This window comes from Citrobacter sp. Marseille-Q5395 (assembly GCF_947057495.1).
GTDB lineage: Bacteria > Pseudomonadota > Gammaproteobacteria > Enterobacterales > Enterobacteriaceae > Citrobacter > Citrobacter murliniae.
Genome location: NZ_CAMSEL010000006.1, coordinates 1 through 323,801 on the forward strand (window position 1 = coordinate 1; position 323,801 = coordinate 323,801).

At 50.6% G+C, this 323,801-nt stretch carries 278 protein-coding genes, 3 tRNA genes, 5 pseudogenes, 1 riboswitch and 1 other annotated feature; of the genes and pseudogenes, 167 read left to right on the forward strand and 119 right to left on the reverse strand.

The features are described from left to right. A partial coding sequence (locus OH663_RS08285) for an IS3 family transposase (RefSeq protein WP_131729156.1) occupies positions 1-109 on the forward strand: 109 nt, incomplete at its 5' end. A 15-nt stretch (positions 110-124) separates the two neighbouring features. Here the strand turns inward: OH663_RS08285 and OH663_RS08290 are convergent. Genes OH663_RS08290 through mads1 form a run of 4 tightly spaced genes read right to left on the reverse strand, consistent with a single transcriptional unit; the run spans position 125 to position 7,977 of the window. Beyond that, the gene (locus OH663_RS08290; RefSeq protein ID WP_263525714.1) at positions 125-1,597 is read right to left on the reverse strand and encodes an AAA family ATPase; all 1,473 of its coding nucleotides are present in this window, start codon (positions 1,595-1,597) and stop codon (positions 125-127) included. Between the two features lie 12 nt (positions 1,598-1,609). Further along, entirely contained in the window at positions 1,610-4,885 is a 3,276-nt protein-coding gene (locus tag OH663_RS08295; protein ID WP_200042212.1) for a site-specific DNA-methyltransferase, read from the reverse strand. A 46-nt stretch (positions 4,886-4,931) separates the two neighbouring features. Beyond that, complete coding sequence (locus tag OH663_RS08300; RefSeq protein WP_200042211.1) at positions 4,932-7,811, reverse strand: SNF2-related protein; 2,880 nt, start codon at positions 7,809-7,811, stop codon at positions 4,932-4,934. Beyond that, positions 7,804-7,977, reverse strand: a complete 174-nt coding sequence (gene mads1, locus OH663_RS08305; RefSeq protein ID WP_200042210.1) for a methylation-associated defense system helix-turn-helix domain-containing protein MAD1 — start codon at positions 7,975-7,977, stop codon at positions 7,804-7,806. Before mads1 ends, OH663_RS08300 begins: the two co-directional genes overlap by 8 nt. 294 nt (positions 7,978-8,271) lie before the next feature. Between mads1 and OH663_RS08310 the strand changes: the two are divergent. Next, positions 8,272-8,952: pseudogene (locus tag OH663_RS08310) on the forward strand (DUF4942 domain-containing protein); the annotation flags it as partial. Positions 8,953-9,150: 198 nt separating this feature from the next. On the opposite strand, the pseudogene OH663_RS08315 reads toward OH663_RS08310, so the two are convergent. After that, positions 9,151-10,023 (reverse strand): annotated as a pseudogene (locus tag OH663_RS08315) (phosphorothioated DNA-binding restriction endonuclease). 140 nt (positions 10,024-10,163) lie between these two features. Between OH663_RS08315 and OH663_RS08320 the strand changes: the two are divergent. The 4 genes and pseudogenes from OH663_RS08320 (at position 10,164) to pdxY (ending at position 15,403) form a co-directional block, all read left to right on the forward strand. Next, a pseudogene (locus OH663_RS08320) lies at positions 10,164-10,788 on the forward strand (HNH endonuclease). A 921-nt stretch (positions 10,789-11,709) separates the two neighbouring features. Next, a complete protein-coding gene (locus OH663_RS08325; protein WP_045439318.1) occupies positions 11,710-13,080 on the forward strand; it encodes a tyrosine phenol-lyase in 1,371 nt (456 codons plus the stop codon). A gap of 188 nt (positions 13,081-13,268) precedes the next feature. Then, positions 13,269-14,534, forward strand: a complete 1,266-nt coding sequence (locus OH663_RS08330) for an aromatic amino acid transporter (RefSeq protein WP_045439321.1) — start codon at positions 13,269-13,271, stop codon at positions 14,532-14,534. 11 nt (positions 14,535-14,545) lie between these two features. Beyond that, positions 14,546-15,403, forward strand: coding sequence for a pyridoxal kinase PdxY (pdxY, locus tag OH663_RS08335; RefSeq protein ID WP_045439325.1), 858 nt, complete (start codon positions 14,546-14,548; stop codon positions 15,401-15,403). Positions 15,404-15,861: 458 nt separating this feature from the next. On the opposite strand, the gene OH663_RS08340 is transcribed toward pdxY, so the two are convergent. Then, positions 15,862-17,415 (reverse strand): L-lactate permease, encoded by a 1,554-nt coding sequence (locus OH663_RS08340; RefSeq protein WP_200012605.1) that lies wholly within the window; start codon positions 17,413-17,415, stop codon positions 15,862-15,864. 581 nt (positions 17,416-17,996) lie between these two features. Between OH663_RS08340 and OH663_RS08345 the strand changes: the two genes are divergently transcribed. The 3 genes from OH663_RS08345 to OH663_RS08355 are packed head-to-tail and all read left to right on the forward strand — an operon-like array spanning position 17,997 to position 20,842. Next, positions 17,997-18,716, forward strand: coding sequence for a (Fe-S)-binding protein (locus tag OH663_RS08345; RefSeq protein WP_048222174.1), 720 nt, complete (start codon positions 17,997-17,999; stop codon positions 18,714-18,716). A gap of 10 nt (positions 18,717-18,726) precedes the next feature. Beyond that, entirely contained in the window at positions 18,727-20,154 is a 1,428-nt protein-coding gene (locus OH663_RS08350; RefSeq protein ID WP_048222173.1) for a LutB/LldF family L-lactate oxidation iron-sulfur protein, read from the forward strand. Then, positions 20,147-20,842, forward strand: a complete 696-nt coding sequence (locus OH663_RS08355; RefSeq protein ID WP_045439336.1) for a LutC/YkgG family protein — start codon at positions 20,147-20,149, stop codon at positions 20,840-20,842. Before OH663_RS08350 ends, OH663_RS08355 begins: the two co-directional genes overlap by 8 nt. Before the next feature lie 52 nt (positions 20,843-20,894). Here OH663_RS08355 and gntP read toward each other — a convergent pair whose 3' ends face one another. Next, entirely contained in the window at positions 20,895-22,238 is a 1,344-nt protein-coding gene (gntP, locus tag OH663_RS08360; RefSeq protein ID WP_038636883.1) for a gluconate permease GntP, read from the reverse strand. Between the two features lie 261 nt (positions 22,239-22,499). Between gntP and uxuA the strand changes: the two genes are divergently transcribed. From uxuA to OH663_RS08380, 4 genes are all read left to right on the forward strand, one after another. Beyond that, entirely contained in the window at positions 22,500-23,684 is a 1,185-nt protein-coding gene (gene uxuA, locus OH663_RS08365; protein WP_045439339.1) for a mannonate dehydratase, read from the forward strand. An 83-nt stretch (positions 23,685-23,767) separates the two neighbouring features. Next, the gene (locus OH663_RS08370) at positions 23,768-25,243 is read left to right on the forward strand and encodes a fructuronate reductase (RefSeq protein WP_200042207.1); all 1,476 of its coding nucleotides are present in this window, start codon (positions 23,768-23,770) and stop codon (positions 25,241-25,243) included. A gap of 131 nt (positions 25,244-25,374) precedes the next feature. Beyond that, complete coding sequence (uxuR, locus tag OH663_RS08375) at positions 25,375-26,148, forward strand: Uxu operon transcriptional regulator (RefSeq protein WP_045439346.1); 774 nt, start codon at positions 25,375-25,377, stop codon at positions 26,146-26,148. Positions 26,149-27,191: 1,043 nt separating this feature from the next. Further along, the gene (locus OH663_RS08380; protein ID WP_048222161.1) at positions 27,192-28,199 is read left to right on the forward strand and encodes a porin; all 1,008 of its coding nucleotides are present in this window, start codon (positions 27,192-27,194) and stop codon (positions 28,197-28,199) included. Positions 28,200-28,899: 700 nt separating this feature from the next. Here the strand turns inward: OH663_RS08380 and OH663_RS08385 are convergent. The 6 genes from OH663_RS08385 to OH663_RS08410 form a co-directional block, all read right to left on the reverse strand. Continuing rightward, complete coding sequence (locus OH663_RS08385; protein WP_045439354.1) at positions 28,900-29,151, reverse strand: putative Se/S carrier protein; 252 nt, start codon at positions 29,149-29,151, stop codon at positions 28,900-28,902. Beyond that, a complete protein-coding gene (yjiL, locus tag OH663_RS08390; protein WP_045439357.1) occupies positions 29,148-29,915 on the reverse strand; it encodes a putative 2-hydroxyacyl-CoA dehydratase activator YjiL in 768 nt (255 codons plus the stop codon). The genes OH663_RS08385 and yjiL overlap by 4 nt, the downstream gene beginning before the upstream one ends. A gap of 9 nt (positions 29,916-29,924) precedes the next feature. Further along, positions 29,925-31,076 (reverse strand): double-cubane-cluster-containing anaerobic reductase, encoded by a 1,152-nt coding sequence (locus OH663_RS08395; protein WP_200012607.1) that lies wholly within the window; start codon positions 31,074-31,076, stop codon positions 29,925-29,927. 119 nt (positions 31,077-31,195) lie between these two features. Further along, on the reverse strand, positions 31,196-31,435 hold the full coding sequence (locus OH663_RS08400; protein WP_045439361.1) for a DUF2164 domain-containing protein: 240 nt from the start codon (positions 31,433-31,435) through the stop codon (positions 31,196-31,198). A 9-nt stretch (positions 31,436-31,444) separates the two neighbouring features. Continuing rightward, positions 31,445-32,725, reverse strand: coding sequence for a DUF445 domain-containing protein (locus OH663_RS08405; RefSeq protein WP_045439364.1), 1,281 nt, complete (start codon positions 32,723-32,725; stop codon positions 31,445-31,447). Between the two features lie 73 nt (positions 32,726-32,798). Then, positions 32,799-33,725, reverse strand: coding sequence for a LysR family transcriptional regulator (locus OH663_RS08410; protein ID WP_045439367.1), 927 nt, complete (start codon positions 33,723-33,725; stop codon positions 32,799-32,801). Between the two features lie 223 nt (positions 33,726-33,948). On the opposite strand from OH663_RS08410, the gene OH663_RS08415 reads away from it, so the two are divergent. The 3 genes from OH663_RS08415 to OH663_RS08425 all read left to right on the forward strand — a co-directional run bounded on the left by OH663_RS08415 (position 33,949) and on the right by OH663_RS08425 (position 37,206). Beyond that, the gene (locus OH663_RS08415) at positions 33,949-35,181 is read left to right on the forward strand and encodes a dicarboxylate/amino acid:cation symporter (RefSeq protein WP_045439370.1); all 1,233 of its coding nucleotides are present in this window, start codon (positions 33,949-33,951) and stop codon (positions 35,179-35,181) included. Between the two features lie 31 nt (positions 35,182-35,212). Continuing rightward, entirely contained in the window at positions 35,213-36,403 is a 1,191-nt protein-coding gene (gene metC / locus OH663_RS08420; protein ID WP_045439378.1) for a cystathionine beta-lyase, read from the forward strand. Between the two features lie 242 nt (positions 36,404-36,645). Beyond that, positions 36,646-37,206 carry a YagU family protein gene (locus OH663_RS08425; RefSeq protein WP_045449427.1) on the forward strand — a complete coding sequence of 187 codons (561 nt, stop codon included), beginning with the start codon at positions 36,646-36,648 and terminating at the stop codon, positions 37,204-37,206. A gap of 107 nt (positions 37,207-37,313) precedes the next feature. On the opposite strand, the gene mdtM is transcribed toward OH663_RS08425, so the two are convergent. The 3 genes from mdtM to OH663_RS08440 form a co-directional block, all read right to left on the reverse strand. Further along, positions 37,314-38,555: a multidrug efflux MFS transporter MdtM gene (mdtM, locus tag OH663_RS08430; RefSeq protein WP_200012610.1), complete on the reverse strand. Its 1,242-nt coding sequence runs from the start codon at positions 38,553-38,555 to the stop codon at positions 37,314-37,316. Positions 38,556-38,880: 325 nt separating this feature from the next. Beyond that, positions 38,881-39,534, reverse strand: coding sequence for a LysE family translocator (locus tag OH663_RS08435; protein WP_045439384.1), 654 nt, complete (start codon positions 39,532-39,534; stop codon positions 38,881-38,883). Between the two features lie 48 nt (positions 39,535-39,582). Beyond that, positions 39,583-40,398, reverse strand: a complete 816-nt coding sequence (locus OH663_RS08440) for a helix-turn-helix transcriptional regulator (protein ID WP_200012612.1) — start codon at positions 40,396-40,398, stop codon at positions 39,583-39,585. A gap of 230 nt (positions 40,399-40,628) precedes the next feature. Between OH663_RS08440 and OH663_RS08445 the strand changes: the two genes are divergently transcribed. Next, a complete protein-coding gene (locus OH663_RS08445) occupies positions 40,629-41,567 on the forward strand; it encodes an Rpn family recombination-promoting nuclease/putative transposase (RefSeq protein ID WP_200042206.1) in 939 nt (312 codons plus the stop codon). A gap of 58 nt (positions 41,568-41,625) precedes the next feature. Here the strand turns inward: OH663_RS08445 and OH663_RS08450 are convergent, their stop codons facing one another. Continuing rightward, a complete protein-coding gene (locus tag OH663_RS08450; RefSeq protein ID WP_200011343.1) occupies positions 41,626-43,038 on the reverse strand; it encodes an aminotransferase-like domain-containing protein in 1,413 nt (470 codons plus the stop codon). Positions 43,039-43,214: 176 nt separating this feature from the next. Between OH663_RS08450 and OH663_RS08455 the strand changes: the two genes are divergently transcribed. The 4 genes from OH663_RS08455 to OH663_RS08470 all read left to right on the forward strand — a co-directional run bounded on the left by OH663_RS08455 (position 43,215) and on the right by OH663_RS08470 (position 46,120). Beyond that, on the forward strand, positions 43,215-43,379 hold the full coding sequence (locus OH663_RS08455) for a DUF1127 domain-containing protein (protein ID WP_071828888.1): 165 nt from the start codon (positions 43,215-43,217) through the stop codon (positions 43,377-43,379). Between the two features lie 148 nt (positions 43,380-43,527). Beyond that, complete coding sequence (locus OH663_RS08460; RefSeq protein WP_043018307.1) at positions 43,528-43,992, forward strand: MarR family winged helix-turn-helix transcriptional regulator; 465 nt, start codon at positions 43,528-43,530, stop codon at positions 43,990-43,992. A 6-nt stretch (positions 43,993-43,998) separates the two neighbouring features. Beyond that, positions 43,999-45,066 (forward strand): HlyD family secretion protein, encoded by a 1,068-nt coding sequence (locus tag OH663_RS08465; protein ID WP_048222152.1) that lies wholly within the window; start codon positions 43,999-44,001, stop codon positions 45,064-45,066. Then, positions 45,056-46,120: a DUF2955 domain-containing protein gene (locus OH663_RS08470; protein WP_135323270.1), complete on the forward strand. Its 1,065-nt coding sequence runs from the start codon at positions 45,056-45,058 to the stop codon at positions 46,118-46,120. The genes OH663_RS08465 and OH663_RS08470 overlap by 11 nt, the downstream gene beginning before the upstream one ends. Before the next feature lie 103 nt (positions 46,121-46,223). On the opposite strand, the gene yjiA is transcribed toward OH663_RS08470, so the two are convergent. From yjiA to OH663_RS08490, 4 genes are all read right to left on the reverse strand, one after another. After that, positions 46,224-47,180 (reverse strand): GTPase, encoded by a 957-nt coding sequence (gene yjiA, locus OH663_RS08475; protein ID WP_200011344.1) that lies wholly within the window; start codon positions 47,178-47,180, stop codon positions 46,224-46,226. 12 nt (positions 47,181-47,192) lie between these two features. Next, entirely contained in the window at positions 47,193-47,387 is a 195-nt protein-coding gene (locus OH663_RS08480; RefSeq protein WP_003830038.1) for a YbdD/YjiX family protein, read from the reverse strand. Positions 47,388-47,437: 50 nt separating this feature from the next. Further along, positions 47,438-49,588: a pyruvate/proton symporter BtsT gene (gene btsT, locus OH663_RS08485; RefSeq protein ID WP_045439404.1), complete on the reverse strand. Its 2,151-nt coding sequence runs from the start codon at positions 49,586-49,588 to the stop codon at positions 47,438-47,440. Between the two features lie 261 nt (positions 49,589-49,849). Continuing rightward, complete coding sequence (locus tag OH663_RS08490) at positions 49,850-50,377, reverse strand: hypothetical protein (protein ID WP_200011347.1); 528 nt, start codon at positions 50,375-50,377, stop codon at positions 49,850-49,852. A 252-nt stretch (positions 50,378-50,629) separates the two neighbouring features. Between OH663_RS08490 and tsr the strand changes: the two genes are divergently transcribed. Beyond that, positions 50,630-52,294: a methyl-accepting chemotaxis protein gene (tsr, locus tag OH663_RS08495; RefSeq protein ID WP_048222802.1), complete on the forward strand. Its 1,665-nt coding sequence runs from the start codon at positions 50,630-50,632 to the stop codon at positions 52,292-52,294. 55 nt (positions 52,295-52,349) lie between these two features. Here the strand turns inward: tsr and OH663_RS08500 are convergent, their stop codons facing one another. From OH663_RS08500 to OH663_RS08510, 3 genes are all read right to left on the reverse strand, one after another. Beyond that, the gene (locus OH663_RS08500) at positions 52,350-53,735 is read right to left on the reverse strand and encodes an MFS transporter (RefSeq protein WP_200011349.1); all 1,386 of its coding nucleotides are present in this window, start codon (positions 53,733-53,735) and stop codon (positions 52,350-52,352) included. Between the two features lie 129 nt (positions 53,736-53,864). Further along, positions 53,865-55,172 (reverse strand): enolase C-terminal domain-like protein, encoded by a 1,308-nt coding sequence (locus tag OH663_RS08505; RefSeq protein ID WP_200011351.1) that lies wholly within the window; start codon positions 55,170-55,172, stop codon positions 53,865-53,867. A gap of 153 nt (positions 55,173-55,325) precedes the next feature. Beyond that, positions 55,326-56,231, reverse strand: a complete 906-nt coding sequence (locus OH663_RS08510; RefSeq protein WP_200011353.1) for a GntR family transcriptional regulator — start codon at positions 56,229-56,231, stop codon at positions 55,326-55,328. A gap of 137 nt (positions 56,232-56,368) precedes the next feature. Here OH663_RS08510 and OH663_RS08515 point away from each other — a divergent pair, with 137 nt between their 5' ends. After that, entirely contained in the window at positions 56,369-57,391 is a 1,023-nt protein-coding gene (locus OH663_RS08515) for a zinc-binding alcohol dehydrogenase family protein (RefSeq protein ID WP_200011355.1), read from the forward strand. A 13-nt stretch (positions 57,392-57,404) separates the two neighbouring features. Then, positions 57,405-58,850 (forward strand): tagaturonate reductase, encoded by a 1,446-nt coding sequence (locus OH663_RS08520; protein ID WP_045439422.1) that lies wholly within the window; start codon positions 57,405-57,407, stop codon positions 58,848-58,850. Positions 58,851-58,893: 43 nt separating this feature from the next. On the opposite strand, the gene opgB is transcribed toward OH663_RS08520, so the two are convergent. From opgB to OH663_RS08550, 6 genes are all read right to left on the reverse strand, one after another. Then, the gene (gene opgB, locus OH663_RS08525) at positions 58,894-61,185 is read right to left on the reverse strand and encodes a phosphatidylglycerol--membrane-oligosaccharide glycerophosphotransferase (RefSeq protein ID WP_200011357.1); all 2,292 of its coding nucleotides are present in this window, start codon (positions 61,183-61,185) and stop codon (positions 58,894-58,896) included. Between the two features lie 243 nt (positions 61,186-61,428). Beyond that, complete coding sequence (locus tag OH663_RS08530; RefSeq protein WP_045439427.1) at positions 61,429-61,917, reverse strand: YjjA family protein; 489 nt, start codon at positions 61,915-61,917, stop codon at positions 61,429-61,431. 70 nt (positions 61,918-61,987) lie between these two features. Beyond that, complete coding sequence (gene dnaC, locus OH663_RS08535) at positions 61,988-62,725, reverse strand: replicative helicase loader DnaC (protein ID WP_200011360.1); 738 nt, start codon at positions 62,723-62,725, stop codon at positions 61,988-61,990. A gap of 2 nt (positions 62,726-62,727) precedes the next feature. Continuing rightward, positions 62,728-63,267, reverse strand: a complete 540-nt coding sequence (gene dnaT, locus OH663_RS08540; protein ID WP_200011365.1) for a primosomal protein DnaT — start codon at positions 63,265-63,267, stop codon at positions 62,728-62,730. Between the two features lie 125 nt (positions 63,268-63,392). After that, positions 63,393-63,866 (reverse strand): threonine/serine exporter, encoded by a 474-nt coding sequence (locus OH663_RS08545; protein WP_045439436.1) that lies wholly within the window; start codon positions 63,864-63,866, stop codon positions 63,393-63,395. Further along, positions 63,857-64,633 (reverse strand): threonine/serine exporter family protein, encoded by a 777-nt coding sequence (locus OH663_RS08550; protein WP_045439439.1) that lies wholly within the window; start codon positions 64,631-64,633, stop codon positions 63,857-63,859. The genes OH663_RS08545 and OH663_RS08550 overlap by 10 nt, the downstream gene beginning before the upstream one ends. A gap of 521 nt (positions 64,634-65,154) precedes the next feature. Here OH663_RS08550 and OH663_RS08555 point away from each other — a divergent pair. After that, positions 65,155-65,880, forward strand: coding sequence for a response regulator transcription factor (locus OH663_RS08555; protein ID WP_045439442.1), 726 nt, complete (start codon positions 65,155-65,157; stop codon positions 65,878-65,880). Next, a complete protein-coding gene (gene bglJ / locus OH663_RS08560) occupies positions 65,841-66,518 on the forward strand; it encodes a DNA-binding transcriptional activator BglJ (protein WP_045439444.1) in 678 nt (225 codons plus the stop codon). Before OH663_RS08555 ends, bglJ begins: the two co-directional genes overlap by 40 nt. 57 nt (positions 66,519-66,575) lie before the next feature. On the opposite strand, the gene OH663_RS08565 is transcribed toward bglJ, so the two are convergent. The 3 genes from OH663_RS08565 to OH663_RS08575 form a co-directional block, all read right to left on the reverse strand. Further along, positions 66,576-67,034, reverse strand: coding sequence for a YbaK/EbsC family protein (locus tag OH663_RS08565; RefSeq protein ID WP_045439446.1), 459 nt, complete (start codon positions 67,032-67,034; stop codon positions 66,576-66,578). 178 nt (positions 67,035-67,212) lie between these two features. Continuing rightward, positions 67,213-68,001 (reverse strand): siderophore-iron reductase FhuF, encoded by a 789-nt coding sequence (fhuF, locus tag OH663_RS08570; protein WP_045439449.1) that lies wholly within the window; start codon positions 67,999-68,001, stop codon positions 67,213-67,215. Between the two features lie 108 nt (positions 68,002-68,109). After that, complete coding sequence (locus OH663_RS08575; protein WP_048222131.1) at positions 68,110-69,186, reverse strand: GGDEF domain-containing protein; 1,077 nt, start codon at positions 69,184-69,186, stop codon at positions 68,110-68,112. Positions 69,187-69,401: 215 nt separating this feature from the next. Here OH663_RS08575 and OH663_RS08580 point away from each other — a divergent pair, with 215 nt between their 5' ends. Continuing rightward, positions 69,402-69,677, forward strand: a complete 276-nt coding sequence (locus tag OH663_RS08580; protein ID WP_045439455.1) for a DUF1435 domain-containing protein — start codon at positions 69,402-69,404, stop codon at positions 69,675-69,677. Positions 69,678-69,714: 37 nt separating this feature from the next. Here the strand turns inward: OH663_RS08580 and OH663_RS08585 are convergent. The 4 genes from OH663_RS08585 to rsmC all read right to left on the reverse strand — a co-directional run bounded on the left by OH663_RS08585 (position 69,715) and on the right by rsmC (position 71,203). After that, positions 69,715-69,801, reverse strand: a tRNA-Leu gene (locus tag OH663_RS08585). Positions 69,802-69,832: 31 nt separating this feature from the next. Continuing rightward, positions 69,833-69,919: transfer RNA gene (locus OH663_RS08590), tRNA-Leu, on the reverse strand. A 28-nt stretch (positions 69,920-69,947) separates the two neighbouring features. Beyond that, positions 69,948-70,034 (reverse strand) — tRNA-Leu (locus OH663_RS08595). Positions 70,035-70,171: 137 nt separating this feature from the next. Further along, positions 70,172-71,203 carry a 16S rRNA (guanine(1207)-N(2))-methyltransferase RsmC gene (rsmC, locus tag OH663_RS08600; RefSeq protein WP_200011367.1) on the reverse strand — a complete coding sequence of 344 codons (1,032 nt, stop codon included), beginning with the start codon at positions 71,201-71,203 and terminating at the stop codon, positions 70,172-70,174. Positions 71,204-71,358: 155 nt separating this feature from the next. Here rsmC and holD point away from each other — a divergent pair, with 155 nt between their 5' ends. From holD to OH663_RS08640, 8 genes are all read left to right on the forward strand, one after another. Beyond that, positions 71,359-71,772, forward strand: coding sequence for a DNA polymerase III subunit psi (gene holD / locus OH663_RS08605; RefSeq protein WP_045439461.1), 414 nt, complete (start codon positions 71,359-71,361; stop codon positions 71,770-71,772). Next, positions 71,741-72,187 carry a ribosomal protein S18-alanine N-acetyltransferase gene (rimI, locus tag OH663_RS08610; RefSeq protein WP_200011369.1) on the forward strand — a complete coding sequence of 149 codons (447 nt, stop codon included), beginning with the start codon at positions 71,741-71,743 and terminating at the stop codon, positions 72,185-72,187. The genes holD and rimI overlap by 32 nt, the downstream gene beginning before the upstream one ends. A gap of 17 nt (positions 72,188-72,204) precedes the next feature. Beyond that, complete coding sequence (gene yjjG / locus OH663_RS08615) at positions 72,205-72,882, forward strand: pyrimidine 5'-nucleotidase (RefSeq protein WP_045449431.1); 678 nt, start codon at positions 72,205-72,207, stop codon at positions 72,880-72,882. Positions 72,883-72,974: 92 nt separating this feature from the next. After that, positions 72,975-74,564 carry a peptide chain release factor 3 gene (gene prfC, locus OH663_RS08620; protein WP_045439466.1) on the forward strand — a complete coding sequence of 530 codons (1,590 nt, stop codon included), beginning with the start codon at positions 72,975-72,977 and terminating at the stop codon, positions 74,562-74,564. 405 nt (positions 74,565-74,969) lie between these two features. Beyond that, the gene (gene osmY, locus OH663_RS08625; RefSeq protein WP_045439469.1) at positions 74,970-75,587 is read left to right on the forward strand and encodes a molecular chaperone OsmY; all 618 of its coding nucleotides are present in this window, start codon (positions 74,970-74,972) and stop codon (positions 75,585-75,587) included. A 129-nt stretch (positions 75,588-75,716) separates the two neighbouring features. Then, entirely contained in the window at positions 75,717-75,878 is a 162-nt protein-coding gene (locus OH663_RS08630) for a DUF1328 domain-containing protein (protein ID WP_003019081.1), read from the forward strand. Positions 75,879-75,999: 121 nt separating this feature from the next. Next, the gene (locus OH663_RS08635) at positions 76,000-77,073 is read left to right on the forward strand and encodes a patatin-like phospholipase family protein (RefSeq protein WP_048222123.1); all 1,074 of its coding nucleotides are present in this window, start codon (positions 76,000-76,002) and stop codon (positions 77,071-77,073) included. Then, positions 77,070-77,846 (forward strand): metal-dependent hydrolase, encoded by a 777-nt coding sequence (locus OH663_RS08640; protein ID WP_045439475.1) that lies wholly within the window; start codon positions 77,070-77,072, stop codon positions 77,844-77,846. The genes OH663_RS08635 and OH663_RS08640 overlap by 4 nt, the downstream gene beginning before the upstream one ends. Before the next feature lie 33 nt (positions 77,847-77,879). On the opposite strand, the gene OH663_RS08645 is transcribed toward OH663_RS08640, so the two are convergent. Beyond that, entirely contained in the window at positions 77,880-78,743 is an 864-nt protein-coding gene (locus tag OH663_RS08645) for a YjjW family glycine radical enzyme activase (RefSeq protein ID WP_200011371.1), read from the reverse strand. Beyond that, entirely contained in the window at positions 78,715-80,265 is a 1,551-nt protein-coding gene (locus tag OH663_RS08650; RefSeq protein ID WP_200011374.1) for a YjjI family glycine radical enzyme, read from the reverse strand. The genes OH663_RS08645 and OH663_RS08650 overlap by 29 nt, the downstream gene beginning before the upstream one ends. A 272-nt stretch (positions 80,266-80,537) precedes the next feature. Between OH663_RS08650 and deoC the strand changes: the two genes are divergently transcribed. The 4 genes from deoC to deoD all read left to right on the forward strand — a co-directional run bounded on the left by deoC (position 80,538) and on the right by deoD (position 84,892). After that, positions 80,538-81,317: a deoxyribose-phosphate aldolase gene (gene deoC / locus OH663_RS08655; protein ID WP_197086132.1), complete on the forward strand. Its 780-nt coding sequence runs from the start codon at positions 80,538-80,540 to the stop codon at positions 81,315-81,317. Positions 81,318-81,424: 107 nt separating this feature from the next. After that, positions 81,425-82,747, forward strand: a complete 1,323-nt coding sequence (deoA, locus tag OH663_RS08660; protein WP_045439487.1) for a thymidine phosphorylase — start codon at positions 81,425-81,427, stop codon at positions 82,745-82,747. A 51-nt stretch (positions 82,748-82,798) separates the two neighbouring features. Continuing rightward, positions 82,799-84,022 (forward strand): phosphopentomutase, encoded by a 1,224-nt coding sequence (gene deoB, locus OH663_RS08665; RefSeq protein WP_200011376.1) that lies wholly within the window; start codon positions 82,799-82,801, stop codon positions 84,020-84,022. A 150-nt stretch (positions 84,023-84,172) separates the two neighbouring features. Continuing rightward, the gene (gene deoD / locus OH663_RS08670; protein WP_000224864.1) at positions 84,173-84,892 is read left to right on the forward strand and encodes a purine-nucleoside phosphorylase; all 720 of its coding nucleotides are present in this window, start codon (positions 84,173-84,175) and stop codon (positions 84,890-84,892) included. A gap of 90 nt (positions 84,893-84,982) precedes the next feature. On the opposite strand, the gene lplA is transcribed toward deoD, so the two are convergent. Further along, entirely contained in the window at positions 84,983-85,999 is a 1,017-nt protein-coding gene (gene lplA / locus OH663_RS08675; RefSeq protein ID WP_200011378.1) for a lipoate--protein ligase LplA, read from the reverse strand. Positions 86,000-86,021: 22 nt separating this feature from the next. After that, positions 86,022-86,663, reverse strand: a complete 642-nt coding sequence (locus OH663_RS08680; protein WP_045439500.1) for a YtjB family periplasmic protein — start codon at positions 86,661-86,663, stop codon at positions 86,022-86,024. A gap of 115 nt (positions 86,664-86,778) precedes the next feature. Between OH663_RS08680 and serB the strand changes: the two genes are divergently transcribed. The 9 genes from serB (at position 86,779) to OH663_RS08725 (ending at position 97,974) form a co-directional block, all read left to right on the forward strand. After that, a complete protein-coding gene (gene serB, locus OH663_RS08685) occupies positions 86,779-87,747 on the forward strand; it encodes a phosphoserine phosphatase (RefSeq protein ID WP_045439503.1) in 969 nt (322 codons plus the stop codon). Positions 87,748-87,758: 11 nt separating this feature from the next. Then, entirely contained in the window at positions 87,759-89,141 is a 1,383-nt protein-coding gene (gene radA / locus OH663_RS08690; protein ID WP_045439506.1) for a DNA repair protein RadA, read from the forward strand. Positions 89,142-89,279: 138 nt separating this feature from the next. Continuing rightward, positions 89,280-90,509, forward strand: coding sequence for a multifunctional transcriptional regulator/nicotinamide-nucleotide adenylyltransferase/ribosylnicotinamide kinase NadR (nadR, locus tag OH663_RS08695; protein ID WP_370637015.1), 1,230 nt, complete (start codon positions 89,280-89,282; stop codon positions 90,507-90,509). Between the two features lie 364 nt (positions 90,510-90,873). Beyond that, positions 90,874-91,653: an ABC transporter permease gene (locus OH663_RS08700; protein WP_048222113.1), complete on the forward strand. Its 780-nt coding sequence runs from the start codon at positions 90,874-90,876 to the stop codon at positions 91,651-91,653. Continuing rightward, positions 91,650-92,315: an ABC transporter ATP-binding protein gene (locus OH663_RS08705; protein ID WP_045439512.1), complete on the forward strand. Its 666-nt coding sequence runs from the start codon at positions 91,650-91,652 to the stop codon at positions 92,313-92,315. Before OH663_RS08700 ends, OH663_RS08705 begins: the two co-directional genes overlap by 4 nt. 69 nt (positions 92,316-92,384) lie before the next feature. Next, entirely contained in the window at positions 92,385-94,796 is a 2,412-nt protein-coding gene (locus OH663_RS08710; protein ID WP_048222109.1) for a glycosyltransferase, read from the forward strand. Next, on the forward strand, positions 94,793-95,713 hold the full coding sequence (locus OH663_RS08715; protein ID WP_048222108.1) for a hypothetical protein: 921 nt from the start codon (positions 94,793-94,795) through the stop codon (positions 95,711-95,713). The genes OH663_RS08710 and OH663_RS08715 overlap by 4 nt, the downstream gene beginning before the upstream one ends. A 322-nt stretch (positions 95,714-96,035) precedes the next feature. Next, entirely contained in the window at positions 96,036-97,130 is a 1,095-nt protein-coding gene (locus OH663_RS08720) for a hypothetical protein (RefSeq protein WP_045439521.1), read from the forward strand. A gap of 55 nt (positions 97,131-97,185) precedes the next feature. Continuing rightward, positions 97,186-97,974, forward strand: coding sequence for a hypothetical protein (locus OH663_RS08725; protein WP_045439524.1), 789 nt, complete (start codon positions 97,186-97,188; stop codon positions 97,972-97,974). Between the two features lie 248 nt (positions 97,975-98,222). Here the strand turns inward: OH663_RS08725 and OH663_RS08730 are convergent, their stop codons facing one another. The 5 genes from OH663_RS08730 to ettA all read right to left on the reverse strand — a co-directional run bounded on the left by OH663_RS08730 (position 98,223) and on the right by ettA (position 106,555). Then, positions 98,223-99,470 (reverse strand): capsule biosynthesis protein, encoded by a 1,248-nt coding sequence (locus tag OH663_RS08730; protein WP_045439527.1) that lies wholly within the window; start codon positions 99,468-99,470, stop codon positions 98,223-98,225. 14 nt (positions 99,471-99,484) lie between these two features. Further along, positions 99,485-101,509 carry a capsular polysaccharide biosynthesis protein gene (locus OH663_RS08735; protein ID WP_200011380.1) on the reverse strand — a complete coding sequence of 675 codons (2,025 nt, stop codon included), beginning with the start codon at positions 101,507-101,509 and terminating at the stop codon, positions 99,485-99,487. A 62-nt stretch (positions 101,510-101,571) separates the two neighbouring features. Next, positions 101,572-103,242, reverse strand: a complete 1,671-nt coding sequence (locus OH663_RS08740; protein WP_200011381.1) for a polysaccharide biosynthesis/export family protein — start codon at positions 103,240-103,242, stop codon at positions 101,572-101,574. A gap of 33 nt (positions 103,243-103,275) precedes the next feature. Beyond that, entirely contained in the window at positions 103,276-104,331 is a 1,056-nt protein-coding gene (locus tag OH663_RS08745; protein WP_190284572.1) for a capsule biosynthesis protein, read from the reverse strand. Between the two features lie 556 nt (positions 104,332-104,887). Next, entirely contained in the window at positions 104,888-106,555 is a 1,668-nt protein-coding gene (gene ettA / locus OH663_RS08750; protein ID WP_045439535.1) for an energy-dependent translational throttle protein EttA, read from the reverse strand. A gap of 206 nt (positions 106,556-106,761) precedes the next feature. Here ettA and sltY point away from each other — a divergent pair, with 206 nt between their 5' ends. Then, positions 106,762-108,699, forward strand: a complete 1,938-nt coding sequence (gene sltY, locus OH663_RS08755; protein ID WP_200011382.1) for a murein transglycosylase — start codon at positions 106,762-106,764, stop codon at positions 108,697-108,699. An 89-nt stretch (positions 108,700-108,788) separates the two neighbouring features. Then, complete coding sequence (gene trpR, locus OH663_RS08760; RefSeq protein WP_045439539.1) at positions 108,789-109,115, forward strand: trp operon repressor; 327 nt, start codon at positions 108,789-108,791, stop codon at positions 109,113-109,115. Positions 109,116-109,208: 93 nt separating this feature from the next. Here the strand turns inward: trpR and yjjX are convergent, their stop codons facing one another. Beyond that, positions 109,209-109,724: an inosine/xanthosine triphosphatase gene (yjjX, locus tag OH663_RS08765; RefSeq protein ID WP_200011384.1), complete on the reverse strand. Its 516-nt coding sequence runs from the start codon at positions 109,722-109,724 to the stop codon at positions 109,209-109,211. Between the two features lie 251 nt (positions 109,725-109,975). On the opposite strand from yjjX, the gene gpmB reads away from it, so the two are divergent. Then, entirely contained in the window at positions 109,976-110,623 is a 648-nt protein-coding gene (gene gpmB, locus OH663_RS08770; RefSeq protein ID WP_045439544.1) for a 2,3-diphosphoglycerate-dependent phosphoglycerate mutase GpmB, read from the forward strand. Here gpmB and robA read toward each other — a convergent pair. Further along, positions 110,620-111,489, reverse strand: coding sequence for an MDR efflux pump AcrAB transcriptional activator RobA (gene robA / locus OH663_RS08775; protein ID WP_045439547.1), 870 nt, complete (start codon positions 111,487-111,489; stop codon positions 110,620-110,622). The two genes, gpmB and robA, sit on opposite strands and share 4 nt — an antisense overlap. A 211-nt stretch (positions 111,490-111,700) precedes the next feature. Between robA and creA the strand changes: the two genes are divergently transcribed. From creA to creD, 4 genes are read left to right on the forward strand one after another with little or no spacing between them, the layout of a single operon-like run. Further along, positions 111,701-112,174 carry a protein CreA gene (gene creA, locus OH663_RS08780; RefSeq protein WP_200011386.1) on the forward strand — a complete coding sequence of 158 codons (474 nt, stop codon included), beginning with the start codon at positions 111,701-111,703 and terminating at the stop codon, positions 112,172-112,174. A 12-nt stretch (positions 112,175-112,186) separates the two neighbouring features. After that, on the forward strand, positions 112,187-112,876 hold the full coding sequence (gene creB / locus OH663_RS08785; RefSeq protein ID WP_045439551.1) for a two-component system response regulator CreB: 690 nt from the start codon (positions 112,187-112,189) through the stop codon (positions 112,874-112,876). Next, a complete protein-coding gene (gene creC / locus OH663_RS08790) occupies positions 112,876-114,300 on the forward strand; it encodes a two-component system sensor histidine kinase CreC (RefSeq protein ID WP_045439553.1) in 1,425 nt (474 codons plus the stop codon). Before creB ends, creC begins: the two co-directional genes overlap by 1 nt. 57 nt (positions 114,301-114,357) lie before the next feature. Further along, entirely contained in the window at positions 114,358-115,704 is a 1,347-nt protein-coding gene (gene creD, locus OH663_RS08795) for a cell envelope integrity protein CreD (protein ID WP_200011389.1), read from the forward strand. A gap of 60 nt (positions 115,705-115,764) precedes the next feature. On the opposite strand, the gene arcA is transcribed toward creD, so the two are convergent. Next, the gene (gene arcA, locus OH663_RS08800) at positions 115,765-116,481 is read right to left on the reverse strand and encodes a two-component system response regulator ArcA (RefSeq protein ID WP_001194359.1); all 717 of its coding nucleotides are present in this window, start codon (positions 116,479-116,481) and stop codon (positions 115,765-115,767) included. Positions 116,482-116,576: 95 nt separating this feature from the next. Here arcA and yjjY point away from each other — a divergent pair, with 95 nt between their 5' ends. The 6 genes from yjjY to thrC all read left to right on the forward strand — a co-directional run bounded on the left by yjjY (position 116,577) and on the right by thrC (position 122,837). Next, positions 116,577-116,717 (forward strand): YjjY family protein, encoded by a 141-nt coding sequence (gene yjjY, locus OH663_RS08805; RefSeq protein ID WP_001541509.1) that lies wholly within the window; start codon positions 116,577-116,579, stop codon positions 116,715-116,717. A gap of 399 nt (positions 116,718-117,116) precedes the next feature. Beyond that, positions 117,117-117,803 carry a tRNA/rRNA methyltransferase gene (locus OH663_RS08810; RefSeq protein WP_048222090.1) on the forward strand — a complete coding sequence of 229 codons (687 nt, stop codon included), beginning with the start codon at positions 117,117-117,119 and terminating at the stop codon, positions 117,801-117,803. A gap of 200 nt (positions 117,804-118,003) precedes the next feature. After that, positions 118,004-118,130 (forward strand) — a sequence feature (Thr leader region). Further along, on the forward strand, positions 118,009-118,074 hold the full coding sequence (thrL, locus tag OH663_RS08815; RefSeq protein ID WP_001386572.1) for a thr operon leader peptide: 66 nt from the start codon (positions 118,009-118,011) through the stop codon (positions 118,072-118,074). (Overlaps the previous feature by 66 nt.) Before the next feature lie 23 nt (positions 118,131-118,153). Beyond that, positions 118,154-120,616 (forward strand): bifunctional aspartate kinase/homoserine dehydrogenase I, encoded by a 2,463-nt coding sequence (gene thrA, locus OH663_RS08820; RefSeq protein ID WP_045439570.1) that lies wholly within the window; start codon positions 118,154-118,156, stop codon positions 120,614-120,616. A gap of 1 nt (position 120,617) precedes the next feature. After that, a complete protein-coding gene (gene thrB, locus OH663_RS08825; protein ID WP_200011391.1) occupies positions 120,618-121,547 on the forward strand; it encodes a homoserine kinase in 930 nt (309 codons plus the stop codon). A gap of 3 nt (positions 121,548-121,550) precedes the next feature. Then, positions 121,551-122,837 carry a threonine synthase gene (gene thrC / locus OH663_RS08830; RefSeq protein ID WP_045439578.1) on the forward strand — a complete coding sequence of 429 codons (1,287 nt, stop codon included), beginning with the start codon at positions 121,551-121,553 and terminating at the stop codon, positions 122,835-122,837. 72 nt (positions 122,838-122,909) lie between these two features. On the opposite strand, the gene yaaA is transcribed toward thrC, so the two are convergent. After that, complete coding sequence (gene yaaA / locus OH663_RS08835) at positions 122,910-123,683, reverse strand: peroxide stress protein YaaA (RefSeq protein ID WP_045439581.1); 774 nt, start codon at positions 123,681-123,683, stop codon at positions 122,910-122,912. 77 nt (positions 123,684-123,760) lie between these two features. Further along, complete coding sequence (locus OH663_RS08840) at positions 123,761-125,191, reverse strand: alanine/glycine:cation symporter family protein (protein ID WP_045439583.1); 1,431 nt, start codon at positions 125,189-125,191, stop codon at positions 123,761-123,763. 273 nt (positions 125,192-125,464) lie between these two features. Here OH663_RS08840 and tal point away from each other — a divergent pair, with 273 nt between their 5' ends. The 3 genes from tal (at position 125,465) to OH663_RS08855 (ending at position 128,557) form a co-directional block, all read left to right on the forward strand. Further along, entirely contained in the window at positions 125,465-126,418 is a 954-nt protein-coding gene (tal, locus tag OH663_RS08845) for a transaldolase (protein ID WP_045439585.1), read from the forward strand. A gap of 120 nt (positions 126,419-126,538) precedes the next feature. Next, entirely contained in the window at positions 126,539-127,126 is a 588-nt protein-coding gene (mog, locus tag OH663_RS08850) for a molybdopterin adenylyltransferase (protein WP_200011393.1), read from the forward strand. 123 nt (positions 127,127-127,249) lie between these two features. Then, positions 127,250-128,557 (forward strand): MFS transporter, encoded by a 1,308-nt coding sequence (locus tag OH663_RS08855; protein WP_200011395.1) that lies wholly within the window; start codon positions 127,250-127,252, stop codon positions 128,555-128,557. A 37-nt stretch (positions 128,558-128,594) separates the two neighbouring features. On the opposite strand, the gene satP is transcribed toward OH663_RS08855, so the two are convergent. Together satP and OH663_RS08865 are read right to left on the reverse strand one after the other, a co-directional pair. Then, on the reverse strand, positions 128,595-129,161 hold the full coding sequence (gene satP / locus OH663_RS08860; RefSeq protein WP_048222083.1) for an acetate uptake transporter: 567 nt from the start codon (positions 129,159-129,161) through the stop codon (positions 128,595-128,597). Between the two features lie 193 nt (positions 129,162-129,354). Then, entirely contained in the window at positions 129,355-129,759 is a 405-nt protein-coding gene (locus tag OH663_RS08865) for a DUF2541 family protein (RefSeq protein WP_048222082.1), read from the reverse strand. 382 nt (positions 129,760-130,141) lie between these two features. On the opposite strand from OH663_RS08865, the gene dnaK reads away from it, so the two are divergent. From dnaK to nhaR, 4 genes are all read left to right on the forward strand, one after another. Continuing rightward, positions 130,142-132,064: a molecular chaperone DnaK gene (dnaK, locus tag OH663_RS08870; protein WP_045439604.1), complete on the forward strand. Its 1,923-nt coding sequence runs from the start codon at positions 130,142-130,144 to the stop codon at positions 132,062-132,064. 85 nt (positions 132,065-132,149) lie between these two features. Continuing rightward, a complete protein-coding gene (gene dnaJ / locus OH663_RS08875) occupies positions 132,150-133,283 on the forward strand; it encodes a molecular chaperone DnaJ (protein ID WP_045439607.1) in 1,134 nt (377 codons plus the stop codon). Between the two features lie 210 nt (positions 133,284-133,493). Next, the gene (gene nhaA / locus OH663_RS08880) at positions 133,494-134,660 is read left to right on the forward strand and encodes a Na+/H+ antiporter NhaA (protein WP_048222081.1); all 1,167 of its coding nucleotides are present in this window, start codon (positions 133,494-133,496) and stop codon (positions 134,658-134,660) included. A gap of 38 nt (positions 134,661-134,698) precedes the next feature. Further along, positions 134,699-135,598, forward strand: a complete 900-nt coding sequence (gene nhaR / locus OH663_RS08885; protein WP_045439611.1) for a transcriptional activator NhaR — start codon at positions 134,699-134,701, stop codon at positions 135,596-135,598. A 59-nt stretch (positions 135,599-135,657) separates the two neighbouring features. On the opposite strand, the gene rpsT is transcribed toward nhaR, so the two are convergent. Beyond that, entirely contained in the window at positions 135,658-135,921 is a 264-nt protein-coding gene (gene rpsT / locus OH663_RS08890) for a 30S ribosomal protein S20 (RefSeq protein WP_003018940.1), read from the reverse strand. Between the two features lie 105 nt (positions 135,922-136,026). On the opposite strand from rpsT, the pseudogene OH663_RS08895 reads away from it, so the two are divergent. From OH663_RS08895 to caiF, 11 genes and pseudogenes are all read left to right on the forward strand, one after another. Beyond that, positions 136,027-136,242: pseudogene (locus OH663_RS08895) on the forward strand (DUF2575 domain-containing protein). Positions 136,243-136,249: 7 nt separating this feature from the next. Beyond that, a complete protein-coding gene (ribF, locus tag OH663_RS08900) occupies positions 136,250-137,188 on the forward strand; it encodes a bifunctional riboflavin kinase/FAD synthetase (RefSeq protein ID WP_045439613.1) in 939 nt (312 codons plus the stop codon). Positions 137,189-137,225: 37 nt separating this feature from the next. Beyond that, positions 137,226-140,042 carry an isoleucine--tRNA ligase gene (ileS, locus tag OH663_RS08905; RefSeq protein WP_048222080.1) on the forward strand — a complete coding sequence of 939 codons (2,817 nt, stop codon included), beginning with the start codon at positions 137,226-137,228 and terminating at the stop codon, positions 140,040-140,042. Next, positions 140,042-140,539 carry a signal peptidase II gene (gene lspA / locus OH663_RS08910; protein WP_200011397.1) on the forward strand — a complete coding sequence of 166 codons (498 nt, stop codon included), beginning with the start codon at positions 140,042-140,044 and terminating at the stop codon, positions 140,537-140,539. The genes ileS and lspA overlap by 1 nt, the downstream gene beginning before the upstream one ends. Before the next feature lie 117 nt (positions 140,540-140,656). Further along, a complete protein-coding gene (gene fkpB, locus OH663_RS08915) occupies positions 140,657-141,106 on the forward strand; it encodes an FKBP-type peptidyl-prolyl cis-trans isomerase (protein WP_045439628.1) in 450 nt (149 codons plus the stop codon). A gap of 1 nt (position 141,107) precedes the next feature. Next, on the forward strand, positions 141,108-142,058 hold the full coding sequence (ispH, locus tag OH663_RS08920) for a 4-hydroxy-3-methylbut-2-enyl diphosphate reductase (RefSeq protein WP_045439631.1): 951 nt from the start codon (positions 141,108-141,110) through the stop codon (positions 142,056-142,058). Between the two features lie 65 nt (positions 142,059-142,123). Further along, a complete protein-coding gene (gene rihC, locus OH663_RS08925; RefSeq protein ID WP_200011399.1) occupies positions 142,124-143,038 on the forward strand; it encodes a ribonucleoside hydrolase RihC in 915 nt (304 codons plus the stop codon). A gap of 173 nt (positions 143,039-143,211) precedes the next feature. Further along, entirely contained in the window at positions 143,212-144,033 is an 822-nt protein-coding gene (gene dapB, locus OH663_RS08930) for a 4-hydroxy-tetrahydrodipicolinate reductase (RefSeq protein WP_200011401.1), read from the forward strand. A gap of 457 nt (positions 144,034-144,490) precedes the next feature. Continuing rightward, positions 144,491-145,639 carry a glutamine-hydrolyzing carbamoyl-phosphate synthase small subunit gene (carA, locus tag OH663_RS08935; RefSeq protein WP_045439637.1) on the forward strand — a complete coding sequence of 383 codons (1,149 nt, stop codon included), beginning with the start codon at positions 144,491-144,493 and terminating at the stop codon, positions 145,637-145,639. 18 nt (positions 145,640-145,657) lie between these two features. After that, positions 145,658-148,882, forward strand: coding sequence for a carbamoyl-phosphate synthase large subunit (gene carB / locus OH663_RS08940; protein WP_045439640.1), 3,225 nt, complete (start codon positions 145,658-145,660; stop codon positions 148,880-148,882). A gap of 275 nt (positions 148,883-149,157) precedes the next feature. Continuing rightward, entirely contained in the window at positions 149,158-149,553 is a 396-nt protein-coding gene (caiF, locus tag OH663_RS08945; RefSeq protein WP_045439642.1) for a carnitine metabolism transcriptional regulator CaiF, read from the forward strand. Between the two features lie 41 nt (positions 149,554-149,594). Here caiF and caiE read toward each other — a convergent pair whose 3' ends face one another. The 6 genes from caiE to caiT form a co-directional block, all read right to left on the reverse strand. Next, complete coding sequence (gene caiE / locus OH663_RS08950; protein WP_200011404.1) at positions 149,595-150,191, reverse strand: carnitine operon protein CaiE; 597 nt, start codon at positions 150,189-150,191, stop codon at positions 149,595-149,597. 78 nt (positions 150,192-150,269) lie between these two features. Further along, positions 150,270-151,055, reverse strand: coding sequence for a crotonobetainyl-CoA hydratase (gene caiD / locus OH663_RS08955; RefSeq protein WP_200011408.1), 786 nt, complete (start codon positions 151,053-151,055; stop codon positions 150,270-150,272). 176 nt (positions 151,056-151,231) lie between these two features. Further along, entirely contained in the window at positions 151,232-152,785 is a 1,554-nt protein-coding gene (gene caiC, locus OH663_RS08960) for a crotonobetaine/carnitine-CoA ligase (RefSeq protein WP_200011425.1), read from the reverse strand. Positions 152,786-152,847: 62 nt separating this feature from the next. Continuing rightward, complete coding sequence (caiB, locus tag OH663_RS08965; RefSeq protein ID WP_045439653.1) at positions 152,848-154,065, reverse strand: L-carnitine CoA-transferase; 1,218 nt, start codon at positions 154,063-154,065, stop codon at positions 152,848-152,850. 104 nt (positions 154,066-154,169) lie between these two features. Beyond that, positions 154,170-155,312 carry a crotonobetainyl-CoA dehydrogenase gene (gene caiA / locus OH663_RS08970; protein WP_045439656.1) on the reverse strand — a complete coding sequence of 381 codons (1,143 nt, stop codon included), beginning with the start codon at positions 155,310-155,312 and terminating at the stop codon, positions 154,170-154,172. 33 nt (positions 155,313-155,345) lie between these two features. Next, positions 155,346-156,863, reverse strand: coding sequence for an L-carnitine/gamma-butyrobetaine antiporter (gene caiT, locus OH663_RS08975; protein WP_045439665.1), 1,518 nt, complete (start codon positions 156,861-156,863; stop codon positions 155,346-155,348). 481 nt (positions 156,864-157,344) lie between these two features. On the opposite strand from caiT, the gene OH663_RS08980 reads away from it, so the two are divergent. The 9 genes from OH663_RS08980 to folA all read left to right on the forward strand — a co-directional run bounded on the left by OH663_RS08980 (position 157,345) and on the right by folA (position 165,676). Beyond that, positions 157,345-158,115 (forward strand): electron transfer flavoprotein FixA, encoded by a 771-nt coding sequence (locus OH663_RS08980; protein ID WP_045439668.1) that lies wholly within the window; start codon positions 157,345-157,347, stop codon positions 158,113-158,115. Positions 158,116-158,130: 15 nt separating this feature from the next. After that, entirely contained in the window at positions 158,131-159,072 is a 942-nt protein-coding gene (locus OH663_RS08985) for an electron transfer flavoprotein subunit alpha/FixB family protein (protein ID WP_048222076.1), read from the forward strand. 47 nt (positions 159,073-159,119) lie between these two features. Continuing rightward, entirely contained in the window at positions 159,120-160,406 is a 1,287-nt protein-coding gene (locus OH663_RS08990; RefSeq protein ID WP_045439672.1) for an FAD-dependent oxidoreductase, read from the forward strand. After that, complete coding sequence (gene fixX / locus OH663_RS08995) at positions 160,403-160,690, forward strand: ferredoxin-like protein FixX (RefSeq protein ID WP_045439675.1); 288 nt, start codon at positions 160,403-160,405, stop codon at positions 160,688-160,690. The genes OH663_RS08990 and fixX overlap by 4 nt, the downstream gene beginning before the upstream one ends. A gap of 150 nt (positions 160,691-160,840) precedes the next feature. After that, on the forward strand, positions 160,841-162,184 hold the full coding sequence (locus tag OH663_RS09000) for an MFS transporter (RefSeq protein ID WP_200011428.1): 1,344 nt from the start codon (positions 160,841-160,843) through the stop codon (positions 162,182-162,184). Positions 162,185-162,274: 90 nt separating this feature from the next. Then, the gene (locus OH663_RS09005) at positions 162,275-162,508 is read left to right on the forward strand and encodes a YgdI/YgdR family lipoprotein (protein WP_005124493.1); all 234 of its coding nucleotides are present in this window, start codon (positions 162,275-162,277) and stop codon (positions 162,506-162,508) included. A 104-nt stretch (positions 162,509-162,612) separates the two neighbouring features. Beyond that, positions 162,613-163,143 (forward strand): glutathione-regulated potassium-efflux system oxidoreductase KefF, encoded by a 531-nt coding sequence (kefF, locus tag OH663_RS09010; RefSeq protein WP_045439684.1) that lies wholly within the window; start codon positions 162,613-162,615, stop codon positions 163,141-163,143. Further along, positions 163,136-164,998 (forward strand): glutathione-regulated potassium-efflux system protein KefC, encoded by a 1,863-nt coding sequence (kefC, locus tag OH663_RS09015; RefSeq protein WP_263525715.1) that lies wholly within the window; start codon positions 163,136-163,138, stop codon positions 164,996-164,998. Before kefF ends, kefC begins: the two co-directional genes overlap by 8 nt. Before the next feature lie 198 nt (positions 164,999-165,196). Then, positions 165,197-165,676 (forward strand): type 3 dihydrofolate reductase, encoded by a 480-nt coding sequence (gene folA / locus OH663_RS09020; protein ID WP_136345316.1) that lies wholly within the window; start codon positions 165,197-165,199, stop codon positions 165,674-165,676. A 99-nt stretch (positions 165,677-165,775) separates the two neighbouring features. On the opposite strand, the gene apaH is transcribed toward folA, so the two are convergent. The 6 genes from apaH to lptD form a co-directional block, all read right to left on the reverse strand. Beyond that, entirely contained in the window at positions 165,776-166,624 is an 849-nt protein-coding gene (gene apaH, locus OH663_RS09025) for a bis(5'-nucleosyl)-tetraphosphatase (symmetrical) ApaH (RefSeq protein WP_200011434.1), read from the reverse strand. A gap of 10 nt (positions 166,625-166,634) precedes the next feature. Then, complete coding sequence (apaG, locus tag OH663_RS09030) at positions 166,635-167,012, reverse strand: Co2+/Mg2+ efflux protein ApaG (RefSeq protein ID WP_045439694.1); 378 nt, start codon at positions 167,010-167,012, stop codon at positions 166,635-166,637. A gap of 2 nt (positions 167,013-167,014) precedes the next feature. Continuing rightward, positions 167,015-167,836 (reverse strand): 16S rRNA (adenine(1518)-N(6)/adenine(1519)-N(6))-dimethyltransferase RsmA, encoded by an 822-nt coding sequence (gene rsmA / locus OH663_RS09035; protein WP_045439696.1) that lies wholly within the window; start codon positions 167,834-167,836, stop codon positions 167,015-167,017. Then, positions 167,829-168,821, reverse strand: coding sequence for a 4-hydroxythreonine-4-phosphate dehydrogenase PdxA (pdxA, locus tag OH663_RS09040; RefSeq protein ID WP_045439698.1), 993 nt, complete (start codon positions 168,819-168,821; stop codon positions 167,829-167,831). Before pdxA ends, rsmA begins: the two co-directional genes overlap by 8 nt. Beyond that, on the reverse strand, positions 168,821-170,107 hold the full coding sequence (gene surA / locus OH663_RS09045; protein WP_045439701.1) for a peptidylprolyl isomerase SurA: 1,287 nt from the start codon (positions 170,105-170,107) through the stop codon (positions 168,821-168,823). The genes pdxA and surA overlap by 1 nt, the downstream gene beginning before the upstream one ends. Before the next feature lie 179 nt (positions 170,108-170,286). Then, positions 170,287-172,647: an LPS assembly protein LptD gene (gene lptD / locus OH663_RS09050; RefSeq protein WP_045439703.1), complete on the reverse strand. Its 2,361-nt coding sequence runs from the start codon at positions 172,645-172,647 to the stop codon at positions 170,287-170,289. Positions 172,648-172,902: 255 nt separating this feature from the next. Here lptD and djlA point away from each other — a divergent pair, with 255 nt between their 5' ends. Then, positions 172,903-173,715, forward strand: a complete 813-nt coding sequence (gene djlA / locus OH663_RS09055) for a co-chaperone DjlA (RefSeq protein WP_045439706.1) — start codon at positions 172,903-172,905, stop codon at positions 173,713-173,715. 96 nt (positions 173,716-173,811) lie between these two features. On the opposite strand, the gene rluA is transcribed toward djlA, so the two are convergent. The 6 genes from rluA to araB all read right to left on the reverse strand — a co-directional run bounded on the left by rluA (position 173,812) and on the right by araB (position 183,959). Further along, positions 173,812-174,471 carry a bifunctional tRNA pseudouridine(32) synthase/23S rRNA pseudouridine(746) synthase RluA gene (gene rluA / locus OH663_RS09060; RefSeq protein ID WP_048222072.1) on the reverse strand — a complete coding sequence of 220 codons (660 nt, stop codon included), beginning with the start codon at positions 174,469-174,471 and terminating at the stop codon, positions 173,812-173,814. An 11-nt stretch (positions 174,472-174,482) separates the two neighbouring features. Next, the gene (gene rapA / locus OH663_RS09065; RefSeq protein WP_045439712.1) at positions 174,483-177,389 is read right to left on the reverse strand and encodes an RNA polymerase-associated protein RapA; all 2,907 of its coding nucleotides are present in this window, start codon (positions 177,387-177,389) and stop codon (positions 174,483-174,485) included. Positions 177,390-177,565: 176 nt separating this feature from the next. Then, positions 177,566-179,917, reverse strand: coding sequence for a DNA polymerase II (gene polB / locus OH663_RS09070; RefSeq protein ID WP_200011440.1), 2,352 nt, complete (start codon positions 179,915-179,917; stop codon positions 177,566-177,568). A gap of 112 nt (positions 179,918-180,029) precedes the next feature. Next, positions 180,030-180,725 (reverse strand): L-ribulose-5-phosphate 4-epimerase, encoded by a 696-nt coding sequence (araD, locus tag OH663_RS09075; protein WP_048222070.1) that lies wholly within the window; start codon positions 180,723-180,725, stop codon positions 180,030-180,032. A gap of 11 nt (positions 180,726-180,736) precedes the next feature. Beyond that, positions 180,737-182,239, reverse strand: a complete 1,503-nt coding sequence (gene araA, locus OH663_RS09080) for an L-arabinose isomerase (protein ID WP_045439719.1) — start codon at positions 182,237-182,239, stop codon at positions 180,737-180,739. A gap of 10 nt (positions 182,240-182,249) precedes the next feature. Beyond that, complete coding sequence (araB, locus tag OH663_RS09085) at positions 182,250-183,959, reverse strand: ribulokinase (protein ID WP_200011442.1); 1,710 nt, start codon at positions 183,957-183,959, stop codon at positions 182,250-182,252. 339 nt (positions 183,960-184,298) lie between these two features. Between araB and araC the strand changes: the two genes are divergently transcribed. Further along, positions 184,299-185,144 (forward strand): arabinose operon transcriptional regulator AraC, encoded by an 846-nt coding sequence (gene araC / locus OH663_RS09090; RefSeq protein WP_045439726.1) that lies wholly within the window; start codon positions 184,299-184,301, stop codon positions 185,142-185,144. Positions 185,145-185,263: 119 nt separating this feature from the next. Beyond that, on the forward strand, positions 185,264-186,031 hold the full coding sequence (locus OH663_RS09095; RefSeq protein ID WP_045439729.1) for a DedA family protein: 768 nt from the start codon (positions 185,264-185,266) through the stop codon (positions 186,029-186,031). On the opposite strand, the gene thiQ is transcribed toward OH663_RS09095, so the two are convergent. From thiQ to sgrR, 4 genes are all read right to left on the reverse strand, one after another. Then, on the reverse strand, positions 186,025-186,726 hold the full coding sequence (gene thiQ / locus OH663_RS09100; protein WP_200011443.1) for a thiamine ABC transporter ATP-binding protein ThiQ: 702 nt from the start codon (positions 186,724-186,726) through the stop codon (positions 186,025-186,027). The genes OH663_RS09095 and thiQ overlap by 7 nt on opposite strands. After that, positions 186,710-188,320: a thiamine/thiamine pyrophosphate ABC transporter permease ThiP gene (thiP, locus tag OH663_RS09105; protein WP_045439734.1), complete on the reverse strand. Its 1,611-nt coding sequence runs from the start codon at positions 188,318-188,320 to the stop codon at positions 186,710-186,712. The genes thiQ and thiP overlap by 17 nt, the downstream gene beginning before the upstream one ends. Further along, positions 188,296-189,279, reverse strand: a complete 984-nt coding sequence (gene thiB, locus OH663_RS09110; RefSeq protein ID WP_045439737.1) for a thiamine ABC transporter substrate binding subunit — start codon at positions 189,277-189,279, stop codon at positions 188,296-188,298. The genes thiP and thiB overlap by 25 nt, the downstream gene beginning before the upstream one ends. Positions 189,280-189,310: 31 nt before the next feature. Further along, a riboswitch (TPP riboswitch) is annotated at positions 189,311-189,411 on the reverse strand. Between the two features lie 35 nt (positions 189,412-189,446). Then, on the reverse strand, positions 189,447-191,102 hold the full coding sequence (gene sgrR / locus OH663_RS09115; protein WP_048222065.1) for an HTH-type transcriptional regulator SgrR: 1,656 nt from the start codon (positions 191,100-191,102) through the stop codon (positions 189,447-189,449). Between the two features lie 99 nt (positions 191,103-191,201). Here sgrR and sgrT point away from each other — a divergent pair, with 99 nt between their 5' ends. Then, positions 191,202-191,324 carry a glucose uptake inhibitor SgrT gene (gene sgrT / locus OH663_RS09120; protein WP_045439749.1) on the forward strand — a complete coding sequence of 41 codons (123 nt, stop codon included), beginning with the start codon at positions 191,202-191,204 and terminating at the stop codon, positions 191,322-191,324. 127 nt (positions 191,325-191,451) lie between these two features. Then, entirely contained in the window at positions 191,452-192,630 is a 1,179-nt protein-coding gene (locus OH663_RS09125; RefSeq protein WP_200011444.1) for a sugar efflux transporter, read from the forward strand. A 50-nt stretch (positions 192,631-192,680) separates the two neighbouring features. Here OH663_RS09125 and leuD read toward each other — a convergent pair whose 3' ends face one another. The 5 genes from leuD to leuL all read right to left on the reverse strand — a co-directional run bounded on the left by leuD (position 192,681) and on the right by leuL (position 197,539). Then, positions 192,681-193,286, reverse strand: coding sequence for a 3-isopropylmalate dehydratase small subunit (leuD, locus tag OH663_RS09130; protein WP_045439755.1), 606 nt, complete (start codon positions 193,284-193,286; stop codon positions 192,681-192,683). Positions 193,287-193,296: 10 nt separating this feature from the next. After that, positions 193,297-194,697 carry a 3-isopropylmalate dehydratase large subunit gene (gene leuC, locus OH663_RS09135; RefSeq protein WP_263525716.1) on the reverse strand — a complete coding sequence of 467 codons (1,401 nt, stop codon included), beginning with the start codon at positions 194,695-194,697 and terminating at the stop codon, positions 193,297-193,299. Between the two features lie 2 nt (positions 194,698-194,699). Continuing rightward, positions 194,700-195,791 carry a 3-isopropylmalate dehydrogenase gene (gene leuB / locus OH663_RS09140; RefSeq protein WP_045439760.1) on the reverse strand — a complete coding sequence of 364 codons (1,092 nt, stop codon included), beginning with the start codon at positions 195,789-195,791 and terminating at the stop codon, positions 194,700-194,702. Continuing rightward, positions 195,791-197,362: a 2-isopropylmalate synthase gene (leuA, locus tag OH663_RS09145; protein WP_200011445.1), complete on the reverse strand. Its 1,572-nt coding sequence runs from the start codon at positions 197,360-197,362 to the stop codon at positions 195,791-195,793. The genes leuB and leuA overlap by 1 nt, the downstream gene beginning before the upstream one ends. Positions 197,363-197,452: 90 nt before the next feature. Beyond that, positions 197,453-197,539, reverse strand: coding sequence for a leu operon leader peptide (gene leuL, locus OH663_RS09150; RefSeq protein ID WP_049002746.1), 87 nt, complete (start codon positions 197,537-197,539; stop codon positions 197,453-197,455). Positions 197,540-198,190: 651 nt separating this feature from the next. Here leuL and leuO point away from each other — a divergent pair. Beyond that, positions 198,191-199,138 carry a transcriptional regulator LeuO gene (gene leuO, locus OH663_RS09155; protein ID WP_045439772.1) on the forward strand — a complete coding sequence of 316 codons (948 nt, stop codon included), beginning with the start codon at positions 198,191-198,193 and terminating at the stop codon, positions 199,136-199,138. A gap of 211 nt (positions 199,139-199,349) precedes the next feature. Here leuO and OH663_RS09160 read toward each other — a convergent pair whose 3' ends face one another. Next, on the reverse strand, positions 199,350-199,571 hold the full coding sequence (locus OH663_RS09160) for a hypothetical protein (RefSeq protein WP_200011446.1): 222 nt from the start codon (positions 199,569-199,571) through the stop codon (positions 199,350-199,352). 63 nt (positions 199,572-199,634) lie between these two features. Here OH663_RS09160 and ilvI point away from each other — a divergent pair, with 63 nt between their 5' ends. The 22 genes from ilvI (at position 199,635) to mutT (ending at position 225,498) form a co-directional block, all read left to right on the forward strand. Next, positions 199,635-201,359 (forward strand): acetolactate synthase 3 large subunit, encoded by a 1,725-nt coding sequence (gene ilvI, locus OH663_RS09165; protein WP_071828890.1) that lies wholly within the window; start codon positions 199,635-199,637, stop codon positions 201,357-201,359. A gap of 2 nt (positions 201,360-201,361) precedes the next feature. Then, positions 201,362-201,853: an acetolactate synthase small subunit gene (gene ilvN, locus OH663_RS09170; RefSeq protein WP_003829566.1), complete on the forward strand. Its 492-nt coding sequence runs from the start codon at positions 201,362-201,364 to the stop codon at positions 201,851-201,853. A gap of 180 nt (positions 201,854-202,033) precedes the next feature. Continuing rightward, the gene (gene cra, locus OH663_RS09175) at positions 202,034-203,038 is read left to right on the forward strand and encodes a catabolite repressor/activator (protein ID WP_045439785.1); all 1,005 of its coding nucleotides are present in this window, start codon (positions 202,034-202,036) and stop codon (positions 203,036-203,038) included. Positions 203,039-203,649: 611 nt separating this feature from the next. Then, positions 203,650-204,108 carry a division/cell wall cluster transcriptional repressor MraZ gene (gene mraZ, locus OH663_RS09180; protein WP_045439788.1) on the forward strand — a complete coding sequence of 153 codons (459 nt, stop codon included), beginning with the start codon at positions 203,650-203,652 and terminating at the stop codon, positions 204,106-204,108. 1 nt (position 204,109) lies between these two features. Next, positions 204,110-205,051, forward strand: a complete 942-nt coding sequence (rsmH, locus tag OH663_RS09185) for a 16S rRNA (cytosine(1402)-N(4))-methyltransferase RsmH (RefSeq protein ID WP_045439790.1) — start codon at positions 204,110-204,112, stop codon at positions 205,049-205,051. Beyond that, positions 205,048-205,413: a cell division protein FtsL gene (ftsL, locus tag OH663_RS09190; protein ID WP_000625651.1), complete on the forward strand. Its 366-nt coding sequence runs from the start codon at positions 205,048-205,050 to the stop codon at positions 205,411-205,413. Before rsmH ends, ftsL begins: the two co-directional genes overlap by 4 nt. A 15-nt stretch (positions 205,414-205,428) precedes the next feature. After that, entirely contained in the window at positions 205,429-207,195 is a 1,767-nt protein-coding gene (gene ftsI, locus OH663_RS09195; protein ID WP_045439796.1) for a peptidoglycan glycosyltransferase FtsI, read from the forward strand. Continuing rightward, on the forward strand, positions 207,182-208,669 hold the full coding sequence (gene murE, locus OH663_RS09200; RefSeq protein ID WP_200011447.1) for a UDP-N-acetylmuramoyl-L-alanyl-D-glutamate--2,6-diaminopimelate ligase: 1,488 nt from the start codon (positions 207,182-207,184) through the stop codon (positions 208,667-208,669). The genes ftsI and murE overlap by 14 nt, the downstream gene beginning before the upstream one ends. After that, positions 208,666-210,024, forward strand: coding sequence for a UDP-N-acetylmuramoyl-tripeptide--D-alanyl-D-alanine ligase (gene murF / locus OH663_RS09205; RefSeq protein WP_045439800.1), 1,359 nt, complete (start codon positions 208,666-208,668; stop codon positions 210,022-210,024). Before murE ends, murF begins: the two co-directional genes overlap by 4 nt. Further along, entirely contained in the window at positions 210,018-211,100 is a 1,083-nt protein-coding gene (gene mraY / locus OH663_RS09210; protein ID WP_045439803.1) for a phospho-N-acetylmuramoyl-pentapeptide-transferase, read from the forward strand. Before murF ends, mraY begins: the two co-directional genes overlap by 7 nt. 2 nt (positions 211,101-211,102) lie before the next feature. Then, complete coding sequence (murD, locus tag OH663_RS09215; RefSeq protein WP_200011457.1) at positions 211,103-212,419, forward strand: UDP-N-acetylmuramoyl-L-alanine--D-glutamate ligase; 1,317 nt, start codon at positions 211,103-211,105, stop codon at positions 212,417-212,419. Next, positions 212,419-213,663 (forward strand): cell division protein FtsW, encoded by a 1,245-nt coding sequence (gene ftsW, locus OH663_RS09220; RefSeq protein WP_045439809.1) that lies wholly within the window; start codon positions 212,419-212,421, stop codon positions 213,661-213,663. Before murD ends, ftsW begins: the two co-directional genes overlap by 1 nt. Beyond that, on the forward strand, positions 213,660-214,727 hold the full coding sequence (gene murG / locus OH663_RS09225; RefSeq protein ID WP_200011460.1) for an undecaprenyldiphospho-muramoylpentapeptide beta-N-acetylglucosaminyltransferase: 1,068 nt from the start codon (positions 213,660-213,662) through the stop codon (positions 214,725-214,727). The genes ftsW and murG overlap by 4 nt, the downstream gene beginning before the upstream one ends. Positions 214,728-214,780: 53 nt before the next feature. Continuing rightward, positions 214,781-216,256 (forward strand): UDP-N-acetylmuramate--L-alanine ligase, encoded by a 1,476-nt coding sequence (gene murC / locus OH663_RS09230; RefSeq protein WP_045439815.1) that lies wholly within the window; start codon positions 214,781-214,783, stop codon positions 216,254-216,256. After that, a complete protein-coding gene (locus tag OH663_RS09235) occupies positions 216,249-217,169 on the forward strand; it encodes a D-alanine--D-alanine ligase (protein WP_045439818.1) in 921 nt (306 codons plus the stop codon). Before murC ends, OH663_RS09235 begins: the two co-directional genes overlap by 8 nt. Position 217,170: 1 nt before the next feature. After that, positions 217,171-218,004 carry a cell division protein FtsQ gene (ftsQ, locus tag OH663_RS09240; RefSeq protein WP_045439820.1) on the forward strand — a complete coding sequence of 278 codons (834 nt, stop codon included), beginning with the start codon at positions 217,171-217,173 and terminating at the stop codon, positions 218,002-218,004. Beyond that, the gene (gene ftsA / locus OH663_RS09245; RefSeq protein ID WP_003018755.1) at positions 218,001-219,263 is read left to right on the forward strand and encodes a cell division protein FtsA; all 1,263 of its coding nucleotides are present in this window, start codon (positions 218,001-218,003) and stop codon (positions 219,261-219,263) included. The genes ftsQ and ftsA overlap by 4 nt, the downstream gene beginning before the upstream one ends. Positions 219,264-219,323: 60 nt before the next feature. Further along, positions 219,324-220,475: a cell division protein FtsZ gene (gene ftsZ, locus OH663_RS09250; protein ID WP_003018753.1), complete on the forward strand. Its 1,152-nt coding sequence runs from the start codon at positions 219,324-219,326 to the stop codon at positions 220,473-220,475. Between the two features lie 100 nt (positions 220,476-220,575). Next, positions 220,576-221,493 (forward strand): UDP-3-O-acyl-N-acetylglucosamine deacetylase, encoded by a 918-nt coding sequence (lpxC, locus tag OH663_RS09255; protein ID WP_045439825.1) that lies wholly within the window; start codon positions 220,576-220,578, stop codon positions 221,491-221,493. Between the two features lie 283 nt (positions 221,494-221,776). After that, positions 221,777-222,283 (forward strand): secA translation cis-regulator SecM, encoded by a 507-nt coding sequence (secM, locus tag OH663_RS09260; protein WP_045439828.1) that lies wholly within the window; start codon positions 221,777-221,779, stop codon positions 222,281-222,283. A gap of 60 nt (positions 222,284-222,343) precedes the next feature. Beyond that, entirely contained in the window at positions 222,344-225,049 is a 2,706-nt protein-coding gene (secA, locus tag OH663_RS09265) for a preprotein translocase subunit SecA (RefSeq protein WP_045439831.1), read from the forward strand. Positions 225,050-225,105: 56 nt separating this feature from the next. Continuing rightward, positions 225,106-225,498, forward strand: a complete 393-nt coding sequence (mutT, locus tag OH663_RS09270; protein WP_045439833.1) for an 8-oxo-dGTP diphosphatase MutT — start codon at positions 225,106-225,108, stop codon at positions 225,496-225,498. A gap of 76 nt (positions 225,499-225,574) precedes the next feature. Here mutT and yacG read toward each other — a convergent pair whose 3' ends face one another. The 3 genes from yacG to coaE are packed head-to-tail and all read right to left on the reverse strand — an operon-like array spanning position 225,575 to position 227,142. Continuing rightward, positions 225,575-225,769: a DNA gyrase inhibitor YacG gene (gene yacG / locus OH663_RS09275; RefSeq protein ID WP_045439835.1), complete on the reverse strand. Its 195-nt coding sequence runs from the start codon at positions 225,767-225,769 to the stop codon at positions 225,575-225,577. 9 nt (positions 225,770-225,778) lie between these two features. After that, complete coding sequence (gene zapD, locus OH663_RS09280; protein ID WP_045439837.1) at positions 225,779-226,522, reverse strand: cell division protein ZapD; 744 nt, start codon at positions 226,520-226,522, stop codon at positions 225,779-225,781. After that, complete coding sequence (gene coaE, locus OH663_RS09285) at positions 226,522-227,142, reverse strand: dephospho-CoA kinase (protein WP_200011463.1); 621 nt, start codon at positions 227,140-227,142, stop codon at positions 226,522-226,524. The genes zapD and coaE overlap by 1 nt, the downstream gene beginning before the upstream one ends. A gap of 225 nt (positions 227,143-227,367) precedes the next feature. Here coaE and OH663_RS09290 point away from each other — a divergent pair, with 225 nt between their 5' ends. Continuing rightward, positions 227,368-228,411, forward strand: coding sequence for a GMP reductase (locus tag OH663_RS09290; protein WP_048222053.1), 1,044 nt, complete (start codon positions 227,368-227,370; stop codon positions 228,409-228,411). Between the two features lie 108 nt (positions 228,412-228,519). On the opposite strand, the gene hofC is transcribed toward OH663_RS09290, so the two are convergent. The 4 genes from hofC to nadC form a co-directional block, all read right to left on the reverse strand. Continuing rightward, positions 228,520-229,722, reverse strand: a complete 1,203-nt coding sequence (gene hofC / locus OH663_RS09295) for a protein transport protein HofC (protein WP_200011466.1) — start codon at positions 229,720-229,722, stop codon at positions 228,520-228,522. Continuing rightward, positions 229,712-231,097 (reverse strand): type II secretion system protein GspE, encoded by a 1,386-nt coding sequence (gene gspE, locus OH663_RS09300; protein WP_136345311.1) that lies wholly within the window; start codon positions 231,095-231,097, stop codon positions 229,712-229,714. The genes hofC and gspE overlap by 11 nt, the downstream gene beginning before the upstream one ends. A gap of 11 nt (positions 231,098-231,108) precedes the next feature. After that, positions 231,109-231,546, reverse strand: a complete 438-nt coding sequence (ppdD, locus tag OH663_RS09305; RefSeq protein WP_045439856.1) for a prepilin peptidase-dependent pilin — start codon at positions 231,544-231,546, stop codon at positions 231,109-231,111. Positions 231,547-231,756: 210 nt separating this feature from the next. Next, positions 231,757-232,650, reverse strand: coding sequence for a carboxylating nicotinate-nucleotide diphosphorylase (gene nadC / locus OH663_RS09310; protein WP_045449439.1), 894 nt, complete (start codon positions 232,648-232,650; stop codon positions 231,757-231,759). An 87-nt stretch (positions 232,651-232,737) separates the two neighbouring features. Here nadC and ampD point away from each other — a divergent pair. Then, a pseudogene (gene ampD, locus OH663_RS09315) lies at positions 232,738-233,297 on the forward strand (1,6-anhydro-N-acetylmuramyl-L-alanine amidase AmpD). Then, a complete protein-coding gene (ampE, locus tag OH663_RS09320; RefSeq protein WP_048222048.1) occupies positions 233,294-234,148 on the forward strand; it encodes a beta-lactamase regulator AmpE in 855 nt (284 codons plus the stop codon). The pseudogene ampD and the gene ampE overlap by 4 nt, the downstream one beginning before the upstream one ends. Before the next feature lie 59 nt (positions 234,149-234,207). Here ampE and aroP read toward each other — a convergent pair whose 3' ends face one another. Continuing rightward, positions 234,208-235,581, reverse strand: coding sequence for an aromatic amino acid transporter AroP (gene aroP / locus OH663_RS09325; protein WP_167493945.1), 1,374 nt, complete (start codon positions 235,579-235,581; stop codon positions 234,208-234,210). Between the two features lie 563 nt (positions 235,582-236,144). Here aroP and pdhR point away from each other — a divergent pair. From pdhR to lpdA, 4 genes are all read left to right on the forward strand, one after another. Then, positions 236,145-236,909 carry a pyruvate dehydrogenase complex transcriptional repressor PdhR gene (gene pdhR / locus OH663_RS09330; protein ID WP_003018699.1) on the forward strand — a complete coding sequence of 255 codons (765 nt, stop codon included), beginning with the start codon at positions 236,145-236,147 and terminating at the stop codon, positions 236,907-236,909. Positions 236,910-237,074: 165 nt separating this feature from the next. Further along, positions 237,075-239,738 carry a pyruvate dehydrogenase (acetyl-transferring), homodimeric type gene (gene aceE, locus OH663_RS09335; protein ID WP_045439866.1) on the forward strand — a complete coding sequence of 888 codons (2,664 nt, stop codon included), beginning with the start codon at positions 237,075-237,077 and terminating at the stop codon, positions 239,736-239,738. Between the two features lie 14 nt (positions 239,739-239,752). Continuing rightward, a complete protein-coding gene (gene aceF / locus OH663_RS09340) occupies positions 239,753-241,642 on the forward strand; it encodes a pyruvate dehydrogenase complex dihydrolipoyllysine-residue acetyltransferase (RefSeq protein ID WP_200011468.1) in 1,890 nt (629 codons plus the stop codon). 175 nt (positions 241,643-241,817) lie between these two features. Further along, positions 241,818-243,242 (forward strand): dihydrolipoyl dehydrogenase, encoded by a 1,425-nt coding sequence (gene lpdA / locus OH663_RS09345; protein WP_045439872.1) that lies wholly within the window; start codon positions 241,818-241,820, stop codon positions 243,240-243,242. 106 nt (positions 243,243-243,348) lie between these two features. Here the strand turns inward: lpdA and OH663_RS09350 are convergent, their stop codons facing one another. Both OH663_RS09350 and OH663_RS09355 read right to left on the reverse strand, forming a co-directional pair. Next, positions 243,349-244,143 carry a DUF2950 family protein gene (locus tag OH663_RS09350; protein ID WP_200011469.1) on the reverse strand — a complete coding sequence of 265 codons (795 nt, stop codon included), beginning with the start codon at positions 244,141-244,143 and terminating at the stop codon, positions 243,349-243,351. A gap of 10 nt (positions 244,144-244,153) precedes the next feature. Beyond that, positions 244,154-245,749, reverse strand: coding sequence for a DUF3300 domain-containing protein (locus OH663_RS09355; protein ID WP_200011470.1), 1,596 nt, complete (start codon positions 245,747-245,749; stop codon positions 244,154-244,156). Between the two features lie 432 nt (positions 245,750-246,181). On the opposite strand from OH663_RS09355, the gene acnB reads away from it, so the two are divergent. Continuing rightward, positions 246,182-248,779, forward strand: coding sequence for a bifunctional aconitate hydratase 2/2-methylisocitrate dehydratase (acnB, locus tag OH663_RS09360; protein ID WP_048222044.1), 2,598 nt, complete (start codon positions 246,182-246,184; stop codon positions 248,777-248,779). A gap of 186 nt (positions 248,780-248,965) precedes the next feature. Next, positions 248,966-249,331: a protein YacL gene (yacL, locus tag OH663_RS09365; protein ID WP_045439883.1), complete on the forward strand. Its 366-nt coding sequence runs from the start codon at positions 248,966-248,968 to the stop codon at positions 249,329-249,331. A gap of 61 nt (positions 249,332-249,392) precedes the next feature. On the opposite strand, the gene OH663_RS09370 is transcribed toward yacL, so the two are convergent. Next, on the reverse strand, positions 249,393-249,740 hold the full coding sequence (locus OH663_RS09370) for a YacC family pilotin-like protein (protein ID WP_000846617.1): 348 nt from the start codon (positions 249,738-249,740) through the stop codon (positions 249,393-249,395). Between the two features lie 153 nt (positions 249,741-249,893). Between OH663_RS09370 and cueO the strand changes: the two genes are divergently transcribed. Continuing rightward, on the forward strand, positions 249,894-251,474 hold the full coding sequence (gene cueO / locus OH663_RS09375; RefSeq protein WP_200011471.1) for a multicopper oxidase CueO: 1,581 nt from the start codon (positions 249,894-249,896) through the stop codon (positions 251,472-251,474). A gap of 236 nt (positions 251,475-251,710) precedes the next feature. Then, positions 251,711-252,247, forward strand: a complete 537-nt coding sequence (hpt, locus tag OH663_RS09380) for a hypoxanthine phosphoribosyltransferase (protein WP_003018658.1) — start codon at positions 251,711-251,713, stop codon at positions 252,245-252,247. Between the two features lie 96 nt (positions 252,248-252,343). Here hpt and can read toward each other — a convergent pair whose 3' ends face one another. Further along, positions 252,344-253,006, reverse strand: a complete 663-nt coding sequence (gene can / locus OH663_RS09385) for a carbonate dehydratase (protein ID WP_045439892.1) — start codon at positions 253,004-253,006, stop codon at positions 252,344-252,346. 107 nt (positions 253,007-253,113) lie between these two features. On the opposite strand from can, the gene OH663_RS09390 reads away from it, so the two are divergent. From OH663_RS09390 to OH663_RS09405, 4 genes are all read left to right on the forward strand, one after another. Beyond that, positions 253,114-254,040 (forward strand): ABC transporter ATP-binding protein, encoded by a 927-nt coding sequence (locus OH663_RS09390; RefSeq protein ID WP_200011474.1) that lies wholly within the window; start codon positions 253,114-253,116, stop codon positions 254,038-254,040. Beyond that, complete coding sequence (locus tag OH663_RS09395) at positions 254,037-254,807, forward strand: ABC transporter permease (RefSeq protein ID WP_045439897.1); 771 nt, start codon at positions 254,037-254,039, stop codon at positions 254,805-254,807. The genes OH663_RS09390 and OH663_RS09395 overlap by 4 nt, the downstream gene beginning before the upstream one ends. A gap of 103 nt (positions 254,808-254,910) precedes the next feature. After that, positions 254,911-255,351 (forward strand): PTS sugar transporter subunit IIA, encoded by a 441-nt coding sequence (locus OH663_RS09400; protein ID WP_045439900.1) that lies wholly within the window; start codon positions 254,911-254,913, stop codon positions 255,349-255,351. 61 nt (positions 255,352-255,412) lie between these two features. After that, the gene (locus OH663_RS09405; RefSeq protein ID WP_048222041.1) at positions 255,413-256,642 is read left to right on the forward strand and encodes a polysaccharide deacetylase family protein; all 1,230 of its coding nucleotides are present in this window, start codon (positions 255,413-255,415) and stop codon (positions 256,640-256,642) included. Between the two features lie 6 nt (positions 256,643-256,648). Here OH663_RS09405 and panD read toward each other — a convergent pair whose 3' ends face one another. The 9 genes from panD to thpR all read right to left on the reverse strand — a co-directional run bounded on the left by panD (position 256,649) and on the right by thpR (position 263,971). Next, positions 256,649-257,029 (reverse strand): aspartate 1-decarboxylase, encoded by a 381-nt coding sequence (panD, locus tag OH663_RS09410; protein ID WP_023178331.1) that lies wholly within the window; start codon positions 257,027-257,029, stop codon positions 256,649-256,651. Positions 257,030-257,121: 92 nt separating this feature from the next. Further along, the gene (panC, locus tag OH663_RS09415) at positions 257,122-257,976 is read right to left on the reverse strand and encodes a pantoate--beta-alanine ligase (RefSeq protein WP_045439910.1); all 855 of its coding nucleotides are present in this window, start codon (positions 257,974-257,976) and stop codon (positions 257,122-257,124) included. An 82-nt stretch (positions 257,977-258,058) separates the two neighbouring features. Next, positions 258,059-258,850, reverse strand: a complete 792-nt coding sequence (panB, locus tag OH663_RS09420; protein WP_045439913.1) for a 3-methyl-2-oxobutanoate hydroxymethyltransferase — start codon at positions 258,848-258,850, stop codon at positions 258,059-258,061. Positions 258,851-258,970: 120 nt separating this feature from the next. Next, on the reverse strand, positions 258,971-259,462 hold the full coding sequence (gene folK, locus OH663_RS09425; RefSeq protein ID WP_048222039.1) for a 2-amino-4-hydroxy-6-hydroxymethyldihydropteridine diphosphokinase: 492 nt from the start codon (positions 259,460-259,462) through the stop codon (positions 258,971-258,973). 110 nt (positions 259,463-259,572) lie between these two features. Continuing rightward, a complete protein-coding gene (pcnB, locus tag OH663_RS09430; RefSeq protein ID WP_205689181.1) occupies positions 259,573-260,970 on the reverse strand; it encodes a polynucleotide adenylyltransferase PcnB in 1,398 nt (465 codons plus the stop codon). Between the two features lie 71 nt (positions 260,971-261,041). Beyond that, positions 261,042-261,938 (reverse strand): tRNA glutamyl-Q(34) synthetase GluQRS, encoded by an 897-nt coding sequence (gene gluQRS, locus OH663_RS09435; RefSeq protein WP_200011476.1) that lies wholly within the window; start codon positions 261,936-261,938, stop codon positions 261,042-261,044. Positions 261,939-262,089: 151 nt separating this feature from the next. Continuing rightward, positions 262,090-262,545, reverse strand: coding sequence for an RNA polymerase-binding protein DksA (gene dksA / locus OH663_RS09440; RefSeq protein WP_003829221.1), 456 nt, complete (start codon positions 262,543-262,545; stop codon positions 262,090-262,092). A 177-nt stretch (positions 262,546-262,722) separates the two neighbouring features. Continuing rightward, a complete protein-coding gene (gene sfsA, locus OH663_RS09445) occupies positions 262,723-263,427 on the reverse strand; it encodes a DNA/RNA nuclease SfsA (RefSeq protein ID WP_045439921.1) in 705 nt (234 codons plus the stop codon). Positions 263,428-263,440: 13 nt separating this feature from the next. Further along, on the reverse strand, positions 263,441-263,971 hold the full coding sequence (thpR, locus tag OH663_RS09450) for an RNA 2',3'-cyclic phosphodiesterase (protein WP_048222036.1): 531 nt from the start codon (positions 263,969-263,971) through the stop codon (positions 263,441-263,443). Between the two features lie 73 nt (positions 263,972-264,044). Here thpR and hrpB point away from each other — a divergent pair, with 73 nt between their 5' ends. The 6 genes from hrpB to fhuB all read left to right on the forward strand — a co-directional run bounded on the left by hrpB (position 264,045) and on the right by fhuB (position 275,385). Then, positions 264,045-266,477, forward strand: a complete 2,433-nt coding sequence (gene hrpB / locus OH663_RS09455; RefSeq protein ID WP_200011477.1) for an ATP-dependent helicase HrpB — start codon at positions 264,045-264,047, stop codon at positions 266,475-266,477. Positions 266,478-266,645: 168 nt separating this feature from the next. Next, the gene (gene mrcB / locus OH663_RS09460) at positions 266,646-269,186 is read left to right on the forward strand and encodes a bifunctional glycosyl transferase/transpeptidase (RefSeq protein ID WP_200011482.1); all 2,541 of its coding nucleotides are present in this window, start codon (positions 266,646-266,648) and stop codon (positions 269,184-269,186) included. Between the two features lie 232 nt (positions 269,187-269,418). Then, positions 269,419-271,671: a ferrichrome porin FhuA gene (gene fhuA / locus OH663_RS09465; RefSeq protein ID WP_045439933.1), complete on the forward strand. Its 2,253-nt coding sequence runs from the start codon at positions 269,419-269,421 to the stop codon at positions 271,669-271,671. A gap of 47 nt (positions 271,672-271,718) precedes the next feature. Beyond that, complete coding sequence (gene fhuC / locus OH663_RS09470; protein ID WP_045439935.1) at positions 271,719-272,516, forward strand: Fe3+-hydroxamate ABC transporter ATP-binding protein FhuC; 798 nt, start codon at positions 271,719-271,721, stop codon at positions 272,514-272,516. After that, on the forward strand, positions 272,516-273,406 hold the full coding sequence (gene fhuD, locus OH663_RS09475; RefSeq protein ID WP_200011484.1) for a Fe(3+)-hydroxamate ABC transporter substrate-binding protein FhuD: 891 nt from the start codon (positions 272,516-272,518) through the stop codon (positions 273,404-273,406). The genes fhuC and fhuD overlap by 1 nt, the downstream gene beginning before the upstream one ends. Beyond that, on the forward strand, positions 273,403-275,385 hold the full coding sequence (gene fhuB / locus OH663_RS09480) for a Fe(3+)-hydroxamate ABC transporter permease FhuB (protein ID WP_200011485.1): 1,983 nt from the start codon (positions 273,403-273,405) through the stop codon (positions 275,383-275,385). Before fhuD ends, fhuB begins: the two co-directional genes overlap by 4 nt. A 95-nt stretch (positions 275,386-275,480) precedes the next feature. Here the strand turns inward: fhuB and hemL are convergent, their stop codons facing one another. Continuing rightward, entirely contained in the window at positions 275,481-276,761 is a 1,281-nt protein-coding gene (gene hemL, locus OH663_RS09485) for a glutamate-1-semialdehyde 2,1-aminomutase (protein WP_200011487.1), read from the reverse strand. A gap of 168 nt (positions 276,762-276,929) precedes the next feature. On the opposite strand from hemL, the gene clcA reads away from it, so the two are divergent. From clcA to erpA, 3 genes are read left to right on the forward strand one after another with little or no spacing between them, the layout of a single operon-like run. Beyond that, positions 276,930-278,351 carry a H(+)/Cl(-) exchange transporter ClcA gene (clcA, locus tag OH663_RS09490; protein ID WP_045439953.1) on the forward strand — a complete coding sequence of 474 codons (1,422 nt, stop codon included), beginning with the start codon at positions 276,930-276,932 and terminating at the stop codon, positions 278,349-278,351. A gap of 23 nt (positions 278,352-278,374) precedes the next feature. Beyond that, positions 278,375-278,440: a small protein YadW gene (gene yadW / locus OH663_RS09495; protein ID WP_136345333.1), complete on the forward strand. Its 66-nt coding sequence runs from the start codon at positions 278,375-278,377 to the stop codon at positions 278,438-278,440. Then, complete coding sequence (gene erpA / locus OH663_RS09500; protein ID WP_008786260.1) at positions 278,433-278,777, forward strand: iron-sulfur cluster insertion protein ErpA; 345 nt, start codon at positions 278,433-278,435, stop codon at positions 278,775-278,777. Before yadW ends, erpA begins: the two co-directional genes overlap by 8 nt. A 100-nt stretch (positions 278,778-278,877) precedes the next feature. Here erpA and OH663_RS09505 read toward each other — a convergent pair whose 3' ends face one another. The 3 genes from OH663_RS09505 to mtnN form a co-directional block, all read right to left on the reverse strand. Beyond that, positions 278,878-279,501, reverse strand: coding sequence for a TRIC cation channel family protein (locus OH663_RS09505; protein ID WP_045439956.1), 624 nt, complete (start codon positions 279,499-279,501; stop codon positions 278,878-278,880). A gap of 118 nt (positions 279,502-279,619) precedes the next feature. Further along, complete coding sequence (gene btuF / locus OH663_RS09510; RefSeq protein WP_045439959.1) at positions 279,620-280,438, reverse strand: vitamin B12 ABC transporter substrate-binding protein BtuF; 819 nt, start codon at positions 280,436-280,438, stop codon at positions 279,620-279,622. Next, positions 280,431-281,129 (reverse strand): 5'-methylthioadenosine/S-adenosylhomocysteine nucleosidase, encoded by a 699-nt coding sequence (gene mtnN, locus OH663_RS09515; RefSeq protein ID WP_045439962.1) that lies wholly within the window; start codon positions 281,127-281,129, stop codon positions 280,431-280,433. Before mtnN ends, btuF begins: the two co-directional genes overlap by 8 nt. Before the next feature lie 83 nt (positions 281,130-281,212). On the opposite strand from mtnN, the gene dgt reads away from it, so the two are divergent. From dgt to cdaR, 3 genes are all read left to right on the forward strand, one after another. Beyond that, the gene (gene dgt, locus OH663_RS09520) at positions 281,213-282,730 is read left to right on the forward strand and encodes a dGTPase (protein WP_200011489.1); all 1,518 of its coding nucleotides are present in this window, start codon (positions 281,213-281,215) and stop codon (positions 282,728-282,730) included. Between the two features lie 129 nt (positions 282,731-282,859). Beyond that, a complete protein-coding gene (gene degP, locus OH663_RS09525; protein WP_045439965.1) occupies positions 282,860-284,293 on the forward strand; it encodes a serine endoprotease DegP in 1,434 nt (477 codons plus the stop codon). A 149-nt stretch (positions 284,294-284,442) separates the two neighbouring features. Continuing rightward, positions 284,443-285,600, forward strand: coding sequence for a DNA-binding transcriptional regulator CdaR (cdaR, locus tag OH663_RS09530; RefSeq protein ID WP_003018564.1), 1,158 nt, complete (start codon positions 284,443-284,445; stop codon positions 285,598-285,600). A gap of 94 nt (positions 285,601-285,694) precedes the next feature. Here cdaR and OH663_RS09535 read toward each other — a convergent pair whose 3' ends face one another. From OH663_RS09535 to map, 4 genes are all read right to left on the reverse strand, one after another. Continuing rightward, positions 285,695-286,081 carry a DUF3461 family protein gene (locus OH663_RS09535; protein WP_045439967.1) on the reverse strand — a complete coding sequence of 129 codons (387 nt, stop codon included), beginning with the start codon at positions 286,079-286,081 and terminating at the stop codon, positions 285,695-285,697. Between the two features lie 109 nt (positions 286,082-286,190). Next, a complete protein-coding gene (gene dapD, locus OH663_RS09540; RefSeq protein WP_198906405.1) occupies positions 286,191-287,015 on the reverse strand; it encodes a 2,3,4,5-tetrahydropyridine-2,6-dicarboxylate N-succinyltransferase in 825 nt (274 codons plus the stop codon). A gap of 31 nt (positions 287,016-287,046) precedes the next feature. Next, positions 287,047-289,719 (reverse strand): bifunctional uridylyltransferase/uridylyl-removing protein GlnD, encoded by a 2,673-nt coding sequence (glnD, locus tag OH663_RS09545; protein WP_045439970.1) that lies wholly within the window; start codon positions 289,717-289,719, stop codon positions 287,047-287,049. Positions 289,720-289,832: 113 nt separating this feature from the next. Beyond that, positions 289,833-290,627: a type I methionyl aminopeptidase gene (gene map, locus OH663_RS09550; RefSeq protein ID WP_045439973.1), complete on the reverse strand. Its 795-nt coding sequence runs from the start codon at positions 290,625-290,627 to the stop codon at positions 289,833-289,835. 323 nt (positions 290,628-290,950) lie between these two features. Between map and rpsB the strand changes: the two genes are divergently transcribed. From rpsB to tilS, 20 genes are all read left to right on the forward strand, one after another. Then, a complete protein-coding gene (gene rpsB / locus OH663_RS09555; protein WP_003018553.1) occupies positions 290,951-291,676 on the forward strand; it encodes a 30S ribosomal protein S2 in 726 nt (241 codons plus the stop codon). A gap of 136 nt (positions 291,677-291,812) precedes the next feature. Next, the gene (tsf, locus tag OH663_RS09560; protein WP_045439976.1) at positions 291,813-292,664 is read left to right on the forward strand and encodes a translation elongation factor Ts; all 852 of its coding nucleotides are present in this window, start codon (positions 291,813-291,815) and stop codon (positions 292,662-292,664) included. Positions 292,665-292,810: 146 nt separating this feature from the next. Then, complete coding sequence (pyrH, locus tag OH663_RS09565) at positions 292,811-293,536, forward strand: UMP kinase (protein ID WP_045439978.1); 726 nt, start codon at positions 292,811-292,813, stop codon at positions 293,534-293,536. A 143-nt stretch (positions 293,537-293,679) separates the two neighbouring features. Then, positions 293,680-294,237: a ribosome recycling factor gene (gene frr, locus OH663_RS09570; RefSeq protein ID WP_045439981.1), complete on the forward strand. Its 558-nt coding sequence runs from the start codon at positions 293,680-293,682 to the stop codon at positions 294,235-294,237. A gap of 95 nt (positions 294,238-294,332) precedes the next feature. Beyond that, positions 294,333-295,529 carry a 1-deoxy-D-xylulose-5-phosphate reductoisomerase gene (ispC, locus tag OH663_RS09575; RefSeq protein ID WP_048222030.1) on the forward strand — a complete coding sequence of 399 codons (1,197 nt, stop codon included), beginning with the start codon at positions 294,333-294,335 and terminating at the stop codon, positions 295,527-295,529. A gap of 313 nt (positions 295,530-295,842) precedes the next feature. After that, on the forward strand, positions 295,843-296,601 hold the full coding sequence (ispU, locus tag OH663_RS09580; protein ID WP_200011490.1) for a (2E,6E)-farnesyl-diphosphate-specific ditrans,polycis-undecaprenyl-diphosphate synthase: 759 nt from the start codon (positions 295,843-295,845) through the stop codon (positions 296,599-296,601). A 12-nt stretch (positions 296,602-296,613) separates the two neighbouring features. After that, on the forward strand, positions 296,614-297,471 hold the full coding sequence (cdsA, locus tag OH663_RS09585) for a phosphatidate cytidylyltransferase (protein ID WP_045439989.1): 858 nt from the start codon (positions 296,614-296,616) through the stop codon (positions 297,469-297,471). A gap of 11 nt (positions 297,472-297,482) precedes the next feature. Continuing rightward, on the forward strand, positions 297,483-298,835 hold the full coding sequence (rseP, locus tag OH663_RS09590; RefSeq protein ID WP_045439992.1) for a sigma E protease regulator RseP: 1,353 nt from the start codon (positions 297,483-297,485) through the stop codon (positions 298,833-298,835). A gap of 29 nt (positions 298,836-298,864) precedes the next feature. Beyond that, a complete protein-coding gene (gene bamA / locus OH663_RS09595) occupies positions 298,865-301,279 on the forward strand; it encodes an outer membrane protein assembly factor BamA (RefSeq protein WP_045440002.1) in 2,415 nt (804 codons plus the stop codon). A gap of 122 nt (positions 301,280-301,401) precedes the next feature. Next, positions 301,402-301,887, forward strand: coding sequence for a molecular chaperone Skp (skp, locus tag OH663_RS09600; protein ID WP_045440005.1), 486 nt, complete (start codon positions 301,402-301,404; stop codon positions 301,885-301,887). A 3-nt stretch (positions 301,888-301,890) separates the two neighbouring features. After that, positions 301,891-302,916, forward strand: coding sequence for a UDP-3-O-(3-hydroxymyristoyl)glucosamine N-acyltransferase (gene lpxD / locus OH663_RS09605; RefSeq protein ID WP_003018531.1), 1,026 nt, complete (start codon positions 301,891-301,893; stop codon positions 302,914-302,916). A 229-nt stretch (positions 302,917-303,145) separates the two neighbouring features. After that, positions 303,146-303,601 carry a 3-hydroxyacyl-ACP dehydratase FabZ gene (gene fabZ / locus OH663_RS09610; protein WP_003018528.1) on the forward strand — a complete coding sequence of 152 codons (456 nt, stop codon included), beginning with the start codon at positions 303,146-303,148 and terminating at the stop codon, positions 303,599-303,601. Positions 303,602-303,604: 3 nt separating this feature from the next. Then, positions 303,605-304,393, forward strand: a complete 789-nt coding sequence (lpxA, locus tag OH663_RS09615; protein ID WP_045440007.1) for an acyl-ACP--UDP-N-acetylglucosamine O-acyltransferase — start codon at positions 303,605-303,607, stop codon at positions 304,391-304,393. Then, positions 304,393-305,541: a lipid-A-disaccharide synthase gene (gene lpxB, locus OH663_RS09620; protein WP_048222027.1), complete on the forward strand. Its 1,149-nt coding sequence runs from the start codon at positions 304,393-304,395 to the stop codon at positions 305,539-305,541. Before lpxA ends, lpxB begins: the two co-directional genes overlap by 1 nt. Continuing rightward, positions 305,538-306,134, forward strand: coding sequence for a ribonuclease HII (gene rnhB, locus OH663_RS09625; protein WP_045440010.1), 597 nt, complete (start codon positions 305,538-305,540; stop codon positions 306,132-306,134). Before lpxB ends, rnhB begins: the two co-directional genes overlap by 4 nt. 36 nt (positions 306,135-306,170) lie before the next feature. Continuing rightward, entirely contained in the window at positions 306,171-309,653 is a 3,483-nt protein-coding gene (dnaE, locus tag OH663_RS09630) for a DNA polymerase III subunit alpha (RefSeq protein WP_200011492.1), read from the forward strand. A gap of 12 nt (positions 309,654-309,665) precedes the next feature. Beyond that, positions 309,666-310,625, forward strand: a complete 960-nt coding sequence (gene accA / locus OH663_RS09635) for an acetyl-CoA carboxylase carboxyl transferase subunit alpha (RefSeq protein ID WP_045440015.1) — start codon at positions 309,666-309,668, stop codon at positions 310,623-310,625. Positions 310,626-310,724: 99 nt separating this feature from the next. Then, complete coding sequence (ldcC, locus tag OH663_RS09640) at positions 310,725-312,863, forward strand: lysine decarboxylase LdcC (RefSeq protein WP_200011494.1); 2,139 nt, start codon at positions 310,725-310,727, stop codon at positions 312,861-312,863. Positions 312,864-312,928: 65 nt separating this feature from the next. Then, complete coding sequence (locus tag OH663_RS09645) at positions 312,929-313,318, forward strand: VOC family protein (RefSeq protein WP_045440020.1); 390 nt, start codon at positions 312,929-312,931, stop codon at positions 313,316-313,318. Between the two features lie 61 nt (positions 313,319-313,379). Then, positions 313,380-314,672 carry a tRNA lysidine(34) synthetase TilS gene (gene tilS / locus OH663_RS09650; protein WP_200011506.1) on the forward strand — a complete coding sequence of 431 codons (1,293 nt, stop codon included), beginning with the start codon at positions 313,380-313,382 and terminating at the stop codon, positions 314,670-314,672. Between the two features lie 75 nt (positions 314,673-314,747). On the opposite strand, the gene rof is transcribed toward tilS, so the two are convergent. Continuing rightward, positions 314,748-315,008 carry a Rho-binding antiterminator gene (rof, locus tag OH663_RS09655; RefSeq protein WP_045440024.1) on the reverse strand — a complete coding sequence of 87 codons (261 nt, stop codon included), beginning with the start codon at positions 315,006-315,008 and terminating at the stop codon, positions 314,748-314,750. Beyond that, positions 314,995-315,195, reverse strand: coding sequence for a YaeP family protein (locus OH663_RS09660; protein ID WP_005132083.1), 201 nt, complete (start codon positions 315,193-315,195; stop codon positions 314,995-314,997). The genes rof and OH663_RS09660 overlap by 14 nt, the downstream gene beginning before the upstream one ends. A gap of 199 nt (positions 315,196-315,394) precedes the next feature. Between OH663_RS09660 and OH663_RS09665 the strand changes: the two genes are divergently transcribed. The 3 genes from OH663_RS09665 to nlpE are packed head-to-tail and all read left to right on the forward strand — an operon-like array spanning position 315,395 to position 317,089. Beyond that, entirely contained in the window at positions 315,395-315,940 is a 546-nt protein-coding gene (locus OH663_RS09665) for a YaeQ family protein (protein ID WP_045440028.1), read from the forward strand. Next, a complete protein-coding gene (gene arfB, locus OH663_RS09670) occupies positions 315,937-316,359 on the forward strand; it encodes an alternative ribosome rescue aminoacyl-tRNA hydrolase ArfB (protein WP_045440031.1) in 423 nt (140 codons plus the stop codon). Before OH663_RS09665 ends, arfB begins: the two co-directional genes overlap by 4 nt. 31 nt (positions 316,360-316,390) lie before the next feature. Then, on the forward strand, positions 316,391-317,089 hold the full coding sequence (gene nlpE / locus OH663_RS09675) for an envelope stress response activation lipoprotein NlpE (protein ID WP_136345308.1): 699 nt from the start codon (positions 316,391-316,393) through the stop codon (positions 317,087-317,089). 46 nt (positions 317,090-317,135) lie between these two features. On the opposite strand, the gene proS is transcribed toward nlpE, so the two are convergent. The 6 genes from proS to metN all read right to left on the reverse strand — a co-directional run bounded on the left by proS (position 317,136) and on the right by metN (position 322,727). Next, on the reverse strand, positions 317,136-318,854 hold the full coding sequence (gene proS, locus OH663_RS09680) for a proline--tRNA ligase (RefSeq protein WP_048222024.1): 1,719 nt from the start codon (positions 318,852-318,854) through the stop codon (positions 317,136-317,138). A 110-nt stretch (positions 318,855-318,964) separates the two neighbouring features. Beyond that, positions 318,965-319,672: a tRNA (N6-threonylcarbamoyladenosine(37)-N6)-methyltransferase TrmO gene (gene tsaA, locus OH663_RS09685; protein WP_200011508.1), complete on the reverse strand. Its 708-nt coding sequence runs from the start codon at positions 319,670-319,672 to the stop codon at positions 318,965-318,967. Beyond that, complete coding sequence (rcsF, locus tag OH663_RS09690; RefSeq protein ID WP_045440039.1) at positions 319,669-320,073, reverse strand: Rcs stress response system protein RcsF; 405 nt, start codon at positions 320,071-320,073, stop codon at positions 319,669-319,671. Before rcsF ends, tsaA begins: the two co-directional genes overlap by 4 nt. Before the next feature lie 116 nt (positions 320,074-320,189). Next, positions 320,190-321,005, reverse strand: coding sequence for a methionine ABC transporter substrate-binding lipoprotein MetQ (gene metQ, locus OH663_RS09695; protein ID WP_045440042.1), 816 nt, complete (start codon positions 321,003-321,005; stop codon positions 320,190-320,192). Between the two features lie 44 nt (positions 321,006-321,049). Next, positions 321,050-321,703, reverse strand: coding sequence for a methionine ABC transporter permease MetI (locus OH663_RS09700; protein ID WP_003018471.1), 654 nt, complete (start codon positions 321,701-321,703; stop codon positions 321,050-321,052). Further along, positions 321,696-322,727 carry a methionine ABC transporter ATP-binding protein MetN gene (gene metN / locus OH663_RS09705; RefSeq protein ID WP_200011510.1) on the reverse strand — a complete coding sequence of 344 codons (1,032 nt, stop codon included), beginning with the start codon at positions 322,725-322,727 and terminating at the stop codon, positions 321,696-321,698. The genes OH663_RS09700 and metN overlap by 8 nt, the downstream gene beginning before the upstream one ends. A gap of 189 nt (positions 322,728-322,916) precedes the next feature. Here metN and gmhB point away from each other — a divergent pair, with 189 nt between their 5' ends. Further along, on the forward strand, positions 322,917-323,483 hold the full coding sequence (gene gmhB, locus OH663_RS09710; protein WP_045440049.1) for a D-glycero-beta-D-manno-heptose 1,7-bisphosphate 7-phosphatase: 567 nt from the start codon (positions 322,917-322,919) through the stop codon (positions 323,481-323,483). Positions 323,484-323,801: the final 318 nt, after the last annotated feature.

The window sequence follows — 323,801 nt, forward strand, 5'->3', positions numbered from 1 at the left end:
TGATTACATCGAAATGTTTTATAACAGTAAGCGTCGGCATGGTTCTAGCGAACAGATGTCACCGACAGAATATGAAAACCAGTATTATCAACGGCTCGGAAGTGTCTAGATTATCCGTGGCGATTCATTGCCAGCCTTCTGAGCGACTCGCTTCTTGGATAAACATCGCTTCTGTTCGCTCCATCGACATCCCTTTATGCTGGGCAAGTCTGTGTATAGCTGCTTTACCGTGTAATCTCGGAACCTGACGCTCTATCCAAGCTAGGTCAGTTCTTAACCAATCAGGCGCACCAGGATTTTCAGCATAGTGGCGACATAAATCTAAGAGCACTTGTTCCGGGTTACTAGCACCTGGAGCATCCAAATCAACGATGAGCTCAATCGCTTTTTGACGCCATTCATTTTCCTGAACGCCTTCGCCGTCAACCTTGTTTTGAATTTGACCAAGCTTCTCGCCTTCGGTTAAATAACGATCGCCGTCTGTTACTACCAATGTTCTTTCGGAGCCATACCCAGAAATGGCAATAGCCCCAGCAACCGTGTATGCATTTTGAATTGAGCCAAAGTTATTAACATCAACAAACGCTCTCAAACCGCAGTCCATTGCAACTTGCTCAACTATTTTGACTGCTAGACCATCTTCAACCCATACCTTAATCATGCGTAAACTTTGGTAGTCACCATTAAGACTAAATATAAACTGCGGGTCAAAGCCGTGTCGAAGCTCTATGTTGTTCTGCTCTTCATTCTCGAAAAGTGAAAAAACACGAATGGATTCAGTAAGATCCTGAATACCCAACCAATGCGTTGTAAAAACAATCTGTAAACGACGTTGAGGATCATTTGCCTGCTGAGCTAAAAAAGCCAAAAGAGTGCGAATCGCTGATTCATGTAAAAACATATCCAACTCTTCAATCAGCAATAGTGCTCCTCTAGGCGCTTTAAGTACTTCGTTGATGATGTGAAAGACTTTTTGCTCACCACTTCCCATAAAATGTGAAGGGTATTCTAATTCTTCACCGGTTCTCTTCTTGGTTTTTACTATGAAAAAAGACAGTAAGCCGAGTTCTTTTTGCCCATAACCAGCATCCTCATACTGACGATGCAAGGTTCCACTGACACTTTCTAGAAGAGTTCTTTTCTTACTTGCCGTAAGCCCTATGTCAGCTTTTTGAAATACGCCTATCTCCTCAGCTGTTTCACGCTCCTGATCAGGTAAACAGTCAGATATTGATATAAATTTCACATAGCGCTGCTTCTTATGTTCGGTGGATGGAGTCCATCTACCTTCATTTTTCGAGTACTCTACATCATCCGATAGTTCACCTACGGCAGCACCGTAGAAAGACACCGTATATTTCGAGCCATCCCAGCTATTACCAGGATGGGGTTTAAAGTAATCACTGAACTGCGCATTTGTTTGTTCTAGTGCGATTTGTGTATTTCGACGATACGCACACGCCAACGCCTGAAGCAGCGTTGTCTTGCCTGTGCCATTTGCACCCATGATCGCCGTGACACCAGTCTCTTCAAAATCAACGGTAATATTCTGAAGACGCTGAAGATTTTCAACGGTAATTGATCGAATTGCGGTCATTATCTATTTAACCTACTGATCGTTATCGTTGAACATCAAGGTGTAAAACGCTTCTTCGATGAGCTGAACCTTCCAAGTTTCATCGCTCTGGCGAAGGTTTGGTAGGCTGTTATCACCGTTGACGTAGATCAGGTCAAATTCCATATCTCGACTGTTGTAGTCCTGCTTTTTAAACCACTGGTCCAAATCGTCATTGTTGGTTTCGGTCAAATCTCGCCAAAGGATCAACACTCGCTGGCCGCTTTGGTTTCTGCCGGAAACTTCAAAGATTCCTCTCACGCGTTGCATTGTTTCCACGCGCAAGCCAAGCAGACTATTGAACGTTTCGACGACGTCCAAGCTTTGTGTGAAAGTTTGCTCATGGCGTGTCAGCTTCATCCTGATATCAAATGGCTTGGTGAAGTAATCCCAATTCATGAGTGAACCTTTGGACTCGATATCCAGCATATAGTTGAGCACATAGTCTTCACGGATCTGAGGATAGTCATCCAGTAAGCTCGATTGTCGAGGTTCGCGCTCTAGGCTGATGTTGTCCAACGCATCTTCATAAGACTCAAGACGAAGGTACTTCAAGCAGTGCGAAATACCGTCTCTTGAAACTGGTTTACCTAATTTCCAATCAGACGAATACACACTCTTCAAAATACGAGGTTTGAGGATGGTATCGAAGTGATGGCCCATCTCAGCCAAGATGTATTTTCTTGAACCTTTATCGTCGCGGTTTTGCTTGATAACGGCATCAGCAGAGCTGCCCGAACCGCCAAAACAGTCAATAATAAGGCGATTTTGTGTCTGTGCTTGCGCAATAAATCGGCGCACGAACTTGGTGTGTTTAGGAGCAAGAAATACACCTGACTGTCCAAATAGCGCAGAAGTCTCTTTTTCGCCGTCTGAATAATCGATAAAAATACTCTTACCGACATTACTTTCAGCTTCATGCAACATACGTTTAATCTGAGGAATTTTATTCTCATTTTCCCCCCAGGCAATTCGATAATCAGCAGCCAGTGTTTTGAAGCTTCTAGCCCCTTCTTCCGCCTCATAAGGAGCATTCCAGCCTCGTTTAGGATGTGGGCATAATTCTCCAGTTACAGGATGAGGAGGTAGGTAGAATCTATAATTTTTATCGCCTTTGATTCGGGTGCTTTCAGCCTGTTTAGTTGCTGGCATAGACATGTCGCCTTCACGCCAAACCCAAATTTTCGCGTTTTGTGCTTCTGCCTCATTTTCATCTAGATACTTACCCAGTGAGTTTCGATATTCCGCATGGTTGTAGTTGAAAAGTCCTTTCCACGGGTCGTTGGATTTTTGCTCTTCCCACTCAAGGCCTTGTGATTCAATTTCTTGCCGATACTCAATTTTGTGTTGCTTGTAGAGGTCACGCAGAGCGGCCTCCACTTTTGCTATAGGTGCGAAATCTTCATTTAATTTTTCAACTAACTCCATTACCTCTTCATAACCTGGTTTTGGCTCTCTAAACATGTGGCGGTCTTGCTCCACCAGCTGTTTATCTTTCGCGTACACCAACACATATTCATGGTTAGTTGAGTAGTTTGGCGCCTGAGGATTATTGGTGTTCATTACCCATATCAGTTCCTCTACGCGATTTTCCGCTCCAAACGTTTTATCGAGCATGTGCTCTAACGTTGTTCTTTCAGCTTTATCGATACTGACAAAAATAACACCGTCATCACTAAGCAACTGGTATAGCTGCTCCAAGCGATCACGCATCATGGTTCCCCAAGATGAATGACGATAGTTGTTTTTGTAAGGGATAGAACTCGAATCAGTGTTGTAAGGCGGGTCGATATACACACACTTTGCTTCTTCAAGATATCTGGCTTTTAGCAATCGAAGGGCTTGATAGTTATCCGAGTGGCAGATCACACCATCAATTTGCTCATCGATATTGTCAAAGCTCTGCAGAAGCGTTTCTTTAAAGGATTTATCAAAGAAAGCTGTATCAATGATCAGATAAGGATTTGCCTTTAAGAAATCAACATTTAACGGAGTTGCATAGCCTTCAATCTCAGAGATGATGAACAGCATTTCCCATTCACTATGCTGTTGCTCGTTTTCCGCAATGATTGCGTACAAGGTCTCAGGTACACGATCAAGCGTGACACAGTAGTTGACCTCTGTGACAAATTTCTTTTTAAGCCAGATACGCTTCTGAAAGTCTTCGACCTGCGCTAAGAATGCAATGACTTTCTGTGCAATCTTCTTGAAAGCAATGGTTTTCTTCAGCACTACCTCATTCACAATGATTTGCTGTTCAAGATTGTCCACATCATCAGGGATCGCATCATCGGAATGAAACAACTCATTCTTGATGTAAAAGTCCAACTCACGTGAGAGGAAACCTTTTAAATCTTTATGGATAAAGTAATCAAAGGTGTTTTTGGCCGTGTAATCCGTCAAGTAACGCTCAAATGTCGTTCGTTTTGGGTTCTGTTCTGTTGGCATGAGTGCCAGCAAACGTGCTTTCCATTGGTCCCAATTTTCAATCTGCTGAACTTGTTTATCAGAGCTATCAACACCCTGAATATACTTCACGGCAGCCAGATTGATGTCTTTTTGCTTACGTTTTTTCGCATCAGATTGATATTGAAAATGCAGTACAAGCTCGTGCCCTAGCTCGCCTTTTCGTACTGAGAACGGTTTGTTTTGGTCGAGCATAAACATGCGATTTCGGTCTGCTGTCGACTTCACGTTGTTTTGTTCCGTCGTCGCATCACCCAATTCAAATTGGATGCGATGTTGCTCTTCGCCATACTCGACCACAAAGGCATAACTGGTGAAGTTCTCAGCACTTTTGATGTAGTACTGATCGGCGTTTGCCCAATGGAACTTTGACTCTTCACCATTCATCGGCAAAGGAGAGAAGGTTTCCTTTTTGTACCGGCGAAGCGATAGAAAATCGCCACCGTCGTAATAGCGACCAAAGAAAGTCACGAGGTTGGAGAAAATCTCCTCTTCATGACTTTCAATATCATTTTCGCTGCCCACTAGATCTTTTAGCTTTTTCACCTTAGGTACCGAGTCAGGGTCTACACCCAACTCTTGCGCGTTTTTAATCGCAGCATTTAGCTCTTTCAGCAGCTCTTGAGATTTTCCAGCAGCAGTCAGTGTACTTCGAACTGTTGGCAACAAGTCTTCATTCAAAAACTTGTCTATCTCATCTCTTTTGGCATTCATCACTCTATAAATACCAAAATCCAGATCGGCCTGGTCCATTTGAAATAGTTCTTTTAACTTTTCTACCAAGCTGTTGTAGTTAGTGCTCATCGTTCTAATTTGCCTTATAAATTCTTGTTAACCAGTAAGATATGACTTAACAAACGTGCCATCTTACGGTGAAAATCTCTTCAACTTCGGTTCGCTGTTTCAAGCGTTGCTCTAGTGCTGAGATCAGCTCATCACGCTTTTCGATAATTTCATCTTCGACATCGAAGATTTCTTGTCGTTGTCTACGCTGTTTACGCTCCAAATCCCTGATGCGTTGCTGAATAGCTTGTTGTTCTTCCATCGTTTGAGCATGGCGGCTCTCCCGTTTGAGCGAGCGAATTTGGTTTTTAGTGTCTGAAAGTGCCTGCTCGGCAGCCAACACTTTGTCGTCTGCCCATTTTTCTAACTTATCTCGCTCAGACTCAAAAAGCTTATTGTTGGCATCCATGGCTTCTGAGAGTTTTGCATCAAGCTGTCTTTTTCGCGTTTCAAGCAAGGTGTCAGGTATGGCAACGATTTTCGCTGAAGAAGTGACATCGGCCCCTACGTAAAACAGTTTTTTACAAGCTTCTGCATCGATAAGCCGACCATTATCCGTTATTCCAGTAAAAACCAAATGTTCTTCCTCATTGAACGTCCAGATTTTCAGCAAATTGAGACTAAGCCAACCTGAATTCCCTTTTAGCTGTTCTGCTACGGCAACTTTGGTTGGATGGTTTGAGTAGTCTATCCGTAAATCAGCGAAAGGCGTTTTAAGCCTTTTTGCTTGGTCAATGACATACTCGCCCAACGGGTGTGTAAGACGGTAAGTATGTGCGTGCGGATCGCGCTTAAGTTCCTCTCCGCCACCTTTGCGAATGAGCTGATATTTGCCTTGTGGTTGCTCTGCTACAGGCCTCAACAATGAAAACTGCAAGGTATCATTGTCAAAATTCGCCACCTCAGACAATTGATATTGAGTGAGAGCCCAAAACCAACGGCCTATCTTGTCTAAACGCTCTTTGGCTTGATCTAGCTTAATCTTGAGTAAATCGTGGATGTCTTCATCAAAGTGCTCTATAAGAGCTTCTCGCGTCTTCTGCATTTTTTGATTGATGTCCGATTCTAACTCTTTTTGAAGAGCGTCAAACGCTGCATCTATTTCTTCAGGTTGACGGCAAGTATCGTAGATATGCTTGATACGCTTCTCGAAGTCGACACCACTTTCTACACTCCCAAGCACAGTGTCAGATGCACCGAAAACACCATCAAACAGGTTAAACTTGTGAGTGAGCAGTTCGAGAACTCTCTGATCTGCTAGGTTTCGTTGGTTGACAAAGTTGATTACTACCACATCAAACTTTTGCCCATAACGATGACATCGGCCAATTCTTTGTTCCACGCGCTGCGGATTCCACGGCAAGTCATAGTTAACGAGCAATGAGCAAAACTGGAGGTTAACACCTTCAGCGGCGGCTTCTGTCGCAATCATGATTTCGGCATTTTCACGAAAATTGTCAATGATTGCAGTGCGACGGTCAACTTGAGGCGAGCCTGTTACCTTATCTGACCCTGTGTAACGCTCTAACCAATTGCGATAAATAATCGTTGCTTCTGGATGATTATTACTACCACTAAATGTGACGATCTTATCTTGATAGCCGTGGCTCGTTAAAAATTGGGTTAGGTAGTTCTGCGTCCGTTTTGACTCAGTAAAAATGATGACTTTTCGTGCGGCTCCCATCCCGGCCATTTGCTCAAAACCTTGAGATAAGGCCGTCAGAAGAGACTCTGCTTTCGTATCTCGAGTAATCGACTCAGTACGACGAATAAATGATTTTAATTCCTCGATCTCGGCCTCAAGTTCAGCTTTATCAAATGGTCTATCTAAAGATTGCTCTACCGAAAAATCTTCTTCAAACTCTTCCAGATAATCAGTTTCAAGCTCATCGTCTTCAATGATTTCCTGAAAAATATCTCGCGCAACATCATTTACATTTTCGTCACGTAAAGTCTCCAACCGAGCAAGCATGACCTGCAATGTGTTCGTTACAGCACTAGGACTCGATGCCAATAGTTTTCGCAAGATCAGGCCAGTCAAATGTCTGTGACGTTTTGGCAAGGCGTAGCTATGTTCTCTGTCTAGGTATGACTCGACAGCTTCGTAAAGCGTATGTTCTTGGTCTGACGGCATAAAAGGGACAGTAATGGCCCGTCGCTCTGTGTATTTAACATATTCCAGTACCTGCTTACGCAACGTTCTCTTCAGAAATGTTCCTAAACGTTCGCGAAGCTCATCTAAATCACTGTCCGATTGCATAAACTGCTTTCGAAAAGCTTTGTCATCACCGAAGAGATGTTCGTCGATCAGCGTCGACATTCCATAAAGCTCTATGAGGGAGTTCTGAAGTGGTGTCGCAGTTAGTAAGAGCTTTTTTCTCCCATCAAGACTTCGCTTCAAAGACTGACCAATTTTGTTGCTTTCTCTATGCGCGTTTCTGAGCTTATGCGCTTCATCAATAACAACAAGATCCCACGCCTCAGCTACGAGGTTTTCCTCTAACCTTACTGCGTAGTGATACGACATGATGACAACTTTCTTCTCAGCTAGAGGGCTATAAATACCCTGTTGCTGTAACTGTCTCCACGTTTTAGCATCGAGAATTTGGGAAGGAAGATTGAATTTGTCTAATAGCTCTTGTGCCCATTGTCTGCGAAGTGATACAGGGCAAATAATCAATAAGCTACGTTTCCTTTCTGCCCAGTACTGACATAAAACTAATCCAGCCTCGATAGTTTTACCCAAACCAACTTCATCAGCCAAAACTGAACCTTGGCTAAGCGGATTGGATAGCGCGAACAATGCAGCTTCAATCTGATGGGGATTTAAATCGACACTCGCATCGAACAAGGACTGAGAAAGCCGTTCAACACCACAGTTAGCATGAACAATCGACAGCTCATGGGCAAAGTACTTAGCGTGATAAGGAGTCAGTTTGTTAAACATTTTTCTGCTTCTCAATCCATTGTTCTAAGTCATTTTTTTTAAAGCGCCAAGAGCCACCGACTTTAAAGCCTGGTAGCTTTCCCTCACTCGCAAGTCGGTACGCCGTTTTCTCTGCTAGCTTTAAGTAAGCAGCGACTTCCTTAATCGTTAAAATTTGGTCATCCATTGCTGAGTGTTTTCTCTAAGCTTAAGTAGGAAAATTGAATTATGGGAGAATATGGGAAAATTGGGGGGGCAGCAATGTAAGATGACTCAACACAAGACTGAGTGCATAGAAAAATACTAATCCCACCAGAGAAAGCTGGTGGGATTGGTTCCATTGGTAGCGTTCTATAGCTATCAATGAGGTGATAGCTTAACGGTAGCTTCGTCACTATTTTGCACGGTTGGCTACGCTTTCCTTTGTCATGCCTTTCCCAGACAGGAGAACAAATCTGACTCAGGCAGAGGGGGCTAACCAGAGATGTGTAGTGGTACGGCGCAAGACTGGGCGATGAAAGCCGGGAACCGCTACGATAGTTGGCTGACTGAAACTGCGGATAAAGCGATCCCTGCTGTCACCCGCAATATTGACCGTAGTATCTGGCGTGATTTGATGTTGAAGTCTGGCATGATGGCATTGATGGATGCTCAGGCGCGCGACCAATGGCATAAGAACCTGGAGGAGGGCGATCTACCTGCTATCAGCAAGGCGAATATACTCAGTACTTTTGAGCAGTTACATCTGAATAAAATGGATGTATTTGAGCGTGGGATCATCAATGTGTTCAAAGGTCTGTCATGGGATTATAAGACCAATAGCCCTTGTAGCTTTGGTAAGAAGATCATCATTAACAATCTGGTGACGCATAACCGCTGGGGATTTAGTCTGAACTGGGGCTGGAGGCGGGATCAACCGGCGGATCTGGAGCAGATGCTGTTTTTACTCGATGGCAAACCGATTCCCGACAACCGTGGTGATATCTCTACCCGGTTGATGGAACATATTCGGAATAATCCTGTTAAGGATGTTTACGAGGATGAGTTCTTCAGTATTCGTTATTTTCAAAAGGGAACAGCCCATCTGACGTTCATGCGTTTGGAGTTGATAGAAAGGATGAATGACATTATTGCTAAACACATACCCAGGTATGTCAGCTAAGCCTCGATGAAGCGGAGAGTTTCAGTTGCTTCCTGCTGGTAAAAATGGCTCAAAACTGAGACTATACACATTGCTCTAGCTTATTGATTTATAATGATGGCAAACTAAAATCAAGTGAGTATATAACGAAGATTTAAATGATTTAATATTTATGTAATTCAGATGGTTATATTGATTTGGCGAGTCCGGCCTTCGCACTCACCCCCGAAACACCTCCTTCCTGTGCCACTCCAAAAAACCTTCTTTTGGGTAGTTTTCGCGCACCATCGGTAGTGCTATCGGCTTAGCGTCGAAATCCCAGAACAGTCTGCCCACCATGCCGCTGCCATTCACTGCGGGTGACACCTGAACCCGCATACTTTCATCCAGCCCAATCGAACCTTTATCAAAGGCTTTATGATGAATTGCGCACAGCGCCAGGCCGTTTGAAATCTCGCACGGGCCGCCGTGCTGTTTCCATTTGATATGGGCGGCTTCAAGCGCAACTGAAGTGCTATCGTGGCGCATATTGAAGCCACAAATGGCGCATTCATAGTTATAAGCGCGCAGAACTTGCTGGCGGAACAACGGGTCCCGCTGTTTGCGGATTTGCAGGATATCAAATCCTAATTCATCCGCGATCTCTTCCTGAATGTTTTCGGTGAAGTGTGCCTCAAGAATTTGTTGCGCCAGGGTGTTGATGAGGTTTTTGCTCTTTTTCAGCAGGGAAAAATGTTGTTCATCAAAGCCTCCGGCAACGTTGTGTGCCACCAATTCTCCGGCAGGGGGCTGTTTGTTGCTACCGGATGTTGAGCATTGCTCGGCATTTTGTAGCTCCCAGAATCCATCGCCCTGTTAGCGCCAGAAGGGCATATCCGGGCGGTACTGCGCGCGCTGTGGTCCAAATCGCTCCAGTAGGCTATGCAACGGGTCGCGAACTTCCGAACCGTAGTCAAACAGGCGGCCGTGGCCCTGCTGATAACCCGCCAGCACATGAAGCAGCAGCAGAGGCTTGTGCGGCGCACGCTGCTCGCCTTTACGCCAGATGGTGATGTCGGCAACTGCCTGTTGCAGGGTTTTACTGGAAATCATTGATTTCATTATCAGGTAAATAATTGCGATGATGCTCGCAAAATATCACCTGATCAAGAGGAGTGAGGCCGATACACTATCGACGTCACTTTATCGCTTGCCGTTATTTCAGAAAGCCTTTGGTTAAAGGAACCTGACCCATGAATGAACTCCCTGACACGCTGCCGCGCGAGTACATTATCAAGGCCATTCACACCTATGACGCGGGCTTTTCGCACCATTTCAAATTACGAGCTGGAATTTCAGGGGCGTCGCTATCCATCAAAAGCCATTGCCGGAATTGCAGCGACGCTTTTGACGGGCAAAGCGTTTACCCCTCAGGATTTCTCCGGCGGTATTAGTTCGAAATGCGTCAGATTATTGACTGAGCAAGGTTTTTATATTGTTCAGGATAAAAATCGTGCTGCGGCGGTGAGTGACACGATCTTCCCTGAAGAACTCGAGGCGCAAACTGAATATATAGAGGGGGCAGCGACTCAGGTGACCGTGAATCGCTATGAGCGCGACCGTAATGCCTGACAGGTGGTGCTTCGCCATCACGGCTGTCAGTGCAAAGTGTGTAGCATCGATATGTCAAAGGTCTACGGCAAGATTGCCGAAGGGTTTATCCATGTTCATCACCTGGTACCCTTATCGGCAATTAAAGAAAACTACCGCTTTGTTCCCATCAATGACCTGATCCCCGTGTGTCCAAACTGTCATGCCATGCTGCACCGTCGCATGCCGCCGTATACCCCAGAAGAACTGAAAAATATGCTGTGCTAAAGGCTCAATAAAGGCGCCCGCAGGCGCTTTTACCAGCTCATCCCCTTTTAACGCTTCCCCGCAATCACTCCTATAAACCCCGCACTTGCTTTTTTTATGCACCGACAACTTTTCCACTGCGCGCATTCAGACGTTTCGGGTTTGAGTCCGCAGATGGTCAACACGATGCAACCTTCTATTATCCGCATCTTCGCATCGCCCTAATAAAAACACCTGTAAATTACTTCAGTGAAAAGGATAAAATCCAGGTGAAAATAAGATCTAATAAGAGTCATTAACTCGTTATTAAGAATAAGAGAAAACCCTTCCCATCCCAATAAATATGCGGATATAAGGTATTGTTCATCCGATAACTCCATCTCCATTTGCCTGCCCAAGCAGAATCACGTTCCAGAAAACAACACCTGTCTGCATCAGGTATAAAATGAGATCTAAATCACTGAAGTAAATAGCAAACTATGAAACTACAGTGTTTTGTACACTTTGCTTTACACTTTTAGTGATGTGAATCACAATTATAATCCCGTGAAGTGATCCGACTCTCACAAAACGGGGTGTACTCATTCGCCAATACATTATGAGAACAGCCTGGAAAGTTAAGTTTTCAGTATTTCCCCTCTTCGACGACATCTGATGGCAAACTGCAAATCAAAAGGCAAAAAAAAACTTGTTGAATATGAATGGGTAAAAAAAATATATGTGATTTTCATCACTCATATTTACAGCTTTTTAAATTATTGCCAGTGATTAATGTTGACCTGACTATTTCCATAATCAATCAAATCTTGCATAGTGCCTCCACATTATTTCTCCCCCTGAATCAGGAGGCGAATAGTTATATTTCATCAGATTCTGTTGATGAGCCAGGTATGCTTTACTTCACATTAATACGTACATGACCACTGTTACTGGAGAAACAAAATGAATTATCCGGCAGAACCCTTCCGTATTAAAAGCGTTGAAACTGTATCTATGATCCCGCGTGATGAGCGCCTTAAAAAAATGCAGGAAGCGGGTTACAATACATTCCTGTTAAATTCAAAAGATATTTATATTGACCTGCTGACTGACAGTGGCACCAACGCAATGAGCGATAAGCAGTGGGCCGGAATGATGATGGGTGATGAAGCATACGCGGGCAGCGAAAACTTCTATCATCTAGAAAGAACGGTGCAGGAACTTTTTGGCTTTAAACATATTGTTCCTACTCACCAGGGCCGCGGCGCGGAAAACCTGTTATCGCAACTGGCAATTAAGCCGGGGCAGTATGTTGCCGGTAATATGTATTTCACCACCACTCGTTATCACCAGGAAAAAAATGGAGCGGTGTTTGTTGATATCGTTCGTGACGAAGCGCACGATGCCGGTCTTAATATTGCTTTTAAAGGTGATATCGATCTTAAAAAATTACAAAAACTGATTGACGAAAAAGGCGCAGAGAATATTGCCTATATCTGTCTGGCGGTAACGGTTAACCTCGCGGGCGGGCAGCCGGTCTCAATGGCCAATATGCGTGCGGTGCGTGAACTGACTCAGACACATGGCATTAAAGTGTTCTACGACGCAACCCGCTGCGTAGAAAATGCCTACTTTATCAAAGAGCAAGAGCAGGGCTTTGAGAACAAGAGCATCGCAGAAATCGTGCATGAGATGTTCAGCTATGCCGACGGTTGTACCATGAGTGGTAAAAAAGACTGTCTGGTGAACATCGGCGGCTTCCTGTGCATGAACGATGACGAAATGTTCTCTTCTGCCAAAGAGTTAGTCGTGGTTTATGAAGGAATGCCATCCTACGGTGGTCTGGCCGGACGCGACATGGAAGCGATGGCGATTGGCCTGCGTGAAGCCATGCAGTATGAGTATATTGAGCATCGCGTGAAGCAGGTTCGCTACCTGGGTGACAAACTGAAAGCAGCCGGTGTACCGATTGTTGAACCAGTGGGCGGCCATGCGGTATTCCTTGATGCGCGTCGCTTCTGCGAGCATCTGACGCAGGACGAATTCCCGGCACAAAGCCTTGCCGCAAGCATCTATGTAGAGACCGGGGTGCGTAGTATGGAACGCGGTATTATCTCTGCGGGCCGTAATAATGTGACTGGTGAACACCACAGACCGAAACTGGAAACAGTACGCCTGACTATTCCGCGCCGTGTTTATACTTACGCGCATATGGATGTGGTAGCTGACGGCATCATTAAACTTTACCAGCATAAAGAAGATATTCGCGGGCTGAAGTTTATTTATGAGCCGAAGCAGCTTCGCTTCTTTACTGCACGTTTTGATTATATCTAAATCTTTTTCTGGCCCCATCTTTTGATGGGGCTTTTTTGTATTCATTTTCCATGAACAGGAAGCCTTTGCGGTGCCCGTTACCGTGACAGACATAAAAAAAGCAAACCCTGACTCCAACATTTTTATTATCCGCATGATGTACAAATGACAGCTGTAATTATAACTAATAGTCTACAGGAACATTTATCATGGATATTAACGCCATTGAGCGACAAAGTAGTACCCCCGGACTGATTAGCGGAACCATGTTGGTTATCGCGACCGTAGTGGGTGGTGGGATGTTTTCTCTGCCGATTGCGATGGCAGGCGTGTGGTTCCCCGGTGCCTCTGTTATTCTTCTTTTTATTGCCATCATGATGTTATTAACCGGGTTGATGCTGGTAGAAGTTAATCTACATTATGGCGCTGGTGCCAGTTTCAATACATTTACTCAGGATTTATTAGGCCGCAAGTGGAATATCGTGGTGGGTATCGCTTTTGGCTTTGTACTCTATATTCTGACCTATGCCTATATCTCCGGGTCATCGGCAGTGATGGCGCAAACCGTATTTAAATATAGTGGCGTGCGATTTCCGGCGAATATATCGGTGGTGATCGTCAGTATGTTAGTTGGCGCAATCGCATGGTACAGCTCATTGCTGGTCGGGCGGATCACTACCGTGTTGATTATCGGTAAATTTGTGGCGTTCTTTGCCACTTTCTCCGGACTGGTCGGCCATATCGAAGTGGCGAAGCTCATCGATAGCGTAGCGGTGGCAATACCGGGCTCGCAGTACATTCCTTATATTCTGATGACGCTGCCATTCTGCATTATTTCGTTTGGTTTCCATGGCAACGTGCCGAGCCTGGTTAAGCTGTATGGCACAGGAGGGGTTCGCAATATTACGCGCTCCATCATCATTGGAACGCTATTTGCTCTGCTACTGTATATTTTCTGGCTGGGTGTAACGATGGGCAATATCAGCCGCGCTGAGTTCCCGCCGATTATTGCCAAAGGTGGAAATATTGATGTGTTTGTCGAGGCTATCAGCGGATTGTTTACCAGCCGCTATATGGATCTGATCCTGACATTCTTCGGCAACTTTGCCGTAGCCAGCTCCCTGCTGGCGGCGACGCTCGGCCTGTTTGATTATATCGCGGATCTGTTTCACTTCCCGGATAACGGCGTCGGTCGTCTGAAAACCGCGCTGGTGACCTATTTCCCGCCAGCGGCTGTTTGCTTCTTCTTTCCGAATGGTTTTGTACACGCGATTGGCTACGCCGGTCTGGCCTTCACCATCTGGAGCGTGATCCTGCCACCTTTCCTGGTGAAGGCTGCACGTAAACGTTTTCCGACTGCCAGCTATACCGCGCCCTGCAATAACACGGTGCTCAACCTTGTGATTGTTTGCGGGGGAATTGTTTATCTGACGGTTGTTCTGGACGTATTTGGTCTGCTGCCAACGTTTCGTTAGACGGAGTGAAAATGAAAAACGTGTTGTCTGTTCAGTCGTCAGTCGTTTACGGCTATGCCGGCAATAAAGCCGCGGTGTTGCCAATGCAGCTCTCCGGCATTGATGTCTGGCCGTTTTACACCGTGCAATTTTCTAACCATACCCAGTACGGGATGTGGCAGGGGATGGCAATGCCGCACGGTGAATTGAGTGCGATCATCAGCGGACTGGATGACCTGCAAAAGCTCGCGCAGTGCGATGCCGTGCTGTCTGGTTATCTCGGCGATAAAAGGCATTGCGAAGAGGTGAAGCACGCGGTGACGACCATCCGCCAGCGCAATCCGCAGGCGCTCTATTTTTGCGATCCGGTAATGGGTGACCCGCAAAAAGGCTGCATTGTGGCCCAGGGTGTCGAGTCCTTTTTTGTTGATGACGCCATTCAACTGGCCGACATAATGGGACCGAATCTCTATGAGCTGGGTGTGCTGACGGGCAGACAACTACGCAGCTTTGACGAGGTGGTTGCAGCGGCGCAGCAACTGGTGGCGTGGGGCGTGAAGAAGGTTCTGGTGAAGCATCTCGGTGATTGCTCGTGCGACAAACAGGCGTTTGAAATGTTGCTGGTCACACCGGAACAGACATTACATATAGCCAGACCGCTGTATACCTTTGCCAAAATGCCCGTCGGCGTTGGGGATCTGATATGCAGCGTCATGCTGGCCTCGTTGCTCAACGGTTTTGAGGATAAAGAGGCGCTGGAGCGAACCACCAGTATTGTGGATTCGGTGATGCATCTGACCAAAGAGCGTGGCTCGTATGAACTGCGGCTGATAGAAGCACGTTATCAGATAATGGATCCACAGGTTCGTTATCGGGCGACGGTGCTATAGCGCATCGCGAGCGCCGAAGGGAGGCTCTATGTTTCTGACATTGCTCAGGTTTCAGCATCCGCTGGTCTACCGTTTTGCGTGGCTGCGGATGCGGGTAGTGGTGTTAAGAAAATGCGGGCTGCGCAAGAAGAAAACAGGGAGAAAGACTCAGGCCTGTCGTTGACAGGCCTGCCTGGCTTTACACCCGGAAGTAGCGTGGTGGAATCAACGCAGAGAAGGCGTCGAACTTCTTCACCATCTTTTTCCAGAACAACATAACAACTATCCTCAATTTGAAACATCGGCGCTATTTTAGTCAGCGCCAACAAATCGTAAAGCCAGCCGCTTCGTTCTTATCGCGAAGGCGGTGTAAACCTTTTGGTTCACTGGGCGGTCAGGTTGATGAACAACAAACCGCCAGACCCTCGATGGGGTTGACAAGAGGATAGATTGTGAACAACGCCAGCCTTCAACAGAATTCAGGCCATAAACCAGTAATAAAAGAGGCCGACCTTTAATCCCAGGATCACAATGTAGGCACAGCAGTATTTCATCGTGCCGGACATTATCTGGTTAGCCTGTCCTTCCATTTTGGTCGCGGAAACCGCGATGGCGATGCTTTGCGGCGAAATCATTTTCCCGCCGGTTGCACCGGAAGTATTGGCCGCAGCCAGCCAGTTAGGATCAATATTCAGTTTACTGGCAGCAATGGTTTGCAATTTGCCAAACAGAATATTCGAGTTGGTGTCGCTGCCGGTGACAAATGTTCCCAGTGCGCCAATCACCGGTGCAATAAAGACATAAGAGCTACCGGTCAGCTCGACAATGGACTGGGCAAGTGTGGAGATAATACCGCTGAGATCCATCACCGTTGCCAGCGCGACGATCGCCATAATGGCGACGATGGAGTTCCTGAGCTGGAACACGGTTTTGCCAAAGACTTCCAGCATACCGCGAGCGGATGCCCCCTGAATAAAACCACCAATAATGGTCGCAAAGATGATCAGCATTCCGGGTGTCGTGATCCATTCGATTTTTAGCGCCAGAGATTTACCGTCAGCCAGCGTGAAATGCAGTACTGAAGCCAGTTGAGAAGCCGCCGATTTTACCGCCGGGAATAATGGAGAGCACAGCAGAATAAAGATAAAAATCAACATGTAGATAGAACCGACCCGAAACAGCACCTTTGCCGAGCGCGGAGTCGTTTCACGGGTATGGCTGACCTCAATACGCCACTCGGGATCTGTTTTCCCGTTACGCAATCGACCCGCGATGGCGACGGCGAAAAGACTGACCAGACTGCCGGCAAAAGCGGGTAATTCTGCGCCAAGATGTATCGCGACAAAATATTGTGGGATAAGCGTAGTGATGCCGCATATCAGAGTGATAAGGAATACGCCGCGGAGGGCTTTCAAGCCACCGCCAATAATGCAGACAATGACAAACGGCAGCAGAATATTAAACAGGGCTAACTGCAGAATAATCGTCCCGCCTAAAGTATAAACCGACAGGTTAACCTGTTCAGCGAGGATAGAGACCGGAATACCGACCGCACCGAAAGCCGTCGGTACGGTATTCGCCACGAGAGAGGCAATGGCTGCTTTCAGCGGATTGAATCCCAGTGCGATGAGAATGCCGATAGGGATTGCGACCGCCGTGCCGTAACCTGCCGCAGCTTCAAGAAATCCCCCAAAGCACCACGAAATAAGCAGTACCTGAATTCGCTTATCTTCGCTGATGCTGGCGAGAATATCGCGGAGAATATCCAGCGCTTTTGTCGCCTGCATCACGTTATAACTGAATATGGCCCCGAGGATCACAATCACTATCGGCCATAATCCCTTCAGTGCGCCATAGCCTATCGCGGCTTTCAGATTCTGTACTGGCATCGCCCAGAATATCGCTGATAGCGCGGCGGTGAATACCAGAGAGATCAACACAGAATAATGGATGGGCATTTTCAATTTCAGTATTAAAAATACCATTAGCAGTAAAGGAGATAGTGCCAGGGCAAACATAAAATATTCGTTCATTATTATTCCTGCTTGGTTCATTAAACCTGATTTATATTTATGGCGGAAAGGCTACATTGGCGTATAAATAAAGTATGCAAACTGAATCGCTTCAGTGAATAAAGTAATTATGATTAATAGTTTTGTAACTATTGTAATCTTTTAATTAAAGGCTGCTGCCAGATAAATACACTTAAGAGTAAGGCAAATACCTATAAGTAGTTATTTAATAACCTTTTTAATAATGATAATGACGAGATTAGTCATCACCTGAAACTGTTTTTAAGGTTTTAATAACGCTATGGTTTCCAATATAAAAATGTGAGCAAGGCCGAAAGAAATAAACATGGGTATTGCATATGCTTGTTGATTAGAGGATTATTTGGTTTTGTCATACAAATGAAAATACAGACGTTTGCGATTGTCCTGATATAAGAAGCGGAGAGTCGCCACCAACGGAAAACGATCCGGGCATCACTATGAACTCAGTCATTAGTAAAACCAAAAAAACCGAAAAACTGGGCGTGATACACGGCTGAACCTTTGCTTGATATAGCGATATCAAGCGCAATAAATAGAAATGAAGCGATGGAGTATTTATTGTGAATGTAAATTTCTTTGTCACCTGTATTGGTGACGCGCTGAAGTCCCGGATGGCACGTGATTCCGTATTGCTGCTGGAAAAACTGGGCTGCCGCGTTAATTTCCCTGAGAAACAAGGGTGCTGCGGCCAGCCAGCCATCAACAGTGGTTATATCAAAGAAGCGATTCCGGGGATGAAAAACCTGATCGCCGCGATGGAAGATAATGATGATCCGATAATCTCTCCGGCAGGCTCTTGTACTTACGCGGTGAAAAGTTATCCGGCGTATCTGGTCGATGAGCCTGAATGGGCGCTACGTGCGGAAAGGGTTGCTGCGCGCATGCAGGATCTCACCTCCTTTATCGTTAACAAGTTGGGGGTAGTTGATGTGGGGGCCAGTTTGCAAGGGAAGGCGGTTTATCATCCGTCCTGCAGCCTGACTCGCAAGCTGGGCGTGAAGGAAGAACCGCTTACGCTACTGAAAAATGTGCGTGGTCTGGAGCTGTTGACGTTTGCCGATCAGGATACCTGCTGCGGCTTTGGCGGTACTTTCTCGGTCAAAATGGCCGAAATATCGGGCGAGATGGTGAAAGAGAAAGTCGTCCACATGATGGATGCCCGTCCGGAATATTTGATTGGTGCTGATGTCAGTTGTTTGCTGAACATCGGTGGCCGTCTGCAGCGAGAAGGCCAGCCGGTCAAAGTGATGCATATTGCTGAAGTGCTGATGAGCCGCTGAGGAGAAAAGTATGTCGATAAAAACCAGCGATGTAGAGTTCAAGATGCGCATTCGTCAGCAAATCGAAGATCCGATTATGCGCAAAGCTGTGGCCAATGCGCAGGAGCGTATCGGTGCGAATCGCCAAAAAATGGTCGACGAATTAGGGCACTGGGAAGCGTGGCGCGACCGGGCCAGCCAGATCCGTGACCATGTTCTGAGTAATCTCGATGCTTATCTGTATCAACTCTCCGAGAAAGTGACCGAAAATGGCGGCCACGTCTATTTCGCGAAGACCAAAGAAGAGGCCACCCGCTACATTTTGCAGGTCGCGCAGAGTAAAAATGCGCGCAAAGTGGTGAAGTCAAAGTCGATGGTGACTGAAGAAATCGGTATCAACCATGTGTTGCAGGATGCCGGAATCCAGGTGATCGAAACCGATCTGGGTGAATATATTCTCCAGTTGGATCAGGATCCTCCTTCGCATGTGGTGGTTCCGGCTATCCATAAAGATCGGTATCAGATCCGCCGCGTGCTAAACGAACGCCTGGGCTACGACGGCCCGGAAACGCCCGAAGCAATGACTTTATTTATCCGTCAGAAGATCCGCGAAGATTTTCTCAGTGCCGAAATCGGGATCACCGGGTGTAATTTCGCCGTGGCGGAGACCGGCTCTGTTTGCCTTGTCACCAACGAAGGTAATGCGCGGATGTGTACCACATTGCCGAAAACGCACATTGCGGTGATGGGAATGGAGCGTATTGCACCGACGTTTGCTGATGTTGATGTGCTCATCACCATGCTGGCGCGTAGTGCTGTTGGCGCACGTCTGACAGGCTACAATACCTGGCTTACCGGTCCGCGTGAGGCGGATAACGTTGACGGGCCGGAAGAGTTTCACCTGGTCATTGTGGATAACGGGCGCTCGCAGGTGCTCGGTTCTGAGTTTCGTGACGTGCTGCGCTGTATACGCTGCGGGGCCTGTATGAACACCTGTCCGGCATATCGCCATATTGGTGGGCACGGGTATGGCTCTATCTATCCAGGTCCTATTGGTGCGGTGATTTCTCCGTTGCTCGGCGGTTATAAGGATTTTAAAGATCTGCCTTACGCCTGTTCATTATGCACGGCTTGCGACAGCGTATGTCCGGTGCATATCCCTCTTTCTAAACTGATTCTGCGTCATCGCAGAGTGATGGCGGAGCAGGGCATTACCCCTAAAGCGGAGCGGCGGGCGATCAAAATGTTTGCGTATGCTAATAGCCATCCAGGGTTGTGGAAAGTCGGGATGATGGCGGGAGCCCATGCGGCGAGCTGGTTTATTAATGGCGGAAAAACACCGCTTAAGGTGGGAGCCATTAACGACTGGATGGAGTCACGCGATCTTCCTGGTGCTGACGGAGAGAGTTTCCGTAGCTGGTTTAGAAAACATCAGGCGGAGGATAAAAAGAATGGATAACCGTACCGCGTTTTTAAACACTATCGCCGGAGCGTTGGGTCGCCAGGTGCGATTTGTACCGGAACCAGATGCGGCACCGGTTAACAACTATGCGAACGAGCGACTGACTGAACTCAACCAGCAGCAGCGTTGTGATGCCTTTATCCAGTTCGCTACTGATGTCATGCTGGCACGCTGCGAACTGACCAGTGAAGCGCAGGCGGCAGACGCGGCATTACGTCTGTGTGAAGAACTTGGTCAGCAATCGGTGGTGCTTAGCGGCGACAGTCGGCTGGCAGTTCTGGGGATCAGCGAGCGCCTGCAACAGGAATGTAACGCCGTGGTCTGGGACCCGGCCCGTGGCGAGGAGAATATTACCCAGGCCGAGCAGGCGAAAGTCGGGGTGGTGTATGCCGAGTATGGCTTAACGGAGTCGGGCGGTGTGGTCCTCTTTTCTGCACCCGAGCGCGGACGCTCATTAAGCCTGCTGCCGGAGTCTTCTATTTTTGTCCTGCGCAAAAGCACCATCCTGCCGCGCGTGGCGCAGCTGGCAGAAATTCTGCATCAGAAAGCGCTGGCCGGTGAGCGTATGCCGTCGTGCATTAACATCATCAGTGGGCCGAGTTCAACGGCGGATATTGAGCTGATTAAGGTGGTTGGGGTGCATGGTCCGGTGAAGGCGGTGTATCTGATTATTGAGGATTGTTGAGATTTTTGTTGATGAACGCTCTGGCACTGAAGGCCAGAGCGGAATGACAATATTATGCAATCATACTGATGATCAATACGATAATCAGGCCGACCACTGAGTTAACCAGCTCCAGTAAACCCCAGGTCTTCAGCGTGTCCTTCACTGACAGGTCAAAGTAACCTTTGAACAGCCAGAATGAGGCATCGTTGATATGGGTCAGGGTGTTGGAGCCCGCCGCCGTTGCCAGTACCAGTAATGCCGGATCGACGCCCACTAACTGACCCGTTGCGGGATCGAGGATCGCTGCGCTGATAATCCCCGCGGCGGTCATTGCTGACACGACGCCCTGGCCGGTTGCCAGACGGATAAGTACGGTGATGAGCCACGCCATGATGTACGGTGAAATGTTGCCGTGTGACATCAGCATGCCAATCGTATCACCGATGCCGGTATCGATAATGGTCTGCTTCAGTACGCCGCCCGCACCGATAATCAGGATCACCATCGCGATGCTTTTCACCGCATTTTCAAAGGCGTTCATTACCCACTGCATGTCATGGCCACGCGCGGTACCGAACAGCACAAAGGCGACAATCATAGCGATGAACATCGCAATCGGAGAAGAACCTAAGAAGTTCACCACTTCCCAGGCCTGAGTCCCTTTAACCAGCCAGATATTGGCGATGGTAGTGGAGATCATAATGATCGCCGGGATCAGCGGCACCAGAATTGACACGCCGAATGACGGCAAATTATTCTGGTCAACCGGCACATCGGCTTTCATAAATGAAGGCGTCGGGCGATCAAGATTACCGAGGAACTTCGGCAGGATCAGCCCCGCACAGATCACGCTTGGGATCGTCACCAGAATACCGTAGATATAAACCATGCCCATATCGGCGCCATAGGCGTTGACCAGCGCTACCGGTCCCGGCTGAGGTGGAAACAGCGAGTGCGCGGTGGTTGCGGCGGCGACGGCAGGGATAGCCAGTTTCAGGAACGGGATCTTCGCTTCGGCGGCAATGACGATCACCAGCGGAGCCAGCATAATAAAGGCCACTTCATAGAACATTGCCAGGCCGAAGATCAGGCCAATAATGATCACCGATAGCTGTACATAGCGCAGACCGAGGCGCGCCAGCAGCGTATGGGCAATCTGATGTGCCGCCCCGGAGTCGACCATCAACTTGCCGATAACCGCACCAAACACCACGATAATCGCCAGTTCCCCCAGCGTACTGCCAAAGCCGGACTTCATGGTGTGCAGCAGTTCCATTAAATCCATGCCCGCCAGCATACCGACGGAGAGCGCCGCCAATAGCAAGGCGACCATTGAGTTTATTTTGAATCTTAAATTGAGAACCAGCATCAGACCGATGCCGAATACTACCCACAGAATATTGAGAACGTGCATAAAACGTCTGCCTTCTTTGGTTGAACCATTATGATTTTGGTTGAGATGTTATATAAATTGGTTAACCATTGATGCGATGAATGTCACATTGCGTTACAGATTTGCACTGCTGATATGGTTTTGGGTTTTGTCATCACTGGCAAACATCGCCATTATTGTGATTTGGTTAACCAATATTCCTATTCAGGTTGACATGTCATACCAAAAAGAGGAATTTATGTGCCATATTGTCGAGCCCATTAGGTAAATGAGGAATAGAGCATGGAACAGACATGGCGCTGGTATGGTCCGAACGATCCGGTCACTTTAGCTGATGTACGTCAGGCGGGGGCGACGGGCGTTGTTACTGCTTTGCACCATATCCCGAACGGGGAAGTATGGTCGGTTGATGAGATCCAGAAGCGTAAAGCCATTGTTGAACAGGCGGGTCTGGTGTGGTCAGTCGTGGAGAGCGTGCCAATCCACGAAGATATCAAAACCCGTTCCGGTAACTATCTTCAGTGGATTGCCAATTACCAGCAGTCACTGCGCAATCTGGCACAGTGTGGCATTCGTACTGTGTGCTACAACTTTATGCCTGTTCTCGACTGGACACGTACCGATCTGGAATATGTTCTGCCGGACGGTTCCAAAGCGTTGCGTTTTGATCAGATTGAATTTGCCGCATTTGAGCTGCATATCCTCAAACGTCCAGGCGCAGAAGCCGACTACAGCGCTGAAGAAATCGCCCAGGCGAATCAACGTTTCACGACCATGAGTGATGAAGATAAGGCCCGTCTGACCCGCAATATCATCGCCGGCCTGCCGGGCGCGGAAGAAGGGTATACCCTCGATCAGTTCCGCCAGCACCTTGAGCGTTATAAAGATATTGATAAAGCCGCGCTACGTGAGAATTTCGCCGTCTTCCTGAAGGCGATTATCCCGGTCGCGGAAGAAGTGGGCGTACGCATGGCGGTACATCCGGACGATCCGCCGCGCCCAATCCTCGGCCTGCCGCGTATTGTTTCCACCGTGGAAGATATGCAATGGATGGTCGATACGGTCAGCAGCATGGCCAACGGTTTCACCATGTGTACCGGCTCTTACGGTGTTCGCGCAGACAACGATCTGGTCGATATGATCAAGCAGTTTGGTCCGCGTATTTACTTCACCCATCTTCGGTCGACACTGCGTGAAGACAACCCGAAAACCTTCCATGAAGCGGCGCATCTCAATGGTGATGTCGACATGTACGAAGTAGTGAAGGCAATCGTGGAAGAAGAGCATCGCCGTAAGGCCCAGGGCCAGGAGGATTTGATCCCGATGCGCCCGGATCATGGTCACCAGATGCTCGACGATCTGAAAAAGAAAACCAACCCTGGCTATTCCGCGATTGGGCGCCTGAAAGGGCTGGCGGAAGTCCGTGGCGTTGAAATGGCTATTCAGCGCGCTTTTTTTAGCCGCTAAACCAGACCGGCAGGGCGACGTGCCGTGCCGGCTTTGTTCTTTTCTCTTCCCGTCGGCATTTCCGATGGGTTATGGAGTTCGCGATGACTACGACAATTGCTAACAGCAACCTGCCGGTTGCACGCCCGGCGTGGGATCATTCTCGTCTGCAATCCCGTATTGTTCACCTGGGATGCGGTGCTTTTCACCGTGCGCATCAGGCGTTGTACACGCACCATTTACTGGAACATACAGACAGCGACTGGGGCATCTGTGAAGTGAACCTGATGCCGGGTAATGACCGTGTGCTGATCGAAAATCTGAAAAAGCAGCAGCTTCTGTATACCGTGGCGGAGAAAGGGGCTGACGACACCGTGCTGAAAGTCATCGGCTCGATGAAAGAAGCGTTACACCCGGATCTTGATGGTTGTGACGGTATTCTGCAGGCTATGGCGCGACCGCAGACGGCGATTGTCTCTCTGACGGTAACCGAAAAAGGCTACTGCACGGATGCTGCCAGCGGTCAGTTAGATCTCAATAATCCACTGATCCAACATGATCTGGCAAACCCGGCGGCACCGAAATCGGCTATTGGCTACATTGTGCAGGCGCTGCATCTGCGCCGTGAGCAGGGACTGGCGGCCTTTACCGTGATGTCCTGCGACAACGTTCGTGAAAACGGTCATGTGGCAAAAGTCGCGGTGCTGGGGCTGGCACAAGCGCGCGATCCGGAGCTGGCGAAATGGATTGAAACTCACGCTACCTTCCCGTGCACTATGGTGGATCGTATCGTTCCGGCGGCGACCCCTGAGATGTTACAGGAAGTCGCTGATCAACTGGGCGTGTATGATCCGTGTGCTATCGCCTGTGAGCCGTTCCGCCAGTGGGTGATTGAAGATAATTTTGTTAATGGTCGTCCTGACTGGGATAAAGTCGGTGCGCAGTTTGTTGCCGACGTGGTGCCATTTGAAATGATGAAGCTGCGCATGCTTAACGGCAGCCACTCTTTCCTTGCCTATCTGGGCTACCTCGGTGGGTATGAAACCATCGCGGATACCATGACTAATCCGGCATACCGCAAAGCAGCCTTTGCACTGATGATGCAGGAGCAGGCTCCGACGCTCTCTATGCCGGAAGGCACCGATCTTAAAGCCTATGCGACGCTGCTGATTGAGCGCTTCAGTAATCCTTCTCTGCGCCACCGTACATGGCAGATTGCGATGGACGGCAGCCAGAAACTGCCGCAGCGCTTGCTGGATCCAGTACGTCTGCATTTGCAGAACGGCAGCGACTGGCGACACCTGGCGCTCGGTGTGGCGGGCTGGATGCGTTACACCCTGGGTGTGGATGAGCAGGGGCAGGCAATTGACGTTGTCGACCCATTACTGGCGGAATATCAGCGGATCAACCAGCAATATCAGGGAGCCGAACGTGTTACGGCTCTGCTGGGATTAAGCGGGATTTTTGGTCACGATTTAGCGGAAAAGGCCGACTTTGTCGATACGATTATCGCGAGCTATCAACAGCTGTGTGAGCAGGGCGCGCGTGAGTGCGTTGCGGCGTTAAGCGCTGACGCATAACTTCCCCACGATGACGGGTCAATCAAAAGTCTATTTGGTTGACCCGTTTCCTGTTTTTGGCTCTCCACAAATGCTATAGTTCGATACCGAATCACCGGATCTGAATAAACGTATCTGACGGGCATAACATTATGAAATCGAACACTTCTCAGCAAAGGCCCTACCAGGAAGTGGGCGCAATGATCCGCGATCTTATTGTACAGACGCCGTACAACCCTGGTGAGCGCCTGCCGCCGGAGCGTGAAATTGCCGAGATGCTCAATGTCACCCGAACGGTGGTACGCGAAGCGTTAATCATGCTGGAAATTAAAGGGCTGGTGGACGTGCGGCGTGGAGCCGGGATCTATGTGCTTGATAACGCAGACGCTCATGCAATGGATAACACCGATGTGAACCATTGTAACGATGCCGGTCCTTTTGAGCTGTTACAGGCTCGTCAGCTACTTGAAAGCAATATTGCTGAATTTGCTGCTCTGCAGGCTACCCGCGAAGATATCGTCAAAATGCGCCAGGCGTTACAACTGGAAGAGCGAGAACTGGCTTCCAGCGAACCGAACGGTACAGAAAGCGGTGATATGCAGTTCCATCTCGCCATTGCTGAGGCGACGCATAACAGTATGTTGGTGGAACTGTTTCGCCAGTCCTGGCAGTGGCGTGAGAACAACCCAATGTGGATCCAGCTACACAGCCATCTTGACGATACGCATTACCGCAAAGAATGGCTGGGTGACCATAAGCAGATCCTGGCGGCGTTGATCAAAAAGGACGCCCGTGCGGCCAAGCTGGCGATGTGGCAGCATCTGGAAAACGTCAAACAGCGTCTGCTGGAGTTTTCTAATGTCGATGACATCGACTTTGATGGCTATCTGTTTGAATCCTGGCCACTGGATAAAGTTAACGCCTGATTTCTCCCGCTGAGTACAACGCGGACTGTTTCAGTCCGCGCTTCACTTTGTTCTGTTGTATTACGATACATTCCCCCATTTTCGCACGTTAAATTCGGCGTAATAAATTGTTTCCATCCTGTCGGATGGTGATTTTCTTGCGCCGTGAGAGCAGAGTAAAAATTGATTTGTATCAATTAAAAATGACTTATTTTTAAAGGCGAAAGAATGCCTTCGTTACCTTAAATTTACCTTTCCGTGCTTATTTTTAGACAAAGCTGACCAATGTTAAGTGAGAATTAAAGTGATTTGCGCAGAAGTTTGAGCCGGTTAATCTTGCCTAACATCGCATAAAAAAAGGCGTTTTATGCGAATGTAGACATTAATAACGCTATGTAACCTATTGGCCGGAATGATGTTTTGATTACGTATCGTGATTATCATTTCCAGTACCCAATTTTTTAGTCAGGTGAATAAGAAACAATATACGTAAAGCAATCATTACATATTATTCTATAATAAAGTTATCTTTCATTTGAAATGATGTTCCATTTTTTGGCTGTTTATTAACAGTTTTATTACTATTGTGAGGATATTTTTGCCATTGACATGTTTTTACACTGGCTGCATATTTCATCGCCATAAGCGTGTTATTGCGTTCAGGAGTTGACTATGCCCTCTCGAGATTATCCCGATATTCGAAAAGCAAGGGGTACCCGATCTAAAGATATGGTTCTTTTAAGTGCTCGTGTCGATACCTCTCTGTGGGAATATGTTCGAACGTTGGCATATGAAACACGAAAAAGTAAACAGGATATTATTGCTGAGGCATTAATGTTACATCGTTCTATTAATCAGAGTGAACCCCAGGAATAAAAATAGCCATTCTCTGTCTGGATTTTATTTAAAATCCTGAAAATGAATTATGTCTTGCCACTTCATTATTACCTTTATTGGTATGTTATTGATTTTTCCCCTTACTTGATAGGGGACTTTTTTATGTGGGCACGCTGCCCTCATAACAAAGTTGATAGCAAAATTCACAATTAAAAGTGAGTAAAAATATGAAAAAGACAGCAGTGGCATTAACAGTGATGGCATTAGGGGTAACTTCCGTTCATGCAGCGGAAATTTATAACAAAGATGGCAACAAACTGGATCTGTACGGCAAAGTAAAAGCGGTTCATTCCTGGACTGATGGTACTGATACTGACGGTACCTATGCACGTCTGGGTTTCCGCGGCGAGACACAAATCAACGATCAACTGACCGGTTATGGCCAGTTTGAAAGTCAGTTTGATGCCTCTAAAGCAGAAGGGTCGCAGAATGGCGTTAATACACGTCTGGCGTTTGCTGGCCTGGATTATGGTCACAACATTAGCTTTGACTATGGCCGTAACTACGGTATCGCTTACGATGTGGGAGTTTACACTGACACTCTGTCAGAGTTCGGTGGTGACTCCTATGAAGATACTGACCGTTTCCTTACTACACGCACTTCTGGTGTTGCAACACTCCGTACCAAAAATCTGTTTGGCGCCGTTGATGGCGTAAACGTGGCTGCGCAATATCAGGGTCAGGATGATTCCGACGCTAACCCTGCTAAGCAGCATGGTAACGGCTACGGCTTCTCTCTGGGCTATGACAACATCGCGGATTCTGGTGTGTCTGCTGTTGCAGCCTATTCAACCAGTGCGGTGACTACCGATCAGAAACAACACGGCTGGAATGGGGAAAACGCAGAGTTCTGGGGGGCTGGCCTGAAGTATGACGCTAACGCTATCTACGTTGCGACCATGTATGGCGAATCCCATAACCTGATTCAGGACGCGGACAAAGCGCAGCACTTTGAAGCGATGGCTGCCTATGTGTTTGATTTCGGTCTGCGTCCGAACGTGGCTTATGTGCATGCGCGTGATGACAACAATACTGACCTGACCGAATATGTCGCGCTGGGTACAGACTACTACTTCAATAAAAACATCGTTGCTGATGTTGGTTACAAGATTAACCTCCTCAATGGCACTAACGGTGACAACGAAGTCGTTGCAGGCCTGACCTATCAGTTCTAACTTTTTGTTATGATATGAAAAAGGTATCTTCAGTAAGATACCTTTTTATATTGAGTCTTTCTTCCCGCTATTTTCATATTGATAAAAAAACACAAGCAATGGCGCAGGCTTGTAAAACAAACGCTACCTCCTGCCAAAGAAACACCGTTGTGGATGTCAATATAATAAACGAATCCACGCTGCCAACAATTTCTATAACCCTTTACTATATCAACTAAGCTGAAAAGAACAATTAGACCAATAATGGGGTTTTTAGTCATGGTATAAGCTATTTCTGCGAGCGTTGTTGATGTTGAATTGATATGTCCATTTTTACGCATTTTCCGCCAGTTCTTTGTAAAAAGAACTAGAAAATGTCTGGCTGTTATTTGTGTGCTATTAAATGTTGATATTGAATTGCGGAGTTATCTGAACACTATATATATCTGGTGACTTTCTGGCTTAGAGCTTATCCCATTAGGCTATTTTACTTGTCAGTTTGAGCACTGCCCGTGTCCAAACTGACACCAACAATATACGCTTACTGGGATCCTGTTACTCTTTATGAATATACCCGTCATACTTCAAGTTGCCTGTGCGTTGGCTGCACTCGCTAACCCCAGTCACGTACTTGTGTTCGCTCCTTGGTATTCACTCGTTTGCCACCTTCATGCAACTCGAATTATTTTGGTATGTATTATAAACAGACGGGCTTGAGCGGTCAGGAGGCGGCAAACGTGGCAATGCAGCGCCACTCTCCGTCCTCAAAGCGGTAAATAGATTCGGTATGTCCCGGGATCACCCACTGCGCTTCCTCATCCGCAGCACAGTTCACATAGATACACAATCCGCAGCCACCGCGCAGCTGGCGGGGGATATCCGCCACCCGAAAGTTGATCGCTGCAGCCTGTAACGCCTTGCGCATTTTGATGACGCCGACGGTGGAATGAAATAAGAACAGTGTTTCCGTCACTGGCGTTTCCTCTGACGATGGCCAATCAGTGCTGCACCCACGGCACCGGCAAATTGTGCGTCGGGATGGGTATGAACGGGGATGCCGAGATGTCCTTCGAGCATACGCGCGAAGGCGTTGCAGTGGCTGACGCCGCCGGTAAACAACAATGGCCCTTGTGCTGAAAGCCGCCCGATAAAGTTCGCGCTGCGTCTGGCCATCGCATTGATCACGCCTGCCAGAATCGCTTCCGGCGCAATGCCTGCTGAGCGCAGGCTGATAACTTCTGACTCGGCAAACACTGTACACATGCTGCTGATAGCATGTGGTTCTACGCCTGCGGTAATGGTATCGAGTTGCTCCACACTGGCGCCAAGTGTGCGTGAGATGACTTCCAGAAACCGTCCGGTCCCGGCCGCACATTTGTCGTTCATTAAAAAATCGCTGAGGTTGCCATCATCGTCCAGCTGTATGACTTTACTGTCCTGACCGCCGATATCAATCACCATACGGGTGTCGGGCGCCAGCAAGCGCGCCCCCAGTCCATGACAGGAAATTTCAGTGACCTGCTTATCGGCATAATCCACGAGCTGACGTCCGTAACCCGTGAGGGTTAAAAACGGTCGTACATCCAGCCCGGCTTGCAGTGTTTCCCATGCCTGCGCGATCGCTTCTGCGGGGCGAAAAGGCGTAGGGCAGAGGAAGCGGCGTTTGATAATACCTCCTTCCAGCAGAATGCCTTTGGTCGCCGTGGAGCCGGAATCGATCCCTATTGAGTATGTCATCCGTGCTCCTCACAGCATTTCAATAAACGCGGCAACGCGGGTGCTCAGCTGGCCGATATCTGCGCTGGAGTAGTCAGTTTCAATGGCGATATAAGGAATATTGTGTTGCTGGCGAACGTGGCGTTTAATCGCAAGTGATTCAACGGCATAGGTATGACAGGCTTGTAGGATAACATCGACAACGCCGTCGGCTTGATACTCTTCGACCATCTGGCTGAGCATTTTCAGACGCTGATCGTTAGGTGAGATACAGGAGCAACCAATAGCGAGATATTTATCGGTCAGCGCATCATAGACGTCGCCGGTTTCTTCCACGCACTGTTCTGTGGCTTTAGCACCGGTGCAGTTTTCATAGCCCACCACCCAGCCGCCGTTATCTTCAATGGCGCGGACCACTTTTTCTGCCGCACCGCCAATAGGACAACCGGTGATCAGAATGCGGGGCCGTGATTCCAGGCGTTTGCCGTCCTGCCATTCCTGACGTACGCGCTCGGCCATGCTGTTCAGCTCGTCGATAAGCGCCTCTTTATCAAAACGGAAGGTCGCGCCGTACACCACTTTCAGGATGTCACTGCCGCTGAGCGCAGGCGGGTTGAGTTGGCCAACGCGGTAGAAATTCGCCAGCGCGCGACGTTCTCTGTTTTTGAGCATAATGGCTTCACGTAGCGCAGCTTCGGTAATAGGGGTACCAAAACGGGCTTCGATACCTTGTTGCAGACGCAGGATCTCAGCTTTCCATAGCGCACGAGAGGCCGCATCGTTGGCGCTGTTGGGCAGTTGCATCACATGTACCGCTTTAAATTCGGTCATGTACTCGTACATCTTCTTCTTGCCGTCGCAGGTGGTTTCGCCCACCACCAGGTCAGAAAAGTAGAAGTAGGGGCATTTGTCGGTTTTACCAAAGCCGTAGCTGCTTTTGATCAACGGACAGAGGTTACGCGGGAGGTCCTTTTCAGCTTCTTCAATGGTTTCGTCAGAGGTGGAACACAGCGAAACGACAACAGCTCCAGCAGCCATCGCGATCTCTTGCGGCATAAAGGTGCAATAGGTCCCAACGAGCGGAATTCCCTGCTCTTTAAGATCCATTACGGTAAGGAAGCCTTTCTGACGAGCGTCGGAGAATTGGTTGAAAATGGCGGGTAAATCAGTGATAAGCGACATGGTTTTCCTTCCCCGTAACACGGGAGACAGTGAAAAGACGCCGCATTATAACCTTATAGTTATTGTGTATTTATTGATCTCCCTCGCGATGTATACATTTGTCCATCTACAGTATGCGGTCATAGAATTTTCTTCAGATCCATTTCTTCCTGGATCCGTTCGCTCCAGGCAATATGGGTGCGGATCGCCTCTTCAATTCCCGCGTTGTAGAAAGCAGATCCCAGTTTTTCGATAATAAAATCAATAAAGAACTCGGCGTCGAATTGTTCAAGCTCAAGATCAAAGTGGTCGCTACAGTACGTTTCAAGCTCGCTACGCAGACGATCACGATCCGCCGGGGCCAGAGTGATTTCAGCCATTTTTTCTCCTTAAAAATTCGGCAGTGTCAGCAGGGAAGGAATTTGCGACAACAGATATAACACCAGTCCTATAGAACCGCCAACCAGCGTGCCGTTGACGCGAATAAACTGCAAATCTTTGCCGATGTTCAGCTCGATTTGCTGTGACATATCACGCGCATCCCAACTTTTTACCGTGTCGCTGATATGGCGTGTCAGGAAGGTAGCGAACTCCGGTGCGATCTTACGCGCGGCCTGCTCAAGATGCCCATTCAGCGAAGCGCGCAAGGCGCTGTCGGCAACCAGCGTTTCACCGAACCACTGCCCGGCACTGGCGATACGCTGTTTCACGCGGGAATCGTCGGCGTTAATGTCGGTTTTCACCCACTGGCGCAGATCCGCCCACAACTCGCCGAGATAACGGTTAAAGGCTTCATCCTCTTTCAGATAGCTTTTGAGACTTTCCGCCCGGACAGCCATCTCCGGATCGTGTTTGAGCTTATCAATCAGTTTAAACGTGGCGCGATCGAAGGCATGGCGGATCTGATGCGTCCGATCGTGGCTGATGTCATCCAGAAGGGAGTTGACCGCATCAGACACCAGCTCGGCGCTGTGCTCGCCCAGCCATTCGGTCGGCAGGAGTTTCGCTTTTAGCGGGTGTTCTGTCTCCAGCCAGCGCACGATCTGCTGCGCAATAAACGCCCGTGAGCTGTCGCGCTGTAGCAGGGTGATCAACTGCGTAATCAGCGTGTCGAGCAGCTCCTGGTGGCGATTGTTTTTGGTCATGCTTTCCAGCATTAGCGCACTGGTACCGGAAAGATCAACCTTGTCGATAGCCTTGTGCACCGCGCGCTTGATCAGCCGCTGGATGCGGGAGTCGTCGGTCAGTTCGAGAAAACCACTCATAATTTGCAGCAGGTGCTGACCAATGCGCTGGGCGTTTTCCGGCTGGCTGAACCAGTTACCAATCAGCAAGGCCGGCTCATGGCGGCGGATCAACGCCACCAGCGACTGGGTATCGAGGAATTTTTCCTGCACGAACTGACCGAGGTTCTCGCCGATTCTGTCTTTGTTACGCGGGATGATCGCCGTGTGTTGCGAGATAAATGGAATCGGTACCCGACGAAAAAGTGCCACCACGGCGAACCAGTCCGCCAGCGCGCCAACCATCGCCGCTTCGGCTATCGCCTTGATTCCGAGCACCCAGAAGTTTGGCGGCAGAAACAGGGTGATGACGAACGTCGCAGCAGCGATCAGCAGCAGAGAGAGCGCCAGTCGCTTGGCGCGTTTGAGTTCAGTAATTTTATTCATAGGCTTAAGGATAGAGCCAGACGCTGGGATCGCGCAAAAAATGTGGCGTACCTCCCATTTTTAGGTGGAGATTTTACCCAGGGATCCAGTTGTCCCATGCGGGTAATGGGCCGAGTTCCGTTACCAGAAAGTCGATAAACGATCGCACCTTCGGATTACTGTACTTGCTGGGAAAATAGAGCGCGTAAAGGGCGTGGGTTTCGCAGGTGATGGTGCCATCGAGCATCAGCGGCGTTATCTCTTCTTTTTGAATATGATCGCCAATCAGATAGGTGGGTAAATACGCCACCCCTTGATCTTCTAATACCGATTTCAGCAATACCAGACTGCTGTTGGCCTGGATTGGCATGTGCAGCTTCAACTGATGCAGACGATCCTGCTCATCTGCCACTTTTAGTACCGGCGTGAGGCCGGGGTAAACCAGACAATCATGATTCACCAGATCGCTACGGTGCTGGGGCATACCTTTTTTGGCAAGGTAGCCGGGTGATGCGCAGTACGCCCAGCGGATAGGCACCAGCTTGCGCATCGCATAGTTTTGTGGCGGTGCTGTGGAGATGCGCAGGGCGATGTCGAAATCTGTTTCGTTCAGATTGACAAAGTTATCGTTGAGATCGATATACAGATTCACATCCGGGAACTGGGAGCGATATTTATCCACCAGGTTTACCAGTCGTGAATAACCAAAAGCGATCGAACAGGTTATACGTAATTCACCCTGCGGACTGTGGTAATAGCCGGAGGTCGTGTTCAGCGTTTCATCAAACTCTTTCAATAACTTATTCGCGCGGTTAAATAAATATTGCCCTGCATCGGTCAGAGTAATACTGCGGGTGGTACGTTTAATTAATGTCGTACCCAGCGTGTCCTCCATGGCAGTCAGGCTTTTACTTACCGCTGAAGGCGATACGTTGAGTTGCGCGGCGGCTTCAGATAATCCTCCGCAGTCGACGATTTTGACAAAAAACTCCAGATGCTTGAGTGAAATCGGCGTACTCATTGTTTCCTTAAATTCACAAGTGATTTGCATAAACGGTACGAATAGGCCGTTACATTCGCGTTTTAAACATGCAACTATTGAATCACAGGAAACAACTTGCTGGCAAAATGAAAAAATAACAACTTAAGTGAGTTGCATCACAAATATAAGGAGGCGGAGCGAAAACTCATCAAAATGTGAATTTAATCTCATTTAATATTTTATAATTTTAAAGGTACCCATTATGTGGTCACGACTCGAACCCTACAAATCGTCGATTATTTTATTAATTGCTCTGGTTATTGGTGGCTTATTAGGTATTTATGCCCCGACGTTTGCAAGTAAACTCCAACCAATAGGTCAGATATTTTTAAACCTGTTATTTATGATTATTGTGCCGCTGGTGGGTATCAGCGTCATGTCCTCCATCGCCAGTATGACCGACCTGAAAAGGCTGGGACGTATTATGGCGATTATCTTTATTGTCTCGATCGCAATGGCCTTTATTCCGGCTGCTGGAATTGTGGCGCTGGCGCTATGGTATAACCCGGCGCAGGGCGTCACTATCGATCTTTCGCAGTCTGTACAGGCGGGCAGCGGCAAGATGGATTTTGTCAGTATGATCACCACCAGTGACTTTATCGGGCTGTTCTCTAAGTCCAATATTCTGGCGCTGATCGTGATGGCGATTATCGCCGGAGTGGCGATAGGACAATCTGAACAGGCGGGTAAGCGTATTGCGTCGCTGCTGGAAGATGCCAACACCGTCATCATGAAGATCGTTTCAATCATTATGAAAGTGGCGCCGATTGGTCTTGGCTGCTATTTCGCCGCCACGATGGCCAGTCAGGACTCTGGTCTGCTGTTAACCTTTGCCCGCGCCATTGGTCTGTTTATGGTTGCTACGCTGGTCTACTTCGTTTTGGGTTCTATTCTCTATTCGTATATTGGCGGCGGTATTCCGGCGGTTAAAGCCTTCTGGCGTAATGCGATTGAACCGTCAGCCACGGCGTTAGGGACGTGTTCTTCACTGGGCACACTCCCTGTGACACTACGTGCGGGTAAGGCGATGGGAATTAACCCGGAAATCGTTGATGTCTCTATTCCGCTACTGGTCAACCTGAATAAAGGCGGCGTGGCGATGATTGCCGCACTGAAAATCGTCTTTATCTATTCGGTGCTGGGCATGGAGTTCACCACTGAGACATTCTTCCTGACGATGCTGATTGCCGTTCTCTCCGCCATTATTGTCGGCGGTGTACCAGGTGGGGCGTTTTTAGGAGAGATTTTTATCGTGACGACGCTGGGCTTGCCGATGGAAGCCATCCCGATGCTGGTGGTGCTGGGTACGATTACCGATGCTCCGGCCACGCTGATTAACGTGATCCATGATTTGAATGCGGCACAGATTGTCGAGCGGTTCGCTGGAAAAAAGCAGACCAATACTGAAATAAACTCTACTGCTGCGGTGGTATAGGTTTTCACACGGATTTAGAACAGGAGAAGTTATGAAAGACGCAATCAAGCTTGAAACGCAACTGGTCGTTGCTGGTCGCGACAAACGTTACACCCAGGGAGCGGTGAATCCGGTGATCCAGCGCGCCTCTTCGCTGGTGTTCGATACCGTGAAGGACAAAAAATTTGCCACCGCCAATCGTGCGAATGGCGAACTGTTCTACGGTCGTCGCGGAACTTACACACACTTCGCATTCCAGAAGGCAATGAGCGACCTGGAAGGCGGTGCGGGTTGTGCGCTGTACCCGTGCGGTGCGGCGGCGGTCACCAATGCGATTCTGGCGTTTGTCCAAAGCGGCGATCATATCCTGATGACCGGAGCGGCCTATGAACCCACTCAGGATTTCTGTAATAAGATCCTGAGTAAATTCAATGTGGAAACCACTTATTACGATCCGCTAATTGGTGCAGGCATTGTCGATCTTCTGCGCCCTGAGACGAAAGTGGTGTTCCTGGAATCCCCCAGTTCAATCACCATGGAAGTGCAGGACGTGCCGGGAATGGTGAAGGCGATCCGCGCGGTGAACCCAGAGATCGTCATCATGATCGACAACACCTGGGCGGCGGGAGTGCTGTTTAAAGCGCTGGACTTCGGCGTGGATATTTCCATTCAGGCTGGCACGAAGTACACCATTGGCCATTCGGACGGCATGCTGGGGACGGCGGTTTCAAACGCCCGCTGTTGGGATCGTCTGCGTGAGAACTCCTATCTGATGGGGCAAACGCTGGATGCCGATACGGCTTACAACGGTAGCCGCGGATTACGTACGCTGGCTGTACGTCTTAAACAGCACCAGGAGAGCAGCATCCATATTGCGCGTTGGCTGTCGGCGAGACCTGAAGTGGCGCGGGTGAATCATCCGGCGTTACCGGAATGCCCCGGTCATGAGTATTTTCAGCGTGATTTTGCCGGTAGCTCAGGCCTGTTCTCGTTTGTCCTGAAAAAGAGACTGACCGACGAACAGATGGCGAATTTTCTCGATAATTTTTCTTTGTTCCATATGGCCTATTCGTGGGGAGGATTCGAATCACTCATTCTGGCCAACCAGCCGGAAGAGCTGAACAGCATTCGCCCAGCCGGGGATGTCGATTTCAGCGGAACGCTGGTCAGGGTGCATATCGGCCTGGAAGATGTTGGCGATCTGATTGCTGATCTGGAAGCGGGGTTTGCACGAATCGCGTAACGTAAAGTGATAAATGTAGACGCTTATCCGGCCTGCTGTGGCTACACAGGCCGGATAAAGTGCTTGTTTTGCGGGGTTGCATAGAAGTTGTGGTCGGCAATATCAATCAAAATACATCATTTAAAATCAAATTAGATCATTTTTTGTCAAAATTAATCTTTGTCACAATTTTCATCATCTCATACGGGTAGCATTGATCAGGATCCTCAATGTTATTATTTTACGTAAGGGATGGTTATATTATGAATCTTAATGATTTTTTTATAAGAACAGCGCCGGAACGTCGTCATTATGGTGTCGCGTTACTGGTTGGTATCGTTTCCGGGATTCTCTCTGCATTTGTTAAGTGGGGGGCTGAAGTCCCACTTCCTCCCAGAACGTTTTCTTTGGGACGTAATGAATTTAATCCGCCGTATCTTTTCCTGAGAGACTATCTGGGGATTGATCCGACGCAGACGGTTTACACTTTTTCAGAACACGTGATTAATCCGGTGATGGTAACGCACATCATTTTTTCCTTAGTCTTTGCCGTGGGTTACTGTGTCGCTGCTGAAATTTTTCCGAAAGTAAAACTTTGGCAAGGTGTGTTAGCGGGATTGATCGTGACAGTGGCTGTTCATGGTATCTTCATCCCTGCATTTCATCTTTCACCACCGTTGTCCCAACTACCATTCGATGAATATGTTTCTGAAATAGTGGGGCACATTTTTTGGTTTTGGGTGATTGAAATGATTCGCCGTGACCTGAGAAATCGGATCACGCATGAACCGGATGCTGAAGTTCCGTTACATTTAGCCAGATGATCAAAAGTAGATGCACTATTTATGGCTTCTTATGGCTTGTTATGGCTTGCCCCCGACCTGCAAACACGAATATTAGTGTTCAGGTACCGGGGGCAGCTTATAGAAGTTTAGTTTTCGGTGACTAACGCTGTTGCCTCATGCTGACGCACTCGCTTCAATAATCCGGCCAGCGTGAACACCACGGCAATACCCGCCACGACCGCCAGCAGGTGAAACGAAAGCCTGCCGCCGTTAAACCACAGCCAGCGTCCGACTTCGACCGAAACTGCCATCACTGTCAGGATCACCATGTTTAGCGACGCGGAGACCGTACCCTTCGGCAAGTTGTTAGAAAACAACGTAAAACGGAATAGCGTCGGGAAGATCATCCCGATGCCAAATGCATACAGGCTGGTCCCCAGCACCGACCACAGCCACACATGCGGCCACAGCAAATTACCGCCAATCAGCACCGCCAGTCCGCTCAGTTGAATGGGCGCAGCACGCCAGATAAAGCGCGGCTTCGTTGGATCCTTCACAAAACGCACGACCACCATATTGGCGACGATCACGGCACCAAATACCGGAGCCTGCGCCCAGGCAAACTGCGATGTGGTCATGCCGCCGGCATCAATCAGGATCACTGGCGAAACCGCTACCCAGCTCATCATCGGGATATAACTCAGCGAAAGTGTGGCTGCGCCAAAGAGGAACACCCGGTTGCGAAAAACGTCGCGGAAATCACACAGTACGCTGCGCGCACTGAACGGCACCGAGCCGCGCTGGACAGTTTCCGGCATCGCTAACGCTAACCCAATCAGGGCGATAAGCCCCATAGCGGCGATAATGGCAAACAGGATCTTCCAGTGTACAAAGTGCATCAGCGCCGCCCCGGAGAGTGGGCCGATAACCGGCGCAACCAGCACAATGGAGGTGATTATCGCCATCAGTTTAATGGCCTTAGTTTGACCAAATGCCTCCTGCACCGTGACATAACCTACCGTGGCGATAAAGCAGATGCTGGTGCCCTGAATAAAACGCGCGATCAGAAATTGCGTCATTGAGGTGGTGAACAACGTGGCCGCACAGGCAAGAGTAAAGATTAATGCTCCTGCAATCAGTACCGGTCGGCGGCCAATTCGGTCGGAAAGCGGACCTAACAGCCACTGCAGCGCCATACCTCCCGCCAGATACAGACTGACCGCAGCCGGTGCCAGGCTGACATCGGCGTTAAAATCCCGTACTACATTAATGATGCCGGGCTGGATCAGGTCCGTCGACAAATAGGCGGCGAAGTCATATAAGATCAGCGCGATGGGGAAGAATAGCGTTGTGGCGCGTTGGGCGAAAAACGCGAAAATCCGTTGCATAAAAACAGCTCCTTGTCGGGAGAATACCCTCAACGGGAATAGCGAAATTCAATACCGTCTTTTGAGACGTCAGGCTGGTGACAGAAAAAACAGACTGCAGATGTACTGAATTTCATGTAATCAAAAACGCTGTCTGCGCGAAGCACAAACAGGACATACGCATCTCTGATGAGGTCAGAAAGCGTAACGATTACAGGTAACAATCAGCACATCACACCTCGGGAAGAGAATTAAGTTGAACGGAAAATAGTCAAACCGCAGTGTAATGCGAATTGGATGATAATTAAACGAGTTTATAGGGTTAATCTGAAGAAAATCACCATGCTTAACTGAGCGTGAGGCTGTGTAAAAACCGCAGTGCGATCGCGCTGCCGAAGATGATCAACACGCCTCCAGCGATGCGCTCGATCCACAGGATCCCTCTGGTTAACCGTTTCTGGATCTGCGGCAAACCGATGAACATCACGATCAACAGATCCCAGACCAGCACTACGCTCGTCATCCAGATACCGCTAACGGTTTGTTGTAGCAACGTCACCGACGGGCCGAGCAGGGCGGTCATCAGCGCCAGATAGAACAGCGCATTTTTGGGGTTGAGCAGTGATGAACCCAGTCCCAGCAGCAGTTGTTTGCCAAATCCAGGGCGATTGAGGCGGGCATCTGCTCCAGCCACGATTTGCGGACGACTGCGGATTAGCAGGCTACCAATCCACAATAAATAGAGCGCACCCAGTAATTCAATGGCTGTAAACAGCAGAGGGATCTGTCGCAGGATCCCCCAGCCGATAATTGCCAGCAGGATATACAACCCATTGCCGATGGCGATGCCCACACACAGCCCGGCGCTACCACGCAGCCGATAACGTACAGCGTAGGCGATCAGTAAAAAGAAATCCGGCCCGGGACTGAGCAACGCCATAAAATGCGCCAGCGCCAGTGCGGGAAAAGCGGAGGGGAAGAGTGCAGAAAGCCGTTCCATAGTGACCTCAGAATGTGAATCTGCGATCACCCTACGCCTGACATAACGTTAATTATTGTCTGATATTGATCGTCCCAACGCGTACTGACGCGGCGTGGCTGCGGTGTAACGAACAAAGGTGCGATGGAAATGGCTCTGGTCGGCAAACCCGCTCTGGTAGCTGACATCGGCAATATCATCCCCGGCGCGCAACCGCCCGCGGGCATAGTTAATCCGCACAATATTCAGGTAGCTTCCCGGCGTCAGCCCGGTATCTTGTTTGAAAGTACGGATCAGCGTTTCTTTACGCATGCTGCATTCATTTGCCAGCTCATCAAGCGAGGGCGGCGCCAACAGGCTGGACTGCAACCGCTCACGCAGATACTGACTGGTGACGCTTAGGTTAGTTGGTTTTCTCGACAGCAACGGCAGTGAACGCAGCAGCACAACTGCTGCATCGGTTATTTGCGCCGTCCGCTGTTGGCGCATTAACGCCACAAGATGCACATAGCACTGAAATAACTGAGTGTCATGGATCACGGGTGTGGGCGAGTAAAATTGCGGGTTACAGTTCAGTGCTGAAAGATGAGAGCGACACCACTGCGCATCAAGATAGAGCATATGGTAACTGCGAAACTGCCCGCTGACAGGGTTGCAGCTGTGAGGCACCAGAGGTGGGATCACGATGAGATCGCCTACGCTCAGGCGGTATTCCTTGCCATCACATATGCAGCATGTCTCTCCTTCAAGAATCGCCCCAATCGAAAGCTGGGGATGGTGGTGACGCTTATAGGCCTGCTGACTGCGCCAGGTGCTGCGCAGCTCCAGCCACGGGAGCTGTTCATCACGCCAGAATGACTGTGGAATATCGCGGGTATGCGTCACATCGTGTCCTCCATGAAACTGATGGTTTGTTATAGCACAGGCCGCATGGTGAAAAAGTGGTGTTGTGTATCGACATGGTGCTTTTACGTAATGCATTCCAGAGAAATGCGAACGTTGCAGAGAGACGAATTTATCTCTGAAAATGCCTCGCAAAGGTAAAAAGCAGGAGGTGAGGGCGTGGTTTACCGGCGCTACAGTCACGACATCTTACTTTCAGGTGACGGATTGCTATGAATAAAGCGCCAGCCTCCACACCGCATGATGCAGTTTTTAAGACGTTTTTACGTCACCCTGAGACCGCGCGGGATTTTCTGCAGATTCATCTTCCTGCTTCGCTTCGTGAAATTTACGATCTTCAGACGCTGAATCTCGAGTCTGACAGTTTTATTGAAGAGGATTTACGTGCGTATTATTCCGATGTGTTGTGGTCTGTGAAAACGACGGAAGGGGATGGATATATTTATGTGGTGATTGAACACCAGAGCACACCGGATGCGCATATGGCGTTCAGGTTGATGCGCTATGCGATAGCAGCCATGCAGAAACATTTAGATGCCGGACATAAGCAACTGCCTTTGGTGGTGCCGATGCTGTTTTATCACGGTGCCAAAAGCCCGTATCCCTGGTCGCTGTGCTGGCTGGATGAGTTTGCTAACCCAGGGCTGGCACGCCAGCTGTATGCTGCAGCGTTTCCGCTGGTAGATATTACGGTTATCCCTGACGATGAAATTGTGCAGCATCGACGTATGGCATTGCTTGAGCTAATCCAGAAACATATCCGTCAGCGCGATCTTATGGGATTGGTTGAACAAATTGTTTCTCTGCTCGTTACCGGGTCCACTAATGACAGCCAGATTAAGACACTGTTTAATTATATTTTGTGCACCGGCGATGCACCTCGCTTCAATGAGTTTATCCGTGAGATTGCCGAACGTTCACCGCAACATAAGGAGAATTTGATGACGATCGCAGAAAGGCTGCATGAAGCAGGATTACAAAAAGGCAGGCTGGAAGGTCGAGAGGAAGGGCTACAAGAAGGGCTTATCGAAGGTCAACGCGCTGAAGCACGGCGTATTGCTCGCACCATGCTGGCAGACGGTATTGAGATCAGTACGGTACAAAAAATTACCCGGCTTCCCACTGATGAACTTTATAACCTGAGCCATTAGGTATTACGGGAATGGCGTACTCTCCAGCCTGGTGAACTTACGCTACCGGGCATTCAATTTATTCTATCGCCACCTTTACCGCTTCGCCGAGCTTCTGCATCACTTCCCGATGCTTCTCGTTTGGCGGTAACGCGCAGTTAATGCGTACACAGTTGCGATACTTCCCTGAGGCAGAGAACAGCGATCCCGGTGCGACCTGTATTTTCAGCCGACAGAGTTGTTTGGCGACACAGACCATATCGACCTGCAGCGGTAACTCGACCCACAGCATAAAGCCGCCTTTGGGGCGGGTGACGCAGATCCCACAGGGGAAATATTCCCGTACCCAGCAGGTGTAGATCTCCATATTACGCTGATAGATCTGGCGCATACGCCGGACATGGCGATGATAGTGGCCGTCGCGCACAAAGGTTGCCGCTGCCAACTGCGTGGCAGGAACGTTGGTGCCGATAACGGCGTATTTTTTATGCAGAAGTTTGTCATGGTATCGGCCAGGAACAACCCAACCCACGCGCAGGCCCGGCGCTACGGATTTGGTAAACGAACTGCACAACAGTACCCGACCGTCGATATCCCAGGAGTGGATGGTGCGCGGGCGCGGGTATTCTGTTGCCAGCTCGCCATACACATCGTCTTCAAAAATAACAATATCGTGGCGCTGAGCGAGGGCGAGGACCGCCCGCTTACGCGCATCCGGCATAATAAACCCGAGCGGATTATTGCAATTAGGGACCAGAATCACCCCTTTAATGGGCCACTGATCCAGCGCCAGTTCCAACGCCTCAACACTAATGCCGGTATCCGGATCGGTTGGGATTTCAATAACCTTAATCCCTAAACCGCGCAGTAGCTGCATCGTACCGTAGTAGGCGGGCGATTCTACGGCGACGATATCTCCTGGCTGGCAGACCGTCAGTAGCGCCAGCGACATTCCGCTCTGGCTACCGTTGGTGATGATAATGTCATCTGCATTGACGACCGAGCCGCCGTCCAGCATCAGACGGGCAATCTGATTACGCAGTTCGCGGCATCCAGCCAGTTCGTCGTAGCCCAGCACCGCTCCTAAATTGTGCTGCACTACGCGGCTTAATTCGCGCCAGAGTGGTTTCAGGCTGGGTTGATTGATATCGGGGACGCCGCTACTGAAAGGAATTATCGATTTGTCTGCATGACCTGCCAACATGTCCAGCACCTGATCCCACTGGGTTATCTCCACCGGACGCTGGACCGGGCGCGACATCAGTGGTACGGGCGGCTGCGCTTTTTGCGGCGCGACAAAGTAACCGGAACGCGGCTGCGGGGTGATCAACTGCCGCTGTTCCAGCATCTGATACGCCTGCTGGACGGTACTGATACTCACCCCGTGTTCCTGGCTCAGGCTGCGCACCGACGGCAGTTTTTCACCATGGCGATACAACCCCTGCTCAATGCGTTCGGCCAGTAGTGTGGCCAGATGTTGGTAACGGGTCATGCTGTATCCCTCATTGTTGCCATACAGATGGATAAACCAATACAGAACGATGGAAAAAACCGTATGTAGATACTGTTTTAATCAATCTGTATGTTAAATAAAAGTACTTTTTGAATCTGTATTGTCTGGCGGTAAATCCGCGAAGATAAGCCTCTGGCAAGGCGGGGAGGCAAAGTGTGGAATTTCACGAGAATAAAGCAAAACAGCCGTTTATTGGTTTGGTGCAGATCTGGCAGGCGATAAAACGCTGGCATCTGCGGGCGCAAACGCGGCGTATATTGCAGCAGATGAGCGACGAGCGGCTGCGGGATGTCGGGCTGCGACGCGATCAGGTGGAATGATTTTTCTTCCGATGACAAAGGCCGGTGGTTATTGCCCTGGCCTTTTTTATATTCACGATATTTATCAATTCATGCTTCTGGTTAGTTCGTTTCTTGATACTTACCATGATAAGTATTATTTTCTTTTCAGCGATGAGGGGAAAATAAGATGACTGAAGATGAATTGTTTGCCCGCCGTCCGATGGGGATGCGCATGGCAATGGTGGTGCGCCAGTGGCGGGCCATTATTGATGCAGCCATCACCGATACTGGCCTGACGCAGTCAAGCTGGACGGTACTGATGCAGTTGTATCAACTGGGAGACAACGTTTCGGTCAGTGAACTGGCACAAATGCAGGGCATTGAACTGCCGCCGCTGATGCGCACCCTCTCGCAGCTGGAAAAGCAGGGGTATCTGCTGCGTTCCACATCGCCTTATGACAAACGCATCCGCCTGCTAACGCTGACCGCGCAAGGCCGCTTAAGGCTTGAAGAACTTAACCGGGTGATTGAGACATACCAACATCGCGTCACCTGCACCATTCCTGAAGCGGAGCTTGCCTCTTTCAGCGCGACCTTAAATCAACTCGCCTGCAATTTGCGGACAATCCGCGAAGAAGACAATCAACACTAAAAAACTATGATGACCCCAGAACAAAAATTTGCCCGTTGGGTAAGGGTGAGTATTGCCGCTTTCCTGGTAGTATTCGCCTGGTTTATCGTTGCCGATATCTGGATCCCGTTGACGCCGGACTCCACGGTGATGCGCGTGGTAACGCCCATTTCCTCACGCGTATCCGGATACGTCTCGCAGGTGCATGTACACAATAATAGCCAGGTGAAGAAGGGCGATTTGCTGTACGAACTGGATCCGACGCCGTTTTTCAATAAGGTCGAGGCCGCGCAAATCGCCCTTGAGCAGGCGAAGCTGAGCAACCAACAGCTGGATGCGCAGATCTCCTCTGCCCGTGCCAACCTGCGCACCGCGCAATTCAACGCCCGCAACGATAAGACCACCTTTGACCGCTATCAGCGCCTGAGTGCCATGCAGAACGTGTCGCAATCCGATCTCGACAAGGTGCGCACCGCCTGGCAAACCAGCGAGCAGTCGGTGGCGGCACTTAATGCCAGTATTCAGAACCTGCTGATTCAGCGCGGTGAGCGCGATGATAAGCGTAACGTGACGTTGCAAAAATACCGTAACGCGCTGGAAGAGGCGCAACTGAACCTCGGCTGGAGCAAAGTGTATGCAGAGACCAACGGCACGGTGAGCAATCTTCAGCTTAGCCCCGGACTTTACGCGACCGCCGCCACGCCGCTGCTGGCGCTGGTCAGCCATCAGACTGATATCGTGGCTGATTTTCGCGAGAAAAGCCTGCGCCACACTCGGGTAGATACCGATGCCGCCGTGGTGTTCGATGCCATGCCGGGCAAGGTTTTCTCTGCCCGTGTCACCAGCAGTGATGCCGGTATTCTGGCGGGTCAGGAGCAGGTTAACGGCCAGTTGTCGCAACCGGAACAGTCTACCCGTTGGGTGCGCGATGCCCAGCGTATGCGCATTCACGTAGCGCTGAACGAACCGCTCGACACGCCGTTACCGACCGGGGCGCGCGCCACGGTACAGCTGTATAACAGCGAGGGGATGTTCGCCCGCACCTTTGCCGGGGCGCAGATCCATCTCGTTAGCTGGCTGCATTATGTCTATTAACACTCTGGCCCACGTCTTTACGCCGCACGGGAACATTGTCTACACCGCCAATGATTTTCGCCAGACCCTGCGTATCTCCGTTGCCGGGACAATCGCGCTAAGTATCTCGACCTTCTACAACGTGCAGTATGGCGTGTTTTTTGTGGTTTATCCGCTGATGCTGTTGTCGCTGGTGCCGGTGTTCAACCGCCATGTGGCAAAACAGTTCGTGTTCAGCGCGGCGGTGAACTGTGTTGAAATGGTGCTAATCGTCGGCTATCTCTCACAGTGGCCGCTGATTATGACGCTGGTGGTGTTCGGCTTGTACGTGATGCGTTTTCGCTTTATGAGCAAAGGGCCGCTGTTTCTGCTCGGCTCGATGGGCGTGGTGTGCCAGAGCACGATGCTCAACTTTATGAGCTATCCCACCACCAACTGGCATACGCTGATGTTCTCCAATATGGAGGCCTGCGTAATGGCGGTGGCGCTGAGCGCGCTGCTGAATTATCTGATCCCGGACGTAGAACCCCGCCAGCCGCCGCCGCGCATTGAGAAAGATGCTGCCCGGGTTCGCCATGAGTCGCTGCTTTCCGGTACGGTGGCGACGATGATTTTTGTCATCTTCCAGATCTGTGATTTGAGTGATTCGCTGTCGGCACTGATGGCGGGCATTTTGATCCTGTTTCCGATGCACTACCGTGGCGCGGTGATCAGTTCTCTCTGGCGCGTGGTCGGTGTGGTGCTGGCCTGCCTGTATATTCTGCTGGTGCAGCTGCTTATCTATGATTTCAGCAACCATATGGTGTTGATGATGCCGCTGATTGGCCTCGGGCTGGCGTTCAGCGCCCGCCTGCACGTAATGGAAAAAGTCGGCGCAGGCGTGGGTTTTGCCAGTATCACCACCATCGGCATTATGTTTGGCCAGAATCTGCACCCGGATCAGGACCTGGTATTCAGCGATCTGTACCGCATCACCTCCGTCACCGTCGCGCTGGTGGCAACGCTGACGATGGTATTTCTGGTGCACCGGGTTTTGAACTGCTTTGCAGCAACGCGGTTTGTGATTACCGAGTGAGTGGGGAGTGAGTGCCGGATGGCGGCTGCGCCTTATCCGGCCTACGGGAAAGTGCTATTTGTGGCCCGGTAAGCGTAGCGCCACCGGGCAAATCAGCAGGGAGTTACTTCTTCAATCCCGCGAACGCGGCCCGAATCTCGTCTTCCGGTAAATTAATCCCGATAAACACCAGTGTGCTGTGCGGTTGTTCGTCGCCCCATGGGCGGTCCCAGTCGGCGCTGTACAGGCGTTGTACACCCTGGAACAGCAGGCGGTTGGGTTCGCCTTCAATCCATAACATCCCTTTGTAGCGCAACAGCTTCTCGGCGGATTCCAGCAGCAGGTTTTCCATCACCCGGGAAACGTCGCTGATGTTCACCGGGTAATCCAGCTCGACGACGATCGAGGATATATCGTTTTGCTTGTCGGCGATAAAGTGGAAGCGCGGTTTGGCACTGACGATGTTCTCTTCCAGCATAAAACCATTGGTGTCGAACAGTTGCGCGAGGTCTATATCGCCGTGAGTCACGGTATATACCGGGGCGCGGGCATTGATGCGCGCCAGGCGCTCGCGCAATTTTTCACTGTTGCCAGCGACGTCAGTTTTAGTCAGCAGAATGCGATCTGCATAACCTACTTGCGACTGGGCGATGGTGAACTGGTTCATTTGTTCGTCGGCATGTACCGCATCAACCAACGCAATCACGCCGTCCAGCAGGTAACGTTCGCAAATCACTTCATGGGAGAAAAAGGTCTGAATAATCGGGCCGGGATCGGCCATGCCGGTGCACTCAATCACCAGACGGTCAAAATTGATGGCACCTTTGTCGAGGTTATCGAGCAGGTCTAACAATGCGTCTTCCAGCTCGCTCGAACGGGTGCAGCAGATACAGCCGTTGGTCAGGGTTTTGATCTGCGTGGCGCGGTCGCCAATCAGTTGATCGTCCACCGAGACTTCGCCGAATTCGTTTTCGATGACGGCAATTTTGTAACCGTGCTGCTCGTTGAGAATATGGCGCAGCAGGGTCGTTTTACCTGCGCCGAGAAAACCGGTGAGTAGGGTGACTGCAATCGGGGTCATTCATTTCTCCTTCTAACAGCAACTGCTTCCGCCGCTACCGTAGCGGGCTTCCTGGCGCTCGCGGAAGAATTCTTCGTAGGTCATGTACGGCTTATCGGGATGGTTGGTCTTCATGTGCTCGACGTAGTTGTCGTAGTCCGGAATACCAATCAACATCTTCGCCGCCTGACCGAGATATTTTTTTGCCTGACCTAAAGTACCAAACATAAACAATCCTGATAAGCGAAAAGCCCCGCCGGAGCGGGGCTGAATACATCTTAGTGGTGTGAAGAGGTCTTCACGCCGCCTTCCGGCACCGGTACATACGGCGTCTCTTTATCAGAGCGACCGTTGATGGCGCGGGCTTTCTGCCAGGTACGGAACCCGTAGAAAATGATGCTGTACACCACCACCAGGAACAGAATACTCAGGCCGGCGTTGGTGTAGTTGTTGATGACGATATGGTTCATGTTGGCAATCTGCTGTGCTGTCAGCTCACCGCCGTTGGCAATCTTCTCTTTGTACTGATTTGCCATGAAGAAGAAGCCTTCCATCTGCGGGTTGGTGCTGAACAGTTTCAGACCCAGCGCCCAGGTGGTGCAGATAAGCAGCCATACTGCCGGGATAACAGTAACCCAGATGTATTTGGTACGCTGCATTTTAACCAGAACCACGGTACCCAGAACCAGCGCCACGGCCGCCAGCATCTGGTTAGAGATACCGAACAGCGGCCACAGGCTCTTAACGCCGCCCAGCGGATCAACCACGCCCTGATACAGCAGGTAGCCCCACAGACCTACACAGCCCGCAGTACCGACAATACCCGCAACCAGAGAGTCAGTTTTCTTCAGGAACGGTACGAAGTTACCCAGTAAATCCTGCAGCATGAAGCGGCCAGAACGGGTACCAGCATCCAGTGCGGTCAGGATGAACAGTGCTTCAAACAGAATACCGAAGTGGTACCAGAAGCCCATGTCAGCCATCGGCAGTACTTTATGGAACACGTGAGCGATACCAACAGCCAGCGTTGGTGCGCCACCTGCGCGGTTCAGAACGGACGGTTCGCCGATGTCTTTCGCGGTTTGCAGGATCTGCTCAGGCGAAATCACGAAGCCCCAGGAGCTGACGGTTGCCGCTGCGTGTGCGGTAACGTCTTTCAGCTGCGCCATAATCAACGGCGCGTTCTCGCCACCCATTTCATGCAGGTTCGGCATGGTGATGCCAAGACCCGCAGGCGGGGTGTTCATTGCGAAGTACAGACCTGGCTCGATGATGGATGCTGCAACCAGCGCCATAATCGCCACGAAGGATTCCATCAGCATCGCGCCATAACCAATGAAACGCGCGTCGGTTTCACAGGCCAGCAGTTTCGGCGTGGTACCAGAGGCGATCAGCGCATGGAAACCAGATACCGCACCACAGGCGATGGTGATAAACAGGAATGGGAACAGAGCACCTTTCCACAGCGGACCCGTACCATCAACGTACTGTGTCATCGCCGGCATTTTCAGTTCCGGGTTGAGGATAACAATCCCCACAGCCAGACCGACGATAACGCCGATTTTCAGGAAGGTAGCCAGATAGTCACGCGGAGCGAGGATCAGCCATACCGGCAGCAGCGCAGAGATAAACGCGTAGCCAATAAGCGTAAAGGTAATGGTGGTGTCTTTAAAGGTCAGTGCCGGGCCCCAGTACGGGTCGTGGGCAATCACGCCGCCGAAGTAGATGGAGGCAACCAGCAGCACAATACCTATCACCGACACTTCACCCACACGTCCTGGTCGCAGGAAGCGCATGTAGATACCCATGAACAACGCGATTGGTACGGTTGAGCAGACGGTGAATACACCCCACGGGCTCTCAGCCAGTGCTTTCACCACGATCAGCGCCAGTACCGCGAGGATGATGATCATGATTAAGAAGCAGCCGAACAGCGCAATAGTTCCCGGTACCGGGCCCATCTCTTCTTTGATCATCTCACCGAGAGACGCACCGTTACGGCGGGAAGAGATAAACAGCACCATGAAGTCCTGCACAGCACCCGCCAGCACAACGCCGGCCAGCAGCCACAGCGTACCAGGCAGATAGCCCATCTGTGCGGCCAGTACCGGCCCAACCAGCGGACCTGCACCGGCGATAGCGGCAAAGTGGTGACCGAATAATACGTTACGGTTGGTCGGTACGTAGTTCAGACCGTCATTGTTGATGACCGCCGGCGTGGCACGCGTCGGGTCAAGTTTCATCACCTTCTGGGCGATGTACAGGCTGTAGTAGCGATAAGCCACCAGATAAACAGAGACAGAGGCGACCACAATCCACAGGGCGCTGATGTGTTCACCCCGACGTAAGGCCACTACCGAGAGGCAGAAAGCACCGATGATTCCGAGAATCACCCAGGGTATGTGCTTGAATATCTTTTTCGTATCCATAGTAAAACCTGGTATTAGATTAATAATTGGCCGAAGCCGCTTGGGTTTGATCTTGTGTTTGAGGAGGTAAATTGACTGCTATGCTGCAGAGGATCTTGCCAGAGAATTACGCGCGTAAAGTAAGGTAAATAAGTGAGTGGTTGTATGTCAGCTTAAGCGGTCCCAAGTGTCAGTGAGCGGTTTTCATTCGGCGTAACAGTATGAAATTATGTGATTTTCATCACATAATTTCATGAGGCGATTATGAACTGTCGACAGTAGTCAGACTGGTTTTGCAATGAGGTAGAGGTAATAGAGGGTTATGAGAATAACAACGGTATAAAATATGTACTTCTCTGCTTTATCGACTTCGTTTCTACTCAGGTGGTTAAGGAAGTCGAATACCCTCCATATCACGAGCAGCATCGCCGAAAAATAAATACCGATTCCAGCCATGCGAAATTCGCCATAGGGCAGCATTGCCAGCGTGAGACCGATCAGTGTGCCAACAGTGGCCGCCGTGATGGATTTCCCTAGTTCATTGAATTTAAATGAAAATTTTTCATAGAAAAAAGCAGCTAATTTTTTGTCCGGATCAAACCTGCCACTGAATCTCAGTAAAATGACGGTGAGTAACGCATTCAAAATTATCAGGAACATGATGCTTTTGGGCGCGATATTCTCCAGTAAAATATCTGAAATCTCCGGAATAAATAGCTTTGGCACGACCGGGGTCATCGCCCCTAAAAGGAGTCCCAATACCATGAAGGGAAACGCGTTAGAAAGTAAGTCGAGATAATTATTTTTCACAGAAGGACTTCCTTGTTATAGCCGATGATAAAACAGACCCACTATTGGTAGCCAAAGCTTACGGCAATGAAAAGCCCTCTTAAAAGGTGGGGAAGGGAGTCATGGCGCTAGTTTGCGTTATGTATACGAGTGGTATTTACTGCTTTTTTCTGCGCCAGATGTCGCCAGAACATCTGCTTTTTGAACGATATTCGTAAAGTTTTCGCTTTCCAGGCCGAAAATTCTGACATCTGTCTAGCGGAAAGAGAAAACATGTTAAAACGAATGAAGATTGTTACCAGCCTATTGCTGGTACTGGCGCTGTTTGGCCTTTTACAGCTTGCCTCAGGGGGTTTGTTCTTTAACTCATTAAAGAATGACAAAGAGAACTTTACCGTTCTGCAAACTATTCGCCAGCAGCAGTCTGCGCTGAATGCGACCTGGGTTGAATTGCTGCAAACGCGAAATACCCTTAACCGGGCAGGCATTCGCTACATGATGGATCAGAGCAATATCGGCAGCGGTGCGACCGTTGCAGAACTGATGCAGGTAGCCAGCACCGCGCTGAAACTGACGGAAAAAAACTGGGCGATTTATGAATCGCTCCCACGCGATCCGCGTCAAAGCGAAGCCGCTTTCCAGGAGATCAACCGCACGTATGATATCTACCACGGTGCGCTGGCGGAGCTGATCCAGTTGCTGGGTGATGGGAAGATCAATGCGTTCTTTGATCAACCGACTCAAAGCTATCAGGATGGTTTTGAGAAGCAGTATATGAGCTACATGCAGCAGAACGATCGCCTGTATGACATCGCGGTTGAGGACAACAACAGTTCCTACAGCCAGGCGCTGTGGGTGCTGGTATGTGTATTGATTACCGTACTGGCAGCAATTATCGCTGTCTGGTTTGGTATTAAGCTTTCGCTTATTGCCCCGATGAACCGACTGATCGATAGCATTCGTCATATTGCCAGCGGCGATTTGGTGAAACGTATTGATGTGGAAGGTTCCAACGAGATTGGTCAACTGGCAGAAAGTTTGCGTCACATGCAGGGTGAGTTGATGAGCACCGTCGGCGATGTGCGTAACGGCGCCAACGCCATTTACAGCGGTGCCAGCGAGATTGCGATGGGCAATAACGATCTCTCTTCACGTACTGAGCAGCAGGCGGCCTCTCTGGAAGAAACCGCGGCCAGCATGGAAGAGTTGACGGCGACTGTGAAGCAGAACGCGGAAAACGCGCGCCAGGCCAGCCATCTGGCGCTGAGTGCCTCAGAAACCGCGCAAAAAGGCGGGAAAGTGGTGGATAACGTGGTGCAAACCATGCGTGACATCGCTTCCAGTTCGCAGAAAATTGCCGACATTATTAGTGTTATCGATGGTATTGCCTTCCAGACTAACATCCTGGCTCTCAACGCGGCGGTAGAAGCGGCACGTGCGGGTGAACAGGGACGTGGGTTTGCGGTAGTCGCAGGTGAAGTCCGTAACCTGGCACAGCGTAGTGCTCAGGCTGCGCGCGAGATCAAGAGCCTGATTGAAGACTCGGTCAGCCGTGTGGATGTCGGCTCAACGCTGGTTGAAAGCGCCGGTGAAACCATGGATGAGATCGTGAATGCGGTAACCCGTGTGACCGATATTATGGGTGAGATCGCCTCTGCATCTGACGAGCAGAGCCGTGGTATCGACCAGGTTGGTCTGGCCGTTGCTGAAATGGATCGCGTGACGCAACAGAACGCCTCGCTGGTGGAAGAATCCGCTGCTGCCGCTGCCGCACTGGAAGAACAGGCCAGCCGTCTGACTCAGGCTGTTGCTGTATTCCGTATCCAGCACGATCAACAGCGTGCGCGTGATGTTACTGCAGCAAAACCGGTATCAACCACCGCTCAACCGCGTAAAGCTGCGGTAACGGATGCCGGAGAGAACTGGGAAACGTTTTAACCTATCGCGCCCTCAACTGAGGGCGCTTTTTACGAGTTGGACAAATACGTGTCTATCAATCTACCGAGCCGGATGTCACCGTTGTCGTGGAGGCAGGGGTGTTTTTGGCATGACAATTTTCTGGCGTTGGGCTATCCAAATCACGCCGGATGCCAATTCGAAATATTCCGGCAAGCATAATAGCCCCAATAATCGCAATTCCACCTAACAAGTAAAGCCCGGCAATATTCGAATCAAACGCATTTTCAGCCCATACGCGAATATTTGGTGCTACAAATCCACCAAGATTACCTAGTGAGTTAATTAGCGCAATACCGGATGCTGCCGCAGCACCGCCAAGATAACTAGTTGGAAACGTCCAGTAAATGGGTTGGACGGCCAGCAAACCAGCACAGCCTATACAAAGTGCGATAAAAGCCCAGACAGGCGTACCTGCAAGCATCCCGGATAGTGCGACGCCAAGACCACCGAAGAGCAGTGTTATTGTACTTATCCAGCGGCGTTCTTTCAGTCTTGTGGAAAGATGGGGGATATACCAGGCTGCGAAAAGTGCGCATAACCATGGAATACCCGATAAAACCCCAACGATGAAGCCCACGCCTTGCCCTGATAATGCTGCGACCTGAGAAGGCAGGAAGAAAGCAATGCCGTAGGAACCCACCTGAATGGTAAAACAGATTAAACAGAGATACAGCACTCTGGGATCGCACAGCGCCTTCAATATTCCCTGTGGACCATGACTTGTTTTCGTCTGTTCTTCTTTTTCCATAATGGCGCTTAACGCCCGCTTTTCTTCTGATGTCAGGAAGGTACAGCGTTTATCTGACGGTTTATCATCAAGATAGAAAAATGCGACGACCCCAACGAGAGCTGCGAGCAATCCTTCAACCAAAAACATTAATTGCCAGTTATGTAGCCCCCATAAATCATGGATAGTTAATAATCCACCGGATACTGGCCCACCGAGAATAAACGCGATTGGAGGTCCGAACCAGAAATAACCAGCTACTTTTGCCCTGATATTTAGTGGGAACCAGAATGTCAGATATAGCATGACGCCGGGCATAAATCCGGCTTCAGACGCACCGAGAAGAAAACGTAAAATAATGAATGTTTTCTCGTCGTGGGCAAACATCATTGCAGCAGAAATGAGCCCCCATGTAACCATAATTCGTGATAACCATAAACGAGCACCTACTTTATATAAAAGTATATTGCTGGGAACTTCAAATAGCGCATAACCTATAAAAAATACGCCTGCACCAAAAGCATATGCTGCATTACTTAGCCCTGTATCAACCTGGAATGCGTCTTTTGCAAAACCAATGTTGGCGCGATCCAAATAAGCCATGACATACATGAGTGCCAAAAAGGGTAAAAGTCGTACAATTGACTTTTTAACCGCAGAATTGACAACTTTTTCATTATCACTTTGACTCATAACTATGCTTCCAATCAAAATGGTGGAGAGCTACAGCCATCTTTCATAATGGTAGTTAGAAAGTGTATGGCCAGTATTATGAAAAGAGTTTTAAACAGGCGTTTATGAACACCTGTTTAACGATAAGAATTAATTTAACCATTCCTGACCATCAGGCCATGAATAACGTGTTAGGGTGTCAGGTTTCATTTTTACACCATAGCCCGGCTGCATGAGGGGATAATATCGCCCACGTTTTATAACTAATGGTTCTTCGAAATTCTCATGTAAATGATCAACATATTCTAAAACCCTATTTTCCAATGATGCTGATACGGCTATATAATCAAATAGAACAATATTTAATGAATACTGACACAGACCTACGCCTCCGCCATGTGGACATACTGGAACATCAAATTTTGCCGCCATCAATACGACTGCGAGCACTTCGTTTAAGCCACCCAAACGAGCAGGGTCCAGTTGGCAAAAATCCATTGCACCTGACTGGAAGAATTGTTTAAACATAACCCGGTTATGGGCATGTTCACCGGTTGCGATACCGATATCACCAATTCGTGCTTTTATAGCAGCATGACCGAGAATATCGTCAGGACTGGTGGGTTCCTCAATCCACAATGGATCAAATTTGGCAAGTTGACGCATCGCCGTAATAGCTTCATCAACTCCCCATATTTGGTTGGCATCCATCATCAGTTTACGTTCCCAGCCTAGTTCTTCGCGCAGGATAGTCGCCCTGCGAATGTCCTGCTCAAGATCGGCACCGACTTTTTGCTTCAAATGCGTCCAGCCATCAGCAACGGCCTGTCGTGCCAGCTGGCGCATTTTTTCTTCTGAATATCCAAGCCAACCTGCGGCAGTAGTGTAGCCAGGAAAACCTGTTTCTAACATTTCCCTTTCACGTTGTGCCTTACCAGTTTCAACCCTACGCAGCAATGTGATAGCTTCTTCAGGAGTCAGGACATCTTTGATGTAGGTGAAATCAATGCAGCGAACAAGTTCTTCCGGTGACATATCCACCAGCATTTTCCATACGGTTTTATTCTGTGAACGTGCCCAGAGATCCCATAATGCGTTAATAATTGCCGCTGTAGCCAGATGAATAACACCTTTTTCTGGACCAACCCAGCGTAACTGACAATCCCCGGAAACAAGTTCATGCCAGAATTGACCAAAGTTAGCTGTAATGTCTTCCAGCGTACGGCCAATTACAAATAATTCAGCTAAAGATTTTACTGCGCTTACACATAAATCGTTGCCGCGACCGATGGTAAAAGTCAGACCATACCCTTTTAAATTTTCTGCGTGGTCGGTAATTAATGTGACATAAGTCGCGGAGTAGTCAGATATTGCATTCATTGCATCAGAACCATCCAGGTTCCTGGATGTAGGGAAACGGATATCTTTAACGCTTATATCCTTGATTGTAATAGCCATGTTGACTCCTGTTGTGATGTTCTTTTGCTAATAAAATAGAAAAGTTTGTTTAGCAGACACTCCGAGTGTAAGAGGGAGTAAATTGCTCAATATGAGTTGATAATAAGATTGTGGGGTAATTTGCAAAATTGTGTTTTTAATCTGCTTTTAATTTTATTGGTTGTTCTGCTGGATAGAGCGCAACATTGACTGTTTTGCTGTTTCAAGGTGGTTACGAAGTGCGAGTATAGCATCCAGGTCGCTGCGGCAAATCAGCGCGCTGAGGATGGTCATATGCTCATCAATGGCAATGATGTTGCGTTGCTTGAGGTCGCTTTCATCCCACTGATAGTGGAAATGGAAAATCACAGAGATAATCTCAAGTGATTGATTAAAAAATATATTATCGGCAGCGGAGAGTAACAGTGCATGGAATTCACGGTCCAGTTGCGAGAACATACGAAAGCTACTGCCGATGCTGTCGCGCAGTATGCGATGGCGCTCCAGCAGTGTTTTTGCCTGTAACCAACGCGGGTCATCGTCGGGCAGATTCAGGAAATGTTGCAGGGAATGTGTTTCCAGCATTTCTCGCAATTCGAACAGTTGTTCGGCGTAGGCCTGATCGAACTGCTTCATGCTCCACTGACCGCGCTTCTCATTCTTTATCAGATTGTAACGTTCGAATTTTAAAAGATATTCCCGTACAACTACCGGGCTGACGCCGGCGGCTCTGGCAAGCTGCAACTCGGAAAAACTTTCACCTGCGCGCAATTGGCGCTGGTTGATCATGGTGAAAAATGCCTGCTCAAAAATTCGATTTTGCTCGGTCATGGAGGCTGTGGTACACGAAAAACCATCCTCATGGTTGGGTTTGCGTACGATAACGTAGTGGCTTCCTACCTGCGTTAATACGCCGCATTCGCCTAAATGGCTCAGCATGTGGCGTACGGTGGTACGACTAATGTTGTACATTTCCGCCAGTGCGCTTTGCGAAGGCAGCGGGGAAGGGATATGACCGCGTGCCATATCATCGATTATCTGGTTAATCACATTGTGGCGTAAGTTCTGTGAACGGCTCATGGCATCTCCTTTTTGCCTATTAAAACCCGATTTAAAACATTTTTATGCGCTGGGATTCACAGATTATGTTTCTGGTTTCTCCTGCATTTTTAATTTCGTTGATATCTGAGGCAACAAAAAAACAGGAGAGCCGAATCATGTCTACGATGAATACTTTGATTTGCCAGGAACCCAAAAAATTAGTCTGGAAAGAGCGTGAAATACCTATTCCAGGTGAAAGTGAAGCATTAATAAAAATTAAGTCTGTCGGAATCTGTGGGACTGATATTCATGCCTGGGGAGGCAACCAACCATTTTTTAGTTATCCACGCGTATTAGGTCATGAAATATGCGGGGAGATTGTTGGGCTGGGTAAGAATATACAAAACCTGAAAATGGGCCAGCAGGTGGCAGTTATTCCTTATGTCGCGTGTCAGCAGTGTCCGGCGTGCCAGAGCGGGCGTACCAACTGCTGTGAGAAGATTTCGGTGATTGGCGTACATCAGGATGGTGGATTCAGTGAGTATTTGTCCGTTCCGGTGACGAACCTGCTGGATGCGCAGGGAATTGACCCACATGCCGCTGCACTGATTGAACCGTATGCTATCAGCGCACATGCGGTGCGCCGGGCGGCGGTGATGCCAGGTGAGCAGGTTCTTGTCGTGGGGGCCGGGCCGATAGGTCTTGGGGCGGCAGCAATTGCCAAAGCCGATGGCGCACAGGTAGTGGTGGCAGATACCAGCCCCGCGCGCAGGGAACATGTTGTCTCCCGGTTGGGACTTCCGGTTCTCGATCCCGCTGCCGAAGATTTCGATGCGCAGCTACGTGCCCAGTTTGGTGGTTCACTGGCGCAAAAAGTCATTGATGCGACGGGTAATCAGCATGCGATGAACAATACGGTGAATTTGATTCGCCACGGCGGCAGCATCGTCTTTGTTGGGCTGTTCAAAGGTGATTTGCAGTTCTCTGACCCTGAGTTCCATAAGAAAGAAACCACCATGATGGGCAGTCGTAACGCCACGCCGGAAGATTTCGCCAAAGTGGGGCGGCTGATGTCTGAAGGCAAACTGACCGCTGACATGATGCTCACACACCGTTACGCGTTTGCCACGCTTGCGGAAATCTACGAGCGGGATGTGATTAACAACCGCGAATTAATCAAAGGTGTGATCACGTTCTGAGAAGGGTTTTGTGATGAAGACATTGAATCGACAAGATTTCCCTGGGGCAAGGTATCCGACGCGGGTGATCCAGTTTGGTGAAGGTAACTTCCTGCGCGCGTTTGTCGACTGGCAACTGGATATCCTGAATGAGAAGACAGATCTCCGGGCCGGAGTGACAATTGTTCGTCCGATTAATACGGATTTTCCACCTTCGCTGAATACCCAGGACGGGTTATATACCACGCTCATTCGCGGATTGAATGAGCAGGGCGATGCGGTGAGTGAGGCACGGCTAATCCGCTCGGTGAATAACGAGATCAACCCGTATCTGGATTTTACGGCGTATCTGGCGTTGGCTCACAATCCGGACATCCGCTTTGTATTTTCAAACACGACGGAGGCGGGGATTAGTTATCACGCCGGTGATAGCGTCGATGATGCGCCGCCAGTGAGTTTTCCGGCCAAACTGACGCGTCTGCTGCTGGAGCGCTTTAACCATTTCGACGGGGCGGCAGATAAGGGCTGGGTGATTATTCCTTGTGAGCTTATCGACTATAACGGTGATGCGCTTAAAACCCTGGTATTGCAGTACGCGCGAGACTGGCAGCTTTCTCCGGCGTTTACTGACTGGGTGGAAACCGCGAATACCTTCTGTTCTACACTGGTGGACCGGATTGTTACAGGCTATCCACGTGAAGAAGCTGCGGCACTGGAACAAACGCTGGGTTATCACGATGCATTTCTGGATACAGCTGAGCATTTTTACCTGTTCGTCATTCAGGGGCCTTTATGGCTGGCTGAAGAGTTGAAACTGGCGGAGTGCCCGTTAAATATCCGCGTGGTGAGCGATATTAAACCGTACAAGGAACGTAAGGTTGCCATTCTTAACGGCGCTCATACCGCACTGGTGCCTGTGGCCTGGCTGTGTGGGCTGGAGACCGTTGGTGAGGCGATGCAGGATGCTGATATACGCCACTTTGTTGAGCAGGCAATTGACAGGGAGGTCATCCCTGTTTTGGATCTTCCGGCCGATGAGTTGCGTGAATTTGCTGGTGCGGTTAGTGGACGTTTTCAGAACCCTTATATTCGTCATCAGCTCCTCTCCATTGCGCTTAATGGGATGACAAAATTTCGCACACGTATTTTGCCGCAGTTGCTGGCAGGGCAGCAAGATGCACGCTGGCCGGTGCGGTTGACGTTTGCACTGGCTGCGTTAATCGCGTTTTATCGCGGGGAACGGGCGGGAGAGAATTATCCATTACAGGATGATGAGCAGTGGATCCGCCGTTATGCCGATCTCTGGCCGAGGATTGGTAATGACCTGACGCTGCGTGAGCTGGTGATGGTTGTGCTCGGTGATGCGACTCACTGGGGGCAAGATCTTACATTGCTGCCAGGGCTTGTCGAACAGGTGACGGCAAACCTGGAGTTAATACTGGTGCAGGGAATGCGCCACGCAGTACAAAGTCTGGATTAAGGTTGCCATGCAGCGCCCGGAGTGGTGTTGGGCGCTGTTTTTTTTACCCTTGTAAATCCACAACTTTAATTTCAACCATCCCGATCCCCAGCTTACGCGGCGAGTGGCCCAGAATGTTCCCCTCGTTGGTGGCGACGGGGTCGGGCGGGACAATCACCAGCGTATTGGCATCTGCCGGGTTATCAAAATGCAGCGTGGTGGTGCTGATATCATGGCTTAGCACCAGCGTTTGCTCCTCGTTGCCCACGCGTACGGGAATAGGACGGTTGGCGTTGTCGCCGAAAGCTTTCGCGGTGATGATCAGATCAAATTTCTTCGGCAACGGAGCCTTGTATTCGATTTTTACCTCTTCGCTCAGTTGCGCATTGGACCAGCGTCCCCAGGATTCGGGGCGTGAAATCCCACTAAACTGTTTCACCTCTTCAGGCGCACCTGCCACGTTAAAGACAAAACTGTCGGCTTTGTAACGAATATCGTTATCTACAATTTTCAGCGTATCGACGTTACCTTTGTAACGCTCCATGTCGATAACTGTATCTTTAAACGCAGTCTTACCTTTCCATTTCGCTTTATCGACGTGCTGTACAATTTGCTGGCCGCCTAACTGGCCCTGCGATACGCACCAGTCGGTAGAGAGTGCCAGCTCTGGTGCCCATAACTGCGCCATTTTGTAGCAGCGGTCTACCCACACAAAGTTATCGCGTGGGGCGAAATCAGCAAGCTGGAAGCGCAGTGGGGCTGAGTATTCACTTTCCGGCAACGGCTCAACGCGTTTGTCTGATACGCGCAGCAGCAGCGGCAGGCGGAAATGGCTCCCCGAGAAGGCGATCATGTTTTTGTCCTGATCGACGGTAAACTCTTTTATCTCTTTGGGAAACTTCCACAGACGAATGATATCGGGCTTCCACGCCAGCATTTTTTCTTTGATATTCAGGAACACTTCCGATACGGATTCGCTCGACAAACTGCTACGTCCGAGGCCGATAAAGTTATCGCCGCCCAGAATATCCAGCACCGTTGCGCCGTTATCCATGGTGTTACGTTTCACGGCCAGCGTCTCCTGCTGAGGCTTGTCACCACGCAGAACGAAGAACAGATTGTTGCGATCTTGCTTATTCAGATACTTCCATGCGGTGTTGTTCATCGCCAGGTGATCGGAAGAGACCACGATAACGGTATCTTTAAACCACGGTGAGGCTTTGATCTTATTGATAAATTCAGCAATATTTTCCTGGCTACAACTGACTGCGCTAAAGGATTGGTTCGCCTTACCATCGATATCATAGCGTTTGCGGTTACAGGTACGGGAGATGAAACCATCCGGATGATGGGTATCTACCGTCAGGGTGAACAGTGAAAAACGTTGGCCGGAGCGGGAAAGCTCTTCGAATTTTTTCCATGCCTCATCCAGTACGGTGTCGTCGTAAAAACCCCAGTCGTTACGGTATGCCGGGTCTGCCACCACGCTTTTTAACTCTTCCGCGCCATACAGATAATCAAAACCATGGGATTTCAGAAAGACGTCTTTTCCGGCAAAGCGCAGATTTGCACCTTGTACAAAGTAGTTGTGATAGCCGGAGTTTTTCAGGATATCACCCAGGCAGATATTTTGTGGGAAGAAACTGGAGACTGATGCTGAAGCGTTACCTTCAAACGGGGCAAACAGCGGAATACCACACTGTGAGGCCACCATTCCGGCGATGGTGTAATCCGTACCCGGTAACTGCATGGTATTGCTGAAGTCCATACCTTCGTTTTTTAATGCACCCAGCTCCGGAGTCAGGTCCGGGAACGCATCATTATTAAAATAGGTACGCTCCAGGCTTTCGCCGTAGATATAAACCAGGTTCAGCTTCGGGTTAGGGATCGTTTTTGATGGCTCTTTGTAATACGCCGTGAAGTCTGGATCGCCATCGCGAGACTGGGATTTGACCAGTTCGGTTATCTGGTGGAATGCCGGGCTGGCATCAACGGAAGCCAGTGCCAGTATCAGGGCCAGCAGACTGTAGCCAACGTGATGAGGATGATGGCGACGGCGGCGAAGTACCCAGCCCAGGGCGCCAAATACGACAGTCAGCGCCAGTGCAATCCCTACACCCGGAAGAACATATTTGCTGACGCCCGCGCCGGTCAGGCTGTTGGTCAGCGTATAGAGCACCGCATCGTTGATGCCATCTCCGGTGAAATAGTTGCTGGCATACAGTGTGATATTTAAGACAATAAAAATTCCCAGCACCGTTAACATGGCGGCAAACCACCAGGTGTTGCGACCCGCTTTCCAGGCGTAAATCAATACCGAAGCGAGAAACAGAGCGATGGAGAATAATTCAGACAACGGACGATCCTCAGTAAGCCGGGCAATTAATTGCCTGGCAGGCTAATCATTTCTGGACTGTACAATGTAATAGCGTTGTTATATTGCTGCAATTCTAGTGACATTTAATTACGTTGTTATTCAGAATTGGTTTAGATATGCGTGTTTTTGAGGGGGATCACTATGTGGTCAGTGGGGAGCAGATTCGAAGAGTAGATTGAAGCCGCGCAGGCCGGGAAAAGGCGGTACGCGGCGCTTATCACATCAGGAAATAAAGTTCATACCCTGTTTTAATACTAGATCGCAGGCCTTGGTTTTAACTTGCTTTGCCAGCGAGCTGTTACCAATCGTGTCCAGGTTAAGCTGTTGACCATCTTTGGCGTTCAGCAGGCCCTGAATACCATCCAGGTAGTTGGTATCTTTTTTCTGTTCCGTCGTTCCCAACCCCAGCTTATCCAGAACCTGGTTTTTGACGTTTTCAGTATCGGTGACCGAGGCGAGCTTCTGTTTTGCACAATATTCCAGAATACCGGCCGCGTTATTCATACTGTTCGACGTGAGCGACTGATTACTGCTCAGCAGGCTGGTCAGGGAAGAGAGTGAGGTGCTGCTCTGTGAGCCAGTGCTTTGCTTACTCAGTTCACTGGCAGCGCTGGAGAGCGAATCTTGCCAGGAGGCGGCGAAAACGCCAGTAGAGATTAGTGTGCTGGCGGCAACCGCACAGCAAAGAAGACGTTTTGTTGCTTTCATCATTACAGGTCACTCGTGTTATGCCTTTTCAGCGCAGTATAGCGCTGGATCACTTAGGAGTGTTCCCAATACTTTAATACTCTTTACCAGTAACCCGGCTACGGTAACTTTCCCAGTTAAAAATGACCCACAGGCTGTTGCCGAGTCGCATACGATCCATCACGCGCTCACCCAGCAGTTTGTTCATCTCATCCATATTGCTGTTTGTCAGCATGCCGGTCGGGCGCTTGGAGGAAGAACGACGATCGACGATCTGATTGATGATCACTTTTTCATAGCGGGATTCGGTCTGCATACCGATTTCGTCGATCACCAGCAGATCCACGTTGCTGAGATCGTTGAGCAGTTGTTCTTCGCTGGTTTCACGGTTACTGAAGGTATCCTTCATCGCTGACATAATATCAGCCACAGTAATGATCAGTACTGACTTGCCGCGCAGCAGCAGTTCGTTGCAAATAGCTGCGGCCAGATGGTTTTTTCCGGTGCCGGGTTTGCCGGAGAAGATAAAGCTGGCAATGTTGCCATCAAACTCGTCAACGTACTGGCGGGCTTTGCTCAGGGCATTCATTTGACCTTCACACTCGACCCGGTAGTTATCGAACGAGCAGTTTTGGTGCAGGGGACGGATACCGGAACGGTTGAATGTGCGCTGCATCTTCATTGCCCGGTTCTCACGAGCCAGCGCCGCAGCCCGAATTTCACCTTGCTCTTTTTGCCATGCTAGCAACTCCTCGCCCGTTTTAAACGCGGACTTTACATTGGGTGGCATCATTTTTTGCAGACGTTTCATCAGGTCGCCAACGTTTTTCATCGTTATCCTCTAAAACCTGGTGGAATATGGCTGTCAGGTTCGCTGACACTATTTACATCACGCTTTGGCATCCCGCCATTGCTGGCCCGGCCAATCTGTATGCTACGCGCCAGTTTTTGTTGCCACTGAATGTGGTGAAAGACTTTACCTTCCGCCTGCCAGTAAGCAACAAATGAAGCCAGTTCTTCGGCGGTGACTGGCTCTCTCAACGCCACGCCCCACAGGGCGGCCTGTCGCTGAAAGTCGGCGTCTGGCTGCCAGTCAGCGTACATCGCAAATTTCCCCATTGGCACGGTAACAGGAGCGGCTTGCGGCTCTTCATAAAATTGCGCGTCCAACGTTACATCGCTTCCCGGACGTGACAGTTTCTCTTCAAGCGCCAATAGCTCAGCTAGCCGCGCAGGGGTAACCGCGTAAAAGGCAGGTGCGTTATTGGCGAAAACGGCCACAGCACCCCCTACTGACTTTGCCAGCACCGCGTTGTGATCGTGTAATAAGGCGTCAATGCTGATGACGTCCGGGGTCAAAATTTTGCAGGACATAATGTTTCTCAATACCGAACAACAACCGAGAAGGGGACTGCTTTTATAGTAACACAGAGAAGAGGGAGAGCAGCAGGATGAGGGAAGGTCGCCCCCATCCGTTGGATTGTAAGAAGGTTAATCAGTTATACGCGCGGGCGCTTTCTATACAGCCATAATCCCGGAACTGAAAGCCCGATAGAGAGTGCGCCCACAATAGATGAAGCTTTCAGAAAGTTGGTCAGCAGGGTGATCATCAGCGCTTCGCTGTAACCAAAATGACCGATTTTTACGGCGGATATCATGGCTGTGTAGGCCGAGATCCCGGGGAACATCGGGATCACCGCCGCGACGGTGAAGACTTTCGGGTGCGCCAGATACCAGCGAGACCACTGGATCCCAATACAACCTACGAGCAATGAAGCTAAAAAGGTTGACCATTCGATATTGAGTCCTGCGGTCATTACAGCCATTCGCGAGCCGTGCCCGAGCGCACCGAGCAAGGCGCACCACGGGAGTGCCCGATGAGGCACGTTAAACACCATGGCAAACCCCAGGGCGGGAATTGCAGACAGGACCATATCCTGCAGTAGTGCAAAAATGAAATCCATCACACCCATCCTCGCAGCCCCCATATCGTCATCGACATCACTACGCCAACGCAGGTGGCCAGTGTGAGCAGACTGGCAATAGCCCAGCGAGCAAGGCCGGTATTAATGTGTCCTTTAAACATATCTGCAACGGAGTTAATCAGTGGGAAACCCGGAACCAGCAGCAGCACGCTGGCTGCCATTGCCACGGTCGGCGTGTGATTAAAGGTGGGCAGAGTCAGCATCAGGCCAGATATCGTTGTGGCAACAAAAGCGGTGATACAAAAGTTGATTTGCGGATGTAAATGCCGGGAGGCCAGAATTTGGCGAATGTACATGGCGATCATGCTGGCAAAAAAGGTGATAACGGCACCATCCCATCCTCCCTTATTGAGCTTACAAAAGCAGGCACAGGATAACCCGACCATGAAAGCAACCAGCCATCTTGGGTAGCGCAGCGGTTTAATTTGGCTAAAGCGTTTCTCAACACCTTTGTCATCCAGTAGCTTGTGTTCTGCCAAAATAACGATGTGCTGCACTTCCGTAACGACGTGCATATTAATGCCGCGATCGTGATTTTTACGGGTCGATGTCAGGCATTGTCCGTCTTTAATCGTGGTCAGGACGATTGCGTTAGATGATATGGCGCTTTCTACGCTGTCCATTCCAAGAGCCAGCCCAAGGCGGGTGGAGAGCTCGTCAACCAGTGCGCTTTCTGCCCCATGTTGCAGTAAAAAAAGCCCGCATTGTATACATAACCGTGTAACCGTTCGTTGTGACGACTGCTCTGTTTGCATAGCTCACTCTGACTGAAAAAACGCTCTCTGAATGACGAATGTCTACTTTTATCATGAAGTATAAGCCCAATGGCTCTGGCTAAGATCAATATTTGTGTTGAAAAAAAGAGACATCGTGCTTGTCTGCTGAATGTGAAGCGACATTTAGTTTTAGCGATTGAGTGAAAATTTAAGTTGTTTGAAGCATCCTCTCACCATACTGAGCCTGCTAACTTACGATCAGAAAGCGTTATTATTTTATGGACTGAATGCTAAATAAGTTAGAATGGCTAATGTTATAGTTTAGTTATTTTAATTGTACATTTAATGTTTTATGAGTAATTATGCGACGATGGCTCTATAGCAAAGTACTATTAGGATTATAGTGCTATTATGCGGTCTGAATTATCATGAATTAAATTAAGGATAAACAATTCACAATATCTATTATTTACTCTAACCATTCCTTATTGATTATGTTACTTACCCATTAAGAATTTATAGAGTGAATGAGACAAACGGCATATGGACGTGGAGGATATATGTTGCCAGGACGCAGCAAAAACGCAGTTGTTATTAGTACGCTGCCGATTATGCAAGCGGGATTAAAGAGTGTAATTCAAACTCATTTCCCAAATTATGAGCTCACCTGTTTCCGCAGTGCAGAAGAACTCACTTTATTGCAGCTACGACGTTCCGATTTGGTGATGATTGATTTAACTGGGGACTTTAGCCAGCCGCGTTCAGTCTGTGAACAGTATTATTCTTTATTATCTCAGTACCGTGATATCCACTGGGTCTTCCTCGTTTCTCGCAAATTTTATCCGCTAGCCGTTGAATTGTTGATGTGCCCTTGTAGTTCGTTGTTGTCTGATGCGGAGCCAATCGAAAGTTTAGTGAATGTAATTCATGTGGGAAATACTCGCGCCGAGAGAATTAGCAAAATGTTGCTCTCACCGCCCGTAACGCCTGAAATCCTGGAACATAGCGTGCAGTCGATAGTGCTTACCCTGTCAGAGAGAAAAGTGTTGCGACTGCTGGGGAAAGGTTGGGGAATTAATCAGATAGCGATGTTGCTCAAGAAAAGCAATAAAACAATCAGTGCCCAAAAAAATAGTGCGATGCGTCGTTTATCAATACATAGCAATGCAGAGATGTATGCATGGATCAATAGTTCTCAAGGATCACGAGAACTGAATTTACCTTCATTGTATGGAGAAACCACGGAATGGAAAAAAGAAGTGTCAAACGAAATGTCGCGTTGGTAGAAAAGTGTGTAATGAGCAGTGTGGGTATTAATAATTTATTTAATACCATGCCAAAAAATCAATACAAACTTCATCTCTTTTCCAGCCAGTCTGACTTTAGCCAGACAATGATAAATATGCCATTTTCAGCGGTTATTTTTTCACTTCCCGCGATAAGAACTGATCGACGAGCTGGACTGGTATATCTGACTGAATTGGCGGTGAACTTCCCTCATATTCGCCGCGTGGTTATTGCCGATGATGATGCTGAAGTGCGTTTAATTGGCTCTCTGTCGCCGTTACCACTGGATGGTGTTCTTAGCAAAGCATCCTCGTTAAGCGTTTTACAGGAGGGATTATTTGCAGCCTTGAATTTTGCTAGCAGGGAAACAGAAAGCACGAAAAACCTTTGGTATATCAACCAAAGTCGTATGCTGAGTCCAACAGAGCGTGAAATTCTACGCTTTATGTCGAATGGTTATTCGATGCCGCAAATTGCTATTCAGCTTGAGCGGAATATTAAAACCATTAGGGCGCATAAATTTAATGCAATGTCTAAACTGGGCGTTAGCTCCGATGCCGGATTATTGAACGCTGCCGATATTCTGTTATATCTGCGTGCCGGGGAGTCGACACCATTTATTCATGCAGTTTCGTAACGGTGTTATTGATCAATTAGTGCCGGGGTTAGTCACCGGCACAAAGACCTGGGTTCGTTACTGACACACGTCTACCCAGGTTGCAGCAGTCAGCTCAGCCATTCTGTCAGGTGCGATGCGAACCGCGCTGTGTGTGGCTCCCGCCGCGGGGAGTACTTCAGCATAGCGTTTCAGCGATATATCACAGTACACGGAAATTGGTGTTTCCAGGCCAAACGGACAAACCCCGCCAACGGGATGACCTGTAGCATTGACCACCTCATCGCTACTCAGCATACGAGCCTTAGCACCAAATGTATTCTTCAGCTTCTTATTGTCCAGACGAGCATCCCCTTTGGCGACCACCAGGATAATGTCGTTTTTTACTTTCAGCGAAAGTGTTTTTGCGATCTGACCTGGCTCGACGTTATGGGCTTTTGCAGCCAGATCAACCGTTGCTGTGCTTTGGTCTAATTCGATGATTTCAATATCCGGGGCATGCTCCGCCAAAAACTGCCGTACTGATTGTAAACTCATTCTTTTCTCCCAATCGCCTGTAAGCAGCCCTATATAGCAAAAAACTGCATGGCGTAATTTGTCACAGGGAAAGTATCACTGTAAATATTTTATTGTAACAACGCCGCAACATCAGATTCAGTTAACTGGGAAGGAGAATAAGCAGGCAGTTAAGAATGACGAGGGGGCAGTTCTTCTTTTATTTCAACGTACAGTCACCGCACTGCTGGACATCGGGTAGACGGTAGCGCTGGCAACAGGTTCTGCGAACCAGCAGCCCTTCACGCGGAACAACAGTACGCCACAAAGGATTGTCCCGGCCACAGGATAACTGTTTCTCAAAGAAGCAGGCTTGTCGCAACATTGTCAGTAATTCATCACCGAGTAACGGTTTCATCTCCGTTAAATACCAGTGAATTAAATATCCGGTGTTGCTCCAGATAAGCTTACCGTTGATCTCACCTGTCGACTCCAGCGCCTGAACAACGGGTGTCAGTGCTGAGAGAATCAGTGTTTCCATCCGTTGTTGTGGAGTGAAGGCAGTGGCGTGTTTATCCTGATGTACATCTATCCAGAAACATGCAGCACGACCCGTTTCGTGAAACTCGACGTGCATATGTTCTGGAGCGGTATCGATGGCTTCTTTTTGTGTCAGAAGGGCTAACATCAGCGGAGGCATCATCAGCCCGATATACCATTGCGCCCACAGGGAAATCAGTGGCTTATTTTCGCGTGTTAATGTGGGTTGGTTACGATATATATGGTCAGAATAAACTGCCAGCAACGAGTTTAGCGTAGCGGGCTGGGTCCATTCATGCAGCGTCATGGCATTTTGTGGCGGTGTTTCGTCAAGACGAATGAAGTCCAGTAGATGCTCGCGGGTCTGAGCGATTGTTGCTCGCACGGAATCTGCCAGCGATGCTTTCTCGGGAGGGAGAGGGGTTCGCCAGATGACATCTTCAACGATCGGTGCTGAACGGTAAGCCATGTCTATATAGAGATGTTAATCTAAATGATAATGATTGCCAATCCTATAGACGAGGGAAAACGATGGCAAGATTTTTGTCGCGATGTTGGACAACAGCGCACAGATAGCTCAGACCGAGGGGCTGCTTACCCGTAGTTCATCACTGACCAGAGTGTTATTACGGCCCAGGTTCTTGGCTTCGTAGAGGGCTTTGTCTGCTTTAGCGATGGCTTCGTCAATCTCCTGATCTACCAATGGTGCAATGCCGATACTGACGGTCACATTGGTCGCCACGCTTTCATTAAACATGTGAGGAATTTTAAGATCGTAGACCTTCTGGCGAATTCGCTCGGCAGCAGCCTGTGCCTGCGCTGGATCGATAGCGGTCAGCAACACCATAAACTCTTCACCACCAAAACGCGCCACTACGTCCCGCGAGCGCACTGAGTCGCGAATAGCGGCAGAAACACGAATCAGCGCCTGATCGCCCATCATATGGCCGTAATGATCGTTGTAGGCTTTGAAATGGTCGATATCCAGCAACAGGACATAGTGCCTGGAATTACTGAGGGCCAGCAGCGTATCAAGCCGGTTTTGCAGGCCCCGGCGATTATACAGACCCGTTAATGGGTCGAGCATACTAAGTCCGTTTAGTGTTTCACGCTCTTCCAGCAGCTTGTACATCAACTGCTGGGCAAAACCGTCATAGCGCTTTTGTATCACGTGTTGAATAGCGATCCCGGCCATGGGCAGCGCCATAAAATAGATAATTCGCAGACCGTGCTCGCTACCGTTAAGCCACAGACACACGGCGACTGAAGGTAATGAATGGAGGGTAAACGCAATGATATTATTGGCAAAAGCAATCGAGCCAATAAACAGCACGCTGAGAAGCGCTATCAATAGAAAATAATAATCATTATGACCTAATACAGAAGATTTCAGAACAATATGTGTCGCCCATAACAAGCCAAAAATGATTGAAATAAGGGGGAGATTAATTCTTTTATCGACATATTTCTCATGCCAGACCAACAACAGCGTACTCGCGGCGCAGATGAGTACTGCTGGTGCGGATAATGCCTTGACGGCAAAAAGCGGGAAGAAAAGCGTAAACAACGAGGAGACTGCGTTGAGAAGCAGAAACAAACGTAAAGAGAGTTGGTATTTTTTAGTGCGCAGAGCTCGCCAGGATTGTACTGTCATAGGTAAATATTGTTATTTATCTGCAAGATACGAAGATGTGTTTGTCAGGGAAAAAATAACGAGTGAAAAATCATTCACATAGGTATTTATAGTTTTTTGTTGAAAAGCTAACCGCCGTGCAATTTATCACCTTCAATTATTCATGTCATCAATCGTTAAGTAAAACTCATATAATTGATAGTCTTTCCAGGCTGACAAATGAGAAAATATATCATATGATATTGGTTATCATTATCAATATCGTAGGTGAAACCATGTTGCAACGTGCGCTGGGCAGTGGATGGGGAGTGCTACTGCCGGGAATATTAATTGCCGGGCTGGCATTTACTGACCTGTCAGTTTACGCATGGAAAGCGGTGGTTGTATTAGGGTTACTACTGACTTCACTCATGCTGTATCACAAGCGATTACGGCATTTTGTTTTGCTACCTTCATGCGCAGCGCTAATTGGTGGCGTTGTTCTGATGATGATGAACTGGAATCAGGGGTGAGGTGAAACAGAAAAAACAGAAGGGAAAATAAGATAATTGGTGCGAGGGGGGGGACTTGAACCCCCACGTCCGTAAGGACACTAACACCTGAAGCTAGCGCGTCTACCAATTCCGCCACCTTCGCACAGTCATCTTACTTTTTGATATCGCCTCGTTGGTGCGAGGGGGGGGACTTGAACCCCCACGTCCGTAAGAACACTAACACCTGAAGCTAGCGCGTCTACCAATTCCGCCACCTTCGCCCAGTGCGAGCAATATCAACGTGGATTATGGTGCGAGGGGGGGGACTTGAACCCCCACGTCCGTAAGGACACTAACACCTGAAGCTAGCGCGTCTACCAATTCCGCCACCTTCGCATACCATCGATACTCAAAAAGTATCGTTACCACGGAGGCGCATTCTAGTGGTTTTCAGCTTTTCGTCAATAGTTAATTGTGCAGTCTGGGTTGATTGGTGCAAAAACGGCCATGTAAATGGCCGTTACATATTCCAGTTATGCTTTCTTCGCCTGACGCGTCATCACGGTACGGTACACTTTAAAACGTCCGGTCTGGGCGATGACTTCATGGAAGCCAAACATTTCATCCAGCACTTTCGGGTAAGGCAGGAATGCGTTGGCCACAATACGCAATTCACCGCCGCTGTTCAGATGACGAACCGCCCCGCGAATTAACGTTTGTGCGGCATCAAGACTGGTCTGCATACCGTCGTGGAATGGCGGGTTAGAGATGATCATATCAAAGCGCCCGGTCACATCGGAAAAGACGTTACTGGCGAGAACATCACCTTCAATACCATTTGCGGCCAGCGTTGCGCGGCTGGCTTCAACCGCAGATGCGCTGACATCGCACAGCGTTAAACGAACTTTCGGTGAATGGCTGGCTAATGCGACGGAGAGTACGCCTGCGCCACAGCCAACATCCAGAACTTTACCTTTGGTGTGCGGTGTCAACGTTGACAGCAGCAACTGGCTGCCCACATCCAGGCCATCACGGCTGAACACACCAGGTAGCGTTTTGATGGTCAAATTGTCAACGTTGTACTCGTCCCAGTACTTTTCGGCGTCAAAGACTGGCTGTTTTTCCAGACGACCGTGATAGAGGCCACAGCGGCGCGCACTGTCGACTTTATTCAGCGGTGCGTATTCGGCCAGCATTTGTTCTGCGCTGCGTACGCCACTGCGGTTCTCACCGACGATAAAAATATCGCTGCCCACCGGCAGTAGCGACAGAATATTCATCAGTTGGAATTGGGCTTCCGGCTTATTTTTGGGCCAGTAGTAAATTAACGTATCGCTATCTGCGATGTCTTCGGCCTGTGCGACGAGGCTAAAGCGAACGTTGTCACCCATCTGACGGTTTAATACCTGCCAGTGGTGGAGTTGTTGGGTATGCGCCCGGCTGGCGGCGCTTTCGAAGTGGGCTGGCAGGTCATCTTGCAAATCACCGGCAAACAGAATACGGCTTTGTTCGAAATCATTACTGTGGCGCAGCAAGACTTCACTTGCCGGGGTAAAAGCAGACATGGAGTGCTCCTCAATTTATACAGGTTGCGATTATATACACAAAATCATTCAAGCTGTATCAAGGCGGCCTGCGGGATGACGTGTATCGTTGTTTGTTGGCGCTGATTCGACAGATTTGCTATATTTGCGCCCCTGATAGACAGGAGTGTTTCGCTATGACATCCCGACGAGACTGGCAGTTACAGCAACTGGGCATTACGCAGTGGTCGCTGCGTCGTCCTGGCGCACTGCAGGGCGAGATCGCGGTTTCAATTCCTGCGCATGTCCGTCTGGTAATGGTTGCCGCGGAGTTACCCGCGCTAACCGAACCGTTGATGAGCGATATTTTACACGCATTGACCGTCAGTCCGGATCAGGTTTTACAACTGACGCCTGACCGTGTCGCCATGCTACCACAAGGCAGTCGCTGTAATAGCTGGCGGCTGGGTACCGAAGAGCCTTTGCAGTTGGATGGCGCTCAGGTCGCCAGCCCGGCGTTTAATGAATTACGGGAAAACCCAGCGGCACGTGCCGCTTTATGGCAACAAATCTGCGCATATGAACACGATTTCTTCCCTCGGTCCGACTGATTTACCCACAGCATTTCAGATTGAAAAACGCGCCCATGCATTTCCATGGAGTGAAAAAACATTTGCCAGCAACCAGGGCGATCGTTACCTCAATTTTCAGCTCACAGTTGACGGAACGATGGCCGCCTTTGCAATTACGCAGGTGGTGCTGGATGAAGCTACGCTGTTCAATATTGCCGTCGACCCTGATTTTCAGCGTCGAGGTTTAGGACGCGAACTACTGGATAATTTGATCGATGAACTGGAAAAGCGGGGGATTCGGACGCTGTGGCTCGAGGTGCGCGCTTCGAATGCTGCGGCTATCGCGCTATATGAAAGCTTAGGCTTTAACGAAGCGACGATTCGTCGTAATTACTATCCGACAGCCGACGGTCACGAAGACGCCATTATAATGGCATTGCCAATCAGCATGTAAGACAAGGTGTAATGATGATGAAGTGGGACTGGATTTTCTTTGATGCCGATGAAACGTTGTTCACATTTGATGCGTTTACCGGCCTACAGCGGATGTTTCTCGACTATAGCATTACCTTTACCGCTGAAGATTTTCAGGACTATCAGGCCGTGAATAAGCCACTGTGGGTGGATTATCAAAACGGTGCGATAACGTCATTACAACTGCAGCATGCTCGTTTCCAGAGCTGGGCTGAACGCCTGAACGTGCCGCCTGGCTCTCTGAACGACGCTTTTATTAATGCGATGGCGGAGATTTGCTCCCCGCTACCGGGCGCGGTTTCGCTCTTGAATGCGATTCGTGGCAAAACGAAAATTGGCATTATTACCAACGGCTTTACCGCATTGCAGCAAATCCGCCTTGAGCGTACGGGTCTGCGAGACTTTTTCGATCTGCTTGTCATTTCTGAACAGGTTGGTGTGGCAAAACCCGATCCGCGTATTTTTGATCATGCACTGACGCTGGCGGGCAATCCTGATCGCTCTCGAGTACTTATGGTGGGTGATACTGCGGAGTCAGATATTCTTGGCGGTATCAATTCCGGACTGTCCACCTGCTGGCTAAATGCACACCATCGTGAGCAGCCTGTGGGCATTCAGCCGACCTGGACGGTTGCGTCATTAAGCGAACTGGAGCAACTCCTGTGTAAACACTGATTGCCTCCCCCCTGTTGATGGGTAAAATAGCCGCAATTTTTCGTATTCAACATGCCCGGCCTGATGCCGTGCTTACCTAAGAAGATTTGACTATGACGTTGTCTCCTTATTTGCAGGAGGTGGCTAAACGCCGCACTTTTGCCATTATTTCTCACCCGGATGCCGGTAAAACGACTATCACCGAAAAGGTGCTGTTATTCGGACAGGCTATCCAGACCGCCGGTACGGTAAAAGGCCGTGGCTCCAGCCAGCATGCGAAATCTGACTGGATGGAGATGGAAAAGCAGCGTGGTATCTCCATTACTACCTCGGTAATGCAGTTTCCGTATCATGACTGTCTGGTGAACCTGCTGGACACCCCTGGGCACGAAGACTTCTCTGAGGATACTTACCGTACGCTGACGGCGGTGGACTGCTGCCTGATGGTCATCGACGCCGCAAAAGGTGTTGAAGACAGGACCCGTAAGTTGATGGAAGTTACGCGTCTGCGTGATACCCCGATCCTGACCTTTATGAACAAACTTGACCGTGATATCCGCGATCCGATGGAACTGCTGGATGAAGTGGAAAACGAGCTGAAAATCGGCTGTGCGCCGATTACGTGGCCGATTGGCTGCGGTAAATTGTTCAAGGGCGTGTATCACCTTTATAAAGATGAGACCTACCTGTACCAGACCGGTAAAGGCCATACCATCCAGGAAGTTCGTATTGTCAAAGGTCTGAATAACCCGGATCTCGACGCGGCAGTGGGTGAAGATCTGGCTCAGCAGTTGCGTGATGAGCTGGAGCTGGTTCAGGGGGCTTCTAACGAGTTTGACCATGAGCTGTTCCTGGCGGGTGAAATAACACCGGTTTTCTTCGGGACCGCACTGGGTAACTTCGGTGTAGACCATATGCTGGACGGTCTGGTGGAGTGGGCGCCAGCGCCAATGCCACGTAAAACCGATACCCGCGTAGTTGAAGCCTCAGAAGAGAAGTTCACTGGTTTCGTCTTTAAAATTCAGGCCAATATGGACCCGAAACATCGCGACCGCGTGGCGTTTATGCGTGTTGTTTCCGGAAAATATGAGAAAGGCATGAAAATGCGTCAGGTGCGCATTGGTAAAGATGTGGTTATTTCAGATGCGCTGACCTTTATGGCTGGAGATCGTTCTCACGTGGAAGAAGCGTATCCAGGCGATATCCTCGGTCTCCACAACCACGGCACCATTCAGATTGGTGATACCTTTACTCAGGGCGAAATGATGAAGTTCACCGGTATCCCGAACTTCGCACCGGAGCTGTTCCGTCGTATTCGCCTGAAAGATCCGTTGAAGCAAAAACAGCTGTTGAAAGGTCTGGTTCAGCTTTCTGAAGAAGGTGCGGTGCAGGTCTTCCGTCCGATTGCCAATAACGATCTGATCGTTGGTGCGGTCGGTGTGCTGCAGTTTGATGTGGTCGTTTCACGCCTGAAAAGCGAGTACAACGTTGAAGCGATTTATGAGTCGGTCAACGTGGCAACTGCGCGCTGGGTAGAATGTACAGACGTGAAAAAATTCGAAGAATTTAAGCGTAAAAACGAAGTTCAGCTGGCGCTGGATGGTGGTGATAATCTTACCTATATTGCCCCTACCATGGTTAACCTGAACCTCACCCAGGAACGTTATCCTGACGTTACGTTCCGTAAAACGCGCGAACACTAATCGACCTTCCAGGGTGCGGCTTCTGCCGTACCCTGCGACTTTCCCTGCCTTTTTAATCCCTTACGGAATGTTCTTAAATCCCGCATTTTATCTTCGTTTTGTCTGTTTTTTAATCTGTTTGGTCAGCGACTTCGAAATTGTGATCTATATTTAACAAAGTGATGACATAAGTGTCGGCTTTAAATGCCATGAAAATATATGTTTATGGTTGTTAGAACTGATATTTATTTTTATCACGATATTAATAACTGGTTCGGGTCGTCGTCGTGCAGAACATCAATGTGAGTACTGTTGATTGTGATGGCGGCCATTGACTTCTGAATTGAGTGATTTTCGCCACATTCAGCAATGCAGCACATGTGCTGCCAATGCTCGAATTATGAGCAAAAAAACAGGATTAAATCGATGACAATGACAAGACTGAAGATTTCTAAAACGCTGCTGGCCGTGATGCTGACTTCTGCTGTTGCAACGGGTTCTGCTTTTGCAGAAAACGCGACAATGGACAAAGCGCAATCCGGTCTTGAAAGCGCGGGGCAGAAAGTCGATAGCTCTATGAACAAAGTCGGTAATTTCATGGATGACAGCTCCATCACTGCAAAAGTAAAAGCCGCGCTGGTGGATCACGAAAGTATTAAGAGCACCGATATCTCCGTCAAAACAGACCAGAAAGTGGTTACGTTAAGTGGGTTTGTTGAAAGCCAGGCCCAGGCTGAAGAAGCGGTGAAAGTAGCGAAAGGAGTTGAAGGGGTGACCTCCGTTAGCGACAAACTGCACGTTCGGGATAGCAAAAGTACGACTGTAAAAGGCTATGCGGGCGATACGGCAACCACCAGCGAAGTGAAAGCGAAACTGCTGGCTGATGACATAGTCCCTTCCCGTAAAGTGAAAGTAGAGACTACCGATGGTGTAGTTCAGCTTTCCGGAACCGTCGATTCACAGGCTCAAAGCGATCGTGCTGAGAGCATCGCCAAAGCCGTTGATGGCGTGAAAAGCGTCAAAAACGATCTCAAAACTCAGTAATTCGACTTAATTCGCCTTCCCGATGTTTGTCGGAAGGCGTGTTGTGCACCACACTAAAAAATATCGCAAATGGGCGGCCTGAGCGTCCATATCAAGCGGTTGACATTAACTATGGTAAAGGAGAAGCGTATGTTTCGTTGGGGCATCATATTTCTGGTTATCGCGTTAATTGCCGCCGCTCTGGGATTTGGTGGACTTGCGGGTACCGCTGCAGGTGCGGCAAAAATAGTCTTCGTGGTCGGGATTATCCTGTTTCTGGTTAGCCTGTTTACCGGTCGTAAACGACCCTAGCACGTAAACCGTAAAGAAAAATTGCTACCAAGCCAGTCCAGTGGACTGGCTTTTACGGTTTTAGCGATGAGCAAATTGCGTTACTTTGTCGTTCTATCACAAAAAATACAGGAAGGCAGAGGTGGGGCAGAGAATACCCGTCACGCTCGGTAATATTGCGCCGTTATCGTTACGTCCGTTTCAACCTGGCAGTATGGCGCTGGTGTGCGAAGGCGGAGGACAAAGGGGGATCTTTACTGCAGGCGTACTGGATGAGTTCATGCGTGCGCAATTCAATCCCTTTGATTTCTACTACGGGACTTCCGCTGGCGCGCAAAATCTTTCGGCCTATCTTTGTAATCAGCCCGGTTACGGACGCAAAGTTATTATGCGTTACACCACAAAGCGTGAGTTCTTTGACCCGGTGCGATTTGTGCGCGGGGGAAATCTTATCGATCTCGACTGGCTGGTGGATTCAACATCGACGCAGATGCCGCTGGCGATTGATAACGCAGAGCGCCTGTTTGCAGCGGGAAAAGCTTTTTACATGTGCGCCTGTCGGGGAGATGACTATAGCCCGGGCTACTTTTCACCTACCCGACAGAATTGGCTCGACCTTATCCGCGCCTCCAGTGCTATTCCGGGATTCTATCGTTCGGGAGTGTTGCTTGACGGTGTCAACTATCTGGATGGGGGAATTAGCGATGCTATCCCCGTGCAGGAGGCGGCAAAGCAGGGGGCAAAAACGTTGGTGGTGATCCGCACCGTGCCCTCGCAAATGTACTATACGCCACAGTGGTTCAAGCGGATGGAGCGCTGGCTGGGGGAAAGCAGCTTGCAACCGTTGGTGAATTTAGTTCAGCATCATGAAACCAGCTATCGTGCTATTCAGAATTTTATTGAAAAACCGCCCGGTAAGCTGCGTATCTTTGAGATCTATCCGCCAAAACCGCTGCACAGTATGGCGTTAGGTAGCCGTATTCCGGCACTGAGAGAAGACTACAAAACAGGACGCCTTTGCGGTCGTTACTTTTTGGCTACCGTGGGTAAGTTGTTGACGAAAAATACGCCGTTGCCGCGCCAGACTCCGAAGATTGTGGTGCCGGGGCCGGTGGTGGTCCCTCCTGCACCGGTTGCCAATGATGCCCATGCCCCGCTGGTTACCCACGCACCCCAGGCCAACGATACGACATTCAATAATGAGGATCTGGCGTGAGTTATCGTTTTATCGATACGCATTGTCATTTTGATTTTCCGCCCTTTGTCGGTGATGAACCTGCCAGTATCCAGCGTGCCGCTGAGGCCGGGGTGAACAGCATCATTGTCCCGGCCACTGAGGCGGTGAATTTTTCCCGCGTGCTGGTGTTAGCACAAACCTATCCATCGTTGTTTGCCGCATTGGGTCTGCACCCCATTGTTATTGAACATCACGACGGCGACTGTCTGGATAGACTGCAACAGGAACTGGAAAAACGACCGCAGAAAGTAGTTGCCGTCGGAGAGATCGGACTGGATCTGTGGCGCGACGATCCGCACTTCGACAAGCAGGAATGGGTACTGGAGGCGCAGCTTAAGCTGGCGAAACGCTACGATATGCCGGTGATCCTGCATTCGCGCCGCACCCATGACAAGCTGGCGATGCATCTTAAACGCCACGCCCTCCCGCGAACCGGTGTAGTACACGGTTTTGCAGGAAGCATGCAGCAGGCGGAGCGCTTTGTTCAATTGGGCTATAAAATTGGCGTGGGCGGGACCATTACCTATCCACGCGCCAGTAAAACGCGTGAGGTGGTGGCGCAGTTACCGCTGGAAGCATTGCTGCTGGAAACCGACGCGCCGGATATGCCGTTAAACGGTTTTCAGGGCCAGCCTAACCGCCCGGAACAGGTGGTCCGGGTGTTTGATGTTTTATGTGAATTGCGTCCTGAGCCAGCGGACGTGATTGCTGATGTGCTGTATCGCAATACGACCGCGTTGTTTACCCTCTGATGGCCGGATAAGGCGTAGGCGCTATCCGGCAATTCACAAATATAACGCTGGATAAATCAGATTATCCACCCCGCGCTTGCGTAATTCTTTCGCCAATTGCTCCACATCCTCCGGCGTTGCGCTCGCCCACGCTTTGGCTTCGCCATATACGCCATGCGCATGGAATGCATTAAGCCGCACCGGTACGCGTCCCAGTTGGGTAATAAACGCCGCCAGTGGTTCGATATGATGCAGATAATCCACCTGACCGGGAATGACCAGCAGGCGCAATTCCGCAAGTTTTCCCCGCTCAGCCAGAAAGAGAATACTGCGCTTGATCGTCGCATTATCGCGCCCGGTAAGCTGCATATGGTATGCGCTGTCCCAGGCTTTGAAATCCAGCATTACACCGTCGCAAACCGGTAACAGCTTCTGCCAGCCGGTTTCGCCAAGCCAGCCGTTGCTGTCCACCATGCAGGTCAGGTGCTGTAACTGCGGATCGGCTTTGATCGCTGAGAATAGCGCAATCACAAAGGGGAGTTGAGTTGTGGCTTCCCCACCGCTGACGGTGATCCCCTCAATAAACAATGATGCCTTACGGATGTGGCGTAGAACCTCATTGACGCTCATGGTCTGCGCCATCGGTGTCGCCTGCTGTGGGCACATTTGCAGGCAGGTATCACATTGCTGGCAAATATCAGAATGCCACACCACTTTACTCGTATTCAGGCTTAGCGCCTGATGTGGACACTGCGGAACACATTCCCCGCAATCGTTGCAGCGTCCCATCGTCCACGGGTTGTGGCAATTTTTACAGCGCAAATTACACCCCTGTAAAAAGAGGGTCAGACGACTGCCTGGCCCGTCCACGCAGGAGAAAGGGATGATCTTACTGACCGAAGCGCATCTGCTGTTCATGGCTTACCACACGAGGTTGTCGATCCAGAATACGCGTATTGCGGGCGGCTTCTTCACCCAGCCAGGTGGTATTGGTGCGAGAGCCTTCGGCGCGATATTTTTCCAGATCGGACAGGCGCACCATATAGCCGGTCACGCGTACCAAATCGTTACCGCTCACGTTGGCCGTAAACTCACGCATACCAGCTTTAAACGCTCCGAGGCAAAGTTGTACCAACGCCTGAGGATTGCGTTTGATGGTTTCATCCAGCGTTAAAATATCGCTGATCCCGGCGTGATAATACGCGTGGTGTGGTGCAACGGTTTGCAGATGGGTGATAGGATCCGGCTCATCACCATAAGGCAGACGCGCACCCGGCGTGGTGCCAATATCAGAACTGATACCCGACTGCGCATGCAGCATCGCGCGCTGCTTCCAGCCATATTTTACTGGTGTGTTTTCCACAAAGTCAGCAAGCTGGGCGCTGATACGATAGCCCATCTCATTAGCACTCTCATCCTTCCCGTAGCGGGCGCTCAGGCCAGCCTTTTCACAAAGCAGGTTTACCGCTTCCGCCAGACCGTACATCCCAAACATTGGTACAAAACGTTTGGGATCAATCAACCCTTCCTGCACCAGGAAGCTATTCTCAAAGAAATGTGATTTCTCGTAGAGGAATTCACATCGTGAATCAATGATGGCGATTTGCTGCTGACAGTAGTGCGGTAGAGTGCGCGTAAAGAAGTCATCGACAGACGTGCTGCGTTCTGCGATGGCTTTCAGATTGAGTCTGACCAGCGTACTTCCTCCCCCAGCGAGAGGCAGGGAGTTGTAACAGCTGACCACGCCATAGTGGCCTTTTGTGAAAATTTTATCATTTTCAGGGCCGTTGGAAATGTGTGGTTTGCTGCATTCGCAAATATTTTTCGCTACGTTCAACAGAAGATCGTCAGGAGTAATTTGCGGATCATAAATAAATGTCAGATTAGGGGAAACCTGCTTTAACTCTGCATCTGCACGTAAAATTGCTCGCGTAACTGGTGTGTCAGCAGGACCGATGTTGGCATGCATAAACGCATCTGGCAGCGTTCTGTCGAGATAACGCCAGAAACGTTTTATTCGAATGTCGATCTCTTCTTGTGTTAGAATTCTAACATACGGTTGCAGCAAAGCATCGATCTGCCCGAGGTAGACCGGCATCGAGGTTACTGACGGAACATGGTGGTACAGGATGGTCAGCAAGGATAATGCGTCATCAAGATCCTTTGCGCCTTCCAGTTCCAGCCATGATGAACCGTTGGCCAGAAAACGAGCGTAATCGGGTAAAACATAGCGCGGCTTGAACGGGGCATGACCTTCATACATATCGCAGATAACCCCGTCATCCAGCGCCTGGCGGGCCTCAACAGGCAAATGGGGATAAGGTAGAGCGTTCTCTGCCTCCAGCGCCAGAAAATGGCGTTTCTGTTCAGGGCTGAGCACCGGACTGGTCACGATTTGTTGGCAACGCTGTTGCAGCGCGAGTTCAGAGGACGTGGGCATCGTTGGTTCCTTTATGTGCCGAATAGGAGCTGAAGGTTAAGTGTCATTGTAGGAAGCTGTACAACATCAACCTTTGATCCGGATGCGGCTGAAGCCATCACATCCTGCCGGTAAAGGTTATTTATTTGAAGTAGATCTCATTAGAGTAATGCAAATCTGTATGTGGTTTTCATTAACTGTGATGTATATCGAAGTGTAATAGCGAGCGGATGTTAGAATACTAACAAACTCGCAAGGTGAAATTTTATACGGCGATGCCGTTGGAGAATGTTATGACCGATTTAACAGCAAGCAGCCTGCGTGCACTGAAACTGATGGATCTGACTACCCTGAATGACGACGACACGAATGAAAAAGTGATCGCGCTGTGTCATCAGGCTAAAACCCCGGTTGGTAACACGGCAGCAATCTGTATTTATCCGCGTTTCATCCCTATTGCTCGTAAAACTCTGAAAGAGCAGGGCACGCCGGACATCCGCATTGCCACAGTGACAAACTTCCCGCACGGCAACGACGACATCGAGATTGCGCTGGCAGAAACCCGCGCCGCTATCGCTTACGGTGCGGACGAAGTTGACGTGGTATTCCCGTACCGTGCGCTGATTGCTGGTAACGAGCAGATCGGTTTCGATCTGGTTAAAGCCTGTAAAGACGCATGTGCTGCGGCAAATGTGCTGCTGAAAGTGATTATCGAAACAGGCGAACTGAAAGAAGAAGCCTTGATTCGTAAAGCCTCTGAAATCTCCATCAAAGCCGGTGCTGATTTCATCAAAACCTCTACCGGTAAAGTACCAGTAAATGCGACGCCGGAAAGCGCACGCATCATGATGGAAGTGATCCGCGATATGGGTGTGGAAAAAACGGTTGGCTTCAAACCGGCTGGCGGCGTACGTACTGCGGAAGACGCACAGCAGTTCCTGGCTATTGCGGACGAACTGTTCGGTGCTGATTGGGCTGATTCCCGCCACTACCGCTTCGGTGCATCCAGCCTGCTGGCTAGCTTGTTGAAAGCGCTGGGTCACGGTGATGGTAAGAGCGCAAGCAGCTACTAAGTTTCAATTGCCCATCGTAGGCCGGACAAGGTGTTAGTCACCCTCCGGCATCAATACGACTTGCCGGGTGGCATCTTGCTTACCCGGCCCATAATCGGGAGGTTACCTTGTTTCTCGCACAAGAAATTATTCGTAAAAAACGTGATGGTCATGCGCTGAGCGATGAAGAAATTCGTTTCTTTATCAATGGTATTCGCGATAATACCATCTCTGAAGGGCAAATCGCCGCCCTGGCGATGACTATTTTCTTCCACGATATGACAATGCCAGAGCGTGTTTCGCTGACCATGGCAATGCGTGATTCAGGAACCGTGCTGGACTGGAAGAGTCTGCAACTGAACGGCCCGATTGTGGATAAACACTCTACCGGTGGCGTGGGTGACGTAACGTCACTGATGTTAGGCCCGATGGTCGCTGCATGCGGTGGTTATATTCCGATGATCTCCGGGCGTGGTCTGGGCCATACCGGTGGTACGCTTGATAAACTGGAAGCCATTCCGGGATTTGACATCTTCCCGGATGACGCTCGATTCCGTGAAATTATTAAAGACGTGGGTGTTGCGATTATTGGTCAAACCAGCTCGCTTGCACCGGCGGATAAACGTTTTTATGCCACCCGCGACATTACCGCGACCGTGGACTCCATCCCACTGATTACTGGCTCTATTCTGGCGAAAAAATTGGCGGAAGGGCTGGATGCATTGGTGATGGACGTGAAAGTAGGCAGCGGTGCCTTTATGCCGACCTATGAACTTTCGGCTGCCCTTGCCGAAGCGATTGTTGGTGTGGCGAATGGTGCGGGTGTGCGTACTACCGCACTGTTAACCGATATGAATCAGGTGCTGGCCTCCAGCGCCGGTAACGCGGTAGAAGTTCGCGAAGCTGTACAGTTCCTGACGGGTGAATACCGTAACCCGCGTCTGTTTGACGTCACCATGGCGCTGTGCGTGGAGATGCTGATCTCCGGCAAACTTGCGAAAGACGATGCTGAAGCCCGCGCCAGGTTGCAGGCGGTACTGGATAACGGTAAAGCGGCGGAAATTTTTGGTCGCATGGTTGCGGCGCAAAAGGGACCGACCGATTTTGTCGAAAACTACGCGAAGTACCTCCCGACGGCAATGCTCAGCAAAGCGGTATATGCTGATACCGAAGGTTTCGTTAGCGCGATGGATACCCGTGCACTGGGTATGGCGGTAGTTTCCATGGGCGGCGGTCGCCGTCAGGCATCTGACACGATTGATTACAGCGTCGGCTTTACTGATATGGCGCGTTTGGGTGACAGCGTAGATGGACAGCGTCCGCTGGCAGTGATCCACGCCAAAGATGAAGCCAGCTGGCAGGAAGCGGCGAAAGCCGTCAAAGCGGCAATCAGCCTTGACGACAAAGCGCCAGAAATTACACCGACAGTCTATCGTCGTATTACCGAATAACTGTATACTGATCTGATCGCTTTTTTGCGGCGCAGATGTATGGAGAACAAGATGAAACGTGCATTTATTATGGTGCTGGACTCCTTTGGTATTGGTGCGACTGAAGATGCGGATCGCTTTGGCGACGTAGGTTCAGACACTATGGGACATATTGCAGAAGCCTGTGCGAAGGGCGAAGCTGACAATGGTCGCAAAGGTCCGCTGAATCTGCCTAACCTGACCCGTCTGGGCCTGGTGAAAGCTCACGAAGGTTCTACCGGTAAAATTGCGGCCGGTATGGACGGCAATGCGGAAGTCATTGGTGCTTACGCATGGGCGCATGAACTCTCTTCCGGGAAAGACACTCCGTCTGGTCACTGGGAAATCGCTGGTGTTCCGGTTCTGTTTGACTGGGGCTATTTCTCCGATCATGAAAACAGCTTCCCACAAGAGCTACTGGATAAACTGGTAAAACGTGCCAACCTGCCGGGCTATCTCGGTAATTGCCACTCTTCCGGTACGGTGATTCTGGACCAACTGGGCGAAGAACATATGAAAACCGGCAAGCCGATTTTCTACACTTCGGCTGACTCCGTATTCCAGATTGCCTGCCATGAAGAGACCTATGGCCTGGATAAACTCTACGAGCTGTGCGAAATCGCACGCGAAGAGCTGACCGAAGGTGGTTACAACATTGGCCGCGTTATCGCGCGTCCGTTTATCGGCGATAAGGCCGGTAACTTCCAGCGTACCGGTAACCGTCACGACCTGGCCGTCGAACCGCCAGCACCGACGGTACTGCAGAAACTGGTTGACGAGAAAAAAGGCCATGTCGTATCCGTTGGTAAAATTGCGGACATTTACGCGAACTGCGGTATCACTAAAAAAGTGAAAGCGACGGGTCTGGACGCACTGTTCGACGCAACGATCAAAGAGATGAAAGAAGCGGATGATGAGACCATCGTCTTCACTAACTTCGTCGACTTTGACTCCTCCTGGGGACACCGCCGCGACATCGCTGGCTATGCTGCAGGTCTGGAGCTGTTCGACCGCCGTCTGCCTGAGCTGATGGAGCTGGTGAGGGAAGATGACATTCTGATCCTGACCGCTGACCACGGTTGCGATCCGAGCTGGACTGGAACCGATCACACCCGTGAACACATTCCGGTGCTGATCTATGGCCCGAAAGTAAAACCAGGCTCTTTAGGTCACCGTGAAACATTCGCGGATATTGGTCAGACGCTGGCAAGCTACTTCGGTACGTCGCCAATGGACTACGGTAAAAACATGCTGTAATACCCGTTGTCTTTCGCGCCGTAGGCTCGTTGACTTCATTCGTTCACCCCGGTCACATAGTGAATCTATGCTCCTGTGGTGAACGAAATAGCCGCCTTCCTACAACGTGAAATCCTTAGGGTATTTCCACTATTTAATTAAGGATAATTTATGGCAACTCCACATATTAATGCAGAAATGGGTGATTTCGCTGACGTCGTATTGATGCCTGGCGACCCGCTGCGTGCTAAGCACATTGCTGAAACTTTCCTCGAAGATGTCCGCGAAGTAAACAACGTTCGTGGCATGTTAGGTTTCACAGGTACTTACAAAGGCCGTAAGATCTCAGTTATGGGTCATGGGATGGGTATCCCATCCTGCTCTATCTATACCAAAGAACTGATCACCGATTTCGGCGTGAAGAAAATCATTCGCGTCGGTTCCTGTGGTGCGGTGCGTATGGATGTCAAACTGCGTGACGTGGTAATTGGTATGGGTGCATGCACCGATTCCAAAGTTAACCGTATCCGCTTTAAAGATCATGATTTTGCCGCTATTGCTGATTTCGACATGGTGCGTAACGCTGTTGATGCTGCAAAAGCTCTGGGTGTAGATGCGCGTGTTGGCAACCTGTTCTCCGCCGATCTGTTCTACTCCCCGGACGGCGAAATGTTCGACGTAATGGAAAAATACGGCGTGCTGGGTGTGGAAATGGAAGCTGCGGGTATCTACGGCGTTGCGGCTGAGTTTGGTGCGAAAGCGCTGACCATTTGCACCGTATCTGACCATATCCGTACTCATGAGCAGACTACTGCTGCTGAGCGTCAGACGACCTTCAACGACATGATCAAAATCGCGCTGGAATCTGTTCTGCTGGGCGATAAAGAATAAGTTCGGTTTGTGCCCGGTGACGCTTTGCTTACCGGGTCTATAATACTGCCGGATAAGGCGTAGCCTCCATCCGGCAGTTATCTCAATTGCTTAACGCACTGCTCTGGCAATCCATGCCGAAAGCTCCTGGAGTTCTTCTTTCTGGTCCGGGAAGTCGACCAACAATGCCTCGCACTCATGCTGCAACATATCAGCGCGGTACAGACATCCTTGCAGACGATTCGCCAACGCTTCTAACGGGGCGGGGTTGAGGCTGTCAGTGAAGGCCTGCGCGCGGGTAATATGCCCTTTTTCAACGTCGAAATGCAGTTCTACGCCGCCCCAGGTGAAGCGCTCATCCAGCAGATGCGAAAAAGCAGGAGCCTGGCCAAAATTCCACTCCCAACTGCTCTGGCGAGCGAAAGTTTCGGCAAAATTCGGCAGATCCGGTGTTTTGTCGGGAGAGATAATCTCTGCTTCTACACGTTCACCGTAGTGGGCAAAAAAGGCATCGGTTACTGCCTTGCACACCTGTTCATGGGTGACGCCCGGCAGCAATTCAGTAAGATTCGCAACGCGTGAGCGTACGGAGGTAATCCCTTTGGCGGCGAGTTTCTTTTTATCCGGATTTAGATAGTTAGCCAAACGGCTGAGATCGGCATTTAACAGCAGTGTGCCGTGGTGGAAGCCACGGTCTTTGGTTTCCCGATAGGCAGAGCCAGAGACTTTGCGATCGCCCTCGGCTGTTTTGACGACCAGATCGTTGCGCCCGGATGCATCAGCATCGACTCCAAGAGAAGCTAATGCATTGAGTACGATAGTGGTGGATATGGTTTTGTCGTATTCTGGTTTGCCTGCCATAAAGGTAAAGCAAGTATTACCCAGATCGTGAAATACCGCGCCGCCGCCGCTGCTGCGACGCGCAAGCCGGACGTTGTCTTCTTCCATGCGCCGGGTATTGCACTCTTTCCACGGATTTTGCGCCCGGCCAATGACTACCGTATCAGCGTTGCGCCATAAAAACAGAACGCGCTGCGTAGCGGGCATTTGACGAAAAATGCACTCTTCAACGGCCAGGTTAAACCATGGATCGTAAGAGTCAGAGATGAGCAGGCGTAATGTTGTCATGGTCGATTTCCTTTCTGGTAAATTACTCTTTTTTCTCAGTGTCTTCTTCCTGTACCGGTTTGTTGGCGGTAAGCAGGAACGGGGATTGTTGCCAACGGGTACGCTTGCCTTGAAGTAGTGTTCGTGTCAACACTACACCAATAGCCAGTGACAGAAGCAGCATCAGGCGTAGAATGTTGGTGGTGTTATCCACCTGCTTCGCCTCAGTGGCGAGTGTGTGGGTATCAAGCGTCAGGCGTAGATAGCCCAGCGGGCCGTTTTTCCCCTGAATGGGTTCGACAATCTGCTGATTAAAATAGCCACCGGCTTTTTTACCGTCCAGCGCCAGCCGATCACGCACATCCACGCTCTCACCGGCATGTGTAATGAGATCGCCCTGTTCATCATAGACTCCCGCATCCAGAATACGGCTCTCTTCGGTGAGCTGATGTAGTACGAAAGCAATACGTTTCTCATCCGGTGTTTCGGTTCGCATCAGTGGTGCGACGTTTAACGCGACCTGGCGAGCCAGCGTGCGAGCCAATTCTTCCAGCTGCGGGTTACGCTGCTGTTGATGGCTTTGACTAAACCATGATGCGCCTTGCATGAGTGCGACGAGTAGCGCGAGGCAGGACAATACAATCACTGCACGATGAAGTCGGAATTTCAGTTTTGCGCGAGCCATATTCCACCTACTGAAAATTTGAGGCTTAATGTTGCCAGAAGCGCTGGTTACAAGGTAGCCTCATGCGTTATTTTCCCTGGATGATTCCGACCCGAACGATTTTACAGGAGCTTTAATGCCTAACATTACCTGGTGCGATCTACCTGAAGATGTCTCTCTGTGGCCAGGTCTGCCCCTCTCTTTAAGTGGCGATGAAGTGATGCCGCTGGATTACCACGCGGGCCGGAGTGGCTGGCTGCTGTATGGTCGTGGGCTGGATAAACAACGCTTAACGCAATACCAAAGCAAGCTGGGAGCGGCGATGGTTATTGTGGCAGCCTGGTGCGTCGAAGATTATCAGGTCATTCGCCTGGCAGGGTCGTTAACACCGCGTGCGACAAAACTGGCGCATGATGCCAAACTGGATGTTGCGCCACTGGGCAAAATCCCGCATTTGCGCACGCCTGGTCTGCTGGTGATGGACATGGACTCAACCGCTATCCAGATCGAGTGTATAGATGAGATCGCTAAACTGGCGGGAACCGGTGAGATGGTTGCGGAAGTGACGGAGCGTGCGATGCGTGGTGAGCTGGACTTCACCGCCAGCCTTCGTAGCCGTGTCGCGACCCTCAAGGGCGCTGACGCAAACATTCTGCATCAGGTGCGTGAAACTCTGCCCCTGATGCCCGGCCTGACGCAACTGGTGCTGAAGCTGGAAACTCTCGGATGGAAAGTGGCTATCGCCTCTGGGGGGTTTACCTTCTTTGCGGAATACCTGCGTCAAAAACTGCGACTGACTGCAGCGGTGGCGAATGAGCTGGAAATCATGGACGGTAAATTTACCGGCAACGTGACTGGCGATATCGTCGATGCCCAGTACAAAGCTAATACCCTGACTCGACTGGCACTAGAGCATGAAATCCCTATAGCGCAAACGGTCGCGATTGGCGATGGTGCGAACGATCTGCCGATGATCAAAACGGCAGGGTTGGGTATCGCTTACCATGCTAAACCGAAAGTGAATGAAAAGACGGAAATCACTATCCGTCATGCCGATCTGATGGGGGTGTTCTGCATTCTCTCCGGCAGTATGAATCAGAAATAACGAGGTAAAACGTGGCAAAAGCTCCTAAGCGCGCCTTTGTTTGTAACGAATGTGGGGCCGATTATCCGCGCTGGCAGGGGCAATGTAGCGCCTGTCAGGCCTGGAATACCATTACCGAGGTACGCCTTGCTGCATCACCAACAGTGGCGCGCAACGAGCGACTCAGCGGTTACGCTGGCAATGCAGGCGTCGCAAAGGTTCAGAAACTGTCGGAAATCAGTCTTGAGGAACTGCCGCGTTTTTCTACCGGTTTTAAAGAGTTTGACCGCGTGCTGGGTGGTGGCGTGGTGCCTGGCAGCGCTATTTTGATCGGCGGTAACCCTGGTGCAGGGAAATCAACGCTACTGCTGCAAACGCTGTGTAAGCTTAGCGAGCAGATGAAAACCCTGTACGTCACGGGGGAAGAATCCTTGCAACAGGTGGCAATGCGTGCGCATCGACTCGGACTACCGACTGCGAATATGAATATGCTGTCGGAAACCAGTATTGAACAGATTTGCCTGATCGCCGAAGAAGAACAGCCGAAACTGATGGTTATCGACTCCATTCAGGTAATGCACATGGCTGATATCCAGTCTTCGCCAGGTAGCGTGGCACAGGTTCGGGAAACGGCTGCTTACCTGACACGCTTTGCGAAAACGCGGGGCGTGGCGATTGTTATGGTTGGGCATGTCACCAAAGACGGTTCGCTGGCCGGGCCGAAAGTTCTGGAACACTGTATTGACTGCTCAGTGTTGCTTGACGGCGATGCTGACTCCCGTTTTCGTACTTTGCGTAGCCATAAAAACCGTTTTGGTGCAGTGAATGAGCTTGGTGTCTTTGCGATGACCGAGCAAGGTCTACGTGAAGTCAGTAATCCTTCAGCCATTTTCTTAAGTCGCGGTGATGAGGTCACTCCCGGTAGCTCCGTGATGGTTGTCTGGGAAGGAACACGTCCGCTGTTGGTGGAGATCCAGGCGCTGGTTGATCACTCAATGATGGCGAACCCGCGCCGTGTTGCGGTAGGGCTGGAGCAAAACCGTTTGGCCATTTTGCTGGCTGTGCTGCATCGTCACGGTGGGTTGCAAATGGCGGATCAGGATGTGTTTGTCAACGTGGTGGGTGGTGTAAAAGTCACTGAAACCAGCGCAGACTTGGCTCTGCTGCTGGCAATGGTTTCCAGCCTTCGCGATCGGCCGTTGCCGCAGGATTTAGTCGTCTTCGGTGAAGTGGGGCTGGCGGGTGAAATTCGTCCGGTTCCCAGTGGTCAAGAACGGATTTCGGAAGCAGCGAAGCATGGATTCCGTCGGGCGATTGTACCTGCCGCGAATGTGCCGAAAAAACCGCCAGAAGGCATGCAAGTTTTTGGCGTTAAAAAACTCACGGATGCGCTCAGCGTTTTTGACGACTTATAATTAAATACCCGTCGTCTTTCCGGCGACAGGTGTGTTGGTCGTGTTCGCTGCCCCGAATCATATCGGGATTTGTTTGCGCCTTCCTGCCACCAGAGATCCATGGGTATTACGTTAATTTATAGCAAGCAGGAGGCTCTTGTGTCATTTGATTATCTGAAAACTGCCATTAAGCAAAAGGGCTGTACTCTGCAACAGGTGGCGGATGCCAGTGGCATGACCAAGGGGTATTTAAGCCAACTCCTGAACGCCAAGATAAAAAGCCCCAGTGCGCAAAAATTGGAGGCATTGCACCGTTTTCTGGGACTGGAGTTCCCCCGCCAGCAGAAAAACATTGGTGTGGTCTTTGGTAAGTTTTATCCATTGCATACTGGTCATATCTATCTGATTCAGCGTGCCTGTAGCCAGGTCGATGAATTACATATCATCATGGGCTATGACGATACGCGCGATCGGGGCCTGTTTGAAGACAGCGCTATGTCACAACAACCCACGGTTTCCGACCGTTTACGCTGGTTGCTGCAAACGTTTAAGTATCAGAAAAATATCCGCATACATGCCTTTAATGAGGAAGGTATGGAGCCATATCCGCACGGCTGGGATGTCTGGAGCAACGGGATTAAAACGTTTATGCAAGAGAAGGGGATCCAGCCTAACTGGATCTACACTTCTGAAGAAGCTGACGCCCCGCAATATCTGGAACATCTGGGTATTGAAACCGTGTTGGTCGATCCAAAACGGACCTTTATGAGCATCAGCGGGGCGCAAATCCGTGAAAATCCATTCCGCTATTGGGAATACATTCCGACGGAAGTGAAACCCTTCTTTGTGCGTACCGTGGCGATCCTCGGTGGTGAGTCGAGTGGAAAATCGACACTGGTGAATAAGCTTGCCAATATCTTCAATACGACCAGCGCATGGGAATACGGGCGTGATTACGTCTTTTCCCATTTGGGCGGCGATGAGATGGCGCTGCAGTATTCTGATTACGACAAGATCGCGCTAGGACAAGCGCAATACATTGATTTTGCAGTTAAGTATGCTAATAAAGTGGCGTTTATCGACACAGACTTTGTCACCACTCAGGCGTTCTGCAAAAAGTATGAAGGGCGTGAGCACCCGTTTGTGCAGGCATTGATTGACGAGTATCGCTTTGACCTGGTGATCCTGCTGGAAAACAACACGCCATGGGTTGCGGATGGATTACGAAGCTTGGGGAGTTCGGTGGATCGCAAAGAGTTTCAGACGCTATTGGTATCGATGTTGGAGAAGAACAACATCAAATTTGTGCACGTTGAGGAGGCTGATTATGACTCGCGGTTTTTGCGCTGTGTGGAGCTGGTAAAAGGGCTGATGGGCGAGAGGGTATAGAGTTTATGGGTAGTATACGTTATATACTACCCATAATGTATAATATAAGTATTATGCATGATATTAATTGTGAATATTATCACTTCCTAAAGACAATAGATTAATTATATTCATGTTTTATATGAATAATATCTTAAAAAATATTTAGTCTCTTTCTATTTCAATATTATATTGTAAGATATCCCTTACTGGTTTAAAGGTATTACATATAATGTCTATCAGGGGCGTTATTTTGTATGTGGATTTCAACTCTCCTGCGTATCATTAACAATTTCGCGTGATACTTTTCTACTAAATAAAATATATATAAGCCTGTGGCAGCTTAAGCTAAGGGCGGTAGCATGTCGAATATAATGGAATGGCCATGGCGAGAAATTGCATTGAAATCCAAATTTCAGTAATTAAGGCATTATTTTTACGGGAAGCTAAAACACGATTTGGAAAATATCGTCTTGGATACCTTTGGGCTATATTAGAACCTGCTGCTCATCTTATGGTAATGTTAGTTATCTTTGGATATATAATGCATCGCACAATGCCTGATATATCTTTCCCGGTTTTTTTGATTAATGGTATTATTCCCTATTTCATTTTTAGTGACATATCCATTCGGTCAATTAAAGCAATTGAAGCTAATCAGGGACTATTTAATTACAGACCAGTAAAACCAGTAGATACAGTAATTGCAAGGACTTTGCTGGAAATGGTTATTTATATCCTTGTCTATCTGGTTCTGATGGGGATTCTTAGTTTGTGCGGTGAGATTTTTTCACTTGCTCGTGTATTACTCTTATTTAGTACATGGTTTTTGCTCATTGTATTTTCATGCGGTGTGGGACTGATCTTTATGGTGATAGGAAGCTCGCACCCAGAAACAGAAAAGTTTCTTCCTATCGTTATCAAGCCACTTTACTTTATTTCATGCATTATGTTTCCACTTCAGGCAATTCCTAAGCAGTATCAGTCCTATGTCCTTTGGAATCCCATCGTTCATGTTGTCGAACTTAGCAGAGAGGCAGTTGTTGCTAACTATACTAGCGATGGAGTGAGTTTTGGCTATCTGGCTATTTGTGCGCTAGGGATCTTTTTTCTTGGTTTAGCCAGTTATTGGTTCCGGCGGAGAGCAATGCTAACTTCATCATGATCAAAGTCGAAAATTTAACGAAATCATATATCACGTCGAAAGGGCGTCACTACGTATTCAAGGATTTAAACTTTGAGTTACCAACAGGTAAGAGTGTTGCGCTGATTGGGCGTAACGGTGCAGGTAAATCTACATTACTTCGTATGATTGGAGGTATCGATCATCCAGATAGTGGAATGATAACAACCGATCAAACTATTTCATGGCCAGTAGGATTGGCAGGAGGGTTTCAGGGGAGCTTAACTGGTCGGGAGAATGTGAAATTTGTAGCCAGGCTTTATGCTGCAAAAAATGATTTCAGAGAAGTTATTGCTTTTGTGGAGGAGTTCTCTGAACTAGGAAAATACTTTGACATGCCGATTAAAACGTATTCTTCGGGGATGCGATCGAGGTTAGGTTTTGGATTAAGTATGGCATTTAAATTTGATTATTATTTAGTTGATGAAATTACTGCTGTTGGTGATTCGCGATTTAAAAGAAAATGTGACTTGATATTTTCTGAAAGATCAAAAGAAATGTCATTACTAATGGTGTCACATAGTGATGAATTATTGAAGAAATATTGTAATATGGCTATTGTTATAAATAATGATAATGAAGTGTTTATATATGATGATGTTGTGGATGCGTTAACTATATATCATGAATCCGTTCTTAAATAAACACACTAAAAAATAAGTATAAATGACGATTGCTTGTTAATTACAAAATCTATGGATGGGTGCTTTTATATGAGGAATTCGGTAAAGAATCGGGAAGATCTTCTTGTTCTAATAAGTGAAAAAGGTGGTGAGCAAGCGAGAGATAATGGATTTTCTTATTTTGCACATAGAATTAATGAGGGGTTTAAAAATACTTATTATGTTTGTGGGCGTAACAATATAGATAGCGATAAGCTAAAGCCATATTCGAAAAACGTTATAATAAAAGATAGTTTAAAACATCGATGGTTATTCTATAAAGCAGATTACCTTGTACTTAATGATGGCTATATGGATGTGTTCCCTTCTTTCAAAAAAAAGCCCCTCAGCAGAGGGTGGTCTCCTATTATATATTTACAGCACGGAATTATATCATATAAAAAAGTACATTTTTATAAAGGGCATTATAATGGAAGGATTAGATATTTCCACACATCTCTAAGCTCGGAATATAAAATTGTAAAAGATGTTCTTCAACCTCAGAAAGACATAAAACAAACATATAACATTATTCTTAAACATAAGATATTTTATTTGCGAAGTTATTTTGATAGGAATGATTTGCGTGGCTTTTATAGATATATATTAAGTAATTATTACAATGATAGAAGATCAGTGGACTCCTCTGATCTTCAGATTCTTAAACGGTTAATAACAAATATTGGCTTCTTATCATGCCGATTAGTCAATAGTGGTCTTTCTAGACATGAAAATCTTCAATACATAAGAAAAACCAATCAGAATATGTTGTTCTTTTTTACCTGGAGAGATGATTGGACTATTAAGGGAAAAGAAAATACGTTTCTTTCACTTGTGAAAAAAATAAAAGATAGTACAAGAATCATGGAGTATGCTGATAACCACAAATTGAAGGTAGTTTTTTATCTGCATGAGAAAATTTTATACTTACAGCGTGAGGTTGAAGAAATTTTTGAAGGAAATATAGGGTTTGTTGGTCAAAATGATTTCAATGTTGTCCTTAAAGATACAGCATTATGCATTACTGATTATTCTTCCGTGTCTTTTGAGTTTAACCTGTTAAATATACCTGTTATTTTTCTTCAGTTTGATTACGATTTTTACAAACATGAACGTGGGCATTTTATGAACTCGCCTAATGATTTTTTGGGAGTAACGGTCAGAACAATAGATGAATTGGAAAATATATTTTCTTTTGAAAACTTTGATAAGGCATTGACATTAAAGGCCAGACGTAATCGTGCCATCGTAAGACAGGACTATCCTAATTTTGGTAAATCAAATTATCTTATAGATAAGTTGCTCGAAAAAAAACAAAATCATATCGTATATTTTTGTTATAACTTATATGGTGTCGGAGGAACAGTTCAGACTGTAATTAATCAAGCGAATTACTTAGTATCAATTGGTTATATGGTCACTGTGATATCATTACGTAGAACAGAAGCGATACCCAAACTCAATTTAGACCCGAGTGTAAGATTAGAGTATCTTAATGACGCAAGAAGCAAAGGTAAGTTTCGAAATAAATATGAAAACTTGCTATCAAAATTTAAATCAAGGTTATTTAAGAAAACTGAAGATTTATATTCTGGATTGTCTATTTTAACCGATTTAAAACTAATTCTTATTCTACGAACACTGAGAAATTGTACTCTCGTTGGTACTTTTCCCGGATTATGTGTCAATATCATAAAATATAGTCATAATTCCAATGTTGTTATGGCTCAGGAGCATAAAGAATTTAGTTCACATAGTGATGAAATCCAACAGTCGATACTGAGGACTTACCGGAAAGCACACAAAGTGATCGCATTAACAAGATTCCAAAAGGAGGAGTATATTAATAATGGTATATTTAATGTAACAAATATACCTAATGGAATCGAAGATAAACTTTCTATGATTAAAGGGTGTAGCAATATACTCTCTCCTAAGAGAATAGTATCATTTGGTCGACTAGTTGAAATAAAACAATTTAATTTATTGATAGAGTCTTTTGCTTTAATTGCTAAAAAATACCCAGACTGGAATCTTGATATATATGGTGATGGTGATAAGAAAGAATCATTATTAAAAATGATTGCAGATTATGATTTATCAGAACAAGTAAGGATTTGTGAACCAACATCTTTGGTTTATGAGGAGATTTATGCTAGTTCATTCTGTGCTCTTACTGCGTTCAAAGAACCTTTTGGTATGGTTTATATTGAAAGTTTTAGCATGGGTAAACCGGTTATTAGTTATGACATTGGTTATGGGCCAAAAGAATTTTTGAAAGATGGCTATAACTCTCTTATATCACCTTGCTTTGATACCGTAGATTTTTCCAGAAAAATGGAAATGCTAATGAATGATGAAACGTTACTAAAAAAACTTGGTGAGGGGGCACGAAGAACGTATATAGATCACTATGAAATTTCAAAAGTTATGAAGAGTTTTATTAACGAGTGCTCTAAATGACAAAATTAACCAAACTACTAACTAAGCCACGTTTGTTCTTCAGTGATGCGTTAGTAAAAAGAACTAATAGTCTAATAGTAAATGGACATAAAGCTATGAAACAAGAGAATGGGAATGCTCAACATCTTTTAGCAGTAAACAATGGAACGGTTAGAGTCAATTTAGTTATTATTGATAATATTGATAATTTAAATAAAAATAAAAGTAATGTATTAAAATATCAATGTAGGACATTAGAGAAATATACATATTTCGATAGAGTGTCATATATATCGGATTCTATTGAAAGTTCTAATGCTAATTATGCAGTGTATAAAAGCTATAATGATTTCTATGAGAAAGTTATATCCAGAAGCTCACTTCGACTTGAGTATTTTGTTTTTGTTGGACTGAACTTTTTCTTCTTACGCGAGGCTGGCTTTGATTATTTTGTTAATGAAGAAATGTCAGGTATTACTTATATAAAAAAACAAATATCAAAAAATAATACATTGCAGGATTTATTTTCTAGCATTTATGGCAGTTTTGAGTACAAATTTAATCCTGTGGAGAATTATTGTTGCGTTAATAATTTAATTTTAAATCAGTATCATCAAGTTTTATTTAAAATAAATGATTTGGATTCTTACTTTTTTAAATTTCTGCCGGTTGTAAATGCTGTAAATTGTTACGGAAGAAATTGCTCGGAAACTAAAATACAATTTGCCAATCTTAATGGAGGTCATCATGAGAAACTAACATGGTTGCAAACTGTTCATGGTTCTGGTAGGTGTCCATTAGCAATTACATTTAATAAGATGAGGAAGGAAGTTGATGATGAATACTCTACTTTTCTCGACTCTATAGTGCCACATACTTCTAAACTCGAAAATGAAATTATTATTAGTATTCCAAAAAACAAACTAAACTTAGAATAAATAAATTCGAGTATACTAACTTTTTGAATGAATACTGGCCATTATTGTTATAGATGCTCACGATCAAAGGTCTCTAATGGAGATAATATCTTATTAGAGATCTGATTGTTTATTTTAAAATTCGTAGCGTTGATTAGGTTTTGAAATGGATTTATATCAAAAGATTTTATATGCTAACGGTATATTTATTGAGTGTATTAAGATGATGTGAACGTCAATATATAAGTACACTTCTAAATTAAATATCTTTCTGATAATCGTATAGTTTGTTGTACTCTGGATATACTTCAAATTTTATATTTGTTGATGCTGAGGTAAATTAATGTTTCGGAAAATAAGAAAACTTTTCAATCGACCTAATATTTTTTTTAGAGATGCCTTGTTAAATAAATATCCTCTTCATCTCACCCAGGGAGTAACTCATTTTGGTGGGGAAAATAGCATCATTGATGCTTGTGAAAATATTGATAATCAATTCATTCCTGATTTTGACATAGATGTGGTTTATACTTGGGTTTCGGATCTGGACCTGCAATGGAAAAATAAAAGAGACACTTATTCTCATCTGTGGGACGGTCATACGACACCTCATGCACTAGAAAAATCTAGGTTTGATGATCATAATGAAATTTACTATTCGCTATTAAGCTTGGAAATGTATATGCCCTGGGTTCGTAATATCTATATTATTACGGATTCTCAAATTCCTCCGACTCCTATAGGTATTAGAGAAAAAGTACATATTGTAGACCATCGTGATATAATTCCTGAAAAATATTTACCAACTTTTAACTCTCATGTGATCGAAGCATGTCTTCACAATATTAATGATCTGTCCGAGCATTTTATCTATTTTAATGATGATTTTTTTGTGGCACGTGAAATCAGCGCAGCTCATTTTTTTCACTCAAATGAAATTGCAAGTATATTTATTGGGAATAAAAATATAAATTTCGAACATGATAAACTTACATCTACATCAATAGCTTGTAAAAATAGCAATGATCTTTTTTTGGAGATGTTTGATATAACTTTTAATCATAATCTTGTTCACACTTATGTGCCGCTACGTAAAAGTTATTATATATTAGCGTATGATATCTTTGGTGAGCGTATTTTGAATTTCTTAACTAATAAATTTAGGTCTACAACAGATATAAATATGGCTACTTTTTTTGTACCTTATCTACAGTATATTTATGGCGTGTCAACGCCTAAAATTGATATAAGCTACTATTTTAATATCCGCTCACCAACTGCGTCATTCTACTATGATCGATTACTAGATGCGAAAGCTGGCAATAATTTACCCCATTCTTTTTGTGCAAATGATTTTAGTTCTTGTGAATTTCCATATGCAAATTGTCATGATGAGTTTAATAAGTTCGCGCAAAAATTTTACGATTATTTTAATTGACTAATTAAGTTTTGTGAAAATATCCAATAAATGATGTGAGTAGATAGGGATTATTATGGCATTTCATGAGAAAAAATTCGATCATATGAATGGAACAACTATAACATATATTGAAGATCCATATCCTATTGAAAATTATCGAGGAGAGCGAAAATTAATAATTATTTTTCAATCTCTTGGTGATGAAAAATCAAGTGATGATGATAAACGATATCCTTATACTCTTTTAGCCGGTCTAAAACACTTTAACGTCAGGAAGATATATATTAAAGATGATCATGGGATGGTTGGCGATTATTATCTTGGTATTAATGGAACTCTTAATACTAAAGATGCAGTAATTTACTTTATAAATGAGAAAATTAAAGAATATAAACTCCTTAAGGAAGATGTCATAATGTTAGGTTTTTCAAAGGGAGGATACGCTGCATTGCTTTTTTCTCATGAAATTGGGGTAGGTGCTGCTATCTGTGCAATACCTCAGTTTGATTTAGTTAAATGGATTGATAAATTTAAGTCCCATCTTTCGTATATATACCCTAAGGAAGCGAGTGACTCTGATAAAGAGTTTTACTCTGAGCATTTAGGTGAAGTTATTAGGAGAACATTGACTCCTCCAGGGAGGATATATCTAGTTACATCACGAAATGATGAAACATATTCTGATCATATACCTCATTTAATAGATGCTATTAATTATATGAAAAGAAGTAAACTTATTGTTTTTCACAATGATGAAATGTATGTCACTCGCCACAACAATGTTGTTAAAAATTCATTAAATGAAATTATGTTTTTCATAAGTAGTGAGTTGGTTTCATCTCGATTAAAAAATAATATGTGATTTATATCAACCCCATGTATTGAAAATTTAAAACGTGAAAGTAATTTGGAGCTTTATATTGTCAAAAATGGCTTGAGGTATGGTAAATATTATACAGCGATTAAATATCAGCGGTGAGTAGGGAGATGGATTGTTATCCATGTTTCATTGGACGGGATATGATGAAAAATATAGAGCAAAAGACAAATGGTTTTATAAGTATTATGGATTTAGGTTTCTAGGATTAATTAAATGTAAGTATTTTGAAGTCACTGTAAGAACCACTTCCCTTCAGTAATATTCTTTTTATGAGTCACCTGATATTGCACCATTTCAGGTGATTTCTTTCCATAAAACACTGCATTAATTTGAGTGTTTACACGTAAATATTTGCTGAATTTCTTGAATAACCTCGTGTCAGGCTTAAAGTGAGCACCCCAGTATTGATTTAAATGTCCTTGGTAAGTCAACCCTTTAATATCATATAGAGCTTGCCCTAATACCTTAAGTGGCTTATTGTGAATAAGCGCAGATATCCCAGCAGTGCTATTGATAGTTATGACGGCTTTCGTATGGGTCAGCAAACGTGGCATTGGCAGATCGTGCACATAAATCACCCTATTACTTACACCATATAGTTTGCCTAATTTTTTAATTAACGGTGCATACAGGCGGTGTCCGCGATCCATCGGATGGTGTTTGAACACCAAAAAATCTGCTGGTGAAGCTTTTTTAGAAAATGAGTACATAACATCATTAATATAATTACGCACATCCTTATACGGGCTATGATTTCGAATCTGGCTGTCGTTGTATACTTGTAGAATGGCCAAAAAGTAGCGTTTATCCAATGTTGTTTTCAGCAACGTCATCACGTGTCGTTCTTTGTAGCGATACCACTGTTTACGCCAGCCGGCACGGATCCAACATTTGGCTTCATACCAGGGGGAAAAGACTTTATGGTGTCTGTATTGAGGAAATTGGGTCCGATATATCCAACTGATCAGGTAATACCACATAGCATGCCAGATACGCAGGTTAGTTGAAGGCTTTAAACTCTGAACCTCCAGCTCCGGTTGTGGGGGTAAATTGCGGTAAAACTCTGGCTCTCTAGGAATTGAGGAATAAGCATTAACGCCGCCTTTCTCGAGAGTAATGAAGTGCGGTCGTAAGTACCCCTCTTCAAAGGCCAGAAAACGTACCCCTTTGGCCTGCGCCCAGCGTTTTGCTGCCTGATGTAATTGGCGGCAATCACCAAAGCACAGAATGGTATCAAATGGATTTTCTTGCCATGTCTCTTTTAACCAATGTGGAAACTCCCTCGGTGTCTTCGTGTAGGCCAGATATTGCCGCTTCCGGCAATAAAAACGGTCGCCGGCATTAAAAACAACATTAGTGGCTTTACGTCCCTGCGATTCCAGCCATTCCGCCATCTCATTGAAAAACGGTCCCATTGGTCCTTGTAGTAGCAAGTAACTCTTACCAGAGAGAAGTGTATTGATCGTATTGCTGTTCATAGAGATCCTTCTCGTTATCTTGTTTTCATGGCGTTATAAAGCATTTGCAATTTTCGACTTTGCCGTTGCAGATACTGGCTTGCTCTGTGTTGGTTGAGACTTAAGTTCTGGCGCTTTTGAGCCAGCAACCAGTCAATGGCCATTTCAGGTGTAATGCACTGTTTCAGCTCCGGGTGAATGTAGATGGGGTAGCTAATCAGCGTTTGGTACAGCAAGTCGTTGAGTGAGATGCAGTTCTGTCGGCGCTCACAGGTGTGTTCATCAGTGGTTAACCCCCAGCCAGCATAGAAGGGAATGCCGTAGCAAAAGACTTTTTTACCATGTATGAGGGCTTCAAATCCTGATAGCGACGTCATAGTATGTACTTCATCAACCTGCTGAATACACTCGATAATATCGGCATCAAGTGCCACGCAATCAGCCAGTTGTTGCATATCTTTTTCTGCTATATGTCCAGGACGATTACCCACCAGAACGTCCGGGTGGGGTTTATAGATGATGAAGGCATTGGGGTAACGAGCACGAACGGTCTGCAATAATGCCAAATTAGTGTTGGTGGACCGTGTTCCGCGAGCCATGGAGGCATCGTTTTCAACCTGACCGGTAACCAGTAATTTTCGTTTCCCCGCGGTTACGCATGGAATTACCCATTGTTCACCAAGGTTATATTTGCTGAGTTTGGTGGCTATCAACTTTTGCCTCAGCGCTTCGGCACGTTGCTGCTGTTCTTTTGTCAGATGTGAATTGTTTAGTAAATTTTCCAGATCGCTTTGCCGCGTGGCATCGTAATAGATACCTGTTTTGTCGAGAACCAGGGATAGAGGAGGCTGTAGATCTGAACCCAAACCGGAAGATCGCAAGAAACCGTCTTCCATTCGCCAAACGGGAATCTCGCGCTGTGATGCTGCCACATGCCAGCGTTGCTCTCCTTTGATCCCCCATACCACGCAGATGTTGGCCCCCCGTCCACTGCGTGAGAAATTGACATGGTTTGTAGGTGTAGCCAGAAAAGGTTTTACTATGCTGCTTTTCCAAAGCGTCATACCCGGAGCCCAGAGATTTCCGTGGCGAGTCAGAAGGTATGTGCGTTGTAAATGGAGATATTCCAGCACATTTAATAGCGTACCAGGGTTACCTGTATACGGGTCGATATAGCGGCTATATTGCAGCCAGGCAGCCGCTACCAGAGCGGTAAGTGGGGCGCTTCCTCGGCGTGCGGCAAGTCTATCTGCGAATTGATGCCGATCATCGGTCAGGCCCCATCCTGCGTACCAGGGCAAACCGAAACAAATGACCTTTTTACCTGCCATCAGCGCCTCAATACCATATTGTGATGTTACGGTATAAACGGTAGAGACATGCCGTAGCAGTGATTGTGGGCTGAAATCTTCAGTTATAAGTCGAATACTTGGATCCTGGGCCAGGTTGTCAAAATATCCTTTCTTCTTACCTGTCAAAACATCAGGATGTGTTTTAACCCAAATTTTGCCTTCAGGATGCTCCCGTTTGGCACAGGACAACATCTCTGCGAATTGTCTCTCACTGGCACCGCCCAGAGTGATGGATACATCCCCGTAGGTTTGATCAATGACCAATGTCACGCCAGCATGGTGCCCTTCATTAAAGGGAAGTGAGTGGTTGTATTTTGAGAGATCGTTCTCAACCATGAAGGCCATCGCCCGCAGAGCATCGTGTTGTAAATGTGGCTCTTTAGCTTCCTTCTGAATGAGTACTTCCAGGCGGCTGGGACGGCTGGCATCGTAGTAAATGCTTAAATCATCAACGACCATGCCTAAAGGTGGCGTTCCATTGATGCCCAACCCTAATGAACGGGTAAAACCGTCTTCCAACCGCAGTATTGGCAGCCCGGCCTTTTTAGCCTGTTCTATTGGACGCTGAGAGACGGCTCGCTCTCCCCAGACGGCGATCGCGTCGACTGAATTTGGGGCCGAAAGATGTGACAGTTTATGGCACGCTTCACCTAAAAAATTCTGAAGGTGCGGGATCTGCCAGATACCTGAAGAGTAGATGCCTATCATCCCGAATGGCTTCCATGTTAGTGTTTTTTTGGTGGCGGAATCTCTCCGCCACCCTCTTTGTCTTACAGGTCCAGAATGACTTTTGCTGCTACAGCCAACTGATAAAGAATGGTGGAAATACCCCGTGTGACTTCCAGATTTTTAGTTTCATACATCGGCAGCACCATGATTTCATCGCCAGGTAGAACGTCGTCTACGTCGTCGGCATCTACCGCCGAACCATCCTGGTGAATAACGATGATTTTCGACTGACCGGACTTTTGAGTCAGACCGCCGCACTTCTCAATGTAATCATCCACATCCAACTTCTCGTTCCAGGATATTGCGTTGGGAAAAAGAACCGAACCATGGATCATAACTAATGAGGTTTTCTCCGGGATCGTAATAACGTCGCCATCTTCCAGGATGACGCTATCAAGATTACTTCCGTTAAGGACAACCTGACCTTTAGGCACCACGTTACGTGCTTTTGCTACGAAACGACTGACGAGTTGGGCTTCCTGCACACGCAGTCGAGCTTCTTCCTGCGTAGCGGATTGAGAGGACAAAGAAGCCTCTTCCAGTTTTTGCAAAGAGGTATTCAGCATCTCTTTCTGACGGGTCGCCACTGAGTGGCGGTAAAGCTGAATACTACTGAGTTGCGACATGTTGTTAGGTTTAATCTGCGCCAGCACCTGTTTCATTGTGGAGCCGTATGGCAATACGACAGCATGTTCACCAGAGTGAGCGCCTTCAATGCGAATCTGTATGGTGCCAGCGTAGCGGTCGGAGCTGATGATAAGTTTATCGCCATCCTGCAGGATTTTGCCTGGTGAACTGTTTAGTGGGTGATACTCCGTCCGCTTCATTGCCCCCTGCTGGCGGATAATAGTGAAATGCGTTGCTCCCGGTTTGGGACGCGACCATGCCAGCGCTTCTGAAACGGGAATGGTGCTATTGTGGAACTCGAAGTCATAGCTGTTATAAACATCACCTTCTACGCTAAAGGTGTATTGTCGAGGGCCGACGATAATTGTATCCCCATCGGAAAACTGAGAAAGATTCAGTGAACCATTGAGCAGAAAATCATAAAGATTGACGTGTGCACGTACACTCTTACCACGTTTCACAGTGATATCCACGTAGCTTCCTCGCTCACTATCCACTCCGCCCGCTTTACTCAGATAAGAGAGCAGCGAATCGGAGGCGACGCCGCCATATAGCCCGGGATTTCTGACGTACCCTGTGACGAATACTTTTACCGGTTGCGCCTGAAGAAGCGAAGCATAGACGTTGACATTCGACTGATAGACTTCTTTCACTTTGGTCGTCACTCGACTGTTTAACTGGCTGTTATTTATGCCGTTAACGTTCAGTGGGCCGATGTTGGGGACAAAAATGTTTCCTTTGGGATCGACGGGGAGGGCTCCGTCAAAATTAAATGCTCCCCACAATCTAATCTGAATGGTATCGCCAAGTCCGATAATGTAATTGGGATTAAAGCCGATACTGGCACCGCTATCAGCGGTGGTACCGGTAAACAGCTGAGCACCGAACATACGGCTTAACACCGGTGCAGGCGTTGGCATCGGTGTGTTATCAAAGCCGCTGTTGTCCGTGGTCTGTGTTTTGGCTACGAGTGCTTCAGGGAGTGCTGCAGCACCGGTTAGCTGCTGATCCGCAGTAATTCCGACAGCCAAAACCTGGCAGGATAGTAAGATGCTCAATACAAGAATCGATTTAACTAATTTCATAATAGACTCTGTCATTTATATCGGTGGCGGATATCATTCTTTGTGATCTTCAATAATGGCGATCAATAATTTGGTCGTACCAAAAAGCAGACAACACACTAATAACCAGCTCGCTAAGAGATAGGGGATGTTCGGAAAGCGAGATTCTTGCGGTAATTGTGGTGAGCTAATTATGGATAGCGTTTTTAGCTTACGTGCGCTTTCCATTCTGGTTTTCTCGATGGCTTTCAGCGCTAAGGCGTATATATCGGTATCAAATTTCACCGTGTTTTTGAGTTCTTCAAAATCAGCGGCCATGCTGTTAAGTTTTTTGCCATCAGGTGCGGTAATTTTGTTTTGCTCAACTTCAATCTGGGCTTGTAATGACTTAATGGCATTTTGGGTACTGACCACCTGAGGAGCATCTTCACGTAAATAGGTCAGCAGATTGCGTAGATCTGCCTCCATCTCTATTTTTTTACTCATCAGTGTATTGACCAGCGTACTGGCTGCTTCGGCTGAAGCTGCTGGGTCGAGTACATTATTATTATTTTGATACGCCAGAAGATGACTCTTACTGTTGTTCAGGCGATCTTTCGCCTGCTGTAGTTCATCCTCAGCAAACTGCATCTGCTCGCGTATGATTTTATGCGAGAGCTCATTAATAAAACGCTCTGACTCCTTAAGTATGGCTTGGTTAAATTGTTGAGCAAACTCAGGCGTGAAGCCTTGCGTCTGAATTGACAGTAAACCTGATTTTTCGTCGTAATCAACGCTCAGACGGGAGCGGTAGTATTCAAGGTAGCGTTCTGTGGTGATATCTATGGGAAGATGGTAAAGAAAGTCCCAGCCGCTTTGGCTGAAGGCTCGATGGAAATTGAGCTTCTTATCCAGGCTTTGTAGCATATCCGGAGAGTTAATGTACTCTTTCAGATACAGCGAGTCTTCCGCAGAAGAGGGGGTCGATGCGCCCAATATCAAGCCAACATTCAGACTGCTATTGTCGAGTTCGTTTTGACGTTTGACCGCGACTTTAGCTTCGCTGACGTAGCGAGGTTGACAGAAAATCACCAGATAGACAATTAGCAGGCACATCGGGGCCGCGATCATCGTTTTCCACAAATGATGCTGGATATCAATTTGGCGACATTTTTTGAAAATTGAACAGATCAGTCTTTTTTTTCTGGCAATAGAGTGATCGGGTAAAGTGTTTTTTATTTCCATGAGTTATTCGATGAGCTTAATTAATCGGTTGGGATGATAGAATATTCTTGGCGTGAGATATTCATCTATCCCATTGATTGCATTCTTTTTGCCGATACAACTCAAAATAAATAATGTGATGAAACATATCATTCCTTTGTATGTTATCAAATGAGTTTTAATATTGCTGGGGTCTATTTATACATAAACTATATAAGTTAATGTTTAATTGATGACGTATCTGTTTTTTTAGCACAGTTGTTAAAACACTACAACTGTGATTGTCTATTACTGGTTTTTCTTAGGTGGTATGTATTGAGAGTATTTATATTTTTTGATGGATATAGGAGAGGTGGCAATAAAATTACCATTTTTTTTATTCTCAAATGAATGATTATATTCTAACTTAAAATCGTATTAAGTTTTATTAAAGCGGATGGCAGAGCCATCCGCTAGAGTAGTATTACTTCGCAATACGCTTGTACTTGATACGCTTCGGTTCCAGCGCATCTGCACCCAGGGTACGTTTCTTGTACTCTTCGTATTCGGTAAAGTTACCTTCGAAGAACTCGACTTTGCCTTCATCCTGGTAATCCAGAATGTGGGTGGCGATACGGTCGAGGAACCAACGGTCGTGCGAGATAACCATGGCGCAACCCGGGAACTCCAGCAAAGCGTTTTCCAGCGCGCGCAGGGTTTCGATATCCAGGTCGTTTGTCGGTTCATCGAGCAGCAGCATGTTGCCGCCAACCTGCAGCAGCTTCGCGAGGTGCAGACGACCACGCTCACCACCGGACAGTTCGCCTACACGTTTACCCTGATCAACACCTTTGAAGTTGAAGCGGCCTACGTAGGCGCGGCTTGGCATTTCAGTGTTGCCGATACGCATAATATCCAGCCCACCGGATACTTCTTCCCACACGGTTTTGCTGTTATCCATAGCGTCACGGAACTGGTCGACGGAGGCCAGCTTGACGGTTTCACCCAGTTCGATGGTGCCGCTGTCAGGTTGTTCCTGACCGGACAGCATACGGAACAGAGTCGATTTACCCGCGCCGTTCGGACCGATAATACCGACGATAGCCCCTTTCGGTACGGAGAAGCTCAGGTCGTCGATCAGCACACGATCGCCGTAGGATTTACGCAGGTTGCTGACCTCAACGACTTTATCGCCCAGACGTGGTCCTGGTGGAATAAACAGTTCGTTGGTTTCGTTACGTTTCTGGTACTCGGTGTTGTTGAGCTCTTCAAAGCGAGCCAGACGGGCTTTGCCCTTAGACTGACGGCCTTTGGCACCCTGACGCACCCATTCCAGTTCTTTCTCAATGGATTTGCGGCGGGCCGCTTCCTGAGAGGCTTCCTGTGCCAGACGCTGATCTTTCTGCTCCAGCCAGGAAGAGTAGTTACCTTCCCAAGGAATACCTTCGCCGCGGTCCAGCTCCAGAATCCATCCGGCAACGTTATCGAGGAAGTAACGGTCGTGGGTAATCGCCACCACAGTGCCTTCGAAGTCGTGCAGGAAGCGTTCCAGCCACGCAACAGATTCGGCATCCAGGTGGTTGGTTGGTTCGTCGAGCAGCAGCATGTCTGGCTTTTCCAGCAACAGGCGGCATAGCGCGACACGGCGGCGTTCACCACCGGAGAGCTTCTCAATTTTTGCATCCCAGTCTGGCAGACGCAATGCGTCAGCGGCACGTTCGAGCTGCACGTTGAGATTATGACCGTCGTGCGCCTGAATAATCTCTTCAAACTTGCCCTGTTGTGCGGCGAGCTTGTCGAAATCAGCATCGGGTTCAGCGTACTTCGCATACACTTCATCCAGGCCTTTCAGGGCGTTAACGACTTCGGCAACAGCTTCTTCAACCGATTCACGAACGGTATGTTCCGGGTTCAGTTTCGGTTCCTGCGGTAGGTAACCGATCTTGATACCTGGCTGTGGACGTGCTTCGCCCTCGATGTCGGTGTCAATGCCGGCCATGATGCGCAGCAGGGTAGATTTACCCGCGCCGTTCAGACCGAGCACGCCGATTTTGGCGCCAGGGAAGAAACTCAGAGAGATGTTTTTAAGAATATGACGTTTCGGCGGAACCACTTTGCCGACACGATGCATGGTATAAACGAATTGAGCCACGTTGGACTTCGCCTCTTTTATAGTGATGAATAGTTATCAAAGGCGAAGTGTAGCCTTTTTCACGGTCTAATCCCAGCCAGCAGACCTCACCCGCAACAAAAGTAAAAAAGTGTCCGGAACGTGGCACATTCTGTAATGTCTGGTTAGCATAAATCTATTAAGCGGCATGATGCTGCACAGACGTAACACGACAAGAGGAAGAGCTTGTGGACAAAGCCAAAAAATTTACCTGGCACCTACTGGCTGCCAGCGTATGTCTGCTGACGGTAAGTCAAATGGCGCGGGCCGATTCTCTGGATGAGCAGCGTAACCGCTATGCGCAAATTAAGCAGGCCTGGGATAACCGACAGATGGATGTTGTAGAGCAGATGATGCCTGGCCTGAAGAGCTATCCTCTGTATCCCTATCTCGAATATCGTCAGATAACTGACGATCTCATGAATCAACCCACCATTACTGTAACGAATTTTGTGCGTGCCAATCCTACGTTGCCTCCAGCCCGCACATTGCAATCGCGTTTTGTGAACGAGCTGGCTCGTCGGGAAGACTGGCGCGGATTGTTAGCGTTTAGCCCGGATAAACCCGGTACTACCGAAGCGCAATGTAACTATTACTATGCGAAATGGAGCACCGGGCAAGCAGAGGAAGCCTGGCAGGGGGCGAAAGAGCTTTGGCTGAGCGGAAAAAGTCAGCCCAATGCCTGTGACAAATTATTCGGCGTTTGGCGGGCATCGGGCACTCAGGATCCGCTGGCTTATCTGGAACGTATTCGCCTGGCGATGAAAGCAGGTAATTCGGGGCTGGTGACTGCGCTGGCAGGACAGATGCCAGCCGAGTATCAGACCATAGCTTCGGCGATCATCGCGCTGGCAAATGATCCTAATTCCGTTATGACATTTGCCCGCACGACCGGAGCAACGGATTTCACTCGCCAGATGGCGGCGGTGGCGTTTGCCAGTGTTGCGCGTCAGGATGTGGAAAATGCACGTTTGATGATCCCGTCACTGGCGCAGGCGCAGCAGCTTAATGACGATCAAACTCAGGAGCTGCGTGATATCGTCGCCTGGCGCCTGATGGGCAATGATGTTACCGACGAGCAGGCGAAATGGCGTGATGACGCTATTATGCGATCGCAATCCACCACGCTTGTGGAACGTCGCGTGCGGATGGCGCTGGGAACTGGCGATCGGCGTGGTCTGAATACCTGGCTGGCGCGCTTGCCGATGGAAGCCAAAGAGAAGGATGAATGGCGCTACTGGCAGGCGGATCTGTTGCTGGAGCGGGGGCGTGATGCCGAAGCGAAAGAGATCCTGCATTCTTTGATGCAGCAGCGCGGTTTCTATCCAATGGTAGCGGCGCAAAAGTTGGGTGAAGAGTATGAGTTGAAGGTCGACAAAGCACCTACAGATGTCAACTCTGCCCTGACTCAGGGACCTGAAATGGCACGCGTACGTGAGTTAATGTACTGGAACATGGATAATACTGCGCGCAGTGAATGGGCGAATCTGGTCACCAGCCGCACGAAGTCTGAACAGGCGCAACTGGCGCGTTACGCATTCAACAACCACTGGTGGGATCTGAGCGTGCAGGCAACGATCGCCGGCAAACTCTGGGATCATCTGGAAGAGCGTTTCCCTTTGGCCTACAAAGATCTGTTTTCTCGCTACACCAGCGGGAAGGATATTCAGCAAAGCTACGCGATGGCAATTGCGCGTCAGGAAAGTGCCTGGAACCCGAAAGTAAAATCACCGGTTGGAGCCAGTGGGTTGATGCAGATTATGCCGGGCACAGCGACGCATACGGTGAAAATGTTCTCGATTCCAGGTTACAGCAGCCCCAGTCAGTTGCTGGATCCTGAAACCAATATCAACATCGGTACCAGCTATTTGCAGTATGTATATCAGCAATTTGGCAACAACCGCATTTTTGCTTCTGCGGCCTATAACGCCGGGCCGGGACGCGTTCGCACCTGGCTTGGTAATAGCGCTGGGCGAATTGACGCAGTGGCATTTGTTGAAAGTATTCCTTTCTCTGAGACAAGAGGGTATGTGAAAAACGTTCTGGCTTATGACGCCTATTATCGCTATTTCCTGGGGGATAAACCGGAGTTGATGAGCAACGCAGAATGGCAACGTCGTTACTGATCGAGTCGAGTGTGTTATGCTATCGTACTCGTTAAAGAGTACAAAAGGGGGAAGCAAGCGCGCTTCCCCCATAACGATGGCGACACTTTATGACTCAGCAATCACCCTATTCAGCAGCGATGGCAGAACAGCGTCACCAGGAGTGGTTACGTTTTGTCGACCTGCTTAAACACGCCTACGATCAGGATTTACACCAACCACTGCTTAATTTGATGTTAACGCCAGATGAGCGCGAAGCGCTGGGTACGCGCGTGCGCATCATTGAAGAACTTCTGCGCGGTGAGATGAGTCAGCGTGAGTTAAAAAATGAGCTCGGGGCCGGGATCGCCACAATTACACGTGGTTCTAACAGCCTCAAGTCGGCGCCAGTAGAGCTGCGTCAGTGGCTGGAGCAGGTACTGCTCGGAAAAAATTGAATTTCCTGATGGCGATGCTGCCGCATTTTATCAGGCCTACAAATGACGCTGAGCCGTATGCCGGATAAGGCGAAGCCGCCATCCGGCACAACGCTACCAATACACCGCGTTATGAAACGGGCTAAGCGCCAGAATTACTGCCTGGTGGTAAACGCTGGAGCGCGTCAGTTTTCCTGCAGTAAAGACACCAATTGCTCCCTCTTTACGGCCGATCTCATCAATACCCGTATACTGTGACATCACCGGACCGAGTGCTTCCCCCTGACGGACCTTTTCGAGAATAACCGCAGGCAGCGGTAACGTTGCTGAACGCGCTTCGCCTCGCTGCGCGCCATTATCAATCACCACCCAACTGAACGTGGCGTCATCATCAATTCCTGCTTCGATGGCTACCCAGAAATCGGCCTGCGGATGCAGACGGCGCGCGTTTTCAACCCGATTTCGTGCGCCAGTACGCGTTTCCTGACTTCCAAAAGGTTGTTCTGGCACACCACTCTCGACGGCAGCGGGTTCGATATGGCAGGATCCTTCACCGAAAATCTCTTCAAATGCCTGTAGAATTGCCTGAATTTTGGCAGGATTGGTGGTAGCAGAGATAACCTTGTGCATAATTAAGCTCGGTTTGAAAAAATTCATCGCAGTCTATTCTATATAATTTGAGTGACAGGAAGGCGGCAAGCGAGAAAACCCCCCTGGTGCATAGATAACTATGTGGCTGGGGGAGCGACTAATCTGTCAGGAACAGATTTGAACGCCGCAAAGCGGCGGCCCGTAAGGGCGAGGCTCATGGATGAGCCGAGTAACTCGTAGCCAACGCATCTGCCACTCAAAGTATGACGAGTATATAACGGAAAAAACGCATGTTACAGGTATACCTTGTTCGCCATGGTGAGACGCAGTGGAACGCCGAGCGACGTATTCAAGGCCAGTCAGATAGCCCACTGACCGCTAAAGGTGAGCAGCAAGCCATGCAGGTCGGCGAACGCGCGCGCTCGCTTGGCATTACTCATGTCATCAGTAGCGATTTAGGTCGTACACGACGCACCGCAGAAATCATTGCCCAGGCTTGTGGCTGTGATATTACCTTTGATGCCCGACTGCGCGAGTTGAATATGGGGGTGCTGGAAAAGCGCCATATTGATTCTCTGACGCAAGAGGAAGAGGGTTGGCGTCGCCAGTTGGTGAATGGAACGGTTGATGGCCGCATCCCGGAGGGAGAATCGATGCAGGAGTTGGGGGAACGTGTTAACGCCGCCCTGGCATCCTGTCTGGATCTTCCACAGGGAAGTCGTCCACTGCTGGTGAGTCACGGTATTGCTCTGGGTTGTCTGGTGAGCACGATTCTGGGATTGCCAGCATGGGCGGAACGCCGGTTGCGTCTGCGTAACTGCTCAATTTCCCGCGTCGATTATCAGGAAAGTTTGTGGCTGGCGCCGGGATGGGTTGTCGAAACGGCAGGGGACATATCGCATCTGGATGCCCCTGCGTTAGATGAACTACAGCGTTAGCGGCGAATAGGGATAAGGAATTCGCAGCGCAGATTAATAGGGCGATCGCCTGCTTTGGCATCTTCTGCCGGATAGTATCGCTCTATATCCTGACCTTTACGGCGAGTGAGGTTTAGCATCGGCATACAGGTGCCGTAAACCGTCAGGATAAATTCCTGCACGCCTGTCCCCAGTCCTTCATACGTAAACATCACGTATTCGCCACCCTGCAACAGGATCGGTTGTGCTGATTGCACATATCCATTGGCCTGTTCTGGCGTTAATGCAGTTGTATAGAACACTTCCTGCTCGTCATCTTTTTCAAAGCTTGGACGCGTTTCGTTTAGTCCGTATAGAACAGGCGGGATCGCCGGAGCCTGGCTGAGGAAGTCGCGCCAGAACTGAATACGCATTTCATGACGGAAATCTGAGATCTGTTCCAGTGAGCAGGAGTAACTTTGCGTGGTGCCGAGCAGTTGCGTATCTTCCAGGGTCACGAACTGATGCGGTGGCATAGCAAATTCCCCGAGTCGCATCGGCGGACGAATACCAAAAGCGCTCCATTCTGGCGAGCGGCGATACAGCGCAGGCGTCTGCGCAAATTGCTTTTTGAACGCGCGAGTAAACGTTTGTTGAGAGTCGAAACGGTATTGCAGGGCAATATCAAGAATGGGGCGAGCAGTCAGACGAAGCGCCACTGCAGACTTCGATAAACGACGGGCGCGGATATAGGCGCCAATAGCATGGCCCGTCACGTCCTTAAACATTCTCTGCAGGTGCCACTTGGAATAGCCCGCTTTTGCCGCCACATTGTCAAGCGACAGGGGCTGATCCAGATGACCTTCCAGCCAGACTAATAGGTCGCGAATAATGCCAGCCTGATCCATAAAATATCCTCATCCTTTCAACAACGAGTACCTGACGTCAGGTATGTGGATAATAGCATTTTTTGCTGTTTTAGCATTCAGTGTTTTTTTTGCTCATAAATGCTTTTTTCGGGCATACGAAAGCGTGATTATTGTAATCCTGTGATCTGTATACGTTTTATCTTAGAATGTCGAATAATTACACAGAGTAACTTTTAAAAATGGTAACAATATGAAATATAAGAGCTTAGTCATTTCCTCAATTTTGCTGATGCTGGCGCAGGTTGCCCATGCCGAGCAAGTTGGTTCTGTCGATACGGTATTCAAAATGTTTGGACCAGATCATAAAATTGTGGTCGAAGCTTTTGACGATCCGGATGTTACCAATGTGACCTGCTACGTTAGCCGAGCGAAAACCGGCGGCATCAAGGGCGGGTTAGGACTGGCTGAAGATACTTCCGATGCCGCGATCTCTTGTCAGCAGGTGGGGCCGATTGAACTGAGCGACCGAATCAAGAATGGCAAAGCTGAGGGTGAGGTTGTCTTTAAGAAACGTACATCGTTGGTGTTTAAGTCCTTACAGGTAGTGCGTTTTTATGATGCGAAACGTAATACGCTGGCATATCTGGCCTATTCAGATAAGGTTGTTGACGGGTCGCCTAAAAATGCCATCAGTGCAGTACCCATCATGCCGTGGCGACAATAACAAGGAAGCAAGATGCAACAGCCGTTGATCTGGTTGGTTGAGGATGAGCAGGGAATTGCTGACACGCTTATCTACATGCTGCAACAGGAAGGTTTTAGTGTCGAAGCGTTTGAGCGCGGGTTGCCGGTGCTGGAAAAAGCGCGACAGCACTGCCCTGATGCGATAATCCTCGATGTTGGTTTACCTGATATCAGCGGCTTTGAGCTATGCCGGCGCTTGTTGGAACATCACCCGGCTTTACCCATTCTCTTTCTGACCGCACGCAGCGATGAAGTGGATCGTCTTCTGGGGCTGGAAATTGGCGCGGATGACTATGTTGCGAAACCCTTCTCGCCGCGTGAGGTCTGTGCCCGTGTACGCTCGCTGCTCCGACGGGTGAAAAAATTTTCCGCTCCATCATCGTCGACGCGTTTTGGTGATTTTGAACTTAATGAACCTGCCGCGCAGATCGCCTGGTTTGGCATACCGCTAAGCCTGACCCGCTATGAATTCCTGCTGCTGAAAACATTGCTGATGTCGCCGGGACGTATCTATTCTCGCCAACAGTTGATGGATTTAGTCTGGGCCGATGCTCAGGATACCTTTGACAGGACTGTCGATACGCATATTAAAACGTTGCGTGCCAAACTGCGGGCGATTAATCCCGAACTCTCGCCGATTAACACTCATCGCGGTATGGGGTATAGCCTGAGGAGCGTCTGATGCGCATCGGCATGCGTTTGCTGCTGGGCTACTTTCTGATCGTGGCCGTTGCTGCCTGGTTCGTTTTGTCTATCTTTGTGCAGGAGATTAAGCCTGGCGTTCGCCGTGCTACAGAAGGCACCCTGATTGATACAGCTACGTTATTAGCCGCGCTGGCTCGTGATGATCTTCTTTCAGGCGACCCTGCTAACGGCAAGTTGGCGCAGGCATTTTCGCAACTGCACGATCGTCCTTTTCGCGCCAATATCAGCGGTATTAACAAAGTGCGAAATGAGTACCATGTCTACATGACGGACGCACAGGGTAGGGTGTTGTTTGACTCTGCCAACAAAGCCGTCGGTGAAGATTATTCCCGCTGGAACGACGTTTGGTTAACGCTGCGCGGGCAGTATGGCGCACGTAGTACGCCACAAAATTCAGACGATCCGGAAAGCTCAGTCATGTACGTTGCCGCACCGATTATAGATGGCGGGCGTATTATCGGCGTTCTTAGCGTCGGCAAACCGAATGCGGCAATGGCACCGGTTATTAAGCGTAGTGAACGGCGGATGCTATGGGCGAGTGCGGTGTTGCTGGGTATTGCATTGGTGATTGGCGCAGGGATGGTGTGGTGGATAAACCGATCTATTGCCAGACTGGCGCGCTATGCTGATTCCGTAACGGAGAATCGACCCGTTGCCTTACCTGATTTAGGCAGCAGTGAGCTACGTAAACTGGCGCAGGCGCTGGAAAGTATGCGTCTGAAGCTGGAGGGTAAGAATTACATTGAGCAGTACGTCTACGCGTTAACGCATGAACTGAAAAGTCCACTGGCAGCTATTCGCGGTGCGGCGGAGATTTTGCGTGAAGGCCCGCCGCCTAATGTGGTTGCGCGCTTTACCGAAAATATTCTGACGCAAAATGCGCGCATGCAGGTGCTGGTTGAAACCCTGCTACGGCAGGCGCGACTGGAAAACCGGCAGGATATTTCATTCATCCCCGTGGCGGTAGATGCGCTATTTGTTCAGTTGCGTGACGCGCGTAGCGTCCAGTTAGCGGCTAAGAACATCACGCTTACTATTGTGCCTTCATCACTGATTGTCGCGGCTGATCCTGCGTTACTGGAGCAGGCAGTAGGTAATTTACTTGATAACGCCATCGACTTCACACCGGAGAAGGGAAACATTATTCTTAGTGCATATCAGCAGGATGAGAGAGTCACATTGCAGATTACGGACAGCGGAAGCGGTATCCCTGACTTTGCGCTGCCACGTATTTTTGAACGTTTTTACTCGCTCCCCCGTGAGAATGGGCAGAAGAGCAGTGGTTTAGGTCTGGCATTTGTGAGCGAAGTCGCGCGACTGCTTAAAGGTGAAGTGGTACTGCATAACCGTCCCGAAGGTGGGGTGCAGGCTTCGTTGACGCTTCACCGTCACTTCACATAACTTCAAACTCCCCGCACATAGCTGTTTTACCTTGCTGGCATTGCAAAGGAGAACGCTATGTTGAAATCCCCCCTGTTTTGGAAAATAGTCACCTTAAGTGGTGCAATGCTGCTGTTATTAATTCCTCTGACAATGGTCAGACAAATTATCGTTGAGCGATCGGATTACCGCAGTGCAGTAGAAGATGCCATCCGACAGAGTACCAGTGGGCCGCAGAAGATGGTTGGTCCACTGATCGCTATTCCCGTGACAGAAGTTTATACCGAGCTGGAAGATGACAAAAAGGTCCAGCGTAAGCGCAGCTTTATCCATTTCTGGCTGCCAGAGTCGTTAATGGTAGAGGCAAATCAGGACGTCGAAGCACGAAGGATCGGTATTTACGAGGGACAGGTCTGGCATAACGGTATGTCAGTGCGGGCAGAGTTTAATGCTGAGCGTCTGAGTGAATTGAATCATCCGAATGTGACTGTGGGGAAACCGTTTATTGTGGTTGGTGTAGGTGATGCCCGAGGTATTGGCGTAGTCAATGCACCTCAGGTCAACGGAGTTTCACTAACGGTTGAGCCCGGAACGGGGTTGAATGGGCGTGCTCAGGGGATCCATATTCCGCTACCGGATGCCGACTGGGTGGAGAAGGATCTCAGTCTGGCATTGTCACTCAATCTGAGTGGAACCGGAGATTTCTCTGTCGTTCCGGTGGGGCGTAGCAGCGAAATGACCTTAACCAGCAACTGGCCTCATCCCAACTTTCTGGGGGACTTTCTTCCGGCAAAGCGCGAAGTCAGCGAGTCAGGGTTTAAGGCCCAATGGCAAAGCAGTTGGTTTGCCAATAACCTGGGCGAACGCTTTGAGGGGGAGAAAATTGGCTGGCAGGGAATGCCTGCATTTAGCGTAGCTGTGGCCACGCCTGCGGATCAGTATCAATTGACGGACAGAGCAACAAAGTATGCCAGCTTGTTAATAGTACTGACCTTTATGTCTTTCTTTGTACTCGAGTGTATGAGCAATCTTCGTCTGCATCCCATGCAGTATCTGCTGGTGGGGTTATCGCTGGTGATGTTTTATCTGTTGCTGTTGGCGCTGTCAGAACATATTGGCTTTAAGGCGGCGTGGATCATTGCCAGCATGGTTGGTGCGTTGATGAACGGCGTTTATTTACAGGCGATATTGCAGGGATGGCGTAACAGTATTTTGTTCACAGTGGCGCTGCTGTCTCTGGATGGGGTGATGTGGGTGCTGTTGCGTTCGCAGGACAGCGCTTTACTGCTGGGTACCGGTGTGCTGTTGTTAGCGCTATGCGGGATCATGTTCCTGACGCGTCATCTTGACTGGCACTCGCTTGCTCAACCAAAGCCAAAAGACGTTCAAACCGCTGAGAATGACGGGCTGCGTTTGTGGAAATAGGGCAATGATGAAATGAAAAACGGCGCATAAAGCGCCGTTTTTATACCAGTCAGAATCGAATTAATCCTGCAGGTCGCCGCAGAAGCGGTAACCTTCACCGTGAATGGTCGCGATGATTTCTGGTGTATCCGGCGTGGATTCGAAATGTTTACGAATGCGGCGGATTGTTACATCAACGGTACGGTCATGCGGTTTCAGTTCGCGACCGGTCATTTTTTTCAACAGTTCTGCGCGAGACTGGATTTTGCCCGGATTCTCACAGAAGTGAAGCATGGCACGGAATTCACTGCGTGGCAGTTTATACTGCTCGCCGTCAGGACCGATTAGAGAACGGCTGTTAATATCCAGTTCCCAACCATTGAACTTGTAGCTTTCGACGCTACGACGCTCTTCGCTGACCGTGCCCAGATTCATGGTACGGGACAGCAGGTTACGAGCACGGATAGTCAGTTCACGTGGGTTAAACGGCTTGGTGATGTAATCGTCAGCGCCGATTTCGAGGCCGAGAATTTTGTCGACTTCGTTATCACGGCCCGTCAGGAACATCAGCGCAACGTTAGCTTGTTCACGTAGTTCACGCGCTAACAGAAGACCGTTTTTGCCTGGCAGATTGATATCCATAATCACAAGGTTGATGTCATATTCAGAGAGGATCTGATGCATTTCCGCGCCATCTGTCGCCTCGAATACATCATAGCCTTCCGCTTCGAAAATGCTTTTCAACGTGTTGCGTGTTACTAACTCGTCTTCAACGATAAGAATGTGCGGGGTCTGCATGTTTGCTACCTAAATTGCCAACTAAATCGAAACAGGAAGTACAAAAGTCCCTGACCTGCCTGATGCATGTCGTAAATTAACATGATCGGCGTAACATGACTAAAGTACGTAATTGCGTTCTTGATGCACTTTCCATCAACGTCAACAACATCATTAGCTTGGTCGTGGGCACTTTCCCTCTGGACCCGACAGTGTCAAAAACGGCTGTCATCCTAACCATTTTAACAGCAACATAACAGGCTAAGACGTACCGGACACCCAATAAAACTACGCTTCGTTGACATATATCAAGTTCAATTGTAGCACGTTAACAGTTTGATGAAATCACCGTATCCAAATGTTAGCTTTCATCACAAAAATGCAATAATACAACTAGTTGCACTCGCAAACTAATAAATGTAATGAATCCAATGAATGAGATCCATTTTCAATTAAATTATCATGGATAAACAGAAGGATATACAACTTCTGTTAACAAAAAAAGTAATAGTAAATCCACGAAATAGTTTAGCATTTTTTACTGAATGTGGAATGCATTTTCAGTGATTTCTGTTAAAAATATGTAAATTCGCGCTGCGTAATATGTTGATGGGCATCACATTATTATCTGCAGACTGGCCAAAAAGAGTATCGAAATGCGTTTAACTATTATTCTGGTAGCCCCTGCCAGAGCAGAAAATATTGGTGCGGCTGCCCGTGCTATGAAAACCATGGGTTTTGCCGAGTTGCGGATCGTTGACAGCTTGGCTCACCTGGAGCCTGCGACGCGATGGGTTGCGCATGGCTCAGGTGATATTATTGATAATATTAACGTTTTTTCAACGCTGGCTGAAGCGCTTCATGATGTTGATTTTACCGTCGCCACCACGGCGCGCAGCCGCGCGAAGTTCCATTATTACGCCACTCCTGTCGAGCTGGTCCCCTTGTTGGAAGAAAAATCTGCATGGATGGAACACGCCGCGCTGGTTTTTGGTCGTGAAGATTCAGGCCTGACAAACGATGAATTAGCTCTGGCCGATGTACTGACCGGTGTCCCCATGGTTGCCGACTATCCTTCACTCAATCTGGGGCAGGCGGTGATGGTGTATTGCTATCAATTAGCAGGTTTAATACAACAGCCCACAAAAACCATTGAGCCGACAGATGAGCTTCAGTTACAGGCATTACGCGCACGTGTTTTACGTTTATTAACCACGCTGGACGTTGCTGATGACATCAAACTAACGGATTGGCTGCAACAGCGAATGGGCCTGTTAGGGCAGCGAGACACGGCAATGTTGCACCGTTTTCTACATGATATTGAAAAAAACATCACAAAATAAAATTTCACATTTTTTGTTTTTTATGGTGTTTGACTCTGACTTCAAGTGGGCATGGCACGCTGTATTGGTTGAAAGTAAAAGAGTAGGCAGTCGCTCGTGAACAAGTTTCGGAGTGTGATCAATTTAAAAATTTATTGACTTAGGTCATAAGATACTTTAACCCTAAAAGAATACAGCACAGAATAATTACAGAGCACACAACATCATGAAACGCATCAGCACCACTATTACCACAACCATCACCATTACCACAGGTAACGGTGCGGGCTGACGCGTACAGGAAACACAGAAAAAAGCCCGCACCTAAACAGTGCGGGCTTTTTTTTCGACCAAAGGTAACGAGGTAAACCATGCGAGTGTTGAAGTTCGGCGGTACATCAGTGGCAAATGCAGAGCGCTTTCTGCGAGTTGCCGATATTCTGGAAAGCAATGCCAGGCAGGGGCAGGTCGCGACCGTTCTGTCTGCCCCCGCAAAAATTACTAACCATCTGGTGGCGATGATTGAGAAGACCATCGGTGGTCAGGACGCTTTACCAAATATCAGTGACGCCGAACGTATTTTCTCTGAGCTTTTGGTCGGTCTTGCTGCTGCGCAGCCGGATTTCCCGCTGGCTCAACTCAAAACTTTTGTTGAACAAGAATTTGCCCAGATTAAGCATGTCCTGCACGGCATCAGCCTGTTGGGACAGTGTCCGGACAGCATCAATGCTGCGCTTATCTGCCGTGGTGAAAAAATGTCGATCGCCATCATGGCAGGTTTGCTTGAAGCGCGCGGACATAACGTTACGGTTATCGACCCGGTTGAAAAACTGCTGGCGGTTGGTCATTACCTCGAATCTACCGTTGATATCACTGAATCTACTCGTCGCATTGCTGCCAGCCGTATTCCTGCTGATCATATGGTACTGATGGCGGGCTTTACTGCCGGGAATGAAAAAGGCGAATTAGTGGTATTGGGACGCAACGGATCTGACTACTCTGCTGCCGTGCTGGCTGCCTGTTTACGTGCAGACTGTTGTGAAATCTGGACTGATGTTGACGGTGTTTATACCTGTGATCCGCGTCAGGTTCCTGATGCCAGGCTACTTAAATCGATGTCTTATCAGGAAGCGATGGAGCTTTCTTACTTCGGCGCCAAAGTTCTTCATCCGCGTACCATCACTCCGATTGCCCAGTTCCAGATCCCCTGCCTGATTAAAAACACCGGTAACCCGCAAGCGCCGGGTACGCTGATTGGCGCCAGCTGCGATGAAGACGACTTGCCGGTAAAAGGCATTTCTAACCTGAACAATATGGCGATGTTTAGCGTTTCGGGGCCAGGAATGAAAGGGATGGTGGGAATGGCAGCACGCGTTTTTGCTGCGATGTCTCGTGCGGGTATCTCCGTTGTGCTGATCACTCAATCCTCCTCTGAATACAGCATCAGTTTCTGCGTACCGCAGGGCGACTGCGTGCGTGCTCAGCGTGCTATGCAGGATGAATTCTACCTGGAACTGAAAGAAGGGCTGCTGGAGCCTCTGGCGGTAACAGAGCGTCTGGCGATCATCTCGGTGGTTGGTGACGGTATGCGCACGCTGCGTGGCATCTCCGCCAAGTTCTTTGCGGCACTGGCGCGTGCCAACATCAATATTGTTGCCATCGCACAGGGTTCGTCTGAACGTTCTATTTCGGTAGTGGTAAACAATGATGACGCTACAACTGGTGTACGCGTTACGCATCAGATGTTGTTCAATACCGATCAGGTGATCGAAGTCTTTGTTATCGGTGTTGGCGGTGTGGGGACAGCACTGCTTGAACAGTTAAAACGCCAGCAGAGCTGGCTGAAGAGTAAGCATATTGATTTACGTGTTTGCGGCGTGGCGAACTCAAAGGCTTTACTCACAAATGTTCACGGTCTGAACCTGGAAAACTGGCAGGCGGGGCTGGCTCAAGCAAAGGAACCTTTCAACCTCGGTCGCTTAATTCGCCTGGTGAAAGAATATCATCTGCTCAATCCGGTGATTGTTGACTGTACTTCAAGTCAGGCTGTGGCAGATCAGTATGCTGACTTCCTGCGTGAAGGCTTCCATGTAGTAACCCCGAACAAAAAAGCCAACACTTCATCGATGGATTATTACCATCAGTTGCGCTTTGCCGCGGCAAAATCGCGGCGTAAATTCCTCTACGACACCAACGTGGGGGCGGGTTTACCGGTTATCGAAAACCTACAAAACCTGCTCAGTGCAGGCGATGAACTGCAGCGATTTTCCGGAATTCTGTCTGGTTCACTGTCGTTTATTTTCGGCAAACTGGATGAAGGAATGAGCTTCTCGCAGGCCACTATTATGGCGCGTGAAATGGGCTACACCGAACCTGATCCGCGTGACGATCTTTCCGGGATGGATGTCGCGCGTAAGTTGCTGATCCTCGCCCGCGAAACCGGACGCGAACTGGAGCTCTCTGATATCGTTATTGAACCGGTGTTGCCGCAAGGTTTTGACGATTCAGGCGACGTTACAACATTTATGGCCAATCTGTCGCGGCTGGACCAGGCCTTTGCCGCTCGTGTGGCGAAAGCCCGTGATGAGGGCAAAGTATTGCGCTATGTTGGCAATATTGAAGAAGATGGCGTTTGCTGCGTGAAAATAGCTGAAGTGGATGGCAACGATCCGTTGTTCAAAGTGAAAAACGGTGAAAATGCGCTGGCCTTCTATAGCCACTACTATCAGCCATTGCCGCTAGTGCTACGCGGATATGGTGCGGGTAACGATGTGACTGCGGCGGGTGTCTTTGCCGACCTGCTACGTACCCTTTCATGGAAGTTAGGAGTCTAAAATGGTTAGAGTTTATGCCCCGGCTTCCAGTGCCAATATGAGCGTCGGGTTTGATGTGCTCGGGGCGGCGGTAACACCCGTTGATGGTTCTCTGTTGGGGGATGTTGTCTGCGTCGAAGCGGCTGATAGCTTCAGCCTGAACAACCTCGGACGCTTTGCCAACAAGTTGCCGTCAGAGCCGCGGGAAAATATCGTTTATCAGTGCTGGGAGCGGTTCTGCCAGGAACTGGGTAAACATATTCCGGTGAGCATGACGCTGGAAAAAAATATGCCGATTGGCTCCGGGTTAGGTTCCAGCGCCTGCTCTGTCGTTGCTGCTCTGGTTGCGATGAATGAGTACTGTGGGAAGCCGCTTAACGATATGCGCTTGCTGGCGATTATGGGCGAGCTGGAAGGGCGTATCTCCGGCAGTATCCATTACGACAATGTCGCCCCGTGCTTTTTGGGCGGCATGCAGTTAATGATTGAAGAAAACGGCATCATTAGCCAGCAGGTGCCAGGATTTGATGAATGGCTGTGGGTGCTGGCGTATCCGGGTATTAAAGTGTCTACGGCGGAAGCGCGGGCGATTTTACCTGCGCAATATCGCCGCCAGGACTGTATTGCCCATGGGCGTCATCTGGCTGGATTTATCCATGCCTGCTATTCCCGCCAGCCTCAACTGGCCGCGAAGTTGATGAAGGATGTGATTGCGGAACCGTATCGCACCCGCTTACTGCCCGGCTTTAGCCAGGCACGTCAGGCTGTGGCGGAAATTGGCGCGTTGGCCAGTGGGATCTCCGGGTCAGGACCGACGCTGTTTGCCTTGTGCGATAAGCCGGATACGGCACAGCGTGTAGCAGACTGGCTGGATAAAAATTACTTACAAAATCAGGAAGGCTTTGTTCATATTTGCCGGCTGGACACGGCGGGCGCACGGGTACTGGGATAATAAATGAAACTCTACAATCTTAAAGATCATAACGAGCAGGTCAGTTTCGCGCAGGCCGTCACGCAAGGGTTAGGTAAAAAGCAGGGGCTATTTTTCCCGCACGATCTGCCGGAATTTAGTCTGACTGAAATTGATGACATGCTGAAGCAAGACTTTGTCAGCCGTAGTACCAGGATCCTCTCCTCATTTATTGGTGATGAAATCCCTCAGGAGATCCTTGCCGAGCGTGTGGGCGCAGCGTTTGCTTTCCCGGCGCCGGTCGCTCAGGTTGAAGGTGATGTCGGCTGTCTTGAGCTGTTCCACGGCCCAACACTGGCATTTAAAGATTTCGGTGGCCGCTTTATGGCGCAAATGCTGACACATATCAGCGGCGATAAGCCGGTTACTATCCTGACGGCGACCTCCGGAGATACCGGTGCTGCAGTCGCACATGCTTTTTATGGTTTGAAAAATGTGCGCGTGGTGATCCTCTATCCGAACGGTAAGATCAGTCCATTACAGGAAAAATTGTTCTGTACGTTGGGTGGGAATATCGAAACCGTTGCCATCGATGGTGATTTTGATGCCTGTCAGGCTCTGGTTAAACAGGCGTTTGATGACGAGGAACTGAAAGTGGCTCTGGGGCTAAATTCGGCTAACTCGATCAACATCAGTCGTCTACTGGCACAAATTTGTTACTACTTTGAAGCCGTTGCCCAACTGCCACAAGAGGCGCGGAATCAACTGGTGATTTCCGTTCCCAGCGGTAACTTTGGCGATCTGACGGCCGGCCTGCTGGCGAAATCCCTTGGTCTGCCGGTGAAGCGCTTTATCGCAGCAACTAACGTCAATGATACGGTTCCGCGTTTCCTGCAAGGTGGCGAATGGACACCGAAAGCAACGCAGGCAACCTTATCGAATGCAATGGATGTCAGCCAGCCGAACAACTGGCCGCGAGTGGAAGAACTGTTCCGCCGTAAAATCTGGCGTCTGAGTGAGCTGGGTTATGCGGCCGTTGATGATGCAACCACTCAGGAAACCATGCGTGAACTACAGGCGATTGGATACACCTCTGAGCCGCATGCAGCCGTCGCTTACCGCGCTTTACGTGATCAGTTAAATCCGGGCGAGTATGGTTTGTTCCTCGGTACTGCGCATCCGGCGAAGTTTAAAGAAAGCGTTGAAGAGATTCTTGATGTGACGCTGGATCTGCCAAAAGAGCTGGCGGAGCGTGCGGACTTACCTCTGCTCTCCCATCACTTACCCGCCGATTTTGCCGCGCTGCGTCAGTTGATGATGACCCGCAGCTAACTATAGTGCCCGGTAGCGTATGCGCTTACCGGGCCTACAAAATCTGTTGGTTAATCTCTATTGCTAAACAAATCACTGTTCGTGACGTTTAAACACCAGTTCACCGTTCCCTGACGCTTCTTCATCAAAGAAATAGCCGTCACTGTTAAACGCCGCAAGCTGTTCTGGCTTTGTTAAACGGTTTTCAATGATGTAGCGGCTCATCAGGCCACGTGCCTTTTTGGCATAGAAACTGATGACTTTAAATTTGCCATTTTTCTCATCGAGGAAAACGGGTTTGATCAGCTCCGCGTTTAGCTTTTTCGGCTTCACGGATTTGAAATATTCATCAGAGGCGAGGTTAACCACCACGTTGTCGCCTTGTGCTTCCAGCGCTTCATTTAGTTTGTCTGTGATGATATCTCCCCAGAACTGGTAGAGATCTTTCCCCTTCGTATTGGCAAGACGGATGCCCATTTCCAGACGATAAGGCTGCATCAGGTCCAGTGGGCGTAAAACGCCATACAGTCCGGACAGCATGCGTAAATGCTGCTGAGCGAAATCAAAATCCGCCTCACTGAAGGTTTCTGCCTGCAATCCGGTGTAGACATCGCCCTTAAACGCCAGAATCGCCTGACGCGCATTCTCAGGTGTGAAATCAGGCTGCCAGTCATGAAAGCGGGTGGCATTCAGGTCCGCCAGCTTGTCGCTAATCCCCATCAGCTTGCCAATCTGCGGTGCAGAGAGCTGGCGTGCGGTATGAATAAGCTGCTGGGAGTGATCCAGCAGCTCGGGTAGAGTATGGCGAGTGGTGGCCAGCGGACTTTGGTAGTCGAGTGTTTTTGCAGGTGAAATCAGAATCAGCATATCCAGTCCTTGCAGGAAATTTACTGCGACTTTAGCAAAAAAAACGACAGAATTGATCGATGGTTGCAATTGCCTGGCTAGTTGCGCGGCGGTTCATGCCATGTTTCCGGTGCAAGCTGTTGTCTGATATCAGGATAACGGTGTGGATCAAATTCTGGTCGCACGCCGAGTTTTCGCTGACGCAGGTAATCGCTGGCAAGAGTATGGACAACCGGGGACAGCAGTAAAATTGCCGTCAGATTAGTGATGGCCATACAGGCCATGATAATGTCGGCTAACTGCCACACCAGCGGAAACTGGAGTAATGTTCCTGCAATTACGGTGCAGACGGTCGTGATACGTAAAAGCCAGATGACCCGGATATTGTCCAGATTCAAAAAGACCAGGTTGTTTTCCGCATAGATGTAGTTGGCGACGATCGAACTGAAAGCAAAAAGGATAACAATCAGAGCGACGAATCCCGCGCCCCATTCACCTGTTAGCGATACCATGGCTTTCTGAACCAACTGGATACCTTCCATTGGGACATATGTAGTTCCATTCCCTGCCAGAAGAATAATCATTGCGCTGGCTGTACAGATAATCAGTGTATCACCCAGCACGCCAATCATTTGCACAATACCTTGTGCGGCAGGATGCGGAGGCCATGAGGCGGCTGAAGCCGCAGCGTTAGGGGTTGAACCCATTCCGGCCTCATTCGAAAACATACCGCGTTGAAAGCCACTGGCAATGGCCTGGCTTAGCGTATACCCGGCTGCACCGGCGGCGGCTTCCTGCCAGCCAAATGCACTCTTCACAATGGTGACGATGATCTCTGGGATCTGGCCGATATGCCACAGACAAATGGCAATGCTACAGCCGACCCACAACAAAGCCATTAACGGAACGAACCATTGCATCAAGCGGGCAACACCTTTAATTCCGCCGACTATAGCCAGTAAAGACAGCAATGCCAGCGAGATACCGGATGCAAGAGGAGGGATGTCGAAAGCAAATTCCAGCGCACGAGAGACAGAGTTTGCCTGGACGCTGTTAAAAATCAGGCCATAAGCAATGAGTAAGAAGATAGCAAAGAGGACGCCCATCCAGCGCATGCCCAGTCCGCGAGCCATATACCACGCAGGCCCGCCGCGAAACTGCCCCTTACTGTCGCGCTCTTTATACAGTTGTGCGAGTGAGCACTCGGCAAACGAGGTCGCCATACCAATCAGGGCAGAGACCCACATCCAGAAGACAGCACCAGCGCCACCTGCAGCAATAGCCAGTGCAACGCCAGCCAGGTTTCCGCTTCCGATACGAGCCGCAAGGCTGGTACACAGTGCCTGAAATGATGTTAAACCGCCCGGCTGTGGGCTGAGACTATTTTTAAGACTTTTGCCAAACTGGCGAACGTAGCGAAACTGGACAAATCCCGTACGGTAAGTGAACCAACACCCTGCGCCTAGCAGGAGGTAGATCATCACCGATCCCCAGAGTACTTCATTAATAAATGAGAAAAAATCAGGCATTAACATCCCTCTTGTTGATGCCGGCAAGCGCGAATAATCCCGTGTAAGCGCTACCAATTAGCGAACAGTATATACCTTGTCATGAGATTGATAGCGGGAGTTTATCATACATCAGGCCTCCCCCTTAATTGCGCATGGCTGGCCTGGAGATGCGTAATCAGAGCTGAACGGCAGGTCGGGCAATCCCGCCGGTTGCGCTGAGAGTGCGTCGTGCTATCATCAGGGAAGATCGGTTACATCCCCCTAACAAGCTGTTTAAAGAGAAACGCTATCATGACGGACAAATTGACCTCCCTTCGTCAGTTCACCACTGTAGTGGCCGACACCGGAGACATCGCGGCAATGAAGCTGTATCAGCCTCAGGATGCCACAACTAACCCTTCTCTCATTCTTAACGCAGCGCAGATCCCGGAATACCGTAAGCTGATTGATGATGCTGTCGCCTGGGCTAAGCAGCAGAGTAACGACCGCGCACAGCAGATCGTCGATGCAACTGACAAACTGGCGGTGAACATTGGTCTGGAGATCCTGAAGCTGGTCCCGGGTCGCATCTCCACCGAAGTTGACGCTCGTCTGTCCTACGACACTGACGCATCTATCGCGAAAGCAAAACGCCTGATCAAACTGTACAACGATGCTGGCATCAGCAACGATCGTATTCTGATCAAACTGGCTTCTACCTGGCAGGGTATCCGTGCCGCGGAGCAGCTGGAAAAAGAAGGCATTAACTGTAACTTGACCCTGCTGTTCTCCTTCGCGCAGGCGCGCGCATGTGCAGAAGCTGGCGTATACCTGATCTCTCCGTTCGTTGGCCGTATTCTTGACTGGTACAAAGCGAATACCGACAAGAAAGAGTATGCACCGGCAGAAGATCCAGGTGTGGTTTCCGTTACGGAAATCTACGAGTATTACAAACAACACGGTTATGAAACTGTGGTTATGGGCGCGAGCTTCCGTAACATCGGCGAAATCATTGAGCTGGCAGGCTGCGATCGTCTGACGATTGCTCCGGCACTGCTGAAAGAGCTGGCGGAAAGCGAAGGTGCTATCGAGCGTAAACTGTCCTTCTCCGGTGAAGTGAAGGCGCGTCCGGCACGCATCACTGAAGCTGAGTTCCTGTGGCAGCACAACCAGGATCCGATGGCTGTAGACAAACTGGCGGATGGTATCCGTAAGTTTGCTGTAGACCAGGGTAAACTGGAAAAAATGATCGGCGATCTGCTGTAATCATTTAAGCGTGACCGGGCTTCCGGTCACGCTCTCGTTCTATACCTCTTCTGAAACCTGTCTGTCGCTTCCTCCGCAGTGTATCATTCTGTTTAACGAGACTGTTTAAACGGAATAATCATGAACACTTTACGCATTGGCCTAGTTTCCATTTCTGACCGAGCCTCCAGTGGCGTTTACCAGGATAAGGGGATCCCTGCTCTCGAAGAGTGGCTGGCATCGGCCCTGACGACCCCTTTTGAGCTACAAACGCGGCTAATCCCGGATGAGCAGGCGATCATCGAACAAACGTTGTGCGAACTGGTTGATGAAATGAGTTGTCATCTGGTGTTGACCACCGGAGGCACCGGTCCGGCACGTCGCGATGTGACACCGGATGCGACGCTGGCTGTTGCCGACCGCCAAATGCCTGGTTTTGGTGAGCAAATGCGCCAGATTAGTCTGCACTTTGTCCCTACGGCGATCCTCTCCCGCCAGGTCGGGGTGATTCGTAAGCAGGCGTTGATCCTGAACCTGCCTGGGCAGCCTAAATCGATCAAAGAGACGCTGGAAGGCGTGAAAGGTGCCGACGGTAAGGTTATTGTACCGGGTATTTTTGCAAGTGTACCGTATTGTATACAGTTGTTGGATGGACCATACGTTGAAACCGCATCGGCAGTGGTAGCATCTTTTCGACCAAAAAGCGCAATGCGCGATACAAACGCCTGAAAGTAGCCTATTTGTGATATAAATGACAATGATGGTGGAGTGTTGAATTGTTTACGATATAGTAATTTTTAATTTACACGTATCGACAAAACGTTCAATGACTCCACTGACTCATGGTTTGCTATGTCACAACACTCTCGACCGCTGAATCGCCAGGATTATAAAACCCTTTCGCTTGCTGCCCTCGGCGGGGCGCTGGAGTTTTATGATTTCATTATTTTTGTCTTCTTTGCCGCAGTCGTTGGCGAATTATTTTTCCCCGCAGACATCCCGGAATGGCTACGTCAGGTCCAAACCTTTGGTATTTTTGCCGCAGGATATCTGGCGCGTCCGTTGGGTGGCATCATCATGGCGCATTTTGGCGATCTGGTGGGGCGTAAGAAAATGTTCACTTTGAGCATTTTGCTGATGGCGATACCGACGCTGGCGATTGGCCTGTTACCGACTTACACCTCGATGGGGATTCTGGCACCGCTGTTGTTGCTGCTGATGCGTATTTTGCAGGGCGCTGCCATTGGTGGAGAAGTTCCGGGGGCGTGGGTATTTGTGGCAGAACATGTCCCGGAACGCCGTATTGGTATTGCCTGCGGAACACTGACCGCCGGATTGACAGTCGGTATTCTGTTGGGGTCAGTGGTTGCAACGCTGGTCAATACAAGCCTGACACCGCAGGCCGTACATGAGTACGGCTGGCGTATTCCTTTCCTCTTAGGGGGGGCGTTTGGGCTGGTGGCGATGTACCTGCGCCGTTGGTTGCAGGAAACACCGATCTTCCTTGAAATGCAGGCGCGTAAAGCGCTGGCGGAAGAACTGCCGGTTAAATCGGTTGTCAGCAAGCATAAAAAAGCGGTGGTAATTTCGATGCTACTGACCTGGCTGCTTTCGGCCGGTATTGTGGTGGTGATCCTGATGTCGCCTGTCTGGCTGCAAAAACAGTATGGCTTTGCGCCCGCTCTGACGCTACAAGCCAACAGCGTCGCCACCATTATGCTGTGTGTGGGATGTCTGCTGGCCGGCTTTATTGTCGACAGAGTTGGTGCCAGCAAAACCTTTATTATCGGTAGCCTGCTGCTGGCCTGTTCCAGCTGGTTTTTCTATCACCTTGCCGGTACTTATCCTGAACACCTGTTTCTTTTATACGGCCTGGTCGGTTTATGTGTCGGCGTGGTCGGAGCCGTACCTTACGTGATGGTGCGGGCGTTTCCAGCGGAAGTTCGCTTTACCGGCATCTCTTTTTCCTACAATGTCTCGTATGCCATTTTTGGCGGTCTGACGCCGATTGCAGTGACAATGTTGATGAGTGTGTCGCCAATGGCTCCAGCCTGGTACGTGCTGGCGTTATCACTGGTAGGGTTAGGACTGGGAATTTGGCTGCGACAGGATATTTATCATCGCGATACGGACGTACAGGGAGAGTTGCAGCGCCTGTAAGAAATATCCCCCCGCAAGGGGGGGATAACGGAATAGATTAGTGCATTTCACCAATCGGCAGGATAGTACGGCCAAACTGTTCGTTCAGCACTTCACCCATTGCCAGGTAAATGGCGCTTGCGCCACACACTAAACCAACCCAGCCAGCGAAATGGATAACTCCTTCGTTACCTGCAATGTTGCCAACAGCCAGCAGGGCGAACAGCACCGTCAGGCTCAGGAAGACAAACTGCAAAGCACGGTTAGCTTTCAGCGTGCCGAAGAACATGAACAGTGTGAACACGCCCCACAGACCCAGATACATGCCCAGGAACTGACCATTTGTTGCATCCGCCAGGCCCATTTTCGGCATGATCAGGATGGCAACCAGCGTCAGCCAGAAAGAGCCGTAGGAGGTAAAGGCGGTTAAACCGAAGGTGTTGCCTTTTTTATATTCCAGCAGGCCGGCAAAAATTTGCGCGATACCGCCGTAGAAAATTCCCATCGCCAGAATAATAACGTCAAAGGCGAAGAAACCCGCGTTGTGCAGGTTAAGCAGAATGGTGGTCATGCCAAAGCCCATCAGGCCCAGCGGTGCCGGATTAGCCAACTTAGTGTTGCCCATAATTCCTCAAAATCATCATTGATTGAATGGTGAAATAGTTTCCCCGAATAACGATCACTGTCTTCGGGGCGCGGCATAATAATCAGGTGAGAGTGGGCTGTCTATGATCTAATAAGGGGAAAATGAATTATTTTCCCCTGTGACGGGCATCACGCTTGTGGGGGGAACATTTGGCGCAGGTAAAGGAGAGGGTTTAGTCGTCGCCAATCACTTTTAACGTCGCCATGTCAGAAGAATTGACCGACTGGCCTGAGAAGGTAATTTTCGACACACAACGTTTATTGTTGTTGTCGCTATTGATATTGATCCATTTGGTGGTTTGCCCCTCTTTGATTGACGAAGGGACATTCAGGCTCTGGCTGGACATGCGTGATGCTTTAAAATAAACGGAGGCTCCATTCAGATGAATATCGCCACGATCTGCCGTCAATTGGATGCGCTTCACAACGCGACAAACGGGGATTTTTAACGTGAGGCTGTCGGTTTGATTTCTGGGCATCGCAATCATACCGAGGACTTTATGATCGTTAGCATGTGCTGTGCTGCTCAGAAGAAGACCGAAAAGCATGCTGACAGACAGCGTTAAAACGGATTTCATGGGATTTCTCTTTGACGGGTTCAAAAGTGGCAATCTGCCACCATATTACCGCTGTCAGAAAAACGATTCATTCTTGTAATATTTTCTTTTTATTACAATTTTTTCGTGAATGGCTTATTTTGTTTTATTCGATTTATGAATAAATTTGGATTGGTAACTATTTCTCATGTTGCTTTTCAGCTCCATTTATCTCGTTTTCTGGTCTCAGGGCTAAAAAAAATTTGCATGCCCCCCTTGATGACGTGGGTTACGACCCCATCTTGTAGACAACCGCAGTGGTGAGTCTGAAAAAAAACGATTCAGGGTAGTTGAAACCGCACGTTTCGCCCTTATTACAGATTCACAACCACATGATGACCGAATTTTTAGTGGAGACGTTTAGATGGGTAAAATTATTGGTATCGACCTGGGTACTACCAACTCTTGTGTAGCGATTATGGATGGCACTACTGCACGTGTGCTGGAGAACGCCGAGGGCGATCGCACCACGCCTTCTATCATTGCTTATACCCAGGATGGTGAAACTCTGGTTGGTCAGCCGGCTAAACGTCAGGCAGTGACAAACCCGCAAAACACCCTGTTTGCGATTAAACGCCTGATTGGCCGCCGCTTCCAGGACGAAGAAGTGCAGCGTGATGAAGCTATCATGCCGTACAAAATCATCGGTGCTGACAACGGTGATGCATGGATTGATGTAAAAGGTCAGAAAATGGCACCGCCGCAGATTTCTGCAGAAGTGCTGAAAAAAATGAAGAAAACCGCTGAGGATTACCTGGGCGAACCGGTAACTGAAGCCGTTATCACCGTACCTGCATACTTTAACGATGCTCAGCGTCAGGCAACCAAAGACGCAGGCCGTATCGCAGGTCTGGAAGTCAAACGTATCATCAACGAACCGACTGCTGCCGCGCTGGCTTACGGTCTGGATAAAGAAGTCGGCAACCGTACTATCGCGGTATACGACCTCGGTGGTGGTACCTTCGATATCTCTATTATTGAAATCGACGAAGTTGACGGCGAAAAAACCTTCGAAGTTCTGGCAACCAACGGTGATACCCACCTGGGTGGTGAAGACTTCGATAGCCGTATGATCAACTACCTGGTTGACGAATTTAAGAAAGATCAGGGCATTGACCTGCGTAACGACCCGCTGGCAATGCAGCGCCTGAAAGAAGCCGCAGAAAAAGCGAAAATTGAGCTGTCTTCTGCGCAGCAGACCGACGTTAACCTGCCGTACATCACTGCAGATGCGTCTGGTCCGAAACACATGAACATCAAAGTGACCCGTGCGAAACTGGAAAGCCTGGTAGAAGACCTGGTGAACCGTTCTATCGAGCCGCTGAAAGTTGCTCTGCAGGATGCTGGTCTGTCTGTTTCCGACGTTCAGGATGTAATCCTGGTTGGTGGTCAGACTCGTATGCCGATGGTGCAGAAGAAAGTTGCTGAGTTCTTTGGTAAAGAACCGCGTAAAGACGTTAACCCGGACGAAGCTGTAGCAATTGGTGCTGCCGTTCAGGGTGGTGTATTGACCGGTGATGTGAAAGACGTACTGCTGCTGGACGTTACCCCGCTGTCTCTGGGTATCGAAACCATGGGCGGCGTGATGACTCCGCTGATCGCCAAAAATACCACCATCCCGACCAAGCACAGCCAGGTGTTCTCTACCGCTGAAGACAACCAGTCTGCGGTAACCATCCATGTGCTGCAGGGTGAACGTAAACGTGCTGCTGATAACAAAGATCTGGGTCAGTTTAACCTGGATGGCATCAGCCCGGCACCGCGCGGCATGCCGCAGATCGAAGTCACCTTCGATATCGATGCTGACGGTATCCTGCACGTTTCCGCGAAAGACAAAAACAGCGGTAAAGAGCAGAAGATCACCATCAAGGCATCTTCTGGTCTGAACGAAGAAGAAATTCAGAAAATGGTTCGTGAAGCAGAAGCGAACGCGGAATCTGACCGTAAGTTCGAAGAGCTGGTTCAGACCCGTAACCAGGGCGACCATCTGCTGCACAGCACTCGCAAGCAGGTTGAAGAAGCAGGCGACAAACTGCCAGCTGATGACAAAACTGCCATCGAGTCTGCACTGACCGCGCTGGAAACTTCTCTGAAAGGTGAAGACAAAGCGGATATCGAAGCGAAAATGCAGGCGCTGGCGCAGGTTTCCCAGAAACTGATGGAAATCGCTCAGCAGCAGCACGCACAGCAGCAGGCTGGTGCAGCAGGCGCTGATGCTTCTGCAAACAACGCGAAAGATGACGATGTTGTCGACGCTGAGTTTGAAGAAGTGAAAGACAAAAAATAATCGCCCTTTGAACGGGTAATTACTGGCACGGGCGAAGAGGTTTCCTCTCCGCCCGTGCATGCATGTTAGGGGCAGATAAAAAAAGATGGCTAAGCAAGACTATTACGAGATTTTAGGCGTTTCCAAAACAGCGGAAGAGCGTGAAATCAAAAAGGCCTACAAGCGCCTGGCCATGAAATTCCACCCGGACCGTAACCAGGGTGATAAAGAGGCCGAAGCTAAATTCAAAGAGATCAAAGAAGCCTACGAGATCCTGACCGATGCGCAAAAGCGAGCGGCTTACGATCAGTACGGCCATGCAGCATTTGAGCAAGGCGGTATGGGCGGCGGCGGCGGTTTTGGCGGCGGTGCTGACTTCAGCGATATCTTTGGTGACGTGTTTGGCGATATCTTTGGCGGTGGTCGTGGCCGTCAGCGCGCCTCACGTGGTGCTGATTTACGTTACAACATGGATCTCACTCTGGAAGAAGCCGTGCGTGGCGTCACCAAAGAGATCCGTATTCCTACACTGGAAGAGTGTGACGTCTGCCACGGCAGCGGCGCGAAATCCGGTACTCAGCCGCAGACCTGTCCAACCTGTCACGGTTCAGGTCAGGTGCAGATGCGTCAGGGCTTTTTTGCCGTACAGCAGACCTGTCCACACTGCCAGGGGCGCGGTACGCTGATCAAAGATCCATGCAATAAATGCCATGGTCATGGTCGCGTTGAGAAGAGTAAAACGCTGTCCGTTAAAATACCTGCTGGGGTGGATACCGGCGATCGTATTCGCTTGTCTGGTGAAGGCGAAGCAGGCGAGCATGGCGCACCGGCAGGCGATCTGTACGTTCAGGTGCAGGTGAAACAGCACCCGATTTTTGAACGAGAAGGCAATAACCTGTACTGTGAAGTACCGATTAACTTTGCGATGGCAGCTCTGGGCGGTGAAATTGAAGTACCGACGCTGGATGGCCGCGTGAAGTTAAAAATACCTGGTGAAACGCAAACCGGTAAACTTTTCCGTATGCGTGGCAAAGGTGTTAAATCGGTTCGCGGTGGTGCTCAGGGCGATCTATTGTGCCGTGTTGTCGTTGAAACCCCAGTGGGTCTGAACGACAAACAAAAACAGTTGCTGAAAGATCTTCAGGACAGCTTTGGCGGTCCGACGGGTGAGCAAAACAGCCCGCGCTCAAAAAGCTTCTTCGACGGCGTGAAGAAATTCTTCGATGATCTGACGCGCTAATAAACAAGCCTAACATTTGATGAAAAGCCTGAGACTGAAGAGCCTCAGGCTTTTTTATTTCTGCGATCCGTCCTGATCAAATTGTCATCCCCCTTTGTTTTTTAGCTCGTAAATACCGAGCTATTCATCATGTATAAACTAATATTAACGATGAGTTATGCGGAGTAAGATAGTAATTACGAAGTATTCACCCAATAGAGAGAATAAAAAGTGAAACATCTGCATCGTTTTTTTAGTAGCGACGCCTCGGGAGGCATTATTCTGATCATCGCTGCAGTGGTAGCTATGTTGATGGCCAATATCGGCGTAACCAGTGGATGGTACCACGCCTTTCTGGAAACCCCCGTCCAACTGCGGGTTGGCGCGCTTGAGATCAACAAAAATATGCTGCTGTGGATCAACGACGCCTTGATGGCGGTGTTTTTCCTGCTAATTGGTCTGGAAGTGAAGCGTGAGCTGATGCAAGGGTCGCTGGCCAGCCTGCGTCAGGCTGCTTTTCCAATCATTGCGGCGATTGGCGGCATGATTGTTCCGGCGTTGCTCTATCTCGCATTCAACTATGCCGATCCTATCACCCGTGAAGGGTGGGCGATCCCGGCGGCAACGGATATAGCTTTTGCATTGGGCGTGCTGGCACTGCTGGGGAGTCGTGTCCCGCTGGCGCTGAAAATATTCCTGATGGCGCTGGCGATTATCGATGATCTTGGCGCTATCGTGATTATCGCGCTGTTCTATACCAGCGACCTGTCACTGCTTTCGCTGGGGGTTGCCGCATTCGCTATTTTGATTCTGGCGGCGTTGAATTTGTGCGGGGTAAGACGTACCGGCATTTATATTCTGGTTGGCGTAGTGCTGTGGACTGCGGTACTGAAGTCCGGCGTGCACGCGACCCTGGCTGGCGTAATTGTTGGTTTCTTCATTCCGTTGAAGGAAAAGCATGGCCGGTCACCAGCGAAGCGTCTGGAGCACGTCCTGCATCCGTGGGTGGCATATTTGATTCTACCGCTGTTTGCCTTTGCCAATGCGGGAGTTTCATTGCAGGGCGTTACGATGGATGGGCTAACCTCCATACTGCCTCTGGGCATTATTGCCGGCCTGCTTATTGGTAAGCCGTTGGGAATCAGCCTGTTCTGCTGGCTGGCGCTGCGTCTGAAGTTGGCACAGTTGCCGGAGGGGACGAATTTCCAGCAAATTATGGCGGTGGGTATTCTGTGCGGTATTGGCTTCACAATGTCGATTTTTATCGCCAGCCTTGCGTTTGGTAACGTTGATCCTGAGTTAATTAACTGGGCGAAACTGGGGATCCTGATCGGTTCCTTGCTGTCGGCGGTTATCGGTTATAGCTGGCTGCGCACGCGTTTGAATGCGCCAGCCTGATCGGTTAATCCGTTTATGACAATTTTCAGGGAGAGAGTATGTCTCATATAAATTACAACCACCTGTATTACTTCTGGCATGTGTACAAAGAAGGTTCGGTGGTGGGGGCTGCAGAAGCGCTTTATCTGACGCCACAAACTATTACCGGGCAGATCAAAGCGCTTGAGGAACGTTTACAGGGAAAGTTGTTTAAGCGTAAGGGACGTGGGCTGGAGCCGAGTGAGCTGGGCGAATTAGTTTTTCGATATGCGGACAAGATGTTCACCTTAAGCCAGGAGATGCTGGATATCGTGAACTATCGCAAAGAGTCTAATTTACTGTTCGACGTTGGCGTGGCGGATGCGTTGTCTAAACAGCTGGTCAGCAGCGTGCTGGATGCTGCTGTGGTTAAAGATGAACAGATCCACCTGCGCTGCTTTGAATCAACGCATGAGATGCTGCTGGAGCAGCTCAGCCAGCACAAGCTGGACATGATTATCTCAGACTGCCCGATCGACTCCACGCAACAGGAAGGGCTGTTCTCGGTGAAAATTGGCGAGTGTTGTGTAAGCTTCTGGTGCACAAATCCGTTACCAGAAAAGCCGTTTCCGGCATGTCTCGAGGAACGGCGATTATTGATACCAGGACGTCGTTCAATGCTCGGGCGTAAGTTGCTGAACTGGATTAACTCTCAGGGGCTGAACGTAGAAATCCTCGGGGAGTTTGACGATGCTGCATTGATGAAAGCTTTTGGTGCAACACACAATGCCATTTTTGTTGCACCTACGCTCTATTCGAACAATTTCTATGCAGATGACTCAATTATTGAGATTGGACGCGTGGAGAATGTGATGGAGGAATATCATGCCATTTTTGCCGAGAGGATGATCCAGCATCCGGCGGTGCAGCGTATTTGTAATGCGGATTATTCCGCGCTATTTACGCCAGCGAACAAATAAGCAGACATAAAAAAACCCGCTTGCGCGGGTTTTTTCACAAAGCGACAACAAGCAAGCGATTAAGCCAGTTTGTTGATCTGCGCAGTCAGGTTTGCTTTATGACGTGCAGCTTTGTTTTTGTGGATCAGACCTTTAGCAGCCTGACGATCCACGATTGGTTGCATTTCGTTAAATGCTTTCAGTGCAGTAGCTTTGTCGCCAGCTTCAATAGCTGCGTATACTTTCTTGATGAAAGTACGCATCATAGAGCGACGGCTAGCGTTGTGCTTGCGGGCCTTTTCAGACTGAACGGCGCGCTTCTTAGCTGATTTGATATTAGCCAAGGTCCAACTCCCAAATGTGTTCTATATGGACAATTCAAAGGCCGAGGAATATGCCCTTTTAGCCTTCTTTTGTCAATGGATTTGTGCAAATAAGCGCCGTTTAAATTGCGGCACTCGTTGCGTAGTGATGGCGCAGGATTCTACCAGCTTGCGTGCTGTGAATACAGCTTTTCCACGAGAAAAGTTGAATTGGCTTGCCCGTGAAGGACATCAATTTGTTTCATAACAATGAAAACAATCTTCTTTCTGTTTCGTGGTACCAATCGTCGGTTAACCTTGACCGCGGTACAGGGTATACTTTCACGATTTTCACTGTTTTGAGCCAGACATGAAGCTGATACGAGGCATACATAATCTCAGTCAGGCCCCGCATGGGTGTGTGCTGACTATTGGTAATTTCGATGGCGTGCATCGTGGCCACCGCGCGTTGCTGCAGGGTTTGCAGGAAGAAGGACGCAAGCGGGGCTTGCCGGTAATGGTGATGATTTTTGAGCCACAGCCGCTTGAACTGTTTGCGACTGAAAAGTCACCTGCACGACTGACTCGTTTGCGGGAAAAGCTGCGTTATCTGGCGGAATGCGGCGTTGATTACGTGCTCTGTATACGTTTTGACAGACGCTTTGCCGCATTAACGGCACAGAATTTTATCGGTGACCTGTTGGTTAAGCGGCTGGGTGTACAATTTCTTGCCGTTGGTGATGATTTCCGCTTCGGCGCTGGTCGCGAGGGCGATTTCTTGTTATTACAGGAAGCGGGTGCGGAGTATGGCTTCGATATCACCAGTACCCAGACCTTCTGTGAAGGTGGAGTGCGAATCAGCAGTACCGCAGTGCGCCAGGCGCTGGCTGAAGATAATCTGTTGCTGGCTGAAAGCTTGCTGGGTCATCCCTTTACCATTTCGGGACGGGTTGTACACGGCGACGAGTTAGGACGTACCATCGGCTTTCCGACGGCAAATTTACCGCTCCGTCGCCAGGTCTCTCCTGTAAAAGGGGTGTATGCGGTTGAGGTGATGGGGCTTGGCGAAAAACCTATTCCCGGTGTCGCTAACATCGGTACTCGCCCAACGGTGGCAGGCGTACGCCAGCAGTTAGAAGTGCATTTGCTGGACGTTGTAATGGACCTCTACGGTCGCCATATAGATGTAGTACTGCGTAAAAAAATACGCAACGAACAGCGATTTGCCTCGCTGGATGAACTAAAAGCGCAGATTGCGCGTGATGAGTTAACTGCCCGCGATTTTTTTGGGCTATCAAAACCGGCTTAACGCCTATACGAGTTTTAAATACGGAACCGAGAATCTGATGAGTGACTATAAATCAACCCTGAATTTGCCGGAAACAGGGTTCCCGATGCGCGGCGATCTCGCCAAGCGTGAACCGGGAATGCTGGCGCGTTGGACTGATGATGACCTGTACGGCATCATTCGTGCGGCTAAAAAAGGCAAAAAAACCTTCATTCTGCATGATGGCCCTCCTTATGCGAATGGCAGCATTCATATTGGTCACTCTGTAAACAAGATTCTGAAAGACATTATCGTGAAGTCCAAAGGACTCACGGGATATGACTCGCCTTACGTTCCGGGCTGGGACTGCCACGGTCTGCCTATCGAGCTGAAAGTAGAGCAGGAATTTGGTAAGCCGGGAGAGAAGTTCACTGCCGCAGAGTTCCGTGCCAAATGCCGTGAATATGCCGCAACGCAGGTTGACGGCCAGCGTAAAGACTTTATCCGTCTTGGCGTGCTGGGCGACTGGTCACATCCGTACCTGACGATGGACTTCAAAACCGAAGCCAACATCATTCGCGCGCTGGGTAAAATCATCGGCAACGGTCACCTGCACAAAGGTGCGAAACCGGTGCATTGGTGCGTAGACTGCCGTTCTGCACTGGCGGAAGCGGAAGTTGAATATTACGACAAAACGTCCCCGTCTATCGACGTGGCGTTCCACGCTGCCGACCCTGACGCGGTGAAAGCGAAGTTTGGCGTTTCTGATGTCAACGGCCCGATCTCTCTGGTCATCTGGACTACCACTCCGTGGACGCTGCCGGCTAACCGCGCTATCTCTCTGGCACCTGATTTTGATTATGCGCTGGTGCAGATTGACGGTCAGGCCCTGATTCTGGCAAAAGACCTGGTTGAAAGTGTAATGCAGCGTATTGGCGCCGCTGAGTACAGCATCCTTGGTACAGTAAAAGGCGCTGAGCTGGAACTGCTGCGTTTTACCCATCCGTTTATGGGCTTTGATGTTCCGGCAATCCTTGGCGATCACGTGACGCTGGATGCGGGTACCGGTGCGGTGCATACCGCGCCAGGCCATGGTCCTGACGACTATGTCATTGGTCAGAAATATGGACTGGAAGTGGCTAACCCGGTTGGTCCGGACGGCACTTATCTGCCAGGTACTTACCCAACGCTGGATGGCGTTAACGTATTCAAAGCCAACGATATCGTCGTTGCATTGCTGACTGAAAAAGGCGCACTGCTGCACGTTGAGAAGATGCAACACAGCTATCCTTGCTGCTGGCGTCACAAGTCTCCGATCATCTTCCGTGCAACACCACAGTGGTTCGTCAGCATGGATCAGAAAGGCTTGCGCGCGCAGTCGCTGAAAGAGATCAAAGGTGTACAGTGGATCCCGGACTGGGGTCAGGCGCGTATCGAATCAATGGTTGCCAACCGTCCTGACTGGTGTATCTCCCGTCAACGTACGTGGGGTGTGCCGATGTCTCTGTTTGTTCACAAAGACACAGAAGAACTGCATCCGCGTGCCATCGAACTGATGGAAGAAGTTGCCAAACGCGTTGAAGTCGACGGCATCCAGGCGTGGTGGGATCTCGATCCAAAAGATATCCTCGGTGACGAAGCTGACCAGTATGTCAAAGTACCGGATACGCTGGACGTATGGTTCGATTCCGGGTCAACCCATTCATCCGTGGTTGATGTGCGCCCTGAGTTTTCTGGTCACGCGGCAGATATGTATCTGGAAGGCTCTGACCAGCATCGTGGTTGGTTCATGTCTTCGCTGATGATTTCCACCGCAATGAAGGGCAAAGCGCCATACCGTCAGGTACTGACCCACGGTTTCACCGTTGATGGTCAGGGACGCAAGATGTCCAAGTCCATCGGTAACACCGTTAGCCCACAGGATGTGATGAACAAACTGGGTGCGGATATTCTGCGTCTGTGGGTGGCATCTACCGACTATACCGGCGAAATGGCGGTTTCGGACGAAATCCTGAAACGTGCTGCTGACAGCTATCGTCGTATCCGTAACACCGCTCGCTTCCTGCTGGCGAACCTGAACGGGTTTGATCCGCTAAAAGACATGGTGAAACCGGAAGAGATGGTCGTGCTGGATCGCTGGGCTGTGGGCTGTGCACAAGCGGCACAGGACGAGATCCTGAAAGCCTACGAAGCCTATGACTTCCACGAAGTCGTGCAGCGCCTGATGCGCTTCTGCTCCGTTGAAATGGGTTCGTTCTATCTCGACATCATCAAAGACCGCCAGTACACCGCGAAAGCGGACAGCGTGGCGCGTCGTAGTTGCCAGACTGCGCTGTTCCATATCGCAGAAGCACTGGTCCGTTGGATGGCACCAATCATGTCCTTTACCGCCGATGAAATCTGGGGTTACCTGCCAGGCGATCGCGAGAAGTATGTTTTCACCGGTGAGTGGTACCAAGGTCTGTTTGGTCTGGCCGATACTGAAGCGATGAACGACGCATTCTGGGACGAACTGCTGAAAGTGCGTGGCGAAGTGAATAAGGTTATCGAGCAGGCGCGTACGGATAAGAAAGTGGGCGGTTCTCTGGAAGCGGCAGTCACCCTGTATGCTGAGCCAGAACTGGCTGCGAAGCTGACCGCACTGGGCGAAGAGTTACGCTTTGTTCTGTTGACCTCTGGCGCGATTGTTGCGGATTATGCAGAAGCACCTGCTGATGCTCAGCAGAGCGAACTGCTCAAAGGTCTGAAAATTGTACTGAGCAAAGCCGAAGGTGAGAAGTGCCCGCGTTGCTGGCATTACACCACCGACGTCGGTCAGGTGGCGGAACACGCAGAAATCTGCGGACGCTGTGTCAGCAACATCGCCGGTGATGGCGAAAAACGTAAGTTTGCCTGATGAGTAAGCCTCTTTGTTCAACTGGGCTACGCTGGCTATGGCTGGTGGTAGTCGTGCTGATTATCGATTTGGGCAGCAAATACCTGATCCTCCAGAGCTTTGCTCTGGGGGATACGGTGTCGCTATTCCCGTCGCTTAATCTGCACTATGCGCGTAATTATGGCGCTGCGTTTAGCTTCTTAGCCGACAGCGGTGGCTGGCAGCGCTGGTTCTTCGCCGGTATCGCGATTGGTATTTGTGTCATTCTGGCGGTGATGATGTATCGCTCGAAGGCGACGCAGAAGCTAAACAACATTGCCTATGCGCTAATCATTGGTGGCGCGCTGGGGAACCTGTTCGATCGACTGTGGCATGGTTTCGTGGTCGATATGATCGACTTTTACGTTGGTGACTGGCATTTCGCGACATTCAATCTTGCTGATACGGCGATTTGTATTGGCGCTGCGTTGATTGTCCTGGAAGGCTTCTTACCTTCGAAAGAGAAAAAAGCCGCATAAAAAAATGCCGGATAACGCTATGCTTATCCGGCGTGTAATATATCGCGATCCTTGTTTGCCCGGCTTGCTTAGTGCTACCGGGCAAACAGGCGGCAGCAATTTTAAAGAGCAATCTGCATGTCTAAATCAGTACAGAGTAACAGTGCGGTGCTGGTGCACTTCACCTTAAAGCTCGACGATGGCTCCACCGCAGAGTCAACCCGCAATAACGGTAAGCCTGCGCTGTTCCGCCTGGGCGATGGTTCTCTGTCTGAAGGACTGGAACAACATCTTCTGGGGTTAAAAGAGGGTGATAAAACCACTTTTTCTCTGGAGCCGGACGCCGCCTTTGGTGTGGCAAGCCCGGACTTAATTCAGTATTTCTCGCGTCGGGAATTTATGGACGCGGGTGAGCCAGAAATTGGCGCTATCATGCTCTTTACCGCAATGGACGGCAGTGAGATGCCGGGTGTGATCCGCGAAATCAATGGTGATTCAATCACGGTTGACTTCAACCATCCGCTGGCCGGGCATACCGTTCATTTTGATATTGAAGTGCTGGAAGTCGAACCGGCACTGGAGGCGTAAAATGCAGATCCTGTTGGCCAACCCGCGCGGTTTTTGCGCTGGCGTAGACCGCGCTATCAGCATTGTAGAAAACGCGCTGGCCATTTACGGCGCGCCGATTTATGTCCGCCATGAAGTGGTGCATAACCGCTATGTGGTGGATAGCCTGCGCGAGCGCGGCGCTATTTTTATAGAACAAATCAGCGAAGTGCCAGATGGCGCGATCCTGATTTTCTCAGCTCACGGAGTGTCTCAGGCAGTACGTAATGAGGCGAAGGGTCGCGACCTCACGGTGTTTGATGCAACCTGTCCGCTGGTGACGAAAGTGCATATGGAAGTCGCGCGAGCCAGCCGTCGCGGTGAAGAGTCGATCCTGATCGGTCACGCCGGGCACCCGGAAGTCGAAGGCACAATGGGGCAGTACAGCAACCCGCAAGGGGGAATGTATCTGGTTGAATCACCAGATGATGTGTGGACGCTGGACGTTAAAAACGAAGCGAAGCTGTCGTTTATGACGCAAACCACGCTCTCAGTGGACGACACATCTGATGTGATTGACGCGCTACGTAACCGTTTCCCGAAAATTGTCGGACCGCGTAAAGACGATATCTGCTATGCCACCACTAACCGACAGGAAGCGGTTCGTGCGCTGGCGGAACAAGCGGATGTGGTACTGGTGGTCGGTTCGAAAAACTCCTCTAACTCCAACCGCCTGGCCGAGCTGGCGCAGCGTATGGGCAAAGCGGCATACCTGATCGACGATGCAACCGATATCCAGGAATTGTGGGTGAAAGAGGCGAAGTGCGTGGGTGTCACCGCCGGAGCTTCTGCACCGGATATCCTGGTGCAGAACGTGATTACTCGCCTACAGGAGTTTGGCGGCGGGGAACCTGTTCCGTTGGAAGGACGTGAAGAGAACATTGTTTTCGAAGTGCCTAAAGAGCTGCGTGTGGATGTTCGTGAAGTAGAGTAAAACTTTCACTTATCTATTATGAGAAGATGCCAGACTTAACGTCTGGCATTTTTTTTGGAGAAACCATGCGCTTACCGATCATTCTTGATACCGACCCCGGCATTGATGATGCCGCTGCTATAGCCGCCGCGCTGTTTGCCCCTGAGCTGGATCTGCAACTGATGACCACGGTGGCAGGTAACGTTTCTGTGGAAAAAACCACTCGTAACGCGCTACAACTGCTACATTTCTGGAATGCGGATATCCCGCTGGCACAAGGGGCATCAATGCCGTTGCTGCGACCGCTACGCGACGCGGCTTCTGTACACGGTGAGTCCGGTATGGAAGGATATGAGTTTGTCGAACATAACCGTCAGCCGCTGGTAAAACCCGCCTTTCAGGTGATCCGTGATGCATTGATGAGCTCTCCTGAACCCCTCACCCTGGTTGCTATTGGTCCGTTAACTAATATTGCATTGCTGCTGATGCACTATCCGGAATGTGCGTTCAATATTCGTCGTCTGGTGATCATGGGCGGTTCCGCGGGTAGGGGAAACTTTACGCCAAATGCGGAGTTTAATATTGCTATCGATCCTGAAGCGGCAGCAAAAGTATTCCAGAGTGGGCTGGAGATTGTGATGTGCGGGCTGGATGTTACTAATCAGGCAGTACTCGCACCAGATTATCTGGCGACATTGCCTGAGTTGAACCAGACCGGGAAAATGCTGCATGCGCTGTTCAGTCATTACCGCAGTGGTAGCATGAATACAGGGCTGCGTATGCACGATCTCTGCGCCATTGCCTGGCTGGTGCGTCCGGATCTGTTCACAATGAAGCCGTGCTTTGTGGCAGTAGAAACGCAGGGTGAATACACGTCGGGTACGACGGTGGTGGATATTGAAGGACGACTTGGTCAACCGGCAAATGCACAGGTGGCGCTGGATCTGAACGTTGAAGGTTTTCAACAGTGGGTTGCTCACGTGTTGGCATTGGCCCCCTGATTTCTGCACGATATAACGATATGACGCTGCTTATTCCGTAGTGTCATGTCTTTTACTGATATCTCTCCCTGTTTATCATTAAATTCTAATTATCGACGTTTTCGGCTGGCGGCGCAGCGATGCGCTGGTTAATCTGAAAATGATTTACGTGAAATTAACAAAAGAGAATAGCTATGCATGATGCACAAATCCGCGTTGCCATCGCGGGAGCCGGGGGGCGCATGGGGCGTCAGTTGATTCAGGCCACCCTTGGCATGGATGACGTACAGCTGGGCGCGGCGCTGGAGCGTGAAGGCTCATCCTTGCTGGGTAGCGATGCCGGAGAGTTGGCCGGAGCCGGGAAAACGGGCGTTACTGTGCAGAGTAGCCTTGAGGCGATCAAAGATGATTTCGATATTTTTATCGATTTTACTCGCCCGGAAGGCACTTTGACGCATCTGGCATTTTGTCGCCAGCATGGAAAAGGGATGGTTATTGGGACGACTGGCTTTGATGATGCAGGCAAACAAGCTATTCATGATGCTGCTCAGGAGATTGGCATTGTATTCGCCGCTAACTTTAGCGTGGGTGTCAATGTCATGCTGAAGCTTCTGGAAAAAGCGGCGAAAGTGATGGGTGATTACACCGACATTGAAATCATCGAAGCCCACCACCGTCATAAAGTAGATGCGCCGTCAGGCACAGCGCTGGCGATGGGAGAAGCGATTGCCGGGGCACTGGGTAAAGATCTCAAAGATTGCGCTGTCTATAGCCGTGAAGGTTACACCGGTGAACGTGTACCTGGCACCATTGGTTTTGCCACAGTGCGTGCAGGGGACATCGTCGGGGAACATACCGCGATGTTCGCTGATATTGGCGAACGTATCGAGATTACGCACAAGGCTTCCAGCCGTATGACGTTTGCTAATGGAGCGGTGAGATCGGCTATCTGGCTTAAATCTAAGTCAAATGGTCTTTTTGACATGCGTGACGTGCTTGATTTACGCAGTTTATAGGCATTATTTATCCTTCGTGATGTGGTTATTGTAATCATAATTAGTTGATTACATGGGGCAATATTTTATTGCCCTTTTATTTTTGATTGCTTTTGTGTGTTTTTGTCCTGAGTTGATTAATTTGATACGTTTACCTACAGTATTTTGTAGATTAAATGTAAATTTTGACCAAATGGTCTACTTTTTTTCATGTGTAAGCTATTTTTCACGCTCGATAAGTTCCGCAAGCGTTTTCCACCCCCACTTAGCTGATCTTTTTGCCTGTTAAATCGCATGTTTCATTCCAGTTGCGTAAAATAATAATAAAAATTGCCCTTTTGGGTAGACTTTTAGCTGGGCTGTCTCTAGAATGCCGCCGTTTGCCAGAAATCCATAGGTAAGCAAATTTGCATTGATTCATTCTGTCTTAATGAATTAATATGCAAATAAAGTGAGTGAATATTCTCTGGAGGGTGTTTTGATTAAGTCAGCGCTATTGGTTCTGGAAGACGGAACCCAGTTTCACGGTCGGGCCATAGGGGCAACAGGTTCGGCGGTTGGGGAAGTCGTTTTCAATACTTCAATGACCGGTTATCAAGAAATCCTCACTGATCCTTCCTATTCCCGCCAAATCGTCACTCTTACTTATCCCCATATCGGCAATGTCGGCACCAATGAAGCCGATGCAGAATCTTCTCAGGTACATGCGCAAGGTCTGGTCATCCGCGACCTGCCACTGATTGCCAGCAACTTCCGCGATACTGAAGACCTCTCTTCTTACCTGAAGCGTCACAACATTGTGGCGATTGCCGATATTGATACCCGTAAGCTGACTCGTCTGCTGCGTGAAAAAGGCGCACAGAATGGCTGCATCATTGCAGGGGATAACCCGGATGCAGCTCTGGCGCTGGAAAAAGCGAAAGCCTTCCCAGGCCTGAACGGAATGGACCTGGCGAAAGAAGTCACCACTGCGGAGCCTTACAACTGGACGCAGGGGAGCTGGACGCTGGCAGGTGACCTGCCAGAAGCGAAATCTGCAGATGAACTCCCGTTCCATGTTGTGGCTTATGATTTTGGTGCTAAACGCAATATTCTGCGCATGTTAGTGGATCGCGGCTGTCGCCTGACGGTGGTGCCGGCGAAGACCTCCGCAGAGGAAGTACTGAAGATGAATCCGGACGGTATTTTCCTGTCCAACGGTCCTGGTGACCCGGCTCCGTGCGACTACGCTATCGACGCGATTGGAAAATTCCTCGAAACCGATATTCCGGTATTCGGCATCTGCCTCGGCCATCAGCTACTGGCGCTGGCGAGCGGTGCTAAGACTATCAAGATGAAGTTTGGCCACCACGGCGGCAACCATCCGGTTAAAGATATTGATAACAACACCGTGATGATTACTGCACAAAACCACGGCTTTGCGGTGGATGAAGCGTCGCTGCCTGCAAACCTGCGCGTAACGCATAAATCGCTGTTCGATGGCACCCTTCAGGGTATCCACCGCACTGATAAACCGGCGTTCAGCTTCCAGGGCCACCCGGAAGCCAGTCCGGGGCCGCATGATGCTGCGCCGCTGTTCGACCACTTTATCGAGTTAATTGAGCTTTACCGTCAGTCCGCGAAATAATCAGGAGTTAATAGAGCCATGCCAAAACGTACAGACATAAAAAGTATCCTGATTCTGGGCGCGGGTCCGATTGTTATCGGCCAGGCGTGTGAGTTTGACTATTCCGGTGCGCAGGCATGTAAGGCCCTGCGTGAAGAGGGTTACCGCGTTATTCTGGTAAACTCCAACCCGGCAACCATCATGACCGACCCGGAAATGGCCGATGCTACCTACATCGAGCCGATTCACTGGGAAGTTGTGCGTAAGATTATCGAAAAAGAACGCCCGGATGCGGTACTGCCGACCATGGGCGGCCAGACTGCGCTGAACTGTGCACTGGAACTTGAGCGTCAGGGCGTACTGGCTGAATTCGGTGTGACCATGATTGGGGCAACGGCGGATGCGATTGATAAAGCTGAAGACCGCCGTCGCTTCGATATCGCGATGAAGAAAATCGGCCTCGACACTGCGCGTTCTGGTATCGCACATACCATGGAAGAAGCGCTCGCGGTTGCCGCTGATGTTGGCTTTCCGTGCATTATCCGGCCTAGCTTCACCATGGGCGGCACCGGTGGCGGTATCGCTTATAACCGCGAAGAGTTTGAAGAAATTTGCGAACGCGGGTTGGATCTTTCCCCAACCAAAGAGCTGCTGATTGATGAGTCGCTGATTGGCTGGAAAGAGTACGAGATGGAAGTGGTACGTGATAAAAACGACAACTGCATCATCGTCTGCTCCATCGAAAACTTCGACGCTATGGGCATCCATACCGGTGACTCCATCACCGTAGCTCCGGCGCAAACGCTGACCGATAAAGAATACCAAATCATGCGTAACGCCTCGATGGCGGTACTGCGTGAAATCGGCGTGGAAACCGGTGGTTCTAACGTCCAGTTTGCGGTGAATCCAAAAAATGGTCGTCTGATTGTTATCGAAATGAACCCGCGTGTTTCTCGATCGTCGGCGCTGGCATCAAAAGCGACCGGTTTCCCGATTGCGAAAGTGGCGGCAAAACTGGCGGTCGGTTATACCCTCGACGAACTGATGAATGACATCACGGGCGGTCGTACTCCGGCTTCCTTTGAGCCGTCTATCGACTACGTCGTGACCAAAATCCCACGCTTTAACTTCGAGAAATTCGCCGGCGCCAACGACCGTCTGACTACTCAGATGAAATCTGTTGGTGAAGTGATGGCGATTGGTCGCACCCAGCAGGAATCTTTGCAGAAAGCACTGCGCGGTCTGGAAGTGGGGGCTACCGGTTTCGACCCTAAAGTGAGCCTGGATGACCCGGAAGCGCTGACCAAGATTCGCCGTGAGCTGAAAGATGCGGGCGCTGAGCGTATCTGGTATATCGCCGATGCGTTCCGCGCAGGCCTGTCCGTCGATGGTGTCTTCAACCTGACCAACATCGACCGCTGGTTCCTGGTACAAATTGAAGAACTGGTGCGTCTGGAAGAAAAAGTGGCGGAGCTTGGCATCAACGGGCTCAATGCTGACTTCCTGCGTGCTCTTAAGCGTAAAGGCTTTGCCGATGCGCGTCTGGCAAAACTGGCGGGCGTGCGCGAAGCGGAAATCCGCAAGCTGCGCGAACAGTATAATCTGCACCCGGTTTATAAGCGTGTAGATACCTGCGCCGCAGAATTTGCCACCGATACCGCTTATATGTACTCCACCTATGAAGATGAATGCGAAGCGAACCCAACGCAGGATCGCGACAAAATCATGGTCCTGGGTGGTGGTCCGAACCGTATCGGTCAGGGTATTGAATTCGACTACTGCTGCGTACATGCTTCGCTGGCACTGCGTGAAGACGGCTACGAGACCATCATGGTTAACTGTAACCCGGAAACTGTCTCTACCGACTACGACACTTCTGACCGTCTGTACTTTGAGCCGGTAACTCTGGAAGACGTGCTGGAAATCGTGCGCATCGAGAAACCAAAAGGTGTCATCGTCCAGTACGGCGGCCAGACCCCGCTGAAGCTGGCGCGTGCGCTGGAAGCCGCAGGTGTGCCGGTTATCGGCACCAGCCCGGATGCAATTGACCGTGCAGAAGACCGTGAAAGATTCCAGCACGCGGTTGACCGTCTGAAACTGAAACAACCCGCGAACGCCACCGTCACCGCCATCGAACAAGCAGTTGAGAAGGCGAAAGAGATTGGCTATCCGCTGGTGGTGCGTCCATCCTACGTTCTCGGCGGTCGCGCGATGGAAATCGTCTACGACGAAGCCGACTTACGTCGCTACTTCCAGACGGCAGTTAGCGTCTCCAACGACGCGCCGGTACTTCTGGACCGTTTCCTGGATGACGCGGTAGAAGTGGATGTGGATGCTATTTGCGACGGCGAAATGGTGCTGATTGGTGGCATCATGGAACACATCGAACAGGCTGGCGTTCACTCCGGTGATTCAGCATGTTCCCTGCCAGCCTACACGCTGAGCCAGGAAATTCAGGATGTAATGCGCCAGCAGGTGCAAAAGTTGGCCTTCGAACTGCAGGTTCGTGGTCTGATGAACGTCCAGTTTGCGGTGAAGAATAACGAAGTCTACCTGATTGAAGTCAACCCGCGTGCGGCGCGTACGGTACCGTTTGTGTCGAAGGCGACGGGGGTTCCGCTGGCGAAAGTGGCTGCACGAGTGATGGCAGGTAAAACGCTGGCACAGCAGGGCGTCACCAAAGAAGTTATCCCACCGTACTACTCGGTAAAAGAAGTGGTGCTGCCGTTCAATAAATTCCCGGGCGTTGACCCCCTTTTAGGGCCAGAAATGCGCTCTACCGGTGAAGTGATGGGCGTTGGCCGCACCTTTGCGGAAGCGTTCGCTAAGGCACAGTTGGGTAGCAGCTCCACCATGAAAAAACAGGGCCGCGCTTTACTCTCTGTTCGCGAAGGCGACAAAGAGCGCGTCGTCGACCTTGCGGCCAAACTGCTGAAGTTTGGTTTTGAGCTGGATGCCACGCACGGTACAGCGATTGTTCTGGGGGAGGCCGGGATTAACCCGCGTCTGGTGAATAAAGTGCATGAAGGTCGCCCGCACATTCAGGACCGTATCAAGAATGGCGAATACACCTACATCATCAACACCACGGAAGGTCGTCAGGCGATTGAGGATTCCAAGCTGATTCGTCGCAGTGCGCTGCAGTACAAAGTGCATTATGACACCACTCTGAACGGTGGTTTTGCCACGGCGATGGCGTTGAATGCGGATGCCACAGAGAAGGTGACGTCTGTTCAGGAAATGCACGCGCAGATCAATAAATAATATCTGGATGGTCCGGTGATAATTGCGTTAAGCGGACTTTAAATATAATTCGAAACGGTTTCTGTAAAGGAGCCGTTTTTTTTGCTCTATCAGGTCATTCCTGGATAAATAGAATTCCATAACCACATTTTCAATGTAATAAGCGCGATGTTGCTCACACTAATCAACATTCAAGTCGCATACTATCCTTTATATACACAATTTTAATATGGCTTTGTTTTTATTAATTTTGGACAAGCCGTAGCCAGATTTTTAATTTGTGAAATGGTGCGCTTATGTGTGAAGAATATGTTGAAAGACCGCTTTATTTGTTAATTGCCGATTGGATTATGGCAGAAGATCGTTGGGTGACGGCAAAAGAAATTTCCCGTCATTTCGATATTGAACATTGCAAAGCGATTAATACGCTCTCTTATATTCTTTCGGAAGTGAGTGAAATTGTTTGTGAAGTTAAGATGATCCCTAATCAGCTTGCTGGTCGCGGATGTCAGTGTCAGCGCCTGGTGAAAGTTGTGAGAATTGATCCTCAGCTTTATAGCCGATTGAGCCACGGTCTGCAGGAGAAAAGAGTGAGTGTTGGGAAAACGCCACGGATGTCGGCTGTTCCCCCTAGTGAGCTTAATCGCGAGCAGAAATGGCAGATGATGCTGTCAAAAAGTATGCGTCGGTAATCTTTTCTTTGCCGGATGGTGCTTATGCTTATCCGGCACCATCAGGAAGCCGTTTTGGGCTTTACCTCCGTTGTGCCTTTGAGGCGTGGACGGTTTTCTTCGACCTGCGTTAACGGCTGGGTTTCATGTAACCCAGCCCTACAGCGCACAGCGAGATCCTGATACTCCCTGGTATTCATTCGCTTCCACTGCAATTCCTGAACCGTCACTTCTCGTATTACCCGGGCGGTTGCCCCAACCAGTAATTGCCTTGGTTCGCCAGTAAATCCTGCTTTAACAAAGCTCATGGCGGCGACAATGCTTTCTTCGCCTATCACGGCACCGTCCATAATTACGCTGTTCATGCCAACCAGCGCATCGCGACCAATCACGCAGCCGTGCAGGATCGCGCCGTGTCCGATGTGTCCGTGCTCATGCACGATGGTATCGGTGTCGCAGTATCCATGCATGATGCAGCTATCCTGCAGATTGGAGCCTGCTTCAAGGATCAGACGACCATAGTCGCCGCGCAGTGAAGCGAGTGGGCCAATATAGACACCCGCACCGACAATTACATCGCCAATCAGCACAGCGCTGGGATGAACATAAGCAGACGGGTGTACCACGGGGATAAGACCTTCAAAAGCGTAATAGCTCACAATATTCCTTATTTTTACCGGATGGCGGTATACGGTATTTGTTGGCCGGATAAGCGAAGCCTATCCGGCATGACAACATTAACGACCTTTCCACACCGGATCGCGTTTTTCGGCAAATGCCTGCGGACCTTCAAGCGCATCTTCAGAGTGCAACACCGCCGGGTAGTGTTTCAGCACACCACTGCGGATATAGCGGTAGCCTTCTTCTACCGGCATTTCACTGGTAGCACGGTAAATCTCTTTTAGCGCTGCGATAGCCAGTGGGGCGCTATTCACCAGCTGTTGTGCCAGTTCGCGCGCACTGTCCATAAGCTCGCTCTGGTTGACGACACGGTTTACGATCCCCCAACGTATTGCTTCTTCGGCGCTCATCCGTCTGCCGGTCATCACCATTTCGTTGACGATAGCCGGTGGCAGCAGCTTGGGCAAACGGAGTACTCCGCCACTGTCAGGCACAATACCGAGCTTCGCTTCCGGCAGCGCAAAGCTGGCGTTTTCTGCACAGACGATAAAGTCCGCAGCCAGTGCCAGCTCGAAACCACCGCCAAAGGCATAGCCGTTTACTGCCGCTATGACAGGCTTGTTGAGGTCGAAAATTTCGGTTAAACCGGCGAAGCCGCCAGGACCAAAATCAGCATCCGGAGCTTCACCTTCTGCCGCCGCTTTTAAGTCCCAACCGGCGGAAAAGAATTTCTCTCCGCCGCCGGTGATAATAGCCACGCGTAATTCAGGATCGTCACGGAAATTAAGAAAAGCCTCTCCCATTTCAAAACTGGTTTTGGCATCAATGGCATTCGCCTTTGGTCTGTCCAGCGTAATTTCCAGAATCGGGCCATTGCGGGTCAGATGTAATGATTCACTCATAGTTCATCTCCAAAAATATACCCTTCGTCTTTCAGGCTGCATTTTTGTTAGCTGCGTCCGCTCACCCAATTCACATAGTTATCTATGCTCCTGGGATGAGCGGACTTGCCGTCTCAATGCAACTCGAAATCTATTGGGTATAGATTTCCCGGCAGGAGGAATTCCCGCCATAGGGGTTATTTCAGATTTTTTTTGATTATTTTTCCTGAACAATTACGCGGCAGGTCGGTTCGTATCTCCATAAAAGAGGGAACCTTAAATTTCGCCATATTGTGTTCGCAGAAGCTGAAGAATTCTGCTTCGCTTAATGTTTCACCTTCATTCAGTACGATAAAAGCTTTAATCGCCTCATCACGGATAGAGTCCTTAATACCGACAACGACGATGTCCTGAATTTTGGGGTGGGCGGAGATAATATTTTCCAGTTCGACACAGGAGACATTTTCTCCACCGCGTTTAATCATGTTGCAGCGCCTGTCGACGAAATAGAAAAAACCATCTTCATCCTGGTAACCTGAATCGCCGGTATGCAGCCAACCCTCAGGCTCCAGCGCTTTGGCCGTCGCATCCGGTTGTGCATAGTACTCTTTGAAGATCGTTTTACCCGGTACGCCCTTAATACAGATTTCGCCAATTTCTCCGGCGGGTAGGGGACGGTTTTGATCGTCGCGGATTTCTGCTTCATAGCTAAAGCCCACTCGCCCAATAGAAGGCCAGCGTCGTTTATCCCCCGGACGGTCTCCAATAATGCCGACAATCGTTTCTGTCATACCGTAGGAGGTCAGGAGTCTGACGCCAAACCGTGCGATAAAGTCATCCTTCTCCTGTACCGATAAATTGAGATAGAACATCACTTCGCGCAGATGATGCTGCTTGTCCGTGGATGCAGCGGGCTGCACCATCAATGTTCTGATCATCATCGGAATGCATTCTGTAATCGTCGCCTGATATTTACGTACCTGCTCCCAGAAGGCCCGAGCGCTGTATTTCTCTATCAGAACAAAGGTACTGCCTGCAGAGAATGCCGCCATTGCTGCCGTACACTGGCAGTCGATATGAAAGGCGGGCATCACCGTCAGGTAAACATCATCGTCGCGCAGGGCGCATTGCCAGGAGGAGTAGTAGCCAGCAAAACGCAGGTTATAGTGGGTAATGACCACCCCTTTGGGACGAGAGGTGGTTCCTGAGGTGAACAGGATTTCCGCCGTATCGTCAGTGGATAACGCAGGCGCATAACACAGCGTTGCTGGCTGTTGGTTTTTCAGGTCGGAAAAGTGACTTACGCCGTCGTCAGCTGGAACATGATCGCTAATCAAACAGATGTGATTGAGCGGAGTCTCATTTTCCAACTTTATCTGGCGATACATGGGATAAAACTGGGTGCTGGTGACCAGCAGACTGACCTGGCTGTTTTGCAGGATCCAGGCACTTTCCTCTCCCAGTAAGCGGGCATTAATCGGTACCATAATGGCGCCAATTTTTGCCAGCCCAAACCAGCAAAAAATGAATTCCGGGCAGTTATCCAGATGCAATGCGACCTTATCGCCTTTGCGGATCCCCAGGGAATGAAAAAGATTTGCCGTGCGGTTAATCTCTTCATTAAGCGAGGCATAACTAAACTGTCGAACATTTCCTTCACAGGATTCGAAAATAAGCGCCGTTTTATCTCCGTACACCCCGGCCAGGTCGTCCCACATCTGACGTAAGTTTTGTCTGCCAACGATATCCATATTACTTATCCACTGAAATCAGGCGTGAGCGCTAACCAAACGAACTGGCCAGCGCGTCGCGTTTAATCCTCAACTCTGGCCAGGCCTTTGCCGACCAGCTCATTAATGTCTGCTTCGCTATAACCGATATTTTTCAGAATGGCGGCGGTATCCATGCCGTGTGATGGCATGCCACGCCAGATTTTCCCCGGGTTGTTTTTGAATTTCGGCATGATGTTCGGTCCTTTACAGGTGCGACCGTCCATCGTTTGCCACTGGGTAATCGATTCACGGGCAACGTACTGCGGGTTATCTTCCAGTTCAGGAATGGTCAGCACTTTCGCACAAGCGATATTCAGTTCCGCAAAGCGCGCCTGCACTTCAGCGATGGTGTGCGTTGCCAGCCAGGCGTCCAGTTTCTCCTCGACTAACGGACCATATGGACATTCAACGCGGTGGATAAGCTGCGTTCCTTCCGGCACTTCAGGCGTACCGAGAATGTGCGCCAGTCCAATATCCTTAAAGCATTCGTTGATTTGCGTGATACCAACCAGTTCCATGACGATGTAACCATCGGCACATTTATACAGGCCGCAACCGGCATAATAGGGGTCTTTGCCTTTGGTCATTCGCGGACATATTTCGCCGCCGTTGAAATAATCCATCATGAAGTACTGGCCCATACGCAGCATCACTTCATACATGGCAACATCAATACTTTCGCCTTTACCGGTCTCACGCACTTTGTGCAGCGCCGCGAGTGCTGCTGTGGTTGCGGTCATACCTGAGAAGTAATCGGCTGTGTAGGGGAAGGCAGGCATGGGCTGATCAACGTCGCCGTTCTGGATCAGATAGCCGCTGAATGCCTGAGCAATGGTGTTGTAAGCGGGGAGATTGGTGTACTCATCGGTACCAAACTGGCCGAAGCCGGAAAGATGGGCAATAACCAGTTTCGGGTTATGTTGCCACAGCACCTCGTCGGTAATACCACGACGGGCGAAGGCCGGGCCTTTACTGGCTTCAATGAAAATGTCGGTGGTTTCCATTAACTTCAGAAATGCTTCCCGCCCCTCATCTTTGAAAATATTGAGCGAAAGAGCGTGCAGGTTGCGGCGTGATAGCTGCGGATAGTTAGGTTGTACACGGATGGTATCGGCCCAGGCGACGTTTTCAATCCAGATAACTTCAGCACCCCATTCGGCAAACATTTGTCCGGCGAACGGCCCGGCAATTTCGATCCCTGAGAAGACCACGCGTAATCCGGACAGCGGTCCAAAAGCGGGCATTGGTAGACGGTTCATAAATTAGCTCCTGGCAGTGAGTTGTAGGCCCGGTAAGCTCAGCGCTACCGGGCATGTTTCCGGATGAGGGCTTAGCTCTCTCTCCGGCCTACAGATGCGCCGACTTAACGGTATTGTTTCAATACCGAACGGCCCAATGTCAGGATCTGCATTTCATCAGAGCCCCCGGACACACGGTCAACGCGCAGGTCACGCCAGAAACGTGTGATGCGATGGTTGCCCGCGATACCGACACCACCCAGCACTTGCATGGAGGTATCTACCACTTCAAATGCGGCATTGGCGCAGAAGTATTTGCACATTGCTGCATCACCAGAGGTGATGGTACCGTTATCCGCTTTCCACGCGGCTTCCAGCAGCATGTTTTTCATCGAGTTAAGTTTGATCGCCATGTGCGCAAACTTCTCCTGAATCAGCTGGAAGCGTCCAATAGCTTCGCCAAACTGCACACGTTGATTCGCGTAGCGTGCCGCATCTTCAAACGCACACATTGCTGTACCGTAGTTAGTCAGTGCGACGAGGAAACGCTCGTGGTCAAACTCTTCTTTTACGCGGTTGAAACCATTACCTTCCCGACCGAACATGTCTTTTTCGTCCAGCTCTACGTCATCAAAGGTGATTTCACAGCAGCTATCCATACGCAGGCCGAGCTTCTCCAGCTTGTTGACCTTGATACCCGCTTTGCTCATGTCAACAAACCACTCGGTATAAACAGGTTTATCCGGCGATGCTCCATCTCTTGCCATTACCACGATGTACGGGGTATAGGCGCTACTGGTGATGAAGCACTTACTGCCATTAAGATAAACCTTACCATTTTTGCGTGTATAAGTGGTTTTCAGACTGCCAACATCCGATCCTGCTCCCGGTTCTGTAATCGCGGAGTTCCACATCTGCTTACCGGTGCCCTGGAACGCCATGATTTTATCAATTTGCTCCTGGGTTCCTTCACGCAGGAAAGTGTTAAAACCACCTGGCAATTGGTACAGCACGTAGGTTGGAGCGCCAAGACGACCCAGTTCCATCCAGACAGCGGCAACGGTGACGAATCCCGCTTCCAGACCGCCGTGTTCTTCCGGGATCAAAAGGCTGTCGATGCCCATATCCGCCAGTGCTTTCACAAAACGCTCTGGGTAGACGCTATCGCGATCGCACTCGGCAAAATAAGCTTCCCAGTTCTCACTGGCCATCAGTTCACGAATACCAGCGACAAACAGCTCCTGCTCGTCATTCAAATTGAAATCCATCTTCAAGCCTCTTCAGTAATGGGTTAATTAAACTTATTTATCTTTCCAGTGCACTTTGGCGTCTTTAATAAAGGACAGCGTTACCATGATGTTGACGAAGAACAGCGGGCACCCACCGGCGATAATCGCAGTCTGTATGGGCTTCAATCCTCCCAGAGCCAACAGAACGATACCGATGACACCTACCAATACTGACCAGCCGATACGTACCAACAGCGGAGGTTCTTCACCATCGCGAACTTCACGGCAGGTGGACATCGCCAGGGTATATGAGCAGGCGTTGATGAGTGTGACGGTGGCGATAAAGCAGAGGATAAAGAATCCCCACATGGTGGCTGTGCTGAACGGCAATGCGGCCCAGGTTTCGATAATGGCGCGCGCCACGCCGTGCTGTTCAATCAGTTGTGGGATGTTGAGGATGTTTTTATCCATCAACAGCAGAGTGTTACTGCCAAGCACGGTCCACAGGATCCAGGTAGAGGCGGTCAAGCCCAACACCATCCCGAAGCACAGTTCACGCACGGTACGGCCGCGAGAGATACGGGCAAGGAAAATACTCATCTGGATGGCGTAAATGACCCACCATGCCCAGTAGAAGACGGTCCAGCCCTGTGGGAAGCCGCCTTTGCCGATGGCATCGGTATAGAACAGCATGCGCGGCAAGTACATCAGCAGCATACCGACGGAATCGGTGAAGTAGTTCATGATGAAGCTGGCACCGCTGACGATAAACACCCAGCCCAACATCAGAAAACTCAGGTAGCTACGCACATCGCTGGCGATTTTGACCCCTTTTTGCAGGCCACAAGCCACGCAAATTGCGTTCAAAATGATCCAGCAGGTAATGATGATTGCGTCTAATTGCAGCGTGTGCGGAATACCAAACAACCACTGCATACACTCGGTAACCAGCGGTGTCGCCAGCCCAAGACTGGTGCCCATTGCGAAGATCAGCGCGACCAGATAGAAGTTATCTACGATAGTGCCGAATAACCCTTTCGCGTGTTTTTCACCGACCAGGGGAACCAGCGTGGAGCTGGGGCGGATAACATCCATCTTGCGTACAAAGAAGAAGTAGGCGAATGCCACCGAGAGGAAGCTATAGGTTGCCCACGGCAGAGGCCCCCAGTGGAACAAGCTGTAGGCCAGACCAATCTCTTTCGCCGGTGTCGATCCTGGCGTTAGCGCGAACGGCGGCGTGGAGATGTAGTAATAGATCTCTATCGAACCCCAGAACAGCACGGCGGCTGAGGTGCAGGAGGCAAACATCATAAAAATCCAGCTGGCTGTGCTGAACTCAGGTTTTTCGTCGCCTAATTTCTTTTTAGCATAGGGACCAAAGACCAACCAGAACCAGCCGAATAGCATAACGACCATATACCATTCAAATGCCCAACCCCAGACATTGGTGACGTAACTGAATACCGCATTAATAACAACATTAGCGGCATCAAGATCTCTTACTGTTAGCCAACAAAGTATTCCGACAATTATTAATGGCGGAAAGAAAACCTTTGGCTCAATTCCCGATTTTTTCTTTTCATTTTTCATAAGTGAATTCCAGTTTGAAAACGAAATTTATTTAGCGTTCCCTTTTTTGCTGTTTTGTATATTTATTATTAATAATTTGTTGATAACTATTTAACCTCTGGGGCGCCTCAGTGAGTAACTCATAATGGGTATTCATTACGGGGCATTCTGTTAACTCTGTCACACTTTTATTTCTGGTGTGTTTTGCTTTGTTTTTGCTTTATTTTTTTTGGAAATCATGTGTTTATGCCTATTCTTTGGGTGTTTTTAGCGAACTGCCTTTCAATATTGGTGATCCAGAAAACAATATTGAAAGTTTTCATATTTGTTTGCATCTTTTCAATATTGGTGAGGCACGTAACACTATTGAAAGTTGCAAATATCAATGTGTGACATTTTCAATATTGGTGATTAAGGTTTTATTTCCGAATTAAAGAGCGTGATATCTGTATTTAACACTGCCGATATGAATAACGTTTCCTTCATGATTTCTGGAGATGCAATGAAGATAATTACTTGCTACAAATGCGTGCCTGATGAACAGGATATTTTGATTAATAATGCTGATGGTTCACTGGATTTCAGTAAAGCGGATGGCAAAATCAGTCAGTACGATCTGAATGCGATAGAAGCGGCCTGTCAGTTAAAACAGCAACTGGGAGAAGCCCAGGTCGTCGCCTTGAGCGTAGGTGGTAAAGCGCTGACAAATGCAAAAGGCCGCAAAGATGTGCTCTCGCGCGGGCCTGATGAACTGATTGTCGTAATTGACGATCGGTTTGAGCAGGCGCTGCCGCAGCATACGGCGACCGCACTGGCTGCTGCCGCGCAAAAATCCGGTTTTGATTTGATCGTCTGCGGCGACGGATCTTCCGATCTTTATGCCCAGCAGGTTGGTCTGCTGGTGGGGGAAGCGCTGAATATTCCAGCGATTAACGGCGTGAGCAAGATCCTCTCTCTGGCTGATAACACCCTCATTGTTGAACGTGAGCTGGAAGATGAAATTGAAACCCTGAGCATTCCGCTCCCGGCAGTTATTGCGGTCTCAACAGATATCAACACGCCACAAATCCCTTCCATGAAAGCCATCCTCGGCGCAGCGAAAAAACCGGTTCAGGTCTGGTCGCCAGCGGACATTGAGCTCAATGCCGTGGAGGCGTATTCCGTACAACAGGTTGCAGCACCGAAGCAACGTGAGCGTCAGCGCGTTGTGATTGAAGGTGACGGTGAAGAACAGATTGCTGCGTTTGTCGAGAGTCTTCGCAAAATCATTTAATTATCAGGGGATGTTATGAACAAGTTTTCCAGTATCTGGGTATTCAGCGATACCCCTTCTCGTCTGCCGGAACTGATGAATGGTGCGCAGACTTTAGGTGAAAAAATCAACACGTTTGTGCTCAACGAAGCTGATAGTGCAGCGGCGTTCCAGCTTGGTGCGGATCATGTCTGGCTGCTCAGCGGTAAGCCAGATGATCGTATGGTGGAAGATTATGCCGGCGTGATGGCTGAGACTATTCGCCAGCACAGTGAAGGTGGTGCGGTGCTGTTGCCGAATACACGTCGCGGTAAGCTGCTGGCGGCGAAACTGGGTTTTCGGTTGTCTGCGGCGGTCTCTAACGATGCCAGTGCGGTGGCATTGCAGGACGGTAAGGCTGCGGTTAAACATATGGTCTACGGTGGACTGGCTATGGGCGCTGAAACGATCGCTTCGCCGTTTGCCGTGATGACGCTTAGCAGTGGGACATTTGACGCCCAACAACCCGATGCCTCCCGCAGTGGCGAGATGCATACCGTACAGTGGCAGGCTCCGACCACTGCCGTCACCCGTACCGCAACGCAGGCTCGTAAGAGCAATAGCGTTGATCTCGACAAAGCACGTCTGGTGGTCAGCGTGGGACGCGGTATTGGCAGCAAGGAGAATATTTCTCTGGCCGAAGCGCTGTGCCAGACCATTGGTGCTGAGTTGGCGTGCTCCCGTCCGGTAGCGGAAAATGAGAAGTGGATGGAGCATGAACGTTACGTCGGTATCTCCAACCTGATGCTCAAACCTGAACTGTATCTGGCCGTGGGGATTTCAGGACAGATCCAACATATGGTCGGTGCTAACGGTGCCCAGACTATTTTCGCCATCAACAAAGACAAAAATGCCCCGATCTTCCAGTACGCGGATTATGGCATCGTTGGCGATGCGCTGAAGATCCTGCCTGCATTAACGGCTGCATTAGCGCGCTAAACCATTTCGGCAGGGCGCTATATGCCCTGCCGCTGACAGGAGTTTTTATGTCTGAAGATATCTTTGATGCCATCATCGTGGGTGCAGGGCTGGCCGGTTCGGTTGCGGCGCTGGTGCTTGCCCGTGAGGGGGCTCAGGTGTTGGTTATCGAGCGTGGTAATTCTGCTGGCGCGAAGAATGTCACCGGTGGGCGCATCTACGCGCATAGCCTGGAGCGCATTATCCCCGGTTTTGCTGAACAGGCTCCCATTGAACGCATGATCACCCACGAAAAACTCGCCTTTATGACCGAACAAGGGGCGATGACGATGGATTATTGCAACGGTGAAGAAGCCGCGGCATCGCAGGTTTCTTACTCGGTATTGCGCAGTAAATTTGACGCCTGGTTGATGGAGCAAGCTGAAGAAGCAGGGGCCCAGCTTATCACCGGTATTCGCGTGGATAACGTTGTTCAGCGTGATGGCAAAGTCGTGGGTGTGGAAGCCGATGGCGATATTCTTGAAGCAAAAGTTGTGATCCTCGCTGATGGGGTGAATTCTCTGCTGGCAGAAAAGCTGGGAATGGCAAAGCGCGTTGAAGCTGCTCATGTTGCCGTTGGCGTGAAGGAGCTCATTGAATTACCGAAGTCGGTAATTGAAGATCGCTTTCATCTGCAAGGGAATCAGGGGGCAGCCTGTCTGTTTGCCGGTTCACCGACCGATGGTCTGATGGGCGGTGGCTTCCTTTATACAAATGAAACAACCCTTTCTCTGGGGCTGGTGTGCGGTCTTCATCACCTGAAAGACGCTAAAAAATCGGTCCCACAAATGCTGGAAGATTTCAAACAGCACCCGGCTGTTGCTCCACTAATAGCGGGTGGCAAGCTGGTGGAGTATGCCGCCCACGTTGTACCGGAAGCAGGAATGAATATGCAGCCTGAGCTGGTTGGCGATGGTGTGTTGATAGCCGGTGATGCCGCAGGCATGTGCATGAACCTTGGCTTCACCATTCGCGGCATGGATCTAGCCGTGTCGGCAGGAGAGGCGGCTGCTAAGACGGTGCTCTCCGCCATGAAGCGCGATGATTTTAGCAAACAGGCGCTTACCGAATATCACCAGCATCTGGACGATGGCCCGATGCGCGACATGCGCATGTACCAGCGCTTGCCTGCATTCCTTGATAATCCACGCATGTTTACAGCTTATCCAGAGATGGCGGTTGGTATCGCCCGTGACCTGTTCACCGTTGATGGTTCGGCCCCTGTTCCTATGCGTAAAAAAATGCTGCGTCATGCGAAGAAAGTGGGCTTCATCAACCTGCTGAAGGATGGCCTTAAAGGAGTGACCGTATTATGACTTCTCCTGTCAATGTGGACGTCAAGCTGGGCGTCAATAAATTCAATGTGGATGAAGAAATCCCGCATATCATTCTGAAAACTGAGCCCGATCAACAGGTGCTGGACGTGTTAATTAAAGCCTGTCCGGCAGGACTGTATAAAAAACAGGACGATGGCAGTGTGCGTTTTGATTACGCCGGATGTCTGGAATGCGGTACATGTCGGATTCTTGGGCTTGATACGGCGCTGGAAAAATGGGAATACCCACGCGGGACGTTTGGCGTGGAGTTTCGCTACGGCTAATAAGTACAGGTTTGTGCACCCGTAGGCCGGATAAGACGCCTCTGTGTCGACATCCGGCAATAATAACGTGACGCCAGTGCCGGATAGCGGCGTATATGCCTCCTCCGGCCTGGATATAACGCTTTGCCCGTGTTGAAACAGGAAGTCGCTATGCAGCAGCCCAGGAACTTTGATGACATCAAATTTACCTCCATTCACCGTCGGATAATGCTGTGGGGAAGCGGTGGGCCGTTTCTGGATGGTTATGTGCTGGTGATGATAGGCGTTGCGCTGGAGCAGCTCACACCAGCATTGAAACTGGATGCCGAATGGATTGGCCTGCTGGGAGCCGGGACGCTGGCCGGGCTGTTCGTTGGTACATCACTGTTTGGTTATATCTCCGATAAGGTCGGACGGCGCAAAATGTTCATCATCGATATTATCGCCATTGGCGTGATATCGGCGGCGACAATGTTCGTCACATCTCCTGTTGAGCTGCTGGTAATGCGCGTGCTGATCGGTGTTGTGATTGGGGCAGATTATCCCATTGCGACCTCCATGATCACCGAGTTTTCCAATACCCGCCAGCGTGCTTTCTCCATCGGTTTTATTGCCGCTATGTGGTATGTCGGCGCCACCTGTGCCGATCTGGTCGGCTACTGGCTGTATGATGTTGAGGGGGGATGGCGCTGGATGCTGGGCAGCGCGGTGATCCCTTGCATTTTGATCCTGATTGGTCGCTTTGATCTGCCTGAATCACCACGCTGGCTGCTGCGTAAAGGCCGGGTAAAAGAGTGTGAGGAGATGATGATAAAGTTGTTCGGCGAACCGGTGGTGTTCGACGAAGAAGCGCCGCAGGAAACTCGTTTTCTCCAGTTGTTTAACCGTCGCCACTTCCCGTTTGTCTTGTTTGTTGCCGCAATCTGGACCTGCCAGGTGATCCCGATGTTTGCCATTTACACCTTTGGTCCACAGATTGTCGGGCTGCTGGGCCTCGGTGTCGGGAAAAGCGCCGCGCTGGGGAATGTGGTGATCAGCTTATGCTTTATGCTGGGATGTATTCCGCCGATGTTCTGGCTGAACAGTGCAGGTCGTCGACCGCTATTGATTGGCAGCTTCGTGATGATGACACTGGCGCTGGCTGTGCTGGGGCTGGTCCCGGATATGGGGGCATGGCTGGTGGTACTGGCATTTGCCGTGTATGCGTTTTTCTCGGGTGGGCCAGGGAATCTCCAGTGGCTATATCCCAATGAACTGTTTCCTACCGATATCCGTGCGTCAGCCGTCGGCGTGATTATGTCATTGAGTCGCATCGGGACCATTATTTCAACCTGGGCGCTCCCTGTGTTTATCACTAAATATGGGATCAATTCTGTGATGTTAATGGGAGCAGGGATTTCGCTAATAGGACTACTTATTTCCATTGCTTTTGCACCGGAAACGCGAGGGTTGACGCTCGCTCAGACGAGTCAAATGACGATTCGCAGCAAGTCCGTATCCCGGGTCAGTTATTAGGAGTGTTCTGTATTTTCCCTGTTACTCAGTCAGTTAGCCTACAGTTAACGGGTATATCACTGAAAATGACTGAAAAGCAGGGAGAACACCATGCAAAAACATATTCTGATCACCTCTATTTTTACCGCAGCTGCTCTGTTTACCGTCGCCGGTTGTTCCTCTAACCAGGCGGTCAAAACCACTGATGGTAAAACGATCGTCACCGATGGCAAACCGCAGGTAGATGATGATACCGGCCTGGTATCGTATAAAAACGCGGAAACTGGCAAAACGGAACAAATCAACCGTGACCAGGTTAAAGACATGAGCGAACTTGACAACTAGTTCAGTTTTCTCCATTCAGCTACTCAATAATATTGACTTTTAGCCTGCTGATTAAGTGACTAAACTCACTGTTATTACAATAATGCAGTGATAGCAGGCTAATCATGATTCTCATCATTTACGCACATCCTTATCCGCAGCACTCGCATGCGAATAAGCGGATGCTTGAACAGGCAAGGACGCTGGAAGGCGTTGAAATTCGCTCGCTCTACCAACTCTATCCCGACTTCAATATCGATATCGCTGCTGAACAGGATGCACTGGCTCGCGCGAGCCTTATTATCTGGCAGCATCCTATGCAATGGTACAGCACACCCCCTTTACTCAAACTGTGGATGGATAAAGTTCTCTCCCACGGTTGGGCATATGGTCATGGGGGGACCGCGCTGCATGGTAAACATCTGTTGTGGGCGGTGACGACCGGTGGTGGGGAAAACCACTTTGAGATCGGTTCCCATCCGGGGTTTGACGTGCTCTCTCAGCCTTTGCAGGCGACAGCGATATATTGTGGTCTCAAGTGGCTCCCACCGTTTGCTATGCACTGCACGTTTATCTGTGATGACGAAACGCTACAGGCGCAGGCCCGTCATTACAAACAACGTTTGCTGGAATGGCAGGAGGCACACCATGGATAGCCATACACTAATACAGGCGCTGATTTATCTCGGCTCGGCGGCGTTGATTGTACCGATTGCCGTCCGACTGGGTTTAGGCTCTGTGCTGGGCTATCTCATTGCCGGATGTATCATTGGTCCGTGGGGGCTACGACTGGTCACAGACGCAGAGTCTATACTGCATTTTGCTGAAATCGGCGTAGTTCTGATGCTGTTTGTTATCGGTCTGGAGCTGGATCCGCAGCGTCTGTGGAAACTGCGTGCATCGGTTTTCGGCGGCGGCGCACTGCAAATGGTGGTCTGTGGTGGATTGATCGGCGTGTTCTGTATGTTCCTCGGCCTGCGCTGGCAGGTGGCGGAACTGATTGGTATGACGCTGGCGCTCTCCTCCACGGCCATCGCCATGCAGGCAATGAATGAACGCAACCTGATGGTTTCACAAATGGGGCGCAGTGCATTTGCCGTGCTGTTGTTCCAGGATATTGCCGCTATCCCGCTGGTAGCGATGATTCCACTACTGGCTGCGAGTGGTGCGTCGACGACGCTGGGAGCTTTCGCTCTGTCTGCGCTGAAAGTGGCTGGTGCGCTGGTCCTGGTGGTTCTGTTGGGGCGCTATGTCACCCGTCCGGCATTACGTTTTGTGGCGCGTTCTGGCCTGCGGGAAGTCTTTAGTGCCGTCGCACTGTTTCTCGTATTTGGCTTCGGCTTACTGCTTGAAGAGGTCGGACTGTCGATGGCAATGGGGGCGTTTCTGGCGGGCGTATTACTGGCGAGTTCTGAGTACCGCCACGCGCTGGAAAGCGATATCGAGCCGTTTAAAGGGCTGCTGTTGGGACTCTTTTTCATCGGCGTCGGCATGTCTATCGACTTTGGGACGCTGATCGATAATCCACTACGTATCGTCGCTCTGCTGGTGGGGTTCCTGGCGATTAAAACCATTATGTTGTGGATTATTGCGAAACCGCTGCGGGTGCCGAATAAGCAGCGTCGCTGGTTTGCCGTATTATTAGGACAGGGGAGTGAGTTTGCCTTCGTGGTGTTTGGCGCAGCGCAAATGGCAAATGTGCTCGATCCCGACTGGGCGAAAGCGTTGACGCTGACGGTAGCACTCTCAATGGCGGCCACGCCGATTTTACTGGTTGTCCTGACGCGGCTTGAGAAATCGGCTACCGATGAAGAACGTGAGGCGGATGAAATTGACGAGGAACAACCCCGGGTGATTATCGCCGGATTTGGGCGATTCGGTCAGATAACCGGTCGTTTGCTGTTGTCGAGTGGAGTGAAGATGGTCGTGCTCGATCACGATCCGGACCACATTGAAACGCTGCGCAAATTTGGTATGAAGGTTTTTTATGGCGATGCGACCCGTATGGATCTGCTGGAGTCAGCTGGCGCAGCTAAAGCTGAGGTAATTATTAATGCTATCGACGATCCCGAAACCAGCCTGCAGCTGACCGAAATGGTGAAAACCCATTTCCCTCATCTGCAAATTATTGCCCGTGCGCGCGATGTTGATCATTACATCCGCTTGCGTCAGGCGGGAGTAGAGATGCCTGAACGTGAAACTTTTGAAGGTGCACTGAAAACCGGGCGGCTGGCACTGGAAGGTCTTGGGCTTGGGCGTTATGAAGCCCGTGAACGGGCCGATGTGTTTCGTCGCTTCAATACGTTGATGGTTGAAGAGATGGTGAAGGGGGAAAACGATGCGGTTTCCCGTGCGGCTGTCTATAAACGCACCAGTGCAATGCTGAGTGAAATTATTGCTGAGGATCGTCAGCATCTATCTTTAATTCAACGCCATGGCTGGCAAGGCACGGATGAAGGTAAACATACGGGCGACGTCGCCGATGAGCCGGAAGTGAAACCGTCAGCATAAGGTACAAAATGTGATGTTCTGCAAACTTTACTGCTAACTGACAGTTTTTGAACTACTGTAATGCTGGCGTACCACCTTAAATAGGTCGGTTCGCCAGCAGAACGAAAAATTTTCCTGCTCATCCTCTTTCCGCCAGTCGACGAAAGATTGCGCTTTCCGTATAGTGGCGACAATTTTTTTGTATCCGGGAAATATTCAATGATCAGTCTGATTGCGGCGTTAGCGGTAGATCGCGTCATCGGTATGGAAAACGCCATGCCGTGGAACCTACCTGCCGATCTCGCCTGGTTTAAACGTAATACCTTAAACAAGCCAGTTGTCATGGGACGCCATACCTGGGAATCCATCGGGCGACCGTTGCCAGGGCGTAAAAATATCGTCATTAGCAGCCAGCCAGGCACCGACGATCGCGTGCAGTGGGTGAAGTCTGTCGATGAGGCAATTGCTGCCTGTGGCGATGAACCTGAAATTATGGTGATTGGCGGTGGGCGTGTGTATGAGCAGTTTCTGCCGAAAGCGCAGAAATTGTATCTGACGCATATTGACGCTGAAGTAGAAGGGGATACGCATTTCCCGGACTACGAGCCGGATGACTGGGAATCTGTTTTCAGCGAATTCCATGATGCCGACGCGCAAAACTCTCACAGCTATTGCTTCGAGATTCTGGAACGTCGTTAATACACTATGTAGGCCTGATAAGCGAAGCGCCATCAGGCAATAGATGGCGTGAATGCCGGATAGCGGCGTAAATGCCTTATCCGGCCTACAGAATGCTCATCAGCCGTTTACAACTTCGCCCGGATCCAGATCTACATGGCGATTTGACGGCTGTACAAAGTATTGTTTGTCTTCCCAGCGCAGACAGGTGAGATCTCCCCCCCAGCAGCAACCAGTATCCAGCGCGTAAATACCTTCCGGAGTGCCTTTGCCCTCCAGCGATGCCCAGTGCCCGAATGCAATGCTATACGCTTCACTGACCGGGCCGGGGATGGCAAACCAGGGCTTCAGCGGAGCTGGGGCATCTTCCGGCGACTCTTTGCTGTACATATCCAGTTGACCGTTGGGGAAACAGTAACGCATACGGGTAAAGGCGTTGGTAATAAAACGTAATCGTGCCAGCCCCGTCAGCTCCGGCGTCCAGTTATTCGGCATGTCGCCATACATGGCATCAAGGAAGAATGGATAGGAGTCGCTCGACAGTACCGCTTCGACATCACGGGCACACTCCTTTGCGGTCTGCAGATCCCACTGTGGCGTAATACCCGCATGCGCCATCACCAGCTTCTTCTCTTCATCAACCTGCAACAGCGGTTGGCGGCGTAACCAGTTAAGCAGCGCGTCGGCATCCGGTGCTTCGAGTAACGACGAGAGTCTGTCTTTAGGTTTATTGCGACTAATACCTGCAAATACGGCCAGCAGATGTAAATCATGATTACCTAATACCAACCGTACGCTGTCGCCAAGTGATTTGACATAGCGCAGCACGTCCAGTGAGCTAGGACCACGGGCGACCAAATCGCCGGTAAGCCATAAGGTATCTTTCCCAGGGGCAAAGTCTACTTGATGCAGCAATGCGATCAGTTCGTCGTAACAACCGTGAACGTCGCCAATAAGGTATGTCGCCATAGCTATTGTTTTAGTGAATGAGTGTTGGAACGGCGAGTCGGAATACGGGAATATCGATGGTAAAGGCGACGCCCTGCTCATCAATCATTTCGTAATGACCCTGCATGGTGCCCAGCGGCGTTTCAATAACCGCGCCGCTGGTGTACTGGTATTCTTCACCAGGTTCAATGTGGGGCTGAACGCCAACCACACCTTCGCCCTGAACTTCGGTTTCGCGGCCATGGCCATTGGTAATCAACCAATAACGCCCCAACAGCTGCACTGGTGCTCGCCCCAAATTGCGGATGGTCACGGTATAGGCAAAAACGTAACGTTCATCATCAGGTGAGGATTGAGCCTCAATATAGACGCTTTGTACCTGAATACACACTCGGGGCGAATTGATCATGCTTAACTCTCCTTCGATGGCGCGTTTTCTGACAGATAGTTAGCCATCCGGCAGTATTGCGCGACAGAGATATTTTCTGCTCGCATCGCCGGATCAACCCCCAGCTCTGTCAATACTTCAACGCTGAACAGATTACCGAGGCTGTTACGTACCGTTTTGCGGCGCTGATTAAACGCTTCGGTCGTAATACGGCTCAGGACGCGAACATCTTTAACCGGGTATGGCATCGTGGCGTGAGGAACCAGACGCACTACCGCGGAATCTACTTTAGGTGCCGGTGTGAAGGCCGATGGCGGCACTTCGAGTACCGGGATAACCTGGCAGTAATATTGTGCCATGACGCTTAATCGACCATACGCTTTACTGTTTGGCCCTGCAACCAGACGATTGACCACCTCTTTTTGTAACATGAAATGCATGTCGGCAATGGCATCAGTATAGGTAAAAAGATGGAACATTAGCGGCGTGGAGATGTTGTAAGGCAGGTTGCCAAACACGCGCAGCGGCTGACCCATTGTCTGCGACAGTTCACCGAAGTTCATGGTCATGGCGTCTTGCTGATAGATGGTCAGCTTCGGCCCTAAAAACGGGTGCGTTTGCAGACGGGCTGCCAGATCGCGGTCCAGTTCAATGACGGTTAGCTTGTCCAGACGTTCACCTACCGGCTCGGTCAGTGCAGCAAGGCCCGGGCCGATTTCGACCATGGCCTGACCCTTTTGTGGGTTGATAGCAGAGACAATACTTTCGATCACAAACTGATCGTTGAGGAAGTTTTGCCCGAAACGTTTACGGGCTAAATGGCCCTGATGGACTCGATTATTCATTGGTATTAACAATCATTTTGATGGCGAGATTAAGCGCCGTAATAAAACTGCCGACATCGGCTTGCCCACGACCCGCAAGTTCAAGTGCGGTGCCGTGATCAACGGATGTGCGAATAAATGGCAGGCCCAGTGTGATATTCACACCGCGACCAAATCCCTGGTATTTTAGCACGGGGAGGCCTTGATCGTGGTACATTGCCAGCACGGCATCCGCGCTATTGAGATATTTGGGCTGAAACAGGGTGTCTGCGGGCAGTGGACCGTTTAACTTCATCCCCTGTGCGCGCATTTCATCGAGAACCGGAATGATTGTATCTATCTCTTCCGTACCCATATGACCGCCTTCACCCGCATGTGGATTAAGTCCACATACCAGAATATGTGGATCAGGGATACCAAACTTCGTGCGTAAATCATGATGCAGAATACCGATCACTTCCCGTAGTAACGCAGGCGTAATGGCATCGGCAACGTCCCTGAGCGGCAGATGCGTGGTCGCCAGAGCAACGCGCAGCTCCTCAGTTGCCAGCATCATCACCACTTTTTTCGCCTGTGAGCGCTCTTCAAAAAATTCGGTATGACCGGTGAACGGCACGCCAGCATCATTAATCACGCCCTTGTGTACGGGGCCTGTGATCAGAGCTGAAAATTCACCTTGCAGGCAACCGTCGCACGCACGAGCCAGCGTATCCACCACATACTGCCCATTTTCCACTACCAACTGACCCGGTACGGCAGGTGCGCGTAGCGCAATCGGGAGCAACGTCAATGTGCCCGCAGATTGTGGTCTGGCTGGTATATCTTGATTGTAGGGGAGGAGCGAGAGTGGTAAACCGAGCATCGCTGCCCGGTTGGAAAGTAGCGCGGCATCGGCGCAGACGACGAGCTCTACCGGCCATTCACGCTGCGCAAGCTGAACGACCAGATCCGGACCAATCCCGGCGGGTTCGCCGGGAGTGATAACAACGCGTTGAGTACGGGTCATTAGTTGCTCAGAATTTTAACGTACGCGCTGGCGCGCTGTTCCTGCATCCAGGTCGCTGCTTCTTCCGAGAATTTACGGTTCATCAGCATGCGATAAGCACGGTCTTTCTGCGCCGCGTCAGTTTTATCAACGTTACGCGTGTCCAGCAGTTCGATCAGGTGCCAGCCAAAAGAGGAATGCACCGGTGCACTCATCTGGCCTTTGTTCAGTCGGGTCAGCGCATCACGGAAGGCTGGATCGAAAATGTCTGCTGCAGCCCAACCCAGATCGCCGCCCTGGTTTGCCGATCCTGGATCCTGAGAGAACTCTTTTGCTGCTGCTGCAAAGGTCGTTTTACCGCTCTTAATATCCGCTGCGATTTGTTCCAGCTTCAGACGTGCCTGCTGATCGGTCATGATCGGCGATGGCTTCAGCAGAATATGGCGGGCGTGAACTTCAGTCACGGAGATGCTCTGACTCTGGCCACGCATATCATTAACTTTCAGAATGTGGAAGCCGACACCAGAACGAATCGGGCCGATAATGTCGCCTTTTTTCGCGGTGCTTAACGCCTGAGCAAAGATGCCTGGCAGTTCCTGAATACGACCCCAGCCCATCTGACCGCCTTTCAGCGCCTGCTGATCGGCAGAATAAGTGATGGCCAGCTTGCCGAAATCACTACCGTTACGCGCTTCGTCAACAACAGAGCGCGCCTGGCTTTCAGCTTCGTTAACCTGATCTGAGGTTGGATTTTCCGGTAAAGGAATAAGAATGTGGCTCAGATTGAGTTCTGTGCTGGCATCATTTTGGTTGCCAACCTGCTGCGCCAGGGCATCAACTTCCTGCGGCAGGATCGTGACACGGCGGCGTACTTCATTGTTGCGCACCTCAGAGATAGTCATCTCTTTACGGATTTGGCTACGATAGGTCGAATAGCTTAAGCCATCCTGAGCCAGACGGCTGCGCATTTGGTCCAGCGTCATGTTGTTCTGCTTGGCGATGTTAGCGATAGCCTGATCCAACTGCTCATCAGAGATTTTCACCCCCATCTTCTGACCCATCTGCAGAATAATTTGATCCATGATCAAACGTTCCAGGATCTGATGACGAAGCGTTGCATCGTCCGGAAGTTGCTGGCCAGCCTGACCTGCATTGAGTTTTACGGACTGCATTAAGCCATCGACGTCGCTTTCCAGAACGACGCCGTTATTGACGACGGCTGCGACTTTATCGACTACCTGTGGGGCAGCGAAACTGGTATTCGCGATCATGGCGATACCGAGAAGCAGCGTTTTCCAGTTCTTCATACTTTTTCCATTATTAATTAACCGCAATGCGGATTACGTAGTATACCCTTCGTCTTTCAAGCCGCATTTTTGTTGGCCGCCTTCACTCACCCCAGTCACTTACTGATGTAAGCTCTTGGGGATTCTCTCAGTTGCCGCCTCAATGCAGCTCGAAATCCATTGGGTATAAATCAGTCAGATCATAAAGCGCTTTGGTACGGCAATATGTTCGAACGCAACATTTGATTGGTGCCAAGGCCATAGTTAGAGCTCAGACCGCGCAGTTCGATATTAAAGCCGATCGTATTGTCATAAACTGCGTGTTGCTGGGTGTTATCCCAACCGTTCAGCTTACGTTCGTAGCCGAAGCGGATGGCGTAACAGCAGGAGTTGTACTGCAAGCCCAGCATTGAGTCCGCTTCTTTGTTCACATTGGTATCAAAGTAGTAAGCACCGACAATCGACCAACGGTCGGCAATCGGGAAGCTTGCCACCGCCCCCACCTGCGAAATCCCGTTTTTATACTGCTCCGCTGTAGAGTAGTACGATGGCAGCGTAGCCTGAATATACTCAGAGCTGGCATAACGGTAATTCAACTGCAGCATGCGGTTTTCGTCACGACGATATTCGATGCTGCTGCTACTGGTGGCGACGCTGTCCAGACGGGTGTCGTACTGGATACCGCTGCGTAAACCCCAGCGATCGGATATACGCCAGTAGGTATCGCCTGCCCATACCAGTGAGCCGGTTTTGTCGTCATTCTCCCATTTAATGTTGTCATCGCCGGTGCGAGACTCCGTGAAATAGTAGATTTGACCCACGGAAATATTAAAACGTTCAACGGCCGCGTCATCATATACGCGAGATGTGACACCGGTAGTGACCTGGTTGGCGGAAGCAATACGGTCCAGACCGCCATAAGTGCGGTCACGGAACAGGCCGCTATAGTCAGATTGCAGCAGTGAGGAGTCATAGTTATAGATATGACTTTGGTCACGATACGGTACGTACAGGTACTGCGCGCGTGGCTCCAGCGTCTGGGTATAACCCGGTGCCAGCATTGCCATGTCACGCTCAAATACCATTTTGCCGTCAACTTTAAACTGCGGCATCACGCGGTTGGCCGATTCGTCCAGCTTGTTTACGTTGCCCGGATTATTATTGTACGTATCCAGATTCGTTTGCTGATAATGCGTTGCCAATAGCTTCGCTTCAGTGTTGATGCTTCCCCACTGATTGGATAACGGCAGATTGATAGTTGGCTCAAGGTGAACTCGTGTGGCTTCCGGCATATTGTCATTGGTATTGACGAAATGCACCGCCTGACCATAAATGCGGGTATCGAACGGACCCACATCATTCTGATAGTAGTTGACGTCTAACTGCGGTTGCGCAGAGTAACTGTTGCTGTTTTGGGCGTCGAAGACCTGGAACTGCTTGGTCGATATCGTGGCATCAAAGTTCTGTACCGCGTAGCCAACGCTGAATTTTTGCGTGGCATAGCCGTCGGTACTGGAGCCGTATTTATTATCGAAATCATTAAAGTAGCTGGTATCGCTGACTTTGGTATAGTCGACGTTGAAACGCCACACCTGGTCCATTACCCCGGCATGTTGCCAGTAGAACAGCCAGCGGCGCGAATTGTCATCCTTCGGATGTTCATCATCGTAAACTTTGTCGGAATTCAGATAGTCAAATTCCATCAGGCCCGCACCCGCCTGAGTGAGGTAACGGAATTCGTTCTCCCACATAATACCGCCACGACGGTGCATATAATGCGGCGTGATGGTGGCGTCCATATTGGGCGCGATATTCCAGTAATACGGAAGGTAGAACTCAAAATAGTTATTGGTGGAGTATTTTGCGTTCGGGATCAGGAAGCCAGAACGTCGCTTATCTCCAACGGGAAGCTGTAAATAAGGGCTGTAAAAGACCGGAACCGGGCCCAGCTTGAAGCGAGCGTTCCAGATTTCTGCCACCTGTTCTTCGCGGTCGTGGATCACTTCGCTACCGACAACGCTCCAGGTATTAGATCCCGGCAAACAGGAGGTAAAGCTACCGTTCTCCAGAATGGTATAGCGGTTTTCACCACGCTGTTTCATCAGGTCCGCTTTCCCGCGCCCCTGACGGCCAACCATCTGATAGTCACCTTCCCAGATGTTGGTATCTTTTGTATTCAGGTTAGACCAACCCTTCGGTCCCTTCAGAATGACCTGGTTGTCATCATAGTGGACGTTACCCAGAGCATCGACGGTGCGAACCGGCTCCGGCAGACCCTCGGCCTGTTTCTGATGAAGCTGTACTTCATCGGCCTGCAGGCGGCTATTACCCTGGGCGATATCCACGTTGCCGGTAAACACGGCGTCATCCGGGTAATTCCCTTTCGCGTGATCGGCATTGATGGTAACGGGTAACTCGTTTGTCTCGCCCTGCACCAGAGGACGGTTATAGCTTGGCACGCCCAACATGCACTGTGAGGCGAGATCGGCTGCCAGACCCTGCTGACTATAGAGGGCGCTGGCAATCATGGTGGCCAGAAGAGTGGGAATACGTTTTTTCATACGTTGTATTTATTGTTCCATCATCAGTAGCGTCGCGCGTGACAAACGGTCACAGCCTAACTTATCTCATCTTCACTGCGCTAGTATTAATCCTGCCCATTTAGGCATCCGTGGTGTTAGGCACGGCATTGAATGACAGGTATGATAATGCAAATTATAGGCGATGTCCCACAATTGACCGCAGCCGTAAAACGGTAAAAGCACCTTATATTGTGGGACATAGCCTGGCTGACAGCATAAAGATTTGGGGAGTCTATGCAGTATTGGGGAAAGATTATTGGTGTAGCCGTGGCCTTAATGATGGGCGGCGGCTTCTGGGGCGTGGTTTTGGGCCTGTTAGTTGGCCATATGTTCGACAAAGCTCGCATGCGCAAAATGGCATGGTTTGCGAATCAACGTGAACGTCAGGCACTGTTTTTTGCCACCACTTTTGAGGTGATGGGACATCTGACCAAATCCAAAGGACGCGTCACGGAAGCAGATATCCATATTGCCAGCCAACTGATGGATCGGATGAATTTGCACGGTGACTCACGTACCGCCGCTCAGCATGCCTTCCGGGTGGGAAAATCAGATAATTACCCATTACGTGAAAAGATGCGCCAGTTTCGTAGCGTCTGTTTTGGCCGTTTCGATCTGATCCGCATGTTTCTGGAGATTCAGATCCAGGCCGCGTTTGCCGATGGGTCATTGCATCCTAACGAACGCGAAGTGCTGTACGTAATTGCAGAAGAACTGGGGATCTCGCGTACGCAATTTGATCAGTTCCTGCGCATGATGCAGGGGGGCGCGCAGTTTGGTGGAGGATACCAGCAGCAGTCTGGTGGCGGCTGGCAGCAGGCGCAACGAGGACCTACGCTGGAAGATGCCTGTAACGTGCTTGGCGTTAAAGCAACCGATGATGCGACGACCATTAAGCGAGCCTATCGCAAACTGATGAGTGAGCACCATCCTGATAAACTGGTTGCGAAAGGGTTGCCGCCGGAGATGATGGAAATGGCGAAACAAAAAGCGCAGGAAATCCAAAAAGCTTACGAGTTGATTAAGGATCAAAAAGGGTTCAAGTGATTGCTTTGTCGGATGGCGGCTGGCGTCTTATCCGGCCTACGTTATGAATGTAGGCCGGGCAAGCGAAGCGTCTCCGGCATTAATTGGCACTGAGATTTAAAAATCTGCCGGGACTTTAAACGTCATACTGTTGCCGTAGGCGGGGTGGGTGATGGTTAGCATCTCCGCATGCAGTAGCAAGCGTGGTGCCATCGCCAGGGCTTCCGGCGGGGCATAGAAGCGATCGCCCAGAATCGGATGCCCTAACGCCTGCATATGTACGCGAAGCTGATGGGAACGCCCGGTAATAGGTTTGAGCACCACCCGGGCGGTATTATCTGCAGCAAACTCCACGACTTCATACTCGGTCTGCGCGGATTTGCCGGTTTCATAACACACTTTCTGCTTTGGTCGGTTCGGCCAGTCACAAATCAGTGGTAAATCAACCAGTCCCTCGGCAGGTGAGGGATGTCCCCAGACGCGCGCGACATATTGCTTCTTCGGCTCACGCTCGCGAAACTGACGTTTTAGCTCGCGCTCTGCCGCTTTGGTCAGCGCCACTACAATCACACCGCTGGTTGCCATATCCAGACGATGTACGGATTCTGCCTGTGGATAGTCGCGCTGAACACGTGTCATCACGCTGTCTTTGTGCTCTTCAAGACGACCCGGCACGGACAACAAACCGCTCGGTTTGTTGACCACCATAATGTGTTCATCCTGATACAGGATAACCAACCAGGGTTCCTGCGGCGGATTGTAGTTTTCCATCCCCATGTATGACTCCGTTACTGGTGCGTCACGACGATCAGACGCAAGGCATCCAGGCGCCAGCCCGCCTGATCCAGGCTATCCATCACCTGTTGACGGTTGCTTTCGATTGCAGCAAGTTCGTCATCACGGATGTTTGGGTTAACAGCGCGTAGTGCTTCCAGGCGCGACAGCTCCGCAGTCAGCTTCTCGTCCGCTTCTTTGCGCGCGGCGTCGATCAATGCCCGGGCAGACTTCTCAACCTGTGCTTCGCCCAACTGCAAAATCGCGTGGACATCCTGTTGCACGGCGTTGACCAGTTTGCTTCCGGTGTGGCGGTTAACGGCACTGAGCTGACGGTTAAAGGTTTCAAACTCAACCTGCGCGGCGAGGTTATTACCATTTTTATCCAGCAACATGCGTACCGGTGTTGGCGGCAGGAAGCGGTTTAACTGTAGCTGTTTCGGCGCTTGCGCTTCAACGACGTAGATCAGCTCAACAAGCAGTGTGCCTACTGGTAATGCTTTGTTCTTCAAAAGGGAAATGGTGCTGCTACCGGTGTCTCCGGAAAGGATCAGATCCAGACCGTTGCGGATCAGCGGGTGTTCCCAGGTAATAAATTGGGCATCTTCACGCGACAGCGCCACATCACGCTCAAACGTAATGGTACAGCCATCTTCTGGCAGTCCCGGAAAGTCAGGAACCAGCATATGGTCGGATGGCGTCAGGACAATTAAGTTATCACCACGGTCATCCTGATTAATACCGACGATATCAAACAGGTTCATGGCGAACGCGATCAGGCTGGTGTCATCGTCCTGCTCTTCAATACTTTCGGTCAGCGCCAGTGCTTTTTCGCCGCCATTGGAGTGAATTTCCAGCAGACGGTCACGCCCTTGCTCCAGTTGCGCTTTCAGTGCGTCGTGCTGTTCGCGGCAGGTTTTGATCAGGTCATCAAATCCCTCGTTGTTTTCCGGTTCTGCCAGATAACCAATCAGATTATTGTAGACAGTATCATAGATGGTACGTCCGGTCGGGCAGGTGTGTTCGAACGCATCCAGACCTTCGTGGTACCAGCGCACCAGCACAGACTGCGCGGTTTTTTCCAGGAAGGGGACGTGGATCTGAATATCATGCGCCTGACCAATACGGTCCAGACGGCCGATACGCTGTTCCAGCAGATCCGGGTTAAACGGCAGATCAAACATCACCAGATTGCTGGCAAACTGGAAGTTACGGCCTTCAGAGCCGATTTCAGAGCACAGCATCACCTGTGCGCCGCTGTCTTCTTCGCTAAACCAGGCGGCGGCACGGTCACGTTCAATGATCGACATACCTTCATGGAACACGGCGGCGCGAATGCCTTCGCGCTCACGCAGCACCTGTTCCAACTGCAACGCGGTGGTCGCTTTCGCACAGATAACCAGCACTTTCTGCGAGCGATGGCTGGTCAGGTAGCCCATCAGCCACTCAACGCGCGGATCAAAATTCCACCAGGTACCGGTATCGCCTTCGAATTCCTGGTAAATCTGTTCCGGGTAGAGCATGTCGCGTGCGCGATCTTCCGCGCTCTTGCGCGCACCCATAATGCCGGAGACTTTAATTGCGGTCTGGTATTGGGTTGGCAGCGGCAGCTTGATGGTATGCAGCTCGCGTTTCGGGAAGCCTTTCACGCCGTTACGAGTGTTACGGAACAGTACGCGGCTGGTGCCATGTCTGTCCATCAGCATCGAAACCAGCTCCTGACGTGCACTCTGGGCGTCGTCACTATCGCTGTTCGCAGCTTGCAACAATGGCTCAATGTCCTGCTCGCCAATCATCTCACCCAGCATGTTTAGCTCATCGTTGCTCAGCTTCTTGCCTGCCAGCAGCATAGCGACGGCATCGGCAACCGGACGGTAATTTTTTTGCTCTTCAACGAACTGCTCGAAATCGTGGAAACGACTTGGATCCAACAGGCGCAAACGTGCAAAGTGGCTTTCCATGCCCAGCTGTTCCGGTGTTGCGGTCAGCAGCAGGATCCCCGGTACGCGCTCAGCCAGCTGTTCAATCGCCATATATTCACGGCTTGGCGCATCTTCGCTCCACACTAGGTGATGGGCTTCATCGACCACCAGCAGATCCCACTCGGCGTCGCACAGATGTTCCAGACGCTGCTTATTGCGACGGGCAAAGTCCAGTGAGCAGATGATCAGTTGTTCGGTTTCAAACGGGTTGTAGGCGTCATGCTGCGCTTCGGCATAGCGCTCATCATCAAACAGCGCAAAGCGCAGGTTGAAACGGCGCAACATTTCGACCAGCCACTGATGCTGTAACGTCTCAGGGACGATGATCAGCACACGCTCTGCGGCGCCAGACAGCAACTGTTGATGCAGGATCATCCCGGCTTCAATTGTTTTTCCTAAGCCAACTTCGTCTGCCAGCAAAACACGAGGGGCATGGCGACGACCGACATCATGGGCAATATTGAGCTGATGAGGGATCAGGCTGGTGCGTTGACCGCGCAAACCACTCCACGGCATACGGTACTGCTCGCTCTGAAATTTACGCGCACGGTAGCGCAGAGCAAAGCGGTCCATACGGTCGATTTGACCAGCAAACAGGCGATCCTGCGGTTTACTGAATACCAGTTTGCTGTCGAGTAGTACTTCACGCAGCATCACACCGGTTTCTTCGGTATCAAGGCGGGTCCCGATATAAGCAAGCAGGCCGTTTTCTTCTTTTACTTCATCGACATGCAGCTGCCAACCTTCATGGCTTGTTATCGTATCGCCAGGATTGAACATCACCCGGGTCACGGGGGAATCACTGCGCGAGTACAGACGGTTTTCACCCGTTGATGAGAAAAGTAATGTGACGGTTCGCGCATCCATGGCGACAACAGTACCAAGTCCCAATTCGCTTTCTGTATCGCTGATCCAGCGTTGACCAAGTGTAAAAGGCATATGTGTTCGGCTCTATATCTTTAATTGCAGGCAATACTCGTCATTATTCGGGCACCCCGAGTTTTTGAGAGCATACGACACCGCTACCAGGCTAATAAATCAGTGGTAGTGATGTTAAATGGGTCCAGGAATGGAAAGGGCGCTATGGTACTGGATGGCGACGCATTCGTCACGCGTCAAAATAACCCCAGTTGCCCTGTGAGTAGTGTAGCAAAGTTATCATCAATAAAGGGAAGAATTCCCTCCGCAACAGGCTGTAGCTGGCGCGTAAGATAATGTTCGTAATCCAGCGCAGATAATTGATAATCCACCGGTTCCGGGCCGTTTATCGTCCAGACATATTTGATGGTACCGCGGTTTTGATACTGCGGAGGGCGGCCCAGCTTTACGTTTTGTTCGTCAGCAAGCCGTGCGGCACGCACGTGTGGCGGCACATTACGTTGGTATTCGTTCAACGGGCGACGCAGGCGCTTGCGGTAAACCAGTTGGTCATCAAGCTCTCCCGCCATCAGTTTATCAATGGTTTCGCGGATAAACTCCTGATAGGGCTCGTTACGAAAAATACGCAGATACAGCGTTTGCTGAAACTGCTGCGCCAGCGGCGTCCAGTCGGTGCGCACTGTTTCCAGCCCTTTGAAGACCATACGCTGTTGGTCTCCATCCTGAATGAGTCCGGCGTAGCGTTTCTTGCTGCCCGTATCCGCACCGCGAATCGTCGGCATCAGAAAACGGCAGAAGTGGGTTTCAAACTCCAGTTCCAGGGCGCTGGTCAAATTCTGTTGTTGCAGCGATTGTGCCCACCAGGTATTGACGTTATTCACCAATTGCTGGCCAATCCTTCCGGCCTCCTCTTCTGAGTATGCGCCTTTGAGCCAGACAAAGGTTGAGTCGGTATCACCATAGATGACGTCGTATCCCTGAGCTTCAATCAGTGCTTTGGTCTGGCGCATGATCGCATGGCCGCGCATGGTAATTGATGAAGCCAGCCGTGGATCAAAAAAACGACAGGCGGTTGTTCCAAGCACGCCGTAAAACGCGTTCATGATGATTTTCAGCGCCTGAGAAAGCGGCTTATTACCGCGGCGTTTAGCCTCATCGCGTCCGTGCCAGATCTGGGTAACGATCTCCGGGAGGCAGTGTTTTTCGCGTGAGAACCAGGCATCAAGAAAACCTTCGGTACTGTGTACCGGGTCAGGATGCGCCATACCTTCAATTAACCCCACCGGGTCGATTAAAAAAGTCCGAATGATTGAGGGATACAGGCTTTTATAGTCCAGTACCAGCACGGAATCGTACAAACCCGGGCGCGAATCCATCACGTAGCCGCCGGGGCTGGCGTGAGGGGGGACTTCCCCCAGATTCGGTGCCACGTAGCCGGCGCGGTGCATGCGCGGTAAATAGAGATGGCCGAAGGCGGCAACGGAACCACCGTGCCGGTCGACAGGCAGGCCGTTGACCGTCGAGCGTTCCAGCAGAAATGGCATGATTTCAGTTTTATGAAAAATGCGCGTGACCAGTTCGCAGTCTTTAAGGTTGTATGTGGCAAGCGCAGGCTTATCGTTAGCGAATCGGCGGTCAATTTCATCCATTCGATCCCACGGGTTATCAATAGATTTCCCTTCTCCCAGCAGCTCTTGCGAAACCGTCTCCAGTGAAAACGATGAGAAATTCCAGAATGCTGATTTAAGCGCTTCAATGCCGTCAATAATCAGACGGCCTTTAGCCTGGGCGAAAAAAACGCCATTTTTGAAACCATGCTCGCGCCACTCCAGCTCGCTGTTATCGCGGCCAAAACGCAGTGGAATACGATAACGTTCGGCATGATTTTGCAAGACGCGTAAATCGAACTGCACCACGTTCCAGCCGATAATCACATCAGGATCGTGACGTGCTATCCAGTCGTTGAGTTTTTCCAGCAACTGAGGACGACTTGCCACGTACTCAAGTGCAAAATCAAGCTGTGAGGCATCACCATTTGCCGGGCCGAGCATATACACAATGCGTTGTCCGCAGCCTTCAAGGCCAATGCAGTACAGTTCACCGTGTCGTGTCGTTTCGATATCCAGTGATACCCATTTCAGCGGGGGACGGTAGTCTGGATTCGGCTTCAGGCGGGCATTTACAAGCGTGTTGCCGCGTCTGTCGCCTTCGACCCAAACGGGGGACGTGATAAAGCGTTCCATCAGATAACGCTCTGGTGGGCGCACGTCTGCCTCGTACACCGTCACTGCGTTTTCTCGCAGCAGTTTTTCCAGACGCATAAGCTGACGATGTGAACGGCAATACAGGCCAGAAACAGGTTGTCGGTGAAAATCTTGCAAATTGAGCGGCGTCAGGCGATAGCCGTTTTCACTACTTAATAATGAGGTGACTCGGGAAACCTGGCTTGTGGGGATAAAGGCGACCGACTCTTGAGGCGCAAGCGTGACAAGCAGTGGCCCATCGTCTGTTGCCAGCCAGAATGAAACCTCTGTCCCCTGCGAGGTATCCCGCCAGTGTCGGGTTAAAATAAAACCTGCCTGCGCCACGCTGTGTATCCATCAAAAAACCAGGCATGATTATAGCCTGGTTCTGAGAAGTTTGCTGTGGTTTTATACAGTTGTATGCCGCCAGAGCGCGCTGCACTGCTTGAGTAATTCGCTACTGTCCGTAATAGGCCTTGGCACCGTGTTTACGCAGATAGTGTTTGTCCAGCAGGGTTTGCTGCATATTCGGCAGTTGTGGCGCGAGCTGGCGGCAGAAGATCCCCATATAGGCGACTTCCTCCAGCACAATCGCGTTGTGTACGGCGTCTTCGGCATTTTTACCCCAGGCAAACGGGCCGTGAGAGTGCACCAGCACCCCCGGCATTTGCGCTGCGTCAATGCCTTGCTTCTCGAAGGTTTCAACGATCACATTACCGGTTTCCCACTCATATTCCCCGTTGATTTCGGCGTCGGTCATTTGACGCGTGCAGGGAATAGCCCCGTAGAAGTAGTCCGCATGTGTTGTGCCTGTTGCCGGAATCGACTGACCTGCCTGTGCCCAGATGGTCGCGTGACGCGAATGGGTGTGGACAATGCCGCCAATGGTCGGAAACGCCTGATACAGCAAACGGTGGGTTGGGGTATCGGAAGACGGTTTTTTCTCTCCTTCTACCACTTCACCCGTTGCAATACTGATGACGACCATATCATCAGCGGTCATAACACTGTAATCGACACCGGAAGGTTTTATTACAAATACGCCGCGCTCGCGGTCCACGGCACTAACGTTTCCCCAGGTCAGGGTAACCAGGTTGTGCTTCGGTAGCGCCAGGTTCGCTTCCAGTACCTGACGTTTGAGATCGTCTAACATGTTTATCACCCTTAACGTTTCAAACCGTAATACACCTCATTCCAGCGCAGCGCGTCCTTGAAGGCCGGCAGGCGTGTATCGTTGTCGATCACGGTGATCTCGATATCGTGCATTTCAGCAAACTGACGCATGTCGTTCAGATCCAGCGCGTGACTGAAGACGGTATGGTGTGCGCCACCAGCAAGGATCCAGGCCTCTGATGCGGTGGGGAGATCCGGCTGGGCTTTCCATAATGCGTTAGCCACCGGTAGTTTCGGCAGGTCGTGCGGGGTTTGTACCGTATCAATGCAGTTAACCAGCAGACGAAAGCGATCGCCGAGATCGATCAGGCTGGCAACTACTGCCGGGCCGGTTTTGGTGTTGAAGATCAAGCGGGCAGGATCGTCTTTACCACCGATGCCAAGATGCTGTACGTCGAGGATCGGTTTCTCTTCCACCGCGATAGACGGACAGACTTCCAGCATGTGCGAGCCGAGCACCAGATCGTTACCCTTCTCAAAGTGGTAGGTGTAATCCTCCATAAATGAGGTGCCGCCCTGCAGACCGGTTGACATCACCTTCATGATGCGAAGCAGAGCGGCTGTTTTCCAGTCGCCTTCGCCCGCAAAGCCGTAGCCTTGCTGCATCAGACGCTGTACGGCCAGACCCGGGAGTTGCTTCAGGCCGTGCAAATCTTCAAATGTGGTGGTAAAGGCGTGGAACCCACCCTGTTCGAGAAAGCGCTTCATCCCCAGTTCAATACGAGCTGCTTCCAGCACATTCTGACGCTTTTCGCCGTGGATCTGCGTTGCTGGTGTCATGGTGTAGCTGCTTTCGTACTCGTCGATCAGCGCATTAATGTCGCCGTCGCTAATAGCGTTTACCACCTGAACCAGATCGCCAACAGCCCAGGTGTTAACGGAGAAACCAAATTTAATCTGGGCGGCAACTTTGTCACCGTCGGTGACAGCCACTTCACGCATGTTGTCGCCAAAGCGGCACACTTTCAGATGGCGGGTATCCTGTTTGGATACAGCCTGGCGCATCCATGAACCGATACGCTCGTGCGCCTGCTTGTCCTGCCAGTGACCGGTGACGACGGCATGCTGTTGACGCATTCGCGCGCCGATAAAGCCGAACTCACGACCACCGTGCGCAGTCTGGTTCAGATTCATAAAGTCCATATCAATGCTATCCCACGGTAGGGCAGCGTTGAACTGGGTGTGAAACTGCAGCAGCGGCTTGTTAAGGATCGTCAGGCCGTTGATCCACATTTTGGCCGGAGAGAAGGTGTGCAGCCAGACCACCATCCCAGCGCAACGATCGTCATAGCTGGCATCACGACAAATTGCGGTGATCTCGTCAGGTGAAGTTCCCAACGGTTTTAAAACCAGTTTGCAGGGCAGTTTTGCTTCGGTATTCAGCGCGTTTACGACGTGCTCGGCATGTTGGGTTACCTGACGCAGAGTTTCTGGCCCATACAGATGCTGGCTACCAATCACAAACCACACTTCATAGTTATTAAAAATCGTCATTGTCGTGTCCTTAATGTGTCAGGGTTGCCTGGTTGACCGGGGCTGTTTGCGCCGGAGCGGCAGTCGGAAGATATTGTTGTTCAGCGCTTACAGCCCACTGCTGGTAGCGGCGATAAAGCTGTTCAAAACGTTGAGCTTGTTCGGTGCGAGGTTGCAGCGTGTTTTCCACAGCACTTGCCATTTTTTGCTGAGCGGTCGGGATATCGGCGTGAACTTTTGCGGCGACGGCGGCAAAGATGGCTGCGCCAAGCGCACAGCATTGATCTGAAGCGACAATCTGCAACGGGCGATTAAGTACGTCGCAGCAGGCTTGCATGATGATCGGGTTTTTACGCGCGATGCCGCCGAGGGCCATCACGTTGTTGACTGCAATACCTTGTTCGGTAAAGCATTCCATGATGGCACGTGCGCCAAATGCCGTTGCGGCAATCAGGCCACCAAACAGTGCTGGAGCATCGGTCGCAAGGTTAAGATCGGTAATGACCCCTTTCAGGCGCTGGTTGGCATTTGGTGTACGACGACCGTTGAACCAGTCGAGTACCACCGGCAGATGATCCAGCGAAGGATTATTCGCCCATGCTTCGGTCAGCGCGGGCAGCAACTGTTTTTGGCTGGCTTTAATTTGAGCTTTCAGTTCAGGGTGCTGCGCTACAAGCTGATCCAGTGGCCAGCTCAATACGCGGCTAAACCAGGCATAGATATCGCCGAAGGCGGATTGACCAGCCTCCAGACCAATAAAATGGGGTACGACGCTGCCATCAACCTGACCGCAAATTCCCTTCACCGCGCGCTCACCCACGCTTTGCTTGTCGGCTATCAGAATGTCGCAGGTAGAAGTGCCAATAACTTTTACCAGCGTATTGGGTTGCGCTCCTGCGCCGACTGCTCCCATATGGCAGTCAAATGCGCCGCCTGAAATCACCACGCTTTCTGGCAAACCGAGGCGTTGCGCCCATTCGGCACACAGCGTGCCAACAGGCAGGTCAGCGGTGAAGGTGTCAGTAAACATCGGGTATTGCAGATGGCGGTTGATAAGCGGGTCGAGCTCATCAAAGAAACTTGCCGGAGGTAACCCCCCCCAACTTTCATGCCACAGAGACTTGTGTCCGGCGCTACAGCGTCCACGACGAATATCCTGTGGACGCACAGTATTTGAGAGCAGGGCCGGAACCCAGTCACACAGTTCAACCCAGGAGGCTGCGGCCTGTGCAACAGCGTTGTCCTGACGGGTAACGTGCAGGATTTTTGCCCAGAACCATTCGCTGGAGTAAATACCGCCGATATAGCGGGAATAATCGGCTTTGCCTGGCGTGTGGCACAGGCGGGTAATTTCTTCTGCTTCTTCTACTGAAGTGTGATCTTTCCACAACACGAACATGGCGTTCGGGTTGTCAGCGAACGCCGGGTGCAGTGCGAGGACGTTGCCATCGGCATCAACGGGAGCCGGGGTTGACCCCGTACTGTCAACGCCAATCCCGACCACTTCCTCGCGCTGCTCAGCGCTCAGTACGGCCAGCACAGTTTTGAGCGCCGCTTCCATTGATTCAATGTAGTCACGCGGATGATGGCGAAACTGGTTATTTGGGCCATCGCAATACAGCCCTTCCTGCCAGCGTGGATACCACTCTACGCTGGTGGCGATTTCCTTGCCGCTGTCACAGTCCACCGCCAGAGCTCGTACTGAATCACTACCAAAATCGAGGCCAATTGCAATTGCCATCGTCTTGCTCCATCCAAAAAAACAGGTATGGATAAACAGTAGATAGTGGGGATAAAAACCGTCAGGCAGGATCCGCTAATCTTATGGATTAAAATGCTGTGACATCACAAAGTGTGACGCTGTGCAAATAATCAATGTGGACATTTCTGCCGTAGTTATAGACACTTTTGTTAGCCGTTTTTGTCGTCGATGTGGTACGGCTTTTTTACAAGATGCTTTTCACAAGCGGGGTTTATGGTCAATTTCTGAAAACACGGCGATCCACTGAGGCGAGGGTGACGATGTCTTGCGCAATATGGACGATTTGTTTCTTATCAGAGCATCGGGAGTATTGAAATTATGGCTGAAACGCAAAACGATCCCCTGCTGCCGGGTTATTCGTTTAACGCACATCTGGTGGCGGGATTAACCCCCATTGAAGCAAACGGATACCTGGATTTTTTTATCGACAGGCCGTTAGGCATGAAGGGCTATATCCTGAACCTTACCATCCGTGGGGAAGGGGTTATCAATAATCAGGGCAAGCAGTTTGTCTGCCGGCCAGGTGATATTTTATTGTTCCCACCGGGTGAAATTCACCACTACGGACGCCACCCCGATGCCAGCGAATGGTATCACCAGTGGGTCTATTTTCGACCACGCGCATACTGGCAGGAGTGGCTGACCTGGCCGACGATTTTTGCTCAGACTGGTTTTTTTCGTCCGGACGAAGCGCATCAGCCGCATTTTAACGAACTGTTTGGTCAGATCATCAGTGCCGGACAGGGGGAAGGGCGATACTCGGAACTGCTGGCGATTAATCTGCTGGAGCAACTGCTGCTCAGACGTATGGAAGCAATTAATGAATCGCTGCACCCGCCGATGGATAACCGCGTACGTGATGCCTGCCAGTACATCAGCGATCACCTTGCAGACAGCAATTTTGATATTGCCAGCGTCGCACAACATGTCTGCCTGTCGCCATCGCGTTTATCGCACCTGTTCCGCCAGCAGTTGGGTATTAGCGTATTGAGCTGGCGTGAGGATCAGCGTATTAGCCAGGCTAAACTCCTGTTGAGTACCACGCGCATGCCTATCGCTACGGTCGGGCGTAATGTTGGATTTGACGATCAGCTCTATTTCTCGCGTGTTTTCAAGAAATGTACCGGTGCCAGCCCAAGCGAATTTCGTGCAGGGTGTGAATAAAAAGTGAATGATGTGTCCTGAAAGTTGTCATATCTCGCAAACTATTCAGACAAATGATGGCTTGACGAAGTTGGGAAGGGTTATCAGAATCCCTGCTTCGTAAATCTGACGGACACATTATGCAAGCATTGCTGGAACACTTTATCCTCCAGTCCGCCGTGTACTCTTTGATAGCCGTACTACTGGTGGCTTTTCTGGAGTCACTGGCGTTGGTGGGCCTGATTTTACCCGGTACCGTAATGATGGCGGGGCTGGGCGCACTGATTGGCAGTGGTGAACTGAACTTCTGGCACGCCTGGCTTGCGGGCATCGTTGGTTGTTTGTTGGGTGACTGGATCTCTTTCTGGCTGGGATGGCGCTTTAAAAAGCCGCTTCATCGCTGGTCTTTTATGAAAAAGAACAAGGCATTACTGGATAAAACTGAACATGCGCTCCATCAGCACAGCATGTTCACCATTCTGGTAGGCCGTTTTGTAGGGCCGACGCGCCCGCTGGTGCCGATGGTGGCGGGTATGCTGGATCTGCCGGTCACAAAATTTATCGTGCCCAATATCATTGGTTGCATATTGTGGCCCCCTTTCTATTTTTTGCCGGGTATTCTGGCTGGCGCGGCGATTGATATTCCTTCTGAGATACAGAGCGGGGATTTCAAATGGTTGTTGCTGGCAACGGCGCTGCTGCTGTGGGTTGGAGGCTGGCTGTGCTGGCGACTGTGGCGCAGTGGCAAAGCCGCGGTTGATCGTTTAACGCCGTATTTGCCACGAGGCCGTCTGCTCTGGCTGGCACCACTTATTCTCGGTATCGGCGTTGTTGCGCTGGTTGCCCTGGTGCGCCATCCATTGATGCCTGTTTATATTGATATTCTGCGCAAAGTGGTTGGCTACTGACGCTCAATTCCGAGCAATGCTGAGGCACTGGCATGACCGCTTAATAACTCATCCGTTTTGCCTTGCCACGCTATACGTCCGTCGGCGACCACAATTGAACGCGGCGCAATACGCGCGGCGTCTTCTACGCTGTGTGACACCATCAGCAGAGTCAATTGCTTCTCACGACAAACATCGGCTACCAGCGTTAGCATCTCCTGACGCAGAGCGGGGTCGAGCGCGGAAAACGGTTCGTCGAGCAGTAACACGGGCTGTTCGCGAACCAGACAGCGTGCCAGAGCGACGCGTTGCCTCTGTCCGCCGGAAAGCTCGCCGGGAAGTCTCTCCAGCAGGTTTTCGATCCCCATTTGTTTGGCGATATGGTGCATTTTCTCCCGCTGAAACGCGTTCAGTTTTAATCCCGGATTAAGGCCCAGGCCAATGTTTTGCTGTACGCTCAGGTGACTGAACAGGTTGTTTTCCTGAAACAGCATGGAAACAGGACGACGAGAGGGCGGCGTGGCGGTGTGATCTTCACCTTCAATCAACATGGTACCGCTGGCCGGTGTCAGAAATCCGGCGATCAGATTCAATAGGGTACTTTTCCCGGCACCGCTTGGCCCAAGTACCGCGACCTGCTCACCCCGCGCAACTGACAACGTAAAGCGCATCGGCAAATGGTGGTACAGCCATGTGATATCAATCAGTTTTAACATTTCGACCCGGTAATTTCTCAATAACGGTAAACAGCGTAAAGCACAGGATAAGCAACAATAATGCCGTTACCGCACCATCCTGGCTGCGATAAGAACCAATTTGCTGATACAGGTAAAATGGCAACGTGCGGAAATCATCATTACCAAACAACGCCACCACGCCAAAATCGCCAATAGAGAGCACGCAGGCAAAGGCCATTGCCTGCGCCAGCGGACGTTTCAGGGCGCGCAGTTCAACCACTTTCAGCCGTGACCACCCTTCAATACCCAAAGACTGACACAACCTACTGTAGCGTGTGGTTACATCACGCATTGGATTTTCCAGCACTTTTAACGCGTAAGGGATCGCCATCAGCGCATTGGTGAAAATGACAATGCCATCCGCAGAGTCCGGTAGCCCGATAGTGTCGTTAAGCAACAGGAAGAAGCCGGTAGCCAGCACAATGCCCGGCATGGCGAGTATCATCATGCCGCTAAGTTCCAGCGTCTGGCCTGCCAGTACCTGCTGTCGGGCACGCAGTTCGCGGCTGCTCCATAGCAGCATCATGGTGAGAATAACGCACAACATGCCTGCTGCCAGCGCGATGCGCAGCGAGGTCCACAGCGCTTGCCACAGTACTGGCTGCATAAGCACATCCAGTACATGGCGATTTAAACCATCGACCATCACCGCCAGCAGCGGCGGCAGCAACAGCAGCAGGGCCAGAATAATCAGGATTGCGTCAGCTAGGCGGCTGTGCAGGCGATCGTCGGGATCGCGCCACCCCTGGACCAGCGTGGTACCGGGGGCGATCGCCCGGCTCAGACGTTGGCTAAGCAGCACAAGGGCTAAACAACAAATCATCTGGATCAGCGCCAGCATGGCGGCTCGGGCAGGATCGTAATCAAAGCTCAGCGCCTGATAGATAGCCAGCTCAATGGTGGTTGCTTGTGGCCCACCACCGAGCGACAAGACGGTAGCGAAGCTGGCGAAACACAGCATAAAGATGAGTGCAGCGACGGGGAGGATCTGACGACGCAGCCATGGCCATTCAACAAAGCGGAAGAAATGCCAGCCGCGCATACCTAACTGCGCTGCGAGCTGACGCTGTTCACCGGGAATATTCTCCAGTGATTGCAGCAGTAAGCGGCTGGCCATTGGGAGATTGAAAAAGACGTGGGCCAGCAGAATGCCCTGCAGGCCGTACGGGGAAAACGTCCATTCCAGTCCGAATGTTTGCCAGATTGAGGCCAGCCAGCCCTGGCGACCATATACGCTGAGGATACCAAAGACGGCGACCAGCACAGGCAGGATCAGCGTCATCGCGCACAGGCGCAGCAACGCCAGACGTCCGGGAAAACGGCGGCGATAGAGTGCTCTGGCGAGGAAAATCGCCGGGATGACGGACAGCGCTGCGGATAAAAACGCCTGCCAGAAGGAAAAGCGCACCACATGCCACAGGTAGCTGTCCTGCAACAGCGAGAACCAGTCCCCTTGTGGCGCGTTAAACCACAGCGCCAGAAATGCTGCCAGAGCGACAGCCACCATCAGCGTGGCGGCTGAAAGTCCTGGTATCAGCCAGCCGGGTATTAACGGCTGACGGCGCGTTGCCATTCGCTAATCCATGCCTGACGTTGGGTTGCTACCTGCTGCGGAGTAAATTCCAGTGCGGTAGATGGTTTTTCCAGTTGCTCAAATCCTGGCGGCAGGGCGACCTGGGTAACCGGATACATCCAGTTGCCCGTCGGAATGGCGTTCTGGAATGCCGGAGAGACCATAAATTTAAGGAATTTTTCTGCAAGTTCCGGCTGCTTGCTGGCAGCGGTGCGGGCAGCAACTTCAACCTGCAGATAGTGACCTTCGCTAAAATTCGCGGCGGCGTAGTTGTCTTTCTTCTCTTCGATGATGTGATACGCAGGAGAAGTTGTATAGCTTAGTACCAGATCACTTTCACCTTTCAGAAACAGGCCGTAGGCTTCACTCCAGCCTTTGGTGACGGTGACGGTTTTTGCTGCCAGTTTCTGCCAGGCTTCTGGCGTTTTATCGCCATAGACTTTTTGCATCCACAGCAGCAGTCCCAGACCCGGCGTGCTGGTGCGTGGATCCTGGTAGATTACACGCCATTTTTGGTCGCTCTCGACCAGTTCCTTCAGGCTTTTCGGCGGGTTTTTCAGCTTGTTTTTGTCATAAACGAAGGCGAAATAGCCGTAATCAAACGGTACAAACGTGTCGTTTTTCCAGCCGCCAGGGACTGCGACGGTATCGTTCGCCACGTCGCTTTTGGCAAACAGTTTGGTTTGCATTGCGGCTTCAAGCAGGTTGTTGTCCAGACCAAGTACTACGTCGGCTTTACTGTTTTTTCCTTCCATACGCAGGCGGTTCAGCAGTGATACACCATCTTCCAGCGCCACCAGTTTTAGCTCACAGTTGCAGTCAGCTTCAAAGGCTTTTTTGATGGTTGGACCGGGGCCCCAGTCAGCGGCGAACGAGTCGTAGGTATAGACAGTCAAAACAGGTTTGGCGAAGGCAGGCGCTGCGCACAGTAGCAGCAGGGGAAGACATTTTTTTAACACTTTGCACCTCATTAAAAGAGTGGCAAAGGACTTGAGCTGTAGCCTCAAATCCCTTCGCCGGCGTTATCCGGATCAGGTTCGACGGGTATTTTCTCAGCCCGCGCACTCGGCGCAGCACCCCGTTGAGAACGGCACATTGTAATGATTACGTGAATAAATCAAAAGCCTTAAGGATCCGGTGGTGCGAACCATGCAGATTTAAAATCAAACCAGCCGAGGGTATTCATACGTAACCCGCGCATACTCCGCTGTCCCTGAATGATCAGCCAGTGATGGATCAGCGGCACAATAGCTTTACTGGCAAGCAGCTGCTGGCACCACGCTGCCAGACTCATTTCGCCGGTTCGCCAGCGGGCGGCGTCGCTTTCCCAGTCCAGAGAAATACAGTTTTGCAGCAGCGGGACTTCGCATAAATGGGCGAACAGTGAGAAGTCCAGTGGCAAGGTAAAGTTGGCACTGTTGAGCCAGATATCGCTGACGGTCTCGCCTGCATGCCATTGATCGTAGTCGATCTCCTGAATATTCAGCTGTACCTGATGTTCCGCCAGTAATGTTTTCATGATCTGCGCGATAACCCGATGCTCGATATGATCGCGGTAGTAAGTAAGCGTCAGCGTTTCCAGCCCTGCCGGTTTTTCACCGAGTCCTGGTCTCGCGTGATGCCAGCGGGGGAGTAATCCGTAGGCGGGGAACCAGTGTCGTTGATACTGTTCATCAGCCTGAAAAATTAAATTCGTCGGTGAGAGAATGCGGCTTACCCATTCGCGAACGTCCTGATTTGCTCCTCGATGGGAACGTGAATCAAACAGCATGTAGTAGCAGCCTTCTTCCAGGCGGCTTTCGATCGCTTTTTCATCTTCGGTTGGGCCTTTCAGCATCAGACCGCCGCCAGGTTCTTCACCTATGTCCGGTAGGACCCAAACGTTAACTTCATCGATCAACGCCCGGTAGCCAAAGTAATCATCAAATGCGTGAATTTTTAGCTGGCTATGCGTGTTGCGCATTACCGCATAGGGGCCGGTACCAATGGGGTGGCTGGAGAAATTATTGAGCGTTTCCCATTCACGCGGCAGGATCATTGCGGGCACTTGTCCCAATAACCAGGGAAGCCAGCGATCCGCTTGCGAAAGGTGGATATCCAGCGTCCAGGCCGTGGGGGAAACAATTTGCGTGATGTGCGAGTACAGCGGCAGATTGTTAATACGCGTGAGTGAGGAAATCACATCTTCCATTTCCAGCTCGCGACCATGATGAAAATGGACCCCAGGGCGCAGGAAGAAGCGCCAGTGCAGCGGGGAAATTTGTTGCCAGTGATGTGCTATATCGGCTTCCAGTTCCCCATTTTCCTCATTTACCCGAATTAAGGCGCTGAAGATTTGCCGGGCAATGTGGGTTTCAGAACGGCGTAACGCTGTACCGGGGAGCAAGTTGTGCATAGGGCGATAGTAGAGGACACGCATGATGTGTCGGCCCTGACGAAAGCTGCGACCCAAATGGGAAACCAGCATTTGCCGTACGGCTGTTTTATCCCCGACCAGTTGCACCAGTTGATCAATACGATCCTGCTCCAGCAGGTCTTCTGCACGCTGCTGCTGGAGCGCAAGCCCGGTATAGAGAAACGTCAGGCGCGATCGTTTGCCGCGTCCGACTTCTGCTTCCCATGTTAGCCAGCCGCGTTCCTGCATGGTGTTAAGCAGGGTACGCATGTGGCGTCGGGAACAGCTAAGAAGCTCCGCCAGTTCGTTCAGCGTAGTATCTTGCGTTTTGCCGTCACAGCATTGCCACAGACGGATGAACTGTTGTTGCAAACGACCAGAAGACATAAAAGGGGAACTCCTGCGGAAAACTCAGCAATTTTATTATCCCTATATTAAGTCAATAATAGATTCCGATGAAGCGATGAGACGACAAAGGGGTCATCTATGCGTCAGTTCTGGTTGAAATACTTTACCGCGACAGAACGCTTGTCCTGGTTGGCTTGCCTGAGCGCACCGCAGCGCTTAAAGATGCTCGAAGAACTGATGCAGTGGGAGCTGACAAACTGACCTCTGAATGCCGAATTGCAGACATCATGTGTGACTGAGTATTGGTGCAGGCTACCGCCTCGATTCACCCGCCAGCAGATATTACCTGCTGGCTTTTTTTCGTTTCCGCTGCGCAAAAGGAAAGGTAATGCTCTGGATTATGACGATGGGACGGCGCCTTAACGGCGTTTATGCCGCATTTATGCTGGTTGCATTCATGATGGGCGTGGCGGGGGCATTACAAGCACCCACGCTGAGCCTGTTTCTGAGTCGTGAGGTTGGGGCGCAGCCATTTTGGGTCGGTCTGTTTTACACCGTCAATGCGATTGCCGGGATTGCGGTTAGTCTTGGTCTGGCAAAACGATCAGATAGCCAGGGAGATCGGCGCAAACTGATTATGTTCTGCTGCCTGATGGCTATTGGTAACGCACTGTTGTTTGCCTTTAATCGCCATTATTTAACGCTGATAACCTGCGGAGTACTGCTGGCTTCACTGGCGAATACGGCTATGCCACAGCTGTTTGCGCTGGCACGAGAGTATGCTGATAACTCGGCACGCGAAGTGGTGATGTTTAGTTCGGTTATGCGTGCCCAGCTTTCGCTGGCGTGGGTGATTGGGCCGCCGCTGGCCTTTATGCTGGCGTTGAATTACGGTTTCACGGCGATGTTCTCTATTGCCGCAGGCATTTTCGCGATTAGCCTGGTGCTAATCGCGCTGATACTGCCATCCGTGGCTCGGGTAGCACAGCCTGTTGATGTCACGCTTGAACAGGCTGGCGGCTGGCAGGATAAAAATGTGCGCATGTTGTTTATCGCCTCTACGCTGATGTGGACCTGTAACACCATGTACATCATCGATATGCCGCTGTGGATCAGCCTTGAGCTTGGTCTGCCTGACAAGCTTGCCGGGATCCTGATGGGGACTGCGGCGGGGCTGGAAATTCCAGCGATGATTCTGGCGGGCTATTACGTGAAGCGCTTCGGTAAACGGCGGATGATGATGACTGCCGTAGCGGCTGGCGTGTTGTTTTATCTCGGCCTTATTTTCTTTCATAGCCACACGGCGTTACTTATCCTGCAGCTGTTTAATGCGGTATTTATCGGTATCGTTGCGGGGATCGGTATTCTGTGGTTTCAGGATCTGATGCCTGGGCGTGCTGGTTCGGCGACGACGTTGTTTACCAACAGTATTTCAACGGGCGTGATTCTGGCGGGGGTTATTCAGGGGGCGGTGGCGCAAAGCTACGGGCATTTTGCCGTCTACTGGGTGATTGCGGGGATTTCTCTGATTACGCTGGTGATGACCGGACGGGTAAAAGATGTGTAATCAGCGTGCCGGATAAGACACTTTTGTGTCGCTATCCGGCATGTTGAGTATCAGCGCATAAATGCCGGTTGCTTATTTTCGTAAGCGGAGATGGCGTCTTCATGCTGCAACGTCAGGCCGATGCTGTCCAGGCCATTGAGCATGCAGTGGCGGCGGAAATCATCAATTTTGAAGCTGTATGACTTATCGCCCGCTTTCACTACCTGCGCTTCAAGGTCCACTTCAAAGCGGATCCCCGGATGCGCCTGCACCAGTTTGAACAGCTCATCAACTTCTACATCGCTTAACTTCACTGGCAGAAGCTGATTGTTGAAGCTGTTGCCGTAAAAGATGTCAGCGAAGCTTGGTGCAATCACCACTTTGAAGCCGTAATCAGTCAACGCCCACGGCGCGTGTTCACGCGATGAGCCGCAGCCAAAGTTTTCCCGCGCCAGCAGAATTGAGGCACCTTTATATTCCGGGAAGTTCAGGACGAACTCTGGGTTGGGTTGTTGGCCCTTTTCATCCAGGAAACGCCAGTCATTAAACAGGTGTGCGCCGAAACCGGTACGCGTTACCTTCTGCAGAAACTGTTTAGGAATAATTGCATCAGTATCGACGTTGGCGGCATCCAGTGGGACAACCAGGCCGGTATGCTGGGTAAATTTCTCTGCCATGGTGGTTTCCTTATTTGATGCTGCGAATATCGGCAAAATGGCCGGTAACGGCGGCAGCGGCGGCCATTGCCGGGCTGACTAAGTGCGTACGTCCACCGCGGCCCTGACGACCTTCAAAATTACGGTTGCTGGTGGAAGCGCAACGTTCTCCGGGATTCAGGCGGTCATTATTCATTGCCAGACACATTGAGCAACCCGGCAAGCGCCATTCAAAACCGGCTTCAATGAATATTTTATCCAGCCCTTCCGCTTCTGCCTGTGCTTTTACCGGGCCGGAACCTGGTACCACCAGCGCCTGCACCCCTGGCGCGACTTTACGCCCTTTAGCGATTTCCGCAGCGGCACGTAAATCTTCTATACGTGAGTTAGTGCAGGAGCCGATAAACACCTTGTCGATCGCCACATCGGTCAGCGGGATCCCCGGCTTCAGCCCCATATAAGCCAGCGCTTTTTCTGCCGAAGCGCGCTCAACTGGGTCGGTAAACGATGCTGGGTCGGGAATATTATCGTTCACGGAAATCACCTGGCCTGGATTCGTTCCCCAGGTTACCTGTGGTGCAATCTCTTCGGCCTGCAGAGTTACGATAGTATCAAAGGTCGCACCGTCGTCGGTTTTCAACGTTTTCCAGTACTCAACCGCGTTGGCAAAGTCCTGGCCTTTCGGCGCATGCAAACGACCCTGCACATAGTTAAACGTGGTTTCATCCGGCGCGACCAGACCCGCTTTGGCACCCATCTCAATCGCCATATTGCACAGAGTCATACGGCCTTCCATGCTCAGTGCACGGATGGCATCGCCACAAAACTCAACCACATGGCTGGTACCGCCTGCGCTGCCGGTTTTACCAATGATCGCCAGCACGATATCTTTAGCCGTGATACCCGGAGCAGCAGTGCCGTTAACCTCAATCTTCATGGTTTTTGCCCGGCCCTGTTTCAGGGTTTGCGTAGCAAGCACGTGTTCGACTTCGGAAGTCCCGATACCAAACGCCAGCGCGCCAAACGCACCATGAGTGGCAGTGTGGGAGTCACCGCAGACGATGGTCATGCCCGGCAGAGTCACGCCTTGCTCCGGCCCCATGACGTGGACGATGCCCTGATACGGATGATTCAGGTCGTACAGCTCGACGCCGAATTCATTGCAGTTTTTGATCAGTTCTTGCATCTGAATACGCGCCATTTCGCCGGAAGCGTTAATGTCTTTGGTTTGCGTTGAGACATTATGATCCATGGTCGCGAAGGTTTTGCCTGGTTGGCGAACCGGACGATTGTGCGCACGCAGACCGTCAAATGCCTGTGGAGAGGTCACTTCATGCACCAGATGTCTGTCGATATATAACAGCGGAGTTTCGTTTTGCGCCTCATACACCACGTGCGCATCAAACAATTTTTCGTATAACGTTCTGGCCATGATTACACCCCTTCTGCGATGTAACGAGCGATGATATCGCCCATTTCATCGGTACTGACTGCGGCTGCGCCACGGGCTAAGTCGCCCGTACGAATGCCTTCTTCTAATGCGCGGTTGATGGCGCTCTCAATAGCGGAGGCTGCATCATTGGCATCCAGGCTGTAGCGTAACAGCAGCGCCAGAGACAGGATCTGGGCAATTGGGTTAGCGATATTTTTCCCGGCAATATCCGGAGCGGAGCCGCCAGCGGGTTCGTACAGGCCAAAGCCCAGCTCATTGAGGCTGGCAGAGGGCAGCATGCCCATTGAGCCGGTGATCATGGCGCACTCATCAGACAGAATGTCGCCAAACAGGTTTGAGCACAACAGCACGTCGAACTGGGATGGGTCTTTGATTAACTGCATCGTGGCGTTATCGATGTACATATGAGCCAGTTCAACGTCCGGGTATTCATTAGCGATTTCATTGACGATTTCGCGCCACAAAATAGAGGTTTGCAGCACGTTAGCTTTATCAATCGACGTCACTTTACGACGGCGCTGGCGTGCAGACTCAAAGGCGATGCGCGCGATGCGTTCAATCTCAAAACGGTGATACACCTCGGTATCAAAGGCTTTCTCATGTTGGCCGCTGCCTTCACGACCTTTTGGCTGACCGAAGTAGATGCCTCCGGTCAGTTCGCGTACGCACAGGATGTCGAAACCGTTGGCGGCGATGTCGGCGCGCAGCGGGCAAAATGCTTCGAGTCCCTGATACAGCTTAGCCGGACGCAGATTGCTGAATAATTTGAAGTGTTTACGTAATGGCAGTAAAGCACCGCGTTCAGGCTGCTGGTTTGGCGGCAGGTTTTCCCATTTCGGGCCACCAACGGAGCCAAACAGAATGGCATCGGCTTGCTCACAACCTTCAACCGTAGCGGGTGGCAGCGGTTGACCGTGGTTATCGATGGCGGCTCCGCCTACGTCATAGTGGCTGGTGGTAATGCGCATATTAAAACGCGTCCGAATTGCTTCCAGTACCTTCAGGGCTTGCGCCATCACTTCCGGGCCAATACCGTCACCCGGTAAAACAGCAATATGATAATTCTTCGACATCACACGGTTTCCTTATTGTTCTCGTTGTTCTGAGCTTTGCGTTGCAATTCTTTTTCGACTTCTTCGGCGCGCCAGATATTGTTCAGCACATGTACCATCGCTTTTGCGGAAGATTCGACGATATCTGTTGCCAGACCGACGCCATGGAAGCGGCGCCCGTTATAGTTAGCGACAATATCTACCTGACCCAGCGCATCTTTACCGTGGCCTTTCGCGGTCAGGCTGTATTTCACCAGTTCAACGTTGTAATCGGTAATACGGTTGATGGCTTGATAAATGGCATCGACCGGCCCGTTGCCGTTGGCTGCTTCGGCTTTGACTTCTTCGCCACAGACCAGCTTGACGGAGGCGGTAGCGATATCATTAGAACCTGACTGCACGCTGAAATAATCCAGACGGAAATGTTCTGGTTCTTCCTGCTGTTTGTTAATGAAGGCCAGGGCTTCCAGGTCGTAATCGAATACCTGACCTTTTTTATCCGCCAGTTTCAGGAATGCGTCGTACAGATTATCCAGACTGTATTCACTCTCTTTGTAACCCATCTCATCCATACGGTGTTTTACGGCGGCACGTCCGGAACGGGAAGTCAGGTTCAACTGCACCTGATTCAAACCGATGGATTCCGGGGTCATGATTTCGTAGTTTTCACGGTTTTTCAGCACGCCGTCCTGATGAATGCCTGAGGAGTGGGCAAAAGCGCCACTGCCAACAATCGCTTTGTTTGCCGGAATCGGCATATTACAGATTTGGCTGACCATCTGACTGGTACGCCAGATCTCCTGGTGATTGATGCGGGTCTGTACATTCAGGATATCTTTGCGGACTTTGATCGCCATGATGACTTCTTCCAGCGAGCAGTTACCAGCACGTTCACCGATACCGTTCATTGCCCCTTCTACCTGACGAGCCCCCGCATGCACTGCCGCCAGCGCATTACCGACACCCAGACCTAAATCGTCATGGGTGTGTACAGATATGATCGCTTTGTCGATATTCGGTACGCGTTCATACAGACCGGAAATAATTGCCCCAAATTCGAAAGGCATGGTGTAACCGACGGTATCGGGGATATTGATGGTTCTGGCTCCCGCATTAATAGCCGCTTCCACCACGCGAGCCAGATCAGCGATAGGGGTTCGGCCAGCGTCTTCGCACGAGAATTCAACGTCATCCGTGTAATTACGAGCGCGTTTAACCATATAGATAGCCCGCTCAATAACTTCATCCAGCGTACTGCGCAGCTTGGTCGCAATATGCATAGGTGAGGTGGCAATAAACGTATGAATACGGAAAGCCTCTGCCACTTTCAGGGATTCAGCCGCGACGTCGATATCTTTTTCTACACAGCGGGCTAATGCGCAAACGCGGCTGCTTTTAACCTGACGGGCGATGGTTTGTACTGATTCAAAGTCACCCGGCGACGAAACAGGGAAACCCACTTCCATCACGTCAACGCCCATACGCTCGAGAGCCAGAGCAATCTGCAGTTTTTCTTTTACACTCAGGCTTGCCTGTAACGCCTGTTCACCATCGCGTAAGGTGGTATCGAAAATAATGACTTGCTGGCTCATGGTTTAGGTCCTTGGTGTTTAGGGCGCCTTGCTTCGAGCATAAAAAAACCCGCGCAACGGCGCGGGTTTTTTGTCTTAACTGGAGCTGACTTAATGCTGAATGTCGTTCACCAGTCTACCGCGCAACGAAGATGCGTTTAGTAGTAGTAGACCGTTAAAACGAGCAATGTAAGTCATCAATCAGGCTCCAGGCGAATGCGATATGCTTTTAGTGGTACTGGATATGAAGTCTGATGTCAACCCTGCTCACTGCAAATCCCTCCGTTCAGAGAGAAATACCTCTCCATGTTTGAGCGAATTGTGCTGAATTTTTATGTTTGTATAAAATAAATCAGTATGCGGCGTACATACTTTTCATTATTTGAAATGTTTAAGCATAATTATTTTCAATTATTGTAATGGAACAGATGAAGAGGTGTGTCGGTAAAGAATTTTTTATCTTTATGATTTATCTATTTTTATAGTAACTCTGAATGGGTGTGGCAAAGGTGGTAACAAATAATTGATAAATTAATGTTAATCATTAATGTATTAAAAATATAAATATTTAATTAAATCTTAATTACGTATTCACTGTGTGTATGATTGTACATTCGTCATGCTTATGGTTATATTGTTTATGAAATTAAAACATATGAATCATCGTGCAGTGACATCTGCCACACTGCGCTCGCATTGTTTTTATGTTCATTTAGGTTAGTGCCTTTATGTTTTCCTAATTTTAATGTTTTCTCTTTTTCTCATTCTATATGTATGGTAAATCATATTATCGGAGATTATTCACTCCGTCTGGGGAAAAGGGAGTTTAGAGTGACAGTGGAGTTAATTATGCCAGAAGTAAAAATAATAGATAAATCCAATCTTATAGATATTGGGAAACCGCAGCTTCGCATGGTTGATCTTAATTTATTAACCGTCTTTGATGCGGTTATGCAAGAACAGAACATTACACGTGCTGCACATTCTCTGGGGATGTCACAACCTGCAGTCAGTAATGCAGTTGCGCGTCTGAAGGTCATGTTTAATGATGAGCTCTTTGTTCGTTATGGGCGAGGGATTCAGCCGACAGCAAGGGCTTTCCAGCTATTTGGTTCAGTTCGTCAGGCGTTACAATTGGTGCAGAATGAATTGCCAGGATCGGGGTTTGAACCTGCCATCAGCGAGCGTGTTTTCAACCTCTGCGTATGTAGCCCATTGGATAATATTCTGACATCCTTGATTTATAATCGAGTTGAGGATGTAGCGCCTAATATTAATGTCGTATTTAAATCTTCACTTAATCAAAATACAGAACACCAATTGCGCTATCAGGAAACAGAGTTTGTTATTAGTTATGAAGAATTCCGCCGGGTTGAATTCACAAGCATACCGTTGTTCAATGACGAAATGGTGCTGGTAGCGAGCAAAAAACATCCACGCATAAGTGGTCCATTATTGGAAAGTGATGTCTATAATGAGCAACATGCTGTGGTTTCTCTTGACCGCTTTGCTTCATTTAGCCAACCATGGTACGACACACCGGATAAACAATCCTGCGTTGCTTATCAGGGAATGGCATTAATAAGTGTATTGAATATTGTTTCTCAAACCCAATTGGTCTCCATTGCACCGCGCTGGTTAGCAGAAGAGTTCTCAGAGTCTTTAGACCTGCAGGTATTGCCTTTACCATTAAAATTGAACAGTCGCACATGTTATCTTTCCTGGCATGAAGCAGCAGGTCGGGATAAAGGACATAAATGGATGGAAGAATTGTTAGTTTCCGTCTGCAAGAAGTAGCATTTATATCCTTTGTTTTTCAAGCTGCTTTGTCTCCCCAGCCACATTGTTATCTATGCTGCTGGGGGAATGAGGAGGCATCTCTGTCCCTCCCCAGATGCAGTCTTTGGCTGTTTATATTCGTTTCAGACGAACGTGTCACGGGCTTGCCGCCTCAATGCGACTCGAAATCCATTGGGTATAGCAGAATAAACTCGATGTCATATCTGGTTTATTCTGCTTTTTTCTTTTTATTTGAAATTTTATGCTGAATTCCTTTTTTTACATTTATTCTGAAATGTAAAAAAATAGAGTAATCGCTGTAAGTTCCCATTTTTAAGCGATTATTTATCATTCCACTTAATTCTACTGGTTTAATTCTCCGTTTATTCGACTCTTTCCTCCGTTTTATTCTTATTCGCTGTAATGCCACCACGTCGGTGCGAATTGCCATGCGTCATCGTCAGCGGTTAATGTGTTGTTAAACCGTTATTCATTATAAGAGTGGAGGCAAGCCATGGAGATGTTGTCTGGAGCCGAGATGGTCGTCCGATCGCTCATCGACCAGGGTGTGAAGCAGGTATTCGGTTATCCCGGGGGGGCAGTCCTTGATATCTATGATGCACTACATACGGTCGGTGGAATTGATCATGTGCTGGTCCGCCATGAACAAGCTGCAGTACATATGGCCGATGGCCTGGCGCGAGCCACGGGAGAAGTGGGCGTCGTACTGGTCACTTCGGGACCAGGAGCTACCAATGCGATTACAGGAATTGCAACGGCTTATATGGACTCCATACCACTCGTGATCCTCTCCGGGCAGGTTGCAACCTCTCTGATTGGCTATGATGCCTTTCAGGAGTGCGATATGGTCGGCATATCCCGCCCGGTGGTGAAGCACAGCTTCCTCGTAAAGCAAACAGAGGACATCCCGCAGGTATTGAAAAAAGCCTTCTGGCTGGCGGCAAGCGGCCGTCCAGGTCCAGTGGTGGTGGATTTACCGAAGGATATTCTGAATCCTGCGAAGAAACTGCCTTATAGCTGGCCGGAATCGGTAAGTATGCGTTCGTATAATCCTACAACCACCGGGCATAAAGGGCAGATAAAACGCGCACTGCAAACGCTGATAGCAGCCAAAAAACCGGTAGTGTATGTTGGTGGCGGTGCAGTTAATGCGGCCTGTCACGAGCAACTGGGGCAGATTGCAGAAGCACTTAACCTGCCGGTTGTGTCTTCGTTGATGGGGTTAGGCGTGTTTCCGGCAACGCATCGTCAGGCGTTGGGCATGTTGGGAATGCACGGCACTTATGAAGCAAATATGACCATGCATCATTCTGATGTCATTTTTGCCATCGGTGTTCGTTTTGACGATCGCACGACCAATAACCTGGCAAAATATTGCCCGCATGCGACCGTGTTGCATATCGACATCGACCCTACTTCAATTTCGAAAACAGTGACGGCGGATATTCCTATTGTTGGTGATGCCCGGTTGGTGCTCGATCAGATGCTGGAGCTGCTGGCGCAGGAGAAGTCGCAGCAACCACTGGATGATAACCGTGACTGGTGGCAACAGATTGAGCAATGGCGCGCCCGTCAGTGCCTGAAATATGACACCCAAAGTGAAAGTATTAAGCCGCAGGCTGTGATTGAAACTATCTGGCAGTTAACGAAAGGGGATGCGTATGTGACCTCGGACGTTGGGCAGCATCAGATGTTTGCCGCACTTTACTACCCGTTTGATAAACCACGCCGTTGGATTAACTCCGGTGGTCTTGGCACGATGGGATTTGGTTTACCCGCAGCGTTAGGTGTCAAGATGGCGCTACCTGATGAAACGGTAGTGTGTGTGACCGGCGATGGCAGCATTCAGATGAATATCCAGGAGTTGTCGACAGCGCTGCAGTATGAACTGCCAGTGTTGGTACTCAATCTTAACAACCGCTACCTCGGTATGGTCAAACAGTGGCAGGACATGATCTACTCCGGAAGGCACTCGCAGTCTTATATGCAGTCGCTGCCTGATTTCGTCCGCCTTGCTGAAGCCTATGGGCATATTGGTATCCAGATAAACCATCCAAACGAACTGGAGAGCAAACTGGTTGAAGCGTTGGAGCATGTGCGCAACCATCGTTTGGTGTTTGTCGATGTTACCGTTGATGGCAGTGAGCATGTTTATCCAATGCAGATTCGTGGGGGCGGTATGGATGAAATGTGGTTAAGCAAAACGGAGAGGACCTGATTATGCGCCGGATATTATCGGTATTGCTGGAAAACGAGTCGGGTGCATTGTCGCGTGTGATAGGTCTCTTCGCCCAGCGCGGTTACAACATCGAAAGCCTGACAGTCGCGCCAACGGACGATCCGACCTTATCGCGGATGACGATCCAGACTGTAGGGGATGAAAAAGTCCTCGAGCAAATAGAAAAGCAACTGCACAAACTGGTGGATGTCCTGCGTGTGAGTGAACTGGGACAGGGCGCCCATGTTGAACGAGAAATCATGTTGGTGAAAATTCAGGCCAGCGGATACGGCAGGGAAGAGGTGAAGCGCAACACGGAAATTTTCCGTGGGCAAATCATTGACGTCACGCCGTCTATTTACACCGTACAACTGGCTGGCACCAGCGATAAACTGGATGCGTTCCTGGCGACATTACGTGAAGTCGCAAAGATCGTCGAGGTTGCTCGCTCAGGTGTTGTGGGTCTCTCTCGCGGCGATAAAATTATGCGCTAATCATGACCATGTTCTTAATTCGCAAGCCTGACAGTAGCGGTTGGGCTTTTTTTTGCGAAATCAGCAGTAACCAGAGACAAAAGCGGTTGCCGCAGTCATTATTCTGCGCTTAGATGTTAATAAATTTAACCCATGCCATCTCAAAGGTTATGGTTTGTACATTTTACGCAAGGGGCAATTGTGAAACTGGATGAAATCGCTCGGCTGGCCGGCGTTTCGCGAACGACTGCAAGCTACGTTATTAACGGCAAAGCAAAGCAATATCGCGTAAGCGACAAGACGGTTGAAAAAGTCATGGCAGTGGTGCGCGAGCATAATTACCACCCAAATGCTGTGGCAGCCGGGCTGCGTGCTGGACGCACACGTTCTATCGGGTTGGTGATCCCTGACCTGGAGAACACAAGTTATACCCGGATTGCAAACTACCTGGAGCGCCAGGCACGACAGCGTGGGTATCAACTGCTGATAGCCTGCTCTGAAGATCAGCCGGATAACGAAATGCGCTGTATTGAGCATCTTTTACAACGCCAGGTTGATGCCATCATTGTGTCAACGTCTTTGCCTCCTGAGCACCCGTTCTACCAGCGCTGGGCAAATAGCTCATTCCCTATCGTGGCGTTAGACCGTGCACTGGATCGTGAGCATTTCACCAGTGTTGTGGGGGCTGATCAGGATGATGCAGAAATGCTGGCTGAGGAATTACGTAAATTTCCGGCTGAAAACGTGCTCTATCTGGGGGCTCTCCCTGAATTATCCGTGAGTTTCCTGCGTGAGCAGGGTTTTCGTACTGCCTGGAAGGATGACCCGCGAGAAGTGAATTTCCTGTACGCTAACAGCTATGAGCGGGAGGCCGCCGCACAGTTGTTCGATAAATGGCTGGAAACGCACCCTATGCCTCAGGCGCTGTTTACCACTTCGTTTGCCCTGTTGCAGGGGGTGATGGACGTGACACTACGCCGCGATGGGCAATTACCGTCAGATTTAGCCATTGCTACCTTTGGCGATCATGAACTACTCGATTTCCTGCAATGTCCGGTGTTGGCAGTCGCGCAACGCCATCGTGATGTTGCCGAACGCGTACTGGAAATCGTGCTAGCCAGCCTGGATGAGCCGCGTAAGCCAAAACCAGGACTCACACGCATTAAACGTAATCTGTATCGTCGCGGTATTCTCAGCCGCAGCTAAGTCTACTCGGCTGTATGCGCCGGGAGGATACCCTTCTGGCGCTATCAAATATCAATTATCAGAAATAACCTCATTATAATTAAGAATATTCTTTAGAATTATCTGAAATTCATTTCTTAATTACCTCGATTTAAAATACTGCCGTCTGTTTTTGGGTTATTGATACGTAACGACGCGTTACTGTTGTATTATTTTGTTACATGCTTGTGTGGAATTGCCGAATTAACAAACACTTTGCTTCTTTATTGCAGATAATTCTCGTATATCTCTGTCGTATGGGGCGTACAGACCGATTAACTGGCACTGTTATCTCGCTGCATATTGTCCTAAAATGCCGCTCGCGTCGCAAACTGACACTTTATATTTTCTTTAGATGATATTGAGTTGTTTTAAACAGTGATGAGTTGTTGGATCTTTTTCTTACAAATATTCATGACGTTAATTTGCTTCGTTTGCTGTACGAAATCTGTTCAACGCTGATATTAGCCGTAAACATTGGGTTTTTTGCTCCGCTAAGCGCCGTGACTTGCTTGACAAGGTTTTCCTCCGCTCCGTAAACTCCTTTAAGTGGGAATTTGTGGGATAAAGTGGTAATCGGGGGTGAGGCTGGCATGTTCCGGGGAGCAACGTTAGTTAATCTCGACAGTAAAGGGCGCTTATCTGTGCCTACCCGTTATCGGGATCAACTGCTCGAGAGTGCTGCCGGTCAAATGGTTTGTACCATTGACATCCATCACCCGTGCCTGCTGCTGTACCCCCTGCCTGAATGGGAAATTATCGAGCAGAAGTTATCGCGCCTGTCGAGCATGAATCCGGTTGAGCGCCGCGTACAGCGCTTACTGTTAGGGCATGCCAGCGAATGTCAGATGGACAGCGCTGGTCGATTACTGATTGCCCCCATTCTGCGACAACATGCAGGGTTGACGAAAGAAGTGATGCTGGTTGGGCAGTTCAATAAGTTTGAGCTGTGGGATGAAACGACCTGGTATCAACAGGTCAGGGAAGATATCGACGCTGAGCAGTCTGTTACTGGCGCGCTGTCGGAACGATTGCAGGATTTGTCTCTATAAGATGATGGAAAATTATAAACATACAACGGTGTTGCTGGATGAAGCCGTAAACGGCCTGAATATTCGTCCAGACGGCATCTACATTGACGGGACATTTGGTCGCGGCGGTCACTCACGTTTAATTCTCTCGCAGCTCGGCGAAGAGGGACGTTTGCTGGCAATCGATCGCGATCCGCAGGCTATTGCCGTTGCCCAGACCATTAACGATCCCCGTTTCTCCATCATTCATGGACCTTTCTCTGCGCTGGCTGAATATGTAGCCGAGCGCGGACTTACCGGCAAGATCGATGGAATCCTCCTTGATCTTGGCGTGTCTTCACCGCAGCTTGACGATGCTGAACGCGGCTTTTCATTTATGCGTGACGGTCCATTAGATATGCGTATGGACCCAACACGTGGTCAGTCTGCCGCCGAGTGGCTGCAAACCGCCGATGAAGCTGATATTGCCTGGGTGATTAAAACCTTTGGTGAGGAGCGCTTTGGCAAGCGCATTGCCCGCGCCATCGTGGAGCGTAACCGCATTGAACCGATGACTCGTACTAAAGAGCTGGCGGAAGTGATTGCGGCGGCAATGCCGGTAAAAGACAAATTTAAACATCCCGCGACCCGTACCTTCCAGGCGGTGCGCATATGGGTGAACAGTGAACTGGAGGAGATAGAGCAGGCGCTAAAAAGCTCGCTCAGCGTGCTGGCACCAGGCGGTCGGCTTTCAATCATCAGTTTCCACTCGCTCGAAGACCGTATTGTGAAGCGCTTTATGCGTGAACAAAGTCGCGGTCCGCAGGTTCCGGCTGGAATACCGATGACGGAAGCGCAGATCAAAAAGTTGGGCGGCCGTGAGTTGAGAGCACTAGGCAAGTTGATGCCGGGTGAAGAAGAGGTAGCTGAAAATCCTCGTGCCCGTAGTTCAGTTCTGCGTATTGCAGAGAGGACGAACGCATGATCAGCAGAGTGACAGAAGCCCTCAGCAAAGTTAAAGGATCGATAGGAAGCAACGAGCGCCATGCCTTGCCTGGCGTGATCGGTGACGATCTTTTGCGGTTTGGGAAGCTGCCACTCTGCTTGTTCATTTGCATTATTTTGACGGCGGTCACCGTCGTAACAACAGCGCACCATACGCGCTTACTGACCGCGCAACGCGAACAACTGGTTCTGGAACGAGATGCGCTGGATATTGAATGGCGCAACCTGATCCTTGAGGAGAACGCGCTCGGCGACCATAGCCGTGTTGAACGGATCGCAACGGAAAAACTGCAAATGCAGCATGTTGATCCCTCACAAGAAAATATCGTAGTACAAAAATAAGGATAAACGCGACGCATGAAAGCAGCGGCAAAGACGCACAAACCAAAACGCCAGGAAGAACAAGCCAACTTTATCAGTTGGCGTTTTGCGTTACTGTGCGGTTGTATTTTGCTGGCGCTGGGGTTCCTGCTGGGGCGCGTTGCCTGGCTGCAAATCATCGCGCCTGACATGCTGGTGCGCCAGGGCGACATGCGCTCTCTGCGCGTCCAGGAAGTTTCCACATCGCGCGGTATGATTACCGACCGTTCAGGACGTCCGTTGGCGGTGAGTGTGCCGGTTAAGGCTATCTGGGCTGATCCAAAAGAAGTGCATGATGCGGGCGGTGTTAGCGTTGGTGAGCGCTGGAGAGCGCTTTCGACTGCGTTGAACATTCCGCTTGATCAACTGGCCTCCAGAATTAACGCTAACCCGAAAGGGCGTTTTATCTACCTCGCACGTCAGGTCAACCCTGACATGGCTGACTACATCAAGAAACTGAAGCTACCGGGGATCCATCTGCGTGAAGAATCCCGTCGTTACTACCCTTCCGGGGAAGTGACCGCTCACCTCATCGGTTTCACCAACGTCGACAGCCAGGGGATTGAAGGCGTTGAGAAGAGTTTTGATAAATGGCTCACCGGTCAACCTGGCGAGCGTGTGGTGCGTAAAGATCGCTATGGCCGTGTTATTGAAGACATCTCGTCGACCGATAGCCAGGCGGCGCATAATCTTGCATTAAGTATTGATGAGCGCTTGCAGGCGCTGGTCTACCGCGAACTGAACAACGCTGTTGCCTTTAACAAAGCAGAATCGGGCAGCGCCGTGTTAGTCGATGTTAACACGGGTGAAGTGCTGGCGATGGCGAATAGCCCTTCCTATAACCCAAACAACCTCACCGGTACGCCGAAGGATGCAATGCGTAACCGTACCATCACTGACGTGTTTGAGCCGGGTTCTACCGTCAAACCGATGGTGGTGATGACGGCACTGCAGCGCGGTGTGGTTCGCGAAAATACCGTACTGAACACTATTCCCTACCGAATTAATGGTCACGAAATTAAAGACGTGGCGCGTTATAGCGAATTGACCCTCACCGGGGTCTTGCAGAAGTCGAGTAACGTCGGTGTTTCCAAGCTGGCGTTAGCGATGCCGTCCTCAGCGTTAGTAGATACTTACTCACGTTTTGGGCTGGGAAAAGCGACCAATTTGGGGTTGGTCGGAGAACGCAGTGGCTTATATCCTCAAAAACAACGGTGGTCTGACATAGAGAGGGCCACCTTCTCTTTCGGCTATGGGCTAATGGTAACCCCGTTACAGTTAGCGCGAGTCTACGCAACCATCGGCAGCTATGGCGTTTATCGTCCGCTGTCGATTACCAAAGTTGATCCTCCTGTTCCGGGCGAGCGTATCTTCCCGGAGTCGACCGTACGCACCGTGGTGCACATGATGGAAAGCGTCGCGCTGCCTGGCGGCGGCGGCGTGAAGGCGGCGATTAAAGGCTATCGCATCGCTATTAAAACCGGTACGGCGAAAAAAGTAGGGCCGGATGGCCGCTACATCAATAAATACATTGCTTATACCGCAGGTGTTGCGCCTGCGAGTCAGCCGCGCTTCGCGCTGGTTGTTGTTATCAACGATCCGCAGGCGGGTAAATACTACGGTGGCGCCGTTTCCGCGCCGGTCTTTGGTGCCATCATGGGGGGCGTACTGCGTACCATGAACATCGAACCGGATGCGCTGGCAACGAGCGATAAAAATGAATTTGTGAATAATCAAGGCGAGGCAACAGGTGGCAGATCGTAATTTGCGCGACCTTCTTGCTCCATGGGTGCCGGGTGCACCGGAGCGAGCACTGCGGGAGATGACACTCGACAGCCGTGTGGCTGCATCGGGGGATCTCTTTGTGGCAGTGGTAGGTCATCAGGCGGACGGGCGTCGATATATCCCGCAGGCGATAGCGCAAGGTGTAGCTGCCATAATTGCAGAGGCAAAAGACGAGGCAACCGACGGTGAAATCCGTGAAATGCACGGTGTGCCAGTAATCTATCTTAGCCAGCTTAATGAACGTTTATCTGCACTGGCGGGCCGCTTTTACCACGAGCCATCTGAGAATATGCGCCTGGTCGGTGTGACCGGGACCAACGGTAAAACCACCACCACCCAACTGCTGGCGCAATGGAGTCAGCTGCTTGGTGAGACCAGTGCAGTGATGGGCACGGTAGGCAATGGTCTGCTGGGCAAAGTGATCCCGACCGAGAATACCACCGGTTCAGCTGTTGACGTTCAGCACGTGCTGGCGGGACTGGTTGAGCAGGGTGCAACGTTTGGAGCAATGGAAGTCTCGTCCCACGGTCTGGTTCAGCATCGCGTGGCGGCTTTGAAATTTGCCGCATCGGTATTTACCAATTTAAGTCGTGATCACCTCGACTATCACGGCGATATGGAGCATTACGAAGCGGCTAAATGGCTGCTGTACTCCACCCATCATTGCGGTCAGGCCATCGTCAATGCCGATGATGAAGTTGGTCGTCGCTGGCTGGCAAAACTGCCTGATGCGGTTGCCGTTTCGATGGAAGACCATATCAACTCTAACTGTCACGGACGTTGGTTGAAAGCAGTAGACGTGAATTACCACGACAGCGGCGCGACAATTCGTTTCACTTCTTCGTGGGGCGACGGTGAAATTGAAAGCCGCCTGATGGGGGCATTCAACGTCAGCAACCTGCTGCTGGCGCTGGCAACGCTGCTGGCGCTCGGGTATCCGTTAGCAGAATTACTGAAAACGGCTGCGCGCCTGCAACCGGTTTGTGGACGTATGGAAGTGTTCAGCGCGCCGGGCAAAACCACGGTGGTGGTTGATTATGCCCACACGCCGGATGCGCTGGAAAAAGCGTTGCAGGCAGCACGTCTACACTGTGCCGGTAAACTGTGGTGCGTCTTTGGCTGTGGCGGCGATCGTGACAAAGGTAAACGCCCGCTGATGGGGGCTATTGCAGAGCAGTTTGCTGATGTAGTCGTGGTGACGGACGACAACCCGCGCACCGAAGAACCACGCGCCATCATTAACGACATTCTGGCGGGGATGCTGGATGCCGGGCATGCGAAGGTGATGGAAGGGCGCGCTGAAGCGGTGACAAACGCCATCATGCAGGCGAAAGAAAACGACGTGGTGCTGGTGGCAGGGAAAGGTCACGAGGATTACCAGATCGTCGGGTCTCATCGCCTTGACTACTCTGACCGTGTTACGGCAGCCCGCTTGCTGGGGGTGATCGCATGATTAGCGTAACCCTCAGCCAACTGACGGAGATCCTCCGAGGCGAACTGAAAGGGGCCGATCTGACCCTGGATGCAGTTACAACCGATACGCGTAAAGTCACGCCGGGCTGTTTGTTTGTGGCGCTGAAAGGCGAACGCTTTGATGCTCACGATTTTGCTGAACAAGCAAAAGCGAGCGGGGCTGGCGCACTGCTGGTTAGCCGTCCGCTGGAAATCGATTTGCCGCAATTGATTGTGAAGGATACGCGACTGGCGTTCGGTGAGCTGGCAGCGTGGGTTCGCGCGCAAGTTCCGGCTCGCGTGGTAGCGCTGACCGGTTCATCCGGTAAAACGTCTGTCAAAGAGATGACCGCTTCTATTCTGAGCCAGTGCGGAAATACCCTGTACACGGCTGGCAACCTGAATAATGACATTGGCGTACCAATGACGCTGCTGCGGTTAAACAACGATTATGACTATGCCGTGATTGAACTTGGCGCCAATCATCAGGGTGAGATCGCGTGGACTGTCGGTCTGACGCGTCCAGAAGCTGCGCTGGTTAACAATCTTGCTGCGGCTCACCTGGAAGGGTTTGGTTCGCTTGCGGGTGTGGCCAAAGCCAAAGGCGAAATCTTTACCGGTCTGTCGGCGAACGGCATTGCCATTATGAATGCTGATAACAACGACTGGCTGAACTGGCAGAACGTTATTGGCGATCGCAAAGTCTGGCGCTTTTCCCCGAATGCGGCCAACAGCGATTTTTCTGCAACCAACATTCATATCACCTCGCACGGTACTGAGTTTTCTCTGCAAACGCCTGTGGGCAGCATTGATGTCCTGCTGCCATTACCGGGCCGCCACAACATTGCCAACGCATTGGCTGCGGCCGCGCTCTCAATGGCAGTTGGCGCTACGCATGAGGCAATTAAAACCGGTCTGAAGGATCTGAAAGCAGTGCCGGGGCGTCTGTTCCCGATTCAACTTGCTGAAAATCAGCTGCTGCTGGACGACTCCTATAACGCGAACGTTGGTTCGATGACCGCGGCGGTACAGGTTCTGTCCGAAATGCCGGGCTACCGTGTGCTGGTGGTGGGGGATATGGCAGAGCTTGGTGCGGAAAGTGAAGCATGCCACGTACAGGTAGGTGAAGCAGCGAAAGCGGCAGGCATTGACCGTGTACTGAGTACAGGGAAACTGAGCAAGGCAATTAGCGATGCCAGCGGGGTTGGCGAGCATTTTGCGGATAAAACCGTGCTGACCGCGCATCTTAAAACGCTGATTGCAGAGCATCAGGTAATGACGATTTTAGTGAAGGGTTCACGTAGTGCCGCTATGGAAGAGGTAGTACGCGCATTACAGGAGAATGGAACATGTTAGTTTGGCTGGCCGAACATTTGGTCAAATATTATTCCGGCTTTAACGTCTTTTCCTATCTGACGTTTCGCGCCATCGTCAGCCTGCTGACCGCGCTGTTCATCTCTTTGTGGATGGGCCCGCGCATGATTGCCCGTCTGCAAAAAATGTCTTTTGGTCAGGTCGTTCGTAACGACGGCCCGGAATCACACTTCAGTAAACGCGGTACGCCGACTATGGGCGGCATTATGATCCTCACCGCGATTGTCATCTCCGTTCTGCTGTGGGCCTATCCATCGAATCCTTACGTCTGGTGCGTGTTAGTGGTTCTGATTGGCTACGGCATTATCGGTTTCGTAGATGATTACCGCAAAGTCGTGCGTAAAGACACCAAGGGCCTGATAGCCCGCTGGAAGTACTTTTGGATGTCGGTGATTGCGTTAGGTGTTGCGTTCGCGCTGTATCTGGCGGGGAAAGATACTCCGGCAACTGAGCTGGTGGTGCCGTTCTTTAAAGATGTGATGCCGCAGTTGGGTCTGTTCTATGTCCTGCTGGCGTATTTCGTCATTGTTGGTACCGGTAATGCGGTTAATCTGACCGATGGTCTGGATGGTCTGGCGATTATGCCTACCGTGTTCGTCGCGGCCGGATTTGCGCTGGTGGCGTGGGCGACCGGTAACATGAACTTTGCCAGCTATCTGCATATTCCCTATTTGCGCCATGCCGGTGAACTGGTGATCGTCTGTACGGCGATTGTGGGCGCGGGCCTTGGCTTCCTGTGGTTTAACACCTATCCGGCTCAGGTCTTTATGGGCGATGTCGGTTCGCTGGCACTGGGTGGCGCGCTGGGCATTATTGCTGTGCTGCTGCGTCAGGAATTCCTGTTGGTGATCATGGGTGGCGTATTTGTGGTAGAAACCCTGTCGGTTATTTTGCAGGTTGGTTCCTTCAAGCTGCGTGGACAGCGCATCTTCCGAATGGCGCCGATTCATCATCACTATGAATTGAAAGGCTGGCCGGAGCCGCGCGTGATTGTGCGCTTCTGGATTATTTCGCTGATGCTGGTGCTGATTGGCCTGGCAACGCTGAAGGTACGTTAATCATGGTTGATTACCAGGGTAAAAAAGTCGTCATTATCGGTCTGGGTTTGACCGGGTTGTCCTGCGTAGATTTCTTCCTCGCGCGTGGTGTAACGCCGCGCGTAATGGATACCCGTGCGACACCGCCGGGCCTGGATAAATTACCTGAAGCGGTTGAGCGTCATGTCGGCAGTCTGAATGATGACTGGCTGCTGGCTGCGGATTTAATCGTCGCCAGCCCTGGTATTGCACTGGCGCATCCTTCGTTAAGCGCTGCCGCGGATGCGGGTATTGAAATTGTCGGCGATATAGAACTGTTCTGCCGTGAAGCGCAGGCACCGATCGTCGCGATTACTGGCTCCAATGGTAAAAGTACGGTTACCACGTTAGTTGGCGAGATGGCGAAAGCGGCCGGTGTAAACGTGGGGGTGGGTGGCAACATTGGTTTACCCGCACTCATGCTACTGGACGCTGAACGTGAACTGTATGTTCTGGAGCTCTCCAGCTTCCAACTGGAGACAACCTCCAGCCTGCAGGCCGTGGCAGCAACCATTTTGAACGTTACTGAAGATCATATGGACCGCTATCCGTTTGGGTTGCAGCAGTATCGTGCCGCCAAACTGCGCGTCTACGAGAACGCGAAAGTCTGCGTCGTAAACGCAGATGATGCGTTAACCATGCCGATTCGTGGCGCCGATGAGCGTTGTGTGAGCTTTGGCGTCAATATGGGCGATTATCACCTTAACCGTCAGCAAGGGGAGACCTGGCTGCGGGTGAAGGGTGAAAAAATATTGAACGTGAAAGAGATGACTCTTTCCGGTCAGCATAACTATACCAACGCACTTGCGGCGTTGGCGCTGGCTGATGCAGCGGGTCTGCCTCGCGCCTCTAGTCTGAAAGCGCTGACGACATTCACCGGTCTGGCGCACCGCTTCCAACTGGTACTGGATCATAACGGCGTGCGGTGGATCAACGACTCGAAAGCCACCAATGTTGGCAGTACTGAAGCCGCGTTGAATGGACTACATGTTGATGGCACTTTGCATCTGCTCCTCGGTGGCGATGGAAAATCAGCAGATTTCTCTTCACTGGAGCGTTATTTGCACGGTGATCGTGTGCGTCTGTACTGCTTTGGGCGAGATGGTGGACAGCTGGCGGCACTGCGTCCGGACATCGCCGAACAAACTGAAACGATGGAAGAGGCGATGCGTTTGCTCGCTCCCCGCGTGAAGCCGGGTGATATGGTGCTGTTGTCGCCAGCTTGTGCCAGCCTTGATCAGTTCAAGAATTTTGAACAACGAGGCGATGTCTTTACCCGCCTGGCGAAGGAGTTGGGTTGATGCGATTATCTCTCCCTCGTCTGAGAATGCCGCGCTTACCAGGATTTGGTGTCCTGGCGTGGATCTTCGCGGCACTTAAAGGCTGGGTGATGGCTTCGCGTGACAAAGACGCGGATAGCCTGATCATGTACGACCGTATGCTGTTGTGGTTGACGTTCGGTCTGGCAGCGATCGGTTTTATCATGGTCACATCTGCGTCAATGCCTGTGGGGCAACGTCTGGCGGGCGATCCCTTCCTGTTCGCCAAGCGTGATGCACTGTACATTTTTCTGGCGTTCTGTCTGGCCATGGTTACGCTGCGTCTGCCTATGGAATTCTGGCAAAAGTACAGCACCACAATGCTGATCGCGTCGATCATCATGTTGCTGATCGTGCTGGTGGTTGGTAGCTCCGTTAACGGGGCATCACGCTGGATCGCACTGGGGCCGCTGCGTATTCAACCTGCGGAATTTACTAAGCTGTCGCTGTTCTGTTATCTCGCCAACTATCTGGTGCGTAAAGTTGATGAGGTACGTAACAACCTTCGCGGCTTCTTAAAACCGATGGGCGTGATTCTGGTGCTGGCCGTGCTACTGCTGGCACAGCCTGACCTCGGAACGGTAGTGGTGCTATTTGTCACTACGCTGGCGATGTTGTTCCTTGCCGGGGCTAAGTTGTGGCAGTTCATTGCCATCATCGGTATGGGGATTTCGGCGGTGGTGCTGCTGATCCTCGCGGAGCCGTACCGTATTCGCCGTGTAACCTCTTTCTGGAACCCATGGGAAGATCCGTTTGGCAGCGGTTACCAGCTGACGCAATCTTTGATGGCTTTCGGACGTGGTGAGATTTGGGGTCAGGGGCTGGGTAATTCAGTACAAAAACTGGAGTATTTGCCGGAAGCGCACACTGACTTTATCTTCGCCATTATTGGGGAAGAACTGGGTTATATCGGTGTGGTACTGGCACTTTTAATGGTATTCTTCGTCGCTTTTCGCGCGATGTCGATTGGTCGTAAGGCGCTGGAAATTGACCACCGTTTTTCAGGTTTCTTAGCCTGCTCCATCGGGATCTGGTTCAGTTTTCAGGCGCTGGTCAACGTCGGCGCGGCAGCAGGTATGCTGCCAACGAAAGGTCTGACGCTGCCGCTGATCAGTTATGGTGGTTCCAGTTTGTTGATCATGTCGACAGCCATCATGTTTTTGTTACGTATTGATTATGAAACGCGTCTGGAAAAAGCCCAGGCGTTTACACGAGGTGCACGATGAGTGGTCAACCGAAGCGGTTAATGGTGATGGCGGGCGGTACCGGCGGGCATGTGTTCCCGGGGCTGGCTGTCGCCCACCATTTAATGGCCCAGGGCTGGCAGGTTCGTTGGCTCGGCACCGCCGATCGTATGGAAGCGGACTTAGTGCCGAAGCATGGCATTGAAATTGACTTTATTCGCATCTCCGGTTTGCGTGGAAAGGGCATTAAAGCATTGCTGGCTGCGCCATTACGTATTTTTAATGCCTGGCGTCAGGCTCGCGCCATCATGAAGCAGTTTAAACCTGACGTAGTGCTCGGTATGGGCGGTTATGTGTCAGGTCCCGGTGGGCTGGCAGCCTGGTCGTTAGGTATTCCGGTGGTGCTGCACGAACAGAACGGCATCGCGGGATTGACCAATAAATGGCTGGCGAAGATTGCAACGACGGTCATGCAGGCATTTCCTGGCGCCTTCCCTAAAGCGGAAGTGGTGGGTAACCCGGTGCGGACCGATGTGCTGGCGTTGCCGTTACCCAAGGTTCGTCTGGCCGGACGTGAAGGCCCGGTTCGCGTGCTGGTTGTTGGTGGATCTCAGGGCGCGCGAGTGCTGAATCAGACGCTGCCGCAGGTTGCCGCAAAACTTGGTGACGAGGTGACTATCTGGCATCAGAGCGGCAAAGGCGCACAGCAAACCGTTGAACAGGCTTACGCGGAAGCGGGGCAGCCGCAGCATAAGGTCACCGAGTTTATTGATGATATGGCCGCAGCCTATGCGTGGGCGGATGTCGTCGTGTGTCGTTCTGGTGCACTGACGGTGAGTGAGATTGCTGCTGCAGGTTTACCAGCGCTGTTTGTGCCGTTTCAACACAAAGACAGGCAACAGTACTGGAATGCGCTTCCACTGGAAAAAGCGGGCGCAGCAAAAATTTTAGAGCAGCCGCAGTTTACTGTGGATGCCGTCGTAAGCACCCTTTCCGGGTGGTCGCGAGAAACTTTATTAACCATGGCAGAACGTGCACGCGCTGCATCCATACCGGATGCCACTGAGCGTGTGGCAAATGAAGTCAGTCGGGCTGCCCGGGTGTAATTGTGGTGATGCCTTTTGCATCACAGGATATTTCGAAGTTAATGGCGTAAAGAATGAATACACAACAATTGGCAAAACTGCGTTCCATCGTGCCCGAAATGCGTCGCGTTCGGCACATTCACTTTGTCGGCATCGGTGGTGCTGGTATGGGCGGTATTGCCGAAGTTTTGGCCAATGAAGGTTATCAGATTAGCGGTTCTGACTTAGCGCCGAATCCGGTTACTCAACAGCTGACGAACCTGGGGGCCACCATTTTCTTCAACCATCGTCCGGAAAACGTGCGTGATGCGAGCGTGGTAGTAGTTTCCAGCGCAATTTCTGCAGATAACCCGGAAATCGTTGCGGCACACGAGGCACGTATCCCGGTGATCCGCCGTGCAGAGATGCTTGCAGAGTTAATGCGTTTTCGTCACGGCATCGCCATTGCCGGGACGCATGGTAAAACCACGACGACCGCGATGGTTTCCAGTATCTATGCGGAAGCGGGGCTGGATCCAACCTTCGTAAACGGTGGTCTGGTGAAAGCGGCGGGCGTGCATGCGCGTCTGGGGCATAGCCGTTATTTGATTGCGGAAGCGGATGAGAGCGATGCGTCGTTCCTGCATTTGCAGCCGATGGTGGCGATTGTCACCAATATCGAAGCTGACCATATGGATACTTACCATGGTGATTTCGAAAATTTAAAGCAGACCTTTATTAATTTCCTGCATAACTTGCCGTTTTATGGTCGTGCGGTGATGTGCGTTGACGATCCGGTGATCCGCGAATTGTTACCACGCGTAGGTCGCCAGACAACGACCTATGGTTTTAGCGATGACGCAGACGTACGCGTTGAAGATTATCAGCAGATTGGCCCACAGGGGCACTTCACGCTGATGCGTCAGGGGATGGCCGATCTGCGCGTGACGTTGAATGCGCCAGGGCGTCACAATGCGCTGAACGCGGCGGCAGCTGTTGCCGTGGCAACGGAAGAGGGCATTGAAGACGAGGCGATCCTACGCGCGCTGGAAAGTTTCCAGGGAACCGGACGTCGTTTTGACTTCCTTGGTGAATTCCCACTTGAACCGGTAAACGGTAAAACAGGGACCGCGATGCTAGTGGATGACTACGGGCATCATCCAACGGAAGTGGATGCAACGATTAAAGCTGCACGTGCAGGCTGGCCGGATAAAAATCTGGTGATGTTGTTTCAGCCGCACCGCTTCACGCGTACCCGCGATCTGTACGATGACTTTGCCAACGTACTGACTCAAGTAGACACGCTGCTGATGCTGGATGTTTATGCTGCAGGTGAAGCGCCGATTCCTGGTGCTGACAGTCGTTCACTGTGCCGTACTATCCGTGGTCGCGGTAAGATCGACCCTATTTTAGTGTCCGATCCGGCTCAGGTGGCGGAAATGTTGGCACCGGTATTAACCGGAAACGATCTGATTTTGGTGCAAGGCGCTGGAAATATCGGCAAAATCGCGCGTTCCTTAGCTGAAATCAAACTGAAGCCGCAAAACCCGGAGGAAGAACAACATGGCTGATAAAATTGCGGTCCTGTTGGGAGGAACCTCCGCAGAGCGAGAAGTATCGCTGAATTCTGGTGCAGCTGTACTGGCCGGATTACGTGAAGGTGGTGTGGATGCACACCCGATTGACCCAAAAGAGATTGATGTCACTCTTCTGAAATCTATGGGCTTTCAGAAGGTGTTTATTGCGTTACATGGCCGTGGCGGTGAAGATGGCACCTTGCAGGGCATGTTGGATCTGATTGGCCTGCCGTACACCGGCAGTGGGGTCATGGCTTCTGCTATCTCGATGGACAAACTGCGCAGTAAGTTGCTGTGGCAGGGCGCAGGCTTACCCGTTGCGCCGTGGGTCGCATTGACCCGCGCTGAGTTCGAAAAAGGGCTTGGTGATGAAGTGGCTACGAAAATCTCTGCGCTAGGTTTACCGCTTATTGTTAAGCCAAGCCGCGAAGGCTCCAGCGTGGGGATGTCAAAAGTTGAAGAAGAAAATGCTTTGCAGAGTGCATTAGCATTGGCTTTTCAGCATGATGAAGAAGTACTGATCGAAAAATGGCTAAGTGGCCCGGAATTCACAGTTGCGATACTTGGCGAAGAAATTTTACCGTCAATACGTATCCAACCGGCGGGAACCTTCTATGATTATGAGGCGAAGTATCTGTCTGATGAGACACAATATTTCTGTCCCGCTGGTCTGGAAGACGAACAAGAAGCGGCTTTACAGGCATTAGTCCTGAAAGCATGGACTGCGTTGGGCTGTAAAGGTTGGGGACGCATCGACGTCATGCTGGACAGCGATGGTCAGTTTTATCTGCTGGAAGCGAATACCTCTCCGGGTATGACCAGCCATAGTCTGGTGCCCATGGCGGCGCGTCAGGCGGGCTTAAGTTTCTCGCAGTTGGTGGTACGAATTCTGGAGTTGGCGGACTGATATGTCGCAGGCTGCGCTGAACACGCGAAACGGTGATGAAGAAGAGGTTCTCTCCTCACGCCGCAATAATGGAACGCGTCTTGCAGGAATACTGTTTCTGCTGACAGTGCTGTGCACCGTGTTTGTGAGCGGCTGGGTGGTGTTGGGATGGATGGAAGATGCGCAGCGTTTGCCTTTGTCGAAGCTGGTATTGACCGGTGAACGGCATTACACGCGCAATGACGATATTCGTCAGTCCATTCTGGCGCTAGGCGCACCTGGAACCTTTATGACTCAGGATGTGAATATCATCCAGAGTCAAATTGAACGCCTCCCCTGGATTAAACAGGCGAGTGTCAGAAAGCAGTGGCCCGATGAATTGAAGATTCATCTGGTTGAATATGTGCCGATAGCGCGTTGGAATGACCAGCATATGGTGGATGCTGAAGGAAATACATTCAGTATACCGGCTGGTCGAGCTAACAAGCAGGTATTACCTATGTTGTATGGCCCGGAAGGCAGCGCAAATGAAGTGTTGCAAGGGTTCCGCGATATGGGGCAGGTGCTGGCTAAGGATAGATTCACCCTGAAGGAAGCGGCGATGACCGCTCGTCGTTCCTGGCAGTTGACGCTGAATAACGATATTAAGCTCAATCTGGGCAGGGGCGATACGATAAAACGTTTGGCTCGCTTTGTGGAACTTTACCCGGTTTTACAGCAGCAGGCGCAAACCGATGGCAAACGGATTAGCTACGTTGATTTGCGTTATGACTCAGGAGCGGCAGTAGGCTGGGTTCCCTTGCCTCCTGAGGAATCTAATCAGCAACAGAATCAGGCACAGGCAGAACAACAATGATCAAGGCGACGGACAGAAAACTGGTAGTTGGACTGGAGATTGGCACCGCGAAGGTAGCCGCTTTAGTAGGGGAAGTTCTGCCCGACGGTATGGTCAATATCATTGGCGTGGGCAGTTGCCCGTCGCGAGGTATGGATAAAGGTGGGGTGAACGACCTTGAGTCAGTGGTGAAGTGCGTACAGCGCGCCATTGACCAGGCTGAACTGATGGCGGATTGCCAGATTTCTTCGGTGTATCTGGCGCTTTCAGGTAAACATATTAGCTGTCAGAATGAAATTGGTATGGTGCCGATTTCCGAAGAGGAAGTGACCCAGGAAGATGTGGAAAACGTTGTGCATACGGCAAAATCCGTACGCGTACGCGATGAGCATCGTGTTTTGCACGTTATTCCACAGGAATACGCCATTGATTACCAGGAAGGTATTAAAAATCCGGTGGGTCTTTCCGGCGTGCGTATGCAGGCAAAAGTTCATCTGATTACCTGCCACAACGATATGGCGAAGAACATTGTTAAAGCCGTTGAACGTTGTGGTCTGAAAGTTGACCAACTTATATTTGCCGGGTTGGCAGCCAGTTATTCTGTTTTGACGGAAGACGAACGTGAACTGGGTGTCTGCGTGGTGGATATCGGTGGTGGTACAATGGATATCGCCGTTTATACTGGCGGGGCATTGCGTCATACCAAAGTAATTCCTTACGCAGGGAATGTGGTAACCAGCGATATCGCGTACGCCTTTGGTACGCCGCCAAGTGATGCTGAAGCCATCAAAGTTCGTCATGGCTGCGCACTGGGTTCTATCGTTGGTAAAGATGAAAGCGTTGAAGTGCCAAGCGTGGGCGGTCGTCCGCCGCGCAGTCTGCAGCGTCAGACCCTGGCAGAAGTGATTGAGCCGCGTTATACCGAGCTGCTTAACCTGGTCAACGAAGAGATATTGCAATTACAGGAACAGCTTCGCCAGCAGGGTGTGAAACATCACCTGGCGGCGGGGATTGTGTTAACCGGCGGTGCTGCGCAAATTGAAGGCCTTGCAGCCTGCGCTCAGCGCGTGTTCCATACGCAGGTGCGTATTGGCGCACCGCTGAATATCACCGGTCTGACAGATTATGCCCAGGAGCCGTATTATTCAACGGCTGTGGGGCTGCTTCACTACGGGAAAGAATCCCATTTGAGTGGTGAGGCTGAAGTTGAAAAACGCGTTACGGCATCGGTTGGCTCGTGGATCAAACGACTCAATAGCTGGCTGAGAAAAGAGTTCTAATTTTTATGAGGCTGGCAAATATTACGGCCTCAGGCGACAGGCACAACGGAGAGAGAAACTATGTTTGAACCTATGGAACTAACCAATGACGCGGTGATTAAAGTCATCGGCGTCGGCGGCGGCGGCGGTAATGCCGTTGAACACATGGTGCGCGAGCGCATCGAAGGTGTTGAATTCTTCGCGGTGAATACCGACGCTCAGGCGTTGCGTAAGACGGCGGTTGGACAGACCATTCAGATTGGTAGCGGCATCACCAAGGGTCTGGGCGCGGGTGCAAACCCGGAAGTCGGTCGCAATGCGGCAGATGAAGATCGTGAAGCTCTGCGTGCAGCGCTTGACGGCGCAGACATGGTGTTTATCGCAGCAGGCATGGGTGGCGGTACCGGAACCGGTGCAGCGCCAGTGGTAGCTGAAGTAGCAAAAGATTTAGGTATTCTGACCGTTGCTGTCGTCACCAAGCCTTTTAACTTCGAAGGCAAGAAGCGTATGGCATTCGCGGAGCAGGGGATCACTGAGTTGTCCAAACATGTGGACTCTCTGATCACTATCCCGAACGATAAACTGCTGAAAGTGCTGGGACGCGGTATTTCTCTGCTGGACGCGTTTGGTGCAGCGAACGATGTGCTGAAAGGCGCAGTTCAGGGTATCGCCGAACTGATCACCCGTCCGGGTCTGATGAACGTTGACTTTGCAGACGTGCGCACAGTGATGTCCGAAATGGGCTACGCGATGATGGGTTCCGGTGTGGCGAGCGGTGAAGACCGTGCAGAAGAAGCGGCTGAAATGGCTATCTCTTCTCCGCTGCTGGAAGACATCGATCTGTCGGGTGCGCGTGGCGTGCTGGTCAACATTACTGCGGGCTTCGACCTGCGTCTGGATGAGTTCGAAACTGTAGGTAACACCATCCGTGCATTTGCATCGGATAACGCGACCGTGGTTATCGGTACCTCTCTGGACCCGGATATGAACGACGAACTGCGCGTCACCGTTGTTGCCACTGGAATTGGTATGGACAAGCGTCCTGAAATCACTCTGGTGACCAACAAGCAGGTACAGCAACCAGTAATGGATCGTTACCAGCAGCACGGTATGGCACCGTTGACGCAAGAACAGAAACCGGTAGCAAAAGTGGTAAACGACAATACGCCGCAGACCACCAAAGAGCCGGATTATCTGGATATCCCCGCATTCCTGCGTAAGCAAGCTGATTAAGAATTAGCTGGAATTTGGGAATTGTGCCTCTTTGTGCTAAACTGGCCCACCGAATGTATAGTACACTTCGGTTGGATAGGTAATTTGGCGAGATTATACGATGATCAAACAAAGGACTCTTAAACGTATCGTTCAGGCGACTGGCGTCGGTTTGCATACCGGCAAAAAAGTCACCCTGACATTACGCCCTGCGCCGGCAAACACCGGGGTCATCTATCGTCGCACCGACTTGAATCCTCCGGTAGATTTCCCGGCCGATGCCAAATCTGTGCGTGATACCATGCTCTGTACGTGTCTGGTCAATGAGCATGATGTACGGATTTCAACCGTTGAGCACCTGAATGCTGCTCTGGCGGGCTTAGGTATCGATAACATTGTTATTGAGGTTAATGCCCCGGAAATCCCGATCATGGATGGCAGTGCTGCTCCGTTCGTTTACTTGCTGCTTGATGCAGGTATTGAAGAACTGAACTGCGCCAAAAAATTTGTACGCATCAAAGAGACTGTTCGTGTCGAAGATGGCGACAAGTGGGCTGAATTCAAACCGTACAATGGTTTCTCGTTGGACTTTACCATCGACTTTAACCATCCGGCGATTGACTCCAGTACACAGCGCTATGCGATGAACTTCTCTGCGGATGCGTTCATGCGCCAGATTAGCCGCGCGCGTACTTTCGGTTTCATGCGTGATATCGAATATCTGCAGTCCCGTGGCCTGTGCCTGGGCGGCAGCTTCGATTGTGCCATCGTTGTTGACGATTATCGCGTATTGAACGAAGACGGTCTGCGTTTTGAAGATGAATTCGTTCGTCACAAAATGCTCGACGCGATTGGTGACTTGTTCATGTGTGGTCACAATATTATTGGTGCATTTACCGCGTATAAATCCGGTCATGCATTGAATAACAAATTGTTGCAGGCCGTCCTGGCAAAACAGGAAGCCTGGGAATTTGTGACCTTCCAGGACGATGCAGAACTGCCGTTGGCGTTCAAAGCACCTTCGACCGTACTGGCGTAACGACACAAGCTGTCGCATAAATTCGACTGGTAAATCTGGCACTCTCTCCGGCCAGATGAGCCAGTCGTTTTTTTATTGTATTGATTGACCACTACCTTTCCCGATGCAATTTTTTCTCTGTCACGACATTAAAATACAGTGCGTTCGCTGCTTTCTTAAGCATATTTAGCTGTGACTTATCGTCATTACTGCTGTGGAGCGTACACTTTAATGATAAGATTTGTGCGCAAAAAAAGTTTTGAATTCATAACCCCAAATTCAGGGTATATCAGGTGGCAATAACGTGAGTGGAATACTGACGCGATGGCGACAGTTAGGCAGACGGTACTTCTGGCCGCATCTCCTGTTGGGGATGGTCGCGGCGAGTTTTGGCCTGCCTGCGCTCGGTAATACTGCTGAACCTAATACTCCCGCAAAAGCGACAGCCAGTAATCACGAGCAATCAGCTAAGGTTAACTTTAGCCAGCTCGCATTGCTGGAAGCGACTAATCGTCGTCCGAATTTTACCGTCGATTATTGGCATCAGCATGCTATTCGTACGGTCATTCGCCACCTATCTTTTGCCATGGCCCCTCAGGCGCTTCCCGTTGCCGAAGAGCCCTTGCCAATTCAGGCGCATCATCTTGCTTTGCTGAATACGCTCAGCGCGATGCTGACGCAAGAAGGCCGACCGCCAGCGACCGTAAGTCGCGTGACGTATGCACATTTTACTTCTCAAGCCGCGTTTAGCATCCCTGTCTGGATAAGCCAGCGACAGGGGATCCGCGCTGGCCCTCAACGCCTCAGCTAAAAAAGAACCTTCCAACTTATAATTTTTGACTCCGCACCGCGGGGCGTTTGAGATTTTATTATGCTAATCAAATTATTAACGAAAGTATTCGGTAGCCGTAACGAACGTACGCTGCGTCGTATGCGTAAAGTGGTTAACGTCATTAATGCGATGGAACCGGAGATGGAAAAACTCTCCGATGACGAACTGAAAGCAAAGACCGCCGAATTCCGTGCGCGTCTGGAAAAGGGCGCAAGTGTTGAAAGCCTGATCCCTGAAGCGTTTGCTGTTGTCCGTGAGGCGAGTAAGCGCGTGTTTGGCATGCGCCACTTCGACGTCCAGTTGCTGGGTGGTATGGTCCTCAACGATCGCTGCATCGCCGAAATGCGTACCGGTGAAGGTAAAACTTTGACCGCAACGCTGCCCGCTTACCTGAATGCGTTAAGTGGTAAGGGCGTACACGTTGTCACCGTCAACGACTATCTGGCGCAGCGTGACGCCGAAAATAACCGCCCGCTGTTTGAATTCCTCGGCATGACCGTGGGTATCAACATGTCAGGATTACCTGCACCTGCTAAGCGTGAAGCTTATGCGGCAGATATCACCTACGGTACCAACAACGAATACGGCTTTGACTACCTGCGCGACAACATGGCATTTAGCCCGGAAGAGCGTGTTCAACGTAAACTGCACTATGCGCTGGTGGATGAGGTCGACTCCATCCTGATCGATGAAGCGCGTACTCCGCTGATCATTTCCGGCCCGGCAGAAGACAGCTCGGAAATGTACAAAAAAGTGAACAAAATCATCCCGCATCTGATCCGTCAGGAGAAGGAAGATTCTGATACTTTCCAGGGCGAAGGCCACTTCTCTGTCGATGAGAAAGCACGTCAGGTGAACCTGACGGAACGTGGTCTGGTACTGATTGAAGAACTGCTGGTGAACGAAGGCATTATGGATGAAGGTGAGTCACTGTACTCTCCGGGCAACATTATGCTGATGCATCACGTGACTGCTGCTCTGCGTGCGCACGTCCTGTTCACTCGCGATGTGGACTACATTGTGAAAGACGGTGAAGTTATCATCGTCGATGAGCACACCGGTCGTACTATGCAGGGGCGTCGCTGGTCCGATGGCCTGCATCAGGCTGTCGAAGCGAAAGAAGGGGTGGATATCCAGAACGAAAACCAGACTCTAGCTTCCATCACATTCCAGAACTACTTCCGTTTATACGAAAAACTGGCCGGTATGACCGGTACAGCAGATACCGAAGCGTTTGAATTCAGCTCTATCTACAAACTTGATACTGTTGTCGTGCCGACGAACCGTCCGATGATCCGTAAGGATTTACCGGATCTGGTGTACATGACTGAAGCTGAAAAAATTCAGGCAATCATTGAAGATATTAAAGAGCGTACCGCTAATGGCCAGCCGGTGCTGGTGGGTACTATCTCCATTGAAAAATCTGAAGTGGTCTCTAATGAGTTGACCAAAGCGGGTATCAAGCACAACGTTCTTAACGCCAAGTTCCACGCTAACGAAGCGGCGATTGTCGCGCAGGCGGGCTATCCGTCAGCCGTTACGATCGCAACTAACATGGCGGGGCGTGGTACGGATATCGTGTTGGGTGGTAGCTGGCAAGCCGAAGTCGCTGAGCTGGAAAACCCAACTGAAGAGCAGATCGCGAAGATTAAAGCTGACTGGCAGGTTCGCCATGACGCAGTATTAGCATCTGGCGGGTTGCACATTATTGGTACTGAGCGTCACGAGTCACGTCGTATCGATAACCAGCTGCGCGGTCGTTCTGGTCGCCAGGGGGATGCGGGTTCCTCTCGTTTCTACCTGTCGATGGAAGATGCGCTGATGCGTATTTTTGCCTCTGACCGTGTGTCTGGCATGATGCGTAAACTGGGTATGAAGCCGGGTGAAGCGATTGAACACCCGTGGGTAACTAAAGCGATTGCCAACGCCCAACGCAAGGTTGAAAGCCGTAACTTCGATATTCGTAAGCAACTGCTGGAATACGATGATGTCGCCAACGATCAGCGTCGCGCAATTTACAGCCAACGTAACGAGCTGCTGGACGTATCCGACGTAAGCGAAACCATCAACAGTATCCGTGAAGATGTCTTCAAAGCGACAATTGATGCGTACATTCCGCCTCAGTCACTGGAAGAGATGTGGGATATTCCGGGCCTACAGGAACGTTTGAAAAACGACTTCGATCTCGAAATGCCGATCTCAGAGTGGCTGGATAAAGAGCCTGAGCTGCATGAAGAAACGCTGCGCGAACGTATTCTGGCGAATGCCATTGAAGTTTATCAGCGTAAAGAAGAAGTTGTGGGCGCTGAAATGATGCGTCATTTCGAAAAAGGAGTGATGCTGCAAACCCTCGATTCCCTGTGGAAAGAGCACCTTGCCGCGATGGACTACCTGCGCCAGGGTATTCACCTGCGTGGTTACGCACAGAAAGATCCGAAGCAGGAATACAAACGCGAATCTTTCTCCATGTTTGCTTCAATGCTGGAATCACTTAAATATGAAGTGATCAGCACCCTGAGTAAAGTTCAGGTGCGTATGCCTGAAGAGGTGGAAGCGATGGAGCAGCAGCGTCGCGAAGACGCTGAGCGTTTAGCGCAGATGCAGCAGTTGAGCCATAAAGATGACGAGTCTGCTGTTGCAGAAGAGCTGGCAGCGCAAACCGGCGATCGTAAAGTCGGTCGTAACGATCCTTGCCCTTGCGGTTCTGGTAAAAAATACAAACAGTGCCATGGTCGTCTGAGCTAAAAAAATAACTTACTGAAAAGGCGCAGAATTCTGCGCCTTTTTTATGGACGTACAATATGAAAACACTGCAAATCGCTGTTGGAATTATTCGTAATCAGCAGAATGAGATTTTTATTACTCAGCGCGCCGCTGATGCTCATATGGCTAACAAGCTGGAATTTCCCGGTGGGAAAATTGAATCAGGTGAAACACCTGAACAAGCTCTGATTCGTGAGCTACAGGAAGAGGTTGGGATTACGCCAATTCAGAGCCGGTTGTTCGAAAAACTGGAATATCAGTTTCCGGATCGGCATATCACATTGTGGTTTTGGCTGGTAGACAGTTGGGAAGGCACGCCATGGGGAAAAGAGGGACAACCGTCTCAGTGGATTGCGCAAAACGCGCTGAATGCGGAAGATTTTCCGCCGGCAAATGAACCCGTTATTACGAAGTTAAAGCAAAATATGTAGTTCTTATGCCGGATGAGGCGACGCTGCCATCCGGCATAAAGCATGTATACCTGATGGCGCGCAGGTTTGAGTCTTACTATTCTTTTTCTTCGCTCCAGTCATCGCTTTCTGACAGATCGCCGGAACTGGGGATACGTTTCTCTTCTGCTGCCCACTCACCTAAATCAATTAGCTGGCAGCGTTTGCTGCAGAATGGGCGAAACGGACTGGTTTCAGCCCACACGACAGGCTTTCCACAGGTTGGACAGTTGACGATAGTTTGTTCAGACATATTCATTCCTTAACAGCATGCCAGGTCAAAATCGAGACGCTCGGGTACCTGGCCATTCTCACTATCCAGTGGCATAAAGCGGATGGCAAAACGGCTTTTATGGCCAGATATTTGCGGATAAAGCTGCGAATCAAGCGGCAATTGCAAACGCAGCAAATCTGCATCTTCGCCATTATCCTGATAAAACCCGTTCAAACTGGTCTGTTTGCGAAACGGTGCAGAATTACGGATTAAATCAAGAACCAGCGTCAGCGCCTGATTGAGGGGCTCCAGGCTGGCAATCCAGCGCCCGACCTGTTCGTCACGCTGCGCCTGCGATGAGTGCAACCAGATATGCAGAGTTGGTAAATCAAAACTGCAACACCCACCAGGAATACTTAAACGCTGGCGAACCAGACCAATTAAGCGATCTTCACGCAATGTTTGTCCGATGCGCGGGGCCGAAATTAAAATACTGCCTGCGTTTTTTAACTGCTGGCGCAGAGAGTCAATTCGGTTTTGATCGACGCCGGGAACTTCAACCCAGGCCTGAAGTTTACGCTGTTGTCGCTCCAGTTCTTTGAGGAGTTCGGTACGCACTTCACCCCGTTCAAAGACATCCAGTAAATCCCCAATGTTGCGGAAAAAATGCAGTGCATCTGCATGGTCTGCAATGGGTAAATTAACGGAGAGTTGCTGAGTTAGAAATTCAATGCGCAGCCATGTACGCATCTTCTCATTGAGAGGGTGTTCAAAAAGGACCTGGGTGTGCATTACGGTTTTTCCTGTGAGACAAACTGCGACGCGCATTGCAAATAGAGCGCGTGCAGGCGGGCAACATCCGAGACGATGGCATCCGGTGCGCCATTATTATCAATAACATCGTCTGCCACGGCAAGACGCGCTTCACGCGAGGCCTGGGCAGCCAGAATTTGTTCTACATGCTGGCGAGTCACATCATCACGCAGCATGGTGCGTCTGAGCTGTGTCTCGGGAGTAACATCAACCACGAGCACGCGATTGGCTTTTTTATACAATGAATTCTCAACCAGCAGAGGTACAACCCATAACAGATAAGGAGAGGTTGCTTGTTGAAACTGGCGCTGAGTTTCCTGCTGAATAAGCGGATGGAGCAGGGCATTCAGCCAGGCTTTTTCATCAGGATCGGAAAAAATACGTTCGCGTAAAATTCGCCGTTGTAACGATCCATCTGCAGCAATGAGTTCGGAGCCAAAATGTTCGGCAATCGCCTTGAGCGCTGGCATATCTGGTTCGACCACCTGACGCGCAATAATATCTGCATCAATCACGTTTATTCCGAGGTCAGCGAACGCATTCGCAACGGTACTTTTACCACTGCCAATACCGCCGGTTAAGGCTACCGTATACCTCATAGATCCAGATCCTGGAGTTTAAGTTTGATTATCAAACAGTTAAAAGTTAAGCATGCGAAGGCGAGGCTGTTGCAGGATTAACCTACTATTCGCCAGGTAAATTTATGGGATTGTAGCGTAAAAAAAGAGAATTTCGCAGTCTTGCGCGGTATTGATTAGTGCGTATGATAGCGTCACTGGAGTTGTGAGTTTCGATTTTTAGCCATTAACCCCAGGAATCCGCACATGCGTATCGAAGAAGATCTGAAGTTAGGTTTCAAAGACGTTCTTATCCGCCCTAAGCGTTCTACTCTCAAAAGCCGTTCCGATGTTGAGCTGGAACGTCAATTTACCTTTAAACATTCAGGTCAGACCTGGTCCGGCGTACCTATTATTGCCGCGAATATGGACACCGTCGGGACATTTGCAATGGCTACGGCACTTGCATCCTTCGACATCCTGACCGCTGTGCACAAACACTATTCTGTAGAAGACTGGGCTGCTTTCATCGCGGGTACTTCTGCTGATGTACTGAAACACGTGATGGTTTCAACCGGGACCTCTGACGCTGATTTCGAAAAAACCAAACAAATCCTGGCCCTGAATCCTGCGCTGAACTTTATCTGCATCGATGTGGCAAATGGTTACTCAGAGCATTTTGTGCAGTTTGTGTCGAAAGCGCGCGAAGCATGGCCGACAAAAACGATTTGCGCGGGCAATGTCGTTACCGGCGAAATGTGTGAAGAACTGGTGCTTTCTGGTGCTGATATTGTCAAAGTTGGTATTGGTCCAGGTTCTGTTTGTACCACGCGTGTAAAAACCGGTGTGGGCTATCCACAGCTTTCTGCTGTTATTGAATGTGCTGATGCCGCTCACGGTCTGGGCGGAATGATTGTCAGCGACGGCGGCTGCACGATGCCCGGTGATGTGGCAAAAGCGTTTGGTGGCGGTGCAGACTTTGTGATGCTTGGTGGCATGCTGGCCGGTCACGAAGAAAGCGGTGGTAAAGTGGTCGAAGAGAACGGTGAAAAATTCATGCTGTTCTATGGTATGAGTTCTGAATCCGCCATGACGCGCCACGTTGGTGGTGTAGCACAATACCGTGCAGCGGAAGGCAAAACCGTTAAGCTACCGCTGCGTGGCCCGGTTGATAATACGGCTCGTGACATCCTTGGTGGTCTGCGTTCTGCCTGTACTTACGTAGGTGCATCCCGCCTGAAAGAGCTGACTAAACGTACAACGTTTATTCGTGTTCAGGAACAAGAAAACCGTGTTTTCAATAGTCTGTAAAAACAGATAGTCAATCGTAAAATGCCTGATGGTGTGCTGCTTGAAGGCCTACGTTATGTGCTTCGTAGGCCGGATAAACCGTTTACGCCGCCATCCGGCATCTGAGGATTACCCCACACCGCTCATCGCATCTCCCAGGTGAAAAATCGGTAAATACATCGCGACAACCAGTGTACCGATAATCAACCCTGTAATGACAAGCAGCGCAGGCTCAAGTAGCGCAGCCAGGTTCTCTGCCTGTGACATTGTGTTCTCGCTATGATGTCGTGCCAGATTTTGCAACATTGCATCCAGCGAGCCGGACGTTTCTCCTGTTCTCACCAGCTGTAAACACAATGGACTGAATTCTCCGGCATTTTTGAGTGCCAGCCAGATCGCTTTTCCGGCACTGATGTCTCGGTGCGCTTGCGCTAAACGTTGAGACCAGAAAGGGCAAGCCAGCGTTTCGGCCACACTCTCCAGACCTTGCAAAAAGGGAATGCCTGCACTTTGTGTTAACGCCAGGACGGTAAAGATCTGCGTGAGTTTTTGGCCCCTTACCAATGGTCCTATGACAGGGCAACACAGAAGAAATCTCTGACGCTGAATAAGGTAGTAGGGTTTCTGCTTTACCAGACAGTATGCCAGCCCCAATGCCAGTCCGAGTAATCCCGCCAGCCACCCCCATCGACTACTGTATTGTGCGACAGCAATAATTCCCTGCGTCAGTGCCGGCAACGGGGTGTTGAATGTACGATAGATGGCAGCAAATTCAGGTAGTACAAAATGCAGCATGGCGAGCACCACCATGACAGCCATTGTGAGAATGATGACCGGATAACGCAGCGCTTTTTTAACTTTATCAGTAAGCTGTTGCTGTTCTTTCTGTTGTCGGGCGAGTTCAAAACAGCAGTCGTCCAGCTTACCGGTGAGTTCTCCCGTGCGAATCATCGCCTGGTACAATGGAGGGAATACGTGCTGCCATTGTGAAAGTGAAGTGGAAAGTGAAATGCCCTGTTCCATATCGTAAGCCAGTGTGCGTAGTAACGCCTGCCATTGGCTGCTGGGATGTTGCTCGGCAAGTAGCGCTAATCCTTCGGAAAGTGTCAGTCCTGCTTTAAGTAACGTGGCTAACTGGTGTATCGCTTCGCGACTTCTTGTTCTGCTCCATTGTGAGGTTTTAACCTTCATGCGCTTAACGCGTATCGGTGTAATATGCGAATGCTCCAACGCCAATATTAGCGAAGGGCGAGTATCCGCCCAAAGAGCCCCCTCCATTGGTTGTCCCTCGTTGTTAATTCCATGCCAGCGCCAGAGTTGTTTAGCTGACATGGGGCATACCCAGTACGCGGATCAGCTCTTCAAACGTTGTTAATCCTTGTTCAACGGCCTGACATCCATTACCGAAAAGTGTGAGCATCCCCGCCTGCTGTGCATCCGATTCCACGATGTCGATGGATGTGCCGCTGGCGATGCACTGTCGTAATGCTGGTGTGACGGGCAGGACTTCAAACAATGCACTGCGGCCATAATAACCGTGATAACAGTGTTCGCAGCCAGGCGCCAGCCAGCGTGGAAGTGGGGTGGGCCACAGCGTAGCCGGGAGTGTGATGGGGGAGTCAAGACGTTGTCGACAATAGGGACACAGTTTTCTGACGAGTCGCTGCGCAATCACCAGCGTCAACGCTGAGGCGATCATCCACCGTGCTACGCCCATTTGCTGCAGGCGTATCAGCGTTTCACTGGTGGAGTTGGTATGCAGAGTTGAAAGGACCAGATGACCGGTTTGCGCGGCTTTGAGGGCAATCTCAGCCGTCTCGCCGTCGCGGATTTCACCCACCATGATAATGTCGGGGTCCTGTCGCAGCAGCGCACGTAATACGCTCTGAAACGTGAGACCTGCGCGTGGGTGAATTTGAGTCTGGTTGAGTCCTTCGATCGGGATCTCTATTGGGTCTTCCACGCTACAGATATTCACATCCGGGGAGTTTCTGGTTTGCAGCGCGCTGTACAGCGTAACCGTTTTGCCACTCCCGGTAGGCCCGGTTACCAGAACCAGCCCCTGAGGTTGCTGTAATGCTTGTGAAAATGCCGCCAGTTGCGCGTTCTGCATTCCCAACGCCTTGATCTCCAGCGTCTGCTCAACCTGATGCAGCAATCTCAGCACCACTTTTTCACCATGACGACAGGGTAACGTCGCGATGCGAAACGAGATCGGTTCTCCTGAAATATCAATGGTAAACTGCCCATCTTGTGGAAGCCGGTGCTCAGCAATGTCCAGACTCCCTAATACTTTTAACCTTGCAGTGAGGGCAATGCCTGTATCCGTCGCGATATCTGGTAAGGTGTGAAGAACACCATCCACGCGTAACCTTATTCGGTAGCGATGTTCTGCTGGTTCAATGTGAATATCAGAAGCGCGTTTCGCCAGAGCGGATTGCAACGTCTGATCCAGCAATTCTGCTGCGGTAACACTGCTTTCAGGGACGATTGCCGGAAGCCTCGCCCGTGTATTGTGTGAGTGACCTTCCATTTGCTGACGAGTCCAGCACACGATGTCGATGCGTCTTGTAGTCGCAAAATGCAAAGCGTCCAGCAGTTCGTGAGATGGGGCATCCACGACGGCAATATGCACCACGTCATGGTCTGCATCCAACAATATGCCCTGATAACGCTGGCACAGTGCTGTCAGTTGTGTGGTATTCATCTCTTGTCCTCTTACTGCGCATCAAATCGGAAAACGTCTTCACAGGCCTGCTGCAAAGCGCTGTCATTTGAGATGCCGCAGTTACGGCTCCAGCCGGTAATACCGTTGGCATTTTCCCAGTTTGGCGTCATGGTGATGTTCAAACCGTTCAGGCTTTCCTGCCCGGTGAGGGTAACCACGCCCTTTTCAACGCTCATGCCGGAGACATAGCGGGTCGTGGCTGGAGATGGAATACCATTGGTCCCGGCATCACAGGTCTCAGTTCCGCCATGCTCCAGTGCGCAGAGTTCGACTGCCGTACGATAGGGGACAAAGGTTTGCAGCATGTCTGTTAGTGCTGCTTTGCGCAGATAATTTTGATAGGCCGGAATACCAATAGCACTGAGAATGGCAATGATGCCAATGACTACCATAAGTTCGATAAGCGTGAAGCCTCGTTGCTTGTCCATTGTTCTCTCCTTGAGTTAGCTGGCGCTACTTTGGCAAACAGGAGGGAGCGTTTGCGAGAGGCAAAAAACAAAACGGGAAGGTGGGTTCAGAGATATCTATATTTCTTTCAACGCAAGATGGCGTATTTGCGAAAAGGCTCGAAGAAATTGCCGAATAAGCGGGGAAGAAGGCCCGATACGCGAAGCGCCATCGGGCAATACACTTTGCTATTAACGAAAACGCATAGAGAGATCGAGGGCGCGAACGTGCTTTGTCAGTGCACCTACGGAGATGAAATCCACGCCGGTTTCGGCAAATTCGCGTAGCGTTTCGTGGGTGACGTTCCCTGAGACTTCCAGACGGGCCTGGCCGTTGGTGCGTTTAACCGCTTCGCGCATTTGATCGGTCTCAAAATTGTCCAGCATGATAATGTCCGCCCCAGCTTTCAGCGCGTCGTCCAGTTCATCCAGATTTTCAACTTCGACTTCGACCGGTACGTCCGGATGCAGCCAGAAGGCTTTTTCGACGGCCTGACGTACCGATCCGGAAGCAATAATGTGGTTTTCTTTAATCAGGAATGCATCCGAAAGCCCTAGTCGATGATTTGCGCCGCCGCCGCATAGTACGGCATATTTCAGCGCTGTCCGGAGTCCCGGCAGGGTTTTACGCGTATCGAGAAGTTGGGTATTTGTCCCTGCCAGCAGGTCGACGTAACTGCGCACCACGCTGGCGACACCGGACAGCGTTTGCACAAAATTGAGCGCGGTGCGTTCACCTGTAAGCAATACACGGGAAGGACCGTCCAGTTCAAACAGCGGCTGATTAGCTTTAATACTGTCGCCATCTTCGACATGCCAGGTGACGCTTACATCATCGCCAGCAAGCTGAATAAAGACCTCTTCCACCCAGCGTTTTCCACAAAAAACGCCATCTTCACGCGTAATTACGGTAGCGTGGGAACGCATATCCTCAGGCAAAAGTTGCGCGGTGATATCGTTATTGGCATTAACTTCCCCACCTAAATCTTCGCACAGTGCCTGGGCAACAGCAGCAGGGATATCGAGGTTTATGCGTTCCAACAGCGCGTCACGTCGGTAGTCAGGGTTATAGCGGCGAGGCGGCATGATAAAACTCCAAATTGCTAACGAATCATAAGGTAGAAACATGCTACCCTGAACCTGATATGAGCACCACCAATAAGGAGATTCTGCATGTTGTTAGATGAGGGCTGGCTGAGGCACGACGCGTTCCTTCTCCACATTACGATTGCCGCCCGGACGACGAAACCCCTTCTTTGCTGGTGGTTCATAACATCAGTCTGCCGCCTGGTGAATTTGGTGGTCCGTGGATAGACGCGTTATTCACTGGAACAATTGATCCCAATGCCCACCCTTTTTTTGCAGAGATCGCCCATTTGCGCGTTTCTGCCCATTGTCTGATCCGTCGCGACGGCGAGATCGTGCAGTATGTCCCTTTTAATAAACGCGCCTGGCATGCAGGTGTATCGAACTATCAGGGACGTGAACGCTGTAATGACTTTTCGATTGGTATTGAGCTGGAGGGAACGGATACGCTGGCCTATACCGATGCGCAGTACCAGCAACTGGCAGCCGTTACGCATGCTCTGATTCAGCGTTATCCGGAAATTGCCAGTAACATAACCGGGCATTGTGATATTGCGCCTGAGCGTAAGACCGATCCCGGTCCGTCTTTTGACTGGGCAAGGTTTCGCGCCCTGGTCACCCCCTCGTCACACAAGGAGATGACATGACGCTGTTTACAACATTGCTGGTGTTGATGGTTGAACGCCTGTTTAAGCTGGGTGAACACTGGCAGCTTGACCACAGGCTCGAAGCCTTCTTCCGCCGGATAAAACATTTTTCTATGGCGCGCACATCAGGAATGACAATTATCGCGATGGCGGTGACGTTTTTGCTGCTGCGAGCCCTGCATGGGCTGCTGTTTAATGTCCCGCTGCTGGTGGTTTGGATCTCAATTGGCTTGCTGTGCATTGGCGCAGGTAAGGTTCGTCTTCATTACCATGCATACCTGAATGCGGCTTCGCGTAATGATGCACATGCCCGTGAGGCGATGGCCAGCGAACTCACGCTTATCCATGGTGTTCCACCGGACTGTGATGAGCGTGAGTTTTTGCGTGAACTGCAAAATGCGCTGTTATGGAACAACTTTCGCTTTTACCTGGCGCCGTTATTCTGGTTGATCGTCGGTGGCCCATGGGGACCGGTGACGCTGGTAGGCTATGCTTTTCTGCGCGCGTGGCAGTCCTGGTTGGCGCGTTATCAGACACCTCATCAGCGTTTACAATCGGGTATTGATGCGATTCTGCATGTGCTGGATTGGATCCCGGTACGTCTTGCCGGTGTGGTCTATGCGCTGCTGGGGCATGGTGAAAAGGCGCTACCTGCCTGGTTTGCCTCGCTGGGAGATCTGCATACTTCGCAATATCAGGTGTTAACTCGCCTGGCGCAGTTCTCGCTGGCGCGTGAATCTCACACCGATAAAGTAGAAACACCTAAAGCCGCTGTTTCAATGGCCAAGAAAACTTCGTTCGTAGTGGTGGTCGTTATTGCGCTGCTGACGATTTACGGGACGTTGATTTAACGTATTGTTGCCGGACGGCGTAGGTAATACCCCCTACCTTATGCAGGTAGGGGGTATAATTAATGCGCTTTAACAGCCCTGGCTGTTTTTTGTTTGCACAGATAGCCAATACCAAGAATGGCAATCCACACCGGGATCAGGTAAACAGAGATCGCCATGCCTGGTGTCATCAGCATAATCACCAGTACAGCTGCCATGAAAATCAGGCAGATCCAGTTACCCATCGGATAGAACAGCGCCGGGAAGCGGGTGGCAACGCCCTGTTGTTGTTTCGCTTTGCGGAACTTCATGTGCGCGAGGCTGATCATTGCCCAGTTGATCACCAGTGCAGAAACCACCAGTGCCATCAGTAAACCAAATGCGGATTCCGGTGCCAGATAGTTAATCAGTACGCATAAAGCCGTAACCAGCGCAGAGACCAGGATCGTGTTGACTGGTACACCGCGTTTATCCACGCTCATCAGTACTTTTGGCGCATTACCCTGTTGAGCCAGACCGAACAGCATACGACTGTTGCAATATACACAGCTGTTATAAACAGAAAGAGCAGCGGTCAGCACCACGACGTTCAGCGCATTAGCGACGAATGTATCTCCCAGTTCGTGGAAGATCAGTACGAACGGGCTGGTATCTGCTGTCACACGCGTCCACGGCATCAAAGAGAGCAGAACGGCCAGGGAGCCTACGTAGAAAATCAGGATACGGTAAATAACCTGGTTGGTCGCTTTGGGGATGCTTTGTTCCGGGTTATCCGCTTCTGCAGCCGTGATGCCAACCAACTCAAGTCCACCGAAGGAGAACATGATAATAGCCATCATCATGACCAGACCGGTGAAACCGTGTGGCAGGAAGCCACCTTGATCCCACAAGTTACTGACGCTGGCCTGCGGGCCACCGTTGCCGCTAAACAGCAACCAGCCGCCGAACAGGATCATCGCCACGACCGCAATGACTTTAATAATGGCGAACCAGAACTCCATCTCACCGAACACTTTAACGTTGGTCAGGTTGATGGCGTTGATAGCAACGAAAAAGACCGCAGCAGAAACCCAGGTTGGAATTTCTGGCCACCAGAACTGAATGTATTTCCCGACGGCAGTCAACTCGGCCATGGCAACCAGTACGTACAGTACCCAGTAGTTCCAGCCGGAGGAAAAACCTGCGAAACCGCCCCAATATTTATAAGCAAAGTGGCTGAAGGAGCCTGCAACTGGCTCTTCAACCACCATTTCACCCAACTGACGCATTATCAAAAAGGCAATAAAGCCGGCGATAGCGTAACCCAGAATAATACCCGGCCCTGCAGACTGAATAACGGATGCGCTCCCGAGGAATAACCCGGTGCCTATCGCGCCACCCAGCGCGATAAGCTGTATATGGCGGTTTTTAAGGCCGCGCTTTAGCTGATCGCCATGCTGTTGACTTTCCATCATGAAACCTCGTGTGTGGTTTTACTCTTTATATTCGAGTACCTATTTTTTGAACCACGCAGTGACGCGTGTGTAAGTTTGCAATTCCGTTTGTTGTATTGTTTTGTTTACGGCAGTGGTAGGTAAAATGTTGCCTAAATACTTTTGTCCTGGACAGAATAATGTTATGCGGACGCGAATGCACCTGCTTTATGAAGGGGGGATGACGAGTTGAATAAAAAGAAACCATTTGTAAACACAGGATTATCTACCACAAAATTTCCGATATGAATTTTTATTCGAAAATTGTGCTTACAAAATCGATAAATTGAGAGTTGAATCGGTTCAGATAAGATATTTTTTCGTTTCAATTACGTTAAAACTACTCCGTGATGGGTAAATTTAACATTTGTGCATAGTTACATGTTTGAAACGTTATTTCTGTAATGTTGTTAAAATGTGCCCGCTTTACTGATTTCAATCAAAACCTGTATGGACAGAAGGTGAATACTTTGTTACTTTAGCGTCAAGAACATGAAATTGGTAAGACCAATTGACTTCGGGCAAATGGCTTAAGACAGGAAATCATGGCCTACAGCAAAATCCGCCAACCAAAACTCTCCGATGTGATTGAGCAGCAGCTGGAGTTTTTAATTCTTGAGGGGACACTTCGCCCCGGAGAAAAACTCCCACCGGAACGCGAGCTGGCAAAACAGTTCGACGTATCCCGCCCCTCTTTACGCGAGGCGATCCAACGCCTTGAAGCGAAGGGTTTGCTGCTTCGTCGTCAGGGCGGTGGCACTTTTGTGCAGAGTAGCCTGTGGCAGAGCTTTAGCGACCCACTGGTCGAACTGCTCTCCGACCATCCTGAATCCCAGTTTGACCTGCTTGAGACGCGTCATGCGCTGGAAGGTATTGCTGCATATTACGCAGCACTGCGCAGCACGGATGAAGATAAAACGCGTATCCGTGAACTCCACCATGCAATCGAGCTTGCTCAACAGTCCGGCGATCTTGACGGCGAGTCTGATGCGGTTCTCCAGTATCAAATTGCTGTCACTGAGGCGGCACACAATGTAGTGCTCCTCCATTTGCTAAGGTGTATGGAGCCCATGTTGGCCCAGAACGTCCGCCAAAACTTTGAATTGCTGTATGCGCGTCGGGAAATGCTGCCACTGGTTAGCAGTCACCGCACCCGTATTTTTGAGGCAATTATTGCCGGTAAGCCAGAAGAGGCACGCGAAGCGTCCCACCGTCATCTGGCGTTTATCGAAGAAATTTTGCTGGACAGAAGTCGTGAGGAAAGCCGTCGTGAACGCGCCTTACGCCGTCTGGAGCAACGAAAGAATTAGTGATTTTTCTGGCAGAAAGTTAACCAGAAGATGTTGTAAATCATGCGCCAATTAAAGTGCGCGGCAACTAAACGCAGAACCTGTCTTATTGTGCTCTTGCGAGCAAGAACACAATGGGACAGGTTCCAGATAACTCAACGTACTAGATAGATAAGGAATACCCCCATGTCAGAACGTTTCCCAAATGACGTGGATCCGATCGAAACTCGCGACTGGCTACAGGCGATCGAATCGGTCATCCGTGAAGAAGGTGTTGAGCGTGCTCAGTATCTGATCGACCAACTGCTTTCAGAAGCCCGCAAAGGCGGCGTGAAAGTAGCGGCAGGTGCAGGGGCCAGCAATTATATAAACACTATTGCCGTTGAAGATGAACCGGAATACCCGGGCAATCTGGAGCTGGAGCGTCGTATTCGTTCTGCTATCCGCTGGAACGCCATCATGACCGTACTGCGTGCGTCTAAAAAGGACCTCGAGCTGGGTGGCCACATGGCATCCTTCCAGTCCTCCGCAACGGTATATGATGTTTGCTTCAACCATTTCTTCCGTGCACGCAACGAGCAGGATGGCGGCGACCTGATTTACTTCCAGGGCCACATCTCTCCGGGCATCTATGCACGCGCATTCCTGGAAGGTCGTCTGACTGAAGAGCAGATGAACAACTTCCGTCAGGAAGTTCATGGCAAAGGCCTGTCTTCCTACCCGCACCCGAAACTGATGCCAGAATTCTGGCAGTTCCCGACCGTTTCTATGGGTCTGGGTCCAATCGGTGCTATCTACCAGGCTAAATTCCTGAAGTATCTGGAACACCGTGGTCTGAAAGATACCTCTAAACAAACCGTTTACGCCTTCCTGGGCGACGGCGAGATGGATGAGCCAGAATCTAAAGGTGCGATCACCATCGCGACCCGTGAAAAACTGGACAACCTGGTCTTTGTTATCAACTGTAACCTGCAGCGTCTTGACGGCCCGGTCACCGGTAACGGCAAGATTGTTAACGAACTGGAAGGCATCTTCGCGGGCGCTGGCTGGAACGTGATCAAAGTCATGTGGGGCGGTCGTTGGGATGAGCTGCTGCGTAAAGACACCAGCGGTAAACTGATCCAGCTGATGAACGAAACCGTTGATGGCGACTACCAGACCTTCAAATCCAAAGATGGCGCTTACGTTCGTGAGCACTTCTTCGGTAAATACCCGGAAACCGCAGCACTGGTTGCTGACTGGACTGACGAGCAGATTTGGGCTCTGAACCGTGGTGGTCACGATCCGAAGAAAGTCTACGCAGCACTGAAAAAAGCGCAGGAAACCAAAGGCAAAGCAACTGTAATCCTCGCCCATACCATCAAAGGTTACGGCATGGGTGACACCGCTGAAGGTAAAAACATCGCGCACCAGGTTAAGAAAATGAACATGGACGGCGTGCGTTACATCCGCGACCGTTTCAACGTTCCTGTAACCGATGAGCAGGTTGAAAACCTGTCTTACATTACCTTCCCGGAAGGTTCTGAAGAGCATACCTATCTGCACGCTCAGCGTCAGAAACTGCACGGTTACCTGCCGGCTCGTCAGCCGAACTTCACCGAGAAACTGGAGCTGCCGGCTCTGGAAGACTTCGGTGCGCTGCTGGAAGAGCAGAACAAAGAAATCTCCACCACTATCGCTTTCGTTCGTGCCCTGAACGTGATGCTGAAGAACAAGTCGATCAAAGATCGTCTGGTGCCGATCATCGCCGACGAAGCACGTACTTTCGGTATGGAAGGTCTGTTCCGCCAGATCGGTATCTACAGCCCGAACGGCCAGCAGTACACTCCGCAGGACCGTGAGCAGGTTGCTTACTACAAAGAAGACGAGAAAGGTCAGATCCTGCAGGAAGGTATCAACGAACTGGGTGCTGGCGCGTCCTGGTTGGCTGCTGCGACCTCTTACAGCACCAACGATCTGCCGATGATCCCGTTCTACATTTACTACTCCATGTTCGGGTTCCAGCGTATCGGCGACCTGTGCTGGCAGGCGGGCGATCAGCAGGCGCGCGGCTTCCTGATCGGTGGTACTTCCGGTCGTACAACGCTGAACGGTGAAGGTCTACAGCACGAAGATGGTCACAGCCATATTCAGTCTCTGACTATCCCGAACTGTATCTCTTACGATCCGTCTTACGCGTACGAAGTTGCAGTCATCATGCATGATGGTCTGGAGCGCATGTACGGCGAGAAACAAGAGAACGTTTACTACTACATCACCACGCTGAACGAAAACTACCACATGCCGGCAATGCCAGCAGGTGCCGAGGAAGGTATCCGTAAAGGTATCTACAAACTCGAAACCCTCGAAGGTAGCAAAGGTAAAGTTCAGCTGCTGGGCTCCGGTTCTATTCTGCGTCACGTACGTGAAGCCGCGCAGATCCTGGCGAACGACTACGGCGTAGGTTCTGACGTGTATAGCGTCACGTCCTTCACTGAACTGGCGCGTGATGGCCAGGATTGTGAGCGCTGGAACATGCTGCATCCGCTGGAAACCCCACGCGTTCCGTACATTGCTCAGGTGATGAACGACGCGCCGGCTGTAGCATCTACTGACTATATGAAACTGTTTGCCGAACAGGTTCGTACTTACGTACCGGCTGATGATTACCGTGTACTGGGTACTGACGGCTTCGGTCGCTCTGACAGCCGTGAAAACCTGCGTCACCACTTCGAAGTTGACGCTTCTTATGTGGTTGTAGCGGCACTGGGCGAACTGGCTAAACGTGGCGAAATCGATAAGAAAGTGGTTGCTGACGCTATCACTAAATTCAATATCGATGCAGATAAAGTTAACCCGCGTCTGGCGTAAGAGGTAAAAGAATAATGGCTATCGAAATCAATGTACCGGACATCGGGGCTGATGAAGTTGAAATCACCGAGATCCTGGTCAAAGTGGGCGACAAAGTTGAAGCTGAACAGTCGCTGATCACCGTAGAAGGCGACAAAGCCTCTATGGAAGTTCCGTCCCCTCAGGCGGGTATCGTTAAAGAGATTAAAGTCTCTGTTGGCGATAAAACTGAGACCGGCAAACTGATCATGATTTTCGATTCCGCCGACGGTGCAGCAGCAGCTGCACCTGCTCCGGCAGAAGAGAAGAAAGAAGCCGCTCCTGCAGCTGCTCCTGCTGCTGCGGCAGCGAAAGATGTACACGTACCGGACATCGGCGGTGACGAAGTTGAAGTCACTGAGATCATGGTCAAAGTGGGCGACACCGTTGCGGCTGAACAGTCTCTGATTACTGTAGAAGGCGACAAAGCCTCTATGGAAGTCCCGGCACCGTTCGCGGGCACCGTGAAAGAGATCAAAATCAGCACTGGCGACAAAGTGTCTACCGGCTCCCTGATCATGGTCTTTGAAGTAGCAGGCAGCGCGCCTGCAGCTGCTCCGGCTCAGGCTGCTGCACCAGCCGCAGCGGCGGCTCCGGCTGCCACGGGTTCTAAAGAAGTTAATGTACCGGACATCGGCGGTGACGAAGTTGAAGTGACCGAAGTGATGGTGAAAGTGGGCGATAAAATTGCCGCTGAGCAGTCACTGATCACCGTTGAAGGTGACAAAGCGTCTATGGAAGTGCCGGCTCCGTTCGCGGGTACCGTTAAAGAAATCAAAATCAGTACTGGCGACAAAGTGAAAACCGGTTCTCTGATTATGATCTTCGAAGTAGAAGGCGCAGCACCAACTGCCGCTCCGGCACAAGCCGCGGCCCCGGCTCCGACCGCAGCACCTGCACAGGCTGCTGCACCTGCTCCGGCGGCGAAAGCTGAAGGTAAATCTGACTTCGCAGAAAACGATGCTTACGTCCACGCGACTCCGCTGATTCGTCGCCTGGCGCGCGAATTTGGTGTGAACCTGGCGAAAGTGAAAGGGACGGGCCGTAAAGGTCGTATCCTGCGCGAAGACGTTCAGGCTTACGTGAAAGATGCGGTTAAACGCGCTGAATCTGCACCGGCAGCTGCGGCTGGCGGCGGTATTCCGGGCATGCTGCCTTGGCCGAAAGTGGACTTCAGCAAGTTTGGTGAAATCGAGGAAGTGGAACTGGGCCGTATCCAGAAAATCTCTGGTGCTAACCTGAGCCGTAACTGGGTGATGATCCCGCATGTTACTCACTTCGACAAAACCGATATCACTGACCTGGAAGCGTTCCGTAAACAGCAGAATGCCGAAGCTGAGAAACGTAAACTGGACGTGAAATTCACCCCGGTTGTCTTCATCATGAAAGCCGTTGCCGCTGCTCTTGAGCAGATGCCACGCTTTAACAGCTCCCTGTCCGAAGATGGCCAGAAGCTGACGCTGAAGAAATACATCAACATCGGTGTTGCGGTTGATACCCCGAATGGTCTGGTCGTTCCGGTCTTTAAAGACGTGAACAAGAAGAGCATTACCGAGCTGTCTCGTGAACTGACTACGATCTCCAAGAAAGCGCGTGATGGTAAGCTGACTGCTGGCGAAATGCAGGGCGGTTGCTTCACTATCTCCAGCATCGGCGGCCTGGGTACTACCCATTTCGCACCGATTGTGAACGCGCCTGAAGTGGCTATTCTCGGCGTGTCCAAGTCTGCTATTGAACCGGTGTGGAACGGTAAAGAGTTTACTCCGCGTCTGATGATGCCGATTTCACTCTCCTTCGACCACCGCGTGATTGACGGTGCTGATGGTGCTCGCTTTATCACCATCATCAACAACACGCTGTCTGACATTCGCCGTCTGGTGATGTAAGCGAAAAAGCCGGCCCGACGGCCGGCTTTTTTCTGGTAATCTCATGAAGTCAGTGAGGTTATTGTGCGAAAGACAAATCGGTTGCCGTTTGTTGTTTCAAAATTGTTAACAATTTTGTAAAATACTGGCGGATAGAACGACCCGGTGGACGACGGGTATAAATTAAGAGGTCATGATGAGCACTGAAATCAAAACTCAGGTCGTGGTACTTGGGGCAGGCCCTGCAGGTTACTCTGCTGCCTTCCGTTGCGCAGATTTAGGTCTGGAGACCGTCATCGTAGAACGTTACAGCACCCTCGGTGGTGTTTGTCTGAACGTCGGCTGTATCCCTTCTAAAGCACTGTTGCACGTAGCAAAAGTTATCGAAGAAGCCAAAGCACTGGCAGAGCACGGTATTGTTTTCGGCGAGCCGAAAACCGATATCGACAAGATTCGTACCTGGAAAGAAAAAGTTATCACCCAACTGACTGGCGGGCTGGCTGGTATGGCCAAAGGCCGTAAAGTGAAAGTGGTAAACGGTCTGGGTAAATTTACCGGGGCGAACACCCTGGAAGTTGAAGGCGAAAACGGCAAAACCGTGATCAACTTCGACAACGCGATCATCGCGGCGGGTTCCCGTCCGATCGAACTGCCGTTTATTCCGCATGAAGATCCGCGCGTGTGGGATTCCACCGACGCGCTGGAGCTGAAAACCGTACCAAAACGCCTGCTGGTTATGGGTGGCGGTATCATCGGTCTGGAAATGGGTACTGTGTACCATGCGCTGGGTTCAGAGATCGACGTGGTTGAAATGTTTGACCAGGTTATCCCGGCTGCCGATAAAGACGTGGTTAAAGTCTTCACCAAACGTATCAGCAAGAAATTCAACCTGATGCTGGAAACCAAAGTGACTGCCGTTGAAGCAAAAGCAGACGGTATTTACGTTTCCATGGAAGGCAAAAAAGCGCCGGCAGAAGCACAGCGTTATGACGCCGTGCTGGTGGCTATCGGTCGTGTGCCGAACGGTAAGAACCTCGACGCTGGTAAAGCTGGCGTGGAAGTTGATGACCGTGGCTTCATCCGTGTTGACAAACAACTGCGTACCAACGTACCGCACATCTTTGCAATCGGCGATATCGTCGGTCAGCCGATGCTGGCGCACAAAGGTGTTCACGAAGGTCACGTTGCTGCTGAAGTTATCGCCGGTAAGAAACACTACTTCGATCCGAAAGTTATCCCATCCATTGCGTACACTGAACCAGAAGTTGCATGGGTTGGCCTGACTGAGAAAGAAGCGAAAGAAAAAGGCATCAGCTATGAAACCGCCACCTTCCCGTGGGCTGCTTCTGGCCGTGCTATCGCTTCCGACTGCGCAGACGGTATGACCAAACTGATTTTCGACAAAGAATCTCACCGTGTTATCGGTGGCGCGATTGTCGGCACCAACGGCGGCGAGCTGCTGGGTGAAATCGGTCTGGCGATCGAAATGGGCTGTGATGCTGAAGATATCGCGCTGACCATCCACGCGCACCCGACTCTGCACGAGTCTGTGGGCCTGGCGGCAGAAGTGTTCGAAGGTAGCATTACCGACCTGCCGAACCCGAAAGCGAAGAAAAAATAATCTTCCCACTTTTGTGAAAACGCCTCTTCGGAGGCGTTTTTTTTGCCTGAAGCATAACAGCAACTAATCTGACGCTTTAGATCCGTATAGCCAAAGTGCTGGAGACTCAGGGCGCTACAGGTTGCCAGGATTTATCAGGGCTGTATTCGGTCATTGCCTGCGCTTTCTGCTGGGATGTTGCGCCAAGATTGGCCTGATAAACCGTATCATCCCCACTAATAATAAAGCTCATTACACCGGTATGGCTGTAACTGATGGGCCAGGCAATCATCGCAAAACCACTGGCTTTGTCGGGAAGTATGCGGAAATGATAACCGTGATAACCCGTACCTGGTTCCTGTGGACTGAAGGCGGGTCCCAGAGGGCTGGGTGCTTCACCGGGGGCTACCGGCCAATAAAGACCGTCCTTTTTGCCATCTGAGCTGACAATTTTCTTGGCATATTTCTGGTTCATCGCAAAATAGCTTTGCTGCGCATCAACATACGCGTGAAGTGCTTCAATCGCGGCAAGCTCGTTGCGACCGATCTCGCGGGTCTGGATCTCTTCGGCAGCTTCCTGCATATCAAATTGCCATCCATCGGCAGTTTTGATCACCGGGATTGGGAGCTGCCAGTCACTGTCTCCGACGATCAGATGTGCCATATCACCGTTGATGACGGTGTCATGTTTCACTTTCCAGTCGCGCAGGAAGCGATCAACGGCATCAGGATCCACACCTTCCGGCGGCAGAAAGTCGCGCCAGTTCTCCCCAAGCAGGTTGCTCATGGCTCCTTCATTTTGCTCGCTGATGGCATTCACCAGAGCATCGGTTGCCTGAGCTGGTGTGCTGAATTGTTGTTGCGCCATCGCGACGGACGAAACCATGAACAGCACTATCCCACTGAGTAATTGTATTTTCATGTCGGCTCCCTTAACGATGACGGAATTCACGGTGTTCAGTACGCCCGGCTGGTGCCTGGCGCGATGCCTGGTTGCGGGATATTTGCCGGCTCTGGGCGCCTCGCTGTTGCTGTGCCTGCCAACTTCCTGAACGGCTATCATTGCCGCTTAACGCATTGGCGCGTGGCTGGCTGGTTCGTTGTTGCATATTTCGCTGTTGATGACCGCGTTGTTGCGCCGTTTGCGAAACCCGTTTTTCCTGTCTCTGCGGTGTTGCCTGGCGGTTCTCTCGCTGTTGTGAGGATGTCCGCTTCGCGGTTTGCGGTTTTGTGTCGTAACCACGATAGTTATTACGCTGGGAAATCTGCTTCAACTGTTGGTTTGAAGCCAGGCGCTGTGCATCTTTAGTCCCCGGACGCGTTGTTTGAGGGAATGTTTTCCCCGTCGATTTCTCCATTTGGGACATGGCCGCCTGACGCTGGCTATCACGGTTGACTGGTTTTTGCTGTGTAGCACTGAGCCCGGTCGCTGAGTTGGTGGAGTGGAAACGGTTATTGAGCTGGTTATTAGGGTACGGTACACCTTCACGATAGGCCGGATTATGCTGCCAGGTGCGGTTGGCATCAGTCAGACGCTGCCCACTGATTTTATTGAAGTTATCAACGTTGATATTGATGTTGTTATCACCGTTGCGGTTATAACTGCCATGGTGGTTGTAATCATTATCGTGGTGGTGATCCCAGTCGTCGTCATCATCATCCCAGTCGATGTTGCTGAAGATTGCATAGGTTGTCGCCACACCGAGGCTGAAGCCCAGACCGTTAACAAAGCTGTTGCCAAATTGCTCGCCGGGTGATGGCGGTAAATAGGTCGGCGGATAGGCGGTGTTTGGCCAGGTCCCGTAAACTGTGTTTGGGTTATAGGTGGGGACGTAAACCACCTGTGGGTCGGCAGACTCAATCTTGATAACCGTCGGGCTGGTCGTGGTAGTCGTGGTAGTCGTGGTACTTATTGTCGACTCGCTGCTGGTGGTTTTAGCGGGTGCCGGTTTTGTCACGGTGGTGACAGTCTGCTGCGGCGTTGATTGTAATGCACCAGTTTGCTGCGCCAGTAAGCGCAGGCGTTGAACAGAATCCATGACGTCTTTTGGTTGCGCGAGGAAAGCATCGCCCAGATTTTGTACCCACGGCGGATTTTCTCCCAGCAGCGACATCAACTGAGGAAACGCGACCAGCGATTTCACGCTAGGATCCCACGGTTGTCCGGCTACGGCCTGAATAGCGGCATCACCCTGCATTTTGGGATTGTCTTTCGACCATTGCGCAGCCTGAATAACGTTGGCCGGGTAGGTTGAGGCCATCAATATTTGCGACAACAACGCATCGGGATAGAGCGCAATTGGCGCAACCCACTGATCGATTTGCGCGGCGGAGTATGTTGGCGTTACGGTCGGTGCAGGTTGATCGGCTGGTGCGGCTGCGGGGGCCGCTGCGGCAGGGGCTTGCTCGACAGGCGCAGGAGCTGCAGGTTCCGTTGTGCGACTTTTGACGAGCATTACGCCTGAGGCGGCAAACAGCCCGGCACTGCACAAAAGGACGAGCAGGTGTGGCTTAATGGGCAACTTCATAAAATGACTCCAACGAGACAAGCGTTGTGCCGTGAGGCGTTCTTGTTGCCGCGAGTATCAATCACCCGTGTTTTACAGTTTTGACTTTTATTGGGAAACCGCCCGTAGTGTCCGGATAAAGAGTGTGAACATTTATTACACAATTATATCTGATGGTTGAAAAGCCGCTGTAATATTCGGAAGGTCACTCTTGCAAGTTACGGCTGCACAGCGTTTTTTGTGCTCGAATTTTGCCCTTTCTTTCCGCTATACCATTCTTAACGATTCAGCCAATTTTTTATGTTACTTTTTTGTAAACAGATTAACACTTAATGAAAATCCTGTTATTGTGCCCTATGCGGTACCGGGCATTTACCCTACAAACTGCTGTCTCACAGGAGCGTGAAGAGAATCGCCTACCGCATATGACAATGAGAGCGAGGAGATACCGTCGTGCTAGAAGAATACCGTAAGCACGTAGCTGAGCGTGCCGCCCTTGGGATTGTGCCAAAACCTTTAGATGCAACCCAAATGGCCGCACTTGTCGAGCTGCTGAAGACCCCGCCTGTGGGCGAAGAAGAATTCCTGTTAGACCTGTTGATCAACCGCGTTCCTCCTGGCGTAGATGAAGCCGCTTATGTAAAAGCCGGTTTTCTTGCCGCTGTCGCGAAAGGCGACACAACCTCCCCGCTGGTGACACCAGAAAAAGCCATTGAACTGCTGGGTACTATGCAGGGTGGTTACAACATTCATCCGCTGATTGATGCTCTGGATGATGCAAAACTGGCGCCGATTGCCGCCAAAGCCCTCTCTTCAACACTGCTGATGTTCGATAATTTCTATGATGTAGAAGAGAAAGCCAAAGCAGGCAACGAATATGCAAGGCAGGTGATGCAATCCTGGGCTGATGCAGAATGGTTCCTGAATCGGCCTGCACTGGCTGAGAAAATCACCGTTACCGTGTTTAAAGTGACGGGGGAAACCAACACCGATGACCTGTCCCCGGCGCCGGATGCCTGGTCTCGTCCGGATATCCCTCTGCACGCTCTGGCAATGCTGAAAAACGCCCGTGAAGGTATCGAGCCGGATCAGCCGGGCAGCGTTGGCCCGATCAAACAGATCGAAGAGTTGCAGAAAAAAGGTTACCCGCTGGCTTACGTAGGTGATGTTGTCGGCACCGGTTCTTCACGTAAATCTGCAACCAACTCCGTGTTGTGGTTCATGGGCGATGATATTCCTCATGTCCCGAACAAGCGCGGCGGCGGTTTGTGTCTCGGCGGCAAAATTGCGCCCATCTTCTTCAATACCATGGAAGATGCGGGCGCACTGCCAATCGAAGTCGATGTGTCTAACCTGAACATGGGCGATGTGATTGACGTTTACCCGTTCAAAGGTGAAGTGCGTAACCACGCAACAGGTGAACTGCTGGCAAGCTTTGAGCTGAAAACTGAAGTACTGATCGACGAAGTGCGTGCCGGTGGCCGTATTCCGTTGATTATCGGCCGTGGCCTGACAACCAAAGCGCGTGAGGCGCTTGGTCTGCCGCACAGCGACGTATTCCGTCAGGCGAAAGATGTGGCTGAAAGCAGCCGTGGCTTCTCTCTGGCGCAGAAAATGGTTGGTCGCGCTTGTGGCGTGAAAGGTGTCCGTCCGGGCGCGTACTGCGAACCGAAGATGACCTCCGTAGGTTCTCAGGATACCACCGGCCCAATGACCCGTGATGAACTGAAAGATCTGGCGTGTCTGGGCTTTTCTTCAGATCTGGTTATGCAGTCGTTCTGTCATACCGCGGCGTATCCGAAGCCGGTAGACGTGACCACGCACCATACACTGCCTGACTTCATCATGAACCGTGGCGGCGTATCGCTTCGTCCGGGCGATGGTGTTATCCACTCCTGGCTGAACCGCATGCTGCTGCCGGATACCGTGGGTACTGGTGGTGACTCTCATACCCGTTTCCCGATCGGGATCTCCTTCCCGGCAGGCTCTGGCCTGGTAGCGTTTGCTGCTGCGACTGGTGTAATGCCACTGGATATGCCGGAATCCGTTCTGGTGCGTTTCAAAGGCAAAATGCAGCCGGGTATCACCCTGCGCGACCTGGTTCACGCCATTCCGCTGTACGCGATCAAACAGGGTCTGCTGACCGTTGAGAAGAAAGGTAAGAAAAACATCTTCTCTGGTCGCATTCTGGAAATCGAAGGTCTGCCGGATCTGAAAGTTGAACAGGCGTTTGAGCTGACCGATGCCTCTGCTGAGCGTTCCGCTGCGGGCTGTACCATCAAGCTGAACAAAGAGCCGATCATTGAATACCTCAGCTCTAACATCGTTCTGCTGAAGTGGATGATCGCAGAAGGTTACGGCGATCGCCGTACGCTGGAGCGTCGTATTCAGGGTATGGAAAAATGGCTGGCCGATCCGCAACTGCTGGAAGGCGATGCTGACGCCGAATATGCGGCAGTGATCGATATCGATCTGGCTGATATCAAAGAGCCAATCCTGTGCGCGCCGAACGATCCGGACGATGCGCGTCTGCTGTCTGACGTGCAGGGCGAGAAGATCGACGAAGTGTTCATCGGTTCCTGCATGACTAACATCGGTCACTTCCGTGCGGCAGGTAAACTGCTGGATGCGCATAAAGGCCAACTGCCGACGCGCCTGTGGGTGGCTCCGCCAACCCGTATGGATGCCGCGCAATTGACTGAAGAAGGCTACTACAGCGTCTTTGGTAAGAGCGGGGCGCGTATCGAGATCCCTGGCTGTTCACTGTGCATGGGTAACCAGGCGCGTGTGGCTGATGGCGCGACGGTAGTTTCTACCTCTACCCGTAACTTCCCGAACCGTCTGGGTACTGGTGCTAACGTCTTCCTGGCTTCTGCTGAGCTGGCGGCTGTTGCGGCGCTTATTGGTAAACTGCCAACGCCGGAAGAGTACCAGAACTATGTGGCACAGGTGGATAAAACGGCCGTGGATACTTACCGTTATCTGAACTTTGACCAACTTTCTCAGTACACCGAGAAAGCGGATAGCGTGATTTTCCAGACGGCGGTGTAACGCCATAAGTTGCTGCACCTGATTTTTGTGCACAAACTCACCAATGCCCGGTAAACCTTGCGTTATCGGGCATTTTTATTTCCAATCCTTATGCCTGCTCTGCTTTTTTTCTTTCGTTGTGCTGCGATAATTACAGCATAGGCGCAATGCGGTATTGGCGCATTGCCGGGAGTAGAGGAACACATTATGGATTACGAATTTCTGCGCGATATTACCGGAGTGGTAAAAGTGCGTATGTCCATGGGTCACGAAGTTGTGGGGCACTGGTTTAATGAAGAAGTGAAAGAGAACCTGGCCTTACTTGATGAAGTGGAACAGGCGGCACGTGCGGTAAAAGGCAGTGAACGTTCCTGGCAACGGGCAGGGCATGAATACACGCTCTGGCTGGATGGCGAAGAGGTGATGGTGCGCGCCAACCAACTGGAGTTCACGGGCGACGAAATGGAAGAAGGGATGAATTACTACGACGAAGAGAGCTTTTCGCTGTGTGGCGTAGAGGATTTTCTTCAGGTCGTGGCGGCATATCGCGAATTTGTACAGCAGGGGAAATGATTAACGCCAGATGAGTCTTTACCTGCCGGATAAGGCACTTGTGCCGCCATCCGGCTTCACATTATTTAACGTAGGCCAACAGGCTCAGGGAATCTCGTGCCAGCGCTTTGCATTTTTTTGCGACCGGAATACCAATACCGCTCAAATCGCGATAACTGTCTTCACCGAGTGATTTCATATCGAAGGTGTCGTAATTACTGAGGTCCCACTGGTTCTGTTGGGCAAAAAAGACCAGTGCGCGTCGGATCTGCCCGTTGGGCAAATTCTGGTATCCACAGTCATTTTTCAGAAAAACAAAAACTGCCGTTAAATCGGCCATATCTTCGGCTTCGGACTCGCTAAGCGCGTAGCTGTTTGCGCATACGGCCATCAGGCTGCCGAACAACACTGTTCTGAAAAACGTCTTCATTGCTTCTACCACTGCATCACGGAAATTAAACGTTAGCATACTGTGAGCGAAGCGACGACCTTTATTATCAGCCGTTCACTTGACCTTCCCGTAAGGGGAGGGCTTATGCTTAAAAGATAGCCTGCTTAAGCTGCTGAATATAAGGAAGTGATTATGCAACGTCGTGACTTTTTAAAGTACTCCGTGGCGCTGGGCGTCGCGTCAGCGTTACCTCTCTGGAGTCGTACTGTTTTTGCGGCCGACCGTCCCGTGTTGCCTGTTCCAGACCTGTTAACGGCGGATGCCTCTAATCGTATGCAACTGATCGTTAAGGCCGGGCAATCGACCTTCGGCGGTAAAACCGCTACAACCTGGGGATATAACGGTAATTTACTTGGACCTGCGGTGAAACTGCATAAAGGCAAGTCGGTGACCGTTGATATCTATAATCAGTTGGCTGAAGAGACCACATTACACTGGCACGGACTGGAGATACCTGGCGAAGTCGACGGTGGCCCGCAAGGGATTATTCCGGCGGGCGGAAAACGTTCCGTAACCTTCATCCCCGATCAACGGGCAGCAACCTGCTGGTTCCACCCGCACCAACACGGGAAAACGGGCCGTCAGGTGGCGATGGGGCTGGCTGGACTGGTGCTGATTGAAGACGATGACATCCGCAAACTGATGTTGCCGAAGCAGTGGGGAATTGATGATGTTCCGGTGATTATTCAGGACAAACAATTTTCTGCCGACGGACAAGTTAACTATCAACTGGATATGATGACAGCCGCCGTGGGTTGGTTTGGTGATACGCTGCTGACCAATGGTGCAATTTATCCGCAGCATTCCGCGCCGCGTGGGTGGTTACGTCTGCGTTTGCTAAACGGTTGTAACGCTCGCTCGCTTAACGTGGCTGCCAGCGATAATCGCCCTCTGTATGTTATTGCCAGCGATGGTGGACTGTTGGCTGAGCCGGTTAAAGTTACTGAACTTCCTATGCTGATGGGCGAACGCTTTGAAGTGCTGGTGGATATTAGCGACGGTAAAGCCTTCGATCTGCTGACCTTACCCGTGACTCAAATGGGGATGGCTATAGCGCCATTTGATAAGCCGCATCCTGTGATGCGCATTCAGCCGCTCCTTATTACTGCTTCCGGTACGCTGCCGGATACGCTGACGACAATGCCATCACTGCCTTCGCTTGATGGCCTGACTGTGCGCAAACTGCAACTATCAATGGATCCGATGCTCGACATGATGGGAATGCAAATGCTGATGCAGAAGTATGGCGAACAGGCCATGACGGGAATGGGGCATGGGCAGATGATGGGGCATATGGATAACGACGGTATGAACCACGGTAATATGAACCACGGTAATATGGGTAATATGAAACATGGCGGGAAGTTTGATTTCCATAATGCCAACCGGATCAATGGCCAGGCATTTGATATGAATAAACCCATGTTTGCGGCAACGAAAGGTCAGCATGAACGCTGGGTGATTTCCGGGCAAGGGGACATGATGCTGCATCCGTTCCACATTCACGGTACTCAGTTCCGCATTTTGTCCGAGAACGGTAAAGCGCCAGCCGCGCATCGCGCAGGCTGGAAGGACACAGTACGTGTCGAAGGTGGTGTCAGCGAGGTACTGGTGAAGTTTGACCACGACGCGCCAAAAGAACATGCCTACATGGCGCACTGCCATCTGCTGGAGCATGAAGATACTGGTATGATGCTCGGCTTTACTGTGTAACGGCTTCATTGCCGGATGGAATTACCGTCCGGCGATTAACATACCGACAATCCTGCTAACTATCAGAGGAACGCGGCTTCTTTACTGGTATACTTCACCCACTGAATTGTTTGTATGCTGTCGCAAGTTTTGTGGTTAGTGCGAGCCACCGTCTGTCAGTCGGTGTATCAACATAAGCGCTTTCTTTCGATTTGCATGATGTGTTAACTGATAAAAATCAGTGAGTTATATTTTTTATGAAACATACTGTAGAAGTCATGATCCCGGAAGCGGAGATCAAAGCGCGTATTGCTGAACTCGGGCGTCAGATTAACGAACGCTACAAGGACAGCGGCAGTGACATGGTGCTGGTCGGGCTGTTACGTGGCTCGTTTATGTTTATGGCAGATCTGTGCCGTGAAGTGCATGTCTCCCACGAAGTCGATTTCATGACCGCCTCCAGCTACGGCAGCGGCATGTCAACCACGCGTGATGTTAAAATCCTGAAAGACCTGGATGAAGATATTCGTGGTAAGGATGTGCTGATTGTCGAAGACATTATCGACTCCGGCAACACGCTGTCAAAAGTGCGTGAAATCCTTAGTCTGCGCGAGCCGAAATCGCTGGCGATCTGTACGCTGTTGGACAAACCTTCCCGTCGAGAAGTGAATGTCCCGGTTGAGTTTATCGGATTCTCTATCCCGGATGAGTTCGTTGTCGGCTACGGCATTGACTATGCCCAGCGTTATCGCCACCTGCCATATGTTGGCAAAGTCGTGCTGCTGGACGAGTAATTCTGTGCGAGCGCCTGATGGCGCTCTGCTTATCCGGTCTACAGGTATGTACCTCGTAGGCCGGATAAGATGGAGTCGCCGCCCGGCAATACTGCGTTATTTATGATTTATGTGTTTTTTACTGAGGTTAGACAGACCTTGTCTGTAGCGTTGTTCCAGTGATTCACGACTGGTGGCCGTAACTTCCAGATCGCGAAGCAGACCATCATGAATACCGTAAGCCCATCCGTGAATGGTAACTTTCTGACCACGTTTCCAGGCGGACCGCATAATTGTTGAGTGGCCCAGGTTGTACACCTGTTCCATTACGTTCAGTTCGCACAGTGTATCAATACGGCGTTCCTGCGGCATCTCACCCAGCAGAGAGCTGTGTTTGAACCAGATATCGCGGATATGCAGCAACCAGTTATCAATCAGTCCCAGTTCCGTATTTTCAATGGCTGCCTGTACGCCACCGCATCCGTAATGACCACAAATAATAATATGTTCCACTTCCAGCACATCAACCGCATACTGAACGACAGAGAGACAGTTCAGATCGGTATGAATAACCAGATTGGCAACATTACGGTGGACAAATAATTCGCCCGGCTCAAGACCGGTTAAACGTTCCGCGGGAACGCGACTATCGGAGCATCCAATCCATAGAAAACGTGGATTCTGCGCATGCGTCAGCGTTTCAAAAAATCCGGGATCCTCTTCTACCAGCATCTTTGACCATAGTGCATTGTTGCTGATGAGTGTATCTATGTCTTTCATGGAGGTTTCGACCCGAAGCCAGATAAATGCGATGGGCTAATATAGGGTAACTCCAGGATTAATTAAACTATATATAAAATGTCAGAACGTAAGGTAAGCAAAAAACCATGACCATTGCTCTGGAACTTCAGCAACTTAAGAAAACCTATCCCGGTGGCGTTCAGGCGCTACGTGGCATAGATTTGCAAGTCGAAGCGGGTGATTTCTATGCGCTTTTAGGCCCCAATGGCGCAGGGAAGTCCACCACTATCGGGATTATCAGTTCCCTGGTGAATAAAAGCTCCGGACGGGTTAGCGTCTTCGGATACGATCTTGAAAAAGATACGGTTAACGCTAAACGACAGCTTGGGCTGGTACCGCAGGAATTTAACTTTAACCCGTTTGAAACGGTGCAGCAGATCGTGGTGAATCAGGCGGGGTATTACGGCGTTGAGCATAAAGAGGCTGTAAAGCGCAGTGAAATATATTTAAAGCAGCTCGACCTGTGGGAAAAGCGTAGTGAGCGAGCGCGTATGCTGTCTGGCGGTATGAAGCGCCGTCTGATGATTGCCCGTGCATTGATGCATGAACCAAAGCTGCTGATCCTCGATGAACCGACAGCAGGCGTTGATATTGAATTACGTCGCTCAATGTGGGGTTTTTTAAAGGATTTAAACGACAAGGGTACGACGATTATTCTGACAACACACTATCTCGAAGAAGCGGAAATGCTGTGCCGTAATATTGGCATTATTCAGCATGGCGAGCTGGTGGAAAATACCTCAATGAAAAGCCTGCTCTCCAAACTCAAGTCCGAGACCTTTATTCTCGATCTGGCGGCGAAAAGTCCGCTGCCCAAGCTGGAAGGATATCAATACCGTCTGGTTGATACCTCGACGCTGGAAGTCGAAGTGCTCAGAGAGCAAGGTGTTAACAGCGTATTTTCCCAACTGAGCGCGCAGGGGGTTCAGGTGTTGAGTATGCGTAACAAGGCAAACCGACTGGAAGAGTTGTTCGTTTCCCTGGTTCATGAAAAGCAAGGAGATCGCGCATGATGCAGCTTTACTGGGTCGCGCTGAAAAGTATCTGGGCGAAAGAGATCCACCGTTTTATGCGCATCTGGGTCCAGACTCTGGTCCCACCCGTTATCACCATGACGCTCTATTTTATTATCTTCGGTAATTTAATTGGTTCGCGTATCGGTGAAATGCACGGTTTTAGCTACATGCAATTTATTGTGCCGGGTCTGATTATGATGGCGGTTATCACTAACTCCTACGCCAACGTAGCGTCGTCATTCTTTAGTGCCAAATTTCAACGTAACATTGAAGAATTGCTGGTCGCACCGGTTCCGACGCACGTTATCATCACGGGGTTTGTCGGCGGCGGCGTGGCGCGCGGCCTGTGCGTAGGAATATTGGTTACGGCTATTTCACTGTTCTTCGTTCCGTTCCAGGTGCATTCATGGGTCTTTGTGGCGCTAACGCTGGTGCTGACGGCGGTTCTGTTTTCGTTGGCCGGGTTATTGAATGCCGTCTTTGCCAAAACCTTTGACGACATCAGCCTGATCCCAACTTTCGTACTGACGCCGTTGACCTACCTGGGGGGCGTTTTCTACTCGTTAACGTTGTTGCCGCCATTCTGGCAGGGGTTGTCGCATCTCAACCCGATTGTTTACATGATCAGTGGATTCCGCTACGGCTTCCTGGGCATCCATGATGTGCCGCTGGTCACGACATTCGGTGTACTGGTGGTGTTTATCGCGGCATTTTATTTGCTGTGCTGGTACCTGATTCAGCGTGGGCGCGGGTTACGTAGCTAATTATTTCTTCCTCTCCCATCACGGGAGAGGAAGACCTTTGATGTTTATCACCGTTAAGTTTTTATCACTCTGATAAACTACTTGCCTGCTAAGGAGGTGGGCAATGTTAGGTTGGGTCATTACCTGTCATGATGATAACGCACAGGATATGCTGCATCGTCTGGAAGAAAAGTACGGCCCTCTGGCGCAATGCCAGGTGGTCAGTTTTTGGCATGGTCTAAGTTCGAATATGTTAAGCCGGATGATGTGCGATGCTCTGCATGCTGCCGATTCTGGTGATGGCGTGATATTCCTGACAGATATTGCTGGCTCTGCGCCTTACCGCGTGGCCGCGTTGATGAGTCATAAGCATCCGGCCTGTGAAGTGATTTCCGGGATAAGCTATCCATTGCTGGAGCGAATGCTTTTGTCGCGAGAGTCGATGAGCAGTTCTGCGTTTCGTGATGAAATAGTCTCTCTTGGAGGCCCTGGCGTTACGAGTTTGTGGCATCAACAACAGAAAAATCCGCCTTTTGTTTTACTGCATGATTTGTATGAGTATTAATCATTGGTATTGATGATGCTTTTGCTACAATAGCTGAGGTTCTTCGCCTCGGTTAACTCATATGGCTACGCGCGTCCTGCTCATACTGTTGTTCCTGTTCTCTGGTTGTGCTGCTGCCGCTTTGCCTGCTCGTTATATGCAAACTACTGAAGATGCTGCCGTCTGGGCGCAGATTGGCAATAAAATGGTGACGGTAGGCCATATTCGCGCAGGTCAAATCCTCTCAGTCATCCCCACTGGCGAAGACTATTACGCATTTACATTTGGATTTGGCCGAGGGTTTATCGATAAAGGCCATCTGGATCGCGTACAGGGGCGGCAGAAGGTGGAAGATGGCCTGGGTGATCTCAATAAACCGCTGAGCAATCAGAACCTGGTTACCTGGAAAGCGACGCCTGTTTACAATGCCCCTGACGCCGGTAGCGCACCGTTTGGCGTGCTGGCGGACAATCTGCGATATCCCATAATTAACAGGCTGAAGGACAGGCTAAACCAGACGTGGTACCAAATTCGTATTGGTGACAGGCTGGCCTACGTTAGCGCGCTGGATGCGCAGCAAGACCACGGTATTCCGGTACTGACCTATCACCATATTCTGCGTGATGAAGAGAACACCCGTTTTCGTCATACCTCTACTACCACCTCCGTACGCGCTTTCAGCAACCAGATGACATGGCTGCGCGATATGGGTTACACCACGCTGACCCTGTATCAGTTGGAAGACTATGTGCGTAACCGCTCTAATTTGCCTGCGCGGGCGGTAGTGATTACCTTTGATGATGGTTTGAAGTCGGTGAGCCGTTATGCATATCCGGTACTGAAACAGTATGGAATGAAGGCGACGGCATTTATTATCTCATCACGTATTAAGCGCCATCCGCAGAAGTGGGATCCGAAATCGCTGCAGTTTATGAGTATTTCTGAACTGAATGAGATCAGGGATGTGTTCGACTTCCAGTCACATACCCATTTTTTACATCGTGTGGATGGTTATCACCGGCCGATCCTGCTTAGCCGCAGCTATCACAATATTCTTTTTGATTTTGCGCATTCTCGTCGGGCGCTGGCGCAATTTAACCCGCATGTTCTTTATCTATCTTATCCGTTTGGCGGTTATAACGTGACGGCCGTGAAGGCGGCGAATGATGCAGGGTTTCATATGGCTGTGACCACGGTGAAAGGAAAGGTAAAACCAGGAGATAACCCAATGCTGTTAAAACGGTTGTATATCTTAAGAACGGATTCGTTAGAGACCATGTCGCGGCTGGTCAGCAACCAGCCGCAGGGGTAGCCTTTATCAAGCTACCTGTACCGGGATGGCTTTCGCAGTACGTTTCATTTCATTGTCACCTTCAAAGTAGGCAACTTTTGGCCGCCAGGTACGCGCTTCTTCATCAGACATCGTGACGAAGCTGGCGATAATCACAATATCGCCAACCTCGGCACAGTGCGCGGCCGCACCGTTCACCGAGATGATTTTAGAACCGCGTTCAGCCGCAATGGCGTAGGTCGAGAAACGTTTACCATTAGTCACGTTCCAGATATCAATGGCTTCGTTTTCCAGGATGCCGGAAGCATCAAGGAAATCCTGGTCAATGGCGCAGGAGCCTTCGTAATGCAGGTCCGCCTGTGTGACTTTCACGCGGTGGAGCTTGCCTTGCAGCATGGTGCGAATCATAACGTCTACCTTTAACGCTTATCAGAAGCAAAGCAGGCGGTACCTGCTTTGAGTAATTTCTTAGGCAGTATTGCCCTATTTTTAACCCCTGTCTACTGGGCTAATGTTACACTCAGATTGTCGATCAAACGTGCCTGACCCAGCCATGCAGCGACCAGAATCACCGCGCGTTTGCTGCTGTCAGTCAGCTCGAGCAGCGTATCAGCATCGCGGATTTGAATGTCGTCGGCACGAAAACCTTTTTCATTCAGTTCTTGTTCAGCAATGGCAATTATCTCTTCCTGCTCACGTTCACCAGCCTGTAATTTTTCACCAATACTGCTCATCACTTTGAACAAGCCGGGCGCGATTTTTCGCTGCTCTGCGGTCAGATAGCCATTGCGTGAACTGAGGGCCAGACCGTCTTTAGCGCGAATAATGGGAACGCCGACGATCTCAATGTCATATCCCATGTCGGCAACCATTTTGCGGATCAGCGCCAGTTGCTGAAAATCCTTCTCGCCAAAACATGCGATATCCGGTTGGATCAGATTGAACAGTTTGCTGACGATGGTAGCAACACCACGGAAGTGACCAGGACGACTTGCGCCTTCCAGCATGGTGGAAAGCCCCGGAACTTCTACATAGGTTTGGCTATCTGTCCCTTGCGGGTAGATTTCTTGCGCTGCAGGAGCAAAGACAAAATCAACTTTGCGCTTGTTCAGCTTTTCGCAGTCTTCTTGCAGCGTACGCGGGTAGCGCACCAGATCGTCCGGACGGTCGAACTGCATTGGGTTGACGAAAATACTGACGATCACCACATCAGCCTGAGCTTTTGCTTCATCGACCAGCTTCATGTGACCGTCGTGCAGGTTTCCCATGGTAGGGACCAGAGCCACACGTTTACCTTCCTGACGCAGACGACGAATGTGCTGGCGTAACAGCGGCAGGGTTTCAATAATTAGCACAACAAGACTCCTTTAGTTGCCTGATGATCTGTAGGCCAGGAAAGCGCAACGCCTTATTTGGCCTACAAATTCCAAACTTTGCTTAATGGAAGCTATGTTCTTCACCCGGGTAGACGCCGGATTCAACCTCCGCAATATACTGCCGCACTGCGGCGCGCATGTCGCCTGCTTCATTGAGGAAATTTTTAGCAAATTTTGGAATATGGCCGCCTGTGATACCAAACGCGTCATGCATCACCAGGATCTGACCATCGGTGACATTGCCTGCGCCAATACCGATGACCGGAATGGACAGAGCTTCAGTCACGCGTTTAGCCAGCTCAACCGGAACGCATTCCAGCACCAGCAACTGTGCTCCTGCGGCTTCTAACGCCAGCGCATCGTCGAGCAATGTCTGGCCCGCATCTCCGCGACCTTGCACCTTATAGCCACCGAAGATGTTAACTGACTGAGGGGTTAAGCCCAGATGGCCGCATACCGGTACCGCGCGATCGGTGAGCATTTTCACCGTATCAACCAGCCACGCACCGCCTTCAATCTTGACCATATTCGCGCCCGCGCGCATAACAATGGCGGCGTTTTCAAAGGCCTGTTGCGGTGTGGCATAGGCCATAAACGGCAGGTCGGAAAGCAGCAGGCAGTTTGGCGCACCACGACGCACAGCACGGGTGTGATAGGCAACGTCTTCGACGCTGACCGGCAAGGTGGAGTCGTGCCCTTGTACCGTCATCCCCAGTGAATCGCCTACCAGCATCACATTGATGCCCTCGTCGGCAAATAATTTGGCGAAGCTGTAGTCGTAGGCCGTAATAGTCGCGAAGCGCTTTTTCTCTTGCTTACATTTTTGCAGCAATGAGATAGTCGTTGGTTTCATAACATTTCCTGAATGTGGAAGTCATATTTAACGGCATTCTAGCAGTCAGATTCAGGGCGGCAATTGTTTTAAGCAACCGTTTGGCGCAAAAGTAGTAAACTTTTTAGGTGAGAGTATGCTTTACCAGTGAGCAGGTTTTGCTACGGCGAGGCGGGTGAGATGCTGATGTAAGCTGATACCATCCGGGAAGGTCAGGTCGGGCGCGATTTCAAATAGCGGCCACAACATAAAGCCCCGGTTTTTCATATCGTAATGCGGAACCGTCAGGCGCTCGGTGTTAATCACGTCATTGCCAAATAACATGATGTCGAGATCCAGCGTACGCGGACCCCAGCGCTCGGCTTTGCGTACCCGACCTTGCTGCAACTCAATACGTTGAGTGTGATTAAGCAATTCTTCAGGTTCGAGGGTTGTTTCCAGCGCAACGGCAGCATTCAGATAATCAGGTTGATCCTGAGGACCTAATGGCGGCGTGCGGTAGAAGGATGAAACGGCGATGATCCGGCTGTCCGGGATTTCTCCCAGCGCCTGCACGGCAGCATTTACCTGCTCAAGAGGAGAGGCTAAATTACTGCCGAGCGCGATATATACCCGTTGTCTTTCAAGCTGCATTTGTGTTGGCTTTCCTCACTCATCCCAGTCACGTACTGATGTACGCTCCTGGGCATTCGCTATGTCGCCGCCTTGATGCAACTCGAAATCTATTGGGTATACGCGATTGGTCACGCGGTTCCCTCGCGGCGTGGGGCGCGTTTACGCGGGCGACGATGACGGCGGCGGGTATCTGGTTCTTCATCAAGTTCGTTCAGCATGCCTTTTTGCTCTGGCGGAGCCGAAACCTGGAACTCACCCCACCACTGCGCCAGACGTTGCAGTTCGGCGTTGTTTTCCACTTCGGCACGCAGGGCCAGTAAATCGTAGGCTGCGCGGAATTTCGGATGCTCCATCAGTTTCCAGGCGCGTTTACCCTGGCGGCGGGACATGCGTAACTGAAGCTGCCAGATATCGCGGGTTAGCGACGTCAGGCGTTTTGGAATTGCCAGTGAGCGGCACGCTTCGTCCAGGACATCGTTCATCGCCAGTGCGAAGGCATCGTAGTAGGCCAGACCGCTTTCCTGGGCAATTTTCTGTGCCGTTTCCAGTAACGGATACCAGAACATGGCGGCGAACAAGAATGCCGGGTTAACACGCATATCGTTGTGAATGCGGGTATCGGTATTCTTCAGAACCTGGGCAATGATGCGTTCCATTGCGCTGTCACCGTCTTCGGTGAAATAGCGGGTAATGGTCGGGAACAGCGGCTGGAACAGGCTGTACTCACGCAGCTTTTTATAGGTTTCATAGCCGTAGCCCGCCTGTAATAGCTTGAGGGCTTCTTCAAACAGGCGCGCAGGCGGGATATCGTTAAGCAACGTAGCCAGACGCGGGATCGGCTCTGCAGTTTCCGGGCTGATGCGCATGTCGAGTTTTGCTGCAAAGCGGACAGCGCGCAGCATGCGCACGGGATCTTCACGATAACGCGTTTCCGGATTACCAATCAGGCGAATGACGCCATCTTCCAGATCCTGCATACCGCCAACGTAGTCGCGAACGGTGAAATCAGCAACGCTATAATAGAGGCTGTTGATCGTGAAATCGCGGCGTTGAGCATCTTCTTCGATAGAACCGAAGATGTTATCGCGCAGTAGCATACCGTTTTGTCCGCGCTGAGATGTCGCACGATCGGCTTCGCTGCCTTCATGATGTCCGCGAAAAGTTGCCACTTCGATAATTTCCGGGCCGAACATTACATGGGCCAGACGGAAACGACGGCCAACAAGACGGCAGTTACGAAACAGTTTCCGTACCTGATCCGGTGTCGCGTTGGTGGTGACATCAAAGTCTTTCGGCTTTTTGCCCAGCAAAAGATCGCGCACACCCCCGCCAACCAGCCATGCCTCGTAGCCGGCCTTATTGAGCCTGTACATTACCTTCAGGGCATTTTCACTGATATCTTTGCGGGAGATTGAGTGCTGCTCACGCGGGATTACCGTCATATGGGGACGGGCGACGGCAAGCTCTGCCTCGCGCTCCTCGCGGCTTAGCACCTTGCGGCAAAAATTAGCGACTCGGGTAAAAATAGTGCACCTCGGTAGTGTCAAACTTCAGTCAGAACAAGTGTTGCTGTGTAAAAATAGCGGCTAATCATAGCTCAGCATGAGTCATTTGAGAATGCCGGATTTACAATACCCGATTCAGGTACCGCCTCAAGCTGCCAGTTTTCCACCGCGACTCGCAACAATTCCTCTACGCTGAACTCTTGCCACGGTATCGCTGTGCTCTGGCCGAGAAAGCGCAATGCGCTGATGAGAACCGGGCGCGGATCGCCTTGTGGCAGGGCTGGCGCATGATTCTGCTTGGACAGTTTAGCGCCTTGTTCGTTGAGCGCCAGCGGCAGATGAATATAGTCAGGTGCATGCCAGCCGAACTGTTGATACAGCGAAATTTGGCGCACAGTCGGTTCAATGAGATCCGCGCCACGTACAATCTCCGTAACGCCCTGAAAATGATCATCGACCACCACAGCAAGATTATAAGCAAACAGCCCGTCGCGTCGGTGAATGATAAAGTCTTCCCTTGCAAGTTCAGGGTCGGCCTGAATCTTGCCGCGCAGCCTGTCGTTAAACTGCATGACGGGATGTCGTTGCTTGATACGTATCGCTGCCCGTTCTGGTCCGTGGCGCAACTCGCGACAATGGCCGTCGTAAATACCGCCGATGCTCTGGATCCGGGCGCGAGTACAGGTGCAGTAATAGCTCAGATCCTGCTTATACAACCAGGCAAGCGCCTCGCGGTAAGCGTCGTGGCGTTGGGATTGCCATAATATGTCGCCGTCCCAGTGCAGGCCGTAATGTTCCAGCTGACGCAGGATAGTTTCTGCAGCACCGGGAACTTCACGAGGAGGATCAATATCTTCAATACGCACCCGCCAGATTCCGTGTTGCGCACGGGCCTGTAGGTAACTCCCGAGGGCGGCAATCAGCGAACCAAAATGGAGTTCACCGGAAGGGGAAGGGGCGAAACGGCCAATATAGCGTTTGTCAGTCATGTCGGTGGATAACATAAAAGAATAAGGCGGGAGATGCTCCCGCCCAGGTATTGCCAGATGGCGACGCAAACACTTGATCCGGCCTACGAAATAGAGGTGTTCCGTAGTCCGGATAAGCGTAACGCCATCCGGCATTCAACAGTTTACGGGATTAACCCGCCATCTGTTTTTCGCGAATTTCTGCCAGCGTTTTACAGTCGATGCACAGATCGGCTGTCGGGCGAGCTTCCAGACGGCGAATACCAATTTCCACACCGCACGATTCGCAGTAGCCGAAATCTTCGTCTTCTACTTTCTTCAGCGTCTTCTCGATCTTTTTGATCAGTTTGCGCTCACGGTCACGGTTACGTAGCTCAAGGCTGAACTCTTCTTCCTGTGCGGCACGGTCAACCGGATCAGGGAAGTTAGCCGCTTCGTCCTGCATATGAGTCACAGTGCGATCGACTTCATCCCTGAGTTGATTACGCCATGCTTCAAGAATACGCCTGAAGTGCGACAGCTGGGCTTCGTTCATATACTCTTCGCCCGGTTTCTCCTGGTAAGGCTCCACCCCAGCGATGGCGAGAATACTCAGGGACGATGTTTTACGGTTTTGCCCTTCTTGCATGTTGCTTCTCCTTAACACGCACTATCGATCCCCATGTTCGGGGGAAAAATCAGGTCGCTATAAATAGCAGATGCTTTTCCGGATAGCAATTATCTAAACGTAACACTTGACAACCCTGTGAGGAAAAGCGTATTTGCGCACGCGGCCAGAATACTAATTAACCCGTTTTTCGCACCATTACAAAGTAATGGGCAATGGCTCTTTAAGAGTCATACCGTGGGCAGAAAGTTCCGCTTTATAAACCAGAATTTCTACCCCCTTAAGCTGCGCTTCGGCTAATAATTGCGCATATTTTGCATCAATATGCCGCGCGGGTGAAAACCGTGTAATTGCTGAATGCAGAACGGCGAAAAATATCACCGCTCGCTTGCCTTCAGCCGCTACGCTCATCAATTCCCGAAGATGTTTCTGACCTCGTTCAGTAATGGCATCGGGAAAATAACCTTGCTCATTCTCCGCCAACGTGACTGATTTCACTTCAATATAGCAGTCAGGGCGGAAATCTGCCTGTAACAAAAAATCAATGCGGCTACCTTCGGCACCATATTTTACTTCACTTTTCAACGTATTGTAGTTTGAAAGTTCTGAAATTAGCGAATTCTGAATAGCCTCTTTCGTTAATCTGTTAGCCCATAGCGTGTTAACACAAATAAAAGCACCAGATTGGCTTTGTGTTAATTCCCAGGTGTGCGGATATTTCCGTTTAGTATTTTCTGACGTCGAATACCAGACGGTATCTCCGGGGGTTGCACATCCTGTCATGGCACCGGTATTTGGGCAGTGTAGCGTTATCGTTGTGCCATCAGGTGTGATCACATCCGCTAAAAAACGCTTGTAGCGCTGAATTAACGTAGCGCGCTGAAGTGGGGGAGAAAACTGCATGGGTTATCCTTAATTATTCTGCAAGCGTCCAGCGTTGTAATGGCGTGTAGCGCGTGCGACCTCGTTCAAATGAAGAGGCGTAAAGGGCAAACTCCGTTACCGGAAACGACCAGCAAAAACCTGGCGGCGGGATAGTGACAGCATGACTGGCATCGCGCAGCAGCGTGATATGTGGATGAAATGGCTGCGGACTTTGGTAACACCCGCTGCGTGCGGCCTGTGACCGCAGCATATTCGCCAGTTGCAGCAACCCGCGCGGTGGTTGACGCATGCCAAGCCATATTACCCTTGATCGCAACCATTGCCCGGCGTCATCCAGTTTTAACGTAAAGCCTGGCTGGCGAATACGCCCTGCCAGTTGTGACAGTGCCTGCTGTTTCTCTGCGCTGATATCGCCTAAAAATGCCAGCGTCAGGTGCAGATTGTCAGAAGCGACTGGACGCCCCGCCTCTGGCGGAAACTGTGCCGCCCGCCAGTGGATAAGTTGCTCCCGAACCTCGGCTGGTAATTCAATGGCAAAGAACAGCCTTTTTGGCTCAGACATGATGGATACTCGGTTATGAATTAACGCGATGCTACAATGCAGCGCGAAGAATGTTAACCCTCTGGAGTCATTTGTGACGTCGTTGCCCGTTGCTGCCGTTGTGCCTGAACTGCTTAATGCCCTTGATGCTTCACCACAGGTTCTGTTGACCGCGCCGACCGGTGCCGGGAAATCAACCTGGCTGCCGTTGCAGTTTCTTACGCACAAGGGAATCCAGGGGCGGATTGTTCTGTTGGAACCGCGACGTCTGGCCGCTCGCAATGTGGCGCAGCGCCTGGCTGAATTACTGAATGAAAAGCCCGGTGAGACAGTAGGTTACCGTATGCGCGCCCAAAGCTGTGTCGGGCCACGGACCCGGCTCGAAGTGGTGACGGAAGGGGTGCTAACGCGAATGATCCAACGCGATCCCGAGCTGAATGGCGTTGGGCTGGTGATCCTCGATGAATTTCACGAGCGCAGCTTACAGGCAGACCTTGCACTGGCGCTGCTGTTGGATGTGCAACAAGGATTACGAGATGACTTAAAACTGCTGATCATGTCGGCCACACTGGATAACGGCCGCCTGCAACAGTTATTGCCCGCTGCCCCGACGATTATTTCTGAAGGCCGCGCATTCCCCGTTGAGCGGCGCTATCAGCCGCTGGCTGCGCATCTGCGTTTTGATGAGGCGGTGGCTATTGCTACTGCGGAGCTACTGCGTAATGAAAGCGGCTCTCTGCTGCTCTTTTTACCGGGGGTTGGGGAGATCCAACGCGTGCAGGAGCAACTGGCTTCACGTGTGGGTAGCGATGTTCTGTTATGCCCGTTATATGGCGCGTTATCGCTGACCGAGCAGCGCCAGGCGATTTTGCCCGCGCCACAAGGTAAGCGCAAAGTGGTGCTGGCAACGAACATTGCCGAAACCAGCTTAACCATTGAGGGCATTCGTCTGGTGGTGGACTGCGCGCAGGAGCGCGTAGCGCGCTATGATGCCCGCACCGGTTTGACGAGGCTGATTACCCAGCGCATTAGCCAGGCCTCTATGACACAGCGAGCAGGTCGCGCAGGACGTCTGGAACCGGGGATTTGTCTGCACCTGCTTGCCAAAGAGCAGGCAGAAAGGGCGGCAGCACAGAGTGAGCCAGAGATTTTACAGAGCGATCTATCCGGTTTGCTGATGGAACTGCTGCAATGGGGATGCACCGACCCTGCGCAACTGAACTGGCTGGATATGCCGCCTGTTGTAAATATGCAGGCGGCAAGACGATTATTACAGATGTTGCAAGCCATGGATGGTGAGCGCTTGAACGCTGCCGGGCAGAAGATGGCTGCGCTGGGTAACGATCCCCGTCTGGCTGCAATGCTCATCGGCGCGACAAATGAAAACGAAGCGGTTACAGCGGCAAAGCTGGCGGCGATTCTGGAAGAGCCGCCGCGCGGTGGACATACCGATTTGACCGTACATTTTTCGCGTAACCAGCCAGGCTGGCAGCAGCGTAGTCAGCAATTGCTGAAGCGGCTTAATGTGCAGAGTGGTCAGCCCGACAGTGAGCTAATCGCGCCTTTACTGGCAAAAGCATTCGCCGATCGCATTGCGCGGCGTCGTGGCCAGGAAGGGCGATATCAGTTGGCTAACGGAATGGGGGCAATGCTTGATGCCGACGATGCATCAGGGCGGCATGAATGGCTAATCGCGCCTCTGTTGCTACAGGGCAGTGCTTCGCCTGATGCGCGTATTCTGCTCGCTCTGCCGTTGGATATTGATACGCTGCTGCAAACAAGTCCTGAGCTGTTGCAACAGTCAGACACCATCGAATGGGATGAAAATCAGGGAACGTTGAAGGCATGGCGCCGAACGAGTATTGGTCAACTGACGGTGAAAGTTCAGCCACTGGCAAAACCCTCGGAAGAGGAACTGCATCAGGCGATGCTGAATGGTATTCGCGATAAAGGCCTGAGTGTGCTCAACTGGACCCCGGAAGCGGAACAGTTCCGGCTGCGTCTGCAATGTGCGGCAAATTGGTTGCCTGAGTACAACTGGCCAGCAGTGGATGATGCATCTTTGCTGGCGACGCTGGAGAGTTGGTTGTTGCCGCATATGCAAGGTGTGCACTCTTTACGTGCTCTCAAAGCGTTAAATGTGGGGCAGGCTTTGCGTGGGCTACTGGACTGGTCAATGCTGCAACGTCTGGATAGTGAGCTGCCTGCGCATTACACTGTGCCGACGGGCAGCCGGATAGCCATTCGTTATCACGAGGATAACCCGCCGGCATTAGCGGTTAGAATGCAGGAAATGTTTGGCGAAGCGAAGACCCCTACCATCGCGCAGGGGCGTGTTCCATTGGTGCTCGAGTTATTGTCTCCGGCCCAACGCCCACTACAAATCACCCGTGATTTGAGCGCGTTCTGGCAGGGGGCTTATCGCGAAGTGCAAAAAGAGATGAAAGGGCGTTATCCCAGGCATGTCTGGCCGGACGATCCGGCGAATACCGCGCCAACACGGCGCACCAAGAAGTATTCTGCCTGATGGTGCGCTGCTTTCAGGCCTACACTGTACGGCGATCCGTAGGTTGATTAAGGCGTTTGACACCGTCTCTGGCGAAAGAGCGGTAAAAATTGAGAGATTTCTTCTTCTGTCGCCTGACGGAAGAACAGAGAATCGGGCCTTTGCGCCTGAATGTTGCGGAGAAAAAGCATGGCGGGGAATGACCGCGAGCCAATTGGACGTAAAGGGAAACCATCGCGTCCGATGAAACAAAAGGTGAGCCGTCGTCAACTCAGAGATGACGAGTATGACGACGATTATGATGATGACTATGAGGATGAAGAACCGATGCCGCGCAAAGGTAAAGGCAAAGGGCGTAAGCCTCGTGGTAAGCGCGGCTGGTTCTGGCTGCTGCTAAAACTCTCGATTGTCTTTTTGGTGCTGATTGCCATTTACGGCGTCTACCTGGATCAAAAAATCCGTAGCCGTATTGATGGCAAAGTCTGGCAGCTTCCTGCGGCGGTGTATGGCCGTATGGTTAACCTTGAGCCAGAAATGCCCATCGGTAAAAAAGAGATGGTGAAACTGCTGGAGGCCACGCAGTATCGTCAGGTGACGAAGATGACGCGTCCTGGCGAATTTACCGTACAGGCGAACAGCATTGAGATGATCCGTCGTCCGTTTGACTTCCCGGACAGTAAAGAAGGCCAGGTGCGTGCGCGTCTGACCTTTGATGGCGATCATCTGGACACTATCGAGAATCTGGACAACAACCGCCAGTTCGGTTTCTTCCGTCTGGATCCGCGTCTGATTACCATGCTCTCTTCGCCAAACGGTGAGCAGCGCTTGTTCGTTCCCCGCAGTGGCTTCCCTGATCTGCTGGTTGATACACTGCTGGCGACCGAAGACCGCCATTTCTATGAGCATGACGGCATCAGTTTGTACTCCATTGGGCGTGCGGTACTGGCTAACCTGACGGCAGGCCGTACTGTGCAAGGGGCGAGTACGCTGACTCAGCAGTTGGTGAAAAACCTGTTCCTCTCCAGCGAGCGTTCGTACTGGCGTAAGGCTAACGAAGCCTATATGGCGCTGATCATGGATGCGCGCTACAGCAAAGACCGCATTCTTGAGCTGTATATGAACGAGGTGTACCTCGGTCAGAGCGGCGACAACGAGATCCGTGGTTTCCCGCTGGCGAGTCTTTATTATTTTGGGCGTCCGGTTGAAGAACTGAGCCTTGATCAGCAGGCGCTACTGGTGGGGATGGTTAAAGGGGCGTCTATCTACAATCCGTGGCGTAACCCGAAACTGGCGCTGGAGCGCCGTAACCTGGTGCTGCGTCTGCTGCAACAGCAGCAGATTATTGACCAGGATCTGTATGACATGCTGAGTGCGCGTCCGTTAGGCGTACAACCACGTGGCGGGGTGATTTCACCGCAGCCAGCGTTTATGCAGATGGTACGTCAGGAACTGCAGGCGAAGCTGGGTGATAAAGTTAAAGACCTCTCCGGCGTGAAGATCTTCACCACTTTTGATTCTGTGGCGCAGGATGCGGCAGAAAAAGCAGCGGTTGAAGGCATTCCGGTGCTGAAGAAACAGCGTAAGCTGAGCGATCTGGAAACCGCGATTGTGGTTGTGGATCGCTTTAGTGGGGAAGTTCGTGCGATGGTTGGTGGGGCGGAGCCACAGTTTGCAGGCTATAACCGTGCCATGCAGGCACGCCGCTCGATTGGTTCTCTGGCGAAACCGGCGACCTATCTGACCGCACTGAGTCAGCCGAAGCTGTACCGTCTGAATACCTGGATTGCCGATGCGCCGATTGCGTTGCGTCAGCCTAACGGGCAGGTCTGGTCTCCGCAGAACGATGACCGTCGCTACAGCGAAAGTGGCAGAGTGATGCTGGTGGATGCGTTAACGCGTTCCATGAACGTACCGACGGTAAATCTGGGGATGGCGCTGGGTCTGCCAGCCGTGACCGATACATGGATAAAACTGGGTGCACCGAAAGATCAACTGAATCCGGTTCCGGCTATGCTGTTGGGAGCACTGAACCTTACGCCAATCGAAGTGGCGCAGGCGTTCCAGACTATCGCCAGCGGTGGTAACCGCGCGCCGTTATCAGCACTGCGTTCGGTGATCGCCGAAGATGGCACGGTGCTGTATCAGAGCTTCCCACAGGCCGAACGAGCCGTTCCGGCACAGGCGGCGTACATGACGTTGTGGACGATGCAACAGGTTGTACAGCGCGGTACCGGTCGTCAGCTGGGCGCCAAGTATCCTGGGCTGCATCTGGCAGGTAAAACCGGGACCACTAACAACAACGTTGATACCTGGTTCGCGGGTATTGACGGCAGTCAGGTGACCATTACCTGGGTGGGGCGTGATAATAACCAACCAACCAAGCTGTACGGCGCGAGCGGAGCGATGTCGATTTACCAGCGCTATCTGGCTAACCAGACACCGACGCCACTGACGCTGACGCCGCCGGAAGATATTGTTGATATGGGCGTGGATTACGACGGTAACTTCGTTTGTAGCGGCGGGATGCGTACGCTTCCGGTGTGGACAAGCGATCCTGATTCATTGTGTCAGCAAGGTGAGATGCAGCAGCAGTCAGGCAATCCGTTTGATCAGTCAACGCAGCCGCAGCAACAACCCCAACAGCAGCAGCAACAACAACCGCCGCAGCAGGAGAAGAAAGATGGCGACGGTGTCGCAGGTTGGATAAAAGATATGTTTGGTAGCAACTAATACCCCCTAAAACCCGCTTCGGCGGGTTTTTCTTTGCCCACGTCTGGATTGAGGCAAACAACATTTCAGCGTAATTTATTAACCCTTTCTTTTCATCTGGTTATTTCTTAACCCCTCAGTTTTAGTAGGGATGTGTATTGCTTGCTATCCCGCCAGAGTTTCGAATATTATGCTGCCGTTATAATAATAATTCTCGTTTACGTTATCATTCACTTTCATCAGAGATATACCAATGGCGCGTCTTAAAACTGCTCAGCCAAACTCTTCGCTGCGTAAAATCGCAGTTGTAGTAGCCACAGCGGTTAGCGGCATGTCTGTGTATGCACAGGCGGCGGTTCAACCGAAAGAAGAAACAATCACCGTAACCGCAGCACCTGCCGCACAAGAAAGCGCATGGGGCCCCGCGGCAACCATCGCGGCAAGACAATCTGCCACGGCGACAAAAACAGACACTCCGATTCAAAAGGTGCCGCAGTCTATCTCCGTTGTGACAGCCGAAGAGATGGCGTTACATCAGCCTAAATCCGTAAAAGAAGCGCTCAGCTACACTCCTGGTGTCGCTGTGGGAACTCGTGGTGCATCTAATACCTATGATTACCTGATCATTCGCGGATTCGCCGCTGACGGCCAAAGCCAGAATAACTATCTGAACGGCCTGAAAATGCAGGGCAACTTCTATAACGACGCGGTAATCGATCCCTATATGCTGGAGCGCGCTGAGGTTATGCGCGGCCCGGTTTCCGTTCTTTACGGAAAGAGTAACCCTGGCGGCTTGTTGAACATGGTCAGCAAGCGCCCGACGACGGAACCGTTGAAAGAAGTTCAGTTCAAAATGGGCACTGACAGCCTGTTCCAGACCGGTTTTGACTTCAGCGATGCGCTGGATGATGACGGTGTGTATTCTTATCGCTTAACGGGCCTTGCTCGCTCCGCTAATGCACAGCAGCAAGGTGCGGAAGAGCAACGGTATGCCATTGCGCCTTCTTTCAGCTGGCGTCCGGACGATAAAACGAACTTCACTTTCCTCTCTTATTTCCAGAATGAGCCAGAGACCGGTTATTACGGCTGGCTGCCAAAAGAGGGGACGGTAACGAAGCTGCCAAACGGCACACGTCTCCCTACTGATTTCAATGAAGGTGCGGGCAACAATACCTATTCTCGTAACGAGAAGATGGTAGGCTACAGCTTCGATCACGAATTTAACGACACTTTTACCGTGCGTCAGAATTTGCGCTATGCGCAAAACAAAGTTTCGCAAAACAGCGTATATGGCTACGGTATGTGTTCCGATCCGCTCTATACCAAGGATCCGGCTAAAAGTCCTTGCGCCAGCGTTCCTCAGTCCGATTGGGATCACACGCTGACTCGTCAGTACGTTATCGATAATGAGAAATTGCAGAACTTCGCTGTTGATACTCAGCTGCAAAGCAAGTTCGCGACTGCCGATGTGGATCATACCCTGCTGACCGGCGTTGATTTTATGCGCATGCGTAACGATATCGACTCATGGTTTGGTTATGCCGGTTCTGTTGCACCGTCCGATATCTATAACCTTGACCGCAGCGACTTTGATTTTGGCTCACACCCAGGCCCTTCTGGTCCTTACAAAGTGCTGAACAAACAGAAACAGACTGGCTTGTATGCGCAGGATCAGATGCAGTGGGATAAGGTGCTGGTTACTCTGGGCGGTCGTTACGACTGGGCTAAACAGGACTCTCTGAACCGTGTTTCTGGCGTTACGGATTCCCGCGATGATAAGCAGTTCACCTGGCGTGGCGGTGTTAACTATCTTTTCGACAACGGCGTAACCCCGTATTTCAGCTACAGCGAGTCGTTTGAACCGGCTTCCCAGACGGGGGCTAGTGGGAATATTTTCGCACCGTCCAAAGGTAAGCAGTACGAAGCGGGCGTGAAATATGTTCCGAGCGATCGTCCGATCGTGATCACCGGTGCTGTCTATCAGTTGACCAAAACCAACAACCTGATGGCTGACCCGACAGGCACATCGTTCTTCTCAGTTGAAGGCGGTGAAATTCGTTCTCGCGGTGTGGAAATCGAAGCGAAAGCGGCACTGTCTGCCAGCGTTAACGTTGTCGGCTCTTATACCTACACCGATGCGGAATACACTACTGACACCACCTACAAAGGCAATACGCCTGCTCAGGTGCCAAAACACATGGCATCACTGTGGGGCGATTATACCCTCTATGATGGTGCGCTTTCCGGGCTGACGTTGGGTACTGGCGTTCGTTATACTGGTTCCAGCTATGGCGACCCGGCAAACTCCTTCAAAGTGGGGAGCTATACGCTGGTGGATGCGTTGGTACGTTACGATCTGGCCCGCGTTGGTATGGCGGGCTCCAACGTGGCGCTGCATGTGAACAACTTGTTTGACCGTGAATACGTCGCCAGTTGCTTCAATACCTATGGCTGCTTCTGGGGCGCGGAACGTCAGGTCGTTGCAACAGCAACCTTCCGTTTCTAATTTCTCTTTGGGCACGCTTTGCGTGCCCGTTTTACAAGTTGGCCGCTATGCAGGAAAACAGATCCCATCCCGACACCACTTTTGCGCTAAGTCATGTCTCCTTTCGTGTACCTGGTCGCACGCTTTTGCATCCTCTCTCGTTAACCTTTCCCGTGGGGAAAGTGACCGGTCTTATCGGCCATAACGGCTCCGGTAAATCCACGTTATTAAAGATGTTAGCTCGCCATCAGCCGCCTTCTGAAGGCGATATTTTTTTGGATGGACAGCCCGTTGATAGCTGGAAGAGTAAAGCATTTGCCCGCAAGGTTGCCTGGTTACCGCAGCAGTTGCCGCAGGCGGAAGGGATGACAGTGCGTGAACTGGTGGCGATTGGTCGCTACCCGTGGCACGGTGCGCTGGGACGTTTTGGTGTAGCTGACAGAGAAAAAGTGGAAGAGGCGATAACGCTGGTAGGGTTAAAGCCACTGGCACATCGTCTGGTTGATAGTTTGTCCGGCGGCGAGCGTCAACGTGCGTGGATCGCCATGCTGGTGGCGCAGGACAGCCGTTGCCTGCTGCTCGATGAACCCACTTCGGCGTTGGATATCGCCCATCAGGTTGATGTGCTGGCGCTGGTGCATCGCTTGAGCCAACAACGTGGATTGACGGTGATCGCCGTGCTGCATGATATCAATATGGCTGCCCGCTACTGCGACTATCTGGTGGCGCTAAGAGGTGGCGAAATGATCGCTCAGGGGACGCCTGCTGAACTGATGCGCAGTGAAACCCTGGAACAGATCTACGGTATCCCGATGGGTATTTTGCCGCATCCGGCTGGTGCTGCACCTGTGAGTTTTGTCTATTAATGATCGCATTACATCATATAACCCGCCGTCGTTTGCTAACGGCAATGGCGTTGTCACCATTGCTCTGGCAGATGAATCAGGCGCGTGCGGCGGCGGTTGATCCGCAGCGCATTGTGGCTCTGGAGTGGTTACCGGTTGAGCTGCTGCTGGCGCTGGGTATTACACCCTATGGCGTTGCAGATGTTCCGAACTACAAGCTGTGGGTCAATGAACCTGCTCTGCCGGACTCGGTGATTGACGTCGGGTTACGCACTGAACCCAATCTTGAACTGCTGACTGAAATGAAGCCCTCATTTATGGTTTGGTCGGCAGGCTATGGCCCTGCGCCCGAGAAACTGGCACGTATTGCGCCTGGCCGTGGATTTAACTTCAGCGATGGCAAAAAGCCGCTGGCGGTTGCCCGCCAGTCGCTGCAGGAAATGGCGCAGTTGCTGAATCTGGAACCTGCTGCCGAACGTCATCTGGCGCAATATGATCGCTTTATTGACAGCCTGAAACCACGCTTTATTCAGCGCGGAGAGCGTCCTTTACTGCTGATGACCCTGCTGGATCCTCGCCATATGCTGGTGTTTGGTCCTAACTGTCTGTTTCAGGAAGTGCTGGACGAGTACGGGATCCGTAACGCCTGGCAGGGGGAAACAAACTTCTGGGGTAGCACTGCTGTGGGTATCGATCGGCTTGCGGTCTATAAAGATGTTGATGTGTTGTGCTTTGATCATGGCAACAATAAAGAGATGAATGCGCTGATGTCCACCCCGTTGTGGCAGGCAATGCCGTTTGTCCGCGCCGGACGTTTTCAGCGCGTACCTGCCGTCTGGTTCTATGGCGCAACACTGTCGGCGATGCGCTTTGCGCGCATTCTGGATAATGCGCTGGGAGGCAAAGCGTGAGTAAACGTGTTGCGCTTTTCCCGGTACTTTTACTGACAGTCTTGTTTGTATCTGCCTGCTGGCTGACCTGGGTTAACTTCTCTGTTGCCCTGCCGCGCAGCCAGTGGCTGCAGGCTATCTGGTCGCCGGATATCGATATCATTGAACAGATGGTTTTCCATTTCAGTTTGCTGCCGAGGCTGGCGATTGCGTTACTGGTCGGTGCCGGGCTGGGACTGGTTGGCGTTTTGTTTCAGCAGGTATTGCGTAACCCGCTGGCAGAGCCGACCACGCTTGGCGTGGCAACCGGAGCACAGTTAGGTATAACTGTCACTACACTGTGGGCGCTCCCCGGAGCGCTGACCACGCAATTTGCGGCGCTGGCAGGAGCATGTATCGTCGGAGCGCTGGTGTTTGGTGTCGCCTGGGGCAAACGTCTTTCGCCCGTCACATTGATCCTTGCAGGTCTGGTGGTAAGTCTGTACTGCGGCGCGATTAACCAACTGATGGTTATTTTCCATCACGATCAACTGCAAAGCATGTTTTTGTGGAGCAGCGGAACGTTAACGCAAACTGACTGGAACGGGGTGCAGCGACTGTGGCCGCAACTGCTGGGTGGCGTGATGCTAACCCTGCTGTTATTACGTCCTATGACGCTGATGGGGCTGGATGACGGTGTAGCGCGTAATCTTGGCCTGGCGCTATCGCTGGCGCGTCTGGCCGCATTGTCGCTGGCGATTGTGTTGAGTGCTTTGCTGGTTAACGCAGTCGGAATTATTGGTTTTATTGGTCTGTTTGCGCCGCTTCTGGCAAAAATGCTCGGCGCCCGGCGCTTACTGGCTCGCCTGATGCTGGCCCCGCTGATTGGTGCTCTGATCCTCTGGCTTTCCGATCAAATTATTCTGTGGCTGACCCGCGTATGGATGGAAGTCTCTACTGGCTCGGTAACCGCACTGATTGGCGCACCGCTGCTGTTGTGGCTGCTGCCGCGTTTGCGCAGCATGAGCGCGCCGGATATGAATGCCAGTAGTCACGTTGTTGCGGAACGTCAGAACGTGCTGATGTTCGCCCTGGTGGGGGGCGCAATATTGTTGTTGACCGTCGTAGTGGCGCTTTCTTTTGGTCGCGATGCTCATGGCTGGAGTTGGGCCAGTGGTGTGATGCTGGATGAGCTGATGCCCTGGCGCTGGCCACGAATTATGGCGGCACTGATTGCGGGTGTTATGCTGGCGGTAGCGGGCTGTATTATTCAGCGCCTGACCGGTAACCCCATGGCCAGCCCGGAAGTATTGGGTATCAGCTCCGGTGCGGCGTTTGGCGTCGTGTTGATGTTGTTTCTGGTGCCCGGAAATGCCTTCGGTTGGCTGCTACCAGCCGGGAGTATCGGAGCAGCGGTGACGTTGCTGATCATCATGATTGCCGCTGGGCGCGGGGGCTTTTCGCCTCACCGAATGCTGCTGGCAGGGATGGCGCTTAGCACCGCATTTACTATGTTGCTGATGATGCTACAGGCCAGCGGCGACCCGCGGATGGCGAGCATACTGACCTGGATCTCCGGCTCGACCTATAACGCTTACCCTGAACAGGTAATACGTACTGGGATCGTGATGGTGATTCTGCTGGCGATTACGCCGTTGTGCCGTCGCTGGCTGACGATTTTACCGCTGGGCGGTGATACGGCTCGGGCGGTGGGTATTGCGTTGACACCGTCACGTGTCGGTTTGCTGATGCTGGCCGCGGGACTGACCGCAACGGCAACCATGACTATTGGACCGTTGAGCTTTGTTGGGCTGATGGCGCCGCATATCGCGCGTATGCTCGGTTTTCGGCGTACCATGCCGCATATGGTGATGTCAGCGCTGGCGGGTGGGGTACTGTTGGTCTTTGCGGACTGGTGCGGCAGAATGGTGCTGTTTCCGTATCAGATCCCGGCGGGATTACTCTCGACGTTTATTGGTGCGCCATACTTTATCTGGCTGCTACGTAAGCAGAGCCGGTAATACAAAGCTGGATAAGCACTTTGCGTCGCCATCCGGCAACAAAAAAGCCGGGTGGCGGAGTGCCTTACCCGGCTTACGATCTCTGATGCTGCTTTTTACAACTTCCCGAACACCCGGCGTGCGGCGTCGATGGTGTTATTGATATCTTCCATGCTGTGCGCGACGGACATAAAGCCAGCTTCAAAGGCTGATGGCGCGAGATAAACCCCTTCATCCAGCATCATGTGGAAGAAACGCTTAAAGCGCTCGACATCGCATGCCATTACGTCCTGATAGCAGGTCACGGTTTCTGCTTCGGTGAAGAAAATCCCGAACATCCCGCCCACATGGTTAACCACCAGAGGAATATTCGCTTCCTGGGCGGCTTCCAGCAGACCTTCTGCCAGATGGGTGGTGAGTTCATCTAATGTTTCATGAATACCCGGCTGGGCGACTTCATTCAGACAGGCAAATCCTGCCGCCATGGCAATTGGATTACCAGACAGCGTACCAGCCTGATAAACCGGTCCGGTTGGTGCCAGCGCGTCCATGACATCGCGACGACCGCCGAATGCACCAACAGGCATACCACCACCGATGATTTTGCCCAGACAGGTCAGATCCGGAACGACGCCGTAGTAATCCTGCGCGCCAGCTAACGCGACACGGAAACCGGTCATTACTTCATCGATAATCAACAGCGCGCCAAACGCATCGCACAACGCGCGCAGACCAGGCAGGAATTCCGGCAGCGGCGGGATGCAGTTCATGTTGCCAGCGACCGGCTCCACGATAATGCAGGCAATGTCTTGCGGATACTGTTCAAATGCTGCACGTACAGAGGCGAGATCGTTATAAGTACAGGTCAGAGTATGCTTAGCGAAATCTGCCGGAACGCCCGGAGAGTTCGGCTGGCCCAGCGTCAGTGCGCCGGAGCCGGCTTTTACCAGCAGGCAGTCGGCATGACCGTGATAGCATCCTTCAAATTTGATAATTTTATCGCGTCCGGTGAAGCCGCGCGCCAGACGGATGGCGCTCATCGTCGCTTCGGTACCGGAGTTGACCATGCGCACCATGTCCATGGTTGGCACGAGTTCAGTGACCAGCGCCGCCATTTTCACTTCCATCTCGGTTGGCGCACCAAAGCTCAGGCCACGTTCTGCAGCCTCAATCACCGCATTGCGGATAGCCGGGTGGTTATGGCCCAGCACCATCGGGCCCCAGGAACCAACATAATCAATGTAGGCTTTACCATCGACGTCATACAGATACGCGCCGTCTGCTTTTTCGATAAACAGCGGAGTACCACCCACGCCGGTAAAGGCGCGAACAGGGGAGTTAACGCCGCCGGGGATAAGTTCGCGTGCTGCGCTGTAGAGGTTTTCAGACTTACTCATGGATGGGGTCCTGGTTCGTAGAAAAAGTGAATGCCCGCTATTCTAGTTATTCAGAGAAGGTTATGAAAGTTTTGCGCATTTGAAACAATACGATTTGCAGGGGATTTTCACGAAATGTGCGAGTAGAATGCCGATTCCGTATTTGTATTACCAATTAATGATCATCTAATGAAAACAGACTCTCCCTCTTTTGAAGCACAGCAAATTGTGCGTTTACGGCGCAGGGATCAGATCCGTCGACTACTTGATCGGGACAAGACGCCGCTGGCGATCCTCTTTATGGCGGCTGTTGTCGGCACCGTGACTGGACTTGTTGGTGTTGCTTTTGAGAAAGCTGTGTCCTGGGTACAGAACCTGCGTATAGGCACGCTGGCACAGGTCGCCGATCATGCCATTTTGGTGTGGCCGCTGGCGTTTATTCTCTCTGCGCTGCTGGCAATGGTCGGTTATTTCCTGGTGCGTAAATTTGCGCCGGAAGCGGGTGGTTCGGGGATTCCGGAGATCGAAGGTGCACTGGAAGAGTTGCGCCCGGTGCGTTGGTGGCGTGTATTGCCGGTGAAGTTTATCGGCGGTATGGGAACGCTGGGTGCCGGGATGGTGCTTGGACGAGAAGGGCCGACGGTGCAAATTGGCGGCAATATCGGACGCATGGTGCTTGATGTTTTCCGTATGCGTAGCGCTGAAGCGCGCCATACTCTGCTGGCTACCGGTGCTGCAGCCGGTCTGTCGGCCGCTTTTAATGCGCCTCTGGCGGGTATCCTGTTCATTCTTGAAGAGATGCGTCCGCAGTTCCGTTACAACCTTGTATCGATCAAAGCCGTATTTACCGGCGTTATTATGTCCAGCATTGTGTTCCGTATTTTTAACGGCGAGGCCCCGATCATTGAAGTCGGGAAGCTCTCCAATGCACCGGTTAATACGCTGTGGTTATATCTCGTCCTTGGAATTATTTTTGGTTGTGTCGGACCGTTATTCAATACGATGGTGTTGCGGACCCAGGATATGTTTCAACGCTTCCACGGCGGCGAAATTAAAAAGTGGGTGCTGATGGGGGGCGCTATCGGCGGTCTGTGTGGGATCCTCGGTTTAATAAAACCTGAAGCGGCAGGTGGTGGGTTTAACCTGATCCCTATCGCAGCAGCGGGCAATTTCAGTGTTGGAATACTGCTGTTTATTTTTGTTGCCAGGGTCATCACCACGCTGCTGTGCTTCTCCTCCGGCGCGCCCGGTGGGATATTTGCGCCGATGCTGGCGCTGGGTACATTGCTCGGCACCGCATTTGGCATGGCTGCAGCGGCGTCTTTTCCGCAGTATCATCTGGAAGCCGGGACGTTTGCTATTGCCGGAATGGGGGCGTTGCTGGCGGCTTCAGTACGTGCACCATTAACGGGCATTGTGCTGGTTCTGGAAATGACTGATAACTACCAGCTCATTTTGCCAATGATTATTACCTGTCTTGGCGCAACACTATTAGCCCAATTTATGGGCGGAAAGCCGCTATACTCGACTATTCTTGCACGTACGCTGGCAAAACAGGAAGCGGAGCAGGCGGCGAAAAGCCAGAGTACAGCTGCTGGCGAGAATACTTGAACGAAATACCAGGGTATTAGATAATGGCCCAAAATATTGGGTTGAAATTTATCCAATTGCCAATGTCGTTTGGAGCAAAATATGAGTGATGACGTAGCGCTGCCACTGCAATTTACAGAAGCAGCAGCCAATAAAGTAAAAAGCCTGATCGCTGACGAAGATAACCCGAATCTGAAATTACGCGTGTATATCACCGGTGGTGGTTGCAGCGGTTTCCAGTATGGTTTCACCTTTGATGATCAGGTTAACGAAGGTGATATGACCATTGAGAAACAAGGCGTTGGTCTGGTGGTTGATCCAATGAGCCTGCAATATCTGGTGGGTGGTGCGGTTGACTATACCGAAGGTCTGGAAGGTTCCCGCTTCGTTGTGACGAACCCGAACGCTAAAAGCACCTGCGGGTGTGGCTCTTCCTTCAGCATTTGATGAGCTGATTCTGTCTGCCCGGTAAGCGTCGCGCCGCCGGGCAATTTGTCGGATAACGGCGTAAATGTCTTATCCGGCCTGTGTATCCCGCGTCGTCAAATTATCGACCATTATCATCTAACGCAAACGTCGGTAGCTTTAAATGCCAGCGAATAGCGGCAAGCCGAATCAGCAATGTGACGATCATCCCCATCATGCTGGCGTTTTCCAGCGGTACTGAAAAAGTATAAAACGCCGTGGCGTGAACAATCCCGCCAATAATACATGCAGTTGCGTAGATTTCTGTACGTAATATCATCGGTACTTCACGTGCTAACACGTCGCGAATAATCCCGCCGCCTACGCCGGTGATCACTCCCATACAAATTGCCACCAGTGGTCCGGTTCCGGCGAGAAATGCTTTATTAACGCCAATGCCGACGAACACCGCCAGACCGACAGCATCCAGTGCCGGAAGGATCCACTTGGGTAATCGTCTTGGCTGGCGCACCAGTAAGATCGTGAGCATGCTGGTGATCATGGCAACAACCAGATCGGTAGGATCTTTAACCCAAAATACCGGCCCGTTATCCAGTGCCATATCGCGGATCGTGCCGCCGCCTACTGCGGTAACAACGCCGAGGACTAGGACACCGAAGGGGTCCATACGCAATTTCCCGGCCAGTAATACGCCAGAGATAGCAAATACCGCAGTGCCTACAATATCGAGCCAATAGACGAGCATTGTCGAATCCCCAATACACATCACCCTTCAGGCTGCCTCTTTGTTGGCTGCGTTAGTTACCCCTGTCACGTATTATTTGTACGCTTCCGGGGATTCATTAACTTGCTGCCTCGAGGCATCATGAATGATTTTGTGTCTCATTTATCTGTGAAAGCGCATTACAGAGTTGTTTTGCGGCGAGGATAATACGCGGGCTCGCGCGTTCGAACCAGTCACTATTAAGGGTAATAACCGGGATTTTTAGCTGATTTCCCCAGTATTGTTCGATTTTAAGATTTTCGCCCGAATTTCCGGTGGTAACGATAGCCTGAGGCGCTCTTGCCAGAACCTGTTCGCGGCTGACCTGCGGCCAGGGGACCCGGCTGCCGGCAAAGATGTTTTCTCCGCCACAGACCTCAAGAACCTGGTGCTGAATGGAGCCTTTCCCACTGGTAAACAACGGATTTGCGCCAAACTGAAGAAACACACGTTTTTTCGGTTTGTTGGCATACTGTGATTTTAATGAAGCATACTCATCAAGCAAGGTTTTCGCGGCCTGTTTTGCCTGTTCAGGTCTGGGACTCCACGCCGCCAGTTGGCGCAGCGCGTCTGCGACTTGCTCAATGGTTACCGCATCCACCCAAATAACTTTAATTCCCAGGGCGGTCAGTTGATTCACCTGCCGTTCGGCGTTCCCTCCGCGCCAGGCGATAACTAAATCTGGTTTGAGCGCCACGATGCGTTCCAGATTCATGCCTTGCCAGGTTGAGACCTCTTCAATATTTTTGGCCTCGGGCGGGTAGTTTGAGTAGCTGCTGACGCCGACCGGGGTAATGCCGGCGGCAAAGGCCAGTTCGGTGTTAGCAGGGGAGAGTGAAACTACACGCGGTGCGGCACAGAGCCACACCGGAAGAGTGAAAAGCAGGGCGGCCAGCGCCCTGGGCATTAATTTAGCCATGCGCCAGTTTCTGTACCAGCGTTTCAACCATCAGGCTCGACTGTTTCGCGGCAACAACCAGGAATTCGTCAAAGCTGAGATGGGACTGCTGATCGGCGACATCAGAGATGGCACGAACCACCACGAACGGGACTTTAAAGTTGTGGCAAACGTGCGCAATTGCCGTGGCTTCCATTTCTACAGCAACTGCCTGCGGGAAATTATGTTTAATTTTTGCCAGGCCAACAGATCCATTAATGAAGGCGTCACCGCTGACAATCAGCCCACGAACGGCGTTCAGGTTGAGTTCTGCGATGCAGGACTCAGCCGCTGTGATCAGTGCGGGATCGGCTTTAAAGCCTGCCGGACAGCCCGGCAACTGGCCAAATTCATAGCCAAATGCGGTAACGTCAGCATCGTGATAACGTGCTTCATCAGAAACTACGATATCGCCGACTGTCAGCGTAGAGGCCAGGCCGCCCGCAGAACCGGTATTAATGATGGCATCCGGCTTGCAGCGTTCGAGCAAAAGCGTTGCGCCCAGTGCCGCAGCCACTTTACCGATACCAGATTTCAGTAGCGCAACCTCAGTACCGTTCAGTTGGCCGGTGTAAATTTCACAACCGCCGAGGGAGATAGTCTGACGGTTTTCGATTTTGTCACGCAGGAGCGTAACTTCTTCTTCCATTGCACCAATGATGCCGATTTTCATAGATTTACTCGCGATAAGCCAGATTTGAGGGCATAGTCTATCATGCGCTTAAGGGGTAGCGCATTTCTCAGGCGGGAGAGGACATGGCACAGATCGATTTCCGAAAAAAAATAAACTGGCATCGTCGTTACCGTTCGCCGCAGGGCGTGAAATCTGAGCATGAGATCCTGCGAATTTTTGAAAGCGATCGCGGACGTATTATCAACTCCCCGGCAATCCGCCGGCTGCAGCAAAAAACCCAGGTTTTTCCGCTGGAGCGTAATGCAGCGGTGCGCACACGTCTGACGCATTCGATGGAAGTTCAGCAGGTGGGGCGCTATATCGCAAAAGAGATCCTCAGCCGACTAAAAGAGCTAAAGTTGCTGGAACAATATGGCCTGGATGAGCTGACTGGCCCTTTTGAAAGTGTTGTCGAAATGTCCTGTCTGATGCATGACATTGGTAATCCACCGTTTGGGCACTTCGGTGAAGCGGCGATTAACGACTGGTTCCGCCAGCGACTTTTTCCCGCGGATGCGGAAAGCCAGCCCTTAAGCGATGACCGCTGCCTGGTGGCGGCGCTGCGTTTGCGTGAAGGCGAAGAGTCTCTCAATGATATCCGCCGTAAAGTGCGGCAGGATTTGTGCCACTTTGAAGGTAATGCGCAGGGGATTCGGTTGGTACATACCTTGATGCGAATGAACCTTACCTGGGCGCAGGTTGGGGGTATTTTAAAATATACGCGTCCGGCATGGTGGCGCGGAGCTGCCCCGACAACACATAACTATTTAATGAAAAAACCGGGATATTACCTTTCCGAGGAACCGTATATTGAGAGGTTGCGTAAAGAATTATCTTTAGCACCTTACAGTCGCTTTCCATTAACCTGGATTATGGAGGCGGCCGATGATATCTCTTATTGTGTGGCCGACCTGGAAGATGCCGTTGAGAAAAGAATCTTCAGTGTCGAACAACTTTATCACCATCTGTACGAGGCATGGGGACAGCACGAAAAAGGTTCCCTGTTTACCCAGGTTGTTGAGAATGCCTGGGAGAAATCGCGCTCAAATACATTAAGTCGCAGTACGGAAGATCAGTTCTTTATGTATTTGCGAGTCAACACGCTGAATAAACTAGTACCGTATGCGGCCCAGCGTTTTATTGATAACTTGCCGCAGATTTTTGAGGGTAGCTTTAATCACGCGCTGTTGGAAGACGCCAGTAGCTTCAGCCAATTGCTCGGGGTTTATAAAAATGTGGCGATGAAACATGTGTTTAGCCATCCCGATGTTGAACAACTGGAATTACAGGGGTATCGGGTTATCAGTGGGCTACTGGAAATCTATAAGCCGTTATTAAAAATGACGCAATCAGACTTTAGCGCGCTGGTTGAAAATGAAAGATTAAAACACTTTCCGATTGAGTCGCGATTATTTCAAAAGCTGTCTACGCGCCATCGGTTGGCTTACGTTGAGGCTGTTAGTAAAATATCGTCTGTTTCTGCAGAGTATCCGGTTTTTGAATATTATTATCGCTGTCGCCTGATCCAGGATTATATCAGCGGGATGACGGATTTGTATGCCTGGGATGAATACCGGCGACTAATGGCGGTAGAACAATAAATACTCATTTGTAAAGACTGACAATAAAATTTTACTTTTTCCTGAAACTTTACTCTGGAACTTCGCGCTATAAAACGACTCTGACGTATACAGCAATTTTGCGTTATCTGTTAATCGAGAACGAAACACATGAAAAAAACCACATTAGCAATGAGTGCACTGGCTCTGAGTTTAGGTTTGGCGTTGTCCCCCCTGTCTGCAACGGCGGCTGAGACAGCGTCTTCAGCAGTGACGGCCCAGCAGATGCCAAGCCTGGCCCCGATGCTCGAAAAAGTGATGCCATCGGTGGTGAGTATTAACGTCGAGGGGAGCACGACGGTGAATACGCCGCGTATGCCGCGTAATTTCCAGCAGTTCTTCGGTGATAATTCCCCGTTCTGCCAGGATGGTTCTCCGTTCCAGAGCTCACCATTCTGCCAGGGCGGTGCGCCGGGCGCAGGTAATGGTGGCGGGCAGCAGCAGAAATTTATGGCGCTGGGTTCCGGCGTTATTATTGATGCCGCTAAAGGTTATGTCGTTACCAACAACCACGTGGTCGATAACGCCACGGTGATTAAAGTACAACTGAGCGATGGGCGTAAATTTGACGCGAAGATCGTCGGCAAAGATCCACGCTCTGACATTGCGTTAATCCAGATTCAGGATCCGAAGAACCTGACAGCGATCAAGCTGGCAGATTCTGATGCGCTGCGCGTGGGTGATTACACTGTCGCCATTGGTAACCCGTTTGGCCTCGGTGAAACGGTAACTTCGGGTATCGTTTCTGCGCTGGGGCGTAGCGGTCTGAATGCGGAAAACTACGAGAACTTTATCCAGACGGACGCCGCGATTAACCGGGGTAACTCCGGTGGCGCACTGGTCAACCTGAACGGTGAGCTGATTGGGATTAACACCGCGATCCTCGCGCCTGACGGCGGTAATATCGGTATCGGTTTTGCTATCCCAAGCAACATGGTGAAAAACCTGACCTCGCAGATGGTTGAGTTTGGCCAGGTTAAACGTGGTGAGTTGGGTATTCTGGGCACTGAACTGAACTCTGAGCTGGCCAAAGCCATGAAGGTTGACGCACAGCGTGGCGCATTCGTCAGTCAGGTCATGCCGAATTCATCCGCAGCGAAAGCCGGTATCAAAGCCGGGGATGTGATTACCTCGCTGAACGGTAAGCCTATCAGCAGTTTTGCCGCGCTGCGTGCGCAGGTCGGCACGATGCCTGTAGGTAGCAAAATCAGCCTTGGTCTGTTGCGCGACGGTAAACCGGTCACTGTGAACCTGGAACTGCAGCAGAGTAGCCAGACTCAGGTAGATTCCAGCTCCATCTTCAAAGGGATTGAAGGTGCGGATATGAGCAACAAAGGCCAGGACAAAGGGGTCGTGGTAAGCGATGTGAAACCGAATACTCCGGCGGCTCAGATTGGCCTGAAGAAAGGGGATGTGATTATCGGTGCCAATCAGCAACCGGTGAAAAATATCGCGGAACTGCGCAAAATCCTCGATAGCAAACCGTCTGTTCTGGCGTTGAATATTCAGCGTGGTGACACCTCAATCTATCTGTTGATGCAGTAATCCTCTCAAACCCCTTCCTGTTACCAGGGAGGGGTTTCTTTTTGTGATACTTACCACAACTCCATACTTCTCTTCTTCGCTTTGTGCATTTGCACAATGCTGCTGCGTATGATCTTCCTTATGCTTGAGCTCTGCTCACAGGAGGGTTTATGGCTGGCTGGCATCTTGATACCAAAATGGCGCAGGATATCGTGGCACGCACGATGCGCATCATTGATACCAATATCAACGTAATGGATGCCCGTGGGCGGATTATCGGCAGCGGCGATCGCGAGCGTATTGGTGAATTGCACGAAGGCGCACTGTTGGTGCTTTCGCAGGGGCGCGTGGTGGATATCGATGATGCCGTCGCCAGGCATCTGCACGGTGTGCGCCAGGGAATAAACCTGCCACTACGGCTCGAAGGTGAAATTGTTGGCGTTATTGGTTTAACCGGCGAACCGGAACATCTGCGCAAGTATGGTGAACTGGTTTGTATGACCGCGGAAATGATGCTGGAACAGTCGCGTCTGATGCATCTGCTCGCGCAGGACAGTCGTCTGCGTGAAGAGTTGGTGATGAACCTGATTCAGGCCGAAGAAAATACTCCGGCGCTGATGGAGTGGGCACAACGTTTAGGCATTGATTTGAACCAGCCGCGCGTGGTGGCGGTGGTGGAAGTTGACAGTGGGCAGCTTGGCGTTGACAGTGCCATGGCAGAACTGCAGCAGCTACAAAATGCCCTGACTACGCCTGAGCGTAATAACCTGATTGCGATTGTTTCTCTTACCGAGATGGTGGTGCTGAAGCCTGCGCTTAATCAGTTTGGTCGCTGGGATGCGGAAGATCACCGTAAGCGCGTCGAGCAGTTAATTGCCCGGATGAAAGAGAATGGGCAGTTGCGCTTTCGCGTTTCTCTGGGTAACTACTTTACCGGGCCAGGCAGTATTGCCCGTTCATATCGAACGGCACGTACGACCATGATGGTCGGAAAGCAACGTATGCCGGAAAGTCGCAGCTATTTCTACCAGGATTTGATGCTGCCGGTGCTGCTGGACAGCCTGCGCGGCGGCTGGCAGGCTAATGAGCTGGCGCGCCCACTGGTAAGGCTGAAAGCGATGGATAACAACGGCTTGCTGCGGCGGACATTAGCGGCGTGGTTTCGTCATAACGTGCAGCCGCTGGCGACATCTAAGGCATTGTTTATCCATCGTAATACGCTGGAATATCGCCTGAATCGTATCTCTGAGCTGACCGGGTTGGATTTGGGAAATTTTGATGACAGGTTGTTGCTGTATGTGGCGTTACAACTGGATGAGCAGCATTGATTGATTGCCTGATGGCGCTACGCTTATCAGGCCTACGAGGATATACCTGTAGGCCGGATAAGGCGTAAGACGCCGCCATCCGGCAACAAACTGCTTACTTACGCGTTAGTTTTTCCAGATCGGCTTCAATCTCGCTGATCTTGTTGGTGACGACGCTTTCCAGATGACGTAAATCATCAAGGATCTTGCGTTTAAGATCGACTTCACTACGATCGCGCAGACAGATCTGATCCAGTTCGTCGATCACGTAGCGCAGGTTCGGGCTTATCTCCTGCACTTCTTTGTAACCCTGGCCAACGCCATCGGCGACCACGGTTTTACGCTGACGGGGATATTTAAACTTTACGCTCTTGGCAAAAAACTCGCCTTTATCCTTCTGGAAATAGATTTTCAGGATATCGTTATTGGCTTCTTGCCGCAGGCTGTAACGATCGATCTCTTCAGGATTGGTAATGCCCAGACTTTTCAGATTGTCATACATAGCGGTACCCTTAAGCTCACTATAACCATTGAATAATTAACGAAAAGCCTTGTTTATGCCACTCGCAGATGTAAAAAAAGCGGGCCAGGCCCGCTTTTTCAAAATACCGTTAGTCGATGGTGCGTAACAGCTCGTTAATACCGACTTTTCCTCGCGTCTTAGCATCAACTTTCTTCACGATCACCGCACAGTAAAGGCTGTACTTGCCATCTTTCGACGGCAGGTTGCCTGATACTACAACGGAGCCGGCCGGGACACGTCCATAATGTACTTCACCCGTTTCGCGGTCATAAATACGCGTACTCTGGCCGATGTAAACGCCCATAGAGATAACGGAACCTTCTTCGACAATTACGCCTTCTACGACTTCAGAGCGTGCGCCAATGAAGCAGTTATCTTCGATGATGGTTGGGTTAGCCTGTAATGGCTCCAGTACACCACCGATGCCAACACCGCCAGACAAGTGGACGTTTTTACCAATCTGGGCACACGAACCTACGGTAGCCCAGGTATCAACCATGGTACCTTCGTCAACGTATGCGCCGATATTGACGTATGACGGCATCAGAACCGTATTACGGGCGATAAATGCACCCTGACGCACAGCCGCAGGCGGCACTACGCGAAAGCCTTCCTTCTGGAAGCGCGCTTCGTCATAGTTGGCGAATTTCATTGGTACTTTATCGAAGTAGCGGCTTTCCGCACCATCGATAACCTGGTTATCGTTAATACGAAAAGAGAGCAGTACCGCTTTTTTCAGCCACTGATGAGTGACCCACTGACCCTCAATCTTTTCTGCGACGCGCAGTGCACCGGAATCCAGCAGAGAAATAACCTGATTAACCGCTTCACGGGTTACGGTATCCACATTTGCCGGAGTGATGTCGGCACGGCGCTCGAAAGCGGACTCAATAACGTTCTGTAACTGCTGCATTGTTAAACTCTTTCCATATAAATAAAAAGCATTACCCTTTATCGTTTGGATTGAGGGCCTCTGTCAACCGTTGATGCACTTCCTGTTGCAGCTCATTATTAAGGGCACGCCGGTCGGCTGTCGCGATTATGAATAAATCTTCTACTCGCTCGCCAATGGTTGTAATTCGGGCGCCATGCAGCGAAATTCCCAGATCGGCAAAAATCTGTCCGACCCGCGCCAGCAGTCCAGGCTGGTCGAGCGCGATAAGCTCCAGGAATGATTTACGGTCAGTATGCGTCGGCAGAAAAGTGACCTCGGTGTCGACGGTAAAGTGACGTAATTTTGCCGGTTGACGACGTGGCTGCGGCGGCTGCCAGCTACGCTGAGTGATCGCTTGCTCCAGCCCAAAACGGATCGCTTCGTGTCTGTCTGATGACAGCGGGCTACCATCCGGTTCCAGCACGATAAACGTATCCATCGCCATTCCATCACGTGTAGTGAAAATCTGCGCATCGTGGACGCTAAGATTACGACGATCCAGTTCTGCACAGACCGCAGCAAACAGGTAAGGACGGTCCGGGCTCCAGATGAAAATTTCTGTCCCGCCTCGTGTTGCCTGTGGGCTGAGTAAAATCAAGGGATCGTTCAGATCATGCTGTAGCAGATGGCGTGCGTGCCAGGCCAACTGGTTTGGACTGTGGCGCACGAAATAGTTGGCGCGACAGCGCGACCAGATATGGTGTAGCGCTTCCTCATCAATATTATCCATACGCAGCAGCGCCAGTGCCTGAAGTTGGTGGTGGCGTACGCGCTCGCGCATATCCGGCGTGTTTTGCATTCCACGACGTAGCTGTTTTTCTGTGGCGAAGTACAGTTCTCGCAACAGACTTTGCTTCCAGCTGTTCCATAGGGTTTCGTTAGTGGCGCAAATATCCGCTACCGTCAGGCAGACCAGGAAGCGCAGACGATGTTCTGTTTGCACCTCCTCTGCGAATTGCTTAATCACCTCAGGATCCTGAATATCACGACGCTGAGCGGTAACTGACATCAGCAGATGCTGGCGTACAAGCCAGGCGACCAGTTGTGTTTCGCGGGAATTTAGTCCGTGCAATTCGGCGAATTTTAGAACGTCCTGGGCACCAAGAATTGAGTGGTCGCCGCCGCGTCCTTTGGCGATATCGTGGAACAGCGCGGCAATCAGAATCAGCTCCGGCTGGCGCAGGCGCGGCCAGAGATCCACACACAACGGGTGGCGCTGACGAGTCTCTTCTTTGGCAAAACTTTCCAGCTTTAGCATCACTCGGATGGTGTGTTCATCCACCGTGTAGGCATGAAACAGGTCAAACTGCATTTGGCCGACGATGTGCGACCATTGCGGCATATAGGCCCACAAAACACTGTGGCGGTGCATTGGCAGTAGACCGCGACTCACTGCGCCTGGATGTCGCAACATGCTGAGAAACAGCGAGCGGGCCTCCGGGATGTAGCACAGCGGTTGCGTTAAATGGCGGCGGGCATGGCGCAGATGACGCAACGTCGTGGAATAAATTCCAGTGATCGCGCTGTTACGCACCATAGTGTAAAACATTCGCAGAATCGCCTCTGGTTCACGGATGAACAGATCATCGTTGCGCAGGTCAATCAGTGTACCGCGCAGTTGAAAGTCATCATCAATCGGGCGTGGTTTTTCATCCGCAGGCAGGGCGAGGATAGCCTCGTCAAACAGCTGTAGCAGCATGTTGTTTAGTTCACTCACCCGACGCGTGACGCGAAAATAGTCTTTCATCATCCGTTCGACCGGCTCGTTGCCATCGCCGCTGTAGTTAAGCCGTTGGGCTACGCTCAACTGACGGTCGAACAGCAGACGGTTATCATAACGACTGACCACCAGATGCAGTGCGAAGCGAATGCGCCAAAGGATGTGCAGACATTCGTTGAGTTCGGCGCGCTCCGCCAGCGTCAGAAAACCGAACCCGACCATTTCATCAAGCGAGGTTGCGCCAAAATGGCGTCGGGCAACCCATTGCAGGGTGTGGATATCGCGCAGGCCGCCCGGGCTGCTTTTGATATCCGGCTCCAGATTGTAGCTGGTACCGTGATAGCGCTGGTGGCGCTGATTTTGCTCTTCCACCTTGGCGGCGTAAAATTTATCAGACGGCCAGAAACCTTCGCTAAAAATATGTTTCTGTAGCTCAAGAAACAGCGCTACGTCGCCGATCAGCAGTCGTGTTTCAATCAGGTTGGTGGCGACGGTTAAATCTGACAACCCCTCCAGCAGACACTCTTCCAGCGTGCGCACGCTGTGCCCGACCTCCAGCCTGACGTCCCACAGTAACGTTAACAGCTCGCCGACTTTCTCAGCTTGGGCGTCAGGCAGCTTTTTACGACTCAGGATCAGCAGGTCAATATCGGAAAGCGGATGCAGTTCACCGCGTCCATAGCCACCGACGGCAACCAGCGCCAGATCGGCGATCTGGCCGAAGCCAGCTTCAATCCACAGGCGTTGCAGCAACTGGTCAATAAATTCGGTGCGGGCTTCAATCAACTGTTCGGCAGAAATACCGCTGTCAAACGCTTCGCCTAACCAGTGCTGGAAAGTATCGATATGCGTTTTAATCCCGGTACAGTTGAGATCATGCTGTGGCCAGGTTCCAGGATTTTGCGGTTGGCCAGGCAGGGTGGGGAGGGCAGTATTTGCGTGCTGTTCAGGAAGAGTATTCATTGTGCGCCACCCATTAAAAAGCCGGATGACGGCGCTAACGCCTTATCCGGCCTACGAAGTAGAGCAATTTGTAGGCCTGATAAGATGCGGGGACATCGCCATCAGGCAAAAAATTATTCGTCGTGTTTGATGATCGCCGGGATGGTGTCATCCTTGCGTAACGTCAGAATTTCACAGCCGTTTTCGGTAACTACAATAGTATGCTCGTACTGTGCAGACAAGCTACGGTCTTTGGTTTTCACCGTCCAGCCGTCTTTCATGGTACGAATGCGGTAATCACCCGCATTCAGCATCGGTTCCACGGTAAAGGTCATGCCCGGCTGAAGTACTACACCGCCATCGTCAGCATCGTAGTGCAGAACCTGAGGTTCTTCATGGAAGCCGCGGCCAATACCGTGACCACAGTATTCGCGAACCACAGAGAAGCCTTCTCCTTCCGCGTATTTCTGAATCGCAGCGCCCAGCGTGCGCAGACGAATGCCTGGTTTTACCATCCGCAGTGCCAGATACAGGCTTTCCTGCGTAACGCGGCACAGACGCTCGCCGAGAATTGTCGGTTTGCCGACAATAAACATTTTTGAGGTGTCGCCATGGAACTCGTCTTTAATGACAGTCACGTCGATATTGACGATATCGCCATCTTTAAGATGTTTGGCATCATCCGGGATCCCGTGGCATACCACTTCGTTAATAGAGATGCACACAGACTTCGGATAACCGTGATAACCCAGGCAGGCGGATATAGCCTGCTGCTCATTCACTATGTAGTCATTACAGATGCGATCCAGTTCGCCGGTACTGACACCCGGTTTGATAAACGGTTCGATCATTTCCAGCACTTCAGCGGCCAGACGACCAGCGACGCGCATTTTTTCGATTTCTTCAGGGGTCTTGATTGAGATAGCCATGAATTCTGTCCATCAGTGTCGATGATTTCGACAATAATTGTGTAAGTGCTGCCAATGGTAACAGTCCGGCGTACTTACTGCCAAATTGAGAATCATTAACAGCACAGACCGCCAACAATTATTGGTGTCTGCGGCGTATTTGTGGTATAAAGCGCGCCGGACTTCCGTTCCATTCTCAGATACACAAGATGGACTGAAGCGACAAATCTCACTTTGTGTAACAACACACACGTATCGGCACATATTCCGGGGTGCCCTTTGGGGTCGGTAATATGGGATGCGTGGAGGCTTAACCCCAACTTTTATATATAGAGGTTTTAATCATGGCAACTGTTTCCATGCGCGACATGCTCAAGGCTGGTGTTCACTTCGGTCACCAGACCCGTTACTGGAACCCGAAAATGAAGCCGTTCATCTTCGGTGCGCGTAACAAAGTTCACATCATCAACCTTGAGAAAACTGTACCGATGTTCAACGAAGCTCTGGCTGAACTGAACAAGATCTCTGCTCGTAAAGGTAAAATCCTTTTCGTTGGTACTAAACGCGCTGCAAGCGAAGCGGTGAAAGAAGCTGCTAACAGCTGCGACCAGTTCTTCGTGAACCATCGCTGGCTGGGCGGTATGCTGACTAACTGGAAAACTGTTCGTCAGTCCATCAAACGTCTGAAAGATCTGGAAACTCAGTCTCAGGACGGTACTTTCGAAAAGCTGACCAAGAAAGAAGCGCTGATGCGCACCCGTGAGCTTGAGAAACTGGAAAACAGCCTGGGCGGTATCAAAGACATGGGCGGTCTGCCGGACGCTCTGTTCGTAATCGATGCTGACCACGAGCACATTGCTATCAAAGAAGCAAACAACCTGGGTATCCCGGTATTTGCTATCGTTGATACCAACTCTGATCCGGACGGTGTTGACTTCGTTATCCCGGGTAACGACGACGCAATCCGTGCTGTTACCCTGTACCTGGGCGCTGTAGCTACAACCGTTCGTGAAGGCCGTTCTCAGGATCTGGCTTCCCAGGCGGAAGAAAGCTTCGTAGAAGCTGAATAATAAGGCACGCTCGTTAGAGCCCTTATAGACCAGGTAGTATCACGTTTGGTTAGGGGGCCTGTATTAGGCCCCCTTTTTCACTTTTAAATCTGTGCGGTTTAATGCCGGGCAGATCAAATCTTCCGAGGATTTTAGAATGGCTGAAATTACCGCATCCCTGGTAAAAGAGCTGCGTGAGCGTACTGGCGCAGGCATGATGGATTGCAAAAAAGCACTGACTGAAGCTAATGGCGACATCGAGCTGGCAATCGAAAACATGCGTAAATCTGGTGCGATCAAAGCTGCGAAAAAAGCAGGCAACGTTGCTGCTGACGGCGTGATCAAAACCAAAATCGAAGGCAACTTCGGTGTGATTCTGGAAGTTAACTGCCAGACTGACTTCGTTGCTAAAGACGGTGGTTTCCAGGCGTTCGCAGACAAAGTTCTGGACGCGGCTGTAGCAGGTAAAGTGACTGATGTTGAAGTCCTGAAAGCACAGTTCGAAGAAGAGCGTGTTGCGCTGGTTGCTAAAATCGGTGAAAACATCAACATCCGTCGCGTTGCAATCCTGGAAGGCGACGTTCTGGGCAACTACCAACACGGTGCGCGCATCGGTGTTCTGGTTGCGGCTAAAGGCGCTGATGAAGAGCTGGTTAAACACCTGGCGATGCACGTTGCTGCAAGCAAACCAGAATTCGTTAAACCAGAAGACGTGTCTGCTGAAGTGGTAGAGAAAGAATACCAGGTACAGCTGGACATCGCGATGCAGTCTGGTAAGCCGAAAGAAATCGCAGAGAAAATGGTTGAAGGCCGTATGAAGAAATTCACCGGTGAAGTTTCTCTGACTGGTCAGCCTTTCGTAATGGACCCGAGCAAAAACGTTGGCCAGCTGCTGAAAGAGCACAACGCTGACGTGACTGGCTTCATCCGCTTTGAAGTGGGCGAAGGCATCGAGAAAGTTGAAGCTGACTTCGCAGCAGAAGTTGCTGCAATGTCTAAACAGTCTTAATTGTACTGTCCGGAGCCGCCTCAGGGCGGCTCCTTTTTGTACCCGTCATGTGAAAATCAGCCAGTTCCAGTAGGCAACAAACGGCAGGAAACACATGATGTCACCCGATTTAAATCATCCCATTCGTGACACTCGCAGGAAAGAAAATGGCTACCAACGCAAAACCCGTCTACAAACGCATTCTGCTTAAACTGAGCGGCGAAGCATTGCAGGGGACTGAAGGTTTCGGTATTGACGCAAGCATCCTTGACCGTATGGCGCAAGAGATTAAAGAACTTGTTGAACTGGGCATTCAGGTTGGCGTAGTGATTGGCGGTGGTAACCTGTTCCGCGGTGCAGGTTTGGCAAAAGCGGGTATGAACCGCGTTGTGGGCGACCACATGGGCATGCTGGCAACAGTTATGAACGGCCTGGCAATGCGTGACGCACTGCATCGCGCCTATGTGAACGCTCGCCTGATGTCTGCTATTCCGCTGAACGGCGTGTGCGACAACTACAGCTGGGCAGAGGCTATCAGCCTGCTGCGTAACAACCGCGTTGTTATTTTGTCCGCGGGTACCGGTAACCCGTTCTTCACTACTGACTCTGCAGCCTGTCTGCGCGGTATTGAAATCGAAGCGGATGTGGTTCTGAAAGCCACTAAAGTTGATGGCGTATTTACCGCCGATCCGGCTCAGGATCCAACCGCTACCATGTACGAACAACTGACCTACAGTGAAGTACTGGATAAAGAACTGAAAGTGATGGATCTGGCTGCGTTCACGCTGGCTCGTGACCACAAATTACCGATTCGTGTCTTCAACATGAACAAACCAGGTGCCTTGCGCCGTGTTGTTATGGGTGAAAAAGAAGGCACTTTAATCACGGAATAATTTCCGTCGAGGCCAAATACGGGTAAGATTCCGCTTTAATCAAGCGGGTCACTTACCCGGTGGCATATTTTAAACAAGACTATACTTAGCGCATCAGTGCTTCCGTCTGGTCTGTCTGAGACAAGTTTTCAAGGATTCGTAACGTGATTAGCGATATCAGAAAAGATGCTGAAGTGCGCATGGATAAATGCGTAGAAGCGTTCAAAAACCAAATCAGCAAAATTCGCACGGGTCGTGCTTCTCCCAGCCTGCTGGACGGTATTGTCGTAGAATATTACGGCACACCAACTCCGCTGCGTCAGCTGGCAAGCGTAACGGTTGAAGATTCCCGTACTCTTAAAATCAACGTGTTTGACCGTTCAATGGGGCCGGCTGTTGAGAAGGCGATTATGGCTTCTGACCTCGGTCTGAACCCAAGTTCTGCGGGTACCGATATCCGCGTTCCGCTGCCTCCGCTGACCGAAGAGCGTCGTAAAGATCTGACGAAAGTTGTGCGTGGTGAAGCTGAACAGGCTCGTGTTGCTGTACGTAACGTACGCCGTGATGCCAACGATAAAGTAAAAGCTCTGTTGAAAGATAAAGAGATCAGCGAAGATGACGATCGCCGTTCTCAGGACGACGTACAGAAACTGACTGACGCAGCAATCAAGAAAGTTGATGCGGCGCTGGCAGAGAAAGAAGCGGAACTGATGCAGTTCTGATTCGTCTGTACGTTTAAAACGCCGCTTGGGGGATCTGTGAGGATCAACTGGCGGCGTTTTGCTTTTTATCCTGTATCAATTCTTCTGGATGTCTGATGAAGCAATTAACCGTTCTGGGCTCAACCGGCTCTATTGGTTGCAGTACGCTGGATGTAGTACGCCATAACCCGGAAAAGTTTCGAGTTGCTGCGTTGGTTGCGGGTAAAAATGTCACCCGCATGGTAGAGCAATGCCTGGAGTTTTCTCCCCGCTATGCGGTGATGGACGATGAAAAAAGCGCAGTGCTGGTGAAAGCCGCACTTCAGGAGCACGGAAGTCGCACTGAGGTGATGAGTGGGCAACAGGCAGCCTGTGATATGGCTGCGCTGGATGACGTCGATCAGGTGATGGCGGCGATTGTCGGCGCAGCGGGGTTATTACCGACGCTGGCGGCAATCCGTGCGGGCAAAAGTATTCTGTTGGCAAATAAAGAGTCTTTAGTGACCTGCGGACGTCTGTTTATGGACGACGTGAAACGCAACAAAGCGCAGCTTTTGCCGGTAGATAGCGAACATAATGCGATTTTTCAGAGTTTACCTCAACCTATCCAACACAATCTGGGATACGCTGACCTTGAGCAAAATGGCGTAATGTCCGTTCTGCTTACCGGGTCTGGGGGCCCTTTCCGTGAAACGCCATTGCAGGATCTGGTTTCAATGACGCCCGATCAAGCATGCCGTCATCCGAACTGGTCGATGGGAAGAAAAATCTCAGTCGATTCCGCCACCATGATGAATAAAGGTCTGGAATACATTGAAGCGCGTTGGTTATTTAATGCCAGTGCAAGCCAGATGGAAGTGCTGATTCATCCGCAGTCGGTGATTCACTCGATGGTGCGTTATCAGGATGGTAGTGTGCTGGCCCAGTTGGGTGAGCCTGATATGCGTACACCGATTGCTCATACGATGGCATGGCCGGAACGTGTGACGTCTGGCGCTAAGCCTGTCGACTTTTGCAAACTCAGTGCGTTGACTTTTTCCGCACCTGATTACCAGCGTTATCCGTGCCTGAAATTGGCAATGGACGCATTTGAGCAAGGGCAGGCCGCGACAACCGCGCTGAACGCCGCGAATGAAATTACCGTTGCCGCATTCCTGGCGCAGCAGATTCGATTTACTGATATCGCACGTCTAAATTTATCCGTACTGGATAAGATGGATTTGCAGGAACCGCAGAGCGTTGATGACGTGCTGAGGGTCGATGCCATCGCCAGGGAAGTCGCCACAAAACAAGTGACGCGACTCTCAAGCTGATGATAATCCCTCTACGGGGGATCGTGCTATTTGTTAGCGTTGGGCTTCAGTGATATAGTCTGCGCCACCCGATTGTGGGTATTTGCTTTTTTTCGGTCGGGTAAGCCGTGGTTTGACACGGCTTTTTTGTGGATACACAAAATCATTCAGGTTGCATCAAGGCGGCAAGTGAATGAGTTCCCAGGAGCATACAATCAGTATGTGGCTGGGGCGAATGAGCGCAGCTAACAAAGAGGCAGCCTGAAGGATGAAGAGCAAAAGGCTTCAGTATTCCTGAGTACCGTAAAATCCTTTCAGGGACTAAAAACGCGTTATGTTGTCTGCAACTCAACCATTAAGCGAAAATTTGCCAGCACATGGCTGCCGCCATGTAGCCATTATTATGGATGGCAATGGCCGCTGGGCGAAAAAGCAAGGGAAGATTCGCGCCTTTGGGCATAAGGCCGGAGCAAAATCCGTCCGCCGGGCTGTCTCTTTTGCTGCCAATAACGGTATTGATGCGTTAACGCTGTATGCCTTTAGCAGTGAGAACTGGAACCGACCTGCGCAGGAAGTGAGCGCGTTAATGGAATTGTTCGTGTGGGCGCTTGATAGCGAAGTGAAAAACCTGCACCGCCATAACGTTCGTCTGCGTATTATCGGGGATATCAGTCGATTTAACTCACGTTTGCAAGAACGGATCCGCAAATCGGAAGCGCTTACCGCCCAAAATACCGGGTTAACGCTGAATATTGCTGCGAATTACGGTGGACGGTGGGATATTGTCCAGGGAGTCAGACAACTGGCACAACAGGTGCAGGAAGGTCTGCTGCGTCCTGAGCAAATTGATGAAGAGATGCTTGGTCAACAAATTTGCATGCATGAGCTGGCTCCGGTGGATTTAGTAATAAGGACTGGGGGAGAGCACCGCATTAGTAATTTTCTGCTGTGGCAAATTGCCTATGCCGAGCTTTACTTTACGGATGTTCTCTGGCCCGATTTCGATGAACAAGACTTTGAAGGTGCGCTGCATGCCTTTGCTAATCGAGAGCGTCGTTTCGGCGGCACCGAACCCGGTGATGAAAAAGCCTGATGGGGGTCGCTTTTGCTGAAGTATCGCCTGATTTCTGCTTTTGTTTTAATACCCGTGGTCATCGCGGCGCTGTTTTTGTTGCCGCCGGTGGGGTTCGCCATTGTTACGCTGGTCGTTTGTATGCTGGCAGCCTGGGAATGGGGACAGTTAAGCGGTTTTGCCACTCGCACGCAGCGAGTCTGGCTGGCGGTTCTGTGTGGGCTACTGCTGGCACTGATGCTGTTTTTGCTGCCTGAATATCATCACAATATTCACCAGCCGCTGGTTGAATTGTCGCTTTGGGCGTCGTTAGGCTGGTGGGCTGTAGCGCTATTACTGGTGTTATTTTACCCCGGTTCAGCGGCAGTCTGGCGTAATTCAAAGGTATTACGCATAATTTTCGGCATCTTAACCATTGTCCCTTTCTTTTGGGGAATGCTGGCGCTACGAGCCTGGCATTATGATGAGAATCATTATAGTGGCGCGGTATGGCTGCTCTATGTCATGATCCTCGTCTGGGGAGCGGATTCTGGTGCGTATATGTTTGGAAAGCTGTTTGGCAAGCATAAACTGGCGCCGAAGGTCTCTCCTGGTAAAACCTGGCAAGGTTTTATTGGCGGACTCGCCACTGCTGCTGTGATCTCATGGGGTTATGGTATGTGGGCGAATCTTGATGTTGCGCCTGTCACCTTGCTCATTTGCTCTATCGTTGCAGCCCTGGCCTCCGTGTTGGGTGACTTGACCGAGAGTATGTTTAAGCGTGAAGCAGGTATTAAGGACAGTGGTCACTTAATCCCAGGGCACGGTGGTATTCTGGATCGCATTGATAGCCTGACGGCTGCAGTACCGGTCTTTGCTTGCCTGTTGTTACTGGTATTCAGGACACTCTAACGGATGGTCTTATGCTGAGTATTCTCTGGAATCTGGCTGCATTCATCGTCGCACTCGGTGTGCTTATCACTGTGCATGAATTTGGTCATTTCTGGGTTGCCCGGCGCTGTGGAGTCCGTGTCGAGCGCTTTTCCATTGGCTTTGGAAAAGCGCTTTGGCGTCGTACCGATAAACTGGGTACTGAATACGTCATCGCCCTGATCCCACTCGGCGGCTACGTCAAAATGCTGGATGAGCGTGCTGAGCCGGTTATACCGGAGCTGCGCCACCACGCCTTCAACAATAAAACAGTTGGGCAACGTGCTGCCATTATCGCTGCAGGCCCAATTGCAAACTTCATCTTTGCTATTTTTGCCTACTGGTTGGTCTTTATCATCGGTGTCCCTGGTGTGCGTCCGGTTGTTGGTGAGATCACACCTAATTCGATCGCCGCTCAGGCGCAAATTTTGCCTGGTACGGAACTAAAAGCTGTTGATGGCATCGAAACCCCAGATTGGGATACTGTGCGGTTGCAGCTGGTCTCCAAAATCGGCGATGAGCATACGACCATCAGCGTGGCGCAGTTTGGCAGCAACCAGCGACAGGACAAAACGCTGGATCTGCGCGATTGGGCATTTGAGCCAGATAAAGAGGATCCTGTCTCTAGTCTGGGGATTCGCCCGCGCGGTCCGCAGATTGAACCGGTGCTGTCAGAAGTGCAGGTTAACTCCGCTGCAAGCAAGGCGGGTTTGCAAGCTGGCGACAGGATCGTTAAAGTCGATGGTCAACCGTTAACGCAATGGATGACGTTCGTGATGTTGGTGCGCGATAATCCGGGTAAGCCGTTAGCGCTCGAAATTGAAAGGCAGGGGAGTCCCTTGTCTTTAACATTAATCCCGGATACCAAACCGGGTAATGGAAAGGCGGAAGGTTTTGCAGGCGTTGTGCCTAAAATTATCCCTCTGCCTGATGAGTACAAGACTGTACGCCAGTATGGGCCGTTCAGCGCCATCCTCGAAGCCACGGATAAAACGTGGCAGTTGATGAAGCTGACGGTCAGTATGCTGGGAAAATTGATTACCGGTGATGTAAAACTGAACAACCTCAGTGGGCCGATTTCTATCGCCCAGGGGGCTGGGATGTCAGCGGAGTTCGGGGTAATTTATTACCTGATGTTCCTTGCGCTTATCAGCGTGAACTTAGGGATAATCAACCTGTTTCCGTTGCCCGTTCTTGACGGGGGGCATCTGCTGTTCCTGGCGATTGAAAAGCTGAAGGGCGGTCCGGTATCCGAGCGGGTTCAAGACTTTAGTTATCGCATTGGCTCTATTTTGCTGGTGTTGTTAATGGGGCTTGCACTTTTCAATGATTTCTCTCGGTTGTAAGAGAGTGTTAGGAAGAACGCATAATAACGATGGCGATGAAAAAGTTGCTCATAGCGTCGCTGCTGTTTAGCAGCGCCACCGTATACGGTGCTGAAGGGTTCGTAGTGAAGGACATTCATTTCGAAGGCCTACAGCGAGTCGCCGTTGGTGCGGCTCTCCTTAGTATGCCGGTGCGTACAGGCGACACGGTTAATGATGAAGACATCAGTAATACCATTCGCGCCCTGTTCGCCACCGGAAACTTTGAGGATGTCCGCGTCCTGCGCGATGGTGATACCCTTCTGGTTCAGGTAAAAGAACGTCCGACGATTGCCAGCATTACTTTCTCCGGTAACAAATCGGTGAAAGACGACATGCTTAAGCAGAACCTCGAGGCGTCTGGCGTGCGTGTTGGCGAATCTCTTGATCGCACAACCCTTGCCGATATCGAAAAAGGCCTGGAAGATTTCTACTATAGCGTCGGTAAGTACAGCGCCAGTGTGAAAGCGGTGGTAACACCGTTGCCGCGTAACCGCGTTGACCTCAAACTGGTGTTCCAGGAAGGTGTATCGGCGAAGATCCAACAGATCAATATCGTCGGTAACCACGCCTTTACAACCGACGAGCTTATCTCTCACTTCCAACTGCGTGATGAAGTGCCGTGGTGGAACGTCGTAGGCGATCGTAAATATCAGAAACAGAAACTGGCGGGTGATCTCGAAACCCTGCGCAGCTACTATCTGGATCGCGGTTACGCTCGTTTCAACATTGACTCCACCCAGGTCAGCCTGACGCCGGATAAGAAAGGTATCTATATCACTGTCAACATCACAGAAGGTGAGCAGTACAAACTTTCTGGGGTGCAAGTGAGCGGTAACCTTGCCGGACACTCTGCCGAGATTGAGACCCTGACGAAAATCGAGCCGGGCGAACTCTATAACGGCACCAAAGTGACCAAAATGGAAGATGATATCAAGAAGCTTCTGGGTCGCTATGGCTATGCCTACCCGCGTGTACAGTCGCAACCTGAAATCAACGATGCAGACAAAACCGTAAAATTACGTGTAAATGTGGATGCGGGTAACCGTTTCTATGTTCGTAAGATCCGTTTTGAAGGTAACGACACCTCTAAAGATTCCGTGCTGCGTCGCGAAATGCGCCAGATGGAAGGCGCGTGGTTGGGTAGCGATCTGGTCGATCAGGGTAAAGAACGTCTGAATCGTCTGGGCTACTTCGAAACCGTGGACACTGATACTCAGCGTATTCCGGGTAGTCCGGATCAGGTTGATGTGGTCTATAAGGTGAAAGAACGTAATACCGGTAGCTTCAACTTCGGCGTCGGTTACGGTACAGAGAGCGGCGTTAGCTTCCAGGCGGGCGTTCAGCAGGATAACTGGTTAGGTACCGGTTATTCGGTCGGTATTAACGGCACCAAAAACGACTATCAGACCTATACTGAGTTGTCTGTTACCAACCCGTATTTCACCGTTGATGGTGTCAGCCTTGGTGGTCGCGTCTTCTATAACGACTTTGAAGCGGATGATGCGGATCTGTCCGACTATACCAACAAAAGTTATGGTACAGACGTAACGCTGGGCTTCCCGATCAACGAATACAATACGTTGCGTGCGGGTCTGGGTTATGTGCATAACTCCCTGTCTAACATGGATCCACAGGTTGCGATGCAGCGATATCTGGTTTCCATGGGTGAGAATCCTGACGCTGATAGCTTCAAATCGGACGATTTCACCTTCAACTACGGTTGGACATACAACAAGCTGGACCGTGGGTACTTCCCAACGGAAGGTACGCGTGTCAACCTGAACGGTAAAGTGACGGTTCCTGGTTCTGATAACGAATACTACAAAGCGACGTTGGATACTGCGACCTATGTGCCGATCGATGACGACCATAAATGGGTTGTTCTGGGTCGTACTAAGTGGGGTTACGGTGACGGTATAGGCGGCAAAGAGATGCCGTTCTATGAGAACTTCTATGCCGGTGGTTCCAGCACTGTGCGTGGCTTCCAGTCGAACACTATCGGTCCGAAAGCCGTCTATTTACCGGCTAATCGTTATAATAATGATGACGATTATGACAACGAGTGTGACACTACCAATACTGCACCGTGTAAATCGGATGATGCTGTGGGCGGTAACGCCATGGCTGTCGCCAGCCTGGAGTTTATTACTCCGACGCCGTTTATTAGCGACAAGTATGCCAACTCGGTCCGTACTTCCTTCTTCTGGGATATGGGTACCGTTTGGGATACTAACTGGGATTCCGCGAAGTATTCTGGTTATCCAGACTACAGCGATCCGAGCAATATCCGTATGTCTGCAGGTATCGCATTACAATGGATGTCCCCATTGGGGCCGTTGGTCTTCTCCTACGCCCAGCCGTTTAAGGATTATGAGGGAGACAAAAAAGAGCAGTTCCAGTTTAACATTGGTAAAACCTGGTAATTGTTCTTCACAAAGGAATGTAAGAGTTGTGTAGCGATGACTTTAGGCGATCTTGCATGGGATCGCCTGGCCACGCAAAGAACTGCATCTTCGGATGCAAATGGGATGGTAAGGAGTTAATTGTGAAAAAGTGGTTATTAGCTGCAGGTCTCGGTTTAGCGATGGCAACGTCTGCACAGGCTGCCGACAAAATTGCAATCGTCAATATGGGTAGCCTGTTCCAACAGGTTGCACAGAAGACTGGTGTTTCTAATACGCTGGAAAACGAGTTCAAAGGCCGCGCCAGCGAACTGCAGCGTATGGAATCCGATCTGCAATCTAAAATGCAGCGTCTGCAATCTATGAAAGCGGGTGCCGATCGTACCAAGCTGGAAAAAGACGTTATGGCACAGCGCCAGACTTTCTCTCAGAAAGCGCAGGCTTTTGAGCAGGATCGTCAACGTCGTTCCAACGAAGAACGTGGCAAACTGGTTACTCGTATCCAGACTGCTGTGAAATCTGTCGCTAGCAGCCAGAGCATCGATCTGGTCGTTGACGCGAACACCGTTGCATACAACAGCAGCGATGTAAAAGACATCACCGCCGACGTACTGAAACAGGTTAAATAAGTAATGCCTTCAATTCGACTGGCTGATTTAGCAGAGCAGTTGGATGCAGAATTACACGGTGATGGCGATATCGTCATCACCGGCGTAGCGTCCATGCAATCTGCGCAAACTGGCAATATCACATTCATGGTAAACCCTAAATACCGTGAACATTTAGGCGTATGCCAGGCTTCTGCCGTTGTGATGACGCAGGACGATCTTCCTTTTGCTAAGAGTGCCGCGCTGGTAGTGAAGAATCCCTACCTGACCTATGCACGAATGGCACAAATTTTAGATACCACGCCTCAGCCTGCACAAAATATTGCACCCAGTGCAGTGATCGATGCGACGGCGAAGCTGGGTAATAATGTCTCTGTTGGCGCAAATGCGGTCATCGAGTCAGGCGTAGAGCTGGGCGATAACGTGGTTATCGGCGCAGGTTGCTTCGTCGGAAAAAACACAAAAATCGGTGCAGGTTCACGCTTGTGGGCCAATGTGACGATTTACCACGATATTCAGATCGGTGAGAATTGCTTGATCCAGTCAAGCACAGTCGTCGGATCTGACGGCTTTGGCTATGCAAACGATCGTGGTAATTGGGTGAAGATCCCGCAGCTTGGTCGCGTCATTATTGGCGATCGCGTCGAGATTGGTGCCTGTACGACAATCGATCGTGGCGCACTGGACGATACCGTGATCGGCAATGGTGTTATCATTGATAACCAGTGCCAGATTGCGCATAACGTTGTGATTGGCGACAATACGGCTGTAGCCGGTGGCGTCATTATGGCGGGTAGCCTGAAGATTGGCCGTTACTGCATGATTGGCGGCGCCAGCGTGATCAATGGGCATATGGAAATATGCGACAAAGTCACGGTAACTGGCATGGGTATGGTGATGCGTCCTATTACTGAACCTGGCGTCTACTCCTCAGGCATTCCGCTACAACCCAACAAGGTATGGCGTAAAACAGCTGCACTGGTGATGAATATTGATGATATGAGCAAGCGCCTCAAAGCAATTGAGCGCAAGGTTAATCAACAAGACTAACGTTCCACCTGTACACAACATCGTTCAAGCTGCATTGAAGCGGCAATTGAGTGAAATCCCGGGAGCTTGCGCAGGTAAGTGACTGGAGTGAGCCAAGGCAGCCAACAAAGCGGCAGCTTGAAAGATAAAGTGTATGTACGTGCCATCCTTTTACGGCCTGTCACATTCATGCGATTGCGACAGGCCGTGTTATTATTGCCTTTTAGTATATTTTGACAGGAAGAGTATTTTGACTACTAACACTCATACTCTGCATATTGAAGAGATTTTAGAACTTCTGCCGCACCGTTTTCCGTTTCTGCTGGTTGACCGTGTGCTGGATTTTGAAGAAGGTCGTTTTCTGCGCGCAGTGAAAAATGTATCCGTTAACGAGCCTTTCTTTCAGGGCCACTTCCCGGGTAAACCGATTTTCCCTGGTGTGCTGATTCTGGAAGCGATGGCACAGGCAACGGGTATTCTGGCGTTTAAAAGCGTAGGAAAACTGGAGCCGGGCGAACTGTATTACTTCGCAGGAATTGATGAGGCACGCTTTAAGCGTCCTGTCGTGCCAGGCGATCAGATGATCATGGAAGTGACTTTCGAGAAAACGCGCCGCGGCCTGACCCGTTTTAAAGGGGTTGCGTTGGTCGACGGTAAAGTTGTGTGCGAAGCAACAATGATGTGTGCCCGTAGCCGGGAGGCCTGATACGTGATTGATAAATCCGCCTTTATTCACCCAACTGCCATTGTAGAAGATGGTGCCAGCATTGGCGCTAATGCTCACATTGGCCCATTTTGTATTGTTGGACCCCATGTTGAAATTGGTGAGGGTACCGTACTGAAGTCTCACGTAGTCGTGAATGGTCATACCAAGATTGGTCGCGATAACGAGATCTATCAGTTTGCCTCCATCGGTGAAGTGAACCAGGACCTGAAATATGCTGGCGAACCGACCCGTGTGGAAATTGGCGATCGTAACCGCATCCGCGAGAGCGTCACCATTCATCGTGGCACAGTGCAGGGCGGTGGGTTGACGAAGGTGGGCAGTGATAACTTACTGATGATCAACGCGCACGTCGCGCACGATTGTACAGTGGGTAACCGCTGCATTCTGGCGAATAACGCCACGCTTGCCGGACATGTTTCGCTGGATGATTTTGTTATCATCGGTGGCATGACAGCGGTGCATCAGTTCTGCATCATTGGCGCGCACGTGATGGTTGGTGGCTGTTCTGGCGTTGCCCAGGATGTTCCTCCATACGTTATTGCCCAGGGCAACCATGCGACGCCGTTTGGCGTCAACATTGAAGGTCTGAAGCGTCGTGGATTCACTCGCGAAGCGATTACTGCGATCCGCAATGCCTATAAAGCGTTGTACCGCAGCGGCAAAACGCTTGACGAAGCGAAACCGGAAATCGCCGAACTGGCGAAGCAGTACCCCGATGTTCAGGCCTTTAGCGATTTCTTTGAGCGCTCAACGCGTGGTCTGATTCGTTAATGACTGAGCAGCGTCCTTTAACGATTGCCCTCGTCGCCGGAGAAACCTCCGGCGATATTCTTGGTGCCGGATTAATTCGAGCACTCAAGGCTCGCGTCCCCAATGCGCGATTTGTTGGCGTTGCAGGTCCGCTGATGCAGGCTGAAGGCTGTGAAGCCTGGTACGAAATGGAAGAGTTGGCGGTAATGGGCATTGTTGAAGTGCTTGGACGCCTGCGCCGTTTGCTGCATATCCGCGCTGATCTAACTCGCCGTTTCACCGATCTCAAGCCGGATGTTTTTGTCGGTATTGATGCGCCTGATTTCAACATTACCCTCGAAGGAAATTTGAAAAAGCAGGGCATTAAAACCATTCATTACGTCAGCCCCTCCGTCTGGGCATGGCGACAGAAACGCGTTTTCAAAATAGGCAGATCCACCAATATGGTGCTGGCCTTTCTGCCTTTCGAAAAAGCGTTTTATGACAAATTTAACGTCCCGTGCCGCTTTATCGGTCACACCATGGCGGATGCCATGCCGTTGGATCCTGATAAAAATGCGGCTCGTGATGTTCTGGGTATTCCTCATGATGCGCACTGCCTGGCATTGCTACCGGGAAGTCGTGGTGCAGAAGTGGAAATGCTCAGCGCTGATTTTCTGAAAACAGCGCAGCTATTACGTCAACAATACCCGGATCTCGAAGTCGTGGTTCCGTTGGTCAATACCAAACGTCGAGAGCAGTTTGAACGCATCAAGGCTGAAGTGGCTCCAGAACTTTCCGTACATATGCTTAATGGAATGGGACGTGAAGCCATGGTTGCCAGCGATGCTGCGTTGCTGGCCTCTGGTACGGCTGCGCTGGAGTGCATGCTGGCGAAGTGTCCGATGGTTGTCGGCTATCGTATGAAACCCTTCACGTTCTGGCTGGCGAAGCGTCTGGTGAAAACCGATTATGTTTCTCTGCCGAACTTGTTAGCGGGAAGAGAACTGGTTAAAGAGCTGCTGCAGGATGAATGCGAACCGCATGCATTGGCACAAGCGCTGTTGCCGTTGCTCGCCAATGGTAAAACCAGCCATGCGATGCATGACACTTTCCGTGAACTGCACCAGCAGATCCGTTGCAATGCCGATGAACAAGCGGCGGATGCTGTCCTGGAGTTAGCACAATGATTGAATTTGTTTATCCACATACGCATTTAGTGGCGGGTGTGGATGAAGTGGGGCGCGGTCCTTTGGTGGGAGCCGTTGTGACTGCGGCCGTTATACTTGATCCTGCGCGTCCGATTGTCGGGCTCAACGACTCCAAAAAATTGTCGGAAAAGCGTCGTCTGTCACTTTACGATGAAATCAAGGACAAGGCGTTAAGCTGGAGCCTTGGGCGAGCGGAACCGCATGAAATTGACGAGCTGAATATCCTGCATGCCACCATGCTGGCTATGCAGCGTGCGGTTGCAGGTCTGCATATTACTCCTGAATACGTACTGATTGATGGAAATCGTTGCCCGGCATTGCCGATGCCGTCGATGGCGGTAGTGAAAGGTGATAGCCGCGTGGCAGAGATCAGCGCTGCGTCTATCCTGGCGAAAGTCACACGTGACGCTGAAATGGCGGCGCTGGATATTATTTTTCCGCAGTATGGCTTTGCACAGCACAAAGGCTACCCAACCGCTTTTCATCTGGAAAAGCTGGCAGAGCATGGCGCTACAGAGTACCACCGTCGCAGCTTTGGCCCTGTCAAACGCGCACTGGGACTCGCGTCCTGATTCTTGTGTCGAGAATAAGTAAACCGGAATCTGAAGATGTCTGAACCACGTTTCGTCCACCTGCGGGTGCACAGCGACTACTCCATGATTGATGGGCTGGCAAAAACCGGACCGCTGGTAAAAAAGGCGGCCGCATTAGGCATGCCTGCGCTGGCGATCACCGATTTTACCAACCTGTGTGGTCTGGTGAAGTTTTACGGAGCGGGTCATGGCGCGGGCATTAAGCCAATTGTTGGCGCTGATTTTCATGTTCGTAGTGAACTGTTTGGTGATGAGCTCACTCAACTGACCGTGCTAGCGGCCAATAACACGGGTTACCAGAACCTGACATTGTTGATATCGAAAGCCTATCAGCGTGGCTATGGTGCTGAAGGGCCGGTTATCGACAAAGACTGGCTGGTCGATTTAAAAGATGGCTTAATTTTGCTTTCCGGTGGTCGCATGGGCGACGTCGGGCGCAGCTTGCTGCGTGGTAACAGCGCACTGGTCGATGAGTGCGTGACGTTTTATGAAGAACATTTTCCCAATTGCTACTTCCTGGAACTGATCCGCACCGGCAGGCAAGACGAAGAAAATTATCTGCATGCCGCAGTGGCTCTGGCCGAAACGCGTGGTCTGCCAGTGGTGGCGACCAACGATGTTCGCTTCCTTGAAAGCGGAGATTTCGACGCGCATGAAATTCGCGTTGCGATCCACGATGGTTTCACTCTCGATGATCCGAAACGCCCGCGCAACTATTCGCCGCAGCAGTATATGCGCAGCGAAGAGGAGATGTGCGAGCTGTTCTCCGACATCCCGGAAGCGCTGCAAAATACTGTCGAGATAGCCAAACGCTGTAATGTGACGGTACGTTTGGGCGAATATTTTCTGCCGCAGTTCCCGACTGGTGATATGACCACGGAAGACTATCTGGTCAAAAAATCCAAAGAGGGGCTGGAAGAGCGTCTGGCATTTTTGTTCCCGGACGAAGCCGAGCGTCAAGAGAAGCGCCCACCCTATGATGAACGTCTGGATATTGAACTTCAGGTTATTAACCAAATGGGGTTCCCGGGTTACTTCCTGATCGTTATGGAGTTTATCCAGTGGTCAAAAGATAACGGTGTACCCGTTGGGCCGGGACGTGGTTCCGGTGCGGGCTCGTTGGTTGCTTATGCATTAAAAATTACCGATCTTGATCCGCTGGAATTCGACCTGCTGTTCGAACGTTTCCTCAACCCGGAACGTGTCTCTATGCCTGACTTCGACGTTGACTTCTGTATGGAGAAGCGCGACCAGGTAATTGAACACGTAGCGGATATGTATGGCCGTGACGCGGTATCGCAGATTATTACCTTTGGTACGATGGCGGCAAAAGCGGTTATCCGCGACGTAGGCCGCGTGCTGGGGCATCCGTACGGTTTTGTTGACCGTATTTCTAAACTGGTGCCACCCGATCCGGGGATGACGCTGGCGAAGGCCTTTGAGGCTGAGCCGCAACTGCCTGAAATTTACGAGGCTGATGAAGAGGTCAGGGCGCTGATCGACATGGCGCGTAAGCTGGAAGGTGTCACACGTAATGCCGGTAAACATGCTGGTGGTGTGGTCATCGCGCCAACTAAAATTACTGACTTTGCGCCGTTGTACTGCGATGAGCAGGGGCTGCACCCGGTTACTCAGTTTGATAAGAATGATGTGGAATATGCCGGGCTGGTGAAGTTTGACTTCCTCGGCTTGCGAACGCTCACTATCATCAACTGGGCGCTGGAGATGATCAACGCCCGCCGTGAGCGCAACGGTGAGCCGCCGTTAGACATTGCGGCCATCCCGCTGGATGATAAAAAAAGTTTCGACATGCTGCAACGCTCGGAAACCACTGCGGTATTCCAGCTTGAATCCCGCGGCATGAAGGATCTGATTAAACGTCTGCAGCCTGACTGCTTCGAAGATATGATCGCCCTGGTGGCGCTGTTCCGTCCCGGCCCGCTCCAGTCGGGGATGGTAGATAACTTTATCGACCGTAAACACGGTCGCGAAGAGATTTCCTACCCGGACGTACAGTGGCAGCATGAGTGCCTGAAACCGGTGCTGGAGCCGACCTATGGCATTATCCTGTATCAGGAACAGGTCATGCAGATAGCCCAGGAGCTGTCGGGCTATACTCTTGGCGGCGCGGACATGTTGCGTCGTGCAATGGGTAAGAAAAAACCGGAAGAGATGGCCAAGCAGCGCGGCACCTTCGAAGAAGGGGCGAAAAAGCGTGGTGTAGATGGCGAGCTGGCGATGAAAATCTTTGACCTGGTGGAGAAATTCGCCGGTTACGGATTTAACAAATCGCACTCCGCGGCCTATGCGCTGGTCTCTTACCAGACGCTGTGGCTGAAAGCGCATTACCCCGCTGAGTTTATGGCAGCGGTAATGACCGCCGATATGGATAACACCGAAAAGGTGGTGGGGCTGGTGGACGAATGCTGGCGCATGGGGCTAAAAATCCTGCCGCCAGATATCAACTCCGGGCTGTATCATTTCCATGTTAATGATGACGGCGAAATTGTGTATGGCATCGGCGCGATAAAAGGCGTGGGTGAAGGGCCAATTGAAGCTATCATTGAAGCGCGTAATAAAGGTGGCTACTTCCGCGAGCTGTTTGATCTCTGCGCCCGCACAGATATTAAGAAGCTTAATCGCCGGGTGTTGGAAAAGCTAATCATGTCCGGGGCGTTTGACCGCCTTGGCCCGCATCGCGCTGCGTTGATGAATTCGCTTAATGATGCGCTTAAAGCTGCCGATCAGCATGCGAAAGCTGAAGCTATCGGTCAGGCCGATATGTTTGGTGTACTGGCGGAAGAGCCGGAACAAATTGAACAATCCTACGCCAGCTGCACGCCGTGGCCGGAGCAGGTGGTATTAGAGGGTGAACGTGAAACGTTAGGACTTTACCTGACCGGACACCCTATCAATCAGTATTTAAAAGAAATTGAGCGCTATGTCGGAGGCCACAGGCTGAAAGACATGCATCCGACAGAACGTGGTAAAGTTACCACTGCTGCGGGGCTCGTTATTGCTGCGCGGGTAATGGTCACCAAGCGCGGTAATCGTATCGGCATCTGCACACTGGATGACCGTTCCGGGCGTCTGGAAGTGATGTTATTCACCGATGCTCTGGATAAATACCAGCATTTGCTGGAAAAAGACCGCATACTTATCGTCAGCGGACAGGTCAGCTTTGATGACTTCAACGGCGGGCTTAAAATGATGGCCCGTGAAGTCATGGATATTGACGAAGCCCGGGAAAAATATGCTCGCGGGCTTGCTATCTCGCTGACGGACAGGCAAATTGATGACCAGCTTTTAAACCGACTCCGTCAGTCTCTGGAACCCCACCGCTCGGGGACAATTCCAGTACATCTCTACTATCAGAGGGCGGATGCACGTGCGCGATTGCGTTTTGGCGCAACGTGGCGTGTCTCTCCGAGCGATCGTTTACTAAACGATCTCCGTGGCCTTATTGGTTCGGAGCAGGTGGAACTGGAGTTTGACTAATACAGGAATACTATGAGTCTGAATTTCCTTGATTTTGAACAGCCGATTGCAGAGCTGGAAGCAAAAATCGATTCTCTGACTGCGGTTAGCCGTCAGGATGAGAAACTGGATATTAACATCGATGAAGAAGTGCATCGTCTGCGTGAAAAAAGCGTAGAACTGACGCGCAAAATCTTCGCCGATCTTGGCGCATGGCAGGTAGCCCAACTGGCTCGCCATCCACAGCGTCCATATACCCTGGATTATGTCCGCCTGGCGTTTGATGAATTTGATGAGCTGGCGGGCGATCGCGCCTATGCGGATGACAAAGCTATTGTCGGCGGTATTGCGCGTCTTGAGGGGCGTCCGGTGATGATCATTGGTCATCAGAAAGGCCGCGAGACCAAAGAGAAAATTCGTCGCAACTTCGGCATGCCAGCACCGGAAGGCTATCGTAAAGCGCTGCGTCTGATGGAAATGGCCGAACGCTTCAAGATGCCGATTATCACCTTCATCGACACCCCTGGGGCTTACCCGGGGGTGGGCGCGGAAGAACGTGGTCAGTCTGAAGCGATTGCGCGCAACCTGCGTGAAATGTCACGTCTGAGCGTGCCGGTTATCTGCACCGTTATCGGTGAAGGTGGTTCCGGTGGTGCGCTGGCGATCGGCGTGGGCGATAAAGTGAATATGCTGCAATACAGCACCTATTCAGTTATCTCCCCGGAAGGCTGCGCGTCCATTCTGTGGAAAAGCGCAGACAAAGCGCCGTTGGCGGCAGAAGCGATGGGCATTATTGCGACGCGTTTGAAAGAGCTGAAGCTTATCGACTCCATCGTTCCGGAACCACTGGGTGGTGCGCATCGTAATCCGGAAGCAATGGCAGCGTCGCTGAAGGCACAATTGCTGGCCGATCTGGCCGATCTTGACGTGTTAAGTACGGAAGAGCTCAAAAATCGTCGTTACCAGCGTCTGATGAACTACGGTTACGCGTAAACTGTATTTATTCTGAAAAGGGCCACAACACTGTGGCCCTTTTTTTTACCTGCGGTTTGACCAGGCTATGATTAACTAAGGTTTTTCCAGGAGGAACGCATGAACATTATTGCCATCATGGGACCGCATGGCGTCTTTTATAAAGATGAGCCCATCAAGGAACTTGAACGTGCGCTGCAGCAGCAGGGGTTTCAGATTATCTGGCCACAGAATAGCGTCGACCTGCTGAAATTTATCGAACACAATCCGCGCATTTGCGGTGTTATTTTTGACTGGGATGAATACAGCCTGGAGTTGTGTAGCGATATCAATCAGCTAAATGAATATCTCCCACTGTACGCTTTTATTAATACCCATTCGACGATGGATGTCAGCGCCCACGATCTGCGCATGGCGCTGTGGTTTTTTGAGTATGCGCTTGGTCAGTCCGAAGATATAGCGACGCGTATTCGGCAGTACACCAGTGAATATCTCGATAACATTACGCCTCCCTTTACCAAAGCGCTGTTTACTTATGTGAAGGAAGGGAAATATACCTTCTGTACGCCAGGGCATATGGCGGGAACGGCGTACCAGAAAAGCCCGGTGGGATGCCTGTTCTATGATTTCTTTGGCGGCAACACGTTAAAGGCTGACGTGTCCATTTCTGTGACTGAGCTGGGGTCGCTATTGGACCATACAGGTCCACACCTGGAAGCAGAAGAGTATATCGCTCGCACCTTTGGCGCAGAGCAAAGTTATATGGTCACCAACGGCACATCGACGTCGAATAAGATTGTTGGGATGTATGCCGCCCCTACGGGAAGTACGTTATTAATTGATCGCAACTGTCATAAATCTCTCGCGCATTTATTGATGATGAGTGATGTGGTGCCCATTTGGCTGAAACCCACACGTAATGCGCTGGGGATCCTCGGGGGAATTCCGCGCCGCGAATTCTGCCGCGAGAGTATTGCACGTAAGGTAGAGGAGACTACGCAAGCACAGTGGCCGGTGCATGCAGTTATCACTAACTCGACCTACGACGGTCTGTTGTATAACACTAACTGGATTAAACAAACGCTGGATGTCCCTTCTATTCATTTTGACTCTGCCTGGGTGCCTTACACGCATTTCCATCCGATTTACCAGGGGAAAAGTGGCATGAGCGGTGAGAGGGTTCCAGGTAAAGTCATCTTTGAAACGCAGTCCACCCACAAGATGTTGGCCGCGTTGTCGCAGGCGTCTTTGATTCACATTAAAGGGGATTATGACGAAGATACCTTTAATGAAGCCTTTATGATGCACACCTCGACCTCACCCAGCTACCCCATTGTGGCATCGATTGAAACAGCGGCGGCGATGCTGCGTGGTAATCCCGGTAAGCGGCTAATTAACCGCTCGGTGGAGCGCGCGCTCCATTTCCGTAAAGAGGTACAGCGACTGCGAGAAGAATCGGACGGTTGGTTCTTCGATATCTGGCAGCCGGAAAGAGTAGATCAAGCGGAATGCTGGCCCGTTGCTCCTGGTGAAGGCTGGCATGGGTTTAATGATGCTGACGCTGACCACATGTTCCTCGACCCGGTAAAAGTCACTATTCTGACGCCGGGAATGGATGAACAAGGAAATATGAGCGAAGAAGGGATCCCTGCCGCGCTGGTAGCAAAGTTCCTCGATGAACGCGGTGTCGTGGTGGAGAAAACAGGTCCGTATAATCTGTTGTTCCTGTTCAGCATTGGGATTGATAAAACCCGGGCAATGGGCTTACTGCGAGGACTGACTGAGTTCAAACGCTCATATGACCTTAATTTGCGCGTTAAAAACATGCTGCCGGATCTGTATGCTGAAGATCCTGATTTTTATCGCAATATGCGTATTCAGGATCTGGCGCAAGGGATCCATAATTTGATCCGCCAGCATGATCTCTCCGGGTTGATGCTACGGGCATTTGACACCTTGCCGGAAATGAAAATGACGCCGCATCAGGCCTGGCAGCGACAAATTAAAGGCGAAGTGGAGACCGTGACGCTCGATCAACTGGTGGGGCGCGTTTCTGCCAATATGATCCTGCCTTATCCACCTGGTGTACCGCTGCTGATGCCGGGGGAAATGATCACTGAAGAAAGCCGTGCTGTACTCGATTTCCTGCTGATGCTGTGTTCAGTAGGCCATCATTACCCCGGATTCGAAACAGATATTCATGGCGCTAAACTGGGCGAGGACGGTGTGTATCGTGTGAGAGTCCTAAAAATGGCATAACGACTTGCCTGAACCGACTGCGGATGAGTAATGTGCGAAAAGAAAACTAAAGAGGCAAACACGCTATGCTGGGATTAAAACAGGTTCACCATATTGCCATTATTGCGACGGATTACGCGGTCAGTAAGGCATTTTACTGTGATGTGCTGGGCTTTACGTTGATGAGTGAAGCCTACCGTGAAGAGCGTGACTCCTGGAAAGGTGACCTCGCGTTGAATGGGCAGTATGTGATTGAGCTTTTTTCCTTTCCTTTTCCGCCTGGCCGACCCAGCCGACCAGAGGCTTGCGGTTTACGTCACCTGGCGTTTAGCGTTGAGAACGTGGAAGCCGCAATAACCCATCTGGAAGATCATAATGTGAAATGCGAGCCGATACGCGTCGATCCTTTTACTGGTAAGCGCTTTACGTTTTTCAACGATCCAGACGGATTGCCTCTTGAACTGTATGAACTGTAAGTCTTGTTATTGTGGCTTTAGCCCGGTAACGTGCCGGGCAATGCCATTGTAAGCAACTATCATGACGACACTCACACTGAACACTTCACTTCTGAACGCTAACCAGATCCTCGTCGCTTTTAGCGGCGGCCTGGACTCTACCGTGCTGTTGCATCAACTGGTGCAGTGGCGAACGCAGCACCCTGAAGTCTCCTTGCGCGCTATCCATATCCATCATGGGTTAAGTCCCCACGCTGATGAATGGGTGACCCACTGTGAATCGATATGTGCGCAATGGCAGGTACCACTGGTGGTTGAGCGGGTACAACTGCAGGACGATGGGTCAGGAATAGAAGCTCAGGCGCGACGGGCACGCTATCAGGCGTTTGAACAGACACTGTTGTCGAATGAAATACTGATGACCGCCCAGCATCTTGATGACCAGTGCGAAACATTTTTGCTCGCACTAAAACGTGGCAGTGGCCCCGCTGGGCTTTCTGCGATGGGTGAAAGTTCACCGTTTGCCGGAACCCGGCTTATTCGCCCACTGCTAACACAAACGCGAGACGAACTTGAAAAGTGGGCGCGGACGCATGCGTTAAGCTGGATTGAAGACGAAAGCAATCAGGTTGATGCTTATGACCGCAATTTCTTACGCCTACGCATTATTCCACTCCTGCAACAACGCTGGCCGCATTTTGCGGAGGCTACAGCCCGCAGCGCCTCGCTGTGCGCCGAGCAGGAGAGTTTACTGGATGAGTTACTTGCTCAAGATTTAGCTGACTGTGTCACCGCTCAAGGTACGCTGCGACTGGAACCATTAATGATGAAGAGCGATGTGCGGCGTGCGGCGCTGCTTCGTCGCTGGCTGGCTGGGTTGAATGCACCGATGCCCTCCCGGGATGCTTTGGAGCGTATCTGGCAGGAAGTCGCGCTGGCGCGGGAAGATGCTGTACCCCGTTTGTGCTTTGGCGGGTACGAAATTCGTCGTTACCAGTCACAGCTGTGGTGGGTTAAATCTGTTGTCGGGCAAAGTGAAACGGTGATTCCATGGTCATGCACGAAAACACCGTTGGTGTTGCCTGCCGGGCTGGGAACGGTGCTGTTACTTCCCGATGGCGAATTACGAAAACCGCGAGCGAATGAGACAGTCAGTATTCGGTTTAAAGCTCCTGGACTCTTGCATATTGTCGGGCGTAACGGCGGGCGTAAGCTCAAAAAAATCTGGCAGGAGCAGGGGATCCCTCCCTGGCGACGAGATACCACACCGTTGCTATTTTACGGCAATACGCTGATTGCAGCTGCGGGAGTATTTGTAACGCGTGAAGGTATGGCTGAGGAAGAAGAGAGTGTGCGCCTGCTATGGCATGCCTGATGATGGCGCTGCACTTATCTGGCCTACGGATTGTAGGCCAGATAAGGTGTGTGCATCGCCATTCGGCAAAGGGGATTAAGATTCGCTGACCACCACGGTACCGATTTCCGGGTGGCTGAAGCTGGCAATTTTGTCGAGGCGAAGTTCACGGGTTTCACCTGCGACTTCTGCAACCAGATACTCCACATTTTTGCGGGAAACCAGGTCATTCGCTTTCGCCTGCAGAACTTCGCCATCTTTTAGCGCCAGCGTCAGTAACAAATGGTGCTGGCAGGCGAGCTCAAGATTGTCGTAATCATCACAGTTAATGGGTTGATACGTTTCATTCATTGACATAATCGCTCACCAGTAAGTTCGCGGCCGCATATGCCGCCTTTTCCCTGACCGACTCTGAAAGGGCGCTGTCTGCAGCCACTTCATTCAGTACCTTCAATACGCAACCCAGCGCATCCGGGACATACCCTAAGTCTCCGCTGGCAATTTCCGCGTACCGCTTGCGTATTAACTCACAATATTTTTCCACATGCCCTCCTGTCAGCACTCTGACTTAACCGTGGATGCAAGTCTAAGCCTACGAAGATAAACTCTGTTTAGCAAGGTGACTATACCATACTCATTCAAGCAATATCAGCGCCTTGATAGAGGACACCCACGTTACCGGTTAGCAGCCTTTTGGCGCAGATTTCGCTACAATGGACGCCTGATTCGAAAGGAGTTCTCTCATGGCGCTTAAAGCGACAATATATAAAGCCGTAGTCAATGTGGCGGATCTTGACCGCAACCAGTTTCTTGATGCGGCATTGACGCTGGCGCGTCACCCCTCAGAAACCCAGGAACGCATGATGCTGCGCCTGCTGGCGTGGATTAAATATGCTGACGAACGGTTACAGTTTACGCGGGGATTAAGCGCTGAAGATGAGCCGGAAGCGTGGTTGCGTAATGATCATCTGGGTATCGATTTATGGATTGAACTCGGTTTGCCGGATGAACGCCGTATCAAGAAAGCATGTACTCAGTCTGCAGAAGTTGCTTTGTTTGCCTATAACAGCCGTGCGGCTCAAATCTGGTGGCAGCAAAACCAAAGTAAGTGCTCTCAGTTTGCTAATTTATCCGTGTGGTATCTGGATGATGAGCAACTGGCGCAACTGAGTGACTTTGCTGGCCGAACAATGACGCTTCAGGCGACTATCCAGGATGGGGCTATCTGGCTGTCAGATTCTCAGAACAATCTGGAAATTCATTTGAGCGCGTGGCAGCAACCTTCATGATTGTTATCTCCCGAAATGTCTCTATTCCTGATAATGAGCTGGAAATCACGGCAATCCGGGCTCAGGGAGCAGGTGGGCAGCACGTTAATAAGACTTCGACGGCTATCCATTTGCGCTTTGACATTCGGGCCTCTGGCCTGCCAGAGTATTATAAGGAACGTCTGCTGGCTGCCAGTCATCATCTGATCAGCGGCGATGGTGTCATTATCATTAAGGCACAGGAGTACCGTAGCCAGGAGCTTAACCGGGAAGCGGCAATATCCCGACTGGTGGCGGTCATTAAAGAGTTAACCGCAGTGCAAAAAAGCCGACAGGCAACTCGCCCTACGCGCGCGTCGAAAGAGCGTAGGTTGTCATCAAAGGCGCAGAAATCCACAGTGAAGGCACTGCGAGGTAGGGTTCGTCGCTCGCAAGACTGACGAACGGGAATAAAAAAATTATAAGGAATTCATGGTGAAAACAGCGATATTGTCAGTAGCGGCTGCATGTACGCTCTTTGCCTTGATCGGCTGTAATAATCGTACTGAAGTTGATGTACTACAGCCGACACGGGCGGCAGAATTAAAACCGATGCAGCAAAGCTGGCGCGGTATATTACCTTGTGCGGACTGCGAAGGTATTGAAACCTCTTTGTTCCTCGAAAAAGACGGAACATGGGTGATGAATGAACGCTATCAGGGCGTGCGGGATGAACCCTCTTCGTTTGCTTCATATGGGACATGGGCCCGTACTGCCGATAAACTGGTGCTGACAGACAGCAAAGGCGAAAAATCTTACTATCGGGCAAAAGGTGAGGCGCTGGAGATGCTCGATCGTGAAGGTAATCCGATTGAGTCGCAGTTTAACTATACCCTTCAGCCGGTTTCAGCCAGTTTGCCGGTTACGCCAATGCCGATGCGTGGTATGTATTTCTACATGGCGGATGCAGCAGTATTTACCGACTGCGCAACGGGAAAACGTATGCCGGTGGCGAATAATGCCCAGCTTGAACGCGACTATTTAGCCGCGCGCGCGGAAACGGGACAATCTGTTCTGTTGACTCTGGAAGGGCATTTCACGTTGGAGGCGAACCCGGATACGGGCGAGAAAGTGAAAACGCTGATGGCAGATAAAGACGCGAAGTTTGTGCCAGGAAAAGCGTGTAATTAATCGATAAAGTAAAAAGGCCCTGAAGAATCAGGGCCTTTTGCTGGTATTAGCCTTTTATCGCTTTTACCAGATAGTCGACGATGTCGCCGGTTTTAATCAGCTGTTTCTCGCCGTTACGACGGTATTTGTATTCGATATCATCGTTATCGAGGTTACGGTCGCCGAGTACGATAGTGTGTGGTATACCGATAAGCTCCATATCGGCAAACATTACGCCAGGACGCTCTTTACGATCGTCCATCAGCACTTCGATGCCCTGTGCGCGCAGTTCAGCGTACAGCTTCTCTGCCAGTTCCTGCACTCGGTAGGATTTGTGCATGTTCATAGGCAGAATCGCTACCTGGAACGGTGCAATGGCATCCGGCCATACAATACCGCGATCGTCGTAGTTCTGCTCAATGGCTGCCGCGACCACGCGAGTTACCCCGATACCGTAGCAGCCCATAGTCAGAATCTGATTACGGCCATCTTCGCCCTGAACTGCGGCTTTCAGCGCTTCAGAGTATTTGGTACCCAACTGGAAGATGTGACCGACTTCGATACCACGTTTAATCAGCAATGTACCTTTACCGTCCGGGCTTGGGTCACCTGCCACTACGTTACGGATGTCTGCAACTTCAGGTGTTGCTACATCACGATCCCAGTTAATACCGAAATAGTGTTTGCCGTCGATGTTGGCACCGGCAGCGAAATCGCTCATTACTGCAACGGTACGATCGATAACGACCGGGATCGGCATATTCACCGGACCGAGAGAACCTGGACCTGCTTTCACTACGGCTCGAATTTCTTCTTCGGTAGCGAAGGTTAGCGGGCTGGCAACCTGCGGCAGTTTTTCTGCTTTGACTTCGTTTAGCTCGTGATCACCACGAACCAGCAGAGCAACCAGCGGGTAGCTACTGCCTTCAACGGCTTTTACCAGCAGAGTTTTAACGGTTTTTTCAATTGGCAGATTGAATTGCTCAACCAGCTCCGCGATGGTCTTCGCGTTTGGTGTATCAACCAGCGTCATTTCCTGAGTAGCGGCTGCACGAGGTTCTTTCGGCGCAACGGCTTCAGCAAACTCGATGTTGGCGGCAAAATCGGAACTGTCAGAGAATACGACGTCATCTTCGCCGCTCTGTGCCAGCACCTGGAATTCGTGAGAAGCACTGCCGCCGATAGAGCCGGTATCAGCCTGTACAGCACGGAAATCCAGCCCCATACGGCTGAAGATTTTGCTGTATGCGGCATACATCGCATCGTAGGTTTCCTGCAGAGATTCCTGAGAAGTATGGAAAGAGTAAGCATCTTTCATCAGGAATTCGCGGGAACGCATTACGCCGAAACGTGGGCGTACTTCGTCACGGAATTTCGTCTGGATTTGGTAGAAGTTCAGCGGCAGCTGTTTGTAAGAGCTGAGCTCGTTACGAATCAGGTCGGTGATGACTTCTTCATGCGTTGGGCCAAGTACGAATGAACGATCGCCACGGTCAGCAATACGCAGCAGTTCCGGGCCGTACTGTTCCCAACGACCACTCTCTTGCCACAGTTCAGAAGGCTGAACGACTGGCATCAACACCTCGATCGCACCGGCGTTGTTCATCTCTTCACGCACGATGTTTTCGACTTTTTTCAGGACGCGCACGCCGGTCGGCAGCCAGGTATATAACCCGGAGGCCAGCTTGCGGATCATCCCGGCGCGCAGCATCAGCTGGTGGCTGATAACCTCGGCGTCGGCAGGTGTCTCCTTCAGAGTGGAGAGCAGATATTGGCTAGTACGCATGTTGTTACGGTTCCAGTTGGACGATCGAACAGGCTCAATGCGAGCCTGACACAAAAAAAGTGATTTAGTTTACCAGCGAGAAAGGGATGTCAAAAGAGAAGGGCGCGAAATTACCGGGGTTCAAGCGCAAAGACTTCGAAACCCTCTTCCGTCACACGCCAGCGCACGTTGAAATCGTGTAACCAGACGGCGTACGTTTTGCCTGTCTCTTCACCCTTACGATACGCAGGACGCGGGTCCTGTGCCAGTACTTCACCAATAAATGTTTTTAGCTGCGGATAACGTGTTTCCAGAGCCAGAAGCTGCTGCTCAACCTCGGCGGTAAAACTTACGCCCATTTCGGCAACTGGAGCATGTTGCGCGTAGCTGGCGGTGGCATCGGATAATGCTTCGGCAAACGGCAGGTAGGGCTTGATATCTACAACCGGTGTACCATCGACCAGATCCAGACTACCCAGCTTCAGAATGACGCTCTCTTTCTGGCAGACAATCCCTTGCAACTCGACCAGCGACATGCCGACAGGGTTAGGGCGAAAGGTTGAACGCGTGGCAAAGACGCCCATTCTGGCGTTACCACCAAGTCGGGGCGGGCGTACGGTCGGGCGCCACCCACCGTCCATCGTCTGGTGAAAGACGAAAATAATCCATAAATGGCTGAACGCTTCCAGGCCGCGAACAGCATCGGCCTGGTTATACGGTGCGAGCAAATGCAGTTCGCCGCAGGCACTTTTTACCAGGCCAGGCTGGCGTGGAACGGCGAATTTTTCTTTATAAGGAGAGCGGATAACGCCTATTTGCTCGAACTGAAAATGACTCATTTAGTCGAAATATTCAGTGCAGAACCGATGCAAACTGCCTGACGATAGCAACCAGGTGTACCACTGGTGACTTCACAGCTGTGCAGCAATACGGCATTAGCTTTCATTTTAGATGCGTTAATCTGCATGCGTTTGCGTGCGGTTGGAATGCTCGGAGGGGAATCCTGGTTTGATGCCTGGCAGGACTCGCCGCTCACTTCACCGAGATCGCGGAACGGTTTGCCAACTAAGTCTTCTGCATTGGTATAAATTCTCACCGGCACTGCGCGTGGTGCTTTCGGTTTTTCCGGCTCCGCTTTAGGCGGGGTTGCGGTGCTTTGAACGGGTTCAACAGGGGATCTGCTTAACATAGAACAGCCGCTCAGCATGAGTGCTAATAAACAGATCGGTAAAGCACGCATAATGTTTCCTCAATGAATGATCTAAACGTCAGATATTGAATCAGGTGCTTGCATAAATGACAAGACGGGCAAGCGCCCGTCCTGATGATATTACAAATTTTGGAAACAGCCTAAAATTACCAGCCCTTAACAGCGCCGCCATTAAAGACCTTGTTTGCCGCTTCGTAAACTTCGTCTGACTGATACGCCTCAACGAATTTCTTCACGTTCTCAGCGTCTTTATTGTCTTCACGAGTGACGATCAGGTTTACATACGGGGAATCTTTATCTTCAACAAAGATGCCATCTTTTGCCGGTGTCAGGCCAATCTGGCTGGCATAAGTGGTGTTAATAACGGCCAGAGCGATTTGCGCATCGTCCAGTGAGCGTGGCAACTGAGGTGCTTCCAGCTCAACCAGCTTCAGGTTTTTCGGGTTTTCAACAACGTCCAGGGCAGTCGGCAACAGACCTACACCATCTTTCAGTTTGATCAAACCCACTTTTTGCAGCAGCAGCAGGGAACGACCAAGGTTAGTCGGGTCGTTTGGAATTGCGACCTGAGAACCTTCCTGCAGTTCATCCAGTGATTTGATTTTTTTGGAATAACCAGCAATCGGGTAAACGAATGTATTGCCTACGGCAACCAGTTTGTAACCGCGATCTTTGATCTGCTGATCCAGATAAGGTTTGTGCTGGAAGGCGTTGGCATCGATATCACCTTTGCTCAACGCTTCGTTAGGCAGAACGTAATCGTTGAAAGTTACCAGTTCAACGTCCAGACCGTATTTCTCTTTCGCGACTTTCTGCGCAACTTCTGCAACCTGCTGCTCTGCGCCAACAATAACGCCCACTTTGATGTGGTTAGGATCTTTTTCATCCTGACCACAACCCACAAGTGCCAGAGAACCGATCAGGGCTCCAACTGCCGCAAAGGTTTTGAATTTGAACGCCATGCTTATTTCCTTTTCTTAATGAGTTTTTTGTGTTGTGTGCAACGTTATTTGTGCGTGACAGCCCGGACGATGCGATCGCCGGATAACTGAATTAAATAAACCAGAACTACAAGTAATACCAGTACTGTATTCATCACGGTAGCATTGTATCCAATATAACCGTATTGATAGCCAATCTGTCCAAGACCACCGGCACCGACGGCACCGCCCATCGCAGAATAGCCGACCAGGGTGATCAGTGTGATAGTCGCCGCATTCACCAGACCTGGCAACGCTTCCGGCAGCAACACCTTACGTACGATCTGCAATGGTGTAGCACCCATTGCGCGTGATGCTTCGATCAGTCCGGTAGGGATTTCCAGCAGCGCATTCTCAACCATACGGGCAATAAATGGTGCGGCGCCAACGGTCAACGGGACGATGGCTGCCTGCAAACCAATAGAGGTGCCAACAATCATGCGGGTAAACGGAATCATCCAGACCAACAGAATAATGAATGGGATGGAACGGAAAATGTTTACCAGTGCAGACAGCGTACGGTAAAGTTTCGCGTTCTCAATGATTTGTCCGGGACGCGTCACGTACAACAGCACGCCGACGGGCAGGCCAATCACAAAACCAAAAAAACCGGACACAAAGGTCATTGCCAGCGTTTCCCATACGCCGCGAACCAGCAGCCACATCATCGGCTCAGACATAACCCAGTACCTCTACTTTTACATGGTGTTCCTGCAGCCAGTTGATGGCCGCTTGCGTATCTTCTTGTGTACCGTGCATTTCAGTCAGCATGATGCCGAACTTCACGCCACCGGCGTAATCCATTTGCGCGCTGATAATATTGTTATTCACATTAAAGCGACGTGCTGTTTCAGAGAGCAATGGCGCATCCACCGAATGCCCTGTGAATTCCATCCGCAGCATTGGAACACTGTCGTTTTCGGGCTCTGCTTTTAAGCGCTCCAGATAATCTTCCGGAATGTCCAGATGTAGCGTGGACTGGATAAATTTCTGCGCCAGCGGCGTTTTCGGGTGTGAAAACACTTCGCTGACGGTGTCCTGCTCAATCAGTTCACCATTACTGATAACGGCTACGCAGTCACAAATACGTTTTACGACATCCATCTCATGGGTAATCAGCAGAATGGTTAATCCAAGACGACGGTTAATGTCTTTCAATAATTCCAGTATCGAACGAGTGGTTGCTGGATCGAGTGCGCTGGTAGCTTCATCGCACAGCAACACCTTAGGATTGCTGGCCAACGCACGGGCAATGGCGACGCGCTGTTTCTGCCCACCTGAAAGGTTAGCGGGAAAGCTGTCATGCTTATCGCCAAGGCCAACTAAATCCAACAGCTCCGACACGCGACGTTTAATCTCTTCTTTGGGGGTGTTATCCAGCTCCAGCGGAAGCGCGACGTTACCAAAAACAGTACGGGACGACAGCAGGTTAAAGTGCTGGAAAATCATGCCGATTTGACGGCGAGCTTTGGTCAGCTCGGATTCAGAAAGCGTTGTTAGCTCCTGGCCACCGACCTGTACGCTGCCTTCAGTAGGGCGTTCGAGTAAGTTAACGCAGCGGATTAACGTGCTTTTACCAGCGCCTGAAGCGCCAATAACGCCATAAATCTGCCCGGCAGGAACATGCAGGCTGACATTGTTCAGCGCCTGAATAGAGCGAGTCCCCTGTAGGAACACTTTGGTGATATTCGAAAGTTTAATCATTGGTTATTTATTATCGTAATTAAGTTAGCCGTGGCATTTTCGTCTGTCTGGTACGGTCAAAGCCGTTAACAAGATGGATGTTAAGGCATCCAGACGTCTAAATCAATCGGGGTTTGCACGATGAGCACTTTCTTGCCCGCAGAAACATGCGATACTAGAGCGACATGCCTTATTCAGGAGCTATAAAAGGTGGCAAAGTCTGTACCCGCAATTTTTCTCGACCGTGACGGCACCATTAATGTGGACCACGGTTATGTACATGAGATCGACGAGTTCGAGTTTATCGAAGGTGTCATTGATGCCATGCGTGAGCTTAAAAGTATGGGTTACGCACTTATTGTAGTGACGAACCAGTCTGGTATCGCTCGCGGTAAATTTACCGAAGCGCAGTTCGAAACGCTCACTGAATGGATGGACTGGTCGCTGGCCGATCGTGATGTTGATCTGGATGGTATCTATTATTGTCCTCACCATCCGCAGGGAACAGTAGAAGAGTACCGTCAGGTCTGCGATTGCCGTAAACCGCATCCGGGCATGCTTATCTCTGCTCGAGACTTTCTGCACATTGATATGGCCGCTTCTTATATGGTGGGCGACAAAATAGAAGATATGCAGGCGGCGACAGCGGCGAATGTGGGGACAAAAGTATTAGTGCGTACAGGCAAACCTGTCACCCCGGAAGCAGAAAATGCGGCAGATATAGTGCTAAATAGTCTGGCTGACCTGCCATCGGCGATAAAAAAGCAGCAAAAGTAAGCGTTGTGGATAAAAGGTGAGCGGTTGAAACAAAAATGCATTTTTCCGCTTGTCTTCCTGAGGCGACTCCCTATAATGCGCCTCCATCGACACGGCGGATGTGAATCACTTCACACAAACAGCCGGTCCGGTTGAAGAGAAAACCTGAAAATAAGAGGTTGACTCTGAAAGAGGAAAGCGTAATATACGCCACCTCGCGACAGAGCGCTAAAGCGCGTCGCAACTGCTCTTTAACAATTTATCAGACAATCTGTGTGGGCACTCAATGATACGGATTCTTAACGTCGCAAGACGAAAAATGAATACCAAGTCTCTGAG

Excerpts from the sequence above, each read along its gene's own strand:
- OH663_RS08290 (WP_263525714.1), bottom strand. The coding sequence starts at position 1,597 with ATGACCGCAATTCGATCAATTACCGTTGAAAATCTTCAGCGTCTTCAG.
- OH663_RS08295 (WP_200042212.1), bottom strand. The coding sequence starts at position 4,885 with ATGAGCACTAACTACAACAGCTTGGTAGAAAAGTTAAAAGAACTATTT.
- OH663_RS08300 (WP_200042211.1), bottom strand. The coding sequence starts at position 7,811 with ATGTTTAACAAACTGACTCCTTATCACGCTAAGTACTTTGCCCATGAG.
- mads1 (WP_200042210.1), bottom strand. The coding sequence starts at position 7,977 with ATGGATGACCAAATTTTAACGATTAAGGAAGTCGCTGCTTACTTAAAG.
- OH663_RS08325 (WP_045439318.1), top strand. The coding sequence starts at position 11,710 with ATGAATTATCCGGCAGAACCCTTCCGTATTAAAAGCGTTGAAACTGTA.
- OH663_RS08330 (WP_045439321.1), top strand. The coding sequence starts at position 13,269 with ATGGATATTAACGCCATTGAGCGACAAAGTAGTACCCCCGGACTGATT.
- pdxY (WP_045439325.1), top strand. The coding sequence starts at position 14,546 with ATGAAAAACGTGTTGTCTGTTCAGTCGTCAGTCGTTTACGGCTATGCC.
- OH663_RS08340 (WP_200012605.1), bottom strand. The coding sequence starts at position 17,415 with ATGAACGAATATTTTATGTTTGCCCTGGCACTATCTCCTTTACTGCTA.
- OH663_RS08350 (WP_048222173.1), top strand. The coding sequence starts at position 18,727 with ATGTCGATAAAAACCAGCGATGTAGAGTTCAAGATGCGCATTCGTCAG.
- OH663_RS08355 (WP_045439336.1), top strand. The coding sequence starts at position 20,147 with ATGGATAACCGTACCGCGTTTTTAAACACTATCGCCGGAGCGTTGGGT.
- gntP (WP_038636883.1), bottom strand. The coding sequence starts at position 22,238 with ATGCACGTTCTCAATATTCTGTGGGTAGTATTCGGCATCGGTCTGATG.
- uxuA (WP_045439339.1), top strand. The coding sequence starts at position 22,500 with ATGGAACAGACATGGCGCTGGTATGGTCCGAACGATCCGGTCACTTTA.
- OH663_RS08370 (WP_200042207.1), top strand. The coding sequence starts at position 23,768 with ATGACTACGACAATTGCTAACAGCAACCTGCCGGTTGCACGCCCGGCG.
- uxuR (WP_045439346.1), top strand. The coding sequence starts at position 25,375 with ATGAAATCGAACACTTCTCAGCAAAGGCCCTACCAGGAAGTGGGCGCA.
- OH663_RS08380 (WP_048222161.1), top strand. The coding sequence starts at position 27,192 with ATGAAAAAGACAGCAGTGGCATTAACAGTGATGGCATTAGGGGTAACT.
- yjiL (WP_045439357.1), bottom strand. The coding sequence starts at position 29,915 with ATGACATACTCAATAGGGATCGATTCCGGCTCCACGGCGACCAAAGGC.
- OH663_RS08395 (WP_200012607.1), bottom strand. The coding sequence starts at position 31,076 with ATGTCGCTTATCACTGATTTACCCGCCATTTTCAACCAATTCTCCGAC.
- OH663_RS08400 (WP_045439361.1), bottom strand. The coding sequence starts at position 31,435 with ATGGCTGAAATCACTCTGGCCCCGGCGGATCGTGATCGTCTGCGTAGC.
- OH663_RS08405 (WP_045439364.1), bottom strand. The coding sequence starts at position 32,725 with ATGAATAAAATTACTGAACTCAAACGCGCCAAGCGACTGGCGCTCTCT.
- OH663_RS08410 (WP_045439367.1), bottom strand. The coding sequence starts at position 33,725 with ATGAGTACGCCGATTTCACTCAAGCATCTGGAGTTTTTTGTCAAAATC.
- OH663_RS08415 (WP_045439370.1), top strand. The coding sequence starts at position 33,949 with ATGTGGTCACGACTCGAACCCTACAAATCGTCGATTATTTTATTAATT.
- metC (WP_045439378.1), top strand. The coding sequence starts at position 35,213 with ATGAAAGACGCAATCAAGCTTGAAACGCAACTGGTCGTTGCTGGTCGC.
- OH663_RS08425 (WP_045449427.1), top strand. The coding sequence starts at position 36,646 with ATGAATCTTAATGATTTTTTTATAAGAACAGCGCCGGAACGTCGTCAT.
- mdtM (WP_200012610.1), bottom strand. The coding sequence starts at position 38,555 with ATGCAACGGATTTTCGCGTTTTTCGCCCAACGCGCCACAACGCTATTC.
- OH663_RS08435 (WP_045439384.1), bottom strand. The coding sequence starts at position 39,534 with ATGGAACGGCTTTCTGCACTCTTCCCCTCCGCTTTTCCCGCACTGGCG.
- OH663_RS08445 (WP_200042206.1), top strand. The coding sequence starts at position 40,629 with ATGAATAAAGCGCCAGCCTCCACACCGCATGATGCAGTTTTTAAGACG.
- OH663_RS08450 (WP_200011343.1), bottom strand. The coding sequence starts at position 43,038 with ATGACCCGTTACCAACATCTGGCCACACTACTGGCCGAACGCATTGAG.
- OH663_RS08460 (WP_043018307.1), top strand. The coding sequence starts at position 43,528 with ATGACTGAAGATGAATTGTTTGCCCGCCGTCCGATGGGGATGCGCATG.
- OH663_RS08465 (WP_048222152.1), top strand. The coding sequence starts at position 43,999 with ATGATGACCCCAGAACAAAAATTTGCCCGTTGGGTAAGGGTGAGTATT.
- OH663_RS08470 (WP_135323270.1), top strand. The coding sequence starts at position 45,056 with ATGTCTATTAACACTCTGGCCCACGTCTTTACGCCGCACGGGAACATT.
- yjiA (WP_200011344.1), bottom strand. The coding sequence starts at position 47,180 with ATGACCCCGATTGCAGTCACCCTACTCACCGGTTTTCTCGGCGCAGGT.
- OH663_RS08480 (WP_003830038.1), bottom strand. The coding sequence starts at position 47,387 with ATGTTTGGTACTTTAGGTCAGGCAAAAAAATATCTCGGTCAGGCGGCG.
- btsT (WP_045439404.1), bottom strand. The coding sequence starts at position 49,588 with ATGGATACGAAAAAGATATTCAAGCACATACCCTGGGTGATTCTCGGA.
- tsr (WP_048222802.1), top strand. The coding sequence starts at position 50,630 with ATGTTAAAACGAATGAAGATTGTTACCAGCCTATTGCTGGTACTGGCG.
- OH663_RS08500 (WP_200011349.1), bottom strand. The coding sequence starts at position 53,735 with ATGAGTCAAAGTGATAATGAAAAAGTTGTCAATTCTGCGGTTAAAAAG.
- OH663_RS08505 (WP_200011351.1), bottom strand. The coding sequence starts at position 55,172 with ATGGCTATTACAATCAAGGATATAAGCGTTAAAGATATCCGTTTCCCT.
- OH663_RS08510 (WP_200011353.1), bottom strand. The coding sequence starts at position 56,231 with ATGAGCCGTTCACAGAACTTACGCCACAATGTGATTAACCAGATAATC.
- OH663_RS08515 (WP_200011355.1), top strand. The coding sequence starts at position 56,369 with ATGTCTACGATGAATACTTTGATTTGCCAGGAACCCAAAAAATTAGTC.
- OH663_RS08520 (WP_045439422.1), top strand. The coding sequence starts at position 57,405 with ATGAAGACATTGAATCGACAAGATTTCCCTGGGGCAAGGTATCCGACG.
- OH663_RS08530 (WP_045439427.1), bottom strand. The coding sequence starts at position 61,917 with ATGATGAAAGCAACAAAACGTCTTCTTTGCTGTGCGGTTGCCGCCAGC.
- dnaC (WP_200011360.1), bottom strand. The coding sequence starts at position 62,725 with ATGAAAAACGTTGGCGACCTGATGAAACGTCTGCAAAAAATGATGCCA.
- dnaT (WP_200011365.1), bottom strand. The coding sequence starts at position 63,267 with ATGTCCTGCAAAATTTTGACCCCGGACGTCATCAGCATTGACGCCTTA.
- OH663_RS08545 (WP_045439436.1), bottom strand. The coding sequence starts at position 63,866 with ATGGGTGTGATGGATTTCATTTTTGCACTACTGCAGGATATGGTCCTG.
- OH663_RS08550 (WP_045439439.1), bottom strand. The coding sequence starts at position 64,633 with ATGCAAACAGAGCAGTCGTCACAACGAACGGTTACACGGTTATGTATA.
- OH663_RS08555 (WP_045439442.1), top strand. The coding sequence starts at position 65,155 with ATGTTGCCAGGACGCAGCAAAAACGCAGTTGTTATTAGTACGCTGCCG.
- bglJ (WP_045439444.1), top strand. The coding sequence starts at position 65,841 with ATGGAAAAAAGAAGTGTCAAACGAAATGTCGCGTTGGTAGAAAAGTGT.
- OH663_RS08565 (WP_045439446.1), bottom strand. The coding sequence starts at position 67,034 with ATGAGTTTACAATCAGTACGGCAGTTTTTGGCGGAGCATGCCCCGGAT.
- fhuF (WP_045439449.1), bottom strand. The coding sequence starts at position 68,001 with ATGGCTTACCGTTCAGCACCGATCGTTGAAGATGTCATCTGGCGAACC.
- OH663_RS08575 (WP_048222131.1), bottom strand. The coding sequence starts at position 69,186 with ATGACAGTACAATCCTGGCGAGCTCTGCGCACTAAAAAATACCAACTC.
- OH663_RS08580 (WP_045439455.1), top strand. The coding sequence starts at position 69,402 with ATGATATTGGTTATCATTATCAATATCGTAGGTGAAACCATGTTGCAA.
- rsmC (WP_200011367.1), bottom strand. The coding sequence starts at position 71,203 with ATGTCTGCTTTTACCCCGGCAAGTGAAGTCTTGCTGCGCCACAGTAAT.
- holD (WP_045439461.1), top strand. The coding sequence starts at position 71,359 with ATGACATCCCGACGAGACTGGCAGTTACAGCAACTGGGCATTACGCAG.
- rimI (WP_200011369.1), top strand. The coding sequence starts at position 71,741 with ATGAACACGATTTCTTCCCTCGGTCCGACTGATTTACCCACAGCATTT.
- yjjG (WP_045449431.1), top strand. The coding sequence starts at position 72,205 with ATGAAGTGGGACTGGATTTTCTTTGATGCCGATGAAACGTTGTTCACA.
- prfC (WP_045439466.1), top strand. The coding sequence starts at position 72,975 with ATGACGTTGTCTCCTTATTTGCAGGAGGTGGCTAAACGCCGCACTTTT.
- osmY (WP_045439469.1), top strand. The coding sequence starts at position 74,970 with ATGACAATGACAAGACTGAAGATTTCTAAAACGCTGCTGGCCGTGATG.
- OH663_RS08630 (WP_003019081.1), top strand. The coding sequence starts at position 75,717 with ATGTTTCGTTGGGGCATCATATTTCTGGTTATCGCGTTAATTGCCGCC.
- OH663_RS08645 (WP_200011371.1), bottom strand. The coding sequence starts at position 78,743 with ATGAACAGCAGATGCGCTTCGGTCAGTAAGATCATCCCTTTCTCCTGC.
- OH663_RS08650 (WP_200011374.1), bottom strand. The coding sequence starts at position 80,265 with ATGCCCACGTCCTCTGAACTCGCGCTGCAACAGCGTTGCCAACAAATC.
- deoC (WP_197086132.1), top strand. The coding sequence starts at position 80,538 with ATGACCGATTTAACAGCAAGCAGCCTGCGTGCACTGAAACTGATGGAT.
- deoB (WP_200011376.1), top strand. The coding sequence starts at position 82,799 with ATGAAACGTGCATTTATTATGGTGCTGGACTCCTTTGGTATTGGTGCG.
- deoD (WP_000224864.1), top strand. The coding sequence starts at position 84,173 with ATGGCAACTCCACATATTAATGCAGAAATGGGTGATTTCGCTGACGTC.
- lplA (WP_200011378.1), bottom strand. The coding sequence starts at position 85,999 with ATGACAACATTACGCCTGCTCATCTCTGACTCTTACGATCCATGGTTT.
- OH663_RS08680 (WP_045439500.1), bottom strand. The coding sequence starts at position 86,663 with ATGGCTCGCGCAAAACTGAAATTCCGACTTCATCGTGCAGTGATTGTA.
- serB (WP_045439503.1), top strand. The coding sequence starts at position 86,779 with ATGCCTAACATTACCTGGTGCGATCTACCTGAAGATGTCTCTCTGTGG.
- OH663_RS08700 (WP_048222113.1), top strand. The coding sequence starts at position 90,874 with ATGGCGAGAAATTGCATTGAAATCCAAATTTCAGTAATTAAGGCATTA.
- OH663_RS08705 (WP_045439512.1), top strand. The coding sequence starts at position 91,650 with ATGATCAAAGTCGAAAATTTAACGAAATCATATATCACGTCGAAAGGG.
- OH663_RS08710 (WP_048222109.1), top strand. The coding sequence starts at position 92,385 with ATGAGGAATTCGGTAAAGAATCGGGAAGATCTTCTTGTTCTAATAAGT.
- OH663_RS08715 (WP_048222108.1), top strand. The coding sequence starts at position 94,793 with ATGACAAAATTAACCAAACTACTAACTAAGCCACGTTTGTTCTTCAGT.
- OH663_RS08720 (WP_045439521.1), top strand. The coding sequence starts at position 96,036 with ATGTTTCGGAAAATAAGAAAACTTTTCAATCGACCTAATATTTTTTTT.
- OH663_RS08725 (WP_045439524.1), top strand. The coding sequence starts at position 97,186 with ATGGCATTTCATGAGAAAAAATTCGATCATATGAATGGAACAACTATA.
- OH663_RS08730 (WP_045439527.1), bottom strand. The coding sequence starts at position 99,470 with ATGAACAGCAATACGATCAATACACTTCTCTCTGGTAAGAGTTACTTG.
- OH663_RS08735 (WP_200011380.1), bottom strand. The coding sequence starts at position 101,509 with ATGATAGGCATCTACTCTTCAGGTATCTGGCAGATCCCGCACCTTCAG.
- OH663_RS08740 (WP_200011381.1), bottom strand. The coding sequence starts at position 103,242 with ATGAAATTAGTTAAATCGATTCTTGTATTGAGCATCTTACTATCCTGC.
- OH663_RS08745 (WP_190284572.1), bottom strand. The coding sequence starts at position 104,331 with ATGATCGCGGCCCCGATGTGCCTGCTAATTGTCTATCTGGTGATTTTC.
- trpR (WP_045439539.1), top strand. The coding sequence starts at position 108,789 with ATGACTCAGCAATCACCCTATTCAGCAGCGATGGCAGAACAGCGTCAC.
- yjjX (WP_200011384.1), bottom strand. The coding sequence starts at position 109,724 with ATGCACAAGGTTATCTCTGCTACCACCAATCCTGCCAAAATTCAGGCA.
- gpmB (WP_045439544.1), top strand. The coding sequence starts at position 109,976 with ATGTTACAGGTATACCTTGTTCGCCATGGTGAGACGCAGTGGAACGCC.
- robA (WP_045439547.1), bottom strand. The coding sequence starts at position 111,489 with ATGGATCAGGCTGGCATTATTCGCGACCTATTAGTCTGGCTGGAAGGT.
- creA (WP_200011386.1), top strand. The coding sequence starts at position 111,701 with ATGAAATATAAGAGCTTAGTCATTTCCTCAATTTTGCTGATGCTGGCG.
- creB (WP_045439551.1), top strand. The coding sequence starts at position 112,187 with ATGCAACAGCCGTTGATCTGGTTGGTTGAGGATGAGCAGGGAATTGCT.
- creC (WP_045439553.1), top strand. The coding sequence starts at position 112,876 with ATGCGCATCGGCATGCGTTTGCTGCTGGGCTACTTTCTGATCGTGGCC.
- creD (WP_200011389.1), top strand. The coding sequence starts at position 114,358 with ATGTTGAAATCCCCCCTGTTTTGGAAAATAGTCACCTTAAGTGGTGCA.
- arcA (WP_001194359.1), bottom strand. The coding sequence starts at position 116,481 with ATGCAGACCCCGCACATTCTTATCGTTGAAGACGAGTTAGTAACACGC.
- yjjY (WP_001541509.1), top strand. The coding sequence starts at position 116,577 with ATGACTAAAGTACGTAATTGCGTTCTTGATGCACTTTCCATCAACGTC.
- OH663_RS08810 (WP_048222090.1), top strand. The coding sequence starts at position 117,117 with ATGCGTTTAACTATTATTCTGGTAGCCCCTGCCAGAGCAGAAAATATT.
- thrA (WP_045439570.1), top strand. The coding sequence starts at position 118,154 with ATGCGAGTGTTGAAGTTCGGCGGTACATCAGTGGCAAATGCAGAGCGC.
- thrB (WP_200011391.1), top strand. The coding sequence starts at position 120,618 with ATGGTTAGAGTTTATGCCCCGGCTTCCAGTGCCAATATGAGCGTCGGG.
- thrC (WP_045439578.1), top strand. The coding sequence starts at position 121,551 with ATGAAACTCTACAATCTTAAAGATCATAACGAGCAGGTCAGTTTCGCG.
- yaaA (WP_045439581.1), bottom strand. The coding sequence starts at position 123,683 with ATGCTGATTCTGATTTCACCTGCAAAAACACTCGACTACCAAAGTCCG.
- OH663_RS08840 (WP_045439583.1), bottom strand. The coding sequence starts at position 125,191 with ATGCCTGATTTTTTCTCATTTATTAATGAAGTACTCTGGGGATCGGTG.
- tal (WP_045439585.1), top strand. The coding sequence starts at position 125,465 with ATGACGGACAAATTGACCTCCCTTCGTCAGTTCACCACTGTAGTGGCC.
- mog (WP_200011393.1), top strand. The coding sequence starts at position 126,539 with ATGAACACTTTACGCATTGGCCTAGTTTCCATTTCTGACCGAGCCTCC.
- OH663_RS08855 (WP_200011395.1), top strand. The coding sequence starts at position 127,250 with ATGTCACAACACTCTCGACCGCTGAATCGCCAGGATTATAAAACCCTT.
- satP (WP_048222083.1), bottom strand. The coding sequence starts at position 129,161 with ATGGGCAACACTAAGTTGGCTAATCCGGCACCGCTGGGCCTGATGGGC.
- OH663_RS08865 (WP_048222082.1), bottom strand. The coding sequence starts at position 129,759 with ATGAAATCCGTTTTAACGCTGTCTGTCAGCATGCTTTTCGGTCTTCTT.
- dnaK (WP_045439604.1), top strand. The coding sequence starts at position 130,142 with ATGGGTAAAATTATTGGTATCGACCTGGGTACTACCAACTCTTGTGTA.
- dnaJ (WP_045439607.1), top strand. The coding sequence starts at position 132,150 with ATGGCTAAGCAAGACTATTACGAGATTTTAGGCGTTTCCAAAACAGCG.
- nhaR (WP_045439611.1), top strand. The coding sequence starts at position 134,699 with ATGTCTCATATAAATTACAACCACCTGTATTACTTCTGGCATGTGTAC.
- ribF (WP_045439613.1), top strand. The coding sequence starts at position 136,250 with ATGAAGCTGATACGAGGCATACATAATCTCAGTCAGGCCCCGCATGGG.
- ileS (WP_048222080.1), top strand. The coding sequence starts at position 137,226 with ATGAGTGACTATAAATCAACCCTGAATTTGCCGGAAACAGGGTTCCCG.
- lspA (WP_200011397.1), top strand. The coding sequence starts at position 140,042 with ATGAGTAAGCCTCTTTGTTCAACTGGGCTACGCTGGCTATGGCTGGTG.
- fkpB (WP_045439628.1), top strand. The coding sequence starts at position 140,657 with ATGTCTAAATCAGTACAGAGTAACAGTGCGGTGCTGGTGCACTTCACC.
- ispH (WP_045439631.1), top strand. The coding sequence starts at position 141,108 with ATGCAGATCCTGTTGGCCAACCCGCGCGGTTTTTGCGCTGGCGTAGAC.
- rihC (WP_200011399.1), top strand. The coding sequence starts at position 142,124 with ATGCGCTTACCGATCATTCTTGATACCGACCCCGGCATTGATGATGCC.
- dapB (WP_200011401.1), top strand. The coding sequence starts at position 143,212 with ATGCATGATGCACAAATCCGCGTTGCCATCGCGGGAGCCGGGGGGCGC.
- carB (WP_045439640.1), top strand. The coding sequence starts at position 145,658 with ATGCCAAAACGTACAGACATAAAAAGTATCCTGATTCTGGGCGCGGGT.
- caiF (WP_045439642.1), top strand. The coding sequence starts at position 149,158 with ATGTGTGAAGAATATGTTGAAAGACCGCTTTATTTGTTAATTGCCGAT.
- caiD (WP_200011408.1), bottom strand. The coding sequence starts at position 151,055 with ATGAGTGAATCATTACATCTGACCCGCAATGGCCCGATTCTGGAAATT.
- caiC (WP_200011425.1), bottom strand. The coding sequence starts at position 152,785 with ATGGATATCGTTGGCAGACAAAACTTACGTCAGATGTGGGACGACCTG.
- caiB (WP_045439653.1), bottom strand. The coding sequence starts at position 154,065 with ATGAACCGTCTACCAATGCCCGCTTTTGGACCGCTGTCCGGATTACGC.
- caiA (WP_045439656.1), bottom strand. The coding sequence starts at position 155,312 with ATGGATTTCAATTTGAATGACGAGCAGGAGCTGTTTGTCGCTGGTATT.
- caiT (WP_045439665.1), bottom strand. The coding sequence starts at position 156,863 with ATGAAAAATGAAAAGAAAAAATCGGGAATTGAGCCAAAGGTTTTCTTT.
- OH663_RS08980 (WP_045439668.1), top strand. The coding sequence starts at position 157,345 with ATGAAGATAATTACTTGCTACAAATGCGTGCCTGATGAACAGGATATT.
- OH663_RS08985 (WP_048222076.1), top strand. The coding sequence starts at position 158,131 with ATGAACAAGTTTTCCAGTATCTGGGTATTCAGCGATACCCCTTCTCGT.
- OH663_RS08990 (WP_045439672.1), top strand. The coding sequence starts at position 159,120 with ATGTCTGAAGATATCTTTGATGCCATCATCGTGGGTGCAGGGCTGGCC.
- fixX (WP_045439675.1), top strand. The coding sequence starts at position 160,403 with ATGACTTCTCCTGTCAATGTGGACGTCAAGCTGGGCGTCAATAAATTC.
- OH663_RS09000 (WP_200011428.1), top strand. The coding sequence starts at position 160,841 with ATGCAGCAGCCCAGGAACTTTGATGACATCAAATTTACCTCCATTCAC.
- OH663_RS09005 (WP_005124493.1), top strand. The coding sequence starts at position 162,275 with ATGCAAAAACATATTCTGATCACCTCTATTTTTACCGCAGCTGCTCTG.
- kefF (WP_045439684.1), top strand. The coding sequence starts at position 162,613 with ATGATTCTCATCATTTACGCACATCCTTATCCGCAGCACTCGCATGCG.
- kefC (WP_263525715.1), top strand. The coding sequence starts at position 163,136 with ATGGATAGCCATACACTAATACAGGCGCTGATTTATCTCGGCTCGGCG.
- folA (WP_136345316.1), top strand. The coding sequence starts at position 165,197 with ATGATCAGTCTGATTGCGGCGTTAGCGGTAGATCGCGTCATCGGTATG.
- apaH (WP_200011434.1), bottom strand. The coding sequence starts at position 166,624 with ATGGCGACATACCTTATTGGCGACGTTCACGGTTGTTACGACGAACTG.
- apaG (WP_045439694.1), bottom strand. The coding sequence starts at position 167,012 with ATGATCAATTCGCCCCGAGTGTGTATTCAGGTACAAAGCGTCTATATT.
- rsmA (WP_045439696.1), bottom strand. The coding sequence starts at position 167,836 with ATGAATAATCGAGTCCATCAGGGCCATTTAGCCCGTAAACGTTTCGGG.
- pdxA (WP_045439698.1), bottom strand. The coding sequence starts at position 168,821 with ATGACCCGTACTCAACGCGTTGTTATCACTCCCGGCGAACCCGCCGGG.
- surA (WP_045439701.1), bottom strand. The coding sequence starts at position 170,107 with ATGAAGAACTGGAAAACGCTGCTTCTCGGTATCGCCATGATCGCGAAT.
- lptD (WP_045439703.1), bottom strand. The coding sequence starts at position 172,647 with ATGAAAAAACGTATTCCCACTCTTCTGGCCACCATGATTGCCAGCGCC.
- djlA (WP_045439706.1), top strand. The coding sequence starts at position 172,903 with ATGCAGTATTGGGGAAAGATTATTGGTGTAGCCGTGGCCTTAATGATG.
- rluA (WP_048222072.1), bottom strand. The coding sequence starts at position 174,471 with ATGGGGATGGAAAACTACAATCCGCCGCAGGAACCCTGGTTGGTTATC.
- rapA (WP_045439712.1), bottom strand. The coding sequence starts at position 177,389 with ATGCCTTTTACACTTGGTCAACGCTGGATCAGCGATACAGAAAGCGAA.
- araD (WP_048222070.1), bottom strand. The coding sequence starts at position 180,725 with ATGTTAGACGATCTCAAACGTCAGGTACTGGAAGCGAACCTGGCGCTA.
- araA (WP_045439719.1), bottom strand. The coding sequence starts at position 182,239 with ATGACGATTTTTAATAACTATGAAGTGTGGTTTGTGATTGGTAGCCAG.
- araB (WP_200011442.1), bottom strand. The coding sequence starts at position 183,959 with ATGGCAATTGCAATTGGCCTCGATTTTGGTAGTGATTCAGTACGAGCT.
- araC (WP_045439726.1), top strand. The coding sequence starts at position 184,299 with ATGGCTGAAACGCAAAACGATCCCCTGCTGCCGGGTTATTCGTTTAAC.
- OH663_RS09095 (WP_045439729.1), top strand. The coding sequence starts at position 185,264 with ATGCAAGCATTGCTGGAACACTTTATCCTCCAGTCCGCCGTGTACTCT.
- thiQ (WP_200011443.1), bottom strand. The coding sequence starts at position 186,726 with ATGTTAAAACTGATTGATATCACATGGCTGTACCACCATTTGCCGATG.
- thiP (WP_045439734.1), bottom strand. The coding sequence starts at position 188,320 with ATGGCAACGCGCCGTCAGCCGTTAATACCCGGCTGGCTGATACCAGGA.
- sgrR (WP_048222065.1), bottom strand. The coding sequence starts at position 191,102 with ATGTCTTCTGGTCGTTTGCAACAACAGTTCATCCGTCTGTGGCAATGC.
- sgrT (WP_045439749.1), top strand. The coding sequence starts at position 191,202 with ATGCGTCAGTTCTGGTTGAAATACTTTACCGCGACAGAACGCTTGTCC.
- OH663_RS09125 (WP_200011444.1), top strand. The coding sequence starts at position 191,452 with ATGCTCTGGATTATGACGATGGGACGGCGCCTTAACGGCGTTTATGCC.
- leuD (WP_045439755.1), bottom strand. The coding sequence starts at position 193,286 with ATGGCAGAGAAATTTACCCAGCATACCGGCCTGGTTGTCCCACTGGAT.
- leuC (WP_263525716.1), bottom strand. The coding sequence starts at position 194,697 with ATGGCCAGAACGTTATACGAAAAATTGTTTGATGCGCACGTGGTGTAT.
- leuB (WP_045439760.1), bottom strand. The coding sequence starts at position 195,791 with ATGTCGAAGAATTATCATATTGCTGTTTTACCGGGTGACGGTATTGGC.
- leuA (WP_200011445.1), bottom strand. The coding sequence starts at position 197,362 with ATGAGCCAGCAAGTCATTATTTTCGATACCACCTTACGCGATGGTGAA.
- leuL (WP_049002746.1), bottom strand. The coding sequence starts at position 197,539 with ATGACTTACATTGCTCGTTTTAACGGTCTACTACTACTAAACGCATCT.
- leuO (WP_045439772.1), top strand. The coding sequence starts at position 198,191 with ATGCCAGAAGTAAAAATAATAGATAAATCCAATCTTATAGATATTGGG.
- OH663_RS09160 (WP_200011446.1), bottom strand. The coding sequence starts at position 199,571 with ATGGCAATTCGCACCGACGTGGTGGCATTACAGCGAATAAGAATAAAA.
- ilvI (WP_071828890.1), top strand. The coding sequence starts at position 199,635 with ATGGAGATGTTGTCTGGAGCCGAGATGGTCGTCCGATCGCTCATCGAC.
- ilvN (WP_003829566.1), top strand. The coding sequence starts at position 201,362 with ATGCGCCGGATATTATCGGTATTGCTGGAAAACGAGTCGGGTGCATTG.
- mraZ (WP_045439788.1), top strand. The coding sequence starts at position 203,650 with ATGTTCCGGGGAGCAACGTTAGTTAATCTCGACAGTAAAGGGCGCTTA.
- rsmH (WP_045439790.1), top strand. The coding sequence starts at position 204,110 with ATGATGGAAAATTATAAACATACAACGGTGTTGCTGGATGAAGCCGTA.
- ftsL (WP_000625651.1), top strand. The coding sequence starts at position 205,048 with ATGATCAGCAGAGTGACAGAAGCCCTCAGCAAAGTTAAAGGATCGATA.
- ftsI (WP_045439796.1), top strand. The coding sequence starts at position 205,429 with ATGAAAGCAGCGGCAAAGACGCACAAACCAAAACGCCAGGAAGAACAA.
- murF (WP_045439800.1), top strand. The coding sequence starts at position 208,666 with ATGATTAGCGTAACCCTCAGCCAACTGACGGAGATCCTCCGAGGCGAA.
- mraY (WP_045439803.1), top strand. The coding sequence starts at position 210,018 with ATGTTAGTTTGGCTGGCCGAACATTTGGTCAAATATTATTCCGGCTTT.
- murD (WP_200011457.1), top strand. The coding sequence starts at position 211,103 with ATGGTTGATTACCAGGGTAAAAAAGTCGTCATTATCGGTCTGGGTTTG.
- ftsW (WP_045439809.1), top strand. The coding sequence starts at position 212,419 with ATGCGATTATCTCTCCCTCGTCTGAGAATGCCGCGCTTACCAGGATTT.
- murG (WP_200011460.1), top strand. The coding sequence starts at position 213,660 with ATGAGTGGTCAACCGAAGCGGTTAATGGTGATGGCGGGCGGTACCGGC.
- murC (WP_045439815.1), top strand. The coding sequence starts at position 214,781 with ATGAATACACAACAATTGGCAAAACTGCGTTCCATCGTGCCCGAAATG.
- OH663_RS09235 (WP_045439818.1), top strand. The coding sequence starts at position 216,249 with ATGGCTGATAAAATTGCGGTCCTGTTGGGAGGAACCTCCGCAGAGCGA.
- ftsQ (WP_045439820.1), top strand. The coding sequence starts at position 217,171 with ATGTCGCAGGCTGCGCTGAACACGCGAAACGGTGATGAAGAAGAGGTT.
- ftsA (WP_003018755.1), top strand. The coding sequence starts at position 218,001 with ATGATCAAGGCGACGGACAGAAAACTGGTAGTTGGACTGGAGATTGGC.
- ftsZ (WP_003018753.1), top strand. The coding sequence starts at position 219,324 with ATGTTTGAACCTATGGAACTAACCAATGACGCGGTGATTAAAGTCATC.
- lpxC (WP_045439825.1), top strand. The coding sequence starts at position 220,576 with ATGATCAAACAAAGGACTCTTAAACGTATCGTTCAGGCGACTGGCGTC.
- secA (WP_045439831.1), top strand. The coding sequence starts at position 222,344 with ATGCTAATCAAATTATTAACGAAAGTATTCGGTAGCCGTAACGAACGT.
- mutT (WP_045439833.1), top strand. The coding sequence starts at position 225,106 with ATGAAAACACTGCAAATCGCTGTTGGAATTATTCGTAATCAGCAGAAT.
- yacG (WP_045439835.1), bottom strand. The coding sequence starts at position 225,769 with ATGTCTGAACAAACTATCGTCAACTGTCCAACCTGTGGAAAGCCTGTC.
- zapD (WP_045439837.1), bottom strand. The coding sequence starts at position 226,522 with ATGCACACCCAGGTCCTTTTTGAACACCCTCTCAATGAGAAGATGCGT.
- coaE (WP_200011463.1), bottom strand. The coding sequence starts at position 227,142 with ATGAGGTATACGGTAGCCTTAACCGGCGGTATTGGCAGTGGTAAAAGT.
- OH663_RS09290 (WP_048222053.1), top strand. The coding sequence starts at position 227,368 with ATGCGTATCGAAGAAGATCTGAAGTTAGGTTTCAAAGACGTTCTTATC.
- hofC (WP_200011466.1), bottom strand. The coding sequence starts at position 229,722 with ATGTCAGCTAAACAACTCTGGCGCTGGCATGGAATTAACAACGAGGGA.
- gspE (WP_136345311.1), bottom strand. The coding sequence starts at position 231,097 with ATGAATACCACACAACTGACAGCACTGTGCCAGCGTTATCAGGGCATA.
- ppdD (WP_045439856.1), bottom strand. The coding sequence starts at position 231,546 with ATGGACAAGCAACGAGGCTTCACGCTTATCGAACTTATGGTAGTCATT.
- nadC (WP_045449439.1), bottom strand. The coding sequence starts at position 232,650 with ATGCCGCCTCGCCGCTATAACCCTGACTACCGACGTGACGCGCTGTTG.
- ampE (WP_048222048.1), top strand. The coding sequence starts at position 233,294 with ATGACGCTGTTTACAACATTGCTGGTGTTGATGGTTGAACGCCTGTTT.
- aroP (WP_167493945.1), bottom strand. The coding sequence starts at position 235,581 with ATGATGGAAAGTCAACAGCATGGCGATCAGCTAAAGCGCGGCCTTAAA.
- pdhR (WP_003018699.1), top strand. The coding sequence starts at position 236,145 with ATGGCCTACAGCAAAATCCGCCAACCAAAACTCTCCGATGTGATTGAG.
- aceE (WP_045439866.1), top strand. The coding sequence starts at position 237,075 with ATGTCAGAACGTTTCCCAAATGACGTGGATCCGATCGAAACTCGCGAC.
- aceF (WP_200011468.1), top strand. The coding sequence starts at position 239,753 with ATGGCTATCGAAATCAATGTACCGGACATCGGGGCTGATGAAGTTGAA.
- lpdA (WP_045439872.1), top strand. The coding sequence starts at position 241,818 with ATGAGCACTGAAATCAAAACTCAGGTCGTGGTACTTGGGGCAGGCCCT.
- OH663_RS09350 (WP_200011469.1), bottom strand. The coding sequence starts at position 244,143 with ATGAAAATACAATTACTCAGTGGGATAGTGCTGTTCATGGTTTCGTCC.
- OH663_RS09355 (WP_200011470.1), bottom strand. The coding sequence starts at position 245,749 with ATGAAGTTGCCCATTAAGCCACACCTGCTCGTCCTTTTGTGCAGTGCC.
- yacL (WP_045439883.1), top strand. The coding sequence starts at position 248,966 with ATGGATTACGAATTTCTGCGCGATATTACCGGAGTGGTAAAAGTGCGT.
- OH663_RS09370 (WP_000846617.1), bottom strand. The coding sequence starts at position 249,740 with ATGAAGACGTTTTTCAGAACAGTGTTGTTCGGCAGCCTGATGGCCGTA.
- cueO (WP_200011471.1), top strand. The coding sequence starts at position 249,894 with ATGCAACGTCGTGACTTTTTAAAGTACTCCGTGGCGCTGGGCGTCGCG.
- hpt (WP_003018658.1), top strand. The coding sequence starts at position 251,711 with ATGAAACATACTGTAGAAGTCATGATCCCGGAAGCGGAGATCAAAGCG.
- can (WP_045439892.1), bottom strand. The coding sequence starts at position 253,006 with ATGAAAGACATAGATACACTCATCAGCAACAATGCACTATGGTCAAAG.
- OH663_RS09390 (WP_200011474.1), top strand. The coding sequence starts at position 253,114 with ATGACCATTGCTCTGGAACTTCAGCAACTTAAGAAAACCTATCCCGGT.
- OH663_RS09395 (WP_045439897.1), top strand. The coding sequence starts at position 254,037 with ATGATGCAGCTTTACTGGGTCGCGCTGAAAAGTATCTGGGCGAAAGAG.
- OH663_RS09400 (WP_045439900.1), top strand. The coding sequence starts at position 254,911 with ATGTTAGGTTGGGTCATTACCTGTCATGATGATAACGCACAGGATATG.
- OH663_RS09405 (WP_048222041.1), top strand. The coding sequence starts at position 255,413 with ATGGCTACGCGCGTCCTGCTCATACTGTTGTTCCTGTTCTCTGGTTGT.
- panD (WP_023178331.1), bottom strand. The coding sequence starts at position 257,029 with ATGATTCGCACCATGCTGCAAGGCAAGCTCCACCGCGTGAAAGTCACA.
- panB (WP_045439913.1), bottom strand. The coding sequence starts at position 258,850 with ATGAAACCAACGACTATCTCATTGCTGCAAAAATGTAAGCAAGAGAAA.
- folK (WP_048222039.1), bottom strand. The coding sequence starts at position 259,462 with ATGCAGCTTGAAAGACAACGGGTATATATCGCGCTCGGCAGTAATTTA.
- gluQRS (WP_200011476.1), bottom strand. The coding sequence starts at position 261,938 with ATGACTGACAAACGCTATATTGGCCGTTTCGCCCCTTCCCCTTCCGGT.
- dksA (WP_003829221.1), bottom strand. The coding sequence starts at position 262,545 with ATGCAAGAAGGGCAAAACCGTAAAACATCGTCCCTGAGTATTCTCGCC.
- sfsA (WP_045439921.1), bottom strand. The coding sequence starts at position 263,427 with ATGCAGTTTTCTCCCCCACTTCAGCGCGCTACGTTAATTCAGCGCTAC.
- thpR (WP_048222036.1), bottom strand. The coding sequence starts at position 263,971 with ATGTCTGAGCCAAAAAGGCTGTTCTTTGCCATTGAATTACCAGCCGAG.
- mrcB (WP_200011482.1), top strand. The coding sequence starts at position 266,646 with ATGGCGGGGAATGACCGCGAGCCAATTGGACGTAAAGGGAAACCATCG.
- fhuA (WP_045439933.1), top strand. The coding sequence starts at position 269,419 with ATGGCGCGTCTTAAAACTGCTCAGCCAAACTCTTCGCTGCGTAAAATC.
- fhuC (WP_045439935.1), top strand. The coding sequence starts at position 271,719 with ATGCAGGAAAACAGATCCCATCCCGACACCACTTTTGCGCTAAGTCAT.
- fhuD (WP_200011484.1), top strand. The coding sequence starts at position 272,516 with ATGATCGCATTACATCATATAACCCGCCGTCGTTTGCTAACGGCAATG.
- hemL (WP_200011487.1), bottom strand. The coding sequence starts at position 276,761 with ATGAGTAAGTCTGAAAACCTCTACAGCGCAGCACGCGAACTTATCCCC.
- clcA (WP_045439953.1), top strand. The coding sequence starts at position 276,930 with ATGAAAACAGACTCTCCCTCTTTTGAAGCACAGCAAATTGTGCGTTTA.
- erpA (WP_008786260.1), top strand. The coding sequence starts at position 278,433 with ATGAGTGATGACGTAGCGCTGCCACTGCAATTTACAGAAGCAGCAGCC.
- OH663_RS09505 (WP_045439956.1), bottom strand. The coding sequence starts at position 279,501 with ATGCTCGTCTATTGGCTCGATATTGTAGGCACTGCGGTATTTGCTATC.
- btuF (WP_045439959.1), bottom strand. The coding sequence starts at position 280,438 with ATGGCTAAATTAATGCCCAGGGCGCTGGCCGCCCTGCTTTTCACTCTT.
- mtnN (WP_045439962.1), bottom strand. The coding sequence starts at position 281,129 with ATGAAAATCGGCATCATTGGTGCAATGGAAGAAGAAGTTACGCTCCTG.
- dgt (WP_200011489.1), top strand. The coding sequence starts at position 281,213 with ATGGCACAGATCGATTTCCGAAAAAAAATAAACTGGCATCGTCGTTAC.
- degP (WP_045439965.1), top strand. The coding sequence starts at position 282,860 with ATGAAAAAAACCACATTAGCAATGAGTGCACTGGCTCTGAGTTTAGGT.
- cdaR (WP_003018564.1), top strand. The coding sequence starts at position 284,443 with ATGGCTGGCTGGCATCTTGATACCAAAATGGCGCAGGATATCGTGGCA.
- OH663_RS09535 (WP_045439967.1), bottom strand. The coding sequence starts at position 286,081 with ATGTATGACAATCTGAAAAGTCTGGGCATTACCAATCCTGAAGAGATC.
- dapD (WP_198906405.1), bottom strand. The coding sequence starts at position 287,015 with ATGCAGCAGTTACAGAACGTTATTGAGTCCGCTTTCGAGCGCCGTGCC.
- glnD (WP_045439970.1), bottom strand. The coding sequence starts at position 289,719 with ATGAATACTCTTCCTGAACAGCACGCAAATACTGCCCTCCCCACCCTG.
- map (WP_045439973.1), bottom strand. The coding sequence starts at position 290,627 with ATGGCTATCTCAATCAAGACCCCTGAAGAAATCGAAAAAATGCGCGTC.
- rpsB (WP_003018553.1), top strand. The coding sequence starts at position 290,951 with ATGGCAACTGTTTCCATGCGCGACATGCTCAAGGCTGGTGTTCACTTC.
- tsf (WP_045439976.1), top strand. The coding sequence starts at position 291,813 with ATGGCTGAAATTACCGCATCCCTGGTAAAAGAGCTGCGTGAGCGTACT.
- pyrH (WP_045439978.1), top strand. The coding sequence starts at position 292,811 with ATGGCTACCAACGCAAAACCCGTCTACAAACGCATTCTGCTTAAACTG.
- ispC (WP_048222030.1), top strand. The coding sequence starts at position 294,333 with ATGAAGCAATTAACCGTTCTGGGCTCAACCGGCTCTATTGGTTGCAGT.
- ispU (WP_200011490.1), top strand. The coding sequence starts at position 295,843 with ATGTTGTCTGCAACTCAACCATTAAGCGAAAATTTGCCAGCACATGGC.
- rseP (WP_045439992.1), top strand. The coding sequence starts at position 297,483 with ATGCTGAGTATTCTCTGGAATCTGGCTGCATTCATCGTCGCACTCGGT.
- bamA (WP_045440002.1), top strand. The coding sequence starts at position 298,865 with ATGGCGATGAAAAAGTTGCTCATAGCGTCGCTGCTGTTTAGCAGCGCC.
- lpxD (WP_003018531.1), top strand. The coding sequence starts at position 301,891 with ATGCCTTCAATTCGACTGGCTGATTTAGCAGAGCAGTTGGATGCAGAA.
- lpxB (WP_048222027.1), top strand. The coding sequence starts at position 304,393 with ATGACTGAGCAGCGTCCTTTAACGATTGCCCTCGTCGCCGGAGAAACC.
- rnhB (WP_045440010.1), top strand. The coding sequence starts at position 305,538 with ATGATTGAATTTGTTTATCCACATACGCATTTAGTGGCGGGTGTGGAT.
- dnaE (WP_200011492.1), top strand. The coding sequence starts at position 306,171 with ATGTCTGAACCACGTTTCGTCCACCTGCGGGTGCACAGCGACTACTCC.
- accA (WP_045440015.1), top strand. The coding sequence starts at position 309,666 with ATGAGTCTGAATTTCCTTGATTTTGAACAGCCGATTGCAGAGCTGGAA.
- ldcC (WP_200011494.1), top strand. The coding sequence starts at position 310,725 with ATGAACATTATTGCCATCATGGGACCGCATGGCGTCTTTTATAAAGAT.
- OH663_RS09645 (WP_045440020.1), top strand. The coding sequence starts at position 312,929 with ATGCTGGGATTAAAACAGGTTCACCATATTGCCATTATTGCGACGGAT.
- tilS (WP_200011506.1), top strand. The coding sequence starts at position 313,380 with ATGACGACACTCACACTGAACACTTCACTTCTGAACGCTAACCAGATC.
- rof (WP_045440024.1), bottom strand. The coding sequence starts at position 315,008 with ATGTCAATGAATGAAACGTATCAACCCATTAACTGTGATGATTACGAC.
- OH663_RS09665 (WP_045440028.1), top strand. The coding sequence starts at position 315,395 with ATGGCGCTTAAAGCGACAATATATAAAGCCGTAGTCAATGTGGCGGAT.
- arfB (WP_045440031.1), top strand. The coding sequence starts at position 315,937 with ATGATTGTTATCTCCCGAAATGTCTCTATTCCTGATAATGAGCTGGAA.
- nlpE (WP_136345308.1), top strand. The coding sequence starts at position 316,391 with ATGGTGAAAACAGCGATATTGTCAGTAGCGGCTGCATGTACGCTCTTT.
- proS (WP_048222024.1), bottom strand. The coding sequence starts at position 318,854 with ATGCGTACTAGCCAATATCTGCTCTCCACTCTGAAGGAGACACCTGCC.
- tsaA (WP_200011508.1), bottom strand. The coding sequence starts at position 319,672 with ATGAGTCATTTTCAGTTCGAGCAAATAGGCGTTATCCGCTCTCCTTAT.
- rcsF (WP_045440039.1), bottom strand. The coding sequence starts at position 320,073 with ATGCGTGCTTTACCGATCTGTTTATTAGCACTCATGCTGAGCGGCTGT.
- metQ (WP_045440042.1), bottom strand. The coding sequence starts at position 321,005 with ATGGCGTTCAAATTCAAAACCTTTGCGGCAGTTGGAGCCCTGATCGGT.
- OH663_RS09700 (WP_003018471.1), bottom strand. The coding sequence starts at position 321,703 with ATGTCTGAGCCGATGATGTGGCTGCTGGTTCGCGGCGTATGGGAAACG.
- metN (WP_200011510.1), bottom strand. The coding sequence starts at position 322,727 with ATGATTAAACTTTCGAATATCACCAAAGTGTTCCTACAGGGGACTCGC.